Source organism: Paenibacillus sp. Y5S-9 (assembly GCF_036894235.1).
Classification (GTDB): Bacteria; Bacillota; Bacilli; order Paenibacillales; family Paenibacillaceae; genus Paenibacillus.
Window position 1 is genome coordinate 5,132,758 of record NZ_CP145887.1, and the last position, 461,373, is coordinate 5,594,130.

Below are 461,373 nucleotides of genomic sequence, written 5' to 3' on the forward strand. Positions count from 1 at the left end.
CTGAAGAACCATTCCTCTTAACCCAGCATCAAAATCATGTTGAAACGAGTCCTGATGTACGATCTCGGGCAACGATGGCATCGGATGATCCTCCCCGTACTTTTGCCACGCCAAATCCAGCTCTTCTCTCTCCACACGTTCCTGATAAATGACAATCTGGTGCGGGGCAACGACGGCATTAATCGTTTGCAGAATATGACATACCTGCACTACAAAATCATCTTTGCTCATGTCACGGTGCCAATCAGGTGAATAAGGAAGATACTTGATCTCACCAAACATCCCGTTTTTCCCACGGATCATCTGTCCATTCAACATCATGCCCATACCCGGCGGGTATCGGTTCGGAAAATAAATTCCCGCTACACTCTGTTCCTTCATATCCGCATGCTGTGTACAGTATCCGCTAATCGCTGCATTAACATCATTCTCCACGAGAACGTTCAGTTGGAACTCGCTCTCGATCTCCCGTATCAGATGTGAGTGAATAAGCTCTTCATGACTGCTCACCGTGATATCCCCATCCACGACTTGCCCCGGAATACCAATGCCGATCATATCAATGGAGGGATACTCCGTAATGAAACGCGCGATAAGTTGCAGCATATGCTGTTTATCAAAAGCAGGCAAGATGCGCTCTTCCTTCAACACAACCTTATTCTCCAGATTCATGACCGTTGCCGAAATCAACTCCTGGCCTTTCATCTCTTTGATGTAAAGAACCAAAGCAAGCTTGAAGTTATAATTATATCGATATGCCTGAGCAGGACGACCGCCGTTAGAGGGAACCACTTTATCTTGGAACAACTCTCCGCCATCACATAATTCCTGAATCAGCGCATTAATGGTAACAACACTAAGATTGGTTAGTGAAGCTAATTGCGGTTTGGTCGCCGTCTCAATCTGCTGCATGACTTCACGCACATTATTCAAATTGATGTATTTCATCATTGTAGCGTTGGCTTTTTTCATAACCCTCTCGTTTCTACTCTGGTTCAATTGAGCCAAAGCAATGGTATGGATGTCATTTCACCCCATATCATAACATAATGCCTTACTCGAACACATGAGTTCCATCGTGCTGGCAATGGATCGAAATCGGCAGAGCTTCTTTGTTCACTCAAACAAATCATCCATTGACTTCACAGGTTTCACTTCAATTGGTTGCTTTGACAAGACCATACTGGCATAGGTACCTGCCCATATTATAACTGCCATAATAACGTATACCATCCATATTTACCTCCCTGTTTCATACGGATTATGATTTTGCGATACTCATCACCTGTGATTAATTAATTAATAAATACACTTTATAAAGTGTATTACGTAAGTATGCGAGGATAATAGTTCTTTGTCAATATGATTTAGATTTATCCGAGCCCTTTTCAGTCCAAGGAACATGTGGACAACATGACTACAACAACACGTATCATCTCGATGCCCATAAAAAATAGCTGCCAAAAGAATCATTTAACGAATCTTTCGGCAGCCGTTTTTTCAATATACAAGCAGTTTATTTTGAATAGACTCGCTGTACAGCAGGCAATAAGGTCACAACTTGAATACCCACTCCCCATGCAAAATAGACCAAGTGAATAATAGAGACATCCTGAATCCAGTACACTTGTGCCATAATCCAGATGATGAGTGCAAACCCCGTGTACAAGGAAAAAGTCCAAGCCCAGTAGCGGTCAGGATAGAGATTCAGTCTCTCACCCAAGCCCCAATGAGCGTACCGGATGAGCGCAATAACAATCATTGTAGGCATCACGCCAAGTACCAGCAATAGGATGATCCCCGGGAACAAAAAACTGGAAAACGGAGAATTCCCCAACAAAGATGCGGGCAAATTCACCATACTTCCGGATGGGTCTATGATTAAAATGACGCCTCCAACAATCGCCCCAATCCCCAGCATTCCATGCATCAAAATGAGTAACCACGATCTGCCTATACGCTGCTTCATCATGAATTTCTCCTTCCGTTCTCTCGTTTCTCAACCTCATATATGGAGGTTTATGCTCAAACCCTCTAGTACCATTCTCACACATGCCACGTATTGTTCCTGTGCTTCTTTTCACTATATTGATCTCGAAAATCATTCGTAATGGAAAAACTTGATAAAAGAACGTACGTTCGGTATAATGAAATTATCCTGAATAAGCGAGAGGCAGATATGGACGACAAATTTATTAAGGAATTACGCGAGATTAGTCGGGATGACAGACGAAGATCGGAATTTATGATTCAAGGTTTGAAGGAAACACTGCAAGAACGCAAAGAAGAAGGCTTACTCAAACGCTGGATACGGCGTAAGAAAACAGAGAAAAAAATCTCTCAAAGATTTAATCAAGATCCTCACTCGGATCAAAAGTAACAACATAAAAAGGAGGCGGAATCCGCCTCCCTTGCTATTTACATATTTGAATCATTTAGGCTTCGTTAGTGGCTGTTTTATCCATTAGTGCGCATTCAAAACTTTCGGTTTTCAGTACCGAGAGGATGGAATAAAGCTTTCGATCTCCCCCGTTTCACGGCAAAATGGCAAAGGATCGAACTGGAAAACCGGATGCTTTCTCCGCCTTCGGTACAATGTTGAAGATTACTGCGCCTTTAGCTGGCACCTGATCCAGATTCGTTAACAGCTCAACTTGATATGTATCCTGGGCGAGTACATAATATTCTGCCAGAAGTGCCCCATTCTTCTGATAATCCACGGCCGAATCCGTGTCGAAGGTTTCATGTCCAATGGCTTGTACTTTTCTCTCCTCAAATAAAAACATAAGCGCACTAACCGACCATCCGGGTGCATGACTGTTGCCCTCATCATCCTTGTTATTAAATGCTTCATGGTTAGGCCAGCGTTTGCTCCAATCGGTACGTAAGGCTACAAAGCTTCCAGCTTCAATCACGCCATGCTCTCTTTCAAATTCAAGAATATGCTCCACATCCAGTGTGAAATCCGGATTGTTCTCTACTTCGGCAGACTGGTCAATGACCACAAGCGGGAGCACAAGCTCCTTCAAGCCCAACTCATCCAGATACCGGGTATCCCGAACGAAGTGGATCGGCGCATCAAGATGTGTCCCGTATTGACCCGGGAACTTGAAGCTCTGGGCAAAGAAACCTTGATCGTGATCAAACAGGGTATCGAATTGTGCTGCCTCAAAAGCTGAAAAATGCGGAGAGTCCGGTCCAAACGTATGGGTCAGATCTACCCATTTCTTTTCTTTTAACAATTGAATGGCTTGAATGAGTTCGTTGGACATCCTTATCACCTCATGCACAAAATGGAATAAATTTCTCCTATTATATCTTATTCCACTGCAATTGGGGAGCAGTCCCTATATTGGTTCTTAGGGCTATAAATTTTAAATTTTAAAACTTCACTGACCGTAATTGTCAGTGAAGTTTATTTATAATACAAGAGTAATCCATTCAATCATGAAAACAAAAGGAGCATGTATGATGCAAACGAAGAACGTATATCTATATGTATTTGATACGATGGCAGACTGGGAGGTAGGATATCTAACTGCTGAATTGAACTCGGGAAGGTATTTCAGGAAAGAGATCAAGCCTTTACAGGTCGTAACCGTAGGCGTGGATAAACATCCGGTAACTACCATGGGCGGATTGAACACCCTTCCTCATATTTCTATTGATGAATGTACATTGAAAGGTGACGATGTCATCATTCTTCCGGGAGGAAACACCTGGATGGACACCATCCATGATCCTTTATTAAAAAAAGTTACTGACGCTATAGAAAAAGGTACGGTTATTGCGGCAATTTGTGGTGCCACGGTTGGACTTGCAAAGAGGGGGTTACTGGACTCCATACAGCATACAAGCAATGATTTAGACTACCTGAAGATGATATGCCCAGATTATACGGGAGAAACATATTATCAAACGGAGCCAGCAGTAACCGATGGAAATGTAGTTACTGCAACTGGAATAGCTCCGTTAGAATTTACGATGCATGTACTGAAAAAGCTGGATGTCTTTGCACCAGAAACCTTACAGGCCTGGTACAAACTATATCAGACTCATGAGTCCACATACTTCTACGAGTTAATGAATTCTATTGCACCTGAATAACCAGTTTCCCGCGGGTATGATGGGTTTCACTCTTCTCATGTGCTTCCCTTACTCCCTGTTGAGTTAGCGGGTACGTTCCATCAATAACCGATTTGAGCTTGCCTTCCGCAGCCAGTTCAGCCAACTGATCCAGCTGATCCCCTTTGGGCTCCATCATGAAGACGTTGGCCGTTACTCCGGCTTCCTTGGCAAGTTTCTCATCCGGTTGTTCCACCAAGGATACCAGATGCCCGCCGGACTTCAACACCTTGAAGCTATCGCGCTGAATATCACCGCCCATGGTGTCCAGTACAACATCATAACCGGAGAGAATCTCCGAGAAATCTTCTTTTTTATAGTTGATAAAATGATCCACACCCAACGAGCGAAGCAACGCTTCGTTTGATTCACTTGCCGTGGAAGCCACTTCAGCGCCGAGGGACTTGGCGATCTGAATGGCATACGTTCCCACACCACCTGCACCAGCATGGATGAGTACCTTCTGCCCTTTGGCTAAACGTCCATGATCCACTAGGGCCTGCCAAGCTGTCATCGCAGCCAGCGGGATAGCTGCTGCTTCCTCAAAGCTTAATTTCTCCGGTATACGGGCAATAATGTCTGCATCGACGGCAACATATTCTGCATAGGTTCCGAATTGACGCGGACGTGCAAATACCCGATCTCCTTCTCTGAACCGCGTGACATTCGAGCCTGCTTCAGCCACAGTACCCGCAACATCGCCGCCCAGAATCAAGGGAAAATTCTCCGCTGCTTCTTTCATATAACCTTGTCTGATTTTGAAATCCACTGGATTAACCGACGTGGCATGTGTTAGGATCAGCACCTGATTGACTCCACACGCTGGCTTGGCTACTTCTTGTTCCTTCAATTGTTCCGCTCCACCAAATTCCTCAATCACAATTGCTTTCATTAGAGATCCCAGCCTTTCCATTGGATTAACGTTATGCTCTCTCCTTTCATTACCCTTTTCCCGCGGTCACTTGACCTATTCATTCCAAAAATCATAGCAATCTGGGATTCACGATCCAGTTCAACAATCGTGATATAATGTCGATTATCGATTATGTTAAATCTTAATCCAATACTGAATCCAATACTTGAACAAGCGAGGTAACGATATGGAAGTTGAAGTAAGTACATTACATGCATTTTCGGACAAGGCTCTTGGCGGAAACCCCGCAGGTGTTGTTTTACAAGCTACGCATTTGTCTGAATCCCAGATGCAGGAGGTTGCCCGACAAATCGGGTTTTCAGAGACTGCGTTTGTAATGCCATCGGATCAGGCTGATTTCAAAGTGCGTTTCTTCACTCCAAGTGATGAAGTCGATCTCTGTGGGCATGCCACAATTGCTTTATTTTATCTCATGAAGACACAACATCTCGTTGATGTTGGTACATATACACTTGAGACACTTGCCGGAATTCTTAAAGTCGTTATCGAAGTCAATGGAGAAGTCTATCTGTCACAGACATTGCCGGAGTTTGGGGAGATCGTGGACCGTCAGCAGATTGCTGACTCATTACGCATTTCTATGGAGGATTTACATTCCGAACTACCTGTACAGATTGTGTCTACCGGGTTACCCGATATCATGATAGCTGTTAAAAATGTTGATGTTCTAACCAAAATCGATCCTGACTTCCAGCGTATCGCTGAAATAAGCAAGACTCATCATGCCATAGGTTATCATGTGTTTACACTCGAATCAGATGTTATGGACGTTCTGGCAGAATGTCGTAATTTTGCACCACTGTATGATATACCTGAAGAGAGTGCAACGGGCACATCCAATGGCGCCATGCTCTGTTATTTATATCATTACAACCAGCTTACAGATCCTCATCATCACACGTACACGATCAGACAAGGGTATACCATGAACCGCCCCTCTGAGATCCGAGCCAGATTAACTTTGGACAATTCCAATGAAATCACACGGATTCAGGTTGGAGGTAGCGCAGTTCATATCAAAAACATTCAAATTCACCTCCCTTAATGGGAGGTGTTTTCCGTACTTAGGATATGTAAACTATCTTATGCGAAGCAGTGTAGTAGCCTGTGTTCATCATTGAATCTGTTGTAAAAATCGTAGCACCGCTACCTCCAACTGGTTCAGTCCTGGCTGCTCTATAGGAAAATGGCCTGCCCCTTCCAAGATCACACATTCCTTGTCCACCACCAGACGATCAAAAAAAGATTGGCTGAACCTGATCGGTGTCATGGGGTCCAGTTCAGGGTGAACCAACAGAACCGGAAACTGGCTGAACTGTTCCGGGCTTACCTCCGGTTTTTTATTAAGGAATGTTCTTAATAATTCCAACGGAATACGTGTAGCTGCCGCTTGTGGATCATTCATAATAAGACGGGTTAAGTCCTTGTTATTAGTAATCAGTTGCATTCGGGATACCTGCTTTACCGAAATACGTACATGATCCAGCAGACCAGGGAACAGATCCATCATCCGTTTTCCCGCCCGACTCACCAGACGATTCGGCGCAAGCTGATCACGCATTTCCGGGTTACTCGTATCTACAAATGTAGTTGCGATCAAACCCTTAACACGCTTGCTGCGTGCACTGGTGTGATAGGCAAGCATACCTCCGATGCTACTTCCCAATGCAACGATTGGCTTGCCATCTTTTTTGTGTTCCCGTTCGATGAGTGACACAAGCAGCTCTATCCAAAGTTCGTAGTTAATACGTGTACCAGACATTGCGTAACTTAACCCATACGGCGGAAGATCTGGCGATACCACCTCGTATCCATGTCGCTGCAACATGCGGGCATACGGAGCGAGCAACCTGCCATTGCCCCCCGCACCATGAATGAACAGAATCTTGATTGAAGACTCCGGCGCAGGCAAGCGATCGATATGCAGATGAACCCCATTTGACTCCCACCATTCTTCCTCAGGAGCTGTATGCTCTCCTAACCTCACTTCTTCCGGGAAAAAGCCCTGATACTGTTTCCAATAGGGATGTGTTGTCTGATATGAAGGCAAACTTTTTTTCATACGTTATATTCTCCTCTTTTTGTATACAAAAAAAAGCCGTACAGTGTACGACTTTTCGTTAAGAATACGTCTATGACCATACTTCTTTTTATAACACCTTCCGTATATCTGTCAATCGGGAAACTGTACATTGCCCGGTACGATATATGCACCGCCTGACCCATCATTAGGCAGAGCCGGGATCGTGTCATTTAATACCTGACCGCGAATATCGGTAATACGAACGTTTAGTTTTTCTTTGCCCAGTCCGGTTCCGAGGAAATGATTATAGTCCTGCTTTTCAAGATTGAGCCACGTACCATCCTTCTGTTTCACTTCGAACTTCAGCACCGGATATTTGTGATTACGAACCTGAATGGCTGCCCACCACTGACTGCTGCCTTCCTTGATCCGATAGGAGACGTTGCCTTGAATTGGAGCTTTGACCACTTTCCAACTGATATTGATTTTGCCTGCCTTTGGGTCACCAATTAGGTTAAAGGCATTCGGTGAGAGATCCAGCGCTCCGCTGGCTCCTTCTGGGTAAAGGTCTGTTACATAGACGGTTGTTTTGCCTTTAGGACCCTGCACCTCGAGGTAGGCTCCTGCTAGAGCGGCTTTGACACCGTTATAATTGAGTTGGAACGGATTAAGTGCAGTAATTTTCATGTCCGCCGGGATGGGATCAAGCAACACCGCACCTCCTGAGTAGCCTGAGCCTGTATACGTCGCGTAACCCTGATATGTATCGTTCCATGCAGCAGATGCAGGTAGAGCAAATAATACGAGACTGAGCAACATCCCTGTACCGGCCCATTTTAACCGTTGAAATCTACTTTTCTTGTTCATGAGCTATTCCTCCTCGTCCGTTCTCGTGTAAAATATCTTTTCAACTGCTAGATTTGAATATAACATTATTTTACATAATAACTTCTTATTTTCAATCCCTCTATACCAAATCACAACTATAGTCCTGCCCGTGGACTTGAACATTCACGACCATGCACAAGATATGGATACATACCATAATTTGGTGAAATTGATATAATAACAAGCCTGAATTGGATGGGTTCCCAGCAATAAAAAAACGCCACACCCCGGAGTAATTTCGCTCTCCGAATGGTGTGACGCCTATTAAACACTACGGTCAGAATACCCGTTCTGTCCAAGGACAGTCAGCATTTGACTCAACCCGTTTCCCTTCGTTTCATCCGCTTCCTTAGTCGCTCATACGATGCGTAAATCCGCGGAGATTCTTTTGTCAGGATAGGCCCCAGCACAGCCAGAATTAACACATACAACACGGCAAACGATTGGATGGATGCCATGAGCCCTCCGGCCTTGCCGATGTTCGCCATGATAATGGAGAATTCGCCCCGCGAGACCAGGGTAAAGCCCACATTCAACGAGGCCTTAGGGCTCATTCCAGCCAATCTGCCAGCAATCATACCTGCACCATAGTTACTGGCGATCGTCAGAATAACGGCAATAATCGTCATGCCAACAGCTCCGCCAAGTGAAGACGGCTCGATGGTTAGGCCAAAACTGAAGAAGAAAATTGCACCAAAAAAATCTTTGAAAGGCATGATCTGATGTTCAATCCGACTGACATGTCTTGATTCGCCCAGCACAAGTCCCATCATCAACGCTCCAATAGCTTCCGCTACGTGCAGTGTCTCCGAGAAACCAGCCACCAGGAAGAGCAGTGTCATGACGGTAAGCAGAAACAACTCTGATGACTTGATATTCAGTGCTTTATCAATATATTTGATGCTTTTCCTGCCAATAATCAGGAACAGCACAATAAACAGCAGGGCAGACAGCGATACCAACAGAACACTTAAGAATGAAGTTGCCCCGCTGAGCACAAGCCCGGTCAGGATGGAGATATGAATCGCGATGAATAAGTCATCAAACATGATCATGCCCATAATAATCTCTGTTTCAGGGTTTGCCGTACGTTTCAGATCAACGAGCACTTTAGCTACAATGGCTGTAGAAGAGCTGGTCATGATCCCGCAGACAACAAGTGTCTCCTGAAGGGGCAGATCCATGAACCACCCCAACAGCAATCCAGAGACAAAATTCAGGCCTACATAGAACATTCCCCCGGTCAGAATGGCTTTACCAGACTTTAATAAACGGGAGACTGAGAACTCCAAACCCAGATAAAATAGCAAAAATAAAATGCCAAGCCTGCCCATAAATTCAATAAAGGTTGAACTTTCGATAAAACGTAAATCCACTATGCCGATCTGTGGTGCATGTGGTCCAACAGCCATACCAATCAGGATATAAAAAGGAATGACCGAAAATCGTAATCGTGAAGATATCAGCCCAGTAAGTGTAATCAGCGCAACGGCAATTCCCACTTCGAATATGAGCATATCCATAGGCTAAGTCCGTCCATCAGTCAACAATTGTTTGAGATGTTTGATCTGATTCCGTTCACCGGCAACTACAATTGTAGCTCCAGCGGTAAAAGCATAATCCGGGCCTGGATTAAAATGCTTCTCCTTATCCTTGGTCACAACAGCGAGAATTACGGCGCCCGTAGCCTGACGGATATCCAGTTCACCAATCGTCATGCCTATGCTTGCGGCGTGAGGCTCAATCCGCAGCCATTCGATTAACAGCCCTTCAAGCATCACTTCACGCTCATCCTGAAACTTCGGTTTATAGGTCATACCACCAACGATAGCGGCTACCGCCCGGGCTTCATCATCGTCCAGGGTGACAAGGGAGACCATATCACCCACCTCTTCAGGCGTATCCCCTGACTCCATATGGAACAGGTCACGTCGCTCGTCGTTATGGATCACAATGACCAAGTGCTCACCACTACGGGTATGCAGCCAGTATTTACGTCCAATCCCTGGTAAGTCCGTCTCTTTAAAGTGCATGATCTGCACCCCCCAGAGCCGGCTCGTTCAAGGTTTCGCTCCTCAGCTCAATCCCCGTAATGCGGATTCTCATGGAACCTGATGGTGTATGAACAGACCTAACTTCCCCTACACTGCCAAGCAGTAATTGACTCCCTACTGGAGAGAGGAAGGAAATACGCCCCTCATCAGGATTGGTATCCTCTGGCATGACAATCATGAACGAGTCTGATGTATGAAAATCGATATATTCAAAATCAATATGACTACCGATCAATACAGCTGAGTCCAGATCTTCATCAGGGCCCAGAAGCAGTTTTTCCACATACTCCGTATATGCCGACAATTGTTTTTCCAATTGTATCCGCTCTGGATCGCGCACGTCGAAATAGGCGTCGAGAAATGTTCTTTTCTCTTCACCGAATGTAAATAGCTGGCTCACCAGCTTCTCTCTGCAATTATGGCGGGAAGTCCTATGGTTCATAATAGATTTCACCCCCTATACAAGCCTTGTTCTCCATGTTGATTGGCATGTTTCTCTTCATCATCTTGTTTTCCTCCTTTTTATTATAAAAAGACCCCGGGATACGAGACCTTCTTACCATCTTACCAAAACTAATATTTTAATCCAGTATATTCGTCTAACTTGCTTTTTTATTATCATTTGTGGTCATATCTTCCATTTAATAACTTAATTCTTCACATCATGTGGTAGATCCATAGAACATTTTAATTACTGCATAAAAAACATTTTATGGTTTTTCATCTCGTATTTTTATTTGCTTTACTGTATATTTAACTACAAACTTTTATTCAATTTATGCAAATAAGCATCTGAAGACTTTAACACAATAAAGGAGTGCATTGAAAAAGTGTCCACGATAACAAAAGAAACTACAGAGTCCGTTCAAGTTACTGCCGCAGAATATGTTCATTCCGTTTATGAGTCGGTTGTCGCCAGAAATCCGCATGAAGACGAGTTCCATCAGGCTGTCAAAGAAATTCTGGATTCCCTTATTCCTGTGATTGAAGCACATCCCAAATACAGGAACCATAGTCTGTTGGAACAGCTTGTTGAGCCGGAACGTGTAATCACATTCCGTGTCCCATGGGTAGATGATCAGGGCAAAGTTCAGGTTAACCGTGGATTCCGGGTGCAATTCAACAGTGCCATTGGCCCTTACAAAGGCGGACTTCGCTTCCACCCTTCTGTATACTCGGGCATCATCAAGTTCCTTGGCTTCGAACAGATTTTCAAAAATGCGTTGACCGGTCTGCCCATTGGCGGTGGTAAAGGCGGTTCTGACTTCGATCCCAAAGGAAAATCGGATCTGGAAGTGATGCGTTTCACGCAAAGCTTCATGACTGAGCTGTACAAATATATCGGTTCCGATACGGATGTACCGGCAGGTGACATTGGTGTAGGCGCAAGGGAAATCGGTTACATGTTCGGCCAATACAAACGTATTCATGGCGGGCATGAGGCAGGCGTGTTGACAGGTAAAGGACTGCTGTACGGAGGAAGCTTGGCACGTAAGGAAGCGACTGGCTTCGGCTGTGTGTACTTCGTTAAGGAGATGTTACAATCCAAGGGGCTTAGCTTCCAAGACAGCACAGTCGTTGTCTCTGGCTCTGGTAATGTGTCCATCTATGCCATTCAGAAGGCACAGGAGCTTGGAGCTACAGTCGTGGCGTGTAGTGACTCAGGTGGCTACATACACGATCCACAAGGCATTAACCTGGATACCGTGAAACGTCTGAAAGAGGTTGACCGTCTTCGCATCAGCGAATACATCAAAGAACATCCGCATGCTACATATACCGAAGGCTGTGAAGGCATCTGGTCTATTCCTTGTGATATTGCTCTTCCATGTGCAACGCAAAACGAGATCGATGAAGAAGCTGCGGCCCTGCTGGTTAAAGGTGGCGTGAAGGCCATTGGCGAAGGCGCAAATATGCCTTCCACCCTGGCTGCCATTGACGTCTTCCACGGCGCGGGCGTACTGTTTGGTCCAGCCAAAGCGGCTAATGCTGGCGGTGTAGCGGTGTCTGCTCTTGAAATGTCACAGAACAGCATGCGGTTGTCCTGGTCATTTGAAGAAGTAGACGCCAAGTTGCATGACATTATGAAGAACATCTACACCAGCTGTGTAGAAGCTGCTGAAGAGTATGGCTGCGAAGGTAACCTCGTAGCCGGAGCGAATATCGCCGGTTTCCTCAAGGTAGCGGATTCCATGATCGCTCAAGGTGTAGTTTAATTTAAATACGTGATTCTTCATGATCAAAGGGCGTTCCCATCAATTTGGGTAACTGCCCTTTTTTCCTTGTCTTCAATTGCTCTAATCGCAAGGCAATGGTAAAGTGGTACTGACGTAATTCCATCTATTTGTACTATTATAAGGAAGTGTTTACATTGTCTAACCAACCATTTGCCAGCACTGCGAGTCCTCATCTTAGCGCAGACTGTGAGCAATGTTTTGGCCTGTGCTGTGTTGCCTTGCCCTATGGCAAGTCATCTGACTTTGCTTTTGATAAAGCCAGCGGCACACCCTGTCCCAATCTGCGCACGGACAATCGCTGTGGTATCCATACCCAGCTTCGGCAGAAAGGGTTCAAAGGTTGCACGGTATACGACTGTTTCGGAGCTGGACAGAAGCTGTCCCAAGTGACCTACGCGGGCAAAGATTGGCGTGATCATCCAGAGTCTGCAAACGAGATGTTCGATTGTCTGCCTGCCTTGCGACAACTTCACGAGTTGCTCAGTTATATGAAGGAAATGATGATGAGACCGGAGACGTCATCCCTTCACTCGGCATTTGGTGAGTTATATGAGGAGATTGAGCGCTTGAGCAATCTGGAGCCTGCGGCACTCCTCCGTCTGGACATCGCCAATTATCGGTCCAGTGTGAATCAACTCTTGGTCCAGGCAAGTGAGATGGTACGCGCGAATGTGTCACCCACTGCTCATGGACAAGGGAAGTCGAAGAAGAGTAAAAAACGTACCGGAAGTGACTTTTTTGGTGCCAATTTAAAAGGGGCTGACCTGCGGGGCGCAAGCTTCCGAGGGGCTTTAATGATCGCAGCCGATCTCCGAAATGCAGATACACGAAATGCCGATTGGATTGGCGCGGACTTGCGGGATACGGATCTGGGCGATGCAGACCTGAGAGGTGGCATCTTCCTCACGCAATCCCAGATTAATGCGGCCAAAGGTAATGTGAATACCAAGTTGCCGGATCATCTTAACATTCCCTCACACTGGGTGTAGGGTGCCATTTCCACAAGAGCACGAGCAGGGATACAAGCAAGATAGTACCTGCCAATTCATATGAATGTATGAATCGTATACAGCAACAGTAAAAAACAGCTCGTCCTATATATCCAAGGACGAGCTGTTTGTTATACAAATCACTGGAACAAATCAGAATTATAACAAGTCGCGGCGAAGATCTTCAGCCGATTTCGGAGACAAGTGACCGAGCGGAATATCAAATACCGTTTTTGCTCCCTTATGTCCTTCCACGCTCAAGCGTTGTGCGGCTCTTGCATACGCCACAAGTACGCTCGCTGTAAATTCAGGATTGCTGTCGAGTTTCAGACCAAATTCAATAATTTGCTTTTGACCTGCACCCGTAACCCCACTGCGAATAACAAATCCACCATGCGGCATACCTTCATGCTCGGATTTCAATTCTTCTTCGCTAATGAACGTTACAGTTGTATCGTAATCTGCAAAGTAGTTAGGCATCGATACAATCGTTTCACGGATCTCATCCTGATTAGCACCATCTTCTGCTACCACATAACATTGACGCAGATGTTTCTCGCGTGTAGACAGCTCTGGTGTTTCCCCTGCACGAATGCGATTGATAACCTCTTCGACAGGTACCGTATACTGCACACCCGCTTTAACGCCTGGAACACGACGAATAGCATCCGAGTGGCCTTGGCTCACACCTTTGCCCCAGAACGTATACTCTTTTCCTTCTGGCAGGATGGATTGTGCAAGCAGACGGTTCATGGAGAACAAGCCTGGGTCCCAACCTGTGGAAATGACACTTACGTGACCGCCTTGCTCTGCCGCAGCATTAACTTCTTTGTAGAATTCAGGAATCTTCGCATGTGTATCGAAGCTATCTACCGTATTGAACAACTTGGCGATGGCTGGTGTTTGCTCTGGGAGGTCGGTTGCAGAACCACCACAGAGGATCATAACATCAATCTTGCCTATGTATTGCTCCGCTGCAGAGATATGCTCAAAACGTACTTCTGTGCTTTCAGCAACCATCTGCTCCGGATTACGACGTGTAAACACAGCAATCAGTTCCAGATCCTCGTTCTGGGAAATGGCTTTCTCTACACCTTTACCCAAGTTACCGTAACCAACAATACCCACTCTAATCATGTTCAATCCTCTCCTGTCTTCTTCTATAGTTGTCTATTACTCTATTATAATGATATAACATACCATGTAACCTGTCAGGTTTCCAGTTCGAAATAAAAATACCTTGCAGCGGTGCAGCAATAATGCGGCTCCGTATGCAAGGTATTTTGACGTTCATTCGTTATTTCAGGAAGAAAGAAAGCAGAAAAGAACAATAGCCAATATCTTATGCTTCTGCTTCTGTCCAGGTCAACGTCAGTTCAATGACGCCTTCCTGCCCTGCCAATGTTCCTCCAATCAAGGACCAGACATCCTGTGTTTCCGGGTCAGTTCCCTGAATAATAATATTTTTGTCATCGATCGTCTGACCTGCATCCGTCAACTTTTTGGCGTTGAAGTAATCTTTATACAGCTGGGATACGGTTTTCATATCTTGTTCAGTGGAGAAAATCACCATGGCCGATTGCTTGCCTTCGTTCTCACCCGAATTGGCTAAACGAATCGTTGCATCTTCCGGCAATGGGAAATCACTTGGCAAGTTCTCTGGCAACTCATTGGTTCCAGCAGCGGCTTCCTCACTACTAACCGAGTCCGAGTCGGTTGGTGCAGTAGTACCCTCCGTTTCGGTCACTGCACTTGTTGTTGCTTCACTTGCACCTTCATCCGTCGCTTGTTCACCAGTTCCGGAGGAAACCTCAGTGTCCACCTTCTCAGTATCACTCGGTTCGTCTGCCGCGCTGCTGCAAGCACTCAAGGCCACCATCATCGCCAGTGCCGCACAAGCCAATACATATTTCCTTCTCTTCACCATCCGTTACCACTCCTTCTTCTTCATTTTATGTGCTAATCACGTTCAAACGACTGGATTACAGGTACCGCATGAACATTATTCTTAACCCATATCACAGATACAGATAATACACTTAAAGACAATAGACAACTGGCTACGAGAATGGATAGGAAGCGGGTGATCACTCTAAACTTTTTCATCCATCCCTCCTCCTCATCCTGTTCATCCTGTGTTTGTGGAATCATGTTACTCATAGGTCACTGGACGGTGTCACTAATTTCATGATCCCAGCAGCGACAATATCCGGTTGACTGTTGTGGATACTGTGTGTCGCTTGTGGAACCGTCAGCTGTGTTCCGTGTGTTGACCATGAAGCAAAACCCGCTTGATCGGCCTGCCATGCCTGGCTGTCCTCATCCGACTCCTCCGAACCCGCTGTCAGGATCGTCAGGGGAAAATCAAACTTTGTTTTGTTCTCAAGCACACACGCAGCATTTGTTCTGGAATTCCGAACCTCTTCCATGACATTGTCATTGTACGCATGTCTCAGCGTGGATATCGTGACGGCTTTTTTCATCGGTTCCGTTACTAGATTTGGGTCAATGACCAGAGATGCCATCATGCGATCCGATTGCAGCAATGTTCGTGCGATGCCTGTTTTCACAAGAAAACGGGACCAATCCATCATCCATTCCGGTATATTCAGGTCCGTACGACTGTAATACTCTGGGCTTCCGCCATCAATCATGACCATGCCAGCCACCTCATCAGGATACCTTTGCGCAAACCGCAGTGTCTCCAGCGAACCTAGGGAGTGACCGACCATAATGTAAGGTGGACGTTGACCGGATGTTCGCAGCAATTGGTGGATCTCTTCCGAGATGGTATCAACATCACGAGGTTCATCCGTATAGTCGCTGTATCCGTACCCGAACCGATCATATACCGCAATTTTTACCTGTGATTTCAACTTGTCATATAGCGGACTGAAATCCACATACGGATTAGGTGTACCCCAGCCTGAGGCAAACACCACGGTTACCTCTCCTTTGCCAGCGGTGTAGAGGTGCATGTTGCGACCACTCACTTCATAATACTTGCCTGGCGGGGGATAGGACTTCATATCCTGCGTGGATTGATACGCTTCATACGCTGTACCTGCCAGCAGCAAAAGTCCTGTGGCAAGCATGATGCCTCCCAGCACTTTTAACCCTCTCCGTAACCCCTTCTTCATCTTCTCTACCCCTTATCCAAAGGTTCATCTATATATGTATGCTTCAATCGTACCCAAGAAATAGCGGGATTGAAACAATCCCGAGTCCAGTTCTTTCCCCAACCAAAGTCCAGTGTCCCTCCCCTACCTGTGACGCAAAAAAACTGCAAATCTCCCATTCAGGAAACTTGCAGTTCATCTATACTTGTATTCTAAAACTCTTACCTCAATCTATCTCACGATGATCCTTTTACCTATAGTTGCAAAGTAAGACCCACCGGGCAATGATCACTGCCCATCACATGGCAGTCGATATGCGCATCTGCCACCTTAGGTGCCAATTGATTGGATACCAGAAAATAATCAATGCGCCAGCCCACATTCCGTTCTCTGACTTTCGGCATATAAGACCACCAGCTGTACACATCCGTACGATCCGGGTAAAGATGGCGGAAGCTGTCCACATAACCAGAAGCAAGCAAATCGGTCATCTTGCCACGCTCTTCAAGGGTAAATCCCGAGTTACCCAGATTGGGCTTCGGATTCTTCAGATCAATCTCCTGATGAGCCACATTCAGGTCACCACAGACGATAACCGGCTTAGTCTGCTCCAATTGCAGAATGTACCCCCGGAATCGATCCTCCCATTCCAGACGATAAGGCAGCCGGGTCAGATCCCGCTTCGCGTTAGGGGTATAGACGTTCACCAGATAAAACTCATCATACTCCAGTGTAATCATCCGTCCTTCCGGCTCGCTGTCCTCCTCCATCCCGTAACGAACGGATATAGGCTTGATTCGGCTAAATACAGCCGTACCGGAATATCCTTTTTTGATCGCATAATTCCAATATTGATAAACATCTTCCCCCAGGTCCATCTCAATCTGTCCGGCTTGCAATTTGGTCTCCTGAAGGCAGAAAATGTCCGCCCGACTCTCTTGATAATAATCCATAAATCCTTTGGTCACACATGCCCTTAAGCCATTCACATTCCAGGACACCAGCTTCATATCCTCATCTCCTCACATCTCTCCAATATAGCATGGGCTCATTCAGAGGGACAAGCCTTACGGCTCGGAGTCATTGGAATCCTTATAGGGTTAGCATGCCTATATATCGCTTCGTAACTTGGAGAACACCGCAAGGTCAATATATCTGCCTTTCTCGAACTCATGCTGCCGCAGTACACCTTCCTGTTGAAAATCAAGCTTGTGTAATAGGCGAATTGACGCCTCGTTCTCCGGTTCAACCTTCGCTTCGATCTTGTTAAGCTGCATGCTTGTGAATCCAAAATGTAACACAGCATGTGCCACTTCCGTCATCACACCGCGGCCCCAGAAAGAGGAACGCAAATCGTATCCAATCTCTGCACGGTTATGTACATCTTCATAGTTCAGGAACCCGCAGGTTCCGATCACTTTACGAGTTTCACGGTCTTCAATCATCCAGCGTAAACCCGTGTGTTCCTTGAAAATCTTCGTATACCAGTTCATCTCACCCTGTGCATCCTCCACGGATTCAAAGGGAGTGAATGGCATATATTGAACCACAGCTTCGTCGGAATATAACTCCAACAGATCATGGCTGTCTCCAGCCTCTGCCGACCGGAGGATGAATCGTTCTGTCTGAATTAATGGAAATAGATCAAACCTAAATTGCTCACTCATGCTTGGTCTCCTTTACCAACATTTATTGTAGAAGTCCATTTTACTACACTTGCCTTCATCAAGCTTTTACTATTAATATGTTCTATTAAGGCATTACTGTATAAAAGGGTACATAGGAAAGGACGTGCTATTATCACACAATCATATGACGTTATTATCGTTGGAGCCGGCTCCATGGGTATGAGTGCTGGGTATTATCTATCGCGCAGTGGATGCAAAACTTTATTAATTGATGCCTTTGACCCTCCGCATACGGAAGGAAGTCATCACGGGGATAGCAGACTAATGCGCCATGTGTACAGTGGTGGGCCTGACTATATTGCCATGGCATTACTTGCACAGAAGTTATGGCACGAGCTGGAGGAAACGACCGGAGACCAACTGTTTGTTCCTTCCGGTGTAATAAATGTGGTTGATCCAGAGATTCATTCCTTCCACAACCGATTGAGCCATGCAGATGATGCAGGTATTCGGTATGAAACGTTGCACGCAGCCGAGGTGATGAAACGCTGGCCAGGTATTACAATACCTGAACATTACGAGGGCATGTATGAGCCTGATGCGGGTTATCTGTATAGTGAACCCTGTATTCGTGCCTTCCGCAAAGCAGCCGAGACTCACGGTGCCACCTTGTTAACGCACACGCTTGTGGAGCATATCGAATACGGACCCCATTCCGTTGCAGTTCAGACTTCAGGTGGTGAGACATACCATGCAAATCAAATCATCCTGAGCGCTGGCGCCTGGTTTCAGACATTAAAACCTTTTGTGGATCTCCCAATTCAGGCAGTGCGTAAAACGGTTGGATGGTTTGATGCACCAGAAGCCTTGTATGGCGAGGCACACTTCCCCGGTTTTACACTGGCAGGAAAAGAAGGTACATATTATGGATTTCCAAGCATTGGCGGATCAGGTCTGAAGATGGGTCGTCATGATACGGGCCAAATGTGGACACCAGGAAGTACAATGGCTCCTTTTGGTACGGAAGAAACGGACGAGGGGGATCTGCGCAGGCTGCTCGAACTTCATATGCCTCAGGCAGCTGGGGAATTGAAACGTGGTAGTGTGTGCAAGTATGAATTTACTTCGGATGAAGATTTTATTATCGACCGACACCCTGCCCATGAACGTGTGTGGCTGGCAGGTGGTTTCTCCGGTCACGGCTTCAAGTTTGCAAGTGCCATTGGGCAGATTCTATCCGACTTGGTGCAAACGGGGTACACGGATCAGGATATTAGTAGGTTCGCCCTATCCCGTTTTCGTTAAGTACCAGCTGGGTGGATAAATATATGTATAACTTTCCTTGAGGGTGCAGTGTTGTTTAAAGCACTGCACCTCCAAGAAAAAAGGACACATAATAACGTTTAATTCATGCGTACTCACACTAATTAACTTTGACTAGGCTCCATTGCTGATTGGCCCCGCCATTGTCGGCCCACTGAATAGTGGAGGCACCTGCGGTCAGAGAACCTTGATTGATGTCAACCGTCAGGCCACTGTTTCGATTCGCAAGTACCACATATCCTCCCACATCAATTGGCAGCCATTGTTGATTGTTGCCCCCGTTATCCTGCCACTGAATCAGAGCGGCTCCGCCTTGTGTGGAACCCGAATTCACATCCAGCAAAAGCCCACTGCCTACATTGCGAATGTTGTAATATCCGTTACCTGCCGACTCCAGCTTCCACTGCTGGTTGGCTGCTCCATTATCATTCCACTGAATGATCGTTGCCCCACCCGTAGAAGAAGCACCGTTAACATCAAGTGCAAGTCCACTATTGCGGTTGATTAATTTGTAGATTGCCCCGGATTCATATCCTGTACCACCATTGTAAGTTGCACCGGAAATGACGTAAGTTGTGACCGAGTTAGCCTTGGCCGTAGCGGTAAAGGTTTTATTTTGCACCGAAATATTGGTCAGTTGCTGCAACTTCTCTGTTGAAGAGGTCCGATATACTTGAGCAGACGTACCTGTGTTAGTAAAACGACTGAGATCATAGGTTACCGTTGTATCCGTCGATTCCGAATTGGTTGTAACCAGCACTACTTTGCCGGAAGCTGCATCATAGGCTGCAAGGGTATTGGCATCACTCATGCCGATAATCTTGTATCCGGGACGAATAAATTTGCTGTAGTTGCCCATGACATAATATTTTTGGTTCACGGTGTAACTGGTCGTTTGTGTATTGTTCAACACGTTCTTGAAGAATCCCCATCCTTCTGCACTATCCACGGCTTGCCAATACACCCATCCACTTGCGCCCATATTGCGAATATCCTTGAGGATGGTACGTGACATCGTAAGTCCGCTTGCATCCCCATCTCCATATTCCGAGGTCCACAGATGTTTGCCCGCAGACGTTGCTGTGTTGCGCAAAGCAGTACGATTGCTTCCGCCATACGTATGGGTGTTGATCTGAGTGATCGCTGATTTAACTGCATTGCCGTAGCTGTTGAACGACACATTGGTATCATCGATACTGTATTCTTCCGGTGCGCTCAGCTTCGTGGACAGGCCCTTCGCATTCAACGAAGCTTGTAGCTGACTCAGAATGGTGTTCTGATCCGCCCGGTCAAAGTGCATGCCCTCCTGATCATTGCCCTGCTTCCACCACGTCGAGATCGGTTCATTCAGTGGAGTTACACTATCAAATGTGATCCCCCAGTTATCCCGAAAATGCTTCACAACCTCGGTTAAGTAATCAGCAAAATCATCGTAGTAATCCGGCTTGAGGTTGTTCCCACCATTGGCCGAACCGGACACATTACCACTGATCGTCATCCAGTATGGTGCGGAATTCGCAAAAGCTTCGATAACATTCACACCTTGCGCTTTGGCAGCTTGCAGCATATATCGTTGGTTTGCATCTGCATTCCAGTCATACACGCCTGGAGAAGGCTGGTAACCAGGAACGGCTTTGCGATATTCGAGGATATTGGATGATGGATTATCACCGCCTCCAATGTTGTACCGCAGGATGTTCAGTCCCAGTCCGGTATTTGCATTGAACATTTTCTCCACATACTCATCCCGATTGGAATATTCTCCGACCACTTTGCCCCACCACGCGAGGGATGTTCCCCATCCTTCCATCGTCTGATATTGCTTCGATGGATCGGCAACAGCCGTGTATGCTCCTGCAGCAGATACCTCTGTCCCCAGACCTAAACTGCTTGTTAGCAGACTTCCTGCCAGCAGCAGCGAGCTCATTCGTTTTAACCACTTCATCCGCTTCACTCCTTATCATTTTACACTTGCACTCCGATGTCAGAACAACTTTCCGATCGCTGTTATCCCCAGATTTTTTTAATTATTCTCTAAAAGGGGAAAATCCGGGGATAAACGCGCACGCTTCGCTTCTTCAAGTTATTTCTGACCTCTCCGTTATCGTGTAAATGTATAGTTTAACTTAGAAAATAAACACCTATTATTGTGCAACCTCTCGGAAGGTCGCGTCTGACTTATCTATTGCGGTAACGACAGCTTCCAATTTCAGCACATTATTGTAATGTCTCAGATACAGGTTCGGGTTACTAAACGATGCATACGATGTCCAGCTGGCGTTAGCAAGTCCATTTACACGTTTGAACGTGGCGTCATTTCGGAACGTAGCGCTGCCGTCATTTTTCACAAGTGTGATGCTGCCATTATTATTGCGCAGGAAATAACCCAGATAATTCATGGACTCAAACGAAATGCCTGTTGCATTTGACAGCCCGGGAACGATCCGGAACTGTGCATCCTCCACCGGACTAACACTCGCATCAATCCGTGCCTGATAGTTGTAGTGACGAATGAAGCTGCCAGGTACATTGAAGGACTCCAGCTTGCGGATATCACCCGGTTGTCCGGACTCTTTCAATACGGTCATATGCCGGACCAGTCCGGTAAGACCTGCAATCTCTTGCTTGGCACCCCAAGTCTGGAAGTTGTCAGCAGAGTCGCTGTAATAATATTTTTGTGTCGCATAGCCGTCAAAGTAGATTCGCCATGAACCATTATCCAGCTGAACAAGCGCCGGACCTTCCACCCAAGATCCCCAACCTGCCCAATCCCCTGTGCCTTTAAAGGTATAAGGACCCGTTAGCGAGGTGGATGTCGCATATTCAATGTATTTGGTGGTCTCGTTTTTGGTAAAAGCATGATAGGTTGAGCCTGTCTTCACGATAAACGTATCAATATAATTGGGAGCAATGCCCGCCAGTTCAGTAGGGGCAGACCATGAGGTAGATGTTAGATTGCTACCTGAAGCTGTGAGTACATAAGGTTTGAAATTCTCATAGTTGCCTGGTGAGAGGGACACGATAATGTTCAGACTGCCGTTGCTGTCTTTGAACCATTCTGGTGCCCAAGTGTGTGCAATTGTGGTAGGTGTGGATAAAGTAATATTACGGACAAATGTCCAGTTTACCTTATCCGGGCTGGAGGCGATGCCGATGGTGTTACCCGACCAGTTCGTGGTGTAGACGACGTAATATAGACCATCTGTGTGCTTCATGATGCTGGGATCGCGAATCAGATTGGCCGGAGGTGTATAGGCTGGCCCTTTCAGCAAACCATAGTGGGTCGCATTATACGATTCATAGATATACATATTGGACTCACTTGTGTTCGTAAAGGCGGATATCGTATAAACACTTGTCGCTGCTCTGGCTGTATTGGGGAATAACATCGTTAATAGAAGCAATGTTCCGAGCAGCAGGATCATTCCGGCCTTGAAACCGCTGGACTTTTCTACTCCTATTCCTATCCCCTCTTCCTTCTTCGTCAACATTGGGTCATCTCCTTATCCATGATTAAATGGAATAATTAATTAGACTTAACATACCCTATGGCAGAATACACGTTATCTTGGAGTCAACCTCTATAAACACACCTTACGACTACCTGTTCAAATTCCAATTACATGAAGCATCACTCCCTTCACAGATCATGGATGAACAATCATTTTTATGTAAACGATTACAAATAATGATGCTACAAATGTTCCCTATGCTTATTTACAAACCTGGTTACCACAGTTCCCCATCCCCTTAGCCGAACTCACTCCCAAGACCGAATCCGAAGATTCACAAACCCAGGTCAATTGGGCTAAGAAAATGAGGGGGTAAAACTGCGGTAAAAATAAACTTTTGCGTTATGTGATGCTATTTTCTAATCCTGGTCCATTACTATAAAAGGCTGCTTCAAACTCGAACGATCTCGTTCCAGTCATCGCTCCCTTGCATCTCTAAATCAATAAGACAGCTAAAGATCAATACATGAGCTACTTCACCACAACCCATGGATAACGGGATGGCCCATCTAAAAGAAAACGTACACGTTCTGGTGTTTTACCTTCTTCATCGAACAAAAGTAATTCATTCTCTTCCTGTAGCCAGGCTACCGGGATCTTGTAATCCTCTTGCGGACCAATCTGCCAGTAACGACCCAGATGATGTCCGTTCAGGTGAATGGTTCCTTTGCTCATCCCGGTCAGGCGAAGCATCAAGTTTACCTTATGATGCTCGGAAAGGGTAGGCTTGGTGAAACGCCAGCGGTACCAAACGGGCTGACCGTACGAGTCTTGTGCTAGGAGGGTACCAGATGTAGAGTGAGCCTTCTCGCTCACCATAACACTTGAGATCCCATCGTCCGAGGTAACGGTCACCAGATTGGCAGTACAATTGCCACCTGAGGCGATACCAGGCTGTCCTGCACGCTGGATTGATCCCTGTCCAGGATGGAGCGCTTCCTGTTCTACCTCGTATCTCTCCCATTGTTGGGGAAGCAATGCATCCGTCCCTGCCATACGCCAATCCTTCAGTTCGCCCTGACTTGGATAAGTTATCAGTTCCAGTCGATTCAGCGATGAACGGCTATACGGCATTTCCAGTGTATTCGTCTCTCCGGGCTTGATATACAGAGATATGTCTAACGTCTGGAAGGCAAACCAATCCTGATATCCCTCCATCGGAACTTCGATGCCATTGATACAAAGACCTTTGCTCAAGGCACCCACAAGAATCGCGCGATCCATGCCATCCAGCTTAAAGCTCCTGCTGATACGTGGCGCCCCATGTATAGCGTTAACCTCATCGAGATGCACAAGTCCACTCTCCATATGCCAATCCCGACGAATATCCTGAACTTGGCCATTCAGATACACAGCACCAGCCAGACCTTTGCTCTCACCCAGATACGGGGAGAAGTTCAATCTGCCCATATGCTGCACCAGAATCTGAAGTGTATTCTTTCCTTTGGCCATGTGCAACTCCACACCTGCTGCCCCTACCTGACGCACTAATGCCTGCTGAACACCATTAACGATGATTCTGGCGGTATCCTGGATATCCGGCAAAATGAGACTCGTAATTCCTTCGGTTGGACTTTCGAAATCGCATTCGTACAATAGATAACCAAAATCTTGTCCATACCGGGAGAAGTCTTCCGGTTGTCCACTCGCCGAGCGTTGCTTCGCAGTTAACGTAATACGTGACAGCTCAGGAGAATCAGACAACGTCGGCGCACTCGGCGATGTCCATGGAAGCTGCTGCTGTATACCTGCAATAGATTCCCCGCCGGCTAAGAACTCGTGACCTGTTAACGTCCGTTCACCATCGGTCCAGTCACCAAGCAGCATAATCGTGCGATCCCGATCAGTGATCATGCCCTTGACCTGACCAGATGGTAACACGTCCACGTCATCAAACCCGATCACATAACGTAGTCCCTTCTGATCTGTTGCTTCCAATCGCCATGTTCGATTCATCATCTCTTGATCCAGAATGACGAAACGGATTGGCGTGCCGTTTGCTTCCAATTGGATCATTCCAGGCTCTTGGAAATGGAACAGATCGAAGCGGTATACGTTCCTTGCTGAATCATGTTCAACCAGCACTTGCACCGTACTGCCCGTGACGTTTAGTGCCCCGGCTTCCAGTTCAACAACAGAACGCTGCCCGGCAGCGGCCACGATGAACAGGTTCAATTCTCCGTTTATCATTTCATTGCCCGTAATCATCGTACCCGCAGTCAGGTATACGTGTTCAGCAATCTGTACTCGATCCAGCAACGGAACAATCTGTCCTGGATTCAGCGATACGGGAAGAGTACGGCCTTCCTCCAGCGTAATGTGCATGGTCTCCCGTTCATCCTTGTGACTCTCCAGGAACCAAATCTTCTGGTTGTTAGCCTGTCTGCCTCGTACAGATATGCCTTCAGAATGACGTACAACGATCTGTTCTTCTGGAATTTCCTCTGTTTCCATCAGAAGGGCCCCGAAAGCATGGACGAAATAAGACAGATTCTTGGTCACCGCATATTTCGATGTCACCCGTCCAAATTCGTTCAGCGGTGCATCATAGTCATAGGACGTAATCATGAAGATGTCACTGCTACCCATCGTTCTGCCGCCATATCCACCAAAATTTGTACCGCCGTAGAACATGTAATGGCTGATTCCGGTATACCCGGCACGCAGAATCTCCATGATACGTCTCTCCAGCAAAGGCGCCGTCTTCTGAATAGCCGAAGGCCCTCCCCAATTCTCGAACCATCCGGTCCAGAATTCCGTAACCATCTTCGGGGTGTCCGGCTGTTTAACTCGAAGTTTCTCATAATGCCCGTCAGCACCTGACCAGAAATTAGCCCCTTCAATCGTACCTTCCGCCCCGCCAACGCAAGTGATTAGGGTAGAGTCAATGCCACGATGCAACAATCCATCTCTCAGTGTGTTCATATGCTCACTTGCAGCTGCGTCATCCATCAGATACCCGTATTCATTCTCCACCTGAACGAGAATGACCGTGCCCCCGGCTGATAACTGGCGCTCCCGAATAATGGGCACAATGCTGTCAAAATACAAATTCACATAGTGCAGATACGTCTCATTATTTTCCCTGAATTTCACGCCGTCCTTCGTACCTAGCCAATATGGAAACCCGCCAAAATCCCATTCTGCACAGATAAACGGACCTGGACGCGCGATGACCCACATGCCCAGTTCTGCGCACAAATCCAGAAACGCGCCGCAATCGTTGTCCCCTTCAAAAGACCACTGTCCTTCTTCCAGTTCATGCACATTCCACGCAAAGTAAGTGTCGATGCAGTTCATACCTGCCAGCTTCGCCTTCAGCAGAACCTCACGCCATTCCTCCTTTGGCATACGGAAATAATGAATCGTTGCACTGTTCAGAAATACACGCTCTCCATTTAGGAAAAAGCTGCGTGCATCGTATGTTAATTCAGATAGAACACCATTCTCAGCCCTGGAGGTATTCTTCTCCAATTCCTGCAGCAAAAGGGATGCTTTTTCTGTCAAAGTTATCCCCTCCTTCTCTTTATTTATATAAATTGAACTAAAGATTATTTACACTGCACACTTCGATGACAGAACAACCTTCCGATCGCTGTTATCCCCAGATTTTTTGATTCCCTTTTCTCAATGGGAAAATCTGGTGATAGCGTATGCTTTCGATGTAGCTTTCTTGCAGAAAGCTTGTAGGCGCACGCTCCGCTTCTTCAGGTCCTTTCTGTCCTCTCCGTTCGGTGTAAATGTTTAGTTCAATTTATATAGGTTCATATGTCCTGTAATTCATTTAAGGGAACCATATCCGTTAAACTAAAAGCGATTTGCACGGGTACTACGATTACAGAACAACTTTCCGATCGCTGTTATCCCCAGATTTTATGAATTCCTTTTCAATGAGAAAATCCAGGGATAAAGGCGCACGCTCCGCTTCTTCAAGTTATTTCTGTCCTCTTCGTTTCTGTGTAAATGATTAGTTCAAAATGATATTGTTCATATTTACACCAGCACTCAGATGACCTAATAACCTTCCGAGTGTTATTATCAGTTCGCCTGCAACGTCACGCCTTCCAGTACAACCGTTGTGATGGAATTGTCGGCCGTAGGCACTTCAAGTCCGTTGGCATACACCGGAATGTCTTCAAGCTGTTCCATGTTTCGGTCCGGTGACGTCTGATACACCTGCGCAGTGGCTGATTTTCCATACGTGTACCCTTCCAGTTCAAACGCCGTTGTTCCCGCTGACAATTCATTACGAATCACCAGCACCAGTCTCTGACGTTCCGCGTCATAAGCCGCCAGTGTGCGTCCACCATCGGTTGGAATAATCGTCGCGCCGGGACGAATGAACTTTGTGAACTGGGCCATGCCATAATACTGTTTGGTCATCTCATACTGCTCTTCTCCGTTAAAGTTGGCATGAATGAAGCCCCAGTTATTATTGGCGCCTTCATCTTCAACGGCCTGCCAGTATACCCAGGCGGATGGCTGCATGATTTTCAGATCAAACATGATCCGCTCTGCCAGTTCTTGTACCGAGGTCATATCCTCATGACTGTGCGGCTCGCTGCCGCCTGTTCCGTACTCGGACATCCACAGCTTCTTGCCATGGCGTTCTGCCAATGTGCGCAGCTCTTCCATTTTGCTACCATTATAGGAGTGGGTATTGATCTGCTGGATTACGTCCAGCGTGTCCTGATCATAAAGGTTGAAATTAAACACCGTCTCATCAATGCTGTTATCGTCTGCGGCACTAATGACAGTTCCATCCAATCCTTTGCTCTTCAACAATGCAGCAACTTTCTTGATAATCTCGGCCTGTTTCTCATTGGTAAAATGACTGCCTTCCTGCATATTGCCCTTCTTCCACCAATCGGAGGAAGGTTCATTAAGTGGATTCAGTGTGCGGAAGGTGATCCCCCACTCATCCCGATAATGCTTCACGACTTCAGTCAGATAATCGGCAAACGCATCATACTGGTCGTCACGCAGGTTATTGCTGCCATCCACGGCTCCGGTAACCGATCCACTGATCGTCATCCAGTAAGGTGGTGAATTGGAGAATGCTTCGGCAATGTTCACACCGCGCTCCATCGAGCCCTGTAATACAGCACGCTGACCTGCATCAGCCTCCCAGTCCCACTCTCCAGGTTCAGGCTGGAAGCCAGGTACATCCCCGCCGGGACGGAGGGCTTTCATCTCCGGATTCTCCTCTCCGCCAATATTGTAACGAACGATGTTCAGACCTAATCCTTTCTCCGGATCAAAGACCAGATCCATCACTTCACTCACCTTCGCCTGATCCTTCCATCCGCCAAGATCGTTGGCCCACCAGGCAAGTGACGTGCCCCAGCCTTCAAAATGATCATAGGACTGATCCAGCTTCAGACGTACCGGTTCCTCTTGAAAAACAAGTGTTTTGGATGATTCATTGGCAAAATGATTGATAACAATTCCTCCTCCTGCCAGCAGGGCAATCAGGGCTACACCCATGAGGATATAGTTCCGTTTGCTCCTGCTGCGTTGTTCTTTATGCGCCATGGGCTATACAATCCCTTCTCCATGTACGGTAATTACTTCGTTGACCTTCAACGTCAGGTTCAGTACATACACAAACTACAGATACCTTCTGTTACTTGATTCCGCTGCTTCCGCCGCTAATGTTGGCTTCATAGACATAACGTTGTCCGAACAGATATACCAACACCATCGGAATGGTGAGGAACAGGGAAGCGATCATCACAAGGTTCCATGGTGGCATCTGCCCACCCCCTACCGTAGTCAACAGCTGCACCCCAAGTGCCAGCGGCATTTTCTCCGGATCATTGATATAGATGAGCGGCCCCATGAAGTTCCCCCAGTTATAGGAGAATGAGAAGATCGCAATGGCCGCAAGTATCGGATAAGTCAGTGGCATAATGATCTTCCAGTAGATTCCCGGGTGTCCCATACCATCGATCATGGCGGCTTCATCCAGTGATTTTGGAATACTCATGACAAACTGCCGAATCAGGAATACGTTGAACGCTCCGGCGAAGAAGCTTGGTACGATCAGCGGGTAAAATGTATTAATCCAGTCCAGATGACGGAAGATGATGAACTGCGGTACCATCGTAACCTCACCCGGAATCATCATCGTACTGAGCAACACAATAAACAGGAAACGGCTGCCTTTTGCCTTGATTCGGGCAAAGCCGTAGGATACGATCGAAGCTGATAATACCGATCCGACAATCGTAAAGACGGTAATGATGACCGAGTTTTTGAGATACGTGCCAAGATTGTTATTCGTGAAGATGGTATAAAAGTTCGACCATTGGAACTCCATTGGTACGAAGGTAAAAGCTGATTTGACGGTGGTTGCGTCACTTGCCAGTGCAATGGAGATCATGTACAGGAAAGGTGAAGCAAGCAGCACCCCGACCAGAATCAGAAAAATATAGGATATCGTCTTCTCCACAGTCGATGGATTACTCATTGGCTTTTCCCTCCTCGTAGTGCACCCATAGCGCCGATGAACGGAATACAACGAGTGTCAACGCCATGATGATGATGAATAGTACCCAGGCAATCGCCGATGCATATCCCATTTTGTAGAATTGGAACGCATTCTGGAACAAATAGGGAACAACCATCTGACTTGAATTGTCAGGTCCGCCGGCAGTGACGATGAATACCTGCGCGAAGGTCTGGAGCGCTCCAATCATGCCAGTCACGAGATTGAAGAAAATGACGGGAGTCAGCATCGGGAATGTAATATGGAAGAACGATTGCGTACTCTTCGCTCCATCAATGGCAGCGGCCTCGTACAGCTCCTGTGGAATCCCTTTCATCCCTGCAAGCAGCAATACCACGCCACCACCTACACCCCATAATGACATGAGAATCAATGCAGGCTTAACCCAGTTCGGATCAAGAAGCCAGGCGGGACCCTGAATACCGAAGATCGCAAGTGCCTGGTTGATCAATCCTTCCGTCGGTGCAAGCAAGTGGATGAAGAGCAATGAACTCGCAACCACCGGAACAACGGAAGGCAGATAGAACAGAATACGGAAGAAGGTAATCCCTTTGATTTTCTTGTTCAGGTAATATGCAATCCAGAGCGAGATCGACATGCCCAGCGGAATGGATATTAGTGCATAGAAGAATGTATTGCCGACGGATTTCCAGAAGATCGGATCATCGGTCAGTAACGTTTTGTAATTGTCGATACCGATGAATTCAGGGGACTGGAACAGATCCCAATTCGTGAAGCTCATATAGATGGAAAACAGGATCGGACCCAGGGTCAGCCCCAGAAACCCGATCAGCCAAGGCGAGATGAAGATGTAGAACCATTTCCCGTCCTTTTTTCTCACGTTAAGCCCTCCCATGACGCAGAGAGCAGATGGAACCCGCATTCACGCCGATTCCACCTGTCCTGCTGTCGCTGCTATTTGTGCATGTTCAGAAAAATCCTCTATTTGTAGAGTCTTTCCAGTCCACTCTGAATTTCGGTTACCGTATCATCAAGCGAGGCTTTGTTGTTGAAGTACACACCCAGCTTATCGTTAATGAGCTTCATCATTTCGTTCCATTGTGGATTGAACGGTTCTGCATAGATCGTTGATTCACTGAACGCAGCCATGTTGATTTTTTTGCCGCCGTATTCAGCATTGAGGAATTCATCACTGGACAAACCTGCTTTGGTTGCAGGAGCATCCTGACCGGCTTTGACCATCGGCATCTGTGCTTCCGGTGTGGTCAGTGCTTCGATGACTTTGAAAGCTTCTTCCTTGTGTTTGGAAGCGTTGGTAATCGTTAACCCGTTAAAGAATGCGTTTGTTTCGCCCCATACCGGAGAGATATCCCAATTAATGCCTTCCACCTTGGCAAGTGAACCGATGTTCCAGAACCCTGTTGTTTCCATGGCGATCTTGCCCTGAGCGAACAACGGATCGGCTCCGATATTCCCCATGTCGGCAATCTCGGTTGGTGTTGGTCCCGCACCGTGTGTGAAGGTCAGGTCATTCATGAATTGTAATGCTTTCCGCACAGGCTCTGTATTGAAGGTTGGTTTACCACTCTCATCGAACAATGAGCCACCGTTCTGGTAGATCAGCTGCATCCATTGCGGCCACCAGCTACCTGGGTAGTAACCCCATTGAACCGTTTTGCCATTCTCCTTCACCGTCAGCTTCTGAGCTGCCGCCATCAGATCATCCTGCGTCCAATCTTTGGTTGGGTATTCCACCCCAGCCTTGTCGAACAGATCTTTGTTATAAAAGAGGACCATCGCACCTGCCCGATCCGGCAAACCAAATTGTTTGCCATCATACTTCATCAGGTTGGCAATATCATCGGAATAACGCTCGGACATGTTCACATTGTTCGCCTGAATCATGTCATCCAACGGTATAATCTGATTCTTGGAGGCGTAAGCCTGATAGTTCTCGGCAATCATCATGATGTCCGGCGCCGTTCCTCCGGCGATCATGGTCTGTACCTTCTGGTCATAATCCCCTGCAACCACGTTCAGCTTCACGTTAATATCGGGATACGTCTGTTTCACAATGTCGAGTCGTTCCTGATAAATCTTCTTCTCATCCTCCGAGCCCCAGATCGTCATGCTCAAATCAACCTTGCCACCGGACTCGCCGGAAGAACTGTTTTTACTCCCGCTGCTACAGGCTGTCAGACCCATTACCATGACCAGCATCAATAACGAAATGACCTTTAAACTTCTTCTCATACGTTACGCCCCCTTGATATAATGAATGGATGACTACACTGAAACCCGTTTCATGAAATGGGTTTCATTAAGCTGAAACATAAAACCCGTTCCACTTTATGAAAGGGGTTTCATTCACGCACTCATTATATTTCACCCTTCGAGGAAATGTCAACGCTTTCTTTTCCAATTACAGGCCCTTTATCTTGCAGCAGGTCCTGTACTTTGACGCACAATCAGCTCCGGTTGCAGAATGATCTGCTTCTTCGGTTTGCCTTGGTTAATCAGCTCATGCAACACATCCACAGCCTGTTTGCCAAGCTGATACGTATTCTGGGATACGGTTGTCAGTTCCGGTATAACGGCACTGGCGAGCGGTGTATCATCATAACCCACAATGGATATATCCTTCGGAATCGAGAGCCCATGCTCAATCGTTGACTTAATGGCACCAATCGCTGTATTGTCATTGACACAGATAACTGCGGTGGGCGGATTGTCACGATCCAGTAGTTTGGACATCTCCCGTTTGCCGTCGTCGATGGAAAAGCTGCCGAGCAGTTGCCGTTCTTTTGGTATTTCGAGTCCATGCTCCCGAAGTTTCTTCTGTACAGCTCTGACCTTGACCATGGTGGTGGACAACTCTTTCAGGCCGCCAACAAAGGCGATATCGCGATGCCCCAGTTTAAGCAAATGCTCAGCTGCAAGGGCTGCCCCTGCACCTTCATCCGTGTACACCCGGTGGAACCCGCCTTTGGCAATATTGCCATTGACCAGCACGATTGGCATACGTTTGCCCATATCAATCAATTCCTGAGCCATGTCATCCGGACAGACCTGCATGTTAATTCGCCCGCCGAGGAAAATAATCCCGTCTACACGCTTCTCTCGCAGGATAGACAAATATTCAGATTCCCTGTTGTAGTCTCCTGCGGTATTGCACAGAAAGAAGGTATACCCCAATCCGCGAGCCTCATTCTCCGCACCCCAGAACACTTCCGGGAAAAAGGGATTCGTAATGTCGGGCAGGATGATGGCGATGGTACCCGTCTCTTTCTTGATCAGACTGCGCGCCTGCGCATTGGGCTGAAACTGGTGTTTTTCAATGATGGACATAATCTTCTCTCGGGTGCTTGCACGCACAGGTGCCGTATCATTCAGTACCCGGGAGACCGTCGCTACAGATACATTTGCTTCTTTGGCGATGTCGTATATGGTGATCGGTGTCATAGCGGAACCTTCCTTTTTCTCTAATTTTCCCTATTTTCCCTGCTTATCATACCAGATAAGGATTGGCGATGAAATGGGTTTCAGTGACGGGCGAATGATTTCACACTGAACCCATAGAAGTTCCGGGTATAACATTCATACGTGAATTGTTCGTTGCATTACGCATTAACGTCAATATTTTTACAGGACATGTTTGCTTTTCTTTATTTCACCTTCTAATCTGCGTCTATGGTCCATATATTAAATTGTAAGCGAATTCATTGGAGATTAGAGGAGTGTGAACGACGTCATGATCATTCAAGTCAGTCCGCTGGCAGAAGCAAGACTTACTGAAAAGCTGGGAGATCGACCAGGCTATTTCAAATTGTTTTATGATACCGATGGATGCGGTTGTGACGGAATTGCGGTACTTCTGATCTTGAACGAACCGGATAGCGATGATGTTACCGTAGAAGCTGGGTCGCTTCCCTTTGTAATCAACAAACAGCAGCAGATTTACTTTGAACCCTCTCTGCGTCTGCAATCCGAGCACAGTTTCCCTTCGTTCCGACTTAGCAGTGATTCCATGATCTATGGCAGTAATGTCAAAGTCCATGATTTACGAGATACCGCAGACGTAGCCCCTCAGCCCACTGGATGGTTTGTACGATAAACGTTGAATTAGCACTATAATCAAAACCTCCCAAGCCCATTGTTATGTGGGACGGGAGGTTTTTTTATCAATTTCAATGAGTTTATTAGGCATTATTTTTGTAAACATTTCATTTGAGCTAACGTTTTTCTGTCAGTTTAATGTTATAAGATTACTTCACAAGAATTTCAATTGGTTTCATGGTCATAGAGATATCCGCGGTCATATCCACAATGAGATTTTGTTTCCCTTTCTTGGTTACTATGAACTCATCTTCAACCTCAACCACTTGACCTGATTTAAACTCAGTTACATATCCCACATCCGCATAATTACGCTCCTCGTTACTACCGGAGAAGAAAAAACGAATGATTGGTTCTCCATGAGATACTTCAACTGGTTTAATACCTGTATATTTTAAAGTTCCTTTTACTTTCAGTGCCTCACCCGTACTTATAACAGTTGGTGTGGTTACTTCAAGAACAAAATCAGTTGCTACTACACGTTCAGTAATTGTATCTTCATTTTTTTCTTTTGGTGAACACCCCGCAAATATTGTGGATATCACTAATACCAACATTAAGATGTTATTACTCATTTTAATAATTTCATCTCACCTCTCTCATACTCTAACGAATGATGTATAGAAAGGGTTGCTCAAATTGTTCCTTAATTCCCCTTAAATATCGTTTACTGTTAGTTCAATCATGTATTACACGAATTCAATTAACTTCCTATCTATTTCCGCGATATCACCAATCTCCGATGTACCATCCCAAAGGATAATGGAAGAAGCTTCATCGTTTTCAACAAAATCATCAAGTTGGCACAGTTCACCCATGAACAGAGCTCCATACTCTGTCCGTTCAGGTCCATGAAAACTTGGCTGGAGTCTAAACTTCATTAGCCCTTTGAATTCAGCCGAATCCATATTTTGATTGGTTTCCTCAAACAATTCTCTAATTACACATTGCTCCGCATTCTCTCCAGCTTCAATAATACCACCTGGAAGTTCCCAGTTGTTTCTCCACTTATTATGCATGAATAGATACTTTCCTTGGCACTTCACCACAATTAGAGCATGTGTTAGTGGAGCATCCAGTGTGCTTGTAATGACCTTATCGTACTCGATACGAATAAATTCCAAAAAAATGTTACCTCTTGAATCGGTCATGATTGCCATTTTTACTCCTCCATTTCTTTTGTAACCAAAATAAAAAAACGCGCTAGACCTAAGTCCTGCGCGTTCATATATCACAGGACGGGAAGCGCGAATAGCGTTAACCCATCCCAATTTTTTTAGGAATGAATTAACGCTTTTCATGATGATGAGATTGTTTTAACTCTAAAATTAACATCGACCATTCTCCTAATCATCAATATATGGAAATGATACCCACCTTAGTACTTTAGAGTCAAGTATATAATTTTGCGCAATTACTAACTTTCGTATAATAAAGTATTCACCTTTTTTTTGATTCATGATCTCTCTGTGTGCCATTTTGAAATTTGATGTGAGAGAAGAAGGGAATAAGTAGAATAATATTGAACAACTACATAATCATTAGAATAATCGATGAACATATAAATGAGGTTGGCAAAATGAATAATGATAGAAACTGGACAGTTTTATTTATTGGTGGAGCATCAGGAATAGGTAAATCAAGTATTGCTTATGAGATTGCTCGATATTATGGTGTGAATGTCTTGGAAGTAGATGATGTTCACCTATCCGTAAAAACAGTTACAACAAAGGAGCCATTTCCTGTAATTCATTATCGGGATTCTGATATAGATGGGAAATACTTTGGAGTTGACGGCACGGTAAACTGGCTGATTGATGTCAGCAAAGAAATGGTTCCAGTATTAAAAGAGCTTGCAAACCGGCATATTGAAGATAAATTACCAATCATTATTGAAGGTGATTTTGTCTATCCCGAATTAACATTATCTTTCGATAACCCACAGGTGAAATCAATATTTGTACATGAACCAAATAAAAATCAAATAGTGCAGAATTATTTAGCAAGAGAAGGTGGCGAATTACAACATGATAGAGCTGAAGTAAGTATTTCGTATGGAGAATGGATAGCAGATACCTGTAAGATAAATGGAATTGAATTGATTGAATCAAGACCTTGGAATACTGCTTTAAACAGAGTCATAAAGCGCTTAGTGTAATACAGACATTAGGATAAATTGCTTATTGAACTAACTTTTCCGGCTAGCTTAAGAGTAATTTCACTTTTTAATTGAGTCATCTTTTTAAGGAGTACCGCGGTGCAAACAGATATAACACTGGCTAAGTATAAAAGAGCATATGCTATGGCAGCATAATATGTAAGTTCAGCTTCAATATCGGAGCTTGTAAGAAGCAGAATAATGGAAAAGCCAACAACAAAAACTACAGTACCTACCAGAACATTTTTAATTCTTTCTTTCACATACTCACCTCCCAGGGATTTTTGACAGGTTCCCGACCTGCTATTTTAGCGTTTATAATTTTTCCTCCCTTAGGCTATTCTCGATTGTTATCTAGCCCTTTCCCAAAACAAGTCTTTTGGTTGTATGATTCGAAAAATTCGGAATGAATATCCCGTGTTTTAATAGTGAGTAGATATCCATTTATCGTGTTAGTAATCATTTCAATTTCAAGTACATTGTATGAAGTTATATCCATTTTCGAAATGATCACTTGCTTACTAAGCACTTTTGATAAAGAAGAGGTAATTTGTTTCTTTACATCGTCATTTAAACTTTCAAACTGGAGTACAAGGTTTTCAAGGTCATCCTTGCTATCTTTCATCAAACTGTGGGATTGGATAGCACTATGCTTTGGAGATGAAGACTTGATAGCATAAATCTCAATGATGTCATCCATATTAAATTTACAGTTTTCACCTTCTTCTGTTTCAACAACTAGGTAGCCTTCCTTTAATCCTTTAGCAACACCACGGAAAAATTCATCTCGATTATTAACTTTAAATACTACAGAATGTTGTTCTTTAACTGTCATCTCAATAAATTGTCTCTTATTCATCATATTATGCAATGTGTTCCCCTCCCTTTTAAAGATAAAGTATTCTATATGAGATAGTATGTTATTCCATTGTCCTTACACTAACCTGCCCGTTAGTTCAATAAGTTAGATCAACAGTATCGTCCGGGTCTGAACCAGCTGATCCCCATAATTCCCCCTCAACCTGATAACCGCCACCACTCCATTGAAGCAAGTAGCCTCCAGTACTCATCCCCTGTGTGAAACCTTCTTTACTATTTATCCAATCCAAAGATTCCCCAGGAGCAATCGTTCTAGCGAAATACACTTCACTAGTATCTAAGTGCGTTAAACTAACATTAACTTCATGCCTACTATTGTTTTTCATAAGCAGTTTTATATGTACAGATTCCGGATTTACGGAAAAGGGTTGCTGTACCGTTGCGCCTCCAGAAGCAATAAAGTGGGAGGGTGTACTCTCTTGTTCACTTAAAGAATTAGAAAGGGTTGTACTTTCGGACTTGCTTGATAATACACCAGTTTTTGGATTAGACATATTCTCTTGAGTTTGACTTGTTGAATCACAGGCGGTTACAGTCGCTGTTGTTAAAGCTAATGATATAACAGTAAAAAAAAGTCTCTTTTTCTTCATTACTTCATTCCTCGTATTCTTTTATTAGTTATTCTTAAAACCTATAAGAAGTTCCTCATATTCAACAACGCTATCAATCAATAAAAGTTACACCTGTAATTCGTAAGATGGCGTTGAGTTAACCTGCCTTTAGCTGAACAAAAGCAGCCAATCAGGTTGATCGGCTACTTTCTGGGTTTTATTGAGCCCCCGTATAATTCTACTGTAACAAATGACGACTGATATAATTCGCTACTCCAGTATCATCGAAAACCGAAATGCTTTTCAACTTCCAATAACATCTGATCTTTATTGGACTGAGATGTTCTCATAAACCATTTTATTTGATACTGCTCCGCTTGTTGCAGGTAATGATTCGATGCTTTAACCACCGTGTTTAATGTTTCTTCCCGTGCACGTTGTGGATCTGATAAACTAGGGAACACATCCTCCATGCCTCTCAGATGATCTCGATCCAGATACTCCGCTCGAATTAGGTCATCTTCTGCAAACATATAAACAACTCGGTTGGGGTTAACAAGCTCCCTTAGATAAGCAGGTTCCATAAAAGTATCGACTACGATTGGCTTCTCTTTCCCCATCTGTAACAAATCCAAAATAATAAACTCAACACTTTCATCAAACACGGAATTTAACCAGTGACTTCTATCGTTCCCACGCCCTAAAAAGAACCATTCCCAATCAATGAAGTGTCGAGCTTATTTTCTGATAAATTTATTCCTCGGAATCGCTTTTCACAAAGTAATTACCGTGAGAATAAATCTGTTTGGTATGAGCAGTTAAATGATCTAAGTTATCCACCGTTTCATTTTCGGAAATGAAGGCGTCTTTCGCGGGTACCCTATTAAATGTTCCAAAAGAAGTCGTTATACTACTGACATTTTCTAGAGCTCTATTCATTTCCTCTTCTGATAATTGTACTGCAGGACCAAAATCCGGATAGTTTGGGTTATCCGCTTTAGCATCATCATAATAATTACTCGCATAAATACTTAAAGCAGTCACTGCCGAAACAGTCATTATTAATGCCGTACTGATAAATAATTTTTTCATTGAAGGTCACTCCTCAGTCGTTTCTATAGTTGCATTCATAAATCCATTGCCCTCTAGTTCAACTGAACCTATGTTCCAGTTAAAACAACTAATGATCTGTATACTGCCAAGCGTGAATCGGTGTACCTTTAGTGACTTCACCTGTCAATGTATTGATTTCTAGCGGCTCTACTAAAACCTTCCATCCATTTTCGCTTTTGAAAATTTTATACGGGAGTGGTGGTGACTGTTCGTAGCCTTGTCCTGAATACTTTTGAACTACATAAAATTGAACTTCATCCGTGTTGATTTGTCTGCTTTCCACAATTTCATACCCTGTAGTTGGATTAGTTTTAAGATCCTTTACATATCCTTCTTCACGACTTTTCTCATCCAAATAATTGGTATCTTTAGAATAAAACATCATTCCCTCTACATCTTTAGCAATGTAAGCCTGAAAATACTCCGTTGCTGCTTCCATCGGAGTTTGGGCTACAACTCTTTCCGCAGTTGTAGTCGATGCCACTAAAATAGAACCAGCAACAACACCAGCAAGTAAAAGCGATACTATTCTTTTTCCTTTCATGGATCGAGAACTCCTTTTTAGTGTTCGAGTTAGTAATAATGATCAAATTTTATATAGACCTACTTAGTATAACGCATTGAATTATTGGAAAGTTTTTATATTTATGAGAAATTTGTTTACATCTATCTTTTATCCTCTTTATCCAAACTCTTCTTTACGCCCACCCCACTTAATGTTAGATTTTATAACATATCATTATGAAAGCGAGTGGGTTGAAGATGGATCTGCAACAGTTATTGACTATCCCCATTCTCTCCAAAGCAAAGGTTATTGCCGGGCATCGTGGCCTTGATCGCTTGGTGCAATCGATTAATATTATGGATGCGCCAGATATTGTCCAATTCCTGAAGCCGGGAGATATGCTGCTGACCAACGGTTATATCTTGAAAGATCGTCCCGATGCTCATCTTGGATTCATTACAGACATGCATGCGATTGGTTGTGCGGCGCTTGCTGTCAAGACTCAGCGTTTCTCTCTTGAATTATCTCCGCAACTGCTTGAGACAGCCAACAGGCTGGGCTTCCCAATCATCGAACTGTCCGAGATAGACAATACACTTGGTGAAATATTTCAACATTCGATCAGTGCCATCCTTCAGAACAAAACCCATGAGCTACACTACGCCTTGTCTATTCACAAGCAATTTTCCACGATGGTGATGCAGGGAAAAGGCATACCATCCATCGTAGATACGTTGTCTCAACTGCTATCCTCACCTGTGCTGCTGCTTGGTTCGAAGAAGCAGATTACAGCAAGCTCCCATTATGCACAACAGATGGATGACCAGTCTCTCGCCGCGCCCATACTGACATTTATAGATGAGCACCCTTCCTTCCACACCGCAATCTCGATCTGCCTACTTACTGCTGATAAATATCGACACACCGAGCTTCATCCGATCTTCACAGATCGGCACGAGGGTTATTTGATCGCACTATACGACAGTTCCGCAACCTCCAAGCTGTCCACTCTGGCACTGGAGCAAGCCGTCAATGTGATCGGCCTGGAGTTAACCAAGAAGCAAGCCGTAAAGGAACGCTCCCGCCGTTACAAAAATGAATATTTCTCCGATCTCATTCAAGGCTTCATTCGTTCGGAACAAGAAGCGCTGCACCGCGGCAAAAAATATGGGCTGCAAGCCAAAGGAAGTTCTGTTCTCATGGTTGCCAAAAAGGATGAATCCTTAGCGGGCATACCTAAGCAGAACTCTACTTCCTCCGGGGAAGAGCGGTTCATCTCGGAACGAGACGCTAATTACGAGTTGATTAAGCAGGAGTTCGCCAAATTGGATCTCTCCTTTGTCATGTTCACTAAGAACGACCAGTTCGGCATACTCGTCTTTTTGGCCGAATCGTCTTGGGACGAACACACCGTTGTTCAGCAGCTTGAGCGGATGGCGAGCAATCTGTATACAGAGTCGCAGCTCAGCCTATCCTTCGGCATAGGTAATTCCTACACCAATGTATTGGATATAGGACTCTCCTATAAAGAAGCAGTCAAGGCGCTCCAATCCGGCTATCAGATGCGAAAGACACGCTTCGCTCATTCCTATCAAACCATGGATATAAGCCGTCTGCTGCGCATGATTCCCCACGATGAGATGCTGCAGTTCCATCACGAAACCTTTAAGGCCTTCGCTGACCGAGATCCAAATGAGCGTAACGAGCTTATGAAAACCTTGTCCTCCTTCTATGAGAATCATTGCCAGATCGTTGATACGGCGAAAGAGCTGTTCGTACATCGCAATACAGTGATCTATAGGTTGGAAAAATGCGAGAAACTGACCGGCAGGAACATTAAGGACCCGATGGAGAGCCTGCGCTTCCGACTTGCCTTCGCGCTTGAGTCCCTTTTGAATGTTAATCCAGCTCCTAGTGAAGCTAATCATACGTCTTAAACCGAGAATGTGTCATGTATAATGACACGTTCTTTTGTTTTCTTTTCATATTCGATTCATGTTCAATCTTCATTTGTGCATTTTAACTGATTTAATTCTATTTTTATGTTCAGAGTAACTAATGACAATGATGCAAACAGTCTATATGATTAGGAATATATTCATTAATGTCATGTTAATTAACATCAATTTACATCAAGAAACGAACTACCATCAGGCTGTAGGAAAGGGGCTACCTATCATGGCTATACAAATACAAGGCGTATCCAAATCATTTGTCAGTGCAACCGGAGAAGATATTCAGGTCCTGGCTGAGGTTTCGATGCAAATCAAGAAACAGGAGTTCTTCAGTATCGTGGGACCGAGCGGCTGCGGCAAAAGTACGATTTTTAATATTATCGCAGGTCTGCTTAAGCCAACAAATGGCAAGGTTATCGTCTGTGGCGAAGAGATCGATCAGACCACCGGGCATGTCGGTTATATGATGCAGAAGGACCTCTTACTTCCTTGGAGAAGCATCCTGGACAATGTCACGTTAGGCTTGGAAGTGAAGGGGATGTCCAAAAAGGATCGCAGCGATATTGCCATGGATTATCTGGATCGTTATGGCCTGGCTTCATTCGCAGGAGCCTATCCCTCCACACTATCAGGCGGTATGCGCCAACGTGTAGCCCTCATTCGTACCCTCGTTACCCAGCCCGATATTATATTACTGGACGAACCCTTCTCCGCACTTGATTATCAGACCAGACTCATTCTGGAAGATGAAATCTTATCCATTCTCAAATCCGAGGGCAAAACAGGCGTCCTGATCACGCATGACATTGAGGAAGCCATCGCCATCTCCGACCGTATTGCCGTTATGAGTAAAAGACCAACGACCGTGAAGCAGGTGTATGACATTGGTCTCGCCTCGCAATATGGCTCAGCATTGAAAGCCCGCTCCGACCAGAAGTTCAAGCAGTATTTTGAATCGATCTGGTCAGAGCTTGATATCCAAATGGGGAGGATCAGCTAATGAAGAGCACATCACCTGAAATTACCCTTGCCGGAAAACCTGCTGGAGTTGTGAAGAGCAAACGCAGACAGTCCACCTTCTCCAAAGAATGGCTGATGACGATGCTGTGGCGGTTTATTATTGTAGCGGTCATCCTGGTGATCTGGGAATCCGCCGTTCGTTTCGAGCTGGTTAACGGATTCCTCATGGGATCACCAAGCGCCATTCTTGATGCCGCCATCATGATGGCCAGCTCAGGGCAACTGCTTACAGACGCGTTTGCAACGGTGAATGCCACCGTTATCGGCTTCGTAGCAGGAAGCTTAATCGGCTCATTGGCAGGACTGCTCATGTGGTATTCCAAGTCCGTTGCCCGTGTGCTCGATCCATTCATTGTAGCGATGAACGGTATTCCGAAGATCGCACTCGCTCCCATGATTATCATCTGGTTTGGTTCAGGCATCTTCTCCAAGATTGCTTTGGCCTCCGTAGCAACATTTATCGTAGCGCTATTATCCGCCTACCAAGCGACTCATCAAATCGACGAATCCCAGATTAATCTGATGAAATCCTTTGGTGCAAAAAAATCACAAATTTTCCGCAAAATTATCGTTCCTTCCTCTCTGCCATGGATCATCTCGGCCTTCCGGATCAATATCGGTTTGGCATTGGTGTCTGTTGTAGGTGGAGAATTCATCTCTTCTGACAAAGGACTTGGACATATGGTATTTGTCGAAGGCAACCTGTTCAACCTTCCGGCCGTATGGGTCGGCGTGTTCATGCTTATGCTGGTCGCTATGCTCCTCTACACCTGTGTCGGTTATATCGAATCCCGTCTCCTTCCATGGAATGACAACAAGACCAGCAGCAAATCCACATCTGTATAGCTGACCTACAACGATTAAAGGGGACTGATGACTAATGCGTACATCCAAAAAGATAGCTATTCTAGCAGCGATGACACTTCTATTGACTACACTGCTCAGCGGGTGTGGCAGCAATGCCACAACACCTGCTAACGGCGCAGGTGCATCTAATAGCGAGGGGCAAGCAAATACACAGGTGGACAAAATTATGGTGTCCGAGGTGTATCATAACCTGCTCTACCTTCCCTTGTATGTAGCGAACAACCAAGGATTCCTAGAGGAGAATCGTATTGAGCTATCTTCCATCCGTGCTGCCGGAAGCGGTCCAACAGCATTGTCTTCGGTGATCTCAGGTGAGTCCGCGTTCTCCTTCCACGGTCCTGAGCATGTCGCATTTGCTAATGCAAAGGGCGGAGATGCTCGTTCACTGGTCCTTCTATCGGGCAGTGCTCCAGTATGGGCGGTTGCACGAGAAGGAGTAACCGTGAACTCGACAGCGGATTTCAAAGGTAAAACCATCGTTGTGGGCTTGGCACCTACAAGCTCGAACAGCTTACTGCGGAAACTATTCGCTGACAACAACATCGATATTGACAAGGATGTGACGATCACTGAGGTTCAGAATGGTTCCGAGCTTGGTGCTGTATTAGCCGGCAAAGCTGACATTGCTATCGTTTACGAGCCGCAGCTGGATCAAGGCATTGCAGAAGGGCTGCATATTATCCATGATTTCACGAAGGATTATCCTGACTTTGCTTTTGCAACGATGAATACAACTGCAAACTTCATTGAGAAGAATCCTGATCTCACCCAGCGCTTCGTCACCTCTATTGAGCAAGCTCTGGAATATATTCAATCGAATCCTGAAGGCGCAAAAGCAGTTGCCGTGAAGGAATTCCCGAATCTGGACAAAAACGTCGTGGAGCAAGCGGTACAACGCATGATCGACAGTAAGGTATATCCTGTGGAGGGACTTATCAATGAATCAGCATTCGAGACCGCAATCGATATGCAACGCTTCATCGGCAATCTGAAGGAAGACCTCGCTTACGAGGAGATTATCGATTCAAGCTTCACCACCAAATAGAGAGAAAGGGTGATTACTCTGAACCAGGACGACTATCTCACACACCGCCGTACAGAAAGCGCCAAATATGTGGACGGAGTTATTACAAGCGAGGAACTTGCCCTATTTACAGCGGACTTGGAGCTGATTCGAAACTTCAAGTTGCCAGAAGAAGTAGGTCCCAATCCCCCGCATAGGAGAGTGCCTCTGCGATGATTACGAAACCACTTAACGAGCTGACGATTGCTGAATCCGCAAAATTGATTAAAAACAAGTTGATATCTCCTGTAGAGCTTACAAAATCCTATTTGAATCGCATTGAGAAAGTAGAACCTGCTGTGCAAGCCTTCGTTACAGTCACCACTGAACAAGCCTTGCAAGCCGCAAAAGAGTCTGAGCACAAGCTAATGAATGGCGAATATCTCGGTCCTCTGCATGGCATTCCCTATGGAGCCAAAGACATTATCCATACCGCTGGCATACGCACCTCGGCCGGATCAAGTACCTTTCCAGACTTCGTACCCGGAACGAATGCAACAGTAATTAATAAATTGCAAGCTGCAGGCGCTATCCTGCTCGGCAAGACAACAACGACGGAATACGCCTTTCAGGGAGGAGAACCGCCAACACGCAACCCGTGGAATCTAGAACATACCCCGGGCGGTTCCAGCTCCGGCTCCGCCGCTGCAGTAGCGGCTGGCATGGCTTCCTTCACACTCGGAACACAGACCTTTGGATCTCTGCTTAGACCCGCAGCTTACAACGGATTAACCTGTATGAAACCCACTTACGGCAGGGTTAGCCGTAATGGTGTCATCACAGCCAGTTGGAGCCTGGATCATATTGGCGCCTTCACTCGATCTGCACAAGATAACGCAATCGTTCTGGAAGCGATGGCCGGGCAAGATGAGCTGGACTCCTTCACGCTTCCTTATGGCAAGCCAGACTTAACAAATGCTCTTGAGAATCCTATATCAGGAATGATGGTCGGGCTACCGAGCAGCTTCTTCCAGACTGATGAACCGGCGATCTTGTTAGCGGTAGAGTCGGCAATCGCTGTGCTTGAGAAGCTGGGCATGCAATGGAAGAAAGTTGACCTGCCTTCTTATATGGAAGAAACCATTGCTGCTCATCGTACGGTAATGCGGGCAGAAGCTGCCGCCTTCCATCAGGAACGCTTCGCGGAAGCCTCTGATCGTTACGGTCACACGATGCGGGAGCAGCTTGAACTCGGTTACCAGACGAGTGCCGTTGATTATTTGCAGGCACAACGCATCCGAACGATATTCCGGAGCGAGATGATGATGCTTTTCAATGAAGTAGATGTGTTATTGACTCCATCAACACCATATGTAGCTCCACATGGCTACAAGACAGGCAGCCCAATTTTCAACGGACCGTTCACCAATACGGGTCTACCATCCATCACCGTACCCATCGGGTTCGATACCACCTCAGGGAAGCCATTACCTATCGGCATGCAGCTTGCTGGTCCACTCATGAGAGAAGACCGCCTGTTGTCCATCGCTCATCATTATCAGCAGGCTACGAACTGGCATCAGTTAACACCAAATATACACACTCATTAGGAAAGGAATGACAGCTACGATGTCTACCATCATACATGCAAGTGCAGCACCCAAGTTCCCGCTTCCTTTTTCCCATGCTATCCGCGCAGGAGATTTGGTCTACGTCGCCGGTCAGGTAGGCGTTGATCCACAGACGCTTGAGCCTATCGGAGGTATTAAGGAGCAGACGGAGCAGTGCATTCGTAATATCGAGGTGATCCTGCAAGAAGCCGGACTTACACTCGATCATATCGTGAAGGCAACCACCCATCTGGCCCGAGTGGAGGATCAGCCCGAATACAACGAAGTGTATGCGCGAATGATTAAGCAGCCGTATCCCGCCCGTATTACCGTATTCAGCGGGTTAGGTCCTTATTTAATTGAAATGGAAGTGCTAGCGTATGCGCCTTCCGTCCGAGGAGAGTAGCACATCACCAAAGAGCACCTGTAGCCATAGATGGGCACAGGTGCTCTTTTTATCTAGAAACCCGGTCCTCTTTTGAGAAACGGGTTTCTTTTCGTATTCCTATTTTGTTTTGAAGCGAGATGATTCCTCGGCAAGTTGTTTGGTCAGTCCATCGATTCTCTGCACCATATCTGTCAAATGTTCTGTCATGCCGGACTGTTCCTGCATTGTTGCTGTGACTTCCTCAACAGAAGCCGACACCTCTTCACCGGAAGCAGACAAGTTCTGTGCAGCCCCAATGACATCATCCTTATCACGTTCAATGGATTCGATCTCAGTAGCAATAGCCTGAACTTGGCTCATCATCTCATTCATATTCTCGGTGACAAAATTGAATGTCTCCTTCGTCTGGCTAACGCTGCTCTTATGCTGTTCCGCAATCGCTTCAATAGCCTGAACACTCCTGTTATTCTGCTCCACATGATCAATGGTCTGCATCACGATTCGGTTGATATCCTCCGATTGAGATGTTGTCTGCTCTGCCAGCTTGCGAATCTCGGAAGCAACAACGGCAAAGCCGCGCCCTTGCTCACCTGCTCTTGCGGCCTCAATCGAAGCATTCAACGCAAGTAATTTCGTCTGATTTGCAATTTCGGCAATCGTGCCCGTGATCTGGTGAATGCCAGAGGAGCTTTCAGCGAGTTGGACTGTAATTTTGGAGATGTTGCCAACTTCAATCTCGTTCTGCCCGTTCACCGCAATGAGTGCATCAATAACTTCATGATTATTTTTGAATGCATCCGTAATTTCATCTGCCTTGAACTTCACTGCCTGCGACATCCCATTCACGTTTGCAATCTTGTTACCAACATTCATGAATTTATCCACAATGGCTTCCGTATCGTTCGCCTGGGACTCCATGGCTCGTGAAATCTCAAATGCTGTTGTCGTTGTTTCGGCAATCGTGGTTGAAGTTTGCTGAGTGGACTGTTCCAGCTCGGATGTGCTTGTTTTCAGGATGCCGATGGAATGGTTCATGCTGGAGATCAGCTGTTTATTTCCTGCTGCCATGGTATTGAAGCTGTCCACCAATTGTTTGAATTCTCCGCTATATTTACCTTGAGCCTGTACCGTCAGATCGCCGCCCGCAAGCTGTCTGAACAACACAGTTAGTCTTGTAATTGGTCTGGTTACCAGCAAAGAGATCAGGATACCCGCTACGACGGAAACCGCAATAGCACTAAACAAAACAATGTACATCTGTTTTGCCATCGCACGCAAAGGCTTCTGCACATCGCTCATTTTATCTTCAACAACGACGGTCCAGTCGGATCTTGGGATTTTAGAGTAATACGCCACTTTCTCGTCTGTACTAACCTCCCCTTGCTGCAGTTCAGCGCTAGGTGCAAGATCTATCAATGATTGGTATTCACCGGACTCCATCTTCTGGCCTGCCAATTTCTCATCCGCTGAATCGTAGATGACCGTACCTACACGGTCCAGAATAATCACTTTTCCCTCATCATTAATATTGATATTTTGTAGCTGATTAACGAAGAACGAGGTGGACGCCGCAGATACGAGCACCCCCTGTACTTCTTCATTCTCATTGTAGATTGGCATGGCAAAAGCCGTACCGAGTTGTCCTGAGGACTTGGCTACAATCCCTTCACTAATCACGTTTTTACCCTGAATTGCTTCTTGAAAATATGCCCGATCTCCGCGTTCCGCCTTAATAACTGCCGGATCATTCGCTGCAATAATAATGCCATTCCGATCCAACAAAATCAGACTGTTGTTACCTTCCATACCTGCCAGACTGTCCGCGAGAATACCACTTGCCTTATCCAGCAGTTCATTGTTTTCCGAGAAAAAGTTCTCACCTTCCTGCCCATCCGTATTCCGAATCTCTAGCAGATCCCGGAAGGTCCGATGTGTTGTAATCAGAAAGGTGGACTGTTCTTCCAAACTTAGTGAAGCATACAAACCTGCCCCCACCCGGTCCGAGGTTGCCTTAATTTCATCTTTGCTTTTGTCGAGTGTAATAACTGCCGCTACGCTGTAACACACTACCGCAGTTACCGCCAGTACGATACACACCAGCAGACTGATCATAAGTGGTAATTTGACTCTGAACGACATGTTGCGCATGCGTTCTCTTGCCTTGCTAAATACCATGATTACATTCACCATCCATTTTCATTTTCGTTATTATGAAATCCATATTCTATGTATCTACTTTATATCGGTCGATATCAAATAATCTGTAAGCTGTTTCCCCAGTTATTCTAGGTCAAAGGCCACTGCAAACGATTGGAAAATGAAGACTTTGGGTTAATACAAAATATGACATCAACATCGTATAATATATGAAATACATATCGCGCAGGAAGAGGGAAAACGCATTGAATCCGAAAATGCCTACTTTATTAAATGTTATCCGTGCCCTGTTAGGGGTACAATCCATTTTCATTGGGATTTCCATGACATTCCTTATTGCAGATCTATTCCGTAATAGTGCGGATTACTCCGCGTTTCCGCTATCTGATCAGATCGCCTATTTTACAAGTATCGGGCTCCGAGTGCTCTTGGTTCTGGTTCCCCCAATTCTGACTATCGTATTTATCTCCAAACGAAGTTATAAGCTAACAATTACATTTATGAGCCTGGCCTTATTTTTTGGCGTTGTTTTCTTTCAGAATTTTCTCGTCTTGCTGCACATCTTTATGTTGCTTACGCTGCTGCTCCACAAGCCCAGCAAGGTGTATCTGAAGCAGGAAAACTCTCGGGAAGAATACAACCAGAAGAATCTGCGGTTATAGATTCGAAGAGAATAGGAGAAGTGATATGGTAAAAACAGCATTACCTACGCTATTAAATGTCGTGCGCATTTTATTGAGTGTAAAACTGATCTACGTGATTGTGTCCTTTATCGTGTTCCTCATTGACTTCAACCAGAATATGGAGGCCTATCTGGGTTTCTTACGCAAAGGAGATGATCTGGCTTACGCCTCTGGCGTAATCTTAGCCAGAATGTTGTTTATCATCGGTCCCAGCCTGCTTGCTGTTATATTCATCACCAAAAGAAAGTTCAAGCTCACCGTGACGTTTCTGAGTCTGGCGTTATTCGTTGCCATTCCGAATGAGAGTAACCTGTTTAGCCTGATTCATCTCTTCGCCCTGCTTATCGTGCTCTTGCATCGTCCAAGCAAGATGTATCTGAAACGAAAGGATACCCCTGTCAATGAAGCCGTAGTTGAACCGAAGGATTAATTCGAAAAGGGGATCACATGACATTGAAGTCCAGAAAAAACGGATGAGCGTACAAGATATAATGTCATAATAAAAAAACAAGGACGTTCCTAAGTAATACAGGAAGGTCCTTGTTTAATGTGAATTAATATACAAAGTGAAGGTGAGATTTACAATTACAGTGCAGCTTGATAAATTTGTACTACATCTTCACGCTGCAAGTTTTTGAAGAATCCGAACGGACCGAATCGCATCGCTTTATCAGCCATCACATCAATCTGGCTGTCGTCGATGTCATAGTCCGCCAGACGGCTAGGGGCACCAATTGAAGTCCAGAATGTACGCAGCGCTTGAATGCCTTCTTCAGCAACTTGTTTGTCCGACTTTCCAGCAGGGTTGATATCAAATACATTAACAGCCATACGTTTGAATCGATCTACATCCACATCCAGATTATGTTTCATCCAGTGTGGGAAAAGGATCGCAAGGCCTCCCCCATGGGGAATGTCATACACAGCCGACACAGCATGTTCAATATTGTGAGAAGCCCAATCTCCGGCAAGACCCATATTCAGGACATCGTTAAGCGCCATTGTTCCACAGTAGAGAATGGTTTCGCGCAGTTCATAGTTTTCTGGATCTTTAATCAGACGAGGGGCCGTATCAATAACGGTACGAAGAATCGTCTCACAGAATCCAAGCTGAACCGGTGTATTGGTATCCAGATGGAAATAATGTTCAAACACATGAGACATCATGTCCACCATGCCGTATACCGTCTGATCCAGTGGTACGGTGTATGTGTACTCCGGATCAAGAATGGAGAACGCTGGGAAAGAATACTCGCTGAACCATGCCCATTTTTCCTGCGTATCCTGATTGGTTATTACTGAACCGTTGTTCATCTCGGAGCCTGTCGCTGCCATGGTCAGAATTGTACCCAGCGGAAGTCCACCTTCCGGGGTTGCTTCGCGCACAACAACATCCCACATGTCTCCATCGTATTTGGCTCCTACTGCGATGGCTTTAGCGCAGTCAAGTACACTGCCGCCGCCAACCGCAAGAACCAGATCAATGTTATGTGTTCTACATAGCTCTACACCCTTATGAACCGTAGACAGACGGGGGTTCGGTTCTACTCCAGCGAGTTCCGTAACCTCTGCTCCGATTTCGTTCAACTGGCTGATTACCTGATCGTATAGCCCGCTACGTTTGATGCTTCCACCACCATATACAAGCAAAATACGTTTTCCGTATTTTGGAACTTCGGTTTGTAGTGCTTGAAGTTGCCCTTTGCCAAAAATCAGCCGGGTCGGATTATAAAACTGAAAAGATCTCATTACGTATGTTCCTCCAAAAAAGTCTGAAATTTTGTGCATCCACCATTATAATTCTCTTTATTCGTAAAAACAAATACAGGCAAGAAGGAGATAACAGATGAGTATGGAGTCTTTCACATTACAGCGATTAATAAAACAAACCATTAATCAATTTGTATCCTCGGATATTCACATTCAAAGTATCAAAAGTAACCCTATCGGTGCGGGATCTCAAGCCGTTGCATTGCTTCGACATCATATTGAATTCCTTATAAATGGAGTGAAAAAGAATATTTCTTACGTAACAAAGAAGGCTACGTTCATTGAACGCTCTGCCTTGTCCAGATTATTTTTACAGGGCGCCAATGTACCCTATAGTTTATCAACTGAACCTCATACTCAAGATCGAAGCTTGATCTGCATTCAGGATGTGGACTACCAAACCGATTATAGTCATCTGGATATGGATCTGCTTCAGCATAAAGAATTACGAGCACTGGCTTACATACACGGAACGAATGTGGGATTGAAAAAAGAACTACCCTGGATATCTAATGTGGATCGATCTCATATCATCGAAATGATAGAAAACCGTTGGAGACCTTCGTGGAAAAACGCTATACAAAGTCCATCATTCTTAGAGGAATTCGGATCGCCGCTCATTTTGGAAATTGAAGCTGTAGCAAGAAACATCGTAGATGATCTTGAAAATCTCATTAAGGACGAACATACACATACGTTGATTCATAATGATCTGAATCCTGGCAACGTATTAGTACACAACAATGAAGATGTATATTTTATCGATTGGGAGGAAGCGAGGTATGGCTCCCTGTTCTTTGATATCCCTCTGCGCTGTACACAGCTGAAACAAGTTGAGATCTATCAGGAGGCGCTAAGCTCTCATGGATATGATATTCCACAACATCAATTCGAAAAGTACTTCTCCCTGGCATCCCGATATCTAGGTATCCGTTATATGAGTTGGAACCTTGGGGTTTGGGAACAGTACCCACATGCAAAAGACGACTTAAAAAAGTATATGAACATGGTGACTCAACCTTTGTTCTCCTGAACAAAAAAAGCTCCTGCCAGCAAAGTGGCAGGAGCTTACATCACGGGGATTCAACATAAACATCACATGCTTCCGTGACATACATGGTCTACATCCCCTCAGATATTAAGAATTCGGTACTTAGGTTCTAACCCAGATCGGCAATCCGCTGTCCAATACGTGGAAACAGCCCAAAGGCATTCTCGTAGAATACCTTATCATGATGCTGTTCCGGTACAAGTCGGCGGACAAATTCGGCATACAGATCGATGGGCGCAAGCGGCCAGTCGGTGCCAAACAGCATTTTCTCGTAATGATCCGAATAGACCAAAGCCCGGCGGAAATGATCCATGAACAAAGGCTCGTTCATGAACCGTTCAAAATGCGGCCGATCCCCCACCACAAGACCAGACAAATCCGCATACACGTTAGGATTCTTCGCTACCACTTCAGCTGCATCCATCACCCAGGGATCACCCAGATGACAGATCATGAAGTTCACACCACGCTGCTGCAAGGCTAATTCATCCACCGTCAGTGGATGCGAGTACTTGAGCAATCCATTCATGGAGTACGTGTCACCCGTATGAATCACGACAGGCAGGTTGTACTTGGCTGCGAGTTCATAGACCGGGGTATAGATTTTGTCATACACATAGTGATGATAGTATCCGGCATAGAGTTTGATTCCGGCTACTTCAGGGGATCGCAGTCTTGCTTCAATCCGGTCAAGCTCGTCCTGAGCGTGTTTACCATCTAGCGCATTAGGATTGATTCCCACGCATTCCATGAGGAATGAGGGAACCTTCTCTTCCAGATTAAGTCCCATCGGATTAGGGGAACTGGAATCCGGGAATGCTCCCTTCGTCTGCTCCGTAACCCCCATTCCGATACCCAGAATGACGTCGTTTTTATCAAACTCCGCTTTAAGACCAGCGGCAGAGTAATCCACTTTGGACAGATCAATCGCTGTTCGGTGAAAGCTGTCGATGTCCGACAGATGAATGTGAATATCAATGATCGGCATGTGAAGCCTCCTTTTCCTCGGTAGAAGTTGCAAAATTCATTTTGAGAAGGTCACGCACATCCGGTGAACTCAGTGGGATTGGCCCCAGGACAAGATATGTCGGCTCCGTCCAGACTGTTTCCCCGTGCTTGATTGTCAGATGATGATTCACGTTCAAACCCGTCACCTGATTATTGGCAAAAGCCCATGCACTCTGATTCAGGTAACGATGGACCGCATGCAGCATGTTTTCACGTGAAACCGATCCGACTCGCAAAAGGTCTTCAAGTGGCAGGCCCACATCCACCTTGCCTAGCGGGAATCGATCTTGACCCGGTTGCTCGATCCAACCTTCCGCAAAGACAGATGAAGGCTGGAGGAAACGTTCCTCCGCAAGCGAGTAATTCGTCAGCGTCAGACCGCTTTCGTTTGTCACTTCAAGCAGCGTACAGAGCACAGGAACACCGGGTAGCATTACATAATGCTGGTGGATCGTGATTCCCCGATTAGCTTCATGCTTCTCAATTCGGGTGGTCAGTTTTACGCCTTTCCAGACGTTGCCGTATTGGTCCTTGTGCTCTGTCCAGGAAGCGGCTCTTTGTTCCAACTGGCGGCTGAAACCATTCATGCCCGGAACCCCCACACCCAGACCGCCGTACCACGGATTCCACCACGAGCGTGGAGCGGGTTCAGGGTATGAGCTGTCCAGCCATTCGTCTCCTGCATATTTCAGGGAGTGTACTACACTCCCGAATTCAGGAGCAACGGCGATTGACAATACTCCATTATCTACGGTGTACACAGGTCCAGATGAACCTTCTTCAATGACTTGCTTAACCTCTGTTCCGCTCTGCGGGAACCAAAGGGCAGTTCGCTCCTGAATCCGATCTTCGCCCCGATATAGCCCACGAACTTTCCAACCACTCACGTGCTGGTGGCGGTCCGCTTCGTCTGGTGAAAATGTCAGCTTGGCGGAGTTTAGATTCTGCTCCGGATTGAATTCCTTCTCATTTGCCATAACCTCCGGTTCGCCACCCTGCTGTACATACAACTCCAACTTGCCCGCAAGCGGAACCAGTTTGTGTTCAGACAACGTTGCTTGTAGCACGTCCGGGGCAAATGGATTCCCCTCACTCAGTGTCAGATCCAGATGACTGTCCAGCAACGGAATGACCGGGTTACGCTGCTTCCGCGCAAACGCACGGAAATCCTGCCACTTCGCAAACGTGTTCAAAGCATATACAGTTTCTTTCGTCCGCACTACGGCTCCTGCGGGAATACGACCAAGCTCATGCTGAAATCCTAGCGTGTATTCCGGGCGAAGCAGCTTCAGAGAAGGGTCCCAATAGATACCGCTGGCACCATGCGCCTCCTTACAGAACAACCAATTCTCCGTGATTTGAGAGCTGTTCCAATGGCTCGGATCGCCAGCGTAAGAATCCCCCATATCCACAAAACGATCTTGGTACGGGAGGATTAACCGGTTTCCGTAGAAACCGAAGTTGTTCATTAGGAACAGGTCTTCTTCCCAAGCGGTATCTCGTGTATTTTCAACCTCATGGTGGAATTCGGCGACTCCATTCGCAGACAACTTAACGACAGACTTGATCTGTAATCCAGGGAAATCCTCCGAGTCATACAGTGCTTCAAGAACCTGACGCTCCCCTTCGGGATAGATATTCACTTCTTTTGCTTGTTTCTTGGATAACTCTTCGGCAAACGGCTTACCCAGCTTCGGATAAGTCCACCAGAAGGAATGAATGGAGCCAGGGTATTCAATCCACATCATATTATCTTGCTTGCTCATATGAATGGAGAATGCGCCATTAACAGCCACCCATTGATCCTCAATCTGCCCACCATATTTCCCTTCGATTCCCTTCATCAGTACAGAAAGTTTGCTTGTGAAAGAGATCGCCGGGTTCCCCGCTGGGACTGCCGTCACTTCTACTTCTTGGGAATAGAGACCATACGAACGCAAGGTGAAAGGTACTGGCACAGACACTTTGCCTTTGGCAGGCACCGTAAAGCGCACCGCACGCTCCGCCCATTCAAGGAATTCATCCTCAGGCAGCTCCAAGCTGAACTCCGTTTCTGCATCCACATTATTTTCAACGTTCAGAACCAACTCCGACGGGATACCTGGGTAGAGCTCCTTCACAGGCAAGACGGTCTTGATCTTGGCCGGGAATTTCGGGGCGATACCCAACCTGAACTCCGCTTTCTTACCGCCGATCAACCAAGTGCTGGCGACAACGGGATGGGTCTTATTGTTATTCTGTTCCTCTGTAATCGGATCAAGGTGAAACTCACCTTCCACGATAATGGTTTCTCCCGGAGCAACTGCCTGTGCAACGTCCAGCGCAAATCGAATGTTTTTGTTATCCTCACCCTTGATCTCGACTGCCAGTTCGGACTTAGAAGTGTTCTTAATGCGATAGCGAACGTTATAGCTGGAACCGAATACCAGATCATGATCATCAACCTCTGTTGAGATTTCGTAATCCGGTGTTTCGAGGGCAGTCAGCCCGCGACCCGACTTTTCAAATTCAGCCCGCAGGGAGACATCTCCCTTTTTCCACGTGTAGTCAAAGAAATCAAAACCACGCTCCCGTCGGCCATCCGGCTCGATGACGAGTTCACGCGTACTGTCTGCATACCAATCTAACTCCTCAAAATAAGGAGCAAGTGCTTCGGTCTGCAAAATGGTAGGGATGAAATTCATCAGATGCACATTGTCATCTTTTTTCTCCCAGAAGAATCCACATTTCTTGTACATCGGTACAGCCTTTGTGTTGCCTGCCCATGTGAACAGATCCAGGCGGGGCCATCCGGCCTCCACGGTCTTGCGCACAGCATTAAGGATCAGGTTACGTCCAACCTTATAACCGTGATAGTCGGGGCGTACGTTAAGCAACGGTACATATAGCGCTCTCTCGTCATAGCGGTAATGAGCAAAACTGCAGAAGCCAACAACCTCTTGCTCATGAACGGCTAGAAACGCATAAAGATTGGACGAACTCTCCATCTCCCGGCGAACCGTTTCCTCTGTTCTAAGGTTGGTGCCACCTCCCCAGCTTTCATTACTACGGTTCCACATATCCGCGACTGCGGCAGCGTAAGAGGGATTGTATTCAATAATATGGATTTGTTCGATAATCGAAGATACGGTCATGTTCTGATCTCCTTCTCTTTATGTACAGGATGGTGAAGAAGCTAGTGATAGTCTTATCATACTATAATTGGAAGCATTTTCAGAGAATAATATATCATTGCTTCAGTACGAAGTTCTGTACTAGTTGTTCACGAATCCATATCAACCTTATGTACGGGTAAACATATTGCTGAAGCACGTACTGAAAAGGCCTTTCATGTGAACTTTGACAAGCTCTATTCGCTATTGTTACTCTTTGTATAGGAGTGTTTCTTTTATATAAAAAAAGATAGATTCATGGAGGGAAAGCATGACAGAATGGATCACGCAATTTATACTCTTCTTTAAAGATTTGTCATACGCAGGTCTGGTTATTGCCTTGTCGTTTGAATTCGTACCTGCTGAACTTGTGCTGCCCATGGCGGGATATTGGGTGTATCTTGGGGATATGAAGCTGTGGCTGGCTATTCTGGCTGGTACCATAGGCGGAACGTTTGGACCTCTGACGTTGTATGCCCTGGGACGATACGGCGGCAGACCGATGGTCGAAAAATTCGGCAAGTATTTCTTGATTCGCCCCCACCATCTGGACGCTTCCGATAAGTTCTTCGAGAAATATGGCAGCGGGGTAGCTTTCATTGGACGTTTTGTACCCGGCATTCGGACCGTGATCTCGATCCCTTGTGGTATGGCGAAAATGAATGTGTTTAAGTTCAGTCTCTTTACTTTCTTGGCCATGCTTCCGATCACCTCATTATACATCTACTTAGGCTTCAAATTAGGCTCTCAATGGGAGCATGTGGATGAAATTGTTAAGCCTTATATCGTTCCGGCAGCGGTGGTTTTCTTAGGTGCTTTTGGATTGTACGTGCTGTTGAAACGTTGGAAAAGAAGAACGGCTTTGAACAAGTCATAGGTTTGCCTAAGGAAATGCGGACTGTATAGTAGAGTGGCTGGTATATGATAAAAAAATCCTTACTCTACATGGCCTGTGGTTATGATTTGTTAAGATACTAGTGATAGATGATATACCGTACTAATCTACTCGTATATTTATATGCAAAGCCCCACCGATCATGGCGATCAGTGGGGCTTTATCGTTTCAATTGATTTCTAAATCAGTTCCTGTCTTCTTTTCAAATACACATACAACACTACGCCAGATGCCGCACAGATCACAGCACATAAACCGATGAATCCATATCCCGCCTGAAGTCCACGCAACAGCCCCATCTGAGTCGTTGGACCGTACATATTCTTCACACCTTCAATCACACACCCAATCACATAGTTACCGATGACACTACCAACCCCCATCAGGGTAACCGTGAACGTAATCGCGGTGTCACTGCCGTTCGGATACCTGCGTGCGATAAACGCCATCACAGTAGGATAGATCATCGCAATACCTGCCCCCGATACAGCAAAGAAGAACGCAAGTCCCTCCCCGCCTCCAATCACCAGAAACGTACACACCGCTGAGAAAGCTGAGAATAGAATCAGCGACAACACGAATCCGATTCGGTCCGTCAGTGGACCAAGCAGCAGGCGTCCCAGCGAGAAACTGAGGAAGAACGCAGACAGTAGCCCAGATGCTTTGACCGTGTCCCACGTATAGGCTTTCTCCAGAAAGTTAACAAGCCAACCTCCAACCGCCAGTTCCGATACCACGCCAAAAGAAAGAATGAGCACCATCAGCCAGATGGCTGGATCACGTGTTAACGTCTTGAGTGACGTCCGATCTTCATGAGGAAGATCATCCCCCGGGAATTTGCTGCGCAGCGTCGCAATGATCGGCAGCAGACAGAGTGACAACATGACCAGATACATGCCGCGCCAGTCCAGCTCGTGTCCAAATACGCGCAAAGACATAACACCTGTCGCCAGCAAAGGCGCTACCGTTGAACTCAGCCCATAGAAGAAATGGGACAGGTTCATCATCGTACCTGTGTTTTTCACAAAGATCCGCGCACCCAGAATTGCCAAAGCAATCTCCAGCATGCCGTTACCGATGTACATGAAGAAGTATGATGAAGCAAAGAGTGGATAGGTATGAGACACATAAATGAACACACCCGAGAGGATCATCGAGGCAAACGATATGATGCTAACCGCCTTGATGCCCCATTTGCGAACCAGAATAGCCGTGAAGGAGCAGGCGATCAGGTACCCCAGTGCGTTCAGGGATAATAAAGTCCCGAGCTGTTTCTCATCCAGATTGAAGTCGAATTGAATGCGCGGAATGGCCGGGCCCTTAATATTTTCCGATATGCCAAATACGATAAATCCTAGAAAGATCGTTGCCAGCTGCATGGCGTACAGCTTGTTGAACTTTCGTTTGTTGCCTTGTGTACCTGCTTGCTCATTCAAAATAAGTTCCTCCATTGCGTCTATATAAGTTGAAACAAGGGTCATTAACTTGGACACTCCGATGACAGAATAACCTTCCAATCACTGTTATCCCCAGATTTTTTTAAATTTCCTTCCCAAAGGGAAAATCCGGGGATAAAGGCGACCGCTTCGCTTTTTCAGGTTTTTTCTGCCCTCTCCGTTACTTGTTATAATGAAATTGTTCACTTATATAAAAGCGTTATTACAACTCAATTGATCTGATGAGAGATCATCCTTCTGATCGACGTTCAGTTCCTTTACCACTGCTTCTCAACCACCTGAATACGGTAGGTCAAGCTCTCCAGCGTCACCGCGACTAGCCCCGTGACATATTCGCGCCGAGTGTCTCTTTGGATGATCAACTCCGGCATATGCTCCTGTGGAATCATTCGATCCAGACAACCTTGCGTCAGGCAATCCCGCATAGCCGGGTCCATCGTATCGCCTGTAACCACAATCGTAGCCGGGTTAATAATCGCGATGATGGATACAAGCGTCTGTACCACCAGTTCCTGCAACCCTTCCGTCGTTTTCAACATGCGCAGTTGCTCTTCTCGTGACACGCCAAAAGGTAAAAAAGACACCTCACCTCCAAATTGCGTGTTCCCGGTCAGGGGACGACCATCAATGATAAAGCCTGCACCCGGAAAATGATTCTCGGGAAACGTCACCACTGCAAAGTTCTTCTCTTCCTCAAATTGTTGCTGGTTATACAGTCCGTAGACGGTCAGGTTCATGTCGTTGCCAATGATCACTTCTACATCTTCATATTGCTCCTTAAGCCTTGGCCCAAGTGGCTGATACATCAGCTCCGGTACGTCGCAAATCCCAATAACACCGTTGTGTGCCACACCAGGTATGCCGATACCAATCGCCTGCACATTGTGGTGTTTTTTGATCAGATTCGCAATCAGATCCTCTACCACCGTTACATTGATCTCATCCAAAAAGAGTGTCTGTTCATCCGCCATCTCTCCGTTCAGATTGGCATATGTATGTGTGATCGAGTGAATGCCGCCCTCTGTTCGAATAATCAGGCACAGTACGCTTGCGTAGTCCGCATTGAATTGATACCGACTTGCAGGTCTTCCCCCACTCGATTCATCCGGGCCCAGATCGATAATCTCACCCGTTTGGAGTAATTCGTTCAGGATCGTGCCACATGTTGCTACGCTGAGTTTGGTCAGGTTCGCAATGGAAGCTTTCGTGCCCACTCCCATGGATCGAAGCGTATTCTTCACCAATTCAACGTTAATGCGCTTCACTTGCTGAGTGTTGTGTGATGTGGGTAACATGGTTAGTTGTATGCCTCCTTTCGTTCATTTCGAACCATTCAATGAATGTTTTTAAAAGTATTTTAATAATTGAAGTGTAGGGGGATTTGTGGTGAAAGTCAATGCTAAATTGGGAGCGAAAAACGTTTGGATGGAAAGACAAAAAGACAGTTCAAGATCATCTTGTGTAATCCTGCACTGTCCTTTAGTTAAGGTGACTTTATGTAGACTGACTCATTTGATTTGCCAAGATGCTCTTCTCCAGTCGTACTTTAAATAGCTTTCTATTCAAATCCTGTTCCATGGAATGAAGGTGATATGCAGCCTGTGTCACCGTATCCATGTCTAGCATACCTGCCTGCATTACGATGATGTCCATGGCGTCCAGGATGAGTTTGTTGCATGTGACCAGTTGGTTGACGAAATCGTCTTCCTGTTGGACGAGTTGCGCGTACTGCAAAGCTTGGTCTTCGCCGTTGGTACTTGTCATGTTAATCTCTCCTTTGTTAAGGAGAGATTAACACATCTATAGAGTGGATGTGGTACGTGAAAGCGGATCAAATCCATAATATACCATATATATCATAATTCAAAAGATGGTACATACCTGCCTAAATCAAGTTGAAACTTAAATTTCATCAATTAAGATTTCATCTCCAGTAATTATTAGAGTTTGCACTCAATATTTTATTTCTTTCCAAAATCATATTGTATTCATCTAAATTTTTCATGCAACCATTTATTAATTCTTCAAACTTCTTGTCTGAATAAACAATAAATTGCGGTATTGGAGGATTTTTGTGATAGCCTTCTCTTACAATATGTGAATATCTGTCTCCTAACAATTTTAAGATTAAACCACTCGGAATATTAGTTTTTTCAACCAATTCAAAGGAAAACTCCACTTTTTCAGAAGTTACCAAAAAATCTGTGATTTCTATAATAACTCCATCCAACGGGGCTACTTCATCGTTATAATATAGACCTATTACTAGTAAATCTTTTAAAGCATTATTCTCTTTGGCTCTAAAAAGCCTCTTAATAGCCGCCTTGCTCAATTCTGTCTTCAAAAAGGTGTGTTTATAAGACCCACCTAAAAGTTCATGCCATATTCTACCAAAACGCGGATGTTGGTTATTTGCGTGAAAGACAAAAAACGGACCTTCGGGTTTTTTTTGTATTTTTTTTTGAAATTGAGGCCTCTCCTCATCTTTTCTTGTATTTATTTTATTGATAATTGTTTCCACCAGTTGAACAGGGCTGTAATTTCTAGCTTCTAAATATCCAAATCTATCTGTTATCCCCTCAATTCTTGTCAGGTCTAAGCACACCGGCAATATATATTCGCCACCATCATTTTGTCGCTGTATAGCACTATTTCGCTCCAGATTACACCATGATTTCTTTATGTACATTTCCGAGATACACATCACACAAAAAGCCGCACCTTTACCAAACAAATAATCGAGGTACTGGTGTAGGTCTTTCCCCCATAAAGTAGCTTCTTCAAATTTATCATAGAACACTTTAATACCTCTTGATTCCAATTCCTTTGCAATAATTTCAACGTAGCCCCTATCTTCTCCAGCAAAGGATAGTGCAACATCATATTCATATTGCGCAATATCTGTTTCATTATCCAAAGCTTGTTCCTCCTTATAAACATTCATTTTAGCTACGGAAACTACGTTCCCATTGATCTTTCCACCATTAATAACTATTCCATTATTATAAATAGAAGTCATTTATTTCTCCTTTTAAATTGAACTTTTTTGAAGAACATTTTTTGCTTGATTTATAATTTTGTTTGTTTGACTTCCTACTGACACTACATCTCCGTGAATCTCTCCACCATTTATCGTGATTCCTTGATTGACGATCGATTCTTTACGTTGAACAAATTCAGAAATGTCCACTCCCTGTTCTTCTAAATAATCAATAACACTATCTGTAAAACAACGTTCAATTTGTTTTCTATACATATCTAAATCCGACTTTTGAAAGAAATTCTGTAACCTATCGCTTGCCGCCATTTCTCTTATGCTTTCTGAAGCCCCATAATCAAACTTTTGATTCTCATCTACTTGCTTGATTAAAGCCTTCTTATCTTTAACTCCAGCAAAGAATGCCATTCCACTTTTATAAGCACGAATAGGAGATAGAGGTAAGAGTACAATAGCTGGTAATATTGAAGAAAAACCCATTTTCAAAATACTTCCTAATTTAATTGGAGAATTAAGTTCATCAATCAAATAGAACTCAGATTTCAGTGGTGGTAACGCATAATAGTTTGCCTCTACGAATAAATGTTTATCGTTTTTACTCACTCTAAAAAAAGAAGAAAAAATAACATTTCCTTGCCATCCAACAACTTGTACTGTTTGAAAATATCGTACATTCTCCTCTTGCTTTTCTTTGTACTCATTAAGTAATGAATCCGGCACAACCGAAATTGGAGTAAGGTGTACGTCTGGAAGGAAACGAATGTCCCCCCGTACTTCACTTCCCTTAACATAAAGCATATCTTTAACAGTTAATTTTGGAATTTGTAAGGATTTCATATTTCCATCAACATATTCGTACAAATCACATAAAGAAATAATATCTTCTTGAGTCTGTGCTTCTCCTTTTTTCTCAATACTACATACAAATGACCAACCATCAACACGAATTCCCGAGCCTACAAATGGATTGTAGCCACTGTAATATACAACATTGCCATCCTGTAGTTTTTCCAACTCATTAATTCGCTTTTCATACTGCAATTCTATTAGTGATTTATTGGAATCTGAATTTTGTATTTTTTTTAAATCTTTCGTAACAATTTGGTAACCTATGTACAAATTAGACCATCTTAGAAGGATTGCCATTAACCAAGGGTATGTAAACAAAGATAATACAAACTGAAATATTCCAAATAAAACACCAAAAGAATTAAGTGAAGAAATTAGTGACCAAATCAACAGGACAGATAACGCAGCTTCAACGATAAAATCTCGTATCTGTCCTTTTAAACAATGCCTAGCAACGAGAGGAACATCAACACCATATGAGGGAGCAACGAATCGTACGCTACTATCGATAATTTGTTTGAATACTTTAGTGCGGAATCTCGGACTAATTTCTGCTGCTGCACAAAGATACCTTGTAATATCATATCTCAACTGGTTCATCCATATCTTTCCTTTCAAATGAAGCTTGATTTCACTGCTAAAAAAATTAGAATTATCAAATTCTACCTTGATTTATTAATCTTATAATGGTTAAGTTTTTTGCTTTTATCATAAGCGTTCTCAATATATCGGTTAGGATTCTTAAGGAAGGCCTCTTCATCTACCAATGAAAGGTATGACCCCTGAAGTGAATCTACTGTTTTACACATTTCACAGAAATACTCTTTCGGCTCCTGATTTAAACGATTGTTAATGATAATGTTGTACAGATAACTGTTATTTGTTTGTGTTGAAGTATGTCCATCCTGATTAGTTATAGACGTCCTTAACCACTCATATCCTCCGTTGTATTTCATAACAATTCCCAGAACACCATTGGTACCAGAAGTTTTATCTCCTCGCTTAATTTGCTTTAGTGAATATTCGATTTCCCAGTCAATCCAATTGCTCTTTCTTATATTTGGAGAAATAACAACAATAGTTACTGAAGTCGAGTAGATCATATCCTTTAACTTTTCTTTAATATATTCGGTAGTTCGATCCGACATATCTGGAGATTCACTTGTTTCTCCTTGATAATATCTTGCATCATCTTTTAAAGCCCCCACAATACGATCTCTAAGTTCTTTAGCCTCAGAATATTTATACGAGATAAATGTTTTATATGCCACGTTTTTTCCCCTTTGTTGAATATTACGATATTCCAGTTTAGTTTAAATATTAGATTAGAAACCCAAAGTTTGCAGAATTTCATCTGCTAAAGATCTGTAATCTAAACTTGTTAATAATTTGTGATTCTGTTCCTTAGTTAACGTATTAATAGATTTACCACCACTTTCAATCATTTCTTGTGCTAATTCTGAAGAACGTCCTCCCACAGATCCAATAATAAAGGCTGGAATGCCTTTATGTGTAGCCAGTTCCAACTCCTCATCAATGCCTGGCTTTATATCAACATGTTGCTTTCCTCCAAGCAAAACTATACCAGCTACTTCTTCGTCTGAGATCATCGCCTTGCGCATAGAGGTCAAACTCTCTGCTCGGTTATCTTTAATATTATCTGTTGCATATATAGTTGCCTTGTTAGTCAATTCGTTTATCGTTGCTTGAGTAACAAAGTATTTTGAAATATACATATGAACAGCATTTATGTAATCATCTGGACGTTGTCTTCTAGCTAAATCAAGAATCAAATGTTGAAAAGTTGGGTGACTTCCAAAAATAACAATTCCTCCTTTATCCAATACTGCTTTTGAAAAAGAGAAAACAGCATCTGTCAATTGTTGCTGAAACTCTGGTTCATAATCTGGGAAAGCACCAGATATAATTATTCCTTTTTTCGGAGTCTTATTTTTATCAGAAGATAAATATTTTTGAAGTGAGGTTACATATTCATCCACTGAATCTATACAAATAGGTTGTGTGGGAGGAACTGTACTCAAAGATGCACTTGGACCTAACAAAAGCCCTGAATCAAAGTGATAACCCAAATCCGGATGAAGTAGGAAACCAAGATCCGAAATTAATGGTTCGAAACTGTTTCTATCCTCATCTTTAGGATTTCTCCCGAAAAGTTGAAAAACATGACTCAAGGGGCGTTGATAATAATTTAATCCTTTAATAACTCTAGGAATTTCAACACGATAAATCATATTTTTTTTGTTGATAGGGATCAAATTTATTTGTTTAGAACTTGCAAGTTGTTGAATTCTATTAAAATGATCAATAACAGTCATAGCATTCGTTCTGCTTAATTGGAACGCCTTGTGAATTATATCGTCAATTAAATTCAATGATTCTAAATCGTTTATTTCTGAATTTTCAATTTTATAGTGAGGGCTCCCCCCAGGAATCACTTTAAGCTCCACTCTATTCTCAGCAGCACCTACTTTAACCCAAATTATAGGGAGATTTAACCCCAGAGCAATTTGAAGTTCTTTTTCTACCCAAATTGATTCACCACATAGAGGCGTATCAATAAATATAACAGCATCACTTTTATACAGACTCTTCTCTATCTCCTCTTGTGCATTTTGTCCCACTTTTATACTAATTAAATCCCTAAAAGTCTCTACTTCATTGACACGTTTTCTAAATTCATTGTAGAATTCCGCGGCAATTTCTTCACCATCTGCCCGACGATGACTTATAAATAGATCCATTCGCTCGACTGACATTGTTGGCTGAACTTTTGACATAATCAACCGAGTTAGAGAAAAAGCTACTGTATCTCTATTCTTTTCTGTTAGCCTTCTTTGTCGAAGTTGATCAACAACATCAAAACTCTGAATATGTCCAATCATATCGGCAGGACTGCGTGTTTGTTGATACAAGGATACTGGAATAATAGTACAATTCGTTTCTAATGCTTGCCTTAAAACGTACAAGACATTCTGTGAATAATCTTCAGTTTGTTTATTGAAAATAATAAGTACTTCATCAGATTGAATTGAAACTGAATGTAGATGCATCGCAGTTTTGAGACCTCTGACATCTGTGTGCTCCTCTAATTCAGTGCGTAGCACGTGGTAAAATGATTCAGCGACAGTATCGTTGCCAATTGTAAGATTAGGATGTATTAGAATAACACTCATACTACTGTTCACTCCATTCCCTAGATTAATGTTGTAGATATGTTTTTTGGTATTAAATCATTCATAAACTCCTAGAAATTCATCTCGTTTTCTATTAATTTCATTGAGTTCCAATTCACTTTCATATTTTTTTGTTTTTTCCATATGTTAAATCATATATAGAAGCTAACTCTTAATACAAAAATTCATTCATAACCTACATAGAAAAAGCAATAAATTCATTGAATAAGACCTATTGATCATCAAATAAGAAAGCTATTATACCCATTAATATAGGCCTAATTACTTATTCATTATATCTCATCTCATTTGTCGAATGCTGTTGGTTCATGTCTTTTTTATTATTCAGATAATTAGTTTCGAAATAGCATAATACGTAAGATTGAACACCCGAAATTAACGCAACTATTTTATTCTAGATCTTCTCAATCTTCTCCAATTCCCAGATACTTTTAGAGAGTATTGGTTTCTTACATAAATAAGATGCGTCTTCAGAGGTACATCTTTTTTTGTTATTCTTGTCTAATTTACACATTGAAGTCCAATAACAATTTTTAAATCATCCTCGCGGCTTCCGATAGATCCTATGCTCCCCACCCGATCCATATTATTCGTTTACCGGTTCACGATCTTCTCCTTAACGAACATTTATCTCTTCCTGTATGTTAGCGGTGCATCAATAAAGCTTGCTTCTATTGCCTCCCCACTCCCTCCTTGTGCACCCACATCACTCAATTTCAGCGTATTCGCCATCATCACCGCCATCTCGGATAGATAATGGTTCGAATGGACTTTAAAGGTATTGTCTTCGTAACACACTTCAAAACCACCAGCAGAACCGGCTGCTGTACCAAATTTCTCTTTACTCGCTTACCATTAATATCCTTCACTTTATAAGACATTTTGTTAGTTTACCTATATAACAGCTCTGCAACCGTCTCCTGATCGAACTCCTAATCCTACTACCTATCTTTCTCCCCTCCCCATTGACAAACCCAAAAAATAAGAATAACCTAATAACGAACCACCCATTCACTATTAAGGAGTCGTTCCCGATGGTGCAAGCCAAGAAAGACGAAGTCAGGAAAGAGATTGAATATGCGGCGCTCAAAGTCTTTTTCGAAAAAGGCTATGTGGATGCCAAGATGAGCGATATCGCGGATGAGATTAATATTTCCGTGGGCAACATTTATACTTATTTTAAGAACAAGAAGGAACTCTTCTACGCCGTCGTGCCGCCGGATCTGGTGGATTATTTGAAAAATGTGCTGGTGGAGACGATTCACTTTGATAATCAGACCCTGTTCGAGGAAACGGATAGCGAGCGAAAGTCGACGCTGTTGCAGGAACAGGTGGATGTATTACGGCAATACCGGAATCAGATTGTTATCATCTTTGAAAAGAATAAAGGCACCATCTACACTAACGCCAAGAATGAGCTTGTCGAGCTGATGATCGAAACCAAGAAGGCATATCTCAAGAATCAATATAAACGGTATGAGATCGGTACCGAGGAGAATTTGATCTTACTGAACATCCTCGCACACAACGTGATCGACATGAACCTGGATCTATTGAAGCGGGATATGAGCGAGGACAGCCGGAAGCAAATATTCGAAGCACTGTATGTATACAGACTGTACGGTATGAAGAGTCTCAACGAATAACGCTTCTTCTCATCACTTATACCGGGTAGACAAAGCGTGCAGATCAGGTCATTTTCACTTGGTTTGCACGCAAAAAAATATCTAACGTTAAGTCGCTCTATTTTTTTGATCTAAAAATGAATTAATTATTCATTTTTAAGTTGAATATTTACCATTCACCAAACTATTTAAGTTAAACCTACATTTACACAATAACGGAGAGGACAGAAATAAACAGAGGAAGCGAAGAATTCGCATTTATCACCGGATTTCCCCTAATAAGAGGGTATCAAAAAAATCTGGGGATAACAGCGATCCGAAGGTTGTTCTGTCATCGGAGTGATAAGTGTACATACCCATCATTCAACTTATATAGCTTCACCAACCATTCCAAGGAGGAACACAACATGAACACCGCTTACGCATTAAAAAACGTCCATCTGATCCACGGCGACTCAAGCCGCAATCTGCAAAAAAACATAACGATTCTCGTCAATGAACAAGGACTTATTCAGGATATTGGCAAAGATAACGAACTACTTATCCCTAGTCACTACACAACAATTGACCTCTCAGGGAAATACGTGATGCCTGGACTGATCAACGCCCACGTCCACCTCTTTGCAGACGGTAAACCGTTCAGTCTCTCGGTCAGTGAAGGCTTGTTGCAGTTTGCCTATGATCGGATATTGAACACGAAGTTTGGCAGAAACGTATTGAAAAAACGCATGAAACGCAACGCGCTGACCGCACTCCATGCGGGTGTGACAACGATGCGCAGCGTGGGGGAATTCTTTTACACGGACGTCCAGCTGCGGGATGAGATTAATAACGGTGACTTTGTCGGCCCTAATCTGCTTGTCTCTGGTTTTTTCCTAAGTGTAACGGGTGGACATGGTGCTCCCTTTCTCGCTCTGGTGGGCGATTCCCCATGGGAAGCATTAAAAAATGTTCGCATCAATGTGAAACACGGCGTGGATCTGATCAAAATCTGTGTGACGGGTGGCGTGACGGATGCGAAAATGGTGGGCGAAGCTGGACGTTTACAGATGACGGTGGACGAAGTTGCAGCGATCTGCAATGAAGCCCACAAGATCGGTTTGCGGGTAGCAGCGCATGTTGAGAGCACGGAAGGCGTAAGAGTTGCGTTACAAGGTGGCATTGATACCATCGAGCATGGTTCGGAGATGGACGACGAAATCATTCGTTTGTACAAAAATAATCCCAATGCCCTGAATGGCTACACCGCACTCATCCCCACCCTGCAAGCCGCTTATCCCTCCGCTTCACTGGATACCAGCGTAACGAAGGTAAGTGCAACGGTAAAAGAGAATTCCAGACTCGTCTACGATTCCATGCTCAAAGGCGTAAAACAAGCGATCGAGAACGGCATCACCATCGGGATCGGCACTGATGCCGCTATGCCTTACGTAACTCACTATGATATGTGGAGAGAGATGGATCACTACATGAGACAGGCCAACCTGAACAACAAACAGGTCATCGACATGGTGACTCGAACCAATGCGAAGATCCTGGGCGTTGACGATGTTACAGGGACGGTGGATATCGGGAAACATGCTGATCTGATTATTATGGAGCAAAATCCGCTGGAACATATCGAGGCCTTGTCAGACATCTCTATGGTCATGGTCAAAGGAAATCTAATTCAAACACCATCTGTCACAAGAATCAAAGAAGTCGACGATGTTCTAAACTCAGTTTGGTGAATTCAGGAGTGAATATTAATAAACAAATTCATTATTCCAGTATAAAAAAAGCACCTACGAAGGCAGGGTACCCTGCCTTCGTAGGTGCTTTTGGTTAAGCATAACTTCAATTTAACCCTCAACATGCTTACTTTGTGAACGGAAGGAGAGTTCTTCGTTGAATGGAGTGTCTGTGGTGTTTAAATCATTTCAAACTCTGTTTTTTTCTTACCCACATGTACATTACTATTGAGCCTACTAAAGCAATGACCAAACTCATTATTGTTATACTCATATAATTATTCACAGATGTACCGGAGTTAATGACCGGATAGCCACCCGCACCGTCTACTTCTGGATCAACTCCTTGGGATTGCACATCTTTTAGGAAATCAATCGTCTTGGAGGAATCCCATAGCTGATTATTATCCATACCTCCCATGAGTGACTTTTTCTCAGTAGGTACATCTGGTATATTTACTTCTTTACCATTGATCTTCACGGCCAAATAACGGATATTTCCGTCCTTGATTAATACCGGATTAAGCGTATCCACGTCAGTAGATAAGGATTTTGTCATCGTATTTAAGGACGCATCCAACCTGGAGGCATCTCCTCCTGCAAGAACCACTCTGAACTCACCTTCGAATTGTTCTATACTAAGAAATGACTTTCCAACACCGCCCGATTGCACAATAAAGTCATACTGTCCTGTCGGCTTAGACACATCAATCAGACTGTCAGATACTTTTTCAAACTTCTCAGAGTCAAATAAGTATACTTCGAAACCAGGGCCTAAGGTGACAGACTTAACTTCTTCTTCATTTTTATAACCATATCCCATAGGATCGTCTAATACCATTTTTTTAAATTCATCCAACCCTTGTCCTTTGGCAAATGTCTGTACATCTTCAGGCACATTGCTGGCATAACTACTTGGAGCCATAGTGTAACTGACCAATAGACCCATATATATCACCATTAAAATTCTCATATATTTCATGATTATAGACCTCCTCAGCTAATCCTTATTGATAATGCCAAAAGTCTTTAAGTCCCCATCTCCACGTTCTGTCTGCTCCCGTACCTCCATTAAATTTCGAGAATTCCATTGAAGTTTTCACACCATCCCAAGGATCCAGATAATGCATATAATAAGTATATGTTGGAGTATTACTATAGCCATAAATAGCAACTGCATGACCAACAAGAGCCGTAGGACTATTCCATTTCCAACTCACATATACGGGGCGCCCTCCATCAATCTGACTTTTTACTTGGGCAACATTCAAATTACCTGAGTAATAATTAGAAGATACTCCATAGTCATGCATTCCACTTTGGGCTTCTACTGTGGATGCCGATACATTTGTACAAGAACTGGTTGACTTCACTGTCTTAACGAAATCGCATTGATATACATTTTTGCTAGCCATGAATTTAAGAACACTTGAACTAACTGCTGCCCAACACCATTCACTCTTCTCTTGCTTTGCAATAGGATATGATGGCAAATCAGTAGAAGCAGCATATGCTTGTGACACAAAAGAGAGTGTGAATATTAGTCCAAATACGGAGAATAAAAAAGTTCTTCGAGATTTCATTTTAAACCTTCCCCCTCATTTCATTAGAATTGAATGAATTTGTTAAAGTGTGCTTATCTAACTCAATCTTTTTTGTTCCCCTCCAATCCAAACCTTCCATATTCATGTCACCCACACTGTATATAACGAGTTATTTATCATAAATGTTTCCTTTTTTAAAAATATTTTCAATCCAATTCCAAAAAAAGTAGCGAAAAGCATATCCACCATTTGAGGCTTGTTGCAGTGTGCCTATAATCGATATTGGATACCAAGCTCGGCAGAAACGCTTAAAAAAAAATGAAACATAACGCACTGACTGTACTCCATGCGGGTGTGACGACGATGCGCCGTGTGGGAGAATTCTTTTACACTGACGTGCAACTGTGGGATGAGATTAACAACAAGTTTTGTCAGACCCAATCTGATCATCTCGGTTATTTCCTAATTGTCACGGATGAACATGGTGTTCCTTATCTAGAACTGTTGAGCGACTCCCCATGGAAAGCATGGAAGACGTAAGGGTTGCGTTACAAATTGATGTCGATACCATGGGGCACGGTTCCGAAATGGACGACGAAATCATTCGTTGGTACCAAAATAAACCTAACGTCGTCGTCTTCCTAACCTTAGACGGTATCATTGGGTCATGATTAATTTAGAGGGATAATACCTTTTTGCAAATCAATACGATTTTCTCAGGTATTACGTCATTGATTCTGGCCTCGACCTTAGGAATCTGCTTGGCGGCCTTATTTATTCCGATATTTTTACTGTAGCTTCAGATATGTAAACATAGAATTCATCAATAATACGTAATACTTGCTTCAATTAAATACGCTTTATCTTTAGGGTTCAATAATTCAGGCATTATCCTTTGAGGAGGCGGAATGTCTTCAACAGGTTCTCCATCCAAAAATAATTCAAGCGCTTCTTTCGCCATCAATAATGCTTCTTCAACTGAATCGCCACAGGTGAAACATCCGGGCAGATCAGGAAATGTAACATTAATTCCATCTTCAGCAAAATTAAAAATTGCGTAGTATTGGTAAGTTCGAATCATATGGGACACTCTCCTGTTATCTATACTTTTAGCAAAAACAGCAAAAAGCCTTTCGGATTATATCTGAAAGGCTCTCAACTCGCTTTTACTCTTAATTTCCCTCAAATATATTGTTATAAGATTAATCATTCAATCCTTTGCCCTCCAGGATCGGCTGCATGTACTTCTCGATTCGTGACACTTTTGTTTTGGATTGCTTCGGTTGTGAGAAATAATAGAGATATGCCCGCTGCCGTCCGGGTGTCAGTGCTTCAAATGCATCTCGGAAAGCAGGATTCTCATCGAATTGCTGTTGAAGTTCCTCAGGAACGCTATATTCGGCAGTTTTTTTCATTTCCACTTGCAGTCCGGCTTGTTCCACTTCAATCGCTTGCTGGATATAGGCTTTGATCATAGCCTCCTGCTCCACAATCTGCTCCAGACTGGTGAAGCGAAGCTGGCGTTCTGCCTGTACATTCTCCGTTTGCTGGACCAAAATGCCGTGTGTATCCTTCAGTAGAGCACCTTTGAAGAACAGAATGGCCACGTATTCTTTGAATCCATGGATTAAAACGATGTTTTTCCCATCCAGCATGTAACAAGGATGCATCCACTTCATATCCTCTGTCAGTTCAAAATCCCGAATAATCTCTCTCAGCTTTGCGGACTCTTCCTTCCACGTTTTGAGTTTCTTCAAATAGCCGTCAACTTTACGATTCCCACTTGTATCCGTCATGGAGAAATTCCTCTCTTTATCTCATGTTCTTATAGGTTCAATTGTACTGGTTTTCAGTGGATTGTACAGCGTTGCTTACAGAGCTTTTATTGACTTTTCCACTTAAATTTAAACCTTAATAGCAACAAAGACCATCCTGTTAGATGGCCTATCATTTAATTTAATATCATCTAATAAGTTTCAATCGACAGTTCACCATACCCATAGTAAAATAATGGAATGTCTATTGCCATAATTCCAACATACGAAAGGATGATTTAAATGAGAGAGTACACAGTCGTTCCAGGTCCGAAAAATGTTCAAGTAAACCGAGGTGATACTCAGGCTGCTGTTAATTTATTTGCGGATATCATCAATCACAAAGCACAATCCGGATGGATCTATCAATCCATGGAGTCGCTAGCCGTCACCGAGAAGCCCGGTTGTCTCCAGCAACCTGTTACAACGCATCATTATATGCTGATTTTCTACAGAGAGATTTAATAATAGTACAACAATCATGAGAAACTCAGAATCTGAGGAACTGATATATAATAACATGCCATCCGAAGAAGAACTTATTAGACTCTTACATACACATCATGAAGAAAACGATCCTCGAAGCAGTTTCTATATAAGAACTCATGTTATTCCAGAAATTGATTGGTTGAAGTCTTTGCTTAACGTTACACTTGCATTATTCGCAGGTCTAATCATCTCTATGATCTGTTTCTATCTCTTGAATCCATTCATTCCAGTATATGCTTTGCTAAGTGCCCAGATTGTTTTCATAGCAAGTATGTTCTTCATCGTTCTACGACGTGTTAGAGCAATCCTGATATGGAGTATTAGAATTTATCAACGTTTTGCCCCCATTGAAGTGAGGAATAAATGTCGTTTTGAACCAAGCTGTTCTGTGTATATGATTCAAGCTATTGAGAAATACGGGGCAATTAAAGGTCTTTCCTTGGGCATCCAGCGTCTTCGCAAATGTAATATCAACGGTGGAGGATATGATTATCCATAAAGCAAAAAGGTCCATAGACAATCTATGGACCTTTTGGTTTGGTTAACATTTCTGGCTTAAGCTAATATTTAGTAGTGACTGTGTCTCATCTTCCAACATGGAGGAAGCTATCATCATAAAGTCTTCAGCCCCAATTTCAAAGTGACCTTTACGAAATGGAAACCCCCAATTGCGATTCCCGCGTGTAAAACTGAGTTGGTCTAACAACGTTGCGATCTTTACTTCTCGACACGGAAGATAACGGAGATCCCGGCGAAAGGGTACAAAGGATTCCGACATCTGATATTGGTATATCCTATCATCGTTAATTTGACCAATAGCGGTAAACGCCTGAAGTGGCTTGCCAGTTGATATGTCTGTACGTGGAGAGTAGTATATCATCCAATCACCCGCGGACATCTGTCGCAACATTGCTGACTTGCCATGGCATAGCTGCGCAAACCCTCCCTCTACGGCTACATTTACATGAGAAGCAGACACAACGCCAATCCACTATCTTCTGTCTGTCATTTCCAATGATTTCAATACTTCCGTTGTACTTCTCATCCTTCAACCCACTCCTCTTGATCTGTGATATACCAAAGTATAAAAAAACACTACTGACAGGTGTATGTCAGTAGTGTTTTAAGTAGTGTTTTAAGATGTTTTTGGCTACTTCCTGCATTCGGAAGCGCAAAGACTCCGGCTCCAAGACCTCGATATCTCCACCCCAGCCAAGCAAATAATGCAATATTTCCTCCGGGTAGCGGACACGAAAATGAAAAATGACACCTTCCTCTTGCTCCTCAAATGCATCCATATAAAAATGAAGGGCCTCCATAATTTTGTCAGCAATTTCGGGTTTTGCCCTGATTAATATGTGTTCGTTACGGTCATCAGGAGGTCGATAACTGTTTAGATCAAAATCCGGCGGCAAAGTGAAGTGATCCTCCAGCACGGAAAGTTCAGTCATGCGTGACAAACGAAAATGACGGATGTCTTGCCGCATATCACAACGTGCAATTAACATCCAATTCTCCTGAACAAGTGAGAGTCCGTAGGGTGAAACCTCACGCATATTATACCGATTTCCATCCGTTCCTGGCATTTTTTTCAGGTACATAAAGCTGATTTTACGTTGATCCAGAATGGCATTACGAATCTGGTTAAGGTATGTTTTCACCCGTGCTCGGGTTAATGGTTCCACCGTATGAAGCAGTCTCATCGTTTCCCGTACACGTGTGGATTCGTCACGAACGGATTCAGGTAAAATCGCTTCAATTTTGCGTTGAGCCGACTTAGCCTCCATCGCGTATTCTGTATCCAATCTCTGTTCGATAAAATCAGCTCCCATAAGCAGGGATACGGCCTCTTCTGCGGTGAAGCTTACCGGGGGCAGAAAATATCCTTCCATCAGGGAATACCCATGACCCGGAGCTCCCATAATTGGAACACCAGCCTCACTTAATGCCTGAATATCTCGATATATCGTACGTACACTTGTCTCCAATTGAGCAGCTAAATCTTCTGCTCTTAACATCTTTCTTCGCTGCAATTCAAGTGTAATCGCAAGCTGCCGCTCCGTTTTGTTCATGTTCTAGCCCCCACCGTTTCATCATCCAAACCTAACTCATTCTATCACAGTAACTTGCCCTTTCGTCTCGTGAATTACAGCAATGGACCTTCTTACATGCCACCCCCGAAGAGATGAGCAACTCTTAATCTCAAAAAAACTGATACCCCAAAAGGATATCAGTTTTTTATCTACATTATATCTGCTGTAAATACGGTTAATTCTCTTTGTTACTTCTTACACGTACATGGCGAGCAACAACTTAAAGATCATCGTCGCAGCTTCCGCTCGGGTCGTTTCACTTCCTGCACGAACCGTATGGTCCGTATATCCGCTCACAATCTTGGCTTGCACCGCTGCATCCAGTGCTTCTTGTGCCCAAGATGGCGTCTGCGATGCATCAGTGAAACTTGGTTTAACGGATGTATTACCAGACATTCCGGCTTGTGCATCTGAACTTACTTTCAGCGCATTCGCCATCATGACTGCCATCTCGGCACGGGTAATGGTCCGATCGGGCTTAAAGGTGTTATCACCATAGCCTTTCACGATTCCGGCTTGCACGGCTGCGGCAATATCCCCTTTCGCCCAGTCTGGCAGACTACCTTGATCTGCAAATGTCAGATCCGACTCCACGGACTTCAATGCCAGCGCCTTACTGAGCAACGTAACAAACTCTGCCCGTGTGATCTTCTTGGATGGTTGGAATGTTCCATCTGTGTAACCTTGAATCACGTTCATGCCCAACAAACGATCTGCGTAGTCGGAAGCCCAGTGTCCATTCAGGTCAGACAGATTCACCGGTGTGTAACTGGACACAACAAATGTACCCAGATGATTAACATTAGCCGTTATGCTTCCTGCTGCATTCGTCTTGCCACCGATAAATACCCAGCTCTGACGAGCTTCATTATAATAGTAGATTGCAGGTTGGGTGCCATTCGGCAGAGCTGCCGAATCCACATTCAGGCTCAATGCCGCCTGATCATTCAACGTTCTTCCGCCACTGCGGCTGATCTGTACAGCTTGTCCAAGTACATTCAGGGAAGCTGTATTCTGCAACTTGTCCTTGGCAACAACAGACACTTGCAGCGTATCCTTGGAACCAATGGCTCCGGATGGAACATTGAATTGCACGATGTCTTTCAAACCCGTTTGGACCGGCTGATTCGCTTCCACCTCAACCTTCACTTCAGTGGATGAATCTGACCCCGTTTCCGGGTTGGTTGGTGTGGTTGGAACGGTAGGCGTTGTTGGCACACTTGGTGTGCTTCCTCCAGAATCTCCACCAGAGTTGCCTCCATTACCTCCACCTGAACCCCCGCCACCATTGCCTGAGCGGGCTTGTACAGTCACAGTACGGATAACTTCCTGTGCTTCATTACCAGCGATATCCTTCACGTTATAGCGAAGGGTGTAGATCCCTGCTGCTTGTGTGTTCACCGTGCCATCCACCTGCACGGAACCACGGATGCCGACATTATCAGAAGCCTGTGCTCCAGGCTCGTTATACGTATCTCCCACATTCAGCGTCATCTGGCTGCTACCTTGCAGGGTGATGACGGGAATCTCACGGTCTATTTTAATGACCAGAGGTAAAGTATACGTTTGTTCCAGATCATCGGTTGCTCGGAATAAAAGGTTGTGCTCTCCAGGCTCTGTTACCTCCAAAGGTGTATTCTCTGTATATGGTTCGTACGTCTGCCCTCCATCACGGGACAACTCGATGATCGCGGAAGTAGCAGGTGCGTATACTGCGCTGGTTACACTAACCGTTACGGACTGGTTCGTCCATATCTCCGTGTGATACGGCTGGCCGTCAGCGGTAGTTATGTTGCTTTTTAACACCAGCGCCTGATTATTCGTGCCTTCCACAATGACAGTGAACGTTTTGGGTTGTGACTCCGTGCCACGTTGCACAGTTGCCGTCAGTTCCAATCGCTCATTATTGTCCGGTTGCGTTAGCAGCTTGCCCTCGTTATTCATTAGTTCCGGCTTGGAGCTGGACCAACTAATCGTTGCCCCATGCTTCCCTTCGACAGGAAGGGTGAGATCGGAATGGACCGCGTTCAGATCGCCCAGATCAATTGCTTGAAGCGTATCGGTTACAGCCTGTGCGTCACTGTAAGGTGTGGCACTCATGAAGATTGGGTTGGAGTAGAACCACAGATCGCGATAGTTGCTATCGTTAATTTGATTAAAACGGGTCGTTGCATCAGCTGTCGTATTTTTCGGATCAAGCTGTGGTTCACCATTTACAGTCTCACCTGTCACGTTCATGCCCAGATTCGTACCGCGCAGGCGGAAATACTTGTCCTGATCTGTAGCTTTGATCTTGTACGTGATGACATTATAACCTTCGGCATCTGTCGTCCAATCGTTGGATGTGAAGGTAGCCAGTACTTTGGTAGAGTCGTTGGTGTCTTTGGTATATGCGGCTGTGCCCTTCTGTGCCTTGGCTGTCACATCCCCAGCGATGAGATCGACGTGATCCACCACGGGTACTTGTCCAGCAGACGTGCCGCTGTTGATTGGATTTTCATAGTTGTTGCTCGTCGTTGGACTCTTGAAGCGGATCTTCAGCTCAACTTCATCGCCTTGAGTCACATTAAGGTCTCCACCCATCTCAACCTGAGCACCCGCTCCGGAAGCCGTGAAATCCAGTGCGTTGATCAGGTCACCAAATACGGAAAATGATTTCCCCGAACGCAGTCCATCCAGAACAGCCTGCATGCCTGTACCCTCAACCCATGAATAGGTCTTGGCATATTCGCCCGGAAAATAACCGCTGGAATTTGCGCCAATCGTCTTGAAGTGGTAATCCGAATTGCCATAGTTCCAGAAGTGGCGTCCTTCTCCAAGCAATGCATCCCATAGTCCGCCAACCTTGGCGACCATATAGTCTACACCGCCGTATGTACGGTATTTGTATCCATCATCAGCGGTCGGATTAGCTACATTGTAGCTTGTGTTGTACCCTCCACGATCAGGTTCCATCTGGTTACCCAGCATGCCTTCGATACCGAATACCACTTGTGGAGCCAGATCGTTAAACTCACGGAAGTCCGCGATGGTATATTTGTTTTTGCCGCGTGAAGGATGGTTGATCATCGCATAACTTGTCATTGGATAGTTCGTAGCGAGCCAATTGATGGCGGTTAAGGCATCCTGATGGGTCGTGTAGGCACGCCCTCCGTTCTGATCCCATTTGGCTACGTCAGCCGCATTAAACAAATTCGCTGCACGATTCGTGAAACGGTATTCGAATTCCTTGGCAGCGTTCAGCGCTTCGGTTGAGTTCGGCTCATCTGTAAGAATCCCCACCCCAACGTGTTCATGTGTTGGCATGTCCCATTCGAAACCGGAGAAGATCGTTTTACCTGCATATTTGCCTGCATCCTGAAGTGCCTTGATCTGTGGTACCTGATATTCATTCATCCCTTGGGACATGGGTATTGGTCCACCCGAAATGTCGTTCCCGTTGTGATCTCGCTTGGATAACCGCAAATGATCCGTAAGCGCGATCCAATCCAGCCCATATTTGGTTAAACCCGCGTCGAGCACGTTCTCCAGTGAAACCTGTGCATCATCGGACTCAAACGTATGTACATGCAAATCTCCGGTTTGCCAAGAACCTGTTATCGAGCTGTTGGTTGGTGTGTTATCTCCCGCATCTGCATACGTTATCGCAGCAGGGAAAGCTCCCATGACCATCCCTGTAGCCAAAGGTATAAGTGTAAGCATAGCGAGCATTTTCTTGCCTTTATTATTGAACAAAATCATCCCACCACCCGTTCTGAGTTGTTGTGTCGGAAGTAAATATAAGAGGCTTTCGGGGGCAGGGTCAACGGCCTGGAAGCATGTATTTAAAATTTTACATATACCTGCATTCTTTCATATCCCGTTAAAGGTTTTTCTAACTTATCCTAACGAAGTTATACTCTATACTGCTCCATATTGAGGGAGTGAATCTAGGAAAAACGCAGCATATAGGAGGTGATACAAAATTCAGAGATTGTTCACGATTCAGGAAAGTTCCACCACTGCTGTGGATCATTAGGAGGAGACCTCGTGTAGGAGAAATGATGAAACCGAGAACATAGTAGGTTTTGTAAAAAGATCAGGGTTACGTATACGCTGAGTATAGAAAAAAGCACCCACGAATCACAGGCATGATATGCCCAGAAGCCGCAGGTACTTTGAGTTGAGCGGGATTTTGTTTCAGCCTTTACATCTTTACTTTTGTAAACTGGGGACGAGTTGTTTGTAAGATCCGACCTATCTCCACTTTATATTTAAACTGGAAAAATACGATACATAAACCGATAATGTTGAAGATGGCTAACAACGCAAAGATCCATATACATTGAAGGAGTTGCACACTTTTGAAAAGATTCTATCTAGGTTTTGGATTAACGATCACCATTATCATTGGACTATTATCAAGCGCTACTCCAACAGAAGCAGCATCGAAGAAAGTAAACTTAAAATTGTCAGATGGAGCGACGTACTATGGTGAAGTTTTAAACGGGAAACCTCATGGTAAAGGAACCGCAAGATGGGGAGAAACCGAAGTTTACTCTGGAGATTGGGTGAGTGGTAAGCGGCAAGGAAAAGGCAAGTATACATATACATTAGTTGAAGGTGGAGGTGTCCCCTTTGAGGATTACGATGAATCTAATATGGGCCATGGAACAGGTGAATTCACTACAAAAACCTACACCGGATCATGGATTAATGATACATATCATGGTAAAGGAAAAGAAATTACGCAATGGTTAGAAGTACAGTATCTTACTTCTGATGGTAAGGTTTACCCTATACTTGACAGATACATCAACACCATTAACAATGGAACATTCAATCAGGGCAAGATGACTCAAGGATATTACGCAATTCACTCTTCAGATACTGTCTCACTAGGATATACTGATCACACAACTACGATTGCTCTCAAAAATGATTATTTCAACGAAAAGTTAACCGGGGATAAGGACTTTTTTGACACGATTATCGATTATAAAAAGAAACACGGTTCTTCTGAAAAATATATTGGGATTAAACCATCCGAGTTCTCCAAAGGTACATTAACTAATGGCAAATTCACGGGGGTTACGCATCTAATCGATTATAGTAATTCAGTTAGTTATTCTAAACAAGTCATAATGAACGATAACGTATTAAAAGAGAATCACATAACAGCTACCGTATTTCATAAAGATCGTAAGAAGAGCATTAATGAATTCCTGCAAGCTATTAAGCCCTACTCAGTCAAAATCAACACCATCTCTGACGAGATTATGTCATTAAAAGACATTAACTATGAGGGAATGATCCCTAGGTAGTGGAGGTCACAAAATGAGCAAAAAGCGATGGATTGTGAGCATAGTCATTTTGATTATCATACTTTTCATGAGCGAATTGATGATGTTGTCCTCAGGAAAGGTTGGAGTTCTCAACATAACGCAGAGAATCATTTCAGGTGCACCTCATGTTATCGTTCAAGGGCAGACACTGTCTTACCAAGGTAAGGTTCATTGGGAGGATATCCAAAGTAGTATCGAAGAATATTCCGCAAGCGATGAAGGAACGGTCTTGTATAAAGCACTAGGCACCCCTGTCCCACCACCTTGGATATATGTGAGAAAAGGAAACCATCAGGGTTTCCGATATAAAATCCCGCAGCTTCCCTGGAAACTATAAATGATCTGGGAACTTCACGAGCGGACATCACCAGATGTCCGCTTTTGCTATAAATTTGTAGTCTACCTCGCTCAATGGTGACATGTCCTATGGTTCAGGTATCAAATACAATCCTCACTAATGTTCCTCTCACTTTTCTTCCAATCCATTAAACTGCCTTAGCAAGACGGTGAAACGCTCCAGTTCCTTATCATCCCATCTGGATATACGGTCATAAAAAGCTGACTCCTTCTGCTTGAGCGCAGCAACCGTCGATTGTTGACCCAGTTCCGTAAGAGACAGTAACACCCCGCGCCGATCGTTGGGGTCTTGCTCTTTGCTAACATATCCTGACTTTTCGAGTTGTTTGATTAATCGGCTGACCGAGCTGCGGTCCATTGCATTCGCTTCTGCCAAGGCCGCGGCGCTTGTTGGGCCGTAGGAGTAGAGCCACCGTACCAGTTGAAAAGCGGCAGGTTGCAGATTCGCATCAAAACGCTCGGCAGATCGAACGTTAAGCGCATGCGAAGCACTGATCAGTGCATGAATCTGCTCACCCAGCGCTAGCTCCAGGGCTGTTCTATCTTTGGTTTTGACTGGATTTTTACTCATTATTGTTAACTCCCTCTCCCAGATACATGAAAGTAGACTTCTCGAAATATAGTTGACAAATATCAATTAATATTTATAGTTGATTTATGTCCATTATATAATTCCGAATCTATTCGTGTCAAAAGGAGATCTTCTTATGAAAACTAAACATCCCATTATTGTGATTACCGGAGCAACAAGCGGTTTAGGGCAGCTTGCAGCCATGGAACTCGCCAAACGTGGGGCACATCTTATACTCACAGCCCGAAGCAAGGAACGTGCCGAGGCTACCAGGTACAAAATCAAGGAGATCATGCCTTCTGCCAAAATCGAATTTTTCTATGGAGACTTGTCCTTACTAAGTGATGTAAAACGTGTGGGGCTTGAGATTGCAGCCGCTTATCCACGTATAGACGTACTTCTGAACAATGCCGGACTTCATGCTTTTGAACAGAGAGTCACGTCCGAAGGATATGCCGAGATGATTGCCGTCAACTATTTGGCACCTTGGCTGTTAACGCACACCTTGCAATCTTCCCTGATTCAGTCGGGCCATGCCCGTGTCGTCAATGTTGCATCTGAAGCTTCGCGGAATCACGGCACATTGGTGCTGCCAGATGACTTAACAGATATCACTCCTTTTACTTCACGCGGTTCCTCTCCAATCTATGGCAAAACCAAACTGCTCAATATTATGTTTACTGGTGAACTAGCCAGACAATGGCGTGGAACCGGAATTCGCGTAAATGCCTTGAATCCTGGCTTTAATGTTACAGGTCTTGGACGAGAGCTATGGTTTGCAAGTGTGCTTGAACGCATTTTAACCTTTTTGCACATTGGCGACCCGCGCCGGGGTGCGGATATCATTACTCGGTTGGCTGTGGATTCGAAGTATGGCGAGGTTTCGGGAGGATATTTCAATGTGGGGACTGGAGCATCTATTGTTCCTATACATCCTGGAGGAGATGAGGCCATGCAAAACAGACTGTGGATCGTTACGAGACAACTGATGAAAGATCACGGCGTGCTGGATTAATTGAACAAGAACAGGGGTGTTCCATAAGCCACAAATATAGCTAGGAACACCCCCTCCTTTTTTCAGTAACTTAGATTGCCGCAAATACCTTGTCAAAACCCGCTTTCGACTTAGCCAATATTTCACTCAAACTTAGATTCGATGCCGGTGCCAGTACTTCCTGAGCCACCACGCCATTGTAACCAATCGCCTGCAGATTTCTCAGAAATCCACCCAAATCAATGACCCCTTCGCCGGGGTATAAACGCTCATAATCCAGCAATTCTTCAACGGGCAGATCATAAGCATCATTGATATGCACATGAACAATCTGCTCTTTCTTCAACTTCAACAGATCTTCCATCGGTAAACCATTCGTATGCCAGTGATAGGAATCCACCAGTAAACCTACGTTAGGCGCATGGATCGTCTCAATCCAGTCCAGCGTATCTTCCACACGCCAGATAAACGGATGCTTCCATTGCGTCCGCAAGTGATGGCATCCCACAAACTCCAGACCCAACTTAATCCCATAAGCATCCAAGATATCTGCGCAGAGTCTCAAGCGTTTCGTAGCCGCCGCCATAAATTGTGCTGCCGGTTGATCCGTTGAGGGTAAAATATACGTGCAGCAGCTGTAACAATTCAGTGAAGCAGAAGCTTCTGCCATAGCGACCAAAGATTGCAACCCCTCACGAAATTGTTCATCTGTCGTCCGCCACTCTACCGTCAGACCCGATGAACCGATGATCACCTGATTGCTTTCCAGCAGATGTTGCGCCCGTTCCTTGCCATACGTTTCAATCAATGAGAGCGGATTCAAATCTACAGATCCGAATCCGTGCCTGGCCGCCTCTGTGATATATTGTTCATCAGACTCGATGTTGCCCAGTCCCGCATTCGTTAACCCTCTAATCATCCCAATCTCCTCCTGTGACTCGTCTGGAATTGCAGCTTGTGTATCATTTTCTTTATCATTTTATAATAGCAGTACTCTCCAAAAAAGAAACCATTAAAAAAGAGCCGCAACAACGTTATATTAACGTCATTACCGCTCTAACTTCTCTATCTCACGCTCTCTAACGTATACCGGTTACGCGGAATCTCAAGACCCAGATTCTCCCTTAGCGTCTCATGTTCATACTCCGTGCGGAACAGCCCTCGTTCTTGCAGAACCGGGACAACTAGCTCCACGAAATCTTCCAAACCATTGGGCACCACGGTACGAACATTGAATCCGTCTGCCGCTTCGCCTTCAAACCATTCCTGAATCTGATCTGCGATCTGATCCGGTGTACCAATGAACGATGTACGTGGAGTGGATGCCAGCAACGCGACTTGGCGCAGGGTCAGCCCCTGTTCCCGTGCCTGCTGCTTAATCTTATCTGTTGTACTGCGGAAGCTGTTGCTGCCGATCTCCCCAATCTCGGGAAAAGGTTCGTCCAGCGGGAATTGGGAGAAGTCGTAATGATCGAAGTACCGCCCCAGATAGTTCAACGCCTGATCAATACTCACCAGTTCGGCAATTTCCTGATACTTCTGCTCCGCTTCTTCCGCTGTTCTACCTACAATGGGACCGATGCCCGGGAAGATCAGGATATCTTCTGCCTTGCGTCCATAAGCCACCGCTCTTGCCTTCACATCCCGGTAGAACTCCCTTGCTTCCTCGATCGTCTCATGTCCTGTGTAGACGGCATCTGCCGATCGGGCGGCCAGATCTTTACCAGATTCAGATGAGCCCGCCTGAAAAATCACCGGGTGACCCTGCTTCGAACGCCCTACATTAAGCGGCCCCTGTACCGAGAAGTGTGCTCCTTTGTGATTCAGCGTATGTAACTTGGCAGGATCGAAAAATACGCCCTGTTCCTTGTCTCCGATAAAGGCATCGTCCTCCCAGGAATCCCAAAGTCCTTTGACCACATTCAGATGTTCTTCCGCAATCTCGTAGCGCAGCGCATGGTTCGGATGTTCGCCTTTGCCAAAATTAAGTGCCGATCCTTCCAGAGGTGAAGTGACCACATTCCATCCGGCTCTCCCACCGCTTAATTGATCCAACGAGGCAAATTGCCGCGCAACCGTGAAGGGTTCACTATAGGAAGTAGACAATGTAGCAACCAGCCCGATGTGAGAAGTTGACCCGGCGAGTGCGGACAGAAGCGTGAGAGGTTCAAAGCGATTGAGAAAATGAGGATTGGACTTCTCGTTAATGAAGAGGCCATCTGCAATAAAGAGCAGATCAAACTTGCCTTTTTCCGCGATACGCACCTGCTTCTTGTAGAATTCCAGACTAACGCTCGCGTTAATTGAAATATCCGGGTGACGCCAAAAGGAAATGCTGTTACCCACTCCGTTCAGATTGGCTCCCAACTTCAATTGTCGTTGCGACATATATATTCCTCCCTATGTTGTGGTGATGACCATTCAGTTCGAGTATCCTTTTATCTCTGAGAGTCGTTTCATCATTTCTTTATGCTGTTTCCGCTAACTTCTGCTGTTGCCATGCCTAATCCCGGTTTATCCGCCTGTTTCACATCACTTACCCGGACTGCCCAAGCCGCTCCAAGCAATACAATCCCTGTAAATAGAAAAATAAACGGAATGCCGATCCATCCACCGAGAAAACCACCGATTAACGGTCCAAGCACAATACCGAACTGACTCGCCGTCTGACTCAGACTGACAGCCCTCCCACGAAAATCGTGATCAGCATATTTGATGATCAACGCATTAAGCGCCGGATAGACCGCGGCAAAGAATAGACCATAAACAAATCGCAGGCTGCCAAAATAAATCAGATTCGTTGCTGTCATTTGCAGCAGACTGCCAATCCCACCGCCGAAAAGACCGATAAACAGGGTTTTCTCGTATCCGATCCTTCCACCAATCTTCCCCCATCGCGGCCCCATAATGACGGTTGCCACACCAATCGCCGAGAAGACAATTCCTGCACTGAGTGTTGCACTGCCAATATCTCCGCCAATCTGGACCACATAGAGCGTCAGCACCGGTTCGATGATGAGCACGGAGGTCGAGACTAAGAGAATCAAACCGTAGATTCGCATCAAACCCGGCGTGGAAGCCGCTCTTTTCAAATCCCCTATGATCTTCGTTGGAACGATCGTACGAGTTTGTCGTGACTCCTTAACACCGAGGACCATCAGAGCCGCGAGTAATGTAATTACAGCGGATGCAATGAAACATCCCCGCAGTCCGATCCAGTGACTCAATACACCACCGGCAAGAGGACCAAGAATCCCGCCCGCAGCGCTGGCCGTGGAGATTACGCCAAGTGCATAACCCACCTGTTTCTCCGGAGTATTGGTACCGATCAGTGTAATCGAGGCGGGATGAAAACCAGCCATGAGTCCCTGAAAGACCCTCACCGCGATAAACGTATACGGATCATACACAAAGAAGTTAGCCAGATGTGCAATGCCTAGCCCCACTCCGGAACGGACCAGCATCAGTTTGCTGCCATATTTATCAGCCAGTGATCCCCAGAAGGGTGCGCATAATCCGCTGATCAGAAAGCTGATGGAAATGGAGATACCCGACCAAGCTTCCAAGCCACTCTGGATACCGAGATCATTTTGCAGGAATATAGGAAAGAACGGAACGGATAGCGAGTACGCCATATGATTGAAAAACAGGCCGAACCACAGAATATACAGATTTCTCTTCCATTGTGGCATCTTGGCATTCTCCATACTATATAATTCCTATATAAAAAGTAGGTTATTATCCATATTAGGATAACGTCATCGGAAAGTATAATAGAAAAGTTCAATAGACCCATTCAAGAATTAAATGAATGGGTCTGTTACGTAACCGTTACACTGACCACTACGCAGTCAGAACGTAAATATGAAGTTAATTTTTAATACGTATAGTAATCATACTATTCCGGCAATTGGACCGACATAAATACATCGACCTCATCTTCACTGTCCAATATAAATCCAAATCGTTCATACAATCGCCGAGCAGGGCTTCCCTGCAAAACATTTAAAATAATCCGTTTCCCCTGAACTTCATCCTGTTCCAGCAGCATGTTCAGTACCTGAGTTCCTATTCTCTGGCCTTGATAATCGGGATGTATGTAGAAATGTTCCAATAGATATGCCTCAGACTTGGGCTTCAACGCTACACAACCTACCATTGACCCCCCCACTTCAATAATCCGCGTATGGGCAGGGTCGAATGTATTCCGGAAACGTTCACGCACCTTCACATCATCGTACCTTCCCAGTCTGGTTAGATCATCGTATAATACCAAGGCTCGCAAATCGGCCAGTTGCTCTTGGTCTGCCTGTACAGCTTGACGTATTGTTATTGGGTTCATTGGTTGAATTCCTTTCCAGTGGAGACACGTTAATTTTTGAATATCTTATCGCACTATAGAACACTAAAAATCATACCTTTGGCAGCTCACTTGAGCAACATCGGATTTTAGAACGCACTTTTTTTTCAAACATATTGAACTCCTCAAAAAATAAAAAAGCCCAAAAAGGACGGTGCAGTCTTGCTTATACAAATAAGCGAACCCGCAGCCATCCCTTCTGGGATGTAGATTATTTCAGAAAACTACGAAGCATGTGACGCTTGTGCTGCATGCTGCTGCAATGCTTCCAGACCCAATGCGAGCGCACCACACAAGCCTGCATGCTGGCCCAATCTGGGCTGCACAATATATTGGTCGATATGTTGCGTGATTGGGGCTGCATTCACATAACCATTAAGATTCCGCACTACCTGTTCCCGGATCATAGGAAACAGATGATCTTGCTGCATCACACCACCGCCCAAGATGATCTTCTGCGGCGAATGAAGCAAGATGGCCGTTGTAATCGACTCCGCAATGTAAAAGGATTCGATCTCCCACGCCGGATGATCTGCCGGCAGTTCACTGCCAGGGATCTGCCAACGGGCTTCAATGGCTGGTCCTGCAGCCATACCCTCCAGACAATCGCCATGATACGGGCATAATCCGGCAAAGTGATCGTCTGGATGGCGTCTTGTGCGAATATGTCCACCCTCGGGATGTAACAATCCATGGACTCGTTGGCCCCCTGCCACAAGTCCAACACCAACGCCTGTACCAATCGTGTAATATACACAGTTGTCCAGCCCTTGCGCCGCTCCCCACGTCACTTCACCGAGCGCGGCAGCATTCACATCCGTATCCCATCCAAAAGGAACCGGAAATTCATGCTTCAAGGTTCCAATCACATTACAGTTCCCCCACCCAGGCTTAGGTGTGGTCGTAATATAACCATAGGTGGGACTATCCGGTTGCAGATCAATCGGACCAAAGGAGCCAACCCCCATCGCTTCCACATCTTTATCCCTGAAATAGTCGATCACCTTGGCAAGAGTGGTCTCCGGATGTTCTGTTGGAAAGCTGATCCGATCTTCAATCTGTCCATGCTCATTACCTACACCACATACAAACTTTGTTCCGCCCGCTTCTATGGCTCCAATACGCATCGTTCTGGACTCCTTTCCTTCATTACAATTAACCTTTAGCCCTGGTTGATGATATCTCATAGATATGAAGTGAAGAGAAGACCAGATCGGTATTTTCGGCATGAGCAGAGATGCCCTTGGAATCCACATCCGGATAGATCAGATCCGTAATAACCGCCTGACCATCATTTGCAAATACCTCCACAGATGATTGATCTACAAAGATACGCAAGCTTTGATTTCCATTCACTTCTTTTAACTCAGCTGTGTGGCGGCTCAGGAAATGTTCATGAAAATCGCCGATACCCGATCCACTACGATCGATATACACTTCCCCTCGGTTGGCGTCTACGCCAACGAGTGTTTCGTTGTCAGCTCCGCTTCTTAAGGCAAAATGGAACGACTGATTTGGAGTCCACTCTGCATGGATCTCATAGTTCACTATTTGCAAAGCGTTCAACTGCTCACTCACTTGCTGAATCGAAGCATCCTGTAGGGACAATAATGGCGTACGGGCTTGCTTAAGCTCACGCGCAGGACGTTGAATCAGTATTACTTCTCCGGCTCTTGTCTCCAGTGACAGCTCCCGTGCAATGGTCATTGCTCCACGATAATCATTGGTTGGCGTCTGGTTGGCATACATCCAGTTGCTCATCCACCCCATAAACAGGCGTCTGCCGTCTTCAGCCGGAATGTCTGACCAACTAACTCCCGCGTAGTTATCCCGGCCATGATCAATCCAGCGAACCGTATGGGATGCCTCATCTGGGACAAATGTACTTCCATCAAAATCTCCGGTAAAATATTGTGTTCTGGATCCTTCTTTAAAAGCAGGATCTGCACCGATGCTAACGAGCATCACCCACTTCACCTGCTCTGAATCTCCATCCACTGCAAGCGGGAACAGGTCCGGGCATTCCCACACGCCATCGTGTGAACCAATCCCGGCGCCAAATTCACTTCCTAGCGTCCAATCCTTCAGATTGGGAGATCGGTACAGACATACCGTTTGACCACAAGCGATAATCATAACCCATTCCTTGGTCTGCTCATGCCAGAACACCTTGGGATCACGGAAATCTACAAAGGACTCATGCTTTAATACCGGATTACCCTCGTATTTAGCCCAGGTTCTGCCGTTGTCTTTGCTATACGCCAGACTCTGACGCTGAACAGGATGCTCATTTGGTACTTCCAGATGATGTGTAAAAATGGCTACCAACCCCGGCTCATCTTCGAAAAATCCGGAAGTATTGTTCCAGTCCACCACCGCACTGCCGGAGAAAATCATGCCATGTTCATCCGGTGCCAGAGCTACAGGAAGTTCATCCCAAGTGACGAGATCTCGGGTTACCGCGTGACCCCAATGCATCGGTCCCCATGTAGTACCAAACGGATGATACTGGTAGAACAAGTGATACTCCCCATTGAAAAACACCATGCCGTTTGGGTCGTTCATCCACTTCTCTTTCGGTGAAAAATGGTATTCATTTCTGTAATCTTGTTTAAGAATTGTCGACATTATGGTTTCTCCTCCGTACTTTTCTTTATTTGTTATTACGGTCATATCCCGCTTGTTTAATCTGTAGCCATTCTTGCAATCCAAGGCGATCCAACTCTTTCAAGTAAGCATCCCATTCCTGATCTATTTTCCCGTTCTGATACCATTCTGTACGCAGACGTAACACGTAGGCGAAGAGATCGGTCTCAATCGTGGACAATCGATCCAGTTCATCAATGGAGAAGAACACACTTGGATATACGTTCTCCGCTTTCATATGCGGAACCATAACCTTGTCGAGAAGTTCCATCCGCCAAGCCGCATCTTCCGGTTTGGTTGTGTATTTGTCATAATAACTGTCGAGAATGGCCAATGGTCCTGCGATACTGGTTTTTTGTCTAAGTTCCACAGGTGCAGATCCTTCCAGCGGAAGATGCTTCAGCATCCCTTTGGCTTCATCAAATTCAAAAATATTTTGCTGACTCTCATCTCCATAGGTACCCCAGTTGTTCTGTACGGATTGGAGCGGATCGTACAATTGGTCTACCCACTTCGCTGTGGATTCCAGGTTTTTATTGCTGCTGGTGATGACCATGCGACCACGATCAAGCCCAATCCCGTTTGTTCTTGTGACATTAACTTCGCCGTTAGGTCCAGCAACCGGAGGCAGAACATCATACGTATCATTCATGCCTGTAATGTTAGCCTTATCCCAAGTGAAGTACATGCCGTACTTGTTGTCCTTGCCTTTCGCAAGATACGTGTTCCAATCCTGCTGATACGACTCAACATCGACGAGACCTTCCTGAACCAGCTCATGAATGTATTTAACCGCCTCCTTGTAGCCTTCATCAGCTGCCGTGAAGACCACTTTCCCATCATTGGTTACCACGGTATGATCCCAGTTCTCTCCGAGTCCAAATGCCGCAAAGAGGAATGTTAGATCTTCTCCGCCCGGTTTGTTAATGAAAGATAACGGAATTTCGTCTGCCTTACCGTTGCCGTTAGGATCTTGGGTTTTGAACGCGATCAATACTTCTTTCAGTTCTTCGGTTGTCGTCGGCATCTTCAGTCCAAGCTTGTTCAGCCATTCCACATTAATCCAGGGCAAGTTATCCACTGCCTGAATCCGTTGTTTGCCACTTCCGAGTTCTTCAATCCATGGGAATGAATAGATATGTCCGTCTGGAGCCGTGATCATGCTCTTGTATTCGGGAGCTTCCTCCAGCACCTTTTTCAGATTGGGCATGTGTTGTTCAATCATGTCCTCAAGTGGAATGATCGCCCCGTCCTTCGCCAGTTTCAGGAGATCATAATCCCCGTAACCTGCATCAAAAATGGCATCCGGCAAATCACCGCTGGCCACCGCCAGATTTCTTTTTTCTGCAAACACATCACTCGTATAGTTCTTCCAGTTGATATGCACATTGGTTTTCTCTTCGAGTCGCTTGTTAATCAGCTTGTCGTTCGGATCAGCGGGAGCCAGCGGAGAGCTCTGTGTTATAAAATTCAATGTCACCTTGCCATCAGGGGATTGCGCCTCACTTGCCGCGCCGCCTCCCCCCCCGCCACAGGCGGTTAGAAAGAGCATTGCAGATAACATGGAAATGGATGCCGTTGTAACGGCTTTTCTGGATTTGTTCACTTTTTTCATAATAATGACCTCCATGAGTTGGATTGGATCAACTTACTGTATCGCAGGCTGTTCACTATTTGAGGGAACCGACCATGACACCTTTTTCGAAATACTTCTGGAAGAACGGGTACATGATGATGAGTGGCAGACTTGAAATGACAATCGCTGAGTATTTAATCATCTCGGAGAGCCGTTTCAGTTCTGCCATCGCAAGCTGATCACTGATCATGCCAGGTGCAGCCTGATTCTGAATCAGAATGGAACGCAGAACGAGCTGTAACGGATGCAGTTTCGGATTATCCAGATAGATCATTGCATCAAAATAGGAATTCCATTGCCCAACGAACGCATAGAGGGCAAGTACAAAAATGATCGGTTTCGACAACGGAATGACGATCTGGAAGAAAATCTTCATCTCAGAGGCGCCATCCACGTTTGCAGCTTCTTTCAGTTCTCGAGGGACTCCTTTGAAAAAGGTTCTGGAGAGAATGATGTTCCAGACGTTAACGGCTCCAGGGATGATGATTGCCCACACCGTATCGAGCATGCCGAGATTACGTATAAGTAGATACGTAGGGATTAATCCCCCGCCGAAGAACATGGTAATGATAAAGATAATCATGAAAAATCCACGTCCCGCGAGCCTATCATCCGACAATGCATAACCTGCAAATATGGATACGGTCACGGTGATCAGTGCAAAGGAAACCGAATACAATACCGCATTTGCAAACCCCCGAATCATGGCTGGATTGGACAAAATCATCTGATATCCGTCCAAACTCCAGTCCGATACATTAAAGGACAGTCCACGATTCAGTAGCACAGTGGGGTCCATGAATGAGGCGATAACAATATAAATCAGGGGAACAACCACAACCAGTACAGCACAGGTGAGAAAGATGGCATTGAGTGTGAGGATCAATCGATCCATTCCCGTGTGTTTAACAACCATGGATAATACTCCTTTCCTAATAGAGGCCTTCGCCTTCATTCAATTTCTTCACAATCAGATTCACCGTCACCAGCAAAATCACATTGATAACCGAGTTGAACAATCCAACTGCCGCTGAATAAGCGTAATCTCCAGACTGCAGCCCCACCTTGTAGACATACGTGGCAATAATCTCGGAGGAAGGCAGGTTCATGGACGTCTGCATCAGATAGGCCTTTTCAAATCCAATGGACATAATCCCGCCAGCTGCAAGGATAAAGACGATGGCCATAATCGGACGAATCGTTGGAAGGTCAATGTGGCGAATACGCTGAAGGAGATTGGCTCCATCCAGATTAGCCGCATTGTGAAGCTCCGGATCAACATTGGCCAAAGCCGCGACGTATATGATGGAAGCCCAGCCGGCTCCGGTCCAGATATCGGACAAAATGTAGATCCAGCGGAAATATTCCGGTTCAGACATGAACATAATCGGCTGACCTGTAATCCATGTGGCTAATTGATTAATCGGCCCTGTCGGTGAGAGGAAGATGAACAGCATACCCACAACGACAACAACCGAGATGAAATTGGGTGCGTACAGAAACAATTGAATATTTTTCTTGATGCCTGCTTTGCGTACCTGATTCAGCATGAGTGCCAGTAAAATGGGCACCGGGAAACTGAATATCAATCCCAAAAAGCTGAGTTTAAGCGTATTCATTAAAATGATATCGAAATTGGGTGAAGCTATAAATTTCTCGAAATGCTTCAGTCCTACCCAATCACTGCCCATGATACCTTTGATCGGACTGAAATCCTTAAACGCAATGATGGCTCCGTACATCGGAATGTACTTGAAGATAAGAGTCAAAATTAAAGCTGGTGCAAGCAACATATATAAAAAGTAATTTTTTTTGAGCTGCTGCAACCTATGACCGCTTGTCGTCCTCACTTTCAGTACCCTTCCTTCGCCCTTTTTGCTGTCGGCTATGTTATCCAACACAATACCCCCGTTCCATTCTAGAAGTTGACAATTGTTTTCAGTAAGGGCTTTCAATATTTACAATTGCCTATTTAATAATTTACAATTTATCAGGTTTAAACGGATTTAGTCAATACGTTTTGTAAAAAAATATTTGTGCATTTGATCATTTTATCTTTGCATTAATGTAACTAAAGAGGATTAAATTTGCATATATATAGCACTGAATCGTCAATAATAGCAAAGATATTTCTATAGCATTACTGTAATAGATCATCATTGTTACATAGTTAAAGAAACTTCTGGAACAATTATGAAAATAGAATTCGCCTATCTAAATGTAAATACAATTGTGCATTTGTAAAACAGAGATTGCTATTTGTCCCGTTCTATTATACATTTGACTTAGAGAAGAATATGGATGACTATTGATGATTAGAGGTGAAGCATTAGATGGCAAAGGAAAAAGTCACGATACAAGACATTGCTGATGCTTTGGGGATTTCCAGGAATACGGCTTCCAAAGCATTAAATGATAGCGGAAACATCCCGGATGAGACCCGAAATCGTGTAATTAAAAAAGCAATTGAACTCAAATATAAACAGTTTGCCTATATGGACAATGAACATGTTCTAACCAAGGCTCCAGGCAATATCGCCCTGTTAACTGAAAACCTGCCTAATACATCTCACTTTGGTTCGTTGTTAATCAGTGGTTTGGAGAAAAGAATCAGTGCGGAGGGATACAATCTCTCGATTCATATCGTGCGTGAAGACGATCAAGATACACTTACACTTCCTAACAATTTTGATATAGCCAAAGTAGACGGCATCATTTGCATCGAATTATTTGATCTGGAATATACACAGCTCATTACCGATCTGGGCATCCCCACCATCTTTATCGATTGCGCTTCCAACATATGTTATCCCGAATTCCAAGCAGATTTGCTACTCATGGAGAATGAACATAGCATCTACCAGTTAACCAAAAAATTAATTGAGAGCGGCTACACAAGTATCGGATTCGTCGGGGATTACAATCACTGCAAGAGCTTTAATGAACGATGGGTTGGATATCAGCGTGCTATGCTGGAGGCGGGGTTGCAGGTCGACCTCTCCCATTGCATCGTAGATAATGATCGCCTGTGTTTCTCCAAGCTAGGATGGTTGAACCAGCGAGTGGCAGAGCTGACCTCCCTACCTTCCGCTTACGTATGCGCTAATGACTTTATAGCAGTTGATCTGATCAGGGCGTTAAAAGACAGAAATGTCGCTGTGCCACAGGATATTGTGATATGCGGATTCGATAATGCACCCCAATCTCGAATTATTGAGCCAGCATTAACAACGGTTCATATTTACAGCAATGAGATGGGCATTAAGGCTGCGGAGATGCTGTTATCCCGGATTAATAGCCCCTCACAACCTTATCAGGTCTCGCACATTGTGACCAAACCCATTATCAGGGAGTCCACGCCAGCAATCATGGCCGATCATTCTCAGATGGTTCATAGTTCTGCAAAATAAAAAAAACGTATGTCTCACGAGTAACAGCTCGTGAAGCATACGTTTTTTTGTGTTTTCGATTTGGTTGGATGAAAACTCTATCCTATCCATCGTGGCCTAGATAGAAATCATCTCGCGATTAGATCTCTTTCAAGATGCCTTTTACCAAACCAATAAAGGTTGTTTTCACTTGCGCAGCCACTTCAATAACTTCATCATGACTTAACGGCTGATCCAGAATACCACAGGCCATGTTGGTCAGACAGGAAATGCCCAGTACCTTCATACCGCCATGAATGGCAACAATGGCTTCAGGTACCGTAGACATGCCCACTGCATCCGCACCCATCGTACGAATCATGCGGATCTCCGCTGGTGTCTCATATGCCGGGCCACTCCACCATGCATAGACACCTTGCTGCAGGCCAACATTTTGTTCTTCTGCAACCTTAAGGGCAATACTGCGCAGTTCGCGATTGTATACCTGTGATACGTCTGGGAAGCGCACACCCAATTCAGCATTATTTGGTCCCATCAATGGGTTATTGCCTACCAGGTTAATATGATCTGTAATGAGCATCAGTTGACCTGGCTCAAAGCTTGTATTGATTGCTCCGCAGGCATTGGTGATAAGCAATTGCTCGACACCCAGCGCCTTCATGATGCGAACCGGGAATGTCACTTCGTCCAATGTAAAACCTTCATAATAATGTAGACGGCCTTTCATCGCTACAACCGTTTTGCCCATCAGTTCACCAATAACCAATTCATTGGCATGACCGATAGCCTCCGATTGCGCGAAATACGGAATATCTGTATACGGGATAACGGTCGCATTTTCAATCTCGTCCGCGAGCGCTCCCAGTCCCGAACCCAGAATCATGCCTACGGCAGGTTTGGTATGGATTCGGTTTAATATGTAATCTCTTGCTTCCTGAATATGTGCGGATTGATGCATAATGATATCCTCCTGATGATCTGAATTGAGTTAACAAAAACTGAGGTAATGAAGTGCTACTCATCAAGTGTAATGAACAATGGTCTTGATGTAAATGGAAGCTGTTCTATATACAATAAAAAAACGACCCTGTACTCCAGAATCGTTTAAAAACATGGACATACCCTAATCCAATGTATATTTGTTTCTACTTTTCATGTAATCGATTGTCATGATCAGCAACAGCATGAATGTAGCAAACATCAGCGGTTTGGCAAAAGTACCTTCTTCAAAGATATAATAACTAAATATAAAATTTCCTGCAAAAGTAATTAAATAGTTTCGGATGTAATCCATCTTCTCATCTCATTTCAGGAAAGAATTTGGTTCACCATTTCTTCAACCCCATCACAAAATCCCATTTAATACCATATTTTTATCATCCAAACCAATCAACGCCTCTATCATGCAAGAGATTGTCGTACTGTACAATCTATATTGAGTACAGCAAAAAATCGGCCACATCGTGACCGATTCTCTCCACTTCCCTGATGTTCAGGACATAGGGTTAATGATACGCCAGAATGATTCCTTAGGCTGCAACTGCTGATCAAATACAAAGGGCCAATTTTTGCGCCCACGTACTGGAAAATGGTCCAGCCAGGTATAATTGTCCGCTACTCCCCAGAATGTCACAGAGGTAATGGATGATTTATACTCACGGAACAAATTAAAGATTTCCTCATATCGACGCTCCTGTAGCTCAGCCATCTCCGAAGTTGGCGCGGTGAGGTCCGTTCGACGATCCTCATGACGAAACACGGACATATCCAGCTCGGTAACATGCAACTGTACATCCAGTGAAGCGTATCGTTCAATAGCCATTCGGATTTCTTCAATGGAAGGGCCATGGATATTCCAGTGTCCCTGCATGCCAATTCCATGTACAGGTGCTCCCTTGTCCAGCAAAGACCGAACCAGATTGTAGATCTTCTCCCGTTTGACCGGATCCGTCTCATTGTAGTCATTATAGAAAAGAAGGGCATTTGGATCAGCTTCATGAGCCATGCTGAATGCTTGATGCAAGTAGTCTTCTCCCACTAGCTCTAACCATTTCGTGTCCCGCATGAACAGGTCAGTCTTGTCTTCAACAGCTTCATTAACAACATCCCACGCGTATAACTGCCCCTTATACCGACCTACTACCGTATCGATATGTTGCTTCAAACGGGATAATAACAGTTCTCTGGAAGCAGGAGCACCTGATGTATCCTCGAAAACCCATTTCGATGTTTGATTATGCCAGACCAAAGTATGTCCGCGAACCGCAATTCCTTGGGCAACGGCAAACTCAACAATTTGATCCGCCGCCTCAAATGTATAACGATCCTCTTCCGGGTGAATTTCTTCGAATTTCATCTGATTTTCAGCCGTGATGCTATTGAAGTGTTTGGCGATAAATTCCCCTTCGGACTGCAACATTCTGGTATGTACAGCAGCACCTATTTTAAACGTATTAGCGTACGCAGCATGTAGTGATGGAATTTCTATTGGCATTTACAATTCCTCCCTGCCCATTTTTATTCATCATATCGTTTGTTGAATACGCTTACAATGAACAAATTATACTTCTTCCCCCTCATATTTAACTAATTATGATCCTGGGCCCTGTGCGCAAAACAAAAACACCTCCACGTTTGTTCCACTGCTCATCGCAACAGAACGATTTCTTGGAAGGTGTTATGTGATCGCGATGTTCAGTTAAATTCAACTCATGTACAAAGAGGATATGACACGTTACAGCTTGTCCACCTGTAACAACGTCACCTGTTTCACGGTGCATGCCGGGTTAATTTGCTCCTCGGACAGAATGTTCAGCTTGATGAGGCTTTTCAGCTTATGGCTGTCTACCTTGGACAACAATCGCCAGATGTCCGGGTCTGGAAGAGAAGCATACAGCTTCTGATCATCGTATTCCTTCCGGTTCTGCAGCACTGTTTTCACGGTGTAACCACCAACCTGCGTCTCATAGACCCCTTGTTCTGCACAATACGCGACAATCTCATCTCGTAGTACAGACAACTGCTGCTCAATATCTTTTTGCTGCTGCTTCAGTTCAAAGTACGTTTGCACTTTCTGCTCCATATCGATCACGCTCCTCTACTATCATAGGTATGCGAGGATCGCTAGTTTAGGACTGGCTGTTTATTTTAATTGAAAAATGCGGTCTTTTTATTACTTAATCGTATACTGTCGTCATTGTGTATCCCCGTATTACGATTACAGCAGATGTTCATTCAAATATGGATTATGGACAGCCATGCTGTGAACCCTTTCCATTACATCTGGCCCCATGGGTACATCCCCAACGCGTCTTAACAGAATCCAGCGCAGACAAGCTATCGCTTCAAAAACCTGCTCCTCTTCCAGCGTGTATGTATTACTTGCAGAATGTGCAAATTGAGAGCGATACATCTCACCGTAACTCTCACCATTATAGATCGTGATGAGAAACACCGACCATGCAATATCATACCTTGGATCACCGTATTGGCCGTTAGTCCAATCGATAATGGTGTAATCACCTTCCATTTCAAGAATGTTTCCCAGATTATAATCACCATGAATCAAACAGTCCTGTCTGATCTGGACCTGCTGGATCAAGTTTTCCAGAAGATCATATATATCGTCATGTAACTCAATTTGAGGAAAAAAGTATTGAACAAAATCGTACCTGAATATGTATTCTTCATCTGCTCCAGTACCCACTTCATTCACCGGATAACGATGGACTTCCATTAATCGTCCAGCCAAATGTGTCAGTTTGGTTTGTGTTAATTGGGTAACCGGCTTTCCATCATAGCTCGTTAACAGCACTTGATTTCCTTGCTCGTTTAACCCCCAACCGTAGGGTTTGGAAACACGAATCCCACTTTGATAAAGCTTGGACATTAATCGATATTGTTTGGCGATATCCGGTTTGGAATCCTTGTCCCAGACTTTCGATGCGTAACGCTGATCACCCATTTCGATTCTCATCACACTCGCTTCCAGTCCAGGTGGCAAAGGAATGATCTGATACTCCTGTTCCATCACCTCCTGGATACGCGCATCCAGTTCTATCCAATTAATCTGGCTAAGTTGAATCGTCATCGTTCTCCTCCTCCCATGTTATGACCGCCTCTCCCTGTTAGTCAGGTATAATCAGGCCTTTGCCAATCACATTAGCGGATACTGGCTGTTTGCCCAATTCTCTGGCCCATACCGACATCTGTCCCATATGGTGAATTTCATGGGCGATCACATGTCGCATAACTTCTCCCCATGAATCTGTAGCGACCTTGCCAGCTGAGCGATGATCAATGTAAGCTCTTTTTTCCATACGCAAATCCCATGCTGTAACAAATGCCTCTACATCAGGACGTAATTTGCGATCCAATCGTCTTACCGCCTCAAGATTCTGGTAGTTTGCAAAATCTTCCGCATCATCCGGTTTGCCCTGAAGCAATTGAAGCCAGCTCCACTCTACATCAATGATATGAAACAATGTTTGTAATATGTTGCCTACTCCGCCTGTACGAGGCCGAAGCAACTCTTCAAGCGGCACATCTTCACACCACACATACCATTGCTCACGCACCATCCAGTTATAACGAAAGAATGTTTCCATTAGTATATTCCCCTTTATCGATGTTTTTCAGAGAGATTTGATCAATTCTGTATTGGCAAAGGTATCCTCCGAATATTCAAGATCACCATAAATTCCATTAATCTGATTAAATCCGGATTTGATCCAGAAGCGTAATGCAGGCCAATTTTTGAGTGCCACGTTAATTCGAATTTCCTTGTAACCAAGCTCGGAACAGTGCAGAGTTAGTGCCTGAATTAATTCTTTTCCATATCCCTGCTTCTGGATCTCGCTCTGGATATATAGAAATTCGAGATAGATCGAATCCTCGGAGGGATACCCATGGTACACACTTAACAAACCAATATAGCGGTCATCCTCATTCGTGCGAATGGATTGAATTCGATAATTCTCCAGCCTGCCTCCCGGAGGAAGGTGGCCTTCTTCAAAACATTCTTTCACATAGTTCCGATCATGCTCTTGTCCATCCCATTGATGCAAGTACCGACTGGTCTCATATATGGACTCAAGTTCAGGAATATCGGATTCTTTCACATTCGAGACAATAAGCCGGTCTGACTTCCATTCTACTGGAAGTTGTTTCATCGTAATCACTCCACCTTTATGTCCTAGTTAATTTCTTTTTAATATACAAGATTACATGAATACCTGCATAAATAAACAGAACATTGAACAAGTATAGAAGTACATTTAAATAGATGCCAGATATAAACCAGATTGTTCCCTCTGAATTAGCATAATGATAATCCGTAAAGAATCGGATCGGGAAACCATACTCTGTTCGGAGCGGTCCATCTTCAGTATGTAAAGTTCCAGGTATACATAGGATGGCTAATACAGCAAGCCAGGCTGATAGATTCATTATTCTTTTGTTAATCGTCAATACCTCTCCTCCTCATTCATCCTTAACGGGATCTTCACCAAAATATGTCCCTTCCAACTTTTGATCCAAAAAGTCTCTTAAGTCCTTTTGATCAAGTATATATTTCGAATCTCTATTAAATCTGCTTTTTGTGGATACAATAATCTGTTTCCGATTGTATTGAATTTTAATTTCAGCGTTATGCTTTAATCTCAAAGCAATTCCTGCACTAATGCTTCCTGTGACATCATCTACTGGTATTTTGGCTGATTCCGGGGCTGCATTCAGCCAGCCGACTATACGGCTAATGTCTTCTTTACTTAACGTAACATTGTCAATGCTAACGTGTGCTCCACCGTCGCCTGTCCTGGTGTACACGACTATGCTCATCTCTGTGCTTATCACTTGATTTCTTGAAATCGGCTTATTTGGATCAGGGTTACTCGTGATTAGAAAATACAGAAACATGATTGCCGCACCTATTAAAAACCAGAATCGCCTACGTTTTCCTAGCATTACAGCGCATTCTCCGTATCCACCACGTTGGCAAACAGTCTCAGTACCGTATTGTGATGTTCAATAATCTGCTCCGCTTGAAGTGTCTTTGAATTCCATGTGCTGTGCGCATCTTGAACCAGATTGACAGTGTAACCCAAACTGTACGCTCTGCGGCAAGTCGTATCTACACATACCTCGGTCTGCATACCGGCGAGAATCAACTCCGTCACGCCATTTTCTTGCAATTTCAGATGCAGATCGGTTTCGTGAAATGAATCCGGTGTCTCTTTTTCGATAACGAGGTCACCAGCTATAGGTGCAATGGACGGATGAATGGCCCATCCCGGAGTTCCTCGTTCCAGTGGACTGCCTACCCCTTCACTGTGCTGGATATATATGATGGAATGGCCTGCTTCACGGGCCCTGGCAATTAACACCTGAATCTTCTGAAGCAATCGTTCCCCCTGGTAGACGGGATCTGCTTCATCAAACATCGCTACCTGTACATCAATGATTAGAAGTGCACAATGCGTTGTCATCTTGCTTTCCTCCTGACGAATCAATATAATTCAACTCTTTCTTCTTCGTACCTTTAAAAAAACTTCCAATCCCATATCAATCAGTACAAATAGAATAGCAGCAAGAACGCCAAATAAGGTCAGAACTAACGTCTCTTTGAAATCCAAGATTGCTTCTCCTGCGCCCATGACCAGATAATAAATATACATACCTAAAACTCCAGCACAGGCATAACTCAATATCCTCGTACTTAGATACAACACATGATTGACGAATTGTATTTGGCTGAGCAGGTAGTCCAGCAATATCGATAAAGGTAGCCCAATCAAAAGGATCAGGGGCGTCGCGTATACCAGATAAATAACAATGTAAAAATCAAAACTGTAGGATTCATTCATCGATATGAGACTTGCAGCCAAAGTAAAACAAATGATGGTTAGAACGGTTGTTATCAGCTTTCTTCCCATGTTCATCTCATCACTCCAATACAGTTATCTCTATCATTGGATGTGCTCATGCGTCAGATTTTGCCGGTTGCCATCCGATTTCTTGAGACCAACGATGTGCTTTCTGTAATATGCTCCACACCATCGGTCCTTTTCCTTCAACATATTTGGGACGCTCATCTTTATACAATGACATGAGTCTGTGCTTTTCTTCCGCATAGTTCAAACAATCTTCTGGATGCTCCCTTAAATAGTCTCTGAACAGTAAGGTCATCTGCTCGGAGAAACTGCCTGCCTGTCTAACGTGTATATGTATCCTTCTGTTTCCGGGTTCTTCACGAAAGTAACGTTTAGTCTTATCTGGATTTTCTGGTCTGAATACAAATCCGACTGTTTCGATCTCATGTTTGTAGTCCAACAAATTTTCATACTGGGAAACAGATATTTGTATATCTATGATGGGTTTGGCATCTATACCAACAATTGAAGTGGACCCAACATGGTCAATCCGCACAGCCTTTTCTCCTAACGCTTCTCTTAATTTCGAACCCGTTTCGAGAAACAAATCACGCCATGCCGGATCATACTTTGCAATTCTCCATTGATCCTCCATACAACTCCTCCTTGGTTATTCACTCAAGCTATATAATTAAATAACACGTTCTCTTAACCTTTTGTTACATGTGGATTATTTGACACAAATTAAAAAAAAGAGAAGGCCTCTTAGGACCTTCCCTTAACTTCTTAATGATAATCACACTTGAAATTTGTAAACTCAGCTGAAGCATCTTGCCCGCTCGTGTATAACCCAATAAGTACGCCTGTAAAACCTCCTGCCACCTCCGAGGATAGGTATCTCGTCTGTGCCGTGCCCAGCAGAATCTCTTCACCATCTACTTGAAACAGGAAGCTGTAGCGTTCCTGGCTTGAACGGATTACCAGCGTTGCATGCTGTTTATTTCCCAGATTCACTTCATGTTCTATCGATTTGACATCACCGATATTCAGCCGCTCGATCACCTTATAGCCGTCCTGCTCCCCAAGAATAGCCACTTCATAATGATGATTCTCATCCATGTAGATCGTGATCCCAGCTTCTCCACTCGTCACACTGACATCGACTGAAATTGTGGCATTAAAGTCTTTTTGACGTAACCCAATGAACGTTGGGGATGCTGGAACGTCCAGCGTTACATCAGTTCCTGTGAGCGTAAGTTTATCTGATTCAAGCTGATAGTGCTCTGTATTTGGATGACGAAGGTAACACCAGTCGAGGTTCCAGTCTGTATTTTCAAACGTATAATGCTTCTTATCCTGCTGGATCACCGTGTCCGGGATACGATTAGTCTCAAAACTCGTCAGCGTTGTACCTTCATGCCCAGCTGTAAACCATCCGTCTTCATCAAACGTGATCGGAGTCAGAAATACTTCTCGGCCCAGATGATGGTACGTAGCCCATCTGCCGATCTGTCGGAATCCCAGGTGAAAGAGCCACCAGTTTCCCCGATCATCCTGAACCAGATCACCATGCCCCACACCCTGGAGCTCATAACCGCCCAGATTGCGATTGGTTAGAACCGGATTGTGCGCATAGGCTTCGAACGGACCTGAAGAAGAAGTGCCCCGAGCATACGTAACCATATGACCATATTCAGTGCCGCCTTCAGCTGCAAGCAGGTAATAATAACCGTTCATTTTATAGAGATGTGGACTTTCCAGATATCGTCCACCTGTCCCATTCCATATTGACCGACTTGGGGTCAGTTTGCGGCCCGTTTCAATCTCAAGCTCACACTGGACAATTCCGCCAACGCCTTCATCATCCACCCCGTTACTCATAAACAAGGTTCTTTCATCTTCAAAATACAAATCGGGATCAATTCCGCCTTGATCCACATAAATAGGCTCAGACCATTCTCCGTAAATATCGTCCGTCCAGACATAGAAATTCTGATGAGTTGTATCGTTGGTTGTGACCATATAAAAACGTCCGTCATTATGCCTGATCGTTGGTGCAAATACACCCCCAGAGCTGTTCACCGTCTCGAGCTGAATCTGGCTTTTACGAGTCAGGCAGTGACCAATCTGCTTCCAATTCAGCAGATCCTTGCTTTCAAAGAGCGGTACGCCCGGAAAATATTGAAAAGAACTGCACACCATATAGTATGTATCGTGCACCTTAATCACACTAGGGTCCGGATAGAAACCTTTTACAACAGGGTTATTATATTTCATTACTCCACTCCACCTCTTATTATAAAAATTCACAAATATAAGAATTCAACTTCGTAACAACTAAAAAAATTAAACACCATTGGGTGTAAACTTGCAATGAATCTGGATTGCATCTTGGAGTTAATTTTATTAAATTAATATATATGTGATTTTAGATGATTGATGTTAGGGAGTTGTACAGATGATCAAAGCAAATGGGGAGCCCCAGTTCCTTCCTTTATATGAGGCGCTTGCAAGCGAAGTCAGATGGAGAATCATGGATATGATTGCAGATCGCGAAATGAATGTGAAGGATATTGCGGCAGTATTAGAGATTAGCCCCTCCATTGTCACGATGCATATTCGCAAACTGGAGGATGCGGGTCTAATTGGGAGTAGAAGAGTTCGGATTAACGGAGGAACACACAAATTATGTTACCTCAAGCAAAATCAGATTGAGATCGAGCTGCCATCCGCAAGCCAAACTTCACGAACCAGAGAACAGACGATATCCGTCGGACACTATACTGCTTTTGATATCCATCCTACCTGTGGGCTAGGCACACTCGAGAAAGAAATCGGTGTATGGGATGATCCGCGTTACTTCCTTGATCCTGAGCGGGTACACGCCGCTATCCTGTGGTTTGGGAAGGGCTATGTTGAATATAAAACACCGAACTTTCTACTACCTGACCAGACAACCGATGCTATTGAAATTTCGATGGAACTGGCGTCTGAAGCTCCAGGATTGCGAGATCACTGGCCTTCCGATATTCGTTTCACCTTCAATGGTGTTTCTCTTGGAACGTGGACAAGCCCTGCCGACTTTGGCAGAGCAGCACGCGGCAAATATACGCCAGAATGGTGGCATCGCAATGTGAATCAGTATGGATTATTGAAGACCATACGCATTGATGCCTCCGGTACGTATATGGATGGTGAGCGGATGTCAGACGTTACTCTCGCGGATATTAAGCTTAGCGAACCGTTCTGGACGCTTCGCTTCACAGTTGACGAGGAAAGTCCCAACGTAGGTGGATTAACAATCTATGGTGCTGGTTTTGGTAACCATGATCAGGATATTGTTATTCGTGTATTGGGTTAAAGTGGCTAGCTGCACAAGAATCCTCCCTTACCTGACCTACAGAAGAGGGAGGCATTGGAAAATGCTGATCCTCAGCTAATTTTGAAGCACAAGCCTAATCAATCTTTACCTTCGCTCTTTCAACAGTTCCTTAATCTCCCTTAACTCTGATAATATTTCTTTGGTGTGCTGGCTATTTTTTGAGTTATCTATTCCAACTTTCACAACATAAATACCGAGGAACAGATACACCACCAACATAATGATCATTCCCATGTACATCTCTCCTTTCCAAAGTAGCAGCACATTGCTACGAACGTTTACTGCCGTCTATATGCTCTCTCTCCAACTGATTGCCATGGAATGCCTTCAAAAGAAAAGCCCGATCCGGAACGTTCAACCGTTCATAGGATTGCAGATACTCCTTGTTGTCATATGGAACGCCAATGAATTTCACGTCCACTTTGCCCTCTTGGAGATCCACGATGCCATATCTGGCAATGGCAAGATCGTTACAGCCTAAAGCTCCCGGATTCAGATATACTCTTTGATCTGTCTTATAATAATGAAGAATATGATGATGACCAAAACAAACCAAATCATGGGCCGTCCCCTGATACTTCGCGTCCAATTTGGTCCCGGATGGTTCTTTATCGATGACATCCAACTTGTCGTTGCTCATATGATAGTGAGTCAAAAGAAACCGATGTCCTTCTACCTCTTTTTCAACGAATTTCGGTAGAGCTTGTATTCTCTTGATCGATTCTGCACTTAGATGTTGACCAATCCATTCGTGGTGCTCAGCTATGCCTTTATGCCCTTCTAATGGCCCCTTATTCTGGAGCAAACTCAATACGGCTTCTTCGTGATTCCCCGAAATCGCTATCATATTTTTACGGCTGTACAACATCTCGATCACTTCATTGGAGTAAGATCCGATGCCGATCATATCCCCCAAACAAAATGTATGCTCAACATCTCCTCTGGAATCCATATCAGCCAGTACCGCTTGAAGCGCAGGAATGTTCCCATGAATATCGGTTAAGATGGCAACCTTCATTGTGACTCCTCCTCAGGAATATACATCGTCTGAATCTCCTGTACACCCGGAATAAATCCCAGATTCAAATATACGGACTCGGCATCATTCCCTTGCATCACATACAATCGCAGCACAGGATACTGACCCTTAAGCGCATTCAAAGCTCTCTGTAACATCAGTGTAGCAAGCCCTCTTCCTCTATATGCCGGCCGAACCCCTATGCTATATACAGCAGCCTGATTATCCTGCAGACAAAGACGACAGTTGGCAATAAGCTGTCCCGTTTCCTTATCGTACACAAGCGTGGAGGCTTGAGTCAGAATTTCATTCGTATAATTAGGATCTTCGTCAGGTATAAAGTCTGCAAGGGAGGTTTTATTTCTTCGTGTAGCTTCGAGACTTCCCGCAAAACTCTCTAGGTCACATTGAGCAATTTCATCTTCATTTACATATTTTCTGGTGCCGGTTTCACTTTCAATAATCTCTGGACTCTTCACGGTTACCCTGCTGTCCCATTCGACTTCAAAATGATCTGTAGGCCGCTGCATCCAGCGACATCTGAACTCCACTGGCCAGAATCCAGCTCTTGCGTATAGATCAACTTGGTCTGGAAGAATCTCAAAGGTCAGAATGCGTTTGGTGCGATCGGACCACTGCATTAATTTATCCTTCAGAAGTTTCAATACCTCAAAGCACTGCTGGAATGGCGGGATAAAAAACAAATGATACATCCGGTTAGGCTCCATTCTCACGCCACCTATTTTGCTTTCCCCCTTGTAAATCCAGTACGCACTGATCTTGGAAGAACTGAACTCTTCTTCCCTGAAAAATCCGACATAACGCATATCATAATAAACCGTGCAATATAATCCCCATTCGGCAAAATCAGCTTTGCGAATCGAATATTCATCCGACAGATCATATTGAAGAATATCTGTAGACCATTCCGTTAAACTCATACGTCATTCCTCCTCAGTTTTAATTACATGTACAGCAATTAATGAACCTTTCTATACGCCACCCCGTGAACATGAATTAACACATGCTCTGTCTCCATACGTTCGAAGAAATCCAACATGTCCTTAAACGGATTCTCGAAATACGAAGTCAGGTATGCAAGCTCTGGCGTTGTTTTTATAAAATTGTAAAAAAAGTAGGGGTCCATGTTACCCACATCTTCTGGACTACCAAGGAAAACCTCTAATGTCTGCCCTGTTTCTCTATTCTTGAACATACAATGCTCGCCGTGAACATCAAAATACCAGTTTCCCGTTAATTCTTCTTCTCCATGGATTACATCCGCATTGGACAGCAAATGGTACGCCCCTTCGAGAATTGCCGTCCGATCAGGCTGATCGGTTTCCAATATCAATTGGTCGATTAATTGCCCCGCGATTCTCTGGTACATATCCATTACAGCCAACAATTCTTCCGTAATTTCCTGTGTTATTGATTTCATCATTTCAGATCCTTTGCCCTTTCAAATGAAGATTAACTGCTAGACCTTGCGGTTAGCAAAGATAAAATAACGTATCCAAAAAGTTGAACCGTAAATACAATGGCGACAAACTCAACCATTATGCTGTTCGCCGCATTAAAATCATTCACAAGATCCACGAAGATCTTCCCGGGCCTGGATAATACATCCCACGAATTCCACCGATTAAATCTGCCAATGTAGACCCCTATACTGCTCAATAGCAAAATAACACCGACAACCATCATGCTAATGTACTTATTTATTAATTTGTTTAACATGCCGTGGATTTGAATGATCGAACAAGTCGAGAGTAGCAATCCGATGATCGCTACGGCAAACGTCAGGGTGAGTCCATACCAAAAATCAATATTAACCCAAAATCTAACCTCCCCTTGAGCATCAAAGTATCTGAATGAGTGCAGAATCTCCGTAAAAAGATAGGCCGCATTGGGCAGAAAAAAGAGCCATACTCCACACATCAGCCCCATACATATCATGCTCGTTGTGGTTAATTTCTTATTGAATATGTATCTAATGCAGGATGAGATGATGAATGGTACCCATGCCAGGAACATATCCCAACTTAAAAATCGATACATATTCGTATCTGTTTGGGCACGTAAATACATCACAACACCTAGACAACAAAGAGTAGCCACGAGCAAAGTAACGATGAGTCGGAGGTCTTGAACCGGATGTTTTTTTTCTTTCATTTCTTTGCTTCTACTTCCTTTTCCTTGATGAATGTTATAAGTTATAAATACTTTTTAAATGCCTTGCTGGATTCTCCGTTGTACCCCAATTTCGTATAAAAGTGGTGTGCTTCCTGTCTGGATGATCCACTGGTAAGAAACACCTTCACACAATTTTTCTGCGCACATACATGCTCTATATGTTTCATCAAGTCAGATCCATATCCCTTGCTCTGCACATGTTCCGTAATGATAACCCGCTCAACTACACCGAATGGTCTATTTTCCACCAAAGCATCCAGACATATATGTAAATGAGCCGTTCCGATCACCTGATCACCCAGTTCATACACAAACAAGAAACTGTTTGGGTTATTCCGAACTTCTTCAATGCGCTCTGCCAGTACTTTTGTGTTTAAGTTGTTCGGCAATAATTCTGTATACAGCCTTTCGATAACCGCTGCATCCCTAGCTTCTGCCTCTCTTATCATCAAGCTTCCCCTCCCTGTTACCTCACTTGATAACTTAAAATGATATCACCGTTGTCTTCCAACTCACCCGTTTCTTGAAACCCGCAACGCTTATACAGCGCATTTGCCGCAAGGTTATGCGGAACATGGGATACCCTGATTTGCTGGCAATCACTTCTATCTTGCAACATACGAACTACTTCTTGAATAGCAAGTTTACCGTACCCCTTACCCTGGTGCTTCTCATCAATCATGAAGCGAAGAATCCAGTAATACCCGTCATTGTAGATCTCGTTATCAAATAAAATAAAACCGACCATCTGATCCTCTGCAAAAATGCCATATGGTTTGGACGTAATCTCCTTCGTCGCATGGATCAATGAATCCGCATTGCTTGCGACCAAATCCAGCTGATCTTCCCGCGGTTTAAGGTTAATGCAATCGAGTTCATTTTCTTTGGTTACAGGTTGTAACGTCACTTGCTCCATATTCACAATCCTCACTCCTTGAAGCTTATTACTAGATTTTCTTGATCAATATAATCTCCAAAGGTTGTTTATCCAGCAACAGAGCCCCTGCGTCAACATACCCCAGCTTTCGATAAAAGTGTTGGGCATGTTCATCTGATTGCGTTGAAGTCATCACGGTATCAAAGCCTTGTTGCTTCATTAGACTTTCCCAGTGATGCACCACTTTTTTGCCAATTCCACCGTTTCGATAGGGTTCATCAATCCAGATCATATTCATGAAGGGAAGGTTGTCCCAAAAGTAACCGTACCTCATCCATCCAACTCTTGATCCCTCGTCCTCGTCCCATAAGATGAATATTTCTTTCTCACTAATCTTCGTTTTCACAAGTGGCTGATGGATATGCCGATCTCTATTAATGATATAGTCGTAGTCAGCTTCCGTTGCATATTCAATCTTCATTCGTAGTGCTCCCTTCATTAACTACGTCCATCATAACCCAAAATGTGGTAGTTGCGAACAGTTCTTTCCTCTTTTTTTCCATGCCAAAAAACCACGGTTTCCCGTGGCTGCACCCGCTCTATTTTCTCAATCCGCTGTTGATCCACTCACCAATTGCCCCTTGTACCACACGGCCTGCCGCGCAGATCGCCGCGCAACGGCTTCCGCCGAACAACTTGCATGGACCAACACAAAACTCGCTGTGTCTCCCACCTTCGGCCAGACTTGTTCCCCTTGTGAATCCAGCGGTGTGATCCCCCCTGTTACGAATGCCAAAGATTGAGACAAGGACAATTCGTCACTATATCCGTACAGTTCTGCAAAGCGTCCCGCTTTCTCAAGCAGATCCCCATTGCCAAAAGGAGACCAATGATCTGTCAGGCTGTCTGTGGCCAACTTCACGTTCACGCCCATACGGTGGAGCATGGGAAGAGGCATCATCGTTCTGCCAATGGGCACCGTGGAAGCAATGCTCATCCCGAGCGAGCCCATTCGCTGCGCCATATCTTCCGCTTCCTGCTGCTCTGCACGGGCAAACCAGAACGCATGACTCACCGTAACTTTACCCTGAAGCCCTGCTGCTTCGGTCAGATTTGCGAGTTCAAGCAGCGTTTGTTTGCCTGCTTGCCCTCCATCATGCAGATGTATATCAATGCCCGCCTGGTACTGAACAGCCAGTTCAACCATGGCGTTCAGTGAATTCTCGATCTGTTCGTCCACCGTATGAGGATCAAGTCCGCCCACATGTGTTGCACCTTCCTTCATCGCTTGGCCCATAAGCTCCACTGAATGGGAGCGAAGCAGTCCATGCTGCGGGAAAGCCACGATCTCCGACGAGATTTTGCCCGAAAATGATTCCAAAGCCTGCCGCGTTGTTTCCAGTCTTTTCAAGCCACTGACGGGTTCAATATTGCAATGACTACGTACATGAGTGGAGCCGTACCCCTGGATCAAGGTCAGAATACGCTCCGCTTGACGCTTGGCATCTGGCAGCAACTTGGGCAACAGAACCTTCTCTTCTTCTATACGTTCGAAAATACTGGAGATACGCTTAACGGCTGTCCATGGCCCATCGTAGTAGGTTTTATCCAGATGAATATGTGCCTCCTCGAACGAAGGCAGCAGCAACAGTCCCTTGGCATCTACTTGTGGCAGATCGTTAGACAGCGCGTCGTTTCCTTCCACAATCGCCGCAATCACTCCATCTTCAATTCGCAGATGAGCAAGGGTTGTCCGTGTCCCTGTCACCTGTTCCCCCTCCCGAGCATAACCCCGCTCCAAAGTCACGTTTGTTAACCAATAAGCCTGCTTCATTATGTCATCCCTCTTTTCTCACCCGGCATTACGTTTTCCGGATTCCGATTGATCTATGATCCATGGTACCATACGGTTTCACAGGGCAAAAATACGTAAAACGTTGGTGTTCCATATGCGGAACGTTTGTATTACGCTACCTTAATACATACAAAAAAACAGACACAATGAAGTGCCTGCCCTGTCCATATCACCTTAATCTTCTATATTCCCTCTTCCATTAAAAATGAAACCGCGCATGCCCTCCATCGGTCACGCCTTCAATCTGTTCGATATCCAGCAATCTGCGCTTCATCTCCAAACCTCCACGGAACCCGGTCAGCTTGCGATTAGCCCCGATAATGCGGTGGCAGGGTAGCAGAACCGGAATTGGATTGGCCCCATTTGCAGCCCCAACCGCTCGCACAGCCGATGGTCTTCCAATCGCAGTAGCTATATCACCATAGGTCCGAATTTCACCGTAAGGCACACGCCCTAGCTCTCGCCATACCTCCTGCTGGAAGTTCGTTCCGATCAAGTCCAGTGGGATTGCATCTGTATAAGCCATCGGTTCCCCTGCAAAATAGGACTGCAACCAGTCCATCATGCCTGTTTGTTTCAGCGCATGCTCGTTCTCTTCCAGTTCCACGCCAGGTGCAACTTTCTGTAACCAGCCGTCCCAGTCCTCCAGTGTTTCGTTGGGCATGACCACTCGGCACAATCCTTGTTCCGTAGCGAGCAGTACCCATGGACGACCGTCCAACTGCATCGTAGTGTACATCAACTTTTTTCTCATTCGTTTATCGCCCTCTCCCCGGTGGAATGCTTCATGTTAGGACTAGGAGGTAACCTGCTTCTTCACCTTACGTTTCATACTGCGGATTATCTGCTTGCTCTCTGGATCAACGCGATAAGATTCCGTGATTTTCTGAAGTGCCTTATTATACGTAAAATCGTCCAGGGTATTATGGTTCAGATAACGCAGAGTCACCTCAGGTTGTTTCACATAGGCCATTGAGATGGCCCAAGCAACTGCCATTTTCACATAATATGCCTCGTGACAAATCTGATCCAATGCAGATAGAACCTGATCGATATATCTCTCATTCAGATAAAAATTCAACAGCATTACCACACCAAACCGGATTTCATATTCCTGATCAGATCTCAGATAGGGCTGCAAGAACGCCCACATGGGCTCCGAATGAATCTTCGTATATTTCAGTCCCGCACAGAAGCTGTCACACACCGACCAGTTGTCAATCTTCGGTACAAATGTTTCAATAGCCTTTAACAGTTCGTCCAGATCAGCCTGTACATGCCCAATGACCATCGCTTGCAACATCACTTCTTCAAAATATTCATCCTCTGCCGTTTCCAGATACGTGCGCCAGTCCCCGGCGGCAAGCTGCTTGGCAATTTTTCGTAAGGCTGGCAACCTTACACCAAGTACATTCGTGATGTTGGGAATAAGTGAAGCCGAGAATTTCTGATACTCCGGCTCAACCATGCTGAGTAATTGTGTTCTGATATCTGCTTCCACTAGCGCATGTCCTCCTCGTCTGTTGCTGTACAACAAGTATATCCTTGCAGCGGCTGTTTGTAAGCCCATATCGAATGTTTGAGCAAGATTACAATATCATTTTGGGTGCGCTCTTTTCCCTTCATTTGTTTAACCGCCAGCCCATTTCGTTTACAAATATGAAGCTAACCGTTTAGAAAGGAGTGTCGATATGAACGGACCTCATACCAAGAAAGATTTCTCCGTGGAGGAGATCACCGAACAACTCGTGCAATATGTGCAATCCCGGAACCTTCCCGATTTCTATAAATTGGTGAAAGAACTGCATCCCTACGACCTCTCACTTGTATATAAAAAGTTCCCTGAAGAAGAAACCAATCGGTTTTTGCTCCTGTTCAAACCCGATGCTCTGGCGGATCTCGCCGAGACCCTGAAGCTTCACGAACAGATTCAACTGTTTGAACGACTTGGGCCGGAACGAACACTTGAAGTCATGCAGCAGATGGACAAAAGTGATCTGATCCGGTTCATGCACGATTTGCCTGCCAAACGCAGAGAAGAATTGCTTTCCAACATGAACCTGGATCACTCTGCCATTATCCGATCCGTGCTTAATTACCCGCCGGAAACGGCAGGACGCATCATGACAGATCAATATCGGACCCTGCTCGCTCATGAGACAGCCAAGGAAGCCTTACGACAATCGCAAGGTACCATGCATATCTCAGCCTCAAGTTATCTCTATGTAACCGATAATGAAGGCAAACTGGTCGGTGTCGTGAGTTATCGATCCCTTGCCTTGGCTGACGATAAGACCCAGGTTGAAGAACTGATGACCCGGCGGGTGATCCATGCAACGGTAGATATGGACCAGGAAGAAGCAGCACAGCTTCTACAGCGTTATGAGTTTATTGCACTTCCGGTGGTGGATGAAAATCACAGGTTATGCGGTATCATTCAGATGGATGATGTCATCGATATTATTATGGATGAAGCAAGTGAAGATTTGGCCAAGATGGGGGGCGGTAGCAAGGATATCGACTTTGATACCAAACCACTCGTGGCCGTCAGACGTAGGCTTCCCTGGCTCATCTTGCTTCTATTGATTGGTCTAATCTCGGGAAGTATTGTGGATTTCTTTGAGGATACACTCAATCAGGTTGTGGCATTGGCATTTTTCATGCCGATGATTGCAGGTATGACCGGTAACACAGGAACGCAGTCTCTGGCTGTTGTGGTACGCGGACTGATCGGACGCAAGCTCGACAAAGCCACCGTACTCGCACTGATTGGTCGGGAGATCAAGGTAGGCATAATGATCGGCTTGGTATGTGGATTACTGATCACCGTCATCGCTTATTTCTGGCAAGGGGACTGGCTGCTGGGCGCCATTATTGGGGTATCTCTGTTCCTCACTCTGGTCATTGGTACACTGACCGGTACATGCATCCCGCTTCTGCTTAGTCGTTTCAAAGTCGACCCGGCTGTTGCCTCTGGCCCGTTAATCACCACATTGAATGATATCTTGTCCCTGTTTATCTATTTTGGCATCGCCACACGTTTCCTCGATGCCTTAATGTAACTAAGTCGTGCATACAGCAAAACAGACCTGATCCTGAGATCAAGGTCTGTTTTTTCGTTTTATTTTTATCCAGTGTTACGCTGATCTTTTATTTTTATTATAGATATCAAACGCTACCGCGAGCAGCAGTACCAATCCCTTAATGCCCTGCTGCCAGTCAATACCGAGACCAATCAGGGACATCCCGTTATTCAGCACACCCATAACCAAACCACCGATGATGGCACCAAATACCGTACCTATGCCCCCTGAAGCGGAAGCACCACCGATGAAGCAAGCAGCAATGGCATCCAACTCGAAGTTGGTACCCGCTCTTGGCGTAGCCGCATTCAGACGTGCGGCGAAGATCAACCCGGATACCGCGGCAAGTGTACCCATGTTCACGAATACCCAGAAGGTTACCTTTTTCGTTTTGACTCCGGACAGACCTGCGGCCTTCTCATTACCTCCAAGCGCATAGACATGTCGTCCCATGACAGTACGATTCATCACGAAGGAGTACACAACGATCAGGACAAACAGCAGGACCAGGATATTCGGAATACCTGCATAACTTGCGAGTACAAACGTAAACAGATTTGTCACAACAGCAACCACAATCAACTTGAGCAGAAACAGTCCCTGTGACACAACCTCGAATCCATATTTTCGCTGGGAACGGCGTTCACGCAGCTCATTGACAATGTACCAGACGGTGAGCACAAGACCAACAATGATCGATACCAGACCAAAGCCTGAGAATTGAATGTCTGCCAGGAAGCCCGAACTTATTTTCTGGAAACCACCCGGGAAGGGAGAGATCGATTGCCCCTCCAGCACAATCATCGTCAAGCCGCGGAACAGTAACATCCCTGCCAACGTCACGATAAATGCCGGAATTCGCACATACGCGATCCAGAAACCCTGCCATGCACCGATCAAAGCGCCAACCAGCAAGGAAGCGATGACTGCAAGCCAAGCTGGAAGCTGCCAATCAACCATCATAATCGCAGCAACTGCACCAACAAAGGCTGCAATGGAACCAACAGACAGGTCAATATGCCCGGTAATGATGACCAGCACCATTCCGATCGCCAGCACCAAAATGTAGCTGTTCTGCAAAATCAAATTTGTAATATTAATCGGCTTGAGCAACAGCCCGCCTGTAAGTACCTCGAACAAAAGCATAATCACTACCAAGGCAATAATCATGCCGTATTGACGGATATTATTTTTGAACAGTTTTGTTATCATTTCCATGCTTGCCGCCTCCAGACTTGGTCATATATCTCATCAACGTTTCCTGCGATGCTTGCTCCCGGCTGACTTCACCGGTGATTCGCCCGGCATTCATCACATAGATCCGGTCACACAGGCCAAGAACCTCCGGAAGCTCGGATGAGATTACCAGTACGCCCTTGCCCTCAGCAGCAAGCCGATGAATGATCGTATAGATTTCGAATTTCGCTCCCACATCAATACCGCGGGTAGGTTCATCCAGGATAAGAATATCCGGTCCGGCAAAAATCCATTTGCTGAGCACCACTTTTTGCTGGTTGCCTCCACTCAGATTACCGGTCTTCTGCAAAATACTTGGTGCTTTGATGTTCATGCTTTTCTTCATCTTTTCCGCCACCAGTACTTCTTCACGCTCATTCACTACCGCGTTTCGCGTCAGCTTGCTCAGACCCGTTAAGGAAATATTACGCTTGATGTCATCCATCAGAATGAGTCCGTATTCCTTGCGGTCTTCTGTCACATAAGCAAACCCATTCTGAATGGCCTCGGTGACGGTATTGTTGTGGATCGGTTTACCATTCTTAATGAGTTGCCCCGAAATATTCCGGCCATAGGATTTGCCAAAAATACTCATGGCAAGTTCGGTACGCCCAGCGCCCATCAGCCCGGCAATCCCTACAATCTCACCACGTCTGATATTCATATCGATCTGATCCAGTACTTTTCGCTCGGCATGATGTTCGTGATATACCGTCCAGTCCTTTACCTCAAGGATAACTTCACCAATGGTGGCATGACGCTCCGGATAACGGCTAGTGAGATCACGTCCTACCATTCCGCTAATAATCCGGTCCTCCGTCACTTTTTCGTTCTTCATATCCAACGTCTCAATCGTCTTGCCGTCCCGTAAAATGGTCACGGAATCGGATACCTTGGATACCTCATTCAGCTTGTGTGAGATCAGGATACAGGCGATGCCCTGTTTCTTGAATTCCAGCATCAATTGCAGCAGATTTTCACTGTCGTCCTCGTTCAACGCAGCGGTTGGCTCATCCAGAATAAGCAGCCGCACCTTTTTGGAGAGCGCTTTCGCAATTTCGACCAGTTGCTGCTTGCCTACCCCGATGCTGGATACCAGCGTGTTTGGATTTTCGCTCAGTCCCACCTTCGAGAGTAGTTCCCGTGTACCTACAAAAGTTTCTTTCCAGTTGACAATTCCTCTGCTAGCACGCTCATTGCCCAGATATATATTTTCCGCGATTGAAAGGTAGGGAATCAGGGCCAACTCCTGATGTATAATAACGATTCCCAGATCCTCGCTCTGTTTGATATCCTTGAACTCACATTTCTTGCCCTGAAATAAAATGTCGCCTTCATACGTGCCATGTGGATATACACCACTCAGTACCTTCATCAACGTAGATTTACCTGCGCCATTTTCACCACATATGGAATGAATTTCGCCTTCACGGACTTTCAGATTGACATTTTCCAGTGCTTTGACGCCAGGAAAGGTTTTGGTGATGTTTTTCATTTCCAGAATGATTCCGGCCATGGGATGTGCTCCTTTCATTTATTATTTCAGTCCGATTTCTTCCTTCGTGTAATACTGGGTACCAACGATATCCTGCTCCACATTTGTACGGTCCACCGAGATGGGATCCAAAAGATACGCCGGAACAACCTCAATCCCGTTGTTATATGATGTTTTGTCATTAACTTCCGCCTGTTTTCCTTGCAAAATACTATTGGCCATCTCTACCGTCTTCTCCGCTAGCTTCCGTGTATCCTTGAACACCGTCTGTGTCTGTTCCCCGGCTACAATTGACTTGATCGAGGCAAGTTCGGCATCCTGTCCTGTAATAACGGGCAGCGGTTTGTTCGAAGTACCGTAACCGATCCCTTTCAAGGATGAGATGATACCAATACTGATTCCATCATAAGGAGATAATACTGCATCCAGATGATCACCCGAGTAATAGGCACTCAGCAGGTTATCCATCCGTGACTGGGCCAATGCGCCGTCCCAGCGCAAGGTCGCAATCTGGGCCATCGTCATCTGCTTGCTGCGCACGACCAGCTTGCCGGAATCGATGTACGGCTTCAGGACAGACATCGCACCGTCGAAGAAGAAATAGGCGTTATTATCATCAGGAGAGCCACCAAACAGCTCAATATTATACGGTCCTTTTCCATCCTTGAGCCCAAGTTTTTGTTCGATGTAGGAGGCTTGAAGCACACCCACCTTAAAATTGTCGAACGTGGCGTAATAGGTTAAGTAAGGCGTATTGCGAATGAGCCGATCATACGAGATCACTTGTATCCCTTCGTCATGTGCCTTCTTGATCACATCCGTTAATGTGTTGCCATCCACGGACGCGATGACCATCACATCCACACCTTTGGTGATCATGTTTTCAATCTGTGAAATCTGATTTTCAACCACGTCCTCAGCATACTGAAGATCGGTTTTGTACCCCTGCTCCTGAAACAGACGGACCATGTTCTCCCCGTCTCCCACCCATCGCTCTGATGATTTGGTTGGCATCGATATACCGACATATCCCTTTTCTTTGCTGCCTGGCCCACTCTCTGCCAGATTGCAGGCCGAGAGCATCAAGGTCATCACCAGAAGCCAGATGAGCATTGCTCCTTTTTTCATATGAAGTTCCCCTTTCCTCACATCATACGGTTCTAAATGAGTTATAAGATAACGCTTACAACGTATGTGGTACATTCTGTTGCTTGGTGTTCCTATCTGAGACCAATGGTAGCATTGGAGATACTGCAAGGTCTTTGCACGTTTTGAACCTTTTTTATAAAAATTTAACTTTTGATGGAAACGCTTAAAGTACAAGTGTGATCCATGAGATACCATTCCAGAGTCAAAAAAAAGGACATGCTCCACTTCGCTTCACACGAAGTAGAACACATCCATCTCATTCCTCATACGTCTTAATGATTAAGTATTACGGTTATATCGGTTGAGGTAAGTCTTTTGATTGTCCTCATATGCTACATATTATATTCGATTCGCTGAAGGACGAAAAGCCGTCCCTCCGTCTTTTCGATACTGCACAGGCGAAATGCCCATTGTTTTCTTAAACGCGGTACTGAAATAATGCTGGGTGTCATAACCTACACGCTCAGCGATGGTGTGGATCGGAAGTGTTGTTGAGTCTAGTAACTGTATAGCCTTGCGAATGCGAGCATGGGTGACAAGCGTGACAAAGGAATCATTTAGCTCTTTCTTCAGCACACGACTAAGATATACGGCAGATACTTGTAGACGGGAAGCGAGCGATTCCAAGGTCAGTTCCCGCTCGGCATACTCTTCGTGAATAAGTTGTCTTGCCCGGCGAACCAGAGGCGACAACTGCACTTCCCCGAATACCCGTTCACGGCAATGACGGTACGTATCCGGCGTTTCTTCCAGTGTCCCTGCATGTGTCTCCATATGAGCATGAATGGCAATATTCAGGCAAGAACTGATCTGTTGTTCCAGAAGGGACTCTATTTCTTCGGGGGCTTCCTGCCACAGACACATGCCAATCAACCCGCTTACGTCCCGAAACAGAACATGTGGCAGGTCTGCCAGCAGTTCACTCATTATATTTTCCACTGCAAACAGAAACAGCTGACGATCATTCTCTCTCAGTATCGTCTGACGCGCTTCAGCGGCAGGCCAGCGCACAATCCCAATCTGCACAGGTGGAACAGGGGGCAGACGCAAAAACACAAGCTGCTCCGTCAGATCCCTTCCTTCAGCCTGCCCCTCCAGCCACTCCAGCATAAATCGCTGGCGAAGCAGCGGGATATTACGTTCAATCTGATGAGCTGCCTGTTGTACATATGCCGTCCTCTGGTACTCTTCAGTAAGTCGCTGATGCAAACGCTCAAGTGCCGCATATAATTGTTCTGCTTGCACAGGCTTCAAGATGTAATCCTCTACGCCAAGACGCACCGCCTCCTGTGCATATGCAAATTCATCATGTCCAGAGATGATCAGATAACGACAGCCCGGGCACTTCTGCTGAAGGGCACGGATTAGTTCGATTCCGTTCAGGAATGGCATGTTCATATCCACGAGAACAATATCCACCCCCAAGTCAGCCGCCCGTTCCAGCGCTTCCTCGCCATCTTCCGCTTCACCTACAACTTCCATCCCGAGAGTTGTCCAGTCAATGGCATCCCGAATCCCCTCACGAATGATCGGTTCATCATCCGCGATGAGCACGCGGTATTTTTTTGCCATGTGGCTATCCGGCGTAATCTCCATTACCTTGGTTGATTCGGATGTCTCATCTATCCCAGTGGAAGTTGTCACGGTCGATTTTATGAATTTTCCCATTCATTCTCCTGCCTCTCTTCGTTATTGATTTGCTGGATTGGTGGGAGCTCTCGCATCAACGGATGAATGATGGTCACACGAGTTCCTTCCCCTTCCTGGCTCTCCAGTTCAATACCGTACTCATCGCCAAAGGACAGCCGGAGACGGGCCTGCACGTTCAACATTCCATAACTTTTGCCTGTCATCCCAGGCGAAGACGCTTCCAAACTTGCTAGAGGAGCTTCGAGCAGATGCTGCATCTCGGCAAGCCGTTCGTTGGACATGCCTGCTCCATTATCCTGAACAGTCAGCAGCAGTCTGTTATGTTCCAATCTGGCCTCCACCCGAATGTGTCCTGGCCCACGCCTGCCCTTGATTCCATGATAGATTGCATTCTCTATTAGGGGCTGAAGCAGCAGCTTTAACACAAAAAGGTCCTGCAGTTCCTCTGGAATATTCAATGTATACTGAAGACGATCGCGGTATCGTGTCTGCTGAATTTGCATATAGCTGGTCATATGCTCAAGCTCGGAGTGCAGCGGAATATAATCCTGTCCTTTACTAAGCCCTATGCGAAATAATCGAGATAACGCACCAACCATGCCGGAGACATCTTCTGCACCCTCTTTGCGTGCCATCCAATGAATCGTATCCAGGGTATTGTACAAAAAGTGTGGTTTGATATGCTCCTGCAAACTCCGCATTTCAGCGTCGCGCTTCTGCCGCTCCCGCAATTCATTTAGTGATATCAGTTGTCTAATCTGTGCCAGCATTCGGTTATAACTGTTGCCAAGCATGCCAATCTCGTCAGCGCGATCTCTCCAGCGGCCTGGTCTGAGATTGCCGGTCTCCGCCCTGCGCATATAGGACATGAGCCGGAAAATGGGCTGAGCAATAGAACGGGAGAACCATAAAGAGGCGCTCAGGCCGAACAAACACACCACAAATACAAAGCTAACCACGTAAAACTGGATCTGGCGCACTTCGGAGATCGAGTCTCTTGTGGGAAATACCCCTACCGTTCTCCAACCCGTAAAGGTAGACGACTGGTACATGAATAATAACGTTCCACCCTCTGTTTCGGCGGTAAACGTTCCACTCTCACCGGAGGGGAACCAGTCTGTGGGAATGTGTTCTATTAGCGGATGCTCAGGTTTGTATACACTTTGACCCTCTGCATCCGTCACCATCACATAACCGGATTTCCCCAAGGTTACATTACGGGCAGCCTGAGAGACGGACCTTAGTTTAAGATCAATCATAATAACGCCCCGCACACGTCCTGACGCTTCATCCGTTATGGAACGTGCAACCGATACAATCTCATCGTCCTTGTATCGTACATGTGTCGTGAGATTACGCATTTTCGGCTGACCCAATACCATGAAAATGCCCGGATTGGCCGAAGCTTTTTGATACCATTTTTCCTGGATCAGGCTCTGTTCCGCCCGGGGATACATCTCGTTGCTAATATAGTCACCACGTTCATTAACAAGAACAATCCCGGCGATTTCAGGATACAACGTTGTGAACCCCTGCAAGGTTTGCTTGATGCCATATAACCGATTTTGCTCCGTTGCGGCATTGGTGTCCATGTTCATCGGTTCGATGCCTGCATCATCATTCGGTGGCATTTTGTCGTTCATAAAAGCATCAATATCCGGGTCAAAAGCAATCAGGTAGGTCATGTTTTGCAAATTTTCCATTTTGCTGTTCAGAGCTTCATTCACTTTGCCAATCAGCTGCATGGTATGACCTTCAACCTGTCGCTCAACTACCCGCTCCACCGTCCAGTTCACAAGCAACCCAAGTCCTACGGAAGGTACAATGGCGAATAACAGAAAAAGCAGCATCAGCTGGTAGCGAAGGGGCATATTACGCAAGCGTAAACGCCGAATCCCGTTCCTGAAAGTGGAGAGAATTGCTCTCCTGCTCCAAGGCCTTGGACTCTTGGAATCTCCCTTGTTATTTGGCATAGTAATCATCCACATCTGAGCGTGTCACCACAGAGATCCCTGTGTCCACCATCACGGGAAGCGGTGCATTTTCACCGGATGAGGATGGGGCCGGAACCGTTAACTGGTGATGCAGATGGAACAAATATTGGAGTGACCAATATCCCATATTCCAGGTTCCTTGTGCAATGGTAGCTGAGATCGTACCGTTCTTGATCATGTCCAATGTATCCTTATTTGTATCAAACGAAATAATCTGCAATGGATGTCTGTCCCCGGCAGTCTGAACGGCTTCACCCGCTCCTGTTCCTCCGGTGGCTTCAGTCACAAAAATACCCGCCAGCTCCGGGTGTTCCTTCATCATTCTCAGTGTTTCGTCTCTGGATACCATCGCATCACCATGTCCGTCTGCAACTTCTACAATCTGCATGGAAGGGTATCTCTCCTTGATCGTATCGCGGAAACCCTTCGTCCTCTCTTCATGATTTTGTTGCCCAGGTAAGGTTAATACCGCGACCTCTCCCTCACGACCCAGTAGTTCAGCCATTTTATCTGCAGCCATTACACCCGACTTGTAATTATCTGTCCCAAGAAAAGAATAGGCCTGGCTATCAGGTGCATCAGCGTCAAATAATACAACAGGAATATCTGCGTCGATTGCCTTGTTAATCGCTGGAACTAGCGATTGTGGATCAATCGCAGATATGGCAATACCCGCCGGTTTACGAGCGATGGCCTGCTCGATCACCATGGTCTGCTCCTTCGCATCATACCGGGTAGCACCGCGATATTCTACGGTCACACCAAGTGCATCTGCGGCATCCTCGAAACCTTTGAGCGGGCTCTTCCAATATTCCAGCCCGGACTGGAATGTAATCATGATATACGTCTCTCCGATATCGCCGCGCAGCCCCCGGTCCTCCCAAGAACTGTTTACCTGACTGGTGTATTCGAATCTCAACACATACAATGCAAAGGCTGAGATTAGTAAAATGTATACCAGCAGCATTTTTTTCATTCCGTTCACTTCCTCAAGTGGTCTGATCACCTTGTACATCGTCTAAATTGTAAACGCAATCATTCAAAAAGAAAACCACCCCTTTATCTTTTAAAAACAAGCGCCTGCTGTTAACGGTGTACCTGCTGCAATAATGTACTATATGGTTTCTCCCTCTGGACGTATGATCATGGAACTAGACTACAACCAGAGGAGAGCATCATCATTATGAATCTTGCATCTTTTTTAATCTACTGCATCGTTGTTACATTCACCCCCGGCCCCAGCAATATCGTAATTCTTTCTTCTACACAGATCGTTGGCGCACGAAAAACAATGCGTTATGTCTGGGGAGCTACACTGGCATTTGGTCTGCTGCTTACCGCATCAGCTTTTCTTAATCAACTTCTTGCCGGCGTGTTGCCCGGAATTCTGAAGGTGATGCAGATCGTCGGCGGTCTGTACATGGTGTATCTGGCGTACCAGATCTACAAGATGGGTACCACCGAAGATGCACCGAAACAAGTTACCGGATTCTGGAACGGTTTCATCATGCAATTTGTGAATCCAAAGGTGGTCTTGTTTACTTTCACGGTCATTCCAAGCTATGTATTTCCCTTTTATCAAAGTTCCTTCTCATCGTTTCTGTTTGTGTTGCTCATAACGTTCATTGGTTTTCTGGCCTATTCCAGTTGGGTTGTTTTTGGCACGGTTTTCAAAACGTTGTTGAATCGCCACCAAAAATTACTGAGTATTCTCATGGCTCTTTTTTTGTTATACTCAGCCATTATAGTATCCGGATTGATCTAAAGCTTGGGAGGTGTGCTGCATGGAACGGTTTAACTATAAAAAGTCGCAAGACGTGCTGGCACTATCCGCCAGCTTTACTGATTTTGCATACAAAAAACATTGCCACGAAGAGTATGCGGTTGGCGTAACCCTGCGCGGCATTCAACAATACAACCTGGACGGACAATATCAGGCTTCTCACCAAAATGGTGTCATGTTATTCAACCGTGAACAGTCCCATGATGGAAGCTCCTATGATAAGGCTGGCATTGATTATGTGATGCTGTATTTGAAGCCTGAATTGGTAGAGGAAATTATAGGCAAAAAGGAATTGCGTTTTGGAAGTCCCATCGTCTATGATCCCGAGCTTGCACGCAGCATTCTGATGCTGAACGACTCCGTTCAACTCAGACAGGACGAAGCCGAGTGCAGCGAACGGGTCTTCGATCTGGTTCACCTTCTGGCTCAGAAGGAGATGGATACCAAGCTCTGGTTGCCTCAGGACAGTCTGGTTCGCAAAGCCAAGGAAATCATGTTTTGCAGCACCGAAGATGTACTCAAGCTGGACAATCTGAGCTCCGAATTTGGCATGTCCAAGTTTCAATTTATCCGTGAGTTCAAGGCACAAGCCGGCATATCCCCCTACCAGTTTTTCTTAAACTGCAAGGTGGAACGTGCCCGTCAATCCATCGAAAAGCAGAAGGACGTTTATGCTGCTGTTGCCGATTGCGGATTTGTTGATCTGACCCATCTGAATAGACATTTCAAACGGGTATTTGGCGTCACAGCTTATGAATACATGTTGCAGCTAAACTATACAAATTGAACTAAAGGATATTTACACTGGCCACTCCGATGACAGAATAACCTTCTGATCGCTGTTATCCCCAGATTTTTTTGATCCCTTTTATAAAGGGAAAATCCGGTGATAGCGTATGCTTCCGATGCAGCTTTCTTTCAGAAAGCTTTTAGGCGATCGCTCCGCTTCTTCAAGTTCTTTCTGTCCTCTCCGTTTTGTGTAAATCACTCCTAAAAATCCCCGTATAGAACGTTAATGTACCTTAACACTCTGTACGGGGATTAGTTTTTTTTCGTTGGGCAATCAGATTCTTTTCTTTCGCTTCCAGACCCACACAACTGCCAATGCTGCCAATAAAATGACTGCACTGTATAAGATAAGATAGAAAGACCCACTTCGCCCACCACCATCGGTGACTTCTCCAAAATCTTCTTTACTTACAACCTTGCCCGAACCCAATAATTTCAAATCGTCTCCGGCTTGTTCGACAGGAACATTGCGACTGCACAGATTCGTATGTAGCTTATGATCCACTTCATATTGATAAGCATAGATCAGGTAGGACTCATTCTTTTCAAATTGAATGCCACAGGATTCAGACCCTCCGTCACTCGCAAGGATTTTCATCTTTTTGGCATTAACCCCCTTCCATGCCGTATCTACTTCAAAGGTATACTCTCTTAATAAGCCATCATGCTTAGACTGTTGAGAACGTCCTTTCTTCACCACTTCTCCTGTAAATACAGTTGTGTTTGTCTTCAATCTCTCTTGAACATCACTCTCGACACAACTGCAAGCATACACTTTCTCTCCGGGAAATAGAGCTAACCCAGACGTAACCAACAGTAAGACCAACATGCACATCACCAAACGTCGTTTCATTCCGACCGCTCCCCCTCCTACATTCTCTGCTTGAATAAGCGTTGTTAAGGTTACATATTTTTATTGCTGCTATATTTATTGTAAAATTATAGCATAATACAAATATCATTATGCCTGAGATACGCAAGGACACAACATACGAAATCAACGATCACGGAGGAACTCAACATTTGATACACAACTGGAAAAAGAATATCTCATTCCCGCTGCTCATTGCGGCGTTATGCATGATCGCCTTTGTAAGCATCGCCCTGTCCATCAGCGACAACCAGATTCATCGATTTGATGATACGCTGATCGGCTGGATTCAGGGGTTGGAATCCCCTGGTATGACACAATTCATGCACCTTTTTACCTGGATCGGCAGCGAAATGCCTGTGGTCTTCATTACCATCATCGCCATGATTGTGTTATACGTTTGCCTGCGACACAAACGCGAACTGCTCTTCCTGGCTTGTGTGCTCGCAGGTTCAACCCTGTTAAATGCATTTCTCAAGCTGGTATTCCAGCGTGCTAGACCTACCATTAACCGGATCATTGAAGTGAGCGGCTACAGCTTCCCCAGTGGGCATTCCATGGCCGCATTTAGCCTGTATGGTGGACTGGCCTTTCTGATATGGAAACATGTACCCACTGTTATGGGCCGTGTGCTGATGATTATTGCCAGCGCCGTATTTATACTGACCATTGGCATAAGTCGTATCTACTTGGGTGTGCATTATCCAAGTGATATCGTCGGCGGATATTTCTTGAGTGGTTGCTGGCTCTCCACATGCATATGGTTTTACCGCCGGCATTTGGAGCGCATGTCCCAACTGCAAAGCAGAAGGCTGGCCTAGGCGGTCCGCTATTGAACTACACAAAGAAATACCCGGCTTTCCTTAACTGAAGGATAACCGGGTATTTCTTGGTTTTATTTGTCTAGCTCATTCCTGTATCCCATCTTGTACAAGGTTCAGATCCACATGAACTGGAATATCCATCGCAGGGTAGTTTTTATAAAATGTTTGACTGTTCCAGTGACGACTGCGACTTCTTACATAATCTCCGAATGCGGCAGGGTCCACATTTTCCGACTGACATTTTTGAACCAATTGATTGATTTTGGATTCAATATATTTTTGAACTTCATACTCCAGAGCTTTCATGTCCTTACTTGATAAGAGAAAGTCATTTTGCGAATCCTTAATAATAGAAGCATTGATTCGAATGATCGTATCCAAAGTCTCTGATGACCGATCAGAAGACCAACGATGCTTTACAGAGGAAGACAAAATTTTAAGCAAGGCATAGTGATGTTCCTTCTGAGAGGACAGCTCCAAGTTCGGAACACTCGTGATGGGTACCAAAAATTTGCCGTTCTTGGCGTTCTCCGTCAGTAGCTTCAAGCACAGTCCCTCATCCTCCGTGATCTGAAGCGTGGCAACCTCACCCTTAAATATGACCAACCCATTCAGTTCAATTTTCTGTTGTTTATTAAGGGTAAGCCTTGGAAGATAAATATCCTGCCCCTTGCTGAAATACTGGAACAATGTCTGATGCAGACTGGAATGAGGAAGATTAGCGTAATTGGCATTTTGCTCAATCAATTTCATCAGATATAACGGATCATGAAATGGCATGGATGCTTTAATAATATCCAGTGCCTTGCCTTCAGCAACGGCAAATTGCATCCGTCTGGACACTTTGATATTGTGTGACAGGACTCGCAAAATATCTCCAATGCCTTGACGTGCATACGTTTCCCCGAGTACCATCACTCTCAACTGACCATATTCGATAGGTTCCTTTGACTGCATGTTCATTCTTGCTACAACGTCGAAACTATTCGACGAATCGATTTCCATTAATTTAACATCACTTTTGTCTTTGTCACTATACTCCCCGATCAATACACTGTTATGAATGTGGTTGTCTTGAATATCATACGCAGAAGTTAGAACAAGACTGATATTGTTAATGATATTGGTATCTTTACAGGAAACGAGTAGAAACATGATCGTTACGATTATCAGGATTTTGCCGATGCGGATCATCCCTAATCACTCCTCGTCCAGACGATTTCTTGGCTGCACTTTACCGGGCTTATAACGAATGAACGAGAGTGGTCTCAAATAACTCGGTCGGGTAGTCGTCTGTTCATAAGATGCTCGAATCAGGCTGTCTTTGAGATCATTAAACCGCATGGGGAAAAAAGGCGACATGTATGGCGAACCCAGGGACTTCAAACGGGACAGATGAACCAGCAAAAAACAAAGTCCAATCGCAATGCCAAATGCGCCCCAGAGTGAAGCTAATAAAATAATCGGAAAGCGTAAAAAACGAATCGCATTCGACATTTTATAGATCGGTGTGACAAACGAAGCAAGCGCAGACAAGGATACAATAATAATCAGCACATTACTTGTAAGCGCAGCTTCTACAGCAGCTTGCCCCAAAATAATGCCCCCCACCACGCCGAGGGTTTGTCCGATCCGATTGGGTAATCTCGCGCCGGCTTCCCGCAAAAATTCAATTGTCGTTTCCAGAAATATCGCTTCAAAAAAGGGAGGAAAGGGTACACTTTGTCTGGTAGAAATCAATTTTCCTAATAGTTCTTTCGGTACAACTTCGTAGTGAAAAGTCATTAAAGCCACATACAGCGCCGAAGCGAATAAGGAGAAAATCACTCCAAAGATGCGGATCAGGCGAAAAAAGGAACCTAGAGCCCAAGGCAGATAATAATCCTCCGGAGAGACAAAAAAATCAAACAATGTCGATGGACCTGTAATAAAAGAGGGCGATCCGTCACTAATCACCGCGACTTGGCCTGTTATGAGTGCATAGACAACTCGATCCCTGCGCTCCGTTGTAGTGAATAATGGAAACGGCGTGAACGAATTATCTGCAATCAGTTGATCCAGTTGCGATGTGTCAAATACAACATCAAAATGAATGCCCTTCAGTCTCTCTTCCATTCGGGTCACATTATCTGGATTGGCGATGCCTTCCACATAAAGTACGGCCACTTTGGACTGGGACAAGGACCCCACCGTTATTTCCTTTACAATCAAGTCGGTTGTTCGCAGTTGCATGCGAATCAAGTGCAGATTAACTGCCAATGATTCCACGAAGCCAACTTTGGGCCCTATTACACTGAACTCATTCTCGGTGTCATTGTTACTTCGGATCCCTTCCTTGCCTGTCATGGGAACAAGAATGGTTTTCTTTTCCTGAGTATGACACCGAATCACCAGATTACCCTGAAGGAGAGCCTGCAACACTTCATCGCTCTGATCCGTCATTTTCGATTCCTCAAGAGGGATATGCGTTAACAGATCGGGAAATTTCACTGTTGTTCCTGTAACACTTCGCTCTTGTAACGCATGAATTACAACTTCCAGCAAATGACTGTCTACCAACGTTTTATAATAGTTAAATTCGAGTGGCAATCCGGCAATAGTTATAACCTGGGTCATGAAATCATCGGAACGATCGCAGGCTGCAAGTACATCTGGAATGGATTCCAACACTTTCTCTTGCTTATGATCAGTTAAGTTCATTTTTCATCGCCTTTCCCCGTGCGGTTTGGTGTCTCTTTCGTTGACTGGGCCAACTGCCCCCGATTGATTCGAAACAGAGAGACCAGGAAAAGAAGCGGCAGATAGATGAAAATCAATACTTCTCCTGTTCGCATATATACTTCTGTCATCATCTCAATTTGGATGCTATTTCGGATGACCATGATGAGAATCACAAAGAGTACCGTAGCTATTTTGAGACCCAGGCTGGGTCTGATCGATTTCTCTAACTTCAGACAGTGGCAGGCTGCCCAGAGCCCCAACGCAATGATCGCTAACATTTTCAGTAGCCAGAAGGATAACACCAGATACTCCATTCGCTGGATCAAGGGCATTTCGATAATGCTGATTAGGCTGAGTGTTGGCCATAGATGCTCTTTCATTTGTCCGTGACTGAAGAACATAAAGGTAAATGTGAAAAAGACGAGGTACACCACTGCGGCTGTAATGACTGCTGCATAAGCCCATCGGACGGAACGTTCGGGTGTTTTGATAAAGGGATAAACGACCAGCAGAATACCACAGCCGATAAATTCGTGGAGCATATCGCGAGTTGAATACCAAATGGAGGATGCATCATGATCCAATATTGGCAGCAGATTACGAGGATGCAAATAGGATGCCACCAGAAAAATTTGCGGAAAAACAAGCAAGAGGATGAACAGCGTTCCCCAAAGACATAGGCCTGTTACCGATTGAATTCCGCCAGCCACGCAATAATAAACCAGTACCAATATAGCCAGACTGATTACCGCAATATTCTGGGTAGGAAGAATCCATAATTGAACAATATGAACATAGGAGAGGAAGGCTACAAAGGAACCCAGTACAAAGTACAAAATAAAAATCCAATTGATGATAGAGCCTACGTATCTCCCCCAATAACGTTGGTTGATATGTACAAGCGTCGATTGGGTCGGGGATTGTCTCCCTAACAAGACGTACATCATTTTAATAACTACGGCGACAATAACAGAGGCAAGCACAATGCTGATCCAACCGTCATTCTCTGCCCCGTGAAGCATTTTATATTGAAAATTCATCAAACCCACGCTGACCAAACTGACATATAACACAAAAAACAGATGAATGGGTGACATACTGTAGCGGTTCCCGGATGTGTTCACAGAAATCTCCCCTTTTTTTGAGTAAAATGTCCTCTTTAAATTCAGTTATCAACTGATCCCATATTGTCGTCAGTAAAGTAGATTTAACAGCATAGTTAAGTTAGTGGCTTTAATTCAGTATGTAAATTAATCTGCATTTTATGCACCACAATATAAAAAACCGCCTGTCCCATGTACAGGAACAAGCGGGTATTGATTTATGCCATATTATAACTCTTCACCATTGGATTCGATCACTTTTTTGTACCAGTGGAAGCTCTTCTTCGGTGTTCTGCTTAAGTCACCATTACCATCGTTGTCCTTGTTGACATGAATGAAGCCATAACGCTTCTTCATCTCTCCAGTGGATGCACTAACCAGGTCGATACATCCCCACATGGTGTAGGCAATCAGATCTACGCCGTCAGCTACCGCTTCTTTCATTTGTTCAATGTGACCTTTCAGATAATCAATGCGATAGTCATCTTGAATGGAGCCATCTTCCTCTACCACATCGACAGCACCCAAACCGTTCTCAACCACCATCAGTGGAATCTGATAACGATCATACAGATGATTCAGTGTGTAACGCAGTCCTTTTGGATCGATCTGCCAACCCCAGTCGGAAGCTTCGAGATATGGATTTTTGATACCGCCCAGCAGATTACCTTCTGCTCTCTCGAGGGACTCGTCCGCACTCTCAACCAGAGACATGTAATAACTGAAGGAATAGAAGTCTACGCAGCCTTCACGCAAAGTCTGCTCGTCTCCCGGTTGCATCTCGATCTGGATACCTTCTTCGGCGAAGAAACGTTTGGCGAATCCAGGATACGCTCCACGAACCTGTACATCACCGCAGATCATATTGGAGATTTGGTCTTTCTTCTGTGCAAGCAACATGTCGTCCGGGTTACAAGTATTTGGATAGGTTGTCATGAAAGCGACCATACAGCCGATCTGGAAATCAGGGTTAATTTCATGTCCCAGCTTCACCGCTTTGGCACTCGCAACGAATTGATGATGTAATGCCTGGAAACGAGTCTGTGGATCATCCACTCCGTCGACCAGCGTCTCTTTGCCTTCAAACAGAATACCTGCAGCCATATAAGCACCCATCGGCATCGTCAGACAGTTGATTTCGTTGAACGTCAGCCAGTATTTGACCTGATCCTTGTAACGGTTGAACAGGGTTGTACAATAACGGATATAACAATCGATAACTTCACGGGAAGCCCAGCCGTTATACTTCTGTGTCAGACCAAATGGCGTTTCATAATGGGAGATCGTTACGAGCGGTTCAATATTGTATTTTTTCAACTCGGCAAAAACATTATCGTAGAACTGCAATCCCTCTTCGTTTGGCTCCAGATCGTAACCGTTCGGATAGATCCGGGACCAGTTGATAGACATGCGGAACATTTTGAAGCCCATCTCTGCCATCATGGCAATATCTTCTTTGTAATGTCCGTAAAAATCAACCGCTTCATGGCTCGGATAATACGTGCCCTCTTCCAGTACAGGCGTAATCCGGCGTGGAATCGTGTGGGTTCCCCCTGTCATCATGTCAGACGTGCTTGGCCCCTTGCCACCCTGGTTCCATCCACCCTCGAATTGATTGGCAGCCGTTGCGCCACCCCAGTAAAATCCTTCTTTCATTGTCATGACCAGTTCCTCCTTCATATTTAACTCATTTCGATATAAAGTGCTGATATTATGCGAGTAGCCGTTCCGGTCACGAATCGTTCTTCTGATCGCTGTTATCCTCGGATTTCTTTTATTCCCATTTTTAGATGGAAAAATCCGATGATAAATGCGAACACTTCGTTTTTTCAGAATCGATATCGTCCCCTTCACTACTTCGCAATAAATGAAGAACAAATTATAAATCTGAGTCAAAATGTCTTGGTAAGACTTTTATACCAGTGTACCATCCATACCCTGACACCTATTGTCATGGTATAATCAGAGCATGGAAAATAACCGACTATTTCGAATGTTGCTGTTGTTATTGGAGAAAAAGAAAGCCACCGCACCAGAACTCGCCCGTATGTTCGAGATTTCTGTACGCACGGTGTATCGCGATATCGACCGGCTGAGTGCCGCGGGCATTCCCGTCTATACGACGACCGGCAAGCATGGCGGTATCCATCTGATGGACAACTATGTCATGGACAAGTCCCTGTTGTCGGAAGAAGACCAGAACGAAATTTTGATGGGACTATACAGCATCAGTGCGATCCCACACCTTAATAGTGCCCATATGCTGCAACGGCTGACCGCCCTGTTTGATCACAAACTGGATTGGATCGAATTCAATTTCTCACCATGGGGAAGCATCCCTCTGCAAGAGAGAGAACTGTTCAATCAGGTGAAACAAGCCATATTAACGAATCAACTAATTACGTTTCATTATGTTAATTCGGATGGTGAGAAGAGCATTCCGACTGTGGAGCCACAGAAGCTTATTTTCAAAAATAGTACATGGTACTTCAAAGGCTATATTCATGATGATCCTGACCGGAGAGAATTCGAGACATTCAAGATGAAACGGATTACCCAGTTGACTTTTCTGGCGAGAAAACACGATCACCCTGTTAATGCGGGGTCAACCTATCCTGAATCAGAGATAGCTCCTGCCCTGACCCCTCTGACACTCTCGTTTTCCAGCACCATTGCATACCGAGTACATGATTTTTTCGAACCGTCCCTCATTAAAAAAGAGCCTAATGGCAGGCTCCGTGTCTCTCTCGAACTGAATGTTGGGGAATGGCTCTACTCCTTCCTGATGTCGTTTGGTTCCGAGCTGACCGTCATCGAGCCTGCTCATGTTGGACAGGAATTGCTCAGGCGTCATATCAAAGCTGTTGAACATTTACAGAACGTCATGAACAAACAACCCGACAATGAATGATATAATATAGGCCTATACAACTTTTGAGCACAGCTGACTCTCTGTCGTCCATCTGACCGAAGGAGGTTTATCCATGCAAGACATTAGACGCAACAATGTGGAACGTTTCAAAGGTTTCGGTACGTTATACGATGAGAATCGCCCAGCTGCTCCCACTGAAGTGGTGGATATTCTAACGACATATCTTGGCAGTACACCGCGTATGGTCGCAGATGTTGGCTGTGGCACCGGTTTATCATCGTGGATCTGGCTTAATGAGGCAGAACGCATCATTGGCTTTGAACCCAGCGATGACATGAGGTCTGTAGCGGAATCCAAGTGGGAATCTGCCGGGAAGCCGGATAACCTGCGGTTTGTGTCCGGCTTGTCTCACGACCTAGGACTACCAGATGGCAGTGTCGATGTGCTGACCTGCTCCCAATCATTTCACTGGATGGAGCCGCAACCCACACTACGCGAGTTTGCACGTGTACTTCGTACAGGGGGCATATTTGCTGCCTACGACTGCGACTGGCCACCAATGCTGGACTGGCAACTGGAACAGGCCTATCTGCAGCTGAATAAGGAGGCAGATCATCGAGCAGCCAGTTTCGCCCCGCAAGAGAATCAGGCACACAAATGGAGCAAAGATGGACATCTGCAGCAGATTCAGCAGTCCGGGCTATTCCGATATGTTCGGGAAATTGTGTTTCATCACCACGAGACATTCACAGCCGATCGTTACGTCAATCTGGCCTTGAGTCAAGGCGGCTTGCAAACGGCGTTGAAGCTCGGAGCGGATGATCTATTAATAGCTGCCGACGACTTTAGAGCGCTGGCTAATCGTGTATTTGACGGAGAATCCAGAAAAGTACTCTTTTCTTATCGCATGCGCCTTGGTATTGTCTGAAAGTAGTACGTTGCTTGCATCTGTTGTACATACCAAAATGAAAAAGGAGGTCCTACACGTCATAAACATGATCTGTAGGACCTCCTTTTGTCTACATCCTCAGGAAGAGAATAGGTCACTTAATTGTCGCTCCTGTACATTCAATGCCAACACCAATTTGGTCGGGTCTTGTCTTGAATAAATGACGTTAATGATATGACCTTGCTGCACCTGCGGCAGCGCAGATGACAAAATTTCTTTTTGCGTTGTCACATTGAAGGTTTCACCGTTCGTCTTTGTTATGCTGAGTTTGAGCTGAAGCTTAATCTTATTACTGCCTCCACTCCCAAGTGGAGTGACATCGAGAATCTTGGCCATCGCTTTTTCACCTGTTCTCGCAATATCCATCATTTCAGGTGATACCCCCTGCTGTACCATCTTCTCATCCAGTAATTGCTGCATATCTTCTTGCGACAACCGCCCTTTCAGATCAAGTCCTACCTTGCGCTCATCCTTTACAGAAACGACTAACGGAATGAAACTGCCTGGTTGGAACTGTGCCAGGGAGGTCAATGGAATGACTGTTTTCATCTCCGTATCGTATTTCTCACGCCCCTTACGCGACACCGTCAGACCCAATCGAACCTCAGGCTGTTCATTAATATACGTACCTGTCTGTTGTATAGTTTTAATGACCCCAACTGCTGGTAAACCTGTCTTCACTCGACCTACGCCAAAAATATTGCTCAAAATCGCAGGAACAAAGATCAGTGCAAACCCGGCAAAGATTGCCGGAGTATACCACCACGCCTGCATAATCATAAACGGATCGTTCCACAGCTGCTGTGCCAGAAATGGGGAGAACCCCACTCCGAACACCGTTAATACGCCAATCAATCTCAGGAAACCTACCATATGACCCACCCTCTCTTAATCTTTCTCTTAATATCTCTATCAAAATCTCTAATAATTTATCTATTAATCGTTGTTATACGCATTATTTATATGGAGTATCGCTGTCCTATAACCAAATACCTTCTAGATGGATACTAGACCCATGTAGATCAGTTCGGACGGATTCGCTGGATTCTGGCCCAATCCCACCCGATCTCCAACTCGTGGAATCTGCATTTTGGACACCAATGTCTCCAATGTTCGCTGATACTGGTTGCCGTTTGTCTCTGTAACATCCAATACAAGCACAACAATCGGATCAAAATTGATCAGTTTGCCTGTATCGGTGATTGTCACCACCGTAGCCGTAGCTGTTAAAGGCAGAGAACCACTCGCTGCCAACTGTGCCTGCTTCGCCGAATCCAGACTTTGGTTGATGGCCTCCCGATGTTCCTTTGATACAAAACCTTTCATCATCATGCCAGTGAGTCCTTTATTCATCATTTTATCCGCTTTAGCAATTGCATCTTCCTGTTTGTTCTTTTTACCGAACCATCCCATAATAAACACCTCATTTGTTTTATTTGATTATAGTTAAATTATAAACACCGCAGCTTGTCCTTGAATACCCTTCTGGCAGCATACAAAAAAAACGAAAAATCCGGCAATAGAATTACCGGATAATCGTTTCTTTGGTAAGGAAGTATGCTAATTCCGCAAAAAAAGATCTGCTAATCCGATCTTCATTTCACCATTGACGGCCATATTTTGTGCCAAGTGCGTTGGCAATGCACAAAATCATGCCAAAACAGCGGGATTTAACCCATAAGTTTTCCAAAACACACACTTTTTCAACCTTTTCACTGAGTGAGCTGTTCCCCTAGAATCAGCCCCTACCGCTGAAACGTTTGATCGCTTCCTCGGTCACTGGCTGGAAGAGGTTAATGAGATTGCCATCAGGATCACGGAACAGCACAGCACGATTCCCCCACGGCATCGTGGTCGGTTCCTTTACCCACTCGTCCACAAACGGCTGCAAACGCTCGTATTCGGCATCGACATCGTGGACGCGGAACTCGAGGATGACAGTGTGATTGTCGGCCGCCACTGCAGAACCAACGCCAAATAGTGGTACCGTCTGGGAGTGGCCAATCGCCAGGGTGCACGATGGCAGAACAAGTTCGGCAAAGACAGGCGCGGGGCGTACCGCCGAAACACCCATGACTTTCTCATAAAACTCGACAAGACGATCCACGTCGTCGGTAATAATGCGTACAGAAGCAAAAAACATAAAATAACATCCTTCCTGTTAATGATAAAGTACCCTATCATTTTTTGGGCCAGAATCGGCCTTCCATCCCTTTATGTTTACTTCATTGATGATAAAATAACGCTACTGACAACGGTATGTCAGTAGCGCTATTCAACATTTTTGGGTTTTATTCCTGTTACTGTAGATGCGATGGTATTGGCGAACATAGGTGGTACATACCAATGTACTCTTCCTGATTAACACCCTTTATTGCTAGAATTACTTTTATTAATCCTGTCTCTATTTTTTGCGTAACAGATATACCAGCTTCCGATAATACATCGCTGCTTCCTTGTATTTCCGCTGATCCTCGGATACTACGGCCAACCCTTCATATAACGGTTCAAGCCGCATGACATGCTGCGCGGATTCAAAATAAGGCAGACAGGCCAGCGCCCGCTCCATGAAAACTTCGCGATCTCCATGCGCAAGAGCGAGATGGCTCTGGTAGAAGGTTGCGCTCATCTGCTGGTCCTGTGTGGTTGCACATTTCAAGAGTTGATCTACACTTTGCGCCAGCACGCCCCAGTTCTTCCGCGCCAGAGCCACTTCGCACCGATATACACTGACGAGCGGTCGCATCGCGAGCTGTGTTTCTTCCGTTTCCTGCTGCAATAGCGATTCAAATCGTTCAATCTCAGCCTGTGCCTGATCCAGTTCACCTGTCATTGTCAGCATGACAATCCGATTGTTCGCAATCGCCGTCACCAGATCTCCCTGGTTGCCGGCATACACGAGGTTTGCCTCCGCCATGGTTAATGCCGAGAGTGCCTCCTGAACCAGCCCCATTGCGAAACAATAGCCACTATATGCCACATATAACCCGGACAACCGGTGGAACATCCGCTGATCATAGACATGACGCATCGTAAGCTCAAATACCTGTTTTGCCTCTTCATACTGTTTGACCTGAATGTAGGCTTCCATCTTGATATTTTGCACAGACAGCCAGAATTCACTGCCAGGAAGCGCCAGCTCACTGAGCCTGGTTGCATGAGTTAATACATCCACAAAGGCCATTTTGGAGCGATAATATTGTATTTTATAGAACAAAAGTGCTTTGGCTAACGGACGCGGCAGATCAATATCATCCGGACGACCGTACTTCTCCAGGTAAAAATTAAGGTAGGACGTATGTATATACTCATGAGCCGTTGCATCGTTTAATTGTTGATAATAGACCGCCTTCATCAAGGCCGTTGTCAGCTCGACGGTCAGTGTGTCATCCCGATCTGCCAATGCATGCACCGCATCTTCGGATATCGCCGACGCTGGAACAGACATTTGTTCGAAGATGGCCTCGGCCCGTTCGAGTGTTTCCTCGTCCTGAGCCGCAGCTTTTAGAATATAGGAAGGGGATACCCCAAGACGCCCGGCGATGGCTTCTGCCAAGTCCTCAGGTAGAGGATAACGATCAGCCAGGATATTGGCAAAGTGGGCCTGCGTGACCAGACCTTCCACAAGGTCTTTACGGGAGATTTGTTTTCTTTTGCTTAACAGTTCAATGCGTTCCTTCAGCATGGTATCCTGTCCTTTCTATCCTAACAAGCGAGTACATTCTATTCACATCATCGCAAAATTAGAGATATAACGCCACCCTTCCGGCGAAATCAAACGAAACGGTTTCCGTTTCCGAGGTAATTGTTTTACAATAAGAAAGTATGTGTAAGCGCATTTTATCGAAATGCTGAAACATGAGCTGAATATGAAAGGATGCAAATAAATGATTATTAAACCAAGAACACGTGGTTTTATTTGTACCACTTCCCATCCTGTAGGTTGCGCTGCGCAAGTGCAGGAACAGATTGATTATGTGAAATCCCAGCCTGAGCTGAAAGGACCCCGTAATGTGCTCGTCATCGGTGCTTCCACTGGATACGGACTGGCGTCACGTGTTGTCTCTGCTTTTGGGGCGGGAGCGAATACGGTCGGCATTTATCGTCCAAGCAGTTCCACAGAGAAACGTACAGCGTCAGCAGGTTGGTACAACTCCGCTGCATTTGAAAAAGCCGCTGAAGAAGCAGGCCTCAAATCGTACAGCATCACAGGTGATGCATTCGCAAACGAAACACGAGACAAAGCCGTTGAACTGATTCGCAGTGAACTCGGTCAAGTAGATCTGGTCGTGTACAGCGTAGCCTCGGCACGCCGTACTGATCCGAACACGGGTGAAGTATTCAACTCTGTACTGAAGCCCATCGGACAATCCTACACAAACAAAACGGTAAACTTCCACACAGGCGAAATCAGCTCCGTTACCCTTGAACCGGCAAACGAAGAGGAAATTCGTCAGACGGTAACTGTTATGGGTGGAGACGATTGGGAACTGTGGATGGATGCCCTGCAACAAGGCGGCGTGCTTGCTGACGATGCAACAACCATCGCTTTCTCTTACATCGGTCCTGAACTTACTCATGCCATTTATCGTGATGGTTCCATCGGTCAGGCCAAGAATCATCTGGAAGCGACAGCACATAAGCTGAATGATCGTCTGAGTGCCAAAGGTGGACGTGCGTACGTAACTGTAGCCAAAGCGTTGGTGACTCAATCCAGCTCCGCGATTCCAGTAGTGCCGCTGTACATCTCAGCATTGTACAAAGTCATGAAAGAAAAAGGCTTGCACGAAGGCTGCATCGAGCAATTGCAACGTCTGTTCGCTGATCGCCTGTATGCGGGAGGAGAAGTTCCAACCGATGCAGAAGGTCGCATTCGTATTGACGATTGGGAGATGAGAGCTGACGTTCAGGAAGAAGTGGCGAAGCTCTGGAACGAGTTGACCACAGAAAACATCTACGATCTGTCCGATCTGGAAGGTTACCGTCGCGAATTCTTCCAGCTGTTTGGTTTTGAAACCGATGGTGTGGATTATGAAGCAGATGTTGATCCCAACGTTGAAATGCCTCATCTGGTGAACTAAAGAAGTTTTTGCGTGGACGTGAGCTTAGGTTTTCGTTAGAGCTAACTGCGGATATCATGTTAAAACTAATTTTAAAATCAAATGAAGAAGGAGGGGCCTTCTGGCTCCTCCATTTTTTTGTTCTTTTTAGTTCCTCCCCCCCTTAACGATTCCAATTTCCTTATCCATACACTCCTTCGTATATCCCTAATCAAATCGATTTAAGTTGCTTTTTCAGCTCTTTTGGTACCGTCTTCTCGATATTAATGGAACGCGCTCCATGCATGGATGCAAAGAATTGAAGTCCCTCCCGAAAATCCGTAATCCATTCCTCCACAGGTGGAGCAGCCTCTTCCATCGATAACAAACGAACGGTAAGTACTCCCGTTTTGCGATCAAGTCGTGGGTCCATACGTCCAATCAACCGATCACCGTGAAGAATAGGCATGGCATAATAACCGTAGGTTCTTTTCACCTCTGGCGTATAAATCTCCCACTTATAATGAAAATCGAATAAATCGACAATACGTTCTCTTCTCCATAACAGGTTGTCCAGTGGCGGCAGGAAACGGACCGGGCCTGATGGATCATAGTGTGGCTCTTCCCTCTCCATGTGCAGCAGCAAATCCTCATCTTCAGCACGTATATAATAAGGCGTGACCACGTCCTCCACCTTAAGCGGGATCATTCGCCCATCTGACACACGGTCAGCAATATCGGCGCGTCGTTCAGCCGCTGTAGATTTTAGCCAACCCAGACGGGGATCACGGGCATCTACGACACGATACGCATGAATATATTTATCCAGCAGAGCCTGTCTCTGGGCCAACACATCCATGTCTTCTTTTATCGTAAGTCCCTGTTGTTGCAATCCGGATTCGGTAATATGAAAATAACGTTCATTCCCCTGCCTCGCCACCACACGAATCACAGCCGAGTCTAACAGTAAATTCAGAGCAAGTGTGGTATCCTTCGTCTTTGGCACATCTGCACTGTCCCAATAACCACTTACCCGTTCAACAGCACGGAAGGCTCTGGAAGGTAAAGGTCCTTCTTCCTTCAAACGTTGTAACACATGCTGAACTGTTTTCTCCAGACCTTGCAGGGACGGAGCCAGACGCTCCCTTAATCGGGCACGCACAGGTTCCAAGAGAGCATAGTCCTCGATTGGAATGACACAGGCAGCATTTGCAAAATATTCAAACACCTTGTGATCACTCAGCAGCGTATTTAAGCTGTCAGCAGTGTAACCAGGATCACGAGCACCCAGCACCAAATGCTGGTTTCCGGTTACAGCAGCCACAGGATCGATCTGCACACAACCAAGGGAGCGAATCAAACTCAAAACTTGATTGGGTCCCGAAGGTAAGGAAACTGCGGGCCAACGTCCCAGTAAAGCTTGCGTTTGCAGCAAAAAACGCCGAACGATTTTTTTATTCATGTGCAGCGCTGTTGTCATATGTATAGGTTCTTCCCTTCATTAGATATACAAGGATTCATAGTTCAGTTCATTAAGATTGATTTTAACAGTCCACATCATTACTTTCCAACCAAAGAAAGAATTCAATGTCTTACTTATCCAGCAATCCGGTCCTTATGGACAAAATAAAAAGAAGCACCACCATCCTGGATGATCTGCTTCTTGTGTTTGACCTTTTGCAATTTTTCCTGCTTCGTAGGCATGAGCCGCACATGCTGGGATAACGCACCATAATCTCCGTTAACTCTTCGGCTCTGTTCCGAGCACCATTGACCTGACCGCTCTGCTTTACGTAATGCTTTTTGTGTTTGTGTACGTGCCATAATGAATCACACACTCCTTTGGTTGATATACACTCAATATATCATGTGCAGCTATGCAAGTGAAGGTGAAGCTTTTTTTGTTGAAGCGGATAAATTAGTACAACTGTTCTTGAAATCAAAAAAGGCAGCTATTATTAGCGGCCTTTTTTGATCTTTCATCTTCTTTATTGTTCAACTTTAAACCATGGACCTGCATTTTGTATGACACCCCATAGTTTCGCTGGCAACACAAGATCTCTAACGTTAGATGATTTAATCACGTTTTGAATTTCCAATTCTCTTCCTTGTTGAACTTTTTCAACCCACTCTGGATCGGAGATTAATACACGTCCAATTACCGCCAAAGAGAGTCCTCTCTCCATGCTTTCAGAGACATCCTCTGGGCTTTCCAAGGCACCCGCTGCAATTACAAAAATTCGATTGTTGGCATGTTCAACAATCAGCTCAAGATACGTTTTTTTGTTATCTTGGTTATATTTTGGTTTTGACGTAAGGGCTTGTACCAAGGAACCATGAACATAATCAACATTTTCTTCAATCAGTTTATCAATCAGTGCGTAAGTATCTTTCATTCTAAGGGCATCTTGTTGATGTTCCTCTGGGGAAATGCGGTAACCTAAAATAAATGGTTTTGTCGAATATCTCTCAATAGCTTTTTTCACCTCTCGAATAACAGCTATTGGAAAACTCAGACGTTTTTCCAGTGATCCCCCCCATTGATCTTGACGTTTGTTGAAGAATGGAGATAAGAAGCTTTGAAGTAAAAAACCGTGGGCTCCATGGAGTTCAACACCATCAAAACCAGCTTCAATTGCACGTCTTGTAGTTTCACCGAACGCATGAATAATTTCCAGAATTTCTTCATGAGTAAGCTCTCTAGGGGATACTGCTTCAGTCAGAGCAACACCGCTCGGACTTACCACGTCACCATTAGGAACTAATTCAGCAATCGCTTTATCTCCAGCATGGAACAATTGAAGAATTGCTGGAGCTCCTCCACTCTTAGCAGCATCTGCCAATTTTTTTAGACTAGGGATAAATGAATCATTATATGCGGCGAATTCATGTGTAAATCCAATACCATTGGGTAGGACATGAGTACAGCCCGTGATAACTAAACCTACACCATTCACTCTTTTTTTATAATATGCAACTTCCTCATCGGAAATCGTGTAATCATCATTACTTGACCAAGTCGTCATCGGAGACATAACCACTCTATTCTTTAAGGTAATCCCTTTATTGAATGTAAAGGGGTCAAACAATTTATTAAATTTACTCATTCTACGTTCTCCTTTATATTTTGATTTCTAAGTGCTTATTCATGGAACAGATGAAGATAACCTTATCTCATCCATCCCAATCACAAGTTCTACACAAGAATATCAGGTTAACCTAAGGGGAAGTAAAGTAGGAATTGACACGTAACTTTAAACGATTTTCTTTTAAAAAATATTCTATGTGATAAAATAACAGTTACAGTAACTGTAACTATGGAGGCGATCAGATGTTTTTTTCAATGAAGTATGTAGTGGAGAATTATAATATTACTGCAAAGACACTTCGATTTTATGAAGAGCAAGGGATATTACCGAATATTTCACGCGACGAAAAAGGGAATAGAGTTTATACCGAACAACAAATCGATTGGATTTCTTTTATTCTTTGTCTCAAAGAAACAGGAATGCCGCTTTCTAAAATTAAAGACTACAAGGAATCCTATGAGATGGGGAACTCCACCTATTTAGAAAGAGAGGAAATGTTAAAGAAACATAAAATTGAATTACAAAAGAAAATTGAAGAAAGTTTGAAACATATGGAAGAAATAAATTATAAATTAGCTATGTATGAACTTCAAAAAGATGAGGTTAGGAAAAATCCTAACCACAATTTTAAATGTCACGGCCTTGAGGTGAACATTGTCGATACCAGAGAGGGGTGAATCAAATATTCGAAATGTTACAACTAACAGATGAACAACCGGAGCGAAATATCCATCCAGAAAAATAACCAGTCGCCTGTATCTAACTAGCGATTGGTTATAATCGTTTTAAAATCTGCATCTGTCGTAGTCATCCTTTTTTTTTGAGGGAGTATCCACGGTTTAAACGTTGATCCTGACTACATTATTACTTTTTGATTATATTTGAAAAATCTACGTTGTGGCACATTAATACAATGAAACTAGCGAGATTGCCGCTTTCGCCGGGACTGCCACGTCTCGATTGGTTCATGATCATCTTCTTCGATCAGTTCCAATGCTTCTTCCACTCTTCTCGCTTTGAATAACAGGATTAATTCCATCAGGTCTTCTCGGTCCAGCAACTTCACTCCATTGACTGCTGCAAGCGTCCGACAGGCTTCGGTGTAACGAGCGGACGTTAATACAATTGACCGGTCGGCTTCATAATAACGCATGGATGTATATATCTCCTGCACTGCACTCAATCCTACAGGATGATTCGCACCATATCGCTTCGCTTGTATCACACTTCGTCTGCCGAGTCTATCAACAAACACCAGATCTGCCCCAAAATCCCGGCTGCTCGTTGTCTTATGCACCTCCTCGTACCCGAGCTCTTCGAATAAATGATAGAGATATAATTCAAATTCCGAACCATCCTCCATCTTGTCGATGTCCTTTATTGTGATCTTACGAGGATTGGCTTCACTTCGGATCCGCTGCCCGCGCCCGATAACCCGCCGAATAATCCAGGCCAGCAACAACAATATGATGATACATCCAATGACCCATAGGGTCACATTTTCACTCCAGTTCATAGCTGTTCTCCTTGTTCATTTCCTATGTTCTATCCAACGTCTTACGCAGATATGGCTTGTCACCGCACTAAATATATCAGACTTCCACCTTCATCGAAAGAAGATGAATTCCCTGTAACCGCTAGACTTCACCAAACATGGTTATTTCGATAAACCAATGATAAAAGGTTACAGTGTGTTCGGTTGAATTCAGCTTGACTTTAATGGTAAAATTCAACAATCGGTTCTATTTTGAACCGAAGAAGAAAGGTGGTTTATCACTTGCATACATTGACCAAACACAAGTCCAAAACATGGGCTGCCCTCATTCTCAGCGGCATGCTCCTCTTCACCATGAATACAACAGGTTACGCCGCTGCTTCAACCGAATCCATGCCCAAACCGGCTTGGACGTCATCTTCCCTGATGTTATCTGAAGCTAATACAGAGAAAGATGTTCTGATTAAGGGAATCCATGCCGTGCCATCCAAAAATCTTGTATATGTACATGCCTCCCAGCCCGTGACCAAAACAAGCAGCAAAACAACACTCGACTGGCAACTGGACTCTCTCCAAGCATTCGATGCTACAACTGGACAATTGAAGTGGAATACGATATTCCATGAGAAAAGTGGTCCTTATACCACCTACTCCGATTCGGTATATGCCAGCAACGGTACAGCTTATGTGTATATGGAATATTCGGACAAAACCAAAAAATTGTACTCTTTCAATACATCCGGTAAAACCAACTGGGTCAAAACGGTGAATTCACCTGCAAGCATATCCCTATTGGATAACGATACGCTGATGGTTGCTTCAAGTCAGGGCGTGCAATCAAATGGTTCGATTCGCTCCGCCATCTCGTTATATGACAAAAAGGGCAAGCTGATTACCGAAAAGACCATCAACGGCAACGTGCTTAAGGCTGACCATGGTCGAATTGTAGTGGATGCCAGTAAACAAACCAAGGTAGGCAACTTCTGGCAGCAAGCTGCGAATCCCAAAGTGGAAATCTATGATCGTACGTTGAATCGTCTGTCCTTCTACCAATTCCCTGCCAATGCAAATACACTCGGAGATGGCGGCGGTGAATCGCTGGCCATTCTGGACGATGGTTCCATTATTATGCGTGCGAATTTCGAGAACACCGGTAACCGACTGATGGGCTTTGGCATCGATGGCAAGCTTGCTTGGGGACGTGCCATTGCTGGTGATGCCTACATTCAGACGGCTGGCAACGGTTATACAGTCTTTACAGGGCAGAAGCTGGAATTGTACACGATGAAAGGCAAAGTGACTGAGCGTACATTCAAGGACGCACAGCCTGCGTTGATGCATGTCGACCAGACACAGGATGGTCAGTATCAGCTTGATTTTGCCAAAACAGGATACATTCTTGATTCACAGACGCTGGAAGACGTGCATATCTACACGACCAGTGCCTCGGTTCCTTCATTAGAAGGTGTCTCTACTTATGTGGATGATGTCATCTATTCCATGAACAATGAGACATTGTCCAAATATGCATTAAAGGTTGCTGCAAAATAATGAACAGAGCGCTTCTGTATGACCGCCTAAACGGTTGACAGGGCGCTCTTTTATTTCAAATCCGCCTGGCTCACCTTACTTGTCATTTCTTCTCATCCTGTTATACTGGTAACGTTCTCTTGCTTCACCCTAATCTTGATAGGCCAAAGGAGCTTAGCCTTCCTATGATTATTCAGTTCATTCGATACAGATAACTTGGGGCATAGCCATAAACCTCTTTTTTTGAATTTTGTGCAGAGGTTTATGGCTATGCCCTTTTCTTCAGTTATCCAAATCTGAATGAATGGGGTGTTTTTCCATGTCAGTCCATCGCAGAGAACGTAGCGCTGCGCTTATTAATCCATACATCCATATGTTGAACTGTCCCATTTGTCATAGCCCTATGGCAACCATTAACTCAGGGAGCATTCAATGTGTGTCCAGGCATAGCTTTGATCTTGCAAGACAAGGCTATATCAATTTCATGACACGTTTTGTCAAGGGCAACTATGACAAACGTTTATTTACAGCCAAAAGGAATATCTTATCGGAAACCGGTATTTATGCTCCTTTGACCGAAGTACTACGCAGGTGGATTGCACGTTATTCCGTTGACATCAGCTGTCCCGTGCATATTCTGGATGCAGGCACAGGAGAGGGAACATTTCTGCAGCAGATTACGCAGAATACTCCAGCCGTTGGCTGGGGCATCGACATTGCCAAAGAAGGCATTGCCATGGCTTCCTCTGCCTACAACCAGCAAATTTGGTTTGTCGGCGATCTGGCATGCAGTCCGTTTGCAGAAGGTCAGCTGGACATCATCCTGAATATACTTTCTCCTTCCAACTATGAAGAGTTTGGACGAATTCTGAAAGATGGGGGATGGATCATCAAAGTCATCCCTCGTGAACGATATTTAATTGAACTGAGAGAAATGCTATTCCTGAATCGACCTGATCGAGCAGACGGCCGGGAACTTACGCTGGACAGATTTCGCAAACATCATCATCTCATCGCCAGCATTCCGCTGACCTACACGCTGCCCGTCACCGCAAACATGCTGGATTCACTCGTTCATATGACACCACTTTCCTGGCATCTGTCGGAAATATCCCGGATGGGCGTCGAAGATTACCATTGACGTAGAAATACTGGTGGGAACGAACAATTAGATAACCGTTATGGCTGATTTCAGCCGCCATACAGCAAAAGAGCCGGGCGAGTTCCAACTGGAACTTTCCCGGATTTTCATGTGATCTGATGCATTATTTCCAATTCTCGTCTATAAATTCGTCCCGTCCGGATAACGCACGGTCTTCCTTATAATGTTTCTCGTTTTTCTTGTGGTAATCCTGATGATAATCTTCAGCCGGATAGAATATAGCTGCATCGCGAATTTCCGTAACAATCGGTTGACTGAATCGTCCGCTGGCTGCAAGTTCCTGTTTGGACTGTTCAGCAAGCTCACGTTGACGTTCATTATGCACAAAGATTGCCGTACGATACTGTGTTCCCCGATCCTGGAACTGGCCTCCGTCATCCGTCGGATCAATCTGTGGCCAGTACAGCTCCAGCAGTCGTTCATAAGGGAATACATCTGGATCAAATGTAATCTCAACCACTTCGACATGACCGGTCTCCCCGGTTTTGACCTGCTCATATGTTGGATTGTCGACGTGGCCGCCAGCATAACCCGATATAATGCCATGAATGCCCGGTTGTTCTTCAAACGGTGTAACCATACACCAGAAACATCCGCCGGCGAATGTAGCTTTTTCCATTCCGTTCATCCCCTCTTATCTAAACTACCTATACAATACTGATGCTAAGAGTTACGCATGTATCCTTATATTCTAAAACAACAAGAGGTTGATTGAAAGCCATTGTTATGGCTCTCAATCAACCTCTTCATTGGTAATGCATTTAGCTGACAACTAATTCAAGAAATTATCTTGATGAAGTTACCCGCGACTACGTCCCATCGAACGGAAGATCAAGCTTACGATGGCTACAAGAACGATCGCACCAATCAATGCAGGTACAATGTGGAATCCGCCCATCTCAGGACCCATATCGCCCAAGATTACTCCACCTAACCATCCACCGATGAAACCAGCAATGATGTTACCAATAACACCACCTGGAATGTCACGACCAACGATCAAACCTGCCAACCATCCAATGATACCACCGATAATTAATGACCATAACCAACCCATATCATTCACCTCTAATTAAAGTTTTTGTTGTTGTCTGTCTACTATTAACCGCTACAGAAGCATTTAAACAATTGGCATAAAAATTTTTGCATATTACCTTTTGTCCCCATGCATCTCTCTCTGCAAAACAAGCCTTAGTCAGGTATGGAACAGATCGCGTTACTTTCCGGCATCTCACCAGCTCAGGGCTGCGTTATGTACCTCCCGAAAGTCATTGTATGTTAGAGCAGACAAGGTTAGTATCACCAATTGAGGTAGGATTATTTATAAAATTGCGTCATATTATAGGATGGATGGGTTAGATCTGATCAATAAAAGCCTGCACGGCCCTTACCTGGCTGCGCCAGCCAAGTATGTTTGTGGCTCTTATCCAGCTCGCCACGCATCGACTGAATGACTTTTACAATGTCTGTCTGTCCATTCTGATGCCATTCGAGCGCAGCGCTCACATACAACTCACCTAGCTGTGCAAGAGAAAACGTGTCGGTCAGACGAGCTGCTTCTACTGTGCCTTCTTCACCCGCAAATATGGTGAAGCCTCGTTGGCGCAAGTATTGCAAGCGCAGCGCTTCATCTGGCAACGGAATTTCATAAGCCCGGTCAAACCGTCCAGCACGGTTCATGAGGCCAGGATCTATTTTCTCCGGATAATTCGTTGTCCCGATCAAGAAAATTCCTTCCTTCGACGTAGCTCCATCCAATGTATTCAGGAAAAAGGAACGGACTTCATCCGGCATCGAATCGATGTCCTCAATGATCAGTACCATTGGTGCCAACCGCTTGGCAGCCTCGAACACTTCACGCACCGATTCACTGTTGGTATACTCCGTAATCTGCCAATACGCAGCCGGGCCCGGGATACTTCCCGCAATGGATTTCACCAACGTGGTCTTACCATTCCCCGGATGCCCATACAATAGAATGCCCCGTTTGTACGGGATATCATAATCTCTGTAAAAAGAACGATCTGCTTCGAAGAACTGATCCAGCGAGCGGAAAATATCCTGCTTGATCCGTGCCGAGAGAACAACATCCTCTCGTCCCACGGAGCGAGTGATGGATTCCACATGGCGATCGCTGCCATTCCGGGCATCGGTGTAGACCGTTACTTTTTTCATATTTTGCTGACGTTCCCGTTCCCGGACACTTCCCAGAAATTGCTTCATCTCCTCATCACCGACGGCAAAGACAAAGTCTTCACTGTAGATCCCGTTCTCTCGGAAAAACGGAACACGCACAAGCGCAACGCCCCATTTCGGATAGGCAAATACGTTATTGCGAATGGAGTAATGCACACCATAAGTGGGTACATCTCCATCATCGTCGTAATGTAACGTCTGAAGCTCCAGATCCTCGAATATACGGGCTACCAATTCTACTTCGTCACTGCCATTTTGCAGGTCTTCCCGGAGTAACTCCCAATATTCATTGTTCGGGTCAGAACTGGCATAAAGCTTGTACTCAACTCCATAGCGCTGATGGAGCGCCTCACTGATTCCACGAATCAGCCTTGAATAGATAGCGTACCCTTCCACTCGAATTCGAGTATCATGTTGTTCGTCATAGGTATAGATCGCTTGAGTTGGATCTGTTTGTTGTTCGTTTATTGTCATTATTTCGCTCCCTTTACCGCTACAAGCGGTTTGCATTTGGCTACAACTTGAGCCAGGCCTGCGCCGGTAACACTGTCTATAATTTCATCTACATTTTTATAAGCCTGAGGTGATTCATCAATAATGGTTTCAAGTGAGCGTTGATTTACCACGATCTCATCTTCTGTACCCACACCTAGTGCCGCGGCAAAATCTTCCACGCTAATCAATCGTTTCGTTGCCGTCCGTGAACGGATGCGACCCGCACCGTGACATATTGAATAATAATTATCAGCACCCTGCGGCTGACCTACCATGATATATGAAGCAGTTCCCATGGAACCGGGAATAAGCGCCGGATGTCCAGTTGCCAGATAAGGCTTCGGATTGTCCGGGTGACCTGCCGGCAACGCACGTGTCGCCCCTTTGCGATGCACAAAAACGGAACCTTTGTCTACGTGAGATTCCTCCCAGGCATAGTTGTGCATCAGATCGTATAACGTACGGAATTCACATTTGGAGCCAAACACATCCCGGAATGCTTCGCGAATAGCATACGCAATCAGGTGCCGATTGACAACAGCGTAATTCAATGCAGAATACATCATGTTCACATAATGACGACCTTCCGCATGCTCCAGTGGAGCAAAGACCAGTCTGGGATCGGATGTACCCAGGTTAAGCCGCTGCATGACTTTGGCAATCGCTGACGAACTCGTCTGACTTACATAACCACCCCATGCACGAGAGCCGGAATGAATCATGACCACGACTTGTCCATCATACAATCCCCAAGCTTCGGCGATTTCACGATTCTCTTCAGCGATCTCAATCGCCTGGATCTCGGCAAAATGATTCCCCCCACCCAATGTTCCGAGCTGACGATGCGAACGATGCCACGTCATATCAGGAACATGGTTTAACACATCCTCATCATAACTGAACTTACTGCTTTCCACATGTGTCATCGCGGTTGATTTTTTTGGTGTATAGCTGTCGGGAATATACTTTTTGGGTAAACCATGCAGTCCTTTACGAACGATATGCTCCAGTCTGATATCCGAGTAATGACCTCGCTGGTTCGCCTCCATCGGCAATACTTTCTCAATGGCCTTGACGAGTTTACGGCGAAGCTTGATGTCTTTCAATTCGTCCTTGTGCAAATTCGTCATATGCACTCGCATGCCACAGCCGATGTCACTACCCACGATGGAGGGAGAAACGTATCCGCTGTGGGCATCCCACACGGCTGTCGTTCCAATGCACGTACCTACACCGACGTGTACGTCTGGCGTGTAACTCATATAAGAAATTCCCGGAATCTGCAGATTATTGTTTGCCATCTCGAATACCTTGTAATCGAGCGAGGAGAAGAGCTGTTGCGCCGCATATACGGTTAGGTCGCCTGCAGGCAATTTCACTTCATGCCGGTAACCACCTGCGATTTCATTTGGATTGGTAAATAAATTAAATTTTGTATTCATAAAAGTGTATTATTCCTTTCTGTACGTTCAGCAAATTCGGTTTGCTGATTCATCTGTAAAATAAAACTAAAAAAAGCCATAGGCTAATCGCCCATGACTTCTACTGAATGACAATAACGGAGAACAGAACAGCATACATGCTGTGTGTCTGTCATCCATCGCTATAATATAAGCGAAGAACGCATATCGATTATAAAAACCGCTAAACGATATGCCTATCCCCTATGTCGACCGTATGAGGCCAATGAAACGATGAGCCGGATATGCTATTGTGTCTACGTTGCGCCCTGTTTGAATCAAATCATAACCAAGCATCATGTCTCTCGGCCTCCCTTCGTTAATGTTAGTCTTATATTAAGGGGACTAGAATTCATGTGTCAACCCTTTTCTTGGAAATTGGTCCATGGTGTAGATTACATATGTAAACAAAAACAGGAGATTGTCCTAGGACAATCTCCTGTTTTCCAAATAATAATGATGTTGTTAGCGTAACATGATTATTACAGTCCTGCTTGTTTTTCCAACTCTTCAACCGGATTTTCGTCTTCTTTTTCAGGAACTTTGGAAGACAGGAACCAACCACATACCGCAATGGTGATCAGTACAATATAGAATCCGAATTTCCAAATTTTATTTTCCGGGAAATGCTCATCCAGAACACCCAATGAAGGGTGTGCGAGTGTAATAACTGCCAGCTTAACCCCTACCCAACCTACGATTACAAATGCCGCAACTTCAAGTCCTGGACGGGAATGAAGCAATTTCACAAAGTATGAGGCTGCAAAACGCATGATCACAAGCCCGATGAATCCACCGAGGAAGATAACGATAAACTGTCCACCGTCGAGTCCGCCAATTGGAGGCAATCCACTTGGTGGCAACGCCACGGCCAAAGCAACAGCAGCCAGAATGGAATCAACTGCAAATGCGATATCCGCTACTTCGACCTTGAAAACGGTCATCCAGAAACCGGATTGTTTTTTCGGTTTCTTAGGCGTTGAATCAGCTGCTTCATCTGTCTTATTGCGACTACCCAGTATCTTTTTAACGATATGGTTAATCGAAATATACAGGAGGTACAGGGCACCGATCGCTTGTACTTGCCATACATCGACGAGGAAAGAGATCAGGAACAACGAACCTAAACGGAAAACAAATGCACCCATCAGACCATAGAACAACGCTTTTTTGCGCTTATCTTCAGGCAAGTGTTTAACCATGATTGCGAGTACCAATGCATTATCTGCTGCGAGTAATCCTTCAAGGACAACTAAGACAGCAAGCACCCACCCATATTCTAATAATAATGAAACATCCAAAATTGACTCCTCCTTAATATTCTTATGATGTACAAAAAAAAGGACCTTTACCATCACTGGTAAGGTCCTTTTATATCCACAAAAAGAGACCTTTACCGAGCATAAAAACTTGGTAAAGGTCTCGCTAACAACAAAATTGCTGCCAATAAAGCCGGGGATATGATCCCGAATTGACGACTTTACTGTAAAAGCTACTCCCCTTTAACAGGAATATGTAGTTTTAGTTGGAACGGGTTGTTTAACCTGTACTCATCATATTTCATAACGTTAAATAAAGTCAAGCTTTATTTAGTTGACGATACAGCTTACGGAATACGACAACATCGTAGATCATATTCCCCAGTGGAATGAAAGAAACAAAGAACAGAGCAATTGGACGGCGCAGACGCCACTTCTGTGAGGTGTACATACTCACCATGAATAACAAATACATTAAAAACAAAAAACCGTACAGATTTCCAAACCATGTGACAGCCTGCGGCATAATCCCTGCATCTCTCAACGGAAAAGCAACAAACAGTAGCAACACGTACGAAATGCCCTGCAACCACAACATCAGCCGGAAGCGCCCCAGCGTAGAATGTAACATTATTTTCCTCCTGCTTTTATACATGTAACGAATTCAATTGTTCCCGTACAGTATATCACAAAAGCTGTCTATCTCCGCTTCATTCCATGCAACAGATTATTCCTGCATGCTTATATGGGTGGTTCATCTACCATTTCGCAGGAGCCAAATGCTTTAGCTTCTCATAAGATATATGACGAAGATTGTTACAGATGTCGGACAAGGAGGAGCCTGATCATGAAAATAGCTATGGTTGCACCCGAGAAATTGCCTTTGCCTGGTAATGGTTCTGTGGAAATCTGTATCCTGGGCATCGCTCGTGAACTAGCCCATCGCCATCAGGTGACCATTATAAGTCGTCAAATGGAAGGCCTCGCCACCACAGAACAGATCGACGGGATCACCATTCAACGTGTCCCTGCGTCGAGTCCTGTCATGTACACCAAAGCAGTCATACGTTTGTTATCCAAACAACCCTTTGATGTAATTCAAGTGGATAACAGGCCACGCAGTATGGCGACCATCAAACGAGCTTTTCCACGCACACCTGTTGTACTCTATCTTCACTCGTTAACGTTTGCCCAGCCCGGACCTTCCAAACTCACATTAATGAAAAAAGCCGATTGGATTGCCGTCAATAGTCAATCCCTGAGACAAAGGTTAGGCCGCAGATTTCCGTTGGTAAAACACCGGATGAGTGTTGTCCCATTAGGTGCAGATTTAAGCCGCTTCAGGCCTGTTGAATCCAGCGAAGAACAGATTCATCTGCGTACAAAATTTGGAGTAACTAAACCATTCTCCGTTCTGTATGTCGGCAGGCTTATTCCTGGAAAAGGTGTAGATGTATTAATTCGTGCAACTGCCCTCCTTCAGCAACAGATGCCTGTTCAACTGGTTGTTGCAGGCAAAGGACCTCCGTATTACATGCGTAAACTTCGCGAACTTGCCCAAAAACAAAAAGTCCATGTTTCCTTCCGTGGTCAGATAAACCATGAGCATATCGATCAGTTGTACCGGGCAGTCGATTGTCTGGTCTGTCCGTCTCAAGAACATGAAGCTTTTGGCCTGGTAAATGTTGAGGCGATGGCTTCAGGATTACCCGTCATTGCTTCGGATAACGGAGGTATTCGTGAGATTATTGAATCAGGTATCAATGGATACCTTGTCACCGCTTATAAGCGTCCCCAACGTTTCACCTCTTACCTGTACAAACTTGCAAGCAATCCCACTTTTGCCGAGATGTTAGGAAAGTCTGGCCGAGACAGCGCAAGGGCACATTTCAGTTGGGCAAGAACAGCCATGCATCTGGAAGCGACCTATACCAGGCTCATCCGTAAATGAGCCTTTCTTCTGTTACGATGATCAAGCTTTTTCACGAAATTGCCATCCCTTAATCAAAGAATCCATCTGCGGAACAGGAATGTGACTCATCTCAATTAACTCCATAATAACCATATCTCTCATCATGAATCGTACTTTGGCACACGTTAGTTGATGAAATACATCGTAGAATGCCGTCCCGGTCCAACATCCATGAGGTACGACAAGCGGATCATTCACGATATAACCTACGGCTCCAATCGGGGGAATAACGACCTTAATCGCTTGATGATCCAAACGATTATCTGGATCTTTGACGAGATACACGGTATCCCCCACATGTAAAGCCTGTACTCCATGGTAGTGGTCCATCCCATACATAGCTGCGAATAATTTGGTGCTCATATGACCTGCTCCTTTTTCTGTATTTCTCCATAATTAAAATTTATTTTAGCAATGGTACATCGGTTTCATAATGTTCCAACCACTCCACAAGTTGCCTGCGTATCTCTCTACGAAACTCACGAGGTTCAAGTACCTCTGCCTCGGGCCCAAATTGATACAACCATTTCAAAAATTCTCTGCTGCTATTCAGTGTCACTTCAAATAACAATCCCCCATCCGACATATTCGTCATTCGCGGGCGAACAAACATTTCTTCTTCTTTTATGTAGGGGGCCACTTTCTCAGAGAATCTTACCTTGAAATGGATATGTTCGTCGCCACGGTCAATAGACCAGGTGTTCTTCATGTACTGTGTTATGTTGAAATCACCCATGTCGAAACCGGCATTTGTTCGTGTCACATCCAAAAAACGGCTAATTCGAAACAATCGAACTTTTTGCAGCAAATGACAGTATCCAATCAAATAAAAACGTTGATCACGTGGAATGAGATAATAGGGATCGATATCGCGAACTGTGATCTCATTTCTTGTCAGCGTATGATATTGAGTACGAATGGTTTGCTGGCTTAGAATAGCTTCAATGATGGGAATCAGCAGATTAGGGTCTTTTCCTTCCTCACGATAAGCTGGCGTGCCCATCCGAATAATTCCCGCAATATTCTCTACAATGTCACTGTTTCTTGATTTTAATTTGGTATGAGCCGACATAACCTTGTCAAAAGCTGAATCAAACTCAGCAGGTAACTTGGAGGTATCAACTACGGACGGGAGCAAGGAGAAAACCATTGCTTCCTGTTCAGTAAAATCTAATGGATACATCGCAAACTCACCAATAAATCGGTAACCTTTGCCGTATCCTTCATTCATAATCGGGGCGACCCTATCCAAAATCCGGAGATCACGATAAATCGTGCGTACAGTCGTACCGCATTTCAGCGCCAATTCCTTGGCCGAAATTCCAGGATTTGCTTGTATAGCCTGAAGTATACGCAGCAGACGAATTAATTTCTCTGTCATGTAGTTTCTCCCCTTCGATATTTTATCGGCAAGGAAAACTAGTTCCTTTAGTACAGAACTAAATCTTTAGTCCCAATATTATTTTCGCAATTTCACCATTTTTGTATAGTCCAATTGCACTCTTACCCCCCTTTAATATACATTCTCTTACTTGCTTGCGTAAAACATTAACCTAAAAGGCCTTAAACCTAAGCCTGAAAGCCTATACAATTTTCTAAAAATAATACAAAAAAAGCCCTGATCTCTACAAAGAGACAAGACTTTTTCTCGGAATTACTAGTTATGCAACTGTAATAATTGATTCATCACATTCGCCATATGCTCACAGAGTTCAGCAATGTCCCCCATCTGGTCTTCATTCACACTGCGGTCAAAATAAACATGAGCCGTGACGTTATACATGATTGGCTGTTCATCAAAGATATATCGGATGTTCTGGCACATCCTCTGCTCAGGCCAGCTCTTCTGTAAGATCGGACGAATAACCGGGCACTGCTTCTCAGGGTCCTTCACAACCGTACTAAACCGTAGTTCCAAGCGGCAACCCGGATTTGCACCAGGCGTCTCCAGGATCTCCGCTGCAAGCTCCTCAAGGGAACTGCTTAATACGACTTCCCCTGTTACTTCCGGGCGATCCCTAAGACAGAATTTTATTGTGAACTCTCTGGACATCACTGCCATCTCCAGCCGATCTTTACGCCCTGTAATCTGAATACGTTCGTCCAGGTTATCCATATCATAGAGATAATTCTCAAACCCGACTTTCAGATTGTCATACACCGTTGGGTCAAACATTGAAATAAACCCACTTTCTTTTCCTTTGACTTCATCTGCACTGGTTCTCATCACTTGATCAAGCCTATGTTCAGGTTTATTGTAGTATATTCTCACTTTCCATGCACTTTTTCCGCAGCATCCAGTAGCTCCGACCGTTGTTACCCCTCTGGTGGATTATTCGCTCTCTCCAGAGTTGCGTCGGATGGCAGTACGTTTAGCTTGGGTGTAACCAGCGGCTGGCCAGCCGCTGACTTGCTCCTGCGGTGCCCGAAGCTTTATTTTGCTTCGATGGTCTTTCTCTGCCATTGTCATTCTCTATATTCATTTGGATGGGAATTACACATTCATCGTTGTTTGTTCAGTTGCTGCTCCGCCAGTACTTTGAGAAAATGAAAGATTCGGAGGCATCACCTCATCGGGGAACGGACTAACGTATGACTCTCCGTCCAGCCTTTCCGTCAGTTCAGCCTTTGCCATCTCGATGAGCACAGGATCGAGCAGCGCTGCAATGGCAGTACACGCCATCGCTTTCCCCGCGAGCAGCATGCCTTTGTGGGCATAGCCGCTTTTGCCCTGCGCAACGGTCTGCCAGGCATGGATTGGCGTCGCGTAAGCCCAGGTCGCCGTGCCGCATTGCGCAGTTGGCACATTCCAACTGACGTCTCCAACGTCCGTCGACGCCGGCATAACGCGCATTGTCTCCATAAGTGGAGCAACGAAGCTCGCAAGAGGGCGAGCCGAAAGCATGTCATGAACCCCCTTGCCATTTTGCCGCGATGCACTCGTCTTATCCTCATCCGGGATCACAGCAAAGATCTCTTGGGCAAAGGCCAATTCATCCTCCGTATAAATGGGAAGCTCCAGCCCACTAAGGAACTCGTGCATTTTGCCTTCCAGGGTCGCATTCGGAATGAGATTGGACGCTCCACCTTCATAGTGATATGACATCTTGGTTCCCGTCATCAGAGCCGCTCCACGAGCAACATCGAGAACCCGTTCGAACAGGTCAGCCACCTGGGAGGACTTCGGCGCCCTAACCAAATAATTCACTTCTGCTTCCGCCTGAACAACATTGGGTGCGAAGCCGCCTGTATTCGTCACGGCATAGTGGATTCGGGCATCCGAAATCATATGCTCACGCAAGTAGTTCACTCCCACGTTCATCAGCTCGACCGCGTCCAGCGCGCTTCGTCCGAGATGGGGCGCGGCTGCAGCGTGGGCACTGCGGCCTGCGAATTTGAAGTGCACGTGTAGATTGGCAAGAGAGGACATATGCATGACAACATTCATCGTGGCAGGATGCCAGCAAAAAGCGACGTCGACATCCTGAAACAAGCCTGATCTGGCCATGTAGGCTTTACCGGATCCACTCTCTTCAGCCGGACAGCCATAGTAGCGAACCGTGCCGGAGATTTGATGCTCCTGCAAATAATTCTTGACCGCAAAGGCAGCCGCAAGAGATCCTGCTCCGAGCAAATTATGCCCGCATCCATGTCCATTTGTCCCTGGCACAACAGGATTGAATACCGCTGCCCCCGCTTGCTGGCTAAGACTGGCCAAGGCGTCAAACTCACCAAGAATTGCAATGATCGGGGAACCGTTCCCGAAGCTGCCTATAAAGCCAGTGGCGAGTCCGGCAACACCTCTCTCAACGGAAAACCCTTCACGTTCCAGTTCCTTGCAGAGCAAATCTGCTGACTCAAACTCTTCGAATCGCGTCTCAGCGAAGCCCCAGATCGAGTCACTTACATCAATAAATACATCTCTCTTCCCTTCGATATACGCAGTAACCTCTTCAATGATCTTCTCATTCATCCTAAACACCTCTCTCCTTTATTTTGGCTAATCTTCATTATTCACAGGCAAAGGATGCAACAGATGCAGCAAATACTTTGAGTACCGGCCATCGGTCAATCAAATGCGAAGCAGGCAACGGCATGATCGTGACCCTTGAGCTCCGGCTCAAATTCGCGACAGATTGCTTTGGCGATCGGACAGCGCGTATGGAAACGACAGCCACCTGGCGGGCGAACCGGATTTGGCACATCCCCTTGGATGATAATCCGCTTCTGCGAACGAAGCCCGGGATCTGTTACCGGATTTGCACTAAGCAAGGCGTTCGTATAGGGATGCTTCGGCACCCTGAACAGCTTCTCCCGGCTCGCAATCTCCACGATCTTTCCCAGATACATGACCGCTATTCGATCACTGATATAGCGGACGGCGCCTAGACCGTGTCCGATGAATAGATAAGCGAGCCCCTCCTCCTTCTGGAGCTTTTTCAGGAGATTCAGAATCTGTGCCTGGATAGAGACGTCAAGAGCGGAAACAGGCTCGTCACACACGATCAGCCTGGGGTTTAGGGACAAAGCTCTCGCAATGCCAATACGCTGTCGCTGTCCTCCTGAAAATTCATAAGGATAACGACTTTTGTCTTCTTTCGAAATTCCGACTGTTTCAAGCAGCATATCCACCCGATCCCGAACAGACGAACGGCTCTCGAGTCGGTGCGCTAGCAGAGGCTCTTCCAGAATATCACTGATCCTCATCCGGGGGTTAAGCGAGGAGTATGGGTCTTGGAAAATCACCCCTATGCTAGCCCGAGTTTGGCGAAGTTCCCTCTTGCCGAGTTCTGCCAATTCCCGGCCCGCATAGAGAACCTTTCCTTCATAAGGAGTCTCTAGTTGAAGCAGCGTGCGACCGACACTCGACTTACCACAGCCCGATTCTCCGACAAGACCGAGCGTTTCTCCTTCGCGAATCGAGAAGCTAACACCGTCGACCGCCTTGACGTATTCTGTGACTTGAGAGAAAATGCCCTGCCGGATCGGATAATACGTCTTGAGACTTTCTACGCTCAGCAAAGGTGGTCTCTCCTTTTTCAAACCTGGCATCTACAGCTCCTCCCTGAACCGAAGCTAGTCGTTATTCGATCATGGGTTGAACGTCCACTTGGCGACATTGTTTGTCAGGCCGACTGTACTGGTCTCAAGGCCTTTGCCAAGGTCTAGATTTTTGGCCGCAGCATACATTTGCTTGTCAGCGAACAGAGCGATAACCGGAACATCGTCGTGCAGGATTTGCTGAACCTGCTTATAAATCTCGAAACGCTTGGATGGCTCCAGCTCCTCCGCTCCTTGGACCAGCAGCTCGTCGACTTCGGTGCTCGAATAGTCTGCGATATTGAAGCTGACTCCTGTCTTGAACAGCCCTAGCACGGAGTTCGGATCGAGAATGAATCCGAGATTAATTATCGTCAAGTCGTAATCGTGCTTAAGTGCTCTTTGATAGGTTGTCGGAAAATCAAGCTTTGTCACTTGTACCTTCAGACCGACTGCTTTCAGATTCTCCGCAATGATGTCAGAAGCTTGTTCACGGATCTTGTTACCTGTCGGAACGACGAATTCAATCGTCTGATTGAAGTCCCAGCCCGCTTCCTCCAACAGTGCTTTCGCTTTCTCCGGATCGTAGCCATACAGTGGTATTTCCTTATTGTAGTAAGGGTGGTTTTGGCCGAGCATGCCATCCACGAGTTCGCCTTGTCCTTTGAGCAATTGATCTACAATAAGCTGGCGGTTCATGGCATAAGCAATTGCTTGCCGTACTTTTGAATCCGGGAACTTCTTCGAATTGATGAACATAATGTTCGGATTGTTCGCATCGCCGTAGCCCGTAGTCACATTCGCCATATTGGCTACCTTGTCAAAATCCTGCACTGGAATAAGACCTACACCCGGAGAAGTCAACTGTATGTCCCCTGTCTGGAGCTGCGCTGCCAGATTTGTCGCCGGCATCATCTTGATGTAAATATTCTTGATATTTGGCGCACCCTCGTAATATTGCTCGTTCGCGGTCAGCTGAACGTACTGGTCCTTGGCGAACTTGACGAACTTGTAGGCCCCGTTGGTGACCGTAGGATTCATCATAAATTCATTCTTGTTAAGGTCCACCGGGGCTACGTCCTTCAACATATGCTCTGGCAAAAAGCGGAAGTACGTGCCGAATTGACTCTTGAATTGATTCGTCTCCATCGGGTTTTTCGTTTTGATAACAAAAGTGTAATCATCAACCTTCTCATAAAATCCCAACTCCGTTTGCCCCTCCTCTCTCTTACCGGCTTCGTTCAGTCCAGTGACAAACGTCATGTTGAGGAGTGTCTTCACGTTAACGTCCGTGAACATCCGGAATGTGAACTCAACGTCGTCCGCCGTGAACGATTCCCCGTCACTCCACTTAGCATTCTTGTTCAGCTTGATGGTGAAGTTCCGGTTGTCCGTCGTTTCGATTGATTCAGCAAGTTTCGGATCGAATCCATATTCGCTGTTCATCGCAACAAGCGTATCGCTCATCAACGAGTTAACGAAAACACCTGCATTGTCCAGATTGAAGACATCGAATGTTGTCACCGGATTCACAAGACCGATATAAAGAGGCTGACCGGAGCCTCCGGAAGCAGAAGCGCTCTCGCCATCCGATCCCGGAGACGTTGTTTTATTGCTGCCAGAATTCGAACCGCAGGCCGCGACCAATACCATTAATAATGTCAGTACTCCGCAAATCCAAACTTTACGCACCCTTTTCATCTGATCTCCTCCACCTGATTATCTTTTTGAATGCCATATTTGAGAGATGCATTGTGGTTTATTGTTTAGGGTCGAGTGCGTCGCGCAGCCCGTCACCTACGAAGTTGATGGCGAGCACCGTCACCAGAATCATGATTCCGGGAGGCAGCCAAAGCCAGGGCTGGTCGGTCATGACGCTAATGGATTGAGCGTCCGTCAGCATATTGCCCCAACTGGCGGTCGGCGGCTGTACGCCCATGCCTAGGAAACTCAGCCCTGACTCCGCCATGATTGCCGCCGCAACACCAAAGGTCGCATTTACGATGATCGGTGCCAGCGCGTTCGGCAGGATGTGACGGAAGACAATGCGCGGCGTGCTGAGCCCCAGAGCGACTCCGGCTTTAATGTAATCCATTTGCTTGAGCGTCAATACACTCCCCCGGACAAGTCGGGCGATGGACGGCCAGGAAAACAGAGCAAGAACAAGTACGAGCGTCCAAAGCGTTGGTCCAAGCACACTGACGACAACGAGAATAACCATCATGTAGGGGAATGCCATAAACATATCGGTAATTCTCATGACCATCATATCGACCCAGCCACCAACATAAGCAGACCAAAGACCGATGATCGTTCCGAACGCCACATACAGAGCGACCGTTCCGAACCCAACCGTGACAGCGACTCTCGTCGCGTATAGCAGACGAGACAGCACGTCCCTTCCCACCTGGTCAGTTCCAAGCCAATGGGAAGATGAAGGCGCGGCAGAAAATTCGGCGGTTACCGCATAAGGGCTATGCGGGGAGAGCCACGGGGCAAAGATTGCGATGAGGATAAGCAGCAAGGTAACGACAAGACCGGCGACGGCCAGCCGATGTTTTAGGAAACGCCGGGCCATTTGCCGGAAGACACCCTCGGGCTCTTCTTGTTGAATGGGAAGAATGACTCCTCCGGCGACTGGGGTTTGTACAGCAGACATCGAGTCCGCCTCCTCTCATTCGTGTTCGTTTCACAGTAATAAGCCTTAATTTAATGATATTGGATGCGAGGATCGGCTACCGAGTAGAAAATATCCGTGAGCAGATTGGCGGCCAGCACAATGATGGCAGCGACCAGATTAAGGCCCATGATGGTGGAATAGTCGCGGGACATGATCGATTGAATGGTCAACTGACCGATGCCCGGCCATTGAAACAACTGCTCAACAATGACGGCTCCCCCGAAGAGCATCGGGATTTCCATTCCGACGACGGTAATGATCGGAATCAGAGCGTTGCGTAGCGCATGCTTGTTGGTAACATAAAACTCTTTGAGCCCCTTGGCTCGCGCTGTTCGCAGGTAATCCTGCTTCAGTACATCCAGCATGCTGGCCCGGATATAACGCACTTTGCGTCCCGCAATACCGACGGCCAGTGCTATGGAAGGAAGCACTAAATGACTGATTCGGTCGCCTAACCCTCCTCCTCCACCAAGATCCTCCGTTCCGCCGACGGGAAGCCAGCCCAGTTGAACAGCGAAAATATAAATGCACACGAGACCAAGGAAAAACTGGGGAATCGAGGTTCCGACAAATGATAGTCCAGTCATGAGGTAGTCAAATTTCGAGTTTTGCCGGACAGCGCTCATAATACCGATCGGTAGCGCGATCAAAAGGCCAATAAGCAGAGCACAGATGCCGAGCAGCACCGTCTGCCCCAGACGCTCACCGATGAGCGAAATAACGGATTCGCTTGTGCTGAAAGAGTATCCGAGATTGCCGGACAGCAGTTGCCCTAGCCATTTGAAATATTGAATGATGATCGGATCGTTCAATCCAAGCTGCTCCTTACGCAACTCAAGCAGCTCCGGAGGTGTGTCCGGTGTCATGTACATGTCGATCGGGTTACCCGGCGCAAGGTTGATGATGACAAAGTTGATAATCGTAATGCCAAACAAGACGGGAATCGCAATCAGAATGCGGCGAATGACGTAAGTAAACATGCTCTCTCTCCTCTCTTGCGATTTATCCTGTAGTCAATGGATAATGACAAGCCGCTGCGTGTTCTCCTCCTTGCAGAAGAGGCTCCTCCTCTTTGCACTTTGCTTGAACGAACGGACAACGGGTATGAAACCGGCAGCCTGACGGCGGACTAGCGGGACTTGGCACATCTCCCTGAAGAACGATTCGCTCCTGTCCACGCTTGCGGGGATCCGGTACCGGATAAGCATTGAGCAAAGCTTGGGTATACGGATGGCGCGGATTCGCAAAGATCCGTTCCTTCGTTCCGATCTCAACCACCTTGCCAAGGTACATAACAGCGATGCGGGTACTGATGTACTTAACCGCCCCTAGACCATGAGCGATGAACAAATAGGTGAGTCCGAGCTCCCGCTGCAGCTCCTTCAACAGGTTCAAGATCTGTGCCTGAATAGAGACGTCGAGCGCGGATACTGGCTCATCGCACACAATGAGTTTCGGGTTCATGGAGAGTGCGCGTGCGATGCCGATGCGTTGCCGCTGGCCGCCTGAGAATTCATGAGGGAATCTCTGCTTGTAGCTGCGGAGAATGCCAACCGTATCCAGAAGGGTATCTATTCTTGTCTCTAGCTCTGCTCCACTGGCCAAGCCATGCACCCGCATCGGCTCGGCCAGCAGCTCCTGCACCCGCATCCGGGGATTAAGAGAGGAGTAGGGGTCCTGAAAAATCATCTGCATTTTCGTTCGTTCCTCGCGGAGGTCCGACATTTTGCTTGTCGTAATTTCTTGCCCTTCGAACCAGATTCGGCCGGCCGTTGGATTCTCGAGTCGAATGATGCTCCGGCCGATGGTCGACTTGCCACAGCCCGACTCACCAACAAGTCCTAGCGTCTCTCCTTGGTACAGCTCCAGCGAAATGTCGTCCACTGCTTTGACATTCCCGACTGTACGGGATAACAATCCTCGTTTGATGGGGTAGTACGTCTTTAAGCCTTCGATTTTAAGCAGAGGTTCTTGGGCCACTCTGCGTTCCGCAAGCGTCATATGACCCCCTCCTCTCGCGTCTTCCAGGCACCGGGATCCTGTGACATCCAGCAGCGCACTTGATGTCCCTCCTGAACCGGAAGCAGCTTCGGCGCTTCGGAAAGACATTTCCCTGCGGCAAACTCGCAGCGAGTATGGAATCGGCAGCCCTTCGGCATGTTGGTAAGTGGAGGCACCGCACCCGGGATGGAGGTCAGCATCTCATCGGCATCAGTTTCAATGTGGGGAATGGATCTCATCAATCCTTGCGTGTAAGGATGAAGCGGCTTCTCAAACAGGGTAAACACGTCCGTTTCCTCGACCACCTGACCGGCGTACATGACCACAACCTTGTCCGCCATCTCCGCAACAACGCCGAGATCATGGGTGATGAGCATGATCGAGGCACCCATCTCTTCGCGGAGCTCCTTCATCAGATTCAGAATCTGTGCCTGAATCGTCACGTCCAGTGCGGTCGTAGGCTCATCGGCGATGAGTAGCTTCGGCTTACAGGAAAGTGCCATTGCGATCATCACCCGCTGTCTCATTCCCCCGGATAGAGAGTGTGGGTAGCTCTTCATAATCGCTTCAGGACGGGGGATGCCGACCTTTTCAAGCATTTCGACTGCGTATCTTTCAGCAGCCTTGCCTCTCAATTCGGTATGTAGCCGGATGGCTTCCGTCAATTGATTCCCAATAGTGAACACCGGATTGAGTGAGGTCATCGGTTCCTGAAAGATCATCGCAATATCTCCGCCGCGAATCAGGCGCAACTCGGCCTCAGGCAGCTTCGCGAGATCCTTGTCCATGAACCGTATTTCCCCCTCCCTGATGCTGCCGTTCTTGCCGAGCAGCCTCATGATCGAGAGAGAAGTGACACTCTTACCGCAGCCCGATTCGCCGACGATACCGATGGTTTCCCCCTTCTCCAGCTTAAGGCTGACCCGGTCCACCGAAGTGACTTCCCCTTTTTCCGTTTTGAAAACGGTCCTTACGTCCTTAAGCTCTAGTAGCATGTGCAGCCCCTCCTTTGCCTCAATATTTGGTATGCCACTAACCAGTTTTTATGTTATGTTTGTTGACATTTAAAAAACATCCTATTATGAAGGCACCTGTGAAATCCCACACTTTTTTCTCTTTTTTCTTGGGGAAAACTACATATTTTTCATAGGACACTTATGCTATATTTCAAATATAAGATTCATTTTCTTGCGAGCGCCCCCTAACATTTCAATCATGTCTCTCTTCTTGTAACTTTATTTAACGTCAATATGACGATTAATTAAAGACACTTTACATTAGCTTTTGGAATCATTTCTTGGCATCCATGCCTCCGTAAGACCAGAAAGGTATCAAATTTTAAGAATTAATAAAAAAGAAGGGAGTGTGGGCCGTGTACAATCTTCTAATCACCGATGACGAGAGCGAAATTCGCAACGGTCTAAGTAACTATTTCCCATGGCATGAATTCGGTTATCAAGTTGTCGGGCAAGCGTGCGACGGTGAGGCTGCACTCGCCTTTATCCAGAAGCAGCCTGTGGATGTGCTTCTCTGTGACATCCGCATGCCCTCCTTGTCGGGCATTGATGTAGCAGAACGGCTATACCGACAAGGCTCGGAGGTCAAGGTTGTTCTTCTAAGTGGCTTCAAGGAATTCGAATACGCGCAGTTGGCCGTACAGTATGGAGTCAAGAGATATTTGACAAAACCTACTAAATACACGGAAATCGCCGAAGTGTTCGGACATCTCCGAAGCGAAATGGACAATGCAAAAATGCCTGCCCCTCCCCTCTCTGCATCAACCGCAGAGAGCGGCTTGGCGGACCAGACCATCGAGAAGGTTAAGATTTACTTGCAGGATAACTTGTCCGCCGCCACCCTGGAGAACGCCGCAAAGCATGTTTTTCTTAACCCCTTCTATTTAAGCAAATACTTCAAGACCAAGACCGGTGAGAACTTCTCGGATTATGTGACGAAGCTTCGCATGCAACATGCGGCCGTACTTCTGAAGACTACCTACTGCAAGACGTACGAGATCAGCGAAATCGTCGGGTACAGTAACGCAAAAAATTTCACGCGAATGTTCCGGAGCTTTTTCGGCATGACTCCGAGAGAATATCGGAACGAGGAATAACTTATGATCACGACCACCGTCCGCTTTTTCATCAAGAACCTGTTGACCTTCCTTTTGCCCATGCTGATCCCTCTCCTCGTTCTCGGTGCTCTGTCCGCCTTCCTGATCCAGCAGTACGTCGTTCACGGAATTAACAACAACAACATGAACATGCTTAAACAGACCAAGGAGAACATTGAACTTCTGTTCAATGAACAGAACTCCCTGAACCTGCATATCATCGCCAGCACAACCCAGTTCATGAACCTCAAGGGTATGCTGAACAAGCCCCTGCCATCGGCAGAGGATTACCAACAACTGGCGGTCTTAAAAAATTTTATCGATTCACCCTCCATTGCCAGCCCCTATATTGATTCCATCTATATTTTTCTAAATAACGACAACCAGCGCTACATTTCATCCGTTACCGGAGGCTTCATCGAGCTTGGAGAGGATCCAGACCACTTATGGTACGACAGCTATCTAAAGCATGAGCATCACGAAGCAATCTGGACGGAAAGTCGGGCGGTTCCACGCTATAATCTGAACGAAGAGATTGAATACGCAGATGTCATTACCATGTACCGCAATTTCAAGGTGTCAGATGACACTCGCGGTGTTATCGTCCTTAATATCAAACGGGAGTATATTGAACGCAGATTGAACGATCTCTCTACAGCAAAAGGGCAACTGCTCGCCGTTGTCGATCAACAGGGCTCTGTTATATTCCGCAATAACGCCCAGTACGAGTTAAGTCCCGAGGAATTGGAACAGGTCATTTCAAGTAAAAGCAACTTTATTACGACACAAACTCCGAATGACGAGGCCTTGATCAATATGATTTACTCCAAGACCTATGACTGGGTATTCATCTCTGTCACTCCAAAGCAAACCCTGTACACCGCGCTTAATCGCCTGCTTCGCATCGGGGCTGTGCTGATGATTATGGCGTTGCTCGCAGCGCTTCTGCTAGCCTTTCATTTGACGAAGAAGAATTATTTGGACCTTAAGATCATCATGTCCATTCTCGGCGCAGCAGAACAAGGCAAGCCGCTCCCTTTACACCGCACAAAGGGTAACAACGTTCACAGCCAAATCATCCGCAGTTTGCTTCAAAATTTTATCGAGCACAACTATATGCGCGTTCAACTTTCAGAGAGCCAGTATAAAACGCAAGCCGCCCAGTTCGCCGCCCTACAATCGCAGCTCAACCCTCATTTTCTCTATAATACGCTGGAGACGATACATTGGAAGGCAGCAGGTTATACCGAAGGGCCGAATGAGCTAACGAGCATCGTGGAGCATTTGTCCGATATTCTGCGGTACTCCCTGGACGGGCAAAATGGACTTGTGCCGCTTAACGTGGAAATCGCCAATACGAAGAGCTACACAGCGATCCAGAAAACAAGATATGGGGAGCGATTTTACATTTGGTGGGAGTATGACGCGGAGCTAGAGAAGTACCATGTGCCCAAGCTGATCTTCCAGCCACTGATCGAGAACAGCCTACAGCATGGCTTGAGTCGTTCGGATCAGAAGCTGGCAGTCAAGATCAAGATTCAGCGTTGTGGCAATTCCCTCCGCTTGGCCATCATTGACAACGGCAACGGTATATCGGAGGAGCGAATGGTCGAGCTTCGCACGAGGTTGTTTAGTGATTCGACGGATGCAAACCACATCGGCCTTATTAATACACAGAGAAGAATTCAGCTTGCTTACGGTCATAAAAGTGAGCTTCGCATCAAGAGCAAGCCCGGCTGGGGAACGCTAATTGACATTACGCTTCCAATCAGTTAGTTCGTGGATTGGTGGCTGGGGTGTTACAATATTTTTCACATATTTTTCACTTCCAGATGTTTGTCCAGGAAATATAAAAAGCCCAGTCACTAGGACTGGGCTTCGGCTAAGCATGGGATCTGATGAGATCCCTGAGCTTCGCTTATTCTTCTGTAGCTTTTTCTTCAGCTGCCGGTTCAGCTTCCTCAGCAGAAGCTGTTGGCTCTTCCTCAGCCGCTTGTGGCGGCATGACGGACGCAATGATGGACTCAGGTGATGTTATGAGTGTCAAACCTTTATCCAGTTTAATATCCGCAGCAGTCAAGCGATCACCAATATCCAATCCGCTCACATCCACCTCAATGGACGTTGGCAGATCCGCAGGCAATCCTTCTACTTCCAATTGTGTTTCTTGTGTCTGGAATACACCGCCAGCTTTTGAGCCAGCCGCTGTACCCTGGAAGTCGATCGATACACTTACGCTGATCGGCTTGTTCTTGGAAATTTGCAGGAAGTCTACATGCAGCAAACGTCCGTTACGCTCTTGCTGATCCTTGATCAGCACCGGAACCGTTTTACCGCCCTCAACATTCAGGTTGAACATTTCGGAGCGGCCTGTGCGTGCCACTTTCAGCATTTCTTTTTCATCTACATGTATTGAAGCACCTTCAAGTCCCGGGCCGTAAACGACTGCGGGAACTCGTCCGCCTTGTCTTAACAGGCGCAGTGCTGCACCTTTCTTTTCCGTTCTTGGCGTTGCTGTAAGTTGAGCCATTTTTCCGTTGGATTTCATGATTGAACATCCTCCTTCAAGGGATCACTACATTATATTTGTTGGAAAGCGCTAAAGCGTCGCTTATAGACCATAATGGTCTTTTTTCCTTTGGCCGAATCGTGGGCCATATCTATATTTACCCCAATGTTAGAGGATCTCAAACACGAAACAGGACAATTCTTTATTTTTTGGCAAGTTATGCGGCTTATAATCAGACCAAAAAAGCAGTCGGAATCTCTTCCAACTGCTGATTTAACAAGGTTTTGACGAACTACGTTCGACGTTATAAATTAAGAAACTATGCGCTATCACGATCCTCTGTTTTTTCGCTTTCACGAATGATCTGCATCTCGTCTGATCCGCTACGGACAATAATGTGCACATCCCCATCTTCAGGTACAATGTCCACGTAACGGTCTCCGCACGTATCTTTAGCTTCCCATTCGTTCAATCGAATGATCAATCCCAGGTGATGCAGACCCGGAGCAACGCGGAAGCGGGCTTCGGCGGCATTTCCGACTTGTTCCAGCCGTACTGCTCCGTCCTCCATACCTGTGCCCCATACCCAGACATCCCAACCTTCATAATGCTGGTCTTCCCGTTCGTATCGAAGCGTGACGGTTCGCGAAATCTGTTTATGAATCGTCACGGCAAGCGTTGCTCGGATTCCTCCAGCTTCAGCAATAATATGGGTTACTCCAGGTGTCATCGCACGTACGATCCCTGCTGCACTCACCGCTGCAAGTTCTGGATGAGAAGAGCTCCAGCGTATATTCGAATCCTGAAGCGGCTGACCAAATTGATCCAGAACCAAAGCACGGAAGCGACTGATTCGAGTCATGTACATGACTGGTTCGCCCACAATTTCGATTCGTTCAGCATGACGATAATCCACTTGTAACATACAGCTGGCCGTTATGTCCCCACAGTGGACTGTAATCGAAGCTTCCCCTCGTTCCAGTGCATGGATTGTTCCATCAGGCTGGATCTGAATAATAGCCGGATCAGAAGAAGTCCAGGTAACTGGAGCTTTTTCGACCACATTACCAATGCTGTCCCGTACGATCGCTCGCAGTTGAGTGGTCTCCTGTGGACTATATACCTGACGAGGAAAACTAATCTCCACTGTTGATGGTTCAGCGCCTCCAGCATGCTCTGTGTCATACAGTACCATTAAGGACCATCGTTCTACCTGAACAGTACCACGAACAGTCTCGATCAAGTCTGTGCCTGCCTGATGATCATTGACTACGACATGCCAGTCCCCTTCACCCAGGTCGACATGCTGTTGGTGCTCCGTTCCGTTATAGATGACCATAATCTGATTCCAAGTGTCCTGATTCGCACCATCATGAAGTATAAAGGCAACTACATTGCCATCCGCACGAATAACACGAAGGTGATTTCGAACCTGTTCAGCATCAATCATACGAAAAGCGGGATGTGTGCGCCGCAAATGAATAAGACCACGATAGTAGTCGAACACTGGTCTGAACCGTGATTTGTTGGCCCATGTGATAGCGTTCACCGCGTCCCCGCTCCGATAACTGTTATGATCACCGGCTTTGGATCTGAGCATCTCATCCCCTGAATGCAGAAACGGAATTCCCTGAGAAGTAAGTAGAATCCCGGAAGACAGTAAAGAGCGACGAACCATCTCATGATTCAAAACATCATCTGCATCCACATACCGATAAGGATCTGCTGCTTTTACAGCGGACTCAGCACTCCCACCACCTACGGGCTGTCCGTCCTTCCATACGGGAAATCCTAATTCATGTCTAAGGTTCATTGTTGTTGCAATTTTGTCCCACAGATTAAGATTGTCATGGGCAGTTACATAATTGACAACTTCTACAGGTGAAGATGTGAAATCATCCAGTGCTCCGGCTAATCCTCTAATAAGCTCATATTCCTGCCCTCCGGCACCCGTGACAAATCCTCTGCCGCTGCCATCACTATCGCCCTTGATTGCACTGCGAAAGTGATCATTAAATACTGCAAACCCCTGACCTCGCTGGGTTCCTTTTAAGGTTTTACGGTCCAAAGGTGAATCTCCACCCATCCAGGGTTCCCCATAGATCAGAAACGCCGGATCGATCTGCTCCCTCAATTCGCGTGTCAATTCATTCATCGTTTCCGTATCAATCAGGGCCATGAGGTCAAATCGAAATCCGTCCACATGATATTCTTCTGCCCAATATCGGAGAGAATCCAAAATATATTTTCGCACCATTGGACGTTCTGTCGCCAATTCATTGCCTACACCAGAACCATTACTGAGGGTGCCATCCTCCCGATAACGGTAATAATAACCTGGTACAATCCGTTCAAAAGGTCCCTCTTCGACACTATACGTGTGATTATAGACAACATCAAGTACAACGCGAATGCCTTGTCTGTGCAGCGATTGAACGAGTGATTTGAGCTCCCGAATTCGAACTGTAGGATCACGAGGATCTGTCGCATACGAACCTTCGGGAACGTTATAATGCTGGGGATCATACCCCCAGTTGTATGGTGCTCTGACATTTGAACCCACATCTGCTGTAGCGAGTTCATTCACCGTCTGATAATCTGCCACAGGCAGAAGATGTACATGAGTGACTCCCAGTTCGGCAAGATGGTCTACCCCAATGCTATTGCCAGCTCTATCCGTCAGTCCAGATGCCGTGAATGCCAGATATTTTCCCTTATACGGAATATCTGCATGTGGATCCGAGGAGAAATCACGGACATGCAACTCATATAACACGGCATCGACAGGACGCAGAAAAGCAGGTTTGACATCCTGGTCCCAATCAACCGGATTGGTGGTCTCCGGATCTATAATAGCCGTTCGTTGCCCATTAGCCGTTACCGCTCTGGCATAAGGATCAACAACCACTTCAATCCGCTGCTCATCATGGATAATGCGGTACATATAATAATGTCCTGCCCAATCGCCGCTGAGCTTCAGACTCCATATTCCGTCCGCATCGCGCGTCAGAGTATGTTCCTGCCCATTTTCATGATCTTGTACTTTACCAGTATCGTTGTAATGCCCTTCATCGTCAAAAATCAATATATAAACCTGTTGTGCCGTAGGTGCCCACAATTTAAAAGTACTTGCAGCACGAGTATATGTTAAGCCAAGATCGTTGCCTTCGTAACGAAAAGAAGTCCATTCCGGCATCGTTCCCACCGCCTTTATATCCATTGTTTTCGTGTTGTCCCGATGTTACGGAGCGGGACGTGATTTGTCAACCCGGGGTTGTCTGTACTCATCATATCGGTCCAATTTGCGTATTCAATTAGCAATCGCTTTCAAAATATAGATATGAAAACAAGCGCCATAGATTGACAGCATTTGTACCTGTCCTGACAAAAAAAGTTTGAAATATACAAGAATATAATGCAGGATGTCATTGGGTTGAGATTAAAAATGCCCAACTGATGCACAACATAAAGAAGGTCGATATATGACGATGTATAGTCCTGAGACCAAGCCAATGGCTCTGATGCATCAACAAATCCTCCTTTCTTACGGGAAAGGAGGATTTATTTTATCTCAATTTATTTGATTAGATTTGATTGGAATCTTGACCGTGGCCTTGTTAGCCATTTTACTAATGGTTTGTTGGGCCCTTCAATTCTTGGCAAGCATTGCGTTCATTAGGAATTGGAATACATCACCGTAAGGGATATCGCATTCACATGTACCTGACCATCCTGTATGGTGCGTATCGTATTAACGCCTGCTTGTCCTTTTTCTACAATCACATTCCATGTACCTGTGGGAACAGCGATGTCACGGTTTTCTTTTGCCGCGTTATAGATGACAACAATGCGTTCCCATGAATCGCTGGCTGCTGTACCGTTCAGTTCATAGGCTAGCAACCCATTGCCTTTTTTTATCAGACGAACATACTTCTCGATCTCTTCCCGTGTACGAAGCCGAAAGGCTGGATGTTCTCGCCGAAGACGGATCAGCCCACGATAATAATCAAATACCGGCTTGAACAGCTTCTTCTGCTCCCAATGTATGGCATTGACTACGTCTCCACTCTGGTGGCTGTTGGCGTCCCCATATTTGCTGCGAAGCAGCTCATCTCCAGCCGCGATCAGGGGAACACCCTGGGAGGTTAGAACGATACCATTGGCAAGCAGACAACGCCTAACGGTCTCATTCTCCAGAATGTGTTCCGAATCGATCTGCAGGTAAGGCTTAGCCTTCTCTACTGCCTCTTCCACACTCTGGCATCCACGAATACTTCCATCCTCGTCATAGGTGAGGAAATTCAAGGTATCGTGGAGTCCTTGTGTACGTGCGACTTTGTCCCACAGGTTGAGATTATCATGCACTGTTACATAGTTAATCGTCTCGGATGGACCATCCGTAAAATCCTGAATGGCTCCCCGGACGCCAGTCCACAAATCGTCTTCTTTCCCGTCCGCGCCCGTCGCAAATCCCGTACCCACACCATCGCTGTCTCCCTTGATCACTCCGCGGAAATTATCGTTAAACACAGCAAACCCTGTTCCGCGCTGCGTTCCTTTTAGAGTCATATCATCACCAAGCGGCGAATCCAGTGCGCCCCATGGTTCACCATATAACAATATGGAAGGTGACACTTCGGTGTGCAATTCCGCTGCAAGCTGTTTCATCGTAGTTGTGTCGATCAGGCCCATCAGATCAAATCGAAAACCGTCCACATGGTACTCCTCTGCCCAGTAACGGACAGAGTCGATGATAAACTTACGAACCATGGTGCGTTCAGTAGCCACTTCATTACCCGTACCTGAACCATTGCTATAGGTCCCATCGGCGTTTTGTCGATAGTAGTACCCGGGTACCAATTTTTCAAAAGAGCTGCCTGCCGTATCAAACGTATGATTATATACCACATCCATAATGACACCTATTCCCTTGTTATGAAGGGCAAGCACCATTGATTTGAACTCACGGATTCGTGTCTCCGGATCATCTACACGTGATGCATAGGAACCTTCGGGGACATTGTAATGAAGTGGATCATATCCCCAGTTATAGTTGGAGGCATCAGACGTATCACCATCCACCCTGGATTCATCCACCGTCGCAAAATCAAATACAGGCAGCAGATGCACATGGGTAATCCCGAGTTCGACCAAATGATCGATCCCCAGTGTGTCGCCCTCCGAATCACGCAGACCCGTCTCGGTGAAAGCCATGTATTTGCCTTTATTCGTTATACCCGATGATGGGTGAATGGAAAAATCACGTACATGCAGTTCGTACAGGACTGCATCTACAGGACTGGTCAATTCCGGACGAATATCCTCACTCCATCCCTTCGGATGTGTCTGCTCCAGTCTTACAATTACACCCATTTCTCCATTCATGGTCACTGCTCGTGCGTAAGGATCTACAGCATGGGTTGAATGTCCATCTTCGAAAGTAGGCTTGTACATGTAACGGTAGCTACTTAAATCGCCCTCCAGTTCCAGAACCCAGACGCCTTGTTCTTTCTTTTGCATAGGTAACGCCTGCTGTTTCCGTTGATTGGGCTCTTCCTCCGGGGTCCCCCCTGTCAAAGGTGGATACAGAAGTAGTTCCATCTGAACTGCTAACGGTGACCAGACTTTGAAGCGACAGGCTTGTGCTTCTAATGTGACACCCAGATCTCTTCCTTCGTATGTATCTTCTGAAATCAACATATCCTGCTTATTCTCTTCAATCATATGTGTGGTTCCCCTCTCGTTGAGAAAATTAATGAATATGGATGGAACGAATGCTCCTTACCCTTTATACCCGTTCTGCTGCCCAGCCATAATCCAAATTACACAAAAGAAGACAAACGTCATGTAGATTCACATTACGCCTGCCTTCTTTATAAGTAAAACGATATCTCTCTAATGTGGTACCTGGGATTGGAAATCATTACGGCTGGATTGATCGGCATGGTACAAAACCACGTCCCCATCTTGCATCGACCAGCTTCTCCCCTGACCATCTACCGGGCTGTTATCAAAACCTTCCATTTCCCATTGATTCATCAACGGTGCATGAATATATTGCAGATGTGGTGCACTCGTATTGCCACTGCGCAATGTTTCGATATTGAAGTTAACCACAATGTAACCGCCCCTCAGAAATACCGTCGCCTTCTCATCCAACCGGTTTTGTCTGGCAAGCGACTCGAGATCGGTTCCTTTGGGCACTGCATATACATCTGCTGGCAAGCTATATTCCCCATACCAGTGCTGAATCGCTGCATTCGCCCGATCCACATTAACACTGGAGGGAATATCTGTTTTTGGGCCAATGAGTGTGCGGATCTGTGAAGGAAGAATCATCCAGTCATAATGACCTACCCACGTTTTATGATGAGAGGTCTGATCCACATAACGAACCATATGTTCCGCCATTGTACCCTGATTGCGTTCCTCCTCCGACAGTTCATAAGTATACTGGTAGCGCGCAGTATCACCTAACTCCATACCGGGTACATTCCGCAACCGTGAGTTCAGGACAACAAAGCGTTTTTCTAAATCTTGTGCCGATCCGATACGAATGAGTCGTTCCTGTCCCCGATGGTAGTATAAATCCACTTCTTGTCGGGTGGTGCCATCTTTACTCACAAATGAGAACGTCGGCGTGATTCGGATACCATCCTGTTTTCCAAACATATTGCCCTTGGTCTTCAGATCAAACTTGAAATGGTACCCCGTCTTCACCACTGCATTTCGGAAACCCTGTACCGGATGACTGCCGGGACCAATAGGCAGGACATAGGGAGCCAAATTACCTCGGGGATCTCCGTCAATACCGTTTCCTCCGGTCCAATAGCTCACACCCGTTGGTTCCGGGCTGCCCATCCGCTTGCGGAACACATTCTCCCAGTTGTAGTCTGAAATATCGGTAATGTGAAAATCATACAATCGTCCGATAACCTCTACAGCAACGGTATCTGCTGCGACATGATGGGTCAGATTCGTATTGGCATCCTGTTGTTCTGTGAAGTTTGCCGGTGCATTTTCGGCGATATTACGAAACTCGATCTGGTAATTTCCTTCATCTACCCATACAGGAAGATAAAAAGGGGTGTCCAACTGATTTACCGGAATATCCACCCATGTCATGGCCGGAATAAACTGACTTCTGGCACCGTTATAAACATCGAATGGGAAACGAACCTGTTTGATCCGGAAATATTTCGCATAATCATGGTTTCCATAACCTGGGTAACTCGCTACATCCAGATGCTGCCCTGAAGTTGGGATTCGTACAATAAACGGACGCTCTAAAATAAGTGCAGCTCTGGTCGGATCAGGCGTAGTCTTCTGATTATGCGGCTGATCATCTGACACCCAGGCGTAGTTCACAACTGGAGTATGTACTGTCACCGAGTTGATGCCCAGAATAGGGAACTTCTGATCCTGCCCTCCGTTAACATTGCCAGGGAGCAGTCCATACGTAATCTCACCCGTGGTCGGCTGGTTAGCTTTGTTCAACAATGTGTTTTTGATCGTCAGACGGTTCTGGTACAGAACATCGTCTCCGATCATGCCAGGCTGCGGGATCGTCCCAGGTCTTGGAGCTGTTTTCTCCACAGGAGCAGGATCCATAATTGTCGCTCCATTAAAGGTTACCTTGTCGTTATTAACGGTGCTCTCTCTAACCTCCGCTTCAGCTTCAGATTGAAACAATGACGTTTCATCTGGCGTAGAGGGTTCAGTAGAACCACCCGGAACCCCTTTGATGCCAAGATCAATTTCTCGACATGGCGCAGGTTTCACATGATTGGTAACCGCAGTATCCATAGCCGATTGCAAAGTCGGTGCTGTATATGCATTGGGCGTCAGGGTCACGGTGTCACCATAACCGCCTAGCGCATAGTTAGATACCTTGGCCTCATTTAACTTGTATACCTCCAGGTTATCGATCTGCCAATAGCTATATGTCCTTGTTACTTGCATGGTTTTATCCCCAGGCACATCACGTTCTCTCGGCTGAGGAGGTGTTCCTGGATCCCCCTCACCACTAGATGCTCTTCCCGGGATCGTCCAGGTTTTATGATAAACCCTTTTCACTTTAACGGTGTAAGTCACCGTTCCTGTCATGTTAACCCAACGGTGCTGAAACAGATATTCCTTGGCCAAGACATTGGCATAAAGATCTTCCGAAGTCGGAATACCATGGGTAACATCGAACTTCTCAGATTCCCGCTCGTCTGCCTTCAACACTCCCCGAACAGACGGGTCCATAACCGATGCTTCAATAACCGTGCCTCTACTCGGTGGGCTGATGGTTACAGGGCAAGCGTTTGCAGGGTCACCCCCCGGATCGCCATCATTACCACCTTCTCCATTACCCGTGCAGTCCTTCACCTCAAGCACCTGAGTTCCTTGTTCATCCAGTTGCTGGGCTGAATCAAGAAAATGGGCTTTGATGGTAGTACTACCCACGATACCTTTTGTCGTGATTTTGCCATCAGCACCAATCGTGGCTATAGTCGGATTCGAGCTCTGCCACGTCAATTTGGGATGAGCCGTCAGTTTATGAACAGAGCGATCCGGTTTGGTTAAAACTGCTTCTGCCTGTAGAGGTGTCGTATTGGCCTTACAAGCATTCGGCAGATTCACAACAAGTCCTGGCTCAGACGTGACTGATATGGTGGCGGTATCCGAGATCAGATATGTACCATTGTTCCAGATCGCACGCACAGTGACCGTGCCTGGACTTTCGGCTGTTAACATCCCTGTTTTGAGCTCTATACTTGCAATCGTCTCGTCAGAAGAAAACCATTTGATCTCTGCCTCTCTTCGCGATACGTCGATGCCCCCATTAAAATCTGTTTCGCCATAATGTCTTGTGCTAACTTCGGCTTTCATCTGCTTTGTTTGTCCAATAGTCATAACCGAATCCGGTGTTACATCGATCTCCTTCTCTTCAACCAGATCACCTTCCCAGATGATATCCATTGGTGTATGGTAGGCTACCACTTGCTTGAGACAACCTTGATTTGTTCTACCACCGTTCTCATAATCATTCCACTCCGTTACTTGGTGTGAACCTCCTGTTTTGGTAATGATTTTTACTATGGTACTACCTTCTCTTATAACCGTAGTACCAACCCCAGTATAGAATAACTGCTTATTGCTTGTTTGATAATCTACACTCTTAATCCGAATGTTTTCTACCATTCGCTGTGTAATTCTTTGGGATTGGAACTCTGGCCATTGTTCAGCTGGCCATCTGGAAAAATCAACTTCGTTAGGTATATCCCTCTCAGCTGGGTATGGTTTAGAACATGAATTAGCATTAAGGTTCTCCGAGAGAGTTGGTCCAGAAGTATGGTCTGCCCTGAAATTACCATTATCAAGTTGATACCAGTAAACACCTGGATTCGCTATTCTTTTTTCAGATTGTACAGTATTAGATATTTTTTGCTTTTTAGGTCCATACGAATCTGAACTTGAAGCTACAATTGAGGATGTGAAATGAAAAAATAGCATATAAATAAGAAAAATTGAGATAAAAATTAAGGATTTCTTCTCAACATGGGCACACAAAAATATCTCCACCACCATTAAGTTTGATTTACATATTCTGAATTTTTAGTATATTTTCACTTTTTTGATTAAAGGAATATGCTCCATTTTCACCATCTAAAACGGATGTAATCCAAAATCTCTTCTTCACATCTTTTTTTATCAAATCCCTTGAACTTTCTGGAATAGTAACTAGGCCATTCTTGGATGCTTGCTTAAGGTCCAATCGATTAAACTGTAAAAAACCATTGTATAAGCCTCCATTAAATGTGATTAGATTGGATTTCTCAATTTTTGATGTAAAAGATATATCTGCAAAAGCCATGTAATTACCTTTGAAAAGGTGTGTTTCTGAACCAATAAATAATGGTGCATAGATACCTTTTGCTTTACCCTCGGTAACATCCACGACGATATATCTATGGAGTGTAACTACACCAGATTTATTGGATAAATTAATTTCTTCTTTTGATATATCACTTACTTTGACTGAGTTCTTAGTATAAAAATAATTGCTAATCGTCGTTAAATTCGTACCCGTCGTGCCGACCTCTCTCATTTCATTCAGGTCACTATACTTCCCGGCATCCGTGCCCTCCACATCCATATATCGCAGCAAAATGGCCGATACTTCTGCACGAGTGGTGGAATCCGCTGGTTTTAATGTGCCATCCTGAAATCCACCCACAATACCTGTACCACGAACTAGGGCAAGATAAGGAATCTGCTCGGCACGAATAGTGCCCCGGTTCACTTCCGGTGTAGGAAGGAGCGTGTTTTTTGTATCGTTAAAAGCATCCTGGAAGCTGCTCCCGGACTTCATCAATCCATTGGCAATCCACTTCATCATCTCGTAACGTGTCAGCTCCGCATTCGGATTGAACCCTTTCGCGTAATCGCCTGCATTAATGAATCCTTGTCCAACAAGTTGGTTAACCGCCGCTTCAGACCAATGGCCCTTGAGATCAGCAAAGGGATTCTGCCCCTCTACCTTCTCCAGTCCAGTCGCGCGAGCGAGTATTGTCGCATATTCCCCACGCGTGATTTTGCCATTGGGACGAAACGTTCCGTCCTGGTAACCAGAGATCAGATTTTTTTCATAAGCTTTGGCAATCGTCGCTTGAGCCCAGTGGCCCTTGATATCCTTGAACTTGCTAAGGGCAGTGTCACTTGTTCCCGATGCAGCCTTCGCTGTTGACGTCAAATGTACGGGGCCAATCGGTAATAGTGTTGCTGCCAATACAGCTGCCGTTACCAACCCGACGATCCAACCGTTCCGTTTTTTCTTCTTCTCGTGTCCTTCAATCTGCTTCTTCAATCTACTCACGCTCCTATGTACCTTAGTATGGGGATGCTTTACTTGGTCAACCTAGTCACTTCTCTTCATAACCAAAACCTAAATTTGTCATAATAATCAATATTCTACCATGTCGTACTAGGCTATTGGTATTATTTTTCGTCCATCCCCATCACTTCAAGGCGTGCGCCCCTCCTTCCATAGACCCACTTCATTCGCCTAAAACACAAAAAAAGGCCATGAATCCGCAGATTCATAGCCTTATGCTTTAAGGGTGTGGTCTTTCTTATGATATTGGAAAAATGAACTCACTCATAGAATAAACCATATCATTCCATTTGATCAACCTTTTTTATTTCACCCGGCTTTATTTTCCGTTCAATTCCTTATAGGATGCTTCCAATTCCGTGATCAGTTGATCACCACCGGCTTTTCTCCAGCTTGCGATTTCCTGCTCCCAACCTGCGTCATCGATTTTACCCATAATGTACTTGGTCTGCGCATCCCAGATCATCTGGTCCAGCTCCTGACCACGCTCGGTATAGATCACCGAAGATAATGTAAGTGCCGGATTGGCAATGGCGTACTGCTCATTCTCACGCGCCATCTTTGTACCTTTCATACCAATTGGAACATCAACCAGTTCAGGTACATTATAACCCTCAATGCTTAACAAATTATCCCGATATGGCTTCACTTCACGCTGATAAGCGTCAAAATCTTTGAGTTCGGTTTTCCCATCCGCAGTTTTGGTGTAGTGCACATCGAGCAATCCACGGAGCTGCAACGTGCTTAATTCCTCATCCATCAACTGGTCCAGGAACGTGAGAACTTGTTTCAATTGCTCCTCATCCGTAACGGATGCCTTCGGGATGACCAGCATTCCATAGTTTCCTGGCTCTCCGGCGATACGAATACCATCGGTTCCTTGGAACGGAGCCACATCAATCTCTCCGTCCGGAGCATTAGGCGTAAGCCGTTGCTGAGAGGACTTTCCGTTCTGGGCCACACCATTCAGCTTCATGCCAACCAGGCCCGAATCCATTTTTTTGTCCGCATCAGAAGGATCCAGCGCAGGGAAGTCACTATTAATCAGTCCCTCGCTGAACAGTCGCTTGAACAGTTTCATCGTATCCACATATTCGGTGGTCAGGAACTCCGGAGTCAATTTCCCGGCATCGTCCACACCCCATTTGTTAACGCCGCCAATACTTACAGCGATCCGCGTCAGTGGGGATGAGACACCCTCATTATACTTTTTGAAGAGCAGTGCACCGTACGTATCTTCCTTACCATTCCCGTCAGGGTCATCTTTACGAATAGAGCGCATCACTTCATACCAGTCATCCAGCGTTTTGGGTATATCCAGCTTCAACGTATCAAACCAGTCCTTGCGATACACGATCGCAGTCCGTCCAATATCCCGGAAGTTCGGAATACCGTAGACCTTGCCTTCAATTTTGATATTGTTAAAATAAGCTTCGGATTGGGCAGAAAGGTTTTTATAATCCTTCAAGTATGGCCCCAGTTCCCAGAACAGTCCCGTTTTGGCGGCATTAAATGTTGTCGGTACATAATTCACACGCATAATGGTCGGCATCTCGCCTGAAGCAACCATAACATTCACCTTATCATCAAAAGCAGACTGCGGAATCCACTGTACATTGACATCCGTATTTGTATATTCCTCAATCTTCTTTTCAATCCCGTTCTCCTTGGCCGGTATATCTCCTACCTGCATTAAAGAGATGGAAATGGGAAGTTTACCTTCCCCTGCAGCAGGTGCTTTTTCTCCCCCGCAACCTGCAAGCAATCCAGCGGACATTGCACCAATTACAACGATTCCGCCTAAACGGGACATTGGACCTTTTGGACTCATGAACCATCTCTCCTTTTGGATAAGGTTATGTACACAGACCACTCCGATGACAGAACAACCTTCAGATCGCTGTTATCCCCAGATTTTTTGATTCCCTTCTATACAAAGGGGAAAATCCGGGGATAAGCCTATGCTTCCGATGCAGCTTTCTTTCAGAAAGCTTTTAGGCGAACGCTTCGCTTCCTCAGATTATTTCTGTCCTCTCCGTTCTCATGTACATGTTAGTTGGACTTGTAAAGTTCAATCTCCACCCCTGCCAAAATGAACGGAGCGACCGACTTCGGATCATTGATCCTAATGGACTCGGTCACATAATACTCATAGGACCCGTCACGATACGGGCTTCCTCCGAGACCAGCTCCGCCATTACACTGTGTCAAGGACAGCACGCCTTCACGGTCCGTTTGCAGCAGATGTTGAAGCAGACCCTGATAACCTTTTTCCGCAACCGCTTTGAACTTGCCACTCAGATATCCTTTACGTACACCTTTGGCCAATGCATAGACAAACATCGAGGTCCCGGAAGCCTCCAGATAATTCCGCTCACGTCCCGGTTGATCCAGCAAATGTGGCCATAATCCAGTCTGTTGATCCTGCACATGCACAAGTGCATTTGCTACACGTTCGAAGATACCCACAATCTGCCCGCGCTGCGGATGATCTACGGGGAGGTGATCCAATGTATCCACAACCGCCATCACATACCAGCCCATCGCCCGGCTCCAGACATGTGGAGAACATCCGGTCTCTCCCGAACTCCAGCGCTGCTCTTTGCTCTCATCCCAGGCATGATACAAGAGACCGCTACGCGGATCACGTGTACGTTGCTCCACCAGCAGGAGTTGCAGAGCCGCCTTGTCAAACCACTTCTCTTCACACGTCACTGCGCCATATTGGGTCAGATACGGAGTAGCCATGTACAATCCATCCAGCCACATCTGGAAAGGGTAAATCTTTTTGTGCCAGAACCCGCCTTCACTCGTATGTGGCTGTCCCTTGAGCTGAGTCATCAGCAAATCCGCAGCTTTGCGATACTTTTCTTCTCCCGTTTTCTCATGCAGCAGGAACAACGATTTACCCTGATTGATCTGATCCAGATTATATTCCTCAACCGTATAGGATCGAATGGAGCCATCTTCCTGAACGAAATGATCCATCAGCTCACGGATATAGTCAAAATACTTCTGCTCCCCCGTGTGCGTATACAGCTCCTCCAGTGCTTTCAGCAGGCAGCCATTCTCATAATGCCAAGTGGAGTACAGCTCATGGTTGCGATAACTTTCCATGAACTGCTGTGCCATGCGCACCGATGTGAATTGAAGTGTTTCCTTCATGATCAAGCCTCCGCTTCCGGCTCTTTATTGAGCCTGTTTTTTATAATCTTCGGCATATTCCTCACGAATCTTGTTTCCACCAGCATTGCCCCAATTCTCGATTTCCTTTTCCCAGCCACTTTGATCGATCTTGCCCATAATGTATTTGGTTTGTGCATCGGCAATCACCTGATCCAGGTCTGCCCCGCGGTCACCATAGGTTGGAGAATATAACGTCAGCGCAGGGTTTGGCACAGCATGCTCCGCCAGTTCCTTGGCAAGTGCCGTACCTTTTTCACCCAGTTCGGTATCCTTCAACTTCGGTACGTTATATCCTTCGACATAAGGCAGGTTGTCACGGTAAGGCTTCACTTCACGCTGGAATGCATCGAAGTCACTCATCTCCACCTGATCTTCGCCCACTTTGGTGTAATGTTTGTCTTCCATACCACGCATCAACAGGGTCGCCATCTCAGGGTCCATCAGTTTATCCAGGAAGGAGAGCAGGTTTTTGAGTTCTTCTTCCGATTTCACCGTTGACTTAGGGAATGCCAGAATGCCGGAGTTACCCGTCTGTCCTGCAACACGATCTCCGTTCGCCCCAAGCAAACCAGCGATGTCTACCACACCATCCGGATTGTTTTTGGACAAACGCTCTTGCTGACTTTTTCCGTTCTGAGCAACACCAACACGGATACCGACAACACCGGAATCATACTTTTTCTCCGCTTCCGTAGAGTCGAATACGGCAAAGTCTTGATTTAGCAATTTCTCATCGTACAAACGTTTCAGCAGATCCAGCACCTGCATATATTCTGGTGTCATGAATTCCGGCGTGAAACTACCATCATCCTCGACCTTCCACTTGTTAGGAGCACCAAAACTTACGCCAAGGCGCGTTGTGAAGGAGTATTGGTCCTCATTATATTTTTTGAAAAGCATCAGCCCAAACGTATTATCCTGACCGTCGCCATCCGGATCGGAGGTTGCCAGTGCTTTGATCGTTTCATACCATTCATCCGGTGTGGTTGGCACCTTAAGATTCAACTTCTCGAACCAGTCCTTGCGATAGATCACTGTAGCCCGCGCAATATCGGAGAATACAGGAACTCCGTAGATTTTGCCCTCTACCTTGATGTTGTCAAAAAAACGCTCGTTCTGTGCCGACAGATTTTTGTAGTCTTTCAGCAAAGGCCCCACTTCCCAGAACACGTCATTACGCATCGCGCTGGTCACGGTCGGGTTATACTGCACTTTCACAATTTTCGGCATATCGCTTGAAGCGATCATTACGTTAATTTTGTCATTATAGGCCGAAGCCGGAATCCACTGGATATCCAGTTTGGTATTGGTATACGCTTCAATCTTTTGCTGAACTTCATTGCCTTTGCTTGGCACATCACCCACCTGAGCAATGGCTATCGACACATTTTGTACGCCGCCCTCGGCAGCCTGACCCTCGTCTGATCCGCATCCTGCCAGCAAACCTGTCACCAATGCCAGTGTGCTCAAGACAGCTACGGCTTTCTTTTTTGTTGCTTTCATAACATGAAAACCTCCCTTTTTTATACAGTCATAGTGAACTGACTTCGAACCATGTGCCGACTCAACCTTTCACCGAACCCAGCATCACTCCTTTTGCAAAGTGCTTTTGCAGGAATGGATACACCAGCATAATCGGGATTGTGGAGAATACGATAACCGCCATGCGAATGGTAAGCGGCTGGATCTCGGTCTCTTCAATACTTGTGTCTCCGATTCGGCTCTGTGCCAGAATGACAATCTCACGCAGCCAGACTTGGACAGGCCACTTCTCACTATCGTTGATATAGATAACAGCGCTGAAGAAACTGTTCCAGTGGGCCACCGCGTAAAAGAGTGAAAATGTCGCCATGGCTGGCATGGACAACGGCAGTACAATCCGGAACAATACGCTGACATCGTTACATCCATCAATTTTGGCTGCATCCTCCAGTTCGTCGGGAATAGCCTGGAAGAAGTTTTTCAGTACAATCAAGTTAAATGCACTAATAGCGGTAGGCAGCATCAGCGACCACAACGTATCCGTCAGATGCAAAGATTTCACGACAAAGTATGTTGGAATCATCCCGCCACTGAAGAGCATCGTGAACAATACACCGAGCAAAATGGGCTGGCGTCCACGCAGATATCTTCTGGAGAGCGGATATGCCATAAGTGACGTAAACAGCAGGTTAATAAAGGTACCAATCACCGTAATATAGACCGATACACCCAGACTGCGAATCAAGGTATCTGTAGAGAAAATGTAACGGTATGCGGCCAGAGAGAACTCTTTTGGAAAAAGAATGAATCCTCCCTTAGCCACTTCATGCGGACTGGTAAATGAGACAGCCAAAATATAAATGAACGGGATGACCGTTACGATACCAATCAACAGCAGCAAGCCGTGATTCACAAAATCAAAGATCCGGTTGCCCCACGTTTTATCCTGTTGCATCTTAATGTTCACTCCTGTCTGGTGAAGAACGTCTTCTCCCGAGGGTTAGTAGACGCCTTCCTCCCCGAATTTTTTGGCCAGCGTATTGGCACCAAGGACAAGCGCCAGTCCGACAACCGATTTGAACAACCCGACAGCAGCACTATAACTGTACTGTGCCTGTGTAAGACCCTTCGTGTACACGTAGGTATCAAATACCTCGCCCACATCCCGGTTTGTCGGAGTCAGCATCAGGAAGATCTGTTCAAAGCCTGTATCCAGGAAGTTGCCCAGACGCAGAATGAGCAAAATGACGATCGTACTACGAATGGCCGGCAGCGTAATGTGCCAGGTTTGGCGCCAACGATTGGCACCATCAATCCGTGCTGCTTCATAGAGCTGTGTATCAACACCGGAAAGTGCTGCAAGGAAGATAATTGTGCCCCAACCAACTTCTTTCCAGATGGATTGTCCAACAATCATCGTACGGAACCATCCGGGTTCAAGCAGGAACGCCACTTTTTGTCCAGTCAGGTTATAGAGCAGTTCATTAATGGCACCGCCCTCGGTTGTGAACAGCATGTAGAATACACCGACAACAACAACCCAGGAAACAAAGTGTGGAACATAGACGAGCGTTTGTACAAATCGTTTGAAGCGTTCACGGCGAACTTCATTCATCATGAGTGCCAGTACAATCGGCAGTGGGAAAAAGAACACAATGTTATAAATGGCTAGCAAAAACGTATTCCGAAATAATGTCCAGAACTGCGGTTCTCCGAAGAAACGCTGGAAATGTTTGAACCCTACCCAGTCACTTCCCAAGATGCCCTTGTAAGGCGTGTAATCCTGAAAAGCCATCGTGATGCCATACATGGGTATGTATTTAAAAATAACAAAGTAAAGCACACCCGGTATTAACATGATATACAGCCACCGGTTTTTGATAATGTCCCTCCACAGCAGGTTTTTGTCACTGCGGGTAGCGGGCCGTGTTCGAGCCGCCGTTTCGGCTTTCATATTGTCTTCCTCCCCACATTGGAAACGATTACAAAATATCACTTCCTGAATTCATGTCTTCATTGTGGAGGATAAACGAATGACTGGCTATCGTCTCGTTTTAGCCTTTTGTTTTTCCTTATGTAGCAAGGCTTTAGCCCATTTCCCTCACAGAATCTAAAGGTGAAATGAACTGCTTTCAACCTCCATATTCCTGTCTTAACTTCATGGAGAAAAGCGGTCTTCTTTCTTCATCTGGACATGAAAAAGCCTGCCTGCCATGGCAGGCAGAGCAGGTTTGTTTTATCGCTGCTGCTCCCGGTACTTGCCGGGGGTTGTTCCTGTGATTTTGCGAAACGTACGGATAAATGCGGTTGGATTGGTATAGTTTAATTTCTCGGCAATCTCTGATATTTTCAGATTTGTTGTTTGCAGCCATGTCTTTGCTTTTTCCATACGATACTCTGCCAGATATTCCGTAAAATTAACTCCCGCTTCCTTCTTGAATACCCGACTTAGGTAGACAGGATGGAAATTAAGCTCTGCAGCACAGGCTTCCAGCGACAATTCACGATCATAACGTTCCTCGATCAAACGAATCATACGTCTCGCAATATTCATGTATTGGGATTCTTCCTGTTCTCGCCAGAAACGGATGACTGGCAGGAACAGCCGCTTGCGGAACCAATTGGTCATTTCGTCCAATGTGGACAACTTCAGCAAATGTGACATGGATGCTTTTTCACCCAGTACTTCGGCTACATCCCCGCCCTGCTCCTGCACAAGCTGATATACACGAGACAATAACTGAACCATAATGACGGGGTATTCACTGAAATGAAGTTTTTTGTCTGCAAGCAGTCCCAAATATTGCTTAAAGTAGGCGTCCGTTTTCTCTTCATCTCCTTGCTTGAGCGCAGAAGCGAGCTGATCCTCGATCATACGTAACTGGGTATACAACGCGGCCTCCATCTGACCACGTGGCTGTATATCCTCGTAATGCAAAATAATACGGCTGCCCAGACTTACCCGGCCCTGCAGAGCCTCTCGGCTCTCTTGAACCGCTCTTGGCGTATCTCCGATACAAGCATAGGAACGGCTGATGCCGATACTTACGGGCAGATTCAGATAAGTCACGACACGTTCCCGAATCCAGTCTGCCTGGGTATGCATCCATTCCTTCAGCTTCACCTCATCCGTCAGTTCGGAGGCAAGAACGGTGACCTGAGCATCATCCAGCATGACCGGAGTGAACCGAACTGCTGAAGGAAGGAGCTCACCTACCATATTGTTGACAGCAAACAGCAACAGATCGCGATCCTGTTCCTCATATCGGGTCCCTTCCAAGGTATCGATCTGGAGCATGAGTACGCTAAGACTCGCCCACCCTGTAGGGAAATCGTACAATTCTCCCTGATATCTGAAATCTTCTTCCGAGATTTTACCTGTTAGCAGTTTGGTCATAAAAAACTCCTGGAGGTGCACATGCTGCCCCTTCATCTGCTCACGCATCGTTTTCTCCGAGCTGAACAAGGTTGACAATTGCTCCTCAATATAGATAAATTCATCCTGACGGCGTCCTGACGGAGCAACTGGGGAATCCAAACCCTTCGTAAATTGCAGCAGTCTGGAGATCGGTGAGTACATCCGCCGACTGCCGTATATGGCGAACAATCCCGTTACACATAACATGACCAGTGTAGCGATACCGGTAACCAGTGCAATTTTCTGTGACTGAGCCGTAATCTGTCCAAGAGATACAACGGACACGTATAACCAGCCATTGAGCGGAGATTGCCTATAACTAACCGCCACTTGATTACCTTCCACCTCCGCACTGAAGAAACCCTCTGGCTGGCCCGTCGTTTGCACCATTTCCTGAATTTCCTTATTCAGTGCATCATATTTCCCGCCTTGCTGCATATCGTTCAGAAAATACTTCTGCTCCCGATCCAGAACGTACATATCTCCAGAATTCGTATTTCTGCTCAAGTAGGTACTCAGTTCCGTATCGGCGATATCAATCACAAGAAATCCCTTTGGTTTCACATTGGTTGGTATCATTGGGATTTTGAATACCATACTGACCACATTATCCGATGATATAAGGGTAGGTGCCTGTTCAGGTGTTAGTTCACCCATGCCAGCTGACACAGGTACACTTTCTTTGCCTGAACTGGCATTCTGAGTGACCCAGAACAGGCTGTTGGTGTAACTTAGGTAGGAGCCAATTCGGTCTCGAATGCTGAAATCATCCAATTTGCCAAAAGAACGCGTCGAAACAACCCAATCTTCATCCAGATTAACCAGATAGGCTTGGTCAATGTTCGTAACCGCTTGCAAGTTGTTAAAACCGGAGGTCAGATCACGAATCTCCTGGAATTCGCTGCTGTCCAACGGTTTCTTCATCGCTTGGAGTACCAGAGGCGAATTGACATACTGGATGGATGATAATTGCAGGCTGCGCAGAACCTGTTCTACCCTCATTTGGGTCTGATGTAATATCTGAAGATTGCTCTCACGCACTTTCTGTTCAATGTCACGTGATGCAATTGTATACGAGACCGAACCAATAACAATGACCGGAAGGGCTCCGAGGATCAGGGTAAAACAGAGCAAACGCAGTAAATACTTAGGCAAGAAGAGCATCCTCCTTTATACGTGTGTTTATTAAAATAAATCGCTTTCATTGGATTATTTTACTATTGTTATTTTAAAACCCATTCTTATTCAAGTCCACTCATTTATTCTAAAGGTTGACTTCAAACCAATTTCCAGTTTATATTGGTTGCATATTCCTCAATCAAAGGAGAGATTTTTAATGTCGGTGAATGTTCTTAACTAACCAAGTTTCATATTCAGGAGTTTGGCCTTTCATTGCGCTTGTGCCCATATGGCATACGTGTATTTCATGATGCGCCAGATCCCTGTACTTAGTTAAGAACAGCGGATATCATAAATCGCCTCCGGGATTGTCATTGTCCGGGTCTATTTCCGCGCTGAGTTCAGCGCGGATTTTTTAATATAGACCTGTAGTGGACTCTGCTTTCCCATATATTTAGGGCGGAGAATGACGTTTGTTCATTCTCCGCCCTTTTTGCGTTTTCCAGGAATATGTTTCATCGCATCAACTGAAATCCCAATTCAAATTCAAGGAGAGATTACGCATGAATGAAAACACATTAAACAGTCTGGGTTATCCACAAATTCAAAAAAACGTTGCAGACTGCGCCCTGTCTTATCTGGGCAAACGTTATGCGAGAGAACTAAAACCGATGGTAGATGCTCACCTGATCCAGATTTGCTTGGAAGAAACTGCAGAAGCGGCTGCGTTGATTCGCTTCGGGGCCAGTATTCCCCTCCCATCACTCGATGGAATGGAAACCATTATGGATCTGCTTGGCACCGGTTATCTATTCAGTGAACGCGACTTCAGTCATCTCGCTCAGTTCCTGCGGAGCTGTGCACAACTCATGAAGTACATGGAGGGCAAATCTGGGGCCGCTCCCACCGTCAGTCGTTATGCAGCATCCATGATTCTGATCGAACCTTTGCTGAGTGAGATTGAGCGCTGCATCCATAGTGGACGCATTCAGGATCAGGCGAGCAAGGAACTCATTCGTATTCGTAAAAAAATAACGGTCAATGCGGAACGCATGAAACGAAAACTTGATTCTCTGGTGAGTAAACATCGCTCCATTATGCAGGAACATGTCATCAGCCAACGGGGAGGAAGAACGGTTCTGCCCATTAAGAAAGAGTTCCGTAAACAGGTGAAAGGCAGTGTACTGGATGAATCCGGGAGCGGGCAAACCGTATATATCGAACCTGTTGAATTAGTAAGTTTACAGATGGAATTGGCCGCTCTACAAGCGGAGGAGTCCCGAGAGGAGATGAGAATTCTCGGTGATTTAATCTCCCTGGCCGAATCGTATAACCGTGAAATCGCCCTCAACACCGAAACGGTAGGTGTATTGGACTTCCTGTTTGCCAAAGCCAAATATGCAGCCACCATGGATGGACGTACCGTTCGAGTCAATACTCAGGGCCACATCAACCTTCAACGTGCACGTCATCCGTTCATGGGTTCTTCCATGGTTCCCCTTGATTTTGCAATCGGCAAAACGTACTCGTCGCTCATTATAACGGGCCCGAATACAGGGGGTAAAACGGTCGCACTCAAAACACTTGGTTTGTTAACCCTGATGATGCAATCGGGTTTGCTTATTCCGGTGGAGGAAGGTGGCGAGATGGCTGTTTATAACGAGGTAGCAGTTGATATTGGTGATGGGCAGAGTTTGGAACAAGCACTCAGTACATTCTCTGCACATATTCGCAATATGATTGGCATACTGGAACAGGCCAATGCGTCAACTCTGGTGCTCATTGATGAGATGGCTTCCGGCACAGATCCCGGTGAAGGTGTTGGACTATCCATCGCCATGCTGGAGGAACTGCACAGCCGCGGAGCAACCGTTGTAGCGACAACACATTTTGGTGAGATCAAACATTTTGCAGCTGCCACCCCAGGATTTGAAAATGCCCGCATGGAATTTGACACCGTTTCTCTCCAGCCATTGTATCGATTACGTATCGGAGAAGCTGGTGAGAGCTATGCTTATTCCATCGCATTAAAGCTGGGCATGCCACAGCGAATTATCGAGCGATCCAAGTCCCTGTCCGATCAAAGTATTTCAAGAGATCGTACATTCGTGTTCACATCACCTCCTTTGGAAAATCCGGCCCTGACGCCTGATCGTTCCGTTGCAGAAGCAGACGGCCCAGCAGAGTTATCCAAGCGGAACCAGTCGAAACAGTCAAAGGATTCAATCGGTCCCCACAAAAAGACAACAACCAGAGAGTCGGATTCTCCTGCTCCTGCCAAAACTTTTCGCAAAGGGGATCGGGTGTATGCGGCCTATCTTAATCAGTCGGGCATCGTCTGTGATGTCGAGGATAGCCGTGGAAATATCGGGGTCATGCTGCGAGGACGCAAAGTCAAAATCCATAAGAAACGTCTGACCCTGCATATATCAGCCGATGAGCTTTATCCGGGTGACGATTATGACTTGGACATTGTGCTAGAAACAAAGGAAAATCGAAAGAAGCGTAAATTGATGGGACGCAAACATGTGGAAGGCCTACAGATCGAATTACCGCCTGAAGAATAGCCGATGGGAGAAACAGATGTGGTGAACTGGAAGTCATATATACAGAGCGAAATCCATAATCACCGGCACATTTCTGTTATACTGGGGACCAGTATGTTTAACTTCAGCTCGTAGCTATTGCACAGGGAGGGAAGAACTGAATGTCTGCAGAACAAGACGATCAAGAGCACATCCATATCGATGTTCTTGTCTGCCCATTATGCGGGGAAGCTAATCGCTGTTCCTATGCCGCAGGACATCCTCATTCGGAATGCTGGTGTAACCGGGCTACTTTCCCCGAGGGTGTGTTTGACCGCATTCCGGCAGAACAGCGCCGAAAATCGTGCATATGTCAACGTTGTTTGGACGACTATGCCGATAAAAGACAACCAAAAGAAGAGCCACACAGTTAACAACTGTATGGCTCTTCTTCATTATGCCTCATCTATACTGTTAGCTGGCTGCCACTGTTCTTACATTTGGTTATACTGGGCAACAGCCTGTTCAAGCACCGGATGATGCTCATCCAAGGACGTATAATGATGCAGTGCAGCTGTAATCCCCTTCTCGCGGATCATGTTCTGCAGTTCAACTGCTTCCGGATCATCGGAGACATCGAACTTGCAGGCTGCTGCCATACCCATAGCCAGATAGGTCGTTTCAGATCCATCCGCATAGGCCTGAAGGGCCGGGCGAACCAGACGATCATTCGGAGACAACTTGCGCAGCGGGGAACGACCAACTCGAGTAACCTCATCGGTGAGATACGGGTTGACGAACCGTCCCAATATTTTGACAATATACTGCTCATGTTCTTCCGGGTTGAATGCAAAACGCTTCACCAGAACTTTTCCAGTTTCCTGTAAAGCACCGTAGACAATGGATTTCACCTTTTCATCGGCAATAGCCTTTTGAATCGTGTCATACCCGTGCACATTACCGATATATGCTGCAACGCAGTGTCCTGTATTAACAGTGAACAGCTTCCGTTCGATATACGGCTCCAGATCATCGACATATAGAATGCCCTCAACCGGTTTGAATGCAGGAGCCATCTGGGAACGATCCACCACCCACTCGTAAAAAGGCTCCACCTGTACATGCAACGGGTCTTCATGATGCTGAATAGGCACTATCCGGTCTACGGCTGAATCTGGAAAATAAACGTATTGATCCGCAAGGGAACGTACCTTTTCATCAAGCAGAGCATATACATGCTCTTTCAACTGTGTACTGGCTCCAATAGCGTTCTCGCAAGCGATAATGTGAAGCGGGTTTTGAGCAGGACCGGAAATTAATCTTTTCTCAAGTCCTTTCGCAATACCTGGTGCAATATGTTTCAGCACACCCACGCCCACTGCAGTTGTAATCAGATCCGCTTCCACAACGGTTTGGGCAACCGTCTCCAGTTGGGTTCCATCGATTGCATTTACACCTGTGACGGTCTCCTGATCCTTGCTCTCGTTAGCCAGTTCCACCGTATATTGCCCCCGTTGCTGGAGAGCTGTTACCAAGGTCTGATTGACGTCGGAGAAAACCACCTCATAACCCGCACGGGAGAGGATCAATCCGATAAACCCGCGTCCAATGTTACCTGCGCCAAAGTGTAAGGCCTTCATAGCTCCATTTCACTTTCCAGAATTGCGATAACTTCTTCTGCTGTTTTGGCTAGACGCAGTGCCTCCATGTTCTCATCCTCAGCACAGATCACCGCGATGCTAGTCAGGATCTCCATATGTTCCCCGCCTTGAGCCGCGATACCAATGACCATATAAGCCTTTTCTTCGCCAAAATCAACACCTTGTGGATACTGAATGACAGAGATACCTGTGGATAAAATGAAAGCTTTGGATTCCTTTGTACCATGCGGAATAGCCAGGCCATTCCCTACATAGGTCGAGACAATCTCTTCACGTTCAATCATCTTCTCAATGTAATCAGCGGTAATATGTCCCGCATCCTTCAGAATCTGTCCTGCCATACGAATCGCTTCGTATTTGTCCTGAGCCGTCGCATTCATGATGACTTTATCTGTTGTTAACATACTCATAATGGTTGACCTCCAATTTCGGTTTTACTGCGATAAAATCCAACAAGTTCCTGGGACAGGTAATGAATGAGTTCATCCCTGATTCCCTTTTCCAGCAATGTAATCATCTCTTCCTGTAATAACAGGGCGCTGATCTCACTGAGAACCTCCAGACTTTCCTTGGATAATTCTCGGGGACCGAGCATCAAAAGAATATGGGTGACTCCTGCCGAATCATCCGGCGTACGAAGCAGTGGCTCCGTGAGCTGAAACAGACTGATAGACGGCCTGTAGATCCCCTCACTGCGGGTATGAAACAGTGCAAGTCTTGTGCCGGGAATCTTCTGACTCCCCACTGCTTCACGTGCCTCCAACCGTTTTGCGATCTCCTCCGGTTCCTTCAGCACACCAGATCCATGGAGTACGTTGCACATCGCATACACGGTTTTATAGAAACCGATATCTTGGTTATCCAGCGGATACACCTGAAACTTGCCAATGATTCGGACAATTTCAACTAGAATAGCTTCCATTCCATCAGGTTCCGAATAACGACTTGTCGTCTGAACCTCTGTTTCACGGGGCTCGTTATGCTGTCGTTGTAATGTTGTTGTTCGGATAAAATGACGCAGACGTTCGCTCTCTTCCGCCGTAAGCAGTGGACTCACTTTGTAATACTGATGCTCATCCATCGGCAGATCGACAGTGGATAAGACCAGATCATATTGATCTGTAGGTATCCGTGCAGCCTCGTACCAGGACACGCTATCCATAATCCGAATCTCGGGAATCTCCTTGGATAATCGGCTGGAAAGCATGCGTGATGATCCGATTCCGCTTGTACACACGATGATCGCCCTGATCTCCCGTTTCAATGCACGTAACCTCTCAATGGAAGCTCCAAAGTGCATAACCAAGAAACCAATCTCCTCATCGGGAACGTCTGTGCCTGGCCAAGCTTGCCCCACAGATTTTTTGACATCTTCAAAAAGTGAATCATAATCCTTGCGAATCTGCTGCAAAAGCGGATTACGAATCATCTGTTGTCCTTCAATTCGCTCCATGACAGGTTGCATATGACCAAGCAAACCTTCACGAAGCAAACGATCCTCATGAAAGGCGTAATGTGTCCTCGCCTGCATCTGATCAATCAGTGAATGTACCCTGTCCAGTAAAATCAAGTCGTCGATTGGCAACAGCCGCGAAGAGTGAATCCGCTGCTCTGTCTCAACTAATAGTCTGTGAAAATAAGCTTGCTCATCTTGGGAGAATGTCAGCCCCAGCTGGGTAGATAACAAACCACACAAGCGGGAAGCCATATAAGGTGGAACCTTCATTTCATCCTGCTCTGCGACTTCATCTCCCTTGTTCTCCAGGGGAGGTATACGGCCAATGCCAAAGCCTTTACGAATACGTACAACCGCTACGGATAATTGAATCAGCAGCTTCATGTATTGCCGTTCCGGGATGTTCTCCAGCCATTCGATATCTGGTTGCCATAACGCATTCTCGACCGTAAGCACATCACCGTGCCCAATCATATCCAACAGTTTTTGGTTTACGATGGAGCCTCCCTGTTCTGGCTGTCTTCCGAATAGGTCGGACTCATCCAGAAATTCGAGAGCAAGTGCAGCTATGGCTGTGCGATGAATCGTCTCACTTCCGTTAATCTTGACGCCATATCCACGTCTGCGAACCAGCTTCAGTCCCGCCTGACGAATTCGTGACTCCAGATCGTCCAGATCAGTGGTTACGGTGGATACGGTCACTTTCAGATCCGAAGCCAAGGCGAGTAACTTTACAGGCTCCGGTTCATCCAGCAGGATGCAAAGCATGAAGAGCTTACGCTCTTCCGGCGTAAACTCTACATATTCTTTACCCTCTAGTTGCTGGCGCAATATAGCCAGATCATCGGAACCGGCATCAATTCGGATACCGGTTCCTGATTTTTTTTCCAGCCTCATGCCCAAAGGTTCAAGCCATTGTTCAATCATTTGCAGCTCCCGGTGAACTGTTCGGGTACTGACCTTAACTTCAACGGCGATTTCGCCGGCAGTGACTTCATGTGGATGCTCCAGCAGAAACTCCACGATTTCACGTTGTCTTTTGGTAATACTCATATCTCAGCCTCCGGCTCAGGGAAAACAAATGCGTGCAATTACTTTAGACGTTCAACGAGCGCATCGTATTCCGGGCTTTTTAGGAAGTTGTCGATGGATATATGTTCTGCGTTCGGCGCAACGGAGCGGGCACGATCGGTTAATATTTGTTGTGTGATGACCACATCTGCATCCGGCGGGATATCACTGATAGCCGTATTGGTCACCGTAACGTCAATCCCCTCTGCCTTCATCTTCTTGCGTAGAATGGAAGCACCCATGGCACTCGACCCCATCCCTGCATCACAGGAGAAGACAATTTTCTTCACGTCTGTTTTGACTGTAGAAGAAGCCATATCTGCGGCTCTGTCTGCTTCATGTTGGTTAGCCGTAATGCCAGCGTTTGGAACGGTTCCTTGACTCTTCATATCTTTCATCCGACTGGATGCGGACTCCAGATCTTCGTCCTTTTGTTTACCCGTTTTCAGCAACACTGCTGCTACCAGGAAGGAAACGACGGCTGCTACAAGCACCCCTGCGAGCATCGGCAGGTATCCACCTTTTGGTGTTAAGAGGAAATACGCGATAATACTACCCGGTGATGGTGCTGAAACAAGTCCTGCTCCAGTGAGCATGAATGTTAATGTACCTGCGACGCCACCCGCAATTGCGGCAAGAATCAGAATCGGTCTCATCAAAATGTAAGGGAAGTAGATCTCATGAATTCCCCCGAAGAAATGAATGATAACGGCACCTGGTGCAGAAGATTTGGCCATTCCGCGTCCGAAGAAACAGTAAGCAAGCAAGATACCAAGTCCCGGACCCGGGTTCGATTCAAGCATGTATAATACGGATTGCCCTAACTCTCTCGCTTGATCTGTTGCAATTGGTGTCAGAATCCCGTGGTTGATTGCATTGTTCAGGAACAATACTTTACCTGGTTCAATGATTAGGTTGACCAGCGGCAGCAAACCAAGATTCATTAAGCCTTGTACCCCGGCAGATAATACTTTGCTAATTGCTTCTACAGCAGGCCCGATGCCCAGTAGCGCAAAAATCCCCAAGATCCCGCCAATAATACCGGCTGAAAAGTTGTTAACCAGCATTTCAAATCCGGCTCTAACTTTACCTTCGATCGATTTATCAAACTTTTTGATGATCCATGCTGCCAGTGGTCCGGCAATCATGGCACCTAGGAACATCGGGATATCACTACCCACGATGACTCCGATGGTCATAATGGCACCCACGACACCACCACGCTGACCATGCACCATCGTACCCCCGGTGTAACCAATTAACAGTGGCAGCAAATATTTGATCATCGGATCGACTAGCTGCGCAAGCGTCTCGTTAGGGAACCAGCCTGTTGGAATGAACAGAGCCGTAATTAATCCCCAGGCGATAAACGCTCCCATATTCGGCATGACCATACCACTCAGGAATCGGCCAAAACGCTGAACACCTACCCGTAGCCCACCTTTGGAATTGGACGATTGGTCCAAATTACTCATTGTATTATCCTCCTTGGATCAAGTGATTATGATTTATGAAAGGGGTATCATTTCTCCCCTGCTGTAATCCTAAGCGAGAATGCTCTCCTGTTCAATCAAATGAAAGCGTACTTTCGTCATGAACAATGATGACAACATTAGGTTATGTAATCGTTTTAATGGATGCATAATGGCTGAACCCACTGGTACACAAGGCTTTTTTTGCCTATGACTTTTATCATTTCCAAAATCAATTTCTAACCTATAGCTTGGTCTAGTCAGGCGATTCACATCCACAATCTGCTTCAATCCGCATTGGAAACCATTCTCGGAAAGCACAAAAAACCTGTGCAAGCCTCAGGCTCACACAGGTCGAAACAATATGAAGTTCATTTCAATTCATTATAAAATATATGTTAATAAGTACAAGTTCGTTGATACTATTCTTCCGTATGTTTACGATACGCGTCTGCATTCATCAATGTAGACAATGCTGCTGTCAGATCTCCCTCAACACGGATTTCAATCATCCAGCCTTCCTCGTATGGAGAGCTGTTGACAAGTTCAGGGGAGTCCTGCAACGAATCATTCACTGCAATAATTGAACCAGTGACGGGAGAAAACAAGTCCGAAACCGTTTTGACCGATTCGATCGTGCCAATGCTGTCCTCTGCTTTTACATTGGTTTCAAGGTCAGGCAATTCCACAAACACAATGTCACCCAGCTGATGCTGCGCGAACTCGGTAATGCCAATACGTACAGTATCCTCCCCTACGGTTTGCACCCATTCGTGCTCTTCACTGTACAGGAAATCACTTTTCAATTCGCTCATCGATATCCGCCTCGCTTTTCATTAAATGAGTGCATGCGTTCTTTGACCTTAACCTTTTTCCCAGAACATAGCGTATGATATTTTTGATTCAAATGTCAAGATACCTCACAATTTATTTATTGATCACCTCTAAATCCTGTAACCCGATTACACTCTTTCTTCATATACTGGTGAATATTAGAATAGTAAGCGCAGTCTTTTTAAATACACGAACAATAACATTTAAGATAAATTAAATATTCGGTTTTTTAGTTATGATCTATGACATCGTTCTTGACATCGGTAGTGGATTCACGTTTTAATGAGAGGAGTAAATGTGTTTATTGGACTATGTTATACCCGCGGATGAATGTAAAGGGAGAGATTACCCGTGACACCCGATTCGGGATGTACATGAGGTAACGCCGAAGGAGTAAACCACCGATAAGCGGGGGTGAATCTCTCAGGCAAAAGGACTTTTACGGGACGCAACTCTGGAGAGCATCTATTCGCCCTGAGCGGGCGTTATGATCACCCAAGGGGAAACCTGCTGCACAAGGCAGCGGGGTAACTCTCAGGTACAAGGGACAGAGCCTTAGAATACAGCGTGCTACTTGGCATGCCGATTCTTTGGCCTGTCCTTTTCCTTTTTCCCAAAAAACGAAAAACAGGATTCAGATCGGCGCTGCCATAGCTGCCTTACCATACTTATGTGATGAAAATATCTAGCGGAAAAATGTAAAAATACCCTGTTTCATTGATCCACGATTGTATATCCGGCCGGTTGACGGCCCATGACGAGGTGATTTGATGTCCGATTTGCTTAGAACACCACTCTTCCCAATGTATCAGCAATACGAAGGCGTACGGTGCATTGATTTTGGAGGCTGGGAGCTTCCAGTGCAATTTAGCGGAATCCAGAAAGAACATGAAGCGGTGCGTGAGCGTGCTGGACTGTTCGATGTATCCCATATGGGCGAATTCACAGTACAGGGTGAGCAGGCTGAAGTTTTTTTGCAACAAATGATGACCAATGATGTGACCACGCTCGTTCCGGGTCAAGCCCAGTATACCCTGATGTGTTACCCAGATGGCGGTGTGGTGGATGATCTGCTCGTGTATAAGCTGGAAGATCAGCATTATATGCTCGTTGTTAACGCCTCCAACATCGACAAGGATTGGGCGTGGCTGCAAGAGCACTTGATCCCTGGCGTGAGCATGACCAACGATTCGGAGCAGACGGCGCTGCTCGCCTTGCAAGGACCACTGGCTGTAGACATTATCGGGAAAGTTACAGATACGGATGTATCCTCGATTGAGCCTTTTCGTTTTGTACAGCAGGCAGAGGTATGCGGCGTTAAATTACTGTTGTCCCGTACCGGTTATACCGGTGAGGACGGCTTTGAACTATATGTACCTGCGGACCAGGCTGCTGCGGTGTGGAATGGATTAATGCAAGCCGGTGAAGGTCACGGACTCGTACCAACCGGACTTGGTGCCCGGGATACACTGCGCTTTGAAGCAAGGCTCCCCCTGTATGGACAGGAATTGTCGGCAACCATCTCTCCACTCGAAGCTGGCGTAGGCATGTTTGTGAAGCTGAATGCGGGACCTTTTATCGGACACGAAGCCTTGTTACAGCAAAAAACTGACGGTCCCGCCCGCAAACTGGTGGGCATCGAAGTGTTGGAGCGCGGTATTCCCCGCCCCCACTATCCGATTTACGCCGAAGGCGTACAGATTGGCGAAGTGACAACAGGCACACAATCACCTACATTGAAGCGTAATCTGGGGCTGGCCCTAATCGACAGCAAATACGCTGCGCTGGGAACCCCGCTTGAGATTGAGATCCGCGGCAAGAAACTAAAAGCCGAGGTCGTGAAGACCCCTTTTCATAAACGGACACGTACGTCAAAGACACCTACTCAAGGAGCTGATCAAGCATGAGCAAGCACCGTTACATTCCCATGACTGAGCAAGATCAGAGCGCCATGCTCGCAACCATCGGTGTGGATACGCTGGAGGAACTGTTTCAGGACATTCCAAAAGAGATTCGTTATCAGGGCGAGCTGCCCGTATCCTCCAAACTTGATGAATATGCGCTGACACGTCACATGTCCAAACAAGCTGGTGCCAACGCCAATTTCGAAACACACGCCAGCTTCCTCGGCGCAGGCATATATGATCATCATGTTCCTTCCGTCATCAATCATGTCATCTCCCGTTCCGAGTTCTACACTGCCTACACACCTTATCAGCCTGAGATCAGCCAAGGTGAACTACAGGCCATTTTCGAATTTCAATCCTACATCTGTGAATTAACCGGTATGGCTGTAGCCAATGCCAGTATGTATGACGGCGCAACTGCCTTTGCAGAAGCAGGTAATCTGGCAGCAGCAGCAACACGTCGCAAACAGCTCATCGTATCCCGTACCGTTCATCCGGAAGCCCGTCAGGTATTGCAGGCTTATGCACACGGATTGAGCCTCGAGATTGTCGAGATTGGTTATAAGGATGGCGTCACTGACTGGGATGCCCTGCAAGCCGCCATTTCGGACGATACCGCTGCTGTCATGATCCAGAGTCCAAACTTCTTTGGTGCTGTGGAAAATGTAAAACAAGCGGCTGACCTCGTGCATGCGCACAAAGGCCTGCTCGTTGTAAGTGCTAACCCGCTATCGCTGGGTCTGCTGGAAGCCCCAGGCAAGCTGGGTGCCGACATCGTTGTTGGCGATGCGCAGCCCCTCGGTATCGCCGCTTCACTCGGCGGCCCGACATGCGGATATTTCGCCGTATCCCAGCCTCATATGCGCCGGATTCCTGGCCGAATTGTAGGTCAAACAACCGATCGCAACGGCAAACGTGGATTTGTACTCACACTGCAAGCGCGTGAGCAGCATATCCGCCGCGAAAAGGCGACATCCAACATCTGTTCCAACCAAGCTTTGCTTGCACTCAGCGCATCTGTGTACATGTCCATCATGGGTAAACAGGGCATGATCGATGTCGCGGATCTGAATTTGCAAAAGAGTCATTACACCCTCAATACATTAACTGCGATTCCTGGAGTTAGCCTTACTTTTAATGCACCAACATTTAATGAGTTTGTTATTAAGCTTCCTGAGGGAACCGATGTGGATGCACTTCAACTGAAACTGTTGGATGCAGGCTTTATTGGTGGCTACGAACTTGGACGTGATTATCCGGAGCTTACCGGACATATGCTGATTGCTGTTACCGAACGGCGCACTAAGGAAGAGATTGACGAATTTGCACGAGCATTGGAGGGATCGCTGTGACTCAGGAAACGACGACGACAACGACAACATCGGTACAAGGACAATCAGAAACGGGTACCTCTGTCTCCACTTCGGTTCAACCTGAGACGGATACAACATTTCGTGCACAGACCTTATCTCCTGCTCCGGAACAATCCTTGATTTTTGAACTCAGCAGCCCTGGACGTGTCGCTTATTCTTTGCCAGAATGTGACGTTCCTCGTCAGGCTGCCGATACGTTGATTCCCCGGGAAATGCTCCGTTCGGAAGCAGCGGCACTACCGGAAGTGTTCGAGGTAGATGTTATCAGGCACTATACTGCGTTGTCCCGCCGGAACTTCGGCGTAGATAACGGATTCTATCCACTGGGCTCTTGTACGATGAAATACAATCCAAAGATTAATGAGGATGTTGCACGTTATAATGGCTTCGCCAAAATCCATCCGTACCAGCATGAATCCAGCATTCAAGGTGCACTTGAACTGTTGTATACGTTGCAAAACGATCTTGCAGGGCTGACGGGTATGGACGCTGTGACTCTGCAACCCGCCGCTGGTGCCCATGGAGAATGGACTGGACTTATGATGATTCGTGCCTACCACGAAGGTCGTGGCGAACAACGTACCAAAGTCATCGTGCCCGATTCATCTCACGGGACCAACCCGGCAAGCGCAACCGTTGCAGGATTTGAAACTGTGACGATTCCATCCCGCGCAGACGGACTGGTCGATCTGGACGCACTCCGTGCAGCCGTTGGTTCCGATACGGCAGCATTGATGCTGACCAACCCGAATACACTTGGTTTGTTCGAGAAAGATATCCAGGAGATTGCATCCATCGTACATCAGGCTGGTGGCTTGTTGTATTACGACGGAGCCAATTCCAATGCCATTATGGGCATTACACGTCCGGGTGATATGGGCTTTGACGTGGTGCATCTGAACTTGCACAAAACGATGAGCACGCCTCATGGCGGTGGTGGACCTGGCGCCGGACCAGTCGGTGTGAAGAGCCGTTTGATCCCGTTCCTGCCTAAACCGATGGTGATCAAGAATGATGATGGTGTATATTCACTGGACCGTGAAGGCGATCAATCCATTGGTCGTGTTAAAGCCTACTACGGTAACTTCGGTATTCTGGTACGTGCCTATGCCTACATTCGTACCTATGGACCGGAAGGATTGCGCCGTGTATCTGAGTGTGCGGTACTCAATGCCAACTATATGATGGCACGTCTCGCACCTTACTATGAGATTCCATATCCAGGTGTATGCAAACACGAATTCGTCATGTCTGGTCGGGGATTGAAGCAGTATGGTGTGCGTACACTGGATGTTGCCAAACGATTGCTTGATTTTGGATATCACCCGCCTACAGTGTACTTCCCGCTCAACGTGGAAGAATGCATCATGATCGAGCCGACGGAAACCGAAAGCAAAGAAACACTGGATGGGTTTATTGATACGATGATACGGATTGCCAAAGAAGCGGAAGAGACACCAGAATTGGTACTCAACGCACCTTACGGAACACCGGTCACTCGTCTTGATGAGACTACCGCGGCCCGCAAACCTGTACTGAACTGCGCTTGCAGTTAATTAATACATTGTTAATACGAAAGCTCTTGCTGATGTTCTAATCAGCAAGAGCTTTTTGTGTTGCCTTCCCCTTTAAAGATGCCACTCTTACAGCTCACCATCATCCTGTTAGAACATGTCTCAAACGAAGGCAAGCTATAGTCCGATGTATACCAGTGTCCGAATCACATTATCCTGTTCATAACAAAAAAAAGCCGATATCCACATGAATCGCGGATACCGGCAAAATCGCTGCATCAATGCAGCTCATTATCGGAAAAAGAAAAACCTCAAATCCGGAGGAAACCCCGGCAAAATTACGCTTTAATGCTTTGAACCAATTCAACGACTTGTTCAGCCGTTTGCATATCCAGAGCTTTAGCAGCCAGTTCCTGCATATCCGCACGGGACAGTTTGGTGATCTGACTACGAGCTGGCAGAATGGAAGTTGCGCTCATGCTGAACTCATCCAATCCAAGACCAAGCAACAATGGAATTGCTGTTTCGTCTCCTGCCATCTCACCACACATGCCAACCCATTTGCCTTCACGATGCGCTGCATCGATAACCATTTTAACCAAACGCAAAATGGCTGGGTTGTAAGGTTGGTACAGATAAGCCACTCGTTCGTTCATACGGTCAGCAGCCATTGTGTATTGAATCAGATCGTTCGTTCCGATACTGAAGAAATCCACTTCTTTGGCAAATTGATCCGCCAGAACTGCAGTCGAAGGAATTTCGACCATGATTCCAAGTTGAATGCTGTCAGAAACAGCAATACCTTCAGCAACCAGCTTCTCTTTCTCTTCGAGCAAGACAGCTTTTGCTTCACGGAATTCACCAAGTGTTGCGATCATTGGGAACATGACACGCAGGTTTCCATGTACACTTGCACGAAGCAATGCACGCAATTGTGTACGGAATATATCCAGACGGTCCAGACACAGACGAACTGCGCGGAAGCCGAGGAATGGATTCATTTCTTTTGGCAGATCCAGGTATGGAAGCTCTTTGTCTCCGCCGATGTCGAGTGTACGAACAACGACAGGTTTGCCTTCCATTTTTTCCAGTACCGCTTTGTAAGCATTATACTGGATGTCTTCGGAAGGAAGCTTGTCTCTGCCCATGTAAAGGAACTCGGTACGGTACAGGCCTACAGCCTCGCCGCCATTCTCCAGAACACCCGTTACATCATTTGGTGTACCAATGTTGGCTGCAAGTTCAACATGAACGTTGTCCACTGTTACCGTTGGCTCATCACGAAGTTTTCTCCACTCTGCACGTTGTGCATCATACTGTTCCTGTTTGGCACGGTATTCAGCAATAACTTCATCAGTAGGGTTAACCAGTACGTGACCATCCAGACCATCAACAATAATCATATCGCCTTGTTTCGCCTGAGCCAAGATGTCCTTGGTTCCAACAACAGCTGGAATTTCAAGAGAGCGCGCCATGATCGCCGAGTGAGAAGTACGTCCACCAATGTTGGTTGCAAAACCTTTAACAAATTGGCGATTCAATTGAGCCGTGTCGGAAGGTGTTAGATCCTCCGCAAGCACGATCACTTCTTCATTGATCTCAGCCGGACTCATGAAGTCGATACCAAGCAAGTGATTTAGCACACGTTTGGTAACGTCACGCATATCTGCTGCACGTTCCTGCAGGTATGCACTCTTCATGTTCTCGAACATGGAGATAAATTGCGATGCCGTTTCGTTCAAAGCAAATTCTGCATTGATCATGTCATCCGCAATTCTAGCTTTAACCGGATCAATTAGTTCCGGGTCATTCAGAATGAGCAAATGCGAAGCAAAAATTTCAGCTTTTTTCTCGCCAAGCTCTTGTAAAGTACGCTCTTTGATCGCCTCAAGCTCAGCCTGGGATTTACCCAGAGCTGAGTCGAGTTTTGCGATCTCTGCGTCAACGTCGTTAATTTGGCGTTTTTCTACAGAGTAGTCAGGATGCTCCAAGATAAACGCCTTGGCGATAGCAATACCCGCCGAAGCCGCGATCCCGGAGACATTAAGCATTAATTTCGCCCAACCCTTCGTTAACCATAACGTCAGTCAAAGCTTGAAGAGCTTCAGCTTCGCCTTCGCCTTCAACGATGATGCTGATAGTGTCGCCTTGTTCCAATCCGAGGGAAAGAACACCCAGGATGGATTTCAAAGTTACTTTTTTACCGTTAGCTTCTGCAAAGGATTCTGCACCTTTGAATTTGTTTGCTGTATTAACCAGGGCTGTCGCCGGACGTGCGTGGATACCATCTTCGTCTGTAATTCTGAATGTTTGTTGCATTACAATCATCTCACTTTCAGTAATTTGGTTTAGGCATTGCATATATTTACACTTGCTTGCCATCGTCGTAACACTTCTTATTTTATCTCAATGATTGGCTGATCGCCAACTTTCAGCACTCCACTCTTCTTGAGGGTTACCGTGGAGCCCTCTGGCAGGTTGGTGAAAATAACTGGTGAAATGATCGAAGGAGCGTTTGCTTTGACATACTCCAGATCCACTTCCATAATCGGCTGACCAGCTGATACCAGATCACCTTCCTGTACCAGTACGTTAAAGCCTTGACCCTTCAGCTTCACCGTATTAACACCTATATGAACAAGCACTTCCTTGCCACCATCGGACATAATGCCCACGGCATGTTTGCTTGGAAATACATTAAACACTTTACCATACACAGGAGAAGTTATCGTACCATCATGTGGCAAAATTGCGAACCCATCACCTGTCATTTTCTCAGCAAAGACCGGATCAGGTACGTTTGTAATGTCCAGCAATTCACCATTGACTGGCATAACGATATCCTCAGCAACGATGCGCTCGCCTTGCTCACCTTGTGCCTTCTCCTCTTCTGGAGTTGGTTTGGCAGCTGCTGGCGTTGGTGCTGGTGTTCGTCCTGCAATAATATCCTGCATCTGAGATTTGATCGTGTCGGAACGTGTTCCGAAGATGGCTTGAACATTATTACCCACTTCAAGTACACCAGATGCACCCAATTGTTTCAAACGATCTTTTTTCACATTGGATTTCTCATTAACTTCAATCCGCAAACGAGTAATACAAGCGTCCAGATGTTTGATATTCTCTTTGCCACCAAAGGCTTCGAGAATGTTATGGGGCAGATCATCCGTTGAACCAGAGCCTCCGCCAGATTCGGTTTCAGGCGTTGCATCCTCTCGTCCAGGTGTTTTGAGATTGAATTTGCGAATGATAAACCGGAAACCGAAGTAATAGATCACCGCAAGAATCAATCCGACAATAATCACGTCCCACCAAGGTGTACGGTTCGGAATAATCCCGAAGATCAGGAAGTCAATGAACCCACCGGAGAAGGTCATACCGATCTTTACACCCAGAATTTGCATGGTCATGAAAGACAAACCTGCAAAGATACAGTGTACTGCAAACAGGATTGGTGCTACAAACAGGAACGAGAATTCAAGTGGTTCTGTGATCCCTGTCAGGAACGAGGTCAGCGCAGCTGAACCCATGATACCTGCAACATACTTTTTGTGTTCTGGTCTTGCTTCATGGTACATCGCAAGTGCGGCCGCTGGCAAACCAAACATCATGAACGGGAATTTACCAACTTGGAATGTTCCCGCTGTGAGGTTCACACCGTCACGCAATTGATTGAAGAAGATTTGCTGGTCACCACGGATGACATCTCCAGCTTTGTTCACATACTCACCGAACTCAAACCAGAATGGGGAGTAGAAAATGTGGTGAAGACCAAACGGAATTAATGACCGTTCTACAACTCCGAAGATGAATGCCGACAATGTCGGGCTTGTATCTACCATGAAGTGAGATACAGCATTTAACCCATTTTGAATCGGTGGCCAGATAATCACCAGAAGCAACCCGATTAAGAGGGAAACAACCGAAGTGATAATCGGAACGAAACGTTTACCTGCAAAGAAACCGAGGTAAGACGGCAGTTCGATTTTGAAAAATCGATTGTAACATAGCGCGGCGGCAATACCTATGATTATACCTCCGAACACGCCTGTACTTAATGTTGGGATACCCAAGATGCTGGCATAACCCGGTACTTCACCGATCATTGCCGGAGTAACCCCTACTGCGGTACCCAGTGTGACGTTCATGACCAGATAACCGATGATCGCTGCGAGACCTGCAACCCCTTCGCCACCGGCTAATCCGACGGCTACACCGACGGCGAACAGCAATGCCAGATTATCGAATACGATCTGACCTGCATTCATCATAATTGTTGCGATCGAGTTCACCCAAGGGGTGTCGAGCGCCGTTACATATTGCAAGAAATCTGGATTAACCAACATGTTACCGATTCCGAGTAGCAAACCTGCCGCAGGTAGAATGGCTACAGGCAACATGAGAGCTTTACCTACTCTTTGCAATACACCAAAAAGCTTTTTGAACATCGCGTCGTATCTCCCTTTCGTCTAATTTATATGTTGTGATGCAAGCAAGGGAACACAAAAAAAGGCATGAATTAATAAAGTAAACTGTGCCAACCTTGGGGTATAGCATACCCTGTACAAGGAAAGAACAATCACACTTTAATTAACTCATGCCTGATCGAGTCAGTAACACGTCGCTTATGTTTATTCAGTTGCTTGATTACGGAAACCATTGTAGCACCAGTTCTAATCTATTGCAAGCCTTTACACCAAAAAAATAAATTCCGCATTCCATCACTGGAATGATCTCACTTATTCTCTTCTTCCTTCCGCTGATTCAGCCTTTGCAGATGAATGGTCAGATAACCTACCTCCGCAGGATAAACAGGCAGATTCAGTCTTTTCTCCATCACTTTGGTCAGTTTCCATGCAAGCGAGTACATTTCCGGATACTCCAACTTAAGCAGGGAATCCAACTTATGGAGTTCTTCCACTTTGTCTCCACGGCGAACACGCTCAAGGGCGAAACGAAGATGAGTCAGCAAACGAGAGTAATCAAGCGATTCCGTTTCAAACGAATAATCGAGTTGATCGGACACCAGGTTCACCAAATCAGTGATCAATTGTGAATGTTCACGTACCTGGGATATATTTTGATTGGTCATTGCACTATAGATATGGAGCGCAACAAAACCAATCTCGTCCATCCCCAGATCAACACCCATTCTCTCTTTGATCAGACGAACAGCGTATTCTGCCATTCGATATTCTTCAGGATATATCTCGCGGGTTTCATATAAAAATGGATTTTGTATGACGATTCCCTGCTCCTTGCGTTTTAACGCGAAAGAAATGTGATCGGTTAATGCAATATGAATATGTTCATTCAGAGGAACGTCCGTACGCTCTGCAATATACGTAATAACTTCGTTAATAATCTCGATCAGTGCTTCATCCACCTGTGGAAGAAGCTGTTTGTACTGCTCTTGCTCCTGCTGGTTTTTCAAAATGAACATTTTCTCCACAGCCATCAATGGAATGTGATCACTCGGTTTTCGGTTAAAGCCAATGCCTTTACCAATAACAACGACTTCCCCGTGTTCAGGATGCTGTGCAATGATTACATTATTATTTAGCGCTTTATCTACATGCAGGCTGCTCATTGTTTGCACCTCTTTTTTCACACCATCTTAGGTGTGATTAAGTCACACCCTGTTACGAACGAAAAGACACCCGGAGCGGGCAAACCGCGCCGGACGTCTCGCTTAAAAAGTAACAAAAATTCGCCTTAAGGTCAATAGAGCAACCATGCAAGATTCGAAGTGCTTCTTACTCGTCAACTCCAGCTCTTTCCACAATCTTGTCGATTATAGAAGGAGTTGTAACAGCCTCGCTCTGTTGAATGGCAACTGGCGCAGGTGTTTTGGACTTTGTAAGACCTTTAATCAGCTGCTCTACATCGATGCCGGATACACTCTTGAGCATCTCTGGAGCGGTCGCCATAAGTTCGGTAACATAGTTACTCACTCGCGCTGCACCTTCACCTTTGCCTGTATCTACCACCGTCAGTTTATCAATGGATGCAATTGGCTCTGCAATTTTGCCAGCCAGTTCAGGCAACATTTTGACAATGATATCGAGTACAGCCGCTTCGCCAAACTTCTGGAACGCCTCTGCCAGTTTTTCCTTCGCTTCTGCTTCGGCAAGACCACGCAAACGAATAACTTCTGCATCCGCTGTACCTTTGGCAAGTTCCGCATCGGCCATAGCCTGACCTTCAAGTCGCTTCTGTTCAGCTGTTGCTTTGGCATGTGTTTCAATCGAATACTGTACAGCATCGGCTTCACGCATTCTTTTGGCTTTATCTGCTTCGGCAGCCTGCTCTACCGCATAACGATCCGCTTCTGCCTTTTTCTTCACTTCAGCATCATATTGTTTCTCACGTACGACGATTTCTTTTTCCTGGAGATCAATCTCACGTTCTTTACGAACGAGTTCAACCTTCATTTCTTCTTCCACCACAGTCTGTCTAGCACGCGCTTCATGGATATGGTAAGCCTGATCGGCTTCCGCTTTTGCTGTATCCTGATCACGCTTAAACGTGGCTACTTTCAGTTCTTTCTCTTTGGCTGCCTCAGCGATATTGGTATCCCGCAGCAACTCCGCTTTTTGCCCCTGCTCTTCCGCATTGGCCTTCTGAATACGTGCATCACGCATCGCTTCCGCTTCAGCTATCTCGGCATCACGCTTCACAGCAGCAATTCTTGGCTTACCGAGAGCATCCAGGTAGCCCTGTTTGTCACGAACATCCTTGATGGTAAATGAGACAATTTGCAGTCCCATTTTCTTCAGATCTCTAGCTGCTACGCCTTGAACCTCTTGCGCAAACCGATCCCTGTTCCGATATACTTCTTCCACCGTCATTGTACCGAGGATGGCCCGCAAATGCCCCTCCAGTACCTCCTGTGCTTCGCTTCTCAGCGCTTCTACAGGTTTACCGATGAATTGCTCAGCTGCCGTAGCAACGTCTTCTACAGCGCCTCCAACCTTGATAATAGCTACACCGTCAGCAATAACCGGAACCCCTTGCTCCGTGTACACTTCAGGTGTGGAGACATCCAGCTTGTGGGACAATAAGGAGATAAACTCGGATTGCTGGAATACTGGCAGGATAAATGCACCGCCACCACGAACAATCTTAATTTTTCGGCCAGAATCATCATCGGAGATATTTTTGCTACCCAGGAATGATCCCGTAACGATCATTGCCTCATCCGGTCCAACCGTTTTGTATCTCGCCCAGAAAGCCAAACCTAAAATTAGAATGACACCGACTACAACTATAGGAATCAGCAATACATCCCAATTCAAATTCAAATTATCCATTCCACATCTCTCCCCTTATTCATTCATGATGAGTGCTTAAACTACTTAGGTGATAAGAATACTTTATAAATCTTTAAGTACATTTTCATCCCATTCCGACACACGCAGTACACCATCTACAACATCCACCACCACAACACGTGCTCCCGCCGCAATGGGGAGGTGTTCAAAACTGGATGCCGTTTGAATCGTACTACCGGATGCAAAACGAATCATCACTTCGCCAAAACCTTTTTCCGGCACCGGAATGGTGATTTCCCCAATTTTCCCAGATAACTCTTTCATTGAAAATGCAATCGAGACATCGCTGTTACGCATCGGTTTGATATATGCGAAGAATACCAGCATGGCTGCAGCAATACCTATAAGCAGGGATAATATTAGACCCGACATCGCACTTAATGAACTATAACGTGTCAGCATAATGCCTGCCCCACCGAAGGTTGTAATGGAACCAGCTAACACAACGGGTTTGAAAAAATCAAGACCTGGCATTTCGAAGGCTCCGTCCAGCAAGCCGTCAATCAAGTCACCCAGCACAAGGCTGACAACCGCAAATATTGCTCCTCCGATCAGACACCCCCAATAAATTGTCTCCATCCCCTGTTCCTCCTCTCCTCTGCCGCAAATTCATCCTAACTGGGCATTCCACATGTAAATAAATACGTAGCTGACATCAAAATGTTTCAAAATCTTTCCTCAAATGTATTCTGAACCCGATAATGGGTATTATCACGACATTCTGTTCTTCTTGCTTCATGTTCCTCCATTATTCACGTGTACAGCCCGAATACATGAAAAAACCGCAAGCCCCCATAAAGGAGACTTGCGGTTATTGGACAACGGAATGTGTCCTTTCACTTTGCAGTGATTATAGAATTACAGAGAAGCCTTGTAGATGGATACAACATCTTCCCGTTGCAGTTTCTTGAAGTTACCGAATGGGCCAAACAGCATCGCTTTGTCTGCCATTACGTCGATCTGGCTATCATCGATATCGTAATCTGCCAGACGGTTAGGTGCACCAATGGATGTCCAGAATTTGCTGAGCGCATCGATACCTTCTTCGGCAATCTGTCTGTCCGACTTGCCTTCTGGGTTCACCTCGAATACATTAATTGCCAGACGTTTGAATCGATCCACATTCACATCCAGGTTATGTTTCATCCAGTGTGGGAACAAGATTGCAAGTCCACCGCCGTGTGGGATATCATACACTGCGGATACCGCGTGTTCAATATTATGTGTTGCCCAGTCGCCTGCGAGACCCATATTCAGCACGCCATTTAGTGCCATTGTTCCGCAATACAGAATCGTTTCGCGCAGTTCATAGTTCTCCAGATCTTCAACCAGACGAGGCGCTGCTTCCATGACAGTACGCAGAATCGTCTCACAGAAGCCAAGTTGAACCGGTGTATTGGCATCCAGATGGAAGTAATGCTCCAATACGTGGGACATCATATCTACCATGCCGTATACCGTTTGGTCCAGTGGAACAGTGTATGTATTCACTGGATCCAGGATAGAGAATGCAGGGAATGAGTATGCGCTACCCCAGCCCAATTTTTCTTGTGTATCCTGATTCGTAATAACCGAACCGGAGTTCATCTCCGAACCGGTTGCTGCCATCGTCAATACGGTACCGAGTGGAAGAGCGTCCTGTGCAACGGCTTTGCGCTGAGCAAAATCCCACATATCGCCATCATATTTTGCACCTACAGCAATAGCTTTGGAGCAGTCCAGTACACTGCCGCCACCTACAGCGAGGATCAGGTCGATGTTATTTGTTTTACAGAGGTCTACCCCTTTATGCACCGTAGAAAGACGTGGGTTAGGTTCCACACCTGCCAGTTCAGTCACTTCTGCTCCAACTTCCTTAAGCAAACCGATCACTTGATCGTACAGACCACTGCGTTTGATACTGCCGCCACCATATACAAGCAGAACCCGTTTACCGTATTTCGGCACTTCTGTTTTCAATGCTTCCAGTTGTCCTTTGCCGAAAATCAGCCGGGTTGGATTATAGAATTGGAAAGATCTCATATCTATTGTCGCCTCCAATGGAGTTTAGAATTTTTAGTGCAACTCCAATTATAGTACCCCGTTTATAGAAAAACAAATCGATAGTCACTCACTTTATAACAATCCGTTAATCTCCAAATGGGCTCGAAACATCTCGCTCGTTGAAGGCAAATCCTCAGCATCGACCCATGTTTCTGAGGCCCATAATCCAGACTGTTTGAATGCCCGCGGGCAATGGATAAAGCACTCTTCCACATCTACAATGACAGCCGCACCTATGGTTTTACCACTCCAGCCCATACTGGCGATGAATTCCTCATCCTTGGTAATAGATGCTGTACCATTAATACGCAGCACTTCATTCATACCCGGAATCAAAAAGAGCATACCAATACCAGGGTTCGACAACATGTTCAGCAACGAATCTATGCGCCGATTTCCTGGGCGTTCGGGATAGACGAGCCGATATGTATCATACACTTTTACGAATCCCGCTCCATCACCCCGAGGTGACACATCACTTTTTCCATCACGATCGGAGGTGGAGAGGAAAAATAACGGTGACATGGATAGAAAGTTCTGAACATGTGAATCCACAAATGAAATTGCCTTGTTACGCACATGTTCATGAGGTTCACCCACCATGCCTTGCAGTTCCTCAGCATCTGTAATCAACGGAATATTCAATGCTTTCTTTTCCAAGTTATTAACCCCATTTCCTCAATTCATTGTGGTACTCTAGGACTTCACTCCATTATAACTTGCCCGGAATTTCTTTCCAATGCATACAAATGTCTAGAATAACAAGAACAACACCCGCTCATGATTGGGCGGGTGTTGTTCTTGTTGACTACTATTCAGTGTATCCCATGCTGCTTACAAAACGACGGAAAGCCTGACGTCCTGCTTCATCATATTTGTAGACACCTGCATGTTCCAGAATCTCGGCAAATTTCAAGCCGACTTCCTGTTGTACAATGGCAACGGCTTGTTCTTTGTCCAGGTTAGGACCAAACCGTTCAATCAATTCTTCCGCCCAGCTCAGGTGTTTGTTCAACACATGATCAGAAGCTTTGGCGGCTTCAGCAAGTTTGGCATCTCCAGCGAGGATATCCGCGATACTGTCCAGTTCTTCTTTCAAACGACCTGGCAGGATGGCAAGCCCCATCACTTCGATCAGACCAATGTTTTCTTTCTTCAGATGGTGCATCTCACGGTGAGGATGGAAAATCCCTTCAGGATGCACGTCATTTGTACGATTGTTACGCAATACAAGATCCATCTCATAACCACCATCTGCACTGCGACGAACGATTGGTGTTACCGTATTGTGTGGTACTTGTTCCCCGTCCACTTCACTGAATGCTTCGATATCCACAGCAGAATCACTGTAGACCTTCCACGCTTCATATACAGCATTACCAGCTTCTAGCAGTTCTGCAGGATCGTGTGAGGCCAGGCGCATGACGGACATTGGCCATTTCACAAGACTCAACGTAAGTCCAGGTGCATCCGCATGGCGGAAGACCGCCTCTGGCTGTGCATTTTGAATGGCAAACGTATGACGACCACCCTGGAAATGGTCATGTGTCAGGATAGAACCGCCCACGATCGGCAGATCCGCGTTAGATCCGATAAAGTAGTGTGGGTACTCCCCAACAAAGGCAAGCAGTCTGCGCAGTGTATCTTTGGTTAATTTCATCGGCACATGATCATGATGGAAAATGATGCAGTGCTCGTTGTAGTACACATACGGCGAGTATTGGAACAACCAAGGCTCGCTGTTAAGTTCCAGCGGAATAACTCTCAGATTCTGGCGGGCCGGGTGATTCACCCGACCAGCGTAACCTACATTTTCACGACACAGCTGGCATTTTGGATATACCGGAGGCGGAAGCAATTTCGCCATAGCAATTTCCTTTGGACTTTTCTCCGGTTTTGACAGGTTAATAGTAATCTCCATGTCTCCATAGGCCGTGTCCTGAGTCCAGTAAACGTTCTTCGAGATCCGATCCATCCGAATATAGTTGGAGTTAATCGACAAGTCATAGAATTGAGATGTGGCCGCCTCAATACCTTCCGTCTGCTCCGTGTGGCGAAAGGCGCGCACCACTTCGGATGGGCGTGCCATCAAATGACCCATGATTTTGGCATCCAGCAAATCACGGAACGTATCACTATTTTCAGGAATGAGTCCAATGGTAAATCCATAATCGATCAACGTATCCAGCATCGCCTGTGGACCATCGGGCACAGTTGTGTCCAACTCACCGGCATAAGGCTCTGAAAATCCGAATTGTTCCAGCAAGAGGTTGCGGCTATAATCCCAATCCGCTTCCTCGATTAATTGTTTCTGCAAGGCAAATGCAACCAGACGTTCAATGGCATGCAGTGCTTCCTGCTGCTCCGGTGTCCGCTCTGTGGCACCTGCTGCAATATGAGTCTGTGACATAAGGTGTTCGCCTCCTAGTTTTTTCCGTAGCCGTCAGGACGTGATTGGTGCCAGCTCCAAGCGCTTTGAATAACATCTTCCAGATTGGTCCATTTCGGGTTCCAACCCAGGACAGATCTCGCTTTGGCAGATGAAGCTACCAGCACAGCCGGGTCACCTGCACGACGTGGTTCCTGTACAACCGGGATATCGAGGCCAGTCACTTTTTTAGCTGTTTCGATCACTTGTTTTACCGAGAAGCCTGTGCCGTTACCCAGGTTAAACACGTTACTGTTCTCACCTTTGCGAAGATAATCTACTGCACGCAGATGTGCATCAGCCAAGTCGCTCACGTGGATATAGTCACGGATACATGTCCCATCTTCTGTTGCATAGTCGTCACCAAATACGGCGATGTGCGAACGTTGTTTCAAAGCCGTTTGCAGCACCAGTGGAATCAGATGACTCTCTGGTTGGTGATCTTCACCAATTTTGCCGCTCTCATGAGCACCGGCTGCATTGAAGTAACGCAGGGAAACATATTTGATATCCTGAACTTTATCGAACCATGACATCATGCGTTCCATCATCAGCTTGGTTTCGCCGTATACGTTGGTTGGCTCTGTACGATCGCTTTCTTCGATTGGCACTTTCTCAGGCTCACCGTAGGTAGCTGCTGTAGAGGAGAAGACGATGCGGCGTACGTTCGCTGCATTCATCGCTTCCAACAGACAGAGTGTACCAAACACGTTGTTGTCATAATATTTAACCGGGTCTTTCATACTTTCGCCTACGAGTGAGTTGGCTGCAAAGTGAATGACTGCATCGATTGAATTCTCAGCGAACAGCTTCGCCAGAATTTCTTTGTCACGCAGATCCCCTTCATACAACTTACCGCCGAGCAACGCTTCGAGATGCCCTGTCTGCAAGTTATCCAGTACTACAACCTCTTCCCCACGTTCCAACAATGCTGCTACCGTATGAGATCCAATATACCCTGCTCCACCAGTCACCAAAATTGCCATTTTACTTCGCCTCCTTCAATTCTTTAACACCGTCACCTACGCCGCATACATAAAAATCACCTTTTAGACGGGTACGCGCTTCATATGCAGCGCCCACTTCGCTTACAAAACGCTCGACATCATCTTCATGCACAAGTGATACGGTACAACCGCCAAATCCTGCGCCAGTCATCCGAGCACCAAGCGTGCCTGGAATCCGCTGAGCTTCTTCAACCATAACATCCAGCTCATCACAGCTAACTTCATACAAATCACGAAGCGATTCATGAGAAGCGTTCATCAGCTTGCCGAAGGTTTCCAGATCATTGATCCGTAAAGCTTCGACCGATGCGAGCACACGCGCGTTCTCTTCCACAACATGTTGTGCACGCTGTCTTACTTTCTCATCCTTGATCTGATCCTGTAGTGTTACGAACTGCTCTGGCGTCAATTGAGCCAGGTAATTCAGTGCAGGCAGCTGTTCCTTCAAGATGGCAAGTGCCTGCTCGCATTGGGAGCGACGTTCATTATAAGCCGAATCTACCAGACCGCGGCGTTTGTTTGTGTTCCCGATGACCAATTTGTAGGAGCCTGTACGGAAAGGAACCTTTTCGTACTCCAGTGTGTCACACATCAGCAGGATCGCGTGATCCTGAGCACCGTTTGCGACAGCGAACTGATCCATGATTCCACAGTTGACGCCTACGAACTCATTTTCCGCTTTCTGGGACAGAAGCGCCAGTTGAACCGTATCAATATCCGTTACGCCCTCCAGAGACTGAATCGCAAATCCGGTGAGTACCTCCAATGATGCAGATGATGAAAGCCCTGCCCCGTTCGGAATCTCCCCATGGTACAGGAAGTCGTAGCCTTTTGTTACATTCACGCCTTTGCCCTGCAATTCAACCATGACACCAACAGGATAGTCGGTCCATTCTCCGGTCTTCTCCTTACCGATGGAGGAAGTGTCTAGTACCCCTTCATATGACATGTTCGTGGAAGCCAATTGCAACTTGTTGTCCTCACGCTCACGGATAATTAATGTTGTTCCGAATTCAAGTGCTGCCGGAAGCACGTATCCACCATTATAGTCAATGTGCTCACCGATCAGATTCACACGCCCAGGAGCATGAAATACACGGATGTCCGCTCCACTCTCTCCGTACTTTTCAATAAACTTTTGTTTCAATTCAGTTACGTTCACTGCTGGTGCACCTCGCCTCATTGTTGTGGTTTTCTTAATGTTATTATATAAGAAAGCGGTGCCTCTTGTAATGCAACCATGTGTGTTTCATATGGATAAATGTGACCTTAAGGCGTATAATGATCGGAGCATCCCAGAAAGAAGGAAACGAGTATGACAGACTCATTCAACGCCAAGAAAGAATCCCTTGCATCTTCTACAGAAAAAATACAGGAATCACCTTCCGGTAAAAGTGGAGCACTCAGTTATTCGGTTGCCTCCAATCCCGTCTATTATGAGCAAGGCGCACTGCATGTCCTGTTTGCCGGAGCAAGCCAGACCCTTCCGGGTCACGCCGTCGGCCCCAAACTGTTTGATTATTATCTGCTGCACTATGTAGAAAAAGGGGCGGGTACGTTCCGTACCGAACTGCACACCTACGAGTTATCCGCAGGTGACTGTTTTCTCATTCATCCCGGGCAACTGGTAAGCTACCAGTCTCACGCCCGCAATCCATGGCAATACCGCTGGATCGCTTTCACGGGCAGCCAGGCTGCCCAGCATGCCGAGGAGGCGGGATTCCGCCCCGAGAAGTCCGTTTTTCATGCCGGACCCTCTTGTGGAATATCCGATTGGTTATCCGTGATGCAAGATGCTTTTGCCGAGCGCAAAGAAAGCTCCCATTTCACATCACTGGGTACGTTATATATGATTCTAGCCGAAGCACAGAATCACCTTTCGCAGGGCCAAACCTTAATTCCAGGTGAATCATCCATCCGACGTACGGTGAAACAGATGATTCAGTATATGTCCACCCAATATGCCTATCCTGTCTCCATTGAACAAATGTCTGCGAGTCTCGGGTACAACCGTGCGTATCTATCCCGTATTTTCAAACAGGAAACCGGTCTTTCGCCAGTCACTTATCTGCTCAAACTGCGGATCGACAAGTCGCGCCAACTCCTGAGAGAACGCCCGGATCTGTCCATCGAACAGGTATCTGCATCGGTCGGACTGCCAGACGCGCTGTATTTCTCCAAACAGTTCAAACGATTTCACGGTGAAGCGCCTAGCTTGTATCGAGAGAAAATACTGTCCCGCCCACTACATCAGGGGTTACAGAAGAACGCTCAACAAAACAAACGGTGAGCAAGATAACGGCCGGAACCACATACGACAAAAAAAGGTGCATTCCGCCATTATGGCTAAGATGCACCTTTTACACTTTATTTATTTGTCATCAGGCTGCGGAGACAGAATGGATTCAATCCGTTCCAATTCCTCTGTAGAGAAATCCAGCTGACTAAGCGCAGCCACATTCTCTTCAATCTGGGAAGGACGGCTTGCGCCAATCAGCGCAGAAGTTACCCTGCCATTCCGCAGAACCCAGGAGAGTGCAAATTGGGCCAAGCTCTGACCGCGGGCCGCTGCAATCTGGTTCAGCGCACGCACTTTTCGGAGCGTCTCTGGAGAGATGTTGCTCTCATTAAGGAATACCGATGGTCCTTTGGCACGTGAGTCTTCCGGGATACCATTCAAGTATTTGTTCGTGAGCACACCTTGTGCCAATGGGCAGAATGCAATACTGCCTGTTCCATACTCATCCAGCACGTCCTGCAAGCCATCTTCAATCCAGCGCTCCAGCAGCGAGTATTTCGGTTGATGGATTAACAGGGGCGTACCCAGACCTTTCAGAATTTCGGCAGCCTGTCTCGTCTGCTCTGCGGGATAGTTGGATATCCCTACATAAAGGGCTTTGCCCGAGCGAACAATATGATCCAGTGCCATCATCGTTTCTTCCAAAGGTGTTTCGGGATCATAACGGTGGGAATAGAAAATATCCACATAATCCAGGCCCATACGCTTCAAGCTCTGATTCAGACTGGATACCAGATTTTTGCGTGAACCCCACTCGCCATACGGCCCGGGCCACATATAATATCCCGCTTTGGTGGAGATCACCAGTTCATCCCGATAAGGTTTCAGATCCTGGGCCAGTACCTGTCCAAATAACTGCTCTGCTGAACCTGCCGGTGGACCATAATTGTTGGCAAGGTCAAAGTGTGTAATGCCCAGATCAAATGATCGGGTAATCATATTACGGCCATTCTCAGCGTTATTGATACCGCCAAAATTATGCCACAGCCCCAGTGAAATCGCTGGCAGTTTCAAACCTGAACGTCCAACGCGGTTATATTTCATCGTTTCATAGCGAGTATCGCTTGCTACGTAGACCATTATGAATCCCTTCTTTCCCCAGGTTCCGCCTCTTTTGTCCGGTCTGTGCCGGAGAATGCGGTTGTTCAGTCCATACGTTTAACCAAGAAGCTGGTCCACATTATTCATTACCTCGCCAATCGGATCTGTAATCAGCAAATCAGCCCTGCGGTCATAAGCAGTAGGTGTAGCGTTCAGCAGAACGGTATGTTTTCCCTGAAAATACGTAATTAACTGGGCCGCCGGATATACCGTCAGTGACGTGCCTCCCACGAGTAACAGATCTGCAGAAGACAGTGCATCAATGGAACGATACAATGTCGTCTGATCCAGCTCCTCTTCGTACAGCACCACATCCGGTTTGATCACACCACCACATGCGGTACAGCGAGGTACGGTATGTTGGGATAGTATAATTTCATTCAGCGTATAAAACTGCTTGCAATCCATGCAGCCGTTACGATGAATTGAGCCGTGAAGCTCAAAGACATTGCTGCTGCCTGCCTTCTGATGCAGTCCGTCGATATTTTGCGTGATCACTGCCTGAAGTTTCCCCTCATGCTCCAGACGGGCCAACAGTCGATGGCACCCGTTAGGTTCCGCATCTGGATGAAGCATTTTGCCTCGATAAAAATCATAAAAAATATCGGCATGTTGATCAAAAAAATGCCGGCTTAACAATTCTTCCGGTGGATAAGGCGAATGCTGCTCCGTCTGATACAGACCCGCAGCCGAGCGGAAGTCGGGAATCCCGCTTTCCGTTGAAGTTCCGGCCCCTCCGAAAAAAACAATACGGGAGCTTTCCTGAATCCAGGCAGCCAGTTGTTCTGTTGCGTTCATCCTCTCTCCTCCTTTTGTTTACTATATAAATTGAACTAAAGAATATTTACACTGGCCACTCCGTTTTGTATAAATGTTGAGTTCAATTTATATCGTTCAACCAAACCAGAGTGACTTATATAATCACGCTTATCTCATTATAATGACGAATAATGGCATGGGCATCAACCAGGTGGGATCCTTGATCTAACTGTGGACAGTAACCAAGCGTATAGGATACCTCTGCGTGCCGCCCCATCTGCATATCCCCATTGCTGTCTCCAATGACAACGGCCTCCGCAGGTTCGATATGTAATTCACGGCAAGCCAAGAGTGCTGCTTCTCTATCCGGTTTGCCCTGGGTCACCCGATCACAGCCCACAATGGATGTGAAAAAGGAACGTATCCCCATCCAATCCAGATGTGTTTCTGCTGCTGCTGTGCTGTCTGAAGTGACGACCGCCAGTGGTATGTCCGCTGCCCTGCATTTCTGCAAGAAATCCAGCAATCCTGACATGGGTTCAGCGGATTTGCGCTCTCTTACCGATCTCATGGCTACACTTGAAAATTTGCGTATCGTTGTGATCGCTTCATTCCATGGCATACCTGCCGCATATAACTGCCCGGCAAGCAATCCCGTGCACTCATCCACAGTCGCAATGGCCAGCGGACCTTGCGGATCATATCCAACAATGTGTCCTTGTGGATTATGAATGGTGCCCAGAACATGCTCCCGTTCAACTGTAAATGGAGCTCCAAGTTCATTCATACGTGATTGTAACTGATCCATTAATGTCTCTGCCCACGGCCCCCATAGCTGGAGAAATTCCAGCAGTGTTCCATCTTTATCTAATAGGATACCTTTACATGGGATCTGCGCTCCATTCACTTGAAGCATAGCCATCCGTACCACCTCCATCAAGTATGCTATAAATGCATACAGCCCTTAATGCAGAATGATCAATACCTACTTGATAGTACTTAACCAAGCCAGTACCGTCTTGACCGTCTGATTCAGCTGTTCTTCTCCACTCACTTCCGGCTCACCATCTCCTTTTTGATGACCATAATCACCGAACTGGGCGTGGTTACCACCTTCAATGGTGTAATATACCGTGTCTTCTGGAAGATACATCCGTCCACTTTGATACTTCGTGGCATTCACGACCTCATCTTTAGTTCCCAGAATGGATAAAGCAGGTATTCCAAGTGACTTTACGCTTCCTTTTTCATCCGGGTAGGATGCCAGAAAGAAGATGCCCTGTAGAGCATCAGGATGCGATGCTACATAACGTGCAGCCATGGACCCACCGAGAGAATGTCCACCCATAACGAATTGTTCATCTGGATATGCGGCCAGAATCTCATCTGCCAAGTTTGGCTTGAGCACTGCCAGGTTAACTGGCATCTTGGCAATAATCGTGTGATGACCCGCAGCGGCCAACTCATGCGCAAGTGTTGCGTAACTTTCAGGTTTTACCAGTCCACCAGGGTAGAAAAGTACACTTTTCCCAGTCGGTTTATCTGGCACAAAATCAATCCAGTTCTCTTGTTCGCTCACGGTCACCTTATTGGCTGTTTCCATGGCCGTTTGAGCTGTTTCCTGTGGACCGTATGGTGTGAATAATTTCCACGCAACAAATCCACATCCAATGACAATGAGCGCCAGAAGTACGAGCAGGAATTTCCCGATGCCCCTCTTCTTGCGCCCTGTATTATACCGATTTCTCAACGTTAATCACCTTTCTTCACTTCCGCAGGTGCCGCGGCTCACAGAATTGGGAGCCTTCGTTAATTCAGGCTCCCTTTCTCCGAATTGAACAAATATTATTCAGCCTTGGCCTTGCGATAAGCATCCATATATTGTTCCGCTTTGCGACGGACATGACTCAGGTCACCCGTCTTCACAGCTTCCGATGTCAAGTCGGAGCCGATACCAACAGCCACTGCTCCACCCTTGATCCAATCCCCCAGATTAGACAAGGATACCCCGCCAGTTGGCATAAAATTCGCCTGTGGCATAGGCCCTTTCATCGTTTTGATAATCGAAGGATCATACAGATTACCCGGGAACAACTTCACGATGTCCACACCGAGTTCCAATGCCCGTTGAACATCAGCAATCGTCATCACACCAGGCAGAATCGGAATTCGATACAGGTTGCAGATCTGAACGGTATCCGGATTCAGGGAAGGTCCGACTATAAACTCGGCACCCGACATGATGGCAGCTCTTGCCGTTTGCGGTTCTAACACCGTTCCCGCACCAATAATCGCGAACTTCTCTGGATCTTGTGTGTTCCAATGGTATACACGGCTTAATTTTTCAATGGCTTTGAGCGCACTGGGCACTGTCATCGTAATCTCGATAACTTTAATGCCACCCGCAATCGCTTGCTCGGCCATGGCAATGACTTGATCAGCAGAATCTGCACGCAGAACCGCCACAACCCCATTGTCCGTAATCTTTTGCAACAGCTGAAGCTTCTTCATTTCATTCTCTCCCTTGTCAATGTGGTGGTTGTGTATACAAGCCTTACATTTAAGAACGAAGATGAGCCATATATGATTTCAGCAGCGACTAGCGCTCAACATGGGCAACGTTGTTCAGCTTGGCCTCGACCTGCCCCCACGTGGGGAGTGCCTCCCAATCGCCAACAGCCTGTATAACCATGGAACCGGTCAAATTGCCGAGACGGGTTGCTTCCTGCGGGGAGTATCCTTTTAACAACCCCGATAAAAATCCCGCGCAGAATCCATCTCCTGCTCCTACCGTATCCAGAACATAATCCGCCTTAAAGTACGGAACTTCCGTTAGGGTACCATTCGCCAATACGTAGGTCAAATCAGGGCCACCCTTCACGATGCACACAGCATTCATGGCAGATAAACGCTCAAGCACTTTTTGATCATTTTCTTCGTTATATAGAAGTTTCATCTCGTCCAGACCCGGTAAAAAGTAGTCCGCCAGTTCAGCTAAACGCAGTATAACCGGACGAGCCTCATCCGCAGACCATAGTTTGAGACGCAGATTTGGATCAAAGCTTACTTTCACCCCTGCCTGTTTGGCAATATGTATGGCAGCCTCTACCGTTGCAAGTCCGGACGGGCTTATCGCCGCCGTTATACCTGTAACATGTAAAATCTTCGCCCCGGCAATATAGTCGGGATCCAGATCATCAGGTGTAATCGCACTTGCAGCAGATAGCTTCCTATAATAATGCACCGAGGCTTTCCCGGAAGCGTTCTCACGAATCATCAAACCAGTAGGGTCGTCATCACTTAACCTTACCCGGGATACATCTACACCTTCACCGCGAATGGCTTTTAGAATCATACTGCCGATCGGATCATTGCCCAAGCGTCCAAACCAACCACTGGTATGCCCCAGGCGGGATACGCCAATAGCCAGATTGCTCTCAGCACCCCCGAAAGACTTGTCCAGTGTGGCTGCATATTCCAGCCCTCTTGTATCCTTGGCGGTCAGCAAACCCATACTCTCCCCAAACGTAATAATTTCCGGGCTTGGATAGGGACTCGTTGACATGATTTCTTCCCTCCTTATATTTACATTCCCTCATCTTCTTTTACTATTGTCATCCTCTATGCAACCGTTGTCAATCCCGTTACGTTCATTTTGTTGTCACAGCTTTGAGAAAAGATAGCGCTTACTAATGTGAATTAAATCACAATAGATAATGTACATCCGTATTACCCTTATTACAGATGCAAATGACCTTGCAACTAGGGTCTATAAGGGGGCTACACCATGAAAAAACAGACACTGATCCGGGATGATCAGGAATCTTTCTTTTACAATCTGCGCTTTATGCTTATCGTCTGTGTCCTTGCTGGTAATGCACTGGAACCACTCATCACACGCTTTGCAGGAGCAGAAGCTCTGTTCCTGTGGATATATACGTTTCACATGCCACTCTTTGTATGGGTAACCGGGTATTTTGCGACACACTCACTTCAAGGTGCCTCTGGGAGAAATGTTCTGAAGCAGATTGCCTTACAATATGTACTGTTTCAGTCCTTATACGCATTAATGGACTTTACCGTCTTCCACACACCCCATATGCGGCTATCCTTCTTTGCACCTTACTTGCTGTTATGGTTTCTCGCGAGTCATTTCTGTTGGCGACTGTTGCTTCGTCTGACGATTTCATGGAAACCGATATATCGGCTGATTGGATCGATTGCGCTCGGTGTATTTGCCGGGTATTTGCCCATCGACGGGTTCTGGCTAAGCTTCAGCCGTACGTTTGTGTTCCTGCCGTTCTTTGTCATCGGTTATGACTATGGAGCATCCATTCGTTCTCGTTTATTATCCGGTTGGGGGCGAAAAACCTCAGCCATCCTCTCCGCTGCACTGTTGGTATGGATCGGGTATGGGGGTATGAATATTTCATCGGGATGGTTACTTGGCAGCATGACGTACGCCGAACTGGGTCACCACGAATGGTATGCCGGCATCTTCCGACTTGGTGTCTACCTATTGGAAATTGCATCGGCAACACTTTTCTTGGCCTGGGTACCTTCCTTGACTTCCAGACTTACGGACCTTGGACGACGCACACTCTATGTATTCCTGCTGCATGGTTTTCTCATTCGTCTCGCGATCTGGTCTGGAGTCTACAGTTATATGGGAAGCTCAGCTTATATTCCAGTCATACTTCTCATCGCCGTACTCTTTTCAGTCACACTGGCTCTGCCGGCTGTACGTCACACGTTCAAACCCTTAATTGAACCGGATATATCCCGCTTTTCTTTCAATCGGCATGAGGTGTTCAAACGGTCGGCCTAACGCTCTGATGGATCTCTTCACCATCGATTCCATCCTGGTGTGTTGTTTCAGGCTGGAAATGATGTGGTAAATTAGGGATACGCGCTACAAAAAACAACTTATCGTTGTAAGGAGTGATTTGTAATGGCACGTCAACCGACGTCAGAACGCAAGATGAGCCGTGAGGAAGCCGGTAGATTAGGTGGTAAAGCCACTTCCAAAAACCATGATCGAAGCTTCTACCAGATGATTGGAAAAAAAGGTGGAGAAGCGACTTCAGATGCCCATGATACTGACTTTTACAAGCAGATTGGTCGCAAGGGCGGAGAAGCAACCTCCGAAACCCATAATAAGGAATTCTATCGTGAGATTGGACGCAAAGGCGGAAGCAACTGATGAATTCCGCTCGCCACATCGAAACATGATCATAGCTTTCCCGCAAATCAAGAAGTCTAATTCCATGAAAATGGTTTAAGGCTTCTTTTTATTGATTGTAGAAATATGACGACGGTTGTGATAGACTCAATAGAAAAACCGGGTGTTCACGGGTTTAAAGCAGCAAAGAATTTCACAAACTACGGGGAGCTCGACACCGGCAAGCCGGATCATTTTTTAGAGTACGGATGAATTTAAACGACAGATGCACTGCCATTTACTTTTCCATTCATGTTGCTCAATATTATATATTTGGGGGGAAACACACCATGTCAGCCAAGAAGATGCGTTCCGATATGATCAAAAAAGGTTTTGACCGTGCACCGCACCGGAGTTTGCTCCGCGCAGCGGGCGTTAAAGAAGAGGATTTCGGCAAGCCATTTATTGCCGTATGTAACTCTTACATCGATATCGTGCCCGGCCACGTCCACCTTCAGGAATTCGGTAAAATTGTAAAGGATGCTATTCGTGAAGCCGGTGGCGTTCCATTCGAATTCAACACCATCGGAGTAGATGATGGTATTGCCATGGGACACATTGGTATGCGTTACTCGCTGCCAAGCCGTGACATTATCGCGGATTCCGTGGAAACCGTTGTATCTGCACACTGGTTTGACGGCATGGTATGTATCCCGAACTGCGATAAAATTACACCCGGCATGATGATGGGTGCACTCCGTTGTAATATCCCTACCGTGTTTGTCAGCGGTGGACCGATGAAAGCCGGTCGTGACAGCAATGGTAAAGCTCTGTCCTTGACCTCTGTATTTGAAGGCGTAGGCGCTTATCAAGCGGGTAAAATCGATGACAAGAGCTTGCTTGAACTTGAACAGTTCGGTTGTCCAACATGTGGATCATGCTCCGGTATGTTCACAGCGAATTCCATGAACTGTCTGGCTGAAGCGATGGGACTGGCTATGCCAGGTAACGGAACCATCCTTGCTGTTGCTCCTGAGCGTCGTGAGTTTGTTAAACAATCCGCTAAACAACTGATGGAACTTATTAAAATGGATCTGAAACCACGTGATATCGTTACTGTAGAAGCGATCGATAACGCGTTTGCACTGGATATGGCTATGGGTGGATCTACGAATACAGTACTGCACACGCTGGCACTGGCTCATGAAGCAGGTATCGAGTATCCAATCGAACGGATCAATGAAGTAGCTAACCGCGTTCCGCATCTGGCGAAACTTGCACCTGCTTCCGATCTTCACATCGAAGACGTTCACAATGCAGGCGGCGTAAGCGCAGTGCTGAACGAATTGCTCAAGAAACCAGGCGCGATTCATGGTGACTGTATTACAGTAACAGGTAAAACAATCCGTGAGAACGTTGAAGGAAAAGAAATCCAGGATACCAATGTCATCCACCATCTGGATAACCCGCATTCCGAAAAAGGCGGCCTGGCTGTATTGTTTGGTAACCTTGCACCACAAGGAGCTATCATCAAAGTTGGTGCTGTTGATGCTTCGGTTGGTGGATACCACAAAGGTCCTGCCATCTGCTTTGACTCCCAAGAGCAAGCGCTCGAAGGTATTGCTAACGGCAAAGTAAAAGAAGGACATGTTGTTGTTATCCGTTATGAAGGACCAAAAGGTGGACCAGGTATGCCTGAGATGCTGGCTCCTACTTCCCAGATCGTAGGTATGGGTCTTGGTGCCAAAGTTGGTCTGATCACCGATGGACGCTTCTCTGGTGCATCCCGCGGAATCAGTATCGGACATATCTCTCCGGAAGCAGCTGAAGGTGGTCCAATCGCCTTTGTTGAAGAAGGGGACATCATCGAGCTGGATCTGAACAACCGTATCATCGAATTGCACATCAGTGACGAGGAGTTTGAACGTCGTCGCGCAGGTTGGAAAGGCTTTGAACCGAAAGTAAAAACCGGTTACCTGGCTCGTTATTCCAAACTGGTTACCAATGCAAGCAACGGTGGCGTACTGAGTATCTAATTCACTAATAAATAAAGGGTTGCTCTTCTGCCAAATCTGGCGAAGGGCAACCCTTTTCTTTTGTTTATTGGTATGATCAGTCCGTTTAGTTCCGCTCTGGTATTATCTCTTGTTCAATTAACAATGATTCATCTCTGGATTCTTCTATCGTTGCTGCCACCTGCGTCGTATGTTGACCGTAACGTTCCAACAGTACATCCAGCGGCATGGCAATCATCTTGGGTACCAATTGTTCTGTACGCTGTTTCAGACGTTTGGTTCCTGCTGGATGGATCACACTTAAGAGCAGTTTCAGGTATACTTTGGATGCAGCACTGAACGGTCCAGGGGGCAATTCTTGTATGGTAAATCCGAATTTTTCCGGACCTCTGTTAATCATACTCACACCGTATATAGCTTTGGCAGAGCGTAACTCTGGTTCGAGTGCCACCATACGTGCCAAATCCGGTAATTGTTGTTCCATCGTCCGAATCATGCGAATAGCCAAATGCATACTGGATCGCGAAGTCACCCCAAGTTCAAACAACTTCTGATTGTCAAAATGCAGTTCGATGACCGGATCTCCGTTTTGAATGACATGGCCATCACTCATTTCCATTCGTGCTCCGTGATATACACGGGATCGAAAGTGTAACATTGGATCTTCTGGCGAAGCCGTCCGCAGATGATATACCCAGTGGAACAACCTCTCCCAGCCCAGCCATAAGGCAACAACGATTCGCTTCCATAACTTCAATGATGGCTGTGGTTGATTCTTGTTCTGAGATTCGCTCACTGTAACACCTCCCATCAACGTATCAACGCGTACGCTTTGCAGGCCTAACCGTTCAGCTTCCTGCAAGACGACTTCCAGCGCCTGAAGCATCTGCTCCGGCGCGTGTGCATCTGCACCAAGGGTCGTCCCTCGATCATGCAGCAGCATGACCTCTCCACCTCTCAGTTCCTTCAGCATCCGTTCGGTCAATCTCTGGGCACCTATTCGGCTTCTCCAGTCTTCAAACATGGAAGACCACAGTACGATCTTACGTTCTTTCTTGCTGAAAAAATCAAACAGATTCATAATCCCCCACGGTGGACGATAATAACAAGTCTTCACGCCGGTTACTTCATGGATAATCTGACCTGTTCGCTGAATCTGATCACGAACGGTACGCGGCCGCATGAGCCAGTTCGTCTTGTGAATATAATTATGAATGCCAATAAGATGACCTTCGTCATGTATGCGCTGAATGAGTTCAGGATGACTCGCGGCATGTTCTCCAACGACAAAAAATGTTGCTTTTGCTTGATGCTGACGAAGCAGATCGAGCAGTCTCGGCGTATAATGTGGATCTGGCCCATCGTCAAACGTTAATGCAAATTGTGTATCACTTCTTCCCCGTCGAAATACACGAAAACCAAAAAGCCTGCTAATCAAACTTGGAATAAAGGCGTAAAAAGATGAAAGATACAATAACCACAGTAAAATACTATGAAGTATCGTTGTCATGATGCAAGCTCCCCACTTCTCATGCTGAATTACGGTGCACAATGGCACTATCTAAAATAAACCGCCTTTAATTTTATCATAGTTCATACTTTTCTTAAATCCTGTTTTCCCAAAAAGATAGCTATCGTGTACAATAAATACAATCTAATTATTGCCATCAAAGGAGCCATGTCCATGCTACCGCTTTACAAAAAATACGGGCGCACTGTCTTTGATATCGCGCTGCTCGTATTAACCGTGTATGTGATCATGTACGGTTTTAGTCAATTATACCAAGTGGCTGCACCGGTCTTTCTATCATTCATTGTGTATTGGATGATTGAACCGCTGGCCAAATTTTTACATCGCAAAGGATTGCCCAAGACACTTGGAGCCGCCATCTCCGTCTTGTTGTTTCTTGCATTAATTGTCGCTGCCTTTTTTGGTGCAGGTTTAATTATCATTTCACAAATTTCCAATCTTCAAGATAATTTCCCTGTATACATTGAAATGATACAGCGTGAATTCACCAATCTGGTGTTATTCATTCAGGACAAGTCAGACGCTCTTCCTGATGGAGTTATGGAAAAAGCGAATGATTATTTTGCAACACTGACCGGGTTCCTGTCCAAATGGGTAACTAGCGGAGCACAATTCGTCGTAGGTTTCCTCAGTTCATTCTCTTCGTTTATTACGAACTTCGGAATTGCGATTATTCTGGCATTTTTCCTCAGTATCGAGATTGAATCCTGGCGCAAGTTCGCCCGTGCGAAAACGCCCAAAACATTAAAGTTAGCTATTGAATTCATGCGTAATCACGTGTTCAAGACGATCCGCTCGTATCTGAAGGCACAGATGATCATGATGCTCATTACGTTTGTATTGATTTATGCAGGTTTGTTGATTTTGGGAACCTCTAACGCCTTTACCATTGCAGCAGTCTGTGCGGTTTTTGATCTGGTACCATTGCTTGGCGTTCCTGTTGTATTTATTCCATGGATCGTCTACTTATTCATTATTGGCAATAGTAGCTTGGCGATTGGCCTGATTGTGATTCTGGCAGTAACGATGCTGACACGGCAGTTGCTTGAACCGAAAATATCGGGTAACTCGATTGGTGTATCTTCGGCGTACTTGATGCTTTCGTTTATGCTGATCTCTCTTTCGATCTTTGGCCTGGCTGGTGTAGTGTTATCTCCAGTGCTTCTGATCCTTCTGAAAGAACTGTTACAACAAGGGTACCTGCAAAAGTGGATTCACCTGCCAAAAGATGAATTTGAGTCCTCTCCATTGGTCATGGACCCACCCGTTAATAAGGCCTCAGCCAATTCTGCCGAGTCTACTGTACAACGTCCCGTTCCTGCGAAGGATCATGAGGACTCCGCCAAATAGTCCATCACCTTCCTAAAGAGAGCCGTCGCCTGATGATGGCTGTCAGGAGAGACATTTTGGACAAGAACAGCTACAGCATATTTAGGTTGTTCTACCGGTCCATAACCAATGAACCATTGATTGTTTCGCTTCTCCCCATGTTTCTGTACCTGAGCTGTACCTGATTTCCCTGCAACATGCCACCGTGCACGCTGCAGGGATTTTCCTGTTCCCTCACGGACGACCTTATTCATCCAGGATAACAGTTTATGCGCTGTTGCGGGAGCAATCTGTCCTGATGCTGAAGGTGAATCATGCAAGGGCATCTCCAGCATGGTGCCACCATCCGCATATCGGATGCGCTTAACGAGACGCGGGGCAGTAACCTTTCCATCATGTAACAGTGTAACGATCAGATTGGCAGCTTGCAGCGGTGTGACCAAGACATCTCGCTGACCGATTGCTGTCTGTATTTTTGCACCTTCATCAGCAGAAGAAACAGCCTCTGTTCTCACACGCCCGTGATCCTCATGATCAAAGTGTCGTAACACGGGTATTCCTGCCATTTGCTTCCCCTCCCAGCCAATCGGACGCGCGAGTCCAAGACGATCAGCCGTGTTCTCCAGTTGTTCCATACTAAGCCTGCGCGCCGTTTCCGCGAATACGATGTTGCAAGACTCAGCGAACCCTTGCTCCAGGTTCAGGTCTCCATGCCCATGCTCCTTCCAGCAGGACAGCCCGTATCTTCCGTACTCACCACCGCAATGGAATTCTTCTCCGTTAGAAACCGCATGATACTCTAAAGCGGCAGCGGCAGTGACAATTTTGAAAATGGAACCCGGTACGGCTCCCTGTACTGCACGATTCCCCCATGCCGATTGCTTGGGGTCTACATGCTGTGGCTGATAGAAAGGGCGGGAAATCATGGCGCGAACATCTGCGTTAGCGGCATCTAACACAACCACGGCCCCTTCTTGTAATCCAGATTCTTGCGTCAACTGCTCCAACCCACGCTGTAACTCAGCATCGACTGTGGTTTCTACACGTAAAGGATAATGACTATTGGCCGGTGCAATGACGTGCGGCTGAATATCAGGGATAGTCTCTCCACCACCCGAGACCATACGTGATACAAGCGTAGGGCCAATTCCCCTCAACAGGGGTTCAAGTGTCCTCTCCAGTCCCGCTGCCCCTGATTTCATGGCAAATGGCTGTTTTACTTCATCCTGATGCCCAGTTAGAACTTTGGAGGACTCAGGCTGTTCAGCCAGATAACCCATCCACTGCATCCCTGTATGCCCCAGAAGATACCTTGTCATCATCGGATAGATGCCAGCTCCTTGCAGGTGCAAACTACGTAGGCGCTCCACCTGAGCAGCGTTCAAATGAACAGGCTGATCTGTACCTGCTGTCCAGAAATGAGGTGCGCTTTCCTGATTCCATTCCTTCTTCAATTGATCCAAATCGGTATGTAATATAGCTGCCAACTGTATTATCTCGGAGCCTTCTAATGCCCCTTGCTTGCGTAATTTCTCTAATGGACTTGCCTGTGGAAAAAGAACCAGTCCCCATTGCAGTTTACCAGTCAACGCCTCACCCTTGTAATCCGTAAATTGTCCCCGCCCTGAGTCAAGCATCACCCCGCGTTCACGCTGCAATACAGACATTTCCCGTACCGTTCGATGAAATCCAGGCATCGTCTGATTCACCTGAACGATCTGGATCCATCCCAATCGCAATATAAGCAATCCAAAGACAAGAGTTAGAAGAATACAAGTAATATAGATTCGCCGTTTCGCAAGGAGATGCATCCCAATCTCACCTTTTGTCGTTTTGACATATTATTGCTGATATGGCTTGGAATTATCCGGTAAACAAAAAGAAAACCTGTCCCATGTGCGGGACAGGTTCTCCTCATTTCAACCTTGGCTTGTTACACCGTAAAGCGTGACAAGGTTTCTTTCAGTTCAGTAGACACATTCTCAAGTTTGCCAGACAGATTTACCAGCTGGTTACTGATATTTTGCTGTTCACTGCTCAAGGAAGCTACTTCTTGGGACGTTGCAGAAGATTCTTCAGCTACAGCGCTGACATTGCTCATGGCTTCAGACAACGTACCTTGAGATTTGTTTAAATCTCCAATAGAACCTGTCACCATGCCCAGACGTTCCACAAATGCACCCATCTGTTCCTGTACGGAAGCAAAGATGACGTTGGTGTCTTTAACCGCATCCATCTGTTCCTTGAATAACGGATAAGCTGCCGACAAAGCATCCACGGTCTCATTCATTTCAGTCATGATTTTGTCTGTGATCTCTCCAACCATCTCGATGGATTGTCTGGATTGAGCCGCAAGCTGACGAACCTCATCAGCCACCACCATGAATCCGCGTCCGGCTGCACCGGCACGTGCTGCTTCAATGGTTGCATTCAGGGAAAGGATATTTGTCTGTTTCGTTATGTTTTGCAGCACTTCAAGCACTTTCAGAACAGAAGACGTACTCTCCTTCAGCGAATCAACCTTATTCACCAGTGCACCAATCATTTCTTCTGTCTTCTGCGTTTTGGTCATCAACTGATTCAGATGTTGCGTTCCTGTCTGACTGGACTTCTCTACATGACGAGCAGAATCACCCATCTGTTCATTCGCAGCGATTACACTCTGCATCTGACGAGAGATATTGTCAGTTAATTCATTGCCACGTTCCGCTTCGGTTGCCAAACTGCCTGCACCGCCTGCGATCTCTTCTGTAGCTACGGCAATCTCCGAAGCAGATACAGCCGTTTTCTTGGATGCACTGCTCAGCTCAGAGGCCGTATCCAATACTTCCTGCGCAGAACGATTGGTTTGTTCAACCAGCTTTGTGATCTGCTCCATCATCAGATTGAAGGCGGATGAGAGCTGACCGATTTCATCCTGGGAGCTATATGGTGTACGAACTTTAAGATTACCTTTCGCACCTTCCTGCATCAGGTCTTTCAATTTGCCGAGTGGACGAGCGATCATACGCACCATCCAGATCCCGATCAATACTGCAATCCCCGCATCAATCAGCGCCATCCACAGGGTCAGGGTCAGAATGCCTTTTGCATCCTGAACCAAAACAGAGGTAGGTATCATACCAACCAGTTTCCAATTGGATGTATCCATCGTACTGTATACAGCCAACATTTCCGTAGATTTGCCATCTACCGTATACTCCGTATTCGTGCTACCTGCTGGTTCGGTCAACTCTTTGACAAATGCAAGCTCTGTATCTTGTCCCGTACGATCCGAGATGGAGGATGCAACCACTTTATTATCGGGAGCAATCAGTTGAAGAACAGCTCCTGAACCCAGATCAAGCGATTTCAATTGTTCCTCCAGAACTTCCAGTTTCAGTTCAATAACCAGAACATACGACTGGGTCGTTCCCTGCAGGTTTTTCATTGAACGTGCGATTTTAAACGTAGGCGTTGAGCCATCTTCCTTGACCTCTGTTGGAAGCCAGCGATAACCGCCCGCCTCAATCAACTCACTATACCATGCTTCCTGGCGAATATTGCCCATGGATGAACTGTTGCTACCTGTACCCATAATGGACTTTGTATCGTCCGTAGGTACCAAATAAATCGCTTCCATAGATTTATTTGTAAATGCAACATTGGACAGTTGCTTGTTGATTGAACTTGAGTTTATGAATGTATCATACGCAGTCAAATTCGTATCTGACATTTTTTGAAGCAAGGACTGCATTTCCGGATCAAAGAAAATCTGTGTGGATGTATCCACAAACCGCTCCAAAATGATGTCCATTTTTTGTTTGGTCTGATCAATTGTCTCCTGATTGGCCCGAGATGCATTCTTCTCTATCGTACCCTTGGCTTTTGAATAGGATAATAGACCCAAACTCACTACAAAAATCATAATTCCCGCAAAAAAGATCAAGAACAGTTTAACCCCTACGGATTTAACCGGATTTGCCTTCTTAATCTGTTGGAAAGAAGACCCTCCAAGGTTTTTCCAATCCCGGTTTTTTAATTGTTTCTTCACCCAATCAGTCTTGATCCAGCCCAGCTTGAGCTTGCTGCGGTCAATCTTAAACATTTTTTTGCCACTGCCTGTTGTTTTGCTTTTGACTACTTTTTCTTTCTTCACTTTCTGAACCTTCTCAGGATTAACCTGCTCGGCTTTTGTCACTTGCTCCCCACTGTCGTTCTGCTTCTTTTGAACCAATCCCATTCACCTGCCAGTAATTTACTTGTTGGATTTTTCTTTCTCTCCCCTATAAATATGTAGTATTCGACAGCTTTCTTCGTTCCCCTTTCACTTTCCAGAAATATTTTACAACTTTATTCCTATTTTTCTATAAAAAAAAGACCCCCATCTGCCGATAAACGGAGGTCCCCAAGTAAATTTCATAACACTATTTTGTTAAATCATAATACAATATTGACACATTATAGGTATTTGAGCCTACTTCTTTTTTCTCATCATATCGAAGTAAGAAACAGGTTGATCTACCTTCATTTTAATCAGTTGCAACGGGTGACGAGCAGCATCTAGAACATTGCCTTCTTCATCCTGTATTTCACCGACGACCTGTTTGAAAAAGTGACCTCCCGGACCGAAAAATTCAATTTCCTGTCCTGGTTTGAAGTGATTGCGCTGTTGAATGGTTGCCATTCCTGTTTCAGCATCATACCCCATAACCAATCCAGCGAAGTCAAAAGGTACAGCCTTTTCTTCCGGTTCATAGATATGATCTTCATGGTCTGGTGTATCATAGAAAAATCCGGTATTCAGCGGGCGATTCGCCGCTTTGTTCATTTCTTCAACCCATTCAGGTTTCAGAACATAATTTTCCGGGTCTGCCATATAGGCATCAATTGCTTGACGGTATACGTTAACCACAGTTGCCACGTAGTGGATCGATTTCATACGTCCTTCGATCTTGAAACTGTCCACACCCACATCAATCAACTCGGGAATATGGCCAATCATGCACAGATCCTTAGATCCCATGGAGAATGAATTGTCCTGTTCTTGGAACAGAGGAAGCTGGTTCTCACCCAGTTTGAATGGCGCAGGTGCCTTCATCTGCACGTCCTCTTCGCTAACCCAAACCGTATCTTCTCTCGCATCCTCGAACAGATCATACTTCCAACGACAAGACTGGCAACAGCCACCCCGGTTGGAGTCCCGATCCGTAAAATGGTTAGAGAGCACACAACGTCCGGAATACGAGGAACACATCGCCCCGTGAATAAAGGCTTCAATTTCGATATCCACATTGGCCTTGATTTCTTCAATCTCTTCAAAGCTGGTCTCACGTCCGAGAACAACACGTGGAAGTCCTTCATCTTTCCAGAACTTCACGGCTTGCCAGTTAAGTGTGGATTGTTGAGTACTCAGATGTACCTCAAGGCCCGGCACAGCACGAAGGGCAACTTCAATAATAGCCGGATCAGCTACGATGATCGCAGAGATTCCCGCATTATAGAGGTTTTGCAGGTATGTTTCGATACCCTCAACATCCTCATTATGTGCATAGATGTTTGTCGCTACGAACACTTTGGCTCCATACTTTTTGGCAAACTCCACACCTTCACGCATCTCTTCAAAGCTGAAGTTATCCGCGTTGGAACGTAGTCCATAGGCCTGTCCACCGATATATACGGCATCTGCACCGTAATGGATTGCAAATTTCAGCTTTTCCAGATTACCCGCCGGAGCTAGCAGCTCCGGTTTGTCCAGACGGTTACGTTTACCCGAGAACTTCCGCTGTACCGCCACTGTTTCCATTCTGTTCACCTCGTCTATTAATACACTTGTTCTTTATAGAAAAATCCAAACGACAATTCACGTTCAGGGTCCTGTAACTTCCGCACCTCATCTAGCCACTCTTCAGAGAACGCATATGCATCAGCATCGGCTACATAACTGTCAATCGCTGTCCGATATGCACGTACAACAGCTTCATTGTAGGTAAGCGATTTTAACATACCCTCAATTTTGAAACTGTGCACACCCGCCTCCATCAACAGATGAAGATCTTCGAGGATACATATATCCTCTGAGCTCATAATGTGTGTACCGTTAATATCCTCGTAGATCGGGAATTTCTCATCCCGACGTTCAGCCTCGATCAGGAACAATCCCCGCTCTTTGCCCAGATGACCCTCAACCGGCCGCCCTTGATGAGCCATATAACTTTGCACCAGACTGCGCTTGGAATGATAAATATTCGTCATGCCATGCACCTGAACCTGAGCTTCCACCTTCAGAAAAGGAACCATTTCCGTCAACTCGTCCATATTCAGCTCTCGGGCAAGTACAACGCGACTCGCTCCCTTGGTTCCCCAATAGTTGGCCGTCGCATAGTTCGTTGAAGTCATCTCCGCATTCCAGTGCAGCTTCACATGTGGTGCGTATTCCTTCATGGTAGCCAGCACGGATGGATCATTAAACTCCACACCATCAATACCGATTCTGCCAAGTGCTTGAACATATTCAGGCAATACTTTTAACAGTTCGTTGGACATCAGATTAGTCATGGATACATACACACGCGCCTGATGTTTGGCTGCAATGGCAACCACCTCTGCTGTCTCTTCCACGCTAAAGCTGCCTGGAAGACGCATGCCGAATCGATCATCTCCGATAACCAGAGCATCTGCTCCAGCCTGGAGCAGCACTTCTGCCTCTTTCACATTCGCTGCTGTAACGAGCAGTTCATGTTTCTTACTCATATAATCCCCTCCGCTTATTGCGCAGCCTTACTTTTGGCTATATTTTGCTGGTGTTCCTTATACGTTTTGGCAAATAGATGTCCGGATGACCCGTCCTTTTTCGTCACATAGAACAGATACTCCGAAGCTTCCGGATTTAGCGCTGCTTCAATGGACGGAAGACTTGGACTGGCAATTGGACCTGGTGGCAAGCCTTTATTCAGATACGTATTATAAGGACTTTTCACCTTAAGATCTTTGTAAAACAATCGTTCCTTTGGCCTATCGAGCAGATATTGCACGGTAGCATCAATCTCCAGCTTCATATCCTGATTGATCCGATTGTAGATTACACCTGCAACCAGAGCACGTTCCTCGTCCACTACAACTTCTTTCTCCACGAGTGACGCAATCGTCAGCAGTTCATGCAGGGAAAGGTTCTTTTCCTGAAGCTTGGCTTCCAAATCAGGTATGGAATTGATCTTGGTCTGGAATTCTTCCAGCATCCGCTGCATCACATCATGCGTGGAACTTCCCTTTTTCAGTTCATACGTCTCCGGGAACAGATACCCTTCCAATACGTAGCGAAGTTCTTCATCCACTGGAATATCTTTGATAATATCTACATCGAAGGCCGAAGGATCATTGGCCAGCTTGATGAATTCATCCCGATCTACAACATGCTCATAAGAAAGCTTACCCGCCATTTGCAAAACATTATAACCCTCCGGAATCGTAAATTTCACCATTTCCTCAGGTACAACTTCACCACTACTCAGCTTGCTAACAATCTCATCATATGTCACGCCAGGATTCATAGAATATGTACCCGCCATGAAATTAGAACCTAGTTTTTTCCACTTTAAATACCCTTTGAAGGTTAACCCGCTTCTAATGAGGCCTTCTTCTTGAAGCTGATCCGCGATTTTCGAAGTTCCCGATCCGCTCTTAATCTCGAATACGACCGGTTCTGTAGAAGCTTCCACGGGACGCATCATACTCCATACGTAACCGCCTGCACCACCGGCAAGAACTACAATGATAAGCAGTATGACTAAAATTACTTTCCCTTTCAAAAAAGAAACAACTCCTTTACACAACCAAAAAGAGCGGACTTCTCCGCCCTCCCGGTTTCTTCAATTTGAAGCTGACTTAATCTTCGTCAATGGGGAGTGTACACTCATCATACAGCTCCGAGATGTTCTCCCACTCATCATCATCGTCGATCGTAACTAACTCTGGCATGATCTGGTCTTCACTTCCAGGTGATACCCGCAGAAGTTCAACCTCGTCATAAGGTCGCAACGAACTGCGGAGCACCGCGTACTGCTGACCGTTCACTTCGAACTCAGCCAACAAGTCATACGGTTGTGATTTACCGTTCTCTTCCTCGAGCTCAACATGAGCACCGAATGCCAGACGCAGTGAATCTGTCCATTTCAGGTCTTTGCGGCTATATTCCGTCATTTAGTTCGCTTCCTCTTCATCTTCAGCAAGAAATGTATTAAACGTCTCCTCGACGATATCCCATTCGGCATCATCTTGGATGACGAAAAGTTTAATATCGTCGCCCTCTTCTTCATAACGGAATGCATATACATCCGTTTCGCCATCTTCAGGTTCAACCGGAGCAACCATCATGTACTTGGCCTCCGAACCATCTACTTCAAACTTCATGATGACTTCAAATTCCTCTTCATTACCCTCGTCATCCGCAATGTAAATAATTTCCGCTTCTTCTTCCATACCCAGTTGATCTTCAGCCATTGTTGATCCCCCTCACCTTCTACTATTGGCATCCAAATAATTTTGCAAAATCAAGCTTGCGGCCATTTTGTCCACAACCTGCTTGCGTTTTTTCCGACTGACATCCGCTTCGATCAGCGTACGTTCTGCTGCCATGGTTGTCAGCCGTTCATCCCAAAGGTGAACAGGTAAATTCAGTTCATCCCGCAGGCGTTCGGCAAAAGCAATGCATATCTCACCGCGCGGTCCTACGGTGCCGTTCATGTTTTTGGGAAGTCCGACTACGATCTCACTAATCTCATGCTCACGCACAAGTTCGGCAATCCGAGCGAACTCGCCTTCATCACGGCGGCGTTCTAGCACTTCCAATCCCTGGGCAGTCCAACCGAAGGCGTCACTCGCGGCAACTCCGATTCTTCGGTCCCCATAGTCCAAACCTAATATTTTCATCCATGCTCTCCCATCCTGGGGCCTGCTCAGGTCGATTCAACATCGCCTTCTCAAGCTTCAGGCTGTCTTCTGTCGGTTCATTTCCCGCTGCCTGCATGGCTGCAACACAGCGGAAGCGGCGTACATTACCGGTGATTGGCCAGATAGGAACGTACAAGCTCTTCAATCAGCTCATCGCGCTCCTTTTTACGGACCAGACTACGTGCGTTGTTGTGACGAGGAATGTATGCCGGGTCTCCGGAAATCAGATACCCAACAATCTGGTTGATCGGATTATACTCCTTATCGACCAATGCATCATATACCGTGAGAAGAATCTCTTTGGATGATGCTTCCTGTTCGTCACCTTTCACATTAAATTTAACCGTCTTATCCATGGAGTCCATTGATGACACCTCGCTCCTGCATGAACATGGGGACCATGTCCTGCCGAATTGATTTCTGTTTATATAATAACATATTCTGACTGCCACAAGTAAACAAAGGATAAGGCAATTGTGTTTTTTGCTTGTCCTTTACTGGCTTCAGCATATTGCATCATTCGATTCCACACGCTCTCGGGTACAAAAAATAAACGAACAGAACCATTTCGATTTATTTTTTGACGATTGAAAGCCACTCAATGGATTTATGCATTATGCCCGCTAACCAGAGAAACCGCCAGTTTCAGCGCTTCATCCAGCTTGGTAGCATCCTTGCCTCCGGCTTGCGCCATATCTGGACGTCCACCGCCACCGCCGCCGCATACTGCTGCGACTTCTTTGACGATTTTACCAGCGTGCAATCCTTGTTTTACTTGTTCAGCAGGTACAGCTACAACAAAATTCACTTTGCCGTCCGCTGGAGCACCCAATACGAGTACGGCGTTAGGCAATTTTACTTTCAACTCATCTGCCACTGTACGCAGTGCATCCATGTTCGGAGCATCTACGCGTGCTGCCAGCAATTGTGTATTTCCTGCTTGTACCACTTGATCGGTCAATTGACCCGCTTCCATGGCACTCAGCTTGCTTTGCAGGGATTCAGTCTCTCTGGCTGCTTCTTTCAGTTGCAGGTTCAGACCTTCAATCCGTTTAGGTACATCAGCCACATTTGCTTTGAGCAGTGCTGCTGATTGCTTGAGCAGTTCCAACTGGCTTTCCACATACAGATATGCGCCACGGCCAGTTACAGCTTCGATCCGACGAACGCCGGAGCCGATTCCGCTCTCGCTCACCAGTTTGAAGATTCCAATCTCTGAAGTATTATTTACGTGACAGCCGCCACAAAGTTCCAAACTGTAGTCTCCAACTTGAACGACACGTACAATATCTCCATATTTTTCGCCAAACAGGGCCATCGCACCCATTTCTTTAGCTTCATCAATAGCTTTCAGCTCAATGTTCACGTTCAGACGATTCCAGATCTGCTCATTCACCTGACGTTCAATCTCTGTCAACTCTTCTGGTGTGATACTACCGAAGTGAGAGAAGTCAAACCGCAGACGCTGTGGCTCTACGAGCGATCCGGCCTGGTTTACGTGTGTGCCGAGCACATCTTTGAGTGCCTTGTGCAGCAAGTGAGTTGCTGTATGGTTTTTGATAATGTCGCCACGTTTCGCTGAATCCACTTCGGCGTTGATCACATCACCTACACGCAGTTCACCAGACTCCACAGTCACCAGATGTACATGTTGTCCGAGTGGAGCTTTGAACAAACCTTGTACTTTTGCTGTTACACTAGCACCTCGCAGCAAGCCCTGATCACTCACTTGACCGCCACTTTCCGCGTAGAACGGAGTCTTGTCCAGAACAACCTGACACGTTTGTCCTTCGCCTACAGATTCAACAAGGGCATCACCAGCTACGATGGCTACCACTTTTGCTTCCGTCAACAGGTCAGTATAACCAACAAACTCGCTTTTAACCTCCAGATCAGCAAGTGGTCCGCCTTGAACTTTCATGCTCTCGTTCTCTTGGCGCCCAGCACGTCCAAGCTCACGTTGTTTCTGCATGGAAGCATCAAAACCTTCACGGTCCACAGTCAGACCATGCTCTGCAGCATAATCTTCTGTCAGGTCAAACGGGAAACCGTACGTATCATACAGCTTGAAAGCTTCAGGTCCGCTAATAACCGTGCGTCCTTCGGATTTGGCTGTGCCGCTGATATCAGCCAGAATAGCCAGACCATCTGTGAGTGTTTCGTGGAAACGCTCTTCCTCGGTTTTGATTACTTTGGCGATGAACTCCTGTTTGTCTACTACCTCAGGGTAGTACATGCCCATCACTTCACCAACGGTTGTTGTCAATTCATACAGGAATGGACGGTCGAGTCCAAGCACTTTTCCATAACGAACTGCACGGCGAAGCAAGCGACGGATGACATATCCACGTCCTTCATTACTTGGCAGAACGCCATCACCTACTGCAAAGGCAACCGTACGGATATGATCGGCAATGACTTTTAATGCAACATCGATCTCCACGCTGTCGTTATATTTCACACCCGCAAGAGCGGCTGTTCTTTGAATCATCGGTTGGAACAGGTCTGTGTCGAAGTTGGAATCCACATTTTGCAGAATGGAAGCAAAACGCTCCAAACCTGCACCTGTATCAATATTTTTGTTAGGAAGCGGTGTGTAGCTACCATCTTTGTTATGGTTGAACTGGGAGAATACCAGGTTCCATACTTCCAGGTAACGTTCGTTTTCCCCACCTGGATACATTTCAGGATCACTCATGTCGTTTCCGTAAGCTTCGCCGCGGTCATAGAAGATCTCGGTACAAGGTCCACATGGGCCTTCGCCGATATCCCAGAAGTTTTCATCCAATTTGATGATACGTTCAGCAGGCAGTCCTACTTTTTCGTTCCACAGTTTGAATGCTTCTTCATCTTCCGGATATACCGTTACAGAAAGACGTTCCGGATCGAATCCGATCCACTCTTTGCTGGTCAAGAATTCCCAAGCCCATGTTACGGTCTCTTCCTTGAAATAATCTCCAATGGAGAAGTTGCCAAGCATTTCGAAGAACGTATGGTGACGACGCGTTTTACCAACATTCTCGATATCATTGGTACGGATACATTTTTGGGAGTTCGCTAGACGCGGGTTCTCTGGCTTCTCACGTCCGTCAAAATATGGTTTGAGCGGTGCCATACCTGCATTGATCCACAGAAGGGAAGGATCGTTGTGAGGCACGAGCGATGCGCTCGGCTCGATTTTGTGACCTTTACTTGCAAAAAACTCTATCCATTTGGACCGGATTTCACTGGCTTTCATACTGGATGCCCCCATTAAATTATAATAGTCCGTTGCGTATTCGCTCCGGTTGGTCAACATTGTTTTTGTAAAAATAAACACAAAAAACGCCCCTGAATAATCAGGGACGATGTTATCGCGGTACCACCCTGGTTATTGCTGTTCATCCCTTGCTGCCCGGACAAACAAACAATCTCCTCGTTCATGCGAAATAACGGTCGCTCCCGGCAGGGTTGTCCTGCACTCCGAAATTAGCTTTCCGCCGCTTCATCTTTCAAGACTCTTCCAGCCATCAGCTCAGGCTCACCCTGATCTGAAGAAGTCTTTTCTCTGAGGAAAGGAACCCTCGGCGTACTTTATTTCATCATCGATTTCATGTTCTAAACATACACACTCATTATATCGGTAGCACAAGCGGGTGTCAACGCGGGCCAGTTGATGTTTTGAGTCTACTATTTAGTCGGTCCTTCGTTTGATGTAATAGGCGAAAAAGTGTTGCACAATTACCTTCAGTACGGCAAAAACAGGTACTGCCAGAATTAAACCTACAATGCCTGCCAGTTCACCTCCAACGAGCAGTGCAAATATAATCGACAGTGGGTGCAGATGCAACGTACGTCCCACCACCTGAGGAGAAATAACGTTGCTCTCCAGCACCTGGCACAGTGTGTTCACAATGACAACCAGCAGCACCATTTTAAACGATACGGTTGATGCCATGACCACAGCAGGAGCAGCTCCAAGGAACGGTCCCAAGTAGGGCACAATGTTAAACACAGCTACAATGCTTGCAAGTAGCAGGGCATACGGCATATCTATGATGATATAACCAATGTAGGCAAAGATACCAACAATGACACAGACAATAAACTGTCCTCGAATGTAGTTCCCCAGTGCGGTATCGATCTCTTTCATCACCGAGACAATCGCTTTACGACGTGAACGTGGAAGATATGCCACAATGGTACGCTCGAATACCTCAAAGTCTTTTAACATATAAAAGATCAGAAATGGCACGATAAACACATTGAATAACACATTAATGGTCGCCCCAATATTGTCCATGAGCACGGTAATTCCCTGAGTTAGTCGATCCTCCATCTGAAAAAACCAACTGTTCATGCCTGTTCGCACACTTGGCGGCATTAATTTGTGATCCATATTGTTCATCAGGCTCTGGGCACGCATGGATAGCTCCGGCATATGCTCGTTGAGTTCCCCCAGCTGTTCAATCAATACCGGAATGACATTCATCAGAATGACACCGAGGCAGGTCAGGAAAAAGGCATATATGAGCAGTACCGCAATCGTACGCGGCACCTTGCGCCCTCCCAGCATGCTGACAATCGGATTAAGTACATAGGATATGATAAGGGCTACGATAAAGGGTGCCAGCACTGTTTTCAGGAACGCATATATGTGAAGCAGTAAAGGCCGTAGCAGCCAGATAAAATATAGAATAATCAATCCGAGCAGCAGCCAGATCGCGTAACGGAACAGCTTGTTTTTGGTTAATTGCTCCACTTGTATCTCTCCTTTTGGACTGGCTCTGAGAGTCAGTATATGTAGGAAAGGTAATATTTATTAACACAGCGCAGAAGTGGAAGGAGCAATCCGAACTTTTTTTCTTAAACCAAAAAACGCCTCCTTCATCAGAGAAGGAAGCGCATTTTGCAGTATAGGATAGCATATAATCATACATACACCAACCGAACCACTATGTAACCGCATCTATATACATCTGCCAACAATTAACGACAGCCTCTCATGACAGACATTGTCATGAAACCGCATATAGAGGAAGTTATTCTGCTTATTAAGAAGAAGCGTGAAGATGAGGGAAGTCTTGTGGCAGCTCGTCCCCAAAAAACAGATCATCCAGGGAACTCAGCGTACCGTCTTCTTCCACCTGATACACAGACATTTTCTCACCGTTCACCGTTAATTCAATAAAGCATCCCCAGCAATAAAACTGGTGGGAACCAATTTTCCCGATATCTTTGGAACTACAGTTTGGACATTTCATATTCATTCACCTATCCATTAACAGAATGAATGGCATTTTCCAAGCGTTGTTCACTCAGAGACGGCACCATAATGGCACTTTCCCCGATGGACATATCGCTTGTACATGGCAGCCATTTGCGGCCCTCGATCAGATCGGACACAAAACCGTCCGTAATTTCAATCCCTATTATTGTATTTCCCAACTCTTGGTCAAAATAAACATCGGAGACACGCCCGAGCAGCAAACCTTCTTCGGTGAGCACGGACATCTCCTTCAATTTAGACCGACCGAGGAGGTACGTGTATTTTATGTCGTCGGCTCCCGTCTTGCGGACAGCCTGTTGATTACGGATCATGACGGCATCTTCGCCGTAGGCAACGATATCTTGCCACTGCACGATTTTGACATGATTGGTAAACAGACCTTTGTTCTCAAGCTCAATGCCTTCGATCTCCCAATCATCATTCACAATGAAATCCTGGATTTTACCGACCTGCTTCCCGTCCTCAACATCAAAAACGGCAAGTCCGATCATTTCCTGAAGCTTCATCGCTGGGTCCCCCTCATCTTCTTATCATTAAATAGGCGCGGCGCTATTGCTAGGTATGCCCAAAGTTGATGAGTGGCAATCAGACGCCGATCATCAAAACCGCTTCTATCCAACCGATGAAATGGAACTTCTTCCCTCCTTCTGTTCCATGTGTAAAGTTCCCCTTAGGGTCTATTACGCAGACGTCCAAGAATGGTTCCAATTTTTTCGGCGGTTATCATGATTTCTTCCGTAGTATTACCCAATCCCCAGCTAAATCGAATCGCAGAGTGTAAAAATGTTTCAGGTAATTTCATCGCTTTCAGCACATGAGAGACTTCAAGTGACCCGGAAGTGCACGCAGAACCGCTTGCAACAGCAATCCCTTCCATATCCAGATTCATTAACATCGTCTCTGTGGACACTTCCGGAAAGCTGATATTCAGGATGTTTGGCAGCGTATGCTCCAGATGTCCATTCACGTGAAAGTGCTCCGTACCCACATGAATTTCAAGCTGTTCCAACAAAAGTTTACGCAATTCCAAATCACGCTGACGATGCGCCTCCGTTTGTGCTGATGCAATCTTGAGCGCCTCTGCAAATCCGGTAATACCTGCGATATTTTCCGTACCAGCGCGACGCTGACGCTCTTGCAACCCACCGTGAGCTCTTGCTTCCAGCACAATTCCTCGCCGGACATAGAGTGCACCCACGCCCTGAGGTCCATTGATTTTATGCGCTGAGAAGCTGATCAGGTCCACAGGCAGTTCCTTACAGGAAATATTCTGGCTGCCCAGAGCCTGAACTGCATCGGTATGGAAAAGGATATTATGCTGACGGGCAAGCTCACCTACCTCGCGGATCGGCTGAATCGTGCCTACTTCATTGTTGGCATACATCATGGTGATTAACACCGTATCCGGTCGAATGGCCTCTTGCAACTCATCCAAATTTATCCGTCCATAACGATCCACAGATAGATAGGTTACTTCATAACCTTGCCGCTCCAATTCCTGACACGTATGCAAGACAGCATGGTGCTCAATTGCAGTCGTAATGACGTGTTTCCCCTTATCCTGCCTGGATGAGACTACTCCAAAGATTGCCAGATTGTCGCTCTCCGTGCCACCTCCGGTGAATACCAATTCGTCCGGGAAACAGCCCAAAGACGCCGCAATGACATCCCTTGCTCCGCTGACAGTCCGTTTGGCTTCACGCCCAAAGGCATGGATACTTGATGCATTGCCAAATTGTCCTGTCATGACGTTCATCATCGCTTCTGCGACTAGTGGATGCATAGGTGTCGATGCGGCGTGATCCAAATAAATTCGTTTCATTTATCTTCACTCCGTTATATGTTAAATTTCTATCTGATGGCAAACTGTCAAAATTGGAAACTGAAACGAATGCTCTATTGTCACATCTTCGTGTATAATGTTATACATCCATTTCAAAAAGGAGAGAGAGACATGAGTGACCCCATTCTCGGGCAGATTCTGAATCAGCTTCAACAAATGGACAAACGATTCGACAGCATTGATGGACATCTTGGAAAAATAGACCACCGGCTTGATACTATGGAAGAGAGGCTCGGTGCCGTAGAGAGCAGACTAGACACTGTCGATGACAGACTGAATACCATGGAAAGCAGATTGGACACCATTGAGGAACAAACTAAAAACATTCCGCTTCTTCAACAAGCTGTTCTGGAAACATTGACAGTTACGAAACGTCTTGACGCTTCCCAATCCGCCTCTGAACGCAAAGTAACTACCGAATTGAATACCCATCAGCACAGCATTGATATTTTGAATCGCCGTCAGTTACGCATGGAAGCTGATATAGAAACTTTAAAAAGTCGCTGATTTACAAGTGATCCAGTTAAGTTCACACTTGACCATCTTGTAAATCACGCGGCTGAATACATAGCCCTGCTCAATTAAGATGATCTGTAGAAATTGAAGAACAAAGTACCCATTGGCATGTCTAAAGCCCCCAAGTTGGGGGCTTTATTGTGTCTTCTGTGATGCGAATTAATGATCTTAAATATAGAACATGTAGCTGTCTTTTTTGTCCTGATCCTGGAAGGTAATCAGGTCTTTCAGTGTTGTGGAATCCAACACTTCCGCAATGCCGTCACGAATACGCAACCACAGATCACGTTTCGCCGGATCATCTTCCTCTGTGAAATCTACTGGAGAGATTGGCCCTTCCAGTACACGGATTACATCGCCTGCAGTCACGGTTGCAGGATCACCCGCAAGGATATAACCGCCGTAAGCACCTCTAATACTTTTCACCAGTCCTGCATTACGTAGTGGAGCAATCAGTTGCTCCAGGTAATGCTCCGAAAGCTGGTTGCGCTCGGCAATGCTTTTAAGTGATGTAGGGCCTTCGCCTGTTCTGGCAGCAAGCTCCATCATGATTGTGAGGCCGTAACGGCCTTTTGTCGATATTTTCAAAGGAGTCACCTCTTTCAATTTTCAGAAACGATTGGAAACTTTATATTTAATCCTATGGTCCATGACCGTATGTTTCACGATCTGTCCACAGCGGAGATGCATTGAGATTAGCATAAACCTTCTAATCCTCCGTATTCCGATCATAACCCTCAGCTAATGTTAACATATCTGCATGCTTTATGGAAAAGAAAGATTGACGATATTCCAAAATGTGCGCCTCTGGTGGACACTATCCAAAATTGGCCGGGTGTATCGTATCTTGAGTCCGGTTATGCTAGAATAAGAAACGAAACACATTTATATATAGAAATGGTGATAACGATGTCCAAAACAATTGAAAATACACGGGTCGTCGTTGGCATGTCCGGAGGTGTCGATTCTTCCGTTACCGCACTGCTGCTGAAAGAGCAAGGGTACGATGTCATCGGCATTTTCATGAAAAACTGGGATGACACCGACGAGTTCGGCCACTGTACCGCTGAAGAAGATTCAGAGGATGTACGCCGCGTATGTGAACAGATCGGCATTCCTTACTACACTGTCAACTTCGAGAAAGAATATTTTGATAAAGTATTTACCTATTTCCTTGATGAATATAAGTCGGGTCGCACGCCAAATCCGGATGTCATGTGTAATCGTGAGATCAAATTTGGTGAATTCCTGAACAAAGCTCTGGATCTCGGCGCAGATTATGTAGCTACAGGACACTATGCTCGCCTGATTGAAGAAGATGGCACACTCAAGTTGCTTCGTGGTGTGGACAACAATAAGGATCAAACGTATTTCCTTAACGCACTCAATCAGAACCAGCTGTCCAAAGCCATGTTCCCGATTGGTCATCTGCCCAAACCGGAAGTACGCAAAATCGCAGAAGCGGCTGGTTTGTATACTGCCAAGAAAAAAGACAGCACAGGTGTCTGCTTCATCGGTGAGCGTAATTTCAAAGAGTTCCTGAGTAACTATCTGCCTGCCAAAGGTGGAGACATGGTTGATATCGCAACCGGTGAAGTCAAAGGTCGTCATGACGGTCTGATGTACTACACACTTGGACAACGCCAAGGTCTTGGCATTGGTGGTTCCGGCAATGGTGAACCCTGGTTCGTTGCAGACAAGAATCTGGAGAAAAATCAATTGCTTGTTGTTCAGGGCGATGCCCACGCAAGCCTGTACTCCACGGGTCTAACCGCTACGGGTGTGAACTGGATTGCCGGTGCAGAGCACATGCCTAATGTGCCATTCCGTTGTACTGCCAAATTCCGCTATCGTCAGCCGGATCAAGGTGTTACATTGACCTGGCAGGAAGATGGAAGTGTGGATGTACAATTTGATCAGCAGCAAAAAGCCATTACGCCAGGACAAGCCGTTGTTTTCTACGACGGAGAGGTCTGCCTGGGTGGGGGTACGATCGATCAGGTGCAAAAGGTACCTGTACCCGCAATGCAATAATAGAGCTTGTCCATTAAAATGCGGATTATACACAATACCGTGTATCCCTATAAAAAAAGCCGTCTTTCATGTATACCATGAAGGATGGCTTTTTTCCTGCTTTTCTTTGCAAAAAAAATAAAATTAGTTCGTTATGCAGTCAACCAGACTCCTGCCAAGGAGGCCAATACCCCAACTACAACCGAACTGACGACGTAGAGCGCCGCGCTTACGTATCGTTGTCGACCCATAAGTCCTAACGTTTCATAGCCAAAGGTGGAGAACGTGGTGTACGCACCGCAGAACCCGGTTCCCCAGATCACCCAGATTCCATCTGAGATCATTGCAGATTGATGCCACCCGTATAACAGCCCCAGCAGCAGTGAACCACTGATGTTGATGATCCATGTTCCCCATGGAAAAGCCGTTCCCAGCAAGCCAGAGACCCATTTTCCCAGACTGAAACGCAGTACCGCACCCAGTACACCTGCCAACCCAATCCACAGGATCATGAGGCATCACCCTCTTGTCTTTGTGCTCCCAACATACGATGTCCAAGGCTCATTCCCAGCGCACAGAGCAACAACCCTGCCAACAGACTTACGATCATATAAATAGCGGCACTGATCCATTCGCCCCCTTCGGATAAACGAACGATATCCAGTGTAAACGTGGAGAATGTTGTAAATGCGCCAGTAAAACCTGTGCCAATCGCCAGTCGAAGTTGTGGTGTTATTTTGCCTGGAACAGCTATGGTAAAGAACCACCCTAAAAAAAGACTGCCCATCGCATTGATTAACAGCACTGCCCAAGGGAACCCCCCATGGACAGTTGGTATCGCCAACTGTATGGCATATCGGGTCACTGTTCCGAGAAACCCACCTGCCCCTATATACAAAAGCTCTTTCATGTTATGTGCATCTCCCGAGTGATCTGACTGATCTTACAAATCCCTACGCCGCTGTTGGTTTAACCTAATCTTCGATTCGTTCCCCTGCTCCGTGGCCTCATAGAATACTCTCCGTGAGAGCTGCTTCGGCAAATATTCTTGTTTCACGTAATGCCCCGGATAGTTGTGTGGATATTGATAACCCTCATGTCCAAGCTTCACGGCACCCGAGTAATGCGTATCTCGCAAGTGAAGCGGAACTTCTGCCGATTTTACCTCATCAATCGCGTTCATGGCTTTGGAAATGGCGGTGTACACCGCATTGGATTTTGGACTTTCGACCGCAAACAGAATCGCTTGTGCAATGTTCAGCTTGGCTTCGGGCCAGCCGTTATTTCGGTACGCATCAAGCGCTCCAATCGCCTGAGTCATGGCTTGCGGGTTCGCAAGTCCAATATCTTCACTGCTCGCTGCAATCAGACGCCGAATGAAGGTCATCGGGTCCATGCCGAGCTTCTCCACCGCGTATAGAAACCAGAACAACGCCGCATCACTGGAACCCCGAATACTCTTGTGAAATGCAGACAGTACATCATACTGGGTGGATTCATCTGCCTTCACAATGGGGCGCCGAATAGACTCTTCTGCTACACCAAGCGTAATATGAATGGATCCATCCTTCTCTGGTGGCGTCGTCAACGCAGCCAGTTCAAGCGCGTTAAGCGCACGTCGAATATCCCCATTGGCCATCGTAGCAATATGCTCAAGCGCCTCATCGTCCGCCTGTAGTTCCATGAACCCCAGACCTTTGTCCGCATCACTCAATGCTCTGCGCATTGCAATTAGGGAATGATCCTTATTTAGCGATTCTAGCTGAAACAGAGTGGATCGACTCATCAAGGCTCCATTGACATAATGAAAGGGATTCTCTGTTGTCGCGCCGATAAAAATAATCGTGCCCTTCTCTACCGCTGGCAATAGCGCGTCCTGACGTGAACTGTTAAACCGGTGTACCTCATCGAGGAACAGAATAGTTTTGGTTCCATACAGCTGTTTGTTCGTTTGCGCCTGTTCGATGACTTCACGCACATCCTTGACGGAAGCTTCCACTGCATTCAGACGTACGAACTGTCCTTGCGTTTGCTGAGAAATAATATGTGCAAGGGTTGTCTTACCGCATCCCGGAGGGCCGTATAACAAGATGGATGAAATCTGATCAGCCTCAATGGCGCGCCGGAGCAATTTCCCCGGTCCAATAATATGTTCCTGTCCAATATATTCATCCAGATGCTCTGGCCGCATGCGGTCGGCGAGCAATCTAGCTTGTGGTTTTGAGTCCTGTTGAAACGAAAATAAATCCATTGCTCATCACTTCCTTAACGGATTGCCTTGCCTTGAATACCATTACACTTCTGATCGTTCTCCACTCTCTATCATATCATACTCTCGCGGTAACATAGCCATAAATGCATGAAGTGCACTGCTGACAAAGGCATCCTTGCGAGTAATAAAATGAGTCATCATACGATTCATACCGACGGGGAGTGTATGCGTGCGCAATAATCCATTTTTGATCTGATGCCTAATCACAATCTCTGGTAATAAGGAAATTCCCATACCTGAAGTAACCCCACTAATAATCGCTTCAAGGGTTCCGAATTCCATAATTACTGGGCGGGTAACACCACCCACCTCTAACCATTCCTCCAAAACCTGACGATAGGAACACCCCATGCTGTAGACAAGTATGGGTTTACTCTTAAGATCTTCATCCGTAGGACCCATACCAGAATAGACAACAAATAGTTCCTCATCAAATATGGGAATAGAAACGATATCAGGATGATCACAGGGACAGCCTATAAATGCTCCTTCCAATTCATACCCAATAACCTGATCCATAAGCATCTGCGAATTGCCAGTCACCAGTGACAAGGAGACATCTGGATACTGTTTATAATATCTGACGAAAAGTTCAGGTAGTCGCACAGCCGCCGCGGTTTGTGTAGACCCTATTCGCATTGGACCCGATGGTGTACTTGTCGCCCGAAGTGCCTTGGAAGCATCATTCAGCAAACCAATAATTTTATCTGCATAGGTCAGCAACATTTCTCCGGCTGGAGATAACGTCATGCCTCGGTTATGACGAATGAACAACGTTGTACCTACTTCTGCTTCCAGATGCCGGATCCGTGCCGTTACGTTGGATTGCACATACCCCAGTTTAGAAGCAGCTTTGGTCAGATTCCCTTCCTGTGCAACACACTGAAATATTCTAAGATCCCCGCTCTCCATGGTCCCTCCACTCTGACATCATTCAAAATGATATCCACTTCATTACCAATCATTATACTTCATGTGTAAACCGGACTACAATTCATGTAGATCCCAAACCAGTCATCTGACTGGATGATGATAAGGAGTGTTCAGCATGACATACTGGAAAAATAGAGTTGCTCTGATCACAGGTGGTGGAACAGGTATAGGCCGTGCTGTAAGTGAGATGCTCGCTGAACGCGGAGCCTTGGTCGCTGTCAACTATTCCCGCTCACAAGATGCAGCAAACGAGACTGTTCAACACATTCTGAATACGGGAGGCCATGCATTCGCCGTTCAAGCTAATGTTGCCAATGATCTTGATGTCCGGCGGATGGTCACTACAGTAACTGAAACCTATGGCCCGATCACTGCACTTGTAAATAACGCTGGAATCACGCACCATATCCCCATGCACGATCTGGAGTCTGTTACAGATGACATCTGGAATGAGCTGGTTGATGTGAATGTGAAAGGCATGTTTCATTGCGCTCGTGCCGTGACGGAAGGCATGAGACAGGCTGCCGGTGGTTCTATCGTGAATCTGGGCAGCATCGCAGGCAGTACAGGCTCGGGCTCCTCCCTCCCTTACGCCGTCTCCAAAGCGGCAGTTCATGGTATGACATTATCACTTGCGCACGCACTCTCACCACACATTCGGGTGAATGCCATCGTCCCTGGCGCAGTTGCGACAAGGTGGTGGGCTGGAAACGAGGAGCGAATGCATCGTCTTGGTGGAGAAGTGTTATTACAGCATATTGCCTCACCTGAAGATATCGCACACATGATCTGTGCTGCGCTGGAACAGCAATCCATGACCGGGCAACTAATTACTGTAGATAGCGGACAGACGTTATGAGCTCCAGTCATGATAAAGATACCCGGATCATCAAACCATTGAAATATACATTATTGATCATTTTGACAACGTTAATCATGGGCACTTCTTTTCCAGTTGGCAAGATCGGCATGTTATATGCCCCACCTTTCCTGCTCATGGGCATACGTTATATACTGGCAGGTGGCTTGATGGCCTTGTTCCTTCGTAAACGTCCTTTGCCTACTGGATGGCAGTCTTGGTTGAAAATAATCCTCATTGGTCTGTTCCAATCCGCAGGAGTGATGGGCTGCGCCTACTACAGCATGAACTGGATTACATCCGGTGAATCCGCCATTATTACGTTTACCAATCCGCTACTGGTCATTATCCTCAGTGCTCTCTTATATAGAGTGACCTACCGTTTCAGTCAGTGGATCGGTGTTATACTCGGTTTCATCGGGATAATGTTAACTTTTGGGTGGCAGATGAGCTTTAGCCCCGGAACCTGGATTGGATTTGGTGGAGCGATTTCCTTTGCCGTGTCCACATTGCTCATCAAACGCTGGGGTAATGGCTATGATACTTTTGTCTTAACAGCCTATCAGATGCTTGCTGGAGGTGCTGCGTTGCTTCTGCTGAGCGTATGGACTGAACAGCCTCACTTTATTGTCAATACCACCTCGGTTATGGCGCTGCTCTGGTTAACGCTTGTTTGCTCCATCATTCAGTTTTCACTCTGGTTTTACCTGCTGCAGAATAGTGACCCAGCCCAAACCAGTTCGTATCTGTTTCTGGCACCGTTCTTTGGTGTACTATCGAGTTGGATTTTGCTGGGAGAGCACGTTCAGTGGTTTGCATTAGCAGGCGGTTTATTTATTGGTATTGGTATATTCCTGGTGAACCGTCGCTCATCCAGAATGAGAAATAGAGTAACATAACTTGAACTTCTTCATCGTTCTTCCTTGGAAGATTAATCATTTCTCGCACAAAAGCAAAAAAGGCATGCGCTTATGGGACTTTCCCATGAACGTCATGCCTTTTGTTGTATAAGTAAACTCTATCTAACCAAGCTCTGGCCAACCCTGAATGGTTACGGGTTCGCCATCGGGATTATGTGTTGCAGCCGCATAGATCGGCAGTACACCGTCATGGAACAACCACAATTCGTGCAAGGCCCGTGTACAACCAACGTACAACAGCTTTGCATCACCCGCATTAGGCAAATAATGCTTCTGGTCTACGTCTGCCACAATAACGGCATCAAACTCCAACCCTTTGGACAAGTAGACCGGTAAAACGGAGTGTCCACCCGTGTACTGCTTTTTGCCACCATCGATCAGGTTTAGATCCCAGCCTGCGTCCTGAAGTTCACGATGAAGTTCCTCTGCTTCATGCAGTGTACGGGTCAGGATGGAGACTGTTCGGTAGTCTTTGACCGTTAACACCTTCAAAGCCTGCTCCAGACTCGCCGTCCGCCCTTCGCCTCCATAAGCCAACGTCCGAACCGGATCACCACTACGGAAAACAGGAATCGCCGTAATTCCGCTCTTGACGCCACGTTCCAGAATCGTATTGGCATAATCGATAATTTCCATCGTTGAACGATAACTTCGGGTCAATGCAAAGTATGCATTCTGTTCCTCAGGAAACAGAGAACTCATCTCTTCCCACGCATGAACACCACGGTACTCATGAATGCCTTGAGACAAGTCACCCAGTATAGTGAAGGAATGCCCTTTGACGAACTGATCCAATAACGCCACATGAAAAGGGGAAAAGTCCTGCGCTTCATCAATTACGACATGATCGAACCGCTCCGAACCCTCAATATCATGGACCAATGTATGAATGTATACCAATGCAGGCAGATCCTCTTCACGGACGATATCCTGCTTCAGATCTGCTGCTGTTTGTTTCATGACTAGTTTTGGAATAAGCTCGCTGAGCGAGGCTGGCACAGAGCCGCCCTTTGCAGCTTTGAACAGCTGTTTGTATAACGTAAGCGGCTCGTATTGAGGCCATTTTTTGGCATAAGCTTTCTCACGAGTAGACGCTTTTTTCTTGCGTTCTTTGCGCACAGCTTCTGGCATCGGTTTCTTAAGTTCCATCTCAATCCAGCGGTGAACCCGCGCCATGACCCGTTCTTTGCGTTTGGCCAGCGGATAATGTTTGTATTCCTCACCGAACCAGTTCTCAATCTCCGTCCTGCTGAGCACCTTACCATCCCATGGACTGAAGTCCATATCCGGTACGGAATCCGCTTCCATCCCGGACAGCCACTCTCGTATAAGCTCCATGAAACGGATCGATCCTTTGTAACGTCCAGGTACATCATCATTTAATTCAGGCCGCGCATCCGGTGTTTCGAACCAGGTGTTCAAAGTATCCGACGTATTCGCCAAAGGCATCTCCAGCCCCAGCAGGTTCATCGCCCAATCCGGGAATGTTCGCTGCTGGATGTCCCCTACTCCGAGTTCCGGGAGCACATCCGAGATGTAATCCAGGAACATGTGGTTGGGCGCAAAAATAACCATTTTCTCCGCAGATACCTGCTCCTTGTACTGATACAGCAAAAAGGCCAGCCGATGCAGGGCAACCGTTGTTTTTCCGGATCCAGCTACACCCTGAATGATCAATGCGGTGTTTCTCGCCGCACGAATGATCAGATCCTGCTCCGCCTGAATCGTAGATACGATGTCACGGAGTTTGTTATCCTTGTTCTCTCCCAGACGATAAACGAGGAATTCATCTGATACCGCTGGCTGGTCGCTGTCACGGTTATATGTATCCGCCACACGTTCCAATATCCGCTGCCGAATGACAACGTTTCGTTTCAGGTACACCAGACCTTCAATAAGCCCTTCCGGGGCTTCATACGTAGCGGAGGCTTCGCCTCCGGTAAATGAGTAAAACAGGCTGGCGACAGGAGCACGCCAATCGATGACGAGCGGATGCTCTCCCACCTCTTCGCGGTCTACACCGATTTTGCCAATATACAGCGGTTTCCGTGCACCACTGCCCTGTTCTTCGAAATCCAAGCGTCCGAAATAGGGTTGCTGCGCGCTCTTGGACAAGGCGGTGCGGCGCTCTTCGCGTCCAGCTTCCAGCACTTGTTCTGTGAAGTCGTGGCCGGTATACACCGGAATATTTTGCAGTCTTTCCAACTGACTGTCCACTTCCTCCATCGTTCGCTCTAACCTGTACTCTTCTTCTTGATAGGCACTTTGAAAGCTGTCTGACATGTTTCAGTTACCTCCTAAGAATATGTTTTGCTCTGTATCACCTAGATCTGGAAATACAAAAGGATACTTACTATATCACATAGGGCAATTGAAAGCCACATCCGTTTGTAGGCTGACTTTTGTAATATATGAGGCTCATCTGAATTGATAATTAATGATGGCACTGAAAAGCGCACAACAACCAAACAAAATAAACCACCAGGCCCACTTGTTTTTGGTCAGTCTGCGCCTACTGTTCAATGCGCCGTAAATCCCAATTAGCAGTACGATGGAGGAAAAGCTAATTCCTACGATCCAACCAGCCATGATATCTGCCCCCTTTGTTTTCAGTACACAATCGGTGTCTCATTTCCTGGATTTCAGATGAAAAGCTCCTCCTCGAATATCCACTTGGAATTCACTTTTTCCACTTTTGTGTATTAGATTATTGCTGTCCCCATGAAGGGGAGTCAGATCAAATTCACTATTTAATGCTCCTGATCTTTCTTTAAGTATAATTTGGAAACCTTCGTTATCTGGGATGGAAACCACTGCCTTTGCCCCTGTGAATACGGAATGTAATTTCTCTGGCATCTTGAGACAGTCCATATTTAATTTTCTGCCTATTGTGGTAATTTGCAAGTGACTAAACTCCCCCGAAATGTCGATCTTGGCTGAATGGGATTGAAGATTGAATTTATCTGCACTAAGGTGCTGCCCTTTCACTACGGATGCCAATGCGCACAGTTCAAGCTCATCCATCCTCCCTGATAGATCTACACGACCTGAGGTGATTTTGCATTGACAGCGAGTGGCCAGGAGCCGATTCAACCGGAGTTGTCCTCCTGTGGAATTTAGCAAAATATGATTAAAAACCCTAGTTGGTAGATGAATTTCCAATGCTGTTCGACCGATATTTATTCCAATGAGGCCTCTCCTTTTTCTCCCGTCCACAATGCTTAAGGTATCCCCTCGTATGTTAACTTGCATCAGCCTTCGCTTGGAAAACCACGCATCCGCATATTGCATAACGTGAATCTGTTCATCCACACTCGGAAGAACTCTGATATCTCCTGACAACCAATTTAACTGTATATCATGAATGGGTTGATCAATGTCTATGCTCTTGCATATGGCAGGCTCACTACTTTTCAACATCTTCTCCCTCTCCATTTCAAACAATCAGGTATATGTTTATTCCGCCTCCGCATAGCCTCCTGTGCTGGCATGGCGATTCGTAATTCGCTGAATGAGCCGTTCGCTAACGATATCTGCTCCCAAGAGCTTCATCATGTGTTGCAAAAACTTAAGCCTGACCAATGTCTGCTCCTGATCTCTGCCAAATAGAAGAGGGTTGATCCAAATGTTGACGAGCAGCATGAAGATTTCAGCACACTCCAGCGGATATTCGACTGAAATGGACCCATCCTCCTTGCCGTCCTCCATAATGTCGGCAATAATTCGAGCATCCTTCAGAATACCTTTTCTTATCCCGCCAAGAACAAACTGCGGATTCTTGATCTGAGTGCTAAGAACCTGATCAATTGAGTTAGACTGAATTCCAGGATCAACGATAACATTTTCCAAAATACTGATGAGCTTCTGTCTGGCATTTGGAGCATGCGTGTTCTGGATGAGTTCCATAAACATGTCTTCTGCCCGCCCAAGCTCCTTCTCCATCACTGCACTAAGGATATCCTCCTTGGACTTGAAATGATGATATATTGCACCTTTGGACATACCTAATTTTTCTATAATGTCTTGAATACTGGTTTTTTCATATCCCTTTTCGGTAAACATTTGAGTTGAGACTGCCAGAATCAGGTCCAGTGTCTGCTCAGGGTATTTATTTCTGGCCATAAGTTCCTCCTCATTCATACCAACGGTCGGTATCCACAATATAGATTATGTTGGTCTTAATGTCAATATGAGGAATTTAAAGAAAAAGAAAAAAGGATCTCCATTGAAATACCTCATGGGTATAACGGAAACCCTCCAATAATGGAGATTACTCTTCTTTTTGTACTATTGCTGCGTTGCCTTCCTGTGCCACAAACTGCTTCTGTGCCAACTCACGATATACCGGATGATTGCTGATCAATTCAGCATGAGTTCCGGTTCCGGTAACATGTCCATGCTCCAATACAACAATTTGATCGGAGTCGACAACGGTAGATAACCGATGGGCAATAACAATTGTGGTTCGGCCTTCCATCAGATTGGACAAAGCCTGTTGTACTTCATACTCCGAGGTACTGTCCAGACTGGATGTTGCTTCATCCAACATGAGAATATCCGGACTGCGCAGTAAGGCTCGAGCAATAGCAATTCGCTGACGTTGGCCCCCGGATAACTTAATTCCTCTCTCGCCCACTTCCGTGTCATATCCTTGTGGCAACTTGTCGATAAAGTCGGCAGAATAGGCCATCTCAGCAGCTCGCCGGATCTCATCCAAAGTGACCTCACGGTTCAATCCGTACGTGATATTGTCTTTAATCGTACCCGCCATAAGTGGACTTTCCTGAGATACATATCCAATCTTGCTGCGCCAGGATGACAAAGAATATTCCGTTATCGCTTGTCCCCCATATGAAATATGACCTGAATCGGGCATATAGAACTGCTCCATCAAAGAAAACAGTGTTGATTTCCCGCTACCGCTTGGGCCGACAATCGCTGTCACCTTGCGTGTGGGAACCGTCAGATTGATTCCGTGCAACACTTCCTCTCCTGTGACATAGGAAAAGTGTACATCATGGAATGCAATCGTCTCATTACCTTTTGGCGCTACTTTGGTGCTGTGATGTGGCTCTTCCTCATCAGCAAGAATAGCTTGTATGCGCTCTGTTGCACCTACAACTTTCTGTAAACGGGAGTATAACGTTGTGAATTGCCCCATTGGCATAATGACCTGGAACAACAGCAATATGAACGCGACCAGTTCACCAGGTGACAGCATGCCAGACGCTACACGCATTCCCCCCACACCCAGAATAACGACCAACACGGCAGTCATGACAAATGTAAACAAAGGACCGATCAGCGCAAGAATACGTGCTTCCTGCAAGCCAAAAGCAAACATTTTACGAATCCGGGAATCTCCTGCTTCTGATTCCTGTTTCTCCGTGCCGTAGGCTTTGACCAAGCGGATCTCACCAATAACCTGGCTAAGTACGGACGTAAGACCTGCCATCTCATCCTGCTGTTTCTTGGAGATCTTGTACATCTTTTTACCCACCGGCAACAGGATCAACAGCGTAAGTGGCACCAGACTCAGGATAATGAGCGACATCACCCAATCCAAATAAAACAGTAACGCCACACCACCCACAACGGCAACGATGTTCGACACAAAGGAAACCAGATAATCCGCGATCAACGTCATGATCTGGCTTGTATCATTCGTAATCCGGCTCATCGTATCGCCTGTACGATTACGGTCGAAATATGGCATTCGCAGTGACAATACCTTGTTCCACAGCTTGGTACGAAGCGTTGCGACCACACGTTGTCCTGCGTAATTTAACATATAAATGCTGATGCCCGAGGCAATCGCCTGAATCACAAATGCCCCAAGCAATAACAAAATAACAGATTTGTTCAGTGCCGAAGTGGTTAGGCCATCAATCAGACCTTTGGTCATCAATGGCACAATCAGTCCGGCTGTAGTTTGAATCAGGGTTAAGATGAGGGCCAGAATCAAGATCAGTTTTGGCGGGTTCGTGGAAGCGATAAGCTTGACGAAATCCTTAAATCCCTTTTTTCCTACCTTCTGGTCATTCTGCCCTGCTTGTTGCTGTTCTTCCATTCCCGTTCCTCCCGTTCTCCATCTGCTCACCAGAGATCATACGTATGAATTTACATGACGTTGCCTTTTCTTATTACAAGACTCCATGCAACACAAAATTGGCTAAAAAGAGGATGGAAATGCCATACATGACCACAGGCACCTGTTTACCTTGACCTGCTGCCAGCTTCGCTAATGGATAGGCAATAAATCCAAACGCCATACCGTCCACGATGCTATATGTAAATGGAATCATGACCATGATCAGAAATGCTGGGAATGCCTCTGTGAAGTCACCAAAATCCATATCTTTCACACCTTGCACCATCAGGCCACCAATAATGATCAAAATAGGTGCAATTGCACTGTCCGGAATGTAACCAAGCAGTGGGATGAAGAAGAAAGTAGCCCCGAATAACACAGCTGTAACGAGTGGAGTCAAACCTGTGCGACCGCCTGCCGCAATTCCGGCTGTCGTCTCGGCTGCAGCAACAGGAGGACTACTTCCGAATACGCCTGCCAATACGGTACTAATGGATAGTGCGCGCAGACTACCTTTAAACCGCTCTGGACGACCAATCATCTGTGTCTGAGCGGTAATTAATCCGATATTTTCGAACACCACAATTAGCAGTAGCAAAAATACCGCAATCCAGAACGCGACATCAGCCAGCTTCATCAAAGACAATTCGCCAAACAACCCACCGTATTGACGCAGCGCATCCATCGCTGATACGGATTCACCCGGGTTCACTGCTCCAAGTACATAGGCAAGGCCTGTCCCGACCAGAATACTAATTAGAAGTCCACCCTGTACATTACGGATAAATAAAATCAAGGCTAGCACCAGCGTAACGCAGGCAGTAATGACATTAGGATCATTGAAGTGCCCAATCGCGACAAATGTGGTCTGATGTGCGATAACGATTCCACTTTTTTGCAAACCAATAAATGTGAGGAACAAACCAATCCCCACTGTAATGCCGTGCTGCAGATTTTTCGGAATTGCTTCGCTAATCATTTTGTATAATGACGTAAACGCAACAATGGCAAACAGTATACCTGTAACGGTTACAACGGCCAGCGCTTCTTGCCAGCTTAATTTCATGGAATGTACAAGTGTATACGTGAAAAATGCATTAATCCCCATTCCGGGTACCACGATAATCGGTGATTTTCCTCCAAATGCCATGAGTAAACAGCCTGCAATAGACGTCAGCAGGGTTCCAACCATGGCCGCCTGTAAGGGCATCCCGGCATCGGAAAGAATTGTAGCATTGACCATAACGATATAGACCACGGCAAAATAAGAAATGGCTCCCGCCACAACTTCCTTCTTCCACTGGTCTCCTGGCTCCATGCCAAGACTTCTGGTCATCCATCCGTGTTTCATTTCGTTCTATTCCCCTCTCTCTATTTATAAATTCAACTAAAGAATGTTTACACTTGCCACTCCGATGACAGAATAACCTTCCGATCGCTGTTATCCCCAGATTTTTTGCATTTCCTTCTCCAAGAGGAAAATCCGGTGATAGCGTATGCTTCCGATGTAGCTTTCTTTCAGAAAGCTTTTAGGCGAACGCTTCGCTTCTCCAGCTTTTTTCTGTCCTCTCCGTTCTCGTGTAAAAAGTTAAGTTGAACCTATATGGCCGCAAATTCATTTATGTATGTATCATCATTTCGCGCAGCAGTGAATATCATACACGGTTTTGACTTTGAAGTACATGACGTAACTCTGACATTTATCTAGAGATGCAGTTCGTCTATCATAGAAGATTGACGTCCTATCCTATCCGTCTTACGAAGTATGATCACACCAAAAAGCGCAGATGCCTTATCGGCATCCACGCTTCTTCAGTTGGCAGCAAGTTACTGCTGCTTGTTCTCTGCAATTTCTAACAAATCCTTTATCGCAACACTGACCATAATCAGTCCGGCTACCGGAGGCACAAATGAGTTACTCGCAGGTGGCTGTTTAGCCTTGCGAATTTCCGGAGCATTCTCGGGAACGATTTTTTGTGTTACGTCCTCACGCGGTTTCATCGGCTTTTCAGTCGAGAAGACCACTTTCACACCTTTTTTGATGCCGTCTTTACGAAGTGTGGTACGCACAACACGGGCAATTGGGTCCATGGTCGTTTTCGAAATATCCGCAACTTGGAATTTCGTTGGATCCATTTTATTCGCCGCACCCATGCTGGAAATCATCGGAATTTTACGTTTCAGGCACTCTTTAATGAGATGGATTTTGTAGATAATCGTGTCGGATGCATCCAGCACATAATCCAGTTCATATTTGAACAATTCCTCATACGTTTCTTCCGTGTAAAACATATTTAATGCAATTGCATCACATTCCGGATTGATCAGTTTCACACGTTCCACCATTAGGTCCGCTTTTTTCTGTCCCACTGTCGTGGTCAGCGCATGAATCTGGCGGTTAATGTTGGTGATATCCACGACGTCTTTATCAATCAGGATGATGCGCCCAACGCCGCTACGGGCAAGAGCTTCTACAGCAATACCACCTACGCCGCCAATACCGAGCACAGCGACTGTACTATTCTTCAAAGCGTCCAGACCTTCAGGTCCGATCGCAAGTTCTGTTCTTGAAAATTGATGGAGCATTGAGAATCGATGCCTCCTTTATTTCTTTTCCGCTACCGGTTTACGGGCTACGCGGATATGAAGTTGTTCCAATTGCGAGTCATCCACTTCAGAAGGTGCATTCATCAACAGATCCGTTGCACTTGCCGTTTTCGGGAAGGCAATCGTTTCACGCAGATTCGTGCGGCCCGCCAGCAACATCACGAGGCGGTCCAGACCAAAGGCAATACCACCATGCGGTGGAGTTCCATATTCGAATGCTTCCAACAGATAGCCGAATTTCTCATTCGCTACTTCTGGTGAGAGTCCAAGGGCAGCAAACATTTTCTCCTGAACATCACGTTTGTAGATACGCATCGAACCGCCACCTACTTCATAACCATTGAGAACAAGGTCATAGGCTTGAGCACGAATAGCACCCGGATCTGTGTCGAACAGATGTACATCTTCGTCTTTTGGACGTGTGAACGGATGGTGTTCTGCAACATAACGTTTTGCATCTTCATCATATCCGAGGAGTGGGAAGTCCACAACCCAAGCGAATTTGAATTTGCTGTCATCGATCAGTCCAAGTTGACGGCCGATTTTCAGACGCAATGCGCCCAGAACGTCAGCAACCACTTTTTTCGTGTCTGCGGAGAAGAGCAACAAGTCGCCATCCTCAGCACCTGTACGTTCTTTGACCGCTTCGATTTCTTCAGGCGTGAAGAACTTCACGATTGGCCCCTTGAACTCGCCGTCTTTCACTTGAATCCAAGCCAGACCTTTCGCACCGTAACGTGCAGCAAATGGTCCGAGATCATCGATCTCTTTACGGCTCCATGTGCCACAGCCTTTAGCGTTCAGCACTTTCACTTCTCCACCTTTTTCGATGACGGAAGCAAATACTTTCACACCACTGTTTGCTACGATATCGTTCATTTCAACCAGTTCCATACCAAAGCGCAGATCTGGTTTGTCTGAACCGTATTTACCCATTGCATCTGCATACGTAATCCGTTGGAAAGGTAGTTCCAGCTCAATACCTTTAGTTTCACGCAGCAATTTGGCCATCAGTTCTTCCATCATTGGCAGCAGGTCATCCTGTTGCAAGAAGGAAGTCTCGATGTCGACTTGAGTGAATTCTGGTTGACGGTCTGCACGCAGATCCTCATCCCGGAAACAACGAGCGATCTGATAGTAACGCTCAAGTCCGCCGACCATCAGCAATTGTTTGTAAATTTGCGGTGATTGCGGCAGGGCGAAGAATTCACCTTCATGCACACGGCTCGGTACGAGATAATCACGCGCACCTTCCGGGGAGCTCTTGGTCAAAATCGGTGTTTCCACCTCAACGAACTCTTCTCCATCCAGGTAGTCACGGAACACTTTGGATGCTTTGGAACGCAGTTTCAGTGTTTCGAACATTTCCGGACGACGCAGGTCCAGGTAACGATATTTCAAACGAAGGGATTCATCAACTTCGACACCATCTTCAATGAAGAATGGAGGTGTTTTTGCCGCGTTCAGCACTTCGATTTCAGTGATTTGAACTTCAATTTCGCCAGTAGGCAGGTTTTTATTAACTGTTTCTGCATCACGTTTAACAACTTTACCTGTTACAGCGATAACATACTCGCTACGTACGCGATCTGCGATTTGCAGAGCTTCACCGGAATAAGCCGGGTTAAAGACAACTTGTACAATCCCGCTGCGGTCACGCAGATCGATGAAGAGTACGCCCCCCAAGTCACGACGGGTCTGAACCCAACCGTTCAATGTTACTGTTTCACCGATGTGTGCGGGTGTTAATGCGCCGCAATGATGACTTCTTTTCATAACCAAACTCCTCATTATGTGAATTTCCGTTCTGTATGGGCAGTTAGTACCTGCTCTTCAACAGTCCGGTTACGTGTAGACCATGTATTCGAAAAGGCATCTTACCTCTGGCTCGCCAACTTCCGCTTAATTGGAATCGTCGATGAGCCTCAGTAATTTTGCCGGATCAATTGTTTTACTTGAATGTTTAAGATTTAATGTAACACTTCGTGCTTATTTAACTTCGCGAATTGCCGCTACCAGATCATCAAGCTTCACGGTTTGTTGCTCACCCGTATCCATCGATTTGAGGGCGATCTCACCACGCTCCAGCTCATCATCACCAAGGATGGCAGTGTAGCGGGATTTGAAACGGTCAGCTGATTTCATCTGTGCTTTCATCTTGCGGCCCAGATAATCACGTTCCCCAGACAGTCCAGACTGACGAAGTTTGAACAACAGACGGTTCACTTCACGATCAGCTGCCTCTCCCAGAGCAACAAAGTATACATCCAGTGGAGCCAGTGTAGTAACCTCAATATTTTGGTGCTCCAGAATCAGTTGAATCCGTTCCAGACCAATACCGAAGCCAATACCCGGCTGATCAGGTCCGCCGATATCTCCAACCAGACCATTGTAACGACCACCGCCGCCAACCGTATCTATTGCTCCAATACCTTGAGCTTTTAATTCAAAAGCAGTCAGTGTGTAATAATCCAAGCCCCGTACCAGACGATTGTTCACAGCATAATCCACTCCGAAATCATCCAGGTATGCCTGCAGCTTGGCAAAGTGATTCAAAGACTCTTCATCCAGGCTATCCAGTATGGAAGGTGCCCCTACGAATTTGTCCTGATCGACTTTGCAGTCGAGCACACGCAGCGGATTACGCTCCATGCGTGACTGACAGTCCTTACACAGGCTGTCTTTCATCGGTCTGAGGAACCCAAGTAACGTCTCGCGGTATTCTGCACGGCTGGTTGAGTTACCAACGGAGTTGATTTCCACTTTGACATCCTTCAAGCCGAGTTCTACGCACAACTGGTAGCCCAGTGCAATTACTTCCGCATCAATTGCCGGGTCCAGCGCACCGATGGCTTCTACACCAAACTGGTGAAACTGACGCTGACGGCCTGCCTGCGGACGCTCGTACCGGAACATTGGACCGATGTAATACAGCTTGCTCACATCCGGTTCGCCGTAGATTTTATTCTCTACATACGCACGGACAACACCCGCTGTTCCCTCCGGACGAAGAGTCATGCTGCGATTACCTTTGTCATCAAAGGTATACATTTCTTTCTCAACGATATCGGTAGTCTCTCCTACACCGCGTACAAATAAAGAAGTCTGTTCGAAGATCGGTGTACGAATCTCACGGTAATTAAACCGTCGACACAGATCTCGTGCTTTTTCTTCTACGTACTGCCATTTCTCGACAACTCCAGGCAGTAAGTCCTGTGTTCCAGTCGGTTTTTGAAAAGCCATCTTGATCCCTCCAGCATTGATTTTTTTCTCTAAAAGTTAATCCAGGAATGTTATACCAGGTCTCTCCGACTGTAATACCATCTTTCGATCGCTGTTATCCCCAGATTTTTTGAATTAATTTTCCAATGTGAAAATCTGGTGATAGCATATGCTTCCGAAGTAGCTTTCTTTCAGAAAGCTTTTAGGCGAATGCTTCGCTTTTACAGGTTTTTTCTGCCCTCTCCGTTTTCGTGTATTTCTTTTAAATCAACTTATATAACAAAAAAATCCCTCGCCCTGTCGCTGTGTATACAGCAAACAAGGGACGAGAGATTGTGTAATATACATTCACCCGTGGTACCACCCACATTCCGGAAACCTGACACTTTGGCCGTTCAGGTGATCTCTGATGATTCAAGATTGCATACAGCACCCTGATCAAGCAGATATTCCGCTCTACGTGTAACGCACGTCCTGCGCAGGCCGGCTACTGGTCAACAGATCATCTCTGCTATGTTCGCCGTCTGTTCTCGGGGAAGTCATTCGTCCGCTCATCAAGAGAATCCTTACAGCCTTGGGATTCCTCTCTGGTCATGTGGGCACGGAGTACTTGGTCCCGTCATCAAATCAGTAATATTTACTCATATTATTTTATCGTTATTACTTTTTCTGATTGTAATGAACCGCAGTGCTAAAGTCAAGGGTTAACACGAAAAGATAGCTCTAAAAAATTTTGCTCACACGCTGCACGGGATGGGACGTCCACAAAAATCACGGATAATAGAAGCTGAATTCATCATATGAATCCCAACTTCTATTCGCTTCTTATTCCTCTATTGTTGCAGCATCCATTTCAACAGATCCGGCGCGCTCGCCCATAAACGGGAATGCATAATGACATATTCAATCGCTTCGTCGGAGTCGCCCATTCCGACAAAGTCAGGGAGGTTATGCGGCAACCGCTTCAAACCCAGCAGGTAATCAGGCACATGTTTGTTCACACCCCGCGCCACACGGTACAGCATTTTGAGCTGGGAGGTGATTCCGTTTTTCTTATACTCCAGAATAATCTTGTCATAGGCAAAGGCCGCTGCGGCGTCACCTCTTCCATACTCCTCCAGCAATTGCTCTGCCTGATCCAATTGGTTACTATACAAATACACAGCAGCGAGCAGGTAACGTGCTCCGGTATTGTCTTCCGTATTAAGCTCTAGAATATGCTCCAGGATCTGTGATGCTTCTTTCGTATCTCCGCCAAACCAGCAGGATTCGGCATAGCTTTTGCATATCCGGATATAGGGACGAGTCTCATGAAGCCCCCAGAAGTCCCCTTTGTTCTCCTCAAAGAACAGTTCACCCAGTTCACGTTTGCCAGCAGCAATTCCTTCCTTGAGGTAAGATCGTGCATCATTCTCATTGTCCGATTCCTCAGCCAAAATGAGATACGCATCAGAACTGTCAGGATACATCTCCAGCGCTGTTTCCGCCAGACGTACTCTCCGTTTGGAAGAGCTCGCTTCCATCGCCTTAGACAGCAGAGCCTGTGCTTTGTCTTTCGATGTGCCTGGACCGTTCAGCATCAATAGCTCGTCCGTTTCACCGCCCATGCCGTATTCTTCGATGTAACTATTCATCTCCTTAACCTTCCGGGAGATCGTGCCTGTCGTTACCTCATATTTATCAGCCAGCTCAGCCTTTGAGACATTGAAGCCGTATTCCTCGGACAGCAAATACTCAATTGCAGCAGAGAACGAGCCTGTCTTCTTCACAGTAGGGCGGGTCTGACGGGAGTAGCCGTTCCATAACACCAGAGCTTCCAAAATTACCTCTGGCTCGTATTGTTTCCTCATGTTCTCAATAGTCTGCAGTGCCAGCTGTTCGTGAGCCGGATGCTCCCATTTCAAATCGCTTGCCACCATTTTTTTCAGCTTGGTCAAGGTTAGTTTGCTCTCAGACTGAATGGAGGCTTCCCGAACCGGTTGCTCCGTTGATATTATCCCCAGTATGGATTCTACTGCAGAGGACTCCTTGTTCAGACAACATTTCTTATATTTTTTCCCACTACCGCATGGGCATAGATCATTTCTTCCAACCTTACTCAAAACTAATTCCCCCTTAAATCTGTCTCTAGCCATTCGCATGAGAACTCTGTTGCTTTAGCATTGTAGGTGTCATTTCTCAAACGAGGCATTCTATATAACTTTCAAATTCCATCGATTAAGCAGAAACGGCTGCCCCGTACTTATATAAAAAAAGGCGGGGCCGTTTCAGCGAGTATATGTTCATCTGGAATATGACCGATCACTCTGGCGATGAGTTCCTCATACTCTCTGTCATAGGATTGGATTCGCCTGAACCCAATCGCTGGAGCTAGATTTACCGTCCAATGTAGCCCAACTATGAAAACAATTCGCTGTAGAATATATAAACCCATCTCTCTATTCTAGCAAAAATTGAATAAAGGGGTAAGCTCTGCCCAAAACATACACATTCTCAGCTCAAAAAAAATAGCCTGCACACGGTGTGCAGGCTCAAAGGATATATAAAAAAAGGGGGTCATGTGTGTTATTATAAGCCCACTATGTTAAAGGCTTATGTATCTAATATTACAGTAATATTACAAAAATGATAGCGCTTTATAAATTAGTTTTTTTTAATATCCTCCTGATTAAAAAGCCCTTGCACATCACTCGACTGTGTGGTCGAGCAGTGCAAGGGCCAAGAAGTATCTACACGTTAATTCAAATCTTCCACATAGGCATGGTTGGAACGAAGCTTATGAACAATCTCCTCATAATCCTCATCCCTTACTTTGGCAGACAGAACATAATGCAGATCATCATAATCGGCCGAAGACACATCTGCAGCATTCAGCAGGTCTCCATCCTCATTCACTCTGTCGCGAGTATCCCGTTCTGCATCACGGTCCACATTGGCTACCACAGGGATCACATTTTCGCTGGCTGGAACACCAGGGGCTGCACCTACACCCATTGCTCCGTTGGTACCTACCCCACCTGCTGTATTATAAGGCACCAGTGGCACCATAACACGCGTGTCTCTACCTATCGCACTATCGAGTTGACCTACTTCCAAATGCTCTGTACGGAACGTCTGAAGTGAAGTTCTTGCTCCCTCTGCCTCGTCCTCGGTTCGAAAATACGCCTGAATATGTTTTGTCATGTCAAACCCTCCTTTTTCGGAATGAAATGCAACGTTAAGTTTGTAAACGTCACGATGTAACGTAGTTAAGATACATCAATGTATGTCAGTGGCACTGGCTGAAGTTATATAACTTTTAGCAGTTCACGTACAAATGCTGGCTCATCTTCAGGCGTACGGGATGTAATATAGTTTCCATCCACAACGGCCTCATGATCCTTGAACTCTGCTCCTGCGTTTACCATGTCATCCTTAAGTGGTGGATAGGATGTAATGGTGCGGCCTTTCAACAGACCGGCACTAGCCAAAATTTGCGGACCATGACAGATCGCAGCAATTGGTTTCTTCGCACTGTTGATCTCGGTGACAAACTTCAAGATGTGCGCATCAGTCCGCAAATTCTCAGGGGATGATCCACCAGGAATCACGACTGCATCATAATCTGAAGCGGATGCATCACCAATCGCCTTATCTGTGGTATAGGAGGCCTTTCCTCCTTTACCTTTAAGGGTCTCACCGGCTTTTAATCCGATAATCTCCACTTCATGTCCAGCTTTTTTTACTTCGTCATACGGGACCTGCATCTCCGAATCCTCAAAGTCATTCGCCAATAAAAAAGCAACTTTACTCATAACGTATGTTCTCCTTTCCGTGTTCGAACTTTCTTTATAAAATCGGGTCTTGCAGTACATTGACACTTCGTTGTGCCTCGTGTTGTTATTACCCTCACCAGAGCAATTTATAACAATTCAATGTAATTTCATTTTGTAACGAAGTCGTCAAACGAACACTTAAAAAGTTCTACTTACGACAAAAAGTCCTGATTCGGGAAGGAATCAGGACTTTTTCAGAATCTGTATAATCCAAATATCGGATGTTTATATACCTTTGTAAACATTCAAGATCGCGGAAGATGACTCTGCTTCCCTTTGTCCGAATCCTGAAGTGCCCAGATCGTTGCAACATACTCAGCAGCCGAACGGGCAAGGTGCAATGATTCATACAGGTTGCCAGGGAGTAACAAAGGTTCTGTACGGGTACGTGTTTCTTTCGCAGATTGGCGCATAATGAGGGATACTCCTTTGATCATGAAATAGTCATCAACGAATTATCCCTCATTATGGCCTAAACCCCATGAAATTATGCACGTGGTTCCTGACGAACCGGACTTTCAAGCATCAAAGTCACGGGTCCCCAATTGGTAAATGTTACATCCATCATCGCTCCGAAACGCCCGGTTTCAACCTGAATACCTTTATCCCGTAGTAGTTGATTAAACGTTTCATATAACCGTTCTGCCGCTTCAGGTCGGGCCGCAGCCGCAAAGCTCGGACGCTTTCCTTTGCGACAATCTCCGTACAGGGTGAACTGGGAAACAGACAATACAGCACCGCCTACATCAAGTAGGCTGAGATTCATCTTCTCCTGATCATCCTCAAATATCCGTAACCCACTAACTTTGTCAGCCAGATACTGGGCATCCTTCGTGGTGTCCTCATGAGTAATGCCTACGAGCAGCATTAATCCGGATTCGATCTTCCCTGTCAGCTCGTCTCCCACGGTCACCTGAGCCTCTTTACAGCGTTGTACAAGCACCCTCATCTTACAGGCTCCTTACTGCATAATCCGATGCACCGAATAGACATCTTTCACACGTTTGATCCGTTCTACAACGGATTGCAGATGATCCGTATTACGAATCAGAATTGTGACGTGCACCAATGCTAATTTATTTTTATCTGTCCGTCCTGTAACGGCAGATATATTGGTTTTACTTTCAGATACAGCCTGAAGTACCTCGTTGAGCAAGCCATTCCGATCATGGCCTGTAATCTCAATATCCACACTGTAACTTGCTTCAATATTCTCTTCCCACTCGACCTCAATCACACGTGCTGCTTCTTCTCCGTCTGCACTTGTCGGGATATTCGGACAGTCACTACGGTGTACGGAAACGCCGCGTCCGCGTGTAACGTATCCGATAATGTCATCCCCAGGTACAGGATTACAGCATCGTGCGAATCGGACAAGCAGATTATCAATGCCTTTGACACGAATACCGTTGGTTGGTCGATTTCTGCGCTCAGGTGCAGGTTTCAGCTCACGCATCTCGGAATTTAATTCCAGCAAACTGGACTCTTCCTGCTCTTTACGCAGTTTTTCCGTTGCTTTGGTTACAATCTGTGCAGCAGTAATCCCACCGAATCCAACAGCCGCAAGCATGTCATCAATATCGTTAAACGCATATTTTTTGGCAGCTTCCATCAACTTGTCATCCGTCATCCATGCAGAAGGATCAAGCCCCATGCGTTTCAGTTCACGCTCACAGCTATCCCGACCTTTTTCAACGTTTTCTTCACGGCGTTCCTTCTTGAACCATTGCTTGATCTTCGCTCGTGCATGAGATGATTTCGCAATTTTTATCCAGTCCTGGCTCGGTCCGTAAGAATGTTTGGACGTCAAAATTTCGATGATATCACCTGTCTTCAGATGATAATCGAGCGGAACAATCCGACCGTTCACTTTGGCACCAATGGTCCGATTACCAACCTCCGTATGGATTCGATAAGCAAAATCCAAAGGAACAGAGCCGATCGGCAATTCGATGACTTCTCCTTTTGGCGTAAATACAAATACCAGATCCGAGAAGAAATCCATTTTGAGTGACTCTACGAATTCTGATGCATCCTGTGCTTCGTTTTGAAGTTCAAGAATTTCACGGAAAAACGTAATCTTATCTTCAAAATGATTTCCGTTCGCAGCGCCTTCTTTGTAGGCCCAGTGGGCAGCAATACCAAATTCAGCAGTCCGGTGCATATCCCATGTCCGGATCTGCACTTCCGTTGGTTCGCCATTGGGACCAACTACCGTTGTATGCAGCGATTGATACATGTTCGCCTTCGGCATCGCAATGTAGTCTTTGAAGCGTCCAGGCATCGGTTTCCATAACGTGTGTATAATTCCCAGGGTAGCATAACAATCCTTGATATTATCCACAATAATACGGATAGCAAGCAGATCGTAAATTTCGTTAAACTGCTTGTTTTTGGTGGTCATCTTCTTGAACACGCTGTAGATATGTTTCGGGCGGCCCGAAAGGTCTGCCTGAATTCCCATCTCATCGAGCTTGTTCGTAATTCCATCCATAACCGTATCAATATATTGCTCCCGTTCTGCACGTTTTTTGTGCATGAGGTTAGCAATTCGGTAATACTGCTGCGGATTCAAATAACGGAGGGCGATGTCCTCCATTTCCCATTTGATTGCAGAGATACCCAAACGGTTTGCAATCGGACAGAAAATTTCCAGCGTCTCATATGAAATCCGGCGCTGGCTTTCTTCCGACTGAAACTTGAGTGTCCGCATATTATGCAGACGGTCAGCCAATTTAATCACGATGACACGGATGTCCTGCGCCATGGCGATGAACATTTTGCGGTAGTTCTCGTTCTGCTGTTCTTCCTTGGAGCGAAACTGAATACGTTCCAGCTTCGTCAAGCCGTCAACAAGCATGGCACACGTATTGCCGAAATGATTGCGGATCTCTTCAAGTGAGACCGTAGTATCCTCTACTACATCATGAAGAAGCGCTGCTATTATGGAGATGGTGTCCATCTGCATGTTCACAACAATGTCGGCAACCGCAAGCGGATGCAGAATATACGGTTCTCCCGATTTTCGCGTCTGTCCATGGTGGGCCTGATCAGCAAATTCGTAAGCTTCTCGTATGCGCACCAGATCGGGTTCTTTGATATATGCCCCGGCCTTCTCGAGTAATTGCTCTATGCCCATTCTGATCTGTTCCGTGTCCTTTCTATACCAAATGGAACCCGTGACAGTGCTGCAACACAGGTTCCCCGTAAAAGTAATTTCCTATAATTATGACGCTTCGCCCGTTTCCCGTCAACTGCTGACGAATAACAGCGCTTATCCAATTTTTATATTGGTGATCTGGATTACTTCTATCCCATTTCCCTATGACTCACAGGGGATTGGATGTATTTCTTATTTCTTATGTATTATTGCCGTTATTTGCTGAAATAGAAGGAAAATTCATGAAAATATAAATTCCATCGCTTTGCTACGTCAAAAATGTTATTGCTTAATTAAGAGAAACTCTGTAATCTATTGAAAGTTTGTGTTTCGGAAAAGGAGATGAAATTCATTGCAACGCGAAATTCAGGTTAATCAAAAGATGCCTCTTGGCTCAGGTTCACTGCTTAGCCTTCAGCATTTGTTCGCCATGTTTGGTAGCACGGTGCTTGTACCAAACCTGTTCGGTGTTGATCCAAGTATGATCCTGCTGATGAACGGGATTGGAACACTGTTGTACATACTCATGTGTAAAGGTAAGATTCCAGCATATCTCGGATCAAGCTTTGCCTTTATTGCACCTGTCACAATGGTATTAAAACAACATCCAGAGAATGGCTACTCCATGGCACTTGGAGCTTTTATCATAACAGGACTTGTTTTCTGTTTCGTGGCCCTCATTATTAAATTTGCGGGTACCGGATGGATTAACGTAGTCTTCCCACCAGCGGTTATGGGCGCCATCGTTGCTCTGATCGGTCTGGAGCTTGTACCTGTTGCAGCTGGTATGGCAGGATTGATTAACTCTGATCCTGTTGCTAACCCCAACTGGGTGCCTCAGGCCAAACCCATTATTTTATCCATGGCCACACTCGGTATCACTGTTATTGGAGCCGTAACGTTCCGTGGATTCCCCAAAATCATTCATATTCTAATCGGTATTGTAGTCGGTTATATCCTTGGCTATTCTATGGGTCTGGTTGATAAACAGGCTATTGGAAACGCTGATTTCATCTCACTACCAACCGTAACAACGCCTACATTTGACTGGTCCGTTATTTTCACCATTTTACCTGTAGCGCTTGTGGTTATCGTTGAACATATTGGACATTTGCTTGTAACGAGCAGCATTGTAGGCAAAGATCTTTCAAAAGACCCTGGGCTTCATCGTTCCCTGCTTGGTAATGGGGTCTCCACCATTCTGTCCGGGTTTGTAGGATCTACTCCTAATACAACCTATGGTGAGAACATCGGTGTAATGGCCCTGACCCGCGTATACTCCACATATGTCATTGGTGGGGCAGCAGTTATTGCAATCGTGCTCTCCTTCTCAGGAACATTCTCGGCGCTTGTAGCTAACATTCCTGTACCCGTTATGGGCGGCGTATCCCTGCTCCTGTTCGGGGTTATTGCAGCATCTGGTCTGCGTATTCTGGTTGAACAGAAAGTCGATTTTGCCAAACCGACCAATCTGCTGCTTACTACACTTGTACTGGTCATCGGACTGAGTGGTACAGAAGTTACCTTCTACGGCGTTCATCTGAAAGGGATGGCATTGGCAACCATCGTCGGAATCCTGATGAGCTTGTTGTTCAAACTGTTTGAAGTGCTAGGTTGGTTGAATGACGATTCGCGTAAACAGCCTGTCACTGAAAAAACGCCACATTAATTTCCATTGTATACACATCAAAAAGCCTGTTCTCCCTAACCTTACGGTTGGAAGAACAGGCTTTTTGATAATCATTAATGCTGTATATTATTTCCCGGGAAACGGAAAAAACAATTCATGTTTCGTCACAGCGGTACATGTGGAGATCTCAGCTTAATAATTCATCAATGTGAATACATCGATTTCTGGCAATTTGGCACGACCATTCAGATCAGACAGCTCGATCAGGAAGGCAGCTCCGACAACTTTCCCACCCAATTGTTCAATCAAGTTGATGGAAGTTGCAATCGTTCCACCCGTTGCGAGCAAATCATCTGCGATCAGGACATTTTGACCTTTTTCAATCGCATCTGTGTGCATCGCGAGTGTATCCTTGCCATACTCGAGATCATAACCAACTTCAATCGTCTCTCCAGGCAGTTTTCCACTTTTGCGAATCGGAGCAAAACCGACACCAAGAGCGTATGCCAGAGGGGCGCCCACAACGAATCCACGTGCTTCAGGTCCAGCAATAACGTCAATTTTAAGATCAGAAACCATCACTTTCAGTTCATTGATCGCATTGCGGTACATTTCTCCATCCTTCAACAATGTTGTAATGTCCTTAAAGCTGATTCCCGGTTGTGGAAAGTCAGGAATGACACGAATATAATCTTTAAAATCCAAAATAATCTCCTCCTAAAATAAATACACAAACTTCCATCTAAGATACGCCCTTCATCCGGGATATCATCCATTGTGTCAGTTGCGGTGTGGCTGCATCCAGCATCACCTGTTCTATCTCGGCCATATTTTCGAGCGCCTGATAGTGACGTGAAGCGGTTAGTTCACGCTTAGGCGGGTTATCCACAAACGCAATTTTGCCGTTATCACGGGTAATGAAGGATAACTCTTCGAATACATCCAACATCATCGTAATCATGCGGGGCGAACAACCACACTGACGACTGAGCACAGGAGTAATCTCTTGTTCCTCCACGGGTTCAGCTTTCCATTTCAACACCTGCATATAAATACGCTTAAAGAGTTCTCTGGAAGGCATCTGAAGGCGATCTCGGCGGTTGCCTGATCCGTGCAGAAGGATGATATTCTCAGCTCCACTGAACAAAGCCAGCATGGCATTAAGTTGTTCCGGGGTTTCCGGCGTATCAAACACAAATAACGTCCGGACTTGTTCCTGTCCATAATGCTGTGCAGCAGCATTACACGGAAATAACCCGACCTTTCTATCATATACCCAAAGGCAAGGTTCATACAATGAATTTCCCTCGGAAACATCTGTTTCTTTCCGGACAATAGCACCAACAGAACCAGATTTATATCGCAGATGCACCTCAAGTGAGCTCAAGAAATGCTTCATCGCATTTAATGGCTCGGCATTACCACGCAAATCAAACACTTGGACCTGAGGAACATGAATGTCCTGAAGCATCAATTGAGGTTTTCTCATCCCATTCCATTCATTGATGGACAGTTCTCCCATCACATCAATAACGGAACCTGGGAGAAGAAACTCTGCTAACGCTCCCTTGCCAAAAGCAACGGTTTCCAGTTGCTGACCATCCTGTTCCAGAACCAGTTTCAGATGGCGTTTCTCTCGTCCCATTGTTCTGGTTTCCTTCACAGTCACACTTCTCAATACAAACCGTGGCGAAGGATTGCTCATTCCAAAAGGCTGCAATCTGTCGATCTCCTGGATTACTTTCAGCGGAACATCACTGATTCTGCATTCATCATCCGCAAGACGTTGAGGTACAAAGTCCTCTTCAGTTAATACAGATGCAGCAAACTCATTCAAACCAGCCTCAAGTTCTTCCAGCTGATCCCGATGCAAGGTCATACCTGCTGCAGCAGGATGTCCCCCGTAATGGTCCATGGTGTGTTTATTGACTGTGAGCGCCTCATAGATATCCAAGCCATCAATAGAGCGCGCAGAGCCCTTGCAGACACCGCTCTCTGGATCGATCCCAAGGATAAGTGTAGGTCGGTAATAACGCTCCAGCAATTTGGAAGCCACAATACCAACTACTCCGACGTTCCAGCCCTCACCAGCCAATACGATTACATCTGGAACGGATCCTGAACGAAGCCGTATCTTTTGTTCCAACTGTGCAGTTGCTTCTTGTAATATGCCCTCTACGACTTGCTGCCGCTCCCGATTCAATAGATCAAGCTGGCCCGCAAGCGTATGAGCTTCATCCAGATTCTCGGTGGTGAGAAGCGATACCGCTCTTCCGGCATGATCCAAACGTCCACTGGCATTAATACGAGGTGCCATGGCAAAGGCAATATTAATTGAAGTCACCTGACTCTGATCCACCCCACTGATTTCCAGCAATGCACTTACACCGGGAAGACGTGAACCACGCATCGATTCTATTCCATAACTAACGATAACCCGGTTCTCCCCTTCCAAAGGCATCAGATCGGCAACGGTGCCGATGGCGGCAATCTCCATCCATTCACCGGGCACTTCCCCGATTAATGCCTGAGCGAGCTTCAAGGCTACTCCTGCTCCTGCCAAACCTTTAAAAGGATACGGGCATCCCGGAAGTTTTGGATTAATAAGTGTAAAGGCTTCGGGCAAAATGTCAGGAGGCTCGTGGTGATCTGTCACAATGACTTCAATGCCCAGCGTTGCAGCATAGGCAATCTGTTCAACAGCACTGATTCCGGTATCCACGGTAATAATCAATGAAACGCCTTGTTGATGCGCCCAATCCAACGCATGGTTGTGCAATCCATACCCTTCATTCGAGCGATGAGGGATATATATATCGTACGAAGCCCCAAGATGACGCATCAAATGGATCATGAGCGATGTGCTGGATACGCCATCAGCGTCATAATCCCCGTAGATCAAAATATGTTCTTCCCGCTCCAATGCCAGCTTGATACGTGGCACAGCTTCATTCATGCCGAGGAGCAGATAGGGATCATGCATCTGATTCAGATCAGGATGCAAAAAACGTTCGGCCTCCTTCTCATTGTGCACTCCTCGACTCACAAGCAAACGTCCAACAAGGGGTGAAACGGAAAGCGCCTGCGAGAGTCCCGCAGCCGCCTCCAAATCGATATTCGGTGTATTCCACCGGTATTGCGAATAAAGCAATGATAACGCTCCTTTCCTGATCTACTGGACCCGCGCTTCACTACTGAATTAATGTCGCTTCGTGATCGGGCAGTTCATGATTGGATTTATAAGGATAACCTGGATCATAAGGTATCGCTTGAATCTGTACTTCTTTCACATGACTGAACCGGGTTAGCAGTAGTGTCTTGGCGCGATTCGCAATCTCCTGTGCTTCCAGTATTGAGATTCTTGGATTCACACTAATAACCAGCTCAATCGTAACATCATGTTCCTGTTCACGTGCAACCAAATGTTCAATGGTAATGATGCCATACACCCGCTGTACAGTCTCTTTGAAATCTGACGCTTCTTCCTGCTGCAGTTCCTGAACGAGTGAACCATAGACTGTGTCCACAATCATTCGGTAACCCTTGTGAAGCACAAAACAGGAAGCAATCAACGCTGCCGTGGGGTCCAGGTAGAGCAACATGCTCAAACCCATCTCTTCACCAGCCATCGATCCTATAATGCCGATTAACACGGTGAGCGAGCAATAGAGCGAACGACGATGTTGCTGTACATAGGCCAGCGCCTGAGACTGGTTTCGTTTACGAAAATATCTGTACTGAAATTGAAAAATTGCTTCTTTCACAGCCAGAGCTGCAACAGCCACCAAAAGTACCGACTTGCCTGGCGCTTCCGGTTCACTTCCGGAGAGACTACCCAATGCGGAGATAGCAAGTTGTAATCCACCCATGAGGATCAGGACAGATAACAATACTGAGATTCCGGGTCTAGCAACATGTGAATGTTCTTTAAACCGTCCCCTGTGAGCCCTGCTCTTATCGCGTACAGACTTGGAGGGAAAGAGACCAGCTAGGGCAGAACCAGCTTCAGAAGCAGAATACAAGCCGTCAGCGAGCAATGATTTGCTGTTTGCCATATAACCGACTCCCGCTTTGATCACCGCAAGTCCCATATTACCAGCAATACCGCTCCATGTGGCAGCCTGAGCAGATGGGATATGTTCTCTGGTCATGAATATTCCCCCTTAATTCTGTACATAAAGTTGCAAAACCGCGCCTGGCAGACGCGGCTCACAATAAGATGTTTAGTTAGATTCTTTAGCTACTGTTTTTGGCTTTTCCACTTGTTTACCTTTAAGCATCAGCCATAGTGGAGCGGCGATATAGATTGAAGAATATGCACCGAACAGTGTTCCGATAACCATCGCAAGTGAGAACATGCGAATGGATTCTCCACCAAATATGAACAAACAGATTGAAGCTGCAAACACCGTGAATGTTGTATTCAGGGAACGTGTCATCGTTTGAGCCAAACTGCGATTGACTACCTCGCGTAGGTCGGCTTTGGTTGTCTTTTTGGCAAAACGCAGATTCTCACGAATCCGGTCAAAGATAACGATCGTATCGTTGATCGAGAACCCGACAATGGTCAATACTGCAGTAATAAAGGTCAGATCGACTTCCAAACGGAAGATAGAGAACACACTTATTACGACAAATGCGTCATGGAAGAGTGCGATAACCGCAGCCAAACCAAAGCGCCACTCAAACCGGATTGCAACATAGATCATGATCCCGATACTTGCAATGAGTACCGCGTAGATCGCGTTGCGCTCCAATTCTTTGGCCATCTCCGGATCAACGGTATTTACTTCATAGGAAGCCGATGCATCCAGTTTAGCAAATTCTTCTTTGAACTTACTTTCTTGATTTTCATCCAATACGTTCGAGAAACGAACATTTACACGGTCAGCCCCCGGTGTAATGGTAACATCACCCTCATCAACACCGATGTCCTTAACGATAGGTTTAATCTGCTCCGCTGTGATTGCTTTGGATACCGAGATATCCACATTCGATCCAGCACGGAAATCAACCGCGTAATTCAAACCCAAAGCCAGAATGCTGATGATCCCCGTAATCGTCAGAATAATCGAGAAGATATAGGCAATCTTACTACCTTTAACATAATCAAAATTCCAATTAAAGCGCACGAATTTCACTCTCCTTCACTCCGAAGTACTTAGGCTTCTTCAACACGTTACCCCGTACAAGCAGGGTCAACAGGAAGCGGGAGAAGAAAATATTCGTGATAATACTGGTGACAATATCAAAAATCAGCACGAGTGCAAAACCTTTAACCGCACCTGTTCCCAAGAAGAACATAACAGCCGCAGCAATAATGGTTGTGATGTTGGAGTCAATGATTGTTCGGAAGGAATGTTTACCACCCGCTTTAACCGAAGACAAGATCGACTTACCACTGCGCATCTCTTCTTTAATCCGTTCGTACGTGATGATATTGGCATCCACCGCCATCCCTATACCCAGGATAAACGCCGCAATACCTGGAAGGGTAAGTACGAATTCTCCTAAGTAGAAGATTGCAAGTACCAGCCACGTATGTGTAATCAAGGCAAAACTCGCGATAATACCAGGAATGCGATAAAGCCCAATCATGAACACTAGAATAATAACGGAACCAATCAATCCCGCTTTAATGGTCTGATCCAGAGAAAGTTTACCAAGTGTTGCACCAACACTTTGTGAATACTTCTCTGTAAGTTTCAGTGGCAATGCACCCAGGTTAATGGTGTCACGAAGCTGGTTTGCTTCGTCACGTGTGTAAGCACCCGAAATCTGAGCGGAACCATCTGTCAACTGTTGTCTAACGGTTGGAGCAGATAACAGCTCATCGTCCAAATAAATAGCGAGAGGTTGTCCGATCAAACGTTTGGTAATCTCGGAAAATTTAGCTTTGTCTTTCACTTGAATGTCAATCATAGGCTCATTCAATTGAGTGAACACAACTTTGGCTGCATTCTCAACAAATTCATTTCCGCGAAGTTCGATTTTGGTGTACTCGCCTTCCTTGTCGTTCTCAGCTTTACTACGGAAGGTCAAAACAGCCGGTTCTTTCATTTTGGCTCTAACTTCAGCCTCATCCGTAACCCCTGCCAACTTCAAACGAATCCGGTTGCTTCCTTCTGTGGTTACCTCCGGTTCGCTTGTTCCGAGCGCATTGGCGCGGCTTTCAAGGCTTTTGGCCGTTTGCACCAGAGATGCTTTGGTGACTTGTTGACCTGCTTCGAGCGGCTCTGCTTCATATAAGATCTCGTAGCCTCCCTTTAAATCAAGGCCCAAGCGTATATTTTTGAGCAGTTCCGGGCTTGTTCCCACCATTACCCCTGTGGTGACAAGCACGACCAGAATGAAACTGATAATTCTTTTCATGCCGTTCCTAGATCCCCTTTCGTTCTCAATATTCCTATTATAGCGATGCCGTAAAAAGCAGTCAATTTTCAACAAAAAAGATCCCTTTCGTCTAGAAAGAGGACCCCCGGTATGCAGACACGGTCATAAAGTTCATAAAGCTTGTTGCTTTCAGTGACAAAATGTCGTTCACCAGCTGGTGAAGCGGTGGAATGCCCTGTTTTTCATATTTATGACTGACGCAATTCCAGACATCTTTGCTGGTGACATATTCGTAACCGACAAGCCTTAATTCCTCCGCTTTGCTACGGCAGAGCATCTCTATTGACTGTTCCAACTCCACATCATTCATTTCTTCCAACGGGGAGCCTCCCTTCGTACATCCAAGCCTTTATGCGGCATCAATATTACATGATTCGACTTCGCTTGATCATATTCCTTCTTGCTGATTATGGTTCTTTTTGTTAATCGTGTCCAAGTTGTCATGAGAAGATAAAGGACTGGCATAGGATGAAGAACAACGGCTTTGTCCCGTTTATGTTGATAGCCTGTACTTTCAACCGGGAAAGAGGGGTAGTCTTGAAGAAACAGACATTTATCCAGGGGGCCATGATCCTGCTCGCGGCAGGCATAATTAATCGAATACTTGGTTTCATTCCGCGCATTGCGCTGCCACGAGTCATTGGTGCAGAAGGTGTTGGCATCTACCAATTGAGCTATCCCTTTTTTATCGTACTGGTGACATTAATTACGGGTGGTATTCCGCTCGCCGTAGCCAAGCTCGTAGCCGAAGCTGATACCGGTGCCAATCGTTATTCCCCCCAGCGAATCCTGCAAGTAAGCTTAAGCTTTACGTTGACCCTGGGTGTTGTATTCATGTTTTTGTGCATCCTATTTGCACCCTGGGTTACCAAGTACGTGCTCACAGATGAGCGGGTGTACCATACGTTTGTTAGTATGAGCCCCATGATTGCCATTATCGCCGTATCAGCCGTCTACAGAGGGTATTTCCAAGGTAAGCAAAACATGATGCCTACTGCCATTTCATCCATTGTTGAAACCATCATTCGTATCGTCTGTGTCATTTGGTTTGCCTGGCTTCTTCTCCCCCACGGTATTGCCCAAGCTGCTGCTGGTGCCATGCTGGGCGCACTCGTTGGAGAATTCGGCGGTATGCTTGTACTCTTGTGGAAGTATAACAGGCAGAAGAAAGAGTTACCTCTAGCTAAGCAACAGAACATGTCCAATCTCACAACCAAACCTTCAGCCAAGCCTTTAAACCCAATACCTTCAGTTCTGAAAGAGACGGGTACTCCACAGCCCGGATTAATCCGGCGTTTGCTTGCAATCTCCATTCCTGTTACTGCAGGCCGATTAGTTGGTTCCCTATCCTATCTGGCCGAAACCATCGTTACTGCCCAGAGTCTCGCTCTGGCAGGCATATCCAAAGGACTCGCTACAGCACAATATGGTGCACTACAAGGCATGATTATTCCTTTGCTGCTGCTGCCGGGGGCACTGACTTCATCCCTTGCAACATCACTTGTGCCTTCACTGTCTGAAGCATCTGCTCAGGGAGATCGCGCACTGATTCATAAAAGAATGCATCAGGCCTTACGTTTGGCACTCGTGACAGGTGCTCCGTTTTCTGTGTTTATGTATGTGCTTGCCGAACCGATGTGTCTTGTCCTGTATAATGATGCATCGATTGGAAGCATGCTGAAGCTAATGGCTCCTTTTGCTTTGTTCATTTATATTCAAGCCCCTCTTCAAGCTGCATTACAAGCTCTGGACCGTCCAGGTAAAGCACTGTTGAATACATTTATCGGTGCTGTTATCAAAATCACGTTGATTTTAACGCTCGCTTCCCGTCCCGAATATGGCATCTTCGGTGCAGTCATCGCCATTTGTGTGAATTCTACTGTCGTTACCCTGTTACATGCCCAAAGCGTACGCAGTTTGTTACAGTTCCGCTTCAAAATGATGGATTGGGTCAAGACGGGTGCAGGAATGTTTATTATGGGAGCAGCGACCCTACTCGTATACGAAGAGACTGCGATGATATTGCCTTTCTGGCTCCGGATGCTTCTCGCTCCTTTTGTCGGGCTTATTGTGTATTTCATCGTTATGGGCTGGACCAAAATGATTGACTTTCATGATCTGTCCCGAGCCCCTTTGATCGGTTCATGGTTTAAACGCCGGTCAGGCAAATGATTTTCATTTTTTTTCATCTTTTGGACTTACATATATCTTACCATTGTGGTCGATGGAGCATATAAATACATCTTTGAAATCCAGAATTCCGTTATTTTGAATTTGATTTTTCAGCCAAAATCTCGTTTTCTGGATGATCTCCAGATTCTGATCCTGGACCTTTCCGTCCATAATTAAGGGGAGTGGCAGACCTTCGTATTTGATATTTGAAAATCCATAAATCTGATTTTTCTCTGTTTTGGATCTACTGGACGAAGCCCCTTCTGAATCTGAATTAGAGCCGGAAGAGTTGCTGTCGTTAGAAGCATTCTCATCCTTGGGAAAAACGGTCAGCTTACCTGTGGTCTCCAAAATGGCGAAATCAACATCACCGATACTGTCTACATTCTGTTCACGAAGTTGTTGTAATAGATCGTCCAGGTTGTATCGTTGCTTCCGCATCTCATCTCGGAGAAGAACACCTCTGGAGATCAAAACAGTAGGTTTGCCATCAATCATCAGGCGAAGACGCCGACTTTTAAGACCAATAAAGGCCATTCCGATCTGTACGATGATCAAAGTAAGCATGGGGGCAATCCCATGAGAGAGCGGTTTATCAATATCTTCAATGACAAAAGCAGCCATTTCAGCAAGCATAATGGACACGACAAGATCAAACATGGATAGCTTACCAATCTCACGTTTACCCATAACCCTCATTGCACAGTACACCAGAAAGTACATGAGAATGGTTCGAAAGATATGTGATCCGACATCTGGGAAGTTCACAACAGGGGTCCTCCTTCGAAACTGAGTTTTTACAGTTAGCCGGGTAGTGCAATCCCTATTTTGACCTGAACCTTACATGCTCATGCAGAAATAATCCGTTCATTTAATGGAAAACAGTTCATAAGTCCGAAGGCTTGACCATACACTGTATTAACTTATAACTTGTACAAGGGGGTTGCTTCATGCAATTGATCCGCCGCTTGGTTTCGTTTCGAGTGTCCAATCCGATTCTGTCAGGCCTCTGTCAGGCTTTTGTTTGGATGTTTATCGGGGCATTTATTCTCTCCTTGTTTCTCTGGATGAGCGGAATGCGGGAACAGGACCTCTCGTTGTATACCTATGTTGTTCATGGCTTGTCATTATTGGTTGGTGGTTTTGTCGCAGGCAAACGTTCTGGTGAAAAAGGATGGTACTACGGAGGGATTACCGGAATCGTATATGGACTCCTTGTGCTGTTAATCGGATTTCTCGCGCTGGATGCTTCGTTTAATTGGAAGGATAGTTTACAACTGCTTAGCGCGTTCTTCATTTCAGCTCTCGGTGGCATGTTCGGTGTTAATACGCATCGCTCCTGACTGACTGGTAAAGAACATCGACCTTCCCTCATAAATCAAAAAAGAGAACCGGGTCTCCAGGGAGATCCGGTTCTCTACTAGGGAATACGCCACAAACGCACCCTCGTTATTCTATGTTACAGTAACTATTCAACAGCCGTATCACGAGCTACAGCCGTGCTGATTGCATTACGGTCAAATGTAAGCTTAGTTACATCGTTTACACGCAATACAACCACATCGTCCGTAATCTCAGCGATCGTACCGTGAAGGCCACCAATCGTTACAATTTTATCGCCCTTTTTCAATTGGCTCAGCATCGAATTCCGTTGCTTTTGTTTTTTGTTCTGTGGACGAATCATCAAGAAGTAGAAAATTGCAACCATGAGTACCAAAGGTACAATCAAAGATACAATGCCTCCACCCGCTTGTGCTCCTGCTAGAGTCATTCCCTGAAACATTCAAACTCCCCCTTATCGACTATACATACAGATATTGCTTGTTACGCCAGTTTCCTCAAAAACTCAATCAGAAACCTTTGTCATTGTCATGAAGACCATATTGATCGAAAAATTCATCCCGGAAATCAAGCAAACGATCTTCCATAATGGCTTTACGTACATTACGCATCAAATTCTGCAAGAAATGAAGATTATGGATCGTTGTCAAACGCAGGCCAAATGTTTCATCTGCTTTTATCAAATGACGCAGATAAGCTCTGGAATAGTTGCGACAAGTGTAGCAATCACATTCAGGATCTAATGGTCCAAAATCGTTTGCAAACTTGGCATTGCGAACTACCAGACGTCCTTGGCTGGTCATTGTTGTTCCGTTACGGGCAATCCGAGTTGGCAGAACACAGTCGAACATGTCCACTCCACGAATAGATCCCTCAATCAACGCATCGGGCGAACCTACCCCCATCAAATAACGTGGTTTATTGGATGGCAACAAAGGTAACGTATAATCCAATACACCATACATCAAATGTTTCGGTTCTCCAACACTCAGTCCACCAATAGCATACCCCGGGAAATCCATGGAAGTCAAATCTGCGGCGCTCTGACGGCGAAGATCTTCATGCATGCCTCCCTGTACGATGGCAAACAGACCTTGGTCATGCGGACGAGCGTGACTTTCGAGACAACGTTCTGCCCAGCGGCTCGTTCTTTCGAGTGATTTTTTGACATATTCATATTCAGCCGGATACGGTGGGCATTCATCAAACGCCATCATAATATCGGACCCAAGTGCATTCTGGATTTCCATGGCCACTTCAGGTGAAAGGAACTTCTTGTCTCCATTCAAGTGGGAGCGGAAGTTAACGCCTTCTTCCGTAATTTTGCGCATCTCGCTAAGAGAAAACACTTGGAATCCGCCGCTGTCCGTCAGAATTGGACGATCCCAGTTCATGAATTTGTGCAATCCGCCAGCTTCACGGATGATTTCATGTCCTGGTCTCAGAAACAGGTGATAGGTATTGCTCAAAATAATCTGAGCATCCATTTCTTTCAACTCTTCAGGGCTCATTGTTTTGACAGTCGCCTGTGTACCTACAGGCATAAAGGTTGGTGTCTCAATAATACCGTGAGGTGTATGTACACGTCCCAGACGTGCACCGGATTGTTTGCAAGTTTTGATATGTTCATACGTAATTGCTGCCATTGGTTTTAATCATCCTCTAAAAGTTAATCGTTATACTAATATATCAACATGGCATCGCCGAAGCTGAAGAACCGGTATTTCTCTTGGATGGCTTCCTCATATGCCTGCATAATATGTTCCCTGCCTGCTAGTGCACTAACCAACATAACCAACGTGGATTTCGGGAGATGAAAATTCGTAAGCATCCCATCAATTACTTTGAAGGAATAGCCTGGATAGATGAAAATGCTGGTCCATCCGCTGCTCGCTTGCAGTATTCCATTTTCAAATTTGCTGCCTACCGTTTCCAAAGTCCGGCAGCTCGTTGTCCCAACCGCAAAAACACGGTGTCCATTCTCTTTGGTCTGGTTAATCAGATCTGCCGTTTCTTGTGACAAGGAGTAATACTCCTCATGCATGACATGATCTTCAACAACGTCAACCGACATAGGTCTGAACGTTCCCAGTCCTACATGAAGCGTGATGAAGGCCACATTAACACCTTTGGCACGAATCTGATCCAACAATTCATCCGTAAAGTGCAGTCCCGCTGTAGGTGCAGCTGCCGATCCTTCATGCTTGGCATACACGGTCTGATAACGTTCACGGTCATCCAATGTCTCTTTGATATAAGGTGGCAACGGCATCTCACCCAGACGGTCCAGAATCTCCTGGAAGATTCCATCATACGTAAACGTAATTGTACGTGCCCCCATCTCGCCTTCTTCTTCAATGATTGCCTTCAGTTCATCGCCAAATACGATCACCGAACCGGCTTTCAGCTTTTTCCCCGGCTTAACCAGTGCTTCCCACTTGTCACCCTCCACATTTTTGAGCAATAACACTTCCGCTTTTGCTCCGGTATCTTCCTTTGTACCGAACAGACGGGCTGGAAGAACACGTGTGTCATTCAGAATCAATGTATCGCCGGGATTCAGAAAATCGATAATATCGGGAAACGTTTGATGATTAATCTCACCACTATCTTTGTTCAAGGTGAGCAAACGGGATGCCGTGCGATCAAGCAACGGCGTCTGTGCTATCAATTGCTCTGGTAATTCAAAATCATATAAGTTCACATTCATTTTAGTTTCATTCCTTAACAATAGTCGCATTTTGATAATAGTGTTTCAATATTGCCTGGTAATCATACCCTTCATCTGCCATGCCTTTGGCTCCCCATTGGGACAAGCCCAATCCGTGGCCATTGCCCTGACCGATGAACATGTAGGTCTGACCCTGCGTTACCGCTCTGGCTTGACCATCACCACTCATAACTACAAGTGCATTACCGGATGACGTTCCTGTGCCAGAAGAAGACAATACAGAGGCACCATTTGAGCCGGTTTTACTGGCTGTTTTGCCGTCAGCGCCTAATACAGTATAACTTCCGGTCCCTGCAATATCAAATAAAGTGCTCGGTAATCCACCTAGTGCAGAGCGGTATGTATCGGCATATTTCACCGTCATAGCCTGTCCGTTGGCAGTGACTTCAAGTGCTCTTCCGGAAGGTCCACGCTTGGTCACTTCCAAGGTTGAGATGGAAGCAGGAACAGACGCTGTTGTTTTACCCTGAAGGGATTTAACCAACTGTGCAGACGTGAAAGGTCCTCTCACCCAAGCATAATCATTGGATTGAGCTACTTTTGCCAGTACTACAGCTTCGTTGCCTGGATTCATTTTAGCTACAGGTTCAACGGTGGATTGAATTAACGGAATGGCACGCACATTAGTATTCTGAGCTGTTACCGTCACTTTAGCCAGTCCTGCATTGGTTTTGGTCGTTAATTCTTTGATGTTGTCCTCACGAATGTACCCACTAACGCCTGAACTCAGCAGCACATGATACCACGTGTGTAATCCTGCCTGGGCTGATGTATCTCCTGAGCTAACCACATTGGTGAACACACCTGCTCCGCCGTTCCATACCTCAGAAGGATGAGCCGTCTGGCCGCCCGCATTGGAGGAGAATACAGCTTCGATGATTTTACCACTGCTCTTTACCACTTCTCCAGCAGTTGCATCCACTGCGCTGGTTACTTTATCGTTCTCCGAACCAATCCCGTTATAGGCTTGGCTGAGCGTTGTATCCACGACATTAGCAATTTTGAAGCGCTCACCCTGTTGAAGCGCGTAGGAACGAGCAGCTACAGCTTGAACTTTCAAAGCCTCAACGGGCCAGGAGGAATAGACCTCTGCCCCTACGACAGAATACAGATATTGCTCCAGCGGAACGACATTGACCAATGCCAGATCACCGCTCACGATGCTGATTTCCATATCTCCACGATACGTACGCTGGGAACGTTCCACTACTTTGATACCATTGCCATTCCCTTGTACCAATGCTTTGGAATCAGTACCTGCAATGGTGTAATGCGGAGCTGTTTTGAGTGCATCCGTACTTAATCCTGCATCCTGACGGATGATGAGTCCTGCACTATTGTTGACAGGTGAAAGGCTTACCCCTGGAGCTTTGGCTTCCACACTGTTCTTCAATGCAGTTAATTCCGCATCCGTTGAAGCTTCACCCACCCATACCGCATATGCTTGGCTTCCTCCACTCAGTTGAAGAACTGGATAGACACTACTAACTCCTGCTGATAAAAGGTTGGCTTGTGCTGCCTCTGCTTCCTGAATCGAACCATAGGTTCCAGCAGACAGGCGTTTACTTCCTGTTACAGCTGGCTTTTGACCAGCCAATTGAGCTGCCGCTACCTTTTGTACTCGTGTAACAGCTTGTCCTGCCAGTGCCTCCGTTGCATAGTTGCCTGTGTAGAGCTGGTAAATGGCATTTCCATTCACAGACGTTGTGAACAGCAACGGTTTATCTGCGGTTGCCTGCAACAATTTTGCTGCTGCAGATGCTGCCTTAAAGTCCGCTGTTTCCAACACCTTCACTCGGAATCCATCTGCACTGAAACGGACTTGTCCTGCCGGAAGGCTTACATTTGCGCCACTCTCCGATTGGATGCTCCATTGTCCCGTCGATTCAAGCGTAATGAGTGGTGTAGTTGATTTATACGTACTACCCAGATTTGCAAACATGGCTACCCGGATCGTCTGTCCATCATTTGCTGCTGCATACGCAGGCACTTGCAAACAACCCACTGTCAAAAGAGCTGCCGCCAGTACCTTCAATCGACGACTCCACTTCTTCGTTCGTATTGCTTTTCCCACAATCAGACTCCTCTCCATGCATTTCCTTCACTTTTATATCGGGTTAACACGTGATTATTTCAATGTTTATGGTGAATGTTCAATAGGCTCGATTATTTCCCGTCTCTTGGTGGAACAGGTAGACCCAAATGATGATAGGCGAGATCTGTTACGATCCTGCCCCTTGGGGTACGCTGAATCATACCAATCTGAAGCAGATACGGTTCATAAACATCCTCGATCGTCTGACTTTCTTCCCCGATTGTAGCAGCAATGGTATCCAACCCTACCGGGCCTCCCCGGAAGCTGTTGATCATCGATTTAAGCATTTTATGATCAATCTCATCCAGGCCACGCGGATCAATCTGGAGACGTTGCAGCGCTTCTTCCGCGAGTGTCTGTGTTATAATCCCATCCCCACGCACCTGTGCAAAGTCGCGTACTCGTTTTAACAAACGGTTCGCGATTCTCGGTGTCCCACGTGAGCGTAATGCAATCTCTTGCGCAGCATCTCCCACAATCTCCACACCCAAAATTTCGGTAGAGCGTGAGACGATATAAGCCAGCTCATCAACCGTGTAGAATTCCAAGCGACTGATAACACCAAATCGGTCTCGAAGTGGAGCAGACAGCAAGCCAGCACGCGTTGTAGCCCCAATCAGAGTGAATGGCGGCAGATCCAGCCGAACAGAACGTGCACTTGGACCTTTACCAATCATAATATCCAATGCCGAATCTTCCATAGCGGGGTACATGACTTCTTCAACCGTACGATGCAAACGATGAATCTCATCAATAAACAGGACATCGCCTTCCTGCAGGTTGGTTAACAATGCTGCAAGATCACCCGGGCGTTCAATGGCTGGGCCCGACGTAGTTCTTAGGTTAACGCCCAATTCGTTGGCAATAATGTTGGCAAGTGTTGTTTTACCCAGTCCAGGTGGGCCATATAACAAAACGTGATCCAATGCCTCATTACGAAATTTGGCAGCTTCGATATATATCTTTAAATTTTCCTTCACCTGATTCTGCCCGATATATTCATTCAGATACCGGGGACGAAGGCTCAACTCAACATTTTGGTCCTCCATCATCAGGTTCGCGGAAATAATCCGATCATCCATGTTCATCCCTACCTTTTTTTGCAGGCTACAGCTATATTATAATATGCAAATTGTATTATCCCGTAAACAGCATTTGCAGCGCCTTTTTCATTAACACATCAACGGAATCCGCTGTAGTAACATCCTTTTTCATTTTGAGCCATACTTTATCAAGCTCACTGTCAGTATACCCAAGTGCCTTGAGACCTTCACGTGCCTCATCCCAGGCTGAACCACTTCCCGACTCTTCCGATGGAGGAGCGAACAAACCCGTTGCATACGCTGCCGCGCCAAAACTATCCAGCTTATCCTTGAGATCCAGAATCATGCGTTGTGCAGTCTTCTTGCCGATACCTGGCAGTTTGGTCAAGAACGTAAGATTCTCCTGATAAATCGCCGTAACCACATGTTCTGGTGTACCTCCAGCGAGTATGCCCAGTGCCACTTTTGGACCGATACCGGATACTTCAATCAGTTTACGGAACAACCGTTGCTCATCCCGTGTAACAAATCCAAACAGCAACATCGCATCCTCACGCACATGATGGTGAGTGTACACGGTAATTTCGCCTTCTTGCTTGGCAAACACAAATGGATTCGGACAGAATACGCGATACCCCACACCATGTACATCCAGCACAATATAATCATTCTCTACATGAATGAACTGTCCTCTTAGAAAATCAATCATTTTCGCAATACCTCATTCAACTTGGAATTTAATGTATAAGAGTGTGCGTGGCACACGGCTACAGCCAATGCATCCGCTACGTCATCCGGTTTAGGAACGACTTGAAGACGCAAGAACATTTTGACCATCTCCTGTACTTGCTTCTTCTCCGCTTTACCGTACCCAACGACAGCCTGCTTGATCTGCATTGGCGTATACTCTGCAATAGGCAAACCCTTCTGTGCGGCAGCGAGTACCATGACTCCTCTAGCCTGACTGACAGACATCGCTGTTGTAACGTTCCGATTGAAAAAAAGTTTCTCCAGCGCTACTGCGTCCGGTTTGTATTTATCAATCAATTGCACCATACCTTCATATACGTGAAGCAACCGTTCCTCTTCAGGCGTATGAGCTTCTGTCTGAATACATCCATATTGTACGGGTACCACCTTACTGCCGATTTTATCCACAAAACCAAAACCAACAATCGCAATCCCCGGGTCAATTCCCAAAAAACGCAAAACCATCTCTCCCTCACAAAAGCGAACATATGTATCGTTCATTTCATTATAACAAAAGATAGACCCTGCGGCAGGAAAAACTTTGTCTAACTGATTACTCGTCTTTATTCGTGGATTTTTTACATGTTTATTCGTATTTTCATGTATTTCAGTTCAAACGACAAAAAGGACATCTCTTCGATGTCCTTCACCACATTCCACGTATTTTAGATTCTATCGCTTGGTTACGTAAACCATTAATGTTATTGCTATTGCCACCATCTTTTCAGTACTTCACAATCTTAATACTGTAGGTGAGGACGTTTGGATTAACCGCCATTACGGATTAAATGATGATCTTCATCCACGGCATAGTCACTGAACGTAGAGATCACGCTATCATATTCATCCTTGTCCTGAATCCGAATACCCTGCTGCAATTGCTCCAACACCCCTTCAGGCAAAGAACTTTCCAACGTCCCAACATCCAATTGAAAGAACGTACGAATAACCTTCTCTTCTGCAGGCTTACCCTCGTACAAATTAAGATTACCTACAGCATCTATGCTGATATAAGCCTGCTGTTTACAAATCGGTGAAAGGTCATCTACACGTTGCTTCAAATGTAACTCATCTGATGTTCCAACGGTAGCATCCCATTCCGGATGTTGAGCCAGAAGCATCTTCAACTGCGGTCTAGCCATCTTGCCTAACTGCTCTGTCTCCACTCCGCAGATGTACTGTGTTTCCAAAACCACACTTGTTAAATGATCCGGATCAGAATCAAGTTGCTCTACTAACGCCTGAATCTCCTGTTCAGATCTTGTTTCCTGCGTAACAGGTCCCAACACACTGGTTGCCTCACTAAAATTAGTTGTCAGCAAACGCTCTATCGCCGATGAGATAGACAACCCGCTGTAAGCCAATATCGTAACTGCAAGCAGAGCCGCCGTCATCCATACGGTTCGTTTCCACCTTCGCCAGCGTCTCTTGAATTGTTTTCTGAAGTTAAACGTGTTCACATGAACCCCTTCTATCACTTTTTAAACCTATTGTGACCTAAAGATTGAGGCTTTATGCACAACTAACTTGTTGTCTGCAGAAGGAACACGCATGTGTTAGCTTAGAGAATTTATCATAGTTAATATCGAACCTGCATTTATAGAATCTTATATAGATAAATATAAAAAAACACTACCTAATTATAGATAGTGTTTTAGAGATCGGGATGACACGATTTGAACATGCGACCCCCTGGTCCCAAACCAGGTGCTCTACCAAGCTGAGCTACATCCCGTTATATATACCGGCGAGAGGACTCGAACCTCCACGGTTTCCCACTCGATTTTGAGTCGAGCGCGTCTGCCATTCCGCCACGCCGGCAAATTTGAAGTTATAATGGCGCGCCCTGAGAGATTCGAACTCCCGGCCTTTTGATTCGTAGTCAAACGCTCTATCCAGCTGAGCTAAGGGCGCAAATATTGGAGCGGAAGACGGGAATCGAACCCGCGACCCTCGCCTTGGCAAGGCGATGCTCTACCGCTGAGCCACTTCCGCACACGGTATTATTAATATAAAAATGGCGGAACCGACGGGATTCGAACCCGCGATCTCCTGCGTGACAGGCAGGCATGTTAGGCCAACTACACCACGGTTCCAGATCACTTTCTCAAAGGAAAGTATAATTGCGGGGGCAGGATTTGAACCTGCGGCCTTCGGGTTATGAGCCCGACGAGCTACCGGGCTGCTCCACCCCGCGTCGTTATAAAGTTTATATGGTGGAGGCTGAGGGGATCGAACCCCCGACCCTCTGCTTGTAAGGCAGATGCTCTCCCAGCTGAGCTAAGCCTCCATATTATGACCCGTAGGGGATACTCTCACTTCGTTCGAGACTGCTAAGCAGTTGCTAACGAGGTATATCCTCCGACGAACCTTTGGGATTCTCATCCCTTGTTGAAGCTATAAATATAGCTATGACCCGTAGGGGATTCGAACCCCTGTTACCTCCGTGAAAGGGAGGTGTCTTAACCCCTTGACCAACGGGCCTTAATGGCTCCCCGAACAGGGCTCGAACCTGTGACAACTCGATTAACAGTCGAGTGCTCTACCAACTGAGCTATCAGGGAATAATATGCATTTGCAGTGCAAATGCAATTCATCGTACCACATCAACATGCAGAGCCTGTTTTCTATGTATGATGAAAGAGTTCGCTTGGCGGCGTCCTACTCTCCCAGGACCCTGCGGTCCAAGTACCATCGGCGCTAGAGGGCTTAACGGTCGTGTTCGGGATGGGTACGTGTGGAACCCCTCCGCCATCGCCACCAAACGCGATTTTTCGAAGCATAGCTTCTTAAAATCAGATATGGAACTGAAAATCATACACACGTTCTGTGATGTACCGATTTTCATTTCAGAGATCATTCTCTGAAAACTAGATTCGAAACGAAACACGCGAATTACAACTTGCATATTTGGATAAGCCCTCGACCGATTAGTACTGGTCAGCTCCATGCATTGCTGCACTTCCACCCCCAGCCTATCTACCTCGTCGTCTTCAAGGGGTCTTACATACTGGGAAATCTCATCTTGAGGGGGGCTTCACGCTTAGATGCTTTCAGCGTTTATCCCGTCCGTACATAGCTACCCAGCGGTGCTCCTGGCGGAACAACTGGTACACCAGCGGTACGTCCATCCCGGTCCTCTCGTACTAAGGACAGCTCCTCTCAAATTTCCTACGCCCACGACAGATAGGGACCGAACTGTCTCACGACGTTCTGAACCCAGCTCGCGTACCGCTTTAATGGGCGAACAGCCCAACCCTTGGGACCTACTTCAGCCCCAGGATGCGATGAGCCGACATCGAGGTGCCAAACCTCCCCGTCGATGTGGACTCTTGGGGGAGATAAGCCTGTTATCCCCAGGGTAGCTTTTATCCGTTGAGCGATGGCCCTTCCATGCGGTACCACCGGATCACTAAGCCCGACTTTCGTCCCTGCTCGACTTGTAGGTCTCGCAGTCAAGCTCCCTTATGCCTTTGCACTCTTCGAATGATTTCCAACCATTCTGAGGGAACCTTTGGGCGCCTCCGTTACTCTTTAGGAGGCGACCGCCCCAGTCAAACTGCCCACCTGACACTGTCCCCGCACCGGATTACGGTACCAGGTTAGAACCTAGATACGATCAGGGTGGTATCCCAACGTTGCCTCCACGCAAGCTGGCGCTCACGTTTCAAAGGCTCCCACCTATCCTGTACAGATCGTACCCAAATTCAATATCAAGCTGCAGTAAAGCTCCATGGGGTCTTTCCGTCTTGTCGCGGGTAACCTGCATCTTCACAGGTATTAAAATTTCACCGGATCTCTCGTTGAGACAGCGCCCAAGTCGTTACGCCATTCGTGCGGGTCAGAATTTACCTGACAAGGAATTTCGCTACCTTAGGACCGTTATAGTTACGGCCGCCGTTTACTGGGGCTTCGGTTCACAGCTTCGGGATTACTCCCTAACCACTCCCCTTAACCTTCCAGCACCGGGCAGGCGTCAGCCCGTATACTTCGCCTTACGGCTTCGCACAGACCTGTGTTTTTGCTAAACAGTCGCTTGGGCCTTTTCACTGCGGCCCCCTCGTGCTATTCACACTACCGGGGCACCCCTTCTCCCGAAGTTACGGGGTCATTTTGCCGAGTTCCTTAACGAGAGTTCTTCCGCGCGCCTTAGAATACTCTTCTCGCCTACCTGTGTCGGTTTGCGGTACGGGCACCATCACCTGGCTAGAGGCTTTTCTTGGCAGTGTGAGATCATGACCTTCGCTACTACAATTTTCGCTCCCCATCACAGCTCAGCCTTAATGATGTGCGGATTTGCCTACACATCAGCCTCACTGCTTAGACGGACATCCATCAGTCCGCGTCACTACCCTACTGCGTCCCCCCATTGCTCATAACGGCTTACGGTGGTACAGGAATTTCGACCTGTTGTCCTTCGACTACGCCTTTCGGCCTCGCCTTAGGTCCCGACTTACCCTGAGCGGACGAGCCTTCCTCAGGAACCCTTAGGCTTTCGGCGGATCAGATTCTCACTGATCTTTTCGTTACTCATACCGGCATTCTCACTTGTATAATGTCCAGCGCTCCTTACGGTACACCTTCAACCCTTATACAACGCTCCCCTACCCCTGATGCATAGCATCAAGCCATAGCTTCGGTGGTGTGTTTAGCCCCGTTACATTTTCGGCGCAGAGTCACTCGACCAGTGAGCTATTACGCACTCTTTCAATGGTGGCTGCTTCTAAGCCAACATCCTGGTTGTCTGTGCAACTCCACATCCTTTCCCACTTAACACACACTTGGGGACCTTAGCTGATGGTCTGGGCTGTTTCCCTTTTGACAATGGATCTTAGCACTCACTGTCTGACTCCCGGAAGTAAGTCTATGGCATTCGGAGTTTGACTGAGCTTGGTAACCCTTGCGGGCCCCGCACCCAATCAGTGCTCTACCTCCACGACTCTGTTTTCCGAGGCTAGCCCTAAAGCTATTTCGGGGAGAACCAGCTATCTCCGAGTTCGATTGGAATTTCTCCGCTACCCCCACCTCATCCCCGCATTTTTCAACATGCGTGGGTTCGGGCCTCCAGTGCGTGTTACCGCACCTTCACCCTGGACAGGGGTAGATCACCCGGTTTCGGGTCTACGTCCACGTACTACATCGCCCTATTCAGACTCGCTTTCGCTGCGGCTCCGGCTCTTCACCTTAACCTTGCACGGGAACGTAACTCGCCGGTTCATTCTACAAAAGGCACGCCATCACCCCTAAAACGGGCTCTGACTTTTTGTAAGCACACGGTTTCAGGTTCTATTTCACTCCCCTTCCGGGGTGCTTTTCACCTTTCCCTCACGGTACTGCTTCACTATCGGTCGCTAGGAAGTATTTAGCCTTGGCAGATGGTCCTGCCGGATTCATACGGGGTTTCACGTGCCCCGCACTACTCGGGATCCGTCTCGGAGGGAACAGACTTTCAACTACAGGGCTTTTACCTTCTTTGGCGGGCCTTTCCAGACCTCTTCGCTTAACCGGTTCCTTTGTAACTCCATGTGAGACGTCCCACAACCCCAAAGAGCAAGCTCTCTGGTTTGGGCTTCTCCGCGTTCGCTCGCCGCTACTGACGGAATCACTATTGTTTTCTCTTCCTCAGGGTACTTAGATGTTTCAGTTCCCCTGGTATGCCTCTGCATAACCTATGTATTCAGTTATGAGTAACTGGAAATTACCCCAGCTGGGTTTCCCCATTCGGACACCCCCGGATCAAAGCTTGCTTACAGCTCCCCGAGGCAGTTTCGTTGTTCGCCACGTCCTTCATCGGCTCCTAGCGCCTAGGCATCCTCCGTGTGCTCTTAGTAGCTTAACCATATTGCTCCGGTTTTGACTGCTCGCTTCCCTTGTTTTGGACTACGTCCAAAGCCAAAAGTCGCTCCCACCCAATACCATCGCAAAAGCAATTAAGTACCAATTTATTAAACTTGTTTAACACAAGTTCAGCTAAAAAGGAATGTTCTAATTCGCGTTTGTTTCGTTTCGATATCTAGTTTTCAAAGAACAAGCTCCATGCAAAAGCAAGCTGTTTGAGAGTTTGAGCTCTCAAAACTGAGCAACGAGTGAGTGTTTTGCAGCTAAGCTGCATATTTGAATGTTTCCGTTGCAGGAAACGATTCTCCATAGAAAGGAGGTGATCCAGCCGCACCTTCCGATACGGCTACCTTGTTACGACTTCACCCCAATCATCTATCCCACCTTCGGCGGCTGGCTCCTTGCGGTTACCCCACCGACTTCGGGTGTTATAAACTCTCGTGGTGTGACGGGCGGTGTGTACAAGACCCGGGAACGTATTCACCGCGGCATGCTGATCCGCGATTACTAGCAATTCCGACTTCATGCAGGCGAGTTGCAGCCTGCAATCCGAACTGAGACCGGCTTTGTTGGGATTGGCTCCATCTCGCGATTTCGCAGCCCGTTGTACCGGCCATTGTAGTACGTGTGTAGCCCAGGTCATAAGGGGCATGATGATTTGACGTCATCCCCACCTTCCTCCGGTTTGTCACCGGCAGTCTATCTAGAGTGCCCACCCGAAGTGCTGGCAACTAAATATAAGGGTTGCGCTCGTTGCGGGACTTAACCCAACATCTCACGACACGAGCTGACGACAACCATGCACCACCTGTCTTGAATGTTCCGAAGAAAAGGTACATCTCTGCACCGGTCATTCAGATGTCAAGACCTGGTAAGGTTCTTCGCGTTGCTTCGAATTAAACCACATACTCCACTGCTTGTGCGGGTCCCCGTCAATTCCTTTGAGTTTCAGTCTTGCGACCGTACTCCCCAGGCGGAGTGCTTAATGTGTTAACTTCGGCACCAAGGGTATCGAAACCCCTAACACCTAGCACTCATCGTTTACGGCGTGGACTACCAGGGTATCTAATCCTGTTTGCTCCCCACGCTTTCGCGCCTCAGCGTCAGTTACAGCCCAGAGAGTCGCCTTCGCCACTGGTGTTCCTCCACATATCTACGCATTTCACCGCTACACGTGGAATTCCACTCTCCTCTTCTGCACTCAAGTCACCCAGTTTCCAGTGCGATCCGGGGTTGAGCCCCGGGATTAAACACCAGACTTAAATGACCGCCTGCGCGCGCTTTACGCCCAATAATTCCGGACAACGCTTGCCCCCTACGTATTACCGCGGCTGCTGGCACGTAGTTAGCCGGGGCTTTCTTCTCAGGTACCGTCACCTTGAGAGCAGTTACTCTCCCAAGCGTTCTTCCCTGGCAACAGAGCTTTACGATCCGAAAACCTTCATCACTCACGCGGCATTGCTCCGTCAGGCTTTCGCCCATTGCGGAAGATTCCCTACTGCTGCCTCCCGTAGGAGTCTGGGCCGTGTCTCAGTCCCAGTGTGGCCGATCACCCTCTCAGGTCGGCTACGCATCGTCGCCTTGGTGAGCCGTTACCCCACCAACTAGCTAATGCGCCGCAGGCCCATCCCCAAGTGACAGATTGCTCCGTCTTTCCAGTTTCCTTCAGGCGAAGAAAACAATTATTCGGTATTAGCTACCGTTTCCGGTAGTTGTCCCAAACTTGAGGGCAGGTTGCCTACGTGTTACTCACCCGTCCGCCGCTAACCATCAGAGAAGCAAGCTTCTCTTCAAGTCCGCTCGACTTGCATGTATTAGGCATGCCGCCAGCGTTCGTCCTGAGCCAGGATCAAACTCTCCAATAAAGTATTGAAAAGAGCGATAAGCTCATTTTGAATCTGACGAGATTAAAAATCTCATTTGTGCTCCAGTCGATTCAAGCCAAGGCTCGTCTCAACTTTCGCGTTCATTCTGCAAGCAGAATGTTTACTCACTCGTTGTTCAGTTTTCAAAGATCAAACTTATTTCATTATTTATTGTGTTTCCCGTGTCAGCACTGTGTTTCAGCGGCGACTTAAATAATATATCATACGGCTGAATGTAATGCAACAGTTTTTTTCATTTCTTTTCTTTAGTAGTTTTACATTAGCTAAAGTTATCACATCCGTTCCCTATCTTGTCCTATCATATTAGGTCATGCTCATAGGGTACAAATATTTTAACACATTTATGAAAGGGTTTACAATAACTTCTTAATAAAATACTTTATATCATTTCCTGAGCAACTATATCTCCGTTGTGTGCAACTCAATGTTCACTCAGGTAAGCGGGAAGCCAGCTCTCTATTGCAGAGCTGGCTTCCCGCTTATATAACAGGTACCTCACTTATTCATCAATCGCAATCCTCAGGTTAGTTTTGTATCCATGGATTACGACGCTTTTTATCGGATTTCCGTTGGTTGGAAGTAGCCGCACCCTCTCTGGATGTTTTCCCGGACACGGATACCTTGGATTTATTCTTCAGAGGAGCCTTGTTTGTTCTGCGTTTTGCAGCTGGCGGCTTATTCCCCGCTTGCTTGGACTTCCCTTCCGAGTCTGATCCTACCTCTTCAATTGCTACCTGGCTTAAGTTAGCGTCTTCACGCCCCCCTTTTTTACCACCCTGGCCTTGCCCTTGAGGAGGATACATTTCACCAAATGCTCCAAGCGGGGACGGCGGAACCATGTTCTGAGTAGGGTACGGATTCTGATAAGCGTACTCTATTGGCTGGTTTGGCATTGTTGATGTGGACATTTCAGGCGGCATACCGTACGAAGGACCATACATATTCCAAGCCGGATCCTGATAGCCATGAGAAGGATAAGTATACTGAGGCATATGTGTATGTGAGCCACATCCGCATGGAGGGTACGGAAGCATTGAGTATGGAGATATGAACGGCGGCTGATGATTCATATGACTAGGCGCCGCATACGTCGGGAATGGACTATTCACTTCGCTAGCTGGCGCAATCGGAAATGAGTTATTTTGCATGTCTGCGGACAGATTCGGCATAACGTTATTGTGGTTATAACCCTGCTCCGCGCCAGTCCACGGACTGTTAGGCAGATCACTGCCACTATAAGGACTAACTTCCGAAATCCCCGGAAACGACGCATTGTTACTCGCTCCTGCCGTGTACATGTCTTGCTGAGCACCATACACCTCTTGTACAGGAACCGGGATTTGAACATAAGGGTGCTCGGCTGGCGCATGATGCAACTTATTACCACAACCACAAGGCTTTTTCGTTGCTGGTGCAACCTCAGTTGGAGACTTTGTATTAGGCATTACAGGCAAAGGCATAATTTCAGGCGAAAGATTAGGCATTGTGTATTTCTTGGATTCTGCTAACGGTTTTACATGAACTTCGGGTTTAACCTCTTCTTTTTTGTACGTTTCCTTTTCAGGTTTCACTTCAGGAAGCTCCGGTAACTGCGGCAGTACCTCCAGTTCAGGCTTCACATTCGGCTTCTCCGTATTGGCTGGTGGTGGAGCAGGCACCGGGACCGGAACAGGAACCTCTGCTACCGGAGCAGGAGGAGTTGGCATAACTGGCGCCGGTGGTTCCGGTTCTTTGACTCCCGTGTATTCCTTACCTTCAGGTGACAACTTTTCATGAGCAGCAATGTTGCTGGCGCCCGAATTAGATGTGCTGTTTCCTTGTGCGTGCATAGATGGAATATAAACTGTCTCCCCCACCAGCAGAGCGTTCGGATTCTTCAACTGTGGATTGGCATTGATCATATCTTTTAAAGGAACTCCCCAGGCTTGTGCCAACTTCCATAACGAATCTCCTTGCTGCACCTTGTGACTGTGGAGCACACCCTCCGGCTTCGGTGTTACTGGTTCTGCAGGAATTTTGATCTTCATGCCGATATCCAACTTGTCGGGATTTGTGATTTGCGGATTAGCCGCGATCAATTTGTCCAGCGCTACATTGTATTTTTGGGACAGCAGATATAATGTGTCGCCTTTTTTCACCATGTGTATTTTCACAGGGAACTAACCTCCTAGACGTCATACTTGGGCAGTACATTCGCCCATACCGTTACTACATCCTATGCAGAAACCGGGCTAATGACATCAACTAAACAAAAAAAATCCTCCTGTCTCTAAAATCCCCATACACCAGGTATGCAGAATTTTATCGGACAAGGAGGATTCCTGTTCCCTATGTTATGCAATTCTAACTTAAGATTCCCACACTTTATATCCATCTTTGTCAACAATCTGACGGAATGCTTCCAGCAGTCTCAGCGTTACCGGGCCTGCTACTCCCGTGCCAATTGTTCTTCCATCGACTTCATATGCAGCGATAACTTCTGCAGCTGTCCCGGTGAAAAAGACTTCGTCTGCGATATACACATCATGCAGGGTGAATGGCACTTCTTTCAACTCAAGCTCCAGTTCGCCACATAGATCGATAATCGCTTGACGTGTAATCCCTTCAAGTGCTCCGAGATAACAAGGCGGCGTGTACACTACACCATTTTTGATGATGAAGATGTTATCACTTGAACCCTCAGTTACGTAACCTTGGGAGTTCAGCATAATTGCTTCACCAGCACCTGAATAGTTAGACTGGATTTTAACCAGGATGTTATTCAGATAGTTCAACGATTTAATTTTTGGATTCAATGCGTCCGGAATGTTCCGGCGTTGGGATACGGACACGGCTTTCAATCCAGTAAGATACGCTTCCTCAGGATAGATCGCCAATTGCTCCACGATAATGATTACGGATGCCTTAGGGCAACGTAACGGGTCCAACCCCAGATTACCAGGGCCACGCGATACAATAAGACGAATATAACCATTACGCATATCATTGCGGCGCACCGTTTCAGCCATCACTTCCAGCATCTCATCAATGGACAGCGGGATGTTCAAACTGATGGATTTTGCCGAATCATACAAACGATCCAAGTGGGCCTTACATCTGAAAATGTTTCCGTTATAGATTCGAATACCTTCGAAAATCCCGTCTCCATACAAAAATCCATGATCATATACCGAAACGGTTGCGTTCTCCTTGGTCACATACTGACCATCCAAATAGATCCATTGTTCTGCCACCGATGACTGCACCTCCATAAAATATCCATTCCCTGTACTCCGAAACGTTATTAACCCGTCCATTGTACACCAAATGACAAACCATTACTCGCACATTCTACCCCGACTTATGACAACCTTCTAACATTCCCAAACACCATCAGGTCAATTATTTCGAAGGATATGTATAACAAGGATAGCTACCCAGAACGCGCACCTGACAATTCAATGCTTCAATCTCTGCCATGGCTGCGGTAAGCAATACCGAATCGACCGTTTCCACAACATCAATGTAAAAATAGTAACTGCCCAATCGTTTCTTCGTCGGACGAGATTCGAGGCGGGTCAAGTTCAGCTTCCGCCATGCAAAAGCCGACAATACCTGATGCAACGCACCCGGTGCATCTTCTGGCAACGTCACCAGCAAGCTGGTTTTTACATGATCCGGTTCACGTGGAATGTTCACAGGTTCATGGCCGATGAGCACAAAACGGGTATAGTTGTTGTCATGATCTGTAACCCGTTCAGCCATAATGTCCAGACCATGCTTCTGAGCAGCAAGCTTGGTACCAATCGCTACCCAGCCCTTACCTGGATTTTTTTTCACAATTTCTACAGCTTCGGCTGTACTGTTCACACCTTCAAGGTCCGCCCCAGGCGAATGCAGCCGAATAAAATTCTGACACTGCGGAATAGCCACAGGGTGAGACATGATCTTGGTGATTTTACTAAAATCATACTCGCCACTCTCTGTCTTAAATTCCGAGCCATGTCCAATTACATTCTGGATGGATGGGTATACCCACTCTGCTTGCATCGGAATGTCGACTTCATTCACAAGCCAGTCCATATGAAGACTAACGGAACCCTCAATGGTATTCTCGATCGGAATAACACTGTATTGTGCATTTCCGCTATCCGTTGCACGAAAAACATCCGAAATCAGCTTGGAATGAAGCAAATCTAATGGTTCCCCGTTGAAAAGGAAATCAATTGCCTCATGAGAGACTGAGCCTTCAGGTAATACTGCAATTCGTTTCATGCATTAACTTCCCCTTTGATTCTGTCCAGAAAAGGACGTTTGTCTTGATCAGGCAGCACGGTTACACCGTCCAAATCCGGATCGAGCCACAGTGCAGAAGCAGATATGCCCTCCCGCTCCATAGTGTCCAGCAAATATTGTTCCAATCCCGCTTTCCGGGTGTCATGACGATCTACCAAAGTCAATACAGTCGGTCCAGCTCCGCTCAGGGCAGCTCCCAACGCTCCATGATCGACAGCATGTTCCAATATCTCAGCCATGCCTGGCACCAATAATGCCCGATATGGTTGGTGAATTCGATCTGACATCGCCTTCTGAATCATATCCAGTCGTCCACTCGCCAAAGCGGCAACGAGCAGTGAGGATCTGCTAATGTTATGCACCACATCAGACATGCCAAATTGCTCTGGAATCACATTCCTTGCTTTTGAAGTAGACAGCTGGAATTCAGGTACAATAACCAAAGCCTGCAAATCCTGGTGTGGTTCAATACGTATATGATCTACCTGTTGACCATTCCATGCAGCCGTAATAATACCGCCATACAGAGATGCTCCCACATTATCAGGATGCTTCTCAAGGGATGTGGCCATATCCAGAAGCTTCGCATCGGATAAAGGAGCACCAATTAATGCATTCGCTGCTGCCAATGCACCAACGATGGCCGATGCACTACTCCCGAGCCCCCGCGTAAGCGGAATATCGGAATACATGGAAATCTCCAATTCAGGTACGGATACCCCAGCTTCATCAAATACCATCTGCGCGACTTCATAGATCAAATTCGATTTATCTGTTGGCAGGCCTGTCAAATGATTGCCGTGAAGATGAAATGTTGTCTGCTCGGCAGGTTTCATCTCCAACCAGGCATACAAAGACAATGCCATGCCCAGGGTGTCAAACCCCGGACCGAGATTGGCTGTGCTTGCAGGTATTTTTACAGTTACCTTTTCACGCAAACTCATACAGATTGCTGCTCCAGTTGTGCAATAGCGGCCATTACTGCTTCTTCCGTATCTTCAACAACAAGTGGCTCAGTCGCTACTGTTTTGATCGCAATATTAGGATCTTTCAGGCCATTGCCTGTCAATACACAAACTACAGTCTCTCCGCCTTTAAAGTACCCTTCACTCTTCAGTTTGTATACACCGGCAAGAGAAGCGGCAGAAGCAGGTTCAGCAAAAATTCCTTCACGAGAAGCAAGCGTACGATACGCTGTCAGGATTTGTTCATCCGTTACATAGTTGATCTGTCCACCAGATTCCTCAGCTGCAGCTACTGCCGTTTTCCAGCTCGCCGGATTACCGATTCGAATTGCTGTTGCTACCGTTTCAGGTTCAAGGATCGGCTCACCTTTGACAATGGCCATCGCACCTTCTGCTTCGAAACCAACCATACGTGGAAGCGTGTTGGATTTACCTGCCTCTTTATATTCCTTGAAACCTTTCCAGTAAGCCGAGATATTTCCCGCATTACCGACTGGAATAGCCAGAACGTCAGGCGCTTCGCCAAGTTGTTCAATTACTTCAAACGCTGCTGTCTTCTGTCCTTCAATCCGGAACGGATTCACAGAGTTTACAAGCGTGATCGGATGTTTGGCTGTGATCTCACGCACAATCTCCAGTGCACGGTCAAAGTTACCATTGATCGCAATCACCTTAGCTCCATAGATCATGGCTTGGGCCAGTTTACCCAGTGCAATGTTGTTATTCGGGATTAGTACGATACAATTGAGGCCACCACGTGCGGCGTAAGCTGCTGCAGCTGCTGATGTATTACCTGTGGATGCACACATGATCGTACGGCTACCCTCTTCCATAGCTTTGGCAACAGCCATAACCATACCGCGGTCTTTGAAAGATCCCGTAGGGTTCAAACCTTCGTATTTGAAGTAAACATTCAAGCCAAGTTCCTCAGACAGATTCTCTGCATGAATCAACGGTGTATTTCCTTCCTGAAGCGTAAGCAGGGGTGTATTTTCATTAACTGGAAGGTGTTCTCTGTACGTTTGCAAAAGTCCTTGATATCTCATTGTGGGTAAACTCCTTTATGTTTTAATAATCTGAAATGATGACCTGTTGAACCGGATATGATTAACTTGTACGTTATAACTGAAATAATTGAGATGCCGTATGGGATACGGACATTTATCCTTCGACCCGGTAGACACTCTTAATGCGGCGAATGACGCTGAGTGATTCAAAATGTTTTAACACTTTATCCATGCTTGCCTTACTTGCATTATGTGTAACGATAATGATCTCGGCATCCGGGTTGTGCTCATTCGGCTGTTGAACAACCGACGCCAGACTGACATCATACTCTGCGAAAATTTGTGTGATTTGTGCCAATACACCGGCTTTATCGTCTACGTGTAGTAAAATAAAGTTTTTCGACACGATCTGCTCGTCGCTTTGCAGTCGCTTCGTCTTATAAGGCACAATGGCTTTGAGACCGTTCACGCCAAGTTTAAGGTTTTTGGTAACCGCCACAATGTCAGCTACAACCGAAGTTGCCGTTGGAAGTTCTCCCGCACCCGCACCGTAGAACATCGTCTCCCCTACAGCTTCACCGTGTACATATACTGCGTTGAACACACCGTTGACTGAAGCAATCGGGTGATTCTGTCTAACCATAGTCGGCTGAACGCTGATCGTGATCTCATCGCCAATACGGTCCGCAATACCAAGTAACTTCATCTCATATCCCAATCTTTTGGCATACATGATGTCTTCACGAGTTACGGAGGATATTCCTTTAACGGTTACATCCTTCAACTCCACATTGGTGCGGAAACCGAGTGTACTCAAGATCGCCATTTTGCGAGCTGCGTCAAGTCCCTCCACATCGGAAGTTGGATCCGATTCGGCATATCCCAGAGCCTGTGCTTCAGCCAGTACTTCTTCATAGGATGCACCTTCCTGACTCATTTTGGTCAGAATAAAGTTCGTTGTTCCGTTCACAATCCCCATAATGCGGGTAATCCGATCAGAAGAGAAACCTTCAATCAGCGTACGAATGATCGGAATCCCTCCAGCAACACTCGCCTCATAGAACACGTCACATTGTTTTTCCTGCGCCTTCGCCAAAATCTCTGTACCATGCAGTGCCATGAGATCTTTGTTTGCTGTTACGATATGTTTCCCACGTTCCAACGCTTCAAGAATATACTCCTTCGTCTGATCAATGCCGCCCATGACTTCAACGATGACATCAATATCCGGATGACGAATGACTTCCCAAGGATCTTCCGTAAGCTTGGCACGGTCTACAGCAATAACACGTTCTTTCTCTGTATTTTTCACTGCGATCTTCTCGATGACAATCGGCGATCCAACCTGACTGCTCAGATCCTCCTGATTCCCTTCAACAATGCGAACGACTCCCGTTCCGACAGTTCCCAGACCCAACAATCCGACTTTTACTGGTTTCACTAACGATCTACCCCCTAATGTCTATTCTTGTCCGTCAGTCCTGTATGTTAAAGCCTAATTACCCTTGGCCTACAATACGCGTGCGTCTTACGCCAGGCATATCTTGCATTCGATCCAGCATTTCACCAATTTCGCCATGAAGATGTGTCGTTTCCACCGAAATGACAACATTGGCTCTTCCTTGAAGCGGGATACTCTGATTAATCGTGAGTACATTAGCTCCATAACCAGCTACATGTCCAAGTACACGTGACAAGATACCCGACTGATGCTCCAGATCAATGGAGATCGTTACAATTCTCTCGCGCTCAAGCTGGTTGATCAGATGAATTCCATCTTTGTACTTGTAAAAGGCACTCCGGCTTAATCCGACCTGTTCAACCGCCTCATGCACTGTTTTAACATCACCAGAAGCCAGTAGTTCTTTTACCTGCATGGTCTTCACCACAGCCTCTGGTAAAATATCTTCCCGTACTAAGTAATAGCGTTCGTTCACAGAACGTCCTCTCCTCAAAGACTCATGTATTCATATAGTGGACATTATATAGGATCTATGGCAAAAGGGCAATACATGACACGCCTATTTTTTGAAATACGTTCCTCACAGTATACAAGTTTATCACTCTCTCATGTCAGGAAAAAACAAAAAAACGCAGAGTTGCGGGTCAACTTCCCACTTCTCTGCGTTCCTATATCGATCTGTCTCTCCACGGAAGACGGCTACTTAATAGTAACTGCTGCCTTCCACGAATTCGAATTCAAAGTCTCCAATACGCACGATGGTGCCTTCTACAGCCCCGCGCTTACGCAACTCAGCGTCCACACCCATATAACGAAGTGTACGTGCGAGTTTCAGTATAGCTTCATGCGAGTTCAATTGCATCCGTTTCATCATGCGGTCAATCTTGGCACTTTCGACAACGAACATTTCGTTCTCACGCACAATTTTGAAACCATCATCTTCTTTTTTGTCCAGACTGTATACTTTACGTTCAGATACATCTGCTACCTCTTCAACCACTCGCTCGTCTGGAACCTGATCCAGCAGATCAGCTGCACGATAGAGAAGTTCTTGAATCCCTTTCCGGGTCAAGGATGAAATTGGCATCACTTCAATATCAGGTTGAACCTCACGAACTTGCTGTAAAAATTGCTCCAAGTTCGCTTCAGAGTCTGGCATATCCATCTTGTTAGCTGCTACAATTTGCGTTCTCTCGGCGAGAAGAGGATTGTACAACTTCAATTCGTCATTGATTTTCTGCCAGTCTTCAAAAGGATCGCGTCCTTCCGAACCCGACATATCTACAACGTGAACAATAATGCGAGTACGCTCGACATGACGCAGGAACTCATGTCCCAGTCCGACTCCTTCATGCGCACCTTCAATCAGTCCAGGCAAATCGGCCATGACGAAGCTTCGGCCTTCTCCTACACCGACTACACCCAGATTCGGTGTAATGGTTGTGAAATGGTATGCCCCGATCTTTGGCTTGGCTGACGAAACGACAGAAAGCAATGTGGATTTCCCGACACTCGGGAAACCAACCAGACCAACATCTGCCATAACTTTCAGTTCGAGTACGATGTAACGCTCTTGTCCTTCTTCACCGTTCTCAGCAAGTTCAGGTGCAGGATTGTTCGGTGTAGCAAATCGGATGTTACCCCGTCCGCCCCGACCACCACGAGCAATAACAACCTGTTGACCGTGACGTGTCATATCCGCCAGTACTTCTCCACTGTCTTCATCCAAGATGATAGTTCCTGGTGGAATGCGCACAATCATGTTCTCCGCATTTGCACCATGCTGACTTTTATTACGTCCCTTCTCACCACGTGGGGCCTTGAAGTGACGCTGGTAACGGAAATCCATCAACGTACGCAAACCTTCATCCACGCGGAAAATGATGTCAGCTCCTCTGCCTCCATCGCCCCCTGCAGGTCCGCCGTTTGGTACATACTTCTCACGACGGAACGAAATAATTCCGTCCCCTCCGTCTCCGGCTTTTACATAAATCTTCGCTTTATCTACAAACATTGGTTAACCCCTTCTTCCTATATTCCACACGGCATTCTGAATTGTATAAACGTATCCTCAGACGGAAACTGCTCCGTTCTGACTTTTTTTCCTTTGAGTACGGCAGTAAGCTGCCGCAGTGTTTCCGGATCGGGTGTTTGATCCCCATCCAGTCGGACAACCACATCTCCATGATCCTGTCCGAAGTTTAAGGTCAGTTTGCGAACCTCTCCCCAAGAAGACCGGCCGCCGCCATATTGATAGGCCCTGATTGCATCAGCAATCGCCCCGGTAAGTGACTCGCCATCCTCGGGAGAGACCAGAGCACTAAGCTGCAACTCATCTTCTATTTCCACATGCAAGTCCAGCGCAATTCCACTGGCGCGAAAAGACTGAAGATAAAATACGAGGGAAGGAATACCTAACCTGGAGATTCGGCTTTCTTCTGTAACCCGCTCTTTTATTCTTTCCACACATTGCAAGGATTTATCAAGTTTGCCCAGCCGAAGATATCCATATAACACCTGAAGGTCGTTCATCCAGTCGTGTCGATGATGATTTAATGAAGCAATTGCTGTTTTTTCCATGGATTGTATGATGGCTCTGCGTTCCGCCTCCGCCTGTTTCTTCATCGCATTCACAGAAATGAGCAATACTGCGACGGACCACAATGCGCACACGACGCTTGAGATCATCGCCGGATACAACATAACGAAAACCAAAGGAATCAGAAGTGAACATGCCGCAATCCACGGCACTCTTTTCCAAGATTTCATGGCTTCTCCCCGTTCTACAAAACTCGGTTGGTCTACACCCACCGTAACCAAGTATAACATGTCTTTTCTGCCAGTTCATTATCGAATAACCGTTGAATACAAAAAACCTTCGGCAAAAATGCCGAAGGCTCCTTAGGCGGAATGCCGATATTACGCTTCTACTGCTGCTGCTACAGGAGCAACATTAACAGGGTAGATGCTTACTTTTTTGCGATCGCGTCCCCAACGTTCGAATTTTACAACGCCGTCGATTTTCGCGAACAAAGTGTCATCTTTACCGATGCCAACGTTAGTTCCTGGGTGAATTTTCGTTCCGCGTTGGCGAACGAGAATGCTACCACCAGTTACAGTTTGACCATCAGCACGTTTAACACCCAGACGTTGAGCATTACTGTCACGTCCGTTCTTCGTGGAACCTACACCTTTTTTCGATGCGAATAACTGAAGATTTAATTTCAACATGATTGGTTGTCCTCCTTCTTTGCTTATTTGAATTGCTGTATTTTAATATACTTCCCGTATGACTCTGCAATATTAGAGAGCATAACCACCATGGATTCGAGTAACAATTGTACCTGGGACCAAGTTTCCCCTCTCTCTAACAAAGGTAAAGAACCGCTTAAAAAGCCATTCTTCATCTTGGCATCCATTTCGACACCGGTCAATGTTTCAATCGAGTTCACCGTACCCACTGTAACAGCGGATACCCCGGCACATACGATGTCTTCTCCCCGCTTGGCAAAATTAGCATGCCCTTCAATGGAAAAACGTTCGATGTTCCCGTCCTCATCACGAAAGATTTGAACGATAATCACTTATCGCACCTTCTTTACGCTTTGATTGTTTCGATAGTTACTTTAGTGTACGGTTGACGGTGACCTTGCTTCACATGGTAGTTCTTTTTAGGTTTGTATTTGTATACGATAACCTTTTGTCCTTTGCCATGTTTCTCCACTTTAGCCGTTACAGTAGCTCCGGAAATCAATGGTGTACCTGCTGTCAAACCTTGATCGTTAGATACAGCCAGGACACGGTCGAACGTTACGCTTTCGCCATCGTTCGCAGTCAATTTCTCGATGAACAGAACATCGCCCTCTTGGACTTTGTACTGTTTGCCGCCTGTTTCAATAATTGCGTACATTTGCCTTGCACCTCCTCATGTCTCAGACTCGCCCGTTCTCAGGTGACAGTGTCCTTGCGGAACTGTTCTTATACCCGGCCAGTGCGGTTACAGCATGTGCAAGACCATTAGGCTAAACACATACTTGAAGATTATATCACGCAATATATCAAAAATCAATGCAAAGGTGAAATATATCTTTTTCCCGTTCCATGGCAGGAAGAACACGGCTCCACATAGGGTAACGTACTTTCTTCCCGCACTTTCTTACGGGTAAGTTCCAGCAAACCCAGCTTGGTCCAACCCATTACAAACGCTTTGGTCCGATCCTTCTTGAGCTCACCCTCCAAGGTTGCCGCGACTTCATGCCGATTCGAGGCTTCCTCCATATCAATGAAGTCGACAATAATCATGCCACCGATATCTCGCAGGCGCATCAGGCGAGCAATCTCCACTGCTGCCTGTATGTTGGTCTCTGTCACGGTCTCTTCCAGACTGTCACCGCCAGCTCCCGTGTATTTCCCCGTGTTCACATCCACTACAGTCAGAGCTTCGGTATGATCAATGACAATGTATCCGCCTCCGGGCAACCACACTTTCCGGGCAAAATCCTTATTCAACTGTTCCTGCACACCATAGGCAGCAAAGATGGATTCTGTTCCCCGATACACCTGTACTTTGGGTTGATGACCAGGACTAATCTCTTCAAGCAATGCTTTTACCTCACGGGCTTGTCCTTCACTATCAGTGATGACTTCGTCACTCCCTGGCGTATACACATCTCTGATGATTCGCTGTACCATGCTATGATCCCGATGCAAGAGGCTTGGTGAAGGCAAACTGTCCGCTTTTTCACGAATCAGATACCACTGCGCGCGTAATGTTTCCAAGTCCGACTTAATGGCTTCATGCTGCTCTTCTCCAGATACGGTCCGAATAATAAGTCCTTCTTCATCCCGCCTCAGTTGCTCCCCAAGTGCCTTAAGACGGGAACGATCCCCTTCACGGGCAATTTTCTTGGATACCGCTACATAGTCAGCAACAGGCATGTAGACAAGCCAACGGCCCGGGAGTGAATAATGAGTCGTCACCCGGGCTCCCTTGCCTCCTACCGGTTCTTTCAGAACCTGAACAATGACTTCCTGACCCGGACGAAGCAACTCCGAGATGGAAGGCTTCACCTTGGGCTGTTTCTCCAGATGGGGATGCAACACATCGTCCACATAAAGAAACGCATTCTTTTTCTGACCAATATCCACAAAAGCAGCCTGCATACCTGGTAACACATTCACGACCCGTCCCTTGAAAAAGGAACCCAGCAGTCCACGCTCGCGTGTACGCTCTGCCGTAAATTCCACAGCTTTGCCTTCTTCCAGAAGCGCCATTTGCATGAGGTTATGTTCATTATGTACTATCATTTGTTTCATGGCTTCACCTCTAGAAGACAATTCAATTCATCCACATCCATTTCAATATCTTTTCAATTCTCATTGTACATGTATTAACCCATTTCAGAACAGGTCCACCAGAACTCTACAATTTATCACCATTTTGTTGAAAATAGGAACCGATAATCCGTTGCTCAGGCAAGACGGCCATAATTCGACCCTGTCTGTTCATCACGTATACCATATGGTATCTTTCTCTCTTTAATAGACGCAAAATAGTGTCCAAAGGTTTCGCCGGAAATGAGATTATTGGCTGCGCCAAACTGCCGGTAGCCGCATGACGAGCGAACACACCCTCGCGATTCATGAGAAAACGGATGAAGCGATAGGGCACATTTCGGTAATCCGTTACGTTGGAATAGAACAAAAAAAGTCCGATTAACAGAATGTTGAGCGGTAAGCCGTAGTCCCCAGTAAACCATCGGCTGATAGCATATAAAATAACCCCTACGCTACACAGAATGCTAATTCTGTAAGTCCACATTAATGTTGTATAGTAGGGTGCCCACAGACTGACAAGTGCCTGAACAATTTTACCTCCGTCCAGAGGAAGTACAGGCAGCAGATTAAATAGGGCAATGAGCAGGTTCCCCTGAATGATATAGTTGAGAAAAACCGGATCGCCCAGATTGCCATACTGCAACAGCAAAACCACACCAACCATCAGCATGTTTTGTAATGGACCTGCCAGAGCAATGATGATTTCCCTGTAGGCCGTGATCGTACCTCCATCTTCGATAACCGCTACTCCTCCAAAAGGAAGCATCTGGATCGACAAGACACGATAGCCCAGAAGGGCAGCAGCCGCAGCATGTCCACATTCATGAATAAATACGATGGCAAACAACGTAATAAGCTCAATAAAATGTCCAGTCAGAAGGGAGGCCATCATGATAATTACAAAAAACGGATGAAACGTAATGCGTACTCCCCATACCCTAATCAAGGGCAACGACTTCCGCCGGGTCTACGTACTCTTCACCCTCTTTGACTGCAAAATAGAGCGTGGCCGGTTGTTCACCACCCGTAGCCTTAAGACTCCCCACTGGATTCCCCGCTTCCACCCAGTCATTCACGTTCACTTCACTTTCGTTCAGCCGACCGTATATTGCCGTGACATTGCCTGTATGTTGGATGACAACGGTGAATCCACTTGCTGCATCTCCGATAACCTCCATGACACGTCCAGCATCCGAACTTGCGACCTGTATAAGTTCTGCACCTGCGGCATCCGGAACGATCTCAATTCCCTTCATGCTCAGCGCGAATGGCTGGACCACTGTTCCTGAGATTGGTTTACCCAGTAACTGCCGAATGCCTGAACCATTGACAGCATCCGTTGTATGTCCAAGAACAGGCAGAAACGAAGGTGTTCCTCCAAAATGTTTTTCATACCAGACTGCAGCAGAGGCAAAATCCATATCCCGATGGAGTGCATCCGCAATTACTGTTTTGGGTGATGTCGTCCACGATGTATCCAACTGAAATAGCCCCCATACTCCGCCAAATATCAAAGCGCTAATAACCGTCCGTTTGAGAAGTGACTTAAACAGGTTGAATCTCGAATGCCCCCCTGGAACGAAATGACCATTCTCTTTTTTCCATAACCATTCCGGATCTCTTTCCTGTATCCCCTCACTAGGCGCAAATGGTTTCGGGTGTATGATCTCATTCTTGTCCAACAGTGTACCTACTTTTTGCTCCTGTAAGACCTCCACAGTGGCACCATCCATCAGTCGCCGAATGCGTTCTTCTCGTCTCTGCTTAATTCTGAGTTTCGTGTTCATGGAATATCCTCCCGCCGAGGCTTGTTTACTACATCCTATGAAGAGGTGGTTGATAATATGAACAAGCCTGCCAGCAGGTAACAAAAAAAGCCGGGCTATAAGCCACGGCTGTCATGTAATCAGATAATGAATAAGTCCAATTAAATGAATTAACCCATTCCGAAGAACTTTTTGAAACGAGTGAAAGCTCCCTTTTTCTGCTCCAGCTGCATCAATGGAACCGTATCTCCCAAAATGCGTCTTGCAATGTTACGATAGGCAATCGCCGCAAGTGAATCCGGATTCATGACCGTAGGTTCTCCTGAATTGGCAGCTTTGATGACCAGTTCATCATCAGGCACGATGCCAATCAGGTCAATATTAAGTACTTGTAAAATACCATCGATATCTAACATGTCACCCGATTTAACCATATTATTGCGAATTCGATTCACCACCAGCTTTGGTGATTGAATGTGTGAACTCTCCAGCAGGCCGATGACACGATCCGCATCACGCACTGCAGCATTTTCCGGTGTAGTAACCACGATGGCCTGATCTGCTCCTGCTACCGCATTTTTGAAACCCTGCTCTATGCCGGCTGGGCAATCAATAATGACGTACTCAAAATCTTTTTTCAATTCAAGGATAATATCCTTGACCTGTTCTGGCGACACTGAGTTTTTGTCTCTCGTCTGCGCAGCAGGCAACATGTATAATTCTTCGAAACGCTTGTCTTTGACCAAAGCCTGATTCAGACGGCAGCGGCCGTCCGCAACGTCGCACAGATCGTAAATAATACGGTTTTCGAGTCCCATCACGACATCCAAATTACGAAGGCCGATATCGGTATCTACCAGACAAACCTTTTTGCCGAGCAGCGCCAGCGCTGTCCCGATGTTTGCCGAGGTGGTTGTTTTACCCACGCCGCCTTTACCCGAAGTGATCACGATCGCCTCTCCCATGAGCTACACTCCTTTAAACACATTAAAATCTCGGCGTAACCGAACGATATTGCTCATTTTGTCTATCTGCATCTGATTGTCCTGTAAGTAAGCAAATTCCATTCCGGTCTCTCGGCTCTCCCATTCATCGGGAGGACGACTGATGATATCCGCAATCCGTAGCTGCGTCGGTGCAAATACCGAAGCGGCAATGATCGCTTCCTCGTCCCCGCCAATTCCGGCATGAGCCATACCTCTGAGTGAACCCAACACATATATATCTCCGGTACACGTCACTGTGCCCCCCGGATTGATATCCCCAAGAAACAGGAGATTTCCTTCATGATGAAGCACCTGACCTGAACGCACCATACCACACATGGTTACAATCGGCGGCGGTCCTTTAACCTCCGGTTGGAGTGCAGGTGAGTCGATGGATCGAATAAGCAGATTCCCTTTTTGCTTCAATATATCGAGGATTGCTTCTTTCTGGTCCTCTGTCACTTCGCGGGCACCCAACTTGATATCCACATGAACAATCGGTCCGGTCAAAATATTTTGATGGCTGTGTTCCAGCTTATAGCGGAGCTCATAGAGCAATTCCTCGAATTCACATTGATCGTCCAACAGGAAAACCAGGCCGTCTCGGATGCCTTTAATCGTTACGTGATTCGATTTTACCGTCATAAGCCTGTCCCTCCCATCTCATTACATTTCGTGCCCGGGGCCCCAAGTTCCTGCTTTGCGCTCCATAAATGTATTTAGGAAGCTTCTTCTGTCTTGCTCCTTCTCTTGCCGATCCGCTCCAGTTGTTTCCGAAGGGGGACATATATGATCAAGGCAAACACAAAATGAATGAACAAATTAGGAATCATGTATTCAATCAACGCCCAGTCAAAGGTCACGTGGTTAAGTTGGAAGAGCTTGTACAGGAAGAATAGCATAGTGTCATTAAGCAGACTTCCCAAAATGACAACCGATACCATAACCGGCAGTGGTGCACGTGGTGCTTGGAAAATGAGTCCCATCATATATGCCGATAATCCCATTGAGAATCCATAAGGTCCAATCATCTCGCCGTAGAATACAACGTCATGCAACAGTCCAAAAAATATACCGAGTACTAGTGCCGTATGACGATGATGATATACAGCGATAAACAAAATGACGATATAGACCAGATTGGCAGAAATGCGCATGTGCCAGCCAGAAGGGATGAGCAGCGGTAAAATTGTGCCTTCCGCAATGAACAAAACGAATAGTAACAGGAACAGAACTTGCTTGCGCGTTACCATTATTCTTTTACCTCAGGCGGGATAATGACAATCAGCTCTTTCCAGTCAAGGAAGCTGGCGTATGGTTCGATAATCGCAGTCCTTGTTAAGCCGTACTCCCCAACTTCGACCTTCTCCACTTTACCAATCCGCATGTACTTCGGAAAATTGTTAATAATTCCGGAGGAGATAATCTCATCATCCTCTTTGATATTAGAATCCTCCGAGATTTTGGTCATCTTGAGCATGCCCGTCTTCGGATCGTAGCTCTCAATCATACCAAACACTTTCTCTTTACCTACCGCCGTTGCTGCAATGGCATTGGATGTCGGATCATTGGCGTCCATGGACGTTAACAGATTAACCGTTGATGTATATGAGCTGACATGACTGATGACGCCGACCAGCCCTTCCTGGGAGGTAACGGCCATCCCCGGCTTGATTCCCGCATTTTCACCGATATCAATGTTAATGGTTCTGCTATTCGGATCCGAATTGGCACTGATAACCTGAGCAATTCGTGAACCGTAATTATAGCGATTCTTCTGTTCTTCTGTGAAATTGAGCGCTTTCTGAAGCTGCTCATTCACTTGCTCCATATCATTGTACTTCAGCCGATCCCGGGTATAGTGACCCATCGCGATACGGAGCTCTTCATTCTCTTCATATACCGTACGCATGTTCGCTACATCTTTGAAAAAGCCCGCTACATAGGAAGCGGGCTTGTAAAATACGTATTGTACAAATCCAACTGAATCCTTCAGGAATTTCTCCGGCCAGGATAGAGTGGTTCGCGGACTGAGCGTAAAGCCCATTAACGCGATAAATGTAACAAGGCCCACCAGCAAAACAAAAAGTCTTTTGTTGCCTAGCAGTTTAAACAGTTCGAACACCCTCTAACATCCATATTCTCTTCCGAGCCATGCCCGGCGGGGAGACTGTCAGACCTGTAGTCCCTGCGAGAATATCAGCCGATCCTCCCCTGTTAAGCGGGTAATAGCTCATCCCCGGGGTTAACCGGGTCCTCTATAAAGATATCTTGCCACTTGGTCGCTATGCCAAGTTAGGCAAATACCAATTAACGTTTGGAACGAACGGCCGAACTGCTTCTGCTTTTGAACAAATGAATATTCTCTAGCGCTTTACCTGTTCCGATTGCTACACAATCCAGCGGGTTCTCAGCCACAATGACAGGCATTCCTGTCTCACCAGCCAAAAGCTTGTCCAGGTTACGAAGCAACGCCCCACCACCTGTAAGAACGATACCCCGATCCATAATATCGGCTGCAAGTTCAGGCGGGCATTTTTCCAGTGTTACTTTTACCGCTTCAACAATTGCATTCACGGTATCAGCCAACGCTTCACTGATCTCGTCCGAAGTAATCGTAATTGTCTTCGGCAGACCTGTAACGAGGTCACGTCCACGAATTTCCATCGTTTCTACTTGTTCCAATGGCATAGCTGATCCGATGTCCATCTTCAATTGCTCCGATGTACGCTCACCGATCATCAGATTGTATTGACGTTTGATGTACTGGATAACGGATTCATCCATCTCGTCACCTGCTACACGAACCGAACGGCTCGTTACAATACCACCAAGAGAGATAACAGCCACTTCCGTTGTACCGCCACCAATATCGACAACCATGCTACCCGTTGGTTCCCATACAGGCAGATCTGCACCGATTGCAGCTGCAAAAGGCTCTTCAATTGTATAGGCTTCACGTGCTCCAGCCTGTTTGGTTGCATCTTCAACCGCACGTTGTTCTACTGCTGTGATCCCGGATGGTACACATACCATTACGTTTGGATGACGTTGGAACATGGAGCGCTGTTTCTGCGCCTCACGGATGAAATATTTGATCATTGTTGCCGTTGTATCGAAATCGGCAATAACGCCATCTTTCATTGGACGAATGGCACGAATGTTACCTGGTGTACGTCCAATCATTTTTTTGGCGGCTTCACCTACTGCCTCGATGCTATTTGTATCTGTCCGTATAGCGACAACCGAAGGTTCTCGCACCACAATTCCTTTTCCTCGTACATAAACCAACGTATTTGCTGTCCCCAAGTCAATACCCAAATCTTTCGTAAAACCACCAAACATAACATAATCTCCTTTTCTGCCTCATATAGCCGCTCCATTCTGATCCAGAGCGTAATAATTTCATTCCCACGTAACACGTGGAGCTAATATTCGCATTTGTTTTTTTGCATTAGTAAAGTGAACCTATCTTTTACGGACAACGCCGTTAACATTCATAGGAAAACATCAACGCCAACCATTATATTATACTAAGCCCTTCTCCTTCAAACTTACGTACGTTCCATCTCCGATAATAATATGATCAAGCACGTCAATGCCAACAATAGCGCCTGCTTCAATCAGTCTCTTGGTTATTTGGATATCCTCCGGACTGGGCGTAGGATCACCACTCGGATGGTTGTGTGCGCACACAATCGATGCGCTGCTGCATTTGATGGCAGCCCGGAACACTTCACGTGGATGTACAATCGAAGCGTTAAGGCTGCCCATGGAGAGTGTTTCCTGGGCAATAATATGATTTTTGCTATTCAGAAAAAGACACACAAAATGTTCTTTTTGCAAGTAACGCAATTGTTCGATCAGAATGTCAGCTGCATCACGGGGTGTACGAATTGAAGTCGACTGCGTGAGTCTGCTTTTGGCAATCCGATGACCCAGCTCAATGCCAGCTTTTAATTGCACAGCCTTGGCATTGCCGATTCCTTTCATCGCGGTCAATTCTTCCAGACTCAAATCCATCAACGAGCGAATGCCACCCGCTTCGGCCAGAATCCGCTGTGCCATATGCACCGCGGATTCCTGTCTTGTGCCTGTTCGAAGTAAAATTGCCAGCAATTCAGCATGGCTTAAGGCGCCCGCCCCGTATTCCATCATGCGTTCTCTCGGGCGTTCTTCCTGGGGGATGTCGCGCATCATGTATTGAGGCGACTCCATATGTTCCCTCTTTTCATTTCACAACATTTGGCTTCATTCATGTTCGTGGCAACACATGTACGCCGAATCCGTCCAACATATCACTTAGCAAGGATAACGGCAAGCCAACCACATTAAAATAACATCCTTCAATGCGGTCGATCAGTGAAGCACCAATGCCCTGAATGGCATATGATCCTGCCTTATCTGAAGGCTCACCCGTCTGCACATAAGCACGGATGGTCGCATCCGTCAGCTCTTTCATCGTTACATCGGTCTGGCGGTAATGAACTAACGACTGTCCATTGCCCGCATCAATACAAGCGACACCCGTAAACACCCGATGTACGCGGCCCTGCAGTCGGGATAACATACGTTCAGCATCCGCTTCGTCTAAGGGTTTGCCTAGAATCTCACCATCCAGAACAACAACAGTGTCACTACCAACAATAATGGCTTCCTGCTCGCGGCCTTCAAGCCCGCGATACACGGCAAGCGCCTTGCGCAAAGCAAGCTCCTGTACCGTCTGTTCAGGTGTCCATTCTGGTGGTGTATCTTCGTTGGCATGACTTGGTATTACATCAAACGCTAGGTGGAGTGATGCGATCAGTTCTTTGCGCCGAGGCGATGTGGAGGCCAGAATAATAGGGCGCTGTTGAGTGTTATCCAAAATGAACGGCTCCTTATGCCACGGCAACATCCTGTCCGGATCACGATAATAGATGTCACTGGTTTAATTTTTTTTCGTCATAACTCGTCATTCTCCTACAGTCTGCGATACAGCCACACAGCGGCAATCATACCGATCAGACTCAGAAGGCTCATTTGAAATTGAAGTGAAATATCATAACTGATAATATCCAGATCAGCCTGCGGCGACCAACGTATGGTCGTGGCTTTCGTAAGAAAGGCTACTGCCTTAACAGGCTGCAGTGCCTTGGCGATCCACGCTCCGGCCATCCAGCCGAGCAGCAGAAACAGCAATAACATGCCGAAGTTTTTTTTCATCGGTAATCTTCCCTCGCCATTTTTTGACACCCACATTATTATACGGGGTTTTGTACGTCAATACAAACACAAATCCGGCAAGGGGAACTATTTCCAGTTCCTTGCCGGATAGGTATTTCCAAGCGTTGTTATGGGAAAGAGCATGTTACTGCTTTATCGCTTCGAGCCATTTTTTCTGCTGCAGTACATATTCCATCAGATCGGACTGCACGGACCACATGTGCACATCATCCGGGTTTTTGTTGTACTCCGCGATAGCCGTAATTGCACTGTTCATTGATTTCTCCATTCCGCCAATAATAGGTTGTACATCTGCGGTCAGACCAGGTGTAATACTATTCAATCCCGTCATCCATGACTGATGCTTATTCTGAATCGCGGTCATCGTTTCTGTAGAGACTGCTGCCGGAGCAGACTGTCCCAGCTGTTGAATGGACAAGGTAGATAATTGTTCGACCAGTGCAGAACTGTTTGTGAAGAAAAGCTGCACATCCTCTTGCTTGCCACCGAATATAGCCGGATTGATCTCAGGGTTCACGATCTCCTTGACGTACAGTTCAACTCCTTGGGCTTTTAGCCTGGAGCTAAGTAGCTTGGCCTCTTCACGATCAGCCGAAATGCCTGCATATACTCGATTGCCATCTTCAGGATCAGAACCTGCGGCTATACCTGCCTGAGCCAGCTCAAGCTTGGCCTGCTCAGCTCGTTCAGGAGAACTGAATACGCCGTATTGGAGTGCATAATACGTGCTGCCAATCGTAGCTGTCTGAAGCTGTTGCTCTGTACCAGCAGCCCCCTCCTGACCCGTCACGGTGGAAACCGCCTGATTGACGGGAAGAAGATCACCTGGCTTGGCGGCTCCTTCTTTATTAAAAAATGAGAGAATAACCATACCAAAGAGTGCTCCGGTAACAAGAGCCCCGGTAACAGAACCAATCATTTTCCATCCCCTTGGAGGGCGATTGCGTTTGTACGAATAGTTCTCCGAATCTGCAAGCCAGTCGTGGCCTTGATCATCATGGGTATTGGACAGATCACGACGCTCTTCCTCCGGATTATCGGTGTGATTAACATAACCGTAACCGGAACGGTTCCCAATATAATGGGCCTCATCCAAGTTCAAGTTCGAATCATGGCTCACCCGCTCGTCAGGTTCAGGTACAGTAGAGCTTGTCAGCACCGTCTCTCCCCAGTCTCCGGGGATATCCTCAGGCGTCCATGATGGGGTTGTATCCATCTGCTTAGGCGTTAGCGGTTGATTATGCGGTAATTCTTCACTTAACGTCACCAATGGACTGGACGCGGATATCCTCTTGTTTTCAGGCTTGTCCGACTCATGATCCCCGAAGCGAAACGTCATTCTAGCATTGCTCACCCGTACCCTCTCCTTTGTCCCATTTATATCAGCTATATGCAGAGACTGGAGAATACATTCCATATAACGCAAAAAACGCCTGCTTCGTATCGAAGACAGGCGATTTCTCAATTGATTTATTTCAAACCTTTGGCAAGTGTATCGCCGACTTTCCAAATATCACCTGCACCCATCGTAATCACAAGATCTCCTGGCTGCAGACGATGCTGCAGGTCAGCGACAACTTCTTCTTTTGTAGGAAGGTAACGTGCAGAAGCATTACTGTTTTGAACGATCAGTTCAACCAGTTTGGCTGAGGTTACCCCTTCGATCTGCTTTTCGCCCGCAGGAGAATAGATATCCGTAATAAGCACCTCATCCGCTTCCGCGAAAGCACGACTGAACGCATCCAGCAGGAAGAACGTCCGCGTATAACGCTGTGGCTGGAATACCGCAATAATGCGTTTGCCTGTTGCTTTGGCGGCACTAATCGTAGCTTCAATCTCAGTCGGATGATGAGCATAATCATCAATGATTAGCATATCACGCGCCTCGCCCAATACCTGGAATCTGCGTTTGGCTCCGTGGAACTGGATGATAGCTGCCACAATCTTCTCAAATGGAATGCCTGCTTCCAGACAGGTAATCACCGTAGCCATCGCATTATAAACGTTATGCTTACCCGGCACTGATAACTCAACCGTGCCCATAGCAGCACCCTGATGATTCATCGTAAAGGAAATCCGGCGATCACCCAGTACAATATCCGTTGCCGTATAATCCGCAGCACGATCAATACCATAGGTTGTAATCCGTGACTTGAGTTCAGGCAAAATCGCTTGAACATTCTCGTCGTCAGAACACACAATCGCTGTTCCTTCCGGACGAATCTGGCTCAGGAACTGCACATAAGCCTTTTTGAGCTCCTCAAAATCACTGTTGTAATTCTCCAGATGATCTGCCTCAATATTGGTCACAATACCGAGCCATGGATGGTACTGCAAAAATGAGCCATCGCTCTCGTCTGCCTCAGCGACTACCCAGTCGCCCTGGCCTGCCTTGGCGTTGGTGCCCACATTCATGATTTCTCCGCCAATGATATATGTCGGGTCCGTATCACATTTATCCATAACAAGTGCAATCATGGATGAGGTAGTTGTTTTACCGTGAGCTCCAGCCACAGCCACACCTTTACGTTCGTTCAACAAACGTGCAAGCATCTGGGAACGATGCAGAATCGGAATGTTCAGCTCTGCAGCTGCTACCCGTTCCACATTATCAGCAGGCGCTGCCGTAGAGTAAACAACCAAGTCTGCTCCAGTGACGTGCTCTGCCGTATGTCCGATATATATTTTCGCTCCCTTGGCTGCCAACTTCTCGGTCAACTCCTGTGAAGCGACATCCGATCCGGTAACGGTGTATCCCATTTCCAACATAACTCTTGCGATGGCACTCATGCCATATCCGCCAATCCCTATAAAATGAACGTGTTCCGATGTATTTAACAAAACTTTCACCAACCTTTTTCAGAATCGGTTTGATGCAAAAGGGCTGCCCGCACATCCGCAATCAGGTACAGTGTGCCGGAGACCACCCCCAGATCTTCCGCTTCCGTCCGTGACTTCAATAGATCAAGTGCCTTTGCCCATTCGGGCTCGACGATGATTTCCAGTTCCTGCTTCGCAATGGCGGGACGTACCCGTTCGACAATCTGCAGCAATTCAGCTGCATCCATTTTGCGTCGGAAATCTGGCTCGGTCAGGATCAGCGTATCCACTAGTGGCAGTATATGCTGCAAATACGCTTCGTGATGCTTATTTGCCAACATACCCATCATCAAAATTAACTTGTTGTGAGGATAGACATCCGTAATGCTCTTGGCCAGTGATTCTGCCCCTTCCGGATTATGTGCTCCATCGAGCACAATTCGGGGTTCATCGACGACTTTTTCGAATCTTCCTGCCCAGAAAGCATTTTCCAGTCCAAGTGCAATATCGTTGTCATCCAGCATAAATGCCATGTATTGTCTAAGCAATTCAAGCACCATAAGTGCGGCCGCTGCATTGTCACATTGATGTGAGCCCTGCATGCGTATGCGAACGTCCAGATCACGAAACGGGCCTGTAAAATGAAAAGATTGTCCGTTCTCATTGCTGTCCAGTCTATGATAAGAGAATTGATCTCCAGCCAAATACACGCTTGATTGAAGCTGCTGTGCTTTCTCCTGAATCACCTTCACAGCTTCGGGTTGAGTCGCGCAAGTCACAACGGGTACTCCCGGCTTGATTATACCTGCTTTTTCCCCAGCAATCTGCTCAATCGTATCTCCAAGCACATCCGTGTGATCCATACCAATGTTGGTGATGACGGACACAACAGGTGCGACAATATTCGTTACGTCCATCCTTCCCCCTAGCCCCGTCTCCCATACCACAACGTCAGGGTAACACTCCTCTGCATAGTACAGAAGCGCCAGAGCCGTGGACACCTCAAACATCGTGGGTGATCCAAGCGGAGTGGAGGCCATTTCCATGACCAGTGGATGTAATCGGTTCGAGAGCTTAAGCAGGATTTCTTCAGGAATATCCTCACCGTTGTATTGAAAACGGTTTGTAAACTTGGTGATATACGGCGACGTAAAGGTACCCACATCATATCCAGCCTGAAGAAGCACTGACGTCAAAAAAGCGCAAGTCGAACCTTTGCCGTTCGTTCCCGCGACATGAATAAATTTGAGACGTTGGTGTGGATTGTCTAACATGGACATCAGACTCTCGATTCGTTCCAATCCAGGTCGGATGCCAAAAGGAATAAGGCCATTGATCCAGTCCACGGCCTCGTTATACGTAAGTAAAGGAGCTGCTGCATCTGTCCCGTCTAATTCCGTCATCTGATTCACCTTCGGTCCCGAGTTTGAGTGAAAAAAGCGGCCGGATGGCATAATGGCTCTCCATCCGACCCAAATATATTAACCTTTAAGTTCCTTGATTCTTGCAATCACTTTATCCCGTTTATCGGAATAATCTGCTTGCTTGGCGCGCTCTTCCTCAATAACTTTGGCAGGAGCTTTGGCTACAAAGCCTTCGTTCGCCAGCTTTTTCTCTACACGGAGAACTTCGCCCTCAAGATTCTGCAACTCTTTCTCCAAACGAGCCACTTCCTGCTCGATATCAATAAGACCTGCGAGCGGCAAGTATAGTTCTGCCCCCGTAATGATCGCAGTCATCGCCTTATCCGGTGAGCTTAGATCCAGCCCACTATCGAACTCGGACGTATTACAGAAACGTTTGATGTAGTGACTGTTGCGCTCAATGATGCTGGACGTCTCAGCACTATTAGCTTTGACCATCAACTCAATCTTTTTGCTCATCGGCACGTTCACTTCTGCACGAATGTTTCGAACTGCACGAATGGTATCCATGAGCAGGTTCATCTCGGCAACAGCCTCTGGGTTCTCAAGAGCAGGATCATATACCGGCCATGATGCCAGCGTAATCGTCTCACCTTCATGCGGAAGATGCTGCCAGATCTCTTCGGAGATGTATGGCATAAACGGATGAATCAGGCGCATTGTCTGATCCAGCACATAAGCAAGCACGGATTGTGTTTTCTTCTTGGCAACCGGATCTTCCCCATAGAAGGACAGCTTAGCAAACTCGATGTACCAGTCACACAGGTCATCCCAGATAAAGTTATACAACACACGACCCGTTTCCCCAAATTCATACGCTTCGATTAGACGCGTAATATCGCGGGAAGTTTCGTTCAGGCGGTGCAAAATCCAATAATCCGCTGTACCAAGCTCTCCACTGATGTCACGTTCCTCATAGGTGAATCCTTCCAGATTCATCAATGCAAAGCGCGAAGCATTCCAGATCTTGTTGGCAAAATTACGAGCCTGCTCTACCCGTTCCCAACGGAAACGGAGATCCTGACCTGGCGTGCTGCTGGTTGAGATCATGTAACGCATTGCATCTGCGCCATATTTCTCAATCACATCCAGCGGATCTACGCCGTTGCCCAGTGATTTGGACATTTTGCGTCCATCTGCATCACGAACAAGACCATGCATCAGCACATCCTTGAACGGAATCTCATCCGTGAATTCCAGTGCAGTGAAAATCATACGTGCAACCCAGAAATATATGATGTCATACCCTGTCACAAGTACACTTGTCGGATAATAACGTTTCAGGTCTTCCGTATCTTCCGGCCAGCCTAGTGTGGAGAATGGCCATAAGCCGGAGCTAAACCAAGTATCGAGTACGTCTTCGTCCTGTCTGAGCTTGCGTCCAGCATACTCTGGCAGCGTTGTTGGATCTTCAGCAGATACGATGATTTCACCCGTTTCTTCATCATACCAGGCAGGAATACGATGTCCCCACCACAGTTGACGGGAAATACACCAGTCACGAACGTTTTCGATCCAGTTCAGATAGGTTTTCTCAAAACGATCTGGAACAAAATTAACTCCTTCGCCGCTCTGTTGTTTCTTAATCGCTCTCTCTGCAAGTGGCTTCATCTCAACGAACCACTGTGTAGACAGATACGGCTCAACAACAGCTCCGGTACGCTCACTGTGTCCAACCTGATGCGTGTGATCCTCGATATTGATCAATACGCCCTGCTCTTTCAAGTCAGCAACAATCTGCTTGCGGCAGTCACTGCGATCCAGTCCCTGATACTTGCCAGCCTCAGCATTCATTGTGCCGCTCTCATCCATTACCGTAATTTGAGGCAGATCATGACGAAGACCTACTTCAAAGTCATTTGGATCATGCGCAGGCGTGATTTTAACAGCACCACTTCCGAACTCTTTATCCACATAATCATCAGCGATAATTGGGATTTCGCGTCCAATGATAGGCAGTACAAGTACTTTACCAACCATATCTGCATAACGCTCATCCTTCGGATGAACAGCAACCGCTGTATCACCCAGCATCGTTTCAGGACGCGTTGTTGCCACTGTAACGTAGCCACTTCCGTCTTTGAGCGGGTAACGCAGATGGTACAAGTGACCCTGTACCTCTTTATATTCAACCTCAATGTCGGACAGAGCTGTCCGGTTCACCGGATCCCAGTTAATGATGCGTTTGCCTCGGTAAATAAGGCCTTTTTCATATAGCTGAACAAATACTTTACGAACCGCTTGGGACAGACCTTCATCCAGCGTAAAACGTTCACGGGAGTAATCAAGCGACAATCCCATTTTGCCCCATTGCTGACGAATGGTAGTGGCATATTGATCTTTCCAGTCCCATACTTTCTCCAGAAACTTCTCGCGTCCCAGATCATAACGAGTCAGACCTTCTTCACGCAGCTTCTGCTCCACTTTGGTTTGGGTAGCAATACCTGCATGGTCGGAACCCGGAAGCCACAGTGCGTCATAACCTTGCATCCGTTTGGTGCGGATCAGAATATCCTGCAGTGTAAAATCGAGCGCATGCCCAATGTGCAGCATCCCGGTCACATTTGGGGGTGGAATTACAATTGTATACGGCTCGGCATCTTTACGCTGACCGGCTTTGAAATATCCACGCTCCATCCAGGTGGAGTACCATTTATCCTCTGCCGCCTTAGGATCGTAAGTGGTCGGCATTTCTGTTGCAGCTGATTTTTTTTCCTCAGACATGTGTCATTCCTCCGTTACTTCATCATCTTCGCCAAAAAAAACAAAAAAAACCTTTCATCCATCAAAGGACGAAAGGTTAGCTTTCGCGGTACCACCTTTGTTTCACGCCTACAGCAAGATAGACTTCACCCTCTGTACATAACGTGACACTTCAAGCAGATAACGGCTGCTACCGGCCCATCCTACCTCAGAAATAAATGACGATAGATCTCATCCATCCCTTGTATTCAAACAGGCAACTCCCGGGCGACTTCGATCAGTTGGTTCCTGCGGAATCTCACAGCGCTGCAATTCCACTCTCTGAAAGGTCATACTGTCTACTACTCCCGTTCCACGTTGTTCTTCAAAAAACCTACACACATCATACCTTGCTCGTGCGCGATAGTCAACCTGACAACAGCGGATAAAGAGCGCTGGAATGCAGGTTTAGGACGAATCATGCAAAAACCCGCAATCCTCAAGGGGATCACGGGTCGTAACGAAGGCTTTAACTACGGATTAAGGGATGTACAATATCTGACCTTCTTCCACAACCTGCTCAGATAATCGGTTATACAACTGAAGTTCCCTCGTGCTCAATTGATATCGATCTGCAATGGCATCCAGTGTATCTTCTCGCTGAACGATGCACAGTTTCACCTTGCGGAATGGGGTCTGGTCCACGATCGTTCCCAGGAACAGGTTCTTCCATTCCACATCATCAGCTGGATACGTTTCTTCCTGTACCACACCCGCAGGAACTTCATCGCCTCGCTCCACTTCAGCATCGCGTGCCGCTCTGCCCGAGGATAACAAGGAAGAGATACCTACGCCCTCTTCTTGCCGTGGTGCGGATTCCTTTTTGCTGCCAAAAGCAACCTTCAGCTCCGGCTTGTCTTCCGTCTCAGCCACAGGTTCAGGAACAAATGCTTCGTTCTGCACGAACTCGTCTACCCCAGTCGCTTCAAAAGACGGTCGGTCTTCCTCAGCATTGTCTGGTTCGGACGAAGCAAATACACCTTGCCAGTTCTCCGCCTGTGATTCGACCGGGACATCGGCAACAGCCTGATTCTCCTGCTGAGGTACAGATCTCGCTGATTCGAAGTGCCATACCTCTGGTTCGTCCGGTACATCCGGTGCTGCCAACTCATTAGATGATTGAGCTGCAGGCTCTGAGACTGCTTGATCTCCACCTCTCGGGTTCGCAGGCAATGCATCCACGGAAGGCTCGGACCACGCCGAAGACTCTTCTTCCAGAGGCAGCAATGGTTCCGACTCAGGGTAAGAAGCTAATCGATCTGCGGTCTCAGCCATAAATGACGAGATCGGAGAAGGTTCGCTGTATTGCTCATGAGATGCCAATTCATCTCCATTCGCTGTCAGAGATGCGGGATCTTCGTTTGCATCAGGTTGTCTGTTTTCGTTAGCGTACTCCGCGCTTTGCTCCTCAGATTGAAGTGGCTCGGCCGATGACGAATCCGCATATTCTTGCTGCCATTCTTCGCTATTTCTTAATGTCTCTTCCCTTGTGGACAGGTCAGCGAATTCCGGAGCACCATATGCAAGTTCTGCTGCATTCGCAAGTCTCTCTTCCTCACTCCGCTGGAGCAGGTACTCTTGTGCAAATGTGTTGGGGTCGCTGCCTGTCTGTGCTGCTTCATCGGAACGGTTGGATTGCTGAGCATCAGGTGAATGAACAACTGTAAACTCATCTGCTGACCACACTTGTGGCTCTTCAACAGGAAAGCCCTCGATGCCTCGCAACGACAACACGCCTGTAATGTTCAGACTGCGATTGGATAACAGATCCACGTCAAAATTTTCGATCTCGATGGAAATATCCTCAATCGATCTGACCCGGTTCAGCGGCACTGTGATCTCCACGGGAATGAAATGTTTGAGCTCCTCTGAAACCTCATTTTCTCCTCTGTACGCACCTGTAAGTAAAAGATGTCCTCTTAATGTGGCATGATCATCCTGCCCTATGACTTGAATGCGCGGGTATAGTTCAATCTCCTCCAATTCCTCAATCGCAGGGACTCCCTCAGACAAATGAACGCGCTCATAAATATCGAACCGCAAACCATAAGGTTGATTCAACAAAGGTGGCGTCCTCCTTTCGGCATATGTTCACCATGATCCTTCTCATGGGACTGATCCATGGTCCAAATCCTTCGTTACCCCATCTATATGCCTTGAATGAGATGAGCATGCCACCTTTTGAAAAACCTTGTTATATAAAGCGAAATAGAGAATGTAGCACCTAGCCACTTCGATGACAGAATAACCTTCCGATCACTGTGTTCCCCAGATTTTTTTGATTCCCTTCTTCAAAGGGAAAATCTAGGGATAGCTTATGCTTCCGAAGCAGCTTTCTTTCAGAAAGCTTTTAGGCGAACGCTCCGCTTCTTCACGTTATTTCTGTCCTTTCCGTTTTCGTGTAAATAGTTAGTCAAACTTAAATAGTGTATTAATAAATTAACTCTCTCGCTCTGCCAATTGTGTGAAATCGGATGGCCAAGGATCATTCACTTCAATCATGGCTCCAGTTAACGGGTGGCTAAACTTCAGCACCTCTCCATGAAGCGCCTGCCGACCAATGGCATCCGCTCTACCTCCATACAACGCATCACCAATAAGCGGGTGTCCCGCGTAACTTAGGTGTACACGAATTTGGTGTGTTCGTCCTGTATCCAACTTTAATCGTACAAGGGTTGCTCGTTCCCATACTTCGGCGATCTCCACATGAGTAACAGCTTCCTGTCCACCTTCGGAGACACGTCTACGCTGTTTATGATGCCTATCCTTGCCAATCGGAGCATCAATTTTGTGGAGTTCAAGGGGGATTTGTCCACCTGCAATGGCTACATAATGGCGGCCAATTTCTTTGCGACGCATCGCTTCATCCAGTTTGGCGAGGGCAAAAGCATTTTTGGCATACAGGACAGGTCCGGTTGTATCCTCATCCAGTCGATGAACATGGCGTACGCTCGCCTGTATTCCGTTCATTTCATAATAAGAGGCAACCACATGATCCAGCGTGATGGCCTGATCAGCACGGCTTCCATCCGGATGCAGTTTCATGCCTGCCGGTTTGTGCATAACCAGACAGAAATCATCCTCATACAACACATCCACATCAGCCCAGCGTGGCTCAACATCGATTGGCTGGGACGCAAAAAGGGCCAGCCGAAGCCGGTCCCCTGCAAGTTGTATTCCTCGGTTTGCTTTCAGCTGACGGAGCAGTTTCTCCGGAAACTGAAGTTCAGACAATAGCCATTGCTCTGCAGCCATCGGTTTGTCCGAACTGCCTGTTACGGCTTTCCCTGGCATCAGCTCAAGCCATTCCCCGCGGCGTTTCCAACTTTTAATAGTCATAGCGATTGAAGAGCTTTACGATTCGCCTCGATCGTATCGTCAATATCCTGCTCTGTGTGCACACCAGAGACAAACATGCCTTCGTATTGCGAAGGCGCAACACTCACACCTTGATCAATCATGGCCGCAAAATAATGACGGAATTGATCCAGATTGCTTTCTTTGGCAATATCATAATTGGTTACTGGAACGGCACTAAAGAATGGACAAACCATGGAACCCACACGGTTAATGGTTATTGCAATACCCGTCTCAGCTGCATTTTTCTCGAATCCGGCTTGCAAACGTGCAGACAGTGTCTCCAGACGGTCATAGACCTCTGGTGTTAACAATTTGAGCGTCGTATATCCTGCTGCCATAGCCAGCGGGTTCCCGCTAAGTGTACCCGCCTGATAGATCGGTCCCGTAGGGGCAATCTGTTCCATCAGATCCCGGCGACCACCATAAGCACCAACCGGGAGTCCGCCACCGATCACTTTACCCAGACAAGTCAGGTCAGGTGTAACCCCATACCGTCCCTGAGCACAGTTCAATCCTACGCGGAAACCAGTCATGACTTCGTCAAAAATAAGCAGGCTGCCATATTGCGTTGTCAAACTGCGCAAGCCTTCAAGGAATCCGGAAGCCGGAGGTACAACCCCCATGTTACCCGCCACAGGTTCCACAATAACAGCGGCCAGTTCTTCACCATAACGTTCAAAAGCAAGCTTCACGGACTCCAGATCGTTATAAGGTACCGTAATTGTATTCACAGCTACACCTTCAGGTACACCTGGACTATCCGGTAGACCCAGTGTTGCAACACCTGAACCCGCCTTGATCAGCAAGCTGTCCGCATGTCCATGATATGATCCTTCAAACTTCAGAATTTTACTGCGTCCGGTTACCCCGCGTGCCAGTCGAATGGCACTCATGGTTGCTTCCGTACCGGAATTAACCATCCGCACGATATCGATAGAAGGTACACGCTCACAGACCAGTTTTGCCATTTCGGTCTCCAGCAAGGTAGGTGCACCAAAGCTTGTTCCTTTAAGGGCTGTCTCACGCAAAGCCTCAACAACGTCAGGGTGTGCATGTCCCATGATGAGTGGACCCCACGATCCCACATAGTCAATAAAAACATTGCCATCAATATCGTAGATTTTGGACCCTTCGCCGCGTTCTGCATAGATCGGAGTAAGTCCCACCGATTTGAATGCGCGCACAGGGCTGTTCACCCCCCCGGGTATGTACTGCTTCGCTTCCTCAAACGCGCTGCGTGAGCGCTCATCATTGCGACGATTACCTTGTTGTGCAGTCATGAATATCCTCCTTCATGTAATTTATTTTATTTCTCAGCCAACCAGCGTGAAGCGTCTTTTCCGTAGTAGGTAATGATCATATCTGCACCTGCGCGTTTCATGCTGAGCAGGATTTCCATGGCGACTTTTTTCTCATCGATCCAGCCTTGAATCGCCGCCGCCTTCACCATGGCATACTCGCCACTTACATTATAGGCAACAAGCGGAAGATCAAATTGATCCTTGATGGTGCGCATAACATCCAGATAGGAAAGGGATGGTTTTACCATCAACATGTCCGCTCCTTCCAGCACATCCGTTTCGGCTTCCCGCAAAGCTTCACGTGCATTGGCCGGGTCCATCTGATACGATTTGCGGTCTCCGAATTGGGGTGTGGAATCCGCAGCTTCACGGAATGGACCATAGAATGCCGACGCGTATTTTACAGAGTAGGACATGATCGGAATATGACTGAATCCATTTTCGTCCAGCCCGGCACGGATCGCCTGTACAAATCCATCCATCATGTTGGATGGTGCAATAATGTCCGCTCCTGCTTTGGCTTGGGACACTGCCGTTTGCACGAGCAGATCAAGGGATTCGTCATTTAACACATCTCCGCAGATGTGACCGTCAATCTCCACGGTGTGTACCATACCGCAGTGACCATGATCCGTGAATTCGCATAGACAAGTATCTGCAACAACCAGCAGTTCTGGGTACCAGGATTTGATCAATCTTGTCGCTTCCTGCACAATGCCATCTTCAGCAAAGCCAGATGAACCAACACTATCCTTAGTCTCCGGAATACCAAACAATAACACCGCTGGAATTCCCAGCTCGGCAATTTCTGTTACTTCTTCCTGAAGACGATCCAGCGAGAAGCGGAATACCCCAGGCATGGATTTGATTTCAGATTTTACATTTTCTCCATACGTAACATAAATCGGTTGAATAAAGTCGTCCACGGTTAAATGGGTTTCTCTGACCATATTGCGAATACCTGTGGATTGGCGTAAACGGCGATGCCGTACAATTGGAAAACTCATACGTGTAAAACCTCCCTGAAAGTTAAATAGAGCAAAAAGGGAAGCGCGCTGGTATCCTATCGAATTCAGCACGCTTCATATATTGACATGATTACATGGATCAATTTCATAACTCGCTAAAAATGGATTTCGTAACTAAATATAGACAAATTGAACCGTTTTGATCTATATTTAGCCTTGATTGAAGCAGCTAAAGGTATTATGAAATTGATTCCCATGTGTATTAATTTCGAAGAGCGCCTTCTTTGGTGCCTGTCCGTTTCCAGTCGCATAGCACGGTGATCAAGCTATCCATCGTTGCTTCCTCTGCCATCAGTGTAACCTTTAGTCCAGCGGCTTCTGCCGTCTTTGCTGTAACAGGTCCGATACACGCAACCTCCACATCTTTCAATAAAGGCAGAGGATCTTGCAACCCCATACGTTTCAACATACTCATGAAGTTGGTAACCGTCGATGAACTTGTAAAGGTCACCGCATGAATTCCACCTTCTTCGAGTAGCTTAATCAGTTCATCATCATCCTCACCAGCGAGGATCGTATCGTAGGTGATGGCTTCGGTGACCTGAAGTCCTCGTTCTCTCAACTGATCACGTAACCATGTACGTGCCAGATCCCCGTGCGGAAGCAGTACTTTCTGACCTTCCTTCAATTCACTTTCAAAAGCCTCAAGCATGCCTTCGGCCTGGAAAGGACCTTTGACAACCTCTGCAACGATGCCATGTTTGCGCAAAGCATCCGCTGTGGAAGGTCCTACGGCAGCAATTCTCGCTTGATGAATCGAGCGAATATCCTTGCCTTCCTGTTCCAGATGGCGGAAGAAAAACTCCACGCCGTTCACACTTGTGAAAAACACCCAGTCATAGGTATTTAAAGCACTGAAGGCGTCTTTGACACTTTGCTGCGCAGATTCAGTAGACGGCATGACCGTCTCAATGACCGGAAACTCATACGGTTCCCCGCCGAGTTCCTCAATGCGATTCACCAGTTCACTCGCCTGACTGCGAGCACGGGTCACCAGAATTCGTTTGCCAAACAGTGGCAGCGCTTCTGCCCATTTCAATTGTTCCCGTTGATTTACGACATCTCCTACCACAATAACAGCTGGTGGTTGGAAATTGGCCGCAATCACTTTTGCTTCTATATCTTCAAGGGTACCTGTAAGGGTATCCTGTTCCGCTCGTGTTCCCCAACGAATCAGAGCTACCGGTGTTTGCGCTGGACGACCATGACGAATCAATTGTTCGCTGATATATCCAATTTTGGCAACCCCCATCATAAATACCAGTGTACCCGTTGCATTCGTCACTTTATCCCAATGGATACTGCGATCAAGCTTGTCCGGACTCTCGTGCCCCGTAATAATAGAGATGGAAGATGCATAGTCACGGTGAGTCACAGGAATTCCGGCATACGCAGGTACACTTATCGCAGCGGTTACCCCAGGCACAATCTCAAACGGAATCCCGTTTTTGTACAGCAAACCTGCCTCTTCGCCCACGCGTCCAAAGATCGTTGGATCCCCACCCTTAAGCCGAACCACAACCTTGCCTTCAAGAGCCAGATCAACCAACAGTTGATTGATCTCTTCCTGTTTCATCGTATGCCGATCCGGGCGCTTGCCCACGTAAATCTTGACTGCGCCGGGTTTCATTTGTTTCAACAATCTCGGACTTGCCAAACGATCATAGACTACAGCATCGGCTTTACCGATGGATTCCCACCCTTTTACCGTAATCAGCTTTGCATCCCCAGGACCTGCCCCTACCAAAAAGACCTTTCCCACCATGTCTTCATCCCCTAACTTCTGCCAGTATCTGCTCTGCTCCCCGTTCAATCAATCTCCAAGCCACTTCTTCACCCAGACGAACCGGGTCTTTGCCGATCAGAGCTTCCTTAAGAATCAGTCCACCATCCGGTGTGCCGACCATACCTGTTAATTGTAACGTGTTTTCACCATTCAGGGAATCCGCATCTTCCTGAGGCAGCCATACCGCATGAGCACCAATCGGAACCTGACAGCCCCCATTCAATACACTGAGAAAACGGCGTTCCGCCTGTACAGGAAATGCTGTCTCCGGATCGTTATACAGCTGCAGCAAGTGCAACAGTTCCTCATCGTCTTCACGACATTCGATACCAAGCGCGCCTTGACCCACTGCCGGAAGGCAAGCTGTTTCCGTCAGGTACTCTGTGATCCGGTCTTCCCAGCCCATACGGTACAATCCTGCAGCTGCCAGAATAATCGCATCGAATCCTTCGGTCTCCAGTTTCCGCAGACGGGAATCAATATTGCCGCGAATCGATTCCAATTGCAAATCCGGACGATAGGCCTTTAGTTGACTCGACCGGCGCAGACTGCTTGTTCCGACTCTAGCTCCTTCTGGCAGTTGATCCAGAGTAAGTCCACCATTGGAGATCAGCGCATCCCGTGGATCTGCACGACGGGGAATAGCACCATTGATTAATCCTTCGGGTAACTCGGAGGGCATATCTTTCATGCTATGCACAGCCATATCAATCGTACGATCAAGCATCGCCTGTTCAATCTCTTTGACAAACAAACCTTTGCCTCCGACTTTTGACAACGTTACATCCAGAATGAGATCTCCCTTGGTAACAATCTTATGTACTTCAAAGTCAAAAGCTAATCCTTCCCGCTCACAAATATCACGTAAATCCTGAATGACATGGCCTGTTTGGGTTAGCGCAAGCGCGCTCTGTCTACTTCCAACTTTAATTGTACGCATATCTACACTTCCTCCTGATTACGGGATATCCAGTCCCCGATTTCTTCTTCGGTCCACCACCGAAAATGGCCTGTACGAATATCTTCTAATATGTGCATTTCAGTTAATTGCCGAAGCAACGCACTTCTGAGACTTGAAGATGATACGCGTGACTTCACCTCGGTCCTCATCTGGTGCAAAAACTCAAGGTACGTCTCATACTCATCACCGAATTGTCGTTCGAGTGTGGCACGTATCTCCGCAGCTGCTGCCGGTCCCGCTCCTGCTGTGGATATTGCTATGCTTAATCTCCCACGCCTTACCACGCTTGGCGTAATAAAGCTGCTGTGCTCCGAAGACATTGCGTTATTCACCAATATGCCCGCAGCCTCAGCATCCCGAACCACAGTTGAATTGACCTCTGAATGGTCAGTCGCTGCATATACGAGAAAGGCCCCCCGCAAATCTCCATTGCGGTAGGACCGGTCTATCCATTGAATTCGGGATTCATGATGCAGTTGTTTTAATACGGGAGTAAGCTCCGGACTAATGACCGTAATCTGTGCCTCGGCATGCAGTAATCCCTTAATTTTACGTTCGGCAACACGTCCACCACCAACCACGCAGCACTTCTTGCCTGAAGTATTCACAAATATCGGCGTGTAACGGTCCATCCCCTTCACTCTCCCGTCCAACGATGAAACGCTGAATACGCATTGGATAAAAAACTGATAATGACAAATCCGTACCCAATCAGTGTCCATCTTGCCATGATAATTGTAGAGAACTGTTTCCTTCTCTTGGATACGAAGTACCCCACATAGATGGCTATAGCAAGACCTGTCGCAATAACTTTGAGATCCAAGAGTAGAATCCAGCGTCTTTCCGCCACAATGGATAATACGGCAAGCATCACAGAAACGCCAAGGAGCGGTGTACCTATGAAATTAGCACCATCCATGTATTTGCCGATCACTTCCAGGCTTGGCAGCCGTCGCATCGTATCATTCCACTTTTTTTTCTTCAACTTACGGTGCAGGAACAGATATAACATGGCAAATACCGTAGCAACGGTTAACGCCGCAAAACCAAGATTCGCCAAGGTAATATGCATAATGAGTAATCCATGTACCGTTTGCCAGTTATGCAGTGATATCTCTCCGGCCGTAAACCACAGTCGGTTTAATACCGTAACGGAAAAACCTACAACATTTAGCAACAATATCACAAATTCAGAACGCTGGATGCGAGTCATGACAAGAGACATCAGCACAATACTGAATGAAAATATAAACAAAAAATCAAAGGTAGTATAGATGGGGAAATGGCCTTCAGTCCACATGCGCAATATGACATGTGTTACCTGCAATCCCCAAACAACGACAAGAAACCCTGTGCCTGTCCGCTTCGCCCCCGCATTGCGTCGAATGCAGTCCGAGAAATAGAACAGTAGGCTCAGGGCATACATATAGATTAGAGCTTCATAGACTTGTTCAGCAAGGGTCAAGCTGCCCACCCGCCTTATACGCCTGCCGGAGCATAAGCCGGCACGGGGTCTTGCCGGTTTTCGTTAAGGTGAGCAGCTGGTTTCGCCAGAGCTGTGGCATCACTCTGACTCACTTTTTCAGCGGCCACCTCTACTGCATCTTCCAGAGCGAAAATCTGAGTAAACATGCGCAGAGCTTCATCACCTTGCTTCGTGCCTGCCATTTCCTTAATCCGATTAATCGGATCTGTCGTCATTTGGTTCACAATACTCTTGGTCAAACGACGAATGACTTTACGTTGATGTTCATCGAGCTCAGGCAGTTTATTAAACAGGCTATCCATCGTTTCTTCATGAATGGAGACACCTTTTTCCTGCAAAGCGCGAATAACGGGACGAACACCCAACGTTTTGAGCCAATGGTAATAATCCTCCATCTCAAGCTCGATCATTCTCTCAATCTTGGCAGCTTCCACCTTACGCATCTCCAGGTTGCTCTCCACGATTCCTTCCAGATCATCAATGTCATAGAGAAATACGTTGGATAATTCACCAATCGCCGGATCAATATCGCGTGGAACCGCAATATCAATCAGGAACAATGGACGAGATTGACGACGCTTCATGCTCTCCCGTACCACTGCTGCATCCATGACATAACGTTCAGCTCCAGTGGAACTAATCACAATATCAACTTCATTAAGTCGATCTAATGCCTGTTCCATCGTACAAGGTGTACCCCGGAACTTGGCTGCCAATTCTTCTGCTCTTGCAAGCGTACGATTCGCCACGATGACCTCGGATGCCCCGTTGGCATAGAGATGTTTCACGGTTAGTTCACTCATCTTGCCGGCACCCAGAATGAGCACCTTCTTGTCTGTGAACATGCCAAAAATCCTCTTACCGAGTTCAACAGCAGCATAACTGACAGATACGGCGCTTTCCCCAATGGAAGTCTCCGAATGTGCCCGTTTGCCCAATGTAACTGCCTGCTTAAATAACTTATTGAACCATGTACCTGTTGATTTCTCTTCCTGCGCTTTAAGAAAAGCCTGTTTCACCTGTCCAAGAATCTGAGTCTCACCAATGACCATGGAATCTAGTCCGCAGATGACGCGGAACAAATGGCGCATGGCTTGATCATCTTCATATATATATAAGTGTTGCGTAAATTCTTCCCGTGGTACATTAAACCATTGTTCCATGAATGTTCGAATAAAATAACCACACATGTGAAGACGGTCCACCACAACATACAACTCGGTACGGTTACATGTGGCTACGATTACACCTTCCAATACACTCTTGGTCAGCTTGAGCTGCTGCAGCGCTTCAGACAAGTCCTTTTCTGCAAATGTGAATCGTTCCCTAACCTCTACAGGCGCCGTGCGATAATTCAAACCAACGACAACGATGTGCATTGCAAGTTCACCTGCCTAATAAATTTCCAATCAAAGTGCTTACTGCATATGTCTATCCATTTATGATTGACATGGTTAATTATATCACACATCATAGCCGTGACCGGGTCATTTTTATGAAATGTTTATGAAATCACCATGTTCATCATCATATGCACTGTCATTTATTGTAGTGTCTCACCAAAGTTCACCGTTATGCGTTAAAAAGTGTCGATTATGAATATTCATAACGATACGCATATTAAAACAAATAGCCATGGAATTATTCCATGACTATTAGAGTTTGGGAGGTTATGTGTCCATCCCGATATGTGAACATTGTGTATGCAATATACTTTTTATTTAAACACGTTCAGTCTGGTTGTTCATGTCTGGTGTTTCAACTTGCAATTCGCCCAAACCACGTACCAACTTCTTTGCATACGTTTTTTCAGGCTTTAATACGGATACCAGGTAGTCAATAGCAAGCTGTGGATCTACAGTCTCCCCACAAGTGTAACAATCAATCGCAGCAAAACCTCTCTCAGGATACGTATGAATGGAGAGATGGCTCTCAGACAATAGTACAAGTACGGTCGCTCCCTGTGGATCAAACTGCTTGGACTGCACGGACATCACTGTCGCGCCACATGCCTCCGCTGCTTCAACCATTTGGGATTCCAGATACTCTGCATTGTTCAGTAGATTAAAGTCGACACCCCAAGTATCAACAGCAACGTGTCTTCCGAAAGTTGAATATTCCATCCTTCGGTTCCCCCTTCCTAGGAATAAAATGTTTGAAAAATTTCATCCGCTAGGACCTACGTCATTCACTTCCCGAGGGAAAAATCTCTCGCAACATATAATGTCCTGAGTGAATCCTGGTTCCTATATTGTTTTCAACGAGATTAAAAATAACATTGAATCAGAGTGAAATCAACCCTTTTCCAGAAGATTGTAAAATAAATATTTTCAATTCGGAATATTCCATCTCACATTAAAAATTCCCCTGAAACCTCCACATTGGCGAGTGCCACTGCCCGGAAGATACAAGGGAATTCATTACATTCATATACGTTTATAAACATACAATTTTAAGTTAATAGGCTTCAAGCTCAAACAACCGTTTTTGATGTCGAGCAAGGGTCTCATCAATCTGATGGAGCTGATCAGCAGTCGCATCTTTTCTAGTGTCCAGCAGTGAATCGATCTCGGCATACACACGGTTGATTTCGCGTTCTACATCTCTGGCCTGGAATAGATGTTGCAATTCAAGCAACGTATTTTTGTATTCATAGATCACTCGGGTGTTCTCCCCGGTTTTCTCCACAATTTTACGGACAGTGCCTTGAGCATAAACATACGTCATGGTGAACCCTTTATATATCCGATGAACGACCCCGTCACCTTTGAAAGTCACAAAGAGCTTCCGCACAACGTTGGTCAAATGCAGATTCACCAGGCGGCAAGATAACTCACAGATATAAAACCCTTCTATGCGGTCAAAAGGGAAATGCACTTCTTCTCCACTTACATCCCCCAGCACAACCTCCTGACAACCATTGTCCAACACCTTAACCCGATGATGAAGCCTGCCGTCTTCTGTCATGCGCAAAAACTGATGCATCTGGGGTTCTGACAATTTCATAGTGGCCTTAACATACTCTGTGGCTAACCGCTGAGCCATACAAATCCCTCAATTCTTTCCCGATTGTTTTGTCTTCCTGCACATGTAGCAGTCATCTCAAAATTCTTCAGGCCGGCAAGGCCGGTATTTTTGGTACTGTTGGCAATATGCACCTATGCTCATTATACACTACCCTAACGCTATTTTTCTCCAGACCCAGATGATGAATTCTCACGAAATCCCATAAAAAACCGGATTAATCTGGATCTCATCAAAGATTCACTTAGCATGCTCACTTTCCTGCACTAAAACGGTATACTATCTCGGTTATCCGTTAATTTCGTTGGTTTCTTCCTCATCAGAAGCACCCTCTGCTTCCAGCACTGGTGCATACTTATCTATGCGGGCATGGCGGGTAATGATGTCCCATAACTCTTCTTTCCCCAATCCCTCTTCGGATGAAAACGGCACAAACAAATCCCCTGAACGAAGACCCAGTGATTCTTTAATGACTTTGATATGTTTGGCTCTGCGTGTTTTTGGAATCTTGTCCATCTTGGTTGCAACGACAACCAAAGGCAATCCGTTATGACGAAGCCATTCATTCATCATCTTGTCATCCTTGGATGGCTCATGTCTCATATCCACCATCTGCATAACCAGTTTCAACTCTTCGCGTCCGAGCAAGTATTTCTCCATCATTTTGCCCCAGGCAAAGCGTTGCTCCTTGGAAACTTTAGCGTAGCCATATCCCGGGAAATCGACGAAGTAGAGATCCTGATTAATTTTATAATAGTTAAGTTGCTGTGTCTTACCCGGTGTTGAGCTTGTCCGAGCCAGATTTTTACGATTGATCAAACGGTTGATCAATGAAGATTTTCCCACATTGGAGCGTCCCGCCAAAGCAATCTCTGGCAGACCGTCCTCGGGGTATTGTTCAGGCCGAACGGCACTGATAATAAATTCAGATTGATTTACTTTCATATTGTATCTTTCCTCTCTTGAACGCCTGTGCTATGCATCACCTGTTGAAGGTATTATGCCATGGATTGTTCTATCATACCAAAAAAACCGTTCCAGCGGACGCCGAAGCCTCCGCAGAACGGTCTACTCTTCATACGAACCTTTCGGATACGTGGATTACAGGTGAATTCCTGCCTGCTCAACAAGTGCATGCTGCAATACCTGATCCATATGGGCTACAGGGACAAACTCCACATCTTCCTTGATGCTGTCTGGAATGTCACGCAGGTCCCGTTCGTTATCCTTAGGCAATAATATTTTTTTATAGCCGGCACGATGGGCTGCCAGTGATTTCTCTTTTAGACCACCAATCGGAAGCACACGTCCACGCAGTGTTATTTCACCAGTCATCGCGATATCCTTGGACACATGTTTGTTCGTCAAGGCTGAGATTAACGCTGTTGCCATCGTAATCCCGGCAGATGGACCATCCTTCGGAATCGCTCCTTCCGGAACGTGGATATGAATATCGTTCTTCTCATGGAAGTCAGGCGAAATCCCAAGCTGTGTAGCTTTGGAACGGGTGTAACTGAATGCGGCTTGTGCCGATTCCTTCATGACATCCCCCAGTTTACCTGTGAGAGTCAATTTACCTGTTCCAGGCACAACTGTCACTTCAATGACAAGGGTATCTCCACCCACTTCAGTCCACGCCAGACCCGTTACAGTACCAATCTGATCTTCCAGTTCGGCCATACCATAACGGAACTTGCCAGGTCCAAGGTAGTCTTTGATCTCATCTGATGAGATGTTAATCTGACCTTCCACACCAGATACGATGTTTTTGGCAGCTTTCCGGCACAACGAAGCCATCTGCTGTTCCAGATTACGCACACCGGACTCCCGTGTATATTCACGAATTACACGCAACAACGCGTCATCCGGAATTTCCAATTGCTCTTCTTCCAGACCATGGTCCTGCTTCTGTTTGGGCAACAAATAGTTTTTCGCAATTTGCAGCTTCTCCAGCTCCGTGTAACCAGGGATGTTGAGCATTTCCATCCGATCCAGCAATGGACGCGGAATATTGTGCACGGTGTTGGCAGTTGTTATAAACATAACGTTGGATAAGTCAAACGGCAATTCTACAAAGTGATCACTAAACGTATTATTCTGTTCCGGATCAAGGACTTCAAGTAACGCTGCAGAAGGATCTCCGCGGAAGTCTGAAGCCATCTTATCAATCTCGTCCAGCAGGAATACCGGATTCAGTGAACCTGCCGTTTTCATCCCCTGGATGATACGCCCAGGCATGGCGCCTACATAAGTGCGTCGGTGACCACGAATCTCAGCTTCATCTCGTACGCCGCCAAGAGATATTCTTACAAACTCCCGACCCAGTGATCTGGCGATCGAACGGGCAAGTGATGTCTTACCGACCCCTGGAGGTCCAACCAGACAGAGAATTGGCCCTTTGAGCTTCTTGACGAGCTTCTGGACAGCCAGATATTCAAGCACACGCTCTTTGGGTTTTTCCAATCCGTAATGATCTGCATTGAGCACATCTTCGGCTTTTTGAATATCCAAATCATCTGCTGTCATCTGACTCCAAGGAAGGCCAAGCAGCCAATCCACGTAGTTGCGAATGACTCCGCCCTCGGCTGAACTTGCAGGCATCTTCTCCAGTCGATCAATTTCTTTCTCGACCTTTTCTTTCACCTTGTCCGGCAAGCCGAGTTCTTCCATCTGAGTGCGAAGTTCCTCGACCTCACCCGCACGGCCTTCTTTTTCACCCAGTTCTTTCTGGATCGCTTTCATCTGCTCGCGCAAATAATATTCCTTCTGCGTTTTCTCCATCTGTTTCTTCACACGTTGGCTGATCTTGCGTTCAAGCTCCAGCACTTCGCGCTCATTATTCAGGATATCCAGCAATTTCTCCAGACGTTCCCGAACGTCGATGGTCTCCAGAATTTCCTGTTTATCCTTGATCTTCAAGGACAGGTGACTCGTGATGACATCGGCCAGACGCCCTGGTTCTTCGATGTCAGACACTGCTGCGAGTGTCTCTGGTGTCACTTTTTTGGACAGATTAATATAATTCTCGAACTGGTTCAGAACGGTACGCATCAAGGCATCCGTCTCCGGATGGGTGTTCTCCTCTTCAGGCAGCTCTTTAGCCAGTACTTCATAATATTCCTCGTTGTCCGTATATTCAATAATTTCAGCCCGTTCCAAGCCTTCCACGAGTACACGAATCGTACCGTTCGGAAGCTTCAGCATCTGTCTGACCTTGGCCACGGTTCCGATTCTGAAAATGTCCTCTTGTGTTGGTTCTTCAATATTTACTTCGGCTTGGGAACATAGGAGAATCAGATGTTCTTCTACCATCGCTTTTTCTAAAGCCTTGACCGATTTCTCCCGGCCCACATCGAGATGCAGTACCATACTCGGGTAGACGAGAAGTCCTCTTAAAGGCAGTAAAGGAAAACGACGACCTTTCGCTTTGCTCGGTCCCATCGCTTTCGCACCTCCAATGGCTCTCAGGTTGTAGTCATTCATTATTCTATCAAATGTTCACATAAAAAACCAATGAAGGGAAGCGCTTAGCAGCTTCCCGAATCTGTAACCTGTCCTGGACGAGGCACGTCCGCACGCAAATAGGAAGCGGATGCCGGTGGAAAAATCTCCGGTGCAGGTGCAACTGTCTCCTCTGCAAGCTTCGTTTGTTCCATCTGTTGTGATTCCGGAACCCAGGCGAACACTTCACGGAATACGTCCTGTACCGTATCTACCGGGATAACACGCAAGCCATCCAGATTCTCGAAAATGGACTGCCAGTTCTCCGCGGGAATAATAACGGTCTTCGCTCCTGCCTGAAAGGCAGCCTCCACCTTGGCCAGCACGCCACCAATAGGCTTAACCCGACCATGAATACTGATCTCGCCAGTCATCGCTGTCTCATGATCCACAGGGCGTCCCTGAATGGCTGATGTAATGGCAGTCGCCATCGCAATCCCGGCGGATGGACCATCAATAGGCGTCCCACCTGGGAAATTCACGTGTAAATCGTAATCATTCGGACGAATACCCATGGCTTTTAATACGGTTAACACATTTTCAACCGAGCCTTTGGCCATACTTTTTCGCCGGAGTGTACGCGAACCGCCTCCAATCTCTTCTTCATCCACAACGCCTGTAATGTTGATTCGGCCTTGATCTTTAAGAGCCGGAACAGCAGACACTTCGATCTCCAAAATGGTTCCCATATTCGGTCCGTATACCGCCAAGCCGTTAACAAACCCCACCTGCGGCTGTGTAGGGACCTTCCGATCAGGGCGTGGCTGAATCTGACTGCTACCCGCCACCCACTCCACATCAGACGCCTGAAGCGTCTCACGCTTCTCTGTCAGCGCAAGTCCAGCAGCCAGCTGGATGATATTGACCGCTTCACGTCCATTGGTTGCATATCGCTTGACCACATCAACGGCATCCGGACATGGACTGAACCCTATTTTCTGAACAGCATCCTCTGCAATTCGCCCAATCTCCTCAGGCAACAGAGGACGGAAATAAACTTCCATGCAGCGGGAACGCAAAGCTGGTGGCAATTCATGAGGCGAACGTGTCGTTGCTCCAACAAGGCGGAAATCGGCCGGCAGGCCATTTTGAAAAATATCGTGGATATAAGCAGGAGTATGCGTGTCTTCCGAGTTATAGTACGCACTCTCCAAAAACACCTTGCGATCCTCCAACACTTTCAACAGCTTATTCATCTGTATCGAATGTAATTCACCAATTTCATCAATAAAAAGCATTCCCCCATGCGCTTTCGTCACAGCGCCCGGTTTTGGTTGGGGAATACCAGCAACGCCCATAGCTCCTGCTCCCTGATATATCGGATCATGAACCGAACCAATTAAGGGGTCCGCAATACCGCGCTCATCAAAACGGGCTGTTGTTGCATCCAGCTCCGTGAATTTGGCGTCTGGCTTGAATGGAGAAGATGGATTCTTCTTGGCTTCTTCCAACACGACCCTTGCGGCAGCTGTCTTCCCGACTCCGGGTGGGCCATAAATGATAACATGTTGCGGATTCGCACTGCATAATGCAGCTTTAAGGGCACGCAACCCATCTTTTTGCCCAACAATATCGTTAATGGTAGCTGGACGAGTCTTCTCCGACAGCGGCTTGGTGAGTGAGATCGAACGCAGCTTACGCAGCTTCTCCAGTTCCTTGCGAGATTCACGCTCAACGGCACTGCGGTTTGTTTTCTGGCCACGCAGCAGGTTCCAGAAATACAAACCAATCACCACTCCAAAAAATAACTGAATCAACATGATGACCATACCAAATTCCATGTCTTCACATCCTCCTATTTTGTCGCTATTCTCATATGAGATCATGCTAATACTTGGTAGTATAGCCTTTTCAACGCGACGTAAACGGGCGATGCGGAATTTGTATGCGAGAAAATAAAAAGCCCGCCATCACTGGCGAGCTTTTGTTGTAACAAGATATGAAACAATCAGTGCGAACGACCAGGAATAACACCTGTCTCTTCGTAGGCTTCGACGATTTTGTCGATCTCTTTTTTTAATTCCTCAACCATGATTTCTTCAGGCACTTTACGGATCATCTTACCGTGACGGAACAAGAGACCTTCTCCACGAGCACCGGCAATCCCGATATCCGCTTCTTTAGCCTCACCTGGACCATTAACCGCACAACCCAACACCGATACTTTAATCGGCACCTTCAGTTTGGAGATATACTCTTCCACTTCGTTGGCAATGGAGAACAGGTCGATATCCAAACGTCCACACGTTGGGCAAGAGATCAATGTGGCTGCATTTGTAATGAGTCCAAATGTTTTGAGCAGATCACGAGCAACCTTGATTTCTTCTACCGGGTCCGCACTCAGTGAGATCCGCATCGTTGAACCAATACCCATCGACAACAAGGCTCCCATACCTGCGGAGCTTTTGATCGTACCCGAGAACAGTGTACCCGCTTCGGTAATCCCGAGATGTAACGGATACGGAATGATTTGAGCTGCTTTGGTATATGCCTCAATCGCCATCGGCACATCCGATGCTTTGAGAGACACGATGATATCATGGAAATCAAGCTCTTCCAAAATACCAATGTGATACAATGCACTTTCTACCATAGCATCTGCCGTAGGATATCCATACTTCTCAAGGAGATGGTTTTCCAAAGAACCCGCATTTACTCCAATCCGAATCGGAATGCCGCGGTCTTTACAAGCCTTAACCACTTCTTCCACTTTTGCACGTTTACCGATGTTACCTGGATTAATCCGAACTTTATCGATGCCGTTCTCAATTGCAAGTAAAGCCAGCTTATAGTTGAAATGAATGTCCGCTACAAGCGGTATATTAATGCGTTTTTTGATTTCCTTGATGGCTGCGGCAGCTTCCTCATTATTCACCGTTACACGTACCACTTGACAACCCGCTTCTTCCAGTCGCAGAATCTCTGCAACCGTTGCTTCTACGTCTGCCGTTTTGGTTGTACACATACTTTGGATAATGACTTCGTTACTGCCACCGATCGTTACGTTTCCCACTTTCACGGGACGTGTATCCTGTCTTAAATACATGAGTGATTTCTCTCCCCACAACGTCAAAGCTCCACCCTGACAGAGACATGAATTCGCCTTCTGCCAAAGTGGAGAACTGACAAGTCTATATTTCAGAGTTCAACGGGATTCAGGCCTTTATTAGGCGCTCTCTTCCTGCTTATCGTCCTTTGATTGGCTTAGTTCAGGCACGACTCTTTTCTCAACAACTTCTTCCGTAATGACACAGTTCGTAACATCTTCACGTGAAGGCACTTCATACATGATTTCAAGCATGATACCTTCAATGATGGCACGTAATCCACGTGCACCTGTGTTACGTTTAATTGCTTCTTTTGCAATCGCGAGCAATGCAGCTGGTTCAAAGACCAGATTCACATTGTCCAGCTCAAGCAGTTTTTGGTACTGTTTGGTAAGCGCGTTTTTTGGTTCGGAAAGAATCCGTACCAGCGTATCTTCATCCAACGGCTCCAAAGTGGAGATGACTGGTAGACGGCCTACAAACTCCGGAATCAAACCAAATTTCAGCAAATCTTCCGGCAATACCATACCCAGGTATTCACCTGGTTTCAGATCTTTTTGCTCAGAAACGGTATTGAAGCCAATGACTTTTTTACCGATCCGGCGTTTGATCATTTGCTCCAGACCATCAAAGGCACCGCCGCAAATGAACAGGATGTTCGTTGTATCGATCTGAATGAATTCTTGATGAGGGTGTTTACGACCACCTTGTGGTGGTACAGAAGCCACAGTTCCTTCAAGAATTTTCAAGAGAGCCTGTTGCACACCTTCGCCCGATACATCACGAGTAATGGATGGGTTTTCGGATTTACGCGCTACTTTATCAATCTCATCGATATAAATAATGCCACGCTCTGCTTTTTCCACATCATAATCAGCAGCTTGAATCAGTTTGAGCAGGATGTTCTCTACATCCTCACCTACATAACCCGCTTCTGTTAATGACGTAGCATCCGCAATAGCAAAAGGAACATTCAAAATTTTTGCCATCGTTTGCGCAAGCAACGTTTTACCAGAACCTGTTGGTCCTAACAGCAAAATGTTACTCTTTGACAATTCAACGTCTTCAATTTTGCTTTGTGTGTTGATCCGTTTGTAGTGATTATACACTGCAACAGACAATGATTTTTTCGCTTGTTCCTGTCCAATAACATATTGATCCAGAATATTACGAATTTCTTTTGGTTTCGGAATATCTTTCAGGTCTACTTCTTCATCATGACCAAGTTCTTCCTCAACGATTTCGGTGCAAAGTTCGATACATTCATCACAAATGTACACGCCTGGTCCAGCGACCAACTTGCGTACCTGCTCCTGAGATTTACCGCAAAAAGAGCATTTCAATTGCCCTTTCTCATCGTTAAATTTAAACATGAAACCACCCCTTTAGGAATTGATCGGTCTACTGAGCACCTGGTCAATAATGCCGTACGTCTTAGCTTCTTCAGCGCTCATGAAGAAGTCACGGTCGGTATCCCGCTCAATTTTCTCAAGAGGCTGACCCGTACGATCGACGTATATTTGATTCAGTTTCTGACGTGTTTTAATAATCCATTCTGCGTGTATCTTAATATCCGCAGCCTGTCCTTGAATGCCGCCAAGCGGCTGATGAATCATTACTTCGCTGTTTGTCAGCGCATATCTCTTGCCAGGTGCACCGGCTGTCAGCAATAACGAGCCCATGCTTGCTGCCATCCCTACGCAAATGGTAGATACATCCGGCTTGATAAATTGCATCGTATCGTATATACCCATCCCTGCGGTGACAGAACCACCAGGTGAGTTAATGTACAAGCTGATATCCTTCTCAGGATCGTCGGCTGCCAAAAACAAAAGCTGTGCTATGACAAGATTGGCTACATCGTCATCAATCGCACTGGTTAGAAAGATAATGCGATCTTTCAGCAAACGTGAATATATATCGTAAGACCGCTCGCCTCGATTGGTTTGTTCTATAACCATTGGCACCAGACTCATGAGACCAACCTCTTTTCTACATGTAATTAGACATAGGCCACCTGTAAAGCAAACCCAAATTCATTCTAACACTTTCCTGTGACAATGTCATTTTTCACAAGAGGGGTCAGACATCCGTTTGTTTACTTTTTTAGCCTGATCATATTTAACCATGTTTTCTATGTATGTGCAAATTGAAGCCATCCTATGCCGTCTTACCGTTTTTTATTTGCATGAAGTACATAGGTATGTAAAAAGTGTACACGGATCAATAAAATTAGTGTTCATCCATATAATTACTTCATTTTCTATAAAATGGATGTCATAATTTAAAAATAAGGCACGCAATAATTCACGTGCCTTATCGTTTATTCAACTGACAAGTTGATAACAGCTTGTCTTATTTTTCGTCAGCTTCTGCAACAACTTCTTCAGCTGGAGCTTCAACTAGTTCAACAACTGTGCTGTTCTCAACAAGAACGTCAATCGTTTTACGCAGTTTTACTTCATCGCGAAGGCTGTCCAGGGAACCATTACCTTCGAGGATGCCACGGATCTCATCAGCAGGACGCTTGTAAGATTCAGCCATTTTCTCGAGTTCTTGATTCACTTCTTCGTCAGATACTTCAATGTTTTCCGCTTTACCTACAGCTTCAAGCACCAGGTTGTTGCGAACACGTTTGGAAGCATCTTCTTGCATTTGTCCTCTCAGGTCAGCTTGAGTCTGGCCAGAGAAGCTCAGGAACATTTCAAGGTTCATACCTTGGTTACGCAGACGGTTGTCGAAATCACGCATCATGTTTTGTACTTCGCTCTCAACCATTGCAGCAGGAATGTCCACTTCAGCGTTCTCAGCCACTTTTTCTACAACTGCATTTTCTTGTGCAGCTTTGGCTTCGTCAGCTTTACGGGATTCCAATTGTGTTTTCAGGTCAGCTTTGTACTCTTCCAGTGTGTCGAATTCGCTAACATCTTTAGCAAACTCATCATCCAATGCAGGAAGTTGTTTGCGTTTGATTTCGTGAATTTTCACTTTGAATACCGCTTGTTTGCCAGCAAGTTCTGCTGCATGGTAGCTCTCTGGGAAAGTCACTTCTACGTCTTTGAAGTCGCCTGTGGAAAGACCCACAACTTGCTCTTCAAATCCAGGGATGAATGTGTTGGAACCCAGTTCCAGGGAATAACGCTCAGCTTGTCCACCTTCGAAAGGTACACCATCAACGGAACCGTCGAAGTCGATTACTGCAACGTCGCCGTTAGCAGCGGAACCTTCGTCAATTACAACGAGTTCAGCGTGACGTTGTTGAAGACGCTCAAGTTCTTCAGCCACTTCTGCGTCAGTTACTTCACCTTTTGCTACAGCAACTTCGATTCCTTTGTACTCACCCAGAGTAACTTCAGGTTTCACAGTTACTTTAGCTTTGAACTTGAATGTTTGTCCTTTAGCGAATTGTTCAACATCTACGTCAGGACGATCAACCGGGAAAATATCCGTTTGGTCGATTGCTTCTGTATAAGCTTCAGGAAGCAAAATGTCAATTGCTTCTTGATAAAGGCTCTCTACACCAAAACGTGCTTCGAAGATGGAACGTGGTACTTTACCTTTACGGAATCCAGGTACGTTTGCTTGTTTAACCACTTTATTAAAAGCTTTGTCGAGTGCTGCAGTTACACGATCTGCATCCACTTCAACCTCAAGAACCCCAAGGTTCTTCTCTATCTTTTCCCAAGTTGCTTTCATTGTATACTTTCCCCTCCAAAATTCACATGTTCACGTAGGCAATCACGTACAAAATAACCATTTTAGTATAAACAAGATTAGATTCTTTTTCAAGGGGAATCCCTTGATACGGTTTAAGGAAAACGTTTCCGGCCTCGATTAACCGTCCAAACCGGCAGATACAAACTGTTTCATGGAACGATAAGCCTGCTCCAGTCGAAAGCGCATCGCGCCTGTCACAGCATACATTGAGCGGGTATTTTCCTCATCATGAGAACCACCCAGACTGTCTGCAACGGTCATATGTAGAGCTGCTGCCCATATATCTGTCATGGAATCATTTTCTTCCAGCATCGATACATAATCACGGGTTCCATACACCGCCATGACATATTGTATCCACAGTTCCTGGGCAAAATAAAAGAGCGTAGGTTCATGAACCTCCGTCTGATCTGCCACTCGTTCCAGAATCTGAACGATTTGGATTGGGAATTCCTCTGGTCTAAGAGGCACGGTGTCGATCTCGACTTCAACCTGCTCTTCGCCTCTCGTAAACAGGATCATACCTTGAACACCTCGGCGACGCAAGGTTTGCAGCACCCGGAATTGAAGCAGAGGGTGAAGCGACTTATCTTTTAACCAACTCGTAAGTGCCTCGTCAATCTTCGGCAGATCAAGATAGGCAAGCTGCTCCAAAGCCAGCATCGTCTGTTCAGACAGCGGCTCCTCCATTACTGTGCGAAGCATCTTATCAGCATAGCCATCATCCTGCTCAAGCTTCATTCGGGCATGCTGCCGTGCCATGTCCTCCTCACTAATCTCTTCTTCCTCTTCTCGTTCTTCAAGAACGGCAGGCGAGGTTTCTTCATATTGAGGAAACGCAGCCTGAAGCCATTCAAGCAGGGCCCGCCATTCATCATAGTGGCGCTCTTCCTGTCCCTGACATTGCAGCAAAAAGTGAAGCAATTTCATCGCTTCACCATACCGTTCATTTTCAAGCATAACTGTCAATTGAATCTGGTAATAGTCCAGCGTCTTAGGAAACAGCACAATATTGTTGTTATGCTCGGTTTCCGGGGTCGTGGATTCCTTAATGGGAGCACCTCCTCTATATCCTGAATATCCAGTTGGAATCAACCTAAATAGATGTATATATTAAAACGATTGTTGATCTATTTTTGAGTTCTCCTGATATTCTAACATAACCTTAAATATAATGAAAAAAACGTTACTGCCGCCAAATATCATATACGAAAAACAGTTTAAAATAAAATGCTTGATATTCCTGTATGCATATGATAAAATCAATTTTGCTTGAAAAAATTCATGTCTCAGTAGCTCAGCTGGATAGAGCAACGCCCTTCTAAGGCGTCGGTCGGGGGTTCGAATCCCTCCTGGGACGTATAAAAAGAAAACTTCCTTCGGGAAGTTTTTTTGCGTTCTGGGGATGAGAACCCCAACGGTTCGTCGGAGCTATTCGCTTCGTTAGCAACACTTCGCAGTCTCGACTGCAAGGAGAGTATCCCTCCTGGGACGTATTAAAAAGAAACTTCCTTCGGGAAGTTTTTTTGCGTTCTGGGGATGAGAACCCCAACGGTTCGTCGGAGCATTCACTTCGTTATATGCTCTATGTCGCTGCATTGGAGCGTCCGCATTTGCTCACTCTATAAGCAACACGTTGAAGAATCGATGTTCTAACGAACGCGGGACACTTTATTTGCTCCAAATTCAGCATCACTGAATTCTAACGAATCTTAGAGAGCTTATCTCACCAATTCTGGGGGATTAACTCACTTATTTACACTTCATAGCCAGATTAACGTCGCTGAGGTTCGTTAGAATCTGAAAATAGCGATTTTACCCATTATAAGACCTCGTGGATTCGTTAGAATTCACCGGCTAGTCGAGGCACCCACGGTCCATTGGGTGTTTTTTCATTTCATTGCTCAATATTGACATAGAATGTTATGCTTACGGAGTGGATTATGTAACAATCCATACATATCAACTTCTTAGGAAACAGGAGATTTTATCAATGTCATCTTCAATACAGCAACACTCATCTATCCATACCGAGGAAGAATATTCTTCGACATCCAAAAGATTCGGCCTGTTGTTAGCAGGCATTATCGTCATCGCCGCTACCATGAGATCACCGATTACAGCAACCGGACCTGTAGTGGAGATGATCCGCTCAGATACAGGTATCGGCCATACGATGGTCGGGCTTCTGACCTCACTACCTTTGCTCGCCTTTGCAGCAGTCTCCCCCTTTGCACCACGTCTTGCCAAACGTTTAGGACTCGAATCTGCTCTGCTATTGGCTGTTATGATCGTAACCATTGGGGTGGCCTTACGCTTGTTGCCTTCCGTTCTCTCCTTATATGCAGGAACCGCAATTTTGGGGTGCGGCATTGCATTAAGCAACGTGCTTTTGCCAAGTTTGATCAAACGTGATTTTCCATTGCGGGTAGGTATCGTCACCGGATTATACTCTGTATCCATGAACATATTTGGCGCCATCGCCTCAGGTGTGAGTGTGCCCGTAGCAGGAGCCACATCTATGGGTTGGCGTGCTTCGTTAGGCATGTGGGCCTTATTGTCCATACTGGCGCTTCTCTTGTGGCTCCCCCAGATCGCCGCAGGACGTCAGCGAATGTTATATGTGACCTCCCAGAGCGAAGGAGCACCCGTGCGTCTAAGAACCTCTGCACTAGCTTGGTTCATTACTTTATTTATGGGTCTGCAATCTCTAATATTCTATACAACGATTACCTGGCTTCCCGAGATTCTGGCCGATCAAGGATTCAGCCCCACCTCGGCAGGGTGGATGCTCTCCCTGATGCAGATGGTTAGTGTACCAGCTACCTTTATCGTTCCGATCCTCGCCGGCCGAACGCGAGATCAGCGTGTTCTAACCGCGATAACATGCTCTTCTTTAATTGTCGGGTATGCTTTATTGTTAAGTGGCATCGCTTCGCTCGTTACCATCGGCGTCACGTTGGCAGGAATAGGTGCTGGAGCTTCGTTTGGACTGGTAACGATGTTCTTCGTCCTTCGTACAAAAGATCCCAGACAAGCTGCCAGCCTGTCCGGTATGGCCCAGTCCTTTGGATATATGCTCGCGGCAGTGGGACCTCTACTGTTCGGTATGCTTCATGACTGGACAAAAGGATGGACCCTTCCGTTGCTAATCCAGGTCATTCTGGCCATTGCTTTACTAATCGCAGGTATTCAAGCCAGTAAAAATCGAATGATCGGTTAGTCATACAGTTAATTTATATACAAACAAAACGGCCTCCATCCTGCAAATCAGGATGGAGGCCGTTTATGCATAGAACAATTCCTTCATTAATTCATTCAGCTTAAATGAAGATGAATTTACTTCACTTTTACCTTAATTGTGTCTGTGCTGGTAACTCCAGCTGCGTTAATTAATTCTGCCCGATACGTATACGTGCCCGAAGCTTTCCCTGACACTTTAGTCACAGCACTTTGCGCAAGCGGTGATACCGCACGGAGTTCTTGCGTGTCGATCAACGTATCATTTTCATAGAGACGATACTCTGTAGCGTTGGTTCCCCACCACAGATTCATGGTTACCTTATAATTGCCATCGCCATCCCAGTTATCCTGAGAGAGAACCGCTTTGCCTGGCGCTGCGTTGGTAATACGAACAGTCAACGTCTGACTACGCGTTGTTCCCTTGTCGTTGGTTAGCTCGGCCACGTACGTATATGTGCCATTGGCTTTGCCCGTGATCTTCGTTTGAGCAAACTGCGCCCAAGGTGCGTTGTAAGTCAACTTCTGCGTATCAACCAAAACCCCGTCCTCATATAACTTGTAGCTAGTTCCGTTCTCGCCCCACCACAGGTTCATTGTAACGATATATGATCCCTCTGGTAAGCCGTTGCCTACCCAGTTATTGTGAGACAATACAGGTGTACCCGGGGCCTTGGTAGCCGGAGTTTCAGGTTCGGTCTCCACGGCTTCCAATTTCAGTTCAGTATTGGCTGTACCCGAAAGCCCCTGTTGATCTTTTACCGTAAGTTCAACGGTATACTCGCCTGCTTCAATTCCCTCCAAAGGAAGGCTGAAGGTTCCATCAGCTTGTACTTCAAAGACTCCCTCTTTATAAACCGAACCATCCTCTTTTTTCACAACATACGTTGCTTCCAGGGAAGCTGCCGGATCAAACGTGATATCCCATCCGCTGGCAAGCGCAGGAGCAACACGGAAGTACAAATCTTCCACACTACCATTAAGGACAGCGGACTCATCCTCTTTGAACTCCAATATTGCTGGGGCAGTTACAGCCGGAGCTGTCTTTTTCACCAAAAACGGTGAAGTGTCTTCCTTATAGGTTTTGCCGTCCGTACCAATGGTAGTGATGTCTACGGTGTATAAACCATCCGGAATCTCTGTCACTTCATCGGTTGTGTAATCTGCATATGAGCCGTCCCAAGCAAGGTTGTATCTTGCATTAGCATTGAAGTTAAAATAGTTACCGAAAATGGAGCCGATATAACCATCTTGATAATATCCACCTTCCGGATTAAGACCATCATAAATCTCAATCAGGGCAAATGTCATCGGATTATAGAATTCCATTGCTACATTAAGCGTATCCAACGTACCATCAGCCTTCAATGGATAGTGGAAAGGATTTTTTTCAGTGCCTTTTACGGTTTCAATATATTTAACTCCACTCAACGTAACGTTGAAATGAGCAACATATGGCACCGTAAAGGTATTGGTTCCGTTTGACAACTCGATGTATCCTTGTGCTTCTGTAGTCGCAGTAACCCCTCGTGGTACGGTGATTGTTACTGCAAGTTCTTCCTCACCATTCAGTGTGAAGGAACTCTTGTCTACCGCAACGGATACACCAGCGACATTACGAGTTGGATTCACATTTACGGTGTAATCCCCGCCACTACCATTCAGCGCTTCAACTTTAATCGTTTTGGTAATCGTCTTTTCATCTGTGCTCAGGAAATTACCGTAGTTGATGCTTCCGGTGATATTCTCCTTTTCAACAACAGAGCCACTTTCTGTGTATTGAGTTACATCAAGCACTTTGACAAAAGCAGCAGGATCGATGGTGTTTACAGCCTGAATGCGGCCAGCACCTTGATCAAATACATCAAACTTGGTTGTATCCAGCACCTTACTATTGTTCATCAGTGCAACTTTGATATCAAATGGTGTCCATTCCGGATGTTTCTCGATCAGCAACGCAATCAAACCTGCTACATGAGGGGTAGCCATACTTGTTCCTGATTTACGATCATAAGCTTGTGCATAATCTGCATCTGGCTCATCCTTGCCGTAGGCAGGAATTGTAGACAAAATGCTTGTACCTGGTGCAACAATATCCGGTTTGATGTCCAGTGTTACCTTAGCAGGTCCACGTGAACTGGATGAATTCATTTCATCGCCCGGAGTTTGGGAACGTTCAAAATCACTAAAGCTCACTTCAACGGCTTGACCTGCGTCCAGCTCAGCCTTGATCACATCTCCATCTTCCTTGGACATGCTCAGTGTTGGAATGAGTTCAAAGTTATCGCCCAGACTTACACCGATTGGACCCGGAATGTTGTTATATACAATAACAGCCACGGCTCCGGCCGCTTTAGCATTGGCGATTTTCTCTACAAATGCGATTTCACCACGCTGTATTAATGCCACTTTACCTGTAAAATCCTTACCTTCAAAGTCAGTTGGCTTACCCAGTGCTGCAAATTCAAGCTCATATTTTCCTGTCAAAACAGTTTCAGGATCTGCTGACAGACTCCATCCCATCAGATCCAGACGGTAAACTGACTCTGTAATAGCCAGTGGAGCTTCAGTCGGAGCAATTACATACTCTTCTTCCACTGGAGCAGCTTCAGGAGAAGCTTCCACCGGTGCAGAAGGTGATGCAGATGGAGTATTTTCTTCCGTTGTAGCTTCTTCTACATTCGGAACTTCAGCTTCGTTAGAAACTGCGTCCTCCACAGCCGCTGCACTTTCCTCATCAGCAGTTGCGGGTACACCTTGCTCTGAACCTTCAGGCTCTTCTGTTCCAGGTGCCGTCCCCAGTTCAGGAGATTGTTCAACCTCTGGCACCGGTTGTTGTTCAGGTTGTGTCTCTTCGCCTTCCTCACCAATCCAGAAGTGAGTATCGGCTGTAATCAGCTGGCTAGGTCCTGTAGAGTTACCTACCGTAATAGCCATTGCAGACGCACCCGGAGAACCGAGTGTATAACGGTTGGGTCCACTGTTACCACTTGCTACAACTGCTGTCACACCAGACAACATCGCATTGTTCAGGGCAACTGAAGTAATATAACTCGGGTCGTTGGCGGCGTTACCCAACGAGAGATTAATTACATCCATGCCATCTTGAACAGAACGATCAATTCCGCCGAGTACCCATGAGGTTTGACCACTACCATACGGTCCAAGTACACGGTAAGCATAGATATCTGCTTCAGGAGCAACACCAACAATACCGTAGTCCCCTGCTTCGCGAGCAGCAACGGTACCTGCTACGTGCGTACCGTGGGAGGTGTAATAGGCGCTTCCAGTAGCATTGAACTCAGGTTCGCCCGAAGCTTTCCATTCCTGATATGTTGCTTCATACGGATCATTGTCGTTTCCAACAAAGTCCCATCCGCCTTTGTAAGCTTCCTGCAAATTAGGATGTTCATAGTCAATCCCTGTATCGATGACACCCACTTTGATGCCATTTCCTTTGTAACCCAGATCCCATACTTCAGGTGCACCAATAAAAGGCGCTGTGTCTTTCATGTACGGGTTCACTTCATCTGTCTCAGGCGCTATTGTAACTTCAAGGTCAGGATATACGCTGACCACGCCAGGTATTTGAAGCAATTGTCCCACTTGGTTTCCTTTAAGCTCAATCGCTACACCATTCAGGGCATATGCATATTCTTCCAATACTTCATGTTTGATTTTCTTCTGAGTGAGGCTATGTACAAATGACTGTTGTTGTTGCTCAACTTGAGTCACAGCCTTTGTTTCCATAGAGGAGGTAAAAGATTTTCCGGAGAGGGTTGATTCACCTTGCGCTACTGCAACAGGTTTATTGGAAAGCTCAACGATTACTCGGGTGTTCTCTCCACCCAGGCCTTCCAAGCTTTTATCCAAAAATGGATCTGCGGCAAGTTTTGCTTCCCGTCCTGCAAGAATCTCTCTCCATTGTTTGGCTTCGGCTGTACTAGGTAAATTCTCAAGCTGAATACCTGAATCTGCGGGAGCGGCTCCAGCCGCGGGGAGAATAATGGAAAAGACCATCAGAACACTTAATAACGTGGATATCAATCGTTTACTCAAGGCTTTGCCCCTCCTTTTAAATGTGAATACGTCACCAAATGATGGGTTCCTGCTGTTTGTGCGTACTGCAATACGCACTCAATTTCACCACCTATCTGCAAGAAGATTGACCCTTGGTAAATTATTCTATCAAAATACCACATTTTCCTTCTAAATACTTACAAATATGATATAGAAATTACTTATATGGGTCTTGAGTATGATAAAAATATCCATTTGTAATTATTTGTCGTTTGAATATTTCATTTTTAAAATAATGCATCAAAAAAAAAAGACCAAGATCCTCTTTATCCGAAAGAGATTCCTGGTGTATAGGGGAAACATGGTTAGTATACAAAGAATCACGATAATTCGTTTAACATCGATAAAAATTGCTACATATCACAAAATTCTAGTTATTCTGGCTTCACGGCTTGAATACGCAGGCGCTTATAATCGGCATACAGAGCATCATCTTTCCAAAGGTGAGGCATCACGATCTGACTGGTTTCATGGCATATTTGTTGTATCTCTTCATGACTGAGACCCTCAAAATAGTCCCCTCCAAAATGAGTCAACCAGCCTACTATACCCTGCTCACCATCTGCCAGTCTGGTAGGACGGTCGTAGTGATAGGCCTGTCGCACCACAAATCCACTTTGCTCTAAAATATGGCTATATTCTCCGATCGAAGGAAAGTACCACGGATTGCTTTCCGATGCACGAATGCCCGTGTTTCGCTCCATAACCTCCTCTAATGCATTCACAATGGTCTGCACGTTCCCTTTACCACCAAATTCTGCTACAAAACGCCCTCCAGGCTTCAAAGATTTCCATATACTATCTACCACTAATCGCGGGCTTCGCATCCAGTGCAGGGCTGCATTGGAGAAAACGGCATCATACAGTCTATTCGTTTCAAACTGATGACCATCTCCTTCCACGAATTCAATATCGGGGAACTTCTCCCTCGCACGGCGAATCATGTCCGTGGATGCATCCATGCCAATAACTTCAGCTTCGGCCAGAGAAATTTCATACGTCAAATCCCCCGTCCCGCAACCCAGATCAAGAATGTATTCCCCTTTTTGGGGTTGAAGCCAAGAGATCAGGTTTTTTCCATATCCGGACACAAAAGCCAGTTTGTTGTCATACTCATCTGCTTGCCATTGATTTAATGATTTCATGGATACCACCGTCGCTTTCGTTATTGATATCCTCATTGTGGCATAGAATTATTTATTCTTTAAATATATAAATTCTATATTGTTAATAGGTATTACCAATAAAATAATTTTACCTTGAACGCAAAAAAGCCCCCCGAAGGAAGCTTCTTTTTTTTACGTCCCAGGAGGGATACTCTCCTTCCAGTCGAGACTGCGATGTAGCGCTAACGAAGCGAATGCTCCGACGAACCATTGGGGTTCTCTTCCCCTGAACGAAAAACAAGAAGCTTCCCGAAGGAAGCTTCTTGTTTTTTACGTCCCAGGAGGGATTCGAACCCCCGACCGACGCCTTAGAAGGGCGTTGCTCTATCCAGCTGAGCTACTGAGACAAATATGTATAATAAATTTTCGGCGCGGTTCTTATTATACTCTGATTTCTATATTTTTCAATAGTTTTATAAAAAAATTAATAATTATACTTAAATACAGGTTCAGAAAGTCCGGTTTTCAGTACCGAGAAGATGGAATGAAGCTAGAAATGGAGTAGCGGAGCGTAGGCAAACTACGTGAGCAACTACAATGTTTCCGAAGGAAACATACTTCGTAAGCTTATGCTTATTAGGCTGAATTCCATATTCGATGTTGATGATGCCACTAGGCATCATTCGTAATCAAAGGCGATAAATGTACTTTACCGTATTATTCTCATACTCCAATCCCTTTGAGAATATGATAGCTTGAACCAGGTTATATTGAGGAGATTGGGACTTTTAGAGTAAGATGAACATCAGACATTTTCAATGTCAGAATTGCTGGGTAATCTTTTGCATACATACATTTCAATGATCCATTGAAGGAGAGAATCGTCATGAGACAACTTTTATCAGCCCTATCCTATTTCAGTATTTTCTTTGCTCCGTTCCTGTTTCCGATCATTATATGGATTGTTGCCAAGGATGATTACATTGAGGGACATGCGAAACGCGCCTTATTCTCACATGTATTCCCGTTTCTCGCTGCCATTCCGCTATTTTATTTCTTCGTGACTGCGCATAGTCTGGGTTCCGCTGTCGGGTTTGTCATTCTATTCTTTGTAATCTACGGATTAAGCTTTGTGTACAATGTGGTTAAAGGGATTCAAGTCCTACGCGAGTATGCTTGATCACATCTCCACCTGATCTGACCATCGCATAACAAACCCCGCCGTTCAACAACGGCGGGGTTTCTCATTACAGATGCAGCTACAGATGCAGTCCCAGCAACCACCCACAGCAACAGGTCACTATCTACGTATAGCTCAACCTTGAGCTTCTATCCCGCAAACACCACATCTGTTGCTGTGGCATTCCCTCTTAAGCCTGCCCAACCAGATACCGCTGAAGTGTTGGACCAAGCAACCCAAAGGCAAACAACTCACTTTGAAACCGAGCCTTATCTTCTTCGGCAGTAATGCCTTCGCTGTTCTCAAATGCGGTATCTGTCGCCTCTTCAAACGCGGTATGCATATTATTGTTATACCAGTCGATCGCCGAATCGGAGTGATTGCGTACAATTCGAACAACTTCCAGCGAATTTCCGGGCTGTGTTGAGGCCACGTATACAAGCAACGACGGATCTCCGGCATTTCCAGGCTGCACTTCAACCTCTGCACAAGACAATCCATCTACCTCGGTTAATCTGCGTATTTTGGCATCTTGAATGGCATACATTCGTCATCGCTCCTTTTCCTTTGTGCTTATCATGTACTTTGTTCAATCTGGTATCGTGTCTCTGGTGTGCCCAATCGGTAAATCTCCCGATATACCTGTTGTAATACCGTTTCATACGCTCGGTTTACGGACTCCTCCGGTGTATCTGGCCATGGGAATACCATGCCAGGAAAGGCCTCTTCCTCCTTTTCCTGCATGAGGCTCAGCAGTCCCAGTAATTGCTCCGCTTCCTGCGGCGTTGCCTGAATGATCCATTCATACGATGTTACCGACGGATCCGGAATAACGGAGCGGCCCATGACAGACACATAATACTTCATACTGTCCATTGCATGTTCTCTCCTTCACAGGCATGTTGAGGCCGTTGTCCCTAGAACTAGTTTCCGAAGAGGACAGACATTTTATGCCTGCTTTCGGCATATATTTGTTACGACCTCTGACGAAAAAGACAACATTTGCAGGTTGCCAGTAATTAAGCAGCCATACGGATGAATGACTCGACCAAGAAAGGATGAACAAACCATGTGCGGTATTACCGGCTTCATACAGTGGAATCGGGATTTGACCCAGGAATCAGAGCTGCTGGTCCGTATGACGGATAGCTTGTCGAACCGGGGGCCCGACGCTTCAGGTACATGGATCTCCAATCCTTGTGCCTTTGGACATCGGCGTCTTAGTGTAATGGACCCCGAGAACGGCGCACAACCCATGCATGCGTTACAGGGAGATACCTCCTATACCGTCGTGTATAACGGAGAACTATACAATGCACCCGAGTTGAAAAAGGAATTGCTCCAGCGGGGGCATCAGTTCCGCACGCAATGTGATACGGAAGTGTTGCTCGCCTCTTATATTGAGTGGGGACCGGCATGTGTTGACCGGTTTAACGGTATTTTTGCTTTTGCCATATGGGATGGGGGACGCGAACAGGTTTTTATCGCACGAGATCGCCTCGGCGTGAAACCTCTGTTCTACAGTAATGCCAAAGACACACTCGTATTTGGCTCAGAGCCCAAAGCTCTGCTTATTCATCCAGATGTGGAAGCCGCTGTTGGCCCGGAAGGATTGGCCGAAGTGTTTATCGTAGGGCCTGCACGGACACCAGGACACGGCGTATACTCTTCACTAAGCGAACTCAAGCCTGCGCACGCGCTGATCTACAACCGAAACGGGATCCGAACCTATGCCTACTGGAAACTGGAAAGCCAGAATCACGAACATAACCTGGAAGAGACGGCAGCCGAGGTACGATCTCTCTTGCAAGATACACTGGAGCGCCAGTTGGCTTCGGATGTTCCGGTATGCTCTCTTTTATCAGGAGGACTGGACTCCAGTGCCTTGTCTGCATTAGCCGTGGATTATTACAACCGCACCGGGCAAGGCCAAGTCAGCACGTATTCTGTCGATTATGTGGATAACGCCAAGCATTTCCAGGCGCATTCCTTTCAGCCGGGTGCAGATGGTCCCTGGATTAAGCGAATGGTGGATGAACTCAAGACCGACCATCACTGGATTGAGATTGAGAACGGAGAACTGGTTCATGCACTGACACAGGCCATGCTAGTAAGGGATCTGCCAGGTATGGCAGATGTAGACTCCTCGCTCTATTTGTTCTGTAAAGAAATCAAAAAAGGAGCCACAGTTGCCATTTCAGGCGAAGCAGCGGATGAAGTGTTTGGCGGTTACCCCTGGTTTCATCGAGAAGATATGCTGAACTCCGGCACGTTTCCGTGGTCTGTAGCACCTGACATGCGAGCAGCGCTATTATCCCCGGATATTCGGGAATGGATTCGGCCACTCGACTATTTGGCAGACCGCTATTCAGATGCAGTGGCTGAAGTCCCTTTGTTAGATGGGGAAACAGGTAAAGCTGCACAAATGCGGGTGATGTCCTACCTGAACATTACACGTTTCATGCCTACACTTCTGGATCGCAAAGACCGGATGAGCATGGGGGCAGGGCTGGAAGTGCGGGTACCTTACTGTGACCATCGTCTGATCCAGTATGTGTTTAACATCCCGTGGGAAATGAAAATAACGGGTGGACGCGAAAAAGGTATTCTGCGGAAAGCACTCGAAGGTGTCCTGCCTGACGATGTGTTATATCGCAAAAAGAGTCCATACCCGAAAACACATAATCCGCAATATCTGGCCGCAGTCAAACAACAGGTACTTGATATCCTGGATGATCCCACTTCGCCGATTTTGCCTTTGATCGACAAAGCTCAAATCCGCAATCTCGCGTCTTCACCAGATGCAGCTTCCAACCTCCCCTGGTTCGGGCAGCTCATGTCGGGTCCTCAGCTATTTGCTTATCTGACTCAGATCAACACCTGGTTGCGGACATATAAAGTCGCTATTCGTTAGAATGACCCCCTGATCGCTACTTCATCAAAAAAAAGGGTGCCAGGAGAACAGCATAACTGTTGTTCTCCTGGGCACCCACTTGTTTTACATACACGATACGATTATTCATAAATATTGAACTTCACCCAGAAGTATATCCATGATTACACTTTGAATCGACTAACGGACTCCTGTAACTCTTCCGCCATAGAGGAAAGGTCATTAGCCGCCGATGCGATCTCCTGCATGGCAGACAGTTGTTCCTCGGACGTTGCACTAACTTCCTCTGTTCCGGCAGCCGCATTCTCTGTTACTTCCATGATGGTCTTCATGGACACATTGATCTGCTCCACACCCGCCGCCATTTGTTCAATGGATGCAGATACCTCCTGAGTCTGACCTGCGACATTGCCGACAGCTTCACGAATCTCCTCAAAAGTACCTCCTGCTTTACGGACAAGTTCTATGCCTTCCTGAACCTCAGCGTTTACTTCTACCATGGATTGTGATGCATTATTCATCCCTTTGCGTATAGCAGCTACGAGTACACTGATCTGTTCCGCTGATTTCGCAGATTGATCAGACAGCTTGCGCACCTCGGTAGCAACCACCTCGAATCCACGACCATGCTCACCTGCTCTTGCAGCTTCGATAGCCGCATTAAGAGACAGCAGATTCGTTTGTGCCGATATTTCTGAGATACTTTCAACCATAGATCCAATCTCATCTGAATGATTACCTAGTTCTTCAATAACAGTAGCGAGTACACGTACAGTCTGATGAATCGAGTTCATCTGCCCAACAGCCGATTGAACTGCATCATTACCAGATATGGTTTTCGCTGACGCATTCGTTGCTTCATCCGACATATTTTGCGTATTCACTGTCATCTGCTGAAAGCCTGTGGACAATTCATTAATCGTATGAAACCCGTCTCCAACCATACTCACCTGCGTATCCATACCCGTAGCAATTTCTTCCATCGTTGTAGCTACCTGTTCGGTCGCTGTCGCCGTTTGCTCTGTACTTGCCGTTAACTCCTCAGAAGAAGCAGCTACCCGATCTGCATTATGACCCACCTGATGGATTAAATGGCGCAAGTTCTCCATCATCTTGTTGAAGGATTCCGCCAGTTCTCCGATCTCATCCCGATTACGAACAACAATCGCCTCACCCGTCAGGTCTCCATCAGCAATTCGGCTTGCAGCCCTTGCCACATGTGCAACCGGTTTGGATATGATTCTCCCCATGATCAATGCAATTACCACGCCTAAAACGATCGAGATGATACCAATGATCATGATTAAACGAAGTACTTTTTGAATGAGTTGATTAGCATTTACAATGCCAGTGTCCAATGAATTTTGCTGATGTTGTTCCATGGCAGTTACCGTTTCTTCAAATCCGGATATAATCGTTGGACCTGTATCTAACAGCATCCTTGTGATCTCGCTAGTGCTGCCTTGTTTTTTCAATTCAATGACACTCTGTCCAAAAGCATAATATTCCTCCGCACTGCGGTCTGAACGATCCAGAAAATCAATCATCGTTGGGGTTTGAATCCCTGATCTTAATTCTTCGCTTGTTTTACGATAATCTTCATAAAAAGACTTGAATTGTTGCTCGCTTTGATCATTCTCTTCCGTCACAAAATTCCGTAAAGCAACCTGCTGGGATTTCACATCGATGATCATGTTTTTAATAGTGAGCAGTTTGGCGGTACGCTCCCGGATTAAATCCGTAAACGTTTTCTCAACCGAGATAAACTGAGTATATGAGATGACTACAACGGCTATCAATAAAAGAAGTACAGAACCAAAACCTAAAAGCAATTTCCTACTAATGGATACTCTTTTCATTTCATTTCCCCCATACGTTTCAATGTATTTCAATCATGAATTATGTAGTCAATCTGAACGCTAAAATTCTCCCTCCTTTTAATTCAAATAAAAATGGATAAATATGAGACTACTTAAAACAGGTTAGTATATTGCGCAATTAAATTTAGGTCTATAGTATCTACCCATACTATAATTTAGGTTTTTATACACGCATAATCGACAATATACTACATCTCTTTTATCCTAAATTACACATTTTGAATCGTTAGACCAAAATAAAAAAAAGACTTTACCCAGCAGTACTTACTGGTGTAAAGTCTTTATCAATTTCAGCGCATTTCAATTCAAAGTTAACGATTGATCAATACCGGATTACGTTCCAGCAGCCCGCTACCAAAGGTTTCCCTGAACGGGGAATCCTCCATATGGATATAACCGATGTAACAGCCACATTTTTTCATGCGACATGGCCGATCCTCAGCCAAAGCCTGCAAACCATCGCGATACAGATGTCCAATGATTCGACGATCCTTGTAACACCTCTTCACATGCCCGGACCCCTGTACATAAAATACTTCCGAACCGGCAGCACATCGTTTGCCCAAGCTCTCATAATCCTGCAGATTACCTTCAAAAAGCGGATCAAGCCCACGTAAAAACTGAATTTCTTCCGGCGCGTAATACTTGGGTCGATCTTTGAAGGCATTTACCCACATATACACATCATCCGGCAAAGCCTGTCTCATGGACTCAATTGCGGGGAAAGCACTACGGAGTCCGACCGTACCGACACTAAAAGCAAGTCCCATCTGACGCAAGGTCAGACATTGTTTTACAAAAGAAGCCTCTTTTGTCTCACGAGGATGATACGTCGCCCAAAAGGCTGCTGTGTTCGCATCCAGTTCCCTCGCCCAATCTAGCTTGACGGACAGGTTGGTTTGAATTGCAACTTTATCCACATGTGGCATATGTGACAGCTCAACCATCGCTTCCCGGTACCAACGACGCACCAAAGCTTCACCATAGGGATTGAAGAAAATCGAAAATTGATGCCCGGCACTCTCCTGCTCTCTCACCCAATTCACAAATTGACGCAATTGTTGTTCATCCACTTCCAACGTCTCTTTGGAATCCACCGTTTTGCTAAAAGGGCAGTATGGACAGTCGTAATTACAGGAAGACAACTTCCCCCGATAATACAAAGTCGCTCTCATGAGAAAACAAACCCTTCCATCTGTTCACGAATTTCGGCAGATATAAGCCAATCTCCAATCGCATCGGAGTAACCCAGTCCTTCTTCTGTCAGACGCAACACCTGCTTGCCCTCATTACTCTCCAACTCCGCCATGCCCTCTGTCAACAGTTCAGCCAACCAGGCATAGTCGGACATCACATCAGTACCAAAGCGCTGTTGGTAGTCAGACAACGTCAACCCCTCGCGATGCAGCAAGGCTTTCAGAATAAAGCGACGTCTCTGTTCATCACGGCTTAACACGATACCATAATCCGCCACATCGTAGCGCTCGGTCGCTACATAATCGGCAATGATGCTTTGTGTGGCCTTGTAACTTACGCCATACTTGGAAGCATAATGTACTTCACTCGTATAAGAGCGTGCGCCACATCCCAGACCAACCATGCCCTCCTCCTGACAGCTATAAGGCAGAAGCACTTTCGAGGACGACTGTTCTTTGGCAAATCTGCGCATCGAATATTGCACATAACCTTTACTTTTTAAAGTCTCACGTGCAGCTTTATACAGTTCCATCCGGATGTCAGGTCCCTGACGGCGAATATCATCTGGCTTCACGATTGTATTTTCCCGTGTATACAAGGGATAGATAAAAATTTCGCCCGGTTCGTAGGCCAGAACTCTTTCCAATGAATAAATCCACGATTCGACCGTTTGCCCTGGCAAACCATAGATCAGATCAAGATTTAACAATGGGAAATCATACCGAGTAAGCTTCTCAAGCGCTCGTTCGACCTCCTGCGGTTTTTGTGGACGATAGATGGCAGATGCTTCAGCTTCAATAAAACTCTGGATGCCCATGCTAATACGATCCACACTTCGTTCCTTCATAATGGCTAACTTGGCTTCCGTAACGGTATCCGGCGACGTTTCCACTGAAATCGATGCTTGCGCAGGGTCCAGCCCCATCACATGTTCAGCAATATCAAACAGACGATTCAACTGAACCTCATTCAATAATGTAGGCGTTCCTCCACCAATCGCAAACCGCGAGTACGGTCTCCGAGATGTAATGGGCGCCCACTGCTTCGCCTGACGCTCCAGTGCATCTACATAGCGTTCATGCGTATCATCCCGTCGATCCGGCAGGGTGAACAAATTACAGAATCCGCAACGAGCAGCGCAAAAGGGAATGTGCATATATAAAAAATAGGTATCGGTGTTTTCTCGTTCCCACAATGGCCCCAACGGCAGTGGTGGGTCAAGCTCCCGATATGCGGTCTTGTGCGGGTACGAGTATAAGTAAGAACGATAAGGGAATGCCAGTACTTCACTGAGACCTGTAGCTATATTGGATCCGGACTGTGTGGAATGGCCTGTTGTTGTATGTTGTATATGTTTCTCCATCGGTTTCCTCCTGTCTCCGGTTGTTGTCATCATAAGAGTAATCCATTCTATACTATAAATTCACGGTAAGGTACCGTCCAGACGACATCATGTGCAAGCCGGTGCCCTTGATATCCATCTTCACCGTAAGCTGTACCATGATCGGAAAAAGCTAAACAAAAGGCAGGCCGGGCGCGTTGCCTCATCGCCTCGAACAATGGCCCAAGGGCCTCATCTACATATCGGAGTGCAGCTCGCTGAGTCTCCACCGAGTCCTCCTTGGCACCTTCTACAAAGTAACGATTGGGGCCATGAATGGCAGACACGTTCAAAAACATAAATATCTTTTCATCCGGCGGTGTCTGTTCAAGCAACTTTAATGCATGCTGTACCTGATGTTCTGTCGATTTGGGGTTGGTTACCCCAAAGTTCATTCGCCAATAGCTCTGTTGGAAATAACCAGGCAATACTTTTGCAAGCGGGTTTTTTTTCGTAAAAAAGATGACGCCGCCAATACAGATGGTGCGGTAACCTTCGGCTGCGAACCCGGATACGATATCTGGTGTATCAAACAGCCAGGTATGTGGATGTGTCTTGAGTCCGGTATTCCGGGAATGAAACAATCTTACATGAGATGCCTTGTCCGTATTAGCAGGTGTCGGCATAAAACCACCAAAAAAAGCGTGGTGCGCCGCATATGTAAAACTGCCCGGGGTATGACGTTTCTCCCACGGACCCGAACCACAGAGATTAGGACAATTCGCCTCTTCCAGCTTGGCTACGTCATATCGTAACGTATCCAGCGTAATCATTAACAGATCATGGGAGCCCACGATGGTGTTCATATCAGGCATGTTGAATAGGCTCCTTTCGTAAAAGCTCCATTTCCCACTCATAGGTTCCGAGCCCATGATGCTCAACCCTGTATAACAGATCTCCAAATGGATTCACATCCAGTACATAAGCACGCGGACTCGGACCACTCGTAAGCATCACATCAATCCCGGCTGACCACGAGTTAGGGAATGCAGACATAGCTGCTTGCGCTGTCTTCCGAACCAGTGACATCCGCTGTTCATCCAGACCTGCTTCAGCAGGCAACATACGCTCATTGCGCAGATGCAGATTGGTTATAGGGGTACGACTAAGTCGCATAATCGCGTGGCCTGCCTGTCCACCCGCAACCAATTGGCGAATATCGTAGGCCCGCTGATCCAGTGTGGCTTTGGGCATCCATCGTTCAATCTGTGCACCTTCTGCACATAACCAGTTCATCAGCGTAGCAATCTCTTCACTGCGGGTATACTGGCGTAGACGTCCTTCATTGAAGAAAATCGTCTTGCCCTGTCTCTGTTCCATACCTACTGTCGTTACCGCAATCTCAGCACTTCTACGCGGGTTGACCTGATAAGCGACAACACCCGAAGCACCCGAGCCACAGGCAAGCTTAACAAACACACGATGCATCCCTGCAGACTCCATAGTTGTGCGCAAGACATCGTAACTAAGGATCGGCTGTGAAGATTGTAATGTTCGAGGAACTTGAACCCCATACAGGGAAAGGTGCTGCTGACATTTCCTTTTGTCGAACATCAATTCAATATCGGCAGGATCATTCATGAAGCGCACACCAGGCCATGTCTCACGAGCTTCACGGCCTATGCGTTCCAGACAGGATTTCCAGCCGCGGAACCATTGGGCGGGAGCGTAGATTCTCCCCCATTCCTGTTCCAGCATTAGAGCCTGCTCTGCAGTGAACACTTCAGCTTCAGCAATTCCATCCAACAAAGGTGACTTGTCTTTTATTGCCCCAAGATGCAGCAACTCACGCTCTACTTCCCATACCTCTCCGGGCGCATCAATCCGTATAAGCGGTGCAGGCAGCTCCGAATGTATGACATCTATAATCGTCCCGCCCTGTCTCCAGGTGTGGAGTAATTCCTCATAAGGTAGTACAACCGCAGGTTGCAGACCCACTCTATGTCTGGCCTCTTGCAACCCCTGAGTTCGCCGATTATTCGGATTACCGATTAACAACATTGGCTCATTACTTTCATTAAATGCATGATTCATATGGCTCTTTATCGTTGTTGTGCTTGCCTCAATGTCCAGCATTCCTTATTCCGTCAATAACGGGAAACGCCAGTCGTCTTCGTCACTCTGCTGCTGATCGCTGACATCCACCGAAATCCCTGACTGTTTCCATCGAGTGATCATCTTGTCAGTCATGTAATGGTAACTCAGATTGAGATGTTTCAGTTTTTGGATTTTGTCACTTTTCATAAGAGCCTCAGCTCCCTCGTCAGTCAACGTTCCTTCGGATAGATCCAGTACTTGCAGCTGATCCAAAATCGGCGCGTCAGCTGCCGCTTTGGCAATCTCATCCTGAATTTCACTGTTTTTCAGCCCCAGGTATTCCAGTTTCGAAAACAGTCCTTTTTCCAACAAGGGCAATACATCCTCAAGCGAGCCGTTGAACCCATAATCATCCACACCCAGATACAATTCAAGCTTCCGCAATTCCGGCAGTTCTGCACGAGTTATAGAGGCTAACACACTTTTAGGCAGACCACCACAGATAATGACCAACTCTTCGAGGTTCGCATGTCGCATTGGTTCCAATTCCAGTCCACTGCTACCTTTGATCACGAATGCTTTTAATTGGGGAAAGGCTTGTAGCAGAGGTGCAAGATTGGTCTGAATAATCCATGATACTTCGCATTCCTCAGAGTCCATATCTCCTATAAATAGTCTCTTTAATGCCGGGAAGCTTGGAGCCAGCTCAATCAACGTGCCCATGAATCCTTCTTCAGGTGAATTTTCATAAGCTTGTCCCCAATCTCCGATGACCAGACTTTCCAATGAGCTGGCCTCCGGTTCAGCCGCCAGTTCCTTTATTAATTTTTCCATACGAATGCCGTCCTCATAATCATCGTAAGACACAACAAGCTTCACTTCTTGCATGAGTAGATCCCTCCGTTTAAGGTTCATATGTGATTCGTTAGTTTGTATGTTAACCCATACCACACAAGGCTTGCAACTTCTTCCAACTCCAGTCCCAATGAGATTCCCAATCGTGCAATGTAAACCATTTCTCATGTAGGTACAAGAACATACGTTCTGATATGTAGTCGCAGAGATAGCTATCTTCAATTAGGTATATGGATGGACCTCACCAAACCCGATCAAATACTTCATTTCATACAAAAAGCGTTAATGGCGGATGAAGCATCCCATCGGAATGCTTCTGTCCTTCCATTAACGCTTTGATGTTCACATATCATGAAGTTAAACCAAGATGTTTCGTTTAGTCTCAGCCTTCAAGTCTGGATACGAGCGCTCTCAGCGCATGACCACGGTGGCTAATCGCCTGCTTTTGCTCGAGCGTCAGCTCTGCCATCGTCATCTCGTATTCAGGTACATAGAAGAGTGGGTCATATCCAAAACCGCCAGCACCTGCAGCTTGAGCCGTGATCCAGCCTTCCGCAGTGCCTTCCGATTCATACTTATCACCTGTTGTCGGATCATACAGTACCAATGCACAGACGAATCGAGCGGGACTTAGGAGCGGCTGCTCGGTGTCCTCACCGGATTTCAACGATTCCAGCGTCTCCAGCAACTTCGCATTGTTCTGTGCATCCGTTGCTCCTTCGCCCGCATATCTCGCTGAATACACTCCTGGCTCCCCGTCCAACAGATCTACGCAAAGTCCTGAATCGTCTGCCAGAACGGGCAAACCAAGCGCATCACCAACCGCCTTGGCTTTCTTCCAGGCATTTTCCGCAAACGTTACGCCATCTTCCACCACATCCGGCAGCTCCGGATAGTCAAACATGCTCTTAACCTCTTTGCCAAGCGGTGCGAAAGCATGAGCGAATTCACGGACTTTACCCGCATTGCGGGTTGCAACAATGAGGATTGGGCTGTCCAAACTCATCTTAGGCTTCCCCTAATCCACGCGCGCCAATCTTGAGCGCAATCGGTCCAAGCACTTCTTTTTGACGCTCGATCATTTCCAAAATCCCCTGCTCGCCAAGTTCCAACATCGCGTTCAGCTCACGGCGATCAAATGGTGCTTCCTCACCTGTTCCCTGAAGCTCGACGTATTTACCGCCGCCTGTCATCACCAGGTTCATATCTACCTTGGCTTTGGAATCTTCATCATAGTTCAGATCCAGTACAGGCTGTTCACCCACAACACCCACACTTACTGCGGCAATGAAATCCGTAATCGGGAACACTTGCAGTTTGTGCTGTTGGGAAATCTTGTTCACAGCAAGCGCCAGCGCTACAAACGCTCCCGTAATGGACGTTGTGCGTGTGCCTCCGTCGGCTTGAATAACATCACAGTCTAGTGTAATCGTACGCTCACCAAGAGCCTGCAAATTGACCACCGAGCGCAGTGCCCGACCAATCAGACGCTGAATTTCCATGGTGCGTCCAGTTAATTTGCCGCGATTGGCTTCACGTTGATTCCGAGTATGTGTTGCACGTGGCAGCATGGAATATTCAGCTGTTACCCAGCCTTTCCCCTGCCCTTTCATAAAGGGAGGAACACGTTCCTCCACTGTAGCTGTACAGATCACCTTTGTATCTCCAACTTCAATCAGTACAGAGCCCTCGGCGTATTTATTCGTGTTCACTGTTAAATTCAGCGGGCGCAGCTGTTCGCTGGTTCGTCCGTTTGATCTCATATTTTCTGCCTCCTACGACTTAAGCATCCTGTAATGTTGAACCTATTCACACTTTTACTAATCCCTTATATTTTACCAAAGAGTTCGGTTAAAAGCATCCTTAAGCATTCCTTGCTCATTAAATCGGAATTTCGTTGATATATTCAGGCTTGGAAACCGGCGCACTGTAATCCCTGTTGTCGTCACCCATGATCGTTTTTTGGCCGTTCCATTCGATTTGCACTTTGGCATCCTTGCTGGCTGTATTCTCCGCAGTGGTTAACACGACAGACTGTAACAGCTCGCTTGGCACGATATCCCCTTCGGCAAACATATCATCTTTCAAGGCAACCGTGACCGTGCCATCCTCTGCCGTTTTGACCGATTGCAGCTCCGTTCCGCCTGTCATAACCTCTTCCAGTTCGCCGCCTTTGTCAGGTCCCTTGATCAGTTCGTTCAATGCTGCCTGCACACGATCTTCACCAGGGGTAACGAGACGTGTAACTGGAACATAATATTGGATGCCTGCTGGTGAAGCTGCTGAGAAATAGACCGTGACCGGGCTGCTGTTCGCCACAAACGCATCACCCAGATCCAGATTGATTCCCACAGCCCGATTCAGCGGTTCAGGCAACGGCGTGCTGTTCACCGGCATTTGTGTTAACTTTTTACCATCCACCCAGATCTGTACATTCTCCACATCAGGCGTTCCCGTCAATGTCCATGTGACAGCTTCTAGCATTTTCCGTTCTTCCTTCGCATCATACTTGGCAAAATTACCCGAGAACTCAACGACTGCCAGCTTGTCATCCGCGTGAATCGTTACATTTTGCACTACCGTTCCCTGTGGGAGAACACCCTGGAATCCTTCAGGCAGCATACCCGCATAGGCCCCGCCTGTGACAAGTGTATCCAGTGCTGTCTTTGGACTGCTGGCATCTGTTCCAGAAGGAAGTGTCAGGGATACCGGAGCGAGCAGCCCCTGCTGGTCTTGCAGATATACCGTCGTTAATGGGAGCGTTGCGAGTGCACCATTTCCTTCGGCTGCCTGAATCATGGCTGCTTCCTGAATGGGCGGTGGTGGATCAACAGCTTCAGAAGACTGTGCTCCAAACATGCCACAACCTGACAACACCATAGGAATACTCAGCAGCGCAGCTGCCGATACCGTACGCAAAGATTGGATCTTTCTCATGATCACGTTCCCCCTCATCATTTTTACAGTTTGTACTACCATGTATACGAGCCTTTGTCCAAAAAATAACTAAAAGATAATCGCTTTGCTGAAAACTTATATATTATCTTAAAGAAACGTAAAACAGGTTAATAACGTATTAGGAAGCAAGAGTAGGGACATTGCTAACTTCAGAGGAGGAATCGCCCATGGAACATCCTGAGCAAGAAAAAATCCCTTACAGCCTGAATAGCCGCAAAGTGGCGGAGGCAACAAGGGAATGGCTGCATAAGCGGGGCGTCACGATCCCTGAGATCGCAGAGCTGGTCATGTTATTGCAGAAAAAATATTATCCAGGTCTTACGATGGAAGAATGTATCGAAAATGTGGAGATGGTTCTCCGTAAACGTGAGGTACAGAACGCTGTTTTGACCGGGATTCAGCTCGATATTCTGGCAGAACAGGGGCAGCTCATATCTCCTTTACAGGAGATGATTGAGAATGATGAAGGACTGTACGGCGTGGATGAGATTTTGGCATTCTCCATCGTCAATGTATATGGCAGCATTGGATTTACGAATTATGGTTATGTGGACAAGCTAAAACCAGGGGTGCTTGAACGACTGAATGACAAGAGCCTGGGGCCTGTCCATACGTTCTTCGATGATATTGTCGGTGCGATTGCATCGGCAGCGAGCAGTCGGATCGCCCATCGCAAACAATCCGAGCTTGAAGAAGCACTGGGAGAAAAACCTGTCAGTGATGACGCTGTATAATGCGTAACTCGTTTCATATCTGAAGTCATGTGGGACATTGGACATGTGTATGGATGCTTCGTGAAATAACTGTTTAATAAAATAACTGTTCATGGAAAAAGCGGCCTGATGGCCGCTTTTTTTTGCATGTGTAACGATACATATTGGATAATCCACATGTTATTATTTCAGATGTTTAGGTCGTACCGTTCCCACCAAACCAAAACCTTCAACCCAATTCTGCTCAGAAGGTGAACCAGATGTTGCCCGTTTCGGTCCAATCGTAATTTCCGGGCCTTTGCGTTCTCTCAACATGCCACGCAACACCGTGATACCGAGAATGCTGAGTCCGGTAAATACATACATCATCCGCATGATGATATTGCCAGAATCCGTTCCGGTAACCATGCCGTGAACCAGCAAACCAATGAACACCGGATAGGACAAGAGGTGGAACATGAACCACCATTTACGGCCCAGCTTGTTTCGCAGATCACTGGATAACAGGACAATCACTAATCCGTAGAAGGCTAACGTTCCCAGACCACTGCCAATCGGATGCACGGAGGCGGTAAAAGGAATCAGAAGTTCTCCCCAGGTAAATGGGCTGTAATGATCAATATATAACGTTAATGCGTGCACGAGTCCAAGTCCGAAGGCGAGCCAGGTCGTTCGAGTATGCCATTTGAACATGGCTGCTTTTGGTTTGCCTTTGGCCATAGGCATCCCTTGCGCAATGCCCAGAAACACTCCGGCAAAGAGCAGCACATAAGCAGCAATTCCACTAATTCGAATGATATTCCACGTCGGCAGGTAATCTACAATCCATTGTGCCATAACCGGCTCCCCCATATCTGTTAGACTTGTCCTCGTTTAGATCAGACTGAAGCGATGATCCGGATCAAACCCGGGCCAGTGCTCAGCAAGCGTATCCGTATTCCCTCTAAAATAAGTAATTCCATCCCGTGTCATCCACAGGACGTCATGCCGATCGTAATGTCGGTTTAACCAGCCCACCGCTTCAGCACTTCCCAAAATGCAGACCGTCTTGGCAATAATCTCGCATTGCGAAGCATGCTGTCCCAGAACGGTACACTGTAACACATCCGTATCCGCCGGTTCCATCGTCCGAGGGTCAATAAGATGGTGCGCAAGACTTCCATCCGTATTCTGCCATTGTCTGCGGGAAATACCCGAAGTGGCAACAGCTCCTCGCTGTAAACGGATCACTCCCGACACAGCACCCTGATTCTGCAAAGGATCTGCTACTTCCAAGGTCCACTGGGAATGGTCTGGTGAACCCCATACTTGAATATCTCCACCAGCGTTAATCAACCCCGCCGGAATATGCAACGTTCGCTGTAACCAGTCTGCGATGCGCTCCACTGCCCAGCCCTTAACAATGCCTCCCAGGTCCAACTCAGCTCCGGGGTCCAGATGAACCATTCGGCTACCTTCCCGCTGAATCCAACTCGGACGGCTGTGGTCATATCGATCTTCCAGCCAGCCTGATGATTCAGGTGTTCTCGTTCGCAATATGCGTTCAAGCAATGGACGTTGCGGTTGTCGTTGCTGCACCTTATCGAAACTTAGATCATATCCCGAAGCCTGAAGAGCCTGGGAGATACCCGGTTGAAAAATCCCTTCGGTCAGTCCAATATATCCATAGGCCAAACTCAAAACTTCATCCATCGCAGCGGAGATGGGCATCCATCCGGTTGAAGCATTCAGACGATTTAGTTCACTGTCTGCCACAAATCGACTGAAGCGCTGCTCCTGCGTCTCAAACCAATTCTTCACCAAGGTTGCTGCATGTTCAGCTTCTTCCCGCCCAGCGGACAGTTGCACTTCAACATCCGTGTTCATCGCACGGAATTGAAATCGGAGCGGACGAGCAACTTGCTCTGTGCGGCTCATGATGCACCTGTGCGTGACTGATAGTTGCCACTGCTGTATCCGGAGTCTGTACCCTGGTTATTTTGTCCGAAACGCTGAGAATCTGAATAATTATCCTTGTTACTCGTGCTCTGATCTGGCCGAGCTGCTTGTGTGCTATCAGATGTTCCATTATATTGACTATCATTATTGTCATTGTCCTGCGTGTTCCAATTGTTGCTGTCCGTTGTACTGTTGATCCATTCATCCATCACATCATCATGCGTATCCACCTGGCTTGAAGCAGTAACACTTGTGTCTGTGCCATTCGCTGCTGCATAGGCCACATCAAAGGCATCCGAAGTTCTTACATATTGAAAGAGTGCAGCCACAGTCAACGTTGCTGCCGCTGAAGCTTGCCATTTTCTCCATTGATTCCGTTTTTTTCTGGTCATCGCTCTTCCCTGCTTTCTTTAGGGTGTGTCTCAAAACGCTCCCTAGCGAAGTTCATAGTTGTATGATAGTCGCGCTGGCTTAAAAATAGATGAATGAACCGTTAAGAGAGGCTAAAAAGGCCCAGAACAGGTGAATTTCCTGTCCCGAGCCTCTATACAAGATCACATTATCATTTCATATCGATATCATCATTCCGTTTAGATTTGAAAATAGAACGTGCCATCCGGTTGCTGCTCTTGCTTCACTACTCCGCGTCGAAGTAACTCCTGCAAATGGGCCAACGTCTCACTCATGGCAAATCGCAGTTGATGGGTACCCAGCCGATTGCCAAACATGTGCACACAGATGTCATAAGCATTCGCCGGTGACTCCTGAATTCGCTCCGTCATCTTCTGAAGACGTTCCTCGTGATGAGCCAGCAATTGAACTGTCCGTTCGTTGAACTGGGCAAAAGGATTCCGATGTCCCGGATACGCCTGCTTGACATTCAAAGCACCGAGACGTTGCAATCCTTCCATATAAGACAATAATGGCTGAGGGTCACTGCCAGGTTGCAGACTGATATTCGGTGAAATCTGTGGCAAAACTGCATCTCCGCACAGAATCTCCATGGACTCCGGCGCATAAAAGGATAAATGGCCTGGGGCATGTCCACCCGTCTCCACAGCAATCCAACGTTTCCCGCCCATATCGAGCCACTCGCCATCTTCAACAGGTGTGATATTCGGAAGTGGCGTAATCTGCGAAGTAAATACCTTCATATGTTCATGTATCTGCTCAGTCTTGTCTTCTGGCATACCATGACAACCATAATAATCAGGTAATATTGTATTAATACGTGAATCAGGTCCCCACATATAATCAGCCTCTTGACGGGAGCGTGTCGACATTCGAACGGGTGCGCCCGTCATCTGTTGCATCCAACCCGACAACCCAAGATGATCGGGGTGATGGTGGGTCAGTACAATTTGACGAATATCGCTAAAGGTCAGGCCGAGATCTGCCAGCGCTTCAACCCACTCCTGTTCTGTTTCCGAATTACGCGGTCCCGGATCTATAATCGTTATCGTTCCATCCGGTTCTGATAACACATAACTGTTCACCCATCGCAAGGGAAACGACATGCTGATCTTGACCCGGTGTATGCCCTCTGTCATGGACATCTCTTCTGTGCGCTTCATGTTATCCCCCTTCCAGACTGTCTCTGTTCACTCCACAGGACGACGACCCACAAAAATCATGCGTGGAGAAGTCTGCTCGTCATATTTCTCTTCGTCATAGCCGCCATGTACCTGATCTACCCGGAGTCCGGCGGCACTTAACATCTGACTCAGTTGATCCCGTGTGTACAACTTCACACGCTCCTGATATACCCGCGGTTTATGTCCGGATGCGGTGTCCGTAATACGAATTTCCTTTTGCACAAATCCATCCTCAATCTTGCGGAACTCCTCAATTCGCTGCCCTTCATCCTCTCGGACGGAGTGCGGCACCAGATGACGAGTCACATAAGCCGTATTCATAAAATCAATAATATAGCTGCCACCCGGGCGAAGCATCCGATGAATGGCACGTAATACTTTCAGTTGTTCTCCGTCCTCCAGGAAATAACCAAACGATGTGAACAGATTGACTACGGCATCAAAGCCGCCTTTCAGCGGGAGTTCACGCATGTCTGCGTGACACCAAGATACTCGGTGTTCAGTGTCCATTAGGCGTGCTTCGCGCAAAAGCACATCGGACAGATCAACTCCGGTCACTCGTAAACCTGCGTCAGCAAGTGCCATGGAGTGCCGTCCCATACCGCAGCATAGATCCAATACTTCAGCATTGGGCTCAAGCTTCAACCAATTGATCATTTTATGTACTTCCTGATGGGCACCCTGCACATCCCGGTGCTTGTATACGAGAAGGTAATCTTCTCCAAAACTCTTTTCATACCATTCCGTCATCCATTCTCGCCCTCCACTTGGTCACTGGCTCTCTATCTATAGTACGCTTTGTACAGGCCTGATCATTTCCCCTAGCTTTAATGTATTGTAACGTCTTTATTCTGCAAACTCAAAAAATCCCAGTAAGTTTCCAACATTGAAGAGCCAAAATGCAAACGATATAATGTTAGACATACGCCAGTAAATCGGTTAATTATAAGAAGTTGTTCAAAAAGCAACAGGAGGTGTTCTTATGATTCGCATCGGACTTACCGGATGGGGGGATCAGGAAGATCTCTATCCAAACCGTACCAAAGCCAAAGACAAGCTCAGTCTATACGGACAATACTTCTCCACCGTGGAGGTGGATAGTTCCTTCTACGCGGTTCAGCCGCGGGATCGAATGGCACGATGGGCTGCAGAGACGCCCGAATCCTTTGCTTTTATCATCAAAGCCTATCAGGGAATGACCGGACATCTACGGGGCAAGCCCTACTTCACCAGCACGTCAGAGATGTATAAGGCTTTTCGAGAATCACTAGAGCCCGTCATTGAAGCTGGCAAGATGCAGGCAGCCTTGTTTCAATATCCACCTTGGTTTGAGTGCAATAAAGACAACGTGAAAGAGCTTCGTGAAGTGAAACTGAGAATGGAGGGTATTCCGTGTGCCCTCGAATTCCGTCATCGTAGCTGGTATGAAGGTGACATGCGAGAGCGCACACTTGCGTTCCTGAAAGAACAAGGCTGGATTCACAGCGTCTGTGACGAACCTCAGGCGGGTCCAGGTTCCATTCCCATCGTTCCACAGGCGACGGATTCGGAGATGACACTGGTTCGCATGCACGGACGCAACGTGTCCGGCTGGCATCAGAATGGTGCGCCCAATTGGCGCGAGACCCGTTACCTGTACCGTTACAACAAGGAAGAATTGTTGGAATGGAAAGGATATCTGGAGCAATTGCAGGAGCAGAGCAAGGATGTCTATGTTATTTTCAACAACAACTCCGGTGGTGATGCAGCGGCGAATGCCCAGATGATGATGGATCTGCTGGACCAGCCAATGAAGCCTTTTCCTGACCGTACTGAACCGGAGAAGGAAGAAGGACCGGAACAGCTGGAATTATTTTGATCCGAACTAATGATGGAGTTATTCATATTATTGGGTGAAGGTAAGTGTATTTATATATTGCTATTATGCAGATCAGATTCGGGATTGGAAACAAACTAAAAGCGGCAAGCCTGAGGGCATTGCCGCTTTCTTTAGCTGGTTATCTACCTATAGAAGTCTATCCACATGCATCCGTTCCGTTGCGTCAAACATCAGCGCTGCGCGGCTGTAACCGAAGAATTGATAGACACCTTGCGTAGCTTCTGGTTCATTTTATGAGCCTCAATGCCAGCCAAGAGCACAATGCCGATCCCATGGGTATCGTTTAGATTCCATCCCAGATCATCGCGATAATACAAGGAGGTAAACGAGTACCCCGAACCCCGGCATACCCCGTATATATTGCCTTTATAGTCAATCGACAAACGCGTCATACCTTCCCATCCTTTGCGTACGGCCTCCAGATAAGGCTCAGGCTGTTCCAGCCAGCCCTCCCGAATACCACGGGCATAGGCGTAGATGAACATCGATGTACAGGAGGTCTCTTCATACGAATCCGGGCGGTTCAGCACCTGATGCCATAGTCCATTTCCCCCTTGCAGCGCCAAATAACCTTCACTTAAATCACGATAGAACTGTAATAGTTCCGTTCGTTTCACATGATCATGTGGCAGGATAGATAACAGTTCGGTTAAGGAGAATAGCACCCAGCCGTTACCCCGTCCCCACGGAATACCTGTCGCCCGACCACGTACAAAATCATACACATGGGACATGATCTGTTGTTCGGGAAGATAGAGGTATTTACGGAACATCAGGAACTGATTGACCGCATCATCGCAATATGTCGCATCTCCTGTCAACTGACCGTAACGCATCAGAAATGGTGTACTCATGTACAAGTCATCACACCACATCGTCTCCTGACGCATCTCCCCACTGCCGCGAACCCGGTAAAAGGCACCGTCCTCCAGACGTTCCTGCTCATGCGTAATGTAGCCTGCAATCCGATCCGCGGTATCTCTTCCCCCACGAATATCGCCCAATTCCATCGCAGCAAGCAGCGTGGAACCAAACGAACCGCAATCATCCAGACTGTCGATGGCAGACAGTTGATTATTGATTCCTGCCGCACCGTACCCTTCCCGATCCCACAGACCGTAGCGGTCAAATGAAGTGCTCAGTTCAATATGTTGCCGTACATACTGAATGTAATCATCCCGTCCCAATTCCTGTCCCGTCTGGAGAAGTCCAAGCAGGGTAACGCCGAGCGGATAATTCCACTTCCCGTAATGTGTATTTTCCAGGTAAGGACGAACATGCGTATCGGGAAGATCTACCCGCCAATACACACCTTGTACCCCATCATCAAACACGATATCTGTTCGCACGATGTCGGCGTGGGATGGTTCAGCACCGGGAGTAAACACACCTGTGTACAGCCATGGGTCAGAGCATCCTGCAACCGGATGCGGAGGTTTCAGTCTCCAGCCTGTGGAACCCGAACGCTCGGCATCTTCCAACGTGAATCCCCATGAACCGCCAACTGCCTGGATTTCACCCTTCGCGACCAGATCTGAAAAACCGTAACGGCGCGGGAGTTCAACGTGAAAGTTAGCACTGCCTCCAGCAGAGTATACTTCCGTGCCATCCACATACAGAGTCAAAGCTCCATCATGACTGCCTTTTAAGATAATTGGCGTTGATCCTGGCAAGGTTACATCCAGTTTGGACCATGCGTAGGCAACAGCCGGTTGTTCCGTACCAAAGATGCGGGCAAAAGAACCCATACTCTGGTCCTCATCTGTCCACGCCTTGCGTGGATACCAGGTAAGGCCCGTCTCTTCTTCCGTCATGCCGTCACGAGGAAGAGATAATACAGGTTCGTCAACTGGTTCCGAATATAACCAGCCCTCCTGTCCCTGACGATCTGCCCCAGGAGTGAGGAAGTGGAGCGGGAAATTTTTGAATGAAGCTGTTCCGTAGATACCGCCGAATCCTACTTCTGTTTTGACAAAACACAGCAACACATCATTCCAGCCATAGTTCACGGAAATTGGAATCTGGGTTCTTCGCTCGGGAAATAATTCCTGCAACAACTCAGACTTGAATACCTCTTCACCGTTCACATAGATCGTCACCGGACTATAACAGTTCAGACCCGTATTTAACGTTGCATTCTGCTCACTCCATAACTTACCCCATACATACACGTACTGCCCTGCACACACCTCTGCGCATTTCTCATGCAGATTCAGGTCGTAGCGATAGTCCCCTAGCCTGCGAAAACCTCCCTGATGATAGGCTCTGAACAAAAATGAATGTTTCGGATGATCACCAATATAACGCTGAGCCACCGTAGTCAATATATCCGGAATTGAATCGTACACCTTACCTGCAATCGCCTCGTTCTCATGAAAATAACGAATGATCGTCAGCTCCCTTCCTTATACCTTGTTTCGTTCGCTTAGCCGCAATGTTTCTCCGCCCTGCACTTCAACAACCTGCTGATCTGCCGTGAACCATACCGGGATGGCAGACGGATTATGGATGATGGATCGATCGGCCGAACACTCCAATCGTTGTACGGCTTTCCAATAGGCGATCACTTCGATGTTCGTGGCGTACCAGATGTCGTTCCTGCCACCAATCTGCTCACCGAACTGTTCGATGATCTCCCAGTTGTCGTTGTCATTGAACTCATAGCTGTGACCCCAGACGTAGAGCAATAGTGGCGTACCTGTTTTGGAATGTTGGATAAAACGTTTGGCATGCCCCGCCAGATCATGATTATGATGACAGGTCGGATGCCATTCAAGCGGCCGATCGGGCAACGTGTATCTGCCATGTGATTCAACGGTACGGGCATAATCAATGCCAAGCCACTCCAGCTTTGTACTTAACGCACGGTCGTACCCTCCGTTGGGATAAGCCATGCCTCGTACCGGATAACCGACGAGCTGCTCCAATGCTTTTCGGTCTTCGATAATCTCTTCGGTCAATAGTTCATTTGGAACATAAGGCAGCGTAGGGTGAGTAACCGTGTGAACGGCTACTTCATGCCCCTCATATAATTCAGCGACTTCCTCCGGATCAATGCGGCCTGGACTGCCTAGCGTACCGGAGTTCAGATTAAATGTTCCCCGCAGTCCATACCGATTGCAGATTTCCACCAGTCTGCGATCATGTACCACTCCATCGTCATAACTGAGCGTTAACGCTTTCATCACACCACCTGGATAGCGGTCAAACTGAATACGATGTCCCATCCCTTACTTCCACTCCTTTATCCCAATTCTTCAACAGGTATATGACCTGCATCCTGTAATCGATGATGTTCCGAATCAAAATACGTACCTTCCAGCAGGCCAATCAATGTGTTGGTAATCCGCACTTCAATGTCGTTATCCCCAGGTCGAAGCCATGATGTATCTCCCTTCCAGCGATACGGAGACCAGCATCGTACACCCAGGCTATGTCCGTTTACCCGCACTTCCACCACATCCTGCACACGCCAATCGCTAAATTCCAGTTCAAACGTGGTCATATCTTCCCCTGGCTCATCCAGCCAGAACGTGCGTTTATAACTCATTTCCCCGGCAAAATGGGGATACAGCGGCTGCGGTTCAGGTCCGATACAAAGGGCCGTGTCCGGTTCCCGCACAAGCGAAGCCATGCCTTCATGATGGAACTTCACGCCGAATCTTCCCTGTAGATACAAGGGATCAACGATACCATCCTCATCTTTCGTTACCTGCACAATCACCGTCATTTCGTTGAGACCGCTGTGCAGCAGCGCCGTAATATCACAAGCGATGTTATTGTGGTCGGTTATTTCGATTGGATCGAATTGTTCCTTTTCAAGCAGATGCCCATTAATCTCCATCGACCAATTGCCCGAAATCGCCGCTCTGTCCATGAATAAAAGGCATGCAGGCAATGCCGTTCTTAACTCAAATGTGGTCGTATATCGGCACTCGATCGGGTAAGCAACGGATGCCTTTTTCGGTGTGCCAAATACCTGACTAAACTGGATTGGCAGATGCTGCTGCTCCGATAATTCTGCCGCCTGATCAATAAACGGTTTCACAGTTACATGCTGACTCTCCAGAATCACACCATTAGCATTGGAAGCCTGAAGATGGAATTGTCCCATTCGCAAAATGTTAGATTGCACCGTTTCGAGTCGCCATGGCCCTTCCGAAGGAACTCTGATCTTACGGGCTTGATTAGCTCCTGCCGATACATCCGCTCCGAACGTCGAGCCCGTTTTGTCTGTTACATCCACCTTCGTTGTTAATTCCTCTTCCTTCGCAGGTTGTAAAGTAAGACGAACAGCATGTGCTTCATAAGGCGCCAGCGTTAGTGAAATGCACCATTCCCCGCCACTGCTCGTATACGGTAATGTCTGAAGCTGTCCTGTCTCCAGATCAAGTCGTTCTGCCACAAGACAAGCACCCTCTGTCAACTCCGTTCCATCCCACAGCTGTCTGGCGACCAGCTTCAATTGACCTTTCAGGTCCTGACCCTCCTGATTAGTCAAGAAAACCATGTGCTCTCCAGCCGACAATTGACGGGTGTGCATCAGCAGAGATGCACTTTCCTCCTCCATGATCCAACAGATGGGTTCGGGCAATACCTGATCGAGCAGGAGAGAGATCAGCTCCAGCGAAAAGTCATCTCCTTGGCCCGTTCCTGCGGGTAGAAAATAGGCATTCTCCTCACCCTGATGCCACATGGTTTCACGGTTATCGTGATCTGTTGTCACGTTACGGCCCCAGTACACCTCTTGCGGCTGCTCGCCCGCGCCAAAGAACTCGGCAGCTTCATATCCCTCTGGACTTCCCGGCTGAATCGCAATATGTGGAGGCATCCCAACAGAGATGACAGTTCCACCCTGCTGAACAAATCGCTTCACCTGTTCCCAGGCCACGGCCTCCAGATTTAGCATCGGTGGCAGGATCAACACCTCATAACGGGCCACGCCGATCTGAATTATGCCACCCGTTAACTCAGCTTCAGCCAACAATTCGGGGTCAAGGTGATCATAATCCCGTCTGTTTTCGAGCAGATGGGTAGTAATCCGCATCCAGTCCTTCGTCAGGCGCTCCAGTTGCCCCCGTTCTGCTTCGTCTTCGCCGCTATACTCGAATCCATGTAGCGGATTACCCATCAGACTCCAGAATGTCGTCGTTGGGTCAAGCACGGCAATACGAATATCTGCTGCTCCGGTGCTGATGAGATAGCTCAAACGTCCGGTGTAATCCCCCAACTGCCGGAAATGCTTCCAGTAGGGATTCTGTAAAAATTGAGATGGCGGTGCATCATGCTTTGCCAGCCCACCAATCGTATAAAAAAAGGCGTGAAAGTTATAAAAATTGGTACCCATGGCGGCCATTCGATCAATCATCCACTTGGCATCCTGTAGCGTCATCGACCAGCCCACACTGTGAAAACATTCAATCAGATTGCGGCTTCGGCCCAATTGCCGGGCAAGCGAACTGACCATCTTAGGATTGTCACGCATCTTTTGGCCGTATCGTTCCAGAATCCACGATAAGGATCGTCCGATTTTCTCATGTGCCGAATCACCACCTGGCATATGGCTGAATAACTGGGTGGTCATCCGTACACCAGGTACCTCAGCTGCGTACTGGATTCCTGCTTCCTCACACCAGTCATGCACCTGTTTGTGATAGGACTCCCGGAGAAGCAGATGCAGTGACTGGTAATAGTCATACCGAATCCGATGCGAGTCCGGAACATCGCCATATATCAGGGCCGGTAGCGAATCGATCAGACTGTAACCACAACGCTCGCTGAAATAACGGGGAAGCTGTTGGGACCAGGGGATACGGCCCAGCGGTGCAATCTCATCCGAGAACATACCTTTGATCACGCTTTCAAATTGATCTCCAACTGCTGACTTATAACGCTCATGAGTCAGTTCAATAAAACGGCTCATCGCTTCCTTGTGGCAAGGATCAACAAAGTTGCCGTAATATTTGAAATCATCGATCTCTTTTTCCTGAAATATAATCAACTCCCAATCACCTGCGGGAACTTCCCACAACATGCGGAATGCTGTTCGGTAGGTGAAGAACCGCTTGCGGTTATACGATGTGAGCCCTGTCTCCTGATAGACCTGATCGATCTGGATATTGCCGATTTTGCTGCGCAAGTCAATGGATTCATGCCACAACCGTTTGCCCTGTTCATCCTTGGGAATCGCCTTGGCAACCAAGACTCGTCCCCATGGCAACTCCAGATCCACAGCTTCTCCGCCCTGAACCAGCAACTGATGATGCACCAGCTGACGCTGCTTCGCTTCAGGAAAATCAAGGGTCACTTCCCCACCAGCCATCCCACTTGGATATGGATATTCGTCATATAACCATACCTGCATGCCGTGATCGGCAGCTGCCTGCACTGCAATCCGCACCTTATCGAACCATGCTTCAGAGAGATAGGGAATCTGTAGCCCCTGACGCGGACAGATGAAGAATCCGCCTACACCTTGCGCCGCCATCTCAGCCACTTGCCGCTTAACCTGTTCTTCTTCCATATCCCCGTTCCAGAACCAAAAGGGATGGACCCGGTACTGCGCATCGGGATTTTCAAAAGCATCCCCGTTCCACATGTTGCCTTCCTCCCTGCGTGTCCAAGAGTGTGTGGTGTCCAGTTTTACCAATAACGTTCATTTAAGTTCATATAGGTTTGTTTTGCTTTGATTATACATCAAAAACCATATTCAGGAAGTCATAATTTCCAGAAAGTTGGATGAAATTTGGTTCACGGATCAAGCTATTACAGCGATAAGAAAAGCCCGGCTGTTTCCGCTACACTGAAAGCACAGCTACCGGGCTCTGGCTTATACGACTACTTCAGTGCAGCGTACAGTTCATTAACTTCTTTCACATAATCATCTCCGCCGTTGTTCTTCCAAAGGGCAACAGCATCTTCGAATCCTTTCTCATCAATCTGACCTACGATATATTTGATCCGCGCATCGTTAATGATATTGTCCAGCTGCGGTCCTTTCTGAGCGTAAACATCAGAGATCAGCGGTTCACCAGGATTGGCAATGACAATCTCTTCGTTGGCTTTCTGCACCTGTGCAACCTTTTCACGGACAGGTGTCTGTTGTACACGAAGCGTTCTGTCTTCTGGCACAAACATCAAAATCTGATTTAAGCCTTGCAGGTCGCGGAGCGCAAGCTTGTCAGTGCTCGGTATGATGTAGTCTTCTTTTTTCTCGTATTGCTTGCCTTCCAGTCCGTTGTACAACAATGCCTGCAATTCCGGTTCATTCAGCTGATCCAGAAAGCTCAGTACCTTCTTCAGGTCTTCTTCCGTTTTGACACTGCTTTTGGAGATCGCAATCAGGCCGGAGTAACCGGACGTTGGTATATCACGCAATCCCTTTGGACCTTCCATCGCTTGCAGCACATCTACACGCCCTGTCGCATTCGGGTCTTTATCAAGTATTTTCTGATCCATGCGCTGTGCATTATCTGCTACATCCACCATGACACCGGCTTGCCCATTCACAAATGGATCAGGCAGTTTCGTTGCATCCATCACGGCAAAGTCCTTGTTGACCAGACCCTCACTATAGATTTGCCGGAAAAATTTTAGGGCTTCCATGTATTCTGGTGTCTCATGCGCCGGGATCAGACCTCCACTGCCATCATCTCCCCATTTGTTGGGCGCACCAAACCATACCTGCATGTTATCCCACGGCCCCGTGAATTTGCTGGCAACCAGACCGTACGTATCATCCTTGCCGTTACCGTCTGGATCATCCTTCGTGAACGCTTTCAACACATTGTAAAATTCATCAATCGTCTTTGGCTCTTCCAGCCCCAGATTTTCAAGCCAATCTTTGCGGATTGTGACCCCATTACGTCCCAGGGCGCGCGCCCGGTATATGCCATAGGTTTTGCCATCGATTGACGCATTATTGGTGATGATTTCATTCATTTGACTCAGATTCGGATAATCTTTCAGATAAGGACCCAGCTCCCAGAAAGCCCCGGTTCGGGCCGCATTAATGAAACTTGGGGACTTCCCTAACACCACCATAATCTGAGGAAGCTTTCCCGAGGCCAGTGTGATGTTGAATTTGTCTTCGTACGAGCTGCTCGGCACCCACTGCAAGTTCACATCCACCTTAGTCAATTCCTCAAGCTTCTGGATGACCGGGCTGTTCTCCGGCGGATTCTCCGCTTCGAAGTTCGGAAGCATAATGGTAATTTCGTCGGTGCCACCCGCAGCGGTTCCTGAACCTGCTTTGTCCGTGGAGCATGCTCCCAGAATTGTACTTAGTACCAGTGACGCAGAGAGTAACAGTGCACCTTTTTTGAATCCCGTTTTTTGTCCCATACGTTCTCCCCCTTGGCTTTAACCTTTAATTGAACCTAACATGACACCTTTGGCAAAATGCTTCTGCAAAAACGGATACACCAGCAAAATCGGAATGGTACCTACAACGATCACTGCCATTTTGATCGACTGCTCTGGTGGCTGTACAAAATTGGGGTCCATGTTTGCCATATCTCCGACACTGGCTTGCGAGAGTAACACGATCTGTCTCAGCATGACTTGCAGAGGCCATTTGTCACTATCGGAAATGTACAGGAGTGCCGAGAAAAAGTTGTTCCAGTGGCCTACGGCGTAGAACAAAGCAAACGTGGCAATGACCGGTTTCGATAAAGGCAGAACTATTCGCCACAGCACGCCGAGATCCGAACAGCCGTCGATGCGGGCCGCTTCCTCCAGCCCGGGCGGCATTTGCTGAAAAAAGTTTTTGACAACTATTAAGTTAAAAGCGCTGATCGCGCCAGGAAGCATAAGAGCCCAGTAAGAATCGAGCAGTCCCAATCCACGAATGATGAGATACGTTGGAATCATGCCACCACCGAATAACATCGAGAAGATCACCATATTCATCATGACGTTACGGCCCCAGAAGTCACTTCTGGATAGTGGATAAGCCATTGTTAGAGTGAAGAACAGATTGACCAGTGTGCCTGCCACCGTGATGAAAATGGAAACACCAATGCTGCGAAAGATCGTGGACGAGGAGAAAATATACTCATACGCGCTGAAGGAAAACACCTTCGGAATGAGGAAAAAACTGCGTTCGGTGATCTCGGCTTCCGTTGCGAAAGAATTCCCTATAATATACAGGAACGGAAGGACGGTTAATATGCCCAGAATCCCCAGCATGACGTAATTGAAGATATCAAATACCTTGCCGGCAGGGCTGTTGTATAGACGGCTGTTCATGGGCGCTCCTCCTTAATAAATTCCGGGATGGCCGAATTTTTTCGCAAGTTTATTACTGCCAAGCACCAGGATGATCCCCACCACAGACTTGAATAGTCCAACAGCGGTACTGTAACTGAATGCACCTTGCGTAATCCCCACCGTATACACATACGTATCAAATACATCTGCCACATCCCGGTTGAGGGAGTTGGTCATCAGATAGATCTGCTCAAATCCGGTATCGAGGAAGTTCCCCAGTCTGAGAATGAGCAAAATGACTATGGTCGTACGAATGGCTGGAAGTGTGATATGCCACATCCGCCGTAACCGTCCTGCACCATCGACAATGGAGGCTTCATATTGTTCCGTATCTACACCTGCGAGGGCAGCAAGGAAAATGATCGTGCCCCATCCCATCTCCTTCCACATCATCTGCACAATAATGAGCGGACGGAACGAACCCGGACTGGAGAGTACATCAATAGGCTTGCCTGTAATCCAGGCGATCAGGTCGTATAACACCCCGCCCTGTGGGGTCAGGAACACGTACGTGATACTGGCGATAATCACCATGGATACAAAATGGGGTACATAGACCAGTGTTTGAATCGTTCTTTTGAAGAAGGCGACCCGAATTTCATTTAATAACAAGGCGATAATGATCGGTGCCGGGAAAAAGAAGATAAGATCATACAGGGCAAGGACCAGCGTATTGCGTAATAGTCGGAAGAAGTCCGGGTTGGAGAAAAAGTTCGTAAAGTTCTCTAGCCCCACCCAGTTACTCTCCCGGATGCCCAGGAAAGGCTGGTAGTCCTGAAAGGCAATGATGATCCCCCACATGGGCAAGTATTTAAAGATGACAAAGTACAAAAAGCCGGGAAGCACAAGCACATATAACCATTTGTTTCGTTTAATCTGCCTTTTCCAGTTAGACTCTCGTCTCATGGGCCTTGTGGCCCTATCCGCTTGGGTGGTTGCAGTGCCGTTGGTATTCCAGTCCGTCTTCCCGTTCATCATGTCTCCCCTTTCTCAACGATGTAAGCGTTATCAAATAACCTGATACTCAGACTATACATCCGATCTTTTTCCGGCAACCTTCATTTTTTGCATTGCTCCGGCTCATTAGCCGAAAAGCCCGCTATAACGCCATTTCCACAAGAAACTGAACATAACGTAGCAGGTAGAATTGCACATTTTTGCGGGTTTATCCTTCTTTGTATCACGGTAAAAAAAGAAAAAACCGACATCCGTTAAAGCTGAATGCCGGTCTGAAATGACAAAGATACGAACGGTTATTGTCCAAACCATTGATCGCGATACTGACTCGGGGTAACTCCCTCCTGTTTCTTGAAGATCCGATTAAAATAACTGTGCTGATATCCCACAGCCGCCGCAACATCATTAATTTTCATCGTTGTCTCACGTAACAATTGCTTCGCCGCATCCATTCTCACACGTGTCAGATAATCAATAAAATTAATGCCTGAAACCTGTTTGAAAGCCTTACTCAGTGCATAGGGTGTCATCTGCTCCTCGTCAGCACAGTTTTCCAGCGAAATGTCGCTGCGGTAATGTGTATCGATGTACAACATCGTTCGTTCCACCACCAGTTTCAGCGGTTCCTGCGATCGTACCTCAACCTCTTGTATATACGGTATGAATACCTCATTCATCATCCACTGCCTCATCTGTACAGGTTCACGAATACCGGATAGTTGCTCATACATGTTGTAACCACCAAACAGCTTATAAGGTGTGACCCCCGTTTGCAGCATCATGTGCTGAATACTGCCGAGCAATTGAAGCATCATCTGTTGCACCTGAAATTCGGTACTGCCCGTCCGCGTAATCTCACTCATGAATTGTTCCAGCACACGTTCTGCTTCGGCTTGTTTGCCCAGCCTGACCGCCTGTAACAACTCCCGTTCCAGCCCAAGTGGATAGGAAGCTGCTTCATTTCTGCGGAAACACGCCTCATCCTCCAGATCGAGAATCTGACTACCTTCCTCCACACTGCGGTAAGCCACGGCCTGTTCCATCTCGACAAATCGTCCGGGCAGTTCCTGTAGTGAAGCTGCTGGGCGACTGACCATCAAGGTCACCTTCATTTTGAGCGTACGTCCAATGACCTCCACCAGTTCCTGTCCCCATAACAGCGCATGTGATTTCACAGGTTCGTCCTGGGGAGCGATCACAAGCATGGCGGAAGACAAGTCATGAAAGTTCATGACACTGATCTGCCTGAAATAATTTTTCGCCACTTCCTGAGTGATATTCACTGCTGCAAAAGTGACTAATCCCGTGTCTTGGCTCCCAAATCTGCCTTGCAGTTGCTCGTATCCTGTAAAATACATCTGCACCAGCAAATACTGCTGGCCCAGCAGCTCAAATCCAAGATGACGCATGCGCTGCTGGAGATCCTGCTCGTTATAGGCATATAGATGCCCCTGTACAAGTTGTAGGACAAAGCTGTCGCGCAGATGGGGAAGCTGCTCCTGCAACTGGCGATGTGCCGTAACACTGCGGGAGGTCAGTTCGTTCCACTGTTGCTCCAGCAGCTCAAACTCATCCAGCTTGGCATCCATTGGTGTTGTTTCGTTTCTGCCAGGCGTAAGCAGATGGAGCATCCGCGCTACAGGTGAATATATGCGGCGTGAAGCAAACCAGGATAACAATAATCCCAGGATGAGACTGCCTATACTCGCAATGACGATGATTTTGGACACCAGTTTAACTGGCGAAGTGACTGAGGTCAAAGGGGCTGCGGACACGTAAGTCCAGTCTGAATCAATCCGACTCAATGAACCGTATGAGACAGAATAGGTCTGATCCTCATATCGGAACAGGAATGAGCGGCTGCCCGCATGCAGGGCTACTTCTTCTTTTAGCTGCTGCTCAAAAGCAGAAGTCTCTCCCGCCGTTCCCGGATTCCCGGTAACCAGTGTGTTTCCTTCCTGATCCATGAGGAACGTTACCCCTTCGTCGTAAGGAGTAAGCGTTTTCAATAAACTGGCGACTTTCTCGTTATCCAGCGTGATGATCAGTGCACCAAACGGATTAATGCTCTCGCCTGGTATCTTATGTACTAGAACAAGTGCATTGCCTGCATCCGTATGCAGTGGACTATCGTTGGTCGATGTTGCGGTATCACTGTTGATGCCGGAAACCCAGTCTGTCCAGTACACGTGGTTCCCCATGGAAAGGTATCGATCATAGGCTTGTACTTTTGCTTCATCGTTCAATTCGGTATAATCCCGATTAAACAAGATTGGCTTCGGTTCCTGCAAATACAGCTGTGCTGACTTGATCAGTGGATGGGAACCTTGTAATACGTATAAGGTAGTCACAATCTCCTGCGTTTCATTAAAATAATACACAAAATCCAGTGTTCGCAAAGCATTGCCAAACCTCGGTTCAAAAGCCCAATGAGATAAGTTCATCTCCAGATAAGCCAGCTGGTCATCCACATTGCGTGCCCGGTTCTCGATCTGGTTCTGATGCATCCGATTAAACTCGGTTTCCATCCGGCCAACAACCTGTTGATACATAACAATACCTGTGATTAGCCCGGGAATGCTGGCAATGAGTAAAATCAGCATGAGGCTGTTTCGATAAAATCGCCCTTTATGCCTTCCAGCCTTCAAATCGGACAAACGCTTGAATCTGCCAAATATTCGATCGCTCCTAGTCGGTTCCATCGCTGCTCACCTGCCTGCTTGCATCGGGTCTGACTGTCATGGAAACTTCCTCAACTCCCCTGAGAATATATGGATGAAATCCTTTTCTTGTATTATACGCACAATCTTCTGGTGAATGAAACGATCTGTAACCGATCATTTTTTTAACCAATGTTTTATTAACATGACAAAATGGATTACAATGAGATAAAGCAAACATGAAGGAGGCCTTTTTAATGAAAGAACAGACTTATTTTGAACAAAATAGAGAAAAACACCTGGCAGAACTGAATGAATGGTTGTCCATTCCGAGTATCTCTGCCATTTCAGAGCATAAAGAGGATGTTAATCGTGCAGCACAATGGGCAGCAGATGCGCTCACACGTGCAGGCATGGAAAACGTAGAGGTCATTCAAACGGCTGGACATCCGATTGTTTATGCAGATCACCTGCATGCACCCGGCAAACCGACGGCGCTGATCTATGGACACTATGATGTACAACCTGTTGATCCGCTTAACCTGTGGGAGACACCTCCTTTTGAACCTACCGTTCGTGATGGCAAGCTGTTCGCTCGTGGTGCAACGGATGACAAAGGACAGATTTTCCTACATATCAAGGCAGTTGAAGCCATTCTGGCAGAAAACAAAGAACTTCCGGTTAACATCAAGTTCTGCATCGAAGGCGAAGAGGAAATCTCCAGCCCGAACTTGCCCATCTACCTGAATGATAATACGGACAAGCTGCGTGCAGACATGGTACTGATCTCGGATACGTCCCTGCTTGAAAAAGGTAAACCGGCGATCTCCACTGGCCTGCGCGGCCTCTGCTCGCTTCACGTAGATCTGAACACAGCCAATACCGACTTGCACTCCGGTTCATTTGGTGGTGGTGTACCTAACGCACTGCACGCACTCGTATCCCTGCTCGCTTCGTTGCATGATGAGCAAGGCCGTGTGAGTGTAGATGGTTTCTACGACGGCGTTCTGCCACTATCTCCTGAGATGAGAGAAGAATTTGTGAAACAGGGCTTCAATGAAGAACAACTTCGTCAAGACCTCGGACTGGAGCAATTGTACGGCGAAGAAGGTTACTCGTTCGTGGAACGTGTTGGCGCTCGTCCAACATTGGAACTGAACGGCGTATGGGGTGGTTTCCAGGGCGAAGGCAGCAAAACGGTTATTCCGAAGGAAGCTCATGCCAAAATTACATGCCGCCTTGTTGCGGATCAAGATCCACAGCATGTATTGGATCGTATCGAAGCACATCTGCGCGCTCACGTTCAACCGGGTGCAACGCTGCATGTGAAACAGATCGAGAAAGCTTTTGCTTTCAATACCGATCCTTCCAATCCAATTCTGCAAAAAGCGGCAGATGCGTATGAGCACGTGTATGGCGTTCGTGCCCTCTTTACCAAAGATGGCGGATCCATTCCGATTGTTGAGAAACTCTCACGTGTACTCGAAATCCCTGCTGTCATGATGGGCTTTGGCTTGCCGGATGAGAATCTGCATGCACCAAACGAGCACTTCAACCTGGAGAACTTTGATAAAGGGTTGTTGACGATTGTTCAATTTCTGAAGAGTTTGTAATCATCGTGTTTAAAACCAGATCATGAGAGCGTGCTGAGTGGACGTTCCGGGGCCGAATCGTTCTTTAGATCGCTGTTATCGTCGGATTTTTTGGATTCCCCTTCTCAAAGGGTAAAATCCGACGATAAAGGCGAACGCTCCGCTTCTTCAGAATCGATTTCGTCCCCTTCACTACGTTGCAGCTTGTCGCAGACTGATTTTAAGATTGAGCCTAACTATTGATTGGTTAGTGTAATGGGGAGAAAAAAGAACGGCCTTCGGGGCGTCTTTTTTATTTATTTGATTTATTTGTTTCTTTTTTTTGTTTTTTGGGTGAAGTTGTTTCTTTTTTCTTTGGTGAAATTGTGGTTTTTTCGTGGCTGCTTTTTATGAAGGGAGACGATGGTGACTTACTTTTAAATGGGTTAGTGTATTAGAGATAACAACATGATGACTTATAGGCCGTTTCTATTTATTTTGTATCGATCATTGCGTACAGCTTGCTTATTATGGCTTCTTTAAAGGTATGGGTTTAACTTTGAAGGTTAGTGTGATAGATCACGAAACGATGGGCTACTGAACAGTTTTTCGATTTTTTTTGATTTTTTTCTCGATCATTTCGTTATCGTTCTTCCTATGACTGATTTTATAGACGGGGTCTCGGTTTTAATGGTTTAGTGTTATAGAGATAATACACGCGACCTTATCGGCCGTTTTTTAGATTAATTACGTCTCCTTCACTAGGTTTCAGGCTTTTACCATGGTTGCTCTTTATTGTGACTGGTTTTAGACGACGGCTAACTTTTAAGGGTTGTGATAGAGACAACACAAGCGGTGCCCTTTGGAGGTTCGATTGAATCGATTGATATTAAGTATTTAGAATGAACCTTATGGAGTATGATGTGGATCGGGTAACGGATATTGTTGATGGCTACAGGGGTATTTCTGCATGGGGGATCTTTCGGGATTCCTGCGTTTTGATCTGCTTATGTTAAGCGACTTCGGCGCGGGGCTTTTGCCATGAGTGTTTACGTGCTGTTGCGCCCCGGCAAGCTAATCCAAAATGATGAGGTGAATGTTGTGTCTGCTTCTCACCTGACCAAAAATGCGCTGGCTCACTCGCTTAAATCACTGATGGAGCATACTCCACTGAACAAGATTACGGTCAAACATCTGGTTGACCATTGCGGCGTGAACCGGCAAACCTTTTATTATCATTTTCAGGATATTTACGCGCTGCTTGGGTGGATCTATCAGACTGAAGCGGTGGAGGGCCTTACGGAGTACCGAAGCTACAGCACATGGACGGACGGATTCTATAAAATCTTTTGTTACATCGAGAACAACAAAACGTTCTGCTGCAACACACTCGACTCGCTCGGGCGCACCCACTTGGACACATACCTCTATGAAGTAACCCATGATCTGATCATGGGTGTTATTGATGAACTGGCCTGTGGGATTAAGGTCCGCGGTGAAGACAAAGAGTTTGTCGCCAACTTCTATACCCTGGCTTTCACTGGGCTAGTCATTCAATGGATGAGAGGTGACATGCAAGAACCGCCAGAACAGATTATTGAGAAGCTCAATGGGCTGATCGAAGGCAATGTCCTGAGGGCACTGCACAGGTATGAGAATAAGCTGCCATCCACTTAATGATGTGCGGCTTTTTTCATATGTGATCTAAGCCTGATTTTTAGACACTTTTCCAAAAGTGACCAAAAATTGGACACTCCCGTTCTTTTGATCATACCTTAACAAACCTGCAAGGATTACATTAGAAATGTGATTACAGAACCTTTTGGAGGCGAATGATCGTGAAGAAAGAATATGGTAATAAACAGGTCTATTTTGTAGGCGGCGGCATTGCATCATTGGCGGGTGCAGCTTATCTGGTCAGAGATTGTGGCTTTCCTGGAGAACATATTCACATTATCGAAGAAATGCCCATTCTCGGCGGTAGCAATGACGGAGCTGGTAATCCCGATCAAGGATATATCATCCGCGGCGGGCGGATGCTCAATGACGAGGCCTATGAGAATCTGTGGGAGCTGCTGGCTTCCATCCCTTCCATCGACCGTCCAGGCATATCTGTCCGACAGGAAATTACCGAATTTGACGATGCCAATCCCACACATTCCAATGCACGGCTCATCAACCGTGACGGGAAGGTCGAAGATGTGCTCTCGATGGGCTTTGATATGGCGGACCGTCTGGCGATGGGTAAACTGATTATTACTCCTGAAGACACGCTGGGTAAACTGCGCATCAACGACTGGTTTGGTCCTCATTTTTTCAAAACAAACTTCTGGTATATGTGGGCGACCACCTTCGCTTTCCAACCTTGGCATAGCGCCGTGGAATTCAAAAGATACATGCTCCGCTTTTTTCACGAATTCCCGAGAATTCAGACGCTGGAAGGTGTTACCCGCACACCGTTCAACCAGTATGACTCGATCATCCTGCCACTGCATAAATATTTGGAACCGTTTGGCGTAGATTTCACGCTGAAATGTACGGTTACTGATCTGGATTTCAAAGACGGCGACGGCATTACAGTAAGTCGGATGCATGTGCTCAGGGGAGGTGAAGAGGAAGTCATTGACATCCTTGAAGGTGATCTGGTCATTGTTACAAACGGTTCGATGACCGAAGGGGCCGACATCGGCTCCATGACTTCCGCCCCGAAACTGAATGGCAAGGGCAGCTCATGGAAGCTGTGGGAGAACATTGCCGCCAAGAAACCGATGCTGGGCAACCCTTCTTCTTTTAATGATCATGTGGATGAGTCCAAATGGGAGTCGTTTACGGTCACCTTCCAGGATTCGGTCTTTTTTGATCTGATGGAGAAATTCACACGCAACCGGGCAGGTACCGGCGCGCTGGTTACTTTCAAGGATTCCAGCTGGTTCATGTCTGTCGTTTTGGCCTTCCAACCACATTTCCGTGGTCAGCCTAAGCATATCAACGTATTCTGGGGATACGGATTATATCCGGATAACGTGGGCGATTACGTGAAGAAAAGAATGTGTGACTGTACCGGTGAAGAGATTATGCAGGAGTTGATCGGCCATCTTCATTTCCAGGAACATCAAGAGGATATCATGGCGACAGCCAACTGTATTCCATGCATGATGCCTTACATTACAGCCCAATTCATGCCTAGACTCAACAGCGACAGACCAAAGGTTGTGCCTGAAGGCTCCACCAACCTGGCCTTTATCAGCCAATTCTGCGAGATTCCCGATGACGTGGTATTCACCGAAGAATATTCGGTCCGAGCAGCACGGATCGCCGTCTACACCTTGCTTGGAGAGAACCGTCCAATTGAGCCGATCAACAAGTATCAGTATGATGTTCGGACGCTGTTCAGCAGTTTTGTGACTTCGTTTAGATGACCACTTTTCATGAGGATTCAGACATTAGATGAATGAAGGAATGATTGGATGGATCTGTGGATGGGGATAGATCTCTGGAGATCTCTGGAGATCTCTGGAGATATCTGTAGAATTCGGTGAGTAACTTTGTGATCTTTAGGAAGCTTTGTTATCTTAATTCTATTAATTGTGCCAAGTTAGTAAGATATGAGTTACTACATGAGTTAGCTTCAGAAGCTTGCATCCCCGTTGAACGAGTTAATGAGTGAATATGGTTGTTGCTGAACTGAAGAATCGTTGTATAAAAAAAATAGAGAGCGTTCCGTCAGCTATGACAGGACTCTCTCTTTCGTTTACTCGTTTACTATCTAAGCCCGACACATAACCTTACTCGAGATTGCCAACTGTCGTCTAAAGAACCTGACAAGCCTTATTACTTGAAATTTCGCAGGTTTGAAAATCTAACGAATCGTAGACATCTTATTTACGCTGCAGACATGTTTAAGTACCGAAATATCGCTAAATTGCATTAAATAGCGTGTCTGAGATTCGTTACATTTTCTATCACTGCCAAATCATTGGAATAAGGCTTCACAGATTCGTTAGCGCTACGCGGCCTACGGAGAAAACTACTTATGAGAATGGAATCGTAGTGAAATGTTATTGTGGAGATCCTAGTCTATTCTTCCTTGAAACTTAACTTATTACTCTTCCATGTTACTCACGTATACTCTTGTGGTTGTTCATGTTGTTACTCTTCATTTTTGCGTTGTTACTCATCGCTTATGTGAGCCCACATGTCACACTTCGCTTATGTGCGGAATGTTGTGAACTTCAACATGTGCACAAGCTTGGATAAATGTGCGATCTCCTGCTGGACTCCAGAGGTGTCCGTTCCTGCCATTGCCTGGTTCGCCCGCAGCGTTCTGCGTGTGTTCAACATACCTTCGATCAGTTTCATGACCGTGTTGCGTCCACGATGATCGACAATCATATACTTTTTGCGTGCATCCAGCTCTACCCATACGATGTTGCTGAATGATGTAAACAGATGCCTGCGGTACAGCTCCATATCGGTCTCATTGTAATGCTCGCCATAAAAGGCATAATATCCGTGTATGTGCAACTTCTCCGCCAGCACTGTGATGAACGGATCATGTTCGAGCATAGCGTTACGTTCCATGTTTCACGCCTCCGTTATGCGTGATCCGCAGATCCCGTCTTTTTGAGATCTATTTTAACATATTGCGCAAGGTGTTGCCTCTACACAGATAAAAGCCAAGTTTTAACTCCTAAGACTGATGCATCACAAATGAGAGTTATTAGCACGATACTAGTTTTCTAAATCTAATATGACTCGCCAATCCGTCTGCCCTTCACCCACACACCCTCAATATCCAGCTCCGCATTCAGCAAAACAATATCTGCCTGTTTTCCTTGAGCCAGGGAACCTGTCCGGTGATCAATGCCCAGCAGGCGTGCCGGTGTCAGACTTGCTGCTCTTGATGCAGCGTTCAGACTCAGGCCCACTTCCTGTATCAGGTAACGGAAACCGCGAATCATTGTCAGCGTGCTTCCCGCCAGTGCGCCGCCGTCCTTCAGTCTGGCCTCGCCATGCTTCACGATTACGGGCAGGTCGCCGATTTTGTACTCCCCGTCATCCAAACCCGCAGCAGACATGGCATCCGTGATCAATACGAGTTGATCATCATGTTGCTTCAGCTGAGCCAAGATTGAGATCGCCGCAGGATGCACGTGAATTCCGTCGGCAATCACCTCAGCACTGATACGTGGATCACTCAGCACGGCTCCGGCAGCCCCGGGTAGCCGGTGATGCAGCGGTGTCATGGCATTGAACGTATGTACTGCATGATGTAGTCCTGCCTCAACTGCCCGCTCCACCTCTTCATAGGTCGCATCCGTGTGACCAAGTGCCGCTGTAATCCGTTGTTCTCGCAGCCATGAAATGACTTCCAACGCGCCTTCACGTTCCGGTGCCAACGTAACTTGACGGATCAGGCCAGGATATTGCTTCTCCCATGCTTCGAGCCAAGATACATCAGGCAGAATGATGTGTTCCGGATTTTGCGCTCCAGGCCATTTCGGACTAAAAAACGGACCTTCCAGGTGCACACCCTCAAGTTGTGCATAGGGCATTTCACTCGAACGATAGCGGTCGACTTCGGCAAGTACGCTGTCCAGTCGCTCTTTTGGAGCCGTCATGGAAGTCGCAAGCATCGCTGTTGTGCCCTGCGTACTATGGAAAGAAGTGATCTTGTCCAACACCTCCGGGCTTGCGTCCATAAAGTCTTCCCCATTCCCACCATGCACATGGATATCAATGAATCCAGGCACAATGAGGCCGCGTTCCGGTACAGACAGCGGCAAAGCCTCTCGCCGAATCTGTTCAGGAAGACCTTCCGGTATCCCAGCATAAAGGATTTTCCCATCCCCCCAAGCTATTACACCGTCTTCCAATATTTCATCTGCGAGGAGCAGCTTGCCCCGAAGAAGAGAAATATTTTCATCACGCTGTCTCCCGCTAACACGGCTAGTCTCCTCGGTCATCTCACCAGCCTCCCAGCTGCACGGTCCAGCAATACCACCACATTTGGATGACATTGCAAAAGCGATGCAGGACAGGCAGTTGTGATTGGGCCCATGAACGCTTCGCGAATAATCTCCGCTTTTTCCTCGCCACGGGCAATGAGCAGAATCTGTTTGGCTTTTAAAATGGTACCGACACCCATCGTAATCGCCTGAGCCGGAACTTCATCAATGCTGTCAAAGAAACGTGCGTTTGCCTTTCGCGTCTCGTCTTTCAGATCCACGACATGTGTTCGTCCTGTAAGTTCAGTTCCCGGTTCATTGAAGCCAATATGACCATTATGTCCAATGCCAAGCAGTTGCAGATCTACAGGTCCACGATCATCCAATCTCTGTTCATAGGATTTACATTCCTGTTCCAGATCGGCAGCCTGACCATCAGGCACATGCGTTCTGGCAAGATCCATATCGATATGTTTGAATAATTGTTCGTTCATGAAACTGCGGTAGCTTTCACGATGTTCTGTTGGCAGCCCGACATACTCATCGAGATTAAAGGAAGAAGCCTGTGAGAAGCTGACCAGCCCCTTCTGGTACAACGTGATAAGCTGTTTATATATGCCCACAGGAGAACTTCCTGTCGCAAGCCCCAATACAGCCCGTGGTTTGGTCTGCAACAAGCTGGCAATGAGGCCAGCACCCGTGGAGTTTAAATCTTCTTCATTTTCAAAAATTCGTATATTCATCTTCATCTGTCAGGCACCTCCGTTGTGTTGGAATCGATAAGACTGCACGTTGTGATAGGATTGTTCCAGTCTGGGGATAAAACGGTCGAAGTCGGCACTTACCATGCCTGTGAACAAAATATCGACCACATGCAGCAGTGCAATACGGGAAGCCATATCTCCACGCCTCATGCCTTCTTCCAGAGAGGACGTAAAGAGTGGGATATCGGATACAATTGCGAGCGTGTTACTGCCATAGGAAGTCAGTGAAATCGTAGAAGCTCCGGCCTGTTTGGCACAATGCAGGGCATCTATGGTCTCTGGTGTTTCGCCTGAATAGGATACCGCCATCGCCACATCTCCCTCGGCGAGCGAAGATGCGGATGTAATCTGCATATGTGAGTCGGAAAAAGCCGTACAGCTTTTGCCAATCCGCACCAGTTTCTGATAGAAATCCTGTGTAACAATCGATGAGGTAGCTACACCGTACAGATCGATGCGGCGAGCCTGACACAATAATTGCACTGCCTGCTCCAATCTGCCCAAATCCAGCAAACGGGTGGTATCTGCAATCGACGCGAGGTGGTTGGCTTCGATAGCTTCAACAATTTTGGATAGGGAATTGCCCGCTACAATATCCTGATACGCAGTTTCATCAGATGCGTGGGACAATTCTGCGGCAAGTTTCATTTTGAAATCGGGAAAACCTTTGAAATGAAACGACTTGCAAAAGCGGGTCACCGTCGCCGCACTTGTGCCACTCTGCTCTGCCAGATGACTAATCGTCCAGCCGGGAATGTCCGATGGAGATTGCATAATGACTTCGGCAATACGTCGCTCCTGAGACGGAAGGTTATTCAGTTCTTGCTGCAACGCACGTAATATGGCTGCCATAAGGACCTCACTTCTATGAAAATTATTTTTATTTATTTTTAACAAATTAAGAAAATTATTTTTATAATTTCATTTTAATCAAGACGATCCTGCAAATCAAGAGGAATTTAACATGAATTATGCAATGATGCTGAGCGTGTATAGACTCTCACCTGCTTGATACGCATAGTGGATGTCCTTTATATTGAGAATCGAGAGGGGTGCAATTCTAATGAATCGAAGACAACAGAAAAAGTTCAGTCCTTCCACCTGGATTATTGCTACCAAACAAACAGAAGGACACGCCTATTATGCCCTCTATGCCATCGACTGGAAACGCGGAGGTCGGTTGAGTTGGGAAGGATGGAATCACCTTGAAGATCTGCTGCAATTTCATATTCCGATCAAACGAAAAGCCGGAGGAAGGAAATCCGCTTCCCAGCCTGCCGCAAAAATTGCGAAAAGAGCACTCCATCTTCATCTGAACGAAGCACAATTTGAGGAATTGGAGCAGCTCTTTTATCAGCCATTTTCGAAGAAAAGATGGAGGACGTTCCTTCAAATGAATAGGAATCAATAAGTGTATGGATTCGGTTGTTTCATTTTTTCACGCTCAAACAAAAAAGCCTCTTCCTTCTTTAGTTTAGTTAAAGAATAGGAAAGACTTTCGCGGTACTAAGATTCAATTCGTTTTAATGCAATTTCCATTCAACTAAACGCTCAACTCAAGTTAACTCGGTCTAATTCATGTCATCATATCGTTTTAAGAATTTGCTGGCTAAGCCGGGTACAGTCATTTGATGGACCGATTGATTTTCAATCTCCTCCGCCAGATCATCATCTGTGAGAGAAACGAAAAACGTAATGTCTGCTTTGGTTTGTCCATATCGGGCGAAAACGTCATCTGCTGTCTCATTCACAACTTTGGCGATGATTCGAATGATCTCATCCTTATACTTCTGGACATCTTCTGTTGCATACAACAATCGACTGATGTGGTTAAAGTGCGTATCCTCGCCATATTGATATTCGGAGCAGCCCCATCTGTAATAGATCTCATCCTCCTCACTATCACATAGCCCTTGCTCTTTCATACTCACAATATGCCTAGCCAGGGATTCCTCTGTATTTACCGCCATGAACAGCGTTACCCAATCACTGTCTGTTCCAAAGGCACAAGCATATACTTTCTCGTGCTCTACCTTAGCCAGCGTTTTTTCCAGATCAGGTAGAAACTCCGCTCGAAATTGATTTTCAAATTCACTTAAAAAGTGGTCCACACAGCTCATCCTTTCATTTTCAATGCAGTTTAAGATTCAAATGTCTTTTCAAACCATTGATTCGGGCCGAAGCGTTTAACGAGATATCCATATCCCCGTCCTGTCGATACTATATGTTCTCTCAATAACTACAAGGTACCATATAATTATAAATAACGCGCTTACTTCCTACACTCTTAATGCTATAATAAAAATACGACTATCCAAGCGAGGTGACGCCGATGAAATGGGAAGAGATCATTGAATTACACCCAGATCGTTTTGTACTTGTGGAAGCAATCAAGGCAAGCTCCTGCAACCGTGTCCGTCAACTAGAGGATATAGCTGTTATTCAAAACTATGATAATCCTCAAGAAGCCTGGAGCGGTTACAAAGAACTGCACAAGCTCCATCCGACACGCGAGTTATATGTCTTTCATACGAGCAGAAGCGATGTTGAGGTTGTAGAAGAATTTTTTTCAGGAGTGCGGCAACGAACATGAAACTACAACTACAGCAAGGCTTACCTATCGTATCCTTGACCATAAGCCATAATGAACAAACTATCATTTTGCATAATATTTTATTTGATACAGGCTGTTCAGCAACTGTGTTTGATACCGATGCATTAGCTGCAGTAGGTATACAGATTGATTTTATTAATGGACGAGCTAAGCGAATGTATGGGGTAGGTGGAACGAGCGAAATCTGCTATGAACAGCACATTCCCAATCTTCATATTGAGCATATTGCTTTGACTGATTTTCCAATTCAACTTGGTTCAATTCAAGAACCTTATGGTTTTGACGGAATCATTGGCATTGATTTTATGATGAGAACCTCATGCAAAGTCGACTTTGAATTAATGGATGTTCAATTTTCAACATAAGCCATGTAATGATAACCTTTGGATGGTTGCGTTGCGTGGCTTATTTTTATACACCATGGATGGGTGACTTAATCCCTGAACAGCGGATCATCTGATGTAATAAACTATAAATCAGTAGCAAAAAAGCCTTGCCCCATTCTTCATGACAAAGAATAGAGAAAGGCTTTCATGCTGCTACTTAATCCTAACTGTAATTCGCAACTAAATCTTCAGTTCTCCAAGCTTAATCAGCTCGACAACTGCCTGCGAACGACCCTTAACATTGAGTTTCTGCATCACATTCGAAATATGGTTACGCACCGTTTTCTCGCTGATGAATAACTGCCCTGCGATGTCACGCGTTGTTTTGTCTTGAACCAGTAATTCGAATACTTCGCGTTCACGGTGGGTCAACAAAAATTTGCTTTTATGATCGATACCCTTCAATGTTCACCCCTCCTTGCTCGGGTTGTGTTGGTGTAACAAGGTTAAGGGGATACAGTCAACTCATCTTATGTCAGGTCAAGGGCGTTGGTTCAGTTTTATAAGAAAAATGGGCAGTAAACATGTGATTCATTGTCCAAAGAGAACGTATGCAATTGTGTATGTATTGGATCATGTAAAACAAACATGCCCCTGCAGCGGATGTTACCATCTGCGCAAAGGCACACTTGTTCATCTGTCTTCAGAACTACCGATTCATTCGGTTCATCATGCCATCGTTATTATTACGGTTCATCAGGCCATCATCAAGGATGCCATCACGTTGATTCGTATCTGTTCCGTTCGTTGGGAAAATGCGCTCCACCATCGATTGGAACGTATCGATCATGCCACTAACGGGCTTACCGTTACGAATATCTGTGGCATAGTTCTCCACATGCTCCACAAAGTCCGGATTGGCTGATACATATACATTCTCGATGTTTGGTGCAAACTGTTTGATTTTGGCTGAAATCTTACCCTTAATCTCAGCTGATGTGTTATCGTCCGTGCTATCTACACGTTGTCCCTCACTTTTCATACCATAATGCCCATCGTCTGTCCCACGTGCTTTGCCGCTGTTTGTCAGACCACGCATCATACCAATGGTGCCTGTGCCCATAGTTCCATAGATGCTGCGGTCATTCCCCATATGGCTGCGATCCGTTGCCGAATTTGTGTTCAGTCCTGGAGCAATTCCGCTAGTGCTGTACGGAGACATTGTGCCCGTACCGCCATTCACACGCATACCACCCATATCGTGATTCATGTTGCCCCCACGCATGGTATCACTGGCATGATTACGCATCGTTCCATTCAGCATGCTCGTACGACCATTCGACTTGCTTTCCAACTTGCCTGCATGACCATCTGCCAAACGAACCGCCACATAAGCATTACGATCCGTTAACATGACACGAGCGGTTTTAACTTCCTTCATCTCTGTGATGCGTTTTGCCAGCTCTTCACTGGATTTCAGGTCAGTCACATTATGCATGCGATAACTTTTCGCACGGATGCCATCCATGCCATTTGTTTCCACACCATAACGGTTAATGCCGTTAGCTTGCTGACGAACACTCTGTGTATGCATATTGTTGGTATCCCGATTCGTGCCACAACCTGTCAAACCGGCCATTACAAAGATTGCAGTAGATAATGATAACGTAATAGCTGTTGCCTTTTTGACTGCTGGCATGTACTCATCCTCCAATGTTTGTTGGTTTTGGTCACAAAGTTAGGATGCGCTTCTGTAGGTACCGATATGCTGAAAGGATATGGTACCTTACCCTGTAGATTTGGGTCTTCTGGTTTTGGTCTCTGTTTATTGGTCTTTGGGTTTTGATCTGTGGACCGTGAGTTTCTTCGCTATATAAAATAAAAAAAACAGTGCTGCTTGTTCGCAGCACTGCCTCGAAATCATATTTGCATCTCAACACAATAATATCACTTATCTTCCGCCCCGCTCATTTCCCGTCGGTTGAAGAGGATGTCGTTCCCTCATTTGCAGAACTCGATGATTCTTCCGAAGAAGTTGTGGATGCTTTAATTGTATCCGGGAATTTCTCGGCTTCCGTTAGACTCGTCGCATCCATCGCATATGCCCATTGACCATCCGGCGTAATGACCCAGATCTGATCCGGTTCGGATGGCACCGTAAGTCCCCGATACACGTCTCTAACTTGTTGCCCATCAACCGTCTGTTCAACAGACAGAGTGAATCGTGGAATCGAATTCTTCAGCTCGGACGCTTTGCGCACATCATCTGCTGTCGACAGGTTTTTGATTTTGCCGATAAGAGATACGGCATCTGTGGCTTCAATCGTTTTTCCATTCAGTGTCCAAGTCTGCTCTGCCGCATCGTTCTCCGATGTCGATGTTAACATCCAGGTAGCTGCTTCACCTTCCCACTCCAGAGACTCAACATTCGTCTCATCCATGTTGAAAGGTGTAGTGTCCAATAAATCACGACGAGACAAGGCCATGCTGTTAATCGCCTCTGTCTGCACAGCAACCACAGGGCCCGAATCAACACGCACATAACGTGCATCATCTGCTGGAAGCTGGCCGCCAATAGCCAGTTTGATCTCCCGATTATCTTTAAGTTTGATATCCATACGTGTAGCATCTGTACCTAATCCGTACTTATCCGGATCCGTCGGCGATTCTTCCACCACCAGTTCCTGATTCGCACCACTAAGAGCATCCAGCCAGCTGCTTACACTGTAACCGTTCAGAGGATAGACTTTTGGCTCAACCATCTGCCATACGCCATTTTCAAGTGCCAAGGTCGAAGATGCTGCTGTACCGGATGTCTCCTGCGTTGTGTCATGTATTGTGATGGATTGAATATCCCCCGATTGAATACCGAGCAACTTGGCTTGCACCGCTTCTTCTTCCCGAAAATAATTTTGACTGGCCGCGTACACCCAGCCCACAATCAGTACGATGACCACCAGAATTGTTGGGACCCATTTTCTCATACCCGTCTACGCCTCCACCATAAGAGTACACCGATGATAACAAAGATAAGTGGGAACGCTACAATAGCCACGAAGAAAATCGTTCTGGCTTGCTCGCCATTCAGGTATGCCGTCTCATACCCGGCTTGTACCCGTGGGCGAATCGTCAATCCATTTTCTTTCTCACTCAGATAGTTTACCGTATTCAAAATAAAGTCCCGATTGCCGCCATTCGCAATTTCCGAATCCTGCATGAAAATGGACGAGCCCAGAATAACCGCCTTCGGTTTGCCATCCGTTGTATCGACTGCATACCCTAATTCAACGGGTCCCTGAATGTCCTCTTCGGCATCATTGGTTGTTTCATTCTGCAATAAGCCGCCGATATTTGTCTCCCCATAACTGTCATTCGAAGAATGAATTAACGGTGAAAGGGTATATTTATCCTGTTCTTTGCTGGTCAACGCAATCGACAACGACAACATCGGATACAATTGGCTTGCAGCAAGTTTGTCCGTAATTGCATGTGTACCATACTCCGGCACCACCCAGAGTGGCCCCATCGTACTGGCTTGCTGGTTATCCACCATGACCGCATGCTCGTCAACGACGCCATAGTCAGCCATCAGGGCATCGATGTTTTTCCAACTGGATTTCATATCTTCTACAAATCCGAGGGATAATAACAGCTTGCCTCCATTACTCAGATAGGTGCGAATGGCCTTCATTTCTGCATCACTGAGATCACGTTGTGGACCTATAATGGCAAGCACATCTGCATCTTCCGGAACCTTCCCGGCCTGATTCAACTGCAACTCTTCCGTCTGCACATTATTTTGTTCCAAGGAGGATTTCAGCGTAGTCATCTGATCAAGACTCAGTTCTTCATGTCCGGTCATAAAGACCATTTTATGCATCTCGGTGGATGACATATTCATGAGCGCCTGTGTCAGCTTTTCTTCACCTGTGAATTGATATGATCCGTCACTGCCGTCACCTGTCGCGCTGAACAAACTGGCGATATCAATCACTTTGTGCTGATCTCCCTGCTCCAGCACAATGGAGCTGCCTGTTATGCCGTATTTGGATGCAAGCGCAGGTTCTTGCGTCAGATTATACTGTTTTAGCTTCAACTTGCTATTACGTTTCGTGTATTCCTCGACCATATCCGTGACCTCACGGTTCAGGACGGTGTTGTTGGCATTTTCGACGGTTAACACCAGAATGTTAACGTCATCCTTCACGTCTTTGATCGCAGTTAGAGACTGGTCAGACAACGTGTATTGTTTGTTCGAGGTCAGATCCAGCTGGAAGCCGCCAAGTGAATTCAGGAACAGTGTTAGCAAAATAAAGATGCCAATCACCGCTACGGACAGCACGGTACTGTTGGTATGACTTAACCATTTTTTCATCTTCTCACCTCCACCGCTTCCGTTCCACAATTTGAATGCTTAACAGCAGAAACACACCTGAAAGTGTGACATAGTACAATATATCCGGTCCACTAAGTACACCTTTCATGAAGCTGTCGAACCGGTTGGTCAGTGCAAATGGATCCAGCCACTGTTGCAAAGCAGATCCCGTATTTCCTGCGAATGAATCAAGCATCCACAAAACGAGCAAAATAATAAAACCCGCCACCGCAGACACCATCTGATGCTGGGATAATGTAGAAGCGAACAGTCCAATCGCCATCATGCTTCCGCCCAGGAAAAATAACCCCAGCGCAGACATCCATACTGTCGTCATATCCAATGTCCCATAGAACGACATGATGAATGGATACACCAGACTACACAGGATGAGCACGACCAGAATGGCCAGAGAAGCAAGATATTTGCCAAAAATAATTTCTGTTACCCGTGCCGGAGAAGTCAGCAACAACTCATCCGTTCCCTGTCTGAATTCCTCTGCAACCAGTCGCATCGTTAACAATGGCACGACAAACAGCAGCATGGACAACGTATCGCCCAACACGAGACGATAATCGACAATACTCGGCTGGTAATATACAAAGCTTGAATAGAACAGCAGACTGGTCATCAGTACATATACGGCAAAAGCAAAATAGGACGTCGGAGACAGAAAATAAGCTTGTAGCTCTTTATTGCATACCGCCATCATTCGTCTCATTTGGAATCCTCCCCTTTGTGAGCTTGGGGCGAAGTATCGGCTGCTGTAGTCACTGATGTTTCTGATGTACTCGAGGAGTCGAGGTCCGCAGTTACGTCCTGATCCATCTCTGCCCCAGCAGCCTTATCCACATCTGCCGAATTCGCGTCTGCCCCTGTTGTCTCGGTTGTCGTCAGCTTCAGGAAGATTTGCTCCAGGCTCAGGTTCTCCTTCTTCATCTCCAGTATCGGTAATCCTGCACCAGACAAAAGGTAGAACAGCTCCTCCCGGAAATCTTCCGAGTTTTCTCCAGTAAGCAGCATTTTAACCGTATTCGCTGAATCTGAATTAAGTGAACTATCTTTGGTGGGATTTGCATCCGATGCTTGAATGACTTCACTCCGCACCTTCTCCCATGGGGTCAGCACATTATGTAATTGCTCCGCAGTGGCCTTCACTTCAATCGACACCTTGAACTGATCCCCCATTGCTGATCCGAAATGCTGAGGTGAACCATCCAGCACGAGCTGTCCCTGATTAATAATCAACATTCGATTACAGAGCGTGCTCACTTCAGGCAAAATATGCGTACTGAGCAGCACCGTATGGTTCTCTCCCAGTTCCCGAATCAGATCTCTGATCTCGATAATCTGATTTGGATCAAGGCCCGATGTTGGCTCATCCAGAACCAGCAGATCCGGTTTATGAATAATGGCTCCTGCCAGCCCAAGGCGTTGTTTGTATCCTTTGGATAACCCACGTACCATTTGCCTTTCCCGACCCTGAAGTCCCAATCTACTAACCATCTCACTGACACGCAGCTTAACCTCACGTGCCGGGACATCTCGCAGATTGGCTACGAATTTAAGATAGGACTGCACCGTCATATCCGGATACAGTGGCGGAGTTTCAGGCAGATACCCAATCTTGGAACGAACACGCTGACCCTGCTCATGCACCGATACCCCATCCACCATAATGGTACCCGCGGTTGGATGCAGATAGCCCGTAATCATACGCATCGTTGTTGTTTTTCCGGCACCATTGGGCCCGAGAAAGCCAACAATCTCACCACGTTCCATGGTGAAGTCCAGTTGATGTACGCCGCGTTGCCCTTCGTAAACTTTGCTGACCTGTTTCACTTCGAGCACATCATTCATCCTTTCCCGTTAAAATACCCGTGCACCATCGTTCAGGTTAGATGATAGACACGGGAAGTTCCTTGTATCTTACGTGAGCTATCCTAGCCTCAGCTTAATGACACTTAAAAGGCAGCTTAAAAATATTTGTCCAAAATGTGAACATTCCGGTTAACACCCACACCCTGCACTTAAAGCCAACGTAACATAGAGTACAGGAGAATGTGCTCCTGACCAAAAGTCAGAGGGTGAATCGTGTGAAAGTATTATTCACGTTTTATGTTCCGAGCGGTGGCGTGGATACGTTAAATCGACTGCGCACCGCTGTTCTGAAACGCCACGGCATTGAAGCGCACCTATTATATCTCAACACAGGCTCGGGATTGCAGAACAACAGTGATACGCCCATTTTCACCGCGTCCAGTGACGAGGATATTCATCATATCATTCATACTCATCATTATGATGCCATCATTGCCACTTCAGACATCGCTATGCCCGGCCGCTTGAGAGGACTTGGATATACCGGACGAATTATTTTTGAAGCGCAGGGACTCGGAACACGCGATCAGGCTCTGGAAACGATACAGATGGGTGTCCCTTACCTTCAAGCCCATTGCGATGCTGCCGTTATACCTCCCACAGACCATCTGCTGGATATGTTCATTCATATCTGTCCTTGGCTTCATCGGTTTGTTATTCCCAATATGCTGGATACGAACACCTTCGCACCCATTTTGGTGGATACCCCACCCTATCCGGTGCTGGCTTGGGTAGGACGACTTGAACACAACAAAAACTGGCGTGAATATTTAATCATCTCAAGTGAAATCGTCAAAAAAAATCCGAAAGCCAGACTATGGTTATTCCACGATCCAACTTTGGCTAATCCAGAAGATGAGGTCATGTTCCGGCACATGCTGGCAGAATACGGGCTTGAGGATCGGATTGGCATCTTCATCAATGTTCCACATTCTCAGATGCCTGCATACTATTCCATGATTGCCGAATCAGGGGGGATCATGTTATCCACTTCCTTGCTTGAAGGATTCGGTTATGCCGTCGCTGAAGCCATCAGTTGTGGCTGCCCGGTGCTCAGCACGGATTCGGATGGTGTGCGTTCATTTATCACACATAATAAGACTGGAAAGTTTTATCCGATTGGAAATGTAAAGGCAGCTGTAGCCGAAGCAAGGGAGCTCATGGGTAACAAGAAACTGCGTGACTATATTCGCATTCAGGGCAGACAGCATATGAGCTTGTCTTTTTCACCCGATCGATATGCCATTTCTTTCCGTGAAATGATGACAGCACTGCGAATTTTCCATTGAATATAGCAAAAAGGCAGTTCAGCAAAATTTTCTCTGAACTGCCTTAGTATGGTTTTTAAGAAATCTTAGTGTCCCATCATCATCGCGGGATCAGGCTTGTCGCCATTTTGAAGTTCTTCTTCCGGCATCGGTTTAGGTTTGCGCAGAATCAGACTGAGCAAACATCCGAACAATGCAATACAAGCGGCCAGGAAGAACGTATCATTGAAACCAGCCACCAAACCATGAACGATAGCGGTCGGCTCCGTACTCGTTGTATTGTCTGCGATTCTTGAAGTAAGGAAGCCTGTAAGCCCTGCAACCGCAAAGGACACGACCACTTGCTGTGCAGCGGCCGTGAGCGGTGTCACCCGTCCAACCAACTTGCGCGGTGCAGCATTTAATACATGCGTATTGAGTGGCATCATGGACAAGCCCATACCCAGACCCATCATGACCAGAGCCGTTATTATCAGGCCAAGACCTGTCTCCACAGTGATGGAGGACAGAATAAACAATGCTCCCGAGATAATACCCAGACCCACAAAGGCCAAAGGTCTAGCACCTATTTTATCAAACAATCGACCACCAAGCGGCATACCCACTCCGGAAGCCAATGCCTGTGGCAGCAGAATCAATCCAGTTTCCAGTGCAGTGTACCCTTTGATCTGTTGCAAGTAGAGCGGGATCAGGATCATCGCACCAAACAGTGCCACTTGTGACACCCATGCGAGAATAATTCCCCGTGAGAAATCAGATGATTTGAATACCCGGAGTTCAAGCAATGGATTTTGATGACGAAGCTCCACAATAATGAACAAAATGAGCGCTACACCACCCACAATGACACCCGTCAAAGTTGTTGCAGACGTCCAGCTCGTTCCACCCTCACTCACACCGTAGGCCAGCATCGAGAACGCAATTGGCGCCAGAATCATGCCGAGCAGATCCAGTGCAGGTGTGCGTCCACGATCTGTATCAGGCAAAAACTTGATACATAGAATGAAAGCTGCAATACCAATGGGCAAGTTAATCAGGAAGATCCAGTGCCAGCTCAGTGATTCAATAAACCACCCGGACAACACCGGACCCAATGCAGGGGCAAGCAGCATCGGAATTCCCAGCATCCCCATGATGGAACCTCTTCGCTCAGGAGGAGCCAGACGAAAGACCATTGCCATACCAATAGGGGCAACCATGCCTCCACCAAGGCCCTGAATGACACGGTAAATGATTAATTGCTCAGGTGATTGGGCAATCGAGCATAACACAGAACCCAAGGTGAACATGGCAATCGTGAACAGAAATACTCTTTTGGCACCAAAGCGGTCCGTTAACCAGCCTGCCAGTGGAATAACTGCAGACAAAGCCAGAGTGTAACCCGTAACCGTCCATTGGATGGTTTTCAGGTCGGTCTCGAAATATTGAACCAGATTCGGAATGGCCACGTTCACCACCGTACTGTCCAGTATAACCATGATCATACCGACGATAATTGCCAGGAGTGGCAGTATAATCGTTTTGATTGAAAACTCTGCGGGCTCCTGGGATACTGCTGTTTGTTCTTTCACGTTCTCCACACTCTTTTCCAGCCAGGAGATCGCAGGCTTATCCATGCGTCTCACTCAGCCTATATTGACGACTAATTTCAAACTATCGTTTTAAATCGTCGTTTTAAACTTTCGTTTAATACTGATCTAATTCTAATGAAAATACCTTTGCTGTCAAGCTATTTTTTTAGGCATTTCTACTATGGATACACCACAAAAAAAATGGAACAGGCACCTTCCCTGCTCCATACGTTGGTTATTCATGACTATTCAATGATGTCCATATCAATCTGCAAGCTTCATCATCTGATATTCTGACAGTATGCCCAATGTCTGACCGTGAATACTTCTGCAATATATTCGAATAACCAAATGATTCGGTGAAGAACTGTTGCTGATAACCCTCAGTTCATAAGGCTCGGGTGACACATCCAGATTATGAATGACCTGATTACCGCCCGTTCCCTCCGAATATGCCGTTAGGTGAAAAAGGTGTCGGTACAGTTCTCCGTGCATACTGGCTCCACCAACAAATACATCCGTCCCTCCCTCGCCGCCCACATAGGCCAACTCCACATCCATGTACTTGACGGGAACAAATGTCTGTAACAGATTCTCATGAATCTCAAGTAAATATACCGCCACTGTAGATCCCTCCTTCGGAGCACATGAACCTTCCTGTACATAGGATATGCTTCCTCTCGTCCATTGCCATTTGCATTCACCCATTTTCGACCAATTACACGGAAATGCCCGACCTTCCGGTCCTCTTTTTTCATAGAATAAAAGGATAGAAGCTCGGCCGGTGCAGGCCGTGACAAGGAGGTAGCTATGAAAGTTCTGCTCGTTACGTATTGGGAGCTTACACATATGGGAGGCATATGGACATATGTTAAACAATTGGCCGACAGGTTAATCGCACTTGGTGTAGAGGTTGATATCATGGGCACAAATGGTGCCAATAACGAAGTATATGTTCGTAATCTGAACCGTGCTTTCTCCAAGGATAAGGTATGGCCCATGCTGCAAGCCAAACTCAATCCGACTGATTTGCCACAATTCACTGCCGATCCTCTTCTCGCTTATTATGAACTGAATAGATATGCCTTCGAGATGGCGGCCGCTTATCTGGGGGTGGACCACTATGATGTTATTCATGCGCAAGATCCGGTAGCTGCCGTGGCCATAAAACGCATTTTGAACCGCAATATCCCACTGGTTACAAGCTATCATGGCGCTCTTGCACGCGAAGCCTTTTACGATGCTCAAAATTCCAACCCACAGCTTACTCTCCCTTCATATTTGCAATCCAAGCGTGGACGTTATTTTCTCTCATTGGAAGAACGAAGTGCAGCACAGTCCGAGCTCATTCTCGTGTCAAGCCACTGGATCAAGAGTACGCTTACAGAGCTTGCCGTTCCTGAATCAAAGTTCAGACAGATTCCCTATGCTGTAGATCTGCCAGCCTACCGTGCCTCAGCAGCTGTGAAGTTCCGCCAGCGACCACCTGCGGGCAAGAAAGTCATTGCCTTTACCGGACGACTTGAATACATCAAGGGCGTTCATGTGTTAATCAAGGCCTTAGCCAGTCTGAAAAATAAACGTTCCGATTGGGTCTGCTGGATCGCAGGAGAAGGCAATCTAACCGATGAATTGCGGTCACAGGCCGCTTCAACGGGTCTTGGAGCCGATGTTGTGTTCTGGGGCAAGCTGGACAATATTCCTTCCTTCCTGCGCCATGCAGACATCTATGTCCAACCCAGCCTGCAGGACACCCAGCCGTTCTCCGTTACCGAAGCGCAACTGGCGGGTGTACCTGTTATCGTCAGTGGTACAGCCGGCATGCCTGAGATGGTTGAACCTGGACGTACGGGATGGGTTGTTCCTCCGCAGGATGTCGACTCGCTCCGTGAACTGTTGGATGCACTACTTGAGGATAATGTTACCCGGAGAACAGTGGGTGCAGCGGCGAAAGCCTGGGCTGAACAACACCGTTCACTGGAAGTGATGGGATTTCGTACATTTCAAGTCTACCAAGAAGCCATTTACAGAGGAGGACATACGATATGACGTTACTTGTTCCGAGTGATCTATACAATCGCTGGTTTTCGACTCCAGTTTCCACACCTCACATCAACGTGGATTACGCTGTAATGAATGAATTGATGAAAAAGCTGCCTAAAGGATATGTATTTCCCGATCCTGCATCCATGGCGATCATGAATTCAAAAGATTGAGTCATCCAATGATATGCCGTCTTTATATAACATACCGAAATATCAAACAAGGGGTGTCCCATCTGTCATATGAATGACTGAGGACACCCCTTGAATGCTTCAAATGTGTTCTAACAGACCGAGAACACGCTATTACAGATCTTATTAATCTGTCGCCAACTTGGAATACATATTCAGATCGTTAAACGTTTCGCCTGCCCTCTCGTATGCTCTGAGGGTGCCTTCATATGTGAAATTGAGCTTTTGTAATAGCTTGATAGAATTCACATTATCGGGGTCAACCTTTGCTTCCATTCGATTCAGCTTCATAGTCGAGAATGCATGAGCTAACAAAGAAGAGATCGCTTCCGTAGCGTATCCTTTCCCCCAGTGTGATCTGGCAATGTCATACCCGATTTCTGCTTTAAGATTGTCAAAATCCAGTGAATTATAACCACAGGAACCTATGATTTCGTTGGACTCTTGCGCAAGGATAGAGAACCGAATGGCCTTGTTTTCCTGAGCAAGATCATTCAGAAGATTAATCATGGCTATGGCTTGATTTTCATCCGTAAAATGAGTGATATTCATAAATCTAGTTACATCCGGATCAGACCAAATCTTAAACAAGCTGGCCGCATCCGCTACGTTCATTTTACGCAAATATAACCGTTCTGTGTGTAACTCTGTAATCAATACTCTTACCTCCATTAATATATAATAGTTAGGTTTAAAGATATTGATATCTGCGCATAGTCCAGTCCCTTCTTTTCTCAACTTAGAATCATTATATTAAAAATCCATAGGATGCTAGCACTTGTTCACCAAAAAGACAGCCCTCCCTTATAGCAATCAAAATTGAAATATAAGTGAATAACAAAAAAGGTAGGTCCTTAATATTACAAGGAACCTACCTTTCTAACAACAATTATACGTTTCCTCATTTTAAAGATAAAATTTTTTTCCAAATTTGTATTTTATAATTCTTCAATACGAATGACTCTATCAAAGTAAGTAAGTATATTGGTATTATGCGTAACAACCACAATTGTTTTTCCCTTCCTATTTAATTCTTTTAAATGTTCTAATATATATTTTTCGTTCTGCTCATCCAAGCTTGCAGTTGGCTCATCAGCAAGAATCAGATCACTATCTTGCAGTATAAGTCTTATAATGGCAATTCTTTGTTGTTCCCCTCCACTTAGCTGATACACCATCTTTTTTTTCAGTGCGGTGAGTGCAAATTCATTCAGATAACGATCAATCAATTCATTCTTGGCTTTTTTGTTCAGATTCTTATACTCGAGAGCCAAGCCTAGATTCCAAAGTACGGTTTCATCATCCACCAAACCATAATTCTGAAATAAATACCCTATCCTCTTTCTCCTCAACATCATTGCTTCTTTGGAATGAATTTTAGGGTTCTGATGACCAAATAGATGCAAGTTCCCTTCATCTTTACTCGTAATCAAACCGATAATATTTAATAAAGTTGTTTTTCCTTTTCCGCTTTCACCTGTAATGGCGACCATTTCACCTGTATTTATGGTTAAATTCATCCCAGATAGTATGGCTAAACCTTCATAACTTTTCCCAATATTAACAAGCTCAATTTCATGCATCATGATCCTCCCCGTAATATTTTATGAATATTTCTCACAATAACCACCCTATACAGGATAAATAAAATAAAAATGTCTACCAATAAAATTGATAAATATACTATTAAATTAAATGGGATGAAGAAATTTAGAAACGTAGCAGATAACAAAATGAGTGTAATTAGCAAGCGTGATCTCAGTACTCTAAAATTACTAAACCCCAAACCGTACTTGTTAGCCAGATTTTTTCTATTAAACATTACATCAATGTAATTAGAAATATAAATAACAAAGACCAACGTAATTAAAAACAAAACAACAAATATAAAGGATTGTTGCATGTAAAATTCCGTAGAACTTATTTGACTTTGAAAAGGTGTAATTAATGAACCTTCAATAACTAAGTTCGATAAATTAAATCTTTTGACTTGAGTCGAAAATTCTTCTCTACTGTCTGCTTTAATGATTATGTTTCCTTGATTCAACTGGTCATAATAATATAGGTCATCAAAATCACCCTGATCCAAGATTATAATTGGGTCTTCAATTTCTTCCCCTGAAAGCTCTCCTCTGTCCCCTTTACCAAGTAATTCAGGTTTCAGGCCGTTTGCAATATATAGAATATCCACGGACTTGATCAAATTAGAGTTGGTACTCTCAATTTCATAATTTTCATTATAACTTAATAATGCATTGTATCTTTTTGTATAGTATTCAATGATTTCTTGTTCATGTCGCTTATGCTTTTCAGGCACCAGAATTGTTGGTCCTTTGATACTCTGCAAATGAATCGGCATACCTTGAGGATCTAAAATGTCCACAAAAGTATTTAGATAAGTGTCATTCACAAAAATATGATTCTCCCTGAAATCAGATAAAACCTCTTCGCGTGTAGTTCCTCTGCGTTCTAATAAACTAGAAGAAAGTTGAGATAGTACACTAGAGAAATTGTGAACATATAACTGATCGGAGTTCCTGAAATGTTGTAATATCTTTTTAACAGAATCCCCATATTCAACAAGCAAATTTTTATTTTGAAGAGCCTTTTCATACTCGTCTGAATTGTATCCAATGGACGTATAATAGTTTTCTAGATTTGAAAACTTATCATAAGTATTTAGTGCCTCTTTGTATTTAACAAAATTTTGTGAAAAAATTGAGGCAGATACTGTGATTGATAAAATCAATATAATTTTCACAGCATATAAACTCAAATTTAATCGGTTAGAATATACTTTATTTTTTATCATTAAACTAATATCTATATATTTGAGGCTAACTTGGGTAATCAGCAGCATCATTAGATTTACAATTCCAATAATTAACAAGTAGAAAAACAACATGAAAAAGTAACGTGTTACAATATTATTGAGACTCAGGTAATAAACGATATGTACACCAAATATAATTGGAATTAGAATACTCTGCAGCAAAATAAGTTTTCTTACAGAAGTCATAACCATACGTAAAGATGAGAATCCTAGAACCTTTTTCACTGCATTCACCTTTACTCTTGTAAAGGTATAGATAAAAAAGATAAGTTGAGAAAGTATTAAAAGTATCCCAAAATTAATTGAATTAGATTGAAATATCTGTTGATATTCGATCATAGCTGAATCTGCTTTCAATGCGATTCCAATATCACTTGAGATATTGTTTAATATATCTTCATCGAGATTGGTGGAAAAGGCCCCATCACTATCTATGAACTCTTCTTCCGTTAATAAATAATAATTGAATGTCTTATTAGATGAAGTTGAGTTCAACAAATTTAGATTTGCCAAGTCGCTATGATATATTTCATAAATCATTTTGTTATCGTTAGATACAGGAGTTTTTATCAATTGAAATTTGCATTTGTTTTCGATTTTACATTGCTCATTCAAGCTCTTATATAATTTTCTCAGATTATCTCCGTTATAATTTTCCACACTATAGGAACTTAACGAATCATCTCCAAGATGGTTGAGTTCAAAAATTGGATAGATTGTCTGATTAAATATAATTGATAATAATAATAGTTGACCTAATATGAAAATAAAAATTGCCCTTACCATGTTTTACCACCTTTAAGCAATCATTTATGAAACAAGAAGAATGGCATCCTTGATGCACCTAAGTATAATCAAACATTAAGTATGTGGATTATTTACTACCGCCACTAGAAAGAAGTCGATAATCATAATAGGATGATTCATTACACCAAAAACTTCTCTCAGCAGTTATATACGCTTTATCTGGAAGCCATCCTGACGTAGTTACACTCGAACATACCATTACACTAGCCTTAACATCATAGAATCTTCCATCATCTTTATTATTATCATAGATGTCAGAGAACACACGAGTTCCTGTCTGTCCCCCATCATACCATAAGTCTCCTCCAGCAACTGCTCCAGCAAACACAGTTACAGATGTTAATGCAAAGACTGCTACCGCAAATAAAGCAGCCAAACCACGTTTGAAATTTTTCAACTTTTTACCTCCCTCAAAATATGGATGCCATTCTTCTATAAGTAAAATACTAGTACACTAGCAAATTATTGTCAATATATTCCTAGTGAATATTTTATATAAATTGATTTTTTTTACAAATGATACCGTAACTATTCTCCTGTATAATAATTCTAAATCAGTTTTCATATCTCTTAGTCGAAACAATTAACACTTACTCCTTCAACAAAAAAAGTACCCTTACCCAGTAATAGCATAAAGGTACTTTCTTCCCATTTAAACCTCTGAATCCACCAGTGGCGACTAGTCTACTTCCAGTACCCGCCAACCTGAAGCAAGTTAAACAGAATAGGCCGATGCTTCTCTTGAACTTTTTCCATCTCGGCAACCAGTGCCTTGAAATGACGTTTGGTTCCCATCGACTCATGCAATCGGTAACACATCAGAGGTTCATTGTAGTAGAACAGCTCATACATTGGAAACAGCCTCATCCACATTTCATAGTCATGGGTGTAGCGAAAATCAGTGTCGAACAGTCCGAACCGCTCAAATGCTTCCATCTCTAACATGACAGTACAGCCGTTGATCGGACAACCTTCCAGCAGTACCTGCAACATCTCCAGACGACTGCCCACTTCCGGATGCACCGTATCCAACCATTCACTCTTCTCATTCACATAATGGTAGGCACCATGGCAGAATGAAGCCTTGACCTCTCGCATGAACTTCAGTTGTTTCTCCACCCGATCCAGCAGCATCACATCATCTGAGCTGAGCCAGACAAAGTAATCCCCTGTTGCATGTTTGATGCCCTCATTCAATGCTGTCGCGGTTCCACCGTTTTCTTTGTGAATATAGCGGATGGAATCCATGAATGGCTGTAGCCGCTCCACGTGCTCGGTTGACCCATCATCCACTACGATGACCTCGATATGCGGATACGTCTGGTGAATGGCACTGTGAACAGCCTGCTCGATATAAGCACAATTGTAAAATGGAATGACGATCGATACTTTTGGCTCCATTCGGGCCTTCCCCTCCTCTTACTGTCTTAGGTAAAATGCTGCGCAAAGAGGGCGTTAATCAGCCGTCTTTTGGCTTTCATAACTGCCCTCCCTACGCTACCCGCCAAGCGTCGCTATTCGCTGCAACAGCGGTTCCCGATATCTGGACCATACCATGGATGCCTCTCTGCCGATGACATCCGCATGACGTACCGATCCCATTCCACCATGCCACCGATAGGCAGTAAGTGGTTCATTCAGGTATGGGAACCGATGACCGTTCAGTAAAATACGCATCCAGAGATCCAGATCATGGGTGTAGGGAAGAAGTTCATTGAACAGCCCCACTCCGCTAAAGAGATCCTTGCGGATCATGACCGTGCAGCCATTCACCGGATTGCCGTTAACAAACCGTCGTAGTAAATCCATATCCGACATCGGTTCAGGTCCACCATGCATTCTGGTAACTGCCGAATGCTCGTTGATATAGTGAAAGTTGGTATGTGAGACGAGCACATTCTCACGCTGCATAAACTCCAGCTGATAACGAATTTTATCCGGGTACAGATAATCATCCGAACTGAGCCAGGCTACATAATCACCAGAGGCATGGCGGATGCCATGATTAAGTGCCGAAGCCGTCCCGCCATTGCTTTTTCCAAGCACATTAATATAAGGAAGATAGGGTTGAAGCAACTCTGCATGCCGGGTTGAACCGTCATTCACAACAACGATCTCCACATCGGGATACGTCTGGTTCAGCGCACTCTGAATTGCCTGAGGCACATAAGGGCAGTTGTAGAATGGAATGACAATGGATACTCTCGGATTCAACTTGTCGTCCTCCCTTGCTGGACACGAACATCACTCAGGATATCCTGAAGCGATGTGGCAAATGGAATCATCGGCTGCCAGCCAAGCTTGCGCAGCAGTGATAATTCCTCCTGTTTTCCCGAACCATCCGGACCAGAAGATGCCCCATCCCAGCGAACAGGGACTTCCGCTTCTGTCATGGACAACAGCAGATCTGCAATTTCACCAAGACTGCGCTCGACTCCAGACACCACAGGGTATACTGTACCGCTCGACCCGTGTACCAGGAGGGTCGCATACGCTCTGACTGCATCCCGAACATCCAGAAAGTCACGGGTATTATCCCGTCCGGACAGACGGAATGCCTCGGTTTTGCCCGCCTGCTCACAGGCAACAACATGGCGTGCAAGCAGTGAACAGATGCCTGTGGAAGGACCTGCACCAATCAGATTGCCTGGCTCCGCCAGCATGATCTGTTGTCCGAAGAGCGACATCCACGACAAGGACACCATCTCTTCCAGCGCTTTACTGAGGCTGTATGGATGCGGAGGCTGGGGAATCCGGCCAGGTTCCGGCGTATATTTTAACCTCGATCCTACAATAACGGTTCGTGCTGTCGGACAACTGCGAAGCGCATCCAGCAAATACAGCACGGCCATCACATTGGTCTCCAGGACCAGTAGCGGATCAGACCACGAATCAGGCACTGAATTTTTGCCAGCGAGATGCAGCACATAGTCGGGCTGCACCTCGCCGATCAGATGACGCACTTGCTGTTTATCGTTCAGATCACAGACATGGACCTGAGTACCTTTACCAAATGAATACACATCCGGCCTCCGGACTACCGCCGCAACCACTGCACCCGCTTCCCGAAAATAAGATACGGCATGTCGCCCGGTAAAACCGGAGGCGCCTGTAATCAGTACGTTCTTGCCTCTCAGCTCTGCTCCATCCATAATGCCAACTCCTTCAGCATTGTAGAATAATCCGGCAGGTCTGTCTTCACATCCTCGCGAGTGGACACCAGCGTACGGTCTTGCACTACACTGTCATCACGCACAATCGTCACATCCTGCTTATCCCAGGTCTGCTTGAACAATACAAGCAGGTCATGCTTGCTGACAGGTGCCGGATGAGCTAGGTGGATAAGACCACTAACCGATGAGGCCAGGTAATGGTCTACCCATTTGGCCAGCTCAAGTGTGGTCACACCGTTCCAGAATACGCGGGTATACCCCCCGACTTCACCTGTGCTGGACATAAACCATTGCATCAGACCAATGCCGCCCTGGCGAATCTCGGGTCCAATGATGGACGTACGGATCGTCAGATGACCTTCATCCTGAACTTCGCCTAGGGCTTTGGTGATGGCGTATGCTGAAGTCCCATCCGTAACATCATCTTCCCGGTATGCTCCCCGTTCTCCGCTGAACACACAGTCCGTGCTGATATGAATTAAGCGTGCACCAATCGTATCTGCAACCCGCCGCAGACGATGTGGCAGGAAACCGTTAATATGATATGCAGTAATTTTGTCCTCATCTGCGAAGTTGTTCAACACACCTACAGCATTAATAATCACATCCGGGTGCACAGCTTCTACCAATCGATCAACCATGAAGCTGTCGTTCACATCCAGGAGCAGACCATTGGGGTCCGTTACATCCCGAGATGTGTAGAAGACGCTGTGTACACCTTGACGGCGGAAATAGTCGACCAAAATATGGCCGGCCATTCCGTTTCCACCAAGTATCAGCAGTTTCATGACAAGAATCCTCCGCGTTTCAGAATTTCACGAATCTCCTCTTTGGTCATGAGTTGGTGTTCAGAACTGAAACTGTTAAAGGAGACCGGGGGACAATTCGTATAATGTTCACGCAGACCCGGTATACCCAGGGTAGGGAGAATAACCAGGTACTGCTCATCGTAGACAACGGTGGTCATGCTCTCGAATTCACTCATCAATATTTCATGGATTTTCTCCCCAGGACGAATGCCACGTTCCACAATGCTCACATTCTCCACACCGGAATCCTCAATCAGCACTTCCGCAAGATCAACGATTTTGCAGGTAGGCATCGTCATGACAAAGATCTCTCCGCCGACACTTTCCACTGAAGCTTTGAACAGCAAGGTAATTGCATCCTTCAGCGTAAGAAAGAATCGAGTCATACTCATATCCGTGATGGAGACCTGCCCTTTCTGGCGGATCTGATTCTTGAACAGATGTACCACACTTCCGTTTGTTCCCAGTACATTCCCACCCCGTACCGTAACAAACTTGGTATCGCTGTGTAACAAGTTTGCATATACAATTAATTTCTCGCCGATCGCTTTTGTCATGCCATAGAAGTTGGACGGATTGGCAGCCTTGTCAGTCGAGATATAAATTACTTTTTCCACCTTGTTCTCAATAGCAGCCTCAATTACGTTCTGTGTACCAATCACATTGGTTTTGAGTGCTTCGTACGGTTGGTCTTCACACACCGGAACATGCTTGAGCGCTGCCAGATGAAATACATAGTCCACATGCTGGCAAGCCGCCGTCAAGGCATCCTTGTCACGAATATCTCCAATCCGGAAATGAAGACGCGGGTCTTCAAATTCACGACTCATAGCCACTTGGCTGGACTCGTTCCGGGAATATACAATAATTTCTTTGGGCTGCTGGGGCAGTAGTTGAGCCACAAGTTCATAACCCCATGATCCCGTACCGCCAGTCACGAGTATACGCTTATTTTCAAACATGCATTTTCCCTCCAAGCAGAAATTTAACCACTTTACTGGATACATCTGTGGCTTTGTAACCTTGCGGGCAATCCCAGTCGCTAGACATCTTTGTCATGACTCTCACGCAATCAGCGATGCGCGTGGCATCCAGACCGGAGACTACATTGCTGCCGCAATCGACCGTTTCCGGCCGCTCGGTAGTTCGACGCATCGTTACGGTCGGCACGCCCATAATGCAGCACTCCTCCTGTACGGTACCGCTATCCGTAAGTGCACAGCGTGCATGACGTTCAAGCATTACAAAGTCGAAGAATCCAAACGGCTCGTGAAACTCCACCAGCGGGTTCATCTCCAGTTGCAGATGCTCCGCAATCCGGATCGCGGTACGCGGATGAATACTGCAGATCACACGCAACCCGTGTTCCTCTGCGACCTGGTTCAGTCCTTTCATAATCTCCAGCAAATGAGGGGCATGATCCACATTCTCGGCTCGATGGGCAGTAACCAGGAAGTATTGCCCGGACTTCAGCTTGAGCTTCTTCAGTATTTTGCTGGAACTTACTTGCGCGTCGTAGTGCTGCATTACTTCATAGATGGGATTGCCCGTTAGCACGATGCGCCTGCTTGGTACCCCTTCGCTGACCAAATGTTTCTTGCTCTGTTCCGTGTAAGGCATATTAACGGTGGAGATGGCATCAATAACCTTACGATTTTTCTCTTCAGGCACATCCAGGTCGAAGCAACGATTGCCTGCTTCCATATGAATAACAGGAACACCCATGCGCTCAGCCAATATTGCACATAATGCGCTATTGGTATCGCCAAGCAGCAGCAATTTATCGGGCTTCTCCTGCAATATCAGATCTTCCATCTGCGTAAACATCGAGGACAGCTGTCGTCCCAGAGTGGCCGCTTCATCCTGAAGAACGTAATCCGGTGCGCGCAGGCCCATTTCCTTGAAAAAGAGACCGCTGAGACTTTCCGTGAAGTTCTGTCCCGTGTGCACCAGAATATGTTTGGACGCGTACTGGTCCAGCTTGGAGATGATCAGGCTGAGCCGTATGATCTCAGGTCTCGTACCCAGCACCGTCATGATCTTCATCGTAATCCCTGCCTTCATCTTGTATTGGAACCCTTGCGCCCTGCACGGCTACGTCCCGCCTTGGCAGATTTGCGTCTGCGACTAGCCGATTTCCCCATATGTGGACGCGGTCCCTTCGTTGTACGGGTTCTCCCCTTACGTCTGCCAGTTCCGGAAGCACGTTTCAGCCCCTCACGGTCTCGGCGAGAATGAGGTGCAAGTGGTTTGCGACGACGTTTCCGCGTTTTGCCCCTCTGTTGAATCGGCTTTGCAGCTGTGCCAGTACCTGAGGCAACAGGAGCATCGTGACCCAATGCGATTGGAGGTAATGAGGAATGTGGCAACGCCTGTATGACGGTCAGTGGGAATAACAGTGCCCGAACCGTAATCGGCTCCAGAACCAGTACAGTGCGTAGTCCTCCCTCCCCATGGGTATACACAGGTCCATTCGGAGGTTGGATATAAGCAAACCATCCGGGAAAACGCAATAACCACTGTGTCACCATCGTATGCAGTTTCGTTCGGTAGGTTTCAACGCCGTAGAGCCTTTCCGCTTCTGTCCGATTGCGCCACCCCGTATTGGAGGCCAGCTCTGCATCATTCAGCAAGGTTGTTGCCAAGGTGACAAGTGCTTCGGCATCACCCGGCGGGGCCAAAAATGCATCACTGCCTACGGATTCCATTAATTCCTTCAGTCCACCCTGAGCAAAAGCGATGACTGGTTTGGCAAAATAGAGACCCTCCAGTGCGGTCATGCCAAATCCTTCTTTGACCATGCTTGGGATGACCAGGATATCCATCGCGGTATAGGCCAGAGATACGTTCTCTTCAAATGTGGTGAAGGTAAACCGGCGTGAATACCCGGATTTTTTCACCCGTGATACACACTCGTCGTAATACTTTTTATCCGATGCTGCCCCGATGATCCAGAAGCGACAGCGCGAATGCGTTTCACAGATCCTCAAGGCCATATCCACAAAAGGTTTCAACCCTTTGGCATCATATATAAATGAAGAAATATAACCGATGCAGGTCTGCGATGATTTGAAACCGAGCTCCTTACGCTTGCGTTCGCGCAGATGAACCCAGCGGTCCGGTGCAGGTAGCGCGGGTTCCCAAGTTGGGGATATGATGGTCACTTTGTCACCCATGCCGGCTTCTTGGAATGGGGCTACCGCTGTCTCGGATATGCCGATAATCCAATCCGCGTAACGGCCAATCATCTGGATCGCCTCGGTTGTATGTTCATTCGCATGAATGATCTCGGTAATCTTCCAGATGATCGGAATCTGAAGGGACTTTGCCGCTACAGCCGGCATCACATTAACGCAGGTGTTCGTTAACACTATATCGGGAGCAGTCTCCCGTATTAGGGAGACTGCTTCCTGATACGCTGGTGTATGGCGAAGATGCTCCGCATCATCTGCAATGCCCTGGTAAGGTGTGTACACACCGTGAAGCATCGGCAGAGTGCATATTTTGACCTGAATGCCGAATCTTCGCGCAAGCCCCGCAAGCTTCCCCTCCTGAGGGGCTACGAGCACACATTCAAAGATCGTACCGATCTCTCTCATAAAATGAAGCAGCAACTTCTCGGCGCCTGTAATGCTGCGAGTATTGCACACATGTGAAAATAACATCATCTTTGGTTTCGTTGCCATGGCCGCACGGACCCTGTACACGGTTATCCGATACAGGGTACTGTGCACACCTCCTCCCGGCCAGAATTAAGGGAATATAATGGTTAACATTTCATTAATTCTTTTGCCATACGTGTGGTCTTTCAGTGTACGTTCTAGTCCACGAAGTGCTATCTCACGGCGTTCTTTTTCATGAGTAAGATAATATTCCACTTTGTCGAGTAACTCCTGCGGCGAGGAATATGTCTCAATCTCCACACCAGGTTTGTAGAAACGTGCAATGTCATCCCGGGCGTCGGTCAGCTGTAGCGTCGTGGACGCGGCAATTTCAAACGTTCTCGGGTTCGGTGAGGCTGGCGGGATTTTGAGGTGATTATTATTGACGGAATCATCTTCGTGGGATCGATGCAGGTTGATGACAATTTTGGTGCCATTGTACACATCATTGGTCTCCGGCGGACTCATCCAGCGACCGAGCTCAATCTTCTCGCCATAGGCAGTGTAGTCAGGCAGACGATCCCACCAGATGCCGTTAAATACCGTATTGTGTGACATCAACTGAGGCATGATCGGATTGAAGAAGTATACCCGGTTCCAGTAGGCAGAACCGATAAAGCTGACATCCCGTTTTAACGGGGAAGGAGTTGTAATCGGAAAGTAATGATTAGTGAATGCGGCAAAAGGGAGGTAGTGAACTGACGCGCAGCCGATTTGTCGATATAGATCGATACAGTTCAGTTCCAACGTGAAGACATGGTCAAAATGTGTCACAATTTCCAGCGTCATATCTGTATAGTACGGATCGTCCGTGAGCCAGATCGCCGTCTGAATGCCCGCTTGGCGAATCGCATCGATATGTTCGATGGGGATATCCATTCCATCCAGCACAAGCACAAGATCAGGACGCGTCTGCAGCGCAATTTCAGAAATTGGTTGACGCGGATCAGAGAGGGTTACTTGAGCTACCATACCCTGTAGCGTGGCCATAATCGCCTCATCCAACGGGGAGTAAGGGAAGCCTTTGCCCGAGGATACATACAGCACGTGAAGCTGTCGGAAAGGCAACGGTTCCTGTGCACAATTCACAATATAGTTGGCGCGCCCGCGCAGATATCCTTCTTCCTTACCTGCGTCATATCCGGCATGTTGCCCATTTTTGCGTGCTTGATCAGCCAGGCTCAGTACGGGTGCATGAACCTTTTTGGTTTTACGGTGTTTGAGAGACATACCGCCACTCCTTTATTTTTTGGGATAAGGTTCTCGTTGGTGCTGCACTTCAGATGAGAATTACAAATGTTCCAGTAACTGACCGATGCGACGAGTGAATGTATGCTGGTTCATCGTGGTGAGAAGTCCACGCCACGCCATCGCCTGTCGTTCCTCTTCATGCTTCAGATAATAGTGGATTTTGCGCTGAAGTTCTGCTGCGTTGGTGAACGTCTCGATGTCATATCCCGGCTTATAATAACGGGGTAAATCTGCACGTGCATCCGTAATCTGCATTGTGCCGCATGCGCTGATCTCATACGTGCGTGGATTAATCGAGTGACCTTCAAGATGATGTGTATTGCGATTGTCTTCCCCATTCTCGCAAGTCCGGTGAATGTTAATGACAATCTTGGCGCCATTGTAATAATTTACTGTCTCTCCAGGAGCAATCCATCCTTCGTGGATGAAACGGCCTAGTACATCAAAGCGTGCCAACCGATTCCACTGGCTACCCGCAATGAATACCTTTTTGTCCGCAAGAAAAGGGGCCAGCTCATCAAACAAGGCAATCCGGTTCCAGAATCCGGTACCGATAAAACAAATGTCGTGCTGATGCTGCGGTGCCGCGCGCCGCGGTTGAAACATGCCTGGATTCACCGCGAGTGGCATATAGATAACCTGGTTCGCTCCATGTCCCAGATAGAAGGGCACCGCGGCCTCTTCATGCGTGAACACGATATCATAGTGCTGGCAAAGGGACGTTGTATCTTCTGTGAAATACGGATCATCCACAAACCACACGGCAGTTCGGATACCGAGTGCACGTATGCCATTCACCTGCTCTACATGATCTGCGGGAAATACATGCAGACCATTCATGACGAGCACAACATCGGGCCGATGCTGACTGGCTTCCTGCAACATCGCTGCTGGCGATCCAACAACGCATTCACGTACAGATTGCTGCAGAGCCAAGGTGACACCTTCATCGATGGCATCGAATCCTTGCGGGATATATAACACTTTCATGTCCCGCAGGGTCGGTTCAAACATCTGCACCCGCTCCATCATGGCTTGACAGCCGCCAAATCTGCGGCCTTCTGCATATCCGCCGCGGTAAGCCGTTTCCGCTTCGGTCAGCGGACGGTGCCTTCGTTTTGCCACATTCTTCACCCTGTCTTCCTTCAGGAGATCTCACTTCCAGACTCTCCACGAGATTGGTCTTCCCTCTAAAGGATATGCCTCGGGGTCAGATGCATCATGGACGGGTGTCCTGCAAGGCGCAAAATTGGCGCTTGCCCTCCACATCCGCCTGTACGGGCATGTCCGCTTTTGCGGCGATGCAAATAGCCCGGAGGGATCTGTCCCCCGGGCTAACTGTATACAGGTATCATTCCATGCAGGAATAATCCTATCTACTCGGTTACTGTGCTTTGTACGCCAGCTGATGTCCGTCCTCGAATCCCTTGGCGAAACCCGCGTTGAATCCCTCGTTGTATGCCTCGTTGTATCCCTGGCTGTACGCACCGTCCGGGTTCGGATCGGTAGGGGTAGCCGGGGCGACTGGTTGTACGGGCTTTGGACTCCGGTGCCGCCGTACCGCACGTTTCTTTTTTTTGAGCCACGCACTGCGTCCTTTAAGTGGGCGTTTGTGAAGAACACGTTTGGCTCTGAGCGCACGCAGCTTGCGAATTTTGCGCAGACGGGCTCCACGGATTAACAAAGCTCTTTTGGTTCTCAGTCGTATTTTCTTCTTCTTTAACATGTCAACATTCCTCCTGTATGTCCCGAACGATACGAATTGCACACCCGGGGTCTTTGAGCCACGGCAACCCAGGCTCCCCATGCTGGATTCGGGCCAGCCTGATTCCCGTAACCATACGAGACATTTCTTCCTGATAGCGACTCAGCAAACGAATGTTCTCGGCCAGACTGCGGGCGGATACTTCCGAATGAGCGGTTACACTGGCTACACTGTCCAGAATGCGTGCCAGCGCCTGCTGACTGTGTGCAATGGATTCAATGAGCGCCAGTTTAGCTTCCTGCTCACGCCGCATCAGACTCATTTTCCCATGTCTCCCAGATCCATGCCGCCAAACATGCCACCGTCCATACCGCCGCCATCTTCGCTATCGTTCTGCACCATCACCGCTTTGAGATTGTTGCACAGTCCGGTCTCCATCCTGGTTAATCCTTCCAGTAATTCCACCAACTGATCATGCATTTTGAGCGGCTCGCCTACCTGATCCCCATGCGTCAGAAAGGTATCTCCATTCAAATGATTCAACGTCCAGTTCCGTACCTTCTCGGCCTCAATCGCTTTTGCCTCCAGGATCAGGGCAATATTCCACTGCATTTTCGCTGCTGCGTCCAGCATAAGAATGAGGCTCTGTTCTCTACTCATTTTCCTTCACCCGCCTTCCGGGCTTATTCTTCCTCTTGAACCGCGATCTCCCGCATGACTTGGGTCAGCGTCTCGGCTACAGCCTCTTCCAGATCTGCGAGGCCCCCCAAGTAAGAGATAATGCTTTTGTTGATTTGCCCAGAGCTATCCAGCAGACCGTCAACGCCATCCAACTCCGGTTCGATATCTGGCAAATGATTGATGATTTCAGACATGCGTACAGCGACTTGGCGTTTGGCATCCAGCACACGTGCGATCTGCTGGTGAGAGTGTGCAATATGTGTGATGATTTCATCGATTTTGCTCTGCATGGTCCTCCTCCTTACCGTCACGGCCTGCTTCACCCATAGAAAAACCCGGCCTATCAGCATTTGCCTGTTACAGCATATGCCGGGCCGGGATCGTCAGTTACTACAGCTTGCGCCTATATCGTCAGATGACATAACTCCAGTCGGAAGAATATCGACTGAGGAATTGGCGAGTACGTTCCTGCTTGGGACACACAAATACCTCTTCCGGGGTTCCTTCCTCCACAACGGAACCTCCATCCATGAAAACAACCCGATTTGCCACCTCACGGGCAAACCCCATTTCATGGGTGACTACAATCATGGTAATCCCCTCTTGAGCAATGGAGCGGATGACAGACAATACCTCACCTACAAGCTCAGGGTCCAGCGCCGAGGTCGGTTCATCAAACAAAATCACTTCGGGATTCAGTGCCAGTGCTCTGGCGATGCCCACCCGTTGCTGTTGTCCACCTGACAACATACTTGGATACTCATTGATTTTGGCAGACAGTCCGACTTGTTCAAGCACACGCAAGGCACGCGTGCGGGCATCGGCTTTGGACATTTTCTGGGCAATAATTAATCCCTCGGTGACGTTATCCAGCACGGTCTTGTGTTTGAACAGATTATAATGCTGGAACACCATCGCTGTTTTGCGTCTCAACTGCACAATGTCATGTTTGCGTGCATGCTTGCAATCGACGGTCAATCCACTGATCTGAACCTCGCCCTCATCGGCACGTTCCAGAAAATTGACGCAGCGCAGCAGCGTTGTTTTACCTGATCCGCTCGGTCCAAGGATCGCTACGACATCGCCCTGTTCCACGGTCAGATCAATTCCCTTCAATACTTCCTGCTTGCCAAAAGTTTTGTGTATGTTCGTTAGTGTAATCATGACACGCCTCCTTTGCTGTACACGGCAACCCGACGCTCAAGCAGAGCAGTGATCCGCTCGGCAATGATGGTCAGCCCCCAATAGATGAACGCGGCGGCGATAAAGGCCTCCAGAAATTTCAGACTGACGGATGCCACCACGTCCGCTTTACCGAGGATATCCATCTGCGATACGGTAAAAGCAAGTGTTGATCCATGCAGGAACCCGACAAACATGCTGCACAGGTTAGGCAATACCGCCCCGATCGCTTGAGGGATGATGATGCGCCTTAAGGCCTGGAATGTGCTCATACCAACAGCGTGAGCAGCTTCCATCTGGCCGATATCCACAGCAAGAATGCCTGAACGGATAATCTCGGACATATAGGCGCCCGCAGTGAGCGAGAAGGCAATCAGTACAAATACGAGAATGGGAATCGACGAGGATTGGAAAGCCCAACCGTAACGTTCCGACAGCTTATCGATAATCATCGGAATGCCGTAATAGATGAGGAATAGATGCATCAGCATCGGTGTTCCACGCAGGAACGAAACGTAGAAGTCAGCAATGCGGTGAATCCACCGCACGCGATAAATACGGATCAGAGCCGTAGCCAGACCGATTCCGAAGCCTGCAATCAACGGAACAATCGTAATGACGAGTGTCAGTGGCAATGCCTTCAGGATTTGAAAAAAAGAGGTATAGATAAACTGGAGATCAATCGACATATGCTCACCCCGCTATTCGTTTCAGTGAGAGTTCAAAAAGTCTGGTTTTCAGTACCGAGAAGATGCCGCCAGGCATGATTCGTAATCAAAAGCGGACTTTTTGAACAACCTCTTTCAGGCGTTTGGCTCGAATTGCCGGTTTGTGTACGACTCTTTTACGTTCATGACGCTGGAGTCTGCGTTCTGCAAAGGCAAATCCTTTTTCAAGCACAATAACAATGACATAATAGACCACAGACAGACTGATATACACTTCAAGTGCATGGGACGTAGCCGAAATTAACGTTTGCCCTCTGCCCACCATATCCATGACACCAATGGAGAAGGCCAAAGACGTATCCTTTAATGAACCGATTAACGTGTTAGCCATGTTCGGAAAAGCAACAATCAGTGCCTGCGGAACAACAATCCGCCGAAAAGACTGGAATGTGGTCATACCCGCAGCATAGGCTGCTTCCGTCTGACCTTTATCCACACTGCGCACCGCTCCGCGAAAGATCTCGGCAAAGGATGCCGCGTCACTAAGCGCATAGGTCACAATGACAAATAACAACGGGTCGGTTCTCGACAGGTCGATGCCAATGGGTTTGAGCAACTCGGGAAGTCCGTAATACACCAGGAACAATTTGATCAGGATCGGTGTGCCCCGCATGAATGAGACGTACAGGGTAGCCAACTGGCTTAGTACCGGAATCCGATACAGCCGGGGAACGGCCAGAAGCACGCCGCCCACCAGTCCGAGCACGATGGAACCACCCAGCACAATCAGTGTTATATGCAAATATCGTAGCAGTTCCGGGATGAAATCCAGAACCAATGACAGATCAAATGATTTTCCCATTACCGCTGCACACCTTTCTCAGACTACTCTTCAACCGTATAGTCAGCTCCAAGCCACTCTGTGCTCAGTTTGCCTAATGTTCCATCTTCTTTGATCGCTTTGAGCGCTTCGTCCACTTTGGTTTTGAGCTCCTGCTCATCTTTGTTCAGAATGAAGTACACTTTGGAGTTGGAGAGGGCATCTCCTACCGTTTTCAACTGAGCATCAACCGCCTTATTCTGATAATCAATGGCAAACTGAGTGCTGATGGTGGCATCCACCCGGCCTGTTTTGATCTGGGTAATGGTATCCTCACCCGCTCCGGAATAAACGATATCAATCCCATTGCCGTTCGCTGCATTCCATTTCTCAGCAAGTACAGCCGCATTACTTGTAGCACCAACAATCAGTTTTTTCCCTTTGAGATCCTCAATCGATTTTACTTCCTCATTTTTCTGACTTACGACGATTTTATTTGGAAAAATATTATAGGCTTCATCATTAAACAGGAACTTGGCCTGTCTCTCATCATTCACTTCCATCTGGTGAGCGATCAGGTCAATTTTTTTCGTTTCCAGACTCAGCAGCAGGTTTTTGAAATCCATCGTGCTGAATTCGAATTCATACTCAGGCAAACGTTTGTCGATCTCCCGGATCAGTTCCACATCATAACCTGTTAACTTGCCATTCTCATCAATGAAGCAGACATTCGGGAACTGTGTACCTGTTCCTACAATGATCTTTTTCACTTTGGTGTCGCCTGCTGCCGAAGCAGATTCTGAATCATTGCTTGCAGTTCCTGTGCTGCATCCAGCCAGTACCGCCAGCATTGTAATGAACAGCAGTGCTGTCCGGAATTTTTGAATCCCCCGTTTTTTAACCATTCCCAATCTCCTCCACAGGCTGTTATCACAGCGAATATGATGTGTACTCCCATTCCTCTACCCTATTAACAAACCATTCTTACTTGTATAGTCGGAATTAGGTTGAACAAAGAATATCATTACAAGTCATCTTAGGGCAATAACTAAACTAATAGGACATCCTGATATGGTTATAGGACTTCTCTATAGTACAAGAAAAAACCATCCCCAATATCGATTGGCGGATGGCTTCTTCTTGTATGACTCTCACTAATTATACCATTTTGGCGGTGCATCACTTGGTGTATACACTACTCATCTATCTGCGACTCGCCCATTTAATTTTACGTGCAACTTCCACTCGCTGTAATTGTAAGATACCGATCCGTTCCTCGAACTTCTTGCGTTCGTCCATGGAATGAGCGGCATGAATCTGGTGGCACAGACCTGTCAGTTTGCTGTTGATGTAATCAAACCGTGTCCATAATTCCTCTTCAGGTGTGCGCTGCTGCTCCGTCGCCGTCTGAAATATTTTGAGTTGGCGGATAAGGGATTGTTGCCATTCCTGATCCTGAATTTGGATGGCAAAATGCAAAAGATCCAGATAGTCATCGATTTGCAACGAAACGCCGCAATCAAATTTAGTGTTCATCGTCGTCTCTCCTTATTTCAGTACTTGGCTGGAATCCATTACTTCTATCTTACAGGAACAAGCCCACTGAAAGCGAGTACTGAACGATTAAATTTTGGGAAAATTTTTATTTTTTTATGTTAAAACAGCTTTACATTTCCATTAAGACCAATTTGGCAGGATATTGATATTGGTACATATGAAATCAGACATTTTTTCCATCTCGCTGCTGTCTGGTCATCAGTAACATGAGAAACGAGATGATGATAATGGAAATAGTCCATGCCCAAGCCATGGTCTGATTGCCCGAATCCACAGCGACATAAATTGCCGTAGGTACCGTTTGTGTTTTGCCCGGAATATTGCCTGCAATCATCAGTGTCGCACCGAATTCGCCGAGTGCCCGGGCAAAGCCCAGGATGAAGGCGGTCATCAATGCTCTGCCTGCGAGCGGCAAGGAAATGTAACGAAAAACCTGCCACTCATTTGCCCCAATCGAACGACCCGCATCCTCCAGATCACGATCCACACCACTGAATCCCGATTTCATCGTCTGATACACGAGTGGAAAAGCAACCACCACCGCAGCAATCACCGCAGCCCACCAGGTGAAAATAACCGGTGCGGAGAATATGGCTTCAATCCATTGTCCAAACAGACTTTTACGCCCCAGTATGACAAGTAACAGAAATCCAACCACCGTCGGAGGAAGGACTAACGGCAGCATAAATGCCGTTTCCAGCAGAATTTTTCCCCGAAATGAAGAACGTGACATCTTCCAGGCTATCGCGATTCCGAGCACAGTGGCCACCACGCTGGATAACAGCGCAACCTGAAGTGATAAGCGCACCGGTGACCAGAATACGGACCAGTCTATGGCGTTCACATTCATTCCGGAATTGTGAATCCGTATTTCTCGAAGATATCCAGTACTTCAGGGGTTTGTAAATACGCATAGAATTGTTCGGCCTCAGTACGGTGTTTGGTTCCTTCAATAATGCCTATTGGATAATTGGCTGGTGTGTAGCTGTTTTTGTCCACTTCAAACGCAATTTTCACCTGATCCGAAGTAAGAGCATCCGTTTTATATACAAATCCTGCATCTGCATTACCTGTCTCTACATATTGAAGAACCTGTCTAACGTCTTTCCCCTGCACAAGCTTGCTTTCCAGTTCATCCCACAGCTTGGCATTGGTCAGAGCTTCCTTGGCATAGGTTCCCGCCGGAACACTTTCCGGAATCCCAATGGCTACCGTCTTGATGGAGTCGCTGGTGAGATCCGTTTCACTGGTTACTGTGTGGGTCCCATCTGCTGGTACTATGGCCACCAGTGAATTCTGTAGCAGATTCTTCTGATCGCCCGATGCAACCAGGTTTTCATCTACTAGCGCATTCATATTTTTTGTTGCCGCCGATACAAAGACATCAGCCGGGGCACCCTGTTCAATCTGCTGTTGCAATGCACCCGAGGCGCCAAAGTTAAAATTAAGTTCTATATAAGGATTAGCTAACTCATAATTGGTTTCAATCTCTTTCATCGCATCGGTCAGACTGGCCGCCGCAGAGATCGTCAGATCTACCGTTTCCTGCGGATCGGTATTTCCTGCTGATGAACTTTCACCTGATGCCGCTGGCGTTGAGGTCGTTTGTTCTGCACCCATGGATGTATCCGTAGTGCCCGTGCTTGCACCACAACCAGCCAATACAAGAGCCAGTCCCAGTGACATACTTCCCAACACATATCCGATTCTCTTTCTCATTCATTTCTCCCCCAACGTTATCTTTAAATATAACTAGTTATAATTGATTATATCTAATTATACACAAGACAAACAAAATGGGAAGGTGATTAAGATCTCATTTGATTTTTGTTACCTGTCCTATGCGTTTCTTGCGTGTCCTCAGGTTTATGGCATCCCTCAATTAATGATATAGTACAAGAAACATTCATAACAAAACCATAATTGCTCTATACCTTTGAAGGAGGATCTTCACTTATGACGGAGGAGCAATCCTACACAACCGAAGAAATATCCAAGCTGCTCAAAATATCGAAACTGACAGTTTATGACCTGATCAAAAAAGGAGACCTCGTCGCATACCGTGTAGGTAAACAAATGCGAATTGATGCAACCGATCTGGAGGCATATAAACGTCGCTCCAAGCAACTTCAGTCCTCAGGTCAGCGTATCCCGGCTCCTCATCAGACCTCAGCATCAGGAACTCATCCAGGTCAGGCTGATTCTCAGGGAACTTCCTTACAATTGACTACACCTGTAGGGTCTGCGCATGCGATTACTCCAGCGAGTTCTGCTCATGCAATGACTGCTGTACCACGGCATCTGGTCATAACAGGTCAGGATGTCAGTCTGGATATCCTAATGCGCCATATGGAAAAACAAACTCGGGACATTCGTCCGCTACGCTCGTTCATGGGTAGTCTGGATGGGCTTATCTCGATGTATCACGGTGAGTCCGATCTGGTCAGCACCCATCTGCTCGATGGAGATACCGGTGAGTATAATCTGCCGTATATTCGCAAAATTCTGACTGGAAGGTCCTATGTTGTGGTGAACCTGCTATCACGTCCTGCCGGACTGTATGTACAGCGTGGCAATCCGCAGAACTTGCAGAATTGGACCGATCTGAGCAAGCCTGAACTGAGACTAGCTAATCGGGAGATAGGTTCTGGTGCGAGAGTATTGCTGGATGAGCAACTTCGGCTGCATGGAATTCCTACCGCAGGTCTGATCGGATATGAAATGGAAGAAACCAGTCACATGGGTGTGGCTGCCAAAGTCAGTTCTGGCGAAGCCGATGTCGGAGTTGGCATTGAGAAAGCTGCACGACTTGTAGGCCAGGTTGATTTTGTCCCGCTCACTCAGGAGCGCTATGATCTGGTCATGCTCAGGAAGCAAGGTAATGAAGCCTGGACAGAATCTGTACTGCGAATTCTCCAATCGCCGGAGTTCAGGCAGGAACTGCAATCATTCGAGGGATATGATGTATCCCTGACAGGTGATATTTTGTACGAAGCATAGCTATGTACAATACAGTCCATGACAGAAAAAGGACCGCCAATGCTAAACGCATGTTACACATCACATCACATCATGCATATACAAAACGCCTTGCAATGGCTGCAAGGCGTTTTTGGTGTTTCTTACTATATATAACGCATTATATGGATGGATGGATGAATGAATTTCTTAATGTGGCAAATCAATCTCCAGGATGAATACACCAAACGCGGGCATGTTGATCTCATTCTGAAGTGTTGTACCTGACAGTAACTCTTTTGCTTGCTTTTTAAGCTTGATAGCCATTTGTTGATCCGAGTAGTTGAGTAAAAAGACATAAGCTTTATCCTTACCGGAACGGATACCAAGCTCAACTTGGGACGGTACCTCTACCAGGTCATCCACAGGCGAGACTAGACCGATTTCATCAAGAAGAGCATCTACGACCGACTCATTGTAAGCCGCACCATAATACCATACCTGCCCCTGACCTACCGCACGTTTGGTCAATGCAGGACTACCTGCATAATATTCGGATGTATACTCAGCCATGACCTGCACGTCAGGATGCTCCACATGAAGAACTTCGTTAAATCCGGCCGTTGACGTTCCCTCCTGAAGTCGCTCACTCGCCCCACTCCATTGCAGTTTGGCTGCTGGAATGGTTCCTTTGATTAAGGTAAAGTCTTCTACGGTTACACCACACAACTCAGCGACAGCCCCAGGGAACGGTCTCATATAACAATGTCCCTTGAGATCCTTATAGCCGGTGCGGGCACCGAAAAACAGGATTCCCCCTTGACTGACATAGGCTTGGAGAAGTTCTGCTGTCTCGTCTGTCATGATGGCCGGGTGAGCATAGATGATCACCTTATATTCGGATAACTCTTCCAGTGTTGTCGTTGGTTGCAGTGTAACCATGTCCGTCGGAATATGACGATACTGGAGCTGCTTATACCAGGAGCGTACACTCTGTTGCTGAAGCGGACCGTGCCACTCGTCCAACTCCCCGTCCCAAATGTTATCGTAATCCTGTAGGATTGCAACATCGGCATGATATGTAGTGCCCGCAATAACGCGCCCGATCTTGGCAAACTCTTCCCCTACTTGTGCCACCTCGCGTACCCTTCTGTTGGGTTGATTATGGTAATCATTGATGCCATGCCAGTACATCTCGGTGCCAAATGTTGCCGTCCGCCAACGGAAGTAGACGAGCAGATCTGTTCCGTGAAGAACAGATTGATACGACCATAATCGGATCTGTCCCGGTCTTGGCGTACCCATGCCTATACTGTCAACCCAGCCTCCTGGCCCAGACTGTTGTTCCATGACGCAGAAGTTCGGTGACATGTTGCGTACGTTCGACAGTTTCATGCTCCAGGCCCGATCTTGCAATGAGTTATCGTCTGTCCCTGGGAAGATCGTGGCAAACTGCGGATACGAATCATAGGAGAAGAAATCCAACAGGTCTTCTGTCATTTCATGATTATTCAAATGTCCAAACGTACCATTTGTTGTGATCCAATGTTTCGGATCCAGTTCCCGAATGATGTCCACCTGAAGCTTGGCAAATGAAATCGTATTGGCTGATATGAATCTCTTTTCATCCAATGCCAGATGAGGATTTGGCGATTGATTAACCATGTTTCGGGTAAGGTGAACTTGCTCCCAGTCGGTATAGGTCTGACTCCAAAAAACAGTTCCCCAAGCCTGATTCAGGTTCTCCAACGATTCATAACGATCTTTTAACCATTCACGGAAGGCGACATGATCTGCCTCAGCATAGAAAACATCCATATGACAATTGAATTCGTTATCGATCTGCCATCCGATGAGAGCCGGATGATCTTTATAGGCAATCACCATATTGCGCACGATTTTCTCACATTGCTGTCTGTAGATTGGGCTGCTGTAGTTGGTATGGCGTCGCATACCGTGTTGATACAATACCCCGTCCTTATTTGCGTTTAATACTTCAGGATATTTGGATGTTAACCATGCTGGTGGAGTTGCAGTAGGTGTTCCCAAAATAACACTTAAACCATATTGATGCGCCAGATCCAGTGCCTTCTGGAAAAAACTAAAATCGAACTGACCTTCTTCCGGTTCAAAGATGGACCATGCAAATTCAGCCATCCGAATAACCGTGATATTCATCTCTTTCATTCTACGGAAATCGTCCTCCCACAACGCTTCCGACCAGTGCTCAGGGTAATAACAGACCCCCATTTTTAATTCATCCAATTGGATTGATTTTGCCACCTTTAATTGCCCCCTTAACCTGCCATATTGCCTCCATTCTATTGGAACCTTCACATATAATAAATGACAAGATTATGCGACTTATAATAAAATATTGTCATTGCTGATTATTCAAATAACAGTGGGCTGAATCTATTTCAGTTCACTACATAAAAATATTGCGTTTAAATGGAGGATGCACGTGAAAGAACACATCTTTCTCCCCAAGCCGGTTTTCCCCAGACATGTATGTTTTCCCGATTTTATTGGAGGGTACAGTGACTTTCCCAAGCATCATGTGAATCGGGAATATCGAACCAAAGATATCAACTTAGATCATTGCTACAATCTGCACCTTGTACTTGAAGGTAAAGGGTTCCTGGACACTGGAACCGCTTGTTATGAGCTAACACGTGGGCAGGGATTCGTCTATGGCCCCGGTCTCAGACAAACCTACTACTCAGATTTGGATGATCCTTGGAGTATTCGTTGGATTCACTTCTACGGTATTCGTCTCGAAGAGCTGTTAAATGGAAAAGGCGTTGACGAGCCATGGCTGTTTCAATGCTCCAACTTCCCGGTGGTTACCGCGCTCATGGATCGATTACTGGAGCTCGGAAGAGGCTATCAGGTGGAGGACGAGCACAGCATGGCAGCTACTTTATATGAACTTCTGACCCAATTGCAATCCGCAGCGAGCCAAATTAATGTTTCGTTAAATCACACATCAGAGCGAATTCGTGAAGCAGGGAATTATATTCGTTCTCATAGTAACGAGCACATTACACTTGACCACGCTGCCGGGATTGCCGGATACAGTACAACATACTTTAGCCGCAAGTTCAGTCAGACGTTTGGTATCTCCTTCCCGGAATTCCTGATGGAATCCAGGTTATTACATGCGAAACAGCTGCTTGCCACAACCAACCTTTCCATTAAACAAATTACGCTGGAAACGGGATTTTCACAGTCAAGCTACTTCATCCGCTGTTTTAAAACCCAGGAAAACGTAACGCCTATGCAATTTCGAATAATGCACAATCATTCGTTATAGGCAAATGTTTCTTGAACAAGCTGACGCCAAAGAAGACTCTGCATACAACATGCAGAGTCTTCTTTGGTCATTTTTCATATAAGTTCATTTGTATCTTCGTCCTCGTCAGCCTTATATTCCAATATATCTCCAGGCTGACAATCCAGTGCTTTACAGATCGCATCCAAAGTAGATAAACGGATCGCTTTTGCTTTTCCTGTTTTTAATATGGAAATGTTGGCGATCGTGATCTCAACTCTCTCTGCAAGCTCGGTAACCGTCATTTTCCGCTTTGCCAACATTACATCAATATTGATTATAATGGCCATATATTCACCTCAGACCACTAGGTCATTTTCTGATTTGATATCAATCGCTTCCTGTAACAATCTTTGGAGTACAGCAGAAAACACTGCGATGACCAATGAAGCAAAAACAGGAACCATCCCCATAAGAATGAGGCCTGGGGCATCATCTTTCTCTGCTACAACATACACAAATGGCAACATCACAAAATAGAGACTACTGATTACAATAGCACAATATTTTATTGTTTTTAAGGATTTCACTGACATTAGAGAGAACGCTTCATTTTTGTCGATGTAGCTCAGCAGACGGAATGCCTGGTACAGTGCAACGATAAACGGAATAACGGACACATACATAATAATCACTATGGGGTATAGTGCACCTGCATAATTCGGATTCACCGGATTATTCGCTAACCAGGGTATGCCGAATATACATAAGGCAAGAATGGGAACACCAATAAGCAACACAGCCAATTTTAAAAAGATGGTTGTACCTCGCTTCACAAAAAGCACCTCACTTGTTTTAAGTGATATGAATTTATCATAATATTTATCGTTTTACAATAAATATTTATTGTAAAACATGTTTTATTTATTCTTTTGCCCACTAAGGAAGGAAGACCAAAAGATCCCCCCTCTTTGCTTCAGTGATTCTTGGACACAAAAAAAGCCCGAAGCTAGCCACTGTTTCGCTAGCTTCGAACTCGGTTGCATCTACGCCATATTTGTCTGAATTAACATTAATTTTCACGAATGAAATATACTCTTAACCGATCTCGCTCACGTACGCCAGAACAGTCCAGCCTCATCCCGTTCCACCTGCTCGAGCACATTCTCAAAATCGGAACAAGGTGTAATAACATCTACCGGATTCCAGCTGCTCTGTTCATCTCTGGCAAACACATTCCACTGATTTTCTTCCCAGTAAAATCGGGCAATATGCATCTTATCCCATTGATACCGCTCCTCGGCGGGTCTTTCTTCGGTCAGGATCAATTCATTGTCATTCATCTCATATGTCAACTTCACCATCGTACGCAGTGGCGCAGGTACCTTCTCGTGAATATATCCGTTCATTACAGACTGAATTCTTCGTAACGTAAACAAGTCCAACATGAAGATGCACACCCTTTCAGCAAAAAAACGCCCTGTTCTACGCACCGCATTTGTTCCAAACACACAACAACCTGCCTTCATGCAAAGGTGGTCAGCCACATCCCTTAATCATTTTACCAGCTGGATTTCGTTACACCAGGAATCTGTCCTTGATGAGCCAGTTCTCTGAACTTAATTCGAGATACCTTGAACTTGCGTAGATAACCCCGCGGGCGACCTGTCACTTCACAACGATTCTTTAGTCTGGTCGGAGATGCATTCCGTGGCAATTTCTGCAATGCCTCGTAATCTCCTTTTTCCTTCAATTCCCGGCGCAGGTCCGCATATTTTGCCACGATCGCTTGACGTTGCTTCTCACGTACCACTTTTGATTTTTTAGCCATGAATTATAGCTCCTTTATCCATCGAATTTATGATTATGACAGAACAGCCTTCCGATCGCTGTTATCCCCAGATTTTCTTGATTCCTTTTACAAAGGGTAAATCCGGGGATAGCGTATGCTTCCGATGTAGCTTTCTTGCAGAAAGCTTGTAGGCGAAGTGTATGCTTTCGAAGTAGCTTTTCTGCAGAAAGCTTGTAGCTCCGCTTCTTCAGGTCCTTTCTGTCCTCTCCGTTTTGTGTAAATGTTTATTTCAATTTATACAGATGTGCTTATACAGCGCTACTCCCAATGCAGAACATCATCTTCCGAGTTATAAGACTTCCACAGGCCATGGCAGTGGATTGTCGAAATGGCCCCAGTCGCCCAGCATTTCTTCATCACTGAGCAGGCACTGGTCCAGCTCGTCTTCAATGCTCTCACGCTCCATTTCAATCCCAATCATGACAAGTTCCGTCTGACGATCTCCCCATTGGGCATCCCATTTCTCCAGAACATCTGGCTCGTTACGTAAAATCTCTTCTTTGTCCGCTTCCGGCAACGTCGCGATCCAATGTCCCGCAGGACCAAATTGAATGGATGGTCCCGCCTGACTCAGGCTTGCCGCAACATCCCCTTCGGCCGCGAGCCATACCAAACCTTTGGCACGTACCACTTCTTCCGGCCAGTAACTCATGAATTCAGCCAGACGGGAAGGATGGAACGGCTTTCTGCGGCGATATACAAAGGAAGCAATGCCATATTCCTCGGTTTCCGGTGTATGCGACTCCTTCTCCAGCTCCTGAATCCATCCAGCGGACATGCTCACCTTCTCAAAATCAAAGCGGCCTGTATTCAAAATCTCGGACGGATTCACCTGTCCGTTCTCGGTCCGAATGATCTTGGCGTTAGGCTGTAACTTGCGGATGACCCCTTCGAGCTTGTTCAGCTCGGTGTCATCGACCAGATCACATTTGTTCAGCAGCAGCACATCACAGGTTTCGATCTGATCGATCAACAAGTCTACGACGTCACGAGTGTCCTCATCTCCAGTCGCTTGGTTACGATCCAAAAGACTCTGCCCTGATCCAAAATCATGCCAGAATCGATTGGCATCCACCACCGTTACCAGACAATCCAATCGGGCCAGACGAGTCAGGTCAATACCCGACTCCTCATCGGCATATGTAAAGGTCTGTGCAACTGGAACAGGTTCACTAATGCCGGTGGATTCGATCAAAATATAATCAAACTTGCCTTCGTTCACCAGCTTCTCAATCTCCTGCATCAGATCATCCCGCAAGGTGCAGCAGATGCAGCCATTCGATAACTCCACCAGCTTCTCTTCGGTTCGAGACAAGGTTGTCTCCCCCTTGACCAACGCAGCGTCAATGTTCACCTCACTCATGTCGTTGACGATCACGGCAACCTTAAGCCCTTGTCTGTTGTTGAGCACGTGATTCAAAACCGTCGTTTTCCCTGAACCGAGGTAACCACTCAGTACAGTTACCGGAACTTGCTTTTGTGTCATAGAAATCTACTCCTTATATGTGCAGTCTGTGTAATCCGGACTTTAATAGTAATTATTACGATTAACAACAATGACTATAATCCTGTTAGACGGTCGTTGTCAAACTATTTTTGATTCAACCTGCAAAAAAACAAAAAAAGGCTGATGACCGCCCCTTACACTTTCGCATCCTGAGGATACGTTTTGGCAAGAAGTGAGTCATAAACCTCCTCTGTAAATGTTCGCACTACATGCGGGATAGGCTAGACAGCGGAACTATCAATATAAATTAGAAGTACGCCTGTACCGGGACATATTCAACGAAACTATATAGATTGAACTGAACATTTACACGAAACGGAGAGGACAGAAAAAACCTAAAGAAGCGGAGCATTCGCCTACAAGCTTTCTGCAAGAAAGCTACATCGGAAGCATACGCTATCCCCGGATTTAACCTTATAAAAAGGAATCAAAAAAATCTGGGGATAACAGCGATCGGAAGGTTGTTCTGTCATCGGAGTGATCCGTGTAAATGTTCTTTAGTTCAATTTATATAGTCACCACAGATCTGGCCTTATTGCCAGCTTCCATCCGTTGCCTGAACACCAACACCAGAACCATCGCTGCAACAGAGAGCAACGTGCAGATCATAAACATGGTTGAATACGAACTCACCTGCACAACGAGCCCCATTGCGAGTCCACCCAGAGAGAATCCAAGGTCATACGAGGACATGAAAATCCCCATGAGTACATATCTGGAATCCGCAGGCAACACAAAAGACAGATATGTGGTTAGTGTTGGATACAACAATGCCAGGGCAAAACCGCTGAAAACCGCGGAGAGATATACCAGTGGCCCGATGGTTTCCATTAGACTGAGCAACTGGGTTCCCAGTGCTGCACACAGCATCAGTCCTGCCATCAGCCAGGTATTCCAGCTACCATCAGACGGGATTTTTTTACGCAAAATAAACCTGCAGAGGATTACAACCAATCCCTGAATCGTCAGAAATACCCCTGCACTTGCCGTTCCGGTGGATACCATATACAGGGGAAGAAAGGTCGCTGTTGCCCCAAAAACGCAGGACGCAAACAACATAACTACACTGCTGATCAGCAGTGGCGTACTGCGCCAGATGCCGCCGAATGAACGAAACATATCGCCCAAGGTATACGATTTGTTCTGCACGGTACTCCGCGGCAGATCCACATTATACCCAACCAGAAGTGGCAAAGCCGCCAGTCCGATCATCAGCAGCGTAAACGCCAGATCACTGGCATTTTCCCAGATTTGTATGGCCAGGATCGGAATGACCAGAGAAGGAACCATCGTAAAAAGGGTGTACATGGACAGCCCTTGTGCCCGGTCTTTGTCCTCCAGCTTTTCCACAATGCCTGCCTGCATCGTCATGGAGAAAAACGCCGTAGCCACGCCTTGCAGGGCCCGCAACCACAGATACGTCTCCACACCAAAAACAACAAACAGCAGCAACGTGCCCGCATGCAAAAGCAATAACCATTGCATCACTCGAAGTGGACCATACTTGCCCAGCAGCTGTGCTGCAAAAGGTCTCAAGAGCATACAGGTGAACATGTATGCCCCCATCATCAGACCAATCTCGGCCTGGTTCAATCCGGCGGCCTCGCTTCGCAAAGGCAGAATAATCGTCAAAGCAGAATTCGCCGCAAAAAATAAAAAGGCCAGCATATAAAACCGGATAAAGGAAAAGGATACCGGATTTAATTTTCCATTGGATGTTGCCGTCATTGAAGACTTCAAACGTTCGTCACCACTTTCTCTTCTGGCAGTCAACTCACAGATGTACCTGTAACGGGTCTCCGCCGTTCATAGGCAAAAACGATCATTACCGCTCCTAGGATAGCACAGATCATGTACATAAATGAATAGGAAGAGAAGTCAGCGACGGGTCCCATAATCACACCACCCAGAGAAATACCCAGATCCGCCATCGCGATAAATAACCCGATCAGAACGTTCCGATTCAGCTTAGGCAACACAAAAGATAAATAGGTCGTGAGTGTCGGATACAGGATCGCCTGACCGATTCCCATGAATACAGCACCCACATAGAAAAAGACCACCCCGCCTGTCACGGCAAAACTGACACATTGCGCAGCTACGGCGAGCAGACACATGGTACCCATCATGAAAGGAGAATGCCAACTGCCATCGGAAGGAATCCTTTTCCTAAGCATAATTCGAGCCAGTACCACCGTTCCTGCCTGAAGCATCAGATATACGCCGGCATTCCCGTTTGGTACTTGGCTCGCATACAGCGGAATAAACGTTGTAATCGCGCCAAATACAACCGAGGCAGCGAGCATTAACATACTACAGCGAAATAAATACGGATTCTTCACCAACTGCCCAAAGGATTCCCACATACTGACGTTCTGCTCAGAAAGATTCTCAGCAGGTTGCTCCTTGTTTGGTTCCATTTTGGCGGTATATCCGAAGATGCCCGTACAGACAGCAATGCCGATCAGAACCACTGTAAAATAATCCATGCCTCCCGCCTGCCATATCCCCAATGCGAGCACAGGCCCCAAGATCCCTGGTATGTAACTGAACAGAGAATAATACGAAATGCCCTGGGACCGATCTTTCTCCGGAAGGGCATCAATAATGCCAATCTGCAAAGCCATGGAAAAGAACGCTGTCGATACCCCCTGCAAAATACGAGCAACCAAATAACCGCCGAGTCCCGTAAAGGTATATAAAATCAGCGCAAATCCATTGATAATCAGAATCAGACGTAATATTTTGATTGGTCCGTGCTTTTGAATAATCCGACCGGCCCAGGGTCTGAAGAACATCGTTGTGAACATATAAGCACCCATGATCAGTCCAATCGTTGTACCGCTCGCACCCAAGGACTCCCCTTGTAATGGGATGATCACGTTAAGAATGGCATTGGTACTGAAATATAGAAGAACCAATATGTACAAACGTAGAAAAGGCCAAGACATCGCTCCACTCACAATGGGGCTCCTCCTAAAATGGTATTAAATGCTTCAATAATCGCTTCGCATAATCGGACTGTACGTCCTTAAGTTGCTTGGTCGGAACGATTTCTACAACCTGTCCCTCTCTGAAAATGATTACCCTGTCACAGATATAAGCTGCCGCCTGTATATCATGCGTGATAAAAACATAGCTCAGCTTGTAGATTTCTTTCAGCTCTTTCAACAATTGCAACACCTGAATCTGAACAGATACGTCCAGTGAGCTGATCGCTTCATCAAACACGATGCATTTAGGGGCGGTGGAGATGGCCCTGGCAATGCACACTCTCTGAGCCTCCCCGCCCGATAGTTCATGCGGATATTTGGATCTATAGGAAGGGTCCAGTCCAACTTGGCTCAGCAACAGATCCACCTTCTCTGAGTTACCCTGATCCTTTCGCAGCTTTTGCTGTGCTTGCATCGGTTCCATAATGGCAGCTTCCACGGTAAGAAATGGATTGATGGAGGACGTATAATTTTGAAAAACGGCGCTGATGTTACCCATCCGTACACGTCGATCCTGTACGTCTTTACCATCGAGCGAGATCGTTCCACGATCCGGGCGTTCGATGCCCAGCATCAACCGTCCCAATGTGGATTTTCCGCTTCCGCTTTCACCGATGATGCCCAGACATTCGCCTTGCTGGCATTCAAAGGTAACCTGTTTCAAGACTTGTTGTTTGTGCTTGGAGAACAGTCCGCCTTGGTTATATGATTTTTCGATACCTTCCACCTTTAGCATCTAGGAGTCCCCCTGCATCAACGCCTTAAAATGATTGCTTAGCTCCAGCCGGGTAGAGACCAGATACTGCGTATAGGCATGCTTCGGCTCTGTCAAAACAGAATGCATGCTGCCACGCTCAACGATCTTGCCGTCTTTCATAACCATCACGTCATCTGCAATCTTCTGGACGACGCCGAGATCATGGGAGATGAACATCATGGAACAGCCCATGCGTTCACGTAATTGAATCAATTGCTCCACCACTTCATATTGAGAGATCGTATCCAGTGCCGTTGTCGGCTCATCCGCAATAATCAGATCGGGCTCCAGCACCAACGCCAGTGCAATCATGATTCGTTGCAGCATCCCACCAGACAGTTGATGTGGATATTGATTCAGAATCTCGCGTGGATGTCTGAGCATAACGCTTTCCATGGCATCGATGATTTTCCGTTCAATCTCACGGGTGTTCCATCCAAAATGTTGCTGAAGCGTCTCCCGAATATGAACACCAATGACACAGGAAGGATCAAATGCACTCATGCCATTCTGCAAAATCATACACAGATGCTTGCCCCGCTTACGCCGCATCTCCGGTTCCGAAAGCTGGTTCAGGTCTTCGCCCTGAAATGACATTGTGCCCGATTGGCGAATCCATGGCTTGTTCAGTCGCATGATGGCCCTGCACGTAACGGACTTCCCACTACCACTTTCCCCCACGATGGCCATACAGCTTCCCTGTTTGACTTCAAATGAACTGTCATGAATGATCACTTTGCCTGTATTGCTGTCCCATACTTTCAAATGTTTAACCTCGACTATATTCATAAGCGGCCTTTCTCACCTCACTTTCGTAAGACTTGTCAGACTTACCTTGAGAGGTCATCAATTTGGGGTCCAGAGCCACTTGAAGCGCATCCGACAGAAAATTAAAAGCAGACACGACCACCACAATGGCCAGGCCTGGTGCCAACATCAATTCAGGTCTGGAAAACATGACTTCCCTCGCCTCATTGAGCATCATGCCCCACTCCGCATGCGGAGCCTGAATGCCAAGCCCCAGAAAGGAAAGGCCGGAGATCTGCAACATCATTGAACACATGGAACCGCTGGCAATGACGGCAATATCAGCAAATGTAACCGGAACAATATGTTTGGTTATAATTCTCAGATTAGGCGTGCCGGAGGCTTTAGCGAATTTTACATAATCCATATCAGAGAATTGCATCACAGATGTTCGAATAACGCGGGCAAACCAGGCCCATTTCATCCACACAAAGGCAATCAAAATATTCTCCAGTCCTGCACCCAGAATGCCAACCACCGCTAGTGTCATTACGTATCCGGGGAAAGAAAGCATAATGTCACAGACTCTCATGATCCACGCATCCACTTTCCCCTTGAAGTAACCTGCCATGAATCCAACAATGGCCCCGATCAGAACAGACAGACTTAACGCAACCAGAACCCATAACACACTTGGACGGATGCCATAGATAAGCCGGGATAAAACACATCTGCCCAGATGATCATTGCCTAATAGATAATCCCAGGATGAGGAGGCATAACGAAGCTTCATGTTCACTTGTCCAGGATCATGCGGCGCAATAAACGGAGCCAAAATGCCCGCCATAAGCGTGGCGATAATCACCACCAAAGAGGTCATCGCAATCTTGTCTTTGCACAGATTTTTCAGTATTCGCATCAGAATTCCTTTCTCAACCGGGGATTCATCGCCGCATTAATGATGTCGGATAACGTATTAAACAGTACAAAGGTGACAGCCAACATCAGAACATACGCCTGAATAATCGGAAAATCCCTGCTTAAAATGGATTTCACGCTGAGCCTCCCGAGCCCCGGCCAGGCAAATACATTTTCGATGACCACCGTACTGCCCAGCACAATCGGGATCGCCATGCAAAAGATGGATACGGCTACCTGTAATGAATTTCTTAGGATATGCAGGGTTACTTTCTTCTCGCTCAGACCACTTGCCCGTGCATATAACACATAGTCCTCATTCATATTGCTCAGCATGGAACTTCGAACCGTTCGGAAATAAATGCCTGTATAACTCACCGTGATTACAATCACCGGAAGAATGTAGCTTCGATACGAGTCCATACCACTGGTAGGTAAAAGGTCCAGCTTGACGGAAAAATACCAGATCATCATGGCTGCAAGCCAGTAGGATGGCATGGCGGTAAGGAAAAATGATACGCCTCTGACCGATCGATCCAGCAGCTTGCCTTCTCTCATGGCACAGATCACTCCCAGCAGAATGGACAGCGCAATAATGAATACCGATGATACAAGCGTTAACTTCAATGTGTTCATAAAAGCCGGCCCCATCATTGACCATACGGGTTCACCAGATACATAAGAGTTGCCAAAGTCCAACTGCACAACAGCCATGATCCAGTTCACATACTGGATCATGAACGGCTGATCTAACCCCAATGCCTTGTTGGTCTGGGCAATTAATTCCTCTGTGATCTGCGGAACTTCCTGTGCCTGTAACACAACAACCGCCGGGTCCAAAGGAGATAAATTAATCAGAACAAACGTTATAAATGAAATGATAATCAGTAAAGGGATGGTTAACAGAATCCTTTTGACGATATAACTTCCCATATTCATCTCCGCTCTATTTAAATTGAACTAAACAATATTTACACTACACTCCGATGACAGAACAACCTTTCGATCGCTGTTATCCCCAGATTTTTTTGATTCCTTTTATATAGGGAAAATCCGGGGATAGCGTATGCTTCCGATGTAGCTTTCTTGCAGAAAGCTTGTAGGCGAACGCTCCGCTTCTTCAGGTTCTTTCTGTCCTCTCCGTTTTGTGTGAATGTTTAGTTCAATTTATATATTTAAAATTCATTTTTTCAAAAGGTAGTTCATATTGAGTCTGTTTGAATGAGATTCCATCGAGATTCTCGGGAGCGACAACGGTGACACGTCCGTTGGTAATCGGAATGAACAACGCTTCATCATGGACGATCTTCATAATGTCGTCATAGAGGGATTGGCGTGAAGCCTCATCCGTGGAAACCATGACCGCATCGATTTTTTTGTACAATTCATCTGCTTTGGCAATTCCGCTTGTCGTATGCTTGTATGCCGAATCGGACGTAAATGCCGCAATGGTACTTTGTGGATCATAGGCCAGTCCCCAGGTTTGATTAAAGAGCAGGTCATATTCCCCGGTGGCTCTCCGATTCGCAATGGAAGTGGATTCTTCGCCCACAATCTCAAGCTGAACACCCAATTCTTTCATCGAATACTGGATCAATTCAGCCTGTATTTTCTGTGAAGACGAGTTGCTGTCATAGTATAATTTCATGGCTAAAGGCTGACCGTTCTTCGTTCTCACCTCTTTACCATCCGCCAATGTCCAACCAGCTTGGTCCAAAAGATTTTTAGCCATTTCCGGATCATACTCCCGTTTCTTCAGGTCTACCTTAGCGTAATTGACATTGGCTGAAAATAGCGTGTCCGCTACAGTCTGCGTTCCGTTGAAAATATCCTTACTGATCGTTTCGCGATCAATGGCAACCCATAGCGCTTCTCGCACTGCCGTTTCCTGAACCGGACTATTCTCGCGACTGCTATTGGCTACGATCATATTAGTATTCATCGCTTCACTTCGAACCACTTGATAACCACCGGATTCAGCCAATTGATCCATGGCTTCGACATCGATACTATCTGCTCCCCGGTCATCGGTGAACACAAAGTTGATCTCTCCCTTTTGCAATGCCAGGAATGTTGTTTCACCTGCCGGAAGGACCTTGGATGTGATCTTCTTGATTGCAGGTGCACCACCCCAATAGTCTTCATTGGCTTCAAACGTGGCATTCTCTTCGACTTTATGAGCAGTAAGCTTGTAAGGTCCTGTACCGTGGAAACCACTTACTCCGTCTTTGGTTCCGCCATCCTTGAAATCCTTGGGTGATATGAAGACGTAAGGTCTTGTCATGGACAATTCCACCAGTGCCGGATAATAGGCTTCCGATAGCGTCAGCTCCACCGTGTGCTCATCTAAAACTTTTACACTTGTGATTTTGGTAGACAGCTTGATCCAGGCATGTTTTTCGGCATTCGCCTGTACTGCATCGATATTTTGTTTAACCGCCTCTGCGTTGAACGGCTCTCCATCATGGAATTTCACATCTTGTCGCAGATGAAAGGTATAGGTCTTCCCATCCTCGGAAATACCCCATGATTCAGCCAGCAATGGCTTGATTCCGTCAGGCGTGTTTTCCACCAGAGACTCATATACCATCCCTTGTGCAGGCATGGAGCCTGTATACAGATGGGGGTTCATATCATTAATATCTTTGGCAGAAGCATAGATAAGTTCCGTTTGTACCTGGCTATTGGCAGGCTCCGTTTGGGCGCTCTCTTTCTCTGTTGTGCTCTGTCCGCATCCGGCGAGCAACGCAATGGCAGATACCAGCAATAATAACCATTTAAAAGTACTACCTTTATTCACAACATTTCCTCCTGATGATGAAATTACAAGCAGACCTCGTAGGTTACATCGGGCAACTCCGATTGCAGTACCATCTTCCGATCACTGTTATCCCCAGATTTTTTTGATCTCTTTTCCAAAGAGAAAATCCGGGGATAAAGGCGACCGCTTCGCTTCTTCAGATTGGTTCTGCACTCTTCGTTATGATGTAAACATCAGGTTCAACTTGATTAATTTGAGATGTAATTAACCCAATTACTCAAAGTCAAAGGCCGGTGCAAATCATGCGGATATCCTCGTTGAAGGATTGAATCGCAAAGGCGTTGGACAAGCGTTGATTCGGGTGTGCGTCAGCTACTTCCTGAATTTTTGCCTCATATGTGGCGATGAATTGATCAATGGTTGGACATCTCACATCGAGATGTCTGGCAATGCCCTGGATGATTTTAATGCGGTAGTAATCTTCCTTGGGCATACGGGGGATGTCCAGTTCCCCTTCGCGGTTCATGAACGTTTGACGGAATGGGACTGCTGAAAAGTCAAAATATTTCCCTGCCGAATCGGGTTCCGAGAATGGATCAATCAATAAGGAGGTGTACCGTATGTATAATAAATACTCTTGATGAATGACCTGCAGCTGATTGAAATTCTCGATATCCTGGCGTGATATACTCTCTAATCGAACCGGATAGTTGTCATCCGTCATGAATTGAAGCAGGTTCACTCCCTGAATATCAAGTCGGTCCGTAATATTCATAATCTCCTGCCACTGTGCCCGCATTTCCCGTATCAAAACTTGTGTAATCGGACCTTCAGGATACATCTTGTATACGTATTTCTGAGTATCTGGAGCTCCAAAGATGGCTTCTAATGAGAAGTCATTCATGAACAAGGGTGGATGCACGTACAACGAGATATTTCTCGTTTCCGCCTCCAGTGGAGATCGCATCACTTCCAGCGCAATACCCAAACGTTCATAAACTTGGCGTAACATACTGACCTGTTCAGACGGGTAACGAGTGGAACCGATATAGACCTTTTTCTTCACCCCTGTAGTAATCACATGATTGGACGGATGTTCGTGCATCCAACGGGTATCTCCAAGGTAGGTAGAGAAACTGATCACTTCCGGCGTTGCATTCCGCTCTCTCATATAATGGGTCACGAGTCGATTCGACCCAAACGTTGGAGAAATCAAAATGATACATTTCAGTTGTTTGATGAATTCATTTTTCATTTTTTCCAATACATCGATATAAGCATCGGTGGTAACCGCCAAAATGAGTGTATCCCATTCCCCCTCGATGGTGTCATATCCCTTGAACACATGATCAACGAAACACTCACCTGCGAGCGATTGATGTTTCTCATTTTGAATGCTAACCTGAATACGTTGATTGCTCTGTTCGAGGGCTGAGAATACGGACGCTGAACGAACCGATTGTCTCCCCGCAATGCCTATTAAGCAGTTGAGATGATCTTTGAGCGTTACCGCAAGCTGAATGGATGCAGGCCCGGTTCCAAGTAACAGAATTCGCTGAAGATTGCTCATATAATCCTCCTTAATTCAAAGTTCAATCTGTAATCCATTTGGACGCACTTGGATGCACATGCATACCTATGCTTTTTGATACAACACAATATCAAACACATCATCCGGGCGCAGGATTTGGTCCACCAGCTTCCACTTGCTGCTGTCCGTCTCTTCCATCGGATAATTGAACAACGACTTCAACTGATCACCGTATCTCATGGCTACAACCACCTGTGCATTCGTCAGGGCATGCAGTTGATCAAGCAGCTCATATTTAGGGGCCACCGTAGAGCTGAAAATGATATGGGTTGCTTCCCTGGTATAATCCAGATCCTCCAGCAAGGTTGACTCCAAACGAATCTTCAAACCCGTGCCCAGTGTCTCCACCACTTTTCGCCCGAGTGTAATGGACTCTTCATCAATATCGATCCCGACAACCTGTGCACCTGTTCGCTTGGCGATGAGTAATGGTGTCATTGGGAATGAACCGGAGCCTACCAACAACACTCTGGAATCGGAGGTGACATGGAAGCTGCCAAATTCTTTATCGATACACTCTTCTATGTTTTTGAAATAATCGGCAATCTGCACATCCCCGTTCTCTAACTTTAATGCACGATATTTCTCCATGATCGCCACACACTGGGCGGATTTATTTCTTAACTGCCACACAAGCGAATCAAGCTCTTCCAGCTCGGAATGCTCCAACTGTTCCCAGGCTGCCTTATTCTCCTGATCGGTCACAAAGCGGGAGTAGTCATTGATCACAGCCTCCAGCTCCGAACTATGCAGAATCGTATGATCATACTTGCTCGCGAGCTTATCAAATTTCTCTGCAAATTCACTCAAACATGTCTGAAAATGAACCAATGTGATCATTTCTTTTCCCCCAATACGTTGTCTCGATCATGTCATGTACCTCATGCGTTTATAACGCTCCATTCTGCTGGAGCATCTATGTAGGCTTTGCCCTGTGCCACGATGCCTACCGATCCCTCAATCGTAATGCTCCCAAGTTCTGCGCCATTCCACTCAGCTATCACTTTGATCGCACCACCGGGCTGCTTGATATACTGTGTAATCTCCCTCTGCTGGCTCCATGCAAGATAGGCTCCCACAGAGGCCGTACCCGAACCGCACCCTCTCTCCCACATCAGACTATCCAGCTCTGGAACATAGATGAGTGGGGCCATTTCTTCCAAGTGTGATTGATATAACAAGATACCGATCAGCTTATCTCCCAGGGTTAGTCCCAGTAACCTTGCAAGGGTCTGTGCCCTCTTTTTCATCGTATCGTCGAAGTCATCCACTTCAATCACGATATGGATGAACTCAGCGTACCGGATGATCACCATATCGAGCTCGATGCCTTCATATCGGATTGTTCGTTGTTCAATCTGCTTCGGAACCGGCATGGTTACCTGGCAGTTGTATTCGTTCTGCTGCTTCTTCACATGGCACATGATCAATTGATCGGTTCCGGAAACCTCCAGCATGATATCCATAGACTCCTGTTGTACCAGTCCTGCTTCAGATGCGAGGTGTGCTGCAAGTGCCATGCAGGCATTGCCACAGAACTCGCCTCCGGCCATTTCCAGACGGGCCACAGCTTCCGGTCTCCTCGTTGGTTCAATGAATCCCACTTGTTCAGCGTAAACGTTATCATACGACATTAGACGAGTCGCAATATGATTGTATTTCTCTGCTGCATGATCCGTTTTAACCAGAATCGTCATGTTTTGAGTGGGACTGAACTTGATAAAATCGATCTCCTGTTTCATCGCAGCGACTACTCCTGTTCTTCTTTTTTTATCTAATAGTAATTATTACGATTAAAGGTCGAGAAAAATATAGCACATCCTTTTGGGGAGCGTCAACAAATATTTCCATTAAAAAAAATAAAATTTAACAATACCTTTAGCTGCCCTTCCTGTAAGAAAACCCAAACAGAGCTGACGCTTTTGCGCCAACCCTAGCCATAACTACACCATCTAATAAGGTTCAACAAATCGTCGTTCCTACCCCGCTCTCACTTAAAAAAGGGAATACGAAAAACGGTTGCCGTCGAACGGAACCGTTTCGATCTGGATATGATCCAGTGATTCACTATACTCATCACTCTTGATGTGCTTGCACATTGTGCAGTGCTTTCTCAGCCAGTGCAGCCAGAAGATGTGCTCCGAGCGGCAATGCCTGTTCATCCACATCAAAGCCAGGGTGATGCCACTCATGCGGGCCAGAGGTGCCCAGGAAGAGGAACAGGCCGGGAACTTCTTTTTGATAAAAAGAGAAGTCCTCACCTGCTGGAGAAGGTAGCGGTCTAACACTATTCAATCCAATCTCACTTGCAACTTGCTCCGCCGCAGATGTCAGTGCTTCATCGTTGACCACGGCAGGTGGTCCCTGAATCCAGCGAACCGTAGCACGTGTGCCATAGGCCGCCGCAACACCCGCTACCACCTGATTGAAACGCTCGCGAATCCGTGCACGCACTTTCTCATCAAAGGTACGTACCGTGCCATCGAGTATCGCTTCATCCGGAATAACGTTCCAGGCTGTGCCGCTGTGGAGCTTGGTGACACTGATTACGGCACTCTCCTGTGCTCCTACATTACGACTCACAATGGCCTGTAATGCCGTAACAATATGTGCGGCAACCACGATTGGATCAATGCCGGCTTCAGGCACTGCTGCATGGGTACCTACACCTTCCACTTTGACAACAAAACCGTCTGCTGCTGCCATCAATGCGCCTTCCCGAATGCCCACCGTACCTACCTGGAGATCAGGCTTGTTATGTAATCCGAATACCGCCCGAACATCGGACAATGCGCCGCTCTGGATCACTTGCCGAGCACCCGTTGCTTTTTCCTCCGAGGGCTGGAATATCAACCGTACTTTTCCCGGCAAACTGGACTCGCGCTGTTTCAGTAATCGTGCAGCACCAATCAGAATTGCCGTGTGTGCGTCATGTCCGCAAGCGTGCATCTTTCCATCTACCTGGGAGGCAAATTCCAGCTTTGTCTCTTCCTGAATGGGCAGCGCATCAATATCTGCTCTTAGGGCAACAACAGGTCCGTCCCCTTGGCCTACTTCAGCGACAAGCCCTGTCCTCAGCGCATATTCGTCTGCAATACGGACGCCTTCCTCTTCCAGCCAACTGCGAATGGCTGCTGTCGTCTCCTTTTCCTCGCCGGACAATTCCGGGTTGCGATGCAGATGTCGCCGAATGGTGATTAAACGTTCCGCAAATTCTTCCGCCCGTTCACCGTGAAGTTCATGCTCGGGGCCCTGTACTTGTTGCTCAGCCTGTTGTTTAGGCTGTTCCAGATCACTTTTCATCACATGGCCTCCCATTCATATATATTCACTGCTATATTAACTGCCTACTTCTATCCGATTGCAGCTTCCTGTTCCTTGGATTCCAGTGCAAATTCACTGAGTCCCTGCTCTGCCAGAATCTCACGCAACAATTCGAATGAACGAATTCGCTTGGCAAAGTCCCGTGTAGCTGTAGTCACAATGAACTCTTCCACGGCAAAATCCTGCTGGAACTTCAACAGTGCCTGACCTACGGTTTCTTTTGTACCCCGGGTCACACTTGGCTCCAGAATTTCGATCCGATAGGTTTCGTTTGATTGACGTCCGAATTCTTCCGCCTGCTCCACAGAACCAACGGTCAGCACCTTTCCACTCTCCAGATGAATCTTCACCAGCATATGCTCACTCGCAAGTCCTTCCGCTTCTTCCTCACTCTCGGCCACAATTAACGATATGGCTAATGCAGCGTAAGGCTCCCGTCCCTGGGAACGATCAAATTGTTCACGATATACACGGATCGCTTGAAGCGCTACCTCTATATTACTGTTAATGAACAGTGAAAAGACATATGGGAGTCCCAGTTCCGCAGCCATGCTTGCACTATCGACACTTGCTCCAAGCACATACAGTTCCGCTGGAATGTCGGACACTGGCGAGGCACTGAGACCTGCAAGTGGATGTGATGGATCTTCAAGCGGCTCATTGTGGATGTATCGTTTCACCTGAACAATTTTCTCTTGCAGAGATGCAGCTTCCTGAATACCTTCCTGTAACGCCTGTGTTGAACGGGGTAATCCACCTGGTGCACGACCGATTCCCAGGTCAACTCTTCCGGGTCCGAGCGCTGCGAGGATGTTGAAATTCTCGGCGACTTTGTATGGACTATAATGCTGGAGCATTACTCCGCCAGACCCCAGCCGAATCCGCTTTGTATGCGCAAGCAAGTGGGAGATGAGTACCTCCGGGGAGGAACCTGCAACATGCCCGGAATCATGGTGCTCCGATACCCAGAACCGATGGAATCCAAGCTGCTCTGCCCGCTGTGCCAGCTCAATTGTATGCCGAAAAGCATCCACTGCCGTTTCCCCTTCATAGATAGGGGTCTGATCCAAAATGCCAACACGAATACTCATATCCTTCTCCTCCTTGATTGTGCTGAACCGCTGTTCTTGAATCTTACAAACAATCTATAACTGCCGCAGCAGTTCCCCGAAGGGCTCTGCCAATGGCGAATATTCTTCTTTTAACGTGACAACGCTGATCTGCAACGATACACCTGCTACCTCATGTACCTGAATGGGGAACAACTCCTGATTCTGCACTTCCTTCTTCACCGTGAGTCCCGGGAGAAAAGCAATGCCTGCCCCTTGCATAACCAGTTTCTTCGCCGTCTCCGAATTATCGACATGGTATGTAATATTCGGCGGATGTTCCAGCGAATCGAAAGCCCGGTGAATGCGAAGCCAGTCCAGTGAACCACATTCAAAAAAGACCAGTTGCTCATTCCGGATGGCTTCCATGCTGACATGCCCGCTCTCAATGAATGGATGCCCTTTGTACACATAGAGCTGGATCGGATCTTCATAAAAAGCAACCGTACGGATCGCAGGATGCATGACCTTGCGCACAAAAGCAAGATCGATCTCTTGACCAAGCAGTTTGGCAATCAGCTGATCCGTCGTTGCTGTCGTCAATTTGATGTTAATTTCGGGGTAAGCTTCCTTGATCTTGGGTAGAAAATCGGGAATGACATAATTGGACACCGATACTGTACTACCGAGCCGAAGCGCATCCGGTGTTGATCGCCGTTGCTGAATCTTCTGCTTGCCCTTCTGAATCACTTGCAGCACTTGCTGCGCATATGGAAGGAATTTCCGACCTTCTTCTGTCAGCACAATTTGTTTGCCAAGCCGATCAAACAACTTGCAGCCCAGCTCCCTTTCCAGTGACTGAATGCGAGCTGTGACCGAAGGTTGGGACAAGAAGAGTACTTCGGCAGCCTTATTGAAGCTTCCATAATGATTGATATATACAAATGCTTCAATATTCTCGATATTCATGAGCGCCTCCGTATCCACGTCCGCAGACGTTTGATCTTATATTGATTTATCCAATATATTTACTTGGTTTTATGATATCGTAATCCCATCCTTTTCCAGTGTCAATATCAATTCATCCAGCGAGCGATCCAGACGTGTAGTAATATCCGCCGAGAGTACGAACTTTCCATCATCCAATCGTTCAATCCCCTGATCCACAGCGTAGACCCCACCAAGGATATGTCTTCCACCAAGGGCTGCCAGTACAGGCTTCAATGCATAATCAATGGCAAGCAGATGAGCAATAGAACCACCGATAACGAGCGGAAGTGTCAACTTACCCCGTAGCCCCTCTTGCGGAATCAGATCCAGGAACAGTTTGAGCACTCCCGAGTAAGATGCCTTATATACCGGCGTAGCCACAATAACTGCATCCGCCGCTTCCACGACAGCAAGTGCATCACGAATGAATGAGCTGTCAAACCGGGCTTGCACCAGATCCTCAGCGGGAAGATCCACAACATGAATGACTTCAACGGTGATGCCTGCCTCCGTTAATTTTTGGCTGCTGTAATCCGTCAGACCTGTCAAACGCGAACGTTTGGAAGGTGATCCGGCAATAATGACAACATGTGACATAACGTATTCCTCCTTGGTATAGCGGTCAGGCCGCTCCTTTTACTTTGGGGTCCAGCCGATCTCGAATATCGTCTCCAATCAGATTAACCGCCAGTACAAACAAAGTGATCGCCAGTCCCGGGAACGTACAGATCCACCAGGCAACCGTCAGATAACCTCTTCCTTGTGAGAGCAATGCGCCCCAATCCGGTATTTCCTTCAACACCCCAAGTCCCAGAAAACTGAGTCCGGAGCCCGTTAGAATTGATGTCCCTACGCCCAGCGTAGCCATGACCAGCAAGGGTGACAACGAATGTGGCAGTACATGTTTCCAGAAAATACGTGTATTGGAACCGCCCAGTGAACGTGTCGCTGTAATGAAAGGCAGACCTTTAACTGATATGACCTGCCCACGCATCACCCGTGCGTAGCCCGGAATGGAGGAAACCGCAACAGCCAGTGCAATATTCATCAGTCCTGGCCCGAGAGCAGCTGCAACAGATAATGCAAGCAGTACGCCGGGTACAGCCATCAGAATATCAACAGCCCGCATGGTGATGGTATCAACAATACCTCCGGCATAACCGGAGATAATACCAAGAGCACTGCCAACAATCCCGCCTACAAGTACCGAGGCGAATCCAATGAGCAATGAATCTCTGCTCCCATGCACAACCACGCTGAAGATATCTCTGCCAAAATAGTCCGTCCCGAACAGGTGCGCAGCAGAGGGAGCCTGCAGGATGGCATCCGTCATCATCTGAGTTGGATCATAGGGCGCAATCCAGCCTGGCACAATTGCACATGCCACGGTAAATACCACCACCAGCAATGCTGCATAAAAGAATAATCGGGATACCGCGAATGAAACGCGATAACGCCAAGGGCGGCGATTCCACAGACGGATACGTCCTACACTGCCCGCCCATGCTTTTTTGTCACCAGCCAAAGGTTTCATGCTCATGAGCACCAACTCCTCCTTTCATACTCCGCGTCAGGACACTTCTGACTGTTCCATCCAATATCATGTGCGGACTGCACGCCGAACCCGGGGATCAATGTACGAATACGAGATATCCACCAGCAAGTTCAAGACGACATAGATAATTGAGGTAAAAAAGACGACACCTTGCACCACTGGCAGATCCTTGGCCATTAGCGCATCTGCAATAATCCGGCCGATTCCTTGTCTGGAGAAGACAGTCTCCACCACAACCGTACCCGCAAGCAGATCACCGATCAGCATGCCAATTACCGTTACGGCAGGGATCAGCGCATTACGCAGTGCATGACCATACATGATGGCGCGTTCCGAAAGTCCTTTGGCCCGCAACGCCACGATAAACGGTTCATTGATCACTTCCAGCATGCTGTTCCGCACCATTCGTACGATAAACCCGGCACCAACGAGACCCAGCGTTGCTGCCGGAAGAACCAGTGAGCTGAATCCGTCGGAACCCATCGCAGGGAACCAGCCAAGCTGTACTGAAAATAACAGGATGAGCAGTATCCCCGTCCAGAAGGTTGGCATGGAGATACCGAACAGTCCAACGAGCCTGGCGACGAAATCAATCACGCCATTGCGATGGATCGCAGACAGTACACCAAGTGTAATTCCAATCGTGATGGCAATGATTGAACTGAGTGCGGTCAAAGCCAGTGTCGCTGGAAAATGTTCCAGTATTTTTGGCAAAACCGGATCCGAATTGATCATCGATTTACCGAAATCCCCACGCAGCATATCACCAAAATAGTTCGCAAACTGGATGTAAAACGGCTGATCCAGTCCAAGCTGAACCCGCAGATTCTCGATCATCTCCGGGGTAGCCGAGGACGGGTCCAGCATGAGTAGAACCGGATCACCCGGCAGGAGATACATGATGCAGTACACCAGCACCGAAGCTCCGAAAATAACCAGAAGCGATGTTGCGAGTCGTGACAGTATCGTTTGAACCATACCGGGATATCTCCTTCCTGAATCTGGATTGGTCGTTCCTGTTAGGGCTGAATGCGAACGTCGTTAAAGAGTGGATACCCCAGTGAATCAAACTTGATGCCTTCGACCTTTTTGGATGCTGCGAAGGTATAAGGGAATACATAGATCGGCAGAATTACCGCTTGCTCAATCAGGTATTGCTGGATTTGATTGTAGATCTCGACACGTTTATCCGCGTCACTCTCCACGGCTCCCTGCTCTAACAGTTCATCTATCTTTGGATCAGACAAACCGGACAATGTCGGACGCTGGCCCTCTGCACTCGTATGATAGAAAGCGTACAAGGCATTGGGATCGGAGTTGACCTGGCTATTGCCATATAGATCATAATCCCAGTTCTGATAGATGACTGTTGCGATATCTTTTGTAATCTCGACTTCAACGGCAATGCCAACCTGTTTCAACTGTTGTTGGATAATGGCGGCAATGTCATTGCGTTTCTCCCGATTGGGCGAACCATCTACATAACGCAGGGTCAGTTTCTGGCCCTCTTTGGCACGAATACCGTCAGCGCCTTTCACCCAGCCTTGTTCATCGAGCAGCTGATTGGCTTTATTGATGTCCGGGTTGATGCTTCCTTCCAGCGATGCATCATAACCCAGAATTCCAGGAGACAGTGCAGACCACGCACGTTCGTAGTTGCCCAGATACAATGTTTTGACAATCGATTCAACATCTACAGCGGATTGTACTGCCTGCCTTACTTTCACATCATCCCAAGGCGCTTTGCGCAGATTGAAGAAGAGTGTGTACGGCAGTCCAACCGTATTGGCCTGTAACAATTGCTGGTTCGGATCGTTTTTTAATGCAGCGATATTCTGCGGTGGAACCGTCTCGGCAGCGAGTACCTGATTACTCTGTACACTTCCGATGCGCGTCGCTTCTTCCGGTACAATCTTGAATGTGATCGTATCCACATGGGGCGCGGCTTTATTTTCAACCGTCTCAGGTCCCCAGTTGTAATCCTTGTTTTTGGCAACGACGATATCCGCATTTTCATCCCATTTCACAAAGGTATACGGACCTGTTCCCACCGGATTTTTACCCAGCTGGTCACCATATTTTTGAGCAGCTGTTGGGGATACGATCCCCAGAAGCGCCTGGCTTAAGTTGCCGAGAAAGGCTTGCGATGGTGATTCCAGATTTACCTTGATGGTATATTCATCAATGACTTCGGAGGAGCTATACGGTCTAATCAGGGCCAGAGAATTGGCAGCTTTGGTGGCCGGATCAATCACCCGGTCCAGATTGTATTTCACGGCTTCCGCATTAAAAGGTGTACCATCATGGAACTTCACGCCTTCACGCAGCTTGAACGTATAACTCTTGCCGTCCTCGGATACGCTCCATTCCGTGGCGAGCCAAGGTTTGACGGAACCATCAGGCAGCTGCACGACCAGATTGTCGTAGATCGTTCGGATGGCGCGTACTGTTACGGCAAGCCCACTGCGATGAGGGTCAAGCGTATCCGGTGAAGTCGCGAGTGCAAAAGTCAGGTTGCCTCCTTCAGCTTGCCCGGCCTGATCCCCGCCCGAAGCCTGTGCTGCACCGTTCGTGCTGCCTCCCGCCGCTCCACAACCGGATAATACCATCACCAATACTGCTGCCAATGCCATATATTTCATCCATGAGATAGACCTGTTCATATCGCTTCCCCCTCTGTGTATACAGGTGTCATTAAATTGATGTTTATACCAATACTCTATATATCCTATGAGTTAAGTCGGTTTTAAAGTAGTACGAAACGTAGTGTAAAGTGAATAGCGTTCATCTCAGTTATGCCAAATCAGATACAACTTGCTTCTTCGCAGCCGTATAACGGTTAACCGGAATCTGTACCCCAAGATTCCCCCGCAATGTATCGTGTTCATAGTCCGTACGATACAGACCGCGTTCTTGCAGAATTGGAACAACCAGTTCCACAAAATCAGACAATCCACTTGGCAGCTCAGAAGCAATAATGAAACCATCTGCTGCTTCCGTCTCAAACCATTCCTGAATCTTGTCAGCGACCTGCTCTGGTGTGCCCAGGAATTTGCTGCGTGGTGTTGCTGCCCGCAGAGCCACTTCACGCAAGGTCAATCCTTGCTCTTTGGCATCCTTCTTGATCTTGTCGGTTCCACTGCGGAAACTGTTGCTTCCAATGCCATTCAGCTCCGGGAACGGTTCATCCAGCGGATATTGGGAGAAATCATGGTGTTCGAAGAAACGTCCCAGATAATCCAGCGCTTTATCAATGGTAACCAGGCTCGCAATCTCCTGATATTTCTGTTCCGCTTCCTCTTCGGTCTGTCCAACAATGGGATTGATGCCTGGCAGAATAACAATATCCTGTGCAGAACGTCCATAGGAGGCCGCCCGTGTTTTGACATCCTTATAGAATGCCTGTGCATCTTCAATCGTATCGTGTCCGGTAAAGACAGCATCCGCTTCTTGCGCCGCCAGCGTTTTGCCATCTTCCGATGAACCTGCCTGGAATATCACCGGCTGTCCTTGCCGTGAACGGGCAATGTTGAGCGGCCCTTGTACGGAGAAAAACTCTCCTTCATGATTAAGCGTGTGCAGCTTGGATGGATCGAAGAATACGCCGCTCTCTTTGTCTCTTACAAAGGCATCATCTTCCCAAGAGTCCCACAACCCTTTGGTTACCTGTAAATATTCTGCGGCAATGCGATAACGTTCCGGATGCGAAGGGTGACTGCTCTTACTATAGTTCTTCGCTGTACCTTCCAGCGGAGAAGTCACAACGTTCCAGCCTGCACGGCCATCGCTGATCTGATCGAGGGAACCGAACTGTCTGGCTACGGTGAACGGATCACTATAGGATGTTGAGAGGGTACCCACCAGTCCAATGCGTGAAGTAACGGCAGCCAAAGCGGAGAGGATACTGATTGGTTCGAAGCGATTCAGGAAATGCGGAATGGATTTCTCGGTAATATACAGACCGTCTGCGATAAAGACCAGATCGAACTTGCCTTCCTCCGCTTTCAGTGCCTGACGTTTGTAAAATCCAAAGTTAACGCTGGCATCCGACAGAACCTCCGGGTGTCTCCATGTGGTGTTGCTTCCTCCAACCCCATGAATAATGGCTCCAAATTTCAAACTGCGTTTCGCTGTCATATGCACTCCGCCTTCCTTGGATTAGAATCTTCAAAAGAATGATAAATGGCCAACTGAACTGATTACGTATGCAAAATAACTTAAAAGTTAACTATTCCTATGAGTTTGGTTTGTTTTAATTTCACAAATCTTATCACTGCCCCGTAAAAGGGTCAACAGCGTGACTAATAGATTTTTTCTATATGAACATTGAAGATGTAAATAAGACCATTTACATCCCAAGTGAGCCATAACTTATGAACGTTCCAGCTGCTGTACAAATGCGATCTTGCATCATGCAACAGCCGGAACGGCGTGCTTCAAAGGTATATATTAACTCCCGTTAGACTGCTGTCGCTTCGTCCGTTCGTGCCAGAAGTTCCGCCAGCTTCTCCAGATCAGGTTCCAGCAAGGCTTCAAATTTGCCGTCCCCTCCCACTTCAATAACGGGTACATGCCGAATGCCATATTTTGCTTCAAGCACATCACGCAACACGTCATTTCCCTGCACTTCAATGTTCTCAAAAGGCTGGTTTCGCTCTGTCAGAAATGCTTTCACTTCCCCGCAGAAATGACAGCCTGTTTTGCTCCACAGCACGACTTTTTTGGTTGATGATGACATCGACATACCTCCTGATTGGTTTTAAGATCAAGGTCTGGGTGATTAACTATGAACGCCCTAGACCTTCAATTCCCATCTGTTAAATAAGAATTATGGCTCTAAATGTACTCCTGTGCCCTTCCTGCGTCAATGGATCTGCTAATAGAATAAACCTATAACCAAATAGAAAGATTAAATTATAAATTTGAAAGATGGCTTATTTTACAAGATTGAATCGCTCTGCTTCAGTAGTCTAGCTAACAACTCATATGTAATATTCGGATGCGGAATGAATCAGAGCGATTACACAGGGTACCGCTACATTTTCCATTCCGCATCATACTGCTAATCTGGATAAACTGATCGCCTGACAT

Annotated in this window: 407 protein-coding genes, 11 tRNA genes, 3 rRNA genes, 1 pseudogene, 1 riboswitch and 2 other annotated features (2 of these 425 cut by a window edge); of the genes and pseudogenes, 74 read left to right on the forward strand and 348 right to left on the reverse strand. The window is 46.4% G+C overall.

The annotated features are described in order from the left end of the window. On the reverse strand, positions 1-972 hold the 5' portion of the coding sequence (locus V6669_RS22560) for an ROK family protein (RefSeq protein WP_338588166.1). Its footprint begins 36 nt before the window's first position; 972 of the gene's 1,008 nt are visible here — the first part of the coding sequence; it begins with the start codon at positions 970-972; its stop codon lies beyond the left edge, outside the window. A gap of 544 nt (positions 973-1,516) precedes the next feature. Then, complete coding sequence (locus V6669_RS22565; protein ID WP_338588167.1) at positions 1,517-1,972, reverse strand: hypothetical protein; 456 nt, start codon at positions 1,970-1,972, stop codon at positions 1,517-1,519. Positions 1,973-2,179: 207 nt separating this feature from the next. Here V6669_RS22565 and V6669_RS22570 point away from each other — a divergent pair, with 207 nt between their 5' ends. Then, positions 2,180-2,380 (forward strand): hypothetical protein, encoded by a 201-nt coding sequence (locus V6669_RS22570; RefSeq protein WP_091034774.1) that lies wholly within the window; start codon positions 2,180-2,182, stop codon positions 2,378-2,380. Between the two features lie 154 nt (positions 2,381-2,534). Here V6669_RS22570 and V6669_RS22575 read toward each other — a convergent pair whose 3' ends face one another. Continuing rightward, on the reverse strand, positions 2,535-3,272 hold the full coding sequence (locus V6669_RS22575; protein WP_338588169.1) for a cyclase family protein: 738 nt from the start codon (positions 3,270-3,272) through the stop codon (positions 2,535-2,537). Between the two features lie 199 nt (positions 3,273-3,471). Between V6669_RS22575 and V6669_RS22580 the strand changes: the two genes are divergently transcribed. Then, positions 3,472-4,107, forward strand: coding sequence for a type 1 glutamine amidotransferase family protein (locus V6669_RS22580; RefSeq protein ID WP_338595015.1), 636 nt, complete (start codon positions 3,472-3,474; stop codon positions 4,105-4,107). Here the strand turns inward: V6669_RS22580 and V6669_RS22585 are convergent. Further along, complete coding sequence (locus V6669_RS22585) at positions 4,091-5,017, reverse strand: NADP-dependent oxidoreductase (protein ID WP_338588170.1); 927 nt, start codon at positions 5,015-5,017, stop codon at positions 4,091-4,093. The genes V6669_RS22580 and V6669_RS22585 overlap by 17 nt on opposite strands. Positions 5,018-5,225: 208 nt before the next feature. Between V6669_RS22585 and V6669_RS22590 the strand changes: the two genes are divergently transcribed. Beyond that, positions 5,226-6,104, forward strand: a complete 879-nt coding sequence (locus tag V6669_RS22590) for a PhzF family phenazine biosynthesis protein (RefSeq protein WP_338588171.1) — start codon at positions 5,226-5,228, stop codon at positions 6,102-6,104. A 69-nt stretch (positions 6,105-6,173) separates the two neighbouring features. On the opposite strand, the gene V6669_RS22595 is transcribed toward V6669_RS22590, so the two are convergent. The 5 genes from V6669_RS22595 to V6669_RS22615 form a co-directional block, all read right to left on the reverse strand. Further along, positions 6,174-7,121, reverse strand: coding sequence for an alpha/beta hydrolase (locus V6669_RS22595; RefSeq protein ID WP_338588172.1), 948 nt, complete (start codon positions 7,119-7,121; stop codon positions 6,174-6,176). Between the two features lie 111 nt (positions 7,122-7,232). After that, positions 7,233-7,949 (reverse strand): expansin EXLX1 family cellulose-binding protein, encoded by a 717-nt coding sequence (locus tag V6669_RS22600; RefSeq protein WP_017687038.1) that lies wholly within the window; start codon positions 7,947-7,949, stop codon positions 7,233-7,235. 338 nt (positions 7,950-8,287) lie between these two features. Next, positions 8,288-9,493 (reverse strand): cation:proton antiporter, encoded by a 1,206-nt coding sequence (locus V6669_RS22605; protein ID WP_338588173.1) that lies wholly within the window; start codon positions 9,491-9,493, stop codon positions 8,288-8,290. Positions 9,494-9,496: 3 nt separating this feature from the next. After that, positions 9,497-10,003 carry a cation:proton antiporter regulatory subunit gene (locus V6669_RS22610; RefSeq protein WP_338588174.1) on the reverse strand — a complete coding sequence of 169 codons (507 nt, stop codon included), beginning with the start codon at positions 10,001-10,003 and terminating at the stop codon, positions 9,497-9,499. Beyond that, complete coding sequence (locus V6669_RS22615; protein ID WP_338588175.1) at positions 9,993-10,466, reverse strand: GreA/GreB family elongation factor; 474 nt, start codon at positions 10,464-10,466, stop codon at positions 9,993-9,995. Before V6669_RS22615 ends, V6669_RS22610 begins: the two co-directional genes overlap by 11 nt. A gap of 388 nt (positions 10,467-10,854) precedes the next feature. On the opposite strand from V6669_RS22615, the gene gdhA reads away from it, so the two are divergent. Together gdhA and V6669_RS22625 are read left to right on the forward strand one after the other, a co-directional pair. Further along, positions 10,855-12,240, forward strand: a complete 1,386-nt coding sequence (gdhA, locus tag V6669_RS22620) for an NADP-specific glutamate dehydrogenase (RefSeq protein WP_190945345.1) — start codon at positions 10,855-10,857, stop codon at positions 12,238-12,240. Positions 12,241-12,395: 155 nt separating this feature from the next. Further along, positions 12,396-13,250: a pentapeptide repeat-containing protein gene (locus V6669_RS22625; protein WP_338588176.1), complete on the forward strand. Its 855-nt coding sequence runs from the start codon at positions 12,396-12,398 to the stop codon at positions 13,248-13,250. A gap of 159 nt (positions 13,251-13,409) precedes the next feature. On the opposite strand, the gene V6669_RS22630 is transcribed toward V6669_RS22625, so the two are convergent. The 6 genes from V6669_RS22630 to V6669_RS22655 all read right to left on the reverse strand — a co-directional run bounded on the left by V6669_RS22630 (position 13,410) and on the right by V6669_RS22655 (position 18,036). Next, positions 13,410-14,393, reverse strand: a complete 984-nt coding sequence (locus V6669_RS22630) for a diaminopimelate dehydrogenase (protein ID WP_074096058.1) — start codon at positions 14,391-14,393, stop codon at positions 13,410-13,412. Between the two features lie 199 nt (positions 14,394-14,592). Continuing rightward, positions 14,593-15,177: a hypothetical protein gene (locus V6669_RS22635; RefSeq protein WP_338588177.1), complete on the reverse strand. Its 585-nt coding sequence runs from the start codon at positions 15,175-15,177 to the stop codon at positions 14,593-14,595. A gap of 32 nt (positions 15,178-15,209) precedes the next feature. After that, positions 15,210-15,356, reverse strand: coding sequence for a hypothetical protein (locus tag V6669_RS22640; RefSeq protein WP_165980244.1), 147 nt, complete (start codon positions 15,354-15,356; stop codon positions 15,210-15,212). Positions 15,357-15,406: 50 nt separating this feature from the next. Beyond that, the gene (locus V6669_RS22645; protein WP_338588178.1) at positions 15,407-16,390 is read right to left on the reverse strand and encodes an alpha/beta hydrolase; all 984 of its coding nucleotides are present in this window, start codon (positions 16,388-16,390) and stop codon (positions 15,407-15,409) included. A gap of 233 nt (positions 16,391-16,623) precedes the next feature. Beyond that, the gene (locus tag V6669_RS22650; RefSeq protein ID WP_338588180.1) at positions 16,624-17,379 is read right to left on the reverse strand and encodes an exodeoxyribonuclease III; all 756 of its coding nucleotides are present in this window, start codon (positions 17,377-17,379) and stop codon (positions 16,624-16,626) included. 99 nt (positions 17,380-17,478) lie between these two features. Beyond that, positions 17,479-18,036 carry a GNAT family protein gene (locus V6669_RS22655; RefSeq protein WP_338588181.1) on the reverse strand — a complete coding sequence of 186 codons (558 nt, stop codon included), beginning with the start codon at positions 18,034-18,036 and terminating at the stop codon, positions 17,479-17,481. 132 nt (positions 18,037-18,168) lie between these two features. Here V6669_RS22655 and solA point away from each other — a divergent pair, with 132 nt between their 5' ends. Continuing rightward, positions 18,169-19,302 (forward strand): N-methyl-L-tryptophan oxidase, encoded by a 1,134-nt coding sequence (gene solA, locus V6669_RS22660; protein WP_338595016.1) that lies wholly within the window; start codon positions 18,169-18,171, stop codon positions 19,300-19,302. Positions 19,303-19,420: 118 nt separating this feature from the next. Here the strand turns inward: solA and V6669_RS22665 are convergent, their stop codons facing one another. The 8 genes from V6669_RS22665 to V6669_RS22700 all read right to left on the reverse strand — a co-directional run bounded on the left by V6669_RS22665 (position 19,421) and on the right by V6669_RS22700 (position 32,766). After that, positions 19,421-21,265 carry an RICIN domain-containing protein gene (locus tag V6669_RS22665; protein WP_338588182.1) on the reverse strand — a complete coding sequence of 615 codons (1,845 nt, stop codon included), beginning with the start codon at positions 21,263-21,265 and terminating at the stop codon, positions 19,421-19,423. Positions 21,266-21,464: 199 nt separating this feature from the next. After that, on the reverse strand, positions 21,465-22,811 hold the full coding sequence (locus tag V6669_RS22670; protein ID WP_338588184.1) for a glycoside hydrolase family 43 protein: 1,347 nt from the start codon (positions 22,809-22,811) through the stop codon (positions 21,465-21,467). A gap of 492 nt (positions 22,812-23,303) precedes the next feature. Beyond that, positions 23,304-26,339 (reverse strand): beta-galactosidase, encoded by a 3,036-nt coding sequence (locus V6669_RS22675; RefSeq protein WP_338588185.1) that lies wholly within the window; start codon positions 26,337-26,339, stop codon positions 23,304-23,306. A 531-nt stretch (positions 26,340-26,870) separates the two neighbouring features. Then, positions 26,871-28,367 carry a glycoside hydrolase gene (locus tag V6669_RS22680; RefSeq protein WP_338588186.1) on the reverse strand — a complete coding sequence of 499 codons (1,497 nt, stop codon included), beginning with the start codon at positions 28,365-28,367 and terminating at the stop codon, positions 26,871-26,873. 91 nt (positions 28,368-28,458) lie between these two features. After that, positions 28,459-29,304 carry a carbohydrate ABC transporter permease gene (locus V6669_RS22685; RefSeq protein ID WP_017687022.1) on the reverse strand — a complete coding sequence of 282 codons (846 nt, stop codon included), beginning with the start codon at positions 29,302-29,304 and terminating at the stop codon, positions 28,459-28,461. Further along, on the reverse strand, positions 29,297-30,184 hold the full coding sequence (locus V6669_RS22690; RefSeq protein ID WP_036668619.1) for a sugar ABC transporter permease: 888 nt from the start codon (positions 30,182-30,184) through the stop codon (positions 29,297-29,299). Before V6669_RS22690 ends, V6669_RS22685 begins: the two co-directional genes overlap by 8 nt. 101 nt (positions 30,185-30,285) lie before the next feature. Beyond that, on the reverse strand, positions 30,286-31,557 hold the full coding sequence (locus tag V6669_RS22695) for a sugar ABC transporter substrate-binding protein (RefSeq protein ID WP_338588188.1): 1,272 nt from the start codon (positions 31,555-31,557) through the stop codon (positions 30,286-30,288). Positions 31,558-31,737: 180 nt separating this feature from the next. Continuing rightward, positions 31,738-32,766 (reverse strand): LacI family DNA-binding transcriptional regulator, encoded by a 1,029-nt coding sequence (locus V6669_RS22700; protein ID WP_338588189.1) that lies wholly within the window; start codon positions 32,764-32,766, stop codon positions 31,738-31,740. A 277-nt stretch (positions 32,767-33,043) separates the two neighbouring features. On the opposite strand from V6669_RS22700, the gene V6669_RS22705 reads away from it, so the two are divergent. Next, entirely contained in the window at positions 33,044-33,418 is a 375-nt protein-coding gene (locus V6669_RS22705) for an iron-sulfur cluster biosynthesis family protein (protein WP_338588190.1), read from the forward strand. Positions 33,419-33,569: 151 nt separating this feature from the next. On the opposite strand, the gene V6669_RS22710 is transcribed toward V6669_RS22705, so the two are convergent. Further along, entirely contained in the window at positions 33,570-33,995 is a 426-nt protein-coding gene (locus tag V6669_RS22710) for a hypothetical protein (RefSeq protein WP_338588191.1), read from the reverse strand. Between the two features lie 114 nt (positions 33,996-34,109). Beyond that, positions 34,110-34,580: an NUDIX domain-containing protein gene (locus V6669_RS22715; protein WP_338588192.1), complete on the reverse strand. Its 471-nt coding sequence runs from the start codon at positions 34,578-34,580 to the stop codon at positions 34,110-34,112. Positions 34,581-34,999: 419 nt separating this feature from the next. Between V6669_RS22715 and V6669_RS22720 the strand changes: the two genes are divergently transcribed. Then, positions 35,000-35,578: a hypothetical protein gene (locus tag V6669_RS22720; protein WP_338588193.1), complete on the forward strand. Its 579-nt coding sequence runs from the start codon at positions 35,000-35,002 to the stop codon at positions 35,576-35,578. An 8-nt stretch (positions 35,579-35,586) separates the two neighbouring features. Here the strand turns inward: V6669_RS22720 and V6669_RS22725 are convergent, their stop codons facing one another. From V6669_RS22725 to V6669_RS22750, 6 genes are all read right to left on the reverse strand, one after another. Continuing rightward, positions 35,587-35,841 (reverse strand): hypothetical protein, encoded by a 255-nt coding sequence (locus V6669_RS22725; RefSeq protein ID WP_338588194.1) that lies wholly within the window; start codon positions 35,839-35,841, stop codon positions 35,587-35,589. A 74-nt stretch (positions 35,842-35,915) separates the two neighbouring features. Continuing rightward, complete coding sequence (locus tag V6669_RS22730) at positions 35,916-36,449, reverse strand: hypothetical protein (RefSeq protein ID WP_338588195.1); 534 nt, start codon at positions 36,447-36,449, stop codon at positions 35,916-35,918. An 85-nt stretch (positions 36,450-36,534) separates the two neighbouring features. Next, positions 36,535-37,047 (reverse strand): pilus assembly protein, encoded by a 513-nt coding sequence (locus tag V6669_RS22735; protein WP_338588196.1) that lies wholly within the window; start codon positions 37,045-37,047, stop codon positions 36,535-36,537. A 242-nt stretch (positions 37,048-37,289) separates the two neighbouring features. Continuing rightward, positions 37,290-37,643, reverse strand: coding sequence for a hypothetical protein (locus tag V6669_RS22740; RefSeq protein ID WP_338588197.1), 354 nt, complete (start codon positions 37,641-37,643; stop codon positions 37,290-37,292). A gap of 118 nt (positions 37,644-37,761) precedes the next feature. Then, entirely contained in the window at positions 37,762-38,100 is a 339-nt protein-coding gene (locus V6669_RS22745) for a hypothetical protein (RefSeq protein ID WP_338588198.1), read from the reverse strand. Positions 38,101-38,188: 88 nt separating this feature from the next. Further along, positions 38,189-38,665, reverse strand: a complete 477-nt coding sequence (locus tag V6669_RS22750; protein ID WP_338588199.1) for a hypothetical protein — start codon at positions 38,663-38,665, stop codon at positions 38,189-38,191. A 218-nt stretch (positions 38,666-38,883) separates the two neighbouring features. On the opposite strand from V6669_RS22750, the gene V6669_RS22755 reads away from it, so the two are divergent. The 6 genes from V6669_RS22755 to V6669_RS22780 all read left to right on the forward strand — a co-directional run bounded on the left by V6669_RS22755 (position 38,884) and on the right by V6669_RS22780 (position 45,487). After that, positions 38,884-40,563: a PucR family transcriptional regulator ligand-binding domain-containing protein gene (locus V6669_RS22755; RefSeq protein WP_338588200.1), complete on the forward strand. Its 1,680-nt coding sequence runs from the start codon at positions 38,884-38,886 to the stop codon at positions 40,561-40,563. Positions 40,564-40,804: 241 nt separating this feature from the next. Then, a complete protein-coding gene (locus tag V6669_RS22760; protein ID WP_338588201.1) occupies positions 40,805-41,581 on the forward strand; it encodes an ABC transporter ATP-binding protein in 777 nt (258 codons plus the stop codon). Further along, positions 41,581-42,447, forward strand: a complete 867-nt coding sequence (locus V6669_RS22765; RefSeq protein WP_338588203.1) for an ABC transporter permease — start codon at positions 41,581-41,583, stop codon at positions 42,445-42,447. The genes V6669_RS22760 and V6669_RS22765 overlap by 1 nt, the downstream gene beginning before the upstream one ends. A gap of 34 nt (positions 42,448-42,481) precedes the next feature. Then, the gene (locus V6669_RS22770) at positions 42,482-43,513 is read left to right on the forward strand and encodes an ABC transporter substrate-binding protein (RefSeq protein ID WP_338588204.1); all 1,032 of its coding nucleotides are present in this window, start codon (positions 42,482-42,484) and stop codon (positions 43,511-43,513) included. 191 nt (positions 43,514-43,704) lie between these two features. Continuing rightward, positions 43,705-45,081, forward strand: a complete 1,377-nt coding sequence (locus tag V6669_RS22775) for an amidase (protein ID WP_338588205.1) — start codon at positions 43,705-43,707, stop codon at positions 45,079-45,081. A 19-nt stretch (positions 45,082-45,100) separates the two neighbouring features. Beyond that, on the forward strand, positions 45,101-45,487 hold the full coding sequence (locus V6669_RS22780; RefSeq protein WP_338588206.1) for a Rid family hydrolase: 387 nt from the start codon (positions 45,101-45,103) through the stop codon (positions 45,485-45,487). Positions 45,488-45,586: 99 nt separating this feature from the next. Here V6669_RS22780 and V6669_RS22785 read toward each other — a convergent pair whose 3' ends face one another. After that, the gene (locus V6669_RS22785; RefSeq protein WP_338588207.1) at positions 45,587-47,644 is read right to left on the reverse strand and encodes a methyl-accepting chemotaxis protein; all 2,058 of its coding nucleotides are present in this window, start codon (positions 47,642-47,644) and stop codon (positions 45,587-45,589) included. A 227-nt stretch (positions 47,645-47,871) separates the two neighbouring features. On the opposite strand from V6669_RS22785, the gene V6669_RS22790 reads away from it, so the two are divergent. Further along, the gene (locus V6669_RS22790; protein ID WP_338588208.1) at positions 47,872-48,288 is read left to right on the forward strand and encodes a hypothetical protein; all 417 of its coding nucleotides are present in this window, start codon (positions 47,872-47,874) and stop codon (positions 48,286-48,288) included. 25 nt (positions 48,289-48,313) lie between these two features. After that, positions 48,314-48,739: a hypothetical protein gene (locus V6669_RS22795; RefSeq protein ID WP_338588209.1), complete on the forward strand. Its 426-nt coding sequence runs from the start codon at positions 48,314-48,316 to the stop codon at positions 48,737-48,739. A gap of 155 nt (positions 48,740-48,894) precedes the next feature. Here V6669_RS22795 and V6669_RS22800 read toward each other — a convergent pair whose 3' ends face one another. Beyond that, entirely contained in the window at positions 48,895-50,058 is a 1,164-nt protein-coding gene (locus V6669_RS22800; protein ID WP_338588210.1) for an iron-containing alcohol dehydrogenase, read from the reverse strand. 97 nt (positions 50,059-50,155) lie between these two features. Between V6669_RS22800 and V6669_RS22805 the strand changes: the two genes are divergently transcribed. Further along, positions 50,156-51,112 (forward strand): aminoglycoside phosphotransferase family protein, encoded by a 957-nt coding sequence (locus tag V6669_RS22805; protein ID WP_338588211.1) that lies wholly within the window; start codon positions 50,156-50,158, stop codon positions 51,110-51,112. Positions 51,113-51,239: 127 nt separating this feature from the next. Here the strand turns inward: V6669_RS22805 and V6669_RS22810 are convergent, their stop codons facing one another. Further along, a complete protein-coding gene (locus V6669_RS22810; protein WP_338588212.1) occupies positions 51,240-52,118 on the reverse strand; it encodes a TatD family hydrolase in 879 nt (292 codons plus the stop codon). Beyond that, positions 52,105-55,272 carry a GNAT family N-acetyltransferase gene (locus V6669_RS22815; RefSeq protein WP_338588213.1) on the reverse strand — a complete coding sequence of 1,056 codons (3,168 nt, stop codon included), beginning with the start codon at positions 55,270-55,272 and terminating at the stop codon, positions 52,105-52,107. Before V6669_RS22815 ends, V6669_RS22810 begins: the two co-directional genes overlap by 14 nt. A 289-nt stretch (positions 55,273-55,561) precedes the next feature. On the opposite strand from V6669_RS22815, the gene V6669_RS22820 reads away from it, so the two are divergent. Then, positions 55,562-56,167 (forward strand): DedA family protein, encoded by a 606-nt coding sequence (locus V6669_RS22820; RefSeq protein WP_338588214.1) that lies wholly within the window; start codon positions 55,562-55,564, stop codon positions 56,165-56,167. Positions 56,168-56,364: 197 nt separating this feature from the next. On the opposite strand, the gene V6669_RS22825 is transcribed toward V6669_RS22820, so the two are convergent. The 7 genes from V6669_RS22825 to V6669_RS22855 form a co-directional block, all read right to left on the reverse strand. Further along, on the reverse strand, positions 56,365-57,564 hold the full coding sequence (locus tag V6669_RS22825) for an MFS transporter (protein WP_338595017.1): 1,200 nt from the start codon (positions 57,562-57,564) through the stop codon (positions 56,365-56,367). Positions 57,565-57,899: 335 nt separating this feature from the next. Further along, positions 57,900-58,937 carry an ROK family protein gene (locus tag V6669_RS22830; RefSeq protein ID WP_338588215.1) on the reverse strand — a complete coding sequence of 346 codons (1,038 nt, stop codon included), beginning with the start codon at positions 58,935-58,937 and terminating at the stop codon, positions 57,900-57,902. A 199-nt stretch (positions 58,938-59,136) separates the two neighbouring features. Beyond that, positions 59,137-59,406 carry a hypothetical protein gene (locus V6669_RS22835; RefSeq protein ID WP_338588216.1) on the reverse strand — a complete coding sequence of 90 codons (270 nt, stop codon included), beginning with the start codon at positions 59,404-59,406 and terminating at the stop codon, positions 59,137-59,139. Between the two features lie 160 nt (positions 59,407-59,566). After that, the gene (locus V6669_RS22840; RefSeq protein WP_338588217.1) at positions 59,567-60,661 is read right to left on the reverse strand and encodes a TIR domain-containing protein; all 1,095 of its coding nucleotides are present in this window, start codon (positions 60,659-60,661) and stop codon (positions 59,567-59,569) included. A 12-nt stretch (positions 60,662-60,673) separates the two neighbouring features. Further along, positions 60,674-62,089 carry a hypothetical protein gene (locus tag V6669_RS22845; RefSeq protein WP_253439823.1) on the reverse strand — a complete coding sequence of 472 codons (1,416 nt, stop codon included), beginning with the start codon at positions 62,087-62,089 and terminating at the stop codon, positions 60,674-60,676. A 62-nt stretch (positions 62,090-62,151) separates the two neighbouring features. Beyond that, the gene (locus tag V6669_RS22850) at positions 62,152-62,760 is read right to left on the reverse strand and encodes a TIR domain-containing protein (protein WP_338588219.1); all 609 of its coding nucleotides are present in this window, start codon (positions 62,758-62,760) and stop codon (positions 62,152-62,154) included. 54 nt (positions 62,761-62,814) lie between these two features. Next, the gene (locus tag V6669_RS22855) at positions 62,815-64,683 is read right to left on the reverse strand and encodes a TIR domain-containing protein (RefSeq protein ID WP_338588220.1); all 1,869 of its coding nucleotides are present in this window, start codon (positions 64,681-64,683) and stop codon (positions 62,815-62,817) included. Between the two features lie 1,055 nt (positions 64,684-65,738). Here V6669_RS22855 and V6669_RS22860 point away from each other — a divergent pair. Further along, on the forward strand, positions 65,739-66,350 hold the full coding sequence (locus V6669_RS22860) for a TetR/AcrR family transcriptional regulator (RefSeq protein ID WP_338588222.1): 612 nt from the start codon (positions 65,739-65,741) through the stop codon (positions 66,348-66,350). Positions 66,351-66,736: 386 nt separating this feature from the next. After that, positions 66,737-68,059 (forward strand): amidohydrolase family protein, encoded by a 1,323-nt coding sequence (locus V6669_RS22865; protein ID WP_338588224.1) that lies wholly within the window; start codon positions 66,737-66,739, stop codon positions 68,057-68,059. Between the two features lie 184 nt (positions 68,060-68,243). Here V6669_RS22865 and V6669_RS22870 read toward each other — a convergent pair whose 3' ends face one another. Both V6669_RS22870 and V6669_RS22875 read right to left on the reverse strand, forming a co-directional pair. After that, a complete protein-coding gene (locus V6669_RS22870) occupies positions 68,244-69,041 on the reverse strand; it encodes a hypothetical protein (protein ID WP_338588225.1) in 798 nt (265 codons plus the stop codon). A gap of 25 nt (positions 69,042-69,066) precedes the next feature. After that, positions 69,067-69,642 carry a papain-like cysteine protease family protein gene (locus V6669_RS22875; RefSeq protein ID WP_338588226.1) on the reverse strand — a complete coding sequence of 192 codons (576 nt, stop codon included), beginning with the start codon at positions 69,640-69,642 and terminating at the stop codon, positions 69,067-69,069. A 279-nt stretch (positions 69,643-69,921) separates the two neighbouring features. On the opposite strand from V6669_RS22875, the gene V6669_RS22880 reads away from it, so the two are divergent. Beyond that, a complete protein-coding gene (locus tag V6669_RS22880) occupies positions 69,922-70,143 on the forward strand; it encodes a hypothetical protein (RefSeq protein WP_338588227.1) in 222 nt (73 codons plus the stop codon). A 283-nt stretch (positions 70,144-70,426) separates the two neighbouring features. Here V6669_RS22880 and V6669_RS22885 read toward each other — a convergent pair whose 3' ends face one another. Both V6669_RS22885 and V6669_RS22890 read right to left on the reverse strand, forming a co-directional pair. Beyond that, entirely contained in the window at positions 70,427-70,684 is a 258-nt protein-coding gene (locus V6669_RS22885; protein ID WP_338588228.1) for a type II toxin-antitoxin system HicB family antitoxin, read from the reverse strand. A 121-nt stretch (positions 70,685-70,805) separates the two neighbouring features. Further along, entirely contained in the window at positions 70,806-71,399 is a 594-nt protein-coding gene (locus V6669_RS22890; protein WP_338588229.1) for a YdeI family protein, read from the reverse strand. 261 nt (positions 71,400-71,660) lie between these two features. On the opposite strand from V6669_RS22890, the gene V6669_RS22895 reads away from it, so the two are divergent. Next, positions 71,661-71,882: a hypothetical protein gene (locus V6669_RS22895; protein WP_100529170.1), complete on the forward strand. Its 222-nt coding sequence runs from the start codon at positions 71,661-71,663 to the stop codon at positions 71,880-71,882. A gap of 295 nt (positions 71,883-72,177) precedes the next feature. Continuing rightward, positions 72,178-72,405 carry a membrane protein insertion efficiency factor YidD gene (yidD, locus tag V6669_RS22900; RefSeq protein WP_338595019.1) on the forward strand — a complete coding sequence of 76 codons (228 nt, stop codon included), beginning with the start codon at positions 72,178-72,180 and terminating at the stop codon, positions 72,403-72,405. Between the two features lie 42 nt (positions 72,406-72,447). On the opposite strand, the gene V6669_RS22905 is transcribed toward yidD, so the two are convergent. The 3 genes from V6669_RS22905 to V6669_RS22915 all read right to left on the reverse strand — a co-directional run bounded on the left by V6669_RS22905 (position 72,448) and on the right by V6669_RS22915 (position 77,734). Beyond that, positions 72,448-72,894 (reverse strand): EVE domain-containing protein, encoded by a 447-nt coding sequence (locus V6669_RS22905; protein WP_338595020.1) that lies wholly within the window; start codon positions 72,892-72,894, stop codon positions 72,448-72,450. A 124-nt stretch (positions 72,895-73,018) separates the two neighbouring features. Next, on the reverse strand, positions 73,019-73,978 hold the full coding sequence (locus V6669_RS22910) for a YafY family protein (protein WP_338588231.1): 960 nt from the start codon (positions 73,976-73,978) through the stop codon (positions 73,019-73,021). Between the two features lie 216 nt (positions 73,979-74,194). Then, positions 74,195-77,734, reverse strand: a complete 3,540-nt coding sequence (locus V6669_RS22915; protein WP_338588232.1) for an S-layer homology domain-containing protein — start codon at positions 77,732-77,734, stop codon at positions 74,195-74,197. A gap of 608 nt (positions 77,735-78,342) precedes the next feature. Here V6669_RS22915 and V6669_RS22920 point away from each other — a divergent pair. After that, complete coding sequence (locus V6669_RS22920) at positions 78,343-79,302, forward strand: hypothetical protein (protein ID WP_338588233.1); 960 nt, start codon at positions 78,343-78,345, stop codon at positions 79,300-79,302. 487 nt (positions 79,303-79,789) lie between these two features. Here the strand turns inward: V6669_RS22920 and V6669_RS22925 are convergent, their stop codons facing one another. After that, positions 79,790-80,251 (reverse strand): MarR family transcriptional regulator, encoded by a 462-nt coding sequence (locus V6669_RS22925; RefSeq protein ID WP_338588234.1) that lies wholly within the window; start codon positions 80,249-80,251, stop codon positions 79,790-79,792. Between the two features lie 136 nt (positions 80,252-80,387). On the opposite strand from V6669_RS22925, the gene V6669_RS22930 reads away from it, so the two are divergent. After that, positions 80,388-81,266 (forward strand): SDR family NAD(P)-dependent oxidoreductase, encoded by an 879-nt coding sequence (locus tag V6669_RS22930; protein ID WP_338588235.1) that lies wholly within the window; start codon positions 80,388-80,390, stop codon positions 81,264-81,266. A gap of 70 nt (positions 81,267-81,336) precedes the next feature. Here V6669_RS22930 and V6669_RS22935 read toward each other — a convergent pair whose 3' ends face one another. The 9 genes from V6669_RS22935 to V6669_RS22975 all read right to left on the reverse strand — a co-directional run bounded on the left by V6669_RS22935 (position 81,337) and on the right by V6669_RS22975 (position 91,680). Then, complete coding sequence (locus tag V6669_RS22935) at positions 81,337-82,164, reverse strand: sugar phosphate isomerase/epimerase family protein (protein WP_338588236.1); 828 nt, start codon at positions 82,162-82,164, stop codon at positions 81,337-81,339. 146 nt (positions 82,165-82,310) lie between these two features. After that, entirely contained in the window at positions 82,311-83,633 is a 1,323-nt protein-coding gene (locus V6669_RS22940) for an LLM class flavin-dependent oxidoreductase (RefSeq protein WP_338588237.1), read from the reverse strand. Positions 83,634-83,704: 71 nt separating this feature from the next. Continuing rightward, complete coding sequence (locus tag V6669_RS22945) at positions 83,705-84,937, reverse strand: MFS transporter (RefSeq protein WP_338588238.1); 1,233 nt, start codon at positions 84,935-84,937, stop codon at positions 83,705-83,707. 206 nt (positions 84,938-85,143) lie between these two features. Then, positions 85,144-85,587 (reverse strand): GNAT family N-acetyltransferase, encoded by a 444-nt coding sequence (locus V6669_RS22950; protein WP_338588239.1) that lies wholly within the window; start codon positions 85,585-85,587, stop codon positions 85,144-85,146. A 242-nt stretch (positions 85,588-85,829) separates the two neighbouring features. Next, positions 85,830-86,732, reverse strand: coding sequence for an ROK family protein (locus tag V6669_RS22955; RefSeq protein WP_338588240.1), 903 nt, complete (start codon positions 86,730-86,732; stop codon positions 85,830-85,832). 28 nt (positions 86,733-86,760) lie between these two features. After that, positions 86,761-88,233, reverse strand: a complete 1,473-nt coding sequence (locus V6669_RS22960) for a glycoside hydrolase family 32 protein (protein ID WP_338588241.1) — start codon at positions 88,231-88,233, stop codon at positions 86,761-86,763. Positions 88,234-88,258: 25 nt separating this feature from the next. Beyond that, positions 88,259-89,866, reverse strand: coding sequence for an ABC transporter substrate-binding protein (locus V6669_RS22965; RefSeq protein ID WP_017686933.1), 1,608 nt, complete (start codon positions 89,864-89,866; stop codon positions 88,259-88,261). A 55-nt stretch (positions 89,867-89,921) separates the two neighbouring features. Continuing rightward, the gene (locus V6669_RS22970; protein WP_091027870.1) at positions 89,922-90,803 is read right to left on the reverse strand and encodes a carbohydrate ABC transporter permease; all 882 of its coding nucleotides are present in this window, start codon (positions 90,801-90,803) and stop codon (positions 89,922-89,924) included. Between the two features lie 16 nt (positions 90,804-90,819). Beyond that, the gene (locus tag V6669_RS22975; protein WP_223200008.1) at positions 90,820-91,680 is read right to left on the reverse strand and encodes an ABC transporter permease subunit; all 861 of its coding nucleotides are present in this window, start codon (positions 91,678-91,680) and stop codon (positions 90,820-90,822) included. A gap of 540 nt (positions 91,681-92,220) precedes the next feature. Between V6669_RS22975 and V6669_RS22980 the strand changes: the two genes are divergently transcribed. Beyond that, a complete protein-coding gene (locus V6669_RS22980; protein WP_338588243.1) occupies positions 92,221-93,297 on the forward strand; it encodes a LacI family DNA-binding transcriptional regulator in 1,077 nt (358 codons plus the stop codon). Between the two features lie 118 nt (positions 93,298-93,415). On the opposite strand, the gene V6669_RS22985 is transcribed toward V6669_RS22980, so the two are convergent. The 12 genes from V6669_RS22985 to V6669_RS23040 all read right to left on the reverse strand — a co-directional run bounded on the left by V6669_RS22985 (position 93,416) and on the right by V6669_RS23040 (position 102,422). Then, positions 93,416-94,234: a purine-nucleoside phosphorylase gene (locus V6669_RS22985; protein WP_036617166.1), complete on the reverse strand. Its 819-nt coding sequence runs from the start codon at positions 94,232-94,234 to the stop codon at positions 93,416-93,418. 165 nt (positions 94,235-94,399) lie between these two features. Next, on the reverse strand, positions 94,400-94,570 hold the full coding sequence (locus tag V6669_RS22990) for a hypothetical protein (RefSeq protein WP_338588244.1): 171 nt from the start codon (positions 94,568-94,570) through the stop codon (positions 94,400-94,402). Positions 94,571-94,768: 198 nt separating this feature from the next. Beyond that, the gene (locus tag V6669_RS22995; protein WP_338588245.1) at positions 94,769-95,770 is read right to left on the reverse strand and encodes an endo-1,4-beta-xylanase; all 1,002 of its coding nucleotides are present in this window, start codon (positions 95,768-95,770) and stop codon (positions 94,769-94,771) included. 240 nt (positions 95,771-96,010) lie between these two features. Further along, positions 96,011-96,358: a hypothetical protein gene (locus tag V6669_RS23000; RefSeq protein ID WP_081746078.1), complete on the reverse strand. Its 348-nt coding sequence runs from the start codon at positions 96,356-96,358 to the stop codon at positions 96,011-96,013. Positions 96,359-96,493: 135 nt separating this feature from the next. Then, positions 96,494-97,366 (reverse strand): aminoglycoside phosphotransferase family protein, encoded by an 873-nt coding sequence (locus V6669_RS23005; RefSeq protein WP_338588246.1) that lies wholly within the window; start codon positions 97,364-97,366, stop codon positions 96,494-96,496. Between the two features lie 37 nt (positions 97,367-97,403). Beyond that, positions 97,404-97,883, reverse strand: coding sequence for a DinB family protein (locus V6669_RS23010; RefSeq protein ID WP_091027858.1), 480 nt, complete (start codon positions 97,881-97,883; stop codon positions 97,404-97,406). Positions 97,884-97,910: 27 nt separating this feature from the next. Continuing rightward, positions 97,911-98,447 (reverse strand): GNAT family N-acetyltransferase, encoded by a 537-nt coding sequence (locus V6669_RS23015; RefSeq protein ID WP_338588247.1) that lies wholly within the window; start codon positions 98,445-98,447, stop codon positions 97,911-97,913. A gap of 310 nt (positions 98,448-98,757) precedes the next feature. Then, positions 98,758-99,240 carry a hypothetical protein gene (locus tag V6669_RS23020; RefSeq protein WP_338588248.1) on the reverse strand — a complete coding sequence of 161 codons (483 nt, stop codon included), beginning with the start codon at positions 99,238-99,240 and terminating at the stop codon, positions 98,758-98,760. Next, positions 99,240-99,761, reverse strand: coding sequence for a cysteine hydrolase family protein (locus V6669_RS23025; RefSeq protein WP_338588249.1), 522 nt, complete (start codon positions 99,759-99,761; stop codon positions 99,240-99,242). Before V6669_RS23025 ends, V6669_RS23020 begins: the two co-directional genes overlap by 1 nt. A gap of 30 nt (positions 99,762-99,791) precedes the next feature. Beyond that, positions 99,792-100,214 carry a hypothetical protein gene (locus V6669_RS23030; RefSeq protein ID WP_338588250.1) on the reverse strand — a complete coding sequence of 141 codons (423 nt, stop codon included), beginning with the start codon at positions 100,212-100,214 and terminating at the stop codon, positions 99,792-99,794. A gap of 40 nt (positions 100,215-100,254) precedes the next feature. Next, positions 100,255-100,800, reverse strand: a complete 546-nt coding sequence (locus V6669_RS23035; RefSeq protein WP_338588251.1) for a GrpB family protein — start codon at positions 100,798-100,800, stop codon at positions 100,255-100,257. Positions 100,801-100,931: 131 nt separating this feature from the next. After that, positions 100,932-102,422, reverse strand: coding sequence for a glycoside hydrolase family 43 protein (locus tag V6669_RS23040; RefSeq protein WP_338588252.1), 1,491 nt, complete (start codon positions 102,420-102,422; stop codon positions 100,932-100,934). 181 nt (positions 102,423-102,603) lie between these two features. Between V6669_RS23040 and V6669_RS23045 the strand changes: the two genes are divergently transcribed. After that, a complete protein-coding gene (locus V6669_RS23045; RefSeq protein ID WP_338588253.1) occupies positions 102,604-103,506 on the forward strand; it encodes an ArsR family transcriptional regulator in 903 nt (300 codons plus the stop codon). Positions 103,507-103,611: 105 nt separating this feature from the next. On the opposite strand, the gene V6669_RS23050 is transcribed toward V6669_RS23045, so the two are convergent. From V6669_RS23050 to V6669_RS23100, 11 genes are all read right to left on the reverse strand, one after another. Beyond that, positions 103,612-103,761, reverse strand: a complete 150-nt coding sequence (locus V6669_RS23050) for a hypothetical protein (RefSeq protein WP_165980251.1) — start codon at positions 103,759-103,761, stop codon at positions 103,612-103,614. A gap of 34 nt (positions 103,762-103,795) precedes the next feature. Next, entirely contained in the window at positions 103,796-104,545 is a 750-nt protein-coding gene (locus tag V6669_RS23055) for a metallophosphoesterase family protein (protein ID WP_338588254.1), read from the reverse strand. Further along, positions 104,542-105,486, reverse strand: a complete 945-nt coding sequence (locus V6669_RS23060) for a GNAT family N-acetyltransferase (protein WP_338588255.1) — start codon at positions 105,484-105,486, stop codon at positions 104,542-104,544. Before V6669_RS23060 ends, V6669_RS23055 begins: the two co-directional genes overlap by 4 nt. A gap of 38 nt (positions 105,487-105,524) precedes the next feature. Further along, complete coding sequence (locus tag V6669_RS23065) at positions 105,525-105,989, reverse strand: hypothetical protein (protein ID WP_338588256.1); 465 nt, start codon at positions 105,987-105,989, stop codon at positions 105,525-105,527. A gap of 29 nt (positions 105,990-106,018) precedes the next feature. After that, on the reverse strand, positions 106,019-106,720 hold the full coding sequence (locus tag V6669_RS23070; protein ID WP_338588257.1) for a DUF1361 domain-containing protein: 702 nt from the start codon (positions 106,718-106,720) through the stop codon (positions 106,019-106,021). A 41-nt stretch (positions 106,721-106,761) separates the two neighbouring features. After that, positions 106,762-107,190, reverse strand: a complete 429-nt coding sequence (locus V6669_RS23075; protein ID WP_338588258.1) for a GNAT family N-acetyltransferase — start codon at positions 107,188-107,190, stop codon at positions 106,762-106,764. A gap of 17 nt (positions 107,191-107,207) precedes the next feature. After that, the gene (locus tag V6669_RS23080; RefSeq protein ID WP_338595021.1) at positions 107,208-107,657 is read right to left on the reverse strand and encodes a GNAT family N-acetyltransferase; all 450 of its coding nucleotides are present in this window, start codon (positions 107,655-107,657) and stop codon (positions 107,208-107,210) included. A 31-nt stretch (positions 107,658-107,688) separates the two neighbouring features. After that, positions 107,689-108,099: a GNAT family N-acetyltransferase gene (locus V6669_RS23085; protein WP_338588259.1), complete on the reverse strand. Its 411-nt coding sequence runs from the start codon at positions 108,097-108,099 to the stop codon at positions 107,689-107,691. Between the two features lie 126 nt (positions 108,100-108,225). Then, the gene (locus tag V6669_RS23090) at positions 108,226-109,452 is read right to left on the reverse strand and encodes an amidohydrolase (protein ID WP_338588260.1); all 1,227 of its coding nucleotides are present in this window, start codon (positions 109,450-109,452) and stop codon (positions 108,226-108,228) included. Between the two features lie 220 nt (positions 109,453-109,672). After that, the gene (locus V6669_RS23095; protein WP_338588261.1) at positions 109,673-110,227 is read right to left on the reverse strand and encodes a methylated-DNA--[protein]-cysteine S-methyltransferase; all 555 of its coding nucleotides are present in this window, start codon (positions 110,225-110,227) and stop codon (positions 109,673-109,675) included. 42 nt (positions 110,228-110,269) lie between these two features. Beyond that, positions 110,270-110,974 (reverse strand): DNA alkylation repair protein, encoded by a 705-nt coding sequence (locus tag V6669_RS23100; protein WP_338588262.1) that lies wholly within the window; start codon positions 110,972-110,974, stop codon positions 110,270-110,272. Between the two features lie 190 nt (positions 110,975-111,164). Between V6669_RS23100 and mgtE the strand changes: the two genes are divergently transcribed. Continuing rightward, positions 111,165-112,535: a magnesium transporter gene (gene mgtE, locus V6669_RS23105; RefSeq protein WP_338588263.1), complete on the forward strand. Its 1,371-nt coding sequence runs from the start codon at positions 111,165-111,167 to the stop codon at positions 112,533-112,535. Between the two features lie 75 nt (positions 112,536-112,610). On the opposite strand, the gene mmsB is transcribed toward mgtE, so the two are convergent. The 6 genes from mmsB to V6669_RS23135 form a co-directional block, all read right to left on the reverse strand. Next, positions 112,611-113,774: a multiple monosaccharide ABC transporter permease gene (mmsB, locus tag V6669_RS23110; protein WP_036674453.1), complete on the reverse strand. Its 1,164-nt coding sequence runs from the start codon at positions 113,772-113,774 to the stop codon at positions 112,611-112,613. Then, on the reverse strand, positions 113,743-115,308 hold the full coding sequence (gene mmsA, locus V6669_RS23115; protein ID WP_338588264.1) for a multiple monosaccharide ABC transporter ATP-binding protein: 1,566 nt from the start codon (positions 115,306-115,308) through the stop codon (positions 113,743-113,745). The genes mmsB and mmsA overlap by 32 nt, the downstream gene beginning before the upstream one ends. A 21-nt stretch (positions 115,309-115,329) precedes the next feature. After that, positions 115,330-116,415, reverse strand: a complete 1,086-nt coding sequence (gene chvE / locus V6669_RS23120) for a multiple monosaccharide ABC transporter substrate-binding protein (RefSeq protein WP_338588265.1) — start codon at positions 116,413-116,415, stop codon at positions 115,330-115,332. 360 nt (positions 116,416-116,775) lie between these two features. After that, positions 116,776-118,008 (reverse strand): response regulator, encoded by a 1,233-nt coding sequence (locus V6669_RS23125; RefSeq protein ID WP_338595022.1) that lies wholly within the window; start codon positions 118,006-118,008, stop codon positions 116,776-116,778. An 80-nt stretch (positions 118,009-118,088) separates the two neighbouring features. Then, complete coding sequence (locus tag V6669_RS23130) at positions 118,089-119,957, reverse strand: sensor histidine kinase (RefSeq protein WP_338595023.1); 1,869 nt, start codon at positions 119,955-119,957, stop codon at positions 118,089-118,091. 91 nt (positions 119,958-120,048) lie between these two features. Continuing rightward, the gene (locus V6669_RS23135; protein ID WP_338588266.1) at positions 120,049-121,056 is read right to left on the reverse strand and encodes a substrate-binding domain-containing protein; all 1,008 of its coding nucleotides are present in this window, start codon (positions 121,054-121,056) and stop codon (positions 120,049-120,051) included. Positions 121,057-121,263: 207 nt separating this feature from the next. On the opposite strand from V6669_RS23135, the gene V6669_RS23140 reads away from it, so the two are divergent. Then, on the forward strand, positions 121,264-121,845 hold the full coding sequence (locus tag V6669_RS23140) for a LysE family transporter (protein WP_338588267.1): 582 nt from the start codon (positions 121,264-121,266) through the stop codon (positions 121,843-121,845). 19 nt (positions 121,846-121,864) lie between these two features. Beyond that, positions 121,865-122,650 carry an AraC family transcriptional regulator gene (locus V6669_RS23145; RefSeq protein ID WP_338588268.1) on the forward strand — a complete coding sequence of 262 codons (786 nt, stop codon included), beginning with the start codon at positions 121,865-121,867 and terminating at the stop codon, positions 122,648-122,650. A gap of 276 nt (positions 122,651-122,926) precedes the next feature. Here the strand turns inward: V6669_RS23145 and V6669_RS23150 are convergent, their stop codons facing one another. Beyond that, positions 122,927-123,505, reverse strand: coding sequence for a hypothetical protein (locus V6669_RS23150; RefSeq protein WP_338588269.1), 579 nt, complete (start codon positions 123,503-123,505; stop codon positions 122,927-122,929). A 170-nt stretch (positions 123,506-123,675) separates the two neighbouring features. On the opposite strand from V6669_RS23150, the gene V6669_RS23155 reads away from it, so the two are divergent. Next, the gene (locus V6669_RS23155; RefSeq protein WP_338588270.1) at positions 123,676-124,344 is read left to right on the forward strand and encodes a phosphatase PAP2 family protein; all 669 of its coding nucleotides are present in this window, start codon (positions 123,676-123,678) and stop codon (positions 124,342-124,344) included. 87 nt (positions 124,345-124,431) lie between these two features. Here the strand turns inward: V6669_RS23155 and V6669_RS23160 are convergent, their stop codons facing one another. From V6669_RS23160 to V6669_RS23175, 4 genes are all read right to left on the reverse strand, one after another. Next, positions 124,432-125,541 carry a Ger(x)C family spore germination protein gene (locus tag V6669_RS23160; RefSeq protein ID WP_338588271.1) on the reverse strand — a complete coding sequence of 370 codons (1,110 nt, stop codon included), beginning with the start codon at positions 125,539-125,541 and terminating at the stop codon, positions 124,432-124,434. Between the two features lie 6 nt (positions 125,542-125,547). Continuing rightward, positions 125,548-127,047: a spore germination protein gene (locus V6669_RS23165; protein ID WP_338588272.1), complete on the reverse strand. Its 1,500-nt coding sequence runs from the start codon at positions 127,045-127,047 to the stop codon at positions 125,548-125,550. Next, entirely contained in the window at positions 127,044-128,192 is a 1,149-nt protein-coding gene (locus V6669_RS23170; RefSeq protein WP_338588273.1) for a GerAB/ArcD/ProY family transporter, read from the reverse strand. Before V6669_RS23170 ends, V6669_RS23165 begins: the two co-directional genes overlap by 4 nt. A 207-nt stretch (positions 128,193-128,399) precedes the next feature. Next, positions 128,400-129,833 carry a glycoside hydrolase family 1 protein gene (locus V6669_RS23175; protein WP_036617092.1) on the reverse strand — a complete coding sequence of 478 codons (1,434 nt, stop codon included), beginning with the start codon at positions 129,831-129,833 and terminating at the stop codon, positions 128,400-128,402. A gap of 307 nt (positions 129,834-130,140) precedes the next feature. Between V6669_RS23175 and V6669_RS23180 the strand changes: the two genes are divergently transcribed. Then, a complete protein-coding gene (locus tag V6669_RS23180; protein ID WP_338588274.1) occupies positions 130,141-131,082 on the forward strand; it encodes a YafY family protein in 942 nt (313 codons plus the stop codon). 73 nt (positions 131,083-131,155) lie between these two features. After that, complete coding sequence (locus V6669_RS23185) at positions 131,156-131,971, forward strand: class I SAM-dependent methyltransferase (protein WP_338588275.1); 816 nt, start codon at positions 131,156-131,158, stop codon at positions 131,969-131,971. 99 nt (positions 131,972-132,070) lie between these two features. Here the strand turns inward: V6669_RS23185 and V6669_RS23190 are convergent, their stop codons facing one another. The 4 genes from V6669_RS23190 to V6669_RS23205 all read right to left on the reverse strand — a co-directional run bounded on the left by V6669_RS23190 (position 132,071) and on the right by V6669_RS23205 (position 135,677). After that, a complete protein-coding gene (locus V6669_RS23190) occupies positions 132,071-132,865 on the reverse strand; it encodes a hypothetical protein (RefSeq protein ID WP_091027784.1) in 795 nt (264 codons plus the stop codon). A gap of 123 nt (positions 132,866-132,988) precedes the next feature. Then, positions 132,989-133,405, reverse strand: a complete 417-nt coding sequence (locus V6669_RS23195; RefSeq protein ID WP_074096159.1) for a hypothetical protein — start codon at positions 133,403-133,405, stop codon at positions 132,989-132,991. Positions 133,406-133,730: 325 nt separating this feature from the next. Beyond that, the gene (locus V6669_RS23200; RefSeq protein WP_145150094.1) at positions 133,731-134,135 is read right to left on the reverse strand and encodes a VOC family protein; all 405 of its coding nucleotides are present in this window, start codon (positions 134,133-134,135) and stop codon (positions 133,731-133,733) included. 261 nt (positions 134,136-134,396) lie between these two features. Beyond that, positions 134,397-135,677 carry an XRE family transcriptional regulator gene (locus V6669_RS23205; protein WP_338588276.1) on the reverse strand — a complete coding sequence of 427 codons (1,281 nt, stop codon included), beginning with the start codon at positions 135,675-135,677 and terminating at the stop codon, positions 134,397-134,399. Positions 135,678-135,879: 202 nt separating this feature from the next. On the opposite strand from V6669_RS23205, the gene fabV reads away from it, so the two are divergent. After that, positions 135,880-137,073 carry an enoyl-ACP reductase FabV gene (fabV, locus tag V6669_RS23210; RefSeq protein WP_338588277.1) on the forward strand — a complete coding sequence of 398 codons (1,194 nt, stop codon included), beginning with the start codon at positions 135,880-135,882 and terminating at the stop codon, positions 137,071-137,073. Between the two features lie 190 nt (positions 137,074-137,263). Here fabV and V6669_RS23215 read toward each other — a convergent pair whose 3' ends face one another. The 3 genes from V6669_RS23215 to V6669_RS23225 form a co-directional block, all read right to left on the reverse strand. Then, complete coding sequence (locus V6669_RS23215) at positions 137,264-138,511, reverse strand: crosslink repair DNA glycosylase YcaQ family protein (RefSeq protein ID WP_338588278.1); 1,248 nt, start codon at positions 138,509-138,511, stop codon at positions 137,264-137,266. A gap of 116 nt (positions 138,512-138,627) precedes the next feature. After that, positions 138,628-138,855: a hypothetical protein gene (locus tag V6669_RS23220; protein ID WP_315938477.1), complete on the reverse strand. Its 228-nt coding sequence runs from the start codon at positions 138,853-138,855 to the stop codon at positions 138,628-138,630. Positions 138,856-139,019: 164 nt separating this feature from the next. Next, on the reverse strand, positions 139,020-140,138 hold the full coding sequence (locus V6669_RS23225; protein WP_338588279.1) for an NADH-dependent flavin oxidoreductase: 1,119 nt from the start codon (positions 140,136-140,138) through the stop codon (positions 139,020-139,022). A gap of 224 nt (positions 140,139-140,362) precedes the next feature. Between V6669_RS23225 and V6669_RS23230 the strand changes: the two genes are divergently transcribed. Continuing rightward, positions 140,363-140,797, forward strand: a complete 435-nt coding sequence (locus V6669_RS23230; RefSeq protein WP_338588280.1) for a MerR family transcriptional regulator — start codon at positions 140,363-140,365, stop codon at positions 140,795-140,797. A 242-nt stretch (positions 140,798-141,039) separates the two neighbouring features. Here V6669_RS23230 and V6669_RS23235 read toward each other — a convergent pair whose 3' ends face one another. After that, the gene (locus V6669_RS23235) at positions 141,040-141,636 is read right to left on the reverse strand and encodes a restriction endonuclease (protein WP_338588281.1); all 597 of its coding nucleotides are present in this window, start codon (positions 141,634-141,636) and stop codon (positions 141,040-141,042) included. 261 nt (positions 141,637-141,897) lie between these two features. Between V6669_RS23235 and V6669_RS23240 the strand changes: the two genes are divergently transcribed. Then, positions 141,898-143,166 (forward strand): hypothetical protein, encoded by a 1,269-nt coding sequence (locus V6669_RS23240; RefSeq protein ID WP_338588282.1) that lies wholly within the window; start codon positions 141,898-141,900, stop codon positions 143,164-143,166. 352 nt (positions 143,167-143,518) lie between these two features. Then, complete coding sequence (locus V6669_RS23245; protein WP_338595024.1) at positions 143,519-144,286, forward strand: putative RNA methyltransferase; 768 nt, start codon at positions 143,519-143,521, stop codon at positions 144,284-144,286. 124 nt (positions 144,287-144,410) lie between these two features. Here the strand turns inward: V6669_RS23245 and msrA are convergent, their stop codons facing one another. From msrA to V6669_RS23275, 6 genes are all read right to left on the reverse strand, one after another. Then, complete coding sequence (gene msrA / locus V6669_RS23250) at positions 144,411-144,926, reverse strand: peptide-methionine (S)-S-oxide reductase MsrA (protein ID WP_338588283.1); 516 nt, start codon at positions 144,924-144,926, stop codon at positions 144,411-144,413. A gap of 180 nt (positions 144,927-145,106) precedes the next feature. Beyond that, a complete protein-coding gene (locus tag V6669_RS23255) occupies positions 145,107-145,364 on the reverse strand; it encodes a GlsB/YeaQ/YmgE family stress response membrane protein (RefSeq protein ID WP_062835823.1) in 258 nt (85 codons plus the stop codon). 308 nt (positions 145,365-145,672) lie between these two features. Beyond that, positions 145,673-146,977 (reverse strand): AAA family ATPase, encoded by a 1,305-nt coding sequence (locus V6669_RS23260; RefSeq protein WP_338588284.1) that lies wholly within the window; start codon positions 146,975-146,977, stop codon positions 145,673-145,675. Further along, complete coding sequence (locus V6669_RS23265; protein WP_338588285.1) at positions 146,977-148,440, reverse strand: RtcB family protein; 1,464 nt, start codon at positions 148,438-148,440, stop codon at positions 146,977-146,979. Before V6669_RS23265 ends, V6669_RS23260 begins: the two co-directional genes overlap by 1 nt. Before the next feature lie 500 nt (positions 148,441-148,940). After that, positions 148,941-149,759 (reverse strand): TerC family protein, encoded by an 819-nt coding sequence (locus V6669_RS23270; RefSeq protein WP_036617064.1) that lies wholly within the window; start codon positions 149,757-149,759, stop codon positions 148,941-148,943. A gap of 277 nt (positions 149,760-150,036) precedes the next feature. After that, complete coding sequence (locus V6669_RS23275) at positions 150,037-150,348, reverse strand: DUF3817 domain-containing protein (RefSeq protein ID WP_237176989.1); 312 nt, start codon at positions 150,346-150,348, stop codon at positions 150,037-150,039. Between the two features lie 216 nt (positions 150,349-150,564). Here V6669_RS23275 and V6669_RS23280 point away from each other — a divergent pair, with 216 nt between their 5' ends. Continuing rightward, on the forward strand, positions 150,565-151,668 hold the full coding sequence (locus V6669_RS23280) for a glycosyltransferase family 4 protein (protein ID WP_338588286.1): 1,104 nt from the start codon (positions 150,565-150,567) through the stop codon (positions 151,666-151,668). A gap of 21 nt (positions 151,669-151,689) precedes the next feature. On the opposite strand, the gene V6669_RS23285 is transcribed toward V6669_RS23280, so the two are convergent. From V6669_RS23285 to V6669_RS23335, 11 genes are all read right to left on the reverse strand, one after another. Further along, positions 151,690-152,052, reverse strand: a complete 363-nt coding sequence (locus V6669_RS23285; protein WP_237176987.1) for an HIRAN domain-containing protein — start codon at positions 152,050-152,052, stop codon at positions 151,690-151,692. Positions 152,053-152,092: 40 nt separating this feature from the next. Continuing rightward, a complete protein-coding gene (locus V6669_RS23290; RefSeq protein ID WP_338588287.1) occupies positions 152,093-153,070 on the reverse strand; it encodes a WYL domain-containing protein in 978 nt (325 codons plus the stop codon). 276 nt (positions 153,071-153,346) lie between these two features. Beyond that, a complete protein-coding gene (locus V6669_RS23295; RefSeq protein ID WP_338588288.1) occupies positions 153,347-153,916 on the reverse strand; it encodes a hypothetical protein in 570 nt (189 codons plus the stop codon). Between the two features lie 105 nt (positions 153,917-154,021). Further along, a complete protein-coding gene (locus tag V6669_RS23300; RefSeq protein WP_338588289.1) occupies positions 154,022-154,153 on the reverse strand; it encodes a hypothetical protein in 132 nt (43 codons plus the stop codon). A gap of 30 nt (positions 154,154-154,183) precedes the next feature. Continuing rightward, the gene (locus tag V6669_RS23305) at positions 154,184-155,662 is read right to left on the reverse strand and encodes a M20 family metallopeptidase (protein ID WP_338588290.1); all 1,479 of its coding nucleotides are present in this window, start codon (positions 155,660-155,662) and stop codon (positions 154,184-154,186) included. A gap of 95 nt (positions 155,663-155,757) precedes the next feature. Further along, the gene (locus V6669_RS23310; protein ID WP_338588291.1) at positions 155,758-156,741 is read right to left on the reverse strand and encodes an oligopeptide/dipeptide ABC transporter ATP-binding protein; all 984 of its coding nucleotides are present in this window, start codon (positions 156,739-156,741) and stop codon (positions 155,758-155,760) included. A 39-nt stretch (positions 156,742-156,780) separates the two neighbouring features. Continuing rightward, positions 156,781-158,430, reverse strand: a complete 1,650-nt coding sequence (locus V6669_RS23315) for an ABC transporter substrate-binding protein (protein WP_338588292.1) — start codon at positions 158,428-158,430, stop codon at positions 156,781-156,783. Positions 158,431-158,488: 58 nt separating this feature from the next. Beyond that, positions 158,489-159,388 carry an oligopeptide ABC transporter permease gene (gene opp4C, locus V6669_RS23320; RefSeq protein WP_253440053.1) on the reverse strand — a complete coding sequence of 300 codons (900 nt, stop codon included), beginning with the start codon at positions 159,386-159,388 and terminating at the stop codon, positions 158,489-158,491. 50 nt (positions 159,389-159,438) lie between these two features. Further along, a complete protein-coding gene (locus V6669_RS23325) occupies positions 159,439-160,389 on the reverse strand; it encodes an ABC transporter permease (RefSeq protein ID WP_253440055.1) in 951 nt (316 codons plus the stop codon). A gap of 22 nt (positions 160,390-160,411) precedes the next feature. Continuing rightward, entirely contained in the window at positions 160,412-161,410 is a 999-nt protein-coding gene (locus V6669_RS23330) for an oligopeptide/dipeptide ABC transporter ATP-binding protein (protein WP_338588293.1), read from the reverse strand. After that, entirely contained in the window at positions 161,407-162,411 is a 1,005-nt protein-coding gene (locus tag V6669_RS23335) for an ABC transporter ATP-binding protein (RefSeq protein ID WP_338595025.1), read from the reverse strand. The genes V6669_RS23330 and V6669_RS23335 overlap by 4 nt, the downstream gene beginning before the upstream one ends. Before the next feature lie 371 nt (positions 162,412-162,782). Between V6669_RS23335 and V6669_RS23340 the strand changes: the two genes are divergently transcribed. Together V6669_RS23340 and V6669_RS23345 are read left to right on the forward strand one after the other, a co-directional pair. After that, the gene (locus V6669_RS23340) at positions 162,783-163,523 is read left to right on the forward strand and encodes a response regulator (protein WP_338588294.1); all 741 of its coding nucleotides are present in this window, start codon (positions 162,783-162,785) and stop codon (positions 163,521-163,523) included. 3 nt (positions 163,524-163,526) lie between these two features. Next, entirely contained in the window at positions 163,527-165,299 is a 1,773-nt protein-coding gene (locus V6669_RS23345; protein ID WP_338588295.1) for a histidine kinase, read from the forward strand. 142 nt (positions 165,300-165,441) lie between these two features. On the opposite strand, the gene V6669_RS23350 is transcribed toward V6669_RS23345, so the two are convergent. The 11 genes from V6669_RS23350 to V6669_RS23400 all read right to left on the reverse strand — a co-directional run bounded on the left by V6669_RS23350 (position 165,442) and on the right by V6669_RS23400 (position 186,155). After that, positions 165,442-166,071 (reverse strand): 50S ribosomal protein L25, encoded by a 630-nt coding sequence (locus tag V6669_RS23350; protein WP_076212356.1) that lies wholly within the window; start codon positions 166,069-166,071, stop codon positions 165,442-165,444. A gap of 280 nt (positions 166,072-166,351) precedes the next feature. Further along, the gene (gene pulA / locus V6669_RS23355; protein WP_338588296.1) at positions 166,352-169,228 is read right to left on the reverse strand and encodes a type I pullulanase; all 2,877 of its coding nucleotides are present in this window, start codon (positions 169,226-169,228) and stop codon (positions 166,352-166,354) included. Between the two features lie 479 nt (positions 169,229-169,707). Next, entirely contained in the window at positions 169,708-171,756 is a 2,049-nt protein-coding gene (gene pulA / locus V6669_RS23360; RefSeq protein WP_338588297.1) for a type I pullulanase, read from the reverse strand. 171 nt (positions 171,757-171,927) lie between these two features. After that, positions 171,928-175,221: a DUF5704 domain-containing protein gene (locus V6669_RS23365; RefSeq protein ID WP_338588298.1), complete on the reverse strand. Its 3,294-nt coding sequence runs from the start codon at positions 175,219-175,221 to the stop codon at positions 171,928-171,930. Between the two features lie 397 nt (positions 175,222-175,618). Beyond that, positions 175,619-176,887 (reverse strand): S-layer homology domain-containing protein, encoded by a 1,269-nt coding sequence (locus V6669_RS23370; RefSeq protein WP_338588299.1) that lies wholly within the window; start codon positions 176,885-176,887, stop codon positions 175,619-175,621. A 346-nt stretch (positions 176,888-177,233) separates the two neighbouring features. After that, a complete protein-coding gene (locus V6669_RS23375; protein WP_338588300.1) occupies positions 177,234-178,745 on the reverse strand; it encodes an extracellular solute-binding protein in 1,512 nt (503 codons plus the stop codon). Positions 178,746-178,966: 221 nt separating this feature from the next. Beyond that, positions 178,967-180,079: a glycoside hydrolase family 88 protein gene (locus tag V6669_RS23380; RefSeq protein WP_338588301.1), complete on the reverse strand. Its 1,113-nt coding sequence runs from the start codon at positions 180,077-180,079 to the stop codon at positions 178,967-178,969. A 24-nt stretch (positions 180,080-180,103) separates the two neighbouring features. Further along, positions 180,104-181,603 carry an extracellular solute-binding protein gene (locus tag V6669_RS23385; protein ID WP_338588302.1) on the reverse strand — a complete coding sequence of 500 codons (1,500 nt, stop codon included), beginning with the start codon at positions 181,601-181,603 and terminating at the stop codon, positions 180,104-180,106. A gap of 61 nt (positions 181,604-181,664) precedes the next feature. Continuing rightward, positions 181,665-182,537: a carbohydrate ABC transporter permease gene (locus V6669_RS23390; RefSeq protein ID WP_062835838.1), complete on the reverse strand. Its 873-nt coding sequence runs from the start codon at positions 182,535-182,537 to the stop codon at positions 181,665-181,667. A gap of 45 nt (positions 182,538-182,582) precedes the next feature. Further along, the gene (locus V6669_RS23395) at positions 182,583-183,536 is read right to left on the reverse strand and encodes a sugar ABC transporter permease (protein ID WP_017686861.1); all 954 of its coding nucleotides are present in this window, start codon (positions 183,534-183,536) and stop codon (positions 182,583-182,585) included. A 282-nt stretch (positions 183,537-183,818) separates the two neighbouring features. Next, positions 183,819-186,155 (reverse strand): helix-turn-helix domain-containing protein, encoded by a 2,337-nt coding sequence (locus V6669_RS23400; protein WP_338588303.1) that lies wholly within the window; start codon positions 186,153-186,155, stop codon positions 183,819-183,821. A 527-nt stretch (positions 186,156-186,682) separates the two neighbouring features. On the opposite strand from V6669_RS23400, the gene V6669_RS23405 reads away from it, so the two are divergent. Together V6669_RS23405 and V6669_RS23410 are read left to right on the forward strand one after the other, a co-directional pair. Continuing rightward, complete coding sequence (locus tag V6669_RS23405; protein ID WP_338588304.1) at positions 186,683-188,686, forward strand: DNA mismatch repair protein MutS; 2,004 nt, start codon at positions 186,683-186,685, stop codon at positions 188,684-188,686. Positions 188,687-188,826: 140 nt separating this feature from the next. Continuing rightward, on the forward strand, positions 188,827-189,078 hold the full coding sequence (locus tag V6669_RS23410; protein ID WP_215074495.1) for a cysteine-rich CWC family protein: 252 nt from the start codon (positions 188,827-188,829) through the stop codon (positions 189,076-189,078). A 60-nt stretch (positions 189,079-189,138) separates the two neighbouring features. On the opposite strand, the gene V6669_RS23415 is transcribed toward V6669_RS23410, so the two are convergent. The 5 genes from V6669_RS23415 to gcvH form a co-directional block, all read right to left on the reverse strand. Next, on the reverse strand, positions 189,139-190,284 hold the full coding sequence (locus V6669_RS23415; protein WP_338588305.1) for a mannitol-1-phosphate 5-dehydrogenase: 1,146 nt from the start codon (positions 190,282-190,284) through the stop codon (positions 189,139-189,141). After that, a complete protein-coding gene (locus V6669_RS23420) occupies positions 190,281-190,715 on the reverse strand; it encodes a PTS sugar transporter subunit IIA (RefSeq protein WP_017686856.1) in 435 nt (144 codons plus the stop codon). The genes V6669_RS23415 and V6669_RS23420 overlap by 4 nt, the downstream gene beginning before the upstream one ends. Next, the gene (locus V6669_RS23425) at positions 190,712-192,814 is read right to left on the reverse strand and encodes a BglG family transcription antiterminator (protein ID WP_338588306.1); all 2,103 of its coding nucleotides are present in this window, start codon (positions 192,812-192,814) and stop codon (positions 190,712-190,714) included. The genes V6669_RS23420 and V6669_RS23425 overlap by 4 nt, the downstream gene beginning before the upstream one ends. 38 nt (positions 192,815-192,852) lie before the next feature. Next, positions 192,853-194,307: a PTS mannitol transporter subunit IICB gene (locus tag V6669_RS23430; protein ID WP_338588307.1), complete on the reverse strand. Its 1,455-nt coding sequence runs from the start codon at positions 194,305-194,307 to the stop codon at positions 192,853-192,855. 419 nt (positions 194,308-194,726) lie between these two features. Continuing rightward, complete coding sequence (gcvH, locus tag V6669_RS23435) at positions 194,727-195,119, reverse strand: glycine cleavage system protein GcvH (RefSeq protein ID WP_047844042.1); 393 nt, start codon at positions 195,117-195,119, stop codon at positions 194,727-194,729. A 345-nt stretch (positions 195,120-195,464) separates the two neighbouring features. Next, positions 195,465-195,587, forward strand: a riboswitch (glycine riboswitch). A 321-nt stretch (positions 195,588-195,908) separates the two neighbouring features. Here gcvH and gcvT point away from each other — a divergent pair. The 3 genes from gcvT to gcvPB all read left to right on the forward strand — a co-directional run bounded on the left by gcvT (position 195,909) and on the right by gcvPB (position 199,974). Beyond that, positions 195,909-197,045 (forward strand): glycine cleavage system aminomethyltransferase GcvT, encoded by a 1,137-nt coding sequence (gene gcvT, locus V6669_RS23440; protein WP_338588308.1) that lies wholly within the window; start codon positions 195,909-195,911, stop codon positions 197,043-197,045. Then, on the forward strand, positions 197,042-198,397 hold the full coding sequence (gene gcvPA / locus V6669_RS23445) for an aminomethyl-transferring glycine dehydrogenase subunit GcvPA (protein ID WP_338588309.1): 1,356 nt from the start codon (positions 197,042-197,044) through the stop codon (positions 198,395-198,397). The genes gcvT and gcvPA overlap by 4 nt, the downstream gene beginning before the upstream one ends. Before the next feature lie 137 nt (positions 198,398-198,534). Continuing rightward, positions 198,535-199,974, forward strand: coding sequence for an aminomethyl-transferring glycine dehydrogenase subunit GcvPB (gene gcvPB, locus V6669_RS23450; protein WP_338595026.1), 1,440 nt, complete (start codon positions 198,535-198,537; stop codon positions 199,972-199,974). Positions 199,975-200,270: 296 nt separating this feature from the next. On the opposite strand, the gene ptsP is transcribed toward gcvPB, so the two are convergent. From ptsP to V6669_RS23505, 11 genes are all read right to left on the reverse strand, one after another. Continuing rightward, on the reverse strand, positions 200,271-201,983 hold the full coding sequence (ptsP, locus tag V6669_RS23455) for a phosphoenolpyruvate--protein phosphotransferase (protein WP_036617013.1): 1,713 nt from the start codon (positions 201,981-201,983) through the stop codon (positions 200,271-200,273). Continuing rightward, positions 201,976-202,251 carry an HPr family phosphocarrier protein gene (locus V6669_RS23460; RefSeq protein ID WP_036617010.1) on the reverse strand — a complete coding sequence of 92 codons (276 nt, stop codon included), beginning with the start codon at positions 202,249-202,251 and terminating at the stop codon, positions 201,976-201,978. Before V6669_RS23460 ends, ptsP begins: the two co-directional genes overlap by 8 nt. A gap of 77 nt (positions 202,252-202,328) precedes the next feature. After that, entirely contained in the window at positions 202,329-204,380 is a 2,052-nt protein-coding gene (gene ptsG / locus V6669_RS23465) for a glucose-specific PTS transporter subunit IIBC (protein ID WP_307542706.1), read from the reverse strand. Between the two features lie 287 nt (positions 204,381-204,667). Beyond that, positions 204,668-205,522, reverse strand: coding sequence for a PRD domain-containing protein (locus V6669_RS23470; RefSeq protein ID WP_338588310.1), 855 nt, complete (start codon positions 205,520-205,522; stop codon positions 204,668-204,670). A gap of 166 nt (positions 205,523-205,688) precedes the next feature. Beyond that, the gene (locus V6669_RS23475) at positions 205,689-207,245 is read right to left on the reverse strand and encodes a flotillin family protein (RefSeq protein ID WP_091027708.1); all 1,557 of its coding nucleotides are present in this window, start codon (positions 207,243-207,245) and stop codon (positions 205,689-205,691) included. Positions 207,246-207,308: 63 nt separating this feature from the next. Then, positions 207,309-207,845 carry a hypothetical protein gene (locus tag V6669_RS23480; protein ID WP_017686844.1) on the reverse strand — a complete coding sequence of 179 codons (537 nt, stop codon included), beginning with the start codon at positions 207,843-207,845 and terminating at the stop codon, positions 207,309-207,311. A 279-nt stretch (positions 207,846-208,124) separates the two neighbouring features. After that, the gene (locus tag V6669_RS23485) at positions 208,125-209,288 is read right to left on the reverse strand and encodes an iron-containing alcohol dehydrogenase (RefSeq protein ID WP_338588311.1); all 1,164 of its coding nucleotides are present in this window, start codon (positions 209,286-209,288) and stop codon (positions 208,125-208,127) included. Positions 209,289-209,381: 93 nt separating this feature from the next. Beyond that, positions 209,382-209,969, reverse strand: coding sequence for an MSMEG_1061 family FMN-dependent PPOX-type flavoprotein (locus tag V6669_RS23490; protein ID WP_315938442.1), 588 nt, complete (start codon positions 209,967-209,969; stop codon positions 209,382-209,384). A 151-nt stretch (positions 209,970-210,120) separates the two neighbouring features. Then, positions 210,121-211,719 (reverse strand): UDP-glucose--hexose-1-phosphate uridylyltransferase, encoded by a 1,599-nt coding sequence (locus V6669_RS23495; protein WP_338588312.1) that lies wholly within the window; start codon positions 211,717-211,719, stop codon positions 210,121-210,123. A 14-nt stretch (positions 211,720-211,733) separates the two neighbouring features. Continuing rightward, positions 211,734-212,723: a UDP-glucose 4-epimerase GalE gene (gene galE / locus V6669_RS23500; RefSeq protein WP_338588313.1), complete on the reverse strand. Its 990-nt coding sequence runs from the start codon at positions 212,721-212,723 to the stop codon at positions 211,734-211,736. A 1-nt stretch (position 212,724) separates the two neighbouring features. Further along, a complete protein-coding gene (locus V6669_RS23505; RefSeq protein WP_338588314.1) occupies positions 212,725-213,906 on the reverse strand; it encodes a galactokinase in 1,182 nt (393 codons plus the stop codon). A 153-nt stretch (positions 213,907-214,059) separates the two neighbouring features. Between V6669_RS23505 and V6669_RS23510 the strand changes: the two genes are divergently transcribed. Next, the gene (locus V6669_RS23510; protein ID WP_338588315.1) at positions 214,060-215,034 is read left to right on the forward strand and encodes an AraC family transcriptional regulator; all 975 of its coding nucleotides are present in this window, start codon (positions 214,060-214,062) and stop codon (positions 215,032-215,034) included. Positions 215,035-215,115: 81 nt separating this feature from the next. On the opposite strand, the gene mgrA is transcribed toward V6669_RS23510, so the two are convergent. From mgrA to V6669_RS23540, 6 genes are all read right to left on the reverse strand, one after another. Further along, positions 215,116-216,123, reverse strand: coding sequence for an L-glyceraldehyde 3-phosphate reductase (gene mgrA / locus V6669_RS23515; RefSeq protein ID WP_338588316.1), 1,008 nt, complete (start codon positions 216,121-216,123; stop codon positions 215,116-215,118). 78 nt (positions 216,124-216,201) lie between these two features. After that, entirely contained in the window at positions 216,202-216,942 is a 741-nt protein-coding gene (locus V6669_RS23520) for an NAD-dependent protein deacylase (protein ID WP_338588317.1), read from the reverse strand. Between the two features lie 115 nt (positions 216,943-217,057). Then, on the reverse strand, positions 217,058-217,825 hold the full coding sequence (locus tag V6669_RS23525) for an HAD family hydrolase (RefSeq protein ID WP_338588318.1): 768 nt from the start codon (positions 217,823-217,825) through the stop codon (positions 217,058-217,060). Between the two features lie 63 nt (positions 217,826-217,888). After that, on the reverse strand, positions 217,889-218,653 hold the full coding sequence (locus tag V6669_RS23530) for an alpha/beta fold hydrolase (RefSeq protein ID WP_338588319.1): 765 nt from the start codon (positions 218,651-218,653) through the stop codon (positions 217,889-217,891). 95 nt (positions 218,654-218,748) lie between these two features. Continuing rightward, entirely contained in the window at positions 218,749-219,414 is a 666-nt protein-coding gene (locus V6669_RS23535; protein ID WP_338588320.1) for a bifunctional 2-keto-4-hydroxyglutarate aldolase/2-keto-3-deoxy-6-phosphogluconate aldolase, read from the reverse strand. An 88-nt stretch (positions 219,415-219,502) separates the two neighbouring features. After that, positions 219,503-220,468 carry a sugar kinase gene (locus tag V6669_RS23540; protein ID WP_338588321.1) on the reverse strand — a complete coding sequence of 322 codons (966 nt, stop codon included), beginning with the start codon at positions 220,466-220,468 and terminating at the stop codon, positions 219,503-219,505. Positions 220,469-220,690: 222 nt separating this feature from the next. Between V6669_RS23540 and V6669_RS23545 the strand changes: the two genes are divergently transcribed. The 3 genes and pseudogenes from V6669_RS23545 to ilvD all read left to right on the forward strand — a co-directional run bounded on the left by V6669_RS23545 (position 220,691) and on the right by ilvD (position 224,100). Further along, entirely contained in the window at positions 220,691-221,731 is a 1,041-nt protein-coding gene (locus V6669_RS23545) for a fucose 4-O-acetylase (protein WP_338588322.1), read from the forward strand. A gap of 123 nt (positions 221,732-221,854) precedes the next feature. Next, positions 221,855-222,097: pseudogene (locus V6669_RS23550) on the forward strand (general stress protein); the annotation flags it as partial. Between the two features lie 317 nt (positions 222,098-222,414). Beyond that, positions 222,415-224,100: a dihydroxy-acid dehydratase gene (ilvD, locus tag V6669_RS23555; RefSeq protein WP_074096200.1), complete on the forward strand. Its 1,686-nt coding sequence runs from the start codon at positions 222,415-222,417 to the stop codon at positions 224,098-224,100. Between the two features lie 85 nt (positions 224,101-224,185). Here the strand turns inward: ilvD and V6669_RS23560 are convergent, their stop codons facing one another. Next, complete coding sequence (locus tag V6669_RS23560; RefSeq protein ID WP_338588323.1) at positions 224,186-225,589, reverse strand: polysaccharide deacetylase family protein; 1,404 nt, start codon at positions 225,587-225,589, stop codon at positions 224,186-224,188. A gap of 174 nt (positions 225,590-225,763) precedes the next feature. Between V6669_RS23560 and V6669_RS23565 the strand changes: the two genes are divergently transcribed. Then, positions 225,764-226,960, forward strand: coding sequence for an AI-2E family transporter (locus V6669_RS23565; RefSeq protein WP_338588324.1), 1,197 nt, complete (start codon positions 225,764-225,766; stop codon positions 226,958-226,960). On the opposite strand, the gene V6669_RS23570 is transcribed toward V6669_RS23565, so the two are convergent. The 14 genes from V6669_RS23570 to V6669_RS23635 form a co-directional block, all read right to left on the reverse strand. Further along, positions 226,939-228,750: a penicillin-binding protein 2 gene (locus V6669_RS23570; protein WP_338588325.1), complete on the reverse strand. Its 1,812-nt coding sequence runs from the start codon at positions 228,748-228,750 to the stop codon at positions 226,939-226,941. The two genes, V6669_RS23565 and V6669_RS23570, sit on opposite strands and share 22 nt — an antisense overlap. A 122-nt stretch (positions 228,751-228,872) precedes the next feature. After that, positions 228,873-231,161, reverse strand: coding sequence for a methyl-accepting chemotaxis protein (locus V6669_RS23575; protein ID WP_338588326.1), 2,289 nt, complete (start codon positions 231,159-231,161; stop codon positions 228,873-228,875). A 234-nt stretch (positions 231,162-231,395) separates the two neighbouring features. Beyond that, positions 231,396-232,724, reverse strand: a complete 1,329-nt coding sequence (locus V6669_RS23580) for a U32 family peptidase (protein ID WP_338588327.1) — start codon at positions 232,722-232,724, stop codon at positions 231,396-231,398. A gap of 17 nt (positions 232,725-232,741) precedes the next feature. Continuing rightward, positions 232,742-233,671, reverse strand: coding sequence for a peptidase U32 family protein (locus tag V6669_RS23585; RefSeq protein ID WP_338588328.1), 930 nt, complete (start codon positions 233,669-233,671; stop codon positions 232,742-232,744). Between the two features lie 14 nt (positions 233,672-233,685). Continuing rightward, a complete protein-coding gene (gene mltG / locus V6669_RS23590) occupies positions 233,686-234,726 on the reverse strand; it encodes an endolytic transglycosylase MltG (protein WP_338588329.1) in 1,041 nt (346 codons plus the stop codon). Between the two features lie 76 nt (positions 234,727-234,802). Further along, complete coding sequence (locus V6669_RS23595; protein ID WP_047844066.1) at positions 234,803-235,117, reverse strand: DUF1292 domain-containing protein; 315 nt, start codon at positions 235,115-235,117, stop codon at positions 234,803-234,805. Continuing rightward, entirely contained in the window at positions 235,118-235,417 is a 300-nt protein-coding gene (locus V6669_RS23600; protein ID WP_017686820.1) for a DUF1292 domain-containing protein, read from the reverse strand. A 12-nt stretch (positions 235,418-235,429) separates the two neighbouring features. After that, positions 235,430-235,846 carry a Holliday junction resolvase RuvX gene (gene ruvX / locus V6669_RS23605; RefSeq protein WP_062835871.1) on the reverse strand — a complete coding sequence of 139 codons (417 nt, stop codon included), beginning with the start codon at positions 235,844-235,846 and terminating at the stop codon, positions 235,430-235,432. Positions 235,847-235,971: 125 nt separating this feature from the next. Then, positions 235,972-236,232: an IreB family regulatory phosphoprotein gene (locus V6669_RS23610; RefSeq protein ID WP_036616950.1), complete on the reverse strand. Its 261-nt coding sequence runs from the start codon at positions 236,230-236,232 to the stop codon at positions 235,972-235,974. Between the two features lie 242 nt (positions 236,233-236,474). Further along, on the reverse strand, positions 236,475-239,105 hold the full coding sequence (alaS, locus tag V6669_RS23615) for an alanine--tRNA ligase (RefSeq protein WP_338588330.1): 2,631 nt from the start codon (positions 239,103-239,105) through the stop codon (positions 236,475-236,477). A gap of 435 nt (positions 239,106-239,540) precedes the next feature. Continuing rightward, complete coding sequence (locus V6669_RS23620) at positions 239,541-240,608, reverse strand: AI-2E family transporter (protein ID WP_091027676.1); 1,068 nt, start codon at positions 240,606-240,608, stop codon at positions 239,541-239,543. 292 nt (positions 240,609-240,900) lie between these two features. Continuing rightward, positions 240,901-241,110, reverse strand: a complete 210-nt coding sequence (locus V6669_RS23625) for a hypothetical protein (protein WP_017686815.1) — start codon at positions 241,108-241,110, stop codon at positions 240,901-240,903. A gap of 10 nt (positions 241,111-241,120) precedes the next feature. Then, positions 241,121-241,642 carry a PRC-barrel domain-containing protein gene (locus V6669_RS23630; RefSeq protein WP_017686814.1) on the reverse strand — a complete coding sequence of 174 codons (522 nt, stop codon included), beginning with the start codon at positions 241,640-241,642 and terminating at the stop codon, positions 241,121-241,123. 164 nt (positions 241,643-241,806) lie between these two features. Continuing rightward, positions 241,807-242,958 carry a cysteine desulfurase family protein gene (locus tag V6669_RS23635; RefSeq protein ID WP_338588331.1) on the reverse strand — a complete coding sequence of 384 codons (1,152 nt, stop codon included), beginning with the start codon at positions 242,956-242,958 and terminating at the stop codon, positions 241,807-241,809. Between the two features lie 132 nt (positions 242,959-243,090). Between V6669_RS23635 and V6669_RS23640 the strand changes: the two genes are divergently transcribed. Then, a complete protein-coding gene (locus V6669_RS23640) occupies positions 243,091-243,486 on the forward strand; it encodes a hypothetical protein (protein WP_338588332.1) in 396 nt (131 codons plus the stop codon). Between the two features lie 177 nt (positions 243,487-243,663). On the opposite strand, the gene V6669_RS23645 is transcribed toward V6669_RS23640, so the two are convergent. Further along, positions 243,664-244,083, reverse strand: coding sequence for an Rrf2 family transcriptional regulator (locus tag V6669_RS23645; protein ID WP_076212458.1), 420 nt, complete (start codon positions 244,081-244,083; stop codon positions 243,664-243,666). A gap of 321 nt (positions 244,084-244,404) precedes the next feature. On the opposite strand from V6669_RS23645, the gene mnmA reads away from it, so the two are divergent. Continuing rightward, the gene (gene mnmA, locus V6669_RS23650; protein ID WP_338588333.1) at positions 244,405-245,529 is read left to right on the forward strand and encodes a tRNA 2-thiouridine(34) synthase MnmA; all 1,125 of its coding nucleotides are present in this window, start codon (positions 244,405-244,407) and stop codon (positions 245,527-245,529) included. Between the two features lie 131 nt (positions 245,530-245,660). Here the strand turns inward: mnmA and crcB are convergent, their stop codons facing one another. Genes crcB through V6669_RS23670 form a run of 4 tightly spaced genes read right to left on the reverse strand, consistent with a single transcriptional unit; the run spans position 245,661 to position 248,692 of the window. Beyond that, positions 245,661-246,020 carry a fluoride efflux transporter CrcB gene (crcB, locus tag V6669_RS23655; protein WP_338588334.1) on the reverse strand — a complete coding sequence of 120 codons (360 nt, stop codon included), beginning with the start codon at positions 246,018-246,020 and terminating at the stop codon, positions 245,661-245,663. Continuing rightward, the gene (locus V6669_RS23660; RefSeq protein ID WP_310337602.1) at positions 246,017-246,418 is read right to left on the reverse strand and encodes a CrcB family protein; all 402 of its coding nucleotides are present in this window, start codon (positions 246,416-246,418) and stop codon (positions 246,017-246,019) included. The genes crcB and V6669_RS23660 overlap by 4 nt, the downstream gene beginning before the upstream one ends. Before the next feature lie 33 nt (positions 246,419-246,451). After that, a complete protein-coding gene (locus tag V6669_RS23665) occupies positions 246,452-247,759 on the reverse strand; it encodes a replication-associated recombination protein A (protein WP_091027662.1) in 1,308 nt (435 codons plus the stop codon). 42 nt (positions 247,760-247,801) lie between these two features. Further along, positions 247,802-248,692, reverse strand: a complete 891-nt coding sequence (locus tag V6669_RS23670; RefSeq protein ID WP_338588335.1) for a LysR family transcriptional regulator — start codon at positions 248,690-248,692, stop codon at positions 247,802-247,804. A gap of 136 nt (positions 248,693-248,828) precedes the next feature. Between V6669_RS23670 and V6669_RS23675 the strand changes: the two genes are divergently transcribed. Next, on the forward strand, positions 248,829-249,572 hold the full coding sequence (locus V6669_RS23675; RefSeq protein WP_338588336.1) for an SDR family NAD(P)-dependent oxidoreductase: 744 nt from the start codon (positions 248,829-248,831) through the stop codon (positions 249,570-249,572). After that, the gene (locus V6669_RS23680; RefSeq protein ID WP_338588337.1) at positions 249,569-250,471 is read left to right on the forward strand and encodes an EamA family transporter; all 903 of its coding nucleotides are present in this window, start codon (positions 249,569-249,571) and stop codon (positions 250,469-250,471) included. The genes V6669_RS23675 and V6669_RS23680 overlap by 4 nt, the downstream gene beginning before the upstream one ends. Positions 250,472-250,594: 123 nt before the next feature. On the opposite strand, the gene V6669_RS23685 is transcribed toward V6669_RS23680, so the two are convergent. The 15 genes from V6669_RS23685 to V6669_RS23755 all read right to left on the reverse strand — a co-directional run bounded on the left by V6669_RS23685 (position 250,595) and on the right by V6669_RS23755 (position 269,366). After that, a complete protein-coding gene (locus V6669_RS23685; RefSeq protein WP_338588338.1) occupies positions 250,595-252,775 on the reverse strand; it encodes a UvrD-helicase domain-containing protein in 2,181 nt (726 codons plus the stop codon). Positions 252,776-252,910: 135 nt separating this feature from the next. Continuing rightward, on the reverse strand, positions 252,911-253,081 hold the full coding sequence (locus V6669_RS23690; protein WP_338588339.1) for a hypothetical protein: 171 nt from the start codon (positions 253,079-253,081) through the stop codon (positions 252,911-252,913). Positions 253,082-253,120: 39 nt separating this feature from the next. Then, positions 253,121-253,912, reverse strand: coding sequence for a DUF4097 family beta strand repeat-containing protein (locus V6669_RS23695; RefSeq protein WP_338588340.1), 792 nt, complete (start codon positions 253,910-253,912; stop codon positions 253,121-253,123). A 36-nt stretch (positions 253,913-253,948) separates the two neighbouring features. Beyond that, entirely contained in the window at positions 253,949-254,614 is a 666-nt protein-coding gene (locus V6669_RS23700; protein ID WP_338588341.1) for a TetR/AcrR family transcriptional regulator, read from the reverse strand. Between the two features lie 148 nt (positions 254,615-254,762). Continuing rightward, the gene (locus V6669_RS23705; RefSeq protein WP_338588342.1) at positions 254,763-256,562 is read right to left on the reverse strand and encodes an ABC transporter ATP-binding protein; all 1,800 of its coding nucleotides are present in this window, start codon (positions 256,560-256,562) and stop codon (positions 254,763-254,765) included. A 73-nt stretch (positions 256,563-256,635) separates the two neighbouring features. Next, complete coding sequence (locus V6669_RS23710; RefSeq protein ID WP_076333633.1) at positions 256,636-257,934, reverse strand: NCS2 family permease; 1,299 nt, start codon at positions 257,932-257,934, stop codon at positions 256,636-256,638. A gap of 476 nt (positions 257,935-258,410) precedes the next feature. Next, positions 258,411-259,169, reverse strand: coding sequence for a tRNA threonylcarbamoyladenosine dehydratase (locus tag V6669_RS23715; protein WP_091020457.1), 759 nt, complete (start codon positions 259,167-259,169; stop codon positions 258,411-258,413). Between the two features lie 18 nt (positions 259,170-259,187). Continuing rightward, positions 259,188-260,966: an aspartate--tRNA ligase gene (gene aspS / locus V6669_RS23720; protein WP_091027644.1), complete on the reverse strand. Its 1,779-nt coding sequence runs from the start codon at positions 260,964-260,966 to the stop codon at positions 259,188-259,190. Positions 260,967-261,179: 213 nt separating this feature from the next. After that, positions 261,180-262,433, reverse strand: a complete 1,254-nt coding sequence (gene hisS, locus V6669_RS23725; RefSeq protein WP_133385894.1) for a histidine--tRNA ligase — start codon at positions 262,431-262,433, stop codon at positions 261,180-261,182. Between the two features lie 812 nt (positions 262,434-263,245). Next, positions 263,246-264,514, reverse strand: coding sequence for an SEC-C metal-binding domain-containing protein (locus tag V6669_RS23730; protein WP_338588343.1), 1,269 nt, complete (start codon positions 264,512-264,514; stop codon positions 263,246-263,248). Between the two features lie 634 nt (positions 264,515-265,148). Beyond that, positions 265,149-265,595: a hypothetical protein gene (locus V6669_RS23735; RefSeq protein ID WP_338588344.1), complete on the reverse strand. Its 447-nt coding sequence runs from the start codon at positions 265,593-265,595 to the stop codon at positions 265,149-265,151. 104 nt (positions 265,596-265,699) lie between these two features. Beyond that, on the reverse strand, positions 265,700-266,206 hold the full coding sequence (locus V6669_RS23740; protein WP_105601829.1) for a type 1 glutamine amidotransferase domain-containing protein: 507 nt from the start codon (positions 266,204-266,206) through the stop codon (positions 265,700-265,702). Between the two features lie 266 nt (positions 266,207-266,472). Continuing rightward, on the reverse strand, positions 266,473-266,640 hold the full coding sequence (locus tag V6669_RS23745) for a hypothetical protein (protein WP_156946186.1): 168 nt from the start codon (positions 266,638-266,640) through the stop codon (positions 266,473-266,475). 74 nt (positions 266,641-266,714) lie between these two features. Next, entirely contained in the window at positions 266,715-267,176 is a 462-nt protein-coding gene (gene dtd, locus V6669_RS23750) for a D-aminoacyl-tRNA deacylase (protein ID WP_338588345.1), read from the reverse strand. Between the two features lie 12 nt (positions 267,177-267,188). Continuing rightward, positions 267,189-269,366 (reverse strand): bifunctional (p)ppGpp synthetase/guanosine-3',5'-bis(diphosphate) 3'-pyrophosphohydrolase, encoded by a 2,178-nt coding sequence (locus V6669_RS23755; protein ID WP_062835889.1) that lies wholly within the window; start codon positions 269,364-269,366, stop codon positions 267,189-267,191. A gap of 373 nt (positions 269,367-269,739) precedes the next feature. On the opposite strand from V6669_RS23755, the gene uraA reads away from it, so the two are divergent. Continuing rightward, positions 269,740-271,056, forward strand: coding sequence for a uracil permease (gene uraA, locus V6669_RS23760; protein WP_338588346.1), 1,317 nt, complete (start codon positions 269,740-269,742; stop codon positions 271,054-271,056). A gap of 153 nt (positions 271,057-271,209) precedes the next feature. On the opposite strand, the gene V6669_RS23765 is transcribed toward uraA, so the two are convergent. The 6 genes from V6669_RS23765 to V6669_RS23790 all read right to left on the reverse strand — a co-directional run bounded on the left by V6669_RS23765 (position 271,210) and on the right by V6669_RS23790 (position 277,720). After that, positions 271,210-271,722, reverse strand: coding sequence for an adenine phosphoribosyltransferase (locus V6669_RS23765; RefSeq protein ID WP_017686780.1), 513 nt, complete (start codon positions 271,720-271,722; stop codon positions 271,210-271,212). A gap of 37 nt (positions 271,723-271,759) precedes the next feature. Beyond that, complete coding sequence (recJ, locus tag V6669_RS23770) at positions 271,760-274,168, reverse strand: single-stranded-DNA-specific exonuclease RecJ (protein ID WP_338588347.1); 2,409 nt, start codon at positions 274,166-274,168, stop codon at positions 271,760-271,762. Between the two features lie 40 nt (positions 274,169-274,208). Beyond that, a complete protein-coding gene (locus tag V6669_RS23775; protein ID WP_338588348.1) occupies positions 274,209-275,168 on the reverse strand; it encodes a cation diffusion facilitator family transporter in 960 nt (319 codons plus the stop codon). A gap of 72 nt (positions 275,169-275,240) precedes the next feature. Next, positions 275,241-276,149, reverse strand: a complete 909-nt coding sequence (gene secF, locus V6669_RS23780; protein ID WP_338588349.1) for a protein translocase subunit SecF — start codon at positions 276,147-276,149, stop codon at positions 275,241-275,243. Further along, complete coding sequence (secD, locus tag V6669_RS23785) at positions 276,139-277,389, reverse strand: protein translocase subunit SecD (protein WP_051447453.1); 1,251 nt, start codon at positions 277,387-277,389, stop codon at positions 276,139-276,141. Before secD ends, secF begins: the two co-directional genes overlap by 11 nt. 91 nt (positions 277,390-277,480) lie before the next feature. Next, entirely contained in the window at positions 277,481-277,720 is a 240-nt protein-coding gene (locus V6669_RS23790; protein ID WP_036617497.1) for a post-transcriptional regulator, read from the reverse strand. Between the two features lie 227 nt (positions 277,721-277,947). Between V6669_RS23790 and spoVB the strand changes: the two genes are divergently transcribed. Continuing rightward, complete coding sequence (spoVB, locus tag V6669_RS23795) at positions 277,948-279,582, forward strand: stage V sporulation protein B (protein ID WP_338588350.1); 1,635 nt, start codon at positions 277,948-277,950, stop codon at positions 279,580-279,582. A 3-nt stretch (positions 279,583-279,585) separates the two neighbouring features. Here the strand turns inward: spoVB and V6669_RS23800 are convergent, their stop codons facing one another. After that, positions 279,586-280,350, reverse strand: a complete 765-nt coding sequence (locus V6669_RS23800) for a DUF421 domain-containing protein (protein WP_338588351.1) — start codon at positions 280,348-280,350, stop codon at positions 279,586-279,588. A gap of 182 nt (positions 280,351-280,532) precedes the next feature. On the opposite strand from V6669_RS23800, the gene V6669_RS23805 reads away from it, so the two are divergent. Further along, the gene (locus tag V6669_RS23805; protein WP_036616878.1) at positions 280,533-280,925 is read left to right on the forward strand and encodes a TIGR04086 family membrane protein; all 393 of its coding nucleotides are present in this window, start codon (positions 280,533-280,535) and stop codon (positions 280,923-280,925) included. Positions 280,926-281,050: 125 nt separating this feature from the next. Here V6669_RS23805 and yajC read toward each other — a convergent pair whose 3' ends face one another. The 66 genes from yajC to V6669_RS24135 all read right to left on the reverse strand — a co-directional run bounded on the left by yajC (position 281,051) and on the right by V6669_RS24135 (position 347,447). Then, complete coding sequence (gene yajC, locus V6669_RS23810; protein WP_145324035.1) at positions 281,051-281,365, reverse strand: preprotein translocase subunit YajC; 315 nt, start codon at positions 281,363-281,365, stop codon at positions 281,051-281,053. A gap of 67 nt (positions 281,366-281,432) precedes the next feature. Further along, positions 281,433-282,569, reverse strand: coding sequence for a tRNA guanosine(34) transglycosylase Tgt (gene tgt / locus V6669_RS23815; RefSeq protein ID WP_047844088.1), 1,137 nt, complete (start codon positions 282,567-282,569; stop codon positions 281,433-281,435). Positions 282,570-282,604: 35 nt separating this feature from the next. Further along, positions 282,605-283,633 (reverse strand): tRNA preQ1(34) S-adenosylmethionine ribosyltransferase-isomerase QueA, encoded by a 1,029-nt coding sequence (gene queA, locus V6669_RS23820; protein ID WP_338588352.1) that lies wholly within the window; start codon positions 283,631-283,633, stop codon positions 282,605-282,607. A 7-nt stretch (positions 283,634-283,640) separates the two neighbouring features. Further along, the gene (locus V6669_RS23825; protein ID WP_338588353.1) at positions 283,641-285,728 is read right to left on the reverse strand and encodes a SpoIID/LytB domain-containing protein; all 2,088 of its coding nucleotides are present in this window, start codon (positions 285,726-285,728) and stop codon (positions 283,641-283,643) included. A gap of 92 nt (positions 285,729-285,820) precedes the next feature. Beyond that, complete coding sequence (gene ruvB, locus V6669_RS23830) at positions 285,821-286,831, reverse strand: Holliday junction branch migration DNA helicase RuvB (protein WP_091020485.1); 1,011 nt, start codon at positions 286,829-286,831, stop codon at positions 285,821-285,823. A gap of 55 nt (positions 286,832-286,886) precedes the next feature. Beyond that, complete coding sequence (gene ruvA, locus V6669_RS23835) at positions 286,887-287,501, reverse strand: Holliday junction branch migration protein RuvA (protein ID WP_338588354.1); 615 nt, start codon at positions 287,499-287,501, stop codon at positions 286,887-286,889. After that, positions 287,498-288,001: a crossover junction endodeoxyribonuclease RuvC gene (gene ruvC, locus V6669_RS23840; RefSeq protein WP_017686765.1), complete on the reverse strand. Its 504-nt coding sequence runs from the start codon at positions 287,999-288,001 to the stop codon at positions 287,498-287,500. The genes ruvA and ruvC overlap by 4 nt, the downstream gene beginning before the upstream one ends. A 308-nt stretch (positions 288,002-288,309) precedes the next feature. Then, positions 288,310-289,002: a BofC C-terminal domain-containing protein gene (locus V6669_RS23845; protein ID WP_338588355.1), complete on the reverse strand. Its 693-nt coding sequence runs from the start codon at positions 289,000-289,002 to the stop codon at positions 288,310-288,312. Positions 289,003-289,203: 201 nt separating this feature from the next. Next, a tRNA-Pro gene (locus tag V6669_RS23850) sits at positions 289,204-289,277 on the reverse strand. A gap of 7 nt (positions 289,278-289,284) precedes the next feature. Then, positions 289,285-289,363: transfer RNA gene (locus tag V6669_RS23855), tRNA-Leu, on the reverse strand. Between the two features lie 16 nt (positions 289,364-289,379). After that, positions 289,380-289,456 (reverse strand) — tRNA-Arg (locus V6669_RS23860). A gap of 6 nt (positions 289,457-289,462) precedes the next feature. Then, a tRNA-Gly gene (locus tag V6669_RS23865) sits at positions 289,463-289,537 on the reverse strand. Positions 289,538-289,560: 23 nt separating this feature from the next. After that, positions 289,561-289,638 (reverse strand) — tRNA-Asp (locus tag V6669_RS23870). 27 nt (positions 289,639-289,665) lie between these two features. Beyond that, a tRNA-Met gene (locus tag V6669_RS23875) sits at positions 289,666-289,739 on the reverse strand. Positions 289,740-289,756: 17 nt separating this feature from the next. After that, a tRNA-Val gene (locus V6669_RS23880) sits at positions 289,757-289,832 on the reverse strand. A gap of 122 nt (positions 289,833-289,954) precedes the next feature. Beyond that, positions 289,955-290,026: transfer RNA gene (locus V6669_RS23885), tRNA-Glu, on the reverse strand. A 4-nt stretch (positions 290,027-290,030) separates the two neighbouring features. Further along, positions 290,031-290,106, reverse strand: a tRNA-Asn gene (locus V6669_RS23890). 84 nt (positions 290,107-290,190) lie between these two features. Then, a 5S ribosomal RNA gene (rrf, locus tag V6669_RS23895) occupies positions 290,191-290,307 on the reverse strand. A 145-nt stretch (positions 290,308-290,452) separates the two neighbouring features. Continuing rightward, positions 290,453-293,381 (reverse strand): 23S ribosomal RNA (locus V6669_RS23900). Positions 293,382-293,692: 311 nt separating this feature from the next. Next, positions 293,693-295,245: ribosomal RNA gene (locus tag V6669_RS23905) — 16S ribosomal RNA — on the reverse strand. Together the 16S, 23S and 5S rRNA genes with 9 tRNA genes alongside form the textbook arrangement of a ribosomal RNA operon. A gap of 545 nt (positions 295,246-295,790) precedes the next feature. Beyond that, on the reverse strand, positions 295,791-297,419 hold the full coding sequence (locus tag V6669_RS23910; protein ID WP_338588356.1) for a LysM peptidoglycan-binding domain-containing protein: 1,629 nt from the start codon (positions 297,417-297,419) through the stop codon (positions 295,791-295,793). Between the two features lie 195 nt (positions 297,420-297,614). Then, on the reverse strand, positions 297,615-298,499 hold the full coding sequence (gene ilvE / locus V6669_RS23915) for a branched-chain-amino-acid transaminase (protein ID WP_017692630.1): 885 nt from the start codon (positions 298,497-298,499) through the stop codon (positions 297,615-297,617). A 148-nt stretch (positions 298,500-298,647) separates the two neighbouring features. Next, a complete protein-coding gene (gene pheA / locus V6669_RS23920; protein WP_338588357.1) occupies positions 298,648-299,520 on the reverse strand; it encodes a prephenate dehydratase in 873 nt (290 codons plus the stop codon). Beyond that, positions 299,517-300,485 carry a homoserine kinase gene (gene thrB, locus V6669_RS23925; protein ID WP_338588358.1) on the reverse strand — a complete coding sequence of 323 codons (969 nt, stop codon included), beginning with the start codon at positions 300,483-300,485 and terminating at the stop codon, positions 299,517-299,519. Before thrB ends, pheA begins: the two co-directional genes overlap by 4 nt. Beyond that, on the reverse strand, positions 300,482-301,552 hold the full coding sequence (gene thrC / locus V6669_RS23930) for a threonine synthase (RefSeq protein ID WP_036605915.1): 1,071 nt from the start codon (positions 301,550-301,552) through the stop codon (positions 300,482-300,484). The genes thrB and thrC overlap by 4 nt, the downstream gene beginning before the upstream one ends. A gap of 115 nt (positions 301,553-301,667) precedes the next feature. After that, a complete protein-coding gene (locus tag V6669_RS23935) occupies positions 301,668-302,954 on the reverse strand; it encodes a homoserine dehydrogenase (protein WP_133387123.1) in 1,287 nt (428 codons plus the stop codon). A gap of 58 nt (positions 302,955-303,012) precedes the next feature. Further along, complete coding sequence (locus V6669_RS23940; protein ID WP_017692625.1) at positions 303,013-303,450, reverse strand: ACT domain-containing protein; 438 nt, start codon at positions 303,448-303,450, stop codon at positions 303,013-303,015. A 228-nt stretch (positions 303,451-303,678) separates the two neighbouring features. Continuing rightward, the gene (obgE, locus tag V6669_RS23945; protein WP_076216952.1) at positions 303,679-304,989 is read right to left on the reverse strand and encodes a GTPase ObgE; all 1,311 of its coding nucleotides are present in this window, start codon (positions 304,987-304,989) and stop codon (positions 303,679-303,681) included. Between the two features lie 17 nt (positions 304,990-305,006). Beyond that, complete coding sequence (locus V6669_RS23950; RefSeq protein ID WP_235193928.1) at positions 305,007-305,804, reverse strand: Spo0B domain-containing protein; 798 nt, start codon at positions 305,802-305,804, stop codon at positions 305,007-305,009. A gap of 90 nt (positions 305,805-305,894) precedes the next feature. Then, on the reverse strand, positions 305,895-306,206 hold the full coding sequence (gene rpmA, locus V6669_RS23955; RefSeq protein ID WP_017692622.1) for a 50S ribosomal protein L27: 312 nt from the start codon (positions 306,204-306,206) through the stop codon (positions 305,895-305,897). A 23-nt stretch (positions 306,207-306,229) separates the two neighbouring features. Further along, positions 306,230-306,559, reverse strand: a complete 330-nt coding sequence (locus V6669_RS23960; RefSeq protein WP_036605912.1) for a ribosomal-processing cysteine protease Prp — start codon at positions 306,557-306,559, stop codon at positions 306,230-306,232. 14 nt (positions 306,560-306,573) lie between these two features. After that, positions 306,574-306,885 carry a 50S ribosomal protein L21 gene (gene rplU, locus V6669_RS23965; RefSeq protein ID WP_017692620.1) on the reverse strand — a complete coding sequence of 104 codons (312 nt, stop codon included), beginning with the start codon at positions 306,883-306,885 and terminating at the stop codon, positions 306,574-306,576. A 14-nt stretch (positions 306,886-306,899) separates the two neighbouring features. Beyond that, positions 306,900-306,984, reverse strand: a sequence feature (ribosomal protein L21 leader region). A 56-nt stretch (positions 306,985-307,040) separates the two neighbouring features. Beyond that, positions 307,041-308,291, reverse strand: coding sequence for an Rne/Rng family ribonuclease (locus V6669_RS23970; protein ID WP_091037546.1), 1,251 nt, complete (start codon positions 308,289-308,291; stop codon positions 307,041-307,043). A gap of 106 nt (positions 308,292-308,397) precedes the next feature. Further along, complete coding sequence (locus tag V6669_RS23975; protein ID WP_338588359.1) at positions 308,398-309,258, reverse strand: M50 family metallopeptidase; 861 nt, start codon at positions 309,256-309,258, stop codon at positions 308,398-308,400. Then, positions 309,251-310,099, reverse strand: coding sequence for a M23 family metallopeptidase (locus tag V6669_RS23980; protein WP_338588360.1), 849 nt, complete (start codon positions 310,097-310,099; stop codon positions 309,251-309,253). The genes V6669_RS23975 and V6669_RS23980 overlap by 8 nt, the downstream gene beginning before the upstream one ends. Positions 310,100-310,248: 149 nt before the next feature. Further along, entirely contained in the window at positions 310,249-311,043 is a 795-nt protein-coding gene (gene minD, locus V6669_RS23985; RefSeq protein WP_053783092.1) for a septum site-determining protein MinD, read from the reverse strand. Between the two features lie 3 nt (positions 311,044-311,046). Further along, positions 311,047-311,709, reverse strand: a complete 663-nt coding sequence (gene minC, locus V6669_RS23990) for a septum site-determining protein MinC (protein WP_017692615.1) — start codon at positions 311,707-311,709, stop codon at positions 311,047-311,049. 74 nt (positions 311,710-311,783) lie between these two features. Continuing rightward, positions 311,784-312,317 carry a rod shape-determining protein MreD gene (gene mreD / locus V6669_RS23995; RefSeq protein WP_091037552.1) on the reverse strand — a complete coding sequence of 178 codons (534 nt, stop codon included), beginning with the start codon at positions 312,315-312,317 and terminating at the stop codon, positions 311,784-311,786. Continuing rightward, positions 312,317-313,189 (reverse strand): rod shape-determining protein MreC, encoded by an 873-nt coding sequence (gene mreC / locus V6669_RS24000; RefSeq protein ID WP_210109919.1) that lies wholly within the window; start codon positions 313,187-313,189, stop codon positions 312,317-312,319. Before mreC ends, mreD begins: the two co-directional genes overlap by 1 nt. Positions 313,190-313,374: 185 nt before the next feature. Beyond that, positions 313,375-314,409, reverse strand: a complete 1,035-nt coding sequence (locus tag V6669_RS24005; protein ID WP_017692612.1) for a rod shape-determining protein — start codon at positions 314,407-314,409, stop codon at positions 313,375-313,377. A 183-nt stretch (positions 314,410-314,592) separates the two neighbouring features. Further along, entirely contained in the window at positions 314,593-315,282 is a 690-nt protein-coding gene (gene radC / locus V6669_RS24010; RefSeq protein WP_076216949.1) for a DNA repair protein RadC, read from the reverse strand. Between the two features lie 37 nt (positions 315,283-315,319). Beyond that, positions 315,320-315,931 carry a Maf family protein gene (locus V6669_RS24015; RefSeq protein ID WP_338588361.1) on the reverse strand — a complete coding sequence of 204 codons (612 nt, stop codon included), beginning with the start codon at positions 315,929-315,931 and terminating at the stop codon, positions 315,320-315,322. Between the two features lie 95 nt (positions 315,932-316,026). Continuing rightward, positions 316,027-316,269 carry a DUF4321 domain-containing protein gene (locus tag V6669_RS24020; RefSeq protein WP_047841183.1) on the reverse strand — a complete coding sequence of 81 codons (243 nt, stop codon included), beginning with the start codon at positions 316,267-316,269 and terminating at the stop codon, positions 316,027-316,029. A 145-nt stretch (positions 316,270-316,414) separates the two neighbouring features. Continuing rightward, the gene (locus V6669_RS24025) at positions 316,415-317,644 is read right to left on the reverse strand and encodes an SPOR domain-containing protein (protein WP_338588362.1); all 1,230 of its coding nucleotides are present in this window, start codon (positions 317,642-317,644) and stop codon (positions 316,415-316,417) included. 116 nt (positions 317,645-317,760) lie between these two features. Further along, entirely contained in the window at positions 317,761-319,080 is a 1,320-nt protein-coding gene (murC, locus tag V6669_RS24030; RefSeq protein ID WP_253442774.1) for a UDP-N-acetylmuramate--L-alanine ligase, read from the reverse strand. Between the two features lie 56 nt (positions 319,081-319,136). Continuing rightward, on the reverse strand, positions 319,137-320,513 hold the full coding sequence (locus tag V6669_RS24035) for a folylpolyglutamate synthase/dihydrofolate synthase family protein (RefSeq protein ID WP_338588363.1): 1,377 nt from the start codon (positions 320,511-320,513) through the stop codon (positions 319,137-319,139). Positions 320,514-320,591: 78 nt separating this feature from the next. Next, the gene (locus V6669_RS24040; RefSeq protein ID WP_338588364.1) at positions 320,592-323,258 is read right to left on the reverse strand and encodes a valine--tRNA ligase; all 2,667 of its coding nucleotides are present in this window, start codon (positions 323,256-323,258) and stop codon (positions 320,592-320,594) included. A gap of 61 nt (positions 323,259-323,319) precedes the next feature. Beyond that, positions 323,320-323,601: a binding site (T-box leader), on the reverse strand. 155 nt (positions 323,602-323,756) lie between these two features. Then, positions 323,757-325,340, reverse strand: a complete 1,584-nt coding sequence (locus tag V6669_RS24045; RefSeq protein WP_338588365.1) for a LysM peptidoglycan-binding domain-containing protein — start codon at positions 325,338-325,340, stop codon at positions 323,757-323,759. A 375-nt stretch (positions 325,341-325,715) separates the two neighbouring features. Continuing rightward, positions 325,716-326,615: an RluA family pseudouridine synthase gene (locus V6669_RS24050; protein ID WP_338588366.1), complete on the reverse strand. Its 900-nt coding sequence runs from the start codon at positions 326,613-326,615 to the stop codon at positions 325,716-325,718. Continuing rightward, complete coding sequence (gene hemL, locus V6669_RS24055; RefSeq protein WP_338588367.1) at positions 326,612-327,916, reverse strand: glutamate-1-semialdehyde 2,1-aminomutase; 1,305 nt, start codon at positions 327,914-327,916, stop codon at positions 326,612-326,614. Before hemL ends, V6669_RS24050 begins: the two co-directional genes overlap by 4 nt. A 26-nt stretch (positions 327,917-327,942) precedes the next feature. Further along, entirely contained in the window at positions 327,943-328,944 is a 1,002-nt protein-coding gene (gene hemB / locus V6669_RS24060) for a porphobilinogen synthase (RefSeq protein ID WP_017692601.1), read from the reverse strand. Between the two features lie 223 nt (positions 328,945-329,167). Beyond that, on the reverse strand, positions 329,168-330,730 hold the full coding sequence (cobA, locus tag V6669_RS24065; protein WP_338588368.1) for a uroporphyrinogen-III C-methyltransferase: 1,563 nt from the start codon (positions 330,728-330,730) through the stop codon (positions 329,168-329,170). A gap of 4 nt (positions 330,731-330,734) precedes the next feature. After that, positions 330,735-331,691, reverse strand: coding sequence for a hydroxymethylbilane synthase (gene hemC / locus V6669_RS24070; RefSeq protein ID WP_091037577.1), 957 nt, complete (start codon positions 331,689-331,691; stop codon positions 330,735-330,737). A gap of 2 nt (positions 331,692-331,693) precedes the next feature. Then, complete coding sequence (locus V6669_RS24075) at positions 331,694-332,344, reverse strand: bifunctional precorrin-2 dehydrogenase/sirohydrochlorin ferrochelatase (RefSeq protein WP_338588369.1); 651 nt, start codon at positions 332,342-332,344, stop codon at positions 331,694-331,696. Between the two features lie 5 nt (positions 332,345-332,349). Beyond that, complete coding sequence (gene ccsA, locus V6669_RS24080) at positions 332,350-333,138, reverse strand: cytochrome c biogenesis protein CcsA (RefSeq protein WP_338595030.1); 789 nt, start codon at positions 333,136-333,138, stop codon at positions 332,350-332,352. A gap of 53 nt (positions 333,139-333,191) precedes the next feature. Continuing rightward, the gene (gene hemA / locus V6669_RS24085; protein ID WP_133387117.1) at positions 333,192-334,577 is read right to left on the reverse strand and encodes a glutamyl-tRNA reductase; all 1,386 of its coding nucleotides are present in this window, start codon (positions 334,575-334,577) and stop codon (positions 333,192-333,194) included. Positions 334,578-334,919: 342 nt separating this feature from the next. After that, entirely contained in the window at positions 334,920-335,321 is a 402-nt protein-coding gene (gene speD, locus V6669_RS24090) for an adenosylmethionine decarboxylase (protein ID WP_338588370.1), read from the reverse strand. A 334-nt stretch (positions 335,322-335,655) separates the two neighbouring features. Next, complete coding sequence (locus V6669_RS24095; protein WP_036605891.1) at positions 335,656-336,243, reverse strand: hypothetical protein; 588 nt, start codon at positions 336,241-336,243, stop codon at positions 335,656-335,658. 267 nt (positions 336,244-336,510) lie between these two features. Next, on the reverse strand, positions 336,511-337,167 hold the full coding sequence (yihA, locus tag V6669_RS24100) for a ribosome biogenesis GTP-binding protein YihA/YsxC (RefSeq protein WP_124117707.1): 657 nt from the start codon (positions 337,165-337,167) through the stop codon (positions 336,511-336,513). 156 nt (positions 337,168-337,323) lie between these two features. Further along, complete coding sequence (lon, locus tag V6669_RS24105; protein WP_338588371.1) at positions 337,324-339,663, reverse strand: endopeptidase La; 2,340 nt, start codon at positions 339,661-339,663, stop codon at positions 337,324-337,326. Between the two features lie 86 nt (positions 339,664-339,749). Continuing rightward, the gene (gene lonB / locus V6669_RS24110) at positions 339,750-341,504 is read right to left on the reverse strand and encodes an ATP-dependent protease LonB (protein ID WP_133387115.1); all 1,755 of its coding nucleotides are present in this window, start codon (positions 341,502-341,504) and stop codon (positions 339,750-339,752) included. 167 nt (positions 341,505-341,671) lie between these two features. After that, the gene (gene ispG / locus V6669_RS24115; RefSeq protein ID WP_017692591.1) at positions 341,672-342,769 is read right to left on the reverse strand and encodes a flavodoxin-dependent (E)-4-hydroxy-3-methylbut-2-enyl-diphosphate synthase; all 1,098 of its coding nucleotides are present in this window, start codon (positions 342,767-342,769) and stop codon (positions 341,672-341,674) included. Between the two features lie 120 nt (positions 342,770-342,889). Next, the gene (clpX, locus tag V6669_RS24120; protein ID WP_036605887.1) at positions 342,890-344,143 is read right to left on the reverse strand and encodes an ATP-dependent protease ATP-binding subunit ClpX; all 1,254 of its coding nucleotides are present in this window, start codon (positions 344,141-344,143) and stop codon (positions 342,890-342,892) included. Positions 344,144-344,155: 12 nt separating this feature from the next. Beyond that, on the reverse strand, positions 344,156-344,746 hold the full coding sequence (gene clpP / locus V6669_RS24125) for an ATP-dependent Clp endopeptidase proteolytic subunit ClpP (RefSeq protein ID WP_036605886.1): 591 nt from the start codon (positions 344,744-344,746) through the stop codon (positions 344,156-344,158). Between the two features lie 379 nt (positions 344,747-345,125). Further along, positions 345,126-346,466 (reverse strand): trigger factor, encoded by a 1,341-nt coding sequence (gene tig, locus V6669_RS24130; RefSeq protein ID WP_338588372.1) that lies wholly within the window; start codon positions 346,464-346,466, stop codon positions 345,126-345,128. A 138-nt stretch (positions 346,467-346,604) separates the two neighbouring features. Continuing rightward, positions 346,605-347,447: a hypothetical protein gene (locus tag V6669_RS24135; RefSeq protein WP_249912930.1), complete on the reverse strand. Its 843-nt coding sequence runs from the start codon at positions 347,445-347,447 to the stop codon at positions 346,605-346,607. Positions 347,448-347,773: 326 nt separating this feature from the next. On the opposite strand from V6669_RS24135, the gene V6669_RS24140 reads away from it, so the two are divergent. Together V6669_RS24140 and V6669_RS24145 are read left to right on the forward strand one after the other, a co-directional pair. After that, positions 347,774-347,847, forward strand: a tRNA-Arg gene (locus tag V6669_RS24140). A 633-nt stretch (positions 347,848-348,480) separates the two neighbouring features. Next, positions 348,481-349,710: an MFS transporter gene (locus V6669_RS24145; RefSeq protein WP_338588373.1), complete on the forward strand. Its 1,230-nt coding sequence runs from the start codon at positions 348,481-348,483 to the stop codon at positions 349,708-349,710. A 116-nt stretch (positions 349,711-349,826) separates the two neighbouring features. On the opposite strand, the gene V6669_RS24150 is transcribed toward V6669_RS24145, so the two are convergent. The 3 genes from V6669_RS24150 to V6669_RS24160 form a co-directional block, all read right to left on the reverse strand. Further along, the gene (locus tag V6669_RS24150) at positions 349,827-353,786 is read right to left on the reverse strand and encodes a S8 family serine peptidase (RefSeq protein WP_338588374.1); all 3,960 of its coding nucleotides are present in this window, start codon (positions 353,784-353,786) and stop codon (positions 349,827-349,829) included. Between the two features lie 395 nt (positions 353,787-354,181). Further along, positions 354,182-354,952 carry a class I SAM-dependent methyltransferase gene (locus V6669_RS24155; RefSeq protein WP_338588375.1) on the reverse strand — a complete coding sequence of 257 codons (771 nt, stop codon included), beginning with the start codon at positions 354,950-354,952 and terminating at the stop codon, positions 354,182-354,184. Positions 354,953-355,246: 294 nt separating this feature from the next. Beyond that, a tRNA-Arg gene (locus V6669_RS24160) sits at positions 355,247-355,320 on the reverse strand. A gap of 479 nt (positions 355,321-355,799) precedes the next feature. Here V6669_RS24160 and V6669_RS24165 point away from each other — a divergent pair. Further along, a complete protein-coding gene (locus V6669_RS24165; RefSeq protein ID WP_017692583.1) occupies positions 355,800-356,093 on the forward strand; it encodes a DUF4870 domain-containing protein in 294 nt (97 codons plus the stop codon). A 190-nt stretch (positions 356,094-356,283) separates the two neighbouring features. Here the strand turns inward: V6669_RS24165 and V6669_RS24170 are convergent, their stop codons facing one another. Next, entirely contained in the window at positions 356,284-356,640 is a 357-nt protein-coding gene (locus V6669_RS24170) for a hypothetical protein (RefSeq protein WP_338588376.1), read from the reverse strand. 29 nt (positions 356,641-356,669) lie between these two features. Beyond that, the gene (locus V6669_RS24175; protein ID WP_017692581.1) at positions 356,670-356,969 is read right to left on the reverse strand and encodes a hypothetical protein; all 300 of its coding nucleotides are present in this window, start codon (positions 356,967-356,969) and stop codon (positions 356,670-356,672) included. A gap of 193 nt (positions 356,970-357,162) precedes the next feature. Between V6669_RS24175 and asnB the strand changes: the two genes are divergently transcribed. Beyond that, positions 357,163-359,007 carry an asparagine synthase (glutamine-hydrolyzing) gene (gene asnB, locus V6669_RS24180; protein ID WP_338588377.1) on the forward strand — a complete coding sequence of 615 codons (1,845 nt, stop codon included), beginning with the start codon at positions 357,163-357,165 and terminating at the stop codon, positions 359,005-359,007. A gap of 143 nt (positions 359,008-359,150) precedes the next feature. On the opposite strand, the gene V6669_RS24185 is transcribed toward asnB, so the two are convergent. The 9 genes from V6669_RS24185 to V6669_RS24225 all read right to left on the reverse strand — a co-directional run bounded on the left by V6669_RS24185 (position 359,151) and on the right by V6669_RS24225 (position 369,273). Continuing rightward, a complete protein-coding gene (locus V6669_RS24185) occupies positions 359,151-360,845 on the reverse strand; it encodes a methyl-accepting chemotaxis protein (RefSeq protein ID WP_338588378.1) in 1,695 nt (564 codons plus the stop codon). 332 nt (positions 360,846-361,177) lie between these two features. After that, complete coding sequence (locus V6669_RS24190) at positions 361,178-362,041, reverse strand: STM4011 family radical SAM protein (RefSeq protein WP_338588379.1); 864 nt, start codon at positions 362,039-362,041, stop codon at positions 361,178-361,180. Further along, positions 362,038-363,426, reverse strand: a complete 1,389-nt coding sequence (locus V6669_RS24195; protein ID WP_338588380.1) for an STM4012 family radical SAM protein — start codon at positions 363,424-363,426, stop codon at positions 362,038-362,040. The genes V6669_RS24190 and V6669_RS24195 overlap by 4 nt, the downstream gene beginning before the upstream one ends. A gap of 47 nt (positions 363,427-363,473) precedes the next feature. Continuing rightward, positions 363,474-364,259, reverse strand: coding sequence for an STM4013/SEN3800 family hydrolase (locus tag V6669_RS24200; protein ID WP_338588381.1), 786 nt, complete (start codon positions 364,257-364,259; stop codon positions 363,474-363,476). Then, entirely contained in the window at positions 364,252-365,520 is a 1,269-nt protein-coding gene (locus V6669_RS24205) for an STM4014 family protein (RefSeq protein ID WP_338588382.1), read from the reverse strand. The genes V6669_RS24200 and V6669_RS24205 overlap by 8 nt, the downstream gene beginning before the upstream one ends. A gap of 3 nt (positions 365,521-365,523) precedes the next feature. Continuing rightward, positions 365,524-366,369 (reverse strand): STM4015 family protein, encoded by an 846-nt coding sequence (locus tag V6669_RS24210; protein WP_338588383.1) that lies wholly within the window; start codon positions 366,367-366,369, stop codon positions 365,524-365,526. Between the two features lie 349 nt (positions 366,370-366,718). After that, positions 366,719-367,342: an XTP/dITP diphosphatase gene (locus V6669_RS24215; protein ID WP_017692573.1), complete on the reverse strand. Its 624-nt coding sequence runs from the start codon at positions 367,340-367,342 to the stop codon at positions 366,719-366,721. A 1-nt stretch (position 367,343) separates the two neighbouring features. Then, positions 367,344-368,099 carry a ribonuclease PH gene (gene rph / locus V6669_RS24220; protein ID WP_017692572.1) on the reverse strand — a complete coding sequence of 252 codons (756 nt, stop codon included), beginning with the start codon at positions 368,097-368,099 and terminating at the stop codon, positions 367,344-367,346. A gap of 118 nt (positions 368,100-368,217) precedes the next feature. After that, a complete protein-coding gene (locus V6669_RS24225; RefSeq protein WP_338588384.1) occupies positions 368,218-369,273 on the reverse strand; it encodes a GerMN domain-containing protein in 1,056 nt (351 codons plus the stop codon). Positions 369,274-369,461: 188 nt separating this feature from the next. Here V6669_RS24225 and V6669_RS24230 point away from each other — a divergent pair, with 188 nt between their 5' ends. Continuing rightward, entirely contained in the window at positions 369,462-370,028 is a 567-nt protein-coding gene (locus V6669_RS24230) for a phosphatidylglycerophosphatase A (protein WP_091037633.1), read from the forward strand. A 162-nt stretch (positions 370,029-370,190) separates the two neighbouring features. Here V6669_RS24230 and V6669_RS24235 read toward each other — a convergent pair whose 3' ends face one another. The 5 genes from V6669_RS24235 to V6669_RS24255 form a co-directional block, all read right to left on the reverse strand. Next, positions 370,191-370,844, reverse strand: coding sequence for a ferric reductase-like transmembrane domain-containing protein (locus tag V6669_RS24235; RefSeq protein ID WP_338588385.1), 654 nt, complete (start codon positions 370,842-370,844; stop codon positions 370,191-370,193). 36 nt (positions 370,845-370,880) lie between these two features. After that, positions 370,881-371,924 (reverse strand): FAD:protein FMN transferase, encoded by a 1,044-nt coding sequence (locus tag V6669_RS24240; protein WP_338588386.1) that lies wholly within the window; start codon positions 371,922-371,924, stop codon positions 370,881-370,883. Then, positions 371,921-372,337: a hypothetical protein gene (locus V6669_RS24245; protein ID WP_338588387.1), complete on the reverse strand. Its 417-nt coding sequence runs from the start codon at positions 372,335-372,337 to the stop codon at positions 371,921-371,923. Before V6669_RS24245 ends, V6669_RS24240 begins: the two co-directional genes overlap by 4 nt. Positions 372,338-372,535: 198 nt before the next feature. Then, a complete protein-coding gene (locus V6669_RS24250) occupies positions 372,536-373,519 on the reverse strand; it encodes an MBL fold metallo-hydrolase (RefSeq protein WP_338588388.1) in 984 nt (327 codons plus the stop codon). A gap of 27 nt (positions 373,520-373,546) precedes the next feature. Next, positions 373,547-374,290: a methyltransferase domain-containing protein gene (locus V6669_RS24255; RefSeq protein ID WP_338588389.1), complete on the reverse strand. Its 744-nt coding sequence runs from the start codon at positions 374,288-374,290 to the stop codon at positions 373,547-373,549. 232 nt (positions 374,291-374,522) lie between these two features. Here V6669_RS24255 and V6669_RS24260 point away from each other — a divergent pair, with 232 nt between their 5' ends. Further along, positions 374,523-375,398, forward strand: coding sequence for a DUF72 domain-containing protein (locus V6669_RS24260; RefSeq protein WP_338588390.1), 876 nt, complete (start codon positions 374,523-374,525; stop codon positions 375,396-375,398). Positions 375,399-375,589: 191 nt separating this feature from the next. Here V6669_RS24260 and V6669_RS24265 read toward each other — a convergent pair whose 3' ends face one another. From V6669_RS24265 to V6669_RS24295, 7 genes are all read right to left on the reverse strand, one after another. Then, entirely contained in the window at positions 375,590-377,767 is a 2,178-nt protein-coding gene (locus V6669_RS24265) for a glycoside hydrolase family 88 protein (protein WP_338588391.1), read from the reverse strand. 57 nt (positions 377,768-377,824) lie between these two features. Beyond that, on the reverse strand, positions 377,825-378,646 hold the full coding sequence (locus tag V6669_RS24270) for a polysaccharide deacetylase family protein (RefSeq protein ID WP_338588392.1): 822 nt from the start codon (positions 378,644-378,646) through the stop codon (positions 377,825-377,827). Between the two features lie 17 nt (positions 378,647-378,663). Continuing rightward, positions 378,664-382,017: a glycosyl hydrolase gene (locus V6669_RS24275; protein ID WP_338588393.1), complete on the reverse strand. Its 3,354-nt coding sequence runs from the start codon at positions 382,015-382,017 to the stop codon at positions 378,664-378,666. 239 nt (positions 382,018-382,256) lie between these two features. Beyond that, positions 382,257-383,762, reverse strand: a complete 1,506-nt coding sequence (locus V6669_RS24280) for an extracellular solute-binding protein (protein ID WP_338588394.1) — start codon at positions 383,760-383,762, stop codon at positions 382,257-382,259. A gap of 18 nt (positions 383,763-383,780) precedes the next feature. Further along, entirely contained in the window at positions 383,781-384,668 is an 888-nt protein-coding gene (locus tag V6669_RS24285) for a carbohydrate ABC transporter permease (protein WP_338588395.1), read from the reverse strand. A gap of 12 nt (positions 384,669-384,680) precedes the next feature. Continuing rightward, positions 384,681-385,595, reverse strand: a complete 915-nt coding sequence (locus V6669_RS24290; RefSeq protein WP_074097016.1) for a sugar ABC transporter permease — start codon at positions 385,593-385,595, stop codon at positions 384,681-384,683. A gap of 347 nt (positions 385,596-385,942) precedes the next feature. Next, on the reverse strand, positions 385,943-388,348 hold the full coding sequence (locus tag V6669_RS24295; protein WP_338588396.1) for an AraC family transcriptional regulator: 2,406 nt from the start codon (positions 388,346-388,348) through the stop codon (positions 385,943-385,945). A gap of 215 nt (positions 388,349-388,563) precedes the next feature. On the opposite strand from V6669_RS24295, the gene V6669_RS24300 reads away from it, so the two are divergent. The 3 genes from V6669_RS24300 to V6669_RS24310 all read left to right on the forward strand — a co-directional run bounded on the left by V6669_RS24300 (position 388,564) and on the right by V6669_RS24310 (position 393,296). Continuing rightward, positions 388,564-389,919: a dipeptidase gene (locus tag V6669_RS24300; protein WP_076333733.1), complete on the forward strand. Its 1,356-nt coding sequence runs from the start codon at positions 388,564-388,566 to the stop codon at positions 389,917-389,919. Between the two features lie 999 nt (positions 389,920-390,918). After that, entirely contained in the window at positions 390,919-391,554 is a 636-nt protein-coding gene (locus V6669_RS24305; protein ID WP_338588397.1) for a TetR/AcrR family transcriptional regulator C-terminal domain-containing protein, read from the forward strand. A gap of 155 nt (positions 391,555-391,709) precedes the next feature. Beyond that, positions 391,710-393,296, forward strand: coding sequence for an oleate hydratase (locus tag V6669_RS24310; protein WP_338588398.1), 1,587 nt, complete (start codon positions 391,710-391,712; stop codon positions 393,294-393,296). A gap of 790 nt (positions 393,297-394,086) precedes the next feature. Here the strand turns inward: V6669_RS24310 and V6669_RS24315 are convergent. The 4 genes from V6669_RS24315 to V6669_RS24330 all read right to left on the reverse strand — a co-directional run bounded on the left by V6669_RS24315 (position 394,087) and on the right by V6669_RS24330 (position 397,441). Then, positions 394,087-394,458: a hypothetical protein gene (locus V6669_RS24315; protein ID WP_074096289.1), complete on the reverse strand. Its 372-nt coding sequence runs from the start codon at positions 394,456-394,458 to the stop codon at positions 394,087-394,089. A gap of 164 nt (positions 394,459-394,622) precedes the next feature. Beyond that, entirely contained in the window at positions 394,623-395,843 is a 1,221-nt protein-coding gene (gene nagA / locus V6669_RS24320; protein WP_338588399.1) for an N-acetylglucosamine-6-phosphate deacetylase, read from the reverse strand. Then, on the reverse strand, positions 395,840-396,568 hold the full coding sequence (nagB, locus tag V6669_RS24325; RefSeq protein ID WP_338595032.1) for a glucosamine-6-phosphate deaminase: 729 nt from the start codon (positions 396,566-396,568) through the stop codon (positions 395,840-395,842). The genes nagA and nagB overlap by 4 nt, the downstream gene beginning before the upstream one ends. Before the next feature lie 9 nt (positions 396,569-396,577). After that, the gene (locus V6669_RS24330; RefSeq protein WP_338588400.1) at positions 396,578-397,441 is read right to left on the reverse strand and encodes a MurR/RpiR family transcriptional regulator; all 864 of its coding nucleotides are present in this window, start codon (positions 397,439-397,441) and stop codon (positions 396,578-396,580) included. Positions 397,442-397,652: 211 nt separating this feature from the next. Between V6669_RS24330 and V6669_RS24335 the strand changes: the two genes are divergently transcribed. Then, positions 397,653-398,000 carry a hypothetical protein gene (locus tag V6669_RS24335; RefSeq protein ID WP_338588401.1) on the forward strand — a complete coding sequence of 116 codons (348 nt, stop codon included), beginning with the start codon at positions 397,653-397,655 and terminating at the stop codon, positions 397,998-398,000. A 160-nt stretch (positions 398,001-398,160) separates the two neighbouring features. Here the strand turns inward: V6669_RS24335 and V6669_RS24340 are convergent, their stop codons facing one another. Further along, on the reverse strand, positions 398,161-398,700 hold the full coding sequence (locus V6669_RS24340; protein WP_338588402.1) for a DUF4303 domain-containing protein: 540 nt from the start codon (positions 398,698-398,700) through the stop codon (positions 398,161-398,163). Positions 398,701-398,921: 221 nt separating this feature from the next. Here V6669_RS24340 and V6669_RS24345 point away from each other — a divergent pair, with 221 nt between their 5' ends. Then, positions 398,922-399,182, forward strand: coding sequence for a hypothetical protein (locus V6669_RS24345; protein WP_338588403.1), 261 nt, complete (start codon positions 398,922-398,924; stop codon positions 399,180-399,182). Further along, positions 399,179-399,568, forward strand: a complete 390-nt coding sequence (locus V6669_RS24350) for an aspartyl protease family protein (protein ID WP_338588404.1) — start codon at positions 399,179-399,181, stop codon at positions 399,566-399,568. The genes V6669_RS24345 and V6669_RS24350 overlap by 4 nt, the downstream gene beginning before the upstream one ends. A 201-nt stretch (positions 399,569-399,769) precedes the next feature. On the opposite strand, the gene V6669_RS24355 is transcribed toward V6669_RS24350, so the two are convergent. From V6669_RS24355 to V6669_RS24380, 6 genes are all read right to left on the reverse strand, one after another. Then, complete coding sequence (locus V6669_RS24355; RefSeq protein WP_017692532.1) at positions 399,770-399,994, reverse strand: helix-turn-helix transcriptional regulator; 225 nt, start codon at positions 399,992-399,994, stop codon at positions 399,770-399,772. A 244-nt stretch (positions 399,995-400,238) separates the two neighbouring features. Further along, complete coding sequence (locus V6669_RS24360) at positions 400,239-401,228, reverse strand: YhcN/YlaJ family sporulation lipoprotein (RefSeq protein ID WP_338588405.1); 990 nt, start codon at positions 401,226-401,228, stop codon at positions 400,239-400,241. 268 nt (positions 401,229-401,496) lie between these two features. After that, positions 401,497-402,513, reverse strand: a complete 1,017-nt coding sequence (locus tag V6669_RS24365; RefSeq protein ID WP_338588406.1) for a DUF4340 domain-containing protein — start codon at positions 402,511-402,513, stop codon at positions 401,497-401,499. Further along, positions 402,510-403,904: a GldG family protein gene (locus tag V6669_RS24370; protein ID WP_338588407.1), complete on the reverse strand. Its 1,395-nt coding sequence runs from the start codon at positions 403,902-403,904 to the stop codon at positions 402,510-402,512. The genes V6669_RS24365 and V6669_RS24370 overlap by 4 nt, the downstream gene beginning before the upstream one ends. Before the next feature lie 4 nt (positions 403,905-403,908). Next, the gene (locus V6669_RS24375) at positions 403,909-404,625 is read right to left on the reverse strand and encodes an ABC transporter permease subunit (RefSeq protein WP_017692528.1); all 717 of its coding nucleotides are present in this window, start codon (positions 404,623-404,625) and stop codon (positions 403,909-403,911) included. Continuing rightward, positions 404,622-405,755, reverse strand: coding sequence for an ATP-binding cassette domain-containing protein (locus V6669_RS24380; protein ID WP_338588408.1), 1,134 nt, complete (start codon positions 405,753-405,755; stop codon positions 404,622-404,624). The genes V6669_RS24375 and V6669_RS24380 overlap by 4 nt, the downstream gene beginning before the upstream one ends. A gap of 245 nt (positions 405,756-406,000) precedes the next feature. On the opposite strand from V6669_RS24380, the gene V6669_RS24385 reads away from it, so the two are divergent. Continuing rightward, a complete protein-coding gene (locus V6669_RS24385; protein ID WP_338588409.1) occupies positions 406,001-407,074 on the forward strand; it encodes a glycosyltransferase family 4 protein in 1,074 nt (357 codons plus the stop codon). 65 nt (positions 407,075-407,139) lie between these two features. On the opposite strand, the gene V6669_RS24390 is transcribed toward V6669_RS24385, so the two are convergent. Beyond that, positions 407,140-408,669 carry a DHA2 family efflux MFS transporter permease subunit gene (locus tag V6669_RS24390; RefSeq protein WP_338588410.1) on the reverse strand — a complete coding sequence of 510 codons (1,530 nt, stop codon included), beginning with the start codon at positions 408,667-408,669 and terminating at the stop codon, positions 407,140-407,142. 219 nt (positions 408,670-408,888) lie between these two features. Continuing rightward, positions 408,889-409,248, reverse strand: a complete 360-nt coding sequence (locus V6669_RS24395) for a hypothetical protein (protein ID WP_338588411.1) — start codon at positions 409,246-409,248, stop codon at positions 408,889-408,891. Positions 409,249-409,434: 186 nt separating this feature from the next. On the opposite strand from V6669_RS24395, the gene V6669_RS24400 reads away from it, so the two are divergent. Together V6669_RS24400 and V6669_RS24405 are read left to right on the forward strand one after the other, a co-directional pair. Continuing rightward, positions 409,435-410,673: a glycosyltransferase family 4 protein gene (locus V6669_RS24400; protein WP_338588412.1), complete on the forward strand. Its 1,239-nt coding sequence runs from the start codon at positions 409,435-409,437 to the stop codon at positions 410,671-410,673. Beyond that, complete coding sequence (locus V6669_RS24405) at positions 410,670-410,840, forward strand: hypothetical protein (protein WP_211084618.1); 171 nt, start codon at positions 410,670-410,672, stop codon at positions 410,838-410,840. Before V6669_RS24400 ends, V6669_RS24405 begins: the two co-directional genes overlap by 4 nt. Before the next feature lie 144 nt (positions 410,841-410,984). Here the strand turns inward: V6669_RS24405 and V6669_RS24410 are convergent, their stop codons facing one another. The 24 genes from V6669_RS24410 to modA form a co-directional block, all read right to left on the reverse strand. After that, positions 410,985-411,515 carry a GNAT family protein gene (locus tag V6669_RS24410; protein ID WP_338588413.1) on the reverse strand — a complete coding sequence of 177 codons (531 nt, stop codon included), beginning with the start codon at positions 411,513-411,515 and terminating at the stop codon, positions 410,985-410,987. A gap of 281 nt (positions 411,516-411,796) precedes the next feature. Then, positions 411,797-412,444 carry a putative bacteriocin export ABC transporter gene (locus V6669_RS24415; protein WP_338588414.1) on the reverse strand — a complete coding sequence of 216 codons (648 nt, stop codon included), beginning with the start codon at positions 412,442-412,444 and terminating at the stop codon, positions 411,797-411,799. Beyond that, the gene (locus V6669_RS24420; protein ID WP_338588415.1) at positions 412,441-414,477 is read right to left on the reverse strand and encodes a hypothetical protein; all 2,037 of its coding nucleotides are present in this window, start codon (positions 414,475-414,477) and stop codon (positions 412,441-412,443) included. Before V6669_RS24420 ends, V6669_RS24415 begins: the two co-directional genes overlap by 4 nt. An 88-nt stretch (positions 414,478-414,565) precedes the next feature. Continuing rightward, positions 414,566-414,895: a hypothetical protein gene (locus tag V6669_RS24425; RefSeq protein WP_338588416.1), complete on the reverse strand. Its 330-nt coding sequence runs from the start codon at positions 414,893-414,895 to the stop codon at positions 414,566-414,568. Positions 414,896-415,182: 287 nt separating this feature from the next. After that, positions 415,183-415,899, reverse strand: a complete 717-nt coding sequence (locus tag V6669_RS24430; RefSeq protein ID WP_338588417.1) for a glycosyltransferase — start codon at positions 415,897-415,899, stop codon at positions 415,183-415,185. 96 nt (positions 415,900-415,995) lie between these two features. Continuing rightward, entirely contained in the window at positions 415,996-416,712 is a 717-nt protein-coding gene (locus tag V6669_RS24435; protein WP_338588418.1) for a glycosyltransferase, read from the reverse strand. Continuing rightward, on the reverse strand, positions 416,709-417,650 hold the full coding sequence (locus V6669_RS24440; protein WP_338588419.1) for an NAD-dependent epimerase/dehydratase family protein: 942 nt from the start codon (positions 417,648-417,650) through the stop codon (positions 416,709-416,711). Before V6669_RS24440 ends, V6669_RS24435 begins: the two co-directional genes overlap by 4 nt. Then, positions 417,632-418,459 carry an SDR family oxidoreductase gene (locus V6669_RS24445; RefSeq protein ID WP_036605842.1) on the reverse strand — a complete coding sequence of 276 codons (828 nt, stop codon included), beginning with the start codon at positions 418,457-418,459 and terminating at the stop codon, positions 417,632-417,634. Before V6669_RS24445 ends, V6669_RS24440 begins: the two co-directional genes overlap by 19 nt. Further along, entirely contained in the window at positions 418,456-419,442 is a 987-nt protein-coding gene (locus V6669_RS24450; protein WP_017692517.1) for a polysaccharide biosynthesis protein, read from the reverse strand. The genes V6669_RS24445 and V6669_RS24450 overlap by 4 nt, the downstream gene beginning before the upstream one ends. Next, positions 419,435-420,526, reverse strand: coding sequence for a UDP-N-acetylglucosamine 2-epimerase (non-hydrolyzing) (gene wecB / locus V6669_RS24455; protein WP_338588420.1), 1,092 nt, complete (start codon positions 420,524-420,526; stop codon positions 419,435-419,437). Before wecB ends, V6669_RS24450 begins: the two co-directional genes overlap by 8 nt. Positions 420,527-420,540: 14 nt before the next feature. Then, positions 420,541-422,166 (reverse strand): glycosyltransferase family 4 protein, encoded by a 1,626-nt coding sequence (locus V6669_RS24460; protein WP_338588421.1) that lies wholly within the window; start codon positions 422,164-422,166, stop codon positions 420,541-420,543. Between the two features lie 66 nt (positions 422,167-422,232). Then, the gene (locus tag V6669_RS24465) at positions 422,233-423,372 is read right to left on the reverse strand and encodes a glycosyltransferase (protein ID WP_338588422.1); all 1,140 of its coding nucleotides are present in this window, start codon (positions 423,370-423,372) and stop codon (positions 422,233-422,235) included. Positions 423,373-423,432: 60 nt separating this feature from the next. Then, positions 423,433-424,527 carry a glycosyltransferase gene (locus V6669_RS24470; RefSeq protein WP_076211206.1) on the reverse strand — a complete coding sequence of 365 codons (1,095 nt, stop codon included), beginning with the start codon at positions 424,525-424,527 and terminating at the stop codon, positions 423,433-423,435. A gap of 250 nt (positions 424,528-424,777) precedes the next feature. Then, entirely contained in the window at positions 424,778-425,119 is a 342-nt protein-coding gene (locus V6669_RS24475; protein WP_338588423.1) for a hypothetical protein, read from the reverse strand. Position 425,120: 1 nt separating this feature from the next. Further along, positions 425,121-425,420 carry a hypothetical protein gene (locus V6669_RS24480; protein WP_076211204.1) on the reverse strand — a complete coding sequence of 100 codons (300 nt, stop codon included), beginning with the start codon at positions 425,418-425,420 and terminating at the stop codon, positions 425,121-425,123. Then, the gene (locus V6669_RS24485) at positions 425,417-425,758 is read right to left on the reverse strand and encodes a hypothetical protein (RefSeq protein WP_017692510.1); all 342 of its coding nucleotides are present in this window, start codon (positions 425,756-425,758) and stop codon (positions 425,417-425,419) included. Before V6669_RS24485 ends, V6669_RS24480 begins: the two co-directional genes overlap by 4 nt. A 23-nt stretch (positions 425,759-425,781) precedes the next feature. Beyond that, positions 425,782-426,069 (reverse strand): hypothetical protein, encoded by a 288-nt coding sequence (locus tag V6669_RS24490; protein WP_017692509.1) that lies wholly within the window; start codon positions 426,067-426,069, stop codon positions 425,782-425,784. A gap of 121 nt (positions 426,070-426,190) precedes the next feature. Then, positions 426,191-426,943, reverse strand: a complete 753-nt coding sequence (locus V6669_RS24495; RefSeq protein WP_338588424.1) for an amino acid ABC transporter ATP-binding protein — start codon at positions 426,941-426,943, stop codon at positions 426,191-426,193. After that, positions 426,940-427,650 carry an amino acid ABC transporter permease gene (locus V6669_RS24500; RefSeq protein ID WP_074096309.1) on the reverse strand — a complete coding sequence of 237 codons (711 nt, stop codon included), beginning with the start codon at positions 427,648-427,650 and terminating at the stop codon, positions 426,940-426,942. The genes V6669_RS24495 and V6669_RS24500 overlap by 4 nt, the downstream gene beginning before the upstream one ends. An 85-nt stretch (positions 427,651-427,735) precedes the next feature. Next, a complete protein-coding gene (locus V6669_RS24505) occupies positions 427,736-428,491 on the reverse strand; it encodes an amino acid ABC transporter permease (RefSeq protein WP_036605839.1) in 756 nt (251 codons plus the stop codon). Positions 428,492-428,514: 23 nt separating this feature from the next. After that, a complete protein-coding gene (locus tag V6669_RS24510) occupies positions 428,515-429,354 on the reverse strand; it encodes a transporter substrate-binding domain-containing protein (RefSeq protein ID WP_083677492.1) in 840 nt (279 codons plus the stop codon). 298 nt (positions 429,355-429,652) lie between these two features. Beyond that, a complete protein-coding gene (locus V6669_RS24515; RefSeq protein ID WP_338588425.1) occupies positions 429,653-429,985 on the reverse strand; it encodes a hypothetical protein in 333 nt (110 codons plus the stop codon). A gap of 184 nt (positions 429,986-430,169) precedes the next feature. Beyond that, positions 430,170-430,856, reverse strand: a complete 687-nt coding sequence (gene modB / locus V6669_RS24520; RefSeq protein ID WP_338588426.1) for a molybdate ABC transporter permease subunit — start codon at positions 430,854-430,856, stop codon at positions 430,170-430,172. After that, the gene (gene modA / locus V6669_RS24525; RefSeq protein ID WP_338588427.1) at positions 430,853-431,725 is read right to left on the reverse strand and encodes a molybdate ABC transporter substrate-binding protein; all 873 of its coding nucleotides are present in this window, start codon (positions 431,723-431,725) and stop codon (positions 430,853-430,855) included. Before modA ends, modB begins: the two co-directional genes overlap by 4 nt. Positions 431,726-431,962: 237 nt before the next feature. On the opposite strand from modA, the gene V6669_RS24530 reads away from it, so the two are divergent. Then, positions 431,963-433,006: a helix-turn-helix transcriptional regulator gene (locus V6669_RS24530; protein ID WP_338588428.1), complete on the forward strand. Its 1,044-nt coding sequence runs from the start codon at positions 431,963-431,965 to the stop codon at positions 433,004-433,006. Positions 433,007-433,174: 168 nt separating this feature from the next. On the opposite strand, the gene V6669_RS24535 is transcribed toward V6669_RS24530, so the two are convergent. After that, positions 433,175-435,247, reverse strand: coding sequence for a beta-galactosidase (locus tag V6669_RS24535; protein WP_338588429.1), 2,073 nt, complete (start codon positions 435,245-435,247; stop codon positions 433,175-433,177). Positions 435,248-435,422: 175 nt separating this feature from the next. Here V6669_RS24535 and V6669_RS24540 point away from each other — a divergent pair, with 175 nt between their 5' ends. Beyond that, complete coding sequence (locus tag V6669_RS24540; RefSeq protein WP_338588430.1) at positions 435,423-436,280, forward strand: AraC family transcriptional regulator; 858 nt, start codon at positions 435,423-435,425, stop codon at positions 436,278-436,280. Positions 436,281-436,354: 74 nt separating this feature from the next. On the opposite strand, the gene V6669_RS24545 is transcribed toward V6669_RS24540, so the two are convergent. The 25 genes from V6669_RS24545 to V6669_RS24665 all read right to left on the reverse strand — a co-directional run. Beyond that, positions 436,355-436,588 (reverse strand): helix-turn-helix transcriptional regulator, encoded by a 234-nt coding sequence (locus V6669_RS24545; RefSeq protein ID WP_036605834.1) that lies wholly within the window; start codon positions 436,586-436,588, stop codon positions 436,355-436,357. 9 nt (positions 436,589-436,597) lie between these two features. Next, the gene (locus V6669_RS24550; RefSeq protein WP_036605833.1) at positions 436,598-437,074 is read right to left on the reverse strand and encodes a DUF2975 domain-containing protein; all 477 of its coding nucleotides are present in this window, start codon (positions 437,072-437,074) and stop codon (positions 436,598-436,600) included. A 276-nt stretch (positions 437,075-437,350) separates the two neighbouring features. Continuing rightward, positions 437,351-437,686, reverse strand: coding sequence for a DUF3024 domain-containing protein (locus V6669_RS24555; protein WP_338588431.1), 336 nt, complete (start codon positions 437,684-437,686; stop codon positions 437,351-437,353). A gap of 113 nt (positions 437,687-437,799) precedes the next feature. Next, positions 437,800-438,069 (reverse strand): 30S ribosomal protein S14, encoded by a 270-nt coding sequence (rpsN, locus tag V6669_RS24560; protein ID WP_036605831.1) that lies wholly within the window; start codon positions 438,067-438,069, stop codon positions 437,800-437,802. A 310-nt stretch (positions 438,070-438,379) separates the two neighbouring features. Further along, entirely contained in the window at positions 438,380-439,576 is a 1,197-nt protein-coding gene (locus V6669_RS24565) for a GTP-binding protein (RefSeq protein ID WP_338588432.1), read from the reverse strand. A 528-nt stretch (positions 439,577-440,104) separates the two neighbouring features. Beyond that, the gene (locus tag V6669_RS24570) at positions 440,105-441,325 is read right to left on the reverse strand and encodes an MFS transporter (protein ID WP_338595033.1); all 1,221 of its coding nucleotides are present in this window, start codon (positions 441,323-441,325) and stop codon (positions 440,105-440,107) included. Between the two features lie 41 nt (positions 441,326-441,366). Further along, on the reverse strand, positions 441,367-442,560 hold the full coding sequence (locus V6669_RS24575; RefSeq protein WP_338588433.1) for an MFS transporter: 1,194 nt from the start codon (positions 442,558-442,560) through the stop codon (positions 441,367-441,369). 13 nt (positions 442,561-442,573) lie between these two features. Further along, positions 442,574-443,326 (reverse strand): ABC transporter ATP-binding protein, encoded by a 753-nt coding sequence (locus tag V6669_RS24580; RefSeq protein ID WP_289390285.1) that lies wholly within the window; start codon positions 443,324-443,326, stop codon positions 442,574-442,576. Beyond that, positions 443,327-444,136 carry an ABC transporter ATP-binding protein gene (locus V6669_RS24585; protein ID WP_289390286.1) on the reverse strand — a complete coding sequence of 270 codons (810 nt, stop codon included), beginning with the start codon at positions 444,134-444,136 and terminating at the stop codon, positions 443,327-443,329. It abuts the gene before it with no gap. Further along, a complete protein-coding gene (gene opp1C / locus V6669_RS24590; protein WP_338588434.1) occupies positions 444,117-445,013 on the reverse strand; it encodes a nickel/cobalt ABC transporter permease in 897 nt (298 codons plus the stop codon). Before opp1C ends, V6669_RS24585 begins: the two co-directional genes overlap by 20 nt. Continuing rightward, positions 445,013-445,945 (reverse strand): nickel/cobalt ABC transporter permease, encoded by a 933-nt coding sequence (gene opp1B, locus V6669_RS24595; RefSeq protein ID WP_338588435.1) that lies wholly within the window; start codon positions 445,943-445,945, stop codon positions 445,013-445,015. The genes opp1C and opp1B overlap by 1 nt, the downstream gene beginning before the upstream one ends. Before the next feature lie 229 nt (positions 445,946-446,174). Further along, positions 446,175-447,812, reverse strand: coding sequence for a nickel ABC transporter substrate-binding protein (gene nikA / locus V6669_RS24600; RefSeq protein ID WP_338588436.1), 1,638 nt, complete (start codon positions 447,810-447,812; stop codon positions 446,175-446,177). A 244-nt stretch (positions 447,813-448,056) separates the two neighbouring features. Continuing rightward, positions 448,057-449,343 carry an opine metallophore biosynthesis dehydrogenase gene (locus V6669_RS24605; protein ID WP_338588437.1) on the reverse strand — a complete coding sequence of 429 codons (1,287 nt, stop codon included), beginning with the start codon at positions 449,341-449,343 and terminating at the stop codon, positions 448,057-448,059. 66 nt (positions 449,344-449,409) lie between these two features. Then, on the reverse strand, positions 449,410-450,204 hold the full coding sequence (locus V6669_RS24610; RefSeq protein ID WP_133387058.1) for a nicotianamine synthase family protein: 795 nt from the start codon (positions 450,202-450,204) through the stop codon (positions 449,410-449,412). Between the two features lie 41 nt (positions 450,205-450,245). Beyond that, entirely contained in the window at positions 450,246-451,106 is an 861-nt protein-coding gene (locus tag V6669_RS24615; protein WP_133387057.1) for a diaminopimelate epimerase, read from the reverse strand. A gap of 334 nt (positions 451,107-451,440) precedes the next feature. Beyond that, complete coding sequence (locus tag V6669_RS24620; protein WP_240768299.1) at positions 451,441-452,667, reverse strand: amidohydrolase; 1,227 nt, start codon at positions 452,665-452,667, stop codon at positions 451,441-451,443. 50 nt (positions 452,668-452,717) lie between these two features. Next, positions 452,718-453,779: an LLM class flavin-dependent oxidoreductase gene (locus V6669_RS24625; RefSeq protein ID WP_091037781.1), complete on the reverse strand. Its 1,062-nt coding sequence runs from the start codon at positions 453,777-453,779 to the stop codon at positions 452,718-452,720. Between the two features lie 54 nt (positions 453,780-453,833). Further along, complete coding sequence (locus V6669_RS24630; RefSeq protein ID WP_017692495.1) at positions 453,834-454,706, reverse strand: LysR family transcriptional regulator; 873 nt, start codon at positions 454,704-454,706, stop codon at positions 453,834-453,836. Positions 454,707-454,775: 69 nt separating this feature from the next. Beyond that, a complete protein-coding gene (gene ssuE / locus V6669_RS24635; protein ID WP_074096318.1) occupies positions 454,776-455,324 on the reverse strand; it encodes an NADPH-dependent FMN reductase in 549 nt (182 codons plus the stop codon). A gap of 25 nt (positions 455,325-455,349) precedes the next feature. Further along, positions 455,350-456,267 (reverse strand): ABC transporter permease, encoded by a 918-nt coding sequence (locus V6669_RS24640; RefSeq protein WP_091037784.1) that lies wholly within the window; start codon positions 456,265-456,267, stop codon positions 455,350-455,352. 60 nt (positions 456,268-456,327) lie between these two features. After that, positions 456,328-457,260 (reverse strand): ABC transporter permease, encoded by a 933-nt coding sequence (locus V6669_RS24645; protein WP_036605816.1) that lies wholly within the window; start codon positions 457,258-457,260, stop codon positions 456,328-456,330. Between the two features lie 41 nt (positions 457,261-457,301). Beyond that, a complete protein-coding gene (locus tag V6669_RS24650; protein WP_338588438.1) occupies positions 457,302-458,945 on the reverse strand; it encodes an ABC transporter substrate-binding protein in 1,644 nt (547 codons plus the stop codon). 130 nt (positions 458,946-459,075) lie between these two features. Then, positions 459,076-460,419, reverse strand: coding sequence for an LLM class flavin-dependent oxidoreductase (locus V6669_RS24655; protein WP_249912865.1), 1,344 nt, complete (start codon positions 460,417-460,419; stop codon positions 459,076-459,078). Positions 460,420-460,741: 322 nt separating this feature from the next. Further along, entirely contained in the window at positions 460,742-461,020 is a 279-nt protein-coding gene (locus V6669_RS24660) for a glutaredoxin family protein (RefSeq protein ID WP_091037789.1), read from the reverse strand. A gap of 352 nt (positions 461,021-461,372) precedes the next feature. Continuing rightward, position 461,373: a 1-nt sliver of a glycosyltransferase family 2 protein gene (locus tag V6669_RS24665; RefSeq protein ID WP_338588439.1), read on the reverse strand. The gene runs 1,727 nt beyond the window's last position; just 1 of its 1,728 coding nucleotides falls inside the window; its start codon lies off the right edge, out of view; the stop codon is cut by the window's right edge — 1 of its three bases falls inside, at position 461,373.

Excerpts from the sequence above, each read along its gene's own strand:
- V6669_RS22565 (WP_338588167.1), bottom strand. The coding sequence starts at position 1,972 with ATGATGAAGCAGCGTATAGGCAGATCGTGGTTACTCATTTTGATGCAT.
- V6669_RS22570 (WP_091034774.1), top strand. The coding sequence starts at position 2,180 with ATGGACGACAAATTTATTAAGGAATTACGCGAGATTAGTCGGGATGAC.
- V6669_RS22575 (WP_338588169.1), bottom strand. The coding sequence starts at position 3,272 with ATGTCCAACGAACTCATTCAAGCCATTCAATTGTTAAAAGAAAAGAAA.
- V6669_RS22580 (WP_338595015.1), top strand. The coding sequence starts at position 3,472 with ATGCAAACGAAGAACGTATATCTATATGTATTTGATACGATGGCAGAC.
- V6669_RS22585 (WP_338588170.1), bottom strand. The coding sequence starts at position 5,017 with ATGAAAGCAATTGTGATTGAGGAATTTGGTGGAGCGGAACAATTGAAG.
- V6669_RS22590 (WP_338588171.1), top strand. The coding sequence starts at position 5,226 with ATGGAAGTTGAAGTAAGTACATTACATGCATTTTCGGACAAGGCTCTT.
- V6669_RS22595 (WP_338588172.1), bottom strand. The coding sequence starts at position 7,121 with ATGAAAAAAAGTTTGCCTTCATATCAGACAACACATCCCTATTGGAAA.
- V6669_RS22600 (WP_017687038.1), bottom strand. The coding sequence starts at position 7,949 with ATGAACAAGAAAAGTAGATTTCAACGGTTAAAATGGGCCGGTACAGGG.
- V6669_RS22605 (WP_338588173.1), bottom strand. The coding sequence starts at position 9,493 with ATGGATATGCTCATATTCGAAGTGGGAATTGCCGTTGCGCTGATTACA.
- V6669_RS22610 (WP_338588174.1), bottom strand. The coding sequence starts at position 10,003 with ATGCACTTTAAAGAGACGGACTTACCAGGGATTGGACGTAAATACTGG.
- V6669_RS22615 (WP_338588175.1), bottom strand. The coding sequence starts at position 10,466 with ATGAACCATAGGACTTCCCGCCATAATTGCAGAGAGAAGCTGGTGAGC.
- V6669_RS22635 (WP_338588177.1), bottom strand. The coding sequence starts at position 15,177 with ATGGTGAAGAGAAGGAAATATGTATTGGCTTGTGCGGCACTGGCGATG.
- V6669_RS22640 (WP_165980244.1), bottom strand. The coding sequence starts at position 15,356 with ATGAAAAAGTTTAGAGTGATCACCCGCTTCCTATCCATTCTCGTAGCC.
- V6669_RS22645 (WP_338588178.1), bottom strand. The coding sequence starts at position 16,390 with ATGAAGAAGGGGTTACGGAGAGGGTTAAAAGTGCTGGGAGGCATCATG.
- V6669_RS22650 (WP_338588180.1), bottom strand. The coding sequence starts at position 17,379 with ATGAAGCTGGTGTCCTGGAATGTGAATGGCTTAAGGGCATGTGTGACC.
- V6669_RS22655 (WP_338588181.1), bottom strand. The coding sequence starts at position 18,036 with ATGAGTGAGCAATTTAGGTTTGATCTATTTCCATTAATTCAGACAGAA.
- V6669_RS22665 (WP_338588182.1), bottom strand. The coding sequence starts at position 21,265 with ATGAAGTGGTTAAAACGAATGAGCTCGCTGCTGCTGGCAGGAAGTCTG.
- V6669_RS22670 (WP_338588184.1), bottom strand. The coding sequence starts at position 22,811 with ATGTTGACGAAGAAGGAAGAGGGGATAGGAATAGGAGTAGAAAAGTCC.
- V6669_RS22680 (WP_338588186.1), bottom strand. The coding sequence starts at position 28,367 with ATGGCGCATAAAGAACAACGCAGCAGGAGCAAACGGAACTATATCCTC.
- V6669_RS22685 (WP_017687022.1), bottom strand. The coding sequence starts at position 29,304 with ATGAGTAATCCATCGACTGTGGAGAAGACGATATCCTATATTTTTCTG.
- V6669_RS22695 (WP_338588188.1), bottom strand. The coding sequence starts at position 31,557 with ATGAGAAGAAGTTTAAAGGTCATTTCGTTATTGATGCTGGTCATGGTA.
- V6669_RS22700 (WP_338588189.1), bottom strand. The coding sequence starts at position 32,766 with ATGACACCGATCACCATATACGACATCGCCAAAGAAGCAAATGTATCT.
- V6669_RS22710 (WP_338588191.1), bottom strand. The coding sequence starts at position 33,995 with ATGAGTAATAACATCTTAATGTTGGTATTAGTGATATCCACAATATTT.
- V6669_RS22715 (WP_338588192.1), bottom strand. The coding sequence starts at position 34,580 with ATGGCAATCATGACCGATTCAAGAGGTAACATTTTTTTGGAATTTATT.
- V6669_RS22720 (WP_338588193.1), top strand. The coding sequence starts at position 35,000 with ATGAATAATGATAGAAACTGGACAGTTTTATTTATTGGTGGAGCATCA.
- V6669_RS22735 (WP_338588196.1), bottom strand. The coding sequence starts at position 37,047 with ATGAAGAAAAAGAGACTTTTTTTTACTGTTATATCATTAGCTTTAACA.
- V6669_RS22745 (WP_338588198.1), bottom strand. The coding sequence starts at position 38,100 with ATGAAAAAATTATTTATCAGTACGGCATTAATAATGACTGTTTCGGCA.
- V6669_RS22750 (WP_338588199.1), bottom strand. The coding sequence starts at position 38,665 with ATGAAAGGAAAAAGAATAGTATCGCTTTTACTTGCTGGTGTTGTTGCT.
- V6669_RS22755 (WP_338588200.1), top strand. The coding sequence starts at position 38,884 with ATGGATCTGCAACAGTTATTGACTATCCCCATTCTCTCCAAAGCAAAG.
- V6669_RS22760 (WP_338588201.1), top strand. The coding sequence starts at position 40,805 with ATGGCTATACAAATACAAGGCGTATCCAAATCATTTGTCAGTGCAACC.
- V6669_RS22765 (WP_338588203.1), top strand. The coding sequence starts at position 41,581 with ATGAAGAGCACATCACCTGAAATTACCCTTGCCGGAAAACCTGCTGGA.
- V6669_RS22770 (WP_338588204.1), top strand. The coding sequence starts at position 42,482 with ATGCGTACATCCAAAAAGATAGCTATTCTAGCAGCGATGACACTTCTA.
- V6669_RS22775 (WP_338588205.1), top strand. The coding sequence starts at position 43,705 with ATGATTACGAAACCACTTAACGAGCTGACGATTGCTGAATCCGCAAAA.
- V6669_RS22780 (WP_338588206.1), top strand. The coding sequence starts at position 45,101 with ATGTCTACCATCATACATGCAAGTGCAGCACCCAAGTTCCCGCTTCCT.
- V6669_RS22785 (WP_338588207.1), bottom strand. The coding sequence starts at position 47,644 with ATGGTATTTAGCAAGGCAAGAGAACGCATGCGCAACATGTCGTTCAGA.
- V6669_RS22795 (WP_338588209.1), top strand. The coding sequence starts at position 48,314 with ATGGTAAAAACAGCATTACCTACGCTATTAAATGTCGTGCGCATTTTA.
- V6669_RS22800 (WP_338588210.1), bottom strand. The coding sequence starts at position 50,058 with ATGAGATCTTTTCAGTTTTATAATCCGACCCGGCTGATTTTTGGCAAA.
- V6669_RS22805 (WP_338588211.1), top strand. The coding sequence starts at position 50,156 with ATGAGTATGGAGTCTTTCACATTACAGCGATTAATAAAACAAACCATT.
- V6669_RS22810 (WP_338588212.1), bottom strand. The coding sequence starts at position 52,118 with ATGCCGATCATTGATATTCACATTCATCTGTCGGACATCGACAGCTTT.
- V6669_RS22815 (WP_338588213.1), bottom strand. The coding sequence starts at position 55,272 with ATGACCGTATCTTCGATTATCGAACAAATCCATATTATTGAATACAAT.
- V6669_RS22820 (WP_338588214.1), top strand. The coding sequence starts at position 55,562 with ATGACAGAATGGATCACGCAATTTATACTCTTCTTTAAAGATTTGTCA.
- V6669_RS22825 (WP_338595017.1), bottom strand. The coding sequence starts at position 57,564 with ATGCAGCTGGCAACGATCTTTCTAGGATTTATCGTATTTGGCATATCG.
- V6669_RS22830 (WP_338588215.1), bottom strand. The coding sequence starts at position 58,937 with ATGTTACCCACATCACACAACACTCAGCAAGTGAAGCGCATTAACGTT.
- V6669_RS22835 (WP_338588216.1), bottom strand. The coding sequence starts at position 59,406 with ATGACAAGTACCAACGGCGAAGACCAAGCTTTGCAGTACGCGCAACTC.
- V6669_RS22840 (WP_338588217.1), bottom strand. The coding sequence starts at position 60,661 with ATGACTTCTATTTATAATAATGGAATAGTTATTAATGGTGGAAAGATC.
- V6669_RS22845 (WP_253439823.1), bottom strand. The coding sequence starts at position 62,089 with ATGAACCAGTTGAGATATGATATTACAAGGTATCTTTGTGCAGCAGCA.
- V6669_RS22855 (WP_338588220.1), bottom strand. The coding sequence starts at position 64,683 with ATGAGTGTTATTCTAATACATCCTAATCTTACAATTGGCAACGATACT.
- V6669_RS22860 (WP_338588222.1), top strand. The coding sequence starts at position 65,739 with ATGGTGCAAGCCAAGAAAGACGAAGTCAGGAAAGAGATTGAATATGCG.
- V6669_RS22865 (WP_338588224.1), top strand. The coding sequence starts at position 66,737 with ATGAACACCGCTTACGCATTAAAAAACGTCCATCTGATCCACGGCGAC.
- V6669_RS22870 (WP_338588225.1), bottom strand. The coding sequence starts at position 69,041 with ATGAAATATATGAGAATTTTAATGGTGATATATATGGGTCTATTGGTC.
- V6669_RS22875 (WP_338588226.1), bottom strand. The coding sequence starts at position 69,642 with ATGAAATCTCGAAGAACTTTTTTATTCTCCGTATTTGGACTAATATTC.
- V6669_RS22880 (WP_338588227.1), top strand. The coding sequence starts at position 69,922 with ATGAAACATAACGCACTGACTGTACTCCATGCGGGTGTGACGACGATG.
- V6669_RS22885 (WP_338588228.1), bottom strand. The coding sequence starts at position 70,684 with ATGATTCGAACTTACCAATACTACGCAATTTTTAATTTTGCTGAAGAT.
- V6669_RS22890 (WP_338588229.1), bottom strand. The coding sequence starts at position 71,399 with ATGACGGATACAAGTGGGAATCGTAAAGTTGACGGCTATTTGAAGAAA.
- V6669_RS22895 (WP_100529170.1), top strand. The coding sequence starts at position 71,661 with ATGAGAGAGTACACAGTCGTTCCAGGTCCGAAAAATGTTCAAGTAAAC.
- yidD (WP_338595019.1), top strand. The coding sequence starts at position 72,178 with ATGTTCTTCATCGTTCTACGACGTGTTAGAGCAATCCTGATATGGAGT.
- V6669_RS22910 (WP_338588231.1), bottom strand. The coding sequence starts at position 73,978 with ATGAACAAAACGGAGCGGCAGCTTGCGATTACACTTGAATTGCAGCGA.
- V6669_RS22925 (WP_338588234.1), bottom strand. The coding sequence starts at position 80,251 with ATGAGTAAAAATCCAGTCAAAACCAAAGATAGAACAGCCCTGGAGCTA.
- V6669_RS22930 (WP_338588235.1), top strand. The coding sequence starts at position 80,388 with ATGAAAACTAAACATCCCATTATTGTGATTACCGGAGCAACAAGCGGT.
- V6669_RS22935 (WP_338588236.1), bottom strand. The coding sequence starts at position 82,164 with ATGATTAGAGGGTTAACGAATGCGGGACTGGGCAACATCGAGTCTGAT.
- V6669_RS22940 (WP_338588237.1), bottom strand. The coding sequence starts at position 83,633 with ATGTCGCAACGACAATTGAAGTTGGGAGCCAATCTGAACGGAGTGGGT.
- V6669_RS22945 (WP_338588238.1), bottom strand. The coding sequence starts at position 84,937 with ATGCCACAATGGAAGAGAAATCTGTATATTCTGTGGTTCGGCCTGTTT.
- V6669_RS22950 (WP_338588239.1), bottom strand. The coding sequence starts at position 85,587 with ATGAACCCAATAACAATACGTCAAGCTGTACAGGCAGACCAAGAGCAA.
- V6669_RS22955 (WP_338588240.1), bottom strand. The coding sequence starts at position 86,732 with ATGCGTATTGGAGCCATAGAAGCGGGCGGAACAAAGTTTGTATGTGGT.
- V6669_RS22960 (WP_338588241.1), bottom strand. The coding sequence starts at position 88,233 with ATGTCGACAATTCTTAAACAAGATTACAGAAATGAATACCATTTTTCA.
- V6669_RS22965 (WP_017686933.1), bottom strand. The coding sequence starts at position 89,866 with ATGAAAAAAGTGAACAAATCCAGAAAAGCCGTTACAACGGCATCCATT.
- V6669_RS22970 (WP_091027870.1), bottom strand. The coding sequence starts at position 90,803 with ATGGTTGTTAAACACACGGGAATGGATCGATTGATCCTCACACTCAAT.
- V6669_RS22975 (WP_223200008.1), bottom strand. The coding sequence starts at position 91,680 with ATGTTGCTTGCACCAGCTTTAATTTTGACTCTTATCTTCAAGTACATT.
- V6669_RS22980 (WP_338588243.1), top strand. The coding sequence starts at position 92,221 with ATGGCAAAGGAAAAAGTCACGATACAAGACATTGCTGATGCTTTGGGG.
- V6669_RS22985 (WP_036617166.1), bottom strand. The coding sequence starts at position 94,234 with ATGCATCAATCCGCACATATTCAGGAAGCAAGAGATTACATATTAAAC.
- V6669_RS22990 (WP_338588244.1), bottom strand. The coding sequence starts at position 94,570 with ATGGATTACATCCGAAACTATTTAATTACTTTTGCAGGAAATTTTATA.
- V6669_RS22995 (WP_338588245.1), bottom strand. The coding sequence starts at position 95,770 with ATGCCAATAGAAATTCCATCACTACATGCTGCGTACGCTAATACGTTT.
- V6669_RS23000 (WP_081746078.1), bottom strand. The coding sequence starts at position 96,358 with ATGGAGCAGAAAGTGCAAACGTACTTTGAACTGAAGCAGCAGCAAAAA.
- V6669_RS23005 (WP_338588246.1), bottom strand. The coding sequence starts at position 97,366 with ATGACGATTCAACTTAGCCAGATTAATTGGATAGAACTGGATGCGCGT.
- V6669_RS23010 (WP_091027858.1), bottom strand. The coding sequence starts at position 97,883 with ATGGAAACATTCTTTCGTTATAACTGGATGGTGCGTGAGCAATGGTAT.
- V6669_RS23015 (WP_338588247.1), bottom strand. The coding sequence starts at position 98,447 with ATGAAACAACTTCCAGTAGAATGGAAGTCAGACCGGCTTATTGTCTCG.
- V6669_RS23020 (WP_338588248.1), bottom strand. The coding sequence starts at position 99,240 with ATGCTAGGAAAACGTAGGCGATTCTGGTTTTTAATAGGTGCGGCAATC.
- V6669_RS23025 (WP_338588249.1), bottom strand. The coding sequence starts at position 99,761 with ATGACAACGCATTGTGCACTTCTAATCATTGATGTACAGGTAGCGATG.
- V6669_RS23030 (WP_338588250.1), bottom strand. The coding sequence starts at position 100,214 with ATGAACATGGGAAGAAAGCTGATAACAACCGTTCTAACCATCATTTGT.
- V6669_RS23035 (WP_338588251.1), bottom strand. The coding sequence starts at position 100,800 with ATGGAGGATCAATGGAGAATTGCAAAGTATGATCCGGCATGGCGTGAT.
- V6669_RS23040 (WP_338588252.1), bottom strand. The coding sequence starts at position 102,422 with ATGAAATATAATAACCCTGTTGTAAAAGGTTTCTATCCGGACCCTAGT.
- V6669_RS23045 (WP_338588253.1), top strand. The coding sequence starts at position 102,604 with ATGATCAAAGCAAATGGGGAGCCCCAGTTCCTTCCTTTATATGAGGCG.
- V6669_RS23050 (WP_165980251.1), bottom strand. The coding sequence starts at position 103,761 with ATGGGAATGATCATTATGTTGGTGGTGTATCTGTTCCTCGGTATTTAT.
- V6669_RS23055 (WP_338588254.1), bottom strand. The coding sequence starts at position 104,545 with ATGAAGGTTGCCATCTTAACCGATATTCATGGGAACATTCCTGCGCTT.
- V6669_RS23060 (WP_338588255.1), bottom strand. The coding sequence starts at position 105,486 with ATGAGTTTAACGGAATGGTCTACAGATATTCTTCAATATGATCTGTCG.
- V6669_RS23065 (WP_338588256.1), bottom strand. The coding sequence starts at position 105,989 with ATGATGAAATCAATAACACAGGAAATTACGGAAGAATTGTTGGCTGTA.
- V6669_RS23070 (WP_338588257.1), bottom strand. The coding sequence starts at position 106,720 with ATGAAAGAAAAAAAACATCCGGTTCAAGACCTCCGACTCATCGTTACT.
- V6669_RS23075 (WP_338588258.1), bottom strand. The coding sequence starts at position 107,190 with ATGATAAGAGAGGCAGAAGCTAGGGATGCAGCGGTTATCGAAAGGCTG.
- V6669_RS23080 (WP_338595021.1), bottom strand. The coding sequence starts at position 107,657 with ATGGAGCAAGTGACGTTACAACCTGTAACCAAAGAAAATGAACTCGAT.
- V6669_RS23085 (WP_338588259.1), bottom strand. The coding sequence starts at position 108,099 with ATGAAGATTGAATATGCAACGGAAGCTGACTACGACTATATCATTAAT.
- V6669_RS23090 (WP_338588260.1), bottom strand. The coding sequence starts at position 109,452 with ATGAAGCAGGCTTATTGGTTAACAAACGTGACTTTGGAGCGGGGTTAT.
- V6669_RS23095 (WP_338588261.1), bottom strand. The coding sequence starts at position 110,227 with ATGAGAAAAAAGTTGATGTACACTACGATGCAGTTGGACGGTCGTCCA.
- mgtE (WP_338588263.1), top strand. The coding sequence starts at position 111,165 with ATGAACGGACCTCATACCAAGAAAGATTTCTCCGTGGAGGAGATCACC.
- mmsB (WP_036674453.1), bottom strand. The coding sequence starts at position 113,774 with ATGGAAATGATAACAAAACTGTTCAAAAATAATATCCGTCAATACGGC.
- mmsA (WP_338588264.1), bottom strand. The coding sequence starts at position 115,308 with ATGGCCGGAATCATTCTGGAAATGAAAAACATCACCAAAACCTTTCCT.
- chvE (WP_338588265.1), bottom strand. The coding sequence starts at position 116,415 with ATGAAAAAAGGAGCAATGCTCATCTGGCTTCTGGTGATGACCTTGATG.
- V6669_RS23125 (WP_338595022.1), bottom strand. The coding sequence starts at position 118,008 with ATGGCAAAAAAATACCGCGTGCTCATCGCGGATGATGAACCGATCATT.
- V6669_RS23130 (WP_338595023.1), bottom strand. The coding sequence starts at position 119,957 with ATGCCCCTTCGCTACCAGCTGATGCTGCTTTTTCTGTTATTCGCCATT.
- V6669_RS23135 (WP_338588266.1), bottom strand. The coding sequence starts at position 121,056 with ATGAAAAAAATGCTGCTGGTATACATTTTACTAATCTCAGCCTTTGCA.
- V6669_RS23140 (WP_338588267.1), top strand. The coding sequence starts at position 121,264 with ATGAATCTTGCATCTTTTTTAATCTACTGCATCGTTGTTACATTCACC.
- V6669_RS23145 (WP_338588268.1), top strand. The coding sequence starts at position 121,865 with ATGGAACGGTTTAACTATAAAAAGTCGCAAGACGTGCTGGCACTATCC.
- V6669_RS23150 (WP_338588269.1), bottom strand. The coding sequence starts at position 123,505 with ATGAAACGACGTTTGGTGATGTGCATGTTGGTCTTACTGTTGGTTACG.
- V6669_RS23160 (WP_338588271.1), bottom strand. The coding sequence starts at position 125,541 with ATGATCCGCATCGGCAAAATCCTGATAATCGTAACGATCATGTTTCTA.
- V6669_RS23165 (WP_338588272.1), bottom strand. The coding sequence starts at position 127,047 with ATGAACTTAACTGATCATAAGCAAGAGAAAGTGTTGGAATCCATTCCA.
- V6669_RS23175 (WP_036617092.1), bottom strand. The coding sequence starts at position 129,833 with ATGACAATGAAAGAAGGATTTTACTGGGGTGGCGCAACGGCTGCCAAT.
- V6669_RS23180 (WP_338588274.1), top strand. The coding sequence starts at position 130,141 with ATGGAAAATAACCGACTATTTCGAATGTTGCTGTTGTTATTGGAGAAA.
- V6669_RS23185 (WP_338588275.1), top strand. The coding sequence starts at position 131,156 with ATGCAAGACATTAGACGCAACAATGTGGAACGTTTCAAAGGTTTCGGT.
- V6669_RS23190 (WP_091027784.1), bottom strand. The coding sequence starts at position 132,865 with ATGGTAGGTTTCCTGAGATTGATTGGCGTATTAACGGTGTTCGGAGTG.
- V6669_RS23195 (WP_074096159.1), bottom strand. The coding sequence starts at position 133,405 with ATGGGATGGTTCGGTAAAAAGAACAAACAGGAAGATGCAATTGCTAAA.
- V6669_RS23200 (WP_145150094.1), bottom strand. The coding sequence starts at position 134,135 with ATGTTTTTTGCTTCTGTACGCATTATTACCGACGACGTGGATCGTCTT.
- V6669_RS23205 (WP_338588276.1), bottom strand. The coding sequence starts at position 135,677 with ATGCTGAAGGAACGCATTGAACTGTTAAGCAAAAGAAAACAAATCTCC.
- fabV (WP_338588277.1), top strand. The coding sequence starts at position 135,880 with ATGATTATTAAACCAAGAACACGTGGTTTTATTTGTACCACTTCCCAT.
- V6669_RS23215 (WP_338588278.1), bottom strand. The coding sequence starts at position 138,511 with ATGACAACAGCGCTGCACATGAATAAAAAAATCGTTCGGCGTTTTTTG.
- V6669_RS23220 (WP_315938477.1), bottom strand. The coding sequence starts at position 138,855 with ATGGCACGTACACAAACACAAAAAGCATTACGTAAAGCAGAGCGGTCA.
- V6669_RS23225 (WP_338588279.1), bottom strand. The coding sequence starts at position 140,138 with ATGAGTAAATTTAATAAATTGTTTGACCCCTTTACATTCAATAAAGGG.
- V6669_RS23230 (WP_338588280.1), top strand. The coding sequence starts at position 140,363 with ATGTTTTTTTCAATGAAGTATGTAGTGGAGAATTATAATATTACTGCA.
- V6669_RS23235 (WP_338588281.1), bottom strand. The coding sequence starts at position 141,636 with ATGAACTGGAGTGAAAATGTGACCCTATGGGTCATTGGATGTATCATC.
- V6669_RS23245 (WP_338595024.1), top strand. The coding sequence starts at position 143,519 with ATGTTGAACTGTCCCATTTGTCATAGCCCTATGGCAACCATTAACTCA.
- msrA (WP_338588283.1), bottom strand. The coding sequence starts at position 144,926 with ATGGAAAAAGCTACATTCGCCGGCGGATGTTTCTGGTGTATGGTTACA.
- V6669_RS23255 (WP_062835823.1), bottom strand. The coding sequence starts at position 145,364 with ATGGGTTGGTTATGGTCATTAATTATCGGTGGTATCATTGGATGGTTG.
- V6669_RS23260 (WP_338588284.1), bottom strand. The coding sequence starts at position 146,977 with ATGACAATAAACGAACAACAAACAGATCCAACTCAAGCGATCTATACC.
- V6669_RS23265 (WP_338588285.1), bottom strand. The coding sequence starts at position 148,440 with ATGAATACAAAATTTAATTTATTTACCAATCCAAATGAAATCGCAGGT.
- V6669_RS23275 (WP_237176989.1), bottom strand. The coding sequence starts at position 150,348 with ATGTTACATTCTACGCTGGGGCGCTTCCGGCTGATGTTGTGGTTGCAG.
- V6669_RS23280 (WP_338588286.1), top strand. The coding sequence starts at position 150,565 with ATGAAAATAGCTATGGTTGCACCCGAGAAATTGCCTTTGCCTGGTAAT.
- V6669_RS23285 (WP_237176987.1), bottom strand. The coding sequence starts at position 152,052 with ATGAGCACCAAATTATTCGCAGCTATGTATGGGATGGACCACTACCAT.
- V6669_RS23290 (WP_338588287.1), bottom strand. The coding sequence starts at position 153,070 with ATGACAGAGAAATTAATTCGTCTGCTGCGTATACTTCAGGCTATACAA.
- V6669_RS23295 (WP_338588288.1), bottom strand. The coding sequence starts at position 153,916 with ATGAGAACCAGTGCAGATGAAGTCAAAGGAAAAGAAAGTGGGTTTATT.
- V6669_RS23300 (WP_338588289.1), bottom strand. The coding sequence starts at position 154,153 with ATGGCAGAGAAAGACCATCGAAGCAAAATAAAGCTTCGGGCACCGCAG.
- V6669_RS23305 (WP_338588290.1), bottom strand. The coding sequence starts at position 155,662 with ATGAATGAGAAGATCATTGAAGAGGTTACTGCGTATATCGAAGGGAAG.
- V6669_RS23310 (WP_338588291.1), bottom strand. The coding sequence starts at position 156,741 with ATGCCAGGTTTGAAAAAGGAGAGACCACCTTTGCTGAGCGTAGAAAGT.
- V6669_RS23315 (WP_338588292.1), bottom strand. The coding sequence starts at position 158,430 with ATGAAAAGGGTGCGTAAAGTTTGGATTTGCGGAGTACTGACATTATTA.
- opp4C (WP_253440053.1), bottom strand. The coding sequence starts at position 159,388 with ATGTCTGCTGTACAAACCCCAGTCGCCGGAGGAGTCATTCTTCCCATT.
- V6669_RS23325 (WP_253440055.1), bottom strand. The coding sequence starts at position 160,389 with ATGTTTACTTACGTCATTCGCCGCATTCTGATTGCGATTCCCGTCTTG.
- V6669_RS23330 (WP_338588293.1), bottom strand. The coding sequence starts at position 161,410 with ATGACGCTTGCGGAACGCAGAGTGGCCCAAGAACCTCTGCTTAAAATC.
- V6669_RS23345 (WP_338588295.1), top strand. The coding sequence starts at position 163,527 with ATGATCACGACCACCGTCCGCTTTTTCATCAAGAACCTGTTGACCTTC.
- V6669_RS23350 (WP_076212356.1), bottom strand. The coding sequence starts at position 166,071 with ATGAAATCCAACGGAAAAATGGCTCAACTTACAGCAACGCCAAGAACG.
- pulA (WP_338588296.1), bottom strand. The coding sequence starts at position 169,228 with ATGCCGGAATGGACTTCTTTTCGTTACGAAGGCAACGATCTTGGCTTA.
- pulA (WP_338588297.1), bottom strand. The coding sequence starts at position 171,756 with ATGATTGAAGAGAATAAGCAGGATATGTTGATTTCAGAAGATACATAC.
- V6669_RS23365 (WP_338588298.1), bottom strand. The coding sequence starts at position 175,221 with ATGGTAGAAAACATTCGGATTAAGAGTGTAGATTATCAAACAAGCAAT.
- V6669_RS23375 (WP_338588300.1), bottom strand. The coding sequence starts at position 178,745 with ATGAGTCCAAAAGGTCCAATGTCCCGTTTAGGCGGAATCGTTGTAATT.
- V6669_RS23380 (WP_338588301.1), bottom strand. The coding sequence starts at position 180,079 with ATGAAGGAAACACTTCAATTCACATCGGTGCGCATGGCACAGCAGTTC.
- V6669_RS23385 (WP_338588302.1), bottom strand. The coding sequence starts at position 181,603 with ATGAAAGCAACAAAAAAGAAAGCCGTAGCTGTCTTGAGCACACTGGCA.
- V6669_RS23390 (WP_062835838.1), bottom strand. The coding sequence starts at position 182,537 with ATGCAACAGGATAAAACGTGGGGCAACCGGATCTTTGATTTTGTGAAT.
- V6669_RS23395 (WP_017686861.1), bottom strand. The coding sequence starts at position 183,536 with ATGAAAGCCGAAACGGCGGCTCGAACACGGCCCGCTACCCGCAGTGAC.
- V6669_RS23405 (WP_338588304.1), top strand. The coding sequence starts at position 186,683 with ATGAATGAAAACACATTAAACAGTCTGGGTTATCCACAAATTCAAAAA.
- V6669_RS23410 (WP_215074495.1), top strand. The coding sequence starts at position 188,827 with ATGTCTGCAGAACAAGACGATCAAGAGCACATCCATATCGATGTTCTT.
- V6669_RS23415 (WP_338588305.1), bottom strand. The coding sequence starts at position 190,284 with ATGAAGGCCTTACACTTTGGCGCAGGTAACATTGGACGCGGGTTTATC.
- V6669_RS23420 (WP_017686856.1), bottom strand. The coding sequence starts at position 190,715 with ATGAGTATGTTAACAACAGATAAAGTCATCATGAATGCGACGGCTCAG.
- V6669_RS23425 (WP_338588306.1), bottom strand. The coding sequence starts at position 192,814 with ATGAGTATTACCAAAAGACAACGTGAAATCGTGGAGTTTCTGCTGGAG.
- V6669_RS23430 (WP_338588307.1), bottom strand. The coding sequence starts at position 194,307 with ATGAGTAATTTGGACCAATCGTCCAATTCCAAAGGTGGGCTACGGGTA.
- gcvH (WP_047844042.1), bottom strand. The coding sequence starts at position 195,119 with ATGAGCGAATTGAAAAGTGATTTCCTGTACAGTGAAGAGCACGAATGG.
- gcvT (WP_338588308.1), top strand. The coding sequence starts at position 195,909 with ATGTCCGATTTGCTTAGAACACCACTCTTCCCAATGTATCAGCAATAC.
- gcvPA (WP_338588309.1), top strand. The coding sequence starts at position 197,042 with ATGAGCAAGCACCGTTACATTCCCATGACTGAGCAAGATCAGAGCGCC.
- ptsP (WP_036617013.1), bottom strand. The coding sequence starts at position 201,983 with ATGCTTAATGTCTCCGGGATCGCGGCTTCGGCGGGTATTGCTATCGCC.
- V6669_RS23460 (WP_036617010.1), bottom strand. The coding sequence starts at position 202,251 with ATGCAACAAACATTCAGAATTACAGACGAAGATGGTATCCACGCACGT.
- ptsG (WP_307542706.1), bottom strand. The coding sequence starts at position 204,380 with ATGTTCAAAAAGCTTTTTGGTGTATTGCAAAGAGTAGGTAAAGCTCTC.
- V6669_RS23470 (WP_338588310.1), bottom strand. The coding sequence starts at position 205,522 with ATGAGCAGCCTGCATGTAGATAAAGCGCTAAATAATAATGTAATCATT.
- V6669_RS23475 (WP_091027708.1), bottom strand. The coding sequence starts at position 207,245 with ATGGATAATTTGAATTTGAATTGGGATGTATTGCTGATTCCTATAGTT.
- V6669_RS23480 (WP_017686844.1), bottom strand. The coding sequence starts at position 207,845 with ATGGAGACAATTTATTGGGGGTGTCTGATCGGAGGAGCAATATTTGCG.
- V6669_RS23485 (WP_338588311.1), bottom strand. The coding sequence starts at position 209,288 with ATGAGATCTTTCCAATTCTATAATCCAACCCGGCTGATTTTCGGCAAA.
- V6669_RS23495 (WP_338588312.1), bottom strand. The coding sequence starts at position 211,719 with ATGTCACAGACTCATATTGCAGCAGGTGCCACAGAGCGGACACCGGAG.
- galE (WP_338588313.1), bottom strand. The coding sequence starts at position 212,723 with ATGGCAATTTTGGTGACTGGTGGAGCAGGGTATATTGGATCTCATACG.
- V6669_RS23510 (WP_338588315.1), top strand. The coding sequence starts at position 214,060 with ATGACAGACTCATTCAACGCCAAGAAAGAATCCCTTGCATCTTCTACA.
- mgrA (WP_338588316.1), bottom strand. The coding sequence starts at position 216,123 with ATGGTCTACGTAGCAAGCGATACTCGCTATGAAACGATGAAATATAAC.
- V6669_RS23520 (WP_338588317.1), bottom strand. The coding sequence starts at position 216,942 with ATGAACGCAACAGAACAACTGGCTGCCTGGATTCAGGAAAGCTCCCGT.
- V6669_RS23525 (WP_338588318.1), bottom strand. The coding sequence starts at position 217,825 with ATGGCTATGCTTCAAGTGAATGGAGCGCAGATCCCATGTAAAGGTATC.
- V6669_RS23535 (WP_338588320.1), bottom strand. The coding sequence starts at position 219,414 with ATGAAGAAGCTTCAGCTGTTGCAAAAGATTACGGACAATGGGGTTGTG.
- V6669_RS23540 (WP_338588321.1), bottom strand. The coding sequence starts at position 220,468 with ATGTCAACGAGTCCCTATCCAAGCCCGGAAATTATTACGTTTGGGGAG.
- V6669_RS23545 (WP_338588322.1), top strand. The coding sequence starts at position 220,691 with ATGAAAAAACAGACACTGATCCGGGATGATCAGGAATCTTTCTTTTAC.
- ilvD (WP_074096200.1), top strand. The coding sequence starts at position 222,415 with ATGTCAGCCAAGAAGATGCGTTCCGATATGATCAAAAAAGGTTTTGAC.
- V6669_RS23560 (WP_338588323.1), bottom strand. The coding sequence starts at position 225,589 with ATGACAACGATACTTCATAGTATTTTACTGTGGTTATTGTATCTTTCA.
- V6669_RS23565 (WP_338588324.1), top strand. The coding sequence starts at position 225,764 with ATGCTACCGCTTTACAAAAAATACGGGCGCACTGTCTTTGATATCGCG.
- V6669_RS23570 (WP_338588325.1), bottom strand. The coding sequence starts at position 228,750 with ATGCATCTCCTTGCGAAACGGCGAATCTATATTACTTGTATTCTTCTA.
- V6669_RS23575 (WP_338588326.1), bottom strand. The coding sequence starts at position 231,161 with ATGGGATTGGTTCAAAAGAAGCAGAACGACAGTGGGGAGCAAGTGACA.
- V6669_RS23580 (WP_338588327.1), bottom strand. The coding sequence starts at position 232,724 with ATGGAAACAGTGGCGGTACAGCGGAAGTTCTCGGGTAAACGTAACCGT.
- V6669_RS23585 (WP_338588328.1), bottom strand. The coding sequence starts at position 233,671 with ATGAGTAAGAAACATGAACTGCTCGTTACAGCAGCGAATGTGAAAGAG.
- V6669_RS23595 (WP_047844066.1), bottom strand. The coding sequence starts at position 235,117 with ATGACGGAATATAGCCGCAAAGACCTGAAATGGACAGATTCACTGCGT.
- V6669_RS23600 (WP_017686820.1), bottom strand. The coding sequence starts at position 235,417 with ATGGCTGAAGATCAACTGGGTATGGAAGAAGAAGCGGAAATTATTTAC.
- ruvX (WP_062835871.1), bottom strand. The coding sequence starts at position 235,846 with ATGAAAATATTAGGTTTGGACTATGGGGACCGAAGAATCGGAGTTGCC.
- V6669_RS23610 (WP_036616950.1), bottom strand. The coding sequence starts at position 236,232 with ATGGACTCCATGGATAAGACGGTTAAATTTAATGTGAAAGGTGACGAA.
- alaS (WP_338588330.1), bottom strand. The coding sequence starts at position 239,105 with ATGAAAGCCAGTGAAATCCGGTCCAAATGGATAGAGTTTTTTGCAAGT.
- V6669_RS23625 (WP_017686815.1), bottom strand. The coding sequence starts at position 241,110 with ATGAAATGTCCAAACTGTAGTTCCAAAGATATCGGGAAAATTGGTTCC.
- V6669_RS23630 (WP_017686814.1), bottom strand. The coding sequence starts at position 241,642 with ATGAAGCTTCAGGAAATGATCGGACTTGCCGTTTTTGATGTTGAGGAC.
- V6669_RS23635 (WP_338588331.1), bottom strand. The coding sequence starts at position 242,958 with ATGAAACGAATTTATTTGGATCACGCCGCATCGACACCTATGCATCCA.
- V6669_RS23640 (WP_338588332.1), top strand. The coding sequence starts at position 243,091 with ATGAGTGACCCCATTCTCGGGCAGATTCTGAATCAGCTTCAACAAATG.
- mnmA (WP_338588333.1), top strand. The coding sequence starts at position 244,405 with ATGTCCAAAACAATTGAAAATACACGGGTCGTCGTTGGCATGTCCGGA.
- crcB (WP_338588334.1), bottom strand. The coding sequence starts at position 246,020 with ATGATCCTGTGGATTGGGTTGGCAGGTGTACTGGGTGCGGTACTGCGT.
- V6669_RS23660 (WP_310337602.1), bottom strand. The coding sequence starts at position 246,418 with ATGAAAGAGCTTTTGTATATAGGGGCAGGTGGGTTTCTCGGAACAGTG.
- V6669_RS23665 (WP_091027662.1), bottom strand. The coding sequence starts at position 247,759 with ATGGATTTATTTTCGTTTCAACAGGACTCAAAACCACAAGCTAGATTG.
- V6669_RS23670 (WP_338588335.1), bottom strand. The coding sequence starts at position 248,692 with ATGGAGAGCGGGGATCTTAGAATATTTCAGTGTGTTGCACAGGAAGGG.
- V6669_RS23675 (WP_338588336.1), top strand. The coding sequence starts at position 248,829 with ATGACATACTGGAAAAATAGAGTTGCTCTGATCACAGGTGGTGGAACA.
- V6669_RS23680 (WP_338588337.1), top strand. The coding sequence starts at position 249,569 with ATGAGCTCCAGTCATGATAAAGATACCCGGATCATCAAACCATTGAAA.
- V6669_RS23685 (WP_338588338.1), bottom strand. The coding sequence starts at position 252,775 with ATGTCAGACAGCTTTCAAAGTGCCTATCAAGAAGAAGAGTACAGGTTA.
- V6669_RS23690 (WP_338588339.1), bottom strand. The coding sequence starts at position 253,081 with ATGGCTGGTTGGATCGTAGGAATTAGCTTTTCCTCCATCGTACTGCTA.
- V6669_RS23695 (WP_338588340.1), bottom strand. The coding sequence starts at position 253,912 with ATGTTGAAAAGTAGTGAGCCTGCCATATGCAAGAGCATAGACATTGAT.
- V6669_RS23700 (WP_338588341.1), bottom strand. The coding sequence starts at position 254,614 with ATGGCCAGAAATAAATACCCTGAGCAGACACTGGACCTGATTCTGGCA.
- V6669_RS23705 (WP_338588342.1), bottom strand. The coding sequence starts at position 256,562 with ATGGAAGAACAGCAACAAGCAGGGCAGAATGACCAGAAGGTAGGAAAA.
- V6669_RS23710 (WP_076333633.1), bottom strand. The coding sequence starts at position 257,934 with ATGAAACACGGATGGATGACCAGAAGTCTTGGCATGGAGCCAGGAGAC.
- V6669_RS23715 (WP_091020457.1), bottom strand. The coding sequence starts at position 259,169 with ATGCTCCATCAATTTTCAAGAACAGAACTTGCGATCGGACCTGAAGGT.
- aspS (WP_091027644.1), bottom strand. The coding sequence starts at position 260,966 with ATGAAAAGAAGTCATCATTGCGGCGCATTAACACCCGCACACATCGGT.
- hisS (WP_133385894.1), bottom strand. The coding sequence starts at position 262,433 with ATGGCTTTTCAAAAACCGACTGGAACACAGGACTTACTGCCTGGAGTT.
- V6669_RS23735 (WP_338588344.1), bottom strand. The coding sequence starts at position 265,595 with ATGACAAAACATATTCAGGCGTATTTTCGAACCGAGGACGAGGCAGAG.
- V6669_RS23740 (WP_105601829.1), bottom strand. The coding sequence starts at position 266,206 with ATGAGTAAAGTTGCTTTTTTATTGGCGAATGACTTTGAGGATTCGGAG.
- V6669_RS23745 (WP_156946186.1), bottom strand. The coding sequence starts at position 266,640 with ATGCGCCAATCTGCGAAAGAAACACGTACCCGTACAGAACCTTTGTTA.
- dtd (WP_338588345.1), bottom strand. The coding sequence starts at position 267,176 with ATGAGGGTGCTTGTACAACGCTGTAAAGAGGCTCAGGTGACCGTGGGA.
- V6669_RS23755 (WP_062835889.1), bottom strand. The coding sequence starts at position 269,366 with ATGGGCATAGAGCAATTACTCGAGAAGGCCGGGGCATATATCAAAGAA.
- V6669_RS23775 (WP_338588348.1), bottom strand. The coding sequence starts at position 275,168 with ATGACCAGAGAACATATCCCATCTGCTCAGGCTGCCACATGGAGCGGT.
- secD (WP_051447453.1), bottom strand. The coding sequence starts at position 277,389 with ATGAAAAGAATTATCAGTTTCATTCTGGTCGTGCTTGTCACCACAGGG.
- V6669_RS23790 (WP_036617497.1), bottom strand. The coding sequence starts at position 277,720 with ATGAATGATGTGGAGTTGGAACAGTCAATAGAGATGCTCTGCCGTAGC.
- V6669_RS23805 (WP_036616878.1), top strand. The coding sequence starts at position 280,533 with ATGCAATTGATCCGCCGCTTGGTTTCGTTTCGAGTGTCCAATCCGATT.
- yajC (WP_145324035.1), bottom strand. The coding sequence starts at position 281,365 with ATGTTTCAGGGAATGACTCTAGCAGGAGCACAAGCGGGTGGAGGCATT.
- tgt (WP_047844088.1), bottom strand. The coding sequence starts at position 282,569 with ATGGCAGCAATTACGTATGAACATATCAAAACTTGCAAACAATCCGGT.
- queA (WP_338588352.1), bottom strand. The coding sequence starts at position 283,633 with ATGAATGTGAACTTATATGATTTTGAATTACCAGAGCAATTGATAGCA.
- ruvB (WP_091020485.1), bottom strand. The coding sequence starts at position 286,831 with ATGGATGATCGGATTATTTCCGCGAACCTGATGATGGAGGACCAAAAT.
- ruvA (WP_338588354.1), bottom strand. The coding sequence starts at position 287,501 with ATGATTGATTTTCTAAGAGGACAGTTCATTCATGTAGAGAATGATTAT.
- pheA (WP_338588357.1), bottom strand. The coding sequence starts at position 299,520 with ATGAAACGAATTGCAGTATTACCTGAAGGCTCAGTCTCTCATGAGGCA.
- thrB (WP_338588358.1), bottom strand. The coding sequence starts at position 300,485 with ATGAGTTTGCGTGAAAAGGTAACTGTAAAAATACCTGCAAGCACAGCC.
- thrC (WP_036605915.1), bottom strand. The coding sequence starts at position 301,552 with ATGAGATATCAAGGACTTTTGCAAACGTACAGAGAACACCTTCCAGTT.
- obgE (WP_076216952.1), bottom strand. The coding sequence starts at position 304,989 with ATGTTTGTAGATAAAGCGAAGATTTATGTAAAAGCCGGAGACGGAGGG.
- V6669_RS23950 (WP_235193928.1), bottom strand. The coding sequence starts at position 305,804 with ATGTTATACTTGGTTACGGTGGGTGTAGACCAACCGAGTTTTGTAGAA.
- rpmA (WP_017692622.1), bottom strand. The coding sequence starts at position 306,206 with ATGTTGAAATTAAATCTTCAGTTATTCGCATCGAAAAAAGGTGTAGGT.
- rplU (WP_017692620.1), bottom strand. The coding sequence starts at position 306,885 with ATGTACGCAATTATTGAAACAGGCGGCAAACAGTACAAAGTCCAAGAG.
- V6669_RS23970 (WP_091037546.1), bottom strand. The coding sequence starts at position 308,291 with ATGAAACAAATGATAGTACATAATGAACATAACCTCATGCAAATGGCG.
- V6669_RS23980 (WP_338588360.1), bottom strand. The coding sequence starts at position 310,099 with ATGAACACGAAACTCAGAATTAAGCAGAGACGAGAAGAACGCATTCGG.
- minD (WP_053783092.1), bottom strand. The coding sequence starts at position 311,043 with ATGGGAGAGGCGATCGTGATCACTTCGGGTAAAGGCGGCGTGGGTAAA.
- minC (WP_017692615.1), bottom strand. The coding sequence starts at position 311,709 with ATGACGGTAAAATCGAATCACGTAACGATTAAAGGCATCCGAGACGGC.
- mreD (WP_091037552.1), bottom strand. The coding sequence starts at position 312,317 with ATGGTAACGCGCAAGCAAGTTCTGTTCCTGTTACTATTCGTTTTGTTC.
- V6669_RS24005 (WP_017692612.1), bottom strand. The coding sequence starts at position 314,409 with ATGTTTGGTGGTTTTACGAAAGATTTGGGTATTGACTTGGGGACAGCA.
- radC (WP_076216949.1), bottom strand. The coding sequence starts at position 315,282 with ATGGAGTCGCCTCAATACATGATGCGCGACATCCCCCAGGAAGAACGC.
- V6669_RS24020 (WP_047841183.1), bottom strand. The coding sequence starts at position 316,269 with ATGAAAAAAAACTTCGGCATGTTATTGCTGTTTCTGCTGCTCGGCTGG.
- murC (WP_253442774.1), bottom strand. The coding sequence starts at position 319,080 with ATGAGTGCCATCGCAAGAGTTATGTTGGAAATGGGATACACCGTTACC.
- V6669_RS24035 (WP_338588363.1), bottom strand. The coding sequence starts at position 320,513 with ATGACGGAATTAGACGGGACAGATGCAGCAGCTCCTTTACTTACGTAT.
- V6669_RS24040 (WP_338588364.1), bottom strand. The coding sequence starts at position 323,258 with ATGTCTGAGGAAAAAAAATCAGCTGCAACAGAAATGCCGACCACTTAC.
- V6669_RS24050 (WP_338588366.1), bottom strand. The coding sequence starts at position 326,615 with ATGACTATTAAAAGTTGGAAACGCCGCGGGGAATGGCTTGAGCTGATG.
- hemL (WP_338588367.1), bottom strand. The coding sequence starts at position 327,916 with ATGACTGCACAACAAGGTAATCGTCGCAATGATGAGCGCTCACGCAGC.
- hemB (WP_017692601.1), bottom strand. The coding sequence starts at position 328,944 with ATGAGTTTTCCAATTGTACGGCATCGCCGTTTACGCCAATCCACAGGT.
- cobA (WP_338588368.1), bottom strand. The coding sequence starts at position 330,730 with ATGGTGGGAAAGGTCTTTTTGGTAGGGGCAGGTCCTGGGGATGCAAAG.
- hemC (WP_091037577.1), bottom strand. The coding sequence starts at position 331,691 with ATGCGTACAATTAAAGTTGGAAGTAGACAGAGCGCGCTTGCGCTAACC.
- V6669_RS24075 (WP_338588369.1), bottom strand. The coding sequence starts at position 332,344 with ATGGACCGTTACACGCCGATATTTGTGAATACTTCAGGCAAGAAGTGC.
- ccsA (WP_338595030.1), bottom strand. The coding sequence starts at position 333,138 with ATGTATGCCCTGAGCCTACTGTTCTATTTCTCGGACTGCATTCGACGC.
- hemA (WP_133387117.1), bottom strand. The coding sequence starts at position 334,577 with ATGCACATCGTTGTCGTTGGTTTGAATTATCGCACGGCGCCTGTAGAG.
- speD (WP_338588370.1), bottom strand. The coding sequence starts at position 335,321 with ATGGAATATTCAACTTTCGGAAGACACGTTGCTGTTGATACTTGGGGT.
- V6669_RS24095 (WP_036605891.1), bottom strand. The coding sequence starts at position 336,243 with ATGGCTCAGCGGTTAGCCACAGAGTATGTTAAGGCCACTATGAAATTG.
- yihA (WP_124117707.1), bottom strand. The coding sequence starts at position 337,167 with ATGAAAGTAAATCAATCTGAATTTATTATCAGTGCCGTTCGGCCTGAA.
- lon (WP_338588371.1), bottom strand. The coding sequence starts at position 339,663 with ATGGGACCGAGCAAAGCGAAAGGTCGTCGTTTTCCTTTACTGCCTTTA.
- lonB (WP_133387115.1), bottom strand. The coding sequence starts at position 341,504 with ATGGAATTTGGTATGGTCATCATGTTGATTCAGTTATTTTTTGGAGTG.
- ispG (WP_017692591.1), bottom strand. The coding sequence starts at position 342,769 with ATGTATTTAAGACAGGATACACGTCCCGTGAAAGTGGGAAACGTAACG.
- clpX (WP_036605887.1), bottom strand. The coding sequence starts at position 344,143 with ATGTTTAAATTTAACGATGAGAAAGGGCAATTGAAATGCTCTTTTTGC.
- clpP (WP_036605886.1), bottom strand. The coding sequence starts at position 344,746 with ATGAGTCTGGTGCCAATGGTTATAGAACAAACCAATCGAGGCGAGCGG.
- tig (WP_338588372.1), bottom strand. The coding sequence starts at position 346,466 with ATGAAAGCAACTTGGGAAAAGATAGAGAAGAACCTTGGGGTTCTTGAG.
- V6669_RS24135 (WP_249912930.1), bottom strand. The coding sequence starts at position 347,447 with ATGCTTGAAAATGAACGGTATGGTGAAGCGATGAAATTGCTTCACTTT.
- V6669_RS24145 (WP_338588373.1), top strand. The coding sequence starts at position 348,481 with ATGTCATCTTCAATACAGCAACACTCATCTATCCATACCGAGGAAGAA.
- V6669_RS24155 (WP_338588375.1), bottom strand. The coding sequence starts at position 354,952 with ATGAAATCATTAAATCAATGGCAAGCAGATGAGTATGACAACAAACTG.
- V6669_RS24165 (WP_017692583.1), top strand. The coding sequence starts at position 355,800 with ATGAGACAACTTTTATCAGCCCTATCCTATTTCAGTATTTTCTTTGCT.
- V6669_RS24170 (WP_338588376.1), bottom strand. The coding sequence starts at position 356,640 with ATGTATGCCATTCAAGATGCCAAAATACGCAGATTAACCGAGGTAGAT.
- V6669_RS24175 (WP_017692581.1), bottom strand. The coding sequence starts at position 356,969 with ATGGACAGTATGAAGTATTATGTGTCTGTCATGGGCCGCTCCGTTATT.
- asnB (WP_338588377.1), top strand. The coding sequence starts at position 357,163 with ATGTGCGGTATTACCGGCTTCATACAGTGGAATCGGGATTTGACCCAG.
- V6669_RS24185 (WP_338588378.1), bottom strand. The coding sequence starts at position 360,845 with ATGAAAAGAGTATCCATTAGTAGGAAATTGCTTTTAGGTTTTGGTTCT.
- V6669_RS24190 (WP_338588379.1), bottom strand. The coding sequence starts at position 362,041 with ATGAGAGCGACTTTGTATTATCGGGGGAAGTTGTCTTCCTGTAATTAC.
- V6669_RS24195 (WP_338588380.1), bottom strand. The coding sequence starts at position 363,426 with ATGGAGAAACATATACAACATACAACAACAGGCCATTCCACACAGTCC.
- V6669_RS24200 (WP_338588381.1), bottom strand. The coding sequence starts at position 364,259 with ATGCCTGATATGAACACCATCGTGGGCTCCCATGATCTGTTAATGATT.
- V6669_RS24205 (WP_338588382.1), bottom strand. The coding sequence starts at position 365,520 with ATGCTGGACATTGAGGCAAGCACAACAACGATAAAGAGCCATATGAAT.
- V6669_RS24210 (WP_338588383.1), bottom strand. The coding sequence starts at position 366,369 with ATGCAAGAAGTGAAGCTTGTTGTGTCTTACGATGATTATGAGGACGGC.
- V6669_RS24215 (WP_017692573.1), bottom strand. The coding sequence starts at position 367,342 with ATGAGTTTGGACAGCCCAATCCTCATTGTTGCAACCCGCAATGCGGGT.
- rph (WP_017692572.1), bottom strand. The coding sequence starts at position 368,099 with ATGAGATCAAACGGACGAACCAGCGAACAGCTGCGCCCGCTGAATTTA.
- V6669_RS24225 (WP_338588384.1), bottom strand. The coding sequence starts at position 369,273 with ATGAGAAAGATCCAATCTTTGCGTACGGTATCGGCAGCTGCGCTGCTG.
- V6669_RS24230 (WP_091037633.1), top strand. The coding sequence starts at position 369,462 with ATGGAACATCCTGAGCAAGAAAAAATCCCTTACAGCCTGAATAGCCGC.
- V6669_RS24235 (WP_338588385.1), bottom strand. The coding sequence starts at position 370,844 with ATGGCACAATGGATTGTAGATTACCTGCCGACGTGGAATATCATTCGA.
- V6669_RS24240 (WP_338588386.1), bottom strand. The coding sequence starts at position 371,924 with ATGAGCCGCACAGAGCAAGTTGCTCGTCCGCTCCGATTTCAATTCCGT.
- V6669_RS24245 (WP_338588387.1), bottom strand. The coding sequence starts at position 372,337 with ATGACCAGAAAAAAACGGAATCAATGGAGAAAATGGCAAGCTTCAGCG.
- V6669_RS24250 (WP_338588388.1), bottom strand. The coding sequence starts at position 373,519 with ATGAAGCGCACAGAAGAGATGTCCATGACAGAGGGCATACACCGGGTC.
- V6669_RS24255 (WP_338588389.1), bottom strand. The coding sequence starts at position 374,290 with ATGACGGAATGGTATGAAAAGAGTTTTGGAGAAGATTACCTTCTCGTA.
- V6669_RS24260 (WP_338588390.1), top strand. The coding sequence starts at position 374,523 with ATGATTCGCATCGGACTTACCGGATGGGGGGATCAGGAAGATCTCTAT.
- V6669_RS24270 (WP_338588392.1), bottom strand. The coding sequence starts at position 378,646 with ATGGGACATCGTATTCAGTTTGACCGCTATCCAGGTGGTGTGATGAAA.
- V6669_RS24275 (WP_338588393.1), bottom strand. The coding sequence starts at position 382,017 with ATGTGGAACGGGGATGCTTTTGAAAATCCCGATGCGCAGTACCGGGTC.
- V6669_RS24280 (WP_338588394.1), bottom strand. The coding sequence starts at position 383,762 with ATGGGACAAAAAACGGGATTCAAAAAAGGTGCACTGTTACTCTCTGCG.
- V6669_RS24285 (WP_338588395.1), bottom strand. The coding sequence starts at position 384,668 with ATGAACAGCCGTCTATACAACAGCCCTGCCGGCAAGGTATTTGATATC.
- V6669_RS24290 (WP_074097016.1), bottom strand. The coding sequence starts at position 385,595 with ATGAGACGAGAGTCTAACTGGAAAAGGCAGATTAAACGAAACAAATGG.
- V6669_RS24295 (WP_338588396.1), bottom strand. The coding sequence starts at position 388,348 with ATGGAACCGACTAGGAGCGATCGAATATTTGGCAGATTCAAGCGTTTG.
- V6669_RS24300 (WP_076333733.1), top strand. The coding sequence starts at position 388,564 with ATGAAAGAACAGACTTATTTTGAACAAAATAGAGAAAAACACCTGGCA.
- V6669_RS24305 (WP_338588397.1), top strand. The coding sequence starts at position 390,919 with ATGAGTGTTTACGTGCTGTTGCGCCCCGGCAAGCTAATCCAAAATGAT.
- V6669_RS24310 (WP_338588398.1), top strand. The coding sequence starts at position 391,710 with ATGATCGTGAAGAAAGAATATGGTAATAAACAGGTCTATTTTGTAGGC.
- V6669_RS24315 (WP_074096289.1), bottom strand. The coding sequence starts at position 394,458 with ATGGAACGTAACGCTATGCTCGAACATGATCCGTTCATCACAGTGCTG.
- nagA (WP_338588399.1), bottom strand. The coding sequence starts at position 395,843 with ATGACCGAGGAGACTAGCCGTGTTAGCGGGAGACAGCGTGATGAAAAT.
- nagB (WP_338595032.1), bottom strand. The coding sequence starts at position 396,568 with ATGAATATACGAATTTTTGAAAATGAAGAAGATTTAAACTCCACGGGT.
- V6669_RS24330 (WP_338588400.1), bottom strand. The coding sequence starts at position 397,441 with ATGGCAGCCATATTACGTGCGTTGCAGCAAGAACTGAATAACCTTCCG.
- V6669_RS24335 (WP_338588401.1), top strand. The coding sequence starts at position 397,653 with ATGAATCGAAGACAACAGAAAAAGTTCAGTCCTTCCACCTGGATTATT.
- V6669_RS24345 (WP_338588403.1), top strand. The coding sequence starts at position 398,922 with ATGAAATGGGAAGAGATCATTGAATTACACCCAGATCGTTTTGTACTT.
- V6669_RS24350 (WP_338588404.1), top strand. The coding sequence starts at position 399,179 with ATGAAACTACAACTACAGCAAGGCTTACCTATCGTATCCTTGACCATA.
- V6669_RS24360 (WP_338588405.1), bottom strand. The coding sequence starts at position 401,228 with ATGCCAGCAGTCAAAAAGGCAACAGCTATTACGTTATCATTATCTACT.
- V6669_RS24365 (WP_338588406.1), bottom strand. The coding sequence starts at position 402,513 with ATGAGAAAATGGGTCCCAACAATTCTGGTGGTCATCGTACTGATTGTG.
- V6669_RS24370 (WP_338588407.1), bottom strand. The coding sequence starts at position 403,904 with ATGAAAAAATGGTTAAGTCATACCAACAGTACCGTGCTGTCCGTAGCG.
- V6669_RS24375 (WP_017692528.1), bottom strand. The coding sequence starts at position 404,625 with ATGAGACGAATGATGGCGGTATGCAATAAAGAGCTACAAGCTTATTTT.
- V6669_RS24390 (WP_338588410.1), bottom strand. The coding sequence starts at position 408,669 with ATGGATAAGCCTGCGATCTCCTGGCTGGAAAAGAGTGTGGAGAACGTG.
- V6669_RS24400 (WP_338588412.1), top strand. The coding sequence starts at position 409,435 with ATGAAAGTTCTGCTCGTTACGTATTGGGAGCTTACACATATGGGAGGC.
- V6669_RS24405 (WP_211084618.1), top strand. The coding sequence starts at position 410,670 with ATGACGTTACTTGTTCCGAGTGATCTATACAATCGCTGGTTTTCGACT.
- V6669_RS24415 (WP_338588414.1), bottom strand. The coding sequence starts at position 412,444 with ATGATGCATGAAATTGAGCTTGTTAATATTGGGAAAAGTTATGAAGGT.
- V6669_RS24420 (WP_338588415.1), bottom strand. The coding sequence starts at position 414,477 with ATGGTAAGGGCAATTTTTATTTTCATATTAGGTCAACTATTATTATTA.
- V6669_RS24430 (WP_338588417.1), bottom strand. The coding sequence starts at position 415,899 with ATGGAGCCAAAAGTATCGATCGTCATTCCATTTTACAATTGTGCTTAT.
- V6669_RS24440 (WP_338588419.1), bottom strand. The coding sequence starts at position 417,650 with ATGGATGGAGCAGAGCTGAGAGGCAAGAACGTACTGATTACAGGCGCC.
- V6669_RS24445 (WP_036605842.1), bottom strand. The coding sequence starts at position 418,459 with ATGAAACTGCTGATACTTGGTGGAAACGGAATGGCCGGCCATATTTTG.
- V6669_RS24450 (WP_017692517.1), bottom strand. The coding sequence starts at position 419,442 with ATGTTTGAAAATAAGCGTATACTCGTGACTGGCGGTACGGGATCATGG.
- wecB (WP_338588420.1), bottom strand. The coding sequence starts at position 420,526 with ATGAAGATCATGACGGTGCTGGGTACGAGACCTGAGATCATACGGCTC.
- V6669_RS24460 (WP_338588421.1), bottom strand. The coding sequence starts at position 422,166 with ATGGCAACGAAACCAAAGATGATGTTATTTTCACATGTGTGCAATACT.
- V6669_RS24465 (WP_338588422.1), bottom strand. The coding sequence starts at position 423,372 with ATGTCTCTCAAACACCGTAAAACCAAAAAGGTTCATGCACCCGTACTG.
- V6669_RS24475 (WP_338588423.1), bottom strand. The coding sequence starts at position 425,119 with ATGTTAAAGAAGAAGAAAATACGACTGAGAACCAAAAGAGCTTTGTTA.
- V6669_RS24480 (WP_076211204.1), bottom strand. The coding sequence starts at position 425,420 with ATGAGTCTGATGCGGCGTGAGCAGGAAGCTAAACTGGCGCTCATTGAA.
- V6669_RS24485 (WP_017692510.1), bottom strand. The coding sequence starts at position 425,758 with ATGAGTAGAGAACAGAGCCTCATTCTTATGCTGGACGCAGCAGCGAAA.
- V6669_RS24490 (WP_017692509.1), bottom strand. The coding sequence starts at position 426,069 with ATGCAGAGCAAAATCGATGAAATCATCACACATATTGCACACTCTCAC.
- V6669_RS24495 (WP_338588424.1), bottom strand. The coding sequence starts at position 426,943 with ATGATTACACTAACGAACATACACAAAACTTTTGGCAAGCAGGAAGTA.
- V6669_RS24500 (WP_074096309.1), bottom strand. The coding sequence starts at position 427,650 with ATGTCGATTGATCTCCAGTTTATCTATACCTCTTTTTTTCAAATCCTG.
- V6669_RS24505 (WP_036605839.1), bottom strand. The coding sequence starts at position 428,491 with ATGGGAAAATCATTTGATCTGTCATTGGTTCTGGATTTCATCCCGGAA.
- V6669_RS24510 (WP_083677492.1), bottom strand. The coding sequence starts at position 429,354 with ATGGTTAAAAAACGGGGGATTCAAAAATTCCGGACAGCACTGCTGTTC.
- V6669_RS24515 (WP_338588425.1), bottom strand. The coding sequence starts at position 429,985 with ATGAACACTAAATTTGATTGCGGCGTTTCGTTGCAAATCGATGACTAT.
- modB (WP_338588426.1), bottom strand. The coding sequence starts at position 430,856 with ATGAATGTGAACGCCATAGACTGGTCCGTATTCTGGTCACCGGTGCGC.
- modA (WP_338588427.1), bottom strand. The coding sequence starts at position 431,725 with ATGAGAAAGAGAATCGGATATGTGTTGGGAAGTATGTCACTGGGACTG.
- V6669_RS24530 (WP_338588428.1), top strand. The coding sequence starts at position 431,963 with ATGACGGAGGAGCAATCCTACACAACCGAAGAAATATCCAAGCTGCTC.
- V6669_RS24540 (WP_338588430.1), top strand. The coding sequence starts at position 435,423 with ATGCACGTGAAAGAACACATCTTTCTCCCCAAGCCGGTTTTCCCCAGA.
- V6669_RS24545 (WP_036605834.1), bottom strand. The coding sequence starts at position 436,588 with ATGGCCATTATAATCAATATTGATGTAATGTTGGCAAAGCGGAAAATG.
- V6669_RS24555 (WP_338588431.1), bottom strand. The coding sequence starts at position 437,686 with ATGTTGGACTTGTTTACGTTACGAAGAATTCAGTCTGTAATGAACGGA.
- rpsN (WP_036605831.1), bottom strand. The coding sequence starts at position 438,069 with ATGGCTAAAAAATCAAAAGTGGTACGTGAGAAGCAACGTCAAGCGATC.
- V6669_RS24565 (WP_338588432.1), bottom strand. The coding sequence starts at position 439,576 with ATGACACAAAAGCAAGTTCCGGTAACTGTACTGAGTGGTTACCTCGGT.
- V6669_RS24570 (WP_338595033.1), bottom strand. The coding sequence starts at position 441,325 with ATGACGGCAACATCCAATGGAAAATTAAATCCGGTATCCTTTTCCTTT.
- V6669_RS24580 (WP_289390285.1), bottom strand. The coding sequence starts at position 443,326 with ATGCTAAAGGTGGAAGGTATCGAAAAATCATATAACCAAGGCGGACTG.
- V6669_RS24585 (WP_289390286.1), bottom strand. The coding sequence starts at position 444,136 with ATGAATATAGTCGAGGTTAAACATTTGAAAGTATGGGACAGCAATACA.
- opp1C (WP_338588434.1), bottom strand. The coding sequence starts at position 445,013 with ATGCGAATACTGAAAAATCTGTGCAAAGACAAGATTGCGATGACCTCT.
- opp1B (WP_338588435.1), bottom strand. The coding sequence starts at position 445,945 with ATGGGAAGTTATATCGTCAAAAGGATTCTGTTAACCATCCCTTTACTG.
- V6669_RS24605 (WP_338588437.1), bottom strand. The coding sequence starts at position 449,343 with ATGAGCAATCTTCAGCGAATTCTGTTACTTGGAACCGGGCCTGCATCC.
- V6669_RS24610 (WP_133387058.1), bottom strand. The coding sequence starts at position 450,204 with ATGATCACATTGGTTCATTTTCAGACATGTTTGAGTGAATTTGCAGAG.
- V6669_RS24615 (WP_133387057.1), bottom strand. The coding sequence starts at position 451,106 with ATGAAACAGGAGATCGATTTTATCAAGTTCAGTCCCACTCAAAACATG.
- V6669_RS24620 (WP_240768299.1), bottom strand. The coding sequence starts at position 452,667 with ATGAAAAGTGATCTGGAACAGCCTAAACAACAGGCTGAGCAACAAGTA.
- V6669_RS24625 (WP_091037781.1), bottom strand. The coding sequence starts at position 453,779 with ATGAGTATTCGTGTTGGCATTTTGGATCAGACCCCTATCTATGAAGGG.
- V6669_RS24630 (WP_017692495.1), bottom strand. The coding sequence starts at position 454,706 with ATGAATATCGAGAATATTGAAGCATTTGTATATATCAATCATTATGGA.
- ssuE (WP_074096318.1), bottom strand. The coding sequence starts at position 455,324 with ATGTCACATGTTGTCATTATTGCCGGATCACCTTCCAAACGTTCGCGT.
- V6669_RS24640 (WP_091037784.1), bottom strand. The coding sequence starts at position 456,267 with ATGAGCATGAAACCTTTGGCTGGTGACAAAAAAGCATGGGCGGGCAGT.
- V6669_RS24645 (WP_036605816.1), bottom strand. The coding sequence starts at position 457,260 with ATGGTTCAAACGATACTGTCACGACTCGCAACATCGCTTCTGGTTATT.
- V6669_RS24650 (WP_338588438.1), bottom strand. The coding sequence starts at position 458,945 with ATGAACAGGTCTATCTCATGGATGAAATATATGGCATTGGCAGCAGTA.
- V6669_RS24655 (WP_249912865.1), bottom strand. The coding sequence starts at position 460,419 with ATGACAGCGAAACGCAGTTTGAAATTTGGAGCCATTATTCATGGGGTT.
- V6669_RS24660 (WP_091037789.1), bottom strand. The coding sequence starts at position 461,020 with ATGTCATCATCAACCAAAAAAGTCGTGCTGTGGAGCAAAACAGGCTGT.